Source organism: Marinagarivorans cellulosilyticus (genome assembly GCF_021655555.1).
GTDB classification, from domain to species: domain Bacteria; phylum Pseudomonadota; class Gammaproteobacteria; order Pseudomonadales; family Cellvibrionaceae; genus Marinagarivorans; species Marinagarivorans cellulosilyticus.
This window is the reverse complement of record NZ_AP023086.1, coordinates 3,105,928-3,567,300: the sequence shown is the minus strand read 5'-3', so window position 1 is coordinate 3,567,300 and position 461,373 is coordinate 3,105,928. Positions and strand designations below refer to the sequence as shown.

386 protein-coding genes, 1 tRNA gene and 1 pseudogene (2 of these 388 cut by a window edge) are annotated in these 461,373 nt (G+C 46.8%); 150 read left to right on the top strand and 238 right to left on the bottom strand.

Annotated elements, in window-relative coordinates; genetic code table 11:
• The 3 genes in view from MARGE09_RS14390 to mnmC are tightly spaced (at most 34 nt apart) and all read left to right on the top strand, a layout consistent with a single transcriptional unit that may run on beyond the window.
• A protein-coding gene (locus MARGE09_RS14390; protein ID WP_236983004.1) for a flavodoxin domain-containing protein crosses the window boundary here: on the top strand, nt 1–380 show its 3' portion. It extends 58 nt beyond the left edge of the window; 380 of the gene's 438 nt are visible here — the last part of the coding sequence; the start codon falls outside the window, past its left edge; it ends in the stop codon at nt 378–380.
• Nucleotides 377–904 (top strand): flavodoxin FldB, encoded by a 528-nt coding sequence (fldB, locus tag MARGE09_RS14385; RefSeq protein WP_236982996.1) that lies wholly within the window; start codon nt 377–379, stop codon nt 902–904. The genes MARGE09_RS14390 and fldB overlap by 4 nt, the downstream gene beginning before the upstream one ends.
• Before the next feature lie 34 nt (nt 905–938).
• Complete coding sequence (gene mnmC, locus MARGE09_RS14380; RefSeq protein WP_236982994.1) at nt 939–3,065, top strand: bifunctional tRNA (5-methylaminomethyl-2-thiouridine)(34)-methyltransferase MnmC2/FAD-dependent 5-carboxymethylaminomethyl-2-thiouridine(34) oxidoreductase MnmC1; 2,127 nt, start codon at nt 939–941, stop codon at nt 3,063–3,065.
• Between the two features lie 278 nt (nt 3,066–3,343).
• On the opposite strand, the gene MARGE09_RS14375 is transcribed toward mnmC, so the two are convergent.
• The 4 genes from MARGE09_RS14375 to MARGE09_RS14360 form a co-directional block, all read right to left on the bottom strand.
• Complete coding sequence (locus MARGE09_RS14375) at nt 3,344–3,832, bottom strand: EVE domain-containing protein (RefSeq protein WP_236982992.1); 489 nt, start codon at nt 3,830–3,832, stop codon at nt 3,344–3,346.
• Between the two features lie 3 nt (nt 3,833–3,835).
• A complete protein-coding gene (locus MARGE09_RS14370) occupies nt 3,836–4,138 on the bottom strand; it encodes a hypothetical protein (protein ID WP_236982990.1) in 303 nt (100 codons plus the stop codon).
• Nucleotides 4,139–4,226: 88 nt separating this feature from the next.
• Nucleotides 4,227–5,012 carry a ribosome biogenesis GTPase YlqF gene (gene ylqF, locus MARGE09_RS14365; RefSeq protein ID WP_236982988.1) on the bottom strand — a complete coding sequence of 262 codons (786 nt, stop codon included), beginning with the start codon at nt 5,010–5,012 and terminating at the stop codon, nt 4,227–4,229.
• Nucleotides 5,013–5,158: 146 nt separating this feature from the next.
• Nucleotides 5,159–5,566 carry an FHA domain-containing protein gene (locus MARGE09_RS14360; RefSeq protein ID WP_236982986.1) on the bottom strand — a complete coding sequence of 136 codons (408 nt, stop codon included), beginning with the start codon at nt 5,564–5,566 and terminating at the stop codon, nt 5,159–5,161.
• A 261-nt stretch (nt 5,567–5,827) separates the two neighbouring features.
• Between MARGE09_RS14360 and MARGE09_RS14355 the strand changes: the two genes are divergently transcribed.
• The 5 genes from MARGE09_RS14355 (at nt 5,828) to MARGE09_RS14335 (ending at nt 17,405) form a co-directional block, all read left to right on the top strand.
• Complete coding sequence (locus tag MARGE09_RS14355) at nt 5,828–7,483, top strand: serine/threonine protein kinase (protein ID WP_236982984.1); 1,656 nt, start codon at nt 5,828–5,830, stop codon at nt 7,481–7,483.
• An 87-nt stretch (nt 7,484–7,570) separates the two neighbouring features.
• Nucleotides 7,571–10,300, top strand: coding sequence for a TonB-dependent receptor domain-containing protein (locus MARGE09_RS14350; protein WP_236982982.1), 2,730 nt, complete (start codon nt 7,571–7,573; stop codon nt 10,298–10,300).
• 216 nt (nt 10,301–10,516) lie between these two features.
• Nucleotides 10,517–11,722 carry a carbohydrate binding domain-containing protein gene (locus tag MARGE09_RS14345; RefSeq protein WP_236982980.1) on the top strand — a complete coding sequence of 402 codons (1,206 nt, stop codon included), beginning with the start codon at nt 10,517–10,519 and terminating at the stop codon, nt 11,720–11,722.
• Nucleotides 11,723–12,167: 445 nt separating this feature from the next.
• Nucleotides 12,168–14,057: a 1-deoxy-D-xylulose-5-phosphate synthase gene (gene dxs / locus MARGE09_RS14340; RefSeq protein ID WP_236982978.1), complete on the top strand. Its 1,890-nt coding sequence runs from the start codon at nt 12,168–12,170 to the stop codon at nt 14,055–14,057.
• Nucleotides 14,058–14,312: 255 nt separating this feature from the next.
• Nucleotides 14,313–17,405, top strand: a complete 3,093-nt coding sequence (locus tag MARGE09_RS14335) for a phosphorylase b kinase regulatory subunit alpha/beta (RefSeq protein ID WP_236982976.1) — start codon at nt 14,313–14,315, stop codon at nt 17,403–17,405.
• Between the two features lie 29 nt (nt 17,406–17,434).
• Here MARGE09_RS14335 and MARGE09_RS14330 read toward each other — a convergent pair whose 3' ends face one another.
• Entirely contained in the window at nt 17,435–18,013 is a 579-nt protein-coding gene (locus MARGE09_RS14330) for a DUF1415 domain-containing protein (protein ID WP_236982974.1), read from the bottom strand.
• Nucleotides 18,001–18,687: a glutathione S-transferase gene (locus MARGE09_RS14325; RefSeq protein WP_236982972.1), complete on the bottom strand. Its 687-nt coding sequence runs from the start codon at nt 18,685–18,687 to the stop codon at nt 18,001–18,003. Before MARGE09_RS14325 ends, MARGE09_RS14330 begins: the two co-directional genes overlap by 13 nt.
• A gap of 334 nt (nt 18,688–19,021) precedes the next feature.
• Between MARGE09_RS14325 and MARGE09_RS14320 the strand changes: the two genes are divergently transcribed.
• The 3 genes from MARGE09_RS14320 (at nt 19,022) to MARGE09_RS14310 (ending at nt 21,632) form a co-directional block, all read left to right on the top strand.
• Nucleotides 19,022–20,263 carry a ribonucleotide-diphosphate reductase subunit beta gene (locus tag MARGE09_RS14320; RefSeq protein WP_236982970.1) on the top strand — a complete coding sequence of 414 codons (1,242 nt, stop codon included), beginning with the start codon at nt 19,022–19,024 and terminating at the stop codon, nt 20,261–20,263.
• 68 nt (nt 20,264–20,331) lie between these two features.
• Nucleotides 20,332–20,577, top strand: coding sequence for a hypothetical protein (locus MARGE09_RS14315; RefSeq protein WP_236982968.1), 246 nt, complete (start codon nt 20,332–20,334; stop codon nt 20,575–20,577).
• A 152-nt stretch (nt 20,578–20,729) separates the two neighbouring features.
• The gene (locus MARGE09_RS14310; protein WP_236982966.1) at nt 20,730–21,632 is read left to right on the top strand and encodes a GGDEF domain-containing response regulator; all 903 of its coding nucleotides are present in this window, start codon (nt 20,730–20,732) and stop codon (nt 21,630–21,632) included.
• A 9-nt stretch (nt 21,633–21,641) separates the two neighbouring features.
• Here the strand turns inward: MARGE09_RS14310 and MARGE09_RS14305 are convergent, their stop codons facing one another.
• Both MARGE09_RS14305 and MARGE09_RS14300 read right to left on the bottom strand, forming a co-directional pair.
• Complete coding sequence (locus MARGE09_RS14305; RefSeq protein ID WP_236982964.1) at nt 21,642–22,319, bottom strand: ion channel; 678 nt, start codon at nt 22,317–22,319, stop codon at nt 21,642–21,644.
• Between the two features lie 152 nt (nt 22,320–22,471).
• On the bottom strand, nt 22,472–23,008 hold the full coding sequence (locus MARGE09_RS14300; RefSeq protein WP_236982962.1) for a hypothetical protein: 537 nt from the start codon (nt 23,006–23,008) through the stop codon (nt 22,472–22,474).
• A gap of 476 nt (nt 23,009–23,484) precedes the next feature.
• Here MARGE09_RS14300 and MARGE09_RS14290 point away from each other — a divergent pair, with 476 nt between their 5' ends.
• The 5 genes from MARGE09_RS14290 to MARGE09_RS14270 are packed head-to-tail and all read left to right on the top strand — an operon-like array spanning nt 23,485 to nt 28,031.
• A complete protein-coding gene (locus MARGE09_RS14290; RefSeq protein WP_275068723.1) occupies nt 23,485–23,931 on the top strand; it encodes a type IV pilin protein in 447 nt (148 codons plus the stop codon).
• Between the two features lie 2 nt (nt 23,932–23,933).
• Entirely contained in the window at nt 23,934–24,500 is a 567-nt protein-coding gene (locus MARGE09_RS14285; protein WP_236982960.1) for a pilus assembly FimT family protein, read from the top strand.
• Complete coding sequence (locus MARGE09_RS14280) at nt 24,478–24,942, top strand: hypothetical protein (RefSeq protein ID WP_236982958.1); 465 nt, start codon at nt 24,478–24,480, stop codon at nt 24,940–24,942. Before MARGE09_RS14285 ends, MARGE09_RS14280 begins: the two co-directional genes overlap by 23 nt.
• Nucleotides 24,943–24,949: 7 nt before the next feature.
• Nucleotides 24,950–25,714 carry a PilW family protein gene (locus MARGE09_RS14275; protein ID WP_236982956.1) on the top strand — a complete coding sequence of 255 codons (765 nt, stop codon included), beginning with the start codon at nt 24,950–24,952 and terminating at the stop codon, nt 25,712–25,714.
• A 13-nt stretch (nt 25,715–25,727) separates the two neighbouring features.
• Entirely contained in the window at nt 25,728–28,031 is a 2,304-nt protein-coding gene (locus MARGE09_RS14270; protein WP_236982953.1) for a hypothetical protein, read from the top strand.
• 129 nt (nt 28,032–28,160) lie between these two features.
• On the opposite strand, the gene grxD is transcribed toward MARGE09_RS14270, so the two are convergent.
• From grxD to MARGE09_RS14220, 10 genes are all read right to left on the bottom strand, one after another.
• Nucleotides 28,161–28,484, bottom strand: a complete 324-nt coding sequence (grxD, locus tag MARGE09_RS14265) for a Grx4 family monothiol glutaredoxin (RefSeq protein ID WP_236982951.1) — start codon at nt 28,482–28,484, stop codon at nt 28,161–28,163.
• A 79-nt stretch (nt 28,485–28,563) separates the two neighbouring features.
• Complete coding sequence (locus MARGE09_RS14260) at nt 28,564–30,021, bottom strand: PAS domain-containing sensor histidine kinase (protein WP_236982949.1); 1,458 nt, start codon at nt 30,019–30,021, stop codon at nt 28,564–28,566.
• 4 nt (nt 30,022–30,025) lie between these two features.
• The gene (locus MARGE09_RS14255; RefSeq protein ID WP_236982947.1) at nt 30,026–31,273 is read right to left on the bottom strand and encodes a cyclic di-GMP phosphodiesterase; all 1,248 of its coding nucleotides are present in this window, start codon (nt 31,271–31,273) and stop codon (nt 30,026–30,028) included.
• Nucleotides 31,274–31,388: 115 nt separating this feature from the next.
• Nucleotides 31,389–31,613, bottom strand: coding sequence for a hypothetical protein (locus MARGE09_RS14250; RefSeq protein ID WP_236982945.1), 225 nt, complete (start codon nt 31,611–31,613; stop codon nt 31,389–31,391).
• Nucleotides 31,614–31,713: 100 nt separating this feature from the next.
• A complete protein-coding gene (cysG, locus tag MARGE09_RS14245) occupies nt 31,714–33,093 on the bottom strand; it encodes a siroheme synthase CysG (RefSeq protein WP_236982937.1) in 1,380 nt (459 codons plus the stop codon).
• Nucleotides 33,093–34,370: a serine--tRNA ligase gene (gene serS / locus MARGE09_RS14240; protein ID WP_236982935.1), complete on the bottom strand. Its 1,278-nt coding sequence runs from the start codon at nt 34,368–34,370 to the stop codon at nt 33,093–33,095. Before serS ends, cysG begins: the two co-directional genes overlap by 1 nt.
• A 55-nt stretch (nt 34,371–34,425) precedes the next feature.
• A complete protein-coding gene (gene crcB / locus MARGE09_RS14235; RefSeq protein WP_236982933.1) occupies nt 34,426–34,812 on the bottom strand; it encodes a fluoride efflux transporter CrcB in 387 nt (128 codons plus the stop codon).
• A gap of 2 nt (nt 34,813–34,814) precedes the next feature.
• Complete coding sequence (locus MARGE09_RS14230; RefSeq protein WP_236982931.1) at nt 34,815–36,161, bottom strand: replication-associated recombination protein A; 1,347 nt, start codon at nt 36,159–36,161, stop codon at nt 34,815–34,817.
• On the bottom strand, nt 36,154–36,870 hold the full coding sequence (gene lolA / locus MARGE09_RS14225; protein ID WP_236982929.1) for an outer membrane lipoprotein periplasmic chaperone LolA: 717 nt from the start codon (nt 36,868–36,870) through the stop codon (nt 36,154–36,156). Before lolA ends, MARGE09_RS14230 begins: the two co-directional genes overlap by 8 nt.
• A gap of 91 nt (nt 36,871–36,961) precedes the next feature.
• Nucleotides 36,962–39,238 carry a DNA translocase FtsK gene (locus tag MARGE09_RS14220; RefSeq protein WP_236987377.1) on the bottom strand — a complete coding sequence of 759 codons (2,277 nt, stop codon included), beginning with the start codon at nt 39,236–39,238 and terminating at the stop codon, nt 36,962–36,964.
• 380 nt (nt 39,239–39,618) lie between these two features.
• Between MARGE09_RS14220 and trxB the strand changes: the two genes are divergently transcribed.
• The 3 genes from trxB to MARGE09_RS14205 are packed head-to-tail and all read left to right on the top strand — an operon-like array spanning nt 39,619 to nt 42,062.
• Entirely contained in the window at nt 39,619–40,563 is a 945-nt protein-coding gene (trxB, locus tag MARGE09_RS14215; RefSeq protein ID WP_236982927.1) for a thioredoxin-disulfide reductase, read from the top strand.
• Nucleotides 40,564–40,583: 20 nt separating this feature from the next.
• Nucleotides 40,584–41,333, top strand: coding sequence for a leucyl/phenylalanyl-tRNA--protein transferase (gene aat / locus MARGE09_RS14210; RefSeq protein WP_236982925.1), 750 nt, complete (start codon nt 40,584–40,586; stop codon nt 41,331–41,333).
• A gap of 12 nt (nt 41,334–41,345) precedes the next feature.
• Complete coding sequence (locus tag MARGE09_RS14205; RefSeq protein WP_236982923.1) at nt 41,346–42,062, top strand: arginyltransferase; 717 nt, start codon at nt 41,346–41,348, stop codon at nt 42,060–42,062.
• Here the strand turns inward: MARGE09_RS14205 and secF are convergent.
• From secF to queA, 4 genes are all read right to left on the bottom strand, one after another.
• Nucleotides 42,059–42,979, bottom strand: coding sequence for a protein translocase subunit SecF (gene secF, locus MARGE09_RS14200; RefSeq protein WP_236982921.1), 921 nt, complete (start codon nt 42,977–42,979; stop codon nt 42,059–42,061). The two genes, MARGE09_RS14205 and secF, sit on opposite strands and share 4 nt — an antisense overlap.
• A 22-nt stretch (nt 42,980–43,001) precedes the next feature.
• Nucleotides 43,002–44,891, bottom strand: coding sequence for a protein translocase subunit SecD (gene secD, locus MARGE09_RS14195; protein WP_236982919.1), 1,890 nt, complete (start codon nt 44,889–44,891; stop codon nt 43,002–43,004).
• A gap of 187 nt (nt 44,892–45,078) precedes the next feature.
• Nucleotides 45,079–46,224, bottom strand: a complete 1,146-nt coding sequence (tgt, locus tag MARGE09_RS14190) for a tRNA guanosine(34) transglycosylase Tgt (RefSeq protein ID WP_236987376.1) — start codon at nt 46,222–46,224, stop codon at nt 45,079–45,081.
• An 8-nt stretch (nt 46,225–46,232) separates the two neighbouring features.
• Nucleotides 46,233–47,297 carry a tRNA preQ1(34) S-adenosylmethionine ribosyltransferase-isomerase QueA gene (queA, locus tag MARGE09_RS14185; protein WP_236982917.1) on the bottom strand — a complete coding sequence of 355 codons (1,065 nt, stop codon included), beginning with the start codon at nt 47,295–47,297 and terminating at the stop codon, nt 46,233–46,235.
• 256 nt (nt 47,298–47,553) lie between these two features.
• On the opposite strand from queA, the gene MARGE09_RS14180 reads away from it, so the two are divergent.
• Genes MARGE09_RS14180 through hldE form a run of 5 tightly spaced genes read left to right on the top strand, consistent with a single transcriptional unit; the run spans nt 47,554 to nt 52,397 of the window.
• Entirely contained in the window at nt 47,554–48,321 is a 768-nt protein-coding gene (locus MARGE09_RS14180; RefSeq protein ID WP_236982913.1) for a glycosyltransferase family 25 protein, read from the top strand.
• Nucleotides 48,318–49,469 carry a UDP-galactopyranose mutase gene (gene glf / locus MARGE09_RS14175; RefSeq protein WP_236982912.1) on the top strand — a complete coding sequence of 384 codons (1,152 nt, stop codon included), beginning with the start codon at nt 48,318–48,320 and terminating at the stop codon, nt 49,467–49,469. The genes MARGE09_RS14180 and glf overlap by 4 nt, the downstream gene beginning before the upstream one ends.
• Before the next feature lie 23 nt (nt 49,470–49,492).
• Entirely contained in the window at nt 49,493–50,311 is an 819-nt protein-coding gene (locus MARGE09_RS14170; protein WP_236982911.1) for a DUF707 domain-containing protein, read from the top strand.
• Nucleotides 50,312–50,341: 30 nt separating this feature from the next.
• Nucleotides 50,342–50,926 carry a D-sedoheptulose-7-phosphate isomerase gene (locus MARGE09_RS14165; protein WP_236982909.1) on the top strand — a complete coding sequence of 195 codons (585 nt, stop codon included), beginning with the start codon at nt 50,342–50,344 and terminating at the stop codon, nt 50,924–50,926.
• Nucleotides 50,927–50,948: 22 nt separating this feature from the next.
• Entirely contained in the window at nt 50,949–52,397 is a 1,449-nt protein-coding gene (gene hldE, locus MARGE09_RS14160) for a bifunctional D-glycero-beta-D-manno-heptose-7-phosphate kinase/D-glycero-beta-D-manno-heptose 1-phosphate adenylyltransferase HldE (RefSeq protein WP_236982907.1), read from the top strand.
• A gap of 73 nt (nt 52,398–52,470) precedes the next feature.
• Here hldE and MARGE09_RS14155 read toward each other — a convergent pair whose 3' ends face one another.
• The 5 genes from MARGE09_RS14155 to MARGE09_RS14135 all read right to left on the bottom strand — a co-directional run bounded on the left by MARGE09_RS14155 (nt 52,471) and on the right by MARGE09_RS14135 (nt 59,144).
• Nucleotides 52,471–54,339, bottom strand: a complete 1,869-nt coding sequence (locus MARGE09_RS14155) for an Ig-like domain-containing protein (protein WP_236982905.1) — start codon at nt 54,337–54,339, stop codon at nt 52,471–52,473.
• Nucleotides 54,340–54,469: 130 nt separating this feature from the next.
• Nucleotides 54,470–55,126, bottom strand: coding sequence for a DNA-J related domain-containing protein (locus MARGE09_RS14150; RefSeq protein ID WP_236982903.1), 657 nt, complete (start codon nt 55,124–55,126; stop codon nt 54,470–54,472).
• A gap of 1 nt (nt 55,127) precedes the next feature.
• On the bottom strand, nt 55,128–55,967 hold the full coding sequence (locus MARGE09_RS14145; protein ID WP_236987375.1) for an ion transporter: 840 nt from the start codon (nt 55,965–55,967) through the stop codon (nt 55,128–55,130).
• A gap of 105 nt (nt 55,968–56,072) precedes the next feature.
• Entirely contained in the window at nt 56,073–57,446 is a 1,374-nt protein-coding gene (gene cysS / locus MARGE09_RS14140; protein WP_236982901.1) for a cysteine--tRNA ligase, read from the bottom strand.
• A gap of 39 nt (nt 57,447–57,485) precedes the next feature.
• Complete coding sequence (locus MARGE09_RS14135; RefSeq protein ID WP_236982893.1) at nt 57,486–59,144, bottom strand: glutamine--tRNA ligase/YqeY domain fusion protein; 1,659 nt, start codon at nt 59,142–59,144, stop codon at nt 57,486–57,488.
• Between the two features lie 157 nt (nt 59,145–59,301).
• Here MARGE09_RS14135 and MARGE09_RS14130 point away from each other — a divergent pair, with 157 nt between their 5' ends.
• Nucleotides 59,302–59,793: a peptidylprolyl isomerase gene (locus MARGE09_RS14130; protein ID WP_236982891.1), complete on the top strand. Its 492-nt coding sequence runs from the start codon at nt 59,302–59,304 to the stop codon at nt 59,791–59,793.
• A gap of 2 nt (nt 59,794–59,795) precedes the next feature.
• Entirely contained in the window at nt 59,796–60,527 is a 732-nt protein-coding gene (locus MARGE09_RS14125; RefSeq protein WP_236982890.1) for a UDP-2,3-diacylglucosamine diphosphatase, read from the top strand.
• A gap of 69 nt (nt 60,528–60,596) precedes the next feature.
• On the opposite strand, the gene ttcA is transcribed toward MARGE09_RS14125, so the two are convergent.
• Nucleotides 60,597–61,475 carry a tRNA 2-thiocytidine(32) synthetase TtcA gene (gene ttcA / locus MARGE09_RS14120; protein WP_236982889.1) on the bottom strand — a complete coding sequence of 293 codons (879 nt, stop codon included), beginning with the start codon at nt 61,473–61,475 and terminating at the stop codon, nt 60,597–60,599.
• A 174-nt stretch (nt 61,476–61,649) separates the two neighbouring features.
• Between ttcA and MARGE09_RS14115 the strand changes: the two genes are divergently transcribed.
• Nucleotides 61,650–62,417, top strand: coding sequence for a PilZ domain-containing protein (locus MARGE09_RS14115; protein ID WP_236982888.1), 768 nt, complete (start codon nt 61,650–61,652; stop codon nt 62,415–62,417).
• Nucleotides 62,418–62,492: 75 nt separating this feature from the next.
• Entirely contained in the window at nt 62,493–63,797 is a 1,305-nt protein-coding gene (bioA, locus tag MARGE09_RS14110; RefSeq protein ID WP_236982887.1) for an adenosylmethionine--8-amino-7-oxononanoate transaminase, read from the top strand.
• A 48-nt stretch (nt 63,798–63,845) separates the two neighbouring features.
• Here bioA and MARGE09_RS14105 read toward each other — a convergent pair whose 3' ends face one another.
• The 12 genes from MARGE09_RS14105 to cysM all read right to left on the bottom strand — a co-directional run bounded on the left by MARGE09_RS14105 (nt 63,846) and on the right by cysM (nt 77,393).
• Nucleotides 63,846–65,546: an ATP-binding SpoIIE family protein phosphatase gene (locus tag MARGE09_RS14105; RefSeq protein ID WP_236982886.1), complete on the bottom strand. Its 1,701-nt coding sequence runs from the start codon at nt 65,544–65,546 to the stop codon at nt 63,846–63,848.
• 44 nt (nt 65,547–65,590) lie between these two features.
• The gene (locus MARGE09_RS14100) at nt 65,591–65,890 is read right to left on the bottom strand and encodes an STAS domain-containing protein (RefSeq protein WP_236982885.1); all 300 of its coding nucleotides are present in this window, start codon (nt 65,888–65,890) and stop codon (nt 65,591–65,593) included.
• 39 nt (nt 65,891–65,929) lie between these two features.
• Complete coding sequence (locus MARGE09_RS14095) at nt 65,930–67,093, bottom strand: methyl-accepting chemotaxis protein (protein WP_236982883.1); 1,164 nt, start codon at nt 67,091–67,093, stop codon at nt 65,930–65,932.
• 421 nt (nt 67,094–67,514) lie between these two features.
• Entirely contained in the window at nt 67,515–68,519 is a 1,005-nt protein-coding gene (gene trpS / locus MARGE09_RS14090; protein WP_236982882.1) for a tryptophan--tRNA ligase, read from the bottom strand.
• Nucleotides 68,520–68,536: 17 nt separating this feature from the next.
• On the bottom strand, nt 68,537–69,811 hold the full coding sequence (locus MARGE09_RS14085; protein WP_236982881.1) for a M18 family aminopeptidase: 1,275 nt from the start codon (nt 69,809–69,811) through the stop codon (nt 68,537–68,539).
• 16 nt (nt 69,812–69,827) lie between these two features.
• Nucleotides 69,828–70,625: an undecaprenyl-diphosphate phosphatase gene (locus MARGE09_RS14080; RefSeq protein WP_236982880.1), complete on the bottom strand. Its 798-nt coding sequence runs from the start codon at nt 70,623–70,625 to the stop codon at nt 69,828–69,830.
• Nucleotides 70,626–70,649: 24 nt separating this feature from the next.
• Nucleotides 70,650–71,354, bottom strand: coding sequence for a tRNA (adenosine(37)-N6)-threonylcarbamoyltransferase complex dimerization subunit type 1 TsaB (gene tsaB, locus MARGE09_RS14075; RefSeq protein WP_236982879.1), 705 nt, complete (start codon nt 71,352–71,354; stop codon nt 70,650–70,652).
• Nucleotides 71,355–71,452: 98 nt separating this feature from the next.
• Entirely contained in the window at nt 71,453–72,265 is an 813-nt protein-coding gene (locus MARGE09_RS14070) for a hypothetical protein (RefSeq protein WP_236982878.1), read from the bottom strand.
• Between the two features lie 313 nt (nt 72,266–72,578).
• Nucleotides 72,579–73,220 (bottom strand): adenylate kinase, encoded by a 642-nt coding sequence (gene adk / locus MARGE09_RS14065; RefSeq protein ID WP_236982877.1) that lies wholly within the window; start codon nt 73,218–73,220, stop codon nt 72,579–72,581.
• 151 nt (nt 73,221–73,371) lie between these two features.
• The gene (gene mazG, locus MARGE09_RS14060) at nt 73,372–74,181 is read right to left on the bottom strand and encodes a nucleoside triphosphate pyrophosphohydrolase (protein WP_236982876.1); all 810 of its coding nucleotides are present in this window, start codon (nt 74,179–74,181) and stop codon (nt 73,372–73,374) included.
• Between the two features lie 24 nt (nt 74,182–74,205).
• Nucleotides 74,206–76,461 (bottom strand): GTP diphosphokinase, encoded by a 2,256-nt coding sequence (gene relA, locus MARGE09_RS14055; protein ID WP_236982874.1) that lies wholly within the window; start codon nt 76,459–76,461, stop codon nt 74,206–74,208.
• A 14-nt stretch (nt 76,462–76,475) separates the two neighbouring features.
• The gene (gene cysM / locus MARGE09_RS14050; protein WP_236982873.1) at nt 76,476–77,393 is read right to left on the bottom strand and encodes a cysteine synthase CysM; all 918 of its coding nucleotides are present in this window, start codon (nt 77,391–77,393) and stop codon (nt 76,476–76,478) included.
• Between the two features lie 348 nt (nt 77,394–77,741).
• Here cysM and MARGE09_RS14045 point away from each other — a divergent pair, with 348 nt between their 5' ends.
• Nucleotides 77,742–80,528, top strand: a complete 2,787-nt coding sequence (locus MARGE09_RS14045; protein ID WP_236982871.1) for a response regulator — start codon at nt 77,742–77,744, stop codon at nt 80,526–80,528.
• A 200-nt stretch (nt 80,529–80,728) separates the two neighbouring features.
• Nucleotides 80,729–81,961 carry a glycosyl hydrolase gene (locus tag MARGE09_RS14040; protein ID WP_236982869.1) on the top strand — a complete coding sequence of 411 codons (1,233 nt, stop codon included), beginning with the start codon at nt 80,729–80,731 and terminating at the stop codon, nt 81,959–81,961.
• A 45-nt stretch (nt 81,962–82,006) separates the two neighbouring features.
• Here MARGE09_RS14040 and ilvA read toward each other — a convergent pair whose 3' ends face one another.
• From ilvA to MARGE09_RS13995, 9 genes are all read right to left on the bottom strand, one after another.
• On the bottom strand, nt 82,007–83,536 hold the full coding sequence (gene ilvA / locus MARGE09_RS14035; RefSeq protein ID WP_236982867.1) for a threonine ammonia-lyase, biosynthetic: 1,530 nt from the start codon (nt 83,534–83,536) through the stop codon (nt 82,007–82,009).
• 150 nt (nt 83,537–83,686) lie between these two features.
• On the bottom strand, nt 83,687–84,475 hold the full coding sequence (locus tag MARGE09_RS14030; protein WP_236982865.1) for a BamJ family beta-barrel-assembly machinery protein: 789 nt from the start codon (nt 84,473–84,475) through the stop codon (nt 83,687–83,689).
• A 126-nt stretch (nt 84,476–84,601) separates the two neighbouring features.
• Complete coding sequence (locus MARGE09_RS14025) at nt 84,602–85,069, bottom strand: TIGR02444 family protein (RefSeq protein WP_236982863.1); 468 nt, start codon at nt 85,067–85,069, stop codon at nt 84,602–84,604.
• Between the two features lie 102 nt (nt 85,070–85,171).
• On the bottom strand, nt 85,172–86,293 hold the full coding sequence (locus tag MARGE09_RS14020; protein WP_236982862.1) for an OmpA family protein: 1,122 nt from the start codon (nt 86,291–86,293) through the stop codon (nt 85,172–85,174).
• Nucleotides 86,294–86,444: 151 nt separating this feature from the next.
• A complete protein-coding gene (gene trmB, locus MARGE09_RS14015) occupies nt 86,445–87,140 on the bottom strand; it encodes a tRNA (guanosine(46)-N7)-methyltransferase TrmB (protein WP_236982861.1) in 696 nt (231 codons plus the stop codon).
• A gap of 8 nt (nt 87,141–87,148) precedes the next feature.
• Nucleotides 87,149–87,844, bottom strand: coding sequence for a M48 family metallopeptidase (locus MARGE09_RS14010; protein ID WP_236982860.1), 696 nt, complete (start codon nt 87,842–87,844; stop codon nt 87,149–87,151).
• Nucleotides 87,844–89,058, bottom strand: a complete 1,215-nt coding sequence (locus MARGE09_RS14005) for a class I SAM-dependent RNA methyltransferase (protein WP_236982859.1) — start codon at nt 89,056–89,058, stop codon at nt 87,844–87,846. The genes MARGE09_RS14010 and MARGE09_RS14005 overlap by 1 nt, the downstream gene beginning before the upstream one ends.
• 13 nt (nt 89,059–89,071) lie before the next feature.
• Nucleotides 89,072–89,812, bottom strand: coding sequence for a tRNA-uridine aminocarboxypropyltransferase (locus MARGE09_RS14000; RefSeq protein WP_236982858.1), 741 nt, complete (start codon nt 89,810–89,812; stop codon nt 89,072–89,074).
• 1 nt (nt 89,813) lies between these two features.
• Nucleotides 89,814–91,280: an AAA family ATPase gene (locus MARGE09_RS13995; protein WP_236982857.1), complete on the bottom strand. Its 1,467-nt coding sequence runs from the start codon at nt 91,278–91,280 to the stop codon at nt 89,814–89,816.
• Between the two features lie 41 nt (nt 91,281–91,321).
• Between MARGE09_RS13995 and coq7 the strand changes: the two genes are divergently transcribed.
• Nucleotides 91,322–91,990, top strand: coding sequence for a 2-polyprenyl-3-methyl-6-methoxy-1,4-benzoquinone monooxygenase (coq7, locus tag MARGE09_RS13990; RefSeq protein WP_236982855.1), 669 nt, complete (start codon nt 91,322–91,324; stop codon nt 91,988–91,990).
• Here coq7 and MARGE09_RS13985 read toward each other — a convergent pair.
• On the bottom strand, nt 91,987–92,412 hold the full coding sequence (locus MARGE09_RS13985; RefSeq protein WP_236982853.1) for an OsmC family protein: 426 nt from the start codon (nt 92,410–92,412) through the stop codon (nt 91,987–91,989). The two genes, coq7 and MARGE09_RS13985, sit on opposite strands and share 4 nt — an antisense overlap.
• A 381-nt stretch (nt 92,413–92,793) precedes the next feature.
• On the opposite strand from MARGE09_RS13985, the gene crp reads away from it, so the two are divergent.
• Nucleotides 92,794–93,429 carry a cAMP-activated global transcriptional regulator CRP gene (crp, locus tag MARGE09_RS13980; RefSeq protein WP_236982851.1) on the top strand — a complete coding sequence of 212 codons (636 nt, stop codon included), beginning with the start codon at nt 92,794–92,796 and terminating at the stop codon, nt 93,427–93,429.
• Nucleotides 93,430–93,498: 69 nt separating this feature from the next.
• Here crp and trpC read toward each other — a convergent pair whose 3' ends face one another.
• The 5 genes from trpC to MARGE09_RS13955 all read right to left on the bottom strand — a co-directional run bounded on the left by trpC (nt 93,499) and on the right by MARGE09_RS13955 (nt 97,391).
• Nucleotides 93,499–94,308, bottom strand: a complete 810-nt coding sequence (gene trpC, locus MARGE09_RS13975; RefSeq protein WP_236982844.1) for an indole-3-glycerol phosphate synthase TrpC — start codon at nt 94,306–94,308, stop codon at nt 93,499–93,501.
• Nucleotides 94,309–94,312: 4 nt separating this feature from the next.
• Nucleotides 94,313–95,350 carry an anthranilate phosphoribosyltransferase gene (gene trpD, locus MARGE09_RS13970; RefSeq protein ID WP_236987374.1) on the bottom strand — a complete coding sequence of 346 codons (1,038 nt, stop codon included), beginning with the start codon at nt 95,348–95,350 and terminating at the stop codon, nt 94,313–94,315.
• A 6-nt stretch (nt 95,351–95,356) separates the two neighbouring features.
• Nucleotides 95,357–95,950 (bottom strand): anthranilate synthase component II, encoded by a 594-nt coding sequence (locus MARGE09_RS13965; RefSeq protein WP_236982842.1) that lies wholly within the window; start codon nt 95,948–95,950, stop codon nt 95,357–95,359.
• Between the two features lie 54 nt (nt 95,951–96,004).
• Complete coding sequence (locus MARGE09_RS13960) at nt 96,005–96,778, bottom strand: hypothetical protein (RefSeq protein ID WP_236982840.1); 774 nt, start codon at nt 96,776–96,778, stop codon at nt 96,005–96,007.
• Between the two features lie 76 nt (nt 96,779–96,854).
• The gene (locus MARGE09_RS13955; RefSeq protein ID WP_236982838.1) at nt 96,855–97,391 is read right to left on the bottom strand and encodes an outer membrane beta-barrel protein; all 537 of its coding nucleotides are present in this window, start codon (nt 97,389–97,391) and stop codon (nt 96,855–96,857) included.
• A 106-nt stretch (nt 97,392–97,497) separates the two neighbouring features.
• Between MARGE09_RS13955 and MARGE09_RS13950 the strand changes: the two genes are divergently transcribed.
• From MARGE09_RS13950 to ubiD, 7 genes are all read left to right on the top strand, one after another.
• Nucleotides 97,498–97,860, top strand: a complete 363-nt coding sequence (locus MARGE09_RS13950; protein ID WP_236982836.1) for a PilZ domain-containing protein — start codon at nt 97,498–97,500, stop codon at nt 97,858–97,860.
• 88 nt (nt 97,861–97,948) lie between these two features.
• The gene (gene hemW / locus MARGE09_RS13945) at nt 97,949–99,103 is read left to right on the top strand and encodes a radical SAM family heme chaperone HemW (RefSeq protein ID WP_236982834.1); all 1,155 of its coding nucleotides are present in this window, start codon (nt 97,949–97,951) and stop codon (nt 99,101–99,103) included.
• 100 nt (nt 99,104–99,203) lie between these two features.
• Nucleotides 99,204–101,504, top strand: a complete 2,301-nt coding sequence (locus MARGE09_RS13940; RefSeq protein WP_236982832.1) for an ATP-binding protein — start codon at nt 99,204–99,206, stop codon at nt 101,502–101,504.
• A gap of 89 nt (nt 101,505–101,593) precedes the next feature.
• Complete coding sequence (gene ppk1, locus MARGE09_RS13935) at nt 101,594–103,708, top strand: polyphosphate kinase 1 (RefSeq protein ID WP_236982830.1); 2,115 nt, start codon at nt 101,594–101,596, stop codon at nt 103,706–103,708.
• Nucleotides 103,709–103,940: 232 nt separating this feature from the next.
• A complete protein-coding gene (trxA, locus tag MARGE09_RS13930; protein ID WP_236982828.1) occupies nt 103,941–104,267 on the top strand; it encodes a thioredoxin TrxA in 327 nt (108 codons plus the stop codon).
• Between the two features lie 458 nt (nt 104,268–104,725).
• On the top strand, nt 104,726–105,985 hold the full coding sequence (rho, locus tag MARGE09_RS13925) for a transcription termination factor Rho (RefSeq protein ID WP_236982826.1): 1,260 nt from the start codon (nt 104,726–104,728) through the stop codon (nt 105,983–105,985).
• 97 nt (nt 105,986–106,082) lie between these two features.
• Nucleotides 106,083–107,549 (top strand): 4-hydroxy-3-polyprenylbenzoate decarboxylase, encoded by a 1,467-nt coding sequence (ubiD, locus tag MARGE09_RS13920; RefSeq protein WP_236982824.1) that lies wholly within the window; start codon nt 106,083–106,085, stop codon nt 107,547–107,549.
• A 92-nt stretch (nt 107,550–107,641) separates the two neighbouring features.
• On the opposite strand, the gene fur is transcribed toward ubiD, so the two are convergent.
• Nucleotides 107,642–108,052, bottom strand: a complete 411-nt coding sequence (fur, locus tag MARGE09_RS13915; protein WP_236982822.1) for a ferric iron uptake transcriptional regulator — start codon at nt 108,050–108,052, stop codon at nt 107,642–107,644.
• A 207-nt stretch (nt 108,053–108,259) separates the two neighbouring features.
• Between fur and MARGE09_RS13910 the strand changes: the two genes are divergently transcribed.
• Nucleotides 108,260–108,682 carry an outer membrane protein assembly factor BamE gene (locus MARGE09_RS13910; RefSeq protein WP_236982820.1) on the top strand — a complete coding sequence of 141 codons (423 nt, stop codon included), beginning with the start codon at nt 108,260–108,262 and terminating at the stop codon, nt 108,680–108,682.
• Here the strand turns inward: MARGE09_RS13910 and MARGE09_RS13905 are convergent.
• A complete protein-coding gene (locus MARGE09_RS13905; RefSeq protein ID WP_236982819.1) occupies nt 108,679–109,197 on the bottom strand; it encodes a glycine cleavage system transcriptional repressor in 519 nt (172 codons plus the stop codon). The two genes, MARGE09_RS13910 and MARGE09_RS13905, sit on opposite strands and share 4 nt — an antisense overlap.
• Nucleotides 109,198–109,264: 67 nt before the next feature.
• Between MARGE09_RS13905 and MARGE09_RS13900 the strand changes: the two genes are divergently transcribed.
• Both MARGE09_RS13900 and MARGE09_RS13895 read left to right on the top strand, forming a co-directional pair.
• On the top strand, nt 109,265–109,486 hold the full coding sequence (locus tag MARGE09_RS13900) for a YheU family protein (protein WP_236982818.1): 222 nt from the start codon (nt 109,265–109,267) through the stop codon (nt 109,484–109,486).
• Nucleotides 109,479–110,156 (top strand): alpha/beta family hydrolase, encoded by a 678-nt coding sequence (locus tag MARGE09_RS13895; RefSeq protein ID WP_236982817.1) that lies wholly within the window; start codon nt 109,479–109,481, stop codon nt 110,154–110,156. The genes MARGE09_RS13900 and MARGE09_RS13895 overlap by 8 nt, the downstream gene beginning before the upstream one ends.
• Here the strand turns inward: MARGE09_RS13895 and MARGE09_RS13890 are convergent.
• The 5 genes from MARGE09_RS13890 to MARGE09_RS13870 all read right to left on the bottom strand — a co-directional run bounded on the left by MARGE09_RS13890 (nt 110,145) and on the right by MARGE09_RS13870 (nt 114,048).
• The gene (locus MARGE09_RS13890) at nt 110,145–110,426 is read right to left on the bottom strand and encodes an antibiotic biosynthesis monooxygenase family protein (RefSeq protein WP_236982816.1); all 282 of its coding nucleotides are present in this window, start codon (nt 110,424–110,426) and stop codon (nt 110,145–110,147) included. The genes MARGE09_RS13895 and MARGE09_RS13890 overlap by 12 nt on opposite strands.
• A 58-nt stretch (nt 110,427–110,484) precedes the next feature.
• Entirely contained in the window at nt 110,485–110,937 is a 453-nt protein-coding gene (locus MARGE09_RS13885) for a chemotaxis protein CheX (RefSeq protein WP_236982815.1), read from the bottom strand.
• Entirely contained in the window at nt 110,927–111,301 is a 375-nt protein-coding gene (locus tag MARGE09_RS13880; protein WP_236982813.1) for a response regulator transcription factor, read from the bottom strand. The genes MARGE09_RS13885 and MARGE09_RS13880 overlap by 11 nt, the downstream gene beginning before the upstream one ends.
• Nucleotides 111,302–111,313: 12 nt before the next feature.
• On the bottom strand, nt 111,314–113,413 hold the full coding sequence (locus tag MARGE09_RS13875) for an ATP-binding protein (RefSeq protein WP_236982811.1): 2,100 nt from the start codon (nt 113,411–113,413) through the stop codon (nt 111,314–111,316).
• 287 nt (nt 113,414–113,700) lie between these two features.
• On the bottom strand, nt 113,701–114,048 hold the full coding sequence (locus tag MARGE09_RS13870; protein ID WP_236982809.1) for a Rieske (2Fe-2S) protein: 348 nt from the start codon (nt 114,046–114,048) through the stop codon (nt 113,701–113,703).
• Nucleotides 114,049–114,152: 104 nt separating this feature from the next.
• Between MARGE09_RS13870 and pabB the strand changes: the two genes are divergently transcribed.
• On the top strand, nt 114,153–115,517 hold the full coding sequence (gene pabB / locus MARGE09_RS13865) for an aminodeoxychorismate synthase component I (RefSeq protein ID WP_236982807.1): 1,365 nt from the start codon (nt 114,153–114,155) through the stop codon (nt 115,515–115,517).
• Nucleotides 115,518–115,531: 14 nt separating this feature from the next.
• Here the strand turns inward: pabB and MARGE09_RS13860 are convergent, their stop codons facing one another.
• Entirely contained in the window at nt 115,532–116,605 is a 1,074-nt protein-coding gene (locus MARGE09_RS13860) for a radical SAM/SPASM domain-containing protein (RefSeq protein ID WP_236982805.1), read from the bottom strand.
• A gap of 270 nt (nt 116,606–116,875) precedes the next feature.
• On the opposite strand from MARGE09_RS13860, the gene MARGE09_RS13855 reads away from it, so the two are divergent.
• Nucleotides 116,876–118,087, top strand: coding sequence for a sugar efflux transporter (locus MARGE09_RS13855; RefSeq protein WP_236982803.1), 1,212 nt, complete (start codon nt 116,876–116,878; stop codon nt 118,085–118,087).
• Here MARGE09_RS13855 and MARGE09_RS13850 read toward each other — a convergent pair.
• The gene (locus MARGE09_RS13850) at nt 118,084–118,719 is read right to left on the bottom strand and encodes a class I SAM-dependent methyltransferase (protein WP_236982801.1); all 636 of its coding nucleotides are present in this window, start codon (nt 118,717–118,719) and stop codon (nt 118,084–118,086) included. The genes MARGE09_RS13855 and MARGE09_RS13850 overlap by 4 nt on opposite strands.
• Nucleotides 118,720–119,083: 364 nt before the next feature.
• Between MARGE09_RS13850 and MARGE09_RS13845 the strand changes: the two genes are divergently transcribed.
• The 6 genes from MARGE09_RS13845 to MARGE09_RS13820 all read left to right on the top strand — a co-directional run bounded on the left by MARGE09_RS13845 (nt 119,084) and on the right by MARGE09_RS13820 (nt 123,578).
• Complete coding sequence (locus tag MARGE09_RS13845; RefSeq protein WP_236982800.1) at nt 119,084–119,419, top strand: winged helix-turn-helix domain-containing protein; 336 nt, start codon at nt 119,084–119,086, stop codon at nt 119,417–119,419.
• Between the two features lie 77 nt (nt 119,420–119,496).
• Nucleotides 119,497–120,054, top strand: a complete 558-nt coding sequence (locus tag MARGE09_RS13840) for a tetratricopeptide repeat protein (protein ID WP_236982796.1) — start codon at nt 119,497–119,499, stop codon at nt 120,052–120,054.
• A 110-nt stretch (nt 120,055–120,164) separates the two neighbouring features.
• Nucleotides 120,165–120,860 (top strand): DsbC family protein, encoded by a 696-nt coding sequence (locus tag MARGE09_RS13835; protein ID WP_236982795.1) that lies wholly within the window; start codon nt 120,165–120,167, stop codon nt 120,858–120,860.
• A 156-nt stretch (nt 120,861–121,016) separates the two neighbouring features.
• Nucleotides 121,017–121,580 carry a 1,6-anhydro-N-acetylmuramyl-L-alanine amidase AmpD gene (ampD, locus tag MARGE09_RS13830; protein ID WP_236982794.1) on the top strand — a complete coding sequence of 188 codons (564 nt, stop codon included), beginning with the start codon at nt 121,017–121,019 and terminating at the stop codon, nt 121,578–121,580.
• Nucleotides 121,581–121,679: 99 nt separating this feature from the next.
• Nucleotides 121,680–122,522 carry a regulatory signaling modulator protein AmpE gene (ampE, locus tag MARGE09_RS13825; RefSeq protein WP_236982793.1) on the top strand — a complete coding sequence of 281 codons (843 nt, stop codon included), beginning with the start codon at nt 121,680–121,682 and terminating at the stop codon, nt 122,520–122,522.
• Between the two features lie 297 nt (nt 122,523–122,819).
• On the top strand, nt 122,820–123,578 hold the full coding sequence (locus MARGE09_RS13820; protein ID WP_236982792.1) for a ParA family protein: 759 nt from the start codon (nt 122,820–122,822) through the stop codon (nt 123,576–123,578).
• Nucleotides 123,579–123,890: 312 nt separating this feature from the next.
• On the opposite strand, the gene MARGE09_RS13815 is transcribed toward MARGE09_RS13820, so the two are convergent.
• The 10 genes from MARGE09_RS13815 to MARGE09_RS13770 all read right to left on the bottom strand — a co-directional run bounded on the left by MARGE09_RS13815 (nt 123,891) and on the right by MARGE09_RS13770 (nt 134,693).
• A complete protein-coding gene (locus MARGE09_RS13815; protein WP_255711645.1) occupies nt 123,891–124,514 on the bottom strand; it encodes a YceI family protein in 624 nt (207 codons plus the stop codon).
• 54 nt (nt 124,515–124,568) lie between these two features.
• Nucleotides 124,569–125,123: a cytochrome b gene (locus MARGE09_RS13810; protein WP_236982791.1), complete on the bottom strand. Its 555-nt coding sequence runs from the start codon at nt 125,121–125,123 to the stop codon at nt 124,569–124,571.
• 50 nt (nt 125,124–125,173) lie between these two features.
• The gene (gene pepN, locus MARGE09_RS13805; RefSeq protein WP_236982790.1) at nt 125,174–127,852 is read right to left on the bottom strand and encodes an aminopeptidase N; all 2,679 of its coding nucleotides are present in this window, start codon (nt 127,850–127,852) and stop codon (nt 125,174–125,176) included.
• 55 nt (nt 127,853–127,907) lie between these two features.
• Nucleotides 127,908–128,189: a DUF1315 family protein gene (locus tag MARGE09_RS13800; RefSeq protein ID WP_236982788.1), complete on the bottom strand. Its 282-nt coding sequence runs from the start codon at nt 128,187–128,189 to the stop codon at nt 127,908–127,910.
• A 52-nt stretch (nt 128,190–128,241) separates the two neighbouring features.
• Nucleotides 128,242–129,090 (bottom strand): rhomboid family intramembrane serine protease, encoded by an 849-nt coding sequence (locus MARGE09_RS13795; RefSeq protein ID WP_236982785.1) that lies wholly within the window; start codon nt 129,088–129,090, stop codon nt 128,242–128,244.
• 48 nt (nt 129,091–129,138) lie between these two features.
• On the bottom strand, nt 129,139–130,152 hold the full coding sequence (locus MARGE09_RS13790) for a metallophosphoesterase (protein WP_236982775.1): 1,014 nt from the start codon (nt 130,150–130,152) through the stop codon (nt 129,139–129,141).
• Nucleotides 130,153–130,162: 10 nt separating this feature from the next.
• Nucleotides 130,163–131,074: an NAD(+) kinase gene (locus tag MARGE09_RS13785; RefSeq protein WP_236982773.1), complete on the bottom strand. Its 912-nt coding sequence runs from the start codon at nt 131,072–131,074 to the stop codon at nt 130,163–130,165.
• A 133-nt stretch (nt 131,075–131,207) separates the two neighbouring features.
• Nucleotides 131,208–132,353 carry a cyclic nucleotide-binding domain-containing protein gene (locus tag MARGE09_RS13780; protein WP_236982771.1) on the bottom strand — a complete coding sequence of 382 codons (1,146 nt, stop codon included), beginning with the start codon at nt 132,351–132,353 and terminating at the stop codon, nt 131,208–131,210.
• On the bottom strand, nt 132,346–133,398 hold the full coding sequence (locus MARGE09_RS13775; RefSeq protein WP_236987372.1) for a 1-aminocyclopropane-1-carboxylate deaminase/D-cysteine desulfhydrase: 1,053 nt from the start codon (nt 133,396–133,398) through the stop codon (nt 132,346–132,348). Before MARGE09_RS13775 ends, MARGE09_RS13780 begins: the two co-directional genes overlap by 8 nt.
• A 2-nt stretch (nt 133,399–133,400) precedes the next feature.
• Nucleotides 133,401–134,693 carry a hypothetical protein gene (locus tag MARGE09_RS13770; RefSeq protein WP_236982769.1) on the bottom strand — a complete coding sequence of 431 codons (1,293 nt, stop codon included), beginning with the start codon at nt 134,691–134,693 and terminating at the stop codon, nt 133,401–133,403.
• Nucleotides 134,694–135,416: 723 nt separating this feature from the next.
• Here MARGE09_RS13770 and MARGE09_RS13765 point away from each other — a divergent pair.
• The 3 genes from MARGE09_RS13765 to MARGE09_RS13755 all read left to right on the top strand — a co-directional run bounded on the left by MARGE09_RS13765 (nt 135,417) and on the right by MARGE09_RS13755 (nt 140,096).
• Entirely contained in the window at nt 135,417–136,073 is a 657-nt protein-coding gene (locus tag MARGE09_RS13765; protein ID WP_236982767.1) for an RNA polymerase sigma factor, read from the top strand.
• 32 nt (nt 136,074–136,105) lie between these two features.
• Nucleotides 136,106–137,101, top strand: a complete 996-nt coding sequence (locus tag MARGE09_RS13760; protein WP_236982765.1) for a FecR family protein — start codon at nt 136,106–136,108, stop codon at nt 137,099–137,101.
• A gap of 97 nt (nt 137,102–137,198) precedes the next feature.
• Nucleotides 137,199–140,096, top strand: coding sequence for a TonB-dependent receptor (locus tag MARGE09_RS13755; protein WP_236982763.1), 2,898 nt, complete (start codon nt 137,199–137,201; stop codon nt 140,094–140,096).
• Nucleotides 140,097–140,271: 175 nt separating this feature from the next.
• Here the strand turns inward: MARGE09_RS13755 and MARGE09_RS13750 are convergent, their stop codons facing one another.
• The 5 genes from MARGE09_RS13750 to MARGE09_RS13730 all read right to left on the bottom strand — a co-directional run bounded on the left by MARGE09_RS13750 (nt 140,272) and on the right by MARGE09_RS13730 (nt 146,435).
• Nucleotides 140,272–141,735, bottom strand: coding sequence for a sigma-54 dependent transcriptional regulator (locus MARGE09_RS13750; protein ID WP_236982761.1), 1,464 nt, complete (start codon nt 141,733–141,735; stop codon nt 140,272–140,274).
• Nucleotides 141,736–141,965: 230 nt separating this feature from the next.
• Entirely contained in the window at nt 141,966–143,198 is a 1,233-nt protein-coding gene (locus MARGE09_RS13745) for an ISL3 family transposase (RefSeq protein ID WP_236981837.1), read from the bottom strand.
• Nucleotides 143,199–143,335: 137 nt separating this feature from the next.
• Nucleotides 143,336–144,493 carry a patatin-like phospholipase family protein gene (locus MARGE09_RS13740; protein ID WP_236982759.1) on the bottom strand — a complete coding sequence of 386 codons (1,158 nt, stop codon included), beginning with the start codon at nt 144,491–144,493 and terminating at the stop codon, nt 143,336–143,338.
• A 98-nt stretch (nt 144,494–144,591) separates the two neighbouring features.
• A complete protein-coding gene (radA, locus tag MARGE09_RS13735) occupies nt 144,592–145,950 on the bottom strand; it encodes a DNA repair protein RadA (RefSeq protein ID WP_236982757.1) in 1,359 nt (452 codons plus the stop codon).
• A gap of 2 nt (nt 145,951–145,952) precedes the next feature.
• Nucleotides 145,953–146,435, bottom strand: a complete 483-nt coding sequence (locus MARGE09_RS13730; protein WP_236982756.1) for an NADAR family protein — start codon at nt 146,433–146,435, stop codon at nt 145,953–145,955.
• Between the two features lie 148 nt (nt 146,436–146,583).
• Here MARGE09_RS13730 and tcdA point away from each other — a divergent pair, with 148 nt between their 5' ends.
• Nucleotides 146,584–147,411, top strand: coding sequence for a tRNA cyclic N6-threonylcarbamoyladenosine(37) synthase TcdA (gene tcdA, locus MARGE09_RS13725; RefSeq protein ID WP_236982754.1), 828 nt, complete (start codon nt 146,584–146,586; stop codon nt 147,409–147,411).
• A 7-nt stretch (nt 147,412–147,418) separates the two neighbouring features.
• Here tcdA and MARGE09_RS13720 read toward each other — a convergent pair whose 3' ends face one another.
• The 4 genes from MARGE09_RS13720 to MARGE09_RS13705 all read right to left on the bottom strand — a co-directional run bounded on the left by MARGE09_RS13720 (nt 147,419) and on the right by MARGE09_RS13705 (nt 154,624).
• The gene (locus tag MARGE09_RS13720; RefSeq protein ID WP_236982752.1) at nt 147,419–148,255 is read right to left on the bottom strand and encodes a TatD family hydrolase; all 837 of its coding nucleotides are present in this window, start codon (nt 148,253–148,255) and stop codon (nt 147,419–147,421) included.
• Between the two features lie 79 nt (nt 148,256–148,334).
• Nucleotides 148,335–150,194: a malectin domain-containing carbohydrate-binding protein gene (locus tag MARGE09_RS13715; RefSeq protein WP_236982749.1), complete on the bottom strand. Its 1,860-nt coding sequence runs from the start codon at nt 150,192–150,194 to the stop codon at nt 148,335–148,337.
• 184 nt (nt 150,195–150,378) lie between these two features.
• Nucleotides 150,379–153,471 (bottom strand): efflux RND transporter permease subunit, encoded by a 3,093-nt coding sequence (locus tag MARGE09_RS13710; protein WP_236982748.1) that lies wholly within the window; start codon nt 153,469–153,471, stop codon nt 150,379–150,381.
• Nucleotides 153,472–153,490: 19 nt separating this feature from the next.
• Entirely contained in the window at nt 153,491–154,624 is a 1,134-nt protein-coding gene (locus MARGE09_RS13705) for an efflux RND transporter periplasmic adaptor subunit (RefSeq protein WP_236982746.1), read from the bottom strand.
• 380 nt (nt 154,625–155,004) lie between these two features.
• Between MARGE09_RS13705 and MARGE09_RS13700 the strand changes: the two genes are divergently transcribed.
• The 4 genes from MARGE09_RS13700 to MARGE09_RS13685 all read left to right on the top strand — a co-directional run bounded on the left by MARGE09_RS13700 (nt 155,005) and on the right by MARGE09_RS13685 (nt 159,115).
• The gene (locus MARGE09_RS13700) at nt 155,005–155,187 is read left to right on the top strand and encodes a hypothetical protein (RefSeq protein WP_236982744.1); all 183 of its coding nucleotides are present in this window, start codon (nt 155,005–155,007) and stop codon (nt 155,185–155,187) included.
• A gap of 21 nt (nt 155,188–155,208) precedes the next feature.
• Nucleotides 155,209–156,267: an NADP(H)-dependent aldo-keto reductase gene (locus MARGE09_RS13695; protein WP_236982742.1), complete on the top strand. Its 1,059-nt coding sequence runs from the start codon at nt 155,209–155,211 to the stop codon at nt 156,265–156,267.
• Between the two features lie 43 nt (nt 156,268–156,310).
• Nucleotides 156,311–156,898, top strand: a complete 588-nt coding sequence (locus MARGE09_RS13690) for a hypothetical protein (protein WP_236982740.1) — start codon at nt 156,311–156,313, stop codon at nt 156,896–156,898.
• Nucleotides 156,899–157,129: 231 nt separating this feature from the next.
• The gene (locus MARGE09_RS13685; protein ID WP_236982738.1) at nt 157,130–159,115 is read left to right on the top strand and encodes a BNR repeat-containing protein; all 1,986 of its coding nucleotides are present in this window, start codon (nt 157,130–157,132) and stop codon (nt 159,113–159,115) included.
• A 19-nt stretch (nt 159,116–159,134) separates the two neighbouring features.
• Here the strand turns inward: MARGE09_RS13685 and MARGE09_RS13680 are convergent, their stop codons facing one another.
• The 5 genes from MARGE09_RS13680 to topA form a co-directional block, all read right to left on the bottom strand.
• Nucleotides 159,135–159,413 (bottom strand): DUF3081 family protein, encoded by a 279-nt coding sequence (locus MARGE09_RS13680; RefSeq protein WP_236982736.1) that lies wholly within the window; start codon nt 159,411–159,413, stop codon nt 159,135–159,137.
• Nucleotides 159,414–159,519: 106 nt separating this feature from the next.
• Nucleotides 159,520–161,085, bottom strand: coding sequence for a SulP family inorganic anion transporter (locus tag MARGE09_RS13675; RefSeq protein ID WP_236982734.1), 1,566 nt, complete (start codon nt 161,083–161,085; stop codon nt 159,520–159,522).
• Between the two features lie 123 nt (nt 161,086–161,208).
• Nucleotides 161,209–161,490: a hypothetical protein gene (locus MARGE09_RS13670; RefSeq protein WP_236982732.1), complete on the bottom strand. Its 282-nt coding sequence runs from the start codon at nt 161,488–161,490 to the stop codon at nt 161,209–161,211.
• A gap of 36 nt (nt 161,491–161,526) precedes the next feature.
• On the bottom strand, nt 161,527–162,069 hold the full coding sequence (locus MARGE09_RS13665) for a hypothetical protein (RefSeq protein ID WP_236982730.1): 543 nt from the start codon (nt 162,067–162,069) through the stop codon (nt 161,527–161,529).
• A gap of 5 nt (nt 162,070–162,074) precedes the next feature.
• Nucleotides 162,075–164,744 carry a type I DNA topoisomerase gene (gene topA / locus MARGE09_RS13660; protein WP_236982728.1) on the bottom strand — a complete coding sequence of 890 codons (2,670 nt, stop codon included), beginning with the start codon at nt 164,742–164,744 and terminating at the stop codon, nt 162,075–162,077.
• 280 nt (nt 164,745–165,024) lie between these two features.
• On the opposite strand from topA, the gene MARGE09_RS13655 reads away from it, so the two are divergent.
• Nucleotides 165,025–165,813, top strand: a complete 789-nt coding sequence (locus MARGE09_RS13655; RefSeq protein WP_236982727.1) for a hypothetical protein — start codon at nt 165,025–165,027, stop codon at nt 165,811–165,813.
• Here MARGE09_RS13655 and MARGE09_RS13650 read toward each other — a convergent pair.
• Together MARGE09_RS13650 and MARGE09_RS13645 are read right to left on the bottom strand one after the other, a co-directional pair.
• Nucleotides 165,810–166,271 carry a hypothetical protein gene (locus tag MARGE09_RS13650; protein ID WP_236982726.1) on the bottom strand — a complete coding sequence of 154 codons (462 nt, stop codon included), beginning with the start codon at nt 166,269–166,271 and terminating at the stop codon, nt 165,810–165,812. The genes MARGE09_RS13655 and MARGE09_RS13650 overlap by 4 nt on opposite strands.
• A gap of 4 nt (nt 166,272–166,275) precedes the next feature.
• Nucleotides 166,276–168,213 (bottom strand): ATP-binding cassette domain-containing protein, encoded by a 1,938-nt coding sequence (locus MARGE09_RS13645; protein WP_236982725.1) that lies wholly within the window; start codon nt 168,211–168,213, stop codon nt 166,276–166,278.
• A 267-nt stretch (nt 168,214–168,480) separates the two neighbouring features.
• Between MARGE09_RS13645 and MARGE09_RS13640 the strand changes: the two genes are divergently transcribed.
• The 3 genes from MARGE09_RS13640 to MARGE09_RS13630 all read left to right on the top strand — a co-directional run bounded on the left by MARGE09_RS13640 (nt 168,481) and on the right by MARGE09_RS13630 (nt 172,384).
• Entirely contained in the window at nt 168,481–170,481 is a 2,001-nt protein-coding gene (locus tag MARGE09_RS13640) for a transglycosylase SLT domain-containing protein (protein ID WP_236982724.1), read from the top strand.
• An 81-nt stretch (nt 170,482–170,562) separates the two neighbouring features.
• The gene (locus tag MARGE09_RS13635; RefSeq protein WP_236982723.1) at nt 170,563–171,159 is read left to right on the top strand and encodes a hypothetical protein; all 597 of its coding nucleotides are present in this window, start codon (nt 170,563–170,565) and stop codon (nt 171,157–171,159) included.
• 13 nt (nt 171,160–171,172) lie between these two features.
• Nucleotides 171,173–172,384 carry an EAL and HDOD domain-containing protein gene (locus tag MARGE09_RS13630; RefSeq protein WP_236982722.1) on the top strand — a complete coding sequence of 404 codons (1,212 nt, stop codon included), beginning with the start codon at nt 171,173–171,175 and terminating at the stop codon, nt 172,382–172,384.
• 9 nt (nt 172,385–172,393) lie between these two features.
• Here the strand turns inward: MARGE09_RS13630 and truD are convergent, their stop codons facing one another.
• On the bottom strand, nt 172,394–173,434 hold the full coding sequence (gene truD / locus MARGE09_RS13625) for a tRNA pseudouridine(13) synthase TruD (protein ID WP_236982720.1): 1,041 nt from the start codon (nt 173,432–173,434) through the stop codon (nt 172,394–172,396).
• 32 nt (nt 173,435–173,466) lie between these two features.
• On the bottom strand, nt 173,467–174,480 hold the full coding sequence (locus MARGE09_RS13620) for a Gfo/Idh/MocA family protein (protein ID WP_236982717.1): 1,014 nt from the start codon (nt 174,478–174,480) through the stop codon (nt 173,467–173,469).
• 186 nt (nt 174,481–174,666) lie between these two features.
• Here MARGE09_RS13620 and MARGE09_RS13615 point away from each other — a divergent pair, with 186 nt between their 5' ends.
• Nucleotides 174,667–178,104, top strand: coding sequence for a methyl-accepting chemotaxis protein (locus tag MARGE09_RS13615; RefSeq protein WP_236982715.1), 3,438 nt, complete (start codon nt 174,667–174,669; stop codon nt 178,102–178,104).
• 86 nt (nt 178,105–178,190) lie between these two features.
• On the opposite strand, the gene panD is transcribed toward MARGE09_RS13615, so the two are convergent.
• From panD to rpsF, 6 genes are all read right to left on the bottom strand, one after another.
• On the bottom strand, nt 178,191–178,571 hold the full coding sequence (gene panD, locus MARGE09_RS13610) for an aspartate 1-decarboxylase (protein WP_236982713.1): 381 nt from the start codon (nt 178,569–178,571) through the stop codon (nt 178,191–178,193).
• Between the two features lie 29 nt (nt 178,572–178,600).
• Complete coding sequence (panC, locus tag MARGE09_RS13605) at nt 178,601–179,455, bottom strand: pantoate--beta-alanine ligase (protein WP_236982711.1); 855 nt, start codon at nt 179,453–179,455, stop codon at nt 178,601–178,603.
• 49 nt (nt 179,456–179,504) lie between these two features.
• Nucleotides 179,505–180,911: a replicative DNA helicase gene (gene dnaB / locus MARGE09_RS13600; protein ID WP_255711642.1), complete on the bottom strand. Its 1,407-nt coding sequence runs from the start codon at nt 180,909–180,911 to the stop codon at nt 179,505–179,507.
• A gap of 134 nt (nt 180,912–181,045) precedes the next feature.
• Nucleotides 181,046–181,492: a 50S ribosomal protein L9 gene (rplI, locus tag MARGE09_RS13595; RefSeq protein ID WP_236982710.1), complete on the bottom strand. Its 447-nt coding sequence runs from the start codon at nt 181,490–181,492 to the stop codon at nt 181,046–181,048.
• Between the two features lie 11 nt (nt 181,493–181,503).
• Nucleotides 181,504–181,731 carry a 30S ribosomal protein S18 gene (gene rpsR / locus MARGE09_RS13590; RefSeq protein WP_236982708.1) on the bottom strand — a complete coding sequence of 76 codons (228 nt, stop codon included), beginning with the start codon at nt 181,729–181,731 and terminating at the stop codon, nt 181,504–181,506.
• A 2-nt stretch (nt 181,732–181,733) separates the two neighbouring features.
• Nucleotides 181,734–182,189 carry a 30S ribosomal protein S6 gene (gene rpsF, locus MARGE09_RS13585; protein WP_236982706.1) on the bottom strand — a complete coding sequence of 152 codons (456 nt, stop codon included), beginning with the start codon at nt 182,187–182,189 and terminating at the stop codon, nt 181,734–181,736.
• A 469-nt stretch (nt 182,190–182,658) separates the two neighbouring features.
• Here rpsF and MARGE09_RS13580 point away from each other — a divergent pair, with 469 nt between their 5' ends.
• On the top strand, nt 182,659–183,156 hold the full coding sequence (locus MARGE09_RS13580) for a hypothetical protein (RefSeq protein ID WP_236982705.1): 498 nt from the start codon (nt 182,659–182,661) through the stop codon (nt 183,154–183,156).
• 55 nt (nt 183,157–183,211) lie between these two features.
• Here the strand turns inward: MARGE09_RS13580 and MARGE09_RS13575 are convergent, their stop codons facing one another.
• The 5 genes from MARGE09_RS13575 to MARGE09_RS13555 form a co-directional block, all read right to left on the bottom strand.
• On the bottom strand, nt 183,212–183,676 hold the full coding sequence (locus MARGE09_RS13575; RefSeq protein ID WP_236982704.1) for a hypothetical protein: 465 nt from the start codon (nt 183,674–183,676) through the stop codon (nt 183,212–183,214).
• Nucleotides 183,677–183,791: 115 nt separating this feature from the next.
• Nucleotides 183,792–184,790, bottom strand: coding sequence for a nucleoid-associated protein (locus MARGE09_RS13570; protein ID WP_236982703.1), 999 nt, complete (start codon nt 184,788–184,790; stop codon nt 183,792–183,794).
• Between the two features lie 20 nt (nt 184,791–184,810).
• Nucleotides 184,811–185,137 (bottom strand): YqcC family protein, encoded by a 327-nt coding sequence (locus MARGE09_RS13565; protein WP_236982702.1) that lies wholly within the window; start codon nt 185,135–185,137, stop codon nt 184,811–184,813.
• A 7-nt stretch (nt 185,138–185,144) separates the two neighbouring features.
• A complete protein-coding gene (gene dinG, locus MARGE09_RS13560) occupies nt 185,145–187,259 on the bottom strand; it encodes an ATP-dependent DNA helicase DinG (RefSeq protein WP_236982701.1) in 2,115 nt (704 codons plus the stop codon).
• Nucleotides 187,249–188,409 carry a 1-acyl-sn-glycerol-3-phosphate acyltransferase gene (locus tag MARGE09_RS13555; RefSeq protein ID WP_236982699.1) on the bottom strand — a complete coding sequence of 387 codons (1,161 nt, stop codon included), beginning with the start codon at nt 188,407–188,409 and terminating at the stop codon, nt 187,249–187,251. Before MARGE09_RS13555 ends, dinG begins: the two co-directional genes overlap by 11 nt.
• A 160-nt stretch (nt 188,410–188,569) precedes the next feature.
• On the opposite strand from MARGE09_RS13555, the gene MARGE09_RS13550 reads away from it, so the two are divergent.
• The 3 genes from MARGE09_RS13550 (at nt 188,570) to MARGE09_RS13540 (ending at nt 190,771) form a co-directional block, all read left to right on the top strand.
• Nucleotides 188,570–189,835 (top strand): GGDEF domain-containing response regulator, encoded by a 1,266-nt coding sequence (locus tag MARGE09_RS13550; RefSeq protein ID WP_236982697.1) that lies wholly within the window; start codon nt 188,570–188,572, stop codon nt 189,833–189,835.
• Nucleotides 189,836–189,986: 151 nt separating this feature from the next.
• On the top strand, nt 189,987–190,469 hold the full coding sequence (locus MARGE09_RS13545) for a YajQ family cyclic di-GMP-binding protein (RefSeq protein ID WP_236982695.1): 483 nt from the start codon (nt 189,987–189,989) through the stop codon (nt 190,467–190,469).
• Nucleotides 190,470–190,471: 2 nt separating this feature from the next.
• On the top strand, nt 190,472–190,771 hold the full coding sequence (locus tag MARGE09_RS13540; RefSeq protein ID WP_236982693.1) for a DUF2288 domain-containing protein: 300 nt from the start codon (nt 190,472–190,474) through the stop codon (nt 190,769–190,771).
• A gap of 98 nt (nt 190,772–190,869) precedes the next feature.
• Here MARGE09_RS13540 and MARGE09_RS13535 read toward each other — a convergent pair whose 3' ends face one another.
• The 6 genes from MARGE09_RS13535 to MARGE09_RS13510 all read right to left on the bottom strand — a co-directional run bounded on the left by MARGE09_RS13535 (nt 190,870) and on the right by MARGE09_RS13510 (nt 198,697).
• Nucleotides 190,870–191,178, bottom strand: a complete 309-nt coding sequence (locus MARGE09_RS13535; protein ID WP_236982691.1) for an isoamylase early set domain-containing protein — start codon at nt 191,176–191,178, stop codon at nt 190,870–190,872.
• Nucleotides 191,179–191,344: 166 nt separating this feature from the next.
• Complete coding sequence (locus tag MARGE09_RS13530; RefSeq protein WP_236982689.1) at nt 191,345–194,875, bottom strand: hybrid sensor histidine kinase/response regulator; 3,531 nt, start codon at nt 194,873–194,875, stop codon at nt 191,345–191,347.
• Nucleotides 194,876–194,886: 11 nt separating this feature from the next.
• Nucleotides 194,887–196,896: a methyl-accepting chemotaxis protein gene (locus MARGE09_RS13525; protein WP_236982687.1), complete on the bottom strand. Its 2,010-nt coding sequence runs from the start codon at nt 196,894–196,896 to the stop codon at nt 194,887–194,889.
• A gap of 34 nt (nt 196,897–196,930) precedes the next feature.
• The gene (locus MARGE09_RS13520; RefSeq protein ID WP_236982685.1) at nt 196,931–197,449 is read right to left on the bottom strand and encodes a chemotaxis protein CheW; all 519 of its coding nucleotides are present in this window, start codon (nt 197,447–197,449) and stop codon (nt 196,931–196,933) included.
• A 13-nt stretch (nt 197,450–197,462) separates the two neighbouring features.
• A complete protein-coding gene (locus MARGE09_RS13515) occupies nt 197,463–197,825 on the bottom strand; it encodes a response regulator (protein ID WP_236982683.1) in 363 nt (120 codons plus the stop codon).
• Entirely contained in the window at nt 197,825–198,697 is an 873-nt protein-coding gene (locus tag MARGE09_RS13510; protein WP_236982681.1) for a response regulator, read from the bottom strand. Before MARGE09_RS13510 ends, MARGE09_RS13515 begins: the two co-directional genes overlap by 1 nt.
• 353 nt (nt 198,698–199,050) lie before the next feature.
• Between MARGE09_RS13510 and MARGE09_RS13505 the strand changes: the two genes are divergently transcribed.
• The gene (locus MARGE09_RS13505) at nt 199,051–199,830 is read left to right on the top strand and encodes an MHYT domain-containing protein (RefSeq protein ID WP_236982679.1); all 780 of its coding nucleotides are present in this window, start codon (nt 199,051–199,053) and stop codon (nt 199,828–199,830) included.
• 432 nt (nt 199,831–200,262) lie between these two features.
• Nucleotides 200,263–201,975 (top strand): enoyl-CoA hydratase-related protein, encoded by a 1,713-nt coding sequence (locus MARGE09_RS13500; protein ID WP_236982677.1) that lies wholly within the window; start codon nt 200,263–200,265, stop codon nt 201,973–201,975.
• 51 nt (nt 201,976–202,026) lie between these two features.
• On the opposite strand, the gene MARGE09_RS13495 is transcribed toward MARGE09_RS13500, so the two are convergent.
• Together MARGE09_RS13495 and MARGE09_RS13490 are read right to left on the bottom strand one after the other, a co-directional pair.
• Nucleotides 202,027–202,401, bottom strand: coding sequence for a hypothetical protein (locus MARGE09_RS13495; RefSeq protein ID WP_236982675.1), 375 nt, complete (start codon nt 202,399–202,401; stop codon nt 202,027–202,029).
• Between the two features lie 51 nt (nt 202,402–202,452).
• Nucleotides 202,453–202,872: an FAD-binding oxidoreductase gene (locus MARGE09_RS13490; protein WP_236982674.1), complete on the bottom strand. Its 420-nt coding sequence runs from the start codon at nt 202,870–202,872 to the stop codon at nt 202,453–202,455.
• 79 nt (nt 202,873–202,951) lie between these two features.
• Between MARGE09_RS13490 and MARGE09_RS13485 the strand changes: the two genes are divergently transcribed.
• The 7 genes from MARGE09_RS13485 to metW all read left to right on the top strand — a co-directional run bounded on the left by MARGE09_RS13485 (nt 202,952) and on the right by metW (nt 208,213).
• Nucleotides 202,952–203,305: a Spx/MgsR family RNA polymerase-binding regulatory protein gene (locus MARGE09_RS13485; protein WP_236982673.1), complete on the top strand. Its 354-nt coding sequence runs from the start codon at nt 202,952–202,954 to the stop codon at nt 203,303–203,305.
• A gap of 40 nt (nt 203,306–203,345) precedes the next feature.
• On the top strand, nt 203,346–204,377 hold the full coding sequence (gene dapD / locus MARGE09_RS13480) for a 2,3,4,5-tetrahydropyridine-2,6-dicarboxylate N-succinyltransferase (RefSeq protein WP_236982672.1): 1,032 nt from the start codon (nt 203,346–203,348) through the stop codon (nt 204,375–204,377).
• 123 nt (nt 204,378–204,500) lie between these two features.
• Nucleotides 204,501–205,643 carry a succinyl-diaminopimelate desuccinylase gene (gene dapE / locus MARGE09_RS13475; protein ID WP_236982671.1) on the top strand — a complete coding sequence of 381 codons (1,143 nt, stop codon included), beginning with the start codon at nt 204,501–204,503 and terminating at the stop codon, nt 205,641–205,643.
• Nucleotides 205,636–206,136 (top strand): cyclic pyranopterin monophosphate synthase MoaC, encoded by a 501-nt coding sequence (gene moaC, locus MARGE09_RS13470; RefSeq protein WP_236982670.1) that lies wholly within the window; start codon nt 205,636–205,638, stop codon nt 206,134–206,136. The genes dapE and moaC overlap by 8 nt, the downstream gene beginning before the upstream one ends.
• 45 nt (nt 206,137–206,181) lie before the next feature.
• Nucleotides 206,182–206,433, top strand: coding sequence for a MoaD/ThiS family protein (locus MARGE09_RS13465; RefSeq protein WP_236982668.1), 252 nt, complete (start codon nt 206,182–206,184; stop codon nt 206,431–206,433).
• 50 nt (nt 206,434–206,483) lie between these two features.
• The gene (gene metX / locus MARGE09_RS13460; RefSeq protein ID WP_236982666.1) at nt 206,484–207,632 is read left to right on the top strand and encodes a homoserine O-succinyltransferase MetX; all 1,149 of its coding nucleotides are present in this window, start codon (nt 206,484–206,486) and stop codon (nt 207,630–207,632) included.
• The gene (gene metW, locus MARGE09_RS13455; protein WP_236982665.1) at nt 207,623–208,213 is read left to right on the top strand and encodes a methionine biosynthesis protein MetW; all 591 of its coding nucleotides are present in this window, start codon (nt 207,623–207,625) and stop codon (nt 208,211–208,213) included. The genes metX and metW overlap by 10 nt, the downstream gene beginning before the upstream one ends.
• A 22-nt stretch (nt 208,214–208,235) precedes the next feature.
• Here the strand turns inward: metW and MARGE09_RS13450 are convergent, their stop codons facing one another.
• Nucleotides 208,236–208,688, bottom strand: coding sequence for a YaiI/YqxD family protein (locus MARGE09_RS13450; protein WP_236982664.1), 453 nt, complete (start codon nt 208,686–208,688; stop codon nt 208,236–208,238).
• Nucleotides 208,689–209,304: 616 nt separating this feature from the next.
• On the opposite strand from MARGE09_RS13450, the gene MARGE09_RS13445 reads away from it, so the two are divergent.
• The 5 genes from MARGE09_RS13445 (at nt 209,305) to MARGE09_RS13425 (ending at nt 216,852) form a co-directional block, all read left to right on the top strand.
• The gene (locus tag MARGE09_RS13445) at nt 209,305–211,086 is read left to right on the top strand and encodes a DEAD/DEAH box helicase (RefSeq protein WP_236982663.1); all 1,782 of its coding nucleotides are present in this window, start codon (nt 209,305–209,307) and stop codon (nt 211,084–211,086) included.
• 109 nt (nt 211,087–211,195) lie between these two features.
• Entirely contained in the window at nt 211,196–212,527 is a 1,332-nt protein-coding gene (locus MARGE09_RS13440) for a DEAD/DEAH box helicase (RefSeq protein WP_236982662.1), read from the top strand.
• 490 nt (nt 212,528–213,017) lie between these two features.
• Nucleotides 213,018–215,072 carry a ferritin-like domain-containing protein gene (locus MARGE09_RS13435; protein ID WP_236982661.1) on the top strand — a complete coding sequence of 685 codons (2,055 nt, stop codon included), beginning with the start codon at nt 213,018–213,020 and terminating at the stop codon, nt 215,070–215,072.
• The gene (gene bufB / locus MARGE09_RS13430) at nt 215,069–216,046 is read left to right on the top strand and encodes an MNIO family bufferin maturase (protein WP_236982660.1); all 978 of its coding nucleotides are present in this window, start codon (nt 215,069–215,071) and stop codon (nt 216,044–216,046) included. Before MARGE09_RS13435 ends, bufB begins: the two co-directional genes overlap by 4 nt.
• Nucleotides 216,043–216,852 carry an HvfC/BufC N-terminal domain-containing protein gene (locus MARGE09_RS13425; protein ID WP_236982659.1) on the top strand — a complete coding sequence of 270 codons (810 nt, stop codon included), beginning with the start codon at nt 216,043–216,045 and terminating at the stop codon, nt 216,850–216,852. The genes bufB and MARGE09_RS13425 overlap by 4 nt, the downstream gene beginning before the upstream one ends.
• A 32-nt stretch (nt 216,853–216,884) precedes the next feature.
• On the opposite strand, the gene MARGE09_RS13420 is transcribed toward MARGE09_RS13425, so the two are convergent.
• From MARGE09_RS13420 to MARGE09_RS13375, 10 genes are all read right to left on the bottom strand, one after another.
• Entirely contained in the window at nt 216,885–217,907 is a 1,023-nt protein-coding gene (locus tag MARGE09_RS13420; protein ID WP_236982658.1) for a hypothetical protein, read from the bottom strand.
• Between the two features lie 23 nt (nt 217,908–217,930).
• On the bottom strand, nt 217,931–220,288 hold the full coding sequence (locus tag MARGE09_RS13415; protein ID WP_236982657.1) for a hypothetical protein: 2,358 nt from the start codon (nt 220,286–220,288) through the stop codon (nt 217,931–217,933).
• 200 nt (nt 220,289–220,488) lie between these two features.
• The gene (locus MARGE09_RS13410; protein ID WP_255711989.1) at nt 220,489–220,920 is read right to left on the bottom strand and encodes a DUF2214 family protein; all 432 of its coding nucleotides are present in this window, start codon (nt 220,918–220,920) and stop codon (nt 220,489–220,491) included.
• A gap of 20 nt (nt 220,921–220,940) precedes the next feature.
• On the bottom strand, nt 220,941–221,420 hold the full coding sequence (locus MARGE09_RS13405; RefSeq protein WP_236982656.1) for a DUF6653 family protein: 480 nt from the start codon (nt 221,418–221,420) through the stop codon (nt 220,941–220,943).
• A gap of 472 nt (nt 221,421–221,892) precedes the next feature.
• Nucleotides 221,893–222,840, bottom strand: coding sequence for a TIGR03915 family putative DNA repair protein (locus MARGE09_RS13400; protein WP_236982655.1), 948 nt, complete (start codon nt 222,838–222,840; stop codon nt 221,893–221,895).
• A gap of 18 nt (nt 222,841–222,858) precedes the next feature.
• On the bottom strand, nt 222,859–224,184 hold the full coding sequence (locus tag MARGE09_RS13395; protein ID WP_236982653.1) for a putative DNA modification/repair radical SAM protein: 1,326 nt from the start codon (nt 224,182–224,184) through the stop codon (nt 222,859–222,861).
• 318 nt (nt 224,185–224,502) lie between these two features.
• Nucleotides 224,503–226,092, bottom strand: a complete 1,590-nt coding sequence (locus tag MARGE09_RS13390) for a cryptochrome/photolyase family protein (RefSeq protein WP_236982651.1) — start codon at nt 226,090–226,092, stop codon at nt 224,503–224,505.
• A 66-nt stretch (nt 226,093–226,158) separates the two neighbouring features.
• Nucleotides 226,159–226,308, bottom strand: a complete 150-nt coding sequence (locus tag MARGE09_RS13385) for a DUF2256 domain-containing protein (RefSeq protein WP_236982649.1) — start codon at nt 226,306–226,308, stop codon at nt 226,159–226,161.
• A complete protein-coding gene (locus MARGE09_RS13380) occupies nt 226,298–227,314 on the bottom strand; it encodes an NAD(P)/FAD-dependent oxidoreductase (protein WP_236982647.1) in 1,017 nt (338 codons plus the stop codon). The genes MARGE09_RS13385 and MARGE09_RS13380 overlap by 11 nt, the downstream gene beginning before the upstream one ends.
• 38 nt (nt 227,315–227,352) lie before the next feature.
• Entirely contained in the window at nt 227,353–227,667 is a 315-nt protein-coding gene (locus MARGE09_RS13375) for a DUF6482 family protein (RefSeq protein ID WP_236982645.1), read from the bottom strand.
• 179 nt (nt 227,668–227,846) lie between these two features.
• Between MARGE09_RS13375 and MARGE09_RS13370 the strand changes: the two genes are divergently transcribed.
• Nucleotides 227,847–228,026, top strand: coding sequence for a DUF6435 family protein (locus MARGE09_RS13370; RefSeq protein WP_236982643.1), 180 nt, complete (start codon nt 227,847–227,849; stop codon nt 228,024–228,026).
• Between the two features lie 371 nt (nt 228,027–228,397).
• On the opposite strand, the gene MARGE09_RS13365 is transcribed toward MARGE09_RS13370, so the two are convergent.
• Nucleotides 228,398–228,709, bottom strand: a complete 312-nt coding sequence (locus MARGE09_RS13365; RefSeq protein ID WP_236982641.1) for a hypothetical protein — start codon at nt 228,707–228,709, stop codon at nt 228,398–228,400.
• Between the two features lie 628 nt (nt 228,710–229,337).
• On the opposite strand from MARGE09_RS13365, the gene MARGE09_RS13360 reads away from it, so the two are divergent.
• From MARGE09_RS13360 to MARGE09_RS13340, 5 genes are all read left to right on the top strand, one after another.
• Nucleotides 229,338–229,772, top strand: coding sequence for a hypothetical protein (locus tag MARGE09_RS13360; protein ID WP_236982640.1), 435 nt, complete (start codon nt 229,338–229,340; stop codon nt 229,770–229,772).
• Nucleotides 229,773–229,962: 190 nt separating this feature from the next.
• Nucleotides 229,963–231,936, top strand: a complete 1,974-nt coding sequence (locus MARGE09_RS13355; protein WP_236982639.1) for a heavy metal-binding domain-containing protein — start codon at nt 229,963–229,965, stop codon at nt 231,934–231,936.
• A complete protein-coding gene (locus MARGE09_RS13350; protein WP_236982638.1) occupies nt 231,929–235,717 on the top strand; it encodes an efflux RND transporter permease subunit in 3,789 nt (1,262 codons plus the stop codon). Before MARGE09_RS13355 ends, MARGE09_RS13350 begins: the two co-directional genes overlap by 8 nt.
• A 283-nt stretch (nt 235,718–236,000) precedes the next feature.
• Complete coding sequence (locus MARGE09_RS13345) at nt 236,001–237,332, top strand: malectin domain-containing carbohydrate-binding protein (RefSeq protein ID WP_236982637.1); 1,332 nt, start codon at nt 236,001–236,003, stop codon at nt 237,330–237,332.
• Between the two features lie 331 nt (nt 237,333–237,663).
• Nucleotides 237,664–238,113 carry a hypothetical protein gene (locus tag MARGE09_RS13340; protein ID WP_236982636.1) on the top strand — a complete coding sequence of 150 codons (450 nt, stop codon included), beginning with the start codon at nt 237,664–237,666 and terminating at the stop codon, nt 238,111–238,113.
• Here MARGE09_RS13340 and MARGE09_RS13335 read toward each other — a convergent pair.
• The gene (locus MARGE09_RS13335; RefSeq protein ID WP_236982635.1) at nt 238,105–238,422 is read right to left on the bottom strand and encodes an MGMT family protein; all 318 of its coding nucleotides are present in this window, start codon (nt 238,420–238,422) and stop codon (nt 238,105–238,107) included. The genes MARGE09_RS13340 and MARGE09_RS13335 overlap by 9 nt on opposite strands.
• A 390-nt stretch (nt 238,423–238,812) precedes the next feature.
• Entirely contained in the window at nt 238,813–238,995 is a 183-nt protein-coding gene (locus MARGE09_RS13330) for a hypothetical protein (RefSeq protein ID WP_236982633.1), read from the bottom strand.
• 308 nt (nt 238,996–239,303) lie between these two features.
• Between MARGE09_RS13330 and MARGE09_RS13325 the strand changes: the two genes are divergently transcribed.
• Together MARGE09_RS13325 and MARGE09_RS13320 are read left to right on the top strand one after the other, a co-directional pair.
• Complete coding sequence (locus MARGE09_RS13325) at nt 239,304–240,191, top strand: transporter substrate-binding domain-containing protein (protein ID WP_236982631.1); 888 nt, start codon at nt 239,304–239,306, stop codon at nt 240,189–240,191.
• Nucleotides 240,188–241,675 carry a methyl-accepting chemotaxis protein gene (locus MARGE09_RS13320; RefSeq protein ID WP_236982629.1) on the top strand — a complete coding sequence of 496 codons (1,488 nt, stop codon included), beginning with the start codon at nt 240,188–240,190 and terminating at the stop codon, nt 241,673–241,675. Before MARGE09_RS13325 ends, MARGE09_RS13320 begins: the two co-directional genes overlap by 4 nt.
• 459 nt (nt 241,676–242,134) lie before the next feature.
• On the opposite strand, the gene MARGE09_RS13315 is transcribed toward MARGE09_RS13320, so the two are convergent.
• On the bottom strand, nt 242,135–245,041 hold the full coding sequence (locus MARGE09_RS13315) for a ligand-binding sensor domain-containing protein (protein ID WP_236982627.1): 2,907 nt from the start codon (nt 245,039–245,041) through the stop codon (nt 242,135–242,137).
• 1,068 nt (nt 245,042–246,109) lie between these two features.
• Here MARGE09_RS13315 and MARGE09_RS13310 point away from each other — a divergent pair.
• Nucleotides 246,110–247,432 carry a DEAD/DEAH box helicase gene (locus MARGE09_RS13310; RefSeq protein ID WP_236982625.1) on the top strand — a complete coding sequence of 441 codons (1,323 nt, stop codon included), beginning with the start codon at nt 246,110–246,112 and terminating at the stop codon, nt 247,430–247,432.
• 292 nt (nt 247,433–247,724) lie between these two features.
• On the opposite strand, the gene MARGE09_RS13305 is transcribed toward MARGE09_RS13310, so the two are convergent.
• Nucleotides 247,725–248,522, bottom strand: a complete 798-nt coding sequence (locus tag MARGE09_RS13305; RefSeq protein ID WP_236982623.1) for a delta-class carbonic anhydrase — start codon at nt 248,520–248,522, stop codon at nt 247,725–247,727.
• Between the two features lie 258 nt (nt 248,523–248,780).
• Between MARGE09_RS13305 and MARGE09_RS13300 the strand changes: the two genes are divergently transcribed.
• The gene (locus tag MARGE09_RS13300; RefSeq protein WP_236982621.1) at nt 248,781–249,314 is read left to right on the top strand and encodes a hypothetical protein; all 534 of its coding nucleotides are present in this window, start codon (nt 248,781–248,783) and stop codon (nt 249,312–249,314) included.
• Between the two features lie 69 nt (nt 249,315–249,383).
• Here MARGE09_RS13300 and MARGE09_RS13295 read toward each other — a convergent pair whose 3' ends face one another.
• The 6 genes from MARGE09_RS13295 to rfbA form a co-directional block, all read right to left on the bottom strand.
• Nucleotides 249,384–250,556 carry a nucleotide sugar dehydrogenase gene (locus MARGE09_RS13295; protein ID WP_236982619.1) on the bottom strand — a complete coding sequence of 391 codons (1,173 nt, stop codon included), beginning with the start codon at nt 250,554–250,556 and terminating at the stop codon, nt 249,384–249,386.
• Nucleotides 250,557–250,592: 36 nt separating this feature from the next.
• The gene (rfbB, locus tag MARGE09_RS13290; RefSeq protein ID WP_236982617.1) at nt 250,593–251,690 is read right to left on the bottom strand and encodes a dTDP-glucose 4,6-dehydratase; all 1,098 of its coding nucleotides are present in this window, start codon (nt 251,688–251,690) and stop codon (nt 250,593–250,595) included.
• A 148-nt stretch (nt 251,691–251,838) separates the two neighbouring features.
• Complete coding sequence (gene rfbD / locus MARGE09_RS13285; protein WP_236982615.1) at nt 251,839–252,717, bottom strand: dTDP-4-dehydrorhamnose reductase; 879 nt, start codon at nt 252,715–252,717, stop codon at nt 251,839–251,841.
• Nucleotides 252,718–252,867: 150 nt separating this feature from the next.
• Nucleotides 252,868–253,413, bottom strand: a complete 546-nt coding sequence (gene rfbC, locus MARGE09_RS13280; RefSeq protein WP_236982613.1) for a dTDP-4-dehydrorhamnose 3,5-epimerase — start codon at nt 253,411–253,413, stop codon at nt 252,868–252,870.
• 29 nt (nt 253,414–253,442) lie between these two features.
• Complete coding sequence (locus tag MARGE09_RS13275; RefSeq protein ID WP_236982611.1) at nt 253,443–254,264, bottom strand: Fic family protein; 822 nt, start codon at nt 254,262–254,264, stop codon at nt 253,443–253,445.
• A gap of 28 nt (nt 254,265–254,292) precedes the next feature.
• Nucleotides 254,293–255,171 (bottom strand): glucose-1-phosphate thymidylyltransferase RfbA, encoded by an 879-nt coding sequence (rfbA, locus tag MARGE09_RS13270; protein WP_236982609.1) that lies wholly within the window; start codon nt 255,169–255,171, stop codon nt 254,293–254,295.
• Nucleotides 255,172–255,475: 304 nt separating this feature from the next.
• On the opposite strand from rfbA, the gene MARGE09_RS13265 reads away from it, so the two are divergent.
• Nucleotides 255,476–257,023: an ATP-binding protein gene (locus MARGE09_RS13265; protein ID WP_236982607.1), complete on the top strand. Its 1,548-nt coding sequence runs from the start codon at nt 255,476–255,478 to the stop codon at nt 257,021–257,023.
• Nucleotides 257,024–257,242: 219 nt separating this feature from the next.
• Here the strand turns inward: MARGE09_RS13265 and MARGE09_RS13260 are convergent, their stop codons facing one another.
• From MARGE09_RS13260 to MARGE09_RS13120, 29 genes and pseudogenes are all read right to left on the bottom strand, one after another.
• The gene (locus MARGE09_RS13260; RefSeq protein WP_236982605.1) at nt 257,243–257,473 is read right to left on the bottom strand and encodes a hypothetical protein; all 231 of its coding nucleotides are present in this window, start codon (nt 257,471–257,473) and stop codon (nt 257,243–257,245) included.
• A gap of 72 nt (nt 257,474–257,545) precedes the next feature.
• A complete protein-coding gene (locus MARGE09_RS13255) occupies nt 257,546–258,295 on the bottom strand; it encodes a glycosyltransferase family 2 protein (protein WP_236982603.1) in 750 nt (249 codons plus the stop codon).
• Between the two features lie 81 nt (nt 258,296–258,376).
• A complete protein-coding gene (gene fcl / locus MARGE09_RS13250; RefSeq protein WP_236982602.1) occupies nt 258,377–259,336 on the bottom strand; it encodes a GDP-L-fucose synthase in 960 nt (319 codons plus the stop codon).
• A 30-nt stretch (nt 259,337–259,366) separates the two neighbouring features.
• A complete protein-coding gene (gene gmd, locus MARGE09_RS13245; RefSeq protein WP_236982600.1) occupies nt 259,367–260,482 on the bottom strand; it encodes a GDP-mannose 4,6-dehydratase in 1,116 nt (371 codons plus the stop codon).
• Between the two features lie 2 nt (nt 260,483–260,484).
• The gene (locus MARGE09_RS13240) at nt 260,485–261,468 is read right to left on the bottom strand and encodes an NAD-dependent epimerase/dehydratase family protein (RefSeq protein ID WP_236982599.1); all 984 of its coding nucleotides are present in this window, start codon (nt 261,466–261,468) and stop codon (nt 260,485–260,487) included.
• Nucleotides 261,455–262,528, bottom strand: a complete 1,074-nt coding sequence (locus MARGE09_RS13235; protein WP_236982598.1) for a glycosyltransferase — start codon at nt 262,526–262,528, stop codon at nt 261,455–261,457. Before MARGE09_RS13235 ends, MARGE09_RS13240 begins: the two co-directional genes overlap by 14 nt.
• A gap of 403 nt (nt 262,529–262,931) precedes the next feature.
• Nucleotides 262,932–264,113 (bottom strand): hypothetical protein, encoded by a 1,182-nt coding sequence (locus MARGE09_RS13230; RefSeq protein ID WP_236982597.1) that lies wholly within the window; start codon nt 264,111–264,113, stop codon nt 262,932–262,934.
• The gene (locus MARGE09_RS13225; protein WP_236982596.1) at nt 264,103–264,864 is read right to left on the bottom strand and encodes a glycosyltransferase family 2 protein; all 762 of its coding nucleotides are present in this window, start codon (nt 264,862–264,864) and stop codon (nt 264,103–264,105) included. Before MARGE09_RS13225 ends, MARGE09_RS13230 begins: the two co-directional genes overlap by 11 nt.
• 4 nt (nt 264,865–264,868) lie before the next feature.
• Entirely contained in the window at nt 264,869–266,089 is a 1,221-nt protein-coding gene (locus tag MARGE09_RS13220) for a glycosyltransferase (RefSeq protein ID WP_236982595.1), read from the bottom strand.
• Nucleotides 266,086–268,419 (bottom strand): polysaccharide pyruvyl transferase family protein, encoded by a 2,334-nt coding sequence (locus tag MARGE09_RS13215; RefSeq protein WP_236987369.1) that lies wholly within the window; start codon nt 268,417–268,419, stop codon nt 266,086–266,088. The genes MARGE09_RS13220 and MARGE09_RS13215 overlap by 4 nt, the downstream gene beginning before the upstream one ends.
• 6 nt (nt 268,420–268,425) lie before the next feature.
• Complete coding sequence (locus MARGE09_RS13210; RefSeq protein ID WP_236982594.1) at nt 268,426–269,574, bottom strand: acyltransferase family protein; 1,149 nt, start codon at nt 269,572–269,574, stop codon at nt 268,426–268,428.
• On the bottom strand, nt 269,575–270,390 hold the full coding sequence (locus MARGE09_RS13205; protein WP_236982592.1) for a phytanoyl-CoA dioxygenase family protein: 816 nt from the start codon (nt 270,388–270,390) through the stop codon (nt 269,575–269,577).
• Entirely contained in the window at nt 270,390–271,310 is a 921-nt protein-coding gene (locus MARGE09_RS13200) for a glycosyltransferase family 2 protein (protein ID WP_236982590.1), read from the bottom strand. Before MARGE09_RS13200 ends, MARGE09_RS13205 begins: the two co-directional genes overlap by 1 nt.
• A complete protein-coding gene (locus MARGE09_RS13195) occupies nt 271,307–272,407 on the bottom strand; it encodes an FAD-dependent oxidoreductase (RefSeq protein ID WP_236982588.1) in 1,101 nt (366 codons plus the stop codon). Before MARGE09_RS13195 ends, MARGE09_RS13200 begins: the two co-directional genes overlap by 4 nt.
• Nucleotides 272,400–273,107: an SDR family NAD(P)-dependent oxidoreductase gene (locus MARGE09_RS13190; RefSeq protein WP_236982586.1), complete on the bottom strand. Its 708-nt coding sequence runs from the start codon at nt 273,105–273,107 to the stop codon at nt 272,400–272,402. Before MARGE09_RS13190 ends, MARGE09_RS13195 begins: the two co-directional genes overlap by 8 nt.
• A gap of 9 nt (nt 273,108–273,116) precedes the next feature.
• Nucleotides 273,117–274,067, bottom strand: a complete 951-nt coding sequence (locus tag MARGE09_RS13185) for a UDP-glucuronic acid decarboxylase family protein (protein ID WP_236982584.1) — start codon at nt 274,065–274,067, stop codon at nt 273,117–273,119.
• A complete protein-coding gene (locus tag MARGE09_RS13180; protein ID WP_236982582.1) occupies nt 274,064–275,380 on the bottom strand; it encodes a flippase in 1,317 nt (438 codons plus the stop codon). The genes MARGE09_RS13185 and MARGE09_RS13180 overlap by 4 nt, the downstream gene beginning before the upstream one ends.
• A gap of 22 nt (nt 275,381–275,402) precedes the next feature.
• Nucleotides 275,403–276,371 (bottom strand): Wzz/FepE/Etk N-terminal domain-containing protein, encoded by a 969-nt coding sequence (locus MARGE09_RS13175; protein ID WP_236982580.1) that lies wholly within the window; start codon nt 276,369–276,371, stop codon nt 275,403–275,405.
• 57 nt (nt 276,372–276,428) lie between these two features.
• Nucleotides 276,429–276,767 carry a MarR family EPS-associated transcriptional regulator gene (locus MARGE09_RS13170; RefSeq protein ID WP_236982579.1) on the bottom strand — a complete coding sequence of 113 codons (339 nt, stop codon included), beginning with the start codon at nt 276,765–276,767 and terminating at the stop codon, nt 276,429–276,431.
• A gap of 292 nt (nt 276,768–277,059) precedes the next feature.
• Nucleotides 277,060–277,425, bottom strand: a pseudogene (locus tag MARGE09_RS13165) (four helix bundle protein).
• A 191-nt stretch (nt 277,426–277,616) separates the two neighbouring features.
• The gene (locus MARGE09_RS13160) at nt 277,617–278,741 is read right to left on the bottom strand and encodes an undecaprenyl/decaprenyl-phosphate alpha-N-acetylglucosaminyl 1-phosphate transferase (protein ID WP_338040702.1); all 1,125 of its coding nucleotides are present in this window, start codon (nt 278,739–278,741) and stop codon (nt 277,617–277,619) included.
• A gap of 236 nt (nt 278,742–278,977) precedes the next feature.
• Complete coding sequence (locus MARGE09_RS13155) at nt 278,978–280,381, bottom strand: mannose-1-phosphate guanylyltransferase/mannose-6-phosphate isomerase (RefSeq protein WP_236982578.1); 1,404 nt, start codon at nt 280,379–280,381, stop codon at nt 278,978–278,980.
• 101 nt (nt 280,382–280,482) lie between these two features.
• Nucleotides 280,483–280,785, bottom strand: coding sequence for an integration host factor subunit beta (gene ihfB, locus MARGE09_RS13150; protein ID WP_255711639.1), 303 nt, complete (start codon nt 280,783–280,785; stop codon nt 280,483–280,485).
• Nucleotides 280,786–281,114: 329 nt separating this feature from the next.
• The gene (locus tag MARGE09_RS13145) at nt 281,115–281,294 is read right to left on the bottom strand and encodes a PA3496 family putative envelope integrity protein (protein ID WP_236982577.1); all 180 of its coding nucleotides are present in this window, start codon (nt 281,292–281,294) and stop codon (nt 281,115–281,117) included.
• A gap of 319 nt (nt 281,295–281,613) precedes the next feature.
• Nucleotides 281,614–283,101, bottom strand: coding sequence for a sigma-54-dependent transcriptional regulator (locus MARGE09_RS13140; protein ID WP_236982576.1), 1,488 nt, complete (start codon nt 283,099–283,101; stop codon nt 281,614–281,616).
• Nucleotides 283,098–284,387, bottom strand: coding sequence for a sensor histidine kinase (locus MARGE09_RS13135; protein WP_236982575.1), 1,290 nt, complete (start codon nt 284,385–284,387; stop codon nt 283,098–283,100). The genes MARGE09_RS13140 and MARGE09_RS13135 overlap by 4 nt, the downstream gene beginning before the upstream one ends.
• A gap of 186 nt (nt 284,388–284,573) precedes the next feature.
• Complete coding sequence (locus MARGE09_RS13130) at nt 284,574–285,173, bottom strand: PqiC family protein (RefSeq protein ID WP_236982574.1); 600 nt, start codon at nt 285,171–285,173, stop codon at nt 284,574–284,576.
• Nucleotides 285,174–286,841 (bottom strand): PqiB family protein, encoded by a 1,668-nt coding sequence (locus MARGE09_RS13125; RefSeq protein ID WP_236982572.1) that lies wholly within the window; start codon nt 286,839–286,841, stop codon nt 285,174–285,176.
• Nucleotides 286,841–288,184: a paraquat-inducible protein A gene (locus MARGE09_RS13120; RefSeq protein WP_236982570.1), complete on the bottom strand. Its 1,344-nt coding sequence runs from the start codon at nt 288,182–288,184 to the stop codon at nt 286,841–286,843. Before MARGE09_RS13120 ends, MARGE09_RS13125 begins: the two co-directional genes overlap by 1 nt.
• A gap of 89 nt (nt 288,185–288,273) precedes the next feature.
• On the opposite strand from MARGE09_RS13120, the gene MARGE09_RS13115 reads away from it, so the two are divergent.
• The 5 genes from MARGE09_RS13115 to MARGE09_RS13095 all read left to right on the top strand — a co-directional run bounded on the left by MARGE09_RS13115 (nt 288,274) and on the right by MARGE09_RS13095 (nt 293,596).
• Nucleotides 288,274–290,025: a putative bifunctional diguanylate cyclase/phosphodiesterase gene (locus MARGE09_RS13115; RefSeq protein ID WP_236982568.1), complete on the top strand. Its 1,752-nt coding sequence runs from the start codon at nt 288,274–288,276 to the stop codon at nt 290,023–290,025.
• A gap of 34 nt (nt 290,026–290,059) precedes the next feature.
• On the top strand, nt 290,060–290,479 hold the full coding sequence (arfB, locus tag MARGE09_RS13110; RefSeq protein WP_236982566.1) for an alternative ribosome rescue aminoacyl-tRNA hydrolase ArfB: 420 nt from the start codon (nt 290,060–290,062) through the stop codon (nt 290,477–290,479).
• A gap of 30 nt (nt 290,480–290,509) precedes the next feature.
• On the top strand, nt 290,510–292,003 hold the full coding sequence (locus MARGE09_RS13105; RefSeq protein WP_236982564.1) for an AbgT family transporter: 1,494 nt from the start codon (nt 290,510–290,512) through the stop codon (nt 292,001–292,003).
• Nucleotides 292,000–292,350 carry a nucleotide pyrophosphohydrolase gene (locus MARGE09_RS13100; RefSeq protein WP_236982562.1) on the top strand — a complete coding sequence of 117 codons (351 nt, stop codon included), beginning with the start codon at nt 292,000–292,002 and terminating at the stop codon, nt 292,348–292,350. Before MARGE09_RS13105 ends, MARGE09_RS13100 begins: the two co-directional genes overlap by 4 nt.
• A gap of 79 nt (nt 292,351–292,429) precedes the next feature.
• Entirely contained in the window at nt 292,430–293,596 is a 1,167-nt protein-coding gene (locus MARGE09_RS13095) for a PilT/PilU family type 4a pilus ATPase (RefSeq protein WP_236982560.1), read from the top strand.
• Between the two features lie 21 nt (nt 293,597–293,617).
• Here MARGE09_RS13095 and MARGE09_RS13090 read toward each other — a convergent pair whose 3' ends face one another.
• Together MARGE09_RS13090 and MARGE09_RS13085 are read right to left on the bottom strand one after the other, a co-directional pair.
• Nucleotides 293,618–294,463 carry an acyl-CoA thioesterase gene (locus MARGE09_RS13090; protein ID WP_236982558.1) on the bottom strand — a complete coding sequence of 282 codons (846 nt, stop codon included), beginning with the start codon at nt 294,461–294,463 and terminating at the stop codon, nt 293,618–293,620.
• 178 nt (nt 294,464–294,641) lie between these two features.
• Nucleotides 294,642–295,931, bottom strand: a complete 1,290-nt coding sequence (locus MARGE09_RS13085) for a citrate synthase (RefSeq protein WP_236982556.1) — start codon at nt 295,929–295,931, stop codon at nt 294,642–294,644.
• 796 nt (nt 295,932–296,727) lie between these two features.
• On the opposite strand from MARGE09_RS13085, the gene sdhC reads away from it, so the two are divergent.
• The 9 genes from sdhC (at nt 296,728) to sucD (ending at nt 308,059) form a co-directional block, all read left to right on the top strand.
• Entirely contained in the window at nt 296,728–297,105 is a 378-nt protein-coding gene (sdhC, locus tag MARGE09_RS13080; RefSeq protein WP_236982554.1) for a succinate dehydrogenase, cytochrome b556 subunit, read from the top strand.
• Nucleotides 297,099–297,467: a succinate dehydrogenase, hydrophobic membrane anchor protein gene (gene sdhD, locus MARGE09_RS13075; protein ID WP_236982552.1), complete on the top strand. Its 369-nt coding sequence runs from the start codon at nt 297,099–297,101 to the stop codon at nt 297,465–297,467. Before sdhC ends, sdhD begins: the two co-directional genes overlap by 7 nt.
• Nucleotides 297,468–297,471: 4 nt before the next feature.
• A complete protein-coding gene (sdhA, locus tag MARGE09_RS13070; protein WP_236982551.1) occupies nt 297,472–299,244 on the top strand; it encodes a succinate dehydrogenase flavoprotein subunit in 1,773 nt (590 codons plus the stop codon).
• An 18-nt stretch (nt 299,245–299,262) separates the two neighbouring features.
• Nucleotides 299,263–299,967 carry a succinate dehydrogenase iron-sulfur subunit gene (locus MARGE09_RS13065; RefSeq protein WP_236982550.1) on the top strand — a complete coding sequence of 235 codons (705 nt, stop codon included), beginning with the start codon at nt 299,263–299,265 and terminating at the stop codon, nt 299,965–299,967.
• Between the two features lie 171 nt (nt 299,968–300,138).
• On the top strand, nt 300,139–302,979 hold the full coding sequence (locus tag MARGE09_RS13060) for a 2-oxoglutarate dehydrogenase E1 component (protein ID WP_236982549.1): 2,841 nt from the start codon (nt 300,139–300,141) through the stop codon (nt 302,977–302,979).
• Between the two features lie 123 nt (nt 302,980–303,102).
• A complete protein-coding gene (gene odhB / locus MARGE09_RS13055; protein WP_236982548.1) occupies nt 303,103–304,308 on the top strand; it encodes a 2-oxoglutarate dehydrogenase complex dihydrolipoyllysine-residue succinyltransferase in 1,206 nt (401 codons plus the stop codon).
• Nucleotides 304,309–304,407: 99 nt separating this feature from the next.
• Nucleotides 304,408–305,859: a dihydrolipoyl dehydrogenase gene (gene lpdA, locus MARGE09_RS13050; protein ID WP_236982547.1), complete on the top strand. Its 1,452-nt coding sequence runs from the start codon at nt 304,408–304,410 to the stop codon at nt 305,857–305,859.
• A 158-nt stretch (nt 305,860–306,017) separates the two neighbouring features.
• The gene (sucC, locus tag MARGE09_RS13045; protein WP_236982546.1) at nt 306,018–307,184 is read left to right on the top strand and encodes an ADP-forming succinate--CoA ligase subunit beta; all 1,167 of its coding nucleotides are present in this window, start codon (nt 306,018–306,020) and stop codon (nt 307,182–307,184) included.
• A 2-nt stretch (nt 307,185–307,186) separates the two neighbouring features.
• Nucleotides 307,187–308,059 carry a succinate--CoA ligase subunit alpha gene (gene sucD, locus MARGE09_RS13040; protein ID WP_236982545.1) on the top strand — a complete coding sequence of 291 codons (873 nt, stop codon included), beginning with the start codon at nt 307,187–307,189 and terminating at the stop codon, nt 308,057–308,059.
• Between the two features lie 163 nt (nt 308,060–308,222).
• Here the strand turns inward: sucD and MARGE09_RS13035 are convergent, their stop codons facing one another.
• The 18 genes from MARGE09_RS13035 to djlA all read right to left on the bottom strand — a co-directional run bounded on the left by MARGE09_RS13035 (nt 308,223) and on the right by djlA (nt 336,961).
• A complete protein-coding gene (locus MARGE09_RS13035; protein ID WP_236982543.1) occupies nt 308,223–308,765 on the bottom strand; it encodes a hypothetical protein in 543 nt (180 codons plus the stop codon).
• A gap of 890 nt (nt 308,766–309,655) precedes the next feature.
• Entirely contained in the window at nt 309,656–311,029 is a 1,374-nt protein-coding gene (locus MARGE09_RS13030; protein ID WP_236982541.1) for a DUF1552 domain-containing protein, read from the bottom strand.
• Nucleotides 311,030–311,040: 11 nt separating this feature from the next.
• Nucleotides 311,041–313,131, bottom strand: coding sequence for a DUF1592 domain-containing protein (locus MARGE09_RS13025; protein ID WP_236982538.1), 2,091 nt, complete (start codon nt 313,129–313,131; stop codon nt 311,041–311,043).
• A 331-nt stretch (nt 313,132–313,462) separates the two neighbouring features.
• Nucleotides 313,463–316,951, bottom strand: a complete 3,489-nt coding sequence (locus tag MARGE09_RS13020; RefSeq protein WP_236982537.1) for a UvrD-helicase domain-containing protein — start codon at nt 316,949–316,951, stop codon at nt 313,463–313,465.
• Nucleotides 316,948–319,653: a PD-(D/E)XK nuclease family protein gene (locus tag MARGE09_RS13015; protein WP_236982535.1), complete on the bottom strand. Its 2,706-nt coding sequence runs from the start codon at nt 319,651–319,653 to the stop codon at nt 316,948–316,950. Before MARGE09_RS13015 ends, MARGE09_RS13020 begins: the two co-directional genes overlap by 4 nt.
• A 107-nt stretch (nt 319,654–319,760) precedes the next feature.
• Complete coding sequence (locus MARGE09_RS13010) at nt 319,761–320,357, bottom strand: MiaE family protein (RefSeq protein WP_236982532.1); 597 nt, start codon at nt 320,355–320,357, stop codon at nt 319,761–319,763.
• Nucleotides 320,357–320,803: a DUF1289 domain-containing protein gene (locus MARGE09_RS13005; RefSeq protein ID WP_236982530.1), complete on the bottom strand. Its 447-nt coding sequence runs from the start codon at nt 320,801–320,803 to the stop codon at nt 320,357–320,359. Before MARGE09_RS13005 ends, MARGE09_RS13010 begins: the two co-directional genes overlap by 1 nt.
• A 216-nt stretch (nt 320,804–321,019) precedes the next feature.
• Nucleotides 321,020–321,640, bottom strand: a complete 621-nt coding sequence (locus MARGE09_RS13000) for a porin family protein (RefSeq protein ID WP_236982528.1) — start codon at nt 321,638–321,640, stop codon at nt 321,020–321,022.
• Nucleotides 321,641–322,030: 390 nt separating this feature from the next.
• A complete protein-coding gene (locus MARGE09_RS12995; RefSeq protein ID WP_236982526.1) occupies nt 322,031–324,058 on the bottom strand; it encodes a sialate O-acetylesterase in 2,028 nt (675 codons plus the stop codon).
• Nucleotides 324,059–324,082: 24 nt separating this feature from the next.
• Nucleotides 324,083–327,004 (bottom strand): glycosyl hydrolase 115 family protein, encoded by a 2,922-nt coding sequence (locus tag MARGE09_RS12990; protein WP_236982525.1) that lies wholly within the window; start codon nt 327,002–327,004, stop codon nt 324,083–324,085.
• A 257-nt stretch (nt 327,005–327,261) separates the two neighbouring features.
• The gene (locus MARGE09_RS12985; RefSeq protein WP_236982524.1) at nt 327,262–328,893 is read right to left on the bottom strand and encodes a methyl-accepting chemotaxis protein; all 1,632 of its coding nucleotides are present in this window, start codon (nt 328,891–328,893) and stop codon (nt 327,262–327,264) included.
• 130 nt (nt 328,894–329,023) lie between these two features.
• Nucleotides 329,024–331,009, bottom strand: coding sequence for a transglutaminase TgpA family protein (locus MARGE09_RS12980; protein ID WP_236982523.1), 1,986 nt, complete (start codon nt 331,007–331,009; stop codon nt 329,024–329,026).
• A 2-nt stretch (nt 331,010–331,011) separates the two neighbouring features.
• Nucleotides 331,012–332,067, bottom strand: a complete 1,056-nt coding sequence (locus MARGE09_RS12975) for a DUF58 domain-containing protein (RefSeq protein WP_236982522.1) — start codon at nt 332,065–332,067, stop codon at nt 331,012–331,014.
• Nucleotides 332,068–332,988 carry an AAA family ATPase gene (locus tag MARGE09_RS12970; protein WP_236982521.1) on the bottom strand — a complete coding sequence of 307 codons (921 nt, stop codon included), beginning with the start codon at nt 332,986–332,988 and terminating at the stop codon, nt 332,068–332,070. It lies immediately after the preceding gene.
• A gap of 112 nt (nt 332,989–333,100) precedes the next feature.
• Entirely contained in the window at nt 333,101–334,300 is a 1,200-nt protein-coding gene (locus MARGE09_RS12965; RefSeq protein ID WP_236982520.1) for an O-succinylhomoserine sulfhydrylase, read from the bottom strand.
• A 77-nt stretch (nt 334,301–334,377) separates the two neighbouring features.
• The gene (locus tag MARGE09_RS12960; RefSeq protein WP_236982519.1) at nt 334,378–335,220 is read right to left on the bottom strand and encodes an SDR family NAD(P)-dependent oxidoreductase; all 843 of its coding nucleotides are present in this window, start codon (nt 335,218–335,220) and stop codon (nt 334,378–334,380) included.
• Nucleotides 335,213–336,151: a S1/P1 nuclease gene (locus MARGE09_RS12955; protein ID WP_236982518.1), complete on the bottom strand. Its 939-nt coding sequence runs from the start codon at nt 336,149–336,151 to the stop codon at nt 335,213–335,215. Before MARGE09_RS12955 ends, MARGE09_RS12960 begins: the two co-directional genes overlap by 8 nt.
• Nucleotides 336,152–336,961, bottom strand: a complete 810-nt coding sequence (gene djlA, locus MARGE09_RS12950; protein ID WP_236982516.1) for a co-chaperone DjlA — start codon at nt 336,959–336,961, stop codon at nt 336,152–336,154.
• A gap of 220 nt (nt 336,962–337,181) precedes the next feature.
• Between djlA and MARGE09_RS12945 the strand changes: the two genes are divergently transcribed.
• Nucleotides 337,182–341,105: a hybrid sensor histidine kinase/response regulator gene (locus MARGE09_RS12945; protein ID WP_236982514.1), complete on the top strand. Its 3,924-nt coding sequence runs from the start codon at nt 337,182–337,184 to the stop codon at nt 341,103–341,105.
• 69 nt (nt 341,106–341,174) lie between these two features.
• On the opposite strand, the gene MARGE09_RS12940 is transcribed toward MARGE09_RS12945, so the two are convergent.
• The 11 genes from MARGE09_RS12940 to MARGE09_RS12885 all read right to left on the bottom strand — a co-directional run bounded on the left by MARGE09_RS12940 (nt 341,175) and on the right by MARGE09_RS12885 (nt 353,130).
• Nucleotides 341,175–342,218: a protein-glutamate methylesterase/protein-glutamine glutaminase gene (locus MARGE09_RS12940; RefSeq protein ID WP_236982512.1), complete on the bottom strand. Its 1,044-nt coding sequence runs from the start codon at nt 342,216–342,218 to the stop codon at nt 341,175–341,177.
• 208 nt (nt 342,219–342,426) lie between these two features.
• Nucleotides 342,427–343,074, bottom strand: a complete 648-nt coding sequence (gene cheD / locus MARGE09_RS12935; protein WP_236982510.1) for a chemoreceptor glutamine deamidase CheD — start codon at nt 343,072–343,074, stop codon at nt 342,427–342,429.
• 5 nt (nt 343,075–343,079) lie between these two features.
• Nucleotides 343,080–343,931: a CheR family methyltransferase gene (locus tag MARGE09_RS12930; RefSeq protein WP_420828069.1), complete on the bottom strand. Its 852-nt coding sequence runs from the start codon at nt 343,929–343,931 to the stop codon at nt 343,080–343,082.
• Between the two features lie 87 nt (nt 343,932–344,018).
• Complete coding sequence (locus MARGE09_RS21635) at nt 344,019–346,739, bottom strand: methyl-accepting chemotaxis protein (RefSeq protein ID WP_275068722.1); 2,721 nt, start codon at nt 346,737–346,739, stop codon at nt 344,019–344,021.
• 32 nt (nt 346,740–346,771) lie between these two features.
• Complete coding sequence (locus MARGE09_RS12915; RefSeq protein WP_236982508.1) at nt 346,772–347,299, bottom strand: chemotaxis protein CheW; 528 nt, start codon at nt 347,297–347,299, stop codon at nt 346,772–346,774.
• 9 nt (nt 347,300–347,308) lie between these two features.
• Complete coding sequence (locus MARGE09_RS12910) at nt 347,309–349,699, bottom strand: chemotaxis protein CheA (RefSeq protein ID WP_236982507.1); 2,391 nt, start codon at nt 349,697–349,699, stop codon at nt 347,309–347,311.
• Nucleotides 349,700–349,766: 67 nt separating this feature from the next.
• A complete protein-coding gene (locus MARGE09_RS12905; RefSeq protein ID WP_236982506.1) occupies nt 349,767–350,129 on the bottom strand; it encodes a response regulator in 363 nt (120 codons plus the stop codon).
• Between the two features lie 16 nt (nt 350,130–350,145).
• Nucleotides 350,146–350,430, bottom strand: coding sequence for an STAS domain-containing protein (locus MARGE09_RS12900; RefSeq protein WP_236982505.1), 285 nt, complete (start codon nt 350,428–350,430; stop codon nt 350,146–350,148).
• A 539-nt stretch (nt 350,431–350,969) separates the two neighbouring features.
• Nucleotides 350,970–351,821: a response regulator gene (locus MARGE09_RS12895; protein WP_236982504.1), complete on the bottom strand. Its 852-nt coding sequence runs from the start codon at nt 351,819–351,821 to the stop codon at nt 350,970–350,972.
• 51 nt (nt 351,822–351,872) lie between these two features.
• A complete protein-coding gene (yaaA, locus tag MARGE09_RS12890) occupies nt 351,873–352,643 on the bottom strand; it encodes a peroxide stress protein YaaA (RefSeq protein WP_236982502.1) in 771 nt (256 codons plus the stop codon).
• 10 nt (nt 352,644–352,653) lie between these two features.
• Entirely contained in the window at nt 352,654–353,130 is a 477-nt protein-coding gene (locus MARGE09_RS12885; protein WP_236982500.1) for a DUF4265 domain-containing protein, read from the bottom strand.
• Between the two features lie 146 nt (nt 353,131–353,276).
• On the opposite strand from MARGE09_RS12885, the gene MARGE09_RS12880 reads away from it, so the two are divergent.
• From MARGE09_RS12880 to queF, 4 genes are all read left to right on the top strand, one after another.
• Nucleotides 353,277–355,052 carry a hypothetical protein gene (locus MARGE09_RS12880; protein ID WP_236982498.1) on the top strand — a complete coding sequence of 592 codons (1,776 nt, stop codon included), beginning with the start codon at nt 353,277–353,279 and terminating at the stop codon, nt 355,050–355,052.
• A gap of 131 nt (nt 355,053–355,183) precedes the next feature.
• Nucleotides 355,184–356,104: an ABC transporter ATP-binding protein gene (locus tag MARGE09_RS12875; protein ID WP_236982496.1), complete on the top strand. Its 921-nt coding sequence runs from the start codon at nt 355,184–355,186 to the stop codon at nt 356,102–356,104.
• The gene (locus tag MARGE09_RS12870; protein ID WP_236982495.1) at nt 356,101–356,874 is read left to right on the top strand and encodes an ABC transporter permease; all 774 of its coding nucleotides are present in this window, start codon (nt 356,101–356,103) and stop codon (nt 356,872–356,874) included. Before MARGE09_RS12875 ends, MARGE09_RS12870 begins: the two co-directional genes overlap by 4 nt.
• Before the next feature lie 9 nt (nt 356,875–356,883).
• The gene (gene queF, locus MARGE09_RS12865) at nt 356,884–357,714 is read left to right on the top strand and encodes an NADPH-dependent 7-cyano-7-deazaguanine reductase QueF (protein ID WP_236982494.1); all 831 of its coding nucleotides are present in this window, start codon (nt 356,884–356,886) and stop codon (nt 357,712–357,714) included.
• A gap of 16 nt (nt 357,715–357,730) precedes the next feature.
• Here the strand turns inward: queF and MARGE09_RS12860 are convergent, their stop codons facing one another.
• From MARGE09_RS12860 to efp, 6 genes are all read right to left on the bottom strand, one after another.
• Entirely contained in the window at nt 357,731–358,216 is a 486-nt protein-coding gene (locus MARGE09_RS12860) for an FKBP-type peptidyl-prolyl cis-trans isomerase (RefSeq protein ID WP_236982493.1), read from the bottom strand.
• Between the two features lie 109 nt (nt 358,217–358,325).
• Entirely contained in the window at nt 358,326–359,669 is a 1,344-nt protein-coding gene (locus tag MARGE09_RS12855; protein ID WP_236982127.1) for a DUF1552 domain-containing protein, read from the bottom strand.
• Nucleotides 359,670–359,676: 7 nt separating this feature from the next.
• Nucleotides 359,677–362,520 (bottom strand): DUF1588 domain-containing protein, encoded by a 2,844-nt coding sequence (locus MARGE09_RS12850; protein ID WP_236982492.1) that lies wholly within the window; start codon nt 362,518–362,520, stop codon nt 359,677–359,679.
• Between the two features lie 11 nt (nt 362,521–362,531).
• Nucleotides 362,532–363,725, bottom strand: coding sequence for a transposase (locus MARGE09_RS12845; RefSeq protein WP_236982491.1), 1,194 nt, complete (start codon nt 363,723–363,725; stop codon nt 362,532–362,534).
• 533 nt (nt 363,726–364,258) lie between these two features.
• Complete coding sequence (gene epmA / locus MARGE09_RS12840) at nt 364,259–365,179, bottom strand: EF-P lysine aminoacylase EpmA (protein WP_236982490.1); 921 nt, start codon at nt 365,177–365,179, stop codon at nt 364,259–364,261.
• 100 nt (nt 365,180–365,279) lie between these two features.
• Nucleotides 365,280–365,852: an elongation factor P gene (gene efp / locus MARGE09_RS12835; protein ID WP_236982488.1), complete on the bottom strand. Its 573-nt coding sequence runs from the start codon at nt 365,850–365,852 to the stop codon at nt 365,280–365,282.
• 44 nt (nt 365,853–365,896) lie between these two features.
• Between efp and epmB the strand changes: the two genes are divergently transcribed.
• The 3 genes from epmB (at nt 365,897) to MARGE09_RS12820 (ending at nt 371,113) form a co-directional block, all read left to right on the top strand.
• Entirely contained in the window at nt 365,897–366,904 is a 1,008-nt protein-coding gene (gene epmB, locus MARGE09_RS12830) for an EF-P beta-lysylation protein EpmB (RefSeq protein WP_236982486.1), read from the top strand.
• A gap of 166 nt (nt 366,905–367,070) precedes the next feature.
• A complete protein-coding gene (locus MARGE09_RS12825; RefSeq protein ID WP_236982484.1) occupies nt 367,071–368,765 on the top strand; it encodes a hypothetical protein in 1,695 nt (564 codons plus the stop codon).
• Nucleotides 368,766–369,013: 248 nt separating this feature from the next.
• Nucleotides 369,014–371,113, top strand: coding sequence for an EAL domain-containing response regulator (locus MARGE09_RS12820; protein ID WP_236982482.1), 2,100 nt, complete (start codon nt 369,014–369,016; stop codon nt 371,111–371,113).
• 75 nt (nt 371,114–371,188) lie between these two features.
• Here the strand turns inward: MARGE09_RS12820 and olsF are convergent, their stop codons facing one another.
• Together olsF and MARGE09_RS12810 are read right to left on the bottom strand one after the other, a co-directional pair.
• Nucleotides 371,189–372,904: a bifunctional ornithine lipid synthase OlsF gene (gene olsF, locus MARGE09_RS12815; protein ID WP_236982480.1), complete on the bottom strand. Its 1,716-nt coding sequence runs from the start codon at nt 372,902–372,904 to the stop codon at nt 371,189–371,191.
• A 252-nt stretch (nt 372,905–373,156) separates the two neighbouring features.
• Entirely contained in the window at nt 373,157–374,278 is a 1,122-nt protein-coding gene (locus MARGE09_RS12810; RefSeq protein ID WP_236982478.1) for a hypothetical protein, read from the bottom strand.
• An 84-nt stretch (nt 374,279–374,362) separates the two neighbouring features.
• On the opposite strand from MARGE09_RS12810, the gene serB reads away from it, so the two are divergent.
• Nucleotides 374,363–375,613 carry a phosphoserine phosphatase SerB gene (gene serB, locus MARGE09_RS12805; RefSeq protein ID WP_236982476.1) on the top strand — a complete coding sequence of 417 codons (1,251 nt, stop codon included), beginning with the start codon at nt 374,363–374,365 and terminating at the stop codon, nt 375,611–375,613.
• Here serB and MARGE09_RS12800 read toward each other — a convergent pair.
• From MARGE09_RS12800 to alaS, 10 genes are all read right to left on the bottom strand, one after another.
• Nucleotides 375,610–377,463 carry a cation:proton antiporter gene (locus MARGE09_RS12800; RefSeq protein WP_236982474.1) on the bottom strand — a complete coding sequence of 618 codons (1,854 nt, stop codon included), beginning with the start codon at nt 377,461–377,463 and terminating at the stop codon, nt 375,610–375,612. The genes serB and MARGE09_RS12800 overlap by 4 nt on opposite strands.
• A gap of 89 nt (nt 377,464–377,552) precedes the next feature.
• Nucleotides 377,553–378,017: a hypothetical protein gene (locus tag MARGE09_RS12795; protein ID WP_236982472.1), complete on the bottom strand. Its 465-nt coding sequence runs from the start codon at nt 378,015–378,017 to the stop codon at nt 377,553–377,555.
• Nucleotides 378,007–378,807, bottom strand: coding sequence for a prepilin-type N-terminal cleavage/methylation domain-containing protein (locus tag MARGE09_RS12790; RefSeq protein ID WP_236982470.1), 801 nt, complete (start codon nt 378,805–378,807; stop codon nt 378,007–378,009). Before MARGE09_RS12790 ends, MARGE09_RS12795 begins: the two co-directional genes overlap by 11 nt.
• A gap of 6 nt (nt 378,808–378,813) precedes the next feature.
• Nucleotides 378,814–379,299 carry a type II secretion system protein gene (locus tag MARGE09_RS12785; RefSeq protein WP_236982468.1) on the bottom strand — a complete coding sequence of 162 codons (486 nt, stop codon included), beginning with the start codon at nt 379,297–379,299 and terminating at the stop codon, nt 378,814–378,816.
• Nucleotides 379,296–379,748, bottom strand: coding sequence for a pilus assembly FimT family protein (locus MARGE09_RS12780; protein ID WP_236982466.1), 453 nt, complete (start codon nt 379,746–379,748; stop codon nt 379,296–379,298). The genes MARGE09_RS12785 and MARGE09_RS12780 overlap by 4 nt, the downstream gene beginning before the upstream one ends.
• A 36-nt stretch (nt 379,749–379,784) precedes the next feature.
• Nucleotides 379,785–380,195, bottom strand: coding sequence for a type II secretion system protein (locus tag MARGE09_RS21630; protein ID WP_275068721.1), 411 nt, complete (start codon nt 380,193–380,195; stop codon nt 379,785–379,787).
• Nucleotides 380,196–380,723: 528 nt separating this feature from the next.
• Nucleotides 380,724–380,814: transfer RNA gene (locus MARGE09_RS12770), tRNA-Ser, on the bottom strand.
• Between the two features lie 262 nt (nt 380,815–381,076).
• The gene (csrA, locus tag MARGE09_RS12765) at nt 381,077–381,280 is read right to left on the bottom strand and encodes a carbon storage regulator CsrA (protein WP_236982464.1); all 204 of its coding nucleotides are present in this window, start codon (nt 381,278–381,280) and stop codon (nt 381,077–381,079) included.
• Nucleotides 381,281–381,468: 188 nt separating this feature from the next.
• Nucleotides 381,469–382,692 (bottom strand): aspartate kinase, encoded by a 1,224-nt coding sequence (locus MARGE09_RS12760; protein ID WP_236982462.1) that lies wholly within the window; start codon nt 382,690–382,692, stop codon nt 381,469–381,471.
• Nucleotides 382,693–382,858: 166 nt separating this feature from the next.
• On the bottom strand, nt 382,859–385,453 hold the full coding sequence (gene alaS / locus MARGE09_RS12755; RefSeq protein WP_236982460.1) for an alanine--tRNA ligase: 2,595 nt from the start codon (nt 385,451–385,453) through the stop codon (nt 382,859–382,861).
• Nucleotides 385,454–385,846: 393 nt separating this feature from the next.
• On the opposite strand from alaS, the gene nhaB reads away from it, so the two are divergent.
• Nucleotides 385,847–387,358, top strand: coding sequence for a sodium/proton antiporter NhaB (nhaB, locus tag MARGE09_RS12750; RefSeq protein WP_236987366.1), 1,512 nt, complete (start codon nt 385,847–385,849; stop codon nt 387,356–387,358).
• A 24-nt stretch (nt 387,359–387,382) separates the two neighbouring features.
• Here the strand turns inward: nhaB and dnaQ are convergent, their stop codons facing one another.
• The 3 genes from dnaQ to MARGE09_RS12735 all read right to left on the bottom strand — a co-directional run bounded on the left by dnaQ (nt 387,383) and on the right by MARGE09_RS12735 (nt 389,493).
• On the bottom strand, nt 387,383–388,123 hold the full coding sequence (gene dnaQ, locus MARGE09_RS12745) for a DNA polymerase III subunit epsilon (protein WP_236982459.1): 741 nt from the start codon (nt 388,121–388,123) through the stop codon (nt 387,383–387,385).
• On the bottom strand, nt 388,123–388,557 hold the full coding sequence (gene rnhA, locus MARGE09_RS12740) for a ribonuclease HI (protein WP_236982458.1): 435 nt from the start codon (nt 388,555–388,557) through the stop codon (nt 388,123–388,125). Before rnhA ends, dnaQ begins: the two co-directional genes overlap by 1 nt.
• A 63-nt stretch (nt 388,558–388,620) precedes the next feature.
• A complete protein-coding gene (locus tag MARGE09_RS12735) occupies nt 388,621–389,493 on the bottom strand; it encodes a methyltransferase domain-containing protein (RefSeq protein WP_236982457.1) in 873 nt (290 codons plus the stop codon).
• Between the two features lie 145 nt (nt 389,494–389,638).
• Here MARGE09_RS12735 and gloB point away from each other — a divergent pair, with 145 nt between their 5' ends.
• Nucleotides 389,639–390,442: a hydroxyacylglutathione hydrolase gene (gene gloB / locus MARGE09_RS12730; protein ID WP_236982456.1), complete on the top strand. Its 804-nt coding sequence runs from the start codon at nt 389,639–389,641 to the stop codon at nt 390,440–390,442.
• Here the strand turns inward: gloB and MARGE09_RS12725 are convergent, their stop codons facing one another.
• The 3 genes from MARGE09_RS12725 to MARGE09_RS12715 all read right to left on the bottom strand — a co-directional run bounded on the left by MARGE09_RS12725 (nt 390,443) and on the right by MARGE09_RS12715 (nt 392,426).
• Nucleotides 390,443–391,156, bottom strand: a complete 714-nt coding sequence (locus MARGE09_RS12725) for an NUDIX hydrolase (RefSeq protein ID WP_236982454.1) — start codon at nt 391,154–391,156, stop codon at nt 390,443–390,445.
• Between the two features lie 160 nt (nt 391,157–391,316).
• On the bottom strand, nt 391,317–392,096 hold the full coding sequence (locus MARGE09_RS12720; RefSeq protein ID WP_236982452.1) for an alpha/beta fold hydrolase: 780 nt from the start codon (nt 392,094–392,096) through the stop codon (nt 391,317–391,319).
• Nucleotides 392,097–392,426 carry a DUF1820 family protein gene (locus MARGE09_RS12715; RefSeq protein ID WP_236982450.1) on the bottom strand — a complete coding sequence of 110 codons (330 nt, stop codon included), beginning with the start codon at nt 392,424–392,426 and terminating at the stop codon, nt 392,097–392,099. It lies immediately after the preceding gene.
• A 293-nt stretch (nt 392,427–392,719) separates the two neighbouring features.
• On the opposite strand from MARGE09_RS12715, the gene miaB reads away from it, so the two are divergent.
• Nucleotides 392,720–394,111: a tRNA (N6-isopentenyl adenosine(37)-C2)-methylthiotransferase MiaB gene (miaB, locus tag MARGE09_RS12710; protein WP_236982448.1), complete on the top strand. Its 1,392-nt coding sequence runs from the start codon at nt 392,720–392,722 to the stop codon at nt 394,109–394,111.
• A 68-nt stretch (nt 394,112–394,179) separates the two neighbouring features.
• On the opposite strand, the gene MARGE09_RS12705 is transcribed toward miaB, so the two are convergent.
• On the bottom strand, nt 394,180–394,530 hold the full coding sequence (locus tag MARGE09_RS12705) for a hypothetical protein (RefSeq protein WP_236982446.1): 351 nt from the start codon (nt 394,528–394,530) through the stop codon (nt 394,180–394,182).
• A 109-nt stretch (nt 394,531–394,639) separates the two neighbouring features.
• On the opposite strand from MARGE09_RS12705, the gene MARGE09_RS12700 reads away from it, so the two are divergent.
• The gene (locus tag MARGE09_RS12700; protein WP_236981837.1) at nt 394,640–395,872 is read left to right on the top strand and encodes an ISL3 family transposase; all 1,233 of its coding nucleotides are present in this window, start codon (nt 394,640–394,642) and stop codon (nt 395,870–395,872) included.
• 152 nt (nt 395,873–396,024) lie between these two features.
• On the opposite strand, the gene MARGE09_RS12695 is transcribed toward MARGE09_RS12700, so the two are convergent.
• Nucleotides 396,025–398,592, bottom strand: coding sequence for an AMP-binding protein (locus MARGE09_RS12695; protein WP_236982444.1), 2,568 nt, complete (start codon nt 398,590–398,592; stop codon nt 396,025–396,027).
• Nucleotides 398,593–398,950: 358 nt separating this feature from the next.
• Between MARGE09_RS12695 and MARGE09_RS12690 the strand changes: the two genes are divergently transcribed.
• A complete protein-coding gene (locus MARGE09_RS12690) occupies nt 398,951–399,826 on the top strand; it encodes an alpha/beta hydrolase (RefSeq protein ID WP_236982442.1) in 876 nt (291 codons plus the stop codon).
• 48 nt (nt 399,827–399,874) lie between these two features.
• Here MARGE09_RS12690 and rimO read toward each other — a convergent pair whose 3' ends face one another.
• Nucleotides 399,875–401,212, bottom strand: a complete 1,338-nt coding sequence (rimO, locus tag MARGE09_RS12685; protein ID WP_236982441.1) for a 30S ribosomal protein S12 methylthiotransferase RimO — start codon at nt 401,210–401,212, stop codon at nt 399,875–399,877.
• 142 nt (nt 401,213–401,354) lie between these two features.
• Here rimO and smpB point away from each other — a divergent pair, with 142 nt between their 5' ends.
• Nucleotides 401,355–401,843: an SsrA-binding protein SmpB gene (smpB, locus tag MARGE09_RS12680; protein WP_236982439.1), complete on the top strand. Its 489-nt coding sequence runs from the start codon at nt 401,355–401,357 to the stop codon at nt 401,841–401,843.
• Nucleotides 401,844–401,845: 2 nt separating this feature from the next.
• Entirely contained in the window at nt 401,846–402,721 is an 876-nt protein-coding gene (gene nadC / locus MARGE09_RS12675) for a carboxylating nicotinate-nucleotide diphosphorylase (protein WP_236982438.1), read from the top strand.
• A 435-nt stretch (nt 402,722–403,156) separates the two neighbouring features.
• Here nadC and MARGE09_RS12670 read toward each other — a convergent pair whose 3' ends face one another.
• From MARGE09_RS12670 to MARGE09_RS12655, 4 genes are all read right to left on the bottom strand, one after another.
• The gene (locus MARGE09_RS12670) at nt 403,157–403,426 is read right to left on the bottom strand and encodes a PilZ domain-containing protein (RefSeq protein WP_236982437.1); all 270 of its coding nucleotides are present in this window, start codon (nt 403,424–403,426) and stop codon (nt 403,157–403,159) included.
• A gap of 140 nt (nt 403,427–403,566) precedes the next feature.
• Nucleotides 403,567–404,493 (bottom strand): DUF4340 domain-containing protein, encoded by a 927-nt coding sequence (locus tag MARGE09_RS12665; RefSeq protein ID WP_236982436.1) that lies wholly within the window; start codon nt 404,491–404,493, stop codon nt 403,567–403,569.
• A gap of 15 nt (nt 404,494–404,508) precedes the next feature.
• The gene (locus tag MARGE09_RS12660; protein WP_236982435.1) at nt 404,509–407,427 is read right to left on the bottom strand and encodes a Gldg family protein; all 2,919 of its coding nucleotides are present in this window, start codon (nt 407,425–407,427) and stop codon (nt 404,509–404,511) included.
• A complete protein-coding gene (locus tag MARGE09_RS12655) occupies nt 407,417–408,370 on the bottom strand; it encodes an ABC transporter ATP-binding protein (protein WP_236982434.1) in 954 nt (317 codons plus the stop codon). Before MARGE09_RS12655 ends, MARGE09_RS12660 begins: the two co-directional genes overlap by 11 nt.
• 773 nt (nt 408,371–409,143) lie before the next feature.
• On the opposite strand from MARGE09_RS12655, the gene MARGE09_RS12650 reads away from it, so the two are divergent.
• Nucleotides 409,144–411,318: a glutamine synthetase III family protein gene (locus MARGE09_RS12650; protein ID WP_236982432.1), complete on the top strand. Its 2,175-nt coding sequence runs from the start codon at nt 409,144–409,146 to the stop codon at nt 411,316–411,318.
• A 152-nt stretch (nt 411,319–411,470) separates the two neighbouring features.
• On the opposite strand, the gene MARGE09_RS12645 is transcribed toward MARGE09_RS12650, so the two are convergent.
• Complete coding sequence (locus MARGE09_RS12645; RefSeq protein WP_236982430.1) at nt 411,471–411,839, bottom strand: cytochrome b562; 369 nt, start codon at nt 411,837–411,839, stop codon at nt 411,471–411,473.
• Nucleotides 411,840–411,929: 90 nt separating this feature from the next.
• A complete protein-coding gene (locus tag MARGE09_RS12640) occupies nt 411,930–412,976 on the bottom strand; it encodes a coproporphyrinogen III oxidase (RefSeq protein WP_236982429.1) in 1,047 nt (348 codons plus the stop codon).
• Nucleotides 412,977–413,367: 391 nt separating this feature from the next.
• Between MARGE09_RS12640 and MARGE09_RS12635 the strand changes: the two genes are divergently transcribed.
• The 9 genes from MARGE09_RS12635 to MARGE09_RS12595 all read left to right on the top strand — a co-directional run bounded on the left by MARGE09_RS12635 (nt 413,368) and on the right by MARGE09_RS12595 (nt 426,491).
• Nucleotides 413,368–414,180: a formate/nitrite transporter family protein gene (locus tag MARGE09_RS12635; RefSeq protein WP_236982427.1), complete on the top strand. Its 813-nt coding sequence runs from the start codon at nt 413,368–413,370 to the stop codon at nt 414,178–414,180.
• A gap of 61 nt (nt 414,181–414,241) precedes the next feature.
• Nucleotides 414,242–415,963, top strand: coding sequence for a bifunctional protein-serine/threonine kinase/phosphatase (locus tag MARGE09_RS12630; RefSeq protein WP_236982425.1), 1,722 nt, complete (start codon nt 414,242–414,244; stop codon nt 415,961–415,963).
• 363 nt (nt 415,964–416,326) lie between these two features.
• Nucleotides 416,327–416,665 carry an STAS domain-containing protein gene (locus MARGE09_RS12625; protein ID WP_236982423.1) on the top strand — a complete coding sequence of 113 codons (339 nt, stop codon included), beginning with the start codon at nt 416,327–416,329 and terminating at the stop codon, nt 416,663–416,665.
• A complete protein-coding gene (locus tag MARGE09_RS12620) occupies nt 416,662–417,501 on the top strand; it encodes an OmpA family protein (RefSeq protein WP_236982421.1) in 840 nt (279 codons plus the stop codon). Before MARGE09_RS12625 ends, MARGE09_RS12620 begins: the two co-directional genes overlap by 4 nt.
• Before the next feature lie 9 nt (nt 417,502–417,510).
• Nucleotides 417,511–419,646 (top strand): polysaccharide biosynthesis/export family protein, encoded by a 2,136-nt coding sequence (locus tag MARGE09_RS12615; protein WP_236982419.1) that lies wholly within the window; start codon nt 417,511–417,513, stop codon nt 419,644–419,646.
• Nucleotides 419,647–419,674: 28 nt separating this feature from the next.
• On the top strand, nt 419,675–420,460 hold the full coding sequence (locus MARGE09_RS12610) for a P-loop NTPase family protein (protein ID WP_236982417.1): 786 nt from the start codon (nt 419,675–419,677) through the stop codon (nt 420,458–420,460).
• A 224-nt stretch (nt 420,461–420,684) separates the two neighbouring features.
• Nucleotides 420,685–423,324 carry a hybrid sensor histidine kinase/response regulator gene (locus MARGE09_RS12605; RefSeq protein WP_236982415.1) on the top strand — a complete coding sequence of 880 codons (2,640 nt, stop codon included), beginning with the start codon at nt 420,685–420,687 and terminating at the stop codon, nt 423,322–423,324.
• Nucleotides 423,325–423,354: 30 nt separating this feature from the next.
• The gene (locus MARGE09_RS12600; protein ID WP_236982413.1) at nt 423,355–424,893 is read left to right on the top strand and encodes a SpoIIE family protein phosphatase; all 1,539 of its coding nucleotides are present in this window, start codon (nt 423,355–423,357) and stop codon (nt 424,891–424,893) included.
• A 59-nt stretch (nt 424,894–424,952) separates the two neighbouring features.
• Entirely contained in the window at nt 424,953–426,491 is a 1,539-nt protein-coding gene (locus MARGE09_RS12595; protein ID WP_236982411.1) for a sigma-54-dependent transcriptional regulator, read from the top strand.
• Here MARGE09_RS12595 and MARGE09_RS12590 read toward each other — a convergent pair.
• Complete coding sequence (locus MARGE09_RS12590; RefSeq protein WP_236982409.1) at nt 426,423–427,538, bottom strand: acyltransferase family protein; 1,116 nt, start codon at nt 427,536–427,538, stop codon at nt 426,423–426,425. The two genes, MARGE09_RS12595 and MARGE09_RS12590, sit on opposite strands and share 69 nt — an antisense overlap.
• A complete protein-coding gene (locus MARGE09_RS12585) occupies nt 427,538–428,578 on the bottom strand; it encodes an NAD-dependent epimerase/dehydratase family protein (protein ID WP_236982407.1) in 1,041 nt (346 codons plus the stop codon). The genes MARGE09_RS12590 and MARGE09_RS12585 overlap by 1 nt, the downstream gene beginning before the upstream one ends.
• A gap of 386 nt (nt 428,579–428,964) precedes the next feature.
• Between MARGE09_RS12585 and MARGE09_RS12580 the strand changes: the two genes are divergently transcribed.
• Nucleotides 428,965–431,094: an LruC domain-containing protein gene (locus tag MARGE09_RS12580; protein ID WP_236982405.1), complete on the top strand. Its 2,130-nt coding sequence runs from the start codon at nt 428,965–428,967 to the stop codon at nt 431,092–431,094.
• 56 nt (nt 431,095–431,150) lie between these two features.
• Nucleotides 431,151–431,738 carry a hypothetical protein gene (locus MARGE09_RS12575; protein ID WP_236982403.1) on the top strand — a complete coding sequence of 196 codons (588 nt, stop codon included), beginning with the start codon at nt 431,151–431,153 and terminating at the stop codon, nt 431,736–431,738.
• 94 nt (nt 431,739–431,832) lie between these two features.
• On the opposite strand, the gene MARGE09_RS12570 is transcribed toward MARGE09_RS12575, so the two are convergent.
• The gene (locus MARGE09_RS12570) at nt 431,833–432,339 is read right to left on the bottom strand and encodes an RDD family protein (RefSeq protein ID WP_236982401.1); all 507 of its coding nucleotides are present in this window, start codon (nt 432,337–432,339) and stop codon (nt 431,833–431,835) included.
• Between the two features lie 772 nt (nt 432,340–433,111).
• Between MARGE09_RS12570 and MARGE09_RS12565 the strand changes: the two genes are divergently transcribed.
• The 7 genes from MARGE09_RS12565 to MARGE09_RS12535 all read left to right on the top strand — a co-directional run bounded on the left by MARGE09_RS12565 (nt 433,112) and on the right by MARGE09_RS12535 (nt 441,361).
• Nucleotides 433,112–434,590 (top strand): CotH kinase family protein, encoded by a 1,479-nt coding sequence (locus tag MARGE09_RS12565; RefSeq protein ID WP_236982399.1) that lies wholly within the window; start codon nt 433,112–433,114, stop codon nt 434,588–434,590.
• 179 nt (nt 434,591–434,769) lie between these two features.
• Complete coding sequence (locus MARGE09_RS12560) at nt 434,770–436,305, top strand: pectate lyase family protein (protein ID WP_236982397.1); 1,536 nt, start codon at nt 434,770–434,772, stop codon at nt 436,303–436,305.
• A gap of 354 nt (nt 436,306–436,659) precedes the next feature.
• Entirely contained in the window at nt 436,660–437,289 is a 630-nt protein-coding gene (locus MARGE09_RS12555; RefSeq protein ID WP_236982396.1) for a pyridoxamine 5'-phosphate oxidase family protein, read from the top strand.
• Between the two features lie 51 nt (nt 437,290–437,340).
• On the top strand, nt 437,341–437,598 hold the full coding sequence (locus tag MARGE09_RS12550) for a DNA-3-methyladenine glycosylase I (protein WP_275068720.1): 258 nt from the start codon (nt 437,341–437,343) through the stop codon (nt 437,596–437,598).
• 78 nt (nt 437,599–437,676) lie between these two features.
• Nucleotides 437,677–438,147 carry a DNA-3-methyladenine glycosylase I gene (locus tag MARGE09_RS12545; RefSeq protein WP_236982395.1) on the top strand — a complete coding sequence of 157 codons (471 nt, stop codon included), beginning with the start codon at nt 437,677–437,679 and terminating at the stop codon, nt 438,145–438,147.
• Between the two features lie 149 nt (nt 438,148–438,296).
• Nucleotides 438,297–439,475, top strand: a complete 1,179-nt coding sequence (locus MARGE09_RS12540) for a DUF3089 domain-containing protein (RefSeq protein ID WP_236982394.1) — start codon at nt 438,297–438,299, stop codon at nt 439,473–439,475.
• Nucleotides 439,476–439,762: 287 nt separating this feature from the next.
• Nucleotides 439,763–441,361, top strand: a complete 1,599-nt coding sequence (locus tag MARGE09_RS12535; RefSeq protein WP_236982393.1) for a methyl-accepting chemotaxis protein — start codon at nt 439,763–439,765, stop codon at nt 441,359–441,361.
• 85 nt (nt 441,362–441,446) lie between these two features.
• Here the strand turns inward: MARGE09_RS12535 and MARGE09_RS12530 are convergent, their stop codons facing one another.
• The 5 genes from MARGE09_RS12530 to MARGE09_RS12510 all read right to left on the bottom strand — a co-directional run bounded on the left by MARGE09_RS12530 (nt 441,447) and on the right by MARGE09_RS12510 (nt 446,290).
• On the bottom strand, nt 441,447–442,907 hold the full coding sequence (locus MARGE09_RS12530; protein ID WP_236982392.1) for a serine hydrolase domain-containing protein: 1,461 nt from the start codon (nt 442,905–442,907) through the stop codon (nt 441,447–441,449).
• Nucleotides 442,908–442,967: 60 nt separating this feature from the next.
• Complete coding sequence (locus MARGE09_RS12525; RefSeq protein ID WP_236982391.1) at nt 442,968–443,240, bottom strand: hypothetical protein; 273 nt, start codon at nt 443,238–443,240, stop codon at nt 442,968–442,970.
• A gap of 481 nt (nt 443,241–443,721) precedes the next feature.
• Nucleotides 443,722–444,189: a GNAT family N-acetyltransferase gene (locus MARGE09_RS12520; protein WP_236982389.1), complete on the bottom strand. Its 468-nt coding sequence runs from the start codon at nt 444,187–444,189 to the stop codon at nt 443,722–443,724.
• A 199-nt stretch (nt 444,190–444,388) separates the two neighbouring features.
• Nucleotides 444,389–445,423: a hypothetical protein gene (locus tag MARGE09_RS12515; RefSeq protein WP_236982387.1), complete on the bottom strand. Its 1,035-nt coding sequence runs from the start codon at nt 445,421–445,423 to the stop codon at nt 444,389–444,391.
• A 90-nt stretch (nt 445,424–445,513) separates the two neighbouring features.
• On the bottom strand, nt 445,514–446,290 hold the full coding sequence (locus MARGE09_RS12510) for an alpha/beta hydrolase (RefSeq protein ID WP_236982385.1): 777 nt from the start codon (nt 446,288–446,290) through the stop codon (nt 445,514–445,516).
• 441 nt (nt 446,291–446,731) lie between these two features.
• Between MARGE09_RS12510 and MARGE09_RS12505 the strand changes: the two genes are divergently transcribed.
• The 4 genes from MARGE09_RS12505 to rnr all read left to right on the top strand — a co-directional run bounded on the left by MARGE09_RS12505 (nt 446,732) and on the right by rnr (nt 451,969).
• Nucleotides 446,732–447,571, top strand: coding sequence for an alpha/beta hydrolase family protein (locus MARGE09_RS12505; protein WP_236982383.1), 840 nt, complete (start codon nt 446,732–446,734; stop codon nt 447,569–447,571).
• Nucleotides 447,572–447,590: 19 nt separating this feature from the next.
• The gene (locus tag MARGE09_RS12500) at nt 447,591–448,250 is read left to right on the top strand and encodes a DUF1287 domain-containing protein (RefSeq protein WP_236982381.1); all 660 of its coding nucleotides are present in this window, start codon (nt 447,591–447,593) and stop codon (nt 448,248–448,250) included.
• Nucleotides 448,251–448,274: 24 nt separating this feature from the next.
• Entirely contained in the window at nt 448,275–449,075 is an 801-nt protein-coding gene (locus MARGE09_RS12495; protein WP_236982379.1) for a class I SAM-dependent methyltransferase, read from the top strand.
• Nucleotides 449,076–449,605: 530 nt separating this feature from the next.
• Nucleotides 449,606–451,969, top strand: a complete 2,364-nt coding sequence (gene rnr / locus MARGE09_RS12490) for a ribonuclease R (RefSeq protein ID WP_236982377.1) — start codon at nt 449,606–449,608, stop codon at nt 451,967–451,969.
• 228 nt (nt 451,970–452,197) lie between these two features.
• Here rnr and MARGE09_RS12485 read toward each other — a convergent pair whose 3' ends face one another.
• Nucleotides 452,198–452,584: an MAPEG family protein gene (locus MARGE09_RS12485; protein ID WP_236982374.1), complete on the bottom strand. Its 387-nt coding sequence runs from the start codon at nt 452,582–452,584 to the stop codon at nt 452,198–452,200.
• 293 nt (nt 452,585–452,877) lie between these two features.
• Here MARGE09_RS12485 and MARGE09_RS12480 point away from each other — a divergent pair, with 293 nt between their 5' ends.
• From MARGE09_RS12480 to MARGE09_RS12460, 5 genes are read left to right on the top strand one after another with little or no spacing between them, the layout of a single operon-like run.
• On the top strand, nt 452,878–453,903 hold the full coding sequence (locus MARGE09_RS12480; RefSeq protein WP_236982372.1) for a glycosyltransferase family 4 protein: 1,026 nt from the start codon (nt 452,878–452,880) through the stop codon (nt 453,901–453,903).
• Nucleotides 453,896–455,203 (top strand): glycosyltransferase, encoded by a 1,308-nt coding sequence (locus MARGE09_RS12475; protein WP_236982370.1) that lies wholly within the window; start codon nt 453,896–453,898, stop codon nt 455,201–455,203. The genes MARGE09_RS12480 and MARGE09_RS12475 overlap by 8 nt, the downstream gene beginning before the upstream one ends.
• A complete protein-coding gene (locus MARGE09_RS12470) occupies nt 455,200–456,408 on the top strand; it encodes a glycosyltransferase (RefSeq protein ID WP_236982368.1) in 1,209 nt (402 codons plus the stop codon). Before MARGE09_RS12475 ends, MARGE09_RS12470 begins: the two co-directional genes overlap by 4 nt.
• Nucleotides 456,405–457,859: a lipopolysaccharide biosynthesis protein gene (locus MARGE09_RS12465; protein WP_236982366.1), complete on the top strand. Its 1,455-nt coding sequence runs from the start codon at nt 456,405–456,407 to the stop codon at nt 457,857–457,859. Before MARGE09_RS12470 ends, MARGE09_RS12465 begins: the two co-directional genes overlap by 4 nt.
• A 38-nt stretch (nt 457,860–457,897) precedes the next feature.
• Nucleotides 457,898–459,271 carry an O-antigen ligase family protein gene (locus MARGE09_RS12460; RefSeq protein ID WP_236982365.1) on the top strand — a complete coding sequence of 458 codons (1,374 nt, stop codon included), beginning with the start codon at nt 457,898–457,900 and terminating at the stop codon, nt 459,269–459,271.
• A gap of 16 nt (nt 459,272–459,287) precedes the next feature.
• On the opposite strand, the gene MARGE09_RS12455 is transcribed toward MARGE09_RS12460, so the two are convergent.
• The 3 genes in view from MARGE09_RS12455 to nosR are tightly spaced (at most 34 nt apart) and all read right to left on the bottom strand, a layout consistent with a single transcriptional unit that may run on beyond the window.
• Entirely contained in the window at nt 459,288–460,253 is a 966-nt protein-coding gene (locus tag MARGE09_RS12455; RefSeq protein WP_236982364.1) for a sensor histidine kinase, read from the bottom strand.
• Entirely contained in the window at nt 460,250–460,792 is a 543-nt protein-coding gene (locus MARGE09_RS12450) for a heme NO-binding domain-containing protein (RefSeq protein WP_236982363.1), read from the bottom strand. The genes MARGE09_RS12455 and MARGE09_RS12450 overlap by 4 nt, the downstream gene beginning before the upstream one ends.
• A gap of 34 nt (nt 460,793–460,826) precedes the next feature.
• Nucleotides 460,827–461,373, bottom strand: the end of a protein-coding gene (gene nosR, locus MARGE09_RS12445; protein ID WP_236982362.1) for a response regulator c-di-GMP phosphodiesterase, NosR family. 806 nt of this gene lie beyond the right edge of the window; the window shows 547 of its 1,353 coding nt (coding positions 807–1,353); its start codon lies off the right edge, out of view — the gene reads right to left on this strand; it ends in the stop codon at nt 460,827–460,829.

The following is a 461,373-nucleotide window of genomic DNA, read 5'->3' as shown; positions in this document are numbered from 1 at the left end:
AGCACGCCGAGTCCCACTTGCAGAGCCGCTTTAACACATCGATCAATACCGACTTCAACGATGGTGACATCCATAATGCCGATGTTATTTTAATATGCACATCCAATACTGGCGTAGGCGACCTACCCTCTAACATTATTCCTTTCTACACTTTTTTATGCACCAAGTGCCCCGCTATTGCACAAAAGCGCTACGGCCTAATTAACTTGGGTGACAGCAATTATCCAAGCTTTGGCGAAGCCGGTAAAAAACTTGATGACGCAATGCTTGATCTAGGCGCTAAACGCGTTGGCGAACCTTTAATACTCGATGCAAGCCAATCACAAGACTACCGCGCAATTACTGCATCATGGCTTGAGCGGTGGATCACTTTATTATGACTGAGCACAAAAGAAAGATAGGCTTGTTCTACGGCAGCTCCACTTGCTATACGCAAATGTCAGGTGAAAAAATCGCTGAACAATTAGGCGCAGATACTGTTGATATTTACAACATTGCAGACGAGCCGCTCAGTACCGCATTATTTTACCGCTATTTAATATTTGGCATTCCTACATGGGATTATGGCGAGCTACAAGAAGACTGGGAGGATGTATGGGAGGAGCTCGACGAGCTAAACTTAGACGGCATCACAGTCGCGCTCTATGGCCAAGGCGACCAAGAAGGTTACCCTGAATGGTTTTTAGATGCTATGGGGTTTCTGTACCATAAATTAAAGCAGCGCGGCGCGCAGATTGTTGGTTTTTGGCCCGTAACGGGCTACACCTTTGAAGGCTCTAAAGCGCTTACCGAAGACAAACAGCATTTTGTTGGTCTCGCGCTCGATGATGAAACCCAGTTTGAGCTTTCTAGCAAGCGCATTGAGCATTGGTGTAAACAATTAAAAGACGACTTTAATTATTAACCCCCCCAACCGATATCAATACAGCCTGGATACTATGGCCGAATTTGAAAAACCAGAAATAACATGGACGCAATACGGCGTACCAAAGTCCAAACGTTTTAATGACTTTTATTTTAATGAGGATGGCGGCCTTGAAGAATCGCGCTTTGTATTTTTACAGCACAACCAATTACAAAGGCGCTGGAGCAACCTTAAAGAGCAGAGCAGCCCACCACAGGTATTCTCTATTGCAGAAACTGGGTTTGGCACCGGGCTTAACTTTCTTGTCGCTTGGCAGCTTTGGAATAAGGTCGCGCCTAACACGGCAACACTGCACTATATTGCGGTTGAAAAATACCCATTACACTGCCCCCAAATAACACAAGCCCATAATCAATGGGCCGAGCTAGCTCCTCTTGCCAAGCAATTGGTAGCACAATATCCAAATCCAATAGAAAACAAAGTTAACCGATTAAGTTTTAATAATGGGCGAGTTAAATTAACGTTAATTTTCGATAGTGCCGAAAAAGCGCTAGCAGAATTATTGCCATCGTACGCTTGCGCACAACAAGTGCGCCATCATGCATACCATTATGGCAGTACTTTAAAAACTGTCGACGCTTGGTTTTTGGATGGATTTTCGCCGTCGAAAAACCCCGACATGTGGACGCCAGCGCTTTATCAAATAATGGCCGCATTAAGCTCGAACTCAACGTCTATCTCGACATTTACATCCGCAAGCGATGTACGTAGAGGATTACAAGCCGTTGGTTTTAATGTTCAGCGGGCATCAGGCTTTGGGCGAAAACGCGAAATGCTGGCCGGCACCTATGTTTGTTCTCACCCAGTTAGCTCCCGTTTAACACCAAGCACAACAATAGTGCAGGCTCGAGCAACCCGTCAGCGCGCACAAAACAAAAAAACACCTGCAACCTCTTGGCATTTATCAGCATTCAATCATTCACCAAAAGACATACAGCATATTGCAATTATTGGTGCTGGACTGGCTGGCGCGCATTCGGCTTATGCGTTAGCGACACGCGGTTTTAAAGTCACAGTTTTTGAACAAAGCACTATAGCGAGCGGCGCAAGCGGCAATCCTCAGGGTGTGGTTTACACCCGATTTTCGCATCAAAACGACGCCTTAGCGCAATTTAACCGCTACGCGCTACACTACGCCGATCAGCTTTACAGCGAAGGTTTTTACGGCCGCGATGGCGACCGCTGTGGCGTATTACATTTAAACCAAAATGAAAAACAGCAAGCTATTCAACTAAAAATTGCCGAGCATGCCAAGACCAACAGCACGCTAGCTACGTACTTAAATCGCCAACAAACCATTGAGGCCACCCAATTAGAGGGCAACAACGAAGGGCTGTTTACCCAAATAGGTGGCTGGCTGCAACCAGCAAAAGTTTGCCAAAACCTGCTAAAGCACCCCAACATTTCGGTAAAAGAGCACACCTTTGTTAAACGCGTACAGCCACACGACGGCGGCTGGCAGCTTGAGCTAGGCTCCCCAGAAAAAACAGCCAAAGCAGACCTCGTAATAATTGCTAACGCAAATAGCGCAGCTTTATTTGAGCAAACCGCGCAACTGCCCATCAAACCTATTCGAGGGCAAATGACCTACGGTGAAATATCCAATGTCGATTCATTTGCGTTAACAACCTGCCTGTGCGGCGACGGCTATATCGCCCCTCCGATAAAACATACAAACACGAGCGGGACCGTTTGTTTTGGTGCAACCTTTGATTTGAATAGGCAAGACCTAACCATTACCGAAGAAGATAACCATAAGAACCTAGCCCTTGCCGCGCAACTTATCACCCCCAATACATTGCCTTCGCTGCAAAACCTACAAGGCAGGGCCTCATACCGCTGCACCACGCGCGATTACCTACCCATTGTCGGACCTGTCTGCAATCACCAGAAAATGCTGGAGGCTTTCGCGCCCTACCGTGCAAATAAGTACACCACCGTCGATCAGCCAGGGCGCTTTTATAACAACTTATTTATGAATATCGGGCATGGATCAAGGGGGCTGTCGTACACGCCATTGGCGGCAGAAATACTGGCCAGCGTCATTACAGGTGAACCTCTACCAATAGATGAAAAACTGTACCAGCAAATACACCCAGCGCGCTTTGTGATACGCGACTTAATAAGAAATAAAGCTTAGTTGATTAAATGATTGTAACTATTAAACCATAAAAAACATTGCTCCCTCGGAGGGCTGGTTGATTATTTTCTAGGCATTCACGCGCCGGGCCTTACAGGGATTGTAAGGGGGAGAAAGCGCAGGAGCACGCTTTCCAGAGCGCGTACATAGCGCCCGGCCCCAGCAAGGATGCGTGGGGGTAGACTTAGCAGGAGGCACAAAGTCGTAGATGGCTTGAGCGGCCTAGAAAATGATCGATTAGCACTCAATTTCGTAGGTGGCCGAATAGTTACAAATGATTAAAGATGGCCTTGAGTCAGGGCGACCGGTGAGTTCATAGCCATAATATGGCGAAAATGCTCTGCGGATACCGGCTGCACAGACAGCCTTGGTTGGCGGAGCAACAACATGTCCGCCAGCTGAGGCTGCTGCTTTAATAACGCTAGCGGTATAACACGCTCAAAGCGCTGTTCTAGCTTTAAGTCAATACAATACCAACGCGGCCTATCGATTGTACTTTTAGCATCATAATAAGGGCTAGAAAGGTCAAATTGGGCGGGGTCGGCGTACCCACTTCGCGTCACCAAGGCCAAGCCCGCGATACCTATTAACCGGCAACTGCTGTGATAGATAAACACCCTATCGCCTAACTGCACATCATCTCGTAGATAGTTGCGCGCTTTATAGTTGCGCACGCCATCCCATACCGATGGCGCGCTAGAAGAAAGATCATCAATAGAAAATTCATCCGGCTCCGTTTTTAGCAGCCATGTTTGGGAGGATGCCACGGACTAATCTTCCCACACCCAACGCAGCGGTTCACCAAAATCGTCTTTTATTAGCTTGCGCTTAGGGCGGCGAGGTTTAGGTTTGACAGGGTGCTTGCGCTCTTCCAACGCTTTAACCGTATCGGGAACTGGAGTCCGAGACTCCGATGAACGACTGTTGAATCCCTGCGCAAAGATATTCACATTATTCGGATTACCACTTAACCCACGCGGCACAGCATTGACCTCGCCACCACCAGACATATAGCTGGCGATAGCTTGCTCTAGCTCGGCACGAACTTCGGCTTTTGTTTTAAGTGGTTTCATAGCACAACTGTAAAAAGAATATAGTAATTACCTTAGCGCTTAACGCCATGAAAATAAAGGAACGGCGCCACAGGCGCTACTGCTACGGTTAATCTCGCAGATGGTAAGTGACAAATGGCTCTTCAAAACTGATGCGGCCCATCTTACCAGCGCGCAATTCCCGCACAAAAAGCTCGCCAGCACGCAGGAAATCGACGCGACCGCCTTTTGCACAACCTCGCCGCTTAGCCACCTGCTCCATAGCCTCGTAAGCAATATCTGATAGTGATTTTATCGTAAAATACTCGCTTACACGCGCGGGGTAACGTTGCAGCATATAATCCATCGCAAATAGCCCTAAGTCGTCATACTCTAATGCCGTATCACGAATAGCCCCACTCGCTGCTAAGCGATAATTTACCATTTCGTTTTTAGCGCCAGGCCACGTCATACCGGGGGTATCGATCAGCACAAAGTCATCAGTTACGCGAATTTTAGCTTGCGCCTTGGTAATTGCAGGCTCATTACCCACACTGGCCACTTTACGACCAACAAGCGTGTTAATTAACGTAGATTTACCAACATTGGGGATGCCCAGTATTAGCGCCTGTACAGCCGTCGCGCGCCGCGTGCGCTGGGGTAGCATGGCTAATACCCGATCCGGTATTGTCTTCGCAATACTGGTTTTCTCTGTTGTTATCGCCAGCGCATCAACATTCTTTTGTTCTCGCCAAAAAGCCAGCCACTGTTCGGTAATGGCGGCGTCGGCTAAGTCCGATTTACTAAGCACTTTGAGGTAGGGTTTATCTTTACGCAGTGTTTCAATCATGGGGTTGGTGCTGGAGTACGGCAACCTTGCATCCAGAACCTCAATCACCACGTCAACAGAAGGCATGATGTTTCTAACTTGCTTACGGGCCTTCTCCATGTGCCCTGGGTACCAATTGATTAGCATATTTTGCTCGAATAACAGCTTAAGAGGCAGAGGTTTTATTCTCACCCCGTGTAAAACAGTGCTCGCCGTAGTAGACGAAACCAGCGTTAGCTAGCAACACCCACTTTTGTTACCTTAAACATGATTAGATTAGGGTCGTTCAAGTCTATTTTCTCCCCCAACTTAAAGCACCCTTGGCCCGCCAAAGGGAGGAATTTTCGATGAACTACGATGCTATCCGCACGACCAAACTTTACAACAGAGCCGTTAGTACTGGTATCCAACAAACCCAACTGACCATCTTTCATCACAATTGCACAGTGGTTGCGCGAAGCGAGCTCGCTATCAACAACCAACTGGCAAACGGTCTCATCGCGGCCTATTTGAAAGGGTAAATTGCTAGGTAACAATGCGTATTCTTTACCTTGAAAAAACAGCGCCGCCCTAACATCAAACTCTTGATCCGGCTCGTCGATCAATGTGTTCAAGCGTGTAGCAGATATGTTTTCGCTCATCAGCTTTGCCTCATGAGTGCTAAAACGCCAATTTTGACACGCTAGACCTTAAAGCGATAGTCAAAGCACCCATTAGTCGCCCTCAATCGGACGTTAAAAGCCATTCTGCAATAAAACCTTCACATTTCTGACCCAAGAATTTCATATTTCTCGACGACACTGTCGGCCATCAAATATTGGCGCCTAAATCTTTGTATGCATTACAAACGACACGCACCGAATACTGATTTCATTGATTACTGAACTAACGGAGTTACTCCCATGAATTTAAAAACTATATTTGCCCTTAATGCTTTTGCCGCTGCCCTGGCGGGTTGTGGTAGCAACGGAGATGTCAATATCGATGCTAGCAAAGCATCAGATGACAACAGCACCGTCATCAATAACCCAGACGTATCCGACCCCATCGTTGACGCCAACCCTTGTGCATCTTACGCGGTCGACGGAACAACCTTTAAAGGCTCGTTTGATGGAGCGGACTGTGTTTACTTGGCTAAATTTGCCGACCTCGACAAACCCATAACATCAGACATTACTCTTGCCGAAATTCCTGGCGTGCACTTGTTCAAAGGCAGCTTGATGATAGGCAAAAACTACAGCAGCGACGCCGATCTTGCCGCCGCAGGCATTACACAAGGTGGCGACGCAGCAACCCTGACCATTGAACCTGGCGTTACCGTGGCTTTTGAAAGTAAAGACAACTACTTAGTTATCAACCGCGGCGCCCAAATCATGGCAAAAGGCACGGCACTAAACCCCATCACTATCACCGCCAAAAGCGATATTGAGGGTAATGTTGCCTTCGACGATGTGAGCCAATGGGGCGGAATGATCATTAACGGCTTCGGTATTACCAATAAATGTGACTACGGCGATTACGCCATTGATGATGCCGCTATTACGACCTCTAATTGCCACGTAGAAGCCGAAGGTAAAAGCGGTGTCGGTACAACCCACTACGGTGGCGCTAACAATGCAGATAGCTCTGGCGTACTCGAGTATTTCATCGTTAAGCATACTGGTGCAGAAGTTGGCGCGGGTAACGAACTAAACGGCATTTCGTTTGACGCAGTGGGTTCAGGCACAAGCGTTAATTACCTACAAGCCTACTCAACTTATGATGACGGCATCGAGATGTTTGGCGGCGCCGTCAACATTAATCACTATGTAGCACTTTACGTACGCGACGATTCAATCGATATCGACGAAGGCTACCAAGGCACTATTGATCATGCTTTAGTTATTCATAGTCAAGACAACGGCAACCGATGCGTAGAGTCAGATGGCATAGGTTCTTACAGCAGTAAAACCGAAGAATTTAAGCAAAAATTAATTAGCCAAGGTTTGAATTCTCGCGCAACAATTAAAAACCTTACCTGCATTACTTCAGGGGTTGAACAAGGCACACATGACCCCAGCCAAGGCATCCGCGCCCGAGAAGCTCACTTTTTAACGCTTGAGAACGCATTAGTGACTTCAGCATATGCAGCTGACTCAGACCCAGCGGAAAAAGACGCTACGCATAACTTTTGCTTCAATTTAAATAACGCAGAAGATCAAGCTGCAGCGCAAAGCGGAGACCTAAGCGTCAAGGGCTCCATATTCGTATGCCAAGATTTAACCAGTGGCAAATCACTACCTAATGACACGACGGTTGAAGCATGGTTAAGCGCTGACGCAAGCAACCAACTATTCCAAGCGGATACAGAAGATGCCGGCATCGATTTAAACGCTGACAACCTTGCCATTCTTGATGGTTTCTATTCGCTGCCAATAGCTGACATGAAAATAAACGGCAACGTAACAACTGCAACGCCTGTAAATACTGATTACATCGGCGCAGTCACCAAAACGAGTGACTGGACTCAAGATTGGACTTTTGGTTTACACGACGGCGAGCCACTTTGGTTTAACTAATCCCGTACCTTTTAAACGCAAGAATAAAGGGCGCCTCGCTGTGGCGCCCTTTTCATGTCCAAGATTAAAAAGATTATTAGGTGTGTTATGTCAACATATATGGATAAATTCCCACTAAAAAAAACTGGCTTTGCAGTGTCTGCGCTAAGTGTCGCAATTAGCTCAATTTCTTACGCACAAGATGTGCCCCCACCGATTGAAGAAGTTCAGGTGTTTGGACGTTTAAAAAGCGGCGCCGAGTCTTTAGCTGTCGAACGCATGGACCAATCTGTAGCAGTTGATATTATTGGCATCGAACAAATCAGTCGCATCGGCGATTCCGATGTTGCCGCCGCGTTGCGCCGCGTACCCGGCATTACGCTTGTTGACGATAAGTTTGTCTATGTCCGAGGCCTTGGTGAACGATATTCTTCAACACTACTCAATGGCGCAGTGGTCCCCTCACCGGACCTTACCCGCAGCGTAATACCGCTGGATATTTTCCCAACGTCTATTGTTGAATCCTTGTCTGTACAAAAAGTGTATTCTGCTAATATGCCAGCTCATTTTGGCGGCGGCGCTGTGGACATTCGCACTACGGGCGTGCCTGATGATATCGTTTTCAACCTTGAGCTAGGCTTAAAACAAAATTCCATTTCGCGTAGTGATTTTCTTACTTATAACGGCGACGAAAAATGGGGTAGCGATGAATCTCGGGCTTTATCCGGCGGCATCCAGAGTGCCATCGACGACTACCGTGGCGACATTAGCACTAACAACATCCAAAATACGCTACAAAATCAAACACCCGCCCTTTCAGATGAAGCCGCATACGCTGAAGCGCAACGTTTAAACCGTAATATCGCTCTCGATATTAAACGTGACAACACCATCACCGCAAAAGACCCCAGCCAAGACTATTCGTTTGAAGGTGCGTTGGGTAATAACTTTGATGTTGGCAAAGGCATTGAGTTCGGCATAATCGCGAATACGAAACTCGAACGCGAGTCCAGAAATAAAAACATTACTCAACGCAAGCTGGACAACCCCACCGAACACGTAACTTTCACAAAGAAGTCAACCGAAACGACCAATGTGATGGGCAATTTAGCCATGGGGCTCAATTTAAATTTTGACAATAGTATAGAGACAACCCATATATTTTTGCGTAACACAGAAGATTCCGCCGCACTGGTTGATCAGTTCGGCAACGACGGTAATAATCCACTATCAAGTGGCGAGGGGGAGCGCGATAGCGCGATACGTTTTGAAGAGCGCGAAATGCGTATTAACCAAATACGCGGAAGCCATGAATTGGGAACCGACACACTTGATCTACTTGGCTGGGATGCCCTGCGCGCATTAGAAGGCTTAAAGTTTGAGTGGTACATTTCTGATAGCACCTCAACAACAGACCTTCCCAACGAAACCAACATCAACAGCCGCGTTTTTTATAGCCTAGAAAACCAAGAGCCCAAAAGCTCCGTATTTTCAGGAAAAACGGTAGCAGATCATCGCTTTACCCAGCTGGAAGATGAGCTCGACAACGAAGGCTTTAAGCTCTTCTACCCCATTGAAACAGCTTCACTTGCAATAACGTTGTCAACAGGCTTAGACAACTGGCAAAAGAACAGAGAATACAAACAGCTTCAATTTGCCATTGAGCATGATATTGCAATTAACAGCGCATTATTCAACCAAGACACAACACAATTCTATTCCGACAAAAATATTGTTAACAACGATAATGAATTTTCCATCGGCACAGTAGGAAGCAATAACGAAAGCTACATTGCCACAGTTAAAAACAATTCTATTTTTGGTAACATTGATGCAACAATTAGAGACACATGGCGGGTTAATTTGGGGATTCGTCAGGAGGCCTATCAACAAGTCACTTTAGCTTGGGACCCTCTTGCGTACGACCACAGCCCCCTAATTCAAAACCCTAATGCCCCACAAAGCGAAATCGAGCAGTATTTTGTAGATGCCGTCAGAGAAGAAGACGATACTTTCGCTTCGCTTGCGTTTACTTACATCACCAATAACTTCTGGGCTGATGATTTTCAATTGCGCTTAAGTTTTGCACAGACAGCCATTCGACCCGATATGCGTGAGCTATCATCCAGTGCCTATATTGACCCACTAACGGGCTTTTCGGTAACCGGCGACGGCCAACTAAAATCGTCCTACTTAGATCACATCGATTTACGTGCTGAGTGGTTTTTCAGCGGTGGCGACTCACTCACCATCTCGTTATTTTCAAAAGATATTGAAGACCCCATTGAATACTTTCAAACGCCTGCTGCAGGTGGCAACACCGCGCTTGAGGTGGTTAACGCTGAGAGCGCTACAGTAGCGGGGGTTGAACTTGAATTTATGAAAGGTTTGGGCTCATTGCATTCAACGCTGGACCCATTTTTCACTCAAGGCAATATCACACTACTTGATCACGAGCTCATAGCGGGTGAAAACGCCAGCTCTCCCACCAATGAAAAGCGTGGTTTACAAGGAGCTTCAGATTACGCCGTCAACATGATTTTTGGCTTTGACTCACCCAATGGTGAACACTCAGCAACCTTGGCCTACAACGTCTTTGGAGAACGCCTATTTTTTGCCGGCAGACTAGGCGAGCCAGATGCCATGGAGCAACCCTTCAACTCTTTAGACCTTACTTATTCGTACTACCCCATCGACCAGGTCTCAGTTAAAGCTAAAATAAAAAATATTTTAGACGGCGAGAAAAGTATTGAACGTGATACTTCCAGCGGCAGCGTTGAAGTATTCAACATGGAAATTGGCCGTACCTTTAGCATTGACGTGAAATACAGTTTTTAGTCACGCAACCGCACTTTTCACATTTGATATGCGATGTTTAAATGTGAGAAGTGCATCCCTATTCATATTCCGCTCGTATAGATCGCGCTATTTAGCGCTTCAATATTGAGGTTACTGGTTTTTTGACGTTTAATTAGTCCATTACACAATTGCAACGGGCCTGCTTGGCGAAATCCTGCAGCGTGGTAACGCCCCATACTGGTTAATGGAAACTCTATGATTCTTAGCAAGCCTCGGCTTCCACTGCTTTGCTCCGTACTTTTGACGATTGCTCCAGCAACGTTTGCAGACATCTACAAATGCATTCAGCCAGACGGCACACCATTATTCCAAGCCGATTGCCCACCAAATACGGTAAGTTCAACCAAGCTAAGCATTAGCGAAATAAGCGATTTAGGCTTCAATAAAAATGACCAACGCAACCTAGCTATTGGAGATGATCTCCTAAAAAACGGTGACTTCGAAAGCCATGTGGATCACTGGTTGGTCAGAGGGGACGCCGAAACACTCCCTAAAGAAGGCACCGCCGGCACCACGGCATTACGGGCTTACTCTAGAGGGGATGTCGCGAGTAAAACCCGCTTGCGCCAATGCCTACCCGTTACCGGTATAGGCAAGGCCAGCATTAGCGCATTTATTAAACAAGAGGGCTCAGCCGACCTACGCAACGATGAGCTTCGCGTGGTCTCGTTCACCTCTGACGACTGCTCCACTGGTGGCGAGTACAACGCTCAACTCAATCCAACAGCCGCACCTGGCTGGCAAAAGTTATCAAAGACAGACCTCGTACCGGCTTTAGGTGCGAAATCTATTATGGTTGAAATTGTCCACATTAATGAAGGTGGCGAGCCTGCTGAAGCCCTTTGGGATGAAATCGAATTCTCCCTAACCGAGGTAGACAACAACACTACAGCACAACCCGTCTTCAGCCAGTACACGCGCCCCATTGGTGAAAATCACTTATACAACAGCGATTTTGAAAATGGATTAGAAAACTGGCAAACAGGCTGGCCTGCGCAGTGGAATGAATATGGCGGGCAAGAGGTGTCTGGCGGTGCGCATATCACGGCTAACTCTAACTTTGGCAAAAAAATACGCGGCGAAGCCTTAAGCCAATGCGTTAACATCGGGGCAAACAAAAGCTTTAAAGTTGGCGTAAGCTTCAAACAGGATCAACTATCCTCCCAGCAGGGCAACGGATTATTAAGAGTTGCTTGGATGCAAAACATCGACTGCAGCGGCCGCCAGCAACTTGGTGGCAGCTATGAAACAACAACCAGTACCGACTGGCAAACGCTAGGCGGAAGCGTTACTGCGCCAGAAGGCGCCCAAAGTGCGCTTATACGCATGTATCAGACTATTGATGACACCGGAATGTACGGCGCCTTTTGGGATAATGCATTCTTTATCGCAACAGAGTAAACCCCACCCCGTGTTAAAACATCGAAACTAATCAGCCATCGATGAAATTGAGTGCTAATTGATCACTCCCTAGGCCGCTCAAGCCATCTACGACTTTGCGCGCCAAAGCCTAGCCTCGCGAATCCTCGTTGGGGCTAGGCGCTATATTGGGATAGGCTCCATGCACGCTCTCTCGGCACCTGAATGCCTAGAAAACAATCGCGGCTCTACAAGCAATACTACAACTCTAAGCGCTCACCCTGCGTACTGACGGTAGCAATGTTTGATCAAGCCCATACGCTCCCCTTGACACCAAAATCTTAACTATTTGGCTGCATGTTTTGCCTCTACACTAAGCAAGTAGGCGGGTTTTAGTCTTCGTTTGGGCGCAATATCGTAGTGTCGCGCTTTTAATCATTGTGAACTCGCAATACAATGCCGGCTCATTACTGTTTAAGCTGTATACATGTTTGACGAAATTCCCTCCCAACGCCCCGACACGCCACTGCTTGATACCATTCAAGGGGCTGCGGATGTCCGCGCACTCGACGAAAAATTACTGCCACAACTCGCTAAAGAGTTACGCGCATTCCTATTATTTACTGTAGGGCAATCGGGGGGGCACTTTGGTGCTGGGCTAGGTGTCGTGGAGCTAACCATTGCTCTGCATTATGTACTCAACACACCGGACGACCGCGTGGTATGGGATGTTGGCCATCAAACCTACCCCCACAAAATATTAACGGGCCGCCGAGATGCCATGGGGTCTATACGCCAGCACAACGGTTTATCTGGCTTCCCTAAACGCTCCGAAAGCCACTACGACGCCTTTGGCGTTGGCCATTCAAGCACTTCAATTAGTGCAGCTTTAGGTATGGCGCTGGGTGCGCAAATGGCAGGCAGAGAACAAAAAGCGGTTGCAGTTATCGGTGATGGCGCCATGACTGCTGGCATGGCGTTTGAGGCGCTCAACCATGCCGCGCACACCAAAGCTGACCTGCTAGTAGTATTGAACGACAACAATATGTCTATTTCGCCAAATGTTGGCGGACTAGCCACTTACTTTTCTAAAATTTGGGCGTCCAAAGCCTATACCAGCTTTCGCGAAGGCGGGAAAAAAGTCCTTAAGCGACTACCTCAAGCCTCGGAATTAGTGCGCAAAACAGAAGAGCACATGAAAGGCATGGTATCGCCTGGCACCTTATTCGAAGAGCTAGGCTTTTATTATGTCGGCCCGATTGATGGTCACGATCTACCGCGTTTGACCCACGATTTAAAAAACCTGAGTGAGATACCAGGCCCCAAGCTGCTTCACATTATTACCCAAAAAGGCAAAGGCTTTACACCGGCCGAAAAAGACCCCGTAGGCTATCATGCGCTCAACAAAATTGAGCCGAAACCTGAAAAGCCTCAACAAAAACGTTTGAAGTACCAGGATGTGTTCGGGCAATGGTTGTGCGATACCGCTTCGCAAGACCCAAGCCTTGTCGGTATTACACCGGCTATGTGCGAAGGTTCGGGGATGGTTGAGTTCTCGGAACGCTTTACCGACCGATATTTTGACGTCGCCATTGCAGAACAACACGCTGTGACCCTAGCCGCTGGAATGGCCTGCGAAGGGCAAAAACCCGTTGTGGCTATTTATTCAACCTTTTTACAACGCGCCTACGACCAGCTGGTACACGATGTTGCCATTCAGAAGCTTGACGTTACTTTCGCCATTGACCGCGCAGGCCTTGTCGGCGAAGACGGCCCAACGCACGGCGGCAATTTTGATATTTCTTACCTTAACTGTATACCCGAGCTTACAATCGCCACCCCCAGCGATGAAAACGAATGCTACCAACTTCTGAATACCAGCTATGCCTTTAAAGGGCCATCTGCTGTTCGCTACCCGCGCGGCACTGGCCTAGGTGTAGCGATAGATAAAACAGCTGCCGACCTCCCTATTGGGACTAGCCGAGCGATTCTCACGGGCGCTAGTGTATGCATTCTCAATTTCGGTGTGCTACTACCATCTGCGCAAGCTGTAGCGCAAAAGCACGGCTTTAGCGTAATTGACATGCGCTGGGTAAAACCGCTGGATACCAGTGCCATATTAAAAGCGGCACAACAACACAGCTTAATTGTAACCCTAGAAGAAAACACCATCCAAGGTGGCGCAGGCAGCGCCGTTAACCAAGTGCTTATTCAAAACAGCATAACCACCCCAACATTAAACCTTGGCCTGCCCGATAGCTATATCGAACACGCTAAACGCTCAGAGCAGCTCGCCCAAATAGGACTCGACATTGAGGGCATAGAAGCCTCTATTCAGCGGCGCTTGCAAAGCCTTCACGCTACGCCGGCAGCCTAGCGCTACACTAGGCTCACCTAAGATTTATTTGACCGTCCAATTCACTTTGGCGTTTAAATTGCTCTTGTTATAATCAAAGCCCCTATACTAATGGTCGTTATGCACTTTTATTGTCTATGCTAAGAAAATACAACGCCGTTTTAGTCGACCTAAAAACTTGCTAAATGATCGCACAAATTTATGCCGCACGGGCTTATCGCACCCAGAGAAGACCCAGCGGCCACCAATAGTTTCACACAATACGTGCCTTTAATTATGAATAATCGTGAAAAGCTCGACGCTATTTTTGATCAAGTCGAAACCGTTATTATGTGCCGTCAACACCCTGTAACAGGGCTAATGCCTGCCAGCACGGCTGTTACCACCCACGGTGATTACACCGACGCATGGGTACGCGATAACGTTTATTCCATTATGAGTATTTGGGCGCTGGGGCTAGCTTATCGTAGGCAGCACGAAAGTGAGCGCGCAGATCAACTTGAGCAAACCACCATTAAATTGATGCGTGGCTTACTACTATCAATGATGCGGCAAGCCGATAAAGTCGAAAAATTTAAACACACACTGCACCCTCTTGATGCACTGCATGCAAAATACGATACAGCCACCGGGCTTCCGGTTGTTGCTGATGATGCGTGGGGCCACTTACAGATAGATGCCACTTCAATATTTTTATTGATGATGGCGCAAATGACAGGCTCTGGCCTGCGCATTATTCGCACTTTTGGTGAAGTCGATTTTATTCAGAACTTGGTCTATTACATTTCCAGCGCTTATCGCATTCCCGACTTTGGCATTTGGGAGCGCGGCAATAAAATCAATAACGGCAAACCAGAAATTAATGCCAGCTCCGTTGGCATGGCAAAAGCGGCCCTGCAAGCCCTAGATGGCTTTAACCTATTTGGTCCAAACGCCAGCAAGCGCGCCGTTATTCACACCATCCCTGACGCCGTATCACTGGCGCGCAACACGCTTGCCAGCCTGCTCCCAAGGGAGTCCCTGTCAAAAGAAGTCGATAGCGCCCTACTCAGCATTATTGGCTTCCCAGCTTTTGCCGTTGGCAACAAAAAACAAATAGAAACCACACGAAACGAAATTTTAAGCAAGCTAGCTGGTGAATACGGCTGCAAGCGCTTTTTGTGGGACGGCCACCAAACAGCGATTGAAGAAAGCTCTCGTATTTATTACGAACACTCGGAGCTTGCCAGTTTTGAGCATATCGAATCCGAATGGCCGTTGTTCTATACCTACCTTTACATTCAAGCGCTCTTTGAAGACGACAAAACACAGGCCAAAGCCTATCGCCAGAAGCTCGAGTCGCTGATGGTCAATGTTGATGGTTTTGGTTTACTGCCCGAACTATTTTATGTGCCTACCGATAGCGTTGATGCCGAGCGCAAAAATCCACGTAGCCAAAAGCGTGTCGCCAACGAAAACGTGCCATTGGTATGGGCACAAAGCATGTACATCACAGGCTTGCTGCTTGATGAAGGTTACGTCACCAAAGACGACCTAGACCCACTTGTGATGCGCCGCCGCTCGCGCCGCTTTACCAAAAGCCAAATAGCTTTAGTTGTACTGGCTGAAAACGACGAGATCAAACAGCACCTTGCCAAACATGGCGTTATTGCCGAATCGCTCGACGACATCAACCCTGTCAAAGTGATTTCTGCGCCGCACCTGGTGCAGGCATACACTCAAGTAGGCGCCAACGATACCATGGGGCTAACCGGCCGCCCTTCTCGCCGCTTACAAAGCCTAGCCACAAGCCAAACCTATACCATTAACGGTACACACTGTTTGTGCCTGTCATGGCTGCAAAGCGAACAAAATGGTTACCGTAGTTTTGATACCACACTGGCAACGCAAAATATCGAGCGTGAACTCGCCCATATCCACAACCACTGGTTAAGCCAAGAGGTGGCTGTATTTACTTGGATGGTTGATCAACGTTTTTGCGAAACACCCGGCGCCGCTGAGTTTTTTGATGCACTATGGCAGTTACAATTACGCAGCCAACACGAGCATGTGGGCTATGCCTCAGCCAATCTTGCACTACGCGCAGCACGCGACAACCAATTACATTTACCCAACTTATGCCTAACCCCTTTTAAAACACGCTCACGCGATATTAGCGAGTACGCTCCCAAACTTGTTCAAGAACACTTAATTACTGAGGCGGCCCCTTTATTTAGTGCGGATTCTGACTTAGCTCTATTCGATGCCATTAATGCTTTCATGCAGGGTCGGTCGCTAGAAGACAACGTCAACGATAATGATGTCAATTGCGGTGGGCACGCTCGCCTTAAAGACTTAATCAAACATGTATACTTCAACGCTCAAATTAAGAACCAATGGCTAAGCGCTCGTACGTGCTTTTCCATTTTGGGGCACACTCATATTGATCTTGGCGACGCACTAACAATGCTTGCAGCCCGCCACCTATCGATTAGTGTGGGCGATCAACAGAAAAAGCTTATTACCCTTGCGCAAGCTAAACCCAATGCCGAGATTTATAAGGATATTTCCGAAGTCACTGAAAGCGCGCTAGAACACACACTCATCCAAGAGGTTCTCGCCACTATAGGCGGCCTAATGCGTACGCGACCCGACCTGTTTAAAGGCTTAGGGTCAGTTCAACTCCATAATTTGCTGCGTTTGTGTTGTAAGCAAGAAGAAGGCAAGCCTTTATCCTTAGAAGAGCTTGGCGCCCAAGCACCATCCTATATCTTGAATAAAATTGAGACCATCCTTGAGTCACAGCGCCAGCTCTTTTCTCTTGGCGTTACCCAAGCTTATAACAACAAGCGCGCAAGTTATGCAGGCATTGCCAATAGCGATGCCGAAGCAGCGCACGCCATTGATACCGATTGGTTTGAGTGGCGTGTTGAGCGCGGGTTAATTACCAACTTTGACGAAGACTTCTTGCTGGAAATTTGGCAAAGCCTTGCCCAAGCCCGCCACATTGTCTTTGGCGGCAAAGATATGCAGGATTTTACACTCGACTGCGAATTAACCCGCAGCTCCATGACACCCAGCGAAGCAAGCTTTGCCCAACACATAGACCAACTAACGCACCACATTCACCCCGCATACTTTAAAAGCGCAGTGATCGAAGCGCTTTATGGTTTTACACATTACTGCAGCAAAAACCCAGACGTATTTTTTGAGCAACCGGTTGTTATTGCTCAAATTGTCGAAGCCGCGGCCCATAAATTAATTATAGAGCGCAGTATCGACACCGGTGAAACGCGCGATATCGATATTTTACTGCAAGAATCACCCGCAACATTGCAAACTTACGTGGAAAAAGCCATTACAGATATGGCTGAAGCACAACAGCAGTAAGGCTTTTTGCTTTTACATCAAAAACCGCGCTATAGCGGTTTTTGATGTATGTATGGAAATAGTTCGCCAACTTCTGCATCGGTCAGGCCAGTAATGCGCGCTATATTGCGCTCTGGCACTGCGGCTGTATCAGCTCCGCTATCGACTATTTTCGTTAAGCTTTCTTCACGCAATAGATGCAGAATTGGATAAGGCGAGCGATTCGTTAAATTGCCTCTATCATCAGCACTAGATCCGTCGAATTGGTAGTTAGGGTGGAAGCTCGCCACCTGAAAAAGCCCTTCCCAACCGTTTTTTGCCAGCCAATTATCAACGGCCTCTAACATTGAAAGGTAAAAGAAAAAGTCTTCAAACCCTACAGGCAATACAATCAGTGTTGTTTCAAGCTCGCCAGCGGCGCTATTAGCCAGCAATTCAAGCTCACGCGCTAAGCACTCAAACAAACTTTCTTCATCGCTTTCAAAAAAAGTACAAAAGCGAATGCTCCCGGATTTAGCTGGCTGGTGAGCATACGGGCATAAATTCAAGCCTAAAACCACTCGCTCAAACCAAGCTTGGGTCGCCAAAAGCGCCTGCTCTTTTAGTGCTGCCTGATTTACTTCCCCCATGAACACACCTCTGCGTTGTCTTTTTGTGCGCACCAAGGCGAATACTTGAGCATAATTGCCGAAAACAACTCAGAACACTTAAAAGCCGACAACCACTCAAGTACATGTGGCCAATCTCGCTGTTGCTCAAACCAATGGGGTTCAACACCCGAAAATTGCCGCACAAACGGGGCAATAGCGGCATCTAAAAAACCAAAATGCTCGCCAGAAAGGTACGGCTGGTGCTTTAAATGCGACTCCAAAGACATGATGAATACCGATGCTTCGGCCCGCGATTGTTCTTGCGTATAGTCACGATAGCGATCAGCGTATTTGTAGCGATCTAACCAACATTTAAAATGGGTATCATTCACCTCAATAAGAGCATGGTTTAACCTGCTGAGGTTTAGGCTACTTAGGTTCGGCACACTTAAGCTCCCCCCCCCGGACTTGCCACTACAACCCTGACCCTGCTCAAAAGCCCACGCCATAATCTCGAGGCTTTCATCAATCACTCGACCGCAAGGCAACACCATTACCGGCACGGTGCCTTTAGGTGAAGCTTTTAACATATCACTGGGCTTTGCTTTTAAACTCACCTCTCTTAACACAACAGCACAGCCACTCATAGCCAAAGCCAAACGCGCTCGCATCGCATAAGGGCAACGACGAAAAGAATATAAAACAGGCAACACAGAACAATCCTCTTTTGGGCATCGCATTATCGCATAGCCTTCGCTATCACTTAACGAAATATAAACTGCCGCTGCAGTGCGATTAAAAAACGCCTAATTGTGGATAACTTGTGGACGACAGGTACATATGTAGTGCTTAAAACTTTTTTAACCACTACATGTTGTGTTTTAAAGTGTTGGTGACTATATTGATCGCAACTGCAGCAAGAGCGCGCTTCGATAGCCCTTTATAGTTTTTACTCCTTTTAAGCTACCAAGGCAGACATCAACTAGAGCAAGCACCTTGCACACTAAAGCAGACCCTCATCATTAGGCAATTACAGGATTACCCATTATGTTAAGTTGGGACGAGTACGGCGACGATACAGCAACTGAAACCAAGCCAACCCCGAAGGCTCCGGCAAATGCTGCCCCCCCAAAAGCACAAGTTTCAGCTGAAATAGAAAGCACTGCATCCTCGGCACCTAAAGCTGCACTTTCGGATAGCGTTCGCGAAGCACAAGAAGCTATCGCCAATCTTGACCCGACCCCAGGGCTTGAAGAGCTTGAAATGGGTGCCCAGCGCGTACAAGTTGACGACAAACGCATGATCAACTGCCGCGCAGACCTGAACCAACTTGTTCCCTTTAAGTACGAATGGGCTTGGCAAAAATATCTTGATGGCTGCGCAAACCACTGGATGCCACAAGAAATTAACATGACGCAAGATGTTGCAACATGGAAAAGCAAAGATGGCCTTAGCGACGACGAGCGCCGCATCATTATGCGCTCATTAGGGTACTTCTCTACAGCCGACTCCCTAGTAGCCAATAATCTAGTGCTGGCTATTTACCGCCACATTACATGCCCAGAAGCCCGTCAATACTTATTGCGCCAAGCATTTGAAGAAGCCATTCACACACATGCCTACCAGTACTGCATCGAGTCACTCGGTATGGACGAAGGCGAAGTCTTCAATATGTACCGCGAAGTACCTTCTGTTGCTAAAAAAGCGGCATGGAGCATATCGCACACAAGTGGCATTATTGACCCAACGTTCAAAACAGGCACGCCAGAAACCGACCAAGAGCTTCTGCGTAATCTTATTGGCTTCTATGTTGTCACCGAGGGTATCTTCTTCTATTGCGGGTTTACGCAAATCCTATCTATGGGCCGACGCAACAAGATGACCGGCGTTGCCGAGCAGTTTCAATACATTCTGCGCGATGAATCGATGCACCTTAACTTTGGCATCGACGTCATCAACCAAATTAAGTTGGAAAACCCACATTTATGGACTGAATCATTTGTTGAAGAAATTACACAGATGATTCTTGAAGGTACTGAGCTAGAAATCAATTACGCACGCGACACCATGCCCCGCGGTGTACTCGGCATGAATGCAGGTATTATGGAAGAATACCTTCACTTCATCGCCAACCGCCGATTAGCACAACTTGGCCTGCCAGAAGCCTACCCAGGAGCGAAAAACCCATTCCCTTGGATGAGCGAAATCATGGATTTGCGCAAAGAAAAGAACTTTTTTGAAACGCGTGTGATCGAATACCAAACAGGCGGCGCCCTTAGCTGGGACTAACCCCAGTAACGCCCTAACACTTAGCGAACTGACACTGACCGAGCACCGCTCGGTCTTCCGGAGGATATATGAGCAACCGCAAAGCCCCCGAACGCCGCAGCACCATTGATACCAGGCAAGATAATAGCGACCTCAATATTGCAATTACTGAATTGCACCAAACGATTGTGCGATTAAACAAAGTTATTGATCGAGTAAAACCCGAGCAGCGACTTAATGCCAAGCTTGGCCCGCAAGAACTCAACGCGGACCACGATGCTGCATCTGACGAGCTTTGCCTTGCCAGCCTCAATATCCCCAAAGTTTTTCACTAAGCGCCACCCCTAAACACAATTGAATGCGCCAACAAGCCGCCGCTTGCTTGGCGCTGCTGTGACCTCATACAAATTCTGACAAAAAAGAAGCAAAGCACTAAAAGTTTTCTATACTGAGTTAAGGTTAATGTCACCACAAGGACCCCATCCAAATGACCCGAGCCTTAGTTGTCGACCAAAACGTTGAGCGCGCTAAAAATACCGAGTTTTACCTCCAGCAGGAAGGGTACAAAGCCGCCATTACAAGACCTGGCAAACCCTGCAAAGCCAACTGCGACACTCAGCTTCCTGACATTATCGTACTCACCGTTGATAACTGGCAAGACCAGACAATCAATACACTTATCGAGCTTAAATCGGCGACAAAAACAAAATCGGTCCCCGTCTTAGTTATAGCCTCCTGCTCAGACCCCCAAACGCTAATATACAGCCTCGACTTAGGTGCGCACGAATGCGTACTTGAACCAACGGAGCCTCAAGTATTAGCTGCGCGCATACGCTCAGTACTGGCAATTAGCGAGCGACAAAAAAAGCTAGAACTCGCCAACAAAGAGCTTGCTCAACTCGCATCAACAGATGCATTAACGCATGTGTATAACCGGCGACATTTTTTCACTCAAAGTCACGCAGAGTTTGCACGCGCTAAACGCTACAACCGCGGCCTTTCCGTTATTATGCTCGACATCGACGACTTTAAATTAGTTAACGATAGGTACGGTCACGCCGCTGGCGACATGGCATTAGTGAGCCTTGCCGAATGCTGCCGCAGCATCGTTCGCGAATCAGATATAGTCGGTCGACTTGGCGGCGAAGAGTTCGCTGTTTGCTGCCCAGAGGCCGATTTAGAAGGCGCTAAAATAATTGCCGAGCGCATTAGAGGTCAGTGTGAGCAAACACTTTTAAACTATCAAGAGCAACACTTTTGCATCACCGTCAGCCTTGGGGTGACACGCCTAAACACTGAAGACAGCAGCTTTGAAAGCATTATGCAGCGCGCCGACAAGCTACTGTACAGCGCCAAAGATCAGGGTCGAAACTGCGCGATTGCATGCTAGTAAAAAACATTATTTAGCATGCAAACTGACCAAGCGCGCCATCAATACAGCAATATAAAACTGCCCCACCATCGCCTGAACAGCCGCCCAAGCCTGCGAAACCTTATGGACAGGGACAATATCGCCGTACCCCAAGGTCGATAAGGTCACCATACTGTAGTAAATAAAAAAGCCCATTATCTCCCTGCCCGCCACATCGACAAGTTCAACGCCGGACGAAACCGCAAATGCAGAACCATAAAATAAATTGATATTGGCATAAATAGCGGCCCAAATAAGCCCCAGCATTAAATACACACACATCGACGCCAATATCACATTGGTTGTAACTTTTTGGGCGCCTAGAATATAGCGCAACAAAAAAAATACAATAATGCCCAAAAAAACGATCGAGGTTAAATTATCAAGATAAAAGGTAATTTCACTATGCTGACTAAAGTGATCGAGCCATATTGTACTGACCGTTGGAATAAGCAGAATTGCCGTTGGCAGCAAGAACGTTTTGGGGCCTGTAACAGAGTACATAGCGGCGATAAGCACAAACGAAAAACCCAACTTCCACACCACATCAAACAATGGCGAACCATCAAAATAAGGCGGAATTAAAATAGCCGCAAATAAACACGCCAACAACCATCCAAAACGAAACTCATTAGTCTCCTTGTTAATCCCAACATTCAACAACACGCCAAGCCTCTTCAGAAAATTTTGGCAAGAGAATACCACAAGCGCTTTGACAACAACCCACGCCAGAACCCAAAAAGCCTTTGCGATAGACAAAGGCTTTTTGGGTTCTGGCGTGGGCTAAGCCCACCACTATCGCTAGCGCACTGGAATCACTACTGCAAAGTGGCGATCACTGGGTATTCAGTAGCAGCGGCTGTAGGCTGCTCGCGATAAAATAAGTTTACAACTGCTTGCATCACTTCAACTTGAGCACCAGCGGTGTGGTCATTACTTTTAAGCACATCGATAACAAACTGTTTGCGCGCGTTCCAATTCAGCTGCTCCTCCTCTTCAAGCAAGCCTTCTATTGGGCTGCAGGTGAAATGACGATCCACGCAGGCAGCAAAAAATAAGTTTTCTACCCAGTTGGATGTAAACCCCCAGTGGTCGCAATACAAGTTATTACCGGCACATAGAATATTGAGCTCGTTACAGACTTGATCGGGGTATTTACCGTACATCCTTACGGCTTCTTTAATATCATCATCCAGTTCAGGGGAAAACCGGTCACTCATTGGTCTAATCCAAGCTTGATAGTGCCGGCCATTAGCCAAAGACAACGCCACCTCAACGGGGTAGCTCGTAGAATTAAAATCAGGACAATTGATCGCTAAGAAATTAACAGCTGTAGTTGATGATATTAAGCTCATAGGTCATACCCTTTTATTGTTGTTCTCTATCAATATGTAGTTGAGACTTCCTAGCACCACAAGCATGGCGCCAATACCTTGGTCGTTTTGTGACAAACTGCACAACCGCTAGCAAAGTATGCATCAAATAGTAATATCAAAACAGCAAAACCCATACTAAAACATTAATTTTAAAGCCAATAAGTCGACATTCTGTCGCTTCAGCCCGCACAACACACACCGCCCGTCAAAAAAGTGCATTTCAGTTGCGACAAAGCGCCACTTATCGTCGCTAAAGCGCCAATTTTTTGGTCTAGTGTTACATTAGTTCTAAGAATTAAGTTTTTATACTTCGGTGACTAATAGCATAATCTGCCGAATGCCGACGAGGGGTACCTGAAAAGCCTCTGAAGTAGCGTCAGTTTTTAGGCACACCACCGTCGATATTGAATGAACAAACCGCCATAACAATCATAAACGTTTGGAGCACAAGCAACATGCCGCTAAAAGGCCACACCAAAACAAAAGGGTTTACATTAATAGAGTTAATGATCGCCATTGCGATTATTGGTATTTTGGCGAGTATTGCTCTGCCTTCTTATCAGGCTTATGTCGCAAAAAGTAAATTACGGGCAGCGCAGGCTGATGTAGTGGCTTTATCGCTAGCGATCGAAAATGTTTATCAGCGTACGCTTTCGTACCCAGTGCTAACCAATGCTGGCCTAGCAGACATCAAAGATAAATTTACAAGCTGGAGCCCTTCATCCAAAGCGGCTGAATTTGTTTTCACCGTAACCTCAACAGCCACCACATACACCATATCTGCGGCTCCGCCTACAGGCACATCCCTCGCCGGCTGCACGCTAGGCCTGAATCAAAGCAACGCAAGGACATTACCATCAAGTAGCTGTAAATACTCCCCTGGCAATGATGAGTGGCTGTAAGCATGAATAAAGGTTTTAGCTTAATCGAGTTACTCATCACCATTGCAATTATTGCTTTTCTCGCCATGGTGGCGTTGCCGATGACAAGCGCTTGGATTGATGGGCCTGATGTAACGCGCACGCAAACTAACTTTACCCGCGCTTATAGCCTTGCTAAGAATATTGCTATTCGTGAAGGTACAGCGGTGCCCGCCACTGGCGCTACATCAGCACTTTGCATTAAAACAAATGCGGACGGCGATCGGAGTGTGAGTGTAAGAAAGCAATCTAAGGCTGTTGGCGAGGATAATCGAGTCGCAGCAGACTGCAGTGATCTCACCCCCCAAGAGAAAATAGATCACGAAGTCTTCACCGCAGAGCTTCGACCTGACGTAGATATCCAGTACGGCGCAGCGGGCGCACTGATCGACTTTACCTGTGCATGCTTTACAGGTAATGGCGCAATTGCAGATACGGACTCAACCACCAACTGCAAAGCGGTAGACGACTGTCTTGACGGCAGCGTCGTCAACAATACTCAATTCACTTTTAATAAAGGATCCGTCAATGAAACTGCCACGCTTTTCTAAAAACGTAACAAACATGCGTCGTACTCAACGCGGCGATTTTTTAATTGAATCTTTAATTGGTGTTTTATTGATTGGGATTGTGGGTGTTGGTATTGCTCGAACTGCAGGCAAAGTAGCAGAGGTACAAACTCAAACTCAAGAGCAAGCTCGCATTATTACCACTCTCGAGGGAATAGCCTCTGGAGGGCAACTAACTAAAATTTGCGGGGGAAGTGATAGCTTAGGTATTGCCAACGGCAAACACACCAAAAACCTAGAATACAAAAGCGATTTAATCTGCGATGGCGCAACCGGCCAAATTAAAACCATTGAAATAAATATGGGCGGTATTACGATTGAAACAAAACAACCCCTTGTCATGGCGGTATCGTTCCAGGAGGGGCCTAGTGACAACCTTAGCACCTCGTTACTTCAAGTCGGGCAAGTAAGTCAAACTCAATAGAAACCCTATGAAAACACTAAATTGTATTGCTCATAATAAGCGCTGTGCGCCAAAAAAACAGCTTGGCGCAACTCTCATTGGCCTAATGATTGGGTTACTTGTTTCCATGATAGGGATACTGGGCAGCCTGTCTCTTTACAAAACACTCACTAAAACCAGCGTTGATGCCACCTTTGATACAAAGCACGACGGTAACGCAGCGTTGACGTTATCACGTTCGGCGTATGAAATTCAAAGCGCTGGGTTTGGCCTGAAGGAAGTGGAAGCTGGTGTAGTTAACCCCCACCTAAGTATCATTGATGCACAACAACTCGTTTGGCGAACCGGCGGCGTAATAAACTCAGAGGCTGCCGACGTTACCTGCAAAAGACTAAGGGAAATAGAAGCGACTGCTCCTGATATTAAAGCCGGGGTTTTAGGCCGTAAATTGATACTCGAAACCACTGACAACAGTGTTACTGCCACATGTGACGACATATCTTTACTTTCGGGTGTAGCTTGGGATGATGCTGAGGTGGAAATTTTAAACATCACTGTTTTGTCTCGCCTAAATACAGCCTATACCAAGGCCGGCGACTTAGCCCTCATTGCCTTTAAACTTCAAGATACTGATGGGCTGCAGGCATGCTCGCCATACGGCATGGTCCCCACAGAAGACCAAACCAAGCTAATTCGAATATCCCATTTTTCCAGCACCGACATTAACCAAAGTACAAACCCAACCGTGCGCTCACTTTCACATGATGTTTGCATCGGCAACTCGGTTTTATAAATAGGTATTGATCATGAACCTTCAAACAATAAAACGACAACAAGGCATTGCTACAGTACTCATAGTACTTTTAGTAGGCGTTGCATTATCGGCATCTACACTTGGCGTTATTTACTCGGTTAAATCCACCCAGAATAAGCAGGTAACATCTCACGCCTCATCTAATGCTCAGTCTGCAGCATGGGCTTTGGCTGAGGCTACCCGTGCTTATTTAATGAAATTAGAACCTGCCGAATTTGACAATTTAAGAGCTGAAGTCGACGCTGCCGGTGCTGCAGGCTTAGAAATACCAATGACCTTAGACGGCCCACTCGCTCACCTAAGCAAATCGAAAGTCATTGCTAACTCTAGCTATACTGATCCTGTTAGCGGGAAGCCTCACATTGAAATAACGGTTAATGCCGTTGATTCTGTATCCAAGTCTGCAACCACTTTAAACGTGGTTTATGCCATTGTTGCAGGCTCTGCTGGAAAGCAATGTTACCCAGAAGGTAAAAACCGATTTAATGGCGATGTGATCGGACAAAACATTGATTTCAAAATGACAGGCGACCTTAACGAGATAATCGTAGATGGCTCTTATGGTAGCGGCGATAGCAATCTACACTCAATCCGCGGTATTGAACGATACAAGGTTACTGGTGACTTATCTCTCAGTGGATCCGGAAATGATTACGCCCTAACAGAACTTCAAGCCAACGGCAGCATCCATATTGATATTGCTTCAACAAATATCGATGAAAAAACACCTATAAGTGCCGGAGGAGACATTACAATCGCGGCTGCCAATGCAACTCTAGGAACGGTTGTTGCTGGAAACAATATTAATTTGAGCATACACGAAGGTAGTGCCATAAATGTACAAGCTGGAGTAAAAATTCTAGGTAAGATCAAAGGGGTTGTTCTTACAGCGGATGGCTACAGAGTAAATCCCGTTGAACCTGGCTCACCACTTGGTGCCATTAACTTCCAAAGTAGCGCTACCATCTCAACCGTTTTAAGCCGTGCGGATTTAAGCCTGGGCAATAATTTAAAAAACCTCAATAATACCTACAGCTTAAATGATGTTTTATTTAACACATACAGTGGCACCGTAGATGAAACTATAGCCGCTCGATCGATAATATGCACATCAAGCCCCACAATCGCAAAAGCAGAAGCTGGAAAGAGCATTGACAACTGCGCTCCCATTCCCGATGCCACTAACGTGGAAACAGATCCTGAGGTTAAAACAACCGTAGAAACCAAGATGATCAAGTATGTCCCGCTAGATCTACCGCCCAGTTTGATTGCTGACGCCGATAGCTACAAAGCAAATTATGCCTTCCACCGAGTAGGCACAGTAAATCACGTAACCGTTCAAAACATTAACGGCTTAACCGAGACAGCAAAAACCTATAAATTACTTGACGACAATACACTTGAAACACTTGCTGGCGAAAAGACTGGGTTTAATATCTGTGGTAACGCCACTGAAAAATGTATTGATTTTAATGATGAAAGTAGAATTTTAGAAAGTGATGATACGCGCGCACCAAGAACAACCGTAGACGACAGAGGCGTCATAGAAGCTATCGCCCCTAAAGGCTTGTGGACCATAACAAAGAAAACCGCAAAACTTGCTCCTGGGGTTTACTATTTTGATAGGGACCTGCTCATTACCGGTATAAATGATAGTAACTTTTTGACTACGATAATGAGTGCAGGGCATATTATGCAAACAGAGGAGGTTCGCCTTTTAGCGATTAACGCGGTGCCAGAAGAGGTCTTGTGTCTCAATCAAAATCTGTCTGTGGACTATAAGCAGCATATTGCTGATGTCAATATCACACCAATAGCTACCGAAACCTACTATCCACTGCAGAATGGCGTTGTTCCATATCCAACGAATTACTGCAAGATTACAAATGGTTCTTTGGCAAGAGATTCAAGCCCAGATGAAGATTTTGTCGGTCAATTCGCACTAATGGCGGGGCAAGAGAACAACGACGAAGATCCAGTCTCTTACCAAGGAGGGAATATATATTTCACCTCCTCATTAGGAGTATTTGGAAGGGTGATTGCCGGTAATACGATTAAGCTTGAGTCACCGGATGGCCTCAAAAAGTCCAATGCACAGATTTTTGGGCTAATAGGCTCTGAGGCAAGAGCGGCTGGTATTGATAATGCCCAAAATGACTTAACCGGCACCATTGATGTTCATACAGACTTTTATACCGAAGTCCTCAACAAAGGAGATCCTGATGGCGGTGGCGAATGCTCGCCAAACGATGCTGTTAAGCCCGCTAGTACACTAATCTGGTCACGCTACAGGTAAAAAGAGAAATACAAACCCACAAAAAAAGCCCGCATATGCGGGCTTTCAAGTTTTGAAACATTACAAAATCGCTTGGCAATCAGTTATTTTGCAATACCTGCATTCAAATCCAATTAACCTATTTTCGCTCTACGCTTCGTCTGGAACAGCCGCTTCAATCGTCTTTTTCAGCTCACCGTTCTCACTCATTTCCATAATAATGTCGCAACCGCCAACAAGCTCGCCGCCCGCCCACAACTGAGGAAAGGTTGGCCAGTTGGCGTATTTTGGCAAGTTTGCGCGGATGTCTGGGTTAGTCAGAACATCAACGAACGCAAAACGCTTGCCGCAGGCCATAACCGCTTGTGATGCCTTCTGCGAAAAGCCACACTGTGGTGCGTCTGGTGAACCCTTCATGTACAAAATCACTGCATTATCAGTAATTTGCTGTTTAATTGTGTCCATAATATCCATAGAAAACCTCGCTATATCTTAGTAAATTGCTCAAGTATTGCCGTGCATTTTAGGGGATCGCGCTAGGCCATACAAGCGATCAAGCGCTTGACTCTCTATATTGCAATGGCAGAATCACAACAAACTCGCTGCCGCTGTTATATTCACTATGGACAGTAATTTCACCTTGTAACATTTTTACCAATTCGCCAACTAGCGCCAAGCCTAAGCCGGTGCCGGTAATACCAGCGTTTTGGGCCTCGTCAATTTGGGAATATTGGTTAAACAGCTTGTGCTTTTGAGCTTCAGGGATGCCTACGCCGGTATCTGCCACACTCAGTTGCATCACGTCTTTAAGGGCGCTAAGCGTTAATGTGACAGAGCCTTCGCGAGTATATTTAATTGCGTTAGACAGCAAGTTAATGAGAATCTGGCGTACCTTTTGCCGGTCCGACCTTAAGGGGGGCACCCCCTGCAAGTCGATATTAAAAGTAAGGTTTTTAACTGTGGCTAACGACTCTATTTGCGGCAAAAAACTTTGGCACAGCTTACCAACGTCAAACTCGTCAATATCCAACCCCATAAAGCCTGCTTCTATTTTGGATATGTCCAATGTATCGGTAACAAGCTCGTTTAATTGAAAGCCGGCATTACTTATGGCCTGTACGTTTTTGTACTCGCGGTCAGATAGCTTCGCCTTCGAGCGGGCCAATAGTAAGTCACTAAACCCCATAATGGCGTTAAGCGGGGTGCGTAATTCGTGTATCATTTTTGCGTAAAAATCACGGCGTGCTATACGCTTTGCCTCTTCTAGCTCTTCACGTGCACGCTGTTGATGCGTCACATCAAAGGCAAAAGCGATAACCGAAGGCTCCGCCGCAGGGCCGCTTTGGTTTAACGCTAAAAAGTGCCACTTAATAAAGCGCTCGCCTAATGCAACCACTGGCGAATCTAGCCCGGTGTCCGCTTCAGGCACTCCATCGCTATTAGCACTCGCCAAACATAATCCGCATAATGTTTCTGTATCGGCGGGCAAAGCTTCAGATTGCCCTGCGCCATCAAAACCCACACTAACCATTAAGTTTTGCATCGCTGCATTAGCAAATAAAATTTGCCCTTGCGCATCAAACTCCACCATTGGCCCCGGGCTTAATTCGACAAATTGCGCAAACTTTTCAAACTCCGCGTGGTTGTGTATACGCTCGCGATTATCCAGCAAGCTCCATGCAACATAACCAGCACAGTCACCCGATAATACTGTAGCGCGCACATCGACAGATAAATAATCGCCCTGCCCACTACACCAAAAAACGGACTGCCACTGAGCATGCTTATGCGGTGCATTAAATGGGCAATGCTCCAGTGAGTGACTGTGACCACGCGCATTAACACAAAGCCTCTCGTGCGCATTATTACCCAAACAATCTTTATCGTTCCAGGTAAGGATCTCGTGTGCCGCAGGCGAGAAACACACCAATAACCCAGCCTGATCTACTATAACGACAGGATCTGGCCAAAAACTGAGCATATTATTCAAGCAAGCAGCTGCTGCGTTCATACAGTTAAGGCGTCACAAAAACCAATAAGCCAAATGGGTCCACGCGACTATCAGCTGGGTCCAATAACGATTTAATCGACCGCCCCTCCTCTGCCTGCGTAACACACGCTTCAACCGGGTTATCTAGCGCCTTTCCGCTACCATCATAAATAATTTTTATTCGCGTGGTGTGTGCATGCTGATCGTGCTCAACCACAATGCCCTTTTCACCACTTTCAAGCAGCACGGCACTTGTTACCGGATAAACGCCCATCATGGAAATAAAAGCCGTCATCGCTTTACTGTCGAAAGCGCCTTTTTTGGTTTCTTTATACAGCAGCTGCAGTGCGTTTCTGGGAAGTAAGCCAGGCCTATCTTGCAGTTGATGAATGCGCTCGTCATAAGCGTCCGCAATAGCCAGTATTTGGCTCAGGGGGTGAATATCGCCACCTTTTAAGCAATTGGGGTAGCCCGTACCGTCATTGCGCTCGTGATGCTCTGCAATAATACGGCCCACAAGCTCAGGTAAATTAGAGCTTTGCAGCATATTCAGGCCTATATCAACATGCCGTGCAATAAGCTGCTCTTCGTTGGCGGTATATTTTGTACGCTTGCCCATCAGGTTTAAAGGCAGATGCTGCCAGCCCGCCTCGTGTAATAAGGCAGCCAAACCCAGCGCCTGCAGCTCTTCGGGCGAGTGTTTTAGCGCTACTCCCATATTCAGCGCTATACAAAAAGTGCTAAAAGCATGATCTGCTAGTTTTTGTGATTTTCGGCTTAAATGCACAAGGCTCATTAAGGCTTGGTTATTTCGATTTAGGCTGGCCAAAGTCTCATCAACAAGTGGATCAACAACTTTTACATCGATAGCCTTATTTGCATCGAGTGCTTCAAATAATTGGCTTGCGACTTGCTTTACTTGCTCGGCAACTTTTTGGGCAGCGGCAAGCTCAACGGCAACACTAGGATCTCTTGGTTTGGTAGCCTTAACAACGGCAGGCTCAGGGTTACGATTTGAGGCCTCTTTGCTGACATCATCGCGGCTAACCCCAGCTACATATTGCGGCGATACTTTAGGTGCGGCGCCACGCTCGGTGTCAATCACTAGCGTTTTCACCCCTGAGCGGCGTAAAGCATCAATATCTTTGAATGATTTTATTTTTCGGGAGTGCGTTAAAAAAGGACTATTAATCCAAGGAACATCAAGCTCCACTACGAACATGCCTACAGACAAATGCTCTAACGGAATAGATTGGCGATGCACTTCACTCATGGGTAACAACTCATAACATTCACTTAATGAGTATAGCTAGCCCTCGTTTACATCTTCAAAAAAACACCGACACTTTTGGTATGGAAAAGCAATTTACTATGCCAAACAAGCGAGGTTATACCTCTTCGTCAACATGCTGTATCCCGCGTCGATCAACACCCGCCCGCATTTCAAAGGCGCCTCTATGGCGAAAGCTATTCTTACGGCGGTCCGTCTTCTGACGGCGGTCTTTACGTGGCGTATCAGATTGGTTTAAGCGCGATGTTACCGGCTTAACGCGATGCACTTTTAAAGTACCACGCTGAGGCGCAGGCGGTTTCACTGGATCGATAGGGATCATGTAGCCTCCTATTCTTGCCAACTACGTTGTTAAGGTTTACACAGTGTAACGGCTGAAAACTTAACAACTTAAGCGCAACAAAGGAGGCTACATATTAGAACTATTGATCAAACCAATTAAGCTTAGAGTGTAAAGCTACGACCGAACCAATAATCAGTAGTGTAGGAGCATGAACCTCGGTATTTTTAACCAGCTCGGGCAAGGTTTCCAGATCGCCAATATGGACTTGGTGATTGGGCGTAGTCCCGCGCTCTATTAATGCCGCAGGCGTTTTGGGATCTTTGCCGGCACTTATAAGCTTTAAACAAATCTCCGGCAATGCGACTAGCCCCATATAAAAGACTAAGGTTTGGTTCGCACTGGCCATTTCATTGAAGGGCAAATCGCTAGAGCCTTCTTTAAGGTGCCCGGTTACAAAGCGAACCGATTGCGCATGATCGCGGTGTGTTAATGGAATGCCGGAATAAGCCGCGCAACCGCTAGCAGCTGTAATACCCGGCACCACCTGAAAAGGCACGTTATTATCGGCTAGTAACTCAATTTCCTCACCGCCACGACCAAAAATAAAAGGGTCCCCTCCTTTAAGGCGCAATACCCTTTTACCTTGTTTAGCCAAATCAACTAAGCGCTGGTTAATATCTTGCTGGGGCACAGCGTGAAGATCACGCTTTTTACCGACATAAATGCGCTCGGCGTCACGCCTTACCAACTCTAAAATGGGCTGACTCACAAGCCGATCATAAAGCACCACTTCGGCCTGCTGCATTAAGCGTAACGCTTTAAATGTGAGCAAATCCGGGTCGCCTGGGCCTGCGCCCACTAAGTACACCTCGCCTAAGGTATCATCACCAGCTTGGTCAATAGCTTGTGCCATCAGTTGTTCGGCTTTTTCAAGGTTATTGGCGAATACTTGCTCAGCTACTGGGCCTTGCAGTGTTTTTTCCCAAAACCTGCGGCGCTGCTCACCATCGGAAAAGCGTGCTTTAACCGCCTCGCGAAAGCGGCTGGCCAAACTGCCAAGCAAACCATAACGGCTAGGGAATATAGCTTCTAAACGGGAGCGAACCATGCGCGCCAATACAGGGGCCTCACCACCACTGGTAACACCAATAATTAATGGGCTTCTATCGACGATGGCCGGGGTGATAATGCTGCACAAGCTTGGATTGTCGACCACATTCACCGGTAACCGCAGGCGATGGCAATCACCCGCCACCTGCTCGTTGACAACATCGATATCCGTAGCGGATATGACCAATACCGCATCATCAAGATGGTGTTCGTTATACCGCTCGAACAAGCACTCGCCACCCGATTCAGCCACTAAGCTTTGTAGCTCTGGCCCAACACTCGGCGCCACAACGCGCAACCGTGCCCCAGCCTTAATCAGCAGCCGCGCTTTGCGTAAAGCAATAGTGCCGCCACCTACAATCAGGCAGCACTTGTTGTGCAAATCATGAAAAAAAGGAAAGTAACGCACTAGGCTTTAATCACCTCAAGCCCGCCCATGTAAGGGCGCAAAACTTCAGGCACAATAATTGAGCCATCGGCTTGTTGGTAATTTTCCATTACCGCCAAAAGTGTCCGACCAACCGCCAAACCAGAGCCATTAAGAGTGTGCAGCAAAGCTGGCTTGCCGGTTTCCGCACTGCGGTAACGCGCTTTCATACGTCGAGATTGGAAATCGCGGAAGTTACTGCACGATGAGATCTCGCGATACTTTTGCTGCGACGGCAACCAAACTTCTAAATCGTAAGTTTTAGCCGCAGAAAAGCCCATATCCCCAGCGCAAAGCGCCATTTTGCGATACGCAAGACCCAGTTTTTGCAGTATTGCCTCAGCATGCCCAGTTAAAGCTTCGAGGGTAGCATCGGAATCTTCTGGCTTTACGAACTGAACGAGCTCTACTTTTTCGAATTGATGCTGACGGATCATGCCACGTGTATCGCGACCATAACTACCGGCTTCCGAACGAAAACACGGTGTGTGTGCGCTATAGCGCAACGGCAAAGCGGACTCGTCGATAATCTCGCCACGCATTAGGTTAGTCACAGGCACTTCTGCTGTAGGGATTAAATAAAATTCACGATCGTCGGTCAACTTGAACAGATCTTCCTCAAATTTAGGCAGTTGACCTGTACCATATAAGGAATCGCGGTTAACCATATAAGGCACGTACACTTCTTCATAGCCGTGCTCAAGTGTATGGGTATTGAGCATAAACTGCGTCAAAGCCCGCTGCATTAACGCCAGCTGCCCTTTCAATACCGCAAAGCGGGAGCCCGTTAATTTACTGGCGGTATCAAAATCGAGCATCCCTAGCTTTTCACCCAAGTCCACATGATCAAGCGGCTCAAAGTCGAAAGATGGCACTTCGCCAACACGGCTGAGCTCGACGTTGTCGTCTTCTTTCAAACCTGCAGGCACGCTTTCATCGGGTACATTGGGCACCCCAGCTAACATCAGCTCAAGCTTTGCTTGAAGAGCCGACAGCTCGGCTTCGCTTTCTTGCAGTTGCGCCTTCATGGTGTCCACAGCGGCTAATAGCGGAGCAATATCTTGCCCCTGAGCCTTCGCCTTACCAATACTTTTAGCGCTAGCATTACGCTCTTGTTGTAGTGATTCACAATGCACCTGAAGCGTCTTGCGCTGCTCCTCTAGTGTTTGAATCGCAGCAACATCTAAGGAATAACCACGCGCAGCCAACTGCGTGGCCAAATGCTCTATATCGTTGCGAAAAAGTTTAGGATCTAACATAACGGCCTTAAATAATAATTGTTAATAGTGATTGCGCTGGCAGATGCAGAGGCGATTACCCCATCAAACGCATCGCAGTACCAGCAGCAGCAAAACCCAATGCAATTGCACATACACATGCCACAACACTCACGGCAAGGTAGGCAAGCGCCAATAGATGCGCATTGTGCTGAAGCAGGAGCCAAGCCTCAAGTGCAAAGCTTGAAAAGGTGGTCATAGCGCCTAAAAAACCTGCCAATAATAATGGTTTTACCGATAAAGGCAGGTGCGCCTGCTGAATCAAGTAAAAAAGCGCCCCCATAATGGCGCAGCCCAAGATGTTGGCAGTGAAAGAGGCAATAGGCCATTGACCCGGCACAAAAGGAAAAAGTAGCGCCAACGCATAACGCACACAAGCACCAGCGGCGCCGCCAGCGGCGACACTCAGAAATTGGATTACCATTTTTATTTCACCTTAGCATTAGTCGGTTGCACAGGCTCCGAAGAGGCCTTGCGGTCAAGTTCTGCTAGGTGAGCAAGTTTCTCGCCAATTTTAATTTCTAACCCACGCTCTACAGGCTGATAATACTGGCGCGCTTCCATTTCATCGGGGAAGTAGTGTTCACCGGCGGCATAGGCTTGCTCTTCGCTATGGGCATAGCGGTAGTCTCTTCCCATATCAAGCTGCTTCATTAGCTTTGTTGGCGCATTGCGCAAGTGATTAGGCACATCATAGCTCGGCTCGGCTTTTACATCGGCCATCACGGCCTTAAAAGCCATATAAACGGCGTTGCTTTTGGGCGCACAAGCTAGGTACACAACAGCCTGCGCAATGGCCAGTTCGCCCTCGGGGCTACCTAAGCGTGATTGAACGTCCCATGCATTCAATGCCAACTGCAGGCCTCGCGGGTCAGCATTACCAATATCCTCGCTCGCCATGCGTACGACGCGGCGGGCAACATACAGTGGGTCGCATCCGCCATCCAGCATTCGCGCCATCCAATAGAGTGCAGCATCGGGGTTAGAGCCCCGCACCGACTTATGCAATGCTGATATTTGCTCGTAAAAAACATCGCCGCCCTTATCGAAGCGACGTACATCATGAGAAGCTACAGCCTCGACAGTATCAGCAGTAATCACACCGCCATCGGTAACGAGGTCTCCAGCCAGCTCAAGTAAATTGAGCAACCTTCGGCCATCGCCGTCAGCGCATTGTATTAAGCGCTCACGCGCTTGCGCCTCTAGGGTTATCGCGCGCAACCCCAGCCCTTTTTCTTGCTGGCTTAACGCATTATCAGCCAAAGTGCTAAGGTTTTTCCCAGACAATGCTTTAAGCACATAGACACGACAACGCGATAGCAATGCGTTATTAACTTCAAACGATGGGTTTTCCGTTGTGGCGCCAACGAACACCACCGTTCCATCTTCAACATACGGTAAAAATGCATCTTGCTGGGACTTATTAAAACGGTGCACCTCATCAACAAACAACACCGTTTTTTGGCCGTGCAAATGAAACCGGCTTTTAGCATCTTCAGCAGCCTTGCGAATATCTTTTACGCCGGCCAATACCGCAGACATGCTCTGAAAGTAACCATCAACTAGCTCAGAAAAAAGCCGCGCTAACGTAGTTTTACCCACGCCTGGCGGCCCCCATAGGATCATCGAGTGCAATGCGCCTTGCCGCAAGGCCTCACCTAAGGGCTTGCCCTTATCCAGCAAATGATCTTGCCCTACATACTCCTCGAGCGTTCGTGGACGCATCCGCGATGCCAACGGCTGTGGAGCCTCCTGACTAAATAGGTCAGTCATTCATCAAAATATCCGTACCTTGAGGGGGATCAAAGCTGAAAAGGCTATCATCAACAGCCGTATTTGCCGTGGTTTTTTGCAATGTAATGCGTGTTACTTGCCCCAGCCGATCGGTTAAGGTGGCGACCTGCAATACGTCACCGGCAAAGTGCATTCCCAACTGCACAAAAGGTGCATTTGCTGTATCTAGCGGCGTCAAGGTAAAGCGCTCTTGTTCTTTATCGGTCGATTGCTCAATGTGATAACGCGCAGCCAAGTCAGCAATGCCACCACTGAGTAAATTAGCCGGGTTGTAAGGCATAGCATCTTGCTTAGTAATTGTTACTTGCTCTAAGTCTGGGTCGTACACCCAAACCGTTTCACCGTTACCAACCACAATTTGGGGGAAAGGTTCGCTGCTTTCCCAGTGGTAAAGACCTGGGCGCTTGAAAGTGAAGTCGCCGGTGGTTTCTTGTAATTGCTTGCCATCCTTAGCTTGCAGCGTTTGAGTAAATTGCCCTCGCAAGCTTTGCAAAGCGGATAAACGCTCAATAATGGCACTTCTAGCGGCAGAGTCTGCTGCAGTGGCTTTACTCGCCTCAGGTGCATTGATTGTTTGTGTTGTGTTAGCGGCTTGATCATCAGCAAAAGCGGCAGCCAACCCCGCCCCAGTTCCTATTGTAAAAATCGCAACGCTAGCCAATTGTTTAAATGACTTCTGTATTTGCATATTATTCCCAATGACATTTAAGTTATGTTGCGCCCCACTCTACAGACGCTGCTTTAACAGCGGCTGAATAATCTTATTTGGCGCTAAATCGTTATCTTGGCGGTGGCGGCGCTAATACTTCACGGCTGCCATTATGCCCCATAGCGGTAATGACACCCGATTCTTCCATTTGCTCGATTAAGCGGGCAGCACGATTGTAACCAATGCGCAATTTCCGCTGAACAGAAGAGATGCTTGCTTTTCGCGTTTCGGTAACAAACGCGACAGCCTCGTCATACAAAGGGTCCGACTCGCTATCACCACCGCTTTCACCCTCTTCACTAAAGCCTGGAACCACAACAGCATCTGTCGCCTCGCTGAATATTTCATCCAAATAATCAGGCTCACCGCGCTTTTTCCAGTCGGCAACCACAGCATGGACTTCGTGATCATCAACAAACGCACCGTGAACACGGACAGATAAACTCGTGCCAGGCGGCAGGTACAACATATCGCCATGACCCAGAAGTTGTTCGGCTCCGCCCTGATCTAGAATCGTACGGGAATCAATTTTAGACGACACTTGGAAGGCCATACGGGTAGGCACGTTGGCCTTAATTAAGCCTGTAATAACATCAACCGAGGGGCGCTGGGTTGCCAGTACCATGTGAATACCGGCCGCTCGCGCCTTTTGCGCAATGCGGGCAATCAACTGCTCTACTTTTTTGCCCACAATCATCATCATGTCGGCAAATTCGTCGATAACGACCACAATAAACGGCAATCGCTCAAGCTCCGGCGCCTCTTGCTCACCTATACCGGCTTCGTCAGGTAGCCATAATGGGTCTTTAATTGGCTCACCCGCTTTAATGGCATCGGCTACTTTTTTGTTATAACCCGCAAGGTTGCGCACCCCGAGCGCTGCCATCAATTTATAGCGCCGCTCCATCTCGCCCACACACCAGCGCAAGCCTGTCGCGGCATCTTTCATATCGGTAATAACTGGCGCCAGCAAGTGAGGAATGCCCTCGTAAACCGAAAGCTCCAACATTTTTGGGTCAACCAGTAATAGCCGAACATCTTCTGGCGTTGCTTTGTAAAGGATGCTCACAAGCATGGAGTTCACCCCTACCGACTTACCCGAGCCTGTTGTACCAGCCACTAGCAAGTGCGGCATTTTGGCTAAATCCGCAATAACCGGCTGACCGGAAATATCGTGCCCTAAAGCAAAGGTAAGTGGCGAACGTGATTTTTCGTAAAGGTTAGAGGCAATAACCTCGGACAAGCGCACCATCTCGCGCTCTTCGTTAGGGATTTCAATACCCACAACCGACTTGCCTTGAATCACTTCAACAACACGCACGCTAATCACCGCGAGCGAGCGAGCAATATCTTTCGCTAAGTTGGTGATTTTACTGGCTTTAACGCCTGGCGCAGGCTGAATCTCAAAGCGTGTAACAACAGGCCCTGGCAAGACTTCTACCACCTCAGCAACGATACCGAAATCTTTAAGCTTAAGTTCCAGCAGGCGCGACATAGCCTCTAGCGATTCATCAGAAAAGCCTTTTTTATCATTCTTCTGAACAGGTTCCAGCAGGCCAATAGCCGGCATTTCGCCTTGCACCGGCGAATCAAACAGTACCTGCTGCTTTTCTTTTTCGATGCGCGGGCTTAATTCCACTTTGGGCTTAGGTAGGCTAATGGTTGGGGCTTTGCGCTCTTGGGTTTGCTTAACCTGTTTCTCCACCGCGATTTGCCGTTTTATCACGGTTTCTTTAACTGCTTTTTTCTCTAGCCGGCGAAAGCGCCTGCGTTCGAGGTAATCTCGAAGACGCCGGTACGAAGACAAAATCCCAGCGCCAATCGCATCCATGACTTTTAGCCAAGAAATATCCACAAAAATGGTCAAGCCAAACAGGAATAAGCTCACCAACATTAACGAGCCTCCAATCACCCCAAAGGCGGAATCGACAGAATTCGCAATGGAAACCCCTAAAGCCCCGCCTACTGAAAGCGGCAAGGACACTGAGGCTTCACCTTGGTAATGAACGGCCATGCCTGTAGCCGACACCATAACCAAGCACAGCCCCACAAACCGTAAACCCAGTACGATGGGGTCAAAAGAGTTTGATTGTCTGTCGCGCATAACGCACCAACCTTGGTAGGCCAGCATAATAGGAAACAAATACGCCATATAACCAAATAGCGTAAAAGCCACGTCGGCCAGCCATGCACCAGCTGGGCCACCAGCATTGGCGACGCCGGTATTTGTGCCAGTATTGGACCAACCGGGATCAAAAGGGTCGAAAGTGGCTAGCGCCAATGTTAGGAAGCCACAGGCTGCTGCCAGCGCAATCAGCAAGCCTTCTTTCAGAATGATCGACATCATACTGCTGCTTTTGGTTGGCTCAGGCGGCCTCGACTGCTCGCGTTGCCGCGCTCGGGGCCTGCGGCTAGGCTTATCCACTACAGGGGGCTCGTCATTAATGGGGTTATCTATATTGCTTTCACTCACAAAGTGCCTCGGCGTTAAATTGACGCATTTGAAATATTCTACTGGAATAAAAGCACAAACAAACCAAACTTTCCGCTAAGATTTCAATCTCACAAGTAAAGCACGATAATGAATGCATAACGAACTCATGGCGAAAGGGGTAATTTTCACTTAATATGTCCACCCTTTTTACAAATATAATAAGGTCGTACTTGATATTACCTTATATAACACTAATAACATTGAACCTATCAAACTGAAATTAGGATGTAGCTATGACTGACTCTCAGCACCGTCGCCTTATTATTTTGGGCTCTGGCCCTGCTGGTTACACCGCAGCCATCTACGCGGCTCGCGCAAACCTAAACCCATGCCTAATTACCGGTATGCAACAGGGCGGTCAGCTCACAACCACCACCGAAGTTGAAAACTGGCCCGGCGGCGTTCACGACCTGCAAGGCCCTGATTTGATGGTTCAAATGCAACAACATGCCGAGCGTTTCGATACTGAAATGATTTTTGACCACATCAGCGATGTAGACCTTAGCAGCCGCCCTTTTAAACTAAAAGGCTCTAGCGAATACACCTGTGATGCACTCATTATTTGTACTGGCGCTTCGGCACAGTATTTAGGCCTTCCCTCTGAAGAAGCCTTCCAAGGCAAGGGCGTAAGTGCTTGCGCGACTTGCGATGGTTTTTTCTATCGCGACCAAAAAGTCATTGTTGTTGGCGGTGGTAATACAGCCGTTGAAGAGGCGCTGTACCTGTCTAACATCGCGAAAGAAGTCGTCCTTGTTCACCGTCGCGATTCGTTAAAATCCGAAAAGATTTTGCAAGACCGTCTATTTGAAAAAGAGAAAAACGGCAATGTGACCATCATGTGGAATCACCAGCTTGAAGAGGTGTTAGGTGACGACGCAGGCGTTAACGGTGCGCGGCTAAAAAACACCCTAGATGGCACCACGACAGATGTTGATGTTAACGGTGTGTTTATTGCCATTGGCCATAAACCCAACACTGATATGTTTGAAGGCCAGCTAGAAATGCATAACGGCTACCTTGTAGTTAAAAGCGGACTAGCAGGTAACGCAACACAAACTAGTGTTGAGGGCGTATATGCCGCTGGTGATGTTGCCGACCACATTTACCGTCAGGCCATTACTTCAGCAGGCTCAGGTTGTATGGCTGCACTTGATGCCGAGAAATTCCTCGACAACTAATCCCCCTGTAGTTGTAACTAATGATGATGCAGCCGGTGTGGCTAGGCGAGGACCCAACGCTATTCCCCCCTACCACGCTGGCTCTTACAGACCCTAATGGCTTGCTCGCTATTGGCGGCGATCTTTCCCCTACACGCTTAATTTCGGCTTATTCGAAGGGCATCTTCCCTTGGTTTGACGACGATCAACCCATTCTTTGGTGGTCACCAGAGCCGCGCATGGTATTTACACCAGGCCATGTACATCAAAGCAAAAGCCTAAAAAAGCACCTCAGAAAACACCCCTGCACTGTCACGATCAATTGTGACTTCGAGTCTGTTATTGCCCACTGTCGGCAACCTAGGGTTCAGCAACAAGGCACCTGGATCACCGACGAGATGATGGAAGCCTACATAGAGCTTCACTACCAAGGTTTTGCCCATTCGATTGAAACCCGAGCAGATGATGGCCGCTTAATTGGCGGGCTTTATGGTGTAGGCATTGGCGCTGTGTTTTTTGGTGAAAGCATGTTCAGTCTTCAGAGTAACGCTTCTAAAATTGCCATTAGTCAATTTTCACACTGGGCTCAAGCACAGGGTTTTGCACTGATAGACTGCCAAGTCGAAAACCCCCACTTGCAAACGCTCGGTGGCAGCTTAATGCCTCGAAAAGCCTTTGAGGAAATCTTGCAACAACACACAACCAGCAAAATGGATCACTTTAAAAAACTGTGGCAAACTCACTCTGGCAACGCCATTTTTAGCAACATAGAGACATCGAATACCGCATAGGACTAGCACACAGTGAGTGACCTTTCAGACCTCAAGCTGTTCACAACAGGTGAGCACGATTGCAGCTATTTAAGCGAGCAAAAAGCCACAACACTTTTTGTAGACCCCACGGCCGCAATAGATAGCGACCTTTACAGCGCACTATCGCAACTCGGATTTAGACGCAGCGGCGGCAATATTTACCGACCACACTGCCACGATTGCTCAGCCTGCATCTCTGTTCGCGTACCGGTGCACAGCTTTATTCCATCACGCAATCAAAAACGGTGCCTGAAGCTCAATAGTGATTTAGATATTGAAGCAACACAACTGCCCAACATGGACGAGCACTACTCGCTGTACGAGCACTACATTGAGGTTCGGCATAACGATGGTGACATGCACCCACCTAGCCGGCAGCAATATCTCGACTTTTTAAACAACCCACTTGGCTGCACCGACTATATTGAATTTAGGGAAAAGGGTGTTCTGATTGGCTGCGCCGTAAGCGATCGACTCGATAATGGGCTATCGGCGATTTACACCTACTTCTGCCCACAACAAACCGCCCGAAGCCTAGGGCGGTTTGCAATACTTTACCAAATAGAGCGAGCGCGACTTTTTAACCTGCCCTACCTTTACTTGGGTTACTGGATAAGAAACTGCGAGAAAATGAATTACAAAAGCCAATATAAGCCACTGCAGTTGCTAATCAACCAACAGTGGATTACAACAAATTCTATCGATTAAGGCAGCTCCTCTAACTCCTCACCCTCCACTTCTACTTTGGGCGGCATTAAATCTTCTTGCGTAACCTTCATGGCCAATAAAATTGCTGAAGCAACGTAAATTGATGAATAGGTTCCCACGCCAACACCAATCAATAAGGCAGTAGCAAAGTTGTGTATCATCTCGCCGCCCACAAAAAATAGCGCAAGCAATACAACAATGGTTGTTCCCGACGTCATCAAGGTACGACCTAGAGTTTGCGTTAAGGAATAATTAACAATTTCAACGACTGACATATCACGCACAATCCGGAAGTTTTCCCGTATCCGGTCATAAACCACGATAGTATCGTTAAGCGAATACCCAATTACAGCCAATATGGCAGCAAGAACGGTCAAATCAAAATCTAACTGAAATAAAGAGAAGATACCTAAAACAATAATGACATCGTGAACCAAAGCGGCCACCGCACCAACAGAAAACTTAAACTGGAAGCGCAATGCAACGTAAACCATCACAACAGCCAAGGCAAACAACATACCTAAACCGCCATCATCACGTAGCTCTTCGCCTATTTGCGGCCCAATAAAAGATGCCTGCTTAACGATAACATCATGATCACCGACATTTAAAACCTGCGTTACTTCGTCCGCTAGGTTTTCAGCATTGCCTTGAATACGCACCATTACATCGGTATCTGCGCCATAGGCAACAACAACTGCGCTTGAATAACCAGCATCCACTAATTGCGAACGCACGTCCTCCAAGTTGGGGGCTTTGGCGTATTCCAACTCAATAGATGTACCGCCTGTGAAATCTAAGCCTAAATTTAAGCCATTGATAAATAAAGAACCAATAGATACAACAATCAGAAGCAGCGAGGAAATTGCCGCTACTCGGCCATAGGCCATGAAATTTATATTTTTACGATCGCTCATATGTGACTCCGTATTAAAAGCGTTATATCGATACTTTGGTAATTTGGCGGCCGCCGTAAATAAGATTAACTACAGCGCGAGTCACCACAATGGCAGTAAACATCGAGGTTAAAATACCGATGGACAAGGTCACAGCAAAACCCTTGACAGGGCCAGAGCCAATCCCGAATAAAATTAACGCAACAATCAATGTTGTAATGTTGGCATCTAAAATGGTGGTAAATGCCCGATCAAAACCTGCATTAATTGCGCTTTGTGGAGGCATACCAGCTTTAAGCTCTTCTTTAATCCTAGAGAAAATAAGCACATTAGCATCGACCGCCATACCCACGGTTAATACAATCCCCGCTAAACCCGGCAATGTTAAGGTGGCAAACGGGCTCATAATGGCAGCAATCAGTGCTACGTTAAAAGCCAAAGCAACATTGGCAGCAATGCCGAATATGCGGTAGTAAAGCAGCATAATAACGACGACCAAAATCATACCAAGCTTTATCGATTTAACACCAAGCTCAATATTTTCAGCACCTAACGATGGGCCGATCGTGCGCTCTTCGACAAAAACCATTGGCGCAGCCAGCGAACCTGCGCGCAGCAAAAGCGCCAATTCGCCCGCTTCGGCCTCACTCAAACCCGTGGTTCTAAACTCACGACCCAGGGCACTTTGAACGGTCGCTAAACTAATAATATTTTTAACAGGAATTTGCTCAACAACTTGGCGCTCGGTACCATCAGGATCTTTTACAAAACGGCTACTTGGGCGATATTCGATAAACAAAACACCTAACCTGCGCCCTACATTATTACGCGTAGCCCGGTGCATAGCCGCACCACCTTCAGCATCTAGCGAAATATTCACTTGCGGCTGGCTAGTATCTGGGTCGAAGCCTCGCGTCGCATTAGTAACACGCTCCCCGGTAATAATAGGACGACGCTCTAAGTAAGAGCCGCCAGTACGCGCTTGCATATCTTCTTGGCGGTGATCAAACTTCTGACGCTGACTAAAGCCAGCATCTGGGCGCGCCTCTAAACGAAACTCCAAATTTGCTGTTTTACCAATCACCTTTTTTGCCCGAGCCGTATCTTGAACACCAGGCAGCTCAACAATAATACGGTTGCGCCCCAAGCGCTGAACCAAAGGCTCCGCAACACCCAATTCATTCACTCGATTGCGCAGTGTTGTTAGGTTTTGAGTAACCGCATGATCTTCAATTTCACGGATAGATTCTTCTGTTAATTTTGCCGTTACGGTAAAAACACCACCCTCGCTAAGCGATTTACGCTGCATTTGCGGTAATTCTTCTTTTATAATTTCAGACAACTGAAGTTGCGCAGCTTCATCAGGCACTGTTACCACGAGCAAACCTTTATCAATTTTCGTTTGCACGTTAAAAATACGCGCCTTACGAACGGCTTTTTTAACGACTTCTTCGCTGTCTTCTAAACGATCATTAACAGCTTTAGGGGTATCAACCTCCAAGACAAAATGCACACCGCCGGCCAAATCTAAGCCTAAATTCATAGGGCTAGCACCCAAATCACGTAACCATTGCGGCGTTGTTTGGGCACTGTTTAAGGCAACAATGTATTTATCACCCTCCCCTTTGCGAGCATTTTTACGATTGATGGCATCTTCAATCGCGCGCTGCGCTTTAAGCTGATCTTCTAATGCGACCAAACGAATCAGCGCAGATCCATTACCTTCTAATACCGCACTTTTATATTCTATATCCTCGGCGGTTAGTGCTTGTTTTACTAACTTGAGCGCTTTTTCATCAACCTGAAGATCAGCAGAGTAACCGCTGATTTGCACCGCTGGGTCGGGCGCATATAAATTCGGTAACGCGTAAACAATGCCAAGCCCCAAAACAACAAGGAGAAGCAAGTACTTCCATAATGGATAACGATTCATGAGAGAGTCCAATGTATTTAATTCTTTAGCTGGCTAGCCATTGCCTGGCGCCGAACAAACTATCAAAACTAGGCGCGTGATTATAACCACTTGGCGTTGAATGTGTTGTTTATGGGGGGCAAAGTCTAGAGTTCAAGCTGTATCTAGCGCACCAAGCCCCATTTTGAGCCACAAAACACATCCGCTACTAGCCGTTAATCGCCTCTAAAGCAGGCACTTCGCGCCCTTGCCTGGCATAAAATTCGGCCACAAAGGCCTCAAGCGCGTTGCGCGAAATCGCATCGCGCAGATCGCTCATCAGATTTTGATAGAAACGCAAGTTGTGAATGGTGTTCAGTTGCGCGCCTAATATTTCCCCACATTTGTCTAGGTGATGCAGGTAGCTTCGGCTGAAATTTTTACACGTGTAACAATCGCATTGGCTATCCAGCGCAGCGGTATCGTGCCGGTGTTTTGCATTGCGGATCTTTATAACACCCTCTTGAGTAAATAAATGTCCATTTCGGGCATTACGCGTTGGCATAACGCAATCAAACATATCAATACCGCGACGAACAGCCTCCACGATATCTTCTGGCTTACCAACCCCCATCAAATAACGAGGCTTGTCCTTAGGCATAACTGGGCCCAAATGGTCTAACACTCTAACCATATCCTCTTTGGGTTCGCCAACGCTAAGGCCACCAATGGCATAGCCATCAAAGCCGATTTCCTCCAGCCCCTGCAAAGACTCCGAACGCAAATGCTCATACATGCCGCCCTGCACAATACCAAAAAGTGCACTTGGGTTATTACCATGCGCCTCTTTACTGCGCTTAGCCCAGCGTAAAGATAAAGCCATCGAATCACGAGCTTCCTTTTCTGACGCGGGGTACGGCGTACACTCGTCAAAAATCATGACGATATCGCTGCCCAAATCACGCTGCACTTGCATGGCAATTTCAGGGTTTAGCTCTACCTTACTGCCATCGATAGGCGATTTAAAAACAACACCCTCTTCGGTAATTTTGCGCATAGCCCCAAGGCTGAACACCTGAAAGCCTCCAGAATCGGTCAATATTGGTTTATCCCACTGCATGAAATCGTGTAAATCACCATGGGCTTTTACCACCTCTGTACCTGGGCGCAACATCAAATGGAAAGTGTTACCCAGCAAAATATGTGCGCCGGTTGCCTCAATATCGGCAGGCGTCATCCCCTTCACTGTTCCGTATGTGCCAACAGGCATAAACGCTGGTGTCTCTACAACACCACGAGGAAATTTAAGCCGCCCTCGTCGCGCACGGGCATTGTGTTCTGGGGCATCACTTGTTTCATCAAGCTCAAACTGCATAAAAGACATTAATATGGCCCCTGTTCTTCGGCGTTGGGGTTTTTAGTGATGAACATGGCATCACCATAACTAAAAAATCGGTATTGCTGCTCAACAGCATGCCGATAGGCATTTTTAACGAAGTCGTAACCAGCAAACGCCGATATCAGCATTAACAACGTCGATTCTGGTAAATGAAAGTTAGTAATCAAGGCATCAATCACTCGAAACTGATAGCCTGGGTAAATAAAAATATCGGTATCGCCCGTAAAAGGCTGTATTTCACCACTTTGTGATGCCGTTTCTAGGCAACGCACACTAGTCGTACCAACAGCAACCACGCGGCCACCGCGAGCCTTAGTATCTTTTACCGCTTGGCAGGTTGCTTCATCAACCACCATGTATTCCGCGTGCATGTGGTGATCTTCAATATTGCTTACCCGTACAGGCTGGAAAGTGCCTGCCCCTACGTGCAAAGTTACAAAGGCTATATTCACGCCTTTTGCCTTGATGGCATCAAGCAGCGCGTCATCAAAGTGCAAGCCCGCCGTAGGGGCTGCGACAGCCCCTTTGTGCTCGTTATAAACCGTTTGATAGCGCTCTTTGTCTTCTTCTACATCGGCACGGTCAATATAAGGCGGCAAAGGCATATGGCCAATCCGTTCAAGAACAGCAATTACCGGGTCCTCAGCCGGAAAGTCGACAATAAAAAGATCTCCCTCGCGGCCTACAACCATGATATCCACTTGCTCACCACTATCACCATGCAGCACAAGCTGCGCACCAGCTTTAGGCGACTTACTGGAGCGAATATGCGCAAGTACTTGTGTTGCGCTAACAAGCCGCTCAACAAGCATCTCGATTTTGCCGCCGGTTGATTTGGCACCAAAGACACGAGCAGGAATGACTCGCGTATTGTTAAAGACCATTAAATCGCCAGTATTCAACCCTGCTAACAAGTCAGGGAAGTGTAAGTCTTCGAGCTTGCCTGTCAGCCCCTCAAGGGACAAAAGCCTGCTACCAGTACGCTGCGTTGCAGGTGTTTTGGCGATCAAGTGCTCGGGTAAGTGATAATCGAAGTCAGATAATTGCATAAATCAGTAATTCAAAATCATACGCGCCGCAACACAACGGAAAAAGCACGCTTAAAAAACGGAGCGCAAGGGTAGCCGAAAACGCAAGCTGTAGCCAGCCGCTTAGCTCTGATATAATTGCTGCGCACCGTCAAAACGGGCAATATTGAGCTTTAAAGCGGCTCAATTACGCCAACCAAGATACGCACCAACGCATTGCCATATTCATTCCAACCAATATCGCAACCGAATTTAATTCACAGGCATTCCTTACGATATGCAAAGCAGCACAGCTTCTTATTCAGCGCCGCTTATTTATGTCATCAACTTACCCGAGGCTACGCAACGTCGCGCTCACGTAGCGAGCCGACTCAAAAATGCCGCATTGAACCACGAGATGGTCTGCGGGGTAAAAGGCTCAGAGCTATCGCCAGAGGAAATTAGCCAAGCTTACGATAGCCGCGCCAATACAAAACATTACAGGCGAGCACTATCAATTGGCGAAATAGGCTGTTACTTAAGTCACCGTCAATGCTGGCAAAAGCTACTCAGCAGCCAACATAAATGGGCCGTGATACTAGAAGATGATATTGAGATAAAAGCGCAGCTAACCAGCCTGCTTTACGCCATCCCCAAAAGCATTAATTGCGACATTGTTAAACTCAGTGATGACAGCCACTGCAAAACCATAGCCCATAAAACATTACCACCGGATTTCGAATGGGTTACCTACAAACGCATTCCCAACTGCACAACCGGCTATATCATTACCCGGAGCGGGGCACAAAAGCTCTTATCCAGAACTAAAATTTATCGCCCTATCGATATAGACATGCAGTTTCATAATGAGCTTAACCTCAAAGTTTGCGGCATTAAACCTTACCCCATCTGGCCCAGCACACACTTTGAAAGCCATATTGACGCACAAGGTAGAGGAGGCTCAAGAAAAACCTTCACCTGGCCTTGGCGCAACTGGCAATATCGACTCCAACTTTTTTGGCAGCGCACTAAGCCATCCATGAATATCGAGACTATTGATCAATGAGCAACATTATTGGCATTGCCGGTGCTGGCTTTTCAGGCGCCGTGATTGCACGAGAATTGGCCGAAGCCGGCTATAGCGTAGAAGTCCACGAGACCCGCCAACATGTTGCGGGCAACTGTTTTACCGAGCGCGATACAGAAACAGGCGTAATGCTTCACAAGTACGGCCCGCATATATTCCATACAGACAAACCTCATGTCTGGGAATATTTAAAAAAGCACACAGAGTTTATGCCATACACCAATCGCGTAAAGGCCACCACCGGCGGCAAGGTATACTCCCTACCAATAAACCTATTAACAATTAATCAGCTATTCGAGCAAACCTTATCCCCAAAAGACGCCGAAACATTTATTGCCAATCAAGCTGACAAAACTATAGGGGAAGCAGAAACCTTCGAACAACAGGCACTTAAATTTGTAGGGCCAACACTATACGAAGCGTTTTTCAAACACTACACGATAAAGCAATGGGGGGTTTCGCCCGCATCCTTACCGGCGAGTATTTTAAAGCGCTTACCTGTGCGCTTTAATTACGACGACAACTATTTTAGCCACCCGTTCCAAGGCATGCCAAAGCACGGTTATACGCCAATAGTTCAATCACTGTTAGATCACGCCAATATCAGCGTGCATTTGGACAGCACCATTTCGAAAGACGACATTAAAAAATACTCGCATGTTTTTTATGCCGGCCCGCTAGACGGTTATTTTGGTTACTCACTGGGGCGACTGGGCTATCGCACACTCGACTTTAAAGAATTTAGGGATACAGGCGATGCCCAGGGCTGTGCGGTAATGAATTATTGCGACAACACGAAACCTTACACGCGCATTACCGAGCACAAACATTTTGCCCCCTGGGAAGATCACGAAAATACCGTATGCTACGAAGAATACTCGCGCGACGCCCAACCGGAAGACCCGCCCTACTACCCTATTCGCCTTATGGACGAAAAAACACTCTTAACCCAATATGTAAACCTTGCCAACAAAGAGAGCGGAATCACCTTCGTTGGACGTCTAGGCACATATCGTTACCTCGATATGGATGTCACCATCGATGAAGCACTGCAAACCGCCAAACAATTCTTGGCGACCCAAAACAACCAACAGGAAATGCCGAGCTTTAGCATTTCACCGGTTTAAGCTGTCAACTTTAAGGTTTATCAATGGATAAGCGTTTTTTAATCATCGCACGCGTTGGCGATAACTCGCTCCACCCTGAATGGCTAAAAGGAATCACACCCCAGTTCGATATTTTCTTGAGCTATTTTGGCGACCAAGCCGAAAAATACAAAGATCACGCTGATTTTTACGAACAGCAAAAAGGTGGTAAATGGCCTAAGATTGGCGAAATAGTAGAACAGTATTGGGAGCTGATAAGCACCTACGACGCCGTGTGGTTTCCCGATGACGACCTACTGACAGATGCACAAACCATTAACCGGATGTTTTCCCTGTTTAGTGGCCACCAATTATCGCTAGCCCAGCCTGCACTGACTTTACAATCGTTTTACACCTTCCCTGCACTATTACAAAAGCGCAACGTGCACCTGCGCTATGTTAATTTTGTCGAGGTTATGGCGCCCATTGTCAGCCGTGATGCATTATTGAATATTAAGCACACCTTTAGCCAAAGCCCATCTGGCTGGGGACTAGACAGCTTATGGCCCAAACTTATAGGCAATACAGAGCTCAATAAAGTTGCCATTTTGGACGACACCCCTATTACACACACGCGCCCAGTGGGTGGCGAACTTTACAAAAAAAACCCCGAGCTCTCTCCGCAACACGATGTAAAAGCATTGGCCAAGCAGTACAGTAAGCTCAACATTAAGCGCCGCGCATACGAAAACCGCTTTAGGGTATACCAGTACCTAGCCAAATCTGGCAGCAAAGGAGACACTCTTGCTCTTTTTCGCGGTAAGTGGCAAAAAATAGGCTCCCAAATACGCGCAAAGTTTTGCCGCCGCTACCAACCACAATAAATAGGCTAGCAGCCTTTTTAGGGACACTACATGTCATTTCAAGCGCACTATTTATCCAGCTTAAAACGCCATCAAGCCATATTTGAAACACTCGATAAACATGCACAAGACTTGGTAACACTTTACCAACGCTGCGCCGAATCAGTTCAAAATGGTGGGAAATTAATATTCTGCGGCAACGGCGGAAGCGCAGCCGACAGCCAACACTTAGCCGCTGAATTTATGGTTCGCTACAAAGCGGAGCGCGCACCAATCCGAGCCATCGCATTAACAACAGATACATCAATACTAACCGCGCACAGCAACGACTACAGCTTCGATAGTGTTTTTGCTCGCCAAGTACAAGGCCTTGCCGACGCTAAAGATATTGTTATTGGCTTAAGCACCTCAGGTAATAGTCCAAACGTTAATTTAGCGCTAAAAGCCGCTAACAAACTCGGGGCTTACAGCGTCGCTTTCACCGGACGCGATGGCGGTGAAGTCAAAGATATTGCAGCACAAAGCATTATTATTAGTTGCGATGAAACTGCACGCATTCAAGAGGCGCACTTATTTATGGGTCACTGGTTGTGCGAAGCCTTTGACCATACACTAGAACAAAAAGCCTCCCACTAAAAACCTTTTTAGAGCCGACTAAATGATGGACATCGCCGTTTTTAATCAATTTGACCAAGCCAAAATCCTTGTTGTGGGCGACATTATGTTAGATCGCTATTTAGTCGGCGACTCGCAACGCATTTCTCCAGAAGCACCAGTCCCCGTTGTTAAAATAAACAACCAAAACGATAAACTGGGCGGTGCTGCAAACGTAGCCCGCAACATCCGCTATCTAGATGCCAGCGTCGGGCTATTAGGCATTATTGGTGATGACGAAAATGGCGAACGCATAAAAACTCAATTACATGAAGAAAACATTAATGCTCACCTGATAAAAAGCAACAAACCTACGATTACGAAATTGCGCGTCATTAGCCGCAAGCAACAAGTTGTCCGCTTGGACTTTGAAACCCCCTTTGACCAAGGAGATACCCAAGCGCTACCCGATGCACTGGAAACATTACTGCCGCAATATGACCTTGTCGTATTCTCTGATTACAACAAAGGCACGCTCAACAATATTGAATCGCTGATTGAACAAGCCAAGAAAGCAGGCAAAACGGTTTTAGTCGACCCCAAACAAGCTAACCTTGCCGCTTATAGCGGGGCAGATCTAATCACGCCCAACCTTAGCGAATTTGTACTAGCCGGCGGCTTGGTGGAATCTGAAGAAGATATCGCCAGCAGCGCAAGGCAATTACTGAAGAGCGCAAATATCGCCAGTATGCTACTCACGCGCAGTGAACAAGGCATGTCGGTGATTAATCAAACAGAAAAAACAGACTTCCCCGCCAAAGTACGTGAGGTCAGCGATGTCACCGGCGCCGGCGACACCGTTATTGCAACCATGGCAGTAATGAAAGCCCTAGGACAAAGCGATAGCAGTGCAGCCGAAGTGGCCAATTTGGCCGCCGGCATTGTAGTTGCCAAACTCGGCGCTGAAGTTGTTTCGCCAGAAGAATTAGCCGCCGCAGTCAACGAACAACTACTAACTCACGGCACTCACTATCAATGCCCTGCAGAGCAGGTTTTTCGACACATATCATTAGCCCGCAAGGCCGGTGAAAAAATTGTCTTTACCAACGGTTGTTTTGACATTCTTCATGCCGGTCATATTAGCTACCTTGAAAAAGCCAAGTCCCTCGGGCACAGGCTAGTAGTTGGGCTCAATAGCGATGACAGCATTAGCCGCCTTAAAGGACCCTCGCGCCCCATTAATGAATTCGCACATCGAGCCACATTATTAACTGCCCTCAAATCCGTCGACTGGGTTATCCCTTTTGGCGGCGAAGGCAACGATACGCCGCTAGATTTAATCAATACATTACAGCCCGATGTGCTCGTTAAGGGCGGCGACTATACCCTAGAGACAATCGTAGGCGCCAAAGAAACCTTAGCGCGTGGAGGCGAAGTAAAAATGATAGAGTTCGTCAACGGGTGCTCAACAACAAAAACAATCGAGAAAATACAAAAAATAGCGATTTCTTAATCGATATTTTATATTTTCCCGTAAAGAAAAAAGGCCGGTGTTTGTGCACCGGCCTTTTTTATCCCCCTTTAAACTAATCCAAAACCTCGCGAATATATACAGTCACATCTTTCGCGCACTGCCCCTCGCATGTATCAGGGGTGCTTGGCGGCATCCTGTCGCGGTTGTACACAAACAAGCTGTCACTCTCATCTAAACGCGTGTTACTACGCTGTGCATTCGACAAAGGAATTAGGCTGCGCCGAGTACCATCAGCACCATGGCAACCTTCACAGTAATTAATGTAATTGGTCTTGCCCGCTGCTAGCTGCACGGTGTGCTTCTCTTCGTCGGTCAAACTAGATTCTAATTCTTTTAAGTACTCAATCACATCTGCTGCACACTGCCCAGAGCATGTCTTTGCATAGCCATCAGGAAAACCCTGCGGGCCAAGTGGCATACCCAGATCTACCATAGCAAAGAGATCAACACTCGAATACGTATAGTAAGTCGTTAACAAATAGTCAGTGCCTTGCTTTAGTGGGAATAACGATACATCCTCGCTACCACCAATACCGCGATCACCGTGGCAGCCAGCACACTGTAATTGATACTCCACTTTACCCGTTGCAGCATCCCCCACCAATGCAGAGTAATCCGCATGCTTTTCGCCAAGCGGGCCTTTTATATAAGTCGCTACGTTACGCGCGCATTGATCAACGCAGCCAGTGACATAGCTTTTTGGCATTAATTCATCGATTAATTTATACAGCGAATAGCTTTGACCATTACGAGCATAGCTATCTTTTGCAGGCACTAAACTTGGGCCGCCATCACCACTTTCACCGAAAGAGCCGTGACAGGTAATGCACAATTGCTGGTATTGATGCTCACCCCATTTGGGGTCACCAGCCGAAGGCGACGCACTATTAGAGACACTAACAATATTAACAGCCTTACCTTGGCCGCCCTTATCATCCGATGCCACTAACTGCAATGTATGCTCACCCATCATTAAATCTTTCAATAAAGGATTACCTGCTGCGCGCCACTCAAAAGGCGGGTTGGTATCAACCCCTATCAGGTTTCCATTAATACTCAAACTAACTTCTTTTACCTCGCCGTCGGCATCGCTCGCCTCAACGAGCACATCAAGCGATGAACCCACCGGAAGCCGTAAATTGCTGGCCGGAGACATAAAAGAAACAACAGGGAAATCATTTTGCTCAAGTACGGTAAATGCAATCTCTTGAACGGCGGTGCCATTACGGTTATCTGTTGCGATGGCACGTAGAACATAATCACCTTGCAGCATATCTTGTAGCTGGGTTAAAACGCTCGAAGGCCAAACATAAGGCGCCTCGGTAAGCTGGGCTACACGCTGGTTATTGAGTAGCAGCAAAATACTTTCAATCTTGCCGTCACTATCACCTGCCGTCATGCTCACATCAATAGACGAGCGGAAAGGCAATACATCGCCATCCACAGGGTAAGTAAACGACAAGGTTGGATTGATATTCACAGTCGAATTAACACTGATTAACTGACTAACACTCCCCTTCAACCCCAAAGCGTCCTCTGCCACCAACTGAATAACATGACTGCCAGCATCCAAGGTATTCATAACTGCCGCAGGCCAGCTAAACGGAGCCTGCTGTACAGACGAAACAAAAACGTTATTGATATAAAGAGAGACCGACTTAAGATTATCATCAGGGTCACTCGCCTCAGCGACCACATCCAACTGCCCTAGACCTTGATCAAAAGTGTAGCCTTGCGCTGGGGATGCAAAACTCACTAATGGGGCTGAATTTGTCGGCGCCGACGAGCTGCTTATCGAACTGGCTGCCGAAGAAATCCCCGCCATACTGGATGAGCTGGCTGGCGGATCTGTGGCTACACAAGCAGATAACAATAAAGTAAAAGTAGGCGCAAGAATGCGGGTGAGGGTTGGCGTGAGCATAACAATCAACCTTGGAAGGTATTAATCAAAGTTGACATTATCGTCAGTCACTCATCCGGCGCAATAGCGTAAAGTAAAGATACCGATGGCATTTGGTCACACTGTTAAACAGCCCTCATTCCACCGCAAATTAGCCTGCGGCGTAAGTACTTCTGAGCGTCTTTAAGCGGTCGTAAGCTGTTTTAACGGCGACAAATGTATCGGCATCGCCGCCTTTATCGGGGTGATGCTTGGCCGCCAATGCGCGATAAGCCTGCTGAATCTCCGGCCAGCCGGCATCAATGGGTACGCCCAAAACGTCATAGGCCGAATCAGCTCGCTGATATGCGCCAAAACGCACCCAAAAATCAGCTAGCAGTTTATTTACACTCTCGGGGGTGGCCTGCGCTAAAGTTGCAATATCATCATAAAACTCAGCAATTAGGCTATCGCTTGCGAGCGTTACGTTTTTGCCTGCCGCTGTTTCAAGCCTGTAAAAACGCAAATGCATTAGCTCAAAGCGGATCCCCCAACCACACAAGCTAAAACGTTTTCTTAAACGATAAAGCGATCGCCGGACGACAAAATGCTTAGCAAATAACGCTAAACTGGCCGGTAAATTTTCTAAGCCCGTAAAAAATTTTTGAGACTCTAAATGCTGAATTAATGAATATTCATCAAACTCTACGCCCTCGGCCATAAGCAAAGGCTCTATGTGCCGATAAAGCGCATCCTCAACAGCTTCAAAGCAGAGAGTCTCTAACCAAGGCTCTAATACCGCATTAGTATTAGTATCGCTGCTCTCCAAATTATTTTCCCGCCTTCGCTTGTAATTGCATTAGCTCTTTTAGCTCGGCCAACTCTGCTCGAATAATCTGCAGCTGATCCAACTCTTCTAAATGTAGCTCTTCAACAGTATCGTCCTTTTGCTTTTGCCGCTCCTCTTCCAATACATTAACCACAATGCCAATAACCATATTTAAAAACGCGAATGCAGTGAAGAAGATGAATGTTAAGTAAAAAATCCAGCTAAACGGGTACTCAACCTGCGTTTCATACATAACATCTGTCCAATCCTCAAATGTCATCACCCGAAACAGCGTCAGCATGCTAATGGCAATATCACCCCATAAAGTGGGGTTGACCTGAGCAAAAAAAGTACTGCCTACTGCTGCATAAATATAGAAAATAATAAACATTAGCAGCATTACATAACCCAACTGTGGCAAGGCCTTAAGTAGGGAATTCAATAATAAACGTAGCTCTGGGATAATTGAAATCATCCGCAACACACGGAAAATCCTAATCAAACGCCCAACAACTGCCAACTCACTATTATCAATAGGGATTAAACTTATCGTAACAATAAGGGTATCGAAAATATTCCAACCACTTTTAAAGAAATTCCGCTTAACGGGCTCTGCCAAAAAGCGGATAACGATCTCGATTAGAAAAATAACAGTGATTAGCCAATCCAATATAATGACCAGATTGTTAACAAATGGCGGAATAGGATAAGTTTTTACACCAATAACTAATGCCGAGAAGACAATAATAGAAATAACAAACCACTCAAAAACCTTATTGTGGCGGATGCGAAAAAACAAATTAGTACTCGCAGTGCTTTCTAGCCCTGCTTCTGGTGGCATGCTTGACATAACAACCTGCAAACAAAAATATCGATAATAAAAAACCGCGTTAAGAAAACTTAGCGCGGCCTTGCATTAAGTGCTTATGCATCCTGCATTACTCGGCTACTCAAAACGCCATGTGGTACCTTCTTTTGAATCTTCTAGCACAACCCCTTGAGCAAGCAGCATGTCGCGGATCTCGTCGGAGCGTACCCAATTTTTAGCCGCTCTCGCTGCTAGCCTTTCTTCAATTAAGGCATCAATTTTTGCGGCATCCATTCCAGATTTAACGGTAGATTTAAACCATTCTTCCGGGTCTTGCTGCAATATGCCCATTAAATTGGCTACCGCCAACAGCTCTGATTTAAGCGCGGGCAATTCGCTTTCTTGCGCCTTATTAATACGCTTAGTCAACTGGTGTAATTCACTAATAGCCTGCGGCGTATTAAGATCATCTAGCAAGGCTTTATAAGCAGCACTGTCTGCCAATACCGTGGCTGCCTCCTCCACGCTATCAACTTTTCGAAGCGCACCGTAAATGCCGTCTAAACTTGCCGCCGATTGGTCCAGCAAATCAACCGAAAAGTCCAACTCACTACGATATTGAGCCGATAGCAATGCAAAGCGAATCACTTCGCCTTTATAAGAGCCTAATAGATCTCTAACGGTTTTAAAATTGCCTAAACTTTTAGACATTTTTTCTCCGTCAATATTGACATATCCGTTGTGCATCCAGTATTTCACATACTGTTCACCACCATGTGCGCACTCACTTTGAGCCAATTCATTCTCGTGGTGCGGAAATATTAAATCGCGCCCCCCACCATGCACATCAATGGTATTGCCTAGGTGTTTTTCTATCATAGCCGAGCACTCTAAATGCCACCCTGGACGCCCCCGCCCCCACGGGCTTGGCCAGCCGGGCTCATCCTCAGCAGATGGCTTCCACAATACAAAGTCGCCAGCATATTTTTTGTAATCTGCTACCTCTACCCTTGCGCCATCAAGCATTGCATCGATACTTTGCCCGCTAAGCTTGCCATAATTTGGCATAGACTTAACATCAAACAACACATGCCCCTGAGCTTCATAGGCATGCCCTTTTTCTACTAAGTTCGAAACCATTGCCACCATATCGGTCACATGATGGGTAGCATAGGGCACGATTGACGGTTGTAAATTATTGAGCGCCGCCATGTCCGCTTCGAATTCACGCGCAAAACGGCCGGCGAGCGATTCAATTGTTTCGCCAACATCATTGGCTGTCTTCATTATTTTATCGTCAATATCGGTGATGTTTCGCGCATAGGTCACTTTCGGGTAAAGGCTTTGAAGTACGCGAAACAATGTATCAAAGACAACAACCGGGCGCGCATTACCAATATGGACAAAGTTGTATACCGTTGGCCCGCACACATACATGCGCACATCGCTCGGGTCAACGGGAGTAAAAGGCTCTTTAATTCGTTTTTGTGTGTTGTAAACAACTAAACTCATATTCATCTCTATAATCTTTTAATAGGCCAAGCAGCGAATTTAATTACCGCCATTCCAGCTATCGCGCAAACTAATCGTACGGTTAAATACCAAGGTTTCAGCATGGCTATCGCGACAAAAATAACCTTCGCGCTCAAATTGGTAGGCCGCAGTAGATGCTGCATTTAACAAGCCCTTTTCACCAACGCAACTTGGCAATACTGTCAAGCTTTCGGGGTTGATAAAATCCAAAAAGTTTTTATCGCCAGAATCTGGCGACGGGTCGTTAAATAAACGATCATAAAGGCGCACCTCAAATGTGGCGTGATCATGCGCTGCTACCCATTGAATAACGCCTTTAGCCTTAATACCATCTTCCGGGTCATTTCCTACGGTATTTTCAATAATTCGCGCTTCTACAGCAATTATTTCACCGGCTTCATTTTTAACCGCTTTATCGGCCTCGATAATATAAGCGCTTCGCAAACGTACACGCTTGCCAATGACTAAGCGTTTATACTTTTTGTTCGCCTCCTCCCTAAAATCATCTTCATCAATAAAAATTTCGCGCCCAAACGGTAATGTCCTTGCCGGCAAATCATCGCGCTGAGGATGCCCTGGTGCATTAAGCAGCTCGGTTTTGTCCTCAGGGTAATTCGTCAAAATCACCTTTAAAGGCCTTAGTACACACATAGCCCTTGGCGCATTTTTGTCCAAGTCATCGCGAATTGCATGCTCAAGCATTGCGACATCAACAACACCATCACTTTTACTTACACCAATCATTTCGCAAAATTTGCGTAAAGCGCCTGGGGTATAACCTCGGCGGCGGTAGCCTGCAATAGTCGGCATGCGCGGGTCATCCCAGCCATCAACATGCTCCTCGTCAACCAACTGCTTAAGCTTACGCTTGCTGGTAACCGTGTAATTTAAGTTTAAGCGCCCAAATTCGTACTGCTTTGGCTGGCTCGGTACCGGCAAATGCTCGATCAACCAGTTGTATAGCGGCCGATGGTCGGCAAACTCAAGGGTACAAATAGAATGCGTAACGCCTTCGATGGCATCTTCTTGACCATGAGCAAAATCATAATTCGGGTAAATGCACCATTTATCACCCGTTTGGTGATGCAATTGCTTGCGAATACGATACAAAATTGGGTCGCGCATATTGATATTGCCATTGGCCATATCAATTTTTGCACGCAATACACAGGCGCCTTCATCAAACTCGCCAGCTTTCATTTTTTCGAATAAAGCTTGGTTTTCTTCAGCGCTGCGCTCACGGTAAGGCGAATTTTTACCAGTATGTTTTAGCGTGCCGCGATATTCTCGCGCCTCATCAGGTGACAAATCGCAAACATAAGCATGTCCGCTTTGTATTAAGTGGATGGCCCACTCATATAAAGTATCAAAATAGCTGGATGCGTAACGTACATCACCCGCCCAGCGGTAACCTAGCCAAGTAACGTCTTCTTTAATGGCATCGATATATTGCTGCTCTTCTTTGGCTGGGTTGGTGTCATCGAAGCGTAAATTGCACTCACCACCAAACTCTTCGGCAAGGCCAAAATTCAAACAAATTGATTTTGCATGACCTATATGCAAATAACCATTAGGCTCCGGTGGAAAGCGTGTAACCACTTTGGCATGCTTGCCTGCATCGAGATCCGCTTTGATGAGTTGCTGGAGAAAATTCATGGGTTTGACGGTGTCAGTCATATCTAGCCTGTATTAATACGGTAATAAACAGCCCGCAAGGTTCCGGTTTGCAAGCAAAACGCGTATTATAGCGGCCCTTTTGACGTAAGCCAGCTAAATGGTCATCTACCGATGCCACACTCTGGATCTATAGCATTCTCTCGGACAGGAGCAAGAGATGATTACACTGCACACTAACTACGGTGATATTGAGCTTGAACTCGATTTTGACAAAGCACCGAAATCCGCAGCTAACTTTAAGCAATACGCCGAAGATGGCTTTTATAACGGCACTATATTCCACCGCGTCATTAACAACTTCATGATTCAAGGCGGTGGATTCGACGAGAACATGTCACAAAAGAAGACCCGTGACACCATTGAAAACGAAGCGGATAACGGCCTAAAGAATGACACTGGCACCATTGCAATGGCCCGCACAGCGGACCCGCATAGCGCAACAGCCCAATTCTTTATTAACGTTGCTGATAACGACTTCCTTAACCACTCGAGCAAAACATCACAAGGTTGGGGATATGCAGTATTTGGCAAGGTTACCAACGGCATGGACGTTGTCGAAAAGCTGAAAACGGTAAAAACAGGTAGCGCCGGCCCTCACCAAGATGTGCCCGCTGAGGCGGTTGTCATCGAGCGAGTTACCGTCGCGTAAACATGGCTACTTATTTTATATCTGATTTGCACCTTAGCCCTGAGCGCCCTGAAATTACCGCAGCGCTTGAGAGTTTTTTAGCCAACCAAGCCAAAGACGCAACCGCTTTGTACATTCTAGGCGACTTCTTTGATGCCTGGGTTGGCGACGACGACCACTGCGACTTCGCCACTCACATCAAAGAACTGCTCATCGCACAAAGCAAGCGCGGCGTTAAAGTCTTTTTTATTCGCGGCAACCGCGACTTTATGATTGGCGAAGCCTTGGCAAACGCCTGCGGCTTTACCTTGCTTGAAGACGAAACCGTTGTAGAGCTTTATGGCAAGCGCGTTTTACTGATGCACGGCGATACACTTTGCACTGCAGACGTGGAGTACCAGCAGTTCCGCAAAATGGTGCGCAACCCCGTATGGCAGCAACAAGTTCTTGCTTTACCGATCAATCAGCGCCGCGCAATGGCCGCTGACTTGCGCAGCAAAAGCCAATCGATGAACGCCATGAAAGCTGAAGACATTATGGATGTGACCCCTGATGAGGTCGTAAACATTATGGATGAGTACCGCGTCAAAGTATTGATTCACGGCCATACCCATCGCCCTGCTCATCATCAATTTGATGAAAAAGGAAAGAGCCATAGCCGCTGGGTTCTTGGAGACTGGCACTCTAATGCACGCTACCTTCGCGCCGACGAAGACGGAATAGAGCTTAAAGAACTTGAGATTACACAGCCTTAAGCTCGCAGCTACGGCTTTATCACTCACAAAAACGGGGCTAATTAGCCCCGTTTTTCATTGCCTGTACAACTAGTTGGCCACATTCACCGCATGTATTTTTACGCCTTCGTTATGACGAGGATTGTCCTCAACCGCCTCCGAGCGATCAATCTCTAAATTCACGAAGTCAAAGATGCTTTTATCCGCCAATTGTGACGGTGAAACCTTTTGTAAAGCGGTAAAAATAGTTTCCACCCGACCTGGAAACTCTTTATCCCACCCTTGCAGCATCGCTTTGACATTCTGGCGCTGAAGATTTTCCTGCGAGCCACAAAGATTACATGGAATAATCGGAAAGCCTCTTTCTTTGGCATAACGCTCAATATCAGACTCGCGGCAATAGGCCATCGGCCGAATCACGATATTTCGGCCATCATCGGCGCGAAGTTTTGGCGGCATTGCTTTTAAGCGACCGCCATGAAATAAATTCAAGAACAGCGTTTCTACTATGTCGTCTTTGTGGTGGCCCAACGCGATTTTGGTTGCTCCAATGCGCTCAGCAAACCCGTAGAGCGTGCCACGCCTTAGCCGCGAGCACAGGCCACAGGTTGTCTTCCCCTCCGGAATCACGGACTTCACCACACTATAGGTATCTTTTTCGATGATGTGATACTCAATACCCAGCGTATCTAAATAAGCGGGCAGGATATGCTCAGGAAAACCAGGCTGCTTTTGATCCATATTCACCGCGACAACGTCGAAATTGACTGGCGCAATCCTTTTAAGCGCCAACAACATATCGAGCATTGCATAAGAGTCCTTGCCGCCAGACAAACACGCCATCACACGATCGCCCTCTTCGATCATGTTGTAATCAATAATGGCGGAGCCGGTTAAACGGCGAAGGCGCTTTTGCAGCTTATTGAATTCGTAGCGCGCTTTATTTTCAGGTGATTGAACAGTCGACAACCTAGTAACTCCGAGAAAAAGGCGACATTGTACGGTTATTGTTCACAACAGCAAACCACACAATAAGCTTTGAGCTGCCACTGACCGCAAAAATACCAAACAAGTTGGGCGCGATTGTTGCTACGCCCTTAGAGAACATAAGTATTTAGTCAATTTTTTAACGAGGTTTAGCCCATGGGTTTCGCATCTTTACTTCAATGGCTCCCTAGCACCGCAAGCAATGAGATTGATTTAAGCACCGCTAAAGTCACTCTACAACAGTGGCGAATTCTTGCCGATGCAAAGCACAAAAGGCTGCCGCTTATTCTTTACTCAACGCGAGAGTACCGCGGCCAAGGCTATCAATCACTGGTATTGAAAACAGATCAAAAAACACAAACGTGCTTTATTGATATGCCGCTACCGGCATTGCCTAGCGACCACCTGTCACTGCCCAAACGCATATATGCCACCTTAAAATACCCTGGAACCTATCAACACTGGCAAATTGAAGGCAAAATTACCGAGCGAGCACAAGCCGGTGATGGCCCATACTTTAAGTTGCACATCGAGACCATGAAATTCTGCAAAGACCGCAGAAACCAAGCCCGTTTTAACTTTAGCGACAAAAGTGCCGAGGTTACCTGCTCGCCTCCAATGGAGCCCCCAATTTACGGTAACTTAGAAAACATAAGTATGGGAGGGCTTTGCTTTAACGCGCGCGGCAACCCGCAGCAAAGCGATGCATTTTACCTTGCCAATCAAAGCCGGAAGACGCTGATCCCTTCAAGCATTGAGCTCAATAGCGATGACAAGCTCAATGTGGAGCTAGAAGTTCTTTCGCTACAGGTCATAAAAAAACCCTACCTTCACACAAAGGTGCGCGCAAGATTTAAAAGCTTAACACCAAGCCAGCAACACATATTAGCCGCCCTCACAGAAAAACTCAGCGAAACCGCCTAGGCAATACAATCGCGCATTGCATCCAAGCCAAAGAGACTGCTACCCTTCGCTCTTTTGGCTTGCCCTCACTTAATTATGTCCCCTGAAGAAATTCTCGATCTCGATAGAAAAACACTGTGGCACCCATACAGCAATACCAACGCAGACAACCCGTTATTCGCGGTAAAGTCAGCACACGGCTGCACACTCACACTGGCTGACGGCCGAAGGATTATCGACGGCATGGCCTCATGGTGGAGCGCCGTACACGGCTACAACCACCCAAGTCTTAACGGCGCCGCCACTGCACAACTTAACGACATGGCGCACGTCATGTTTGGAGGCCTAACCCACGAGCCGGCTGTAGAACTCGCCAAGAACCTAACCACTTTAACCCCGGATGGCCTAGACCGCGTGTTTTTGGCCGACTCGGGCTCAGTCAGCGTTGAAGTCGCCCTAAAAATGGCACGCCAATACTGGATTGCCAAAAAACAGCCACGCAAACAAAAAATTATCGCTTTTGAAGGGGCTTATCACGGCGACACATATGGCGCCATGAGCGTCTGCGACCCTCATAACGGCATGCACCAATTATTTTCGGACTGCGCCGAAAACACATTTTTTTGCCCAACACCTTCACCTAACTTTGGGCAAACCTGTAAAGCGGAAGACATAACAGCCCTAGAGCAAACGCTACAAAAGTACTCACACGAAATAGCCGCTATTATTATCGAGCCAATTGTTCAGGGCGCAGGCGGCATGCGATTTTATTCTGCGGATTTTTTATCCAAAGCCAAATCACTAAGCCAACAATACAACGTTCTATTCATTGCCGACGAAATTGCAACCGGCTTTGGCCGAACAGGGAAATGGTTTGCCTGTGATCACGCCAACATTTCGCCCGATATTTTATGCCTAGGCAAAGCGCTTACGGGTGGCTATATGACACTTGCCGCCACCTTATGCAGCGAAGAAATAGCCAGCACAATTAGTCAAAGTGAAGCCGGCGCACTTATGCACGGCCCAACATTTATGGGTAACCCATTAGCCTGCGCCGTAGCAAATGCCAGCATTGAATTACTCAAGAAAAATCAATGGCCTGAGCAAGTCAAAAATATTGAAGGCCAACTTAAAACAGGCTTAAGCAACATAAGTAGTATTGAGGGGGTAAAAGAGGTTCGAACTTTTGGCGCCATTGGCGTTGTTGAGCTGGAGACGCCCGTTGATATGCAACGTATTCAACCCTTTATTGTAAAGCAAGGTGTATGGCTACGCCCCTTTGGCCGCCTGCTTTACACCATGCCCCCCTACTGCATTTCGACACACGAGCTACATAAAATTTGCGAAGCCATGAAAAAAACATGCGAGTTTCACCGCGACACCCAAGGCAAAAAAAGCTAAAAGACTAAAGGGGGGAATTTAGCGCAGCATCGTTAACGCTGCGCAACGCTAACTAAAGGTATAAACCGCCGTTACAGTGCTACCACAGTCACTGTAATCAAGTGACTCGCAAAATGTTTCAAGCAGCGATAACCCTCGACCATAACTTACATCGTCATTATCTTGCCGAGCCTTGCGGGCTGTAACATCAAAACCGTCACCGCTATCGGCAATTACAATTTTAAGCCTATTCGGTTCAGCACTTTCGGAACTGCCACGAATGTACTGCATTTCAATATTAATGTATTCGCTTTCGATGGCCTCCAGCCTTTGCCCCCGCAAACGGTAGTACTCATCAAAGCCATCTGGCGTTTCTTTTAAAGCAGAAGACAAGCCTAATACCCCATGCTCTAAAGCATTTGAATATAGCTCACTAATAATGGTGAAAATTTTATCTTGATGCAGCTCAACGCCTTGTATTGTCCCTAAAAACTTACCGACCTGAAGCACGATATCACTAGAGCGTAAGTCATCCGCCGACAAATGCATCTTTAATTGCCATGGAAAACTTTTTGCATTGCGGTAATCTGCCCCCACATCGGTTATTTTTTTTGTAGCGGCACAACGGTGTATTACCGGAGAGCACAGCAGCTCAACAACCGTAACATCATCGGCTTGCTCGCAGCCGTTGGTAAACTCGCGCACCGAGGCCACTAACTCATCAACCACGTCGCCACCGCCAATCACAATGGCATCAATACCGTCCAAACCAAACTCTTCACCCTGAAGGTTTTTAGCTTCATTAATACCGTCAGTAAAAATATATAAAGCCGTATTCTCTGGCAGCTCAACAAGCTCAATGCGCTCATCAAACTCGTCTTCCTCCATCACCCCTAAAGGCATATGTAGGGATTGCAACTTAAGCAACTCTTGAACTCCAGGCTGCCGGCAAACAATATCGTTCATCCCGCCCATCCAAAACTGAACTTGCCTCCCTTGTGGTTCAAGGTATAAAAGTGCAGCGCAAAAGAACATACCTTGGGGTAATAAACGCAACAAACGGCGATTCATAATACGGGCGATATTACTTACACTTTCCTGCCGCGCGACACAGTCGTAAAAAATACTGGAAACAGGCAAGGAGCCAACAGCGGCAGATAATCCATGCCCCGTAAAATCTCCAACTAACAGATAAACTCCACCAGCAGGCGACGGGGCAGAAATTAATAAGTCGCCATTAAATAACGAGGCTGGAGAGGTGTAGCCTGTGACATTGTCACATACGGTATCAATCACACCCACGTCATTTGAGAAGATGTGCTCAACAATGCGGTGCTCGCGATCCATTAATCTTTTGTGGTATTCCAACTCTTCATTGACAGACTTTAAACTGTTGTACATATCTTGGCTGCGTGCATGTGCTTTTAACTTTGAAATAAGAATGCTTTCATTGATGGGCTTTGGTACAAAATCATCGCCGCCGGCATCTAGGCACTGAACGAGCACATCAGCATTATCCAATGCCGTTACAAATATGATGGTGACAAAACGATTTGAAGCAATGGTTTTAATGGCCTTTGTAGCCTCAATGCCATCCATAATGGGCATATTTACGTCCATTAAAATCAGCTGGATATCTTCATCACCCGCAAAAAGTTCGCATGCTATCTGGCCATTTTCAGCCTCGACACATTCGTGCCCCTCGTCTTCTAAAATAAAAACAAGGAGCTCTCGGTTATAAGCATGATCATCAACAATTAATATTTTCATAGACTTACAACCAACACCGCAAAACCTGTAGCAACACTTTAAAACTACTCAATGACAAAACGCTGATCAAAGCGAGATATCGTGAGTATTTTACGAATTTGCTCATTAACGGAAACAATTTTTATTGTTGCACTTGAGGACTTAAAATAATTCTTCACGTTAAGAAGCATGCCCAAAGCCGAGCTATCCATATAGCGGGTATGGGTAAAATCAATGCTCACCTCTTTGCTTTTTTCTAAAGATATACCCTCATAACAAGCACGAAACTCTTCAACGCGCTTAAAATCAAAGACATCATCCAGTACTAAAATAAACTTTCCATTTTCGCGCTCTTCAACAATCATAATTATTACGCCTGTAAGTGTTAAGGTTACCGATAAGCATCAATAAAGCTCTATATCGCCACCTTCGGAAGTATTTTTAGAAAACCCTTGTATATTCACCTCGGGTATTTTTTCCAAGTCATCAATGCACTGCTGCACAATACTCGATACCGATTCTGGCTGGGAAAATCGGCGCTCAAGTACATCAACCAACGCTGAGGTTGCGTGACTGACATGCTCTAACTGATTAACCATTTGGGATACACGGTCTGATGTTTGTAACGCCACAACAGCATTGGCCACCTCTTGCGACATGGATTCACCTAGCTCGGCACCTTTGGCCACACTACCGGCAACATGCTGATTCAGTTGCTCTAGTTCATTTAGCATTTTATCGAGATAATCTTTGCCGTTTAAAGCCAAGCTCATATCCATTGAGGCGATCTTGCTAACCGCGCTTTGTACACTATCTACTGTTTCTTTAGCACTTTGAGCACGCTCTCTGATTTGATCATTCAACTTGTTTGAATCTTGCGAAAGCTTGCGAACCTCATCAGCTACCACCGCGAATCCCCTACCCGCTTCACCTGCCCTTGCGGCCTCAATGGCGGCATTTAAAGCCAGTAAATTGGTCTGGTCAGCAATGCCACGAATTTGCGTAATCAGATCAAACATACTCTCGAACTGCTTCACCATATCTTGGATGCTATGAACCGCCTGAATGCTTTTATCACTCACACCCACAAACAACGAGACATACCCATCCAACACCGACCCAACCTCATTTGCAAAATGCTGCAGGCTAACGGTGTTTTCGGCATCAGCTTGGCTGTTTTGCGACAAGCTCTGAATAACTCCGTCGAGTATTTGACGCTCAGCGGCGGCTTTTTCGCTCAACCCATTAAAACTATGATGTAACGACATCGAAGAGGTCTCAAGCGTTGAGGCTATATCCGCTCGCAAAGTATCGACGCAACTAATACCTTGATGTAATCGGGCACCTAACAGCCGCCCCAATCCCTCCAAGTCACATGCGCCATCAGGCTGCGGCTCGTCCATCGTATGCACCGGCGGAAGCAGGATCCCCCAAAGTGCCGCTATGGCGATTACAGTCAAACCCAGCCAAACTATCACCGCCGATAATGTATAAGAGGCCGCTAAACCTACAGCCACTGCAGCAATAACAATTACTATAGCGAGTATATTTTGACGGTAATGACCCATATGGGCTCCCAACACATGCTTATATAGCGACCATTAATGCCAATAAAATGATTTAAACGAAAAAGGCCGCATAGTCAGCCAATTTGCTTTCGAATTAGGCAAAAACAAATTGGCTACAATTTATATAAGGTTAGTCAGGGAAAAGGAAGGTTGCCAGCAATAAGTCAGCGCTGGCAAAAAAACACTAGGGCATCTGTAAAAATAGTGATTTTTTCGAGTACAAGGAAGTGCCGCTCAGACGACTGAATGGATTCACGAGGTAGAGCGGCGCATCGGTCAGAATGCACCTTATTAAACATCGCATCCGCATGAGGTATACGCTATTAGGGTAATGCAGAAGCCACTACCAAGGAGCAGACTGTTGAGAAGCAAAAACCTGTAAGCGAGCATTGCGGAAAAAGTGCATTTTTAGAAGCGCCCGCTAGACTAGAGGGCGAATGCCAATGGCATGCTTAACGTCAGCCAATAATGCTCGACTGTGTAAGCGAGCCTTTTCAGCACCAGCCTGTAACGCAGCCTCTATTTCGCTTGGGTTAGCCATTAAAGTTTCGTACTTTTCGCGTGCCGGCGCTATGTGTGACTCAATAAGTACACCCAATTGCTTTTTGGCTTCGCCCCAAGCAATGCCATCAGTAAACGCTTTGCGCATTTCAAGCGTTTGCTCTGCCGATGCAAACGCCTGCCAAATTTGAAACACTGTGGATGTATCGGGGTCTTTTGGCTCCTCAGGTTCAAGCAAATTGGTTTTTATTTTATTAATACTTTTTTGCATTTTTTTTGGCGGTAAAAATAACGGTATCGTATTGCCATAGCTCTTACTCATTTTCCGGCCGTCTAAGCCTTGGAGCACCGCAACATTATCGTCAACTACCGCCTCAGGTAGCACAAAGACTTCACCAAAATGATGATTAAAGCGCTGTGCAATGTCCCTTGCCATTTCAACATGCTGAATTTGATCTTTCCCAACCGGTACTTTATGGGCGCCAAACATTAAAATATCTGCAGCCATTAATACTGGATAACTATAGAGGCCCATCGTTACACCGAAATCAGCATCTTGACCTTCCTCAATATTTGCTGCAACGGCAGCCTTATAGGCATGCGCACGATTCATTAAACCTTTGGCAGCCATACAGTTTAAAACCCAGCATAACTCGGATATTTCTGGCACATCGGATTGACGATAAAAAACACTTTTATTGACATCCAAACCCAACGCAAGCCAAGTAGCTGCTATTTCTCGTGTTGATGTTTGAATTTTTTCAGGCTCACTGCATTTGATTAATGCATGTAGGTCAGCTAAAAACAAAAAGCTTTCTTTATCCTCAAGTAAGCTTGAGGCAATAGCCGGCCGAATAGCCCCCACATAATTACCCAAATGCGGTGTACCTGTTGTTGTAATTCCGGTTAAAACACGTTCAGTCATACGGGACCCAATAATATTTAGTAATCGTTTAAAAAAGCAGTTAACAATCGGAAAAGCATTTCGGGGTCTTTGGCGCCAGCCAGCTCCCGAATAGAGTGCATGGCAAAAGTCGGCACGCCTATATCAAGCGTTTCAATCCCCGTTAATGTTGCCGTAATAGGCCCAATAGTACTGCCACAACGCATATCAGCACGTGTCACATAATCCTGCAAAGGAACCTCGGCATTACGAGCCAAGACCCTTACGCGAGACGCCATCACCGACTGGGAAGCATAACTCTGATTAGCGTCAAACTTAAGAACAGGGCCATCATTCAGCTTGGGGCCATGATTACCGTCATGTTTATTAACGAAGTTAGGGTGCACGCCATGTGCATTATCTACACTCATCATCATAGATTGCGTCTCGACGCGATGACGCTCTTGAGTATCGGGTAGTAGTCGATCAAGCACCCCAGTTAAAAAATTACCTGCAGCACCCGCTGTTGAGCGACTGCCAACCTCCTCATGATCATTCAAGACCACTAAGTTTGTTACATCCTCAGCACTTGCCAGCAGGCTCTGCAACGTCACAAAACAGCTCAGTAAATTATCTAATCTGGCGCAAGCCAAAAACTCATTCGCAACACCTAAAGAAGCCCCAGCTTGCGCATCATAAAAACTTAAATCGAAATCAAGCACCTCACTAACAACAACACCTTGTGAAGCTAAATGCGATAATAGCCAAGTCCTAAACGTCTCGCCCTTGCCGCCTGCCTGCCATAAAATCGGGAGCATTTGCTCTTGTGCATTTATCGAGCGATCATTATTAGCATTTCTATCTAGGTGGATAGCCAAGCTTGGTATTGTGGCCACAGGGCGTTTCAAGTCGATTAAGTGTTGCTCTACAGCCTTATCTTGATTCAAAACACTGACCTGCCCTGCAATCGACAAATCACGATCAAACCAAGGCGCCAGCAATACACCACCGTAAACCTCTACACCCACCTGATGATAGCTTTGCCTTGCAACATCCGGCTGAGACTTTACTTTTAGGCATGGGCTATCCGTATGGGCGCCCAGAATACGAATGCCAGTCTCAAGCATAGGTTTCGCGCCATGTTTAAACGCAATTAACGAGCTATCGCGCCGGGTAACAAAGTATTTCCCGCCGGGTGACAATACCCAATCGTCGCTTTCATTCAAACGCTGATAGCCAGCATCAAGCAGCCAAGGGACTGCGTTCGCTACCGCATGAAACGGTGTAGGTGAGCACGAAACATAATCTAACAATTGCGTATTGAAATGCGTCATCAACAAAGCCTATTTACTATGCAAAAGAAATAAATAACAAGATACAACCTAAAATAAGGCGATAAATTACAAATGGCAACATGCCTAAACGGTTGATGAAAGCCAAGAAGAAATAAATACAGGCGTAGGCACTAGCTGCAGAAACAACCGTACCAATAATCAATGCAGTCCAATCCACACTATCTGCCCCTAGCAGCTCCAAAGACATCAAACCGGCACTCAAGACAATAATGGGAATAGACATCAAAAAAGAAAAACGTGCAGCATCCTGCCTAGAAAACCCTAGTAATAGCGCAGCGGTAATTGTTATGCCACTGCGAGAAGTCCCCGGAATTAACGCTAGCGCTTGCGCGCATCCTATAATCACGGCCGCAGCCAAAGTTAACTGCACTAACGTTTTAGCGCCCTCATTTTTAGCGTCAGCAAACCACAACAACAAACCAAAAACCAATGTTGTAACTGCGATAACCATCGAGGATCGCAAATTGATCTCAATAAAATCCTTAAATAAAAGCCCAGCTAAGCCCGCAGGTATTGTGGCGATAATAATAAACCACGCCAAGCGGGTATGCTCATCCGCAGCACGGCCCGATAACTGGCCAAACCAAGCAACCATTAGCAACGCGATATCTTTACGAAAATACGCTACAACAGCAATAAGGGTTCCGAGGTGTACAGCAACATCAAATGCCAAACCTTGATCAGGCCAACCCAATACTTGGCTTGGTAAAATCAAGTGCGCCGAACTTGATATAGGTAAAAACTCTGTAATACCTTGAATCAACGCGAGTAAAATTGTTTGAACAATATCCATACTTTTATCCAATATATAAAACCGTTAGGAACGAATTCGGGTGCGCTTATTCCAAGCAATTGAATTGCGGCAATAACAAAGATCAACCAACTGAGGATCTAGACCGCCCAAAGGGAGCTGTTTATCCGCTAGCGCGGCAATATGACCAGCATCGACCTGAGTTAACAAGGGAGGCATCATTGATAACGAGCCCTGTGCGGCTTGTGCAAAAGCGATATCTTTCCAAGCGCAGCCAACAGGCAGCAATGCCTGCGGCGAAGAGATTGCTTGTAAATCGGCAAATAAAGAATCTTCAGCACCTAATACCGCTTGAAGCGATTCATTAAGGGCAACACCCTGCGAACTATACGCCCCCCAATACACCTCAGCCATTCTGGCATCCATCATTGGCAGTACGATGCAATCGTCCGGCGCTTGAGCTGAAAACGCCAACGCCGAAAGAGAATTTATTGGTACAATTTTTTTATTGGCCGAGAAGGCCAAACCCTGTGCCGCACTTAATGCAATTCTTAACCCTGTAAATGACCCAGGGCCAATAGCGCAAGCGATATAATCGATATCATTTATCGTGCGCCCAGCTTGATCGAGCAACTCTTGAGCAAAGGGTAACAAATGGGCCGCATGCGCCCTTGGCTCATCACTCTTCAATATATTCACTTCTACAGGGGATAACCTTAGCGATACAGAGCAAGCATCGGCACTGGCTTCAAAAGCGAGAATCACACTCATTGATAGATCTCAAAAAAAGGCGACATTGTAGCGCCTTTAAATGTCGCGCACAAAAAAGCCCGCTATAAAGCGGGCTTTTTATAACAACAAGGCAAATATTATTCTGCGCTTGGAGCTTCTACTGGGGCAGGTGCTGGTGCTGCTGCCGCTTTTGGTGGACGACCGCGACGCTTAGGCGCAGAACCAGCCGCTGGAGCACTAGCTGCAGCTTTTGGTGGACGACCGCGACGCTTAACTGCGCCACCAGCAGCAGGTGCTGCTTTTTTCGCCGAAGCTTTTGCTTTAGCAGGTGCTTTTTTGGCAGCTGTCGCTTTCACGCCAGCCGCTTTAGTAGCCGCTGCTAATTTAGCTTTAGCCTTTGAAGACGCTGCTTTAATCTTCTTAGCATCAGCTGCGCTACGTACTTTTTGCCACTTTTTAGTGAATGCCGCTACAGCTTTCTCTAAATCTGCAGCAGCTGCTTCAGCTAGCTTAGCTTCAAGAGCCTCTAAGCGAGCCTCTTCGGCAGCTTTAACTTCTTCAAGTTTAGCTACGCGCTTAGCCGCTACAAGCTCTTGCTTAGCAGCAGCAAGAGCTGCACGCGCCGCTTTCGCCGTTGCCGCCAAAGGCGCAACTTTAGTTTTTGCAGTAGCCGCTGTGCGTTTTGCCGCAGCAGTTTTAGTTTTTGCCGCTTTTTCAGCTGCAGCTGCAGCCTTTTCGCGAGCAGCAGACAATTTTGCTGCCACATTAGATACAGCAGTTTCTGCTTTTACTAACGCTGCTTCTGCTTTCGCAACAACAGGGCTAACAGTTACAGCAACAGCTGCTTTTGCAGGACGGCCAGCTTTCTTAGCAGGACGGCCAGCTTTTGCTTTTACTGCAGTCGTTTTTGCTTTCGCTGGACGACCACGTTTTTTTGCTACATTCGCCATTTTTGTTTCTCCTCTCTCGAAATAGGGTGCACCTCTTCGAAACCATAGCAGAAAATTTCAAACACAAGGCGCACGACGCGAATATTATTTTAAAAAATGATCATTTGCACGCCCTTTTTAACTTTAACGTCTTTAAAAGGCCTTTTTTTGATTGTTTTTTGAATAAAACATAAGAAATGTTCTGAAATTTTTAATAACGGCAATGCAAAACTCCACCAAAATAACAAAAGCCTAATGTCGAATATTTTAGAAAACATTAAAATCTGAGCGAAAAAAAAGCAGGCCATGCCTGCTTTTTGAAGATTGACGGCAACTATTTAACTGCACGCACAACATTTTCTTTTATCTCTTCAAGGGTACCAACACCCTGAATCTGAGTATATTTTAACGCCTCACTCTGGCGAGACCGATAAAAAGAAACCAGTGGCTCAGTTTGATCATGGTAAACCGCTAAGCGCTTACGTACCGTTTCTTCTTTGTCATCCTCACGCTGAATTAAACTCTCCCCTGTTTCGTCATCAATCCCATCCACTTTAGGAGGATTATGTTGCACATGATAAATGCGACCAGAAGCCTCGTGAACACGTCGGCCACTTAAGCGAGCAACAATTTCTTCATCCTCGACATGAATTTCTATCACGTGGTCAATTTCAACGCCAGCGGCTAACAAAGCTTCCGCCTGAGGAATAGTTCGCGGGAAGCCATCCAACATAAAACCATTGCTGCAATCGGGCTGAGCTATGCGCTCTTTTACCAGACCAATAATGAGCTCATCGGAAACTAAACTACCGGAATCCATCACCTCTTTAACTTCTAAACCTAATGGCGTCCCAGCTTTAACAGCAGCGCGTAGCATATCGCCGGTTGAAATCTGTGGAATTGAAAACGTTTCCATCAGAAATTTTGCCTGAGTACCCTTACCGGCACCAGGTGCGCCCAATAGAATGATACGCATAGTGAAGACTCCTCAATTAAACCCCACTAAGGGGTGGTATTATGCTTAAGATATTGTAAATGCGCGTAAGATACACCTCGACCACGGGATTCTCAAGCTGGCGCAACGCTAGCAAAAGTCGCGACACCCCGAGCAAATGCGCATTTAGACTTTAAGATTTTCTTAGCAAGACTTTTGCCTGCTGCCACAAAGCATCCAGCTCAACCTCGCTTAAGTCCTTGAGATTTACATTTTTCTCTTGAGCTAAGCTTGCTGCAGTATTAATCCTGGCAACAAATTTTGCATTAGCGCCACGCAGCATCGACTCAGGCTCACGCTTTAAATGCCGAGAGATATTCACAACCGTAAAAAGTAAATCGCCAAGTTCATCGGTTATGGCTGATGATGAGTTACTGGCAACTGCTTCACGCAATTCACTCAACTCGTCCGTTAAAGTATCAAACAAAGGGGCTAAAGCCGGCCAGTCGTACCCCACACTAGCAGCACGCTTTTGAATTTTGTACGCACGCGTTAACGCTGGCATCCCAACAGGGATATCAGCCAAAAGTGCCGTTAAACCTTTGTCTTTTCGCTCTTGTGATTTGATCGCTTCCCACTGAGCTTTGACATCCACAGTAACGTCCGCCTCTTGGCGCGTAGAATTTAATGTGCCATCAGGAAAAACATGCGGGTGCCTGCGAATTAATTTAGCTGTTAAACCGTCAATAACATCATCAAGTGTAAAACAGCCCTCCTCATCAGCAAGCTGGCTGTAAAAGATAATCTGAAACAACAAATCCCCTAACTCTTCACGGACTTGGCTGCGTTCGCCATTTTCTATGGCATCGACAACCTCGTAGGCCTCCTCAATGGTAGAGGGGGTAATAGAGTTAAAGTCTTGCTGAACATCCCACGGGCAGCCCGTTTCAGCATCTCTTAATCGCCGCATTAAATAGCGCAGATCACTTAATGTATACGGCATAATGACGCATCCTAGGCAAAATAGTTATGTGGTTTGGCGTCGGCGCACCGCCGTCACATTCGGCATTTGGCTTAATTTGGCTAACAAACGACTAAGTACCGTAAAGCTAGCAACTTCTACATTTAAGCTCATTTCTACGGTATTTAAACTTTTATCCGAAAGAGTTTGCATAGCGCTAACATTCACCCGCTCGCGGTCAAGTAACGTTGTAATATCGCGAAGCAGACCATGGCGATCAAAAGCTTCCACAATAATTTCCACCGAATACACTTGTTCAGGCTTTTCTGCCCAATCAACCTTTATAATTTTTTGCGGCTCATCTTCAGCATGCTGCAGAACATTACTGCAATCTTGCCGGTGAATAGAAACCCCACGCCCTTGCGTAATAAAACCAGAAATACTATCGCCGGGAATTGGACGACAACATTGCGCAATATAAGACAGCAAATTGCCGACACCATCAATGTACACATCGCTGCCATCGAATTGGTCTTCGCGACTTGCCCGCCCAACCAAAGAGATCGCTGGCGATGGATTTTTATCCGGGCTAAATAAGCGCTGCGCAGCCTGAATCACTCGATCGACAGTAAGATCTCCGGTACCTGCAGCTGCGTATAAATCATCGAGGGTTTGAAGGTTTAATTTGCGCGCCAAACGCTCGTAATCAATATTATCAACCGCCAAGCGAAGAAACTCTCTGTCGAGCAATGCGCGACCATGGTCAATATTAAGCTCGCGATCTTGCTCGCGAAACCAAGCCTGTAAGCGACTACGTGCGCGTGACGTCGTTATATAGCCCAAAGAGGCATTTAACCAATCTCGGCTAGGCGACTCTCTATTACCTGTTAATATTTCAACTTGATCGGCATTTTTTAACGCGCGGTTTAATGGGCAAATACGCCCATTAACTTTGGCGCCCTTACAATGAATGCCAATATCCGAATGTATTCGAAACGCAAAATCCAGCGGCGTTGCAAACTCGGGCAAATCGATAACATGCCCTTCAGGCGTAAACACATAAATGCGATCCTGATCGATACCCGTAGGCAAATTATCTTCTAAAGTGCCACCACCGACTTCATCATGCCACTCTAGTACCTCCCGAAGCCATGCGATTTTTTGCTCATAACCCGCAGATGCATCGCCCTTATCGGAATTTTTATAACGCCAGTGAGCACAAACACCAAACTCAGCCTCTTCGTGCATTTTTTCTGTACGGATTTGCACTTCGAGTACGCGGTTCGCAGGGCCTTTTACGGCAGTATGTAACGAACGGTAACCATTCTCTTTGGGGTTGGCGATATAATCATCAAACTCATTCGGGATGTTGTGCCATAACGAATGCACAATACCCAAGACCCGATAACAATCCTGCTCCGTATCAACAAGTATGCGCACGGCACGAATATCATAGACTTCCGAAAAGCTAATTTCCTTGCGCCGCATTTTGCGCCAAATACTGTAGATGTGTTTTGCCCTACCGCTTATTTCCGCAATACGGATATTCTCTTTTTCCAGGGCACTTTTTAAAATGGCTAATACACCATCAATATATGTTTGCCGGTCTAAGCGGCGCTCGTCCAATAACTTAGCAATGTACTTGTAGTCGTAGGGCTGTAGATACCTAAACGAAACATCTTCTAGCTCCCACTTAATATGACCAATGCCTAAACGATGAGCAAGCGGAGCGTATATGTCAGAAACTTCACGGGCAACGCGCTGACGTTTTTCTATAGGGGCATTTTTAACTGCGCGAATAGCACTGGTTCGCTCGGCGAGTTTAATCAGAGCTACGCGGACATCATCAACCATCGCTACCAGCATCTTGCGCACATTATCTGCGTGCTCGGTAGCCTCTTGGCCAAACGCTTTTTCACCGCTCTTATTCGATATGCTGCTAATGGCGGCCATTTTCCTAACCCCATCAATTAATGCAGCAATCGTCGGCCCGAAACTCTCAACAACCGAATGTAAACCGATTTTGTTCTCGCGTACGCTACGATAAAGAATAGCTGCAGCAAGTGTTTCTTCGTCCAACTGCATTTCAGCTAGAATTTCTGCCATCTCTAGGCCAGCACTAAACGTGCTATAACCTTCCCCCCACCCTGTTAATTTATCACCAGGCTCTGGCTCAAGGCGCTCGGCTAATTCGCAGGCTCGCGTCAAAACTTGTGCATGGTCGGCATCAATATCGGCTAAAGCCGCAACACGCCCGACCCAAACAGGTGTATTCAACGCGCCGCTATCTAGAGTTGGACGATCTTCACGAACTTTAACCATGAGAACTCAATATCTTAATTAAACAAACCAGAGGATAAGTACCGATCCCCGCGGTCACAAATAATGGCAACAATAACGGCATTTTCAACAGATAAGCTAAGATCTAAGGCGGCAGCAACTGCGCCTCCAGAAGATACGCCGCAAAAAATACCCTCTTTCGCAGCAAGATCACGCATGGTTTGCTCAGCCTTCGCTTGCCCCATAGAAACCACGCTATCGATATTTTCATCATCAAAAATAGACGGTAAGTATTCTTTTGGCCACTTTCTTATTCCTGGAATGCTTGCACCTGACTCAGGCTGCAAACCAACAATATGAATATTCGGGTTTTTCTCTTTTAAAAAACGTGAAGTTCCCACGATGGTACCTGTTGTGCCCATCGCGCTAACAAAATGGGTAATTCGCGCACCGGTTTGATGCCAAAGCTCAGGTCCAGTTCCGCAATAATGCGCTAAAGGGTTATCCGCATTTGCAAATTGATTAAGCACTTTACCTTCACCGCGCTCCTGCATTGCTAAAGCAAGGTCTCGGGCACCCTCCATGCCATCGTCTTTTGAAACTAATATTAGCTCCGCACCATACGCCGCCATAGAGGCTTTACGTTCTTCGGTACTATTTTCCGGCATAATTAATATTATTTTGTACCCTTTAATAGCTGCAACCATGGCGAGGGCAATACCCGTATTGCCGCTTGTAGCCTCTATTAAAGTATCCCCAGATTTAATATCACCACGCTTTTCTGCCGCCGTTATCATTGAATGTGCAGCGCGATCCTTTACGGAACCCGCGGGGTTATTCCCCTCCAGCTTAACCAAGACCACATTACTGGTTTTGCCGGGCAAGCGCTGTAAACGAACAAGAGGAGTTTTACCAATAAAAGCTTCAATTGTTGGAAACTCACCTTCACCAGTAGTGTTCTTGCTAGTGTTCATATTGCAAACCTCTTTTTACAAATATAACAACGTTTTTTTATTGCCCTCAGCCACTTTAATCTGCAACTCGCGTGACTTACGCCTAAAAACACACTCAAAACGGCTTTTATAAAGGGCGCGCATTCTACCTTGACGACGAAAATATAGAAAGTAAGCTCAAATTCGCAGAATTACGCCTCAACTATTAGCTTTTCACTACAGATTCTATTTGGCTATCTGTCGGGTATCACGCCATTCACTATATAATGCAAGTTCTAAGCTAGCCGCTCTGGTGATACGCTAAAACGTTAACGCGACCAAAGAACTTGCGTACACCCCGCTATTCGACACTAACACAAGGACACTAAGTTGCTCACATCACCTATAAAATGGGATGCTAACGGCAAACCCGTACTGACACTCATTGTCACTCCAATTTTCATCACCTGCGTCTTGTGCATTGCAACATTCGTGCTATTGCATAATTCCCATAGGGAGAACTTAAATCGCGCAAGCTACCACTTTTTAGCAAAATATTTCGCACAGCAAATAGCCTCCCCAGCAGACAACAAAAGCATGGAGCAGTGGTTTCAAACACATGCAAATATTGCATTGCATACTAGCCTTTATGAGCAATTCACACTGCTTAACAATTCACTTCAACCCTTAGCTCACGTAGGCCTACCCTCACAACACCGAAGCTTTAATTGGATCAATACAAATAAGGACAGCCAGCTCCAGCACGATGCGCACACCCATTTAGCCTTCCAAAGCAAAAGCCTTAATGGAAAGAAGTTCTGGGTTGTAGCCACAATGAATGACACCCCTGCCTCACTATTATTTTTTCAAACCTTACTGTGGGGCATATTGTGTACTGGCATTGCCGGGATAACCATTGCTTGGCTTGCAATGCGATGCCACCGACAGTTAATAACGCCCATTAGCCGCCTTACGCAAGAGCTACAGCAAGCTGCGGCAGAAAATTTTGATGCCGTACTAACCATTCCGCAAAACCACCTTTACGCAAACCTAATTCATGCCGTCCAACAACTGCTGGATATGAATAAAGACTTAAAAGACAGCACCCAACACTATATTGATCAAGCCACACAAGAACTGCGGGAATCTTTGGAAACCGTAGAAATCCAAAACATCGAGCTTGATATTGCACGAAAAAATGCATTGCAGGCCTCGGCCGATAAATCTGAACTACTTGCAACCACCAGCCACGAAATACGCACACCGTTAAATGGCATTCTTGGCTTCACTAATCTTCTGATCAAGACGCAGCTCAGCGACCAGCAAAAAGATTACCTAGCCACCATTGAACAGTCTGCACAAGGGCTGCTTACGGTGATTAATGACGTCATTGATTTTTCACGCCTTGAATCTGGCACAATGACATTCGAATATAAACCCGTGAAAATCAAGGATACTGTTGCTGAAATTTTGCAGGTTTACGCACCCAGCGCCAACGAAAGCCAATTGCGCTTAATTCAATTGATCGACCCCGCCATTCCACCAACACTGCTGGGCGACCCCCTTAGGCTAAAACAAGTACTTAACAACCTTATTCATTGTTTAGTCGGCATTGAATCCTCTGGCGACTTAATTGTTGAATGCACTATTCAGCACAAAGCCGATAGCAAAATGGGGATTCAATTTAGTTTGAAAAACCCATCCGCACGGCTAAATATCAAACAACAAACACAATTACAGCAAGCATTAGCTAGCCAAGGCAGCCTTCCGGTCGGCGATGCCACGGGGCTTGGCCTAACCATAGCAAAAGCACTCGCGGAACGAATGCAGGGCAATATCACTGTCGACTTATCAGGGGAAGGAATTACTTTCTTTTTCACTATCGAGCTTGGCCAAACAGAAACACAGCTTGACCCAACAATTACACTAGATACAGCCAATATTCGCGCCGTTGTTTGCGACAACAACCCATTTAGCCGGCAAGAAGTCGTGATTGCTCTTAAAACATGGAATATCACACCCGCGATAGAAAACAACCCAGATAAATTAATTGCCGCCATCAGCGCCGCCCGCGCTAACTTAGTCATCCTAGACTTTGCTACCGACGGCCGCCGTTTTAATAAAAGCCGGCTAGAAAAACACTTAGAAGCGCTATTTTCAATCCCTCAACTACACGTTGTTATTATTGCCCCATCCAATATTCGGCGCCAAATAGAAAGCGGAGCCCAATGGCACGATGCCCACTTTATAACCCGCCCCATAATGGGCGACGCTTTTAGCCAGCTATTAAGGCGCATATCGGGCAGCCCCGATGACACAGAAATACCAATTGCACGCCAGCACCTCAAGATTTTGGTTGCCGACGATAACCCCGCAAACACCAAGCTAGTCTGCGCTTTTTTACAGCAAAAAAACCATTCGATAAAAGCCGTTGCCAACGGAAAGCAGGCGCTTAATGCATTTTTAGAAGACAAACCCGATATTATTTTCATGGATGTTCAAATGCCAGAAATGGATGGACTCCAAGCAACAACAGCCATTCGCAAACACGAAGCACAACACAAATCACAACGGGTCCCTATTGTCGCACTCACAGCGAATGCCCTGCCAGAGCAAAGAGCCAAGATTTTGATGTCTGGTATGGATGATTATTTGACAAAACCCGTGAGCGACCACGACCTAAAGCATGCACTGTATCGATGGATAGAAACGCGCACGGCCAGCGTACACAACCACAAACCAGAACTTGCACACGCCCCCAATACGAGCACAGAGGTGCCAGCGGCAACGCCAAACAACGCCCCCAAAAGCGATAAAGACCCCGTTTTTAGTGTACAAAAAAGCCTTGATTACACCAAAGGCAACGCCGCGCTCGCACTGGATATGTATAAAATGCTCATACAAGAATTTGAGCAATTTAAAACAGCTATAGAACAAGGCTTAGCTACTCAATCACTCGAAGAGCTTTCTGGCCCTATTCATAAATTACGCGGCGGATTATCGTACTCAGGCTTTATATTGCTACAACAGCAATGTGAAATTTCAGATAACCTAATAGCACAAAGCTCCGAACTTTCAATGCAAGTAAGGTCAGAAGTTCAGCAGCTATTACTTAAGCTTGAGCAGGCGCAATTATTCACTGCCGAAATAGATGAAAGCGCACTCTTTGATGTATAAACGCTACAACACATGCTGATGCTTATTAGATGACTTATAGGGTATCTCTCAAAATAGTAATTTTTTGGGGAAAGCTTAGCTGAGGAAACGCTCCAGCAAGGGCACTATACTCGACAAGAGTCCTTTAAGAGAATTCGAACAAAGCCACATTATGCATAGCATGCTAATGTGGCAATAAGCAGATAAACAAGGAATACCGAATGTCACTACACAATACTCTCGCAGGCATAGCTATAGCGTGCGCTTGCACAACACTTGTTGCCTGCAAATCCGGCTACAACCGCATTTATGAGGATAACAACCCAGAAGACGAGGATTCGCCAGGCTGCAACTCTGCGCCAATCAACGAAAACATCGCCGATAAAGCCCAAGTTGTTTTTGAGCTAATTGCAGATATAACCTGTACCGTAATATCCGGCTATACCCTTTCAGGCCAAAGTTTAGGTAACGGCAATGAAATACAAGAGACAGGGAATGCATTTCGCAGCTATCAATCGCTCGTTGAAGACCTTGCCGATGATTACGACAAGCGTATTGCGGTGATTAGTATTGATTACGAAAAAAGCCAGCAGTACGACCTCGACACATTAAAAGACGCAAACCTAGCACTAGAAAAACACTCGAATATGGGCGGCATTGTCAGCGTCACTTGGACTCCTATAAACCCCTGGACGGCAAGCGATGGCTCGGTAGAAAATCAGCTTGCAGCATCGGATGATACAGACATCACCATTTTATATGGCGATGAGACTGCACTAGAAGGTGATGCCCTTGCGGCATTTAACGAATTTGACGAGCAACTCGGCATCGTTATTGGCGCCCTCAAAGACTTGGACGACAAGAAAGTTCCTGTGTTATTTGCGCCATTCCCACAAATGAACACCACCGAGTATTGGTACGGTCCCACACCACCGAGTCAAGATGAAAGCAGTGACACATCGGCTAACTCAGTAACAACAGAAAGTGAATTTAAAGCATTGTGGTCACACGTTGCCGACGAACTAGCAAAAGAAAACCTCACTCACCTACTCTGGGTTTATGCACCACGCACCGGCTTGGAATCCGAGCGAAAAACGGCAACTTGGGGCTACCCAGGCGCAAGCGACGTGGATATAGTCGCGGGTATTAGCTACAGCAATGAGGTCAGTATTCTCGACTACGCAAGCTATACCAACTTAGACAAACCGCTTGGTATGACGAGACTCGCACCACAAGCGGCAGACGGAACATTCACCAACACAAACTATATTGTCGAGCTTCAGGGCAAGTATAAGCATATAGCTTACTGGATTGCCGACCACGACACCCAAACCAATAACGCTGACACATTACGCTCTATCAAAAACAACCTTAGTGCTAAAGAGCTACTCGAAGATTCCAGAACCGCCACGGTAGAGACTATCAACGAAAAGGAATGGCTAAAGGAAAACTAACAGACTGTGCGCTACTGAGATTTCAGTAGCGCCCATAATGTTGAATTAGCTATCTAATGCAGCTAGGAAGTTTTGGTAGGCCGCATTATCGCTTTCATCCCAGAAAGGGTAATTTAAAGCCTGTAAATGTGCCTCAACAGCTTTTCGTTGCTGCGGATCCACTTGCAGCCCAATAAGCACACGACCATAAGCTGCGCCGTGATTGCGATAGTGAAAAAGCGAGATATTCCAGCGATCAGCCAATACCGTTAAGAATTTAAGCAACGCCCCGGGCCGCTCAGGGAATTCAAACCGATACACAACCTCATTCGCTAAGCTAGCAGGAGCATGACCACCGACCATATGGCGAATATGTAGCTTCGCCATTTCGTTATCCGTCATATCAATAACGCTATAACCATTATTTTCGAGACTCGAAAGCAGTGCCTGCTTATCGGCGCTTTCCGGCCCAATTTGCAAACCCACAAAAATTTTAGCCTGTTTGCCTTCAGCGTAGCGGTAATTGAATTCTGTGATATTGCGCTTACCGAGCAATTCACAAAAAGCTAAATAAGCGCCCGGTTTTTCAGGAATACTAACCGCCAAAATTGCCTCGCGACGCTCGCCAATTTCAGTACGCTCAGAAATATAACGCAAGCGATCAAAATTAGTATTGGCGCCACTGTGCACGGCCATTAAGGTTTGATCAGCACAACCCGTTTGCTCTACATATTTTTTTAGGCCCGCAAGTGAGCAGGCACCTGCAGGCTCCGCAATTGAGCGCGTATCTTCAAATATATCCTTAATTGCGGCACATATTTCATCTGTTGATACGGTAATAACACCATCTATAGTGTCTTTCAATACTCGATAATTTTCTTCACCAATCTGAGCAACCGCAACACCGTCAGCAAAAATACCGACTTGGGGCAAAACAACACGCGATTTGTGCTCCATAGCGGCTTTTAAGCAGGCCGCGTCCTCCGGTTCTACGGCAAAAACTTTAATTTCAGGCCGAACATACTTGATGTAAGCTGCCATACCAGCACACAATCCGCCACCGCCCACAGGAATAAAAACCGCATGAATGGCCGAGGTATGCTGCCTTAATAATTCAACAGCAACCGTTCCCTGTCCTGCAATAACATCGGGATCATCATAAGGGGCAATATAGGTTAAGCCCTGCTCTTCAACGAGCTTCTTGGCATACTTTGACGCTTCATCATAAGTATCACCATGTAAAACAACGTTTGCACCATGGCGCTTAACTGCATTTACTTTAATCGCGGGTGTTGTTTCTGGCATCACAATTGTAGCGGGAACCTTCAGGTGCCGTGCCGAATAGGCTAAGCCTTGAGCATGGTTACCTGCCGAGGCTGCAATTACACCTCTTGACCGAACATCCGCAGGCAATTGCAATAGTTTGTTGTACGCTCCGCGTAGCTTAAAAGAGAAAACCGGCTGTAGATCTTCGCGTTTTAAATAAACTTGATTGGCCGTTTTTTCTGAGATTAAAGGAACGCTATCAAGCGGTGTCTCAACCGCTAAATCATAAATGCGCGCATCCAAAATGCGCTTTATATAAGACTGTGGCATAACCGTCATATTCTTGTAGAGGCACAAGGCCGTAATGGTACTGGATAGCCTGAACTAAGTCATTTGTGCATTATTTATACAAGCACTTAAAACAGAACTGCAAGCAAAAAAAAGCCCCGATCAAGTCGGGGCTTTTTTAAGTCAGGCCACTTAGTGACCGTGACCGTCGCCCCCGCCATGCGGATGTCCCGCTGGTGCTTCAGGGTTAATTTCAATTAATTCCACTTCAAAAATCAAGGCGGCATTTGGACCAATAGGGCCAGTGCCATTTTCGCCATAAGCTAACTCAGCAGGGATATAAAGCTCGTATTTTTCACCCAGCTTCATTAACTGCAAACCTTCAACCCAACCTTGAATAACGCCAGATACGGGGAAAGTAACTGGTTGGCCACGATCAACCGAGCTATCAAATACTGTGCCGTCAATCAAAGTGCCATGGTAGTGAACTTTAACGGTATCTTCAGCTTTCGGTGATGCTGCATCTTCAACAGCGGTGATCACCTTGTACTGTAAGCCAGATTCAGTAGTTTTAACGCCGTCTTTCTTCGCGTTTTCTTCTAAGAACGCCTTGCCTTTAGCTAGGTTCTCTGCAGAGGCCTTGTCGGTCTCAGCTTTGCGCTTCGCTTCTTGCTGGGTTTGGAATTCCATCATTATTTTTTGCTGATCTTCTTGAGCAATACGAGGCTCTTTTTCATCGGCAACATCTTGAATGGCCATACCCATTACGCCTTTATCAAGCGCAAATTCACCTTGTTGCGCCTGCTTAGCCATACGGTAACCCACAATGTAAGTCACCTTTTGCTCAAGAGAGGTCAACTCTGTCTGTGCTGCAGCTGGCGCTACGGCTTTCTCGGCTGGCTTGTTACAGCCAGTAGTCATTAACGCAGCCGTTACCGCTGCTGCAAGAAAGGTATGCTTGCGAGAAAACAATGTTTTCATAAATCAATCCTGTTTTTTTATTAACAAATACGTACTGGCAACACGCCAAATCTATAAGAGCGCAGCATCTTACCCCATAAGACCTGCCCCCTGCCAACCCCTAAACTCTAAAAATCGTGATTCAATCTATTCGTTGAAGCTAGACAAAGCGTTGGCGTACAAAAAACGAGCACTTTGCTCAGCATTTTGCACCTCCCAAAGCGAGAAATAATCCAACAAGCCAAACACAGTCCCACCGTGCATCTTTTCAACTTGCGGCGTTAAACTTTCATCAAGTGACAACAGCACGGATTTCTCCATTAAGATCTCTGCGGATAACACATACTGATAAATTGTCCTGTCTTCAGACAGTGAAGCTGTCAGTACCTGTTTACGAATAGAACGCAACGGCAAGATCAAGGGATCATAAACAGCATCACTTAAAACTTTTGCTTGCTCGAATAGCTCGCGAGAAACAAAACGGTTATGCGCCTGGTGCCAACACAGCCAAATAATGAGCCCTACATTCAGCTGATATTCGTCTTGCAGCTGTAAACACAAAGTCGCAACCGATTTGCGGCCGTAAAACCTTTCGCAAAATGGCCAAATTTCCATAAGCTCTCTTATTTTTAGGCATTAAAAAGGCGCCTTTCGACGCCTTTAAACAGTACACTAGAACCAGCAACCACGAATGTTGTTAGCTAGACTAGCTCAACGCTATTTAGTTTCAACAACTTCTTTCTTAGCGCTCACTTTTGCAACTACACGACGGTTAGCTGCGTGATCTGCTGGTGTTTTTTCCTCAACGAGAGGCTGTTCTTCACCATAACCCACCGCTTTAACACGACTTGCATCAATGCCGTACTGTTCAGTTAGCAAGCTTGCCACAGCGTTAGCACGTTTTTGTGACAATTTTTTATTGAAAGTCGCTGAACCGCTGGTATCAGTATGTCCCTCAATAACCACCTCACTATTAGCATATTGCTCCATAAAGCGGGCAACACCGCGAATTTCATTAAAATAAGCTGCATCGACAACATCGCTACCGCTAGCAAACTTAACTTTTAAATCAATAGAGACATCTTCAGTCAACACTACCGCGCAACCTGTAGTATCAACTTTGTGCTTACTATCGGTATCCACACAGTTATCTAAATGATCTGCAACGCCGTCACGATCTGTATCTAGCGCACAGCCTTTAGCATCAACATTAACACCGGCTGGTGTACTTAAGCACTGATCTACGCCATCCTCGACACCATCTTTATCTGCATCGACAAAAGCTGAGGCGATAACTTTAGGCGCCTTTTCTGAAGCCCCAAACACATAACCCAAGCCAAGCGTAATAACACTGTGGTCGGTATGAGAATCAAGCCCATGCAACCAACGGCCATCAATTCGTGCGCGCAAACGCTTACCTAAGTGGGTTTTCACGCCTAAGCCGAAATTAACTGATTCTTCACTGTCATCATCAGAACTAATGCCGTCTTGCTCAGCCTTTAATAGGCCAACACCTAAAGCGGCATAGGGTAATATTCCGCCCTCATCAGTGAGGTACCACAATCCGTCTAAGCGTAGATCTTCAACGTCCACATCTGCGCCTAAGCCTTCAACCTCTGTCGACACCTGAGAATAAGACAGCTCTATACCAAACGGCTTATCAAAGCGATAGCCGCCATAGACGTTAATTCCGGCCTTATCCTTAAGCTCTAGTTCATTGTCAAAAGCATAATAAGGAACCCCAACCCCCAACTCAAAATCACTGGCTGTCGCTACGCTCGCAACAGCACTCAATGACAAAACAGCCACTGCGCTTTTCAATACATTTAACTTTTTCAAACGTTCTCTCCTAATACCCCAAGAATGATAACAACATAACACCACTCACAAACTCTAAAGAGAGTGATCCGCAATTATACGGCCATGTTTCCTGAATGGATCCTTAATGAATACTTTTAATTAACATTGTCACAAATATTTCACCCTGTTATTAGCTGGGAGTCTGATAGAGCAAGTCCCATACGCCATGCCCTAATTTCTCGCCGCGTTTTTCAAACTTGGTTTTAGGGCGATAATCTGGCGCAGCAGCATATATTTTGTCGCCAGCCACATTCTGGTAACGCGGGCTTTCAGCCAAAACTTCAACCATGTATTCGGCGTAAGGCTCCCAGTCTGTCGCCATATGCAAAATGCCGCTAGGCTTGAGCTTTCCTGCGATAATATTTACAAAGGGCGCCTGCACAATGCGCCGCTTATTGTGCTTCTTTTTATGCCAAGGGTCGGGGAAAAACAATTGCAACCTAGAAATACTTCCATCTTCAAAGCAATCGCTTAATACATCCGTGGCATCAGCCATAAAAACCCACAAGTTGGCCAGACCTAATTTACCCGCCTCGTTAATAAGGCGGCCGACCCCAGGTGGATGCACCTCAATACCGATAAAGTGCGTACTTGGATCTTTACTTGCCATTTCCAGCAAGGAGTCCCCCATACCAAAACCAACCTCCACAACAACAGGCTTACCCTCAGCAAAAATATCCGCAGTTGCTTTTACTCCATCATGTAATGAACGGCCATATTTTGGCCACCATTGCTCAAAGGCCGTTTGCTGCCCTTCCGTCATACGTCCGCCGCGAATCACAAAGCTGCGAATAGACTTATCTTTAAACTCAGGTTTTACAATCATACTGTTGATCACCGATAAATAGACAATAATTGATTACCGTTCACACGCAGCCAGTCTTTGGCTTTAGCTAACTGCTGATGTGAACAGGCTCGGGCCACTTCGGCCCAAAATAATTTTGAATGGTTTAAGTGCTTAATATGGCAAAGCTCATGAATAACGACGTAATCGCGCACCCAGGCTGGGGCCATCATTAACAGCGTATTAAAGGCCAATTCGGCGTTACAGGTACAGCTTCCCCAGCGACTTTTATAAGGCCTATATTTAATCGAACGAGGATGCAAACCAAGCACTTGCCGCCAAGATTCAACTCGCTTACTTAAATCCGGTTCGATGGCCTGACCACAAAGTTTAAGTAACGCTTGTTTTTGCAGTGTTAACGATAAGCTTAAAAAACTTCGATCCAGCAGAGGCTCCCTTCCAATCAAAGTTTCTATTGACTCAAAATTGCCATTCCAATAAATAACATCAGTCGCTTTATAAGCGCTTGGAACCGCTTCAGCAGGAGCTGGCTCATAATGCTTCAAAATCCAGTGCCGTTTATTATTAACCCAATGCACAACATCCCTTGGCGCGACACTTGCCGGATAAGAAACCAACACTCGTCCGGCAGAAACCTTAAGGCCTAATGTTTTTCGCCGCTTAGAAACCGAGCACTCGAGGGGCAGAGCATGTAATTCCGGCGCAAAAAGATACTTATCCAACATTAACTGCTTGCCTCGTTTTTGCGCTGCAATAAAACGCACAACTCAACATGGGGCGTATGGGGGAACATATCGACAGGCTGAATAGCTTCGACGGTATAACCGGCAGAAACAAACTGCTCAACATCGTTAGCACAGGTGTGTAAATCACAGGAAATATAAGCAATACGCCCAATGCCTTGGTGCTTTAACAACGGCTCAATGCAGACTAAGCCGTCCCTTGGCGGGTCCAATACCAAGGTCTTTGCATCTAGGTGCTGCTCACATAGCTGACTCAAAGCCTGTGCATCAAATAAATTAGCCTGCACAGCGCTAACACCATTGAGCTTTTGCTCAGACAAAGCCTTCACAGCCACCTCTGCAACTTCCGCTGCAACAATTTCCTTGTATCCCATTTCACAAAGGGCTTTGGTAAAATTACCCGAACCACAAAAAAGCTCAAGAACCTTACCACCTGTGTTGTCATTGGCCAACACATCGCTCAACCATTGCTTTAACACCTGATTCTGACCAGCATTCGCCTGCTTAAATGGCCTTCGCGTATTCGGGGTAACCACTCCTAGTTCTAGGTCGTCGTCAACAGCCAGCAACGTCATGTTGGAATGCTTTTTATTCTGGCTACGCCACGCCTGATTCGGCAGCGTTGCACGCAATCGCTGTAAATGACTATCAACGCTTTCATTAAGCACAGGGCAAGAAATAACATCAATCAAATAGTTTGACTGCGCTGCCAGAAAGCCCACCTTTTTACCGTCTGATTTAAACTCTGCACGATTTCGATAATGCCAAACAGCTTCACTCCCCTTAACAGGCGCGACAATACAATCAGTAAAGCGCCCAAACCGACGTTCCACCCATAACTGCTTGATTGCTACCTGCGCGCCATAATCAACAAACTGCCACGCACAGCCACCGCAACTAGGCTCGGCATTAAAATGCTGGCACGGTGACGTCACGCGTTCAGCGCAAGCATTAATCACTTCTAACAAAGTACCAACGGCATATCGTTTTTTAAATTGATCTATTTTTACCCGTACCGTCTCACCCACCCAAGCGCCAGCCACAAAAACAGCAACGCCCGACGCATGTTCGATAACCGCTGAACCATTAGGCGCCACGTCTTTGACCACACCAACAAATGTTTGACCCTCCAAGGGGTGGGTCGCTTTTTGTTGTTTTCGACCTTTTAGTGCTCGCGGGTTATTGCGATACATCATGCTTTAAACCTTTTTAATCGGTAGATAATAAATATTCATGCGATGACGTCACCTCAACATCTATACAAGCTCGCGTTGCACTGCAATGACGATTAAACACCGTGAATATATGAGACAGATGTTCTGCCGATTTAACCTGCTTACAATGCTGCAGCAACAGAACAACAGCCTCAGCTGTCGATAACCGAGCACTATCGTTCGATTTGCGCACAGAATAACTACCCTGTTCGGGTTCAGGCAGCATTAAAGTAGGAATGCACTTTAACCATTGGCTGTGGTTAAACATTCGAGCAGCCTGGCGCCAAGTACCATCAAGCAACAAAAATGTTGGGCGCTTATTAGTTTGCGAGCCAGCCACATTTGAATGCCCCGACAGATCTAAACTAGACACGCAAAGGCTTTCACGCATCTGCTTGGCAGGGTAAATAATGGCGCATTGCCGGCTGGGCGATTCAAGAATTTTTATCAACTCCTGATCAGGCTCTAAGCGAGACCACTCAAAAGCAAAACAATTATTTGGAAATGCTTCTGCTAGTAATCGCCCCGTATTAGTCGGCTTTAATATTTCATCGCGATGCATTAATAGCACAAGATCAAAGTTTAAATCGACAGGACAAGCACGCAGGTACTGACAAATGCAATAGGTTTCAGCCAGCAAACAAGCTGTGCAACGTTTAACAGTAATGCCACGAGCCAAAAAAGGCTTGTGCGCCGATTGCAAGCGTTGCTGGTAAAGTCGTTTAAATGCATTCATCTTAATCGGCGCCAACCGCACGCTCTTTGGCCCAAGCGCGTAGATTTTGCATGACTTCAGCCATTACGATTGATAATGGCCTCGTGCGTTGAATCGCCGCATAAATTAATTCAGAGTCGACTTCGCGCTTGCGCGCACGCGCATTGTAAATAGACGAAACAACAGCTTGCTCTATCTCAGCACCAGTAAAGCCATCTGAAATAACAGATAAACGCTGCAAATCAAAACTAGAAGGGTTAAGTTGTCGCTTTTGTAAATGAATTTTAAAAATTTGTGCACGCACAGCACGAACGGGCAAATCAACAAAAAAGATCTCATCGAAGCGCCCCTTACGCAATAACTCGGCCGGCAGTTGCTGAATATTATTACTAGTAGCAACCATAAACACGCGACTTTTTCGCTCGCTCATCCAAGTTAATAACGTTCCCAATATGCGTTTGCTTAAACCGCCTTCAGCATCGCTCTGGGCAAGGCCCTTTTCTAGCTCATCCACCCACAAGACACAAGGCGAAAGCGTATCCGCAAGCGCGAGCGCTTGACGCAAGTTGCGCTCAGTCTCGCCAATATACTTATTAAAAAGCTGCGCCATATCCAAGCGCAGCAGAGGCACACCCCAAACGCCAGCAACAGCTTTGGCCGCTAGGCTTTTACCGCCGCCTTGTACACCTAAAAGCAATACCCCCTTTGGAATATCATCATTGTCTTCAAAAAATGCTGGTCTGCGCTCGTTCAGCCATTTTTTAAACGTATTGAGTCCAGCGACCTCACTTAACTTGGCAGTGTCGTACTCAAAATGTAGAACGCCATCCATATTCATGAGTTCGAATTTCGCTTTGTTAACTTGCGGCAAGTCGCTCTCGGTAATTGCACCATCATCGGCTATTGCACCCCGGGCTAAGCGGCGCACATCAATATGGGGCAACCCCCGTAAACTACTGACTAGCGCATTTAACGCTGGGGCATCAGCCTGTATTTTCTTGCGGCCGTTATTCTGAGCCCATAACGCCGCTTCCTCACGAATTAAATTAAGAATTTCTTCTTCGTTAGGTACCGCTAAAGGTATTTTTACCGCCAAACGAGCCAATTCAGCCGGTAAATTCAATTCGTGGCTGAGTAAAATAATTTTGTGGGCAGGGATTTTATTAAACAAAATATCTTTGATTAGACGAATATTTTTAGGATCATCTAAAAACGCATGGCTATCGCACAAAACATAAATGCCCTGTGTTGTTTGACGCTTAATTTCGCTAAGGGCATCGCTCAGTTCAAACGACTTATTTTCGCTCTCACTCATTAAACTAAGGCCCGCCCTTTGAATGCCGTCAGTCACTGTCCATTTGAATAAAGGTGCCGGATCTGACTTCAAAAACGATATCAGTAATTCGATAGCCCGGGGCTCATCAAAAGTCTCGACAACCAATAAAGAGGCCGTCCCGTGCAAAAGTAACTGTAAATCTTGACTATCCATCGGTTAAACTCCGATACAGCAATAGGTGGAAATCGTGAATTATGCAAAAAAATCATCAAGCCCAAGCATCACTGCGCAATTTATCCTGCCTCGATAACGCCGTGAGCCAATGCGATACCGTATTAAAAACGCTGCTTGGTCAAAAAACAAACAGCCAGCGCCCAAATCCGGCACAGAAAATACCAGAGCCGACCCTAAATGCCGCAGAGAAAATACATAGCGCAGGCTTAATGCGCGTCAATCATACTGGCGAAGTTTGCGCTCAAGCGCTGTACCAAGGGCAAGCACTCACAGCAAAGCTACCCAGCGTAAAAGAAGACATGAAAATGGCAGCTATCGAAGAGGAAGACCATCTCGCCTGGTGCCAAGAGCGCCTCAACGAGCTTGGCGCCACTACTAGCCGGTTCAATGCGCTTTGGTACAGTTTATCTTTTAGCTTGGGCGCAGGGGCCGGCTTAGTCAGCGATAAACTCAGCCTAGGGTTTGTTGCAGCCACAGAGCAACAAGTTTGCAAACACCTAGACAATCACCTTAAAGCGTTACCCCGCAGCGATGATAAATCCAGAGCAATTATTACTCAAATGCGACAAGACGAAGCCGAACATGCGGAAATGGCACTAACGGCAGGAGGCGTTAAATTCCCAGCACCGGTTAAAGCCGCAATGAGTCAAGTCGCCAAAGTAATGACAAGCCTGTCTTATCGCTGTTAAGGCTCAAACTCCACAACTTCAAAGTCATGACTCAAGGCAACACCAGCAGCTTCTAGCATAATGGATGCAGAGCAATACTTCGTCGCAGACAAGTTCACCGCACGCTCAACTTGCGAGGGCTTAAGCGCTTGGCCAGTAACAACAAAGTGCAAATGAATTTTAGTAAACGGCGAAGGCGTACCCTCTGCTCGCTCAGCGCTGAGCTCTACACGACAATCAGTGACCTTTTGACGCGATTTTTTCAAGATAGAAACAATGTCGAAGGAGGCGCAGCCGCCCAAGCCCATCAAGATCATTTCCATTGGCCGCACGGCCAAATTTCGCCCGCCGTGATCAGGGGGGCCGTCCATCAATACTGTGTGCCCACTGCCGGACTCCGCGAGAAACATCGCGCCATCAACCCATTTAACCGTAGCTTGCATAGAAATAACTCCAAACGCTTAATATTCAACCGCCCCAAGGCGAAAGGCGTGCAAGACTACCACAGAGCCTTTTAAATTTGCGTAAAAAACTGTGTGGTCTATAACAAAATGGACACCCCTGCGATAGCCAACCTATACTCTAATAAGCATAATACTGCGCGCAGCAATTCACCCATTGCAAACAGGGTCTATAATTTCAATTGAGCTGCAATTCGGTTTACGCAAAGGTGTTTTACGAGTAGGGTTACTTACCCGGTTAGATTTTCTCTTTTAATACGTTGTAATATAGGAGAACGGTGCTTACTCACCTTGTTTAGCTGCTAATGAGCTTTGTCTTGTAAAACATTCACAGACACCGATTACTTAATGAGGAAAGTCGTTTTGGTTGCCATCCCACATACGCCACATATAAATAACCTCGAGGGGTTTCTTGCGCACTGCCATCGTCGTCGTTACCCAGCGAAAAGTACTTTAATTTACGCTGGCGACAATAGTGATTCGCTGTATTACATTATTAAAGGTTCGGTTACTGTCCTTATTGAAGACGACGAAGGCCGCGAAATGATTGTTGCCTACCTCAATGATGGCGACTTTTTTGGTGAAATGGGGTTGTTCGACGACAAAGACCCCCGCAGCGCTTGGGTTCGCGCTAAGACCGAATGCGAAATAGCCGAAATTAGCTATGCAAAATTTATGGAGCTAAGCCAAACCAGCCCCGAGTATTTCTTTTCGCTAAGTGCTCAAATGGCCCACCGCTTGCGCGCCACCACACGAAAAGTGGGCGACCTCGCCTTTTTGGATGTGACCGGTCGGGTAGCCCGCACACTGCTGGATCTTTGCAAAGAACCCGACGCGATGACTCACCCTGACGGCATGCAAATTAAAATCACTCGCCAAGAAATAGGCCGTATTGTTGGCTGCTCTCGCGAAATGGTTGGCCGAGTACTAAAAACCTTGGAGCTTCAGGGTTTAGTCTCGGTAAAAGGGAAAACGATGGTCGTCTACGGTACCCGTTAGAACTAAATCATCAGTCATAAAAAAAGCCCCCTCGGCATACACCTAGGGGGCTTTTTTATTGCCTCATTGTTAAACCACCGCCTCGCGAAACAGCTCAGCAAGCTTTTCACCAGGGTCTGGCGCGCGCATAAATGACTCCCCCACAAGAAAGCCATAAATATCTTTGGCCCGCATAGCCGCAACATCAGCAGCAGTAAAGATGCCACTTTCAGTAATAACATGCCGCCCTTTTGGCACCATATCCAACAACTCGAATGTTGTATCGAGTGACACGTCAAATGTGTGCAGGTTCCGGTTATTAATGCCGACCAAGGGATTATCCAGCATCAATGCCTGCTCCATCTCTGCCGCATTATGCACTTCTATCAGCACATCCAGCCCTAACGCTATAGCCTGTTGATGCAGATCGTTAAGCTGTTGCTGCTCTAGCGCGGCCACAATTAAAAGCACACAATCCGCGCCCAAGGCGCGAGATTGGGTAATCTGGTAACTATCGACCATGAAGTCTTTACGTATTACTGGCAACGCAACCGCGTCACGGGCCTGCTGCATAAATGCATTACTGCCCTGAAAGAAGTCTTTGTCCGTCAACACTGACAAACAAGCGGCGCCGCCTTTGGCATAGCTTAGTGCCAAGGCTTCGGGGTTAAAATCTTCGCGGATAACGCCCTTGCTCGGCGAAGCTTTTTTAATCTCTGCAATAACGGCATTTTGTTTATTTTCAATACGCTGAATTAATGCATTGGCGAAGCCCCGCGCGGGCGGCTGAGCATCGGCAACGGCCAATAACGCAGCCTCGGATCGAGCCAACTTAGCCTCAGATACCTCTTCATGTTTACGCGCAATAATTTTTTTTAGTATTGTTGGTGTATCAGTCACTAACTTAGGCCTCTTCGAAACACGCGGTCATTTCGACCAATTCTTTTAATTTTTCGCCCGCCAACCCCGTTGCCAAAGTATCTTGCGCTAGCGCTACACCTTCTGAGTAAGAATCAGCAACACCCGCCACATACAAAGCCGCACCGGCATTAATCGCCACCATATCACTCGCTTTTTGAATGCGCTCACCGCCGGCATTACCGAGCACGCCGCGCACAAGCTCTAACGACTCTTGCGCATCTTTAACGGTTAAACCATCAAGGTTTTGGGGTTCAATGCCAGATGCCCCTGGGTAAATTTCATATTCACTCACAACACCTTCTTTTAGCTCAGCTACATGCGTGTTCACCGCTAAAGAAATCTCGTCCAAACCATCGTCAGCGCTAACAACCATCACATGCTCGCTACCTAGGGCCTGCAGTACCTCAGCCAAGGGCCGGCAGAGTGTTTTATCAAATACACCAAGCACTTGGCGCTTGGCGCCAGCGGGGTTAGTTAAAGGACCTAACACGTTAAAAATAGTGCGCAAACCTAGCTCTTTACGCGGGCCAATAGCGTGCTTCATTGCGCTGTGATGCGCTGGGGCAAACATAAAGCCAACACCAATACTCTCGACACACTTTGATACCTGCTCGGCATCGATATTTAAATTAACGCCCGCCGCCTCGAGTAAATCAGCACTGCCCGTGGAGCTCGTAATTGAACGATTGCCGTGCTTCGCAACATAACCGCCAGCTGCGGCCACGACAAAGGCTGCAGCGGTAGACACATTAAATAGCCCTGCACCATCGCCCCCAGTTCCGCAGGTATCTACAATAATTGGGACATTAACATTAACAGGGGCGGCTAATCGGCGCATAACCTGCGCCGCACCGGTAATCTCTTCAACGGTTTCGCCCTTCATCGTTAGCGCAACTAAGAAGCCGCCGATTTGTGCTTGGGTCGCCTCACCCGTCATGATCTGTGTCATCACTGCGCTCATGGCTTCGCGACTTAAAGACTGCCCTGCCATTAACTGGGCTATTGCTACTTTGATATCCATCATGGTCTAAACCAAATTGTGAAAAGTTAAAAAGTTTTTAAGGAGCGCGTGACCGTGCTCACTCAATACGGATTCTGGGTGAAACTGGACCCCGTAAACAGGGAGTTCTCGATGCGATAAGGCCATAATATCTGGCGCTGAGCAAGCATCAACCCAAGCGTCAACCCTTAAAGACTCTGGCAAAGTCACCGACTCAACAACCAACGAATGATAGCGAGTAACAAGGAAACTCGAGGGTAAGCCTTTAAATAACGCGCCCCCTTCGTGGCGAATTAACGAGGTTTTACCGTGCATTACCTTATCAGCGCGAACAACCTTAGCACCAAAAGCCTGAGCAATTGCCTGATGCCCCAAACAAACCCCCAACACGGGAACTTGCAAAGAAAAGTGCTCAATTGCCTTAAGCGTAATGCCTGCATCGTTCGGCGTACAAGGCCCTGGCGAAATCACAAGGCCCGCAGGCTTTAGCGCTTCAAGTTCAGTTAACGATGCAGCGTCATTCTTAACAACTAGCGGCGACGCCCCTAGCTCCTCAAGATAGCGAACAACGTTATAAGTAAACGAGTCGTAATTATCAATAACCAGCAAACGCTTGCGCATGCTACCTGCTCTTAAAAAAGCGGTATTGTACGCCAGCTTAGACGCCGCCGAAACTCAAGCGGCTAAAGCCTGAAGGTGCTGCGTCCCAGGGTGGCGCTCAATCTGCCGGTAAGCGCTTTTTAGCGCAGGCTTTAAATACTTCTTTACATGCTTAGCCACAAAGCGCCGATCTATGTTTTGCAGATAACAAAATAGCGCCAATGCATAGACGCACTCGCTCTCAGATAAGCTCGCCAGCCGATTTGCCCGAGGGTTATAGCATTTAGCACAACTCCCCCTAAAGCTATAAGCTGAGTTTGCCACCATGACCCCGAAGCCCATAAAAACAGCCAAAACTTCAGCCGCCTGTAAAAAATACTCTTGCCCACCAGGTGGCGTAAGCTGGCTTTGCCAAAGCATATGCTGCGCAACACCATGCCCCATTGTCGCTACCAGGTCTTGAGGTTTTGCCACTTGGTCTGGCGTATAAGTCATTAGCAACTCTAATGGCCCGCTCGCTGGCACCAGCGTTTGAACATCGTCATCGCCACGCACCGCGGGGTTCAAACCCAGCAACGGGGGTTGCATCGCTACAAATTGCGAAGGCGGCACCAAGCGCCAGGGCCACCCTTGCAGGCCACCATAACCCACCACTTGGCCAAAAACATATTGCGCCATACCGTCGATACTTTCGACTTTCTTGGGGAAAAAATCGTTGGTCGGCAGAACTAAAGGCGTAGACTCCCTAAAACGCTTTACATCAAAATTCTGCATCGCCCAACTAAAACACTCGGCGAGCCAATCGGCTGTTTCATCCGAAACGGCTGCGCGCGATAACCATTGCCACATATTCTTATCCAAAACACGCCAGCGAAATCGCTAGCGGCACATTTTAGGCGTACAGCAAATACGCCTACGCATTCAATTAAAAGGTATAGCTCACACCAACAGATACCATAGAAACATCTTCAAACTCACCGACGTTAAAATATTCGTACTCAAGGCGAGCATCTATATCAAGCAAACCCACCATAACGCCAATACCATAAGCTAAATCGTAACCGTCGTCTTCACCCTTAACGTTCTCGATAGAGGCTTCACTTTGCCACATAAAACCGCCAACCTTGCCGAACACGCTAGCCGGCCCAAGGCTCAAGTGCAGCAGGCCAAAACCACTGAAACCATCGACTTCAACGTAAGTACCGCTATTGCCATCGATTCGACCAAAGTCGATATAAGCAGCCTCGACGGCGGCTAACGAAAAACGGTAGCCACCAAATATTTTCATTCCTGTGTCGCTATCACTAAGGTCGACCTCTTTCGGGTCAAAGCTGATGCTCCCGCTTGGCTCGTTATACTCAATAGACGACTGGCCAGCCCCAACACCAATATAAGCGCCCGCAGATGCCGAGGTTGAAGCCGCAAAAATGACCACCCCTGCAAAATATTTAACTATCCCCATGGGATCTCCTGATTAATAGGTTCAACAACCACGCCATGAAAACGTGCATTTATACATGAAGCAAACTAGTGTTTAAGGGTATACCACTACCTACAGCAGGTGCCTTATGTCGAACATCAACGACCGCCGATTACTTCAGCGCACTAACCTCGCGCTTTATTTAAAAGTGCTAAACGCCGATAGCGAACAACTGCTTGGCAATATTATAGATATTAACGTGTGTGGCTTTTTACTACTAACAAAGCAAACATTGCAACCACAAACCGTTTTTAATGTAAAAATCGAGCTTCCTGAAGAATTTGCACCAGAAACCTTCGCACGCTGCACAGCCATTATTCGACGGGCCGATGCCAGCATCAACCCCAGCTTTTATGAAGCCGGCTTTGAAATTACCGACATTACACCCCAAGCGCGCGATCAAATAGAACAGCTGGAGCAAGCGCTGCTGCTTAAATTTGGCCCAGAATAAAAACATGGGGCGCAAGCGCTGCCCTCACTGCAGCCATTCGCGCTTTGGCAGGGTATGATAACGCTTTATTCCACTATGATTTACCCTAATGCGCGCAGCCAACACCACCGATATCCCCTTAAGCTTGTATGTCCACATCCCTTGGTGTGTTAAAAAGTGTCCATATTGCGATTTCAACTCACATGTATCGCAATCGCCCATTCCAGAGCAGCAATACACAGAGCACCTAACTGCAGACCTTACAGAAGAGGCCAAGTATGGCTCTGGCCGGCGACTATCGTCGATATTTTTTGGCGGCGGAACCCCCAGCCTTTTCAGCCCACAAGCTATCGGCAGAATTATTCATGCCGCGCAAGAATCCCTAGGCTTTACCGCTGACATTGAAATCACGCTTGAAGCCAACCCCGGCACCACTGAATACACTGATTTTGGCGCTTTACGTGATGCCGGCGTTAATCGGCTCTCGATTGGCATACAAACATTCAATACCCAGCACCTCAAAGCCCTTGGCCGTATACACTCAGAGGAAGAAGCCATAAACGCTTTCCGCAAAGCTCGCGATGCAGGCTTTAATAACATCAACATCGATTTAATGCACGGGCTTCCCAACCAAAGCCAAGCCCAGGCAATGCTGGATTTAACCACTGCGATAGAACTCCAACCCGAGCATATTTCTTGGTATCAACTCACCATCGAACCCAACACCATTTTTTATAACGCTCCTCCTGCGCTACCTAATGAAGACACACTTTCCGACATTCAAGACCAAGGGGAAGTTTTATTAGCCGAACATGGCTACCAACAGTACGAGGTTTCGGCTTACGCCAAAAACAATCAGCATGCCAAACACAACATGAATTATTGGCAATTTGGCGACTACCTCGGTATTGGCGCTGGCGCCCACGGTAAAGTAACCACTTCCGACGGCCACATAGAACGCTACCGAAAAACCCGCTTGCCTGCGGATTATCTCAATGCTGAAAAAGCCAAAACCGTAGGGCGCAGTGTAGTACCGGCACAAAGGCTGCCGCTTGAGTTCATGATGAACGCTCTACGCCTACCACAGGGTATCCAATCACAACTGTTTGAACAACGCACAGGCTTACCGCTAGCTACCGTAATGCCACAGCTTCAACAATTGCAAACAGAAGGCCTTATTGAAGCCGGGGAGCACATCCGCCCTACCACACTTGGTTTTCGCTTTTTAAATACGGTTTTAAGTCGCTTTAACGAAGAAGCCTAAGCCTCAAAGGACCACCAAACATAAGCACTGCTACACTCTAAACTAGAGTGCGCCGGCGTATACCGCGCTGGCAAATATTAACAGGCAGGGCTTCGGGATCGTGACGTTACTTCAAACGTACCAACACCAACCTCTCGCACGCAAGCTCGCCATATTGGTGCTGCTGTGCGGTATCAGCATAGCTGCACTATCCCTTACCATAAGAACGCTAGCAGACTACTCTGCGCTGCGAACCCAACTGTTCGAGCGAATGGATGCAACGATAGAGCAAGAAAGCCAAGCACTCATTGACGCCATTCACCACAACGAGCCACAAGCACTGCAACAAACGCTCGACAAACTGGCAGCAACACCACCGCTATCTCAACTGCAAATATCTTGGCAAACGCACTCAAGCAAACCAGTCTTCACCAGCCAAAAAACACCGGCTGCACGGGTGAGTAGCCGCCTTTATCGCTTCAACATACCCAACAAGGCCGCCACAATTGTAACGCTTAGCGCTCACTACAGTGCCGAACAGCTCTACAGCCGTTTATGGCACAACCTTAGCCGTAACTTGCTTCTTGAGATTTTCAGTATCATTGCCATCGCTGGCACATTGTTTTGGCTGGTAGGCCAACAAATTGTGCGGCCACTCGAAATCATCGCTCGGCATGCGCGCAATATGAATCTCGATAAAATTCAAAACCCCCTATTCGATATTCAACGACTGCGAACCCGAGATGAACTCAGCGAAGTTTGCCAAGCCCTCGAGCACCTCCGCCTTTCTGTCCTCAAAGAGTTAGAGCAACGGCAAGCCATAGAACTTGCATTGATGATGGAAAAAGAAGAAAAGTTAATTTCGCGTAAACAGCAATTAGATGCCGAAGCTGCCAATCGCGCCAAAAGCCAATTTATTGCCACCATGAGCCACGAGATCAGAACCCCCATGAATGGCATTATCGGTATGACAGAGCTTTTACGAAGCACGCCGTTGCTCAGCAGCCAAATCAATCAAGTGGATATCATTAACCGCTCAGGCGAATCCCTGCTCGCAATTATTAACGATATTTTAGATTATTCGAAAATCGAAGCCGGAAAAATGGTGTTAGAAGAACACCCTCTTGCATTAGATACGGTTATTGGCGATTGCCTAGCCCTATTCCACGCCTCGGGTAAATACTCGAACCTAAAGCTATACAGCTGCATTCACGACGACGTACCCAACCACTTTATCGGCGATGCAACTCGGCTACGGCAAATATTGGTTAACCTTATAGGCAATGCCTGCAAATTTACGCCTGAAGGCTCGGTTGCTATCGATGTCGAAATTAGCGCGCCGGCGCCTGAACACCCCATGCTTCGCTTTAGCGTGAGTGATACCGGTATTGGTATCAAGTCAGAAACAGCTTCAACATTATTTGAAGCCTTCAGCCAAGCCGACTCATCCACTACGCGGGAATATGGCGGCACAGGTCTTGGCTTAGCCATATCAAAACAACTCGCCCACCTAATGGGCGGCGATATCGGCGCAACGAGCCAAGAAGGCAACGGGTCGACATTTTGGTTTACCGTACAATTAGCAATAGACACAGCGCAGAACACGGCACACCAACAGCAAAATAAATTACCCGAAATTTTTGTAGCCTGTACCGATAGCGCGGTTATGCGCATAGCACAACAAGTGGCTCACAAAGTACATCCGTTAGATAAAAGCCTGCCCACCCAACGAGCACAGCACCTTGCGCACCCAATCTTATGGGATGGTTCAGAAGGACATCAAAATGACATTACCACTATTGTTACCAACCAAAACGTAAAACTATACATCCCCGCCAACCAAACCAGGGCTATAGAGCAATGGCAAAAAAAGGCCGATGTTTGCCCCATCAGCACACCGCTTTCGGTACAAAGCCTGCTAAATGCCATTCGCCAACCCCCATCAAAAAACGAAGCCTCCATGCACTCGCTGAAACCAGATATACAGCTTTCACACTTATCAGCACTGGTTGCCGAAGATAATATTGTGAATCAAATGGTGATAGAGGGCATGCTGAACAAACTGGGGATTAACTGCGTATTATGTGAAAATGGTCAAGTGGCTTTAAAGCGACTACTCACCGAAAAGCAGATATTCAACATCGTATTGATGGATTGCGAAATGCCGATTATGGATGGCTTTGAAGCCACCCGCCGTATACGTGAGTGGGAGGTGAACAATCAAGCTTCACCGCACATTATTATTGCTCTTACCGCCCACACCGAGGCAGAGCATCGCCAGCGGGTTTCAGATAGTGGCATGGATCTTTACTTAAGCAAGCCACTAACACTCGCAAGGCTACAAGAAACACTAAGCCAATTAACACCCAGGCGGCAAATCGCACAACTGTCACATAATGGCACCTATAATGCTAAGCCATAACTGCAAACACTAGCGTTGCCCATATCAGGCTCAAACGATATAAGTAAATGCGATAAAACGTGCAATTAACAGGTAAGCAAGATACCCCAATGACGAACTCCGACCTACCCACCGAAAAATCAACGCCCACACAAGAAGATACGCCCAACTTTGACCAACACGAATACTATATAAACCGAGAATTAAGCAACCTACAATTCAACCAACGCGTTTTAGCGCAAGCATTAGTTGAGACGCATCCGATACTTGAGCGGTTAAAATACTTGCTTATTTCGGCATCCAACATGGATGAGTTTTTTGAAATACGTGTTGCCGGTTTAATGCAGCGCATACTCTTTGAGCGAGAAGTCATCGGCCCTGATGGAATGCAAACGGCGGAGCTTCTTAATCGCATTAGTCAAACGGTGCACACCTTAGTTGACGAGCAATATCGCATCCTTAACGAGGTGATCATTCCGGCGCTGCATGACGAAGGCATCCGCTTTTTGCGCCGCAGCCAATGGACAAGCGAACAAGAGTGCTGGATAGAAGATTACGTTAACCGCGAAATTTTGCCGCTGGTCAGCCCCATAGGCCTCGACCCTGCGCACCCATTCCCGCGCTTAGTTAATAAAAGCTTGAACTTTATTGTCGACCTAGAAGGTAAAGATGCCTTTGGTCGCGAGCTAGGGCTGGCGATACTCCCAGCCCCACGCTCACTTCCACGCATGATCTCACTGCCAGATAACATCAGCGAAAGCGGACATGACTTTGTTTTCCTCTCATCCATGATTCACGCGCACGCAGACAAACTATTCCCCGGCATGAAAGTGAACGGCTGCTATCAATTCCGTATCACCCGCAATGCTGACTTAGACGTTGATGTGGAGGGCGTTGCAGACCTAGCCATCACCTTAAAGGGCGAACTTCATTCTCGCCGCTTTGGCACTGCCGTTAGACTTGAAGTGGCCGATAACTGCCCAACCGAGCTCACTGATATATTGCTCCGAGAAGTCGGTTTAACTGAAGAGCACTTATACCGCGTTAATGGTCCAGTTAACCTGAAACGCCTCATGCGCCTGCCCTCGATTATTGGTCGAGCAGACCTTCTCTTTCCTCCTTTTACTCCTAGCATCCCAAAAGGCCTCTCTCGTAAAGATAATATTTTTGACGCCATATCAAAACGCAGCTTCCTATTGCTGCACCCGTTTCAGTCGTTTTCCCCTGTTATTCAACTTTTGCGGCAAGCCGCAAAAGATCCAGCGGTGGCAGCGATCAAGCAAACGCTATATAGAACAGGCAATGAATCGGCCGTTGTGCATGCACTACTAGAAGCCGCGCGCAATGGTAAGGAAGTCACCGTTATTGTTGAACTTCGCGCTCGCTTTGACGAGGAAGAAAACTTAGAACTGGCCAGCCGACTGCAAGAAGCCGGCGCCGTTGTGGTTTACGGCGTGGTCGATTACAAGACCCATGCAAAAATGATCTTGATTGTCCGGCGTGAAAACGGCGAGCTAAAACGCTATTGCCACTTAGGTACCGGCAACTATCACAGCGGCAATGCTCGCCTTTATACCGATTACTCGTACCTAAGTGCAGAGCCGGAACTTTGCGAGGATGTGCACAAAGTCTTTCAGCAATTAACAGGCATGGGCAAAACCGAGCGCATGAATAAAATCATTTATGCGCCATTCACCCTAAAAAGACAATTGATCAAGATGATCGACAATGAAGCCAAAGCTGTGCAAGAAGGCAAACCTGCGCACATTATACTTAAGTGCAATGGCCTAACTGAGCCAAAGGTGATTCAAGCGCTGTACAAAGCCTCCCGCGCAGGCGTGACCATAGACCTAATTATTCGAGGCATGTGCTCGTTGCGCACAGGTATTGCTGGGGTCAGTGAGAACATTCGCGTCTTTTCTGTAATCGGGCGATTCCTAGAGCATACTCGCGTGTATTACTTTGCGAACGCCAAAAGTCGAGTTTACTGTGCCAGCGCCGATTTAATGGAGCGCAACCTTAACCGCCGTGTTGAAACTTGCTTCCCCATCGAAGACGACAGCATGGTCGAGCGGGTGCTTAACGAACTAAAGCTTTACATTAATGACGGAGAACAACGGTGGCAGCTTCAGCCAGACGGGAACTATTTGCTTGAACAGCAACCTAACACCCCGTCAGCACAATCAGAGCTACTAAAACAGCTTTCTGGACTTGGAAAATTGTAATTAGCCCTTATTTAAACGACGTGACCCTATTCGATCTTGCTCGGGCGTTTGCACGAGCACCGATTTAAACGTAGAATTTGCCGTCATTTCGTATTACATTCCGTACAAATAATACGTACTGTTCGGCCCGATTAACCCTGAAAAGAACTTACTGCCAAAATTAAGGTTGTCAGCCACTATACGACTCCTTATGATTGCGCGGGTTTGTACACATATTCTCGGAGATAAAACTATGAGCGATGCAATCGTTACCCTAAGCGATGCCAACTTTGAAGAAGAAGTTAAACAAGCAGAAGGTCCTGTACTGGTTGACTTCTGGGCACCTTGGTGCGGCCCCTGTAAAATGATCGCTCCAGTACTTGAAGAGCTTGCAGGCGAGTACGCAGGCCAAATTAAAATTGGAAAAATGGATGTAGACGCGAATAAAGAAACCTCCGCCAAGCTAGGTATTCGCGGCATTCCAACACTAACCATCTTTAAAAACGGCAATGCCGAGAGCACCAAAGTTGGTGCCCTTTCTAAGGCGCAACTAAAAGCCTTTATTGATGCTGCAATCTAAATTATTGTTGAGGCCTGCATAAGCGGGCCTTTTCTTTTTTGCACACTACGCAAATTACCGCTATACTGAAGTTCATTGAGATTAAGCCATCTCGCTATGTCTGCCAATCCTAGGCGTCTCGCATACCACCTCTGAAGACAATCCTTTTTGATTATTCATCAGTAGCTGCGTGATAGATCTCACACGAAACTTCAATTTCTCAAATAAAAATACCCACTTCTTATTAACCCTACGTTTGTGCTGCCCCAAAACAGAGTCTATGTTTAAGGCATCAACGAACCCTACGATAAAAACCACATATCATGCCGCAATCTTGCAATACACCACCTAGCGATCAAACTGAAAAAAAAGCCACTACCTCTGAGACTCAAGCTCAAGCTCCAGCGAAACCGCAGAGACAGCGCCACCAAGGTCGCCCCAAACAAGCCCCACAAAAGAAAGGCGAGCCAGGCGTTCAAATGAGCCTGACCGACCTAAAGAAAAAATCCATTGAAGAATTAATCGAGATGGCCGCCGCTTTAGGCATGGAAAGTTTGGCGCGCTCACGCAAGCAGGATGTCATCTTTAACTTACTAAAGCGCCACGCTAAAAGCGGCGAAGACATTTACGGCGACGGGGTGCTTGAGATACTGCAAGACGGCTTTGGTTTTTTACGATCTGCAGGATCCTCTTACTTGGCAGGCCCGGACGACATTTATGTCTCACCCAGCCAAATTCGACGCTTCAACTTGCGTACCGGCGATACCATTTCGGGCAAAATACGCCCCCCAAAAGATGGCGAACGCTACTTTGCACTATTAAAAGTTAACGAAATCAATTTCGACAAACCCGAAAACTCTCGCAACAAAATTCTTTTCGAAAACTTAACGCCACTTTTCCCGCAAGACCGAATGGTCCTAGAAGTTGGCAACGGCTCAACTGAAGATTTAACTGGCCGCATTATCGATTTAGTATCGCCAATTGGGAAGGGTCAGCGCGGCCTAATTGTCGCCCCCCCTAAAGCGGGCAAAACAATCATGATGCAAAACATAGCGCAGGCAATTACCCGCAACAATCCAGAGTGTCATCTTATTGTGCTGCTCATTGATGAGCGTCCCGAAGAAGTTACCGAGATGCAGCGCTCTGTGCGCGGCGAAGTGGTAGCCTCAACCTTTGACGAGCCGCCAGCACGACACGTACAAGTTGCAGATATGGTTATCGAGCGCGCAAAGCGCCTTGTTGAACATAAAAAAGATGTCGTAATCCTTCTGGACTCCGTCACACGACTAGCACGTGCGTATAACACCGTTATTCCATCATCAGGCAAAGTACTAACCGGCGGTGTCGATGCTCACGCCCTCGAAAAGCCCAAGCGCTTTTTTGGCGCCGCGCGAAACATCGAAGAAGGTGGCAGCCTTTCAATTGTTGCAACCGCACTGATCGATACCGGCTCAAAAATGGATGAAGTGATCTACGAAGAATTTAAAGGCACCGGCAACATGGAGCTGCACTTAGATCGAAAAATGGCAGAACGACGCATCTACCCAGCCATTAATATTCGACGCTCCGGAACACGCCGCGAAGATCTTCTAATGAGCGAAGGCGAATTATCAAGAATGTGGATTCTCAGAAAAATCCTCAATGACATGGAAGATATTGCAGCAACAGAATTCCTTGCCGACAAATTAAAAGCGCACAAAACTAACGACGAATTCTTCCTATCCATGAAGAGTAAATAATTATTTTTGTACGCAATTGGCCGCACCAGCGGCAATTTTAACCAAACACCAAGGGCCTAATAGGCCCTTTTCTGTTTTTAACCACAAAGAGATTTCCATGACCTGCAATGATCTACGTGACTTCATAGCATTGCTTGAAGAAAAAAATCTGCTCAAGCGAATTACACACACGGTTGACCCGCACTTAGAAATGACAGAAATTTGCGATAGAACCTTAAGAGCCGGAGGTCCCGCACTCCTCTTTGAAAACCCAACAGGCCACACCATTCCTGTTCTTGCAAACTTATTTGGCACCCCAGAACGCGTTGCTTTAGGCATGGGACAAACAGATGTTAAAGCACTTAAAGAAGTTGGCGAATTATTAGCTTTTTTAAAAGAGCCAGAACCACCCAAAGGCCTTAAGGATGCGTGGCAAAAATTACCGCTATTCAAGCAAGCCTTAAACATGGGACCCAAGCTGATTAGCCAGCCCAGCTGTCAGGAAGTTACTCTTTCTAATGAAGACGTGGATTTGCACGACCTCCCCATTCAAACATGCTGGCCTGGGGATGCAGGGCCATTAGTTACTTGGCCACTAGTCATAACGCGAGGCCCCGATAAAGAACGACAAAACCTCGGCATTTACAGAATGCAACTTATCGCTAAAAACAAACTGATTATGCGCTGGCTCAGCCACCGCGGCGGCGCACTCGATTTTAGAGAGTGGCAACAAAAGCACCCAGGAGAACACTTCCCTGTCAGCATTGCGCTGGGAGCCGACCCCGCGACTATTTTAGGCGCCGTTACGCCAGTGCCAGACACACTTAGCGAATACGCTTTTGCAGGGCTTCTTCGCGGCAGTAAAACACGAGTAGCCAAAAGTATAAGTAATGATTTACACGTGCCCGCAGGTGCCGAAATTATTTTAGAGGGACATATTGCGCCTGATGAAACAGCCTTGGAGGGGCCGTTTGGCGACCATACCGGGTACTACAACGAAGTTGAAGAATTCCCTGTTTTTACAGTAACCACTATCACGCACCGCAAAAAGCCTATTTACCACAGCACCTACACCGGACGACCACCCGACGAACCCGCCATTTTGGGCGTTGCACTCAATGAAGTTTTTGTGCCCATTCTTAAAAAACAGTATCCGGAGATCGTCGACTTTTATCTTCCACCAGAAGGCTGCTCCTACAGGATGGCTGTCGTCACCATAAAAAAACAATACCCTGGGCACGCCAAGCGCGTAATGTTAGGGGTATGGTCTTTCTTGCGCCAATTTATGTACACTAAATTTGTGATCGTAACTGATGACGACGTAAACGCGCGCAACTGGGAAGATGTTATTTGGGCAATAACCACAAGAATGGACCCTGCTCGCGATACAACACTGATCGAAAACACACCAATAGATTATCTCGACTTTGCCTCACCAACTGCGGGGCTTGGATCAAAAATGGGGATGGATGCGACCAATAAATGGCCAGGGGAAACAACCAGAGAATGGGGAGAGCCCATAACAATGAGCGCAGATATTAAAAATAAGATTGATGCACTCTGGCAAGACCTCGGCATCGACTAAGGTAGTGCGACTAGGCCAGTACAACTAAGCCCTCAAAACATCAAAAACCAACGCGCGCGCAGGCTCCTACGCGCGCGATAATTATTGTTGCATCAATTGACTTTGGGCTTGCCGTAAAGCACCAAATTATGTCCAGTCAATTCAAACCCCAACTCATCTGCCACCTTCTTCTGCAAGCTTTCGATTTCATCGTTATGAAATTCAAACACTTGGCCTGTCTCTGTGCACACCATATGATCATGGTGCTCTCCACTATCGAGCTCAAAAACTGAGTGGCCGCCATCAAAGTTATGGCGCTCAACCAGCCCTGCCTGCTCGAATTGGGTCAATACGCGGTAAACGGTGGCAAGTCCTACCTCTTCGCCAGCCTCCAGCAATGCCTTGTAAACATCCTCTGCGCTCATATGACGCTCATCAGACTGGTCTAGCAAATTTAATATTTTAACCCGCGGCAAGGTGACTTTTAACCCAACCTTTCGTAGCTCTTGATTTTCAGACGACATTTTAACCTCTTCTTATCGCGGCCTCTTATTTAACCCAAATTTGATCCGGATTAAAAAGACCCTTTAAATATTGGAGCCGATTCTAACGGTAGCTACCGCAAGTCACCAGCTTTTGGGGAATATTTCTCGTCATTGAAGGAACTTGTTGACTTGAATGCCCCCCAATATCCGGTATTATCCGTCCACTTTTTACGATTGAGAGTTTTCATGCTTCCGCGCCTTCTATCCCTATCGCTTCTTAGCTTTGCCTTGTCAGGCTGCTCTTCACTGGAATTTCCATGGGTGTACCGCATAAGCGTGCAGCAAGGCAACATTATCGACCAAGAAGAGGTCGATAAACTGGAGCTCGGGATGACAAAGCGCCAGGTGCAATTCGTGATGGGCTCACCGCTGCTTATCGACACCTTCAACCAAAACCGCTGGGACTACTATTACAGCCGCCGCGACGGTGACGGCAATGTAAAAGATAAGCGCTTCACCCTATTTTTTGAAGGCGACAAATATATTCGCCATGAAGGCGATATAGCGCCCTCACCTGCAAGCGAGGAACCCGATAGCGAAACCGAAAATAAAAACCGCCAGCAGGCTGACGACAATATCACCAAAGAAGGCGATAACACCGCTTATTAGTCGGCATATTCTTCAAGGGTGAAATCCATACCCAGCTCCGCAGCTACGACCTCTAGCGCGCTAGAGGCCTCCTCTATGGTCAAGCCCGCCGGCAGCAACATAACACCTTGCGCACAAAATAACGGATCACCACTGTAAGGCATACTGGTGCACTCCGTTGCCAACTCTAATAAGTTTATTCCCCGATCAGCCAAGGCTTGGGACATTTCCAGCACCAAACCAGCGCGGTCAGGCGCATCTGATGAAAAGCGTGCCCGCACCCCCTCATCAACAGTCTGCGTCGCAACAACATCAACAGCGACACTAATTCCTTGATCGCGAAGCTTTTCTACTGAGGCCTCAAGCCCTGCACGGCGATCACCATCCAACTCAACACAAATAACACCCGCAAATTTACCGCCAAGCCGACTCATTTGACAATCAAGCCAATTGCCTTGGTTAAACGCCACTGCATTTGCTACCGCGCGCACCACCCCGGGCTTGTCATCACTCATTACACTTAGAATTAATTGCATAACGCTCTCCTATCTTGGCGTTTTTTTATTGTCAGGGCATACTGCTCCCGAATTTATGAGGCAGTATATGATAATCCCACCATCCAAGCTCGATAACGACGTGCTTAACAACATTCTAGAAGAATTTATCACGCGCGAAGGTACCGATTACGGCCTTGAAGAGCTAAATCTTCACGAGAAAGTTGAACGGCTTCGCCCACAAATAATGAACAGCGAGGTCTTAATTGTATTTGACGACAAGCTCCAAAATATTCAGTTAATCAGCAAGCAGGATTACACTCTTGAATAACCCAGCACTCAAGCACACCTTATGCGGCAAGCCAGTACTCATAAACAAACCGAGAGCTACTACTAAGGCAACGCTATTGCTTGCACACGGTGCCGGCGGCGCGATGGACACACCATTTATGGAGAGCATAGCTGCGACTATTGCAAGCGATGCAAATATAGAAGTTATTCGCTTTGAATTTGAATATATGCACCAAAGACGCATAGGAGGAAGTAAGCGCCCGCCGCCCAAAGTGGAAAAACTAGCAGAAGAATGGAGCAAATGGTTAACGCACTTCAAAAACAGCAACGCACCCTTACTTATCGGCGGGAAATCAATGGGAGGCAGAATAGCGACACTAATTAATAGCCACCACGAAACACCGAGTAACTGGCTTGGCGTCGTATGCCTCGGCTATCCATTTCACCCCCAAAATAAACCCGATGTATTGCGCACAGAACACCTTAGCAAATCACGAAGTCCCGTGTTGATTGTACAAGGCAGCCGAGACCCGTTCGGTAATAGCGAAGAGGTCGCCAGCTATGCGCTACCACCCTTGGTGACAACCATCTGGATCGACAGCGCCAATCACGACTTAAAACCCTTAAAGCGCTCAGGCAGCACTCAAAGCGAGGCTCTCTTACAGGCAGCCAGCGCTATTGGGGCATTTGGCCAAAACCTATACGGCTAATAATGTTATTTTTTCGGGTTCCTGAAGTATTGGAGCAAAACGATTAATCAGCTCGGCTCGCTCAGCACTGTGTAACCATTTTTGCCAATCGCGAGATGTTCGCCACTTACATAATAGAAACCGATGATTATTATCTGCCATATCCTCGTAAGCCTCACCAGAAATAAAACCTGGCACTGCATACGTTTGCTGCAACATGTCGCGGGCACTTTCATCGTAAGTAGTTGCCATTCCCTCAGCAATGCGACGCTCAATTAAAACATAAATCATAAATCACGGGCCTTACGTAAATAATCACTCAAAATAATCACCCAAAACATAGCAAGCACTAATGTGAAAGGCAAATTACCACAGCCGCATTATATGTTTTCCAGTAAATAGGCACCACATAAGAACGCAAAGAGGATGGCAGATAAATACTGTCAGGCGCGCCTTCTAGCACTATTGGCACAGAAATATTAAATGCAGGCCCGAATTCACTGCGCGCATTACCGGAAACCGTATTAGCAATTTCTCCAACCAAATCGAAAACATGCTCAGCGCAGGTATCCCTCTCTCCCATTTGCAACAATAAATGCTTAACCAAAATTCGAGGCGCAGTAAAGTAAACACAACCTCGATATGGCCCCGTCACACCGATAATGCCCGTCACATCAAACGCTGCAGGCTTATCATTCTCAACCAAATAGGGTGTGCCGACTGTAACTGCACTGTTGTCGATATGATCAAAATAACGAACAACCCCATCAATAAATACCCGGAGGGTTTGCTCAGACATCATAATCCTCAATCAACTCCAACAACGCAGCTTCCAGTTGTTTTTCAGTGAAAGGCTTGCATAGGAACCCACTCGCACCTTTTTGCAACGCCTCTATTCCCGTCGCCTTATCCGATAAGGCAGACACAACTAATATTTGCAGGTCCGGATCGCGGGCAATTAAAGCCTCAATACAATCTATGCCGTTCATTTCAGGCATTGTCAAATCCATAGTAATTACTTTGGGGCGGGCTATGCCAAATTTCCTCAAGGCATCACGGCCATTACTGGCTGTCGCCACAACACAGAACCGCTTAGAAGCTTTATTAAAACGATCGATCTTTCGTCGAATTACGTTTGAATCATCAACAATCATTAATGGGAGCATATTTATTCGCACCTACGCGGCTAAACGTTCAGCAGCCGGCTGCGGTAAGGAAATTATAAAACGCGTATATAAACCTGGACGGCTCGACACTTTGATTTTTCCTTGCAAGCTATTGACCCACTTCAATACAGCCGGCATGCCAACACCACGACCAGCATCCTGCGACAATGTATCCGCAGTACTTACATCTCGATAAAAGATTAGAGAAGCCAACTGCGCTCGACTCCAGCCTTCCACCTCATCAGCACTCCAACGTTTCGAAGCCAGCGCTTTTTGCCGCAATACCCCATAATTGATGCCAGCGCCGTCATCTTGTACAACAATTTCAATTGAGCCTCCCGCTATGCTTGCTGCACGCACATCAACTCTGCCGACCTTGGCTTTTTTCCGGCCCAACCGTTCAGACGAAGGTTCTACACCGTGAGCCACACTATTACGCAAAAGCTGAATTAGCGCAGTTTTTAGCCCGCGAATAAAATCATCCGGCAGCCCGCCCAACTCACTCAAGCCAGAGCAAACCAGCTCTACCGACTTACCCTGATTACTAGCCACACTGTCGACCAAAGTATAAAGCGGTTTCCATTGCTCCAAATTAGCAGCCGGCGCCTTTCGTGCGGCACCATAAAGCGCCATTTTGTCAACCAACGTCTCGATCTGCTGGGTATAACTAATCATTTCATCGAGATAAACCGTCAAACTTAAAAAGTCATCGCCCGACAAATCGGCTTTAGCTTTTAAGCGCGCTATATCATCCTCAAAAGCCGTGGCTCTATCGGTAAAGCTTTCTAACTTGAGCGACATAGCATTGCCTTTAAAGTTGTGCACCTCTACAAAGGCATCATCAAGCTTCGACTGCATAGCGCCATTTGACTTTGATGAAACTTTAAAGACATTATTAATTCGACCATAAAACACATATGCGCTGGCGATAAAATCTTGCAGTAATATAGGGTTCACATGCAGCAAACCCGATAACATTTCAACCTGCTTAGATGTGCTTTCACGCGACTCATTAAGTTCGCGCTCCAGCATCACTTTTTCGGAAATATCGGTAACACTGACAAGCACATGAGAGATGATTTTACCCGCCATAGCACGAGAAAACGAAAAACTGAGATGTCGCGTTTCAGGTAGGCCGCTATCATGTCGCAGTATAACTTCGACTTCATCCAGCGGGTTTAGGTCGCCAATAAGCTTTTCTTTTACTTTGGGGTTAAATAGAAGTGCAACAAACTCTGTTGTTGTTTTTGCTTCTTTGTCACTGACAAGCCCCGCGAGCACATCCAGTAGTGATTTACCCTGTAAATTTTTAACGCCAATAATATTTTCTAGCGCTTTTGAATATTGCGAGCCAATAGAGAGATCTTGAGATACAAGAAACAACCCCTCGTTAACCGTATTTAAGATCTCCGTCGTTTCGTTTTTAGCGGCATCTAAAACCGCATCGCTTTCGCGCAATTGACGAATAAAGTGAAACAAAATAAACAAAAAATTGATGATAGCGAGCGAAATACCCACCGTTTGAATCCAGCGCAAACGGTTAGCCTTAGACGTTGCAATATTTTCGAGGGCGACCGTAAAATCATTCATGAGCGTAAGAATAGGAAGGTTATGGCTTCGCGCATTTTTTAGCGCCACAACCAAATGTTCCTGCCCCCGATCATTCCCCAACTCTGTGCGCGCCAAAGTAAAAATGGATTTTTTGTAATCGTCCCAACGCTGATTAGCTTTCACCAAGGCGGCCGTTGCATTAACATCGGTAACTGCTTGCAACATAACTCTCTCGCCCGATGCACCCTGCGCAACACCGCCTGCAATAAAAGCTTTTAAAGTATCTTCAAATAAGGTGGCGCTTGATGTCAACTCTTGAAGGGTATCTGGATTAAAGCGCCCACCCATACGATATTCACCCTCAAGCGCATACAGGCTTTTAGCAATGCGCTGCGACAACATCCGCTGACGCCCCGCCAAGTTTACGCCAACAGCATCATCTGCAATTTGAAAGGAAATAAAGAAGTTAAGCATTAATACCGATGCGTCCAACAAGATAAACAGTGCAACAGAAATTAATACCCCCCGATACTTACCTACATTAAATCGAGAAGAAAACATGAACCAACCCCAGAGGCCAAACAAGACACTCAGCCAATGCCATTAGCATGCCAACAACGAAGCCTCGCTAAAATGTGTTCGCAAAACAACAAAAGCTTGGGCCGGCACGTCAGAATAACGGGGCAGTCAGAAAAACACAGCCGCAACTTGCACTATGTGAAAGCAAAAATAACTTCACAATTGCGCACTCAATAAATTGATAGCTCTAGGGTGCACCGATAACAGGCACGAAAATTTAACGCTTTGCACGCTAAGATATATGACACTACAAAGACAAGGTAATAGACTTACTCGCGATCTTCATCGGCATCATCAATGTCAATACCCACAGTATAATCTCGATAAACAGGGACAAACGCATTCAAGCAATTGAGCGTATCTGCCCACATACCTTCAGCTTTACCTGTCGCAAGGTTAAAGGCAATGCCGTGAGCGCGACAACGTATGGCGCCTTCATCGCCAGAGGCTTCCAGTGTGCCAGTGACTAACGGGATATCCATATGCGGGCAGCGGTCTTCAATAATATACAGCTCGTTTTCATGAACAAAAATTAGCACGGCAATAGATGGCAGTTTAATCGAGCGCTTAAACCCCTCGGTTAATTCATTTGTTTTGGCCAACGCATAGAACGCCATATACACCCCCACAAAGATAAAATAGCTAATTTATTAAAGTGGCACACCAGCATTTACCCACTCAGTGATGTAAAATCACCAACAAGCCCTATGAACACACCACCATGACACGCTGTATAACCGCACCCTATCACAATAATCCCGAGTATTACTTTGCCCAACTTCGCCACCTTGAGGATTTTGTCTGGCTAGATAGCGGGCGCCCTTACAGCCAACAAGGTCGCTACGATATTTTCAGCGCGCTTTCCACCGATAGAGCCTCGATTGACCACAACGGCCTGTTTTCTTGCTCCTCCAACTGCGACATCACAACTTTAGAGGATTGGGTTGAGCAGCATACCCAAGCACAAGACGCTACCTGCACTGATTTAGACCTCCCCTTTACTGGCGGCATTATCGGTCACTTTTGCTACGACTGGCAAAACCCCAACTTCCATTTACCCACTGGGCACTCTTACAACCTGCCACTTGTACAATTAGGGGCTTACGACTGGGCATTAGTTGTTGATCACGACAAACGTCACGCGACCTGGGTATTTACAAGTAAAAGCAAAGCACCATCAACCGTGCTTACGCTATTGGACGAGCAATCAACAGCCGCCTCGCAACAACAGGGACCATTTAGCTGTGCGGCCTTCACCCCAAGCACCAGCTATGATGATTATATTAAAAGCTTACAAGCTATTGCTGAGTATATTTTGGCTGGTGATTGTTACCAGGTAAATTTCAGCCAACGCTTTAGTGCAACCTTCCAAGGCAACCTTGCAACTGCGTATTTGCAGCTTCGCAAAGCGACACCTAGCCCTTACTCCGCATTTTTGCCATACCGCGATGCAGCCATTTTGAGCGTATCACCCGAACGCTTTTTGCACATTAATGGCAAGCACGTTAACACCCAACCCATTAAAGGCACCTGCCCACGTGGAGAAACACTGACCCAGGATCAGCAATTAGCCACTGCACTGTTAGCCAGCGAAAAAAACCGCGCCGAAAACGTCATGATTGTAGACTTATTACGCAACGACCTGAGTCAATGCTGCGAGCCCTTTTCTGTAAAAGTTCCACACCTGTGCGAGCTACATACTTTTGCTAACGTTCACCACTTAATAAGCACAGTAACAGGCGAACTCAAAAGTGAATTCAGCGCTTTTGACCTATTTAAGCGCAGCTTTCCCGGCGGCTCGATTACTGGCGCACCCAAAAAGCGAGCCATGGAAATCATTAACGAACTGGAACAAGAAAAACGAGGTATTTACTGCGGCGCCATTGCTTACTTCAGCAATAACGGAAACGCCGATAGCAGCATTAGTATTCGCACCCTATTAGCCGAACACAACACTTTATACTGCTGGGGAGGCGGCGGCATTGTTGCCGATTCCGACGCCCGCGAGGAATATCAAGAATCGGTTTTCAAAGTGGCAAAGCTTATGTCGGCATTAAGTGAAACATCTGCTGGAGATGATCTTTAATCACTTAGATGCATCTAAATACAATCGCTTGCAATGAGCTGAGATGCCTCGGGAATAAAGTCGTCCATCATGATCATAGAATCGTCAAAGAGTGTATCGGTAATATACTCGCGGAACGCCTCGAAATCTGGATGCAAAGGATCGTGCATACAAATTTTTCGGTACTCACTGGGCGTGTATGTACCCCAATTATTAATCTTTGAGAACTTAACGATGTCGGCGCCCCACTTCTTGGCCAGCCCAACTAAAGGCTTCATATCTCGCCAATTATTCGCTTGCACCACGTAGTTAATTTTAAGCTGCATTTCGGGGTGCTGGGCTCTAACAGAAGCAATAAAATCCATGCGCATCATTAACTCATCCCACTTTGCAGGGTAACGATTAATTTCGTACGAATCCCGCCTGCCGCCATCAATGGAGATTTCAATGAGCGATACCTTGCCATCCAGCTGCGCTAGTTTTTCCCAGCGCGCCGGCGTAAACATAATCGCATTACTGTGCAGGCGGTACTTTAACTTGGGGTATCGCTCGGCAATATCGGATGTTAATAACTCCCAATAATGGCGTGATGCAAAAGGATCACCAGACCCGGTCACATACAAAGTGCCTAAATCATCGGCAAAAACATCCAGCACGTCGTGAATCAAAGCATTATATTCTTCGCGCTCAGCCTTACTGGCCTGCATAATTTCAGTGCGGCACGAAGGGCACTGCAGGTTACACGAGCGATCATAAGCACAGTTAATCGTCTTAGGTGAAGGCAAATAAAGCTCGGGCTGACTCACAGCCAACTGATACTCTTGATACTCAATTTCATCAACATCTTTAATCGGACTTTCTGGCGCGAAAGGGTCAGAAACATACGGGCAAAAGTCTTTACTGCAGTACTTAAAAGAACCATCAATGACAGACTGACGAATCTCAGAAGCCATTTGCCCCTGCCAAATAGTTTTGGCATCGGCGTTGTTTATATTGCCAATCGGTGTTGGCAGCCAACCAGGACAACAAGCATACAACGCCCCCTCTGGCTCATTAAATAACTCCATCCACTCAAAGGGTTTGGTGCAAATCCGCTTTTTCTTTGACATACATCACCACTACTGGGAAAATTATTGCGGCAATAGTATCCCACTTATGCATCAAAAAAATGGCGATACATGAATTACTGGGAGATATTAAGCGTTGTCGTCAAAAATATAATCCTAGCCAGCGCGGCCATTCACAGCACGCTCATTGGCCCAAACTGCATTAACGCAGCAAAAGACATTTCGCCACATAGCCAGCGTAGGGTCGTACCGCTACAATGCGCGCCCTATTGCTGATTGCCGTACGCCTCAGCTAAATGACGAGGTTCCCCATTGAAACAATACATCCCCTTACTACGCCCCGGCGCCCTGCTAACCTATTTTGTGGCCTTTACTATTGGCTCGCTATGGGCGCAAATTCAACCGACATTGAGCGTTTACCTCGTGGAGCGCTTTGAAAGCTCCCCCTTTTACCTTGGTGTGTTTTTTGTTGCGCTAGCGGCAAGCGCCATCGTGGTATCGCAAGTGGTTGGCTTAATGTCGGATAAAGGCATAAACCGGTTAATGCTAATATTTTTGGGTATGGTAGCGGGGGCGATCGCGTGCGTATGCTTTGCACTCAGCCCTAGCTATTGGCTAGCACTCACGGCGGGCGTGGTGATTTTTAGCTTTTCAGCTATTACCTTACCGCAAATTATGGCCCACGGACGCGAGTATGCAGATGGCGAATTCCCGCCTGAACAGGTGCCGCTTTTTAACGCCATTTTGCGCGCAAGCTTTGCCCTGTCGTGGATTGGCGGCCCGCCATTAGGCTTCCATTTACAGTATGTTTTAGGCTCCAGCAAACACTATTTATTGCTCGCCATCGCCTATGTCGTTGTGGGCATTGTGGCTTGGAGCTTCCTACCCAAGGCAAAAGCGAACCCTGCTCCCAGAGACCCCAACGAAAAAGCGCACATACCGCTTAACTTAAAATTGGGTTTCGTCGCGTTTTCAATTTTATTTGGCGTAAACCACAGCTACATGATTGCTCTACCGCAAATGCTAGTAGAGCACCTTTCAATAAAGCCGCACTATGCGGGCTACATACTCGGCGCCGCTGCTGCACTTGAAATACCCGTTATGCTACTAGGGGGCTGGCTAGCCACACGAACCCCTTTATTACCATTACTGCGCATAGGCGCGGCATCGGCCATGCTGCTTTACGTCGGCGTTTGGTTTTCAAATAGCCTATGGCAACTAATTGCGATGCAGGCACTAAATGCACTATTTATAGGCTTTATTGCTGGACTTGGCACAACTTGGTTTCAAGACCAAATGCCAAAATTCGCAGGTACCGCATCATCACTGTTTGTTAACACCATTAACCTTGGCAATATTTTTGGCAGCCTAATTGTAGGAGTCATTGCCGCTTGGGTCGGCTACCACAACATGTATTTAGCTAACGCCCTTGTGGCTGCAACAGCAATAGGTTTTCTTTTTGCATGCAGCAATACTCAAGAGGCTACCAAAACCGCAGAATCACACACGAGCAAAGCGACTTAATCCGCCGCTTTGGCTAAAAACACTAAGGAATCGACTCTGTCGATTAATTCAAGCCCGTACTCTGCAATAACCGCTTGCATAGCATTGTACGGTGCTTGACCACCGTCTTTGGGGTGCTCAAAAATATCATGAATCGCCATGATGCCGGCAGGCATTAGATGCTTCGCCCACAAAAGGCAATCAGCTTTAGCTTGCACCTCACTATGCCCACCATCAACAAAAATTAAAGCTAAGGGGGTTGTCCAAAAAGCGGCTAATAACTCTGAGCGCGCCACAATAGGAATGACCACATCCTCCATATCGCATTGTTTCAAGGTTCGGCGCATCGCAGGTAATGTATCAACTCGGTTTAAAGCGCTATCCCAATGCTCACTATCAAAGTAGCCTTCTCCACGCTGATGTTCTTCCGAGCCAGTATGGTGATCAACCGAGAAAACCGGCTGCGCAGAGCGGCGAGCAGCCGCCCCCAAATACACCGCAGAACGACCACAATAACTACCTATTTCTAATATCGGCCCTAACTCGGCCTGTTTTTGCGCAACTTTAAAAAGCGCTGCGGCTTCGTGAGCTGGTAAAAAGCCCTTTACTTTATGGCTAGCCAGTAATTGATCAATCTCTTGTGCTTCAAACAAATTTAACCCCACCTCTGTATAAGTATTAAGATTCTCTTCTCGTAACTATTCAGCCATAAAAAATATTGCTCATTCTAGGGCTGATTAATGATTTTCTATGCATTTACGCGCCGGGCCTTACAGGGATTGTAAGGGGGAGAAAGCGCAGGAGCACAAAGTCGTAGATGGCTTGAGTGGCCTAGAAAATGATCAATTAGCACTCAATTTCACAGATGGCTGAATAAGCTACCACTTCTCTTTTGATGCATTCGCGCTGCTAGTCTCTTCTTCAACAATATTAACCGCCATTAAAGAAGGGATAGTTTTCTCAGCATGGCTGTCCGAGCATCAGTCATTTGCTCAGGACAACAACATAGGAAATAACATGCCCCAATACGCTTTCGGCGAATATCGCTTTGATGCAGAAACATTGCAACTATGGAAAAACAAATCACGTACCCGCCTTAGACCTAAGGCCGCGGAATTACTCGCATTGTTTATCCTTCATAAAGGACATGTGTTATCAAAAACGACTATCGCACAGGCCATTTGGAAGCAGGAACATGTCCCTGATCACACCCTGTTCCAGTTAATTAGTGAGCTGCGCAAATTATCACCATCCATGATTATTGTTGGATCGCACCCACTAAGGTTATTGAAAAGCACACATACCGCTCGGCCATTTTGGCACTGTGCACGGCAGCGAGCATTGTCAGCCTAATCCTTATTAGCTCAAACATAAGCCCTCCGTTTCACGCCTCTCCTCTACCTGGCCATAAGGCCTTTTTAAATGGCCTAGTGGCCCTAGAGCACGGCAATACTAAAAGCGCCACTTCTTGGCTGACTTTCGCTTTAACTGAAAACCCCGAATCCGTCGAAACACGATTGTTTCTTGCCGAAAGCCTATTCCAACAAAACCGGCTAGAGGAATCGACCAATTACCTAACGCCGATACTCCGTGAGAACAACGCTAGCCCCATAATCGTGAGCCCCTACAACAAAGCTGCGGCTAACAACCTTATGAGTCGCATCCACCAAAAAGATGGCAAGCTTTTAGACGCCCTTGATTATGCCCAACAAAGTAACCTAGGGCAGGCCTCTGCCCATTGCACAGAGGGCGTTATTAACCAGAGGGTTGAGCTACTTGCGAATATTTTAGGGGTTAACCAAGCTCCCGAGGCAACCGCGATTTCGACGACATTAAATACAAAAAACCTCAACCACGATGAGCGCTATGCTGAGCAATGCAGCCAACTCAAAACACTTCACCGCGAGCCCTCCGCTTGTCACTATGCTAAGCCTGTCGAAATTTACGCACTAAACACACCAATTACCCAAAGAAGAAGAATGTCTTAAGGTACTGGTAAGTAAAAACTTTTAGAACATTTTAGATGTTTTTACTTCATTTTTAGCCCACCAAAAACAAATACTGCTCACTCCTTATTACTCATTTTAGGAGCGGCCCCGTGAAAGCAGTACTTTTAGCTTTAATATCCCTGAGCTTTTTAAATTATGCCTACGCAAACGAATCTTCGCCAAACCAGCTGCAGCAATATTTTGGCAGCGAACCAATAGAAGTTACCCCCTACGACAAGTACCTGAAAGAAATAACGGTAGGCACAAAAACCTACTTCGCTAGCCTAGATGGGCGCTACATATTTACCGGCCCAATTTTCGATACACAAAGCCGACAAGATATTGTTGAAGTGCGCACTAAAGCGATGCGACACAAGATGCTAGCAAAACTCCCCAAAGACTCTACCCTTACCTACCCCGCAACCACCCAAGAAAAGCATGTGATTACGGTATTTACTGATATTGATTGCGGTTATTGCCGCAAACTACACAGCCAAATCGATGCATTCAATACGCTTGGAGTATCGGTTAGATACGTCATGCTACCCAGAGCAGGGAAAAACACCCGTTCTTTTAAAAAAGCTGTTTCGGCATTATGCAGTGAAACGCCCAACCCTACGATGACCCTCGCGATGATGGGGAATGAAATTGACACAAAAAATTGTTCGAATAACGTAAATCAACAAATGCAACTTGCCAAGCAACTCAACATCACGGCCACCCCCACTATCCTGTTAACTGACGGCAGCCTTACAGTAGGGTATATCACAGCAGACCAATTAATCGATTTGCTATACAAAGCTTAGCGTAGAAATTTTGACAAGAGATCATGGTACACGGAAGTACCGCGATCACTACCAGTGATTGATCACTCTGAAATTAACAGATAAAACTAGACACGCTTGAGCACCAGTCATAAGCTAAAAACTACAATATTTACAGTAATACCAGAATGATCCGCTATGACAAACATCTCCTCAAACGGCACGATCCTAGGTGGCTGGCTAACAAATACTAAGCACTGCCCCAGCCCAAACTTTAATCACCGCCCAGAGGGCACTGATATCAGCTTGTTGGTGATTCACAACATAAGCTTACCGCCCGACCAATTCGACAATAGCTACATCGAGCATTTTTTTTGCAATACCCTCGATTGCACCCTGCACCCCTACTTTGAAAGCATCAAAGACCTGCAGGTATCGGCCCATGCGCTCATAAAGCGTACCGGCGAAATTATTCAATTTGTCAATTTTAACCACCGAGCATGGCATGCGGGCCGCTCAAGTTTTCAGGGACAACCAGAGTGTAACGACTACAGCATTGGCATTGAATTAGAGGGCTCGGACACCACCCCCTACACGGAAGCACAGTACCAGCAATTAATCAGCACCATACGCAAGCTCCAGCACTACTACCCGAGAATAACGGCCGAGCGCATCACAGGTCACAACGTCATTGCGCCGACGCGCAAAACAGACCCAGGACCTTTTTTTGATTGGTCGCGCTTGCAGGATCTTGACCATTAAATTGTCATAAAACATTAATAGTATTCCCGCTGCTACGTAAGCAATAGCAACAACTGCTATAGTAATGCGCTGAATAACACGTGCATAAAGGAACTCTCTGTGCTTCTCATAAGCCTTTTACTCGCCGTTTTCCTAAAACAATTTTGGGAACCTAGCAACCCGCTCCACCATGACAATTGGCTTGCGAGTTACCAACAGCAACTGCTTCGTCATTTAACTAAGATATCAATAACCAACCCCACTGCTGTATTTGCAGTAGGTTTAATAATACCCGTCGCCACCACTGCAGCTATCGACATAGTATTACACCAAGAAAGTAAATTACTTCACCTTATATTTGCTGCAGCCGTATTACTTTATAGCTTTGGACGTGGTGAATTTACCCAGCACATCACGCAATTTATTGTGGCCGAGGCCAAACAAGATTGGGCAAGGGCTAGCGATGCCGCTCAAAAGCTTCACTGCGACACATCCACCTTAGAGAACAACGACTGGCAAGCATTAAACACTCGCTTTTTATCGCAAGCCAGCTATTTGGGCTTTGAGCGCTTTTTTGCCGTCGTGTTTTGGTTTGTTGTATTGGGCCCCGCTGGCGCATTCGCTTACCGATTAACGCAGCTTTGGCTGCAAAGGCTTCCGAGCCAGCCCGTAGCACGTTGGCTATGGGTTATTGAATGGCCCGCTATTCGCATTCTAGGCTTAACCTATGCCGTTACAGGCAACTTCGGCGGCTGCATTAACGCTTGGAAAAAAAGTGTCTTTTGTCAAACCCGCAGCAGCCAATCCGTATTATTAGACAACATGCTAGGTGCACTTGCCGTTGACGAAACCTTAGCGCAAACGCCTGAAGTAACACGGCGAGAGCTTGAAGCATTACAGCAACTTTTATCGCGCACATTGTGGTGCTGGTTAGGCGTTATTGGGGTTTTATACATGATGTAACATTACGGGCATCTCTAACGATGCACTTTTTCCGCGATAGCGGCTTTCAGGTTTTTGCTCCTCGGCATTCGGCTACTAGATCTCTGTTCCTTGCGTTAGTCTAATCAGCAACTTCCCTGCGCCGATGCAAAACCTGTATAGCATTGACTTACAGCGGCTTTGGACACCACTCAGCAGCCTAGCTTATAATCAGTCACCTTCGATGAACTACATCTTAAAATCGTGTGGGCAGCTACAAACTTAATTCGTATACCTATCGAGTAACGCAAGCTTGATAGTCTGATTTTCGAGGTATTTATGGAATCAATTGCGGTATACAACTTAAAAGGTGGTGTTGGCAAAACCACAACTATTGTTAATTTGGCCTACCTAGCAAGTCATGCAAAGCACAGCACCATTTTATGGGATTGGGACCCACAAGCGGCATCAACTTGGTATCTAAACCCAGAGCACACCAAACACCACAGCAAATCGATAAAGTTGTTAAATAAAGGCGTACCTGTTGGCGAGCTTGAAATGCGCACACCCTACCCGCGCTTAAGCCTAATCCCTGCAGACATCAGCCTGCGTAAAGCCGATACCGAACTCAATCTTTTTAAGAACCCTCGTCGTTTAATGAGTAGCCTCGTTACCCCACTGAGTGAGAACACGCGCTACCTTTTTCACGATTGTCCGCCAAGTTTATCGCCCAGCGTTGAATATATTGTTGCATCGGCCGATATTGTCTTGGTACCCATTATCCCAAGCCCTATGTCGATAAGAGCTATCGAGCAAGTTGTGGCCTTTTTTGACGGCAAGAAATACCAACCCAAACAACTGACCGGCTTTTTCAATCAAGTGGATATGCGCCGTGCAATCCACAAAGATACCATCGCAAACCCTAAAACAATGCCCATCCCCATGCTAAAGACGTACATTCCGTACGACTCCAACGCCGAGAAAATGAGCGAGAACAGAATGCCATTGATGGCCTATAGCACTAAAGGTAGAGCCTACAATGCCTACAACAATCTATGGCGAGAAGTGAAAAAACACTTAAAAAAGCAGCAAACTTAGCGCTTAGAAAATACCCATTGCGCCACTAAAACAACCGCGATGGGCACTATACGGCAAGCTCAAAAACACTAAGGGCTTTTGCGAACAAAAAACAACCAGCCGCTACAACCCTTATGGTCACTGGCCTTGAAGCAGTTATCCACACCTTCTTAATCGTTTCATTGAAGTTATTTGTGGATTGACTTTGATATAGCCAAATAGTGTTTGTTTTTTGAGCCAAACACAGAAGGGAAATAACGTTGTTATAGATAATCAATGGGAGGGAAATAATAAAGCGGCTAGCAAACACTAGCCGCTGCAGTTGCCTTGAGGCTATTTTTTACGCACGCCTTCAACGCTTAAAAACAACTCAACTTCAGAAGCTGAAGGCCCCAAAGATTTAGTCAATTCTAAGCCGTAATCTGCAGGTTTAATTGTCAACTTGCCTTCAAATCCATTACGGTAGCCACCCCATGGGTCTTTGCCGCCGCCAATATGCTCAATTTGAATTGTGATCGGCTTAGTTACGCCATGTAAAGTAAAGTTACCTTTTAAATCAGCGGTTTTATCGCCAGTTGGGACATATTCGGTACTGACAAATTTTGCTTTTGGAAAGGCATCCGTGTCCAAGAACTTCTTACCACGTAAATGCTTATCCCTTTCTGCATGCATGCTATCGATGCTGTTTACATCAATATCTACAGAGATTTTATTCTTGCTGGGGTCTTTCTCGTCATAGGTAAAGCCGCCCTCAAACTCATTAAAACGGCCGTACAACCAGCTGTAGCCCAGATGCTTAATGCGAAACTGAATAAATGCATGAGCACCACGAGTATCAATCACATAATCATCCGCACTTACCGCCGGAGTTGCCATTACGCCTGCAGTACTTAAAGCACAGGCTGCAAGCCATTTTTTAGATCGGTTGGACACAGTGTCTAGCATTGGTTGCAACATAATAAGGCTCCTTTTCGCCTAGAGTTAAAGGGTAGATCTATAAATTTAATGAGCCTAAGCGTTTTTATCTAACCCGAGCATACGCTTAAGAGTGAGGTCTTTATCAATAAAATGATGCTTTAAAGCACCAGCAACATGCAGTACGACAAACCCAATGATGAAAAAAGCCACATACTTATGAATATCACCGGCAATATCTTCTAAGTTTGCAATGCCATTAACCGTAGAGGGAATGCCAAAAAGATTGAAGAAATAAAGCGGGTCGCCTTTCGCGGTAGTAATTAAATAACCGGATATAAACATAACAAAAAGCAGTAACATCAAGCTGTGATGCACCGCAACGGACACAATACGCTCTATACGTGAATGCCCGCTTAATGGTTTAGGCTTAGGTGAAAAGCGATACCACACCAAGCGAGCCACAGTCAGCAGCATTAGCACTATGCCAAAACTACGGTGTAAATCTGGCGCCGTGCGATACCAATCATGATAGTAATCTAAGCCTTGCATCCATAAACCCACAGCAAAAAGGCTAAGCACCAGTAAAGCGCTTAACCAGTGTATGCTTCTACTCAATAACCCGAAGCGGGTTGTGGAATTTTTGATCATGTGGGTTTTATCCTGTCTGTATTTTACAGCTCACTTTAAACACATTAAGGCTACAAGCTTTTTGCAACAACTTCGTACACATCTTTAGACAGCGCAGGCTCGCTCTGAATACGCAACAACTGCTCACGCATTAACCCTTGCCGATTAACATCATACTTCTGCCATTTAGTTAGAGGCCCCAGCAAGCGCGAGGCTATTTGCGGGTTTTGCTTATTCAACACCAAAATCTGGTCCGCTAAAAACACATACCCTGACCCATCAATAGCATGGAAGTTCACAGCATTTTGATTGCAAAATACACTCACAACACTACGAATCTTATTTGGGTTTGCACTATCGTAGGCGGGGTGCTTCAGCAAAGCCTCTACGCGCTTTAAGGCGCCAGGGGTGCTATCTGCAGCCTGCACAGACAGCCACAAATTAACCACTAACGCTTCGTCCTTCCAGCGCTCGTAAAATTGCGCTAACGCATCTACCCTTTCCTTAGCCGCTAACGGTGCTGTGCAATCGACCAGAGCGCTCATTGCCGCCGATTCATCAGTCATATTATCGGCATTATTAAACTGCTTCACACACAGCGCCAAAACCTCTTCGGTTGGCTTGACCATTAAATACTCAAGCGCTACTTTTTTAAGGCTACGCAGTGCCACATCATTAGCATTGAATGCATAAGCTTTTGTCGACAAGCAACGGTTATACACCGCTAACCACAAATCAAAACATTGCTCAGCAATAGCCGCTTTAACCGCATTACGCGCCTGATGAATAAGCTCCACTTCAATCGGGGTCGCTAAGCCACTCATGTACGCCTGCGAAGGCAGCGTACACATCAGCGCAACCATGGCAGGGTCTAGCGCCTCATTAGTCAGCAACTCTTTTACAGCATTTAACAAAAGCGGCTCTAATTGCCACTCTTCTTGTTTACGCAAAGCGGCCATCACATCAAAAATCGCCACTACAGCCAATTGTTGCATGGCATCAAAACGGGCAAAGCCATCGCTATCTTGCGTAGTTATTCGTAACAAGTCCGCCTTTTTATAAGGGTAAGCAGACTTAACTGGCGCAGAAAACCCACGAAATAACGATGGTACAGGCTCTTCCTGTACATCGTTAAATACAAACGTTTGCTGTGCCTCGGTTAACTCTAGAACCACCTCAGTCTGGGGCTGAGCTTGGCTATCCAGGGTCAACGGTAGCAATCCCGCTTTACCTAAAAGCGAAACATTCACGGGAATATGGTAAGGCTTTTTATCGCTGCCTTTCGCTTCCGGTGTATCTGGGCAATACTGCTCGAAAGTTAAAGAAAAAGTTTTCGCTTGGGCACAATAATCACCTTCAGCTTTTACCACCGGTGTGCCTGCTTGGCTGTACCAATATTTAAACTGGCTAAAATCACGCCCCGACACCTCTGCCATTGCAGCGGTAAAATCTTCAATTGTCGCCGCCTCACCATCGTGACGTTCGAAATATAAATCACTACCCTGCCTAAACAATTCAGGCCCTAGCAACGTGTGATACATACGCACAACTTCTGCGCCTTTTTCATAAATGGTCAACGTATAGAAGTTAGAAATCTCCATAAACGAAGCCGGTTGCACAGGATGCGCCATCGGGCCACCATCTTCAGCAAACTGCAGTGTTCGCATGACATTCACATCTTCAACACGCTTGACCGTTCGCGAGCCCATATCAGACGAAAACTCTTCGTCCCTAAATACCGTAAAGCCTTCTTTAAGACTTAGCTGAAACCAGTCTCGGCAAGTCACACGATTGCCGGACCAGTTGTGGAAATATTCGTGCGCCACCACTCCTTCTACCCGCGCAAAGCCGGCATCAGTTGTCGTTTTAGGGTTTGCCAACACACAAGAGGTGTTAAAAATATTCAATCCCTTATTTTCCATCGCCCCCATATTGAAATCGTCAACAGCCACAATCATAAAAATATCCAGATCGTATTCGCGACCATAGACTTCTTCATCCCATTTCATTGCGTTTTTTAAAGACGCCATAGCGTGCTCACATTTATCGAGATCTTTAGGCTCGACAAATATTTTAAGTACAACGTTACGTCCAGAGCAGGTAATAAAATTATCCTCAACCACCTGTAAATCGCCCGCAACTAAGGCAAATAAATAGGCCGGCTTTTTAAACGGATCATGCCATGTGGCACTATGAAAACCATTTTCCAGCTGTTCACTGGCAACCAAGTTACCGTTAGAAAGTAATACAGGGAATTGCTGCTTATCGCCGATTACTGTTGTCGTAAATTCACTGAGCACGTCAGGCCGGTCAAGGTAGTAAGTAATCTTCCTAAAACCTTCGGCTTCACATTGCGTGCAATACATAGTGCGCGACTTATAAAGCCCTTCCAGCGAAGAGTTTGTCGCTGGCGATATTTCCGTCACACAAGTTAAGGTGAATGCGTCTGGTACGGCATGTATCGTTAGACTTTCTTCTTCAACACAGTAATCCGCAGCAGTTAATGCCTTATTATTGAGTTGCAAGCGAACTAGCTTTAGATCTTGGCCGTGTAACGTCAAACTCTGGCTAGGCGCCGCCTTGGGGTTTGCAACACACTGCAAAACCGACGTCACCGTTGTTTTTTCTGGATCCAACTGAAAAGTCAGATGTGTTTTTTCAATAAGAAATGCTGGCGGCAAATAGTCTTTTAGGTAAATAGTCGTTGGCGAGTTTTTGTCAGTCTGATTTACAGCAGTATTTGCAGTCATGGAATGCCTTACAGAAATAAGAGTATTAGAATTAAACGTTACAAATCGAGCAAACTTAATCTTGCGCCCAATTTAATGGCTTTTCTTCCGTGTGGATGTGGCTTTCATCAGCGCACGGGCTTGTTTTAGGTGGAACAAACCCGGTCCTTTCACTTGGTGCTTTGCAGTGATTTTCATAAACAATCACCGCCTTGATGCAGGTCGCTTTTTGCTCGTCGGTCAGTTTGTCACCATTAGGCCAGCGGCCAATTGCTATCGCATTTTGGAAGCGAGTATGTATCTCAGGCGTCATCGCCGATAAAATATTATTAATTTCAAGCGTATTATTAGTCGTCATTTATCTGCCATCTTGTTTTGGCTAAAAATAAGTCTTTACGTGTGTGGCTAAGTTACAAATAGCGTTTTTTCAATGCATCTTTATTGGCGATGAGTGCTAGCACCGCACCGGCCACCGCACCGCCTAAATGTGCCCCATTACCCATTTGCACTCCAAAAAACTGTTCAAAAAACGGGGTAAATCCGGCAAATAGCCATACTGCCAGCATGATGTACATGCCTTTAGGTAAGGCAAATGCCTTTGCAGGCTGCAGAACCTGTGTCACGCCATTAAAGGTAAACAAGCCAAAGACAATACCCGATAAGCCGCCAAACATAGGCGATTGTGACCAGCTATATTGCAAAACATTGCCTGCCACGCCAGAAATAAAACACAACCAAGCGTAATAACGTATACCCCATAAACGCTCGATCCAACTGCCAATTTGCAACATTGCCGCGGCATTAAATACGATGTGAGCAATAGAGAAGTGCAAAAAAACCGGCGTGAATATTCGCCAAGGCTCCGCCCATTGCCACTTTTCGATTAGGGCTTTACTGCCAAAGATTTTAATCGGCGTATAAGTCATGCTTTCATAAAATGCGGCAATAGGCCCGACCACTGCCGCATAGCCTAAGCCGCCCAATGCGATTAACAGCCATGTTACGGGTGACCGCATTAACCAAAGCAGTAAATTAAACGAAGGGGCAGCTTGCTCCTCCTCAGCAACCTCCAGCTGGCCTGCAACAAAGTCATCGACGAGTGCTTTAGCATGATTTAATTGACCGGCATCAGCCAACCATAACCACTGCTGCCCTTGCTCTTCGGTAAAGCGGTGAGCAATGCCTTGCTGATGGAAAGCTTGACTTAAGCGCGACAAGTCTAAATCTAGCGGAAAGCGCGCAACACAATTTGCCGACATCAGCACACCTTTCGCATAGAGCTATGGATTAAGCAAAACCACGTGGCTTTAGTGTGTCGACTCGGCCTTATCCACTGAAACCCAACAAAATTTCCTGTCATCAAGCTGCTGCTCCCCATCAAAGCGATATGCGACTAGTTTTCCGTACTTTACGGCACTGTAGTCTAAACAGGCCACATTAGAACGCAATGTTTTTGGCGTGCCTTGCAACCAATAGTGACCAATAAAAACAGGCTTTTCATGCGCATTATAATGAACTAAGCGCGCCCTTTCGGCATCGCTAAGCGGCGTATTAACGAGGTACTCAGGTAAAGGGTCGGGCTGAAAAACAACATCGGCGTAAGTTTTGGGGTTTTGCGACCAAAAGCGGGTACGAAATAAACTGCGCTCTACACCATCGCGCCCAACGATTACAACACCTGGAGGCAGATGCATAGAAGTGCCTCGCGTTAAGCGCCCCAGCACTGCAGCTTCGAAACTTTTTGGATTTTCAGAGGCGCGAATAAAAGCATCGTCAACGACCGCGGTGTGGTTTTGATCGTGAAACTCAGCTATTAAAGGCGCATCCCAGCACGCGTGCACAACCCTTACTTTAGGTTTTTCAATAAAAAGCGGCAAGGTCCTAAACCACGTTAACATGGACTCCCAATCTTGTGCATGGTCTTCAAACTGCTCAAGGGTTTCTGCAATTAAGCGGTCGTGATGCGCTGTATGGGGGCGCAAATAACGCAAATTGCCACCATCATTCAATAGCGTAAAGTAGGCTATTGCATAAAATTCGTGATTCCCTAAAACGCATTCGGCTTGGCCCGATTCACACATGTCACGAACAATATGCAGCGCCTCTCTAACCCTTGGGCCACGATCAACAATATCGCCGACAAATAGCGTTTTGCGACTAGGGTGATAATAACCTTGGTCGTCTTTTGCGTACCCCATTTGCAGAAGTAATTTAACTAATGTATTCGCACAACCGTGTACATCACCAATAATGTCGTACCGCGAATGATCATCGTGCTCTGTTCGTTGTCTGTTCGGTGTAGTACTGCTTTGTTCACTCACCCATTACCACCTACTCTTCAAAATCGTTGAATGCCGAACCTTCTGAGGCTTGGCGCGCCGCCCAGCCAAGCTTAGAGCGACAAACCTGATAAAAGCGATGCCCCTTTGGATGAATCAAATCAATGCAATCAGGGCTTTTTGTAATTGCGACCTCATCACCCGTTTGCGTCACAATATGTACCTGTCCATCACAGGTTACATGAGGGTGAACATCACGCTGCTCACCTACCACTAATCGAATATCACTACCGCCAGATACAACAATCGGGCGACTACTTAAGGTATGCGGGTTCATCGGCACCAAAACAAGTGCATCAAGCGAGGGGTGCATAATTGGCCCGCCACCACTTAAAGCATAGGCCGTAGAGCCGGTTGGCGTGGAAATAATCAAGCCATCAGAGCTTTGCCGATACACAAACGTCTCGTCAATATAAAGCTCGAAGTCAATCATGCGAATAAATTGACCAGGGTGTAACACTACATCATTTAACGCTAGCGACTGGCCAATGACTTGCTGGTTACGGCTCACTGTTGCTTGCAACAAAAAACGCTGCTCGCGCTCGTAGCTGCCATCAAGCACTTCGCCAACTTTTAGCTCAATATCTTCTGGTGATATATCCGTCAAAAAGCCTAACCGGCCGCGGTTAATCCCTAACAATGGCACACCAGTGCCAGCCATTAATCGAGCACTGCCCAGCAAACTGCCATCGCCACCAACCACAATGACAAGATCGCATAAACTGGGAAGCTGCTCTCGACGGACGCGAGTAACGCTGGCGTCGGGAACAACCGCACCGGTTTCATTATCGAGAAGAATTTTAACGTTGCGCTCATTCAAAAATGCCACTAAACGTTTTAATGAATAGGCAACAGCTTCGCTGCCTAGACGACCAATCAGGCCAACGCAAGAAAACTCGCTCATTTGGGTTTTGCCTTTGTAAAGGATACTGAAACTCAAAGCGCCGCTTCGCCGGCGTAAACGCAAATAACAAGAGCTCGCCTTAAGTTAATAAGCAGTGATTATAGAGGATTTTGGTGTCAATACGGAAAAACGGCTAAGGCGCGATAGTGTTATCTATAAATTGTACACGCCCATCAATAAAACAGCGGGCCTGCGATGTGCTAATAATCGGGCGCCAAGCTTCATCATTAATGCCGCCAGCAAGCATAGCTACCTGAAACCCAGACGCTAACAAATGCGTAGCCGCTTGCGAGCGCCTCCCTGTATCGCAACAAAAAAGATACCGCTTAGCTACATCAAAATACGTTACCACCTGATGCAATTGCGACAGGGGTAATGATACCGCTGTTGGAATATGACCTTGCAGGTACTCTTCACGAGTTCTTACATCAATAAGGCAAGTTGTTTCACCAAAATCAGACTCAGCTTGCGCACGAACAAACTTCGGATAATCCCACTGATTAATAGACGGATACTCCTGTAACTGCCGAAAGGCCTCGCGCCCTAAACGCAAGACAATGCCATCTTCCAGCATAGTAACGCTAGCACTGTGAACACAATCGTTTAGCAGTACCTCTTCAGCAAAACAGTCGCCCGGCGCAATATTCGCTGCAAAGTTAACCTGGCCAGCTGTTGCTCGGCTAATAGCCGCACGCCCTTGGCGAATAAAGTAACAACTGTCGCCGGCGTCACCTTGTACAACAATATTATCGCCTGCTCGCACTTTAACCTCGGTCATTGCCCGCAAAATTTGCTCTACATTCACCGCCGGCACTTGCCTAAAAAGTGCCGAGTGCAATACTGTTCGCATCCAATCGGGTAACGGCGATTGCGCAAAGCGCTGCTCTAAATCGTGCTCGGCGTACTGTAAAACTTGGCTACACGCTAGTGCTTGATCCAAGGCATCAGAATCAATTCGTAAAACTACACAATCACTGGCTGCAAGCCCACGACACGCTCTGGGCTGAACGTTAGCCAGCGGGTACTGTGCGGCAAAGTCCGAATGCAAAACCTTTAGCATCAAGCCTGAGCTAAATTGTAGTTCGACGCCGCCGCGTAAAAGGTAAACATGTTTTCCATCAAAAATATCTTGCTCAAATAAGCGCTGGCCGGCATATACCTGCTGCACTTGGGCACTAGCCAACACATCAGCACGGTATTCAGGCAGCATCGCTTTCAAGGGTACCAAATGTTGCTGCGCTGCATCTTTAGCCAAAGTACCCAGCACCGAATTAGACATGCGCAATCACCTTATGAGTTGACAGACTGCGCCGGCCCTGTAGGCCACCGGTATGTATTAACAGCACCCGCTGCCCCGCAGCCCAAGCGCCCTGCTGCGCCAGCGCAACCACACCACTAAGCATTTTCCCGGTATACACTGGGTCTAAAGGTATCCCCGTAGTAACACTCAACTGGGAAATCGCATCGGCATACTCGCCTTTTGCAGGGCCGTACCCCCCTTGATGCAAATGCGTATGCAATTGCCAGCCTATCGGGGGTTCTTTACGGTACTCATTCAACTGTACTTCTGGCGCTAACCTTCGGCGTAGCACATGCGCCATCGCTAAGGCGCGGCGGCAATATTGCTGATTGAGCTTTGCGCTGCCTTTCAGCATTAATAAGCCATGCACCGAAACCGGCGTTTTGCTCGCTGCCATAATCCCTGCCAAGCTGGCGCCGGTACCTGCGGCAATAACCACAGCGTCATAATCGGGGTTTTCGCGCTGCACACAACGCCAGTATTCGGCCATGCCGAGCGCCCCGCGCAAATCGCCTCCGCCTTCAGGAACAATATAAACACCGGGAAGATTTAAATCCCACTGGGCCTTAAGCGCGATTAAATGTTTATGCCTGTAATCCGAGCGCGACACAAATTTAAGTCGCATACCCATAGCTTCGGCATCGCCGAGTGTTGGGCTTAAGATCGCCGGGCGCTCCCCTCGTATAATACCGACAGTGTTAATCCCCAACTCAAACCCCACCCGTGCTAAAGCATAGATATGATTCGAGTAAGCGCCGCCAAAGGTCGCGATAGTATGCGCCCGCAAAGCTAACGCACGCTGTAAATGAAAGTGTAATTTATACAGCTTGTTACCACCGAGGTATGGGCATAACAAATCTTCGCGCTTAATATCAACAACAATACCTTGTGCCGAAAACTCTCTGTGAGTAACCGGCTCAATAGGTGCAAGTTGTGCAATATCCGCTATCGATTGGCGCCACCAAAGTGCATTTAACAAACGCTTGGGAACGTCTTTAGTAGTTTTATAGCTAGGCTTTATCATCACTACGCGCTGCTACGGTGTTTATCGCAGCAATCGGATGCGCCGGGCAAATACTGCTCTGGGCTGTCTATGCGCATCACGTCAACGCCACAATACTCGCCATTGCTGTCTTGCGCCCGGCATACAGGCGCGTGAAAATGCGCTAACCAATCGAGATAAACAGCTTGGGTAACATTGCAAAACGCGGCCACAAAACCAATGGGGTTAGCCAAATAAAGTGCAATATCGTCGGCAGGAATGGCGATATGCCCAAGCCCAACTTGATATGTCATAAAGGTAATGCCTTTATCACTTAGCTTATGCAGAACATCGTTACCAGAAGTTTGTTCCAGCTCAGCAATGCGAAGTCGTAGTTTGGTAATTTCTTCATGCAATTGCGATTCGCGCTCGGCTCGATACATCAATTCCACTTCGCGCCAATTCAACAGCTCTTTATATTCACTTTCTGCATTGGCAACCTGCTCGCTGGCTTCGGTTTCATAATGCTCACGTAAAGCCCGAATATAATCCGATTCACAACCTTTGGTCTTTTCCAGTTTTAATTCGTAATACTCACGCACCTCAGCCAGTTTTTTTTCTTTTCCGGCAACCGATTGCTCTAGGGTGGCTAGTTGCTCTTTAGCGCTATCAAACTGGCGCACCTGATCGGCTAGCTGCACCTGCAGCGTCGCTAATTTTTGTTCGTATTCAGTTTTGGTTTGCTCAAGCTGCGCCATCGTTTGCGCCATACCATTAGCGCCTAACATTTGGTTTTGTAAAAGCTGCGCAAGTTGCGCCTCAACGCCGGCAGAAATACCACTGGCCTGCCCTACGCCAGCTTGTGCCTCCTGGGCTGGATCTTCAGCAACAGCTTGTCGACTTAAACCCAGCCGATTAACGGCAATTGCCCCTTGGATCCACTCCAATATTTTACTGCCTGCCCCTAAATCCGGCGCCCATAGCATCTCGGTGTAGCGGGCATCGGGGCATTGTTTGGCTGTAGCCGTTCGCATTGCGCCTGCGCCTAAGTTGGGCCCTGGCTGAGCGGTTCTGGCTAAGTTGACTAAAGGAACGTTCCAGCTAGCTTCTACCCAGCCCTCATCATCAAAAGACAGCTTAAAAAATACCGCAGACTTAGGCTTTAAATCTGGGCTCAGCTCCAGATAAACAGCCTTGGCATCGCGCCCTGCCCACTCTATTTCTGGCGTAAAACCTTCTAATAACGCTTCAAATTCCGAATACAGCAATTCTTTTACTACGCCTTCAGGCGCAAAAAATAATACGGCACTTTGGCTGTCTTCCCGGCTACTGAACATAGCGGCTCGTCTACCTTATGGGTCTGTAGTTATCATCACAAAAGCGCTTTGTACCATATAAAGGCAACAAATGCTGCTCTATCAAAAAGTCGCAATTCGGCGAACTCTAGTCGATATAACTATAGGAGAATAACGGGCCGCTATGTAGCTCAATATGCCATAAGGCGCGAAAAAAACCTCGAAAGGCGCACGAAGGTACATCTTAGGTATAGGAATCACCGAGTCAACAAGGAAAGCCAAGCTCGCTGCTGGAGCTTAGCCAAAGGGGAAATGAACATATAACGGCAGGCTCCCGCCCAACCTTCAACACATTGTTACTAACATCACTTGCTGATGACTGATTTCAAACGCTATTGCCAAAGCCATTAAGTACCACATCGAACAGAACTACCAACAGATCAGAGCTTTGCACCGGTTGCATTCTAAAACACCTCCGCCAGCACAAAATCAATTCACATCACATCAGAAAGCCCCCTTCTGATGAATCTCACCGCATTACATGCGCACTTATAGCTTCCCACAAAAAATGCACAACTGTTACCATATCCACCACAAGCAATACAATTATCACTTTATTTTGTGACAAAGCCCGCAACCTTAGGCGTCACTTTGAAATCTATCAGCTAAGCGAGACCTGCGTCCTGCCCATCGTGTATTGTTTATTTTGCAAGCACAGTATGATCATCCACCAAGATGTATTAAGCGCCACAACGACTACATGCCATGAACACAACAAAAAATAACAAAAAGCACGAGCGTAACAACGCCTCAGCAGCATCAAACAAAAGCGGCGCCACAGCACGCAACCCAAAAACTCACGCGCAAGCTAAGCCCCACTTCGCTGAAGTTTTTTTAAAGGCTTTACCGTCTCTACGAAAAGTTGTCACTCGGATTATGCTGTCGAACCAAGATACCGATGATTTATTACAAGAAGCGTTTGTCAGGGGGTTAAGCGCCAGCAAGCGTAGCGATATTCACTCACTCGAAGATTACCTTTTTGTCGTTGCCCGTAATCTCGCACTCAAAGAGCGCACAAAACACCAAAACAACCTAGGTAATGTACTTAGCGAGCTGGAATCAGAACTAGACACCCTAGAGAGCCCGGCGCCGAGCCCCGAAGAAAGTGTTTATAATCGAAATCGTTTTAATGCTTTTATTCAAGCAGCCAACACGTTGCCAGAGCAGTGTCAGCGAGCTTTTTTACTTAAGCATGTACATGGATGCAGCCAAAAGGAAATTGCCAAAATAATGAAGATCACTGAAAGCACCGTTGAAAAACACATCGCCAAAGGTCTGCGCCGCTGCGCCAACGAACTTGAAAAGCTAGATTATTTAAAACAGCGCAAAGCCTCCACCCGAGCATTAGCCGCTGAAGTTTAATTTTTTACTTTTAACCTAGCCTTCAAAATGTTATGAGCCAGCCATCACATAAAGCCATCGAGCACCAAGCAAGCCTTTGGGTTGTTAAAATAGACAACAGCCCGTTATCGCCTCAAGAACATGCTGAATTTATGCACTGGGTTAAAGCCAAGCCGGAGCACAAAATTGCGTTTGAGCGCCTGGCACGCTGGCAAATTAGCATTAACCAGCTGCCCGAGTTATCGGCCAGCAATATAACGCAAGTTACCCCCACCTATGCAAGCAAACCTAAAACAGCAATATCGCTTAAAATACTAAGCCCCGTAGCAGCAATATTTTGCCTGCTAGTAATTACATTTGTAATAACAGCCCGCCACCAAAATCCTATTGCCGAGCCAATTATTTATCAAACGGAAATAGGCGAACAAAAGACAATTACATTACCCGATGGCTCTATTGTTACATTAAATACCGGCAGTAGCCTCCAAGCGCACTACAACAACCAAACGAGAGCAATAACCTTAATTCAAGGTGAAGCTTTTTTTGAAGTATTTAAAGATAAAAAACGTCCCTTTGAAGTTACTGCAAACAATAAAATGGTTCGCGCAGTAGGAACCGCATTCACAGTTTTTGCTAAAAAAAATAGCGCCATTGAAGTGATGGTAACCGAAGGCCGTGTTGAGCTTGCCAATACTCAACAAGCCAGCAGCAACACAATTGCCTTTTTAGACCAAGGCCAACTGGCACAATTAAATGCTGAAAACAATCTTCAGGTCTCCAACGTATCTGCAAATGAGATACGACAAAAGCTTGCCTGGCAACAAGCTATGCTACAGTTTAACGGCGAAGAATTAGCACAGGTCGTTACTGAACTCAGTCGGTATTCGGGCAGCACCTTCATAATTGCATCACCCGCACTGGCAAATAAACGCATCGGCGGTTATTTCAAAGCTAATGATGTGAATGCCTTTTTAAGCACCCTGACATCCCAATTCAATATTGATGCCCATACCGACGAAACGGGCGCCATTGTCCTCACCGAACGTTAAGCGGTTGAAACCCCACTTCGCAACTAACAGACAAGGACAGCAAGCCCACAAAAGCGTTAAATCAATAGCAAAAGCATGGTTGTTTTGTTTATTTTTATTGAGTCATTCAGTTGGATTATTCGCAACTGAAAAAAACTTTCTTGAATTTTTTATTCCCCCAAGCACACTCGATATCGCCCTTAACAGTATTGCAGAGCAGGCCGATATTTCCATAATTTACGATTATGACTTGGTGCAAAATAGCTATGGCCACCCAGTTATTGGGCTGTACACGATTCAACAAGCCCTTGGCGCACTATTAAAAGACACGCCTTACGCAGCGTCTAAAAACAAGGCGGGCATATTTACTCTTATCGCTCGCGATCTGCAAGCTATGCCACCTCAAATACCCCCGCCTATGGCCATAACAACACCTTACCTAGAAGAAACCTTAGTCACGGGCTACCGCTCGAGTTTGCAACGCTCGCTATTTATTAAACGGCACTACGAAGGCGTTATTGATGTTATTCAAGCACAGGATATTGGCAAATTCCCCGATGCAAATGTTGCAGAAGCTCTACAACGTATTACCGGCGTAGCCATTGAACGTAATGGTGGCGAAGGCCAATACCTTACAGTTAGGGGGTTTGGCCCGGAATTTAACACAACACTAATTAACGGCAGAACAATCGCCACAGACAACCAAGAGCGCGGATTTTCATTTGATATATTGCCGGCCAAATTAATATCACAAGCACAGGTTTTAAAAACTCCTAATGCAATACAGCAAGATGGGAGCATCGGCGCCAATATTCAATTAACAACCCCGCGCCCTTTCGACTTCATTAATAGCAAAGACTTAAGCTACTTTGCCGCTAGCGGCCAGATAACGCAAAACTCAATTAGTCACAAGAACACCCTTGAAACATTTGCTCTAGCCAGTCATAACCGGCAAACGGGTAATTCAAAGGTTGGCATTTTAGCAGCAATTGTCGATAGCAATCGTAGCAATCGCACTCAGGGCTACTCGACTGAAGGCTTCCGAAATACAGATATTAGAGTACTCAGCGAAAATAAAGAGCAAGTGGATACCATCAAAAATGCTTATGTTCCTCGCTCTTTTCGACTGTACCAAACGGAAGCCGAACGAGAACAAACCAGTATGGTTATTGCCGGGCAGGCACAATGGAGGGTGGACACTGGCGCCTCGCTCAATAGCAGTATCGATATTCTCTCCACGCGCTTTAACGACAGCGCCATGCTGTCAGGTTTTCAAGCTTATTTTGAAGACAGCTTTTTAGAGATATCCCTTGACGAAAACAATACCGCAACACAGTTTGTGCGTGCCGGCAAAGATACGCTCGCTCAATTACCTGATGATATTCGCCAGCAACTCGGGGGCAGCGCCCAAGGTAACGACAGCATTCTTGTTGATAAAAGTCGGCCCGTTGCCAACGAGCTGTACGGCATCAATCTCGAATGGGACAGTCACTTTCCCCAAAGCCAAAGCCCCTATCAAATCACGTTAGACTACGCCTATAGCCAGGCAGAAAATTTGACCGGCGGCCTACCTTTTTCGTCGCAAGGCTTTAGCGCCACGAGTGATGCGAAATGGACTTTAGGCACCACCACGCAAGCCCCAAGTTACAGCTTTGGTGACAGCCAAGTTACAGACCACCCACTCGCAGCACACTTTTTAGGTCGCTTTGGCGGCAATACTCAAGACACTATTCGAGAGTTTGAAATCACATCAAAATGGGAGCTTGATAATAACGACGGCTTAAAGGCTTTTACGGGGGGCGTGTTGCAGCACCGCCGAGTCAAACAATACACAAGCTTAGAAACCACCTACCCGCGCAACTGCGCTTACTGCGGCAGGCACAATGTTTTTTCAGCACACGCTCTCGCCGCGCTTGGCCTTGAGTATTCTGATGTTTTTCAAGTCGTGCCGATAACCGCTGATTTTGCAGGCGGGCTAGATCATCAAGCACCAAATGCTTGGTACCGCTATGATATCGATACATTAACAACCATTCTCGAAAGCGATGCCTTTATCAATGCCGGCCCTATTGACCCGCAAACGATTCGCGACCGTTTTGGCATAACCGATAGTTTTAGCGGAATTGGCTTTGATGCCATTGAGCTCGAACGCGCCAGTTACCGCATCGCAGTAACCGTCAATTCCGTATTTGGGCAATTAGATTTAGCAGGGCAATGGGGATCTTTATTGTGGTCGGGAAATATAGGCGCACGCTATAGCACAACAGAAACTATCGCCCAGGGCACACAAGCGCAAGTGGCGTCTATTGTACGGGCCAGTGATGATGACCAACTAGATATCACTTATTTAGCGGACCAACCCTATACCAACAAGCACCGCTATGATCACGTTTTACCCTCGGTGAATTTTTCTTTTAACCCTTCAGCCTTGTGGTATTTTCGCCTTTCTAGCAGTAAAACAATTACCAGGCCCAACCTATACGATCTAGGACAAGAAGCACGTTTACACCCGAGGGCTGGAAGCGCTATTCAGTACCAGGGTAACCCTAACTTATTACCTTACGAATCCATCAATACCGATTTAGCCGCTGAATGGTATTTCAAAGAAAATAGCTTTATTGGCATCAACTTATATTATAAATCAATCAGTCATTTTGTTAGCGCCGGCAGCCAAAGTATCGAAATTGACGGCACTCACTTTACACAAATACAACCGACTAACCAGGAATCTGCCAAGGCCAATGGTTTAGAGTTTGCACTGCAGCATACCTTCCTCAGTGGCTGGGGCCTGCAAGCAAACTACACTTACACAGCAAGCAGTGCACAATTTTTAATCGATGAAACCAATACCGGCACACAGACCTTCGCTATAGAAGGGCTTTCACCTACAACATATAACCTTGTTGGTTTTTACGAAAACTCGCGCTTTTCAGCAAGGGCCAGTTTTAATTGGCGGCAAGAATACCTTCGAGCCGTAGTGGGTGCACAATCACAACCCGAAAGCGCACAAAGTTAGGGCCAACTCGACGTAAACTTGCGTTACCACATCACACCATATTTATCAGTATTTGCTGAAGGTACTAATGTGCTTAAAGAAAAAACGCGGTTATTTTCTATTTATAAAAACCGCGTCATTAAAAATGAATATACCGGCGCACGCTACCTTATCGGCATGAGCGCCAAGTTTTAGTTTATCGGCTCATGCCATACTTACGCATTTTTTCGACCAATGTAGTACGCCTAATAGCCAAACGCTCTGCTGCACGCGCAACCACACCGCCAGAGTCATCAAGCGCTTGCTTAATAAGGTTTTGCTCTAGGCCTGTAATATACTCTTTTAAATCGATGCCATCTTCAGGTAACAGCGCACGGTCGCTCATACTTACAACGCTTGGTGTTGCGGCAATATGCTCTGCATCAACATCAAAATCATCTTCTTCGTGGCTATCGCTATGGCGATATTTCTCTGGTAAATCTTGCGCGCCAACAACACCAAAGGGATGCATAATTGCCATGCGCTCGACCAAATTAGCCAATTCTCGCACATTACCTGGCCATGCATATTTACATAAACTTAAAATTGCCGCCGAATTAAAACGCACTGAACCGCGCTGTTCGCTTTCTAAACGCGAGACTAATTCATTAATGAGCAAGGGGATATCTTCTGCACGCTCTTTAAGCGATGGCATTTGAATAGGAAATACATTTAGCCTGTAGTACAAATCCTCACGAAAGCCGCCATCTGCAATCATGGTATCTAGGTTGCGGTGCGTTGCGGCAATAATGCGTACATTCGTTGTAAATGTTTTGTTACCCCCTACACGCTCAAACGTTTTTTCCTGCAATACCCGCAAGATTTTCACCTGCATATGCAATGGCATATCACCAATTTCATCAAGGAAAAGCGTACCACCTTCGGCCATTTCGAAGCGACCTGCTCGCGCGCTAATTGCGCCAGTAAATGCGCCTTTTTCGTGCCCGAACAACTCGCTTTCTAACAATTCACCAGGTATCGCTCCGCAATTAACCGGTACAAACGGGCCTTCTCGTCGAGGGGAATGGTAATGTAAATTTCGAGCAACAACTTCTTTGCCCGTGCCCGACTCGCCTTCAATTAAAACAGTCACGTCAGTATCGGCAACTTGTGCCATAACCTGCCGTACCGTTTGAATTTCTTGGCTGGTACCTACAAGGCTTCTAAATAAATGAACTGGCCGCTGAGATGGAGCCTGAGATGCATTAGCATAAGCTTGATTAAAACGCTGCGCACGATGAAGACCATCAACAAAAGCCGAATAGCCAAATGGGTAAGGCAGTTGCGTGAGCACTCGGCGTTTGAGCGTATCATCAAGGGTTGCGACCTCTTCTTCGTACCCCTGCCCTAAGGTTAAAACCGCTGTGGCAGAAAAGCGGGCTTTTATGCCCTGCATTTCTTGCTCTAAATTGGCGACATTATTAGAACCACTGTTTTGCGTACTGCCAAAGACAATGGCCGATAAATCGCCGGCATGTTTTGCTAACTCATCAGCATTACGTTTCCATTCAGCATAAGTTAGGGTTGTTAATTGCTCCCCCATAAAATGGAAAATTAAGCTTGTAGCTTGCTTAACTTCAGGATTATCTTCAATTAAAAGAACGTAATTTTCGCCCAGCATCAACGTCTACTCCACTTCAGGCAGCCTTGCCACCAATGCACCACGGGTGTGCTTTGTTATTGACAATATATTTATAGTCTTTGGTATTACCTAAGTAATAGTCAACAAACTAGCTACAGTCAAATAACTGACGAAATATTTTGGGGTGCCAGAAGAAAAAAGGATGCGTCAAAACGAAAAATAGCGCGTTTAGTCAGAAGAAGGGCTCTTCTCCGCTTTAGTGAGGTGATCTAGTGGCTTCCATAGAACATGGATTGCTCGTCAGGCATCGATGATTGCCTTATTTTTAGCTTGAAGTACTCGGTATCCTTGATGCCTCTTGCTCGCTTGCGAATCATGCCAATGCTGACATTGCCGGCTTCAATTCTGGCGCTAGTCAGCCCGTGTTTTCCGTAGTTACAAATGCCTACGCTATGCTTCCTTAGTGACTTTGCAAATTTCTTGAGATAGAGCATATTCGTCTGTTCCGCGATGTCGCACCACTGCTCCAATGCATTCATCATGGCGTCATAATTCCCTGCATTCCACAAAGCTTGGAGCTGCTCTTTGAGTATATAAAGTGTATTGATATTGGAATTATTTTCGAGCAATGTCTGGAGTTTATTGGCTTGTTTATCATTTAACTTGTCGGCATTTTTTAACAACAGGTAGTGGGTACCTTTAAGCTGCTCTTTGCCTGCGCGATCCGCCTTTCTGAACTCGATCCTACGCTGATTGCTCATGGCTTTACTGTAGTTTTGCATCACATGAAACCGATCGAAAACAATGTCAGCATTAGGCAAGCATTCGCGTACCGATTTTTGATAGGCTGGCCCCATATCCATGGCTACCGCCTCTATGTTTTCAGCGGTTTGTGCTGGTAAGCGCTTTAGAAACGCTGTCAACACCTCGGCTTTACGGCCTGTCTCAACGCCAATTAAATGACCGGATTCCATGTCATAAATCACCGTCATATAATCATGGCCTTTGGCTCTAGCGACTTCATCGACCCCAAGATATTTTAAGTCAATTAATTTTTCAGGATTAAGTGCAGGCAACGTTTTCTCTAGGTGAAATTTATCCATATTTTTCACCGTTTCCCATCGTAGCTTTAGGTGCCGACTGACCGTGCTGATACTCATATGGCGACACAATCCGCTCACCAACTGGCAAAATCTTTGAGTATAGCGATTGCCTGTATCGACAAATTCGCAAGCCTCCATTAGACGCCTACCGCAAGTCGTCACAACTTGAGCGAGCTCAACTTCCAAATAGCACTCGAAGCCACACAAAGGGACATCACGGATCGTTCTGCGCAAGTATCGGTTGATGTTGGCCGCCTCATTACTTGACGGGTCAATCGCTCTATAACGACGGTCTCGCTTGCAGTGTATAGTCAATCTTTGCAGGGCCAAGTCATGCTGAACTTGTTTGACACGCTGACCAGGAAGGCTCAAAATTTTGCTGGAGATGTTAAGGCTCATATATTCGTTTAAGTGTAGTGGCGTGAGAACCTTACATTTCAACGGATATGGCGGGTCTTAGCATCTCTTTTTACCTCACTAAAGCGGAGAAGACCCAGAAGAAGCCCGCTAATAGCCACAAAAACAAAAGGTTGCAGTTATTCCGGCAGGCGACAAGGATGGCTAAAAAAATCTTCAATAGCCGCTTTTTCCCACATGGCATCTTGGTAACCAAGTTCCATAAGCTCGTTACAATACTGATGCGAAAACAACAAATAACTCGCAACAGAGGCACCACCGCCACGCGCCGTAGCCCCAACAGCACGCATAAAAAAGCGTAAGCTTTTGGGCAAATCACGTACGCGCCGGCCGGCAATTTTATCGATAGGTTTTGACGGTGTAATAACTAGAGTATCTACTGGGCGTAGGTTATACGTTTTTTCGCAAAGCTCTTTATCGGCCGCGAGCTTTAGCAACATATTGGTGCGGTCAAGGTGCTCTAAATCCCCTTCTAGGGTATCAATAAAAGCACTGTTAAACATTTGCCCCAGTATTTGAGCAATCGAGGGAGGATGATCGAGGGCACGCTTAGGTTTAAACCAGCGAGTCTTCATAGGGTTATGACTAACCCCAATAACAAACATTCGGCTAGCACCCAAATGCAAAGCTGGGCTTAACGGCGCCAACTGCCGCATAGCCCCATCCCCAAAAAACTCTTTATTTAAAGGTACTGCTGGAAATACTGCCGGAATAGCCGATGACGCCAATAAGTGCTCAACCGTAAGCAGTGAAGGCGTGCCTACGCGGCGCGCACGGCGCCAACCCCGCAAAGCAGGATTACCCTGGAAAAAACTCACTGACTCGCCAGAAGAATACCCCAGCGCCGTCACGCAAACAGCCTCAAGCAAACCCGCGTCCACTCGGTTTTGAATGTTATCGAAAGGAATGACACCGGAAAGAAGATCTCGCAGGGGGCTATTATCCAACAAGCCCAGTGGCTTGCCGCGAGCCACCCCCTGATGAAACAACGAACCTGCAACTTTAAATAAACCCTTAGTTAAATCGCCCCACCCCGTTTTATACACCTTCTCGACTTCCAACTCGCGCCAAGTTTGCGCGAGATCTTGTGCCGATTGATTAAACGTACCCGGGTGCGCAGCCATCGCCAGCGCATTAATCGCTCCAGCAGATGTGCCGCAAATAATAGGGAATGGGTTTTCTAAGCACGGCAACAATTCAGATAACGCTAACAGCACTCCGGCTTGATACGCAGCCCGCGCACCACCGCCCGATAAAATTAACGCATTTGCCGCCATAGAGGATAAAGCCTTTAGCTGTTGGGTTCTTTATTGTTAAGTATGGCTAGCGCTTGCGCCCTTTGCCACATTAGTTCGCGGCATGCCTTTTTCGAACATTAACACAAATGTTCTAGCGCCTCAGAAATATGCTTAACAGGAACAACATGTAAGCCTTTGACTGGCTCTTTTGGCGCATTATTCGCAGGTACAATAGCGCGCTTAAAACCGTGTTTGGCCGCCTCGCGTAGGCGTTCTTGCCCGTTGGGCACTGGCCGGATTTCGCCCGCCAAGCCAACCTCGCCAAAGGCAACTAAATCCTGCGGAAGTGCAAAATCTCTAAAGCTAGAAACTAAGGCAAAAATCAATGCTAAGTCTGCCGATGTTTCTACCACCTTTACGCCTCCAACCACATTGACGAAAACGTCTTGGTCGCCCAGCATTAAGCCTCCATGGCGATGAATAACAGCTAGCAACATACTTAGGCGGTTTTGATCTAAACCGACAGAAACGCGGCGCGGATTCCCCAAATGGCTTTCGGCCACTAGCGCTTGTATTTCAACCAATAACGGCCGCGTACCCTCCCACACCACCATAACAGCAGAGCCAGAAGTCACCTGATCGCTTCGCTGCAAAAAAATGGCAGAGGGGTTCGAAACCTCTTTCATGCCTTGCTCTGTCATGGCAAAAACGCCCAGCTCATTCACAGCGCCAAAACGGTTCTTGTGCCCTCGCAAGGTTCTAAAGCGTGCATCGTGATCACCCTCAAGCATAATGGAGCAATCAATCATGTGCTCTAACACTTTAGGGCCCGCCAGGCTGCCATCTTTGGTGACATGCCCCACCAAAATAAGCACCGCGCCGCTCTCTTTAGCGTAGCGGGTAAGGTAAGCCGCGCTTTCGCGCACCTGCGAAACACTGCCCGGAGCAGAAGCAATATCATCGAGGTGCATCACTTGGATAGAATCTACAACCATCAATTGCGGGTTTTCGACCCTTGCCGTATCGACGATGCTTTCTACGCGCGTTTGAGAAAGAAGCTTTAACTGATCCGTTGGCAACCCTAAGCGTTTTGCTCGCATGGCTACCTGCTGCAAAGACTCCTCCCCTGTGACATAAAGCGCAGTTTTAGTGGCCGCTAGATAGCAAAGCGTTTGCAAGAGGATTGTCGATTTCCCTGCGCCAGGATGACCGCCTATAAGCACCACCGAACCCGGCACAAAGCCACCGCCTAAAACGCGATCAAACTCCCCCATGCCGGCACTAAAACGCGGTACATCTTCTAAATTAACGTCCTGCAAACGCTGCACCTGCGAAGCCTGCCCACCGGCATAGCCTTTAAAACCGTCTTTACTTGGTTTGCCCAAGCGAACTTCTTTTACCGTGTTCCACTGGCCACATTCACCGCACTGGCCCTGCCACTTGCGGTAATCAGCGCCGCAATCGTGACAAACAAAAGCTGATTGTGTTTTTGCCACACCTACTCTCCTTGTGCTTGCTGAGATTTTTCGCGCAACTTTTGCCGCACGTCCATCCATATGTTGCCCAATTGATTTTCTCCGCGCTGATCACGGCCAATCCCCCAAAAATGTTGATACGCCGAATTTTCAATAATCAACTGATCACCGGTTTCAAGCAAAGCACTCGCAACATCATTATTTTGAATCGCTATGCTGTAGATCGCTCGTGTCATTAGCGTTTTGCGTACTGTTTTAAAATCGGCTCGCTTACGCCGCCACCAAACATTGCCTAACCGATAGGCCTCTTGCGCACTAGGCGCTGCAGCTATGCGCTGGGCATAAGCTGTATTCACATATTTCATGGTTTGATAATAATGTTCAGCACTCGTCCAGCACTGCCCTTCGAGTTCAAAACTAGATTGCGCGTGTGTTGATAAGAAATGGGCGGCATCAAAACGTGAGAATGCAATAGCGTGCTCAAATTCGGTGTTATGGGCAAACATAAAAGCTCCTGTAACAGATGCGCGGATAATACCACGGCCAACTTTTGTTATTGCCCAATACGCAGCCCTAAAGCTTAGCCCCGGTACAGTCTTACTTGCTAAACGTCTTTAATTCCAGTAAAACGCCGATTCAACTCGCGAGGCCAGCATGTCACAAAACGATCAACCTTCATCCGCATCTGCACTTACATCCAATTATCTTCAGCGCTTTGGCGGTATCGGCCGGCTTTATGGTACGGCGGCGCTAACAGCCTTTAGCAAAGCACACATGGTCGTTATTGGCTTGGGCGGAGTTGGCTCTTGGGCCGCAGAAGCACTAGCACGGACAGGCGTTGGCACCTTAACGCTAATAGAATTAGATGATATATGCATAACCAACACAAATCGCCAACTACATGCCACAACCTCTCACATTGGCAAGCAAAAAAATACAACGCTCAGCGCACGATTACTCGACATAAACCCTGAGCTTAAACTGCACACGATCGAAGATTTTATAACCACAAAAAATATCGCCGCGCTAATTACCGACGATCATCATGTTGTTATTGATGCGATAGATTCATCAAGTGTGAAGGCGGCGTTAGCGGCTTTTTGCATTCACCAAAAAAAGCGTTTAGTTATGGCTGGATCATCCGGTGGGAAAACCGATCCTAGCCAAATTAGCGTTAGCGATTTAGGCACAACCATTGCCGACCCAATGTTAGCGAAAGTACGCAATATACTGTTTCGGCACCACAACTTTGAGCGTAATAAAAAACGTAAATTTAGAGTCGACGCTATTTATTCCAGCGAGCATATGCTTTACCCGCAAAGCGACGGTTCGGTATGCGCCAATAAAAAAGATTTACAAGAAGGGACAAAGCTCGACTGCGCTAGCGGTTTTGGCTCTGCCTGCATGGTTACTGGTAGCTTCGGATTTTTAGCCGCAAGCCAAGCCATAAAACGCTATTTACAGGACCAACAGAAAAACTAAGCGCGCTTTACACCGCAAAAACGCGACAGGTATTTTGATAGCAGTAATCAGCAACCTCTTCAATTGGCTGATTGCGCAGTTCCGCCAAGGCGACAGCCACCAATGGTAAATATTCAGGGCTATTGCGCTCCCCTTGCCGGCCACATAAAGGCATATCGGGCGCATCAGTTTCCAATACCAAGGCTTCGTTTGGCAACGCCTTAATTGCCTCACGCGTTTTATTCGCCCTTGGGTAGGTAATGCTGCCGCCAACACCAATACAAAAGCCACGCCGCCAGTACTCCACCGCTAATTGCGCACTACCAGTAAAACTATGCAAAATACCGCCGGCAAGCACTGGGGCTTTATCCAGCAACTGCAGTAATGCATTGTGTGCCTTGCGGCAATGAAGAATTAAGGGCAAGCCGAGCCTATTTGCGGCGTTAAGATGCTGCTTTACTATCACTAGCTGAGTGTCTAACGCGACTGTTTTATCTCGCGGCAAAGCTAAATCTAAGCCGGTTTCGCCAATTGCACGGCAGGCTTCAGCTTGAGCAGCATTTTGTAATTGAAGGCTAAACTCAGATAACGATGAATCCAAAGAAGCACTTTTTGCATTTAACCATTCAGCAAACCACCACGGGTGTAAACCCACACCGTAAAATCCTTGAGTGCTATTTTGCGCCTGTAACTTAGAGACTATATTTGCTGCCTTGCGCCACTGGTCGACATTAACCCCTGGGATAAAAATACTCTTCACACCATTCGAAATCGTATTTTGCCAAACCTCATGCCTATCAGTATCGAAAACTGAAAAGTCAAAATGGCAATGACTATCAAAAAATGTATTCAGACTTTTTGTCATAGTTTAAAACCGAACCAGATCTATTTAGCAGGCAAAAAAAATCCCAGCATTAAGCTGGGATTTTTAATTTTAGGAGCGATTACATAATATCGCAGCCAATTCGTTCCGCTCCAACAGCGATATCGTCCATAAAGAACTCGTACTGATGGTTTTGGTAGTTTTGAATTCCAATACTAAAGGTATCTAACGTACCTGGAACGGGAGTCATAGGGTGCATACTTCCGTCATACTTGACCGCTTGCGACAAGTTAGTCTTGTTTGTCGGTGTGCCGCCATTAGCCAATGCTACCTCTATACCATCTTGGAAGAAGTGGTATTCCTGAGTGGTCGCATTCATCGACCACTCAACACAGACCCATTCACCATCGTACTGGTTAACATAAGGACCTTCTAACGACAAATCGTTTGGCTCAGTATTGTATAAATGCTGATAAAAACCGTCATCAGCGCTTCCCACAGGAGCAGCAACCATATCAACGAATCTAAATTGCGCTCCGCCGCTCAAGCCTTTGACAAACGTGGTGTGGGAATAATTGCCAATAGAGTTTGGCTTAGCCGTGTTTTTGTAGTACAGACGTCCCCAATGACTACCTGGGAAATTGCTTATCCTTAATTCGCCAGAGCCCGATAATTTAAGTGCTCGTGTACCAGTGAATGCCTCTTGGCCGTCAACAACATTGACATTACCAGCTTTTGTAAAGCCCGCCGGTGTAGCGCCCGGAGCAACGTCTTCGAAATCTAAACAGATTAACAAGCCAGAATCATCTGTGCATGAACGATCAGCATCGGTCTCATTGCCTCCAGAGCCATTATTACCATTGTCGTCGGGAACTGAAGACTCCGGCCCTTTAACAGTAATAGCCGCGACATTCGCTTCAGGCATAGACGGTGTAAAAGTAATGTCTAAGGTGCCATCAGAGACTTCTATACCATTCAATTGAATATCATGCGCCACGTCGTGACCGGCTGTAGCTAATGGGTCAAAATCATTAACAAGAATCTGACCTTCGATTTCAACATCAAACTCACGATTACCAGGATTAACCCCGTGCCACGCTTCGATCATATGCAAGGTAACGTCGTATGTTGCAGCTGCGAGAGGTAAGCTATAGCTAAACGTACCATAGCGCTCAGTCTGGTATAGGGTGTCATCTTCAGTATTATCAATCGGATCCATGGTGCTACCACCCATACCGCCAGTAACGTATGAAGCGCCTAAATCAGGCTGGTATACAGTACCATCTGTCGCCGTATAAGAGGCGCGAGCACCGGCATTGATTGCGTAAACAACAACATTTTCACCATTTGATGCGACCGAACTAGATGATACCTCAGCTTCGCTGCTTGAACTCATTGGCGCTGAAGAGCTTGAAGTCACATCAACCAAACCTTCACACCATTCTGTATTGCTAGAAAAGCTATTTATGTAATTAGCAATCTGCTGGCTTTTCTCTTCGCAAGCAGCATCACCTTCACACTTAGCCATTTCAGCGGCGATATAGTCAGCTAACCCCAAGTTCCCACCATTAACAATATTGTTAGGGTCGATATCTGGAGCAAAAGAAATCTGCTTAGTGAATAAGCCTGAGCCTTGATCATAATCATTGTGACAATTTGTGCAGTCTGCAAGGAACGCTGTTTTCCCATCCATTACATCAACCGTCGAACAATCCGCCGCCGCTTCACTAGAACTTGCTACGGGCATAGAAGAACTGCTCATCACGCTCGAAGAGCTAACAGCAGCTTCAGAAGAGCTACTCGGCGCCATAGAGCTTGAGGACTCCATCGCTGATGACATTTCAGAAGACATGGCAGTTTCAGATGATGCCGTCGTCTCGCTTGAAGAACTGGTGCCGCCGCCCACACAAGCTGCCAAACTCACAGAGAGCAAGCCAGCCGAGCCAAATGCTTTGGCAAACGGGATTAGTTGTTTATGCATGAATATCTCCACGATTTTTATCATCAGCGCCAAAAAACGCTCTTTTTAAGTTGGAATAACAAGCTGCAGTGTAAAGAAGTCAAAAAAAAACGCAGCCAACTGATTCACAGCCACTGCGTTTTCGACCTAAATTTGAGCACCCAATCACATTACAAACATAATCTTATGGCATGACAGCGTTATCTTAAGCAGCCTCCAGCTCCGCAACACTCTGCTTACTACCCCGTAAGTCACGAGCAATTAGCATATACAGTGACGGGATAATAAAGAGCGTAAATAAAGTACCAATAGCCATGCCGCCAACTAACACCAAACCAATAGAATTACGCGCCTCAGCACCAGCGCCAGTCACCAGCACTAAGGGGAAGTGCCCTGCCACCGTCGCTATGGTTGTCATCAATATTGGGCGCAGACGCGTTGATGCAGACTCTTTAACCGCAGCCAATTTAGCCAGCCCTCGCTCCTGCATTTTATTGGCAAACTCCACAACTAATATGCCGTTTTTTGCCACCAAGCCAATCAAGGTTACCAGCCCAACTTGCGAATAAATATTCAAAGTTGTAGTAAATCCATCGGTCCAAAACGGCACCATAGGGCTCATCATTTTCCAAAAAGTGAACACGAGAGCGCCAAAAAACGCCAACGGTACAGAGCCCGCCAAAATAACAAAAGGGTCTCGAAAACTGTTGAACTGCGCAGCAAGCACCAAAAAGATTAACAAAATAGCCAGCATCATGGCGGGGATAAACTTATTGCCCTCACGGCGTAACTGGCGGGACTCGCCGGTATAATCAATCATGTAACCGGCTGGCATAATTTTTTCGGCTTCCTCCTCTAAAAACGCTAATGCTTTATCCAAAGGCTGAATAGCAACGCCGCTTATTTTAACCGCATTAAGTTGCTGAAAACGGTTAAGCGAGCGCGGAACAACCTCATGCTCAAGCGATGCCATCGAACCTAACGACACCAAGTCTCCATCGGGGCCAGAAACATAAATGTCTTTGAGTTGTTCTGGCGTTAAGCGCTCTACCCTTTTTATTTGCGGAATCACACGATAACTACGCCCTTCTATATTAAAGCGATTCACGTAAGCGCCACTCATCATCACGGCCACATCACGGCCAACTTGCGACATGTTCAAACCCAAATCGGCCACTTTATCGCGATCTAAATTAACTCGCGTCTGAGGCTGATCGATTTTTGTATCGATCATCGGCGGAAAAGCAAACATGCCGCTCTCCATCGCTTTTTGCTGCAGTTGCTCCGCTATTTTAAGGATTTCCTCGGGCTCTGCTGTTGAAGCCAATACGAATTCGACTGGGAAATCACCGCCGCCAGGCAATGCCGGAGGCGTTACTGGGAATACTCGCAAACCGGGGTTTTGGTGCAACATCATTTGCGCTTCAGGCAGAATTTCAAAAACACTGCGCTCGCGCTCATCCCATGTATCTAACACCATGCCACTAAAACCACCAGACGGGAAAGTAATCTGGAAGGTAAAATCCGTTTCAGGGAAGCTACCAAAAACACGATTAGCCTCTTTAGCATAAACACTCGCCTGATCAATCGTGGAATTAGGTGCACCTTCGACAATGCCAAAAATAACGCCCTGATCCTCGGTAGGCGCAAGCTCTTTCGGGGACAGCACAAACATTGGAATGCATAGCAAACTCAAAGCCCCCCATACGATATAAACCGCTGGGCGCGCCCGCAAAGTCGCATCCAACATGCGGTTATAGCGCAAGCGAATACGTTCGAACGTACGGCTTACAAACCCAGCGAAACCTTTTTCGCTTTCGTTTTTACGCAAGAATTTAGCTGACATAATCGGCGACAAAGTTAGAGCAACCACACCCGAAATAGTCACAGCTCCGGCTAATGTAAACGCGAACTCTTTGAATAAACTGCCGGTTAAACCGCCTTGTAAACCAATAGGCAGATAAACCGCAACAAGTGTTGCTGTCATCGCTATAACAGGCCCAACCAGTTCACGGGCACCAAGCATAGCTGCATCGATTTTACTTTTGCCTGCACTGATGTGGCGCTCTACATTTTCGACAACAACAATGGCATCGTCCACCACCAAACCCACAGATAAGACCACGGCCAGTAGTGTTAACAAGTTAACGCTGAAACCAAAAATCTGCATTAAAAATACAGCGCCAATTAAGGACACAGGAATAGCAACAACAGGAATAATGACCGAGCGAAGCGAACCTAAAAATAAGAAAATCACCAGAATAACAATGGCTAATGTTTCGACCAGTGTGCTAACCACTTCAACAATAGAGCTTTCGATATAACGGGTTGAATCATAAGCAACACGCGCATCCAACCCTTTAGGCAAGCTGGCCTGTAAAGTTTCCATTTCCTCGCGCACCAACTTGATTACATCCAGCCAATTCGCATTTGGTAACGGCCAAATGCCCATGAAAATGGCCGTCTGACCAGAATAAGCGACCTCCAAATCGTACGAATCTGAACCTAGCTCAACATCAGCAATATCACGCAATCGAACAATCGCACCGCCCTCGTTACGCAACACCAATTGCTCAAATTCTTCGACGGTTTTTAAATCGGTATTCGCCGCTAAATTTACCTGAACAAAATTACCTTTGGTCGAACCCAGCGCGGCCAAATAGTTATTGGACGCTAAGGCTTGATGAACTTCGGCTGGGGAAATATTGTAAGCCGCCATATTGTCAGGCTTTAGCCACACACGCATGGCGTAGTTACGGGCACCTAAAATTTCAGCCCGCTGCACCCCTTCAATTGCCGCTAAGCGCGGCTGAACAACACGCGTAAGGAAATCGGTAATTTGATTATCACGTAGGATATCCGATGAAAAACTTAAATACGCCGCCGCAACGGTAGAGTCGGCCGACTCCACATTAATCACCGGAATTTCAGATTCTGGCGGTAAATCACCACGCACCTGATTCACTTTGGATGTAATTTCAGAAAGCGCCTTAATGGGGTCGTAATTCAGCTCCAACCGCACTTTGATGGTAGACATGCTTTGCGTACTTTCGGATTGAATATAATCAATACCATCGGCACCCGAAATGGCTCGCTCCATTGGCGTTGTAATAAAGCCACGCACCAGTTCAGCACTAGCGCCCACATACATCGTTGTCACCGTCACCACGGCGTTATCGTTACGAGGATACTGGCGAACGCTGAGCGAACTTATTGCCTGAATACCAGCAATGACAATGACTAAATTAATGACGATAGCCAATACTGGCTTGCGCACAAAAATATCGGTAAAACTCATAACCACACTCCGTTTTGTGCTATCTGTCGACAGGGTTAGGGCTTTGCTCGAAATCTAAGCCTACGTCATTGTTAATCGCCACAGGGTCACCGTTACGCAACTTAAATAAGCCCGCCGTCGCAACAACCGCATTATCGTTTAACCCTTCAAGCACTTCGACAAAGTCACCACGCGATTCACCCAATTGGACGAACTGTTGGGTGGCTATCAATGCTGATTTATCAGCGCCTTCTTCGGCGGGTTTTTCACTTAAAGTAAATACCGAGTCACCGTAGGTTGCGTAACGTACCGCTGTAATTGGCACCGCAATAATTTCGCGCTGTTCGGGTAAAATCACATCCACAGAGGCAAACATACCGGGCAATAAACGCTCGTTATCGTTATCTAATAGCGCCTGCACTAAAACATTGCGTGAACGAGCATTTACCTCTGGGTTAATCGCAGTAATTTTACCGGTATAAATATGCCCAGGAACGGCATCGGTCTTTAAACGAACCTTCAAACCCAGCTTAATCACCGCGAGATCTTGTTGCGGCAAATTGAAATTCACCAGCATGGAGTCAGCTGTTTGCAAGGTTACAATCGCTTCACCTTGCTGAATATCTTGGCCAATATTGACCTTGCGAATACCTAAACGCCCCGAGAATGGCGCTTTGATGCTTTTCTTCTCAATTGCCACTTCAACGTTTTCTACCTGCGCTTGGGCCGCTTTGTGCTCGGCATCTGCAGCGTCATATTGCGATTGCGAAACCACCTTTTTCGCTAGTAGTTCTTTAGAACGCGACAAGTTAGCCTTCGCTAGCGCTAGGCTCGCTTGAGCTGCTCTTAGCTGTGCTTTTTCAGCATCGACATTTTGCTGGAGTAGTAAATCCCCTTTTTCAACTTCAGCGCCGGAAGTAAATTGAATTTTATCCACTCGCCCTGAGAAGTCCGCTGTAAGGGTAACGCCCCTAACCGCTTCTATAGAGCCAACCGAACGTCGGGTTTGCTCCCATAGCGCTTTTTTCACCACAGCACTAGAAACCACTTCCGGCGGAGGCAGCATCGAAGCGCCGGCATCGGCCATCGCCTTAAATTGCATGCCTTTAATACCGGCCAATACTCCAATTAACAACAGCAACCCAAACAGGGTAACGATTATTCTGACAGCCATGTTAATACCCAATCATGTGAAAAAAAGCTTATAGTTCAGCAACAAAATCGCATTTAACGCAACTGGCGCGTTACATGCGATTTTACTACCCATCAAAAAACAAGATCTGGCTTGCTAACACACCTCTAAAGCACTGCGCTTTAGTTTACGCGTCAACAAACACTCGTTTGAAATTGCGGCCGATGATAACACGCCAACAGCAGCTTTTTGAGTTCATTATGAGACTTTAAAGTGACAAACGCGCCCATTGCACCAACCCAAAGTTATTGTTAGCGTTGCAGCCATGGTTTTGGGCAGCCAAAATACCGCGCCATCGTTTTTGTGCCACTCCAGCTATCGTGTTAATGGGCCGGCACAGTATTCAACAACTAGAGTGTCTAATGGAAAATTTACTGATCGTTTTAGCCGTACTTTTTGTCGGCATTATCATCATGGTTAACCTCGCTAAGTGGTTTGGCCCTAACTCCAACACCCCCAGTATTCAGAAGCTCAGTCGTTGGATATTTCCGCTTTTAGCAATCGGCTTCGTTATTCAACTGATCAACCACTTCATGAATCAATAACCCCCCTGCAAAGGAGACGCTATGAAATACACGACCTTGGGCTCGAGCGACCTCACTATCAGCAAAATTGGCCTAGGCAGCATGACATGGGGCGAACAAAATACCGCCAGCGATGCGGCAGAACAAATGGCGATGAGCTTCGATATGGGCGTCAACTTTTTTGATGTCGCCGAGATGTACCCGGTACCACCAAAGCCTGAAACATTTGGTCAGTCTGAGCGAATTATGGGGGATTGGCTACGCAAAACCGAGCAACGCGACAAAGTCACACTTGCAACAAAAGTGACAGGAGCAAGCTCAGGTAATCGCGGCGTAAATTATATTCGAGGCGGCGCAAGCTTATGCAAGCCACAAATACACGAAGCCTGCAATGCTAGCCTTAAGCGCCTGCAAACAGAAGTTATCGATTTATACCAAGTGCACTGGCCCGAGCGGGCCACCAACTTTTTTGGCAAATTAGGCTACAACCAAACACTACACAACACCACAGCTGAAGGCGCGGTAACAATTGCAGAAACCCTAGAAGCACTGACCGAGCTCGTCCAACAAGGGAAAATACGTTACATTGGCATTTCCAATGAAACCCCCTGGGGCATGCTTGAATATTTAAAACAACACTGGCAAAAAGGTTTTGAGCGTATTGTCAGTATTCAAAACCCCTACAACTTACTTAACCGCACCTTTGAAGTTGGCTGCGCGGAAATTTCCTTGCGTGAAAACATTGGCTTACTTGCGTACTCGCCATTAGCTTTTGGCAAATTGACCGGCAAGTACCTTAACCAGCAAAAGCCCGATGGCGCGCGCCTAACTTTATTTGAACGCTTTACCCGCTACGAAAAAATTCACTGTGACGAAGCAACCGCCGCCTACGCCAGCCTAGCCCTCGATAACAATATCAGCCCAACGCAATTGGCTTTAGCGTTCGTCAACCAGCAAAGTTTTTTAGACGGCAATATCATCGGTGCTACAACCCTAGCCCAACTTAAAGAAAACATTTCCAGCATCGACATTACATTAAACCCCGAGACACTCAACGAAATAGAAAATATTCATCAGCGCTACTCAAATCCCGCACCATAGGCAGTAATGCAATTAATGACCCACCTTATAACCGAGGTATTCAATGGATTGGTCTCAAGTAAACTGGCAGCCCCAAATAGGGGATCCGCACTTTATGGGCTGGGTCACCGTATTAGTCTATTTAGGGTGCGCTATTTTAGCTTTTAAGCTGAGTTTAAATGCAACTCATTGTTTTAAACAACACATTCAAAAACAGCGTACGTTTTGGGGAGTGGTTGCATTCATCACCCTACTTCTCGCTATCAATAAACAGCTGGACTTACAATCACTACTCACCGAAATAGCGCGTACACTTGCGAAAGAACAAGACTGGTACGATAAGCGACGAAAGCTGCAACGAATATTTGTTATTGCCGTTGCTTTTACCGGCAGCACAACAGCACTTTTACTTGCGCTATATTATCGAAAAATAATTATGATAAATGCCCTAGCACTATTGGGCATTTGCTTTGTTATTGCTTTTGTCGTTATTCGCGCAGCTTCTTTTCATCATATGGACCACCTGCTCAACCAATACATTGCAGGGGTTCGCCTCAACTGGGCTTTCGAGCTAATAGGCCTTGCGCTCATTTCAGCAAATGCTATTCGACGCCTTAACAAAAACACGCGACACCGAGCCTCAGTCGACTGAATGTCGGCCAAACACAGCATTCCACTCATTCTTTGACTCAGACCGCAATTCTAAAAAACAGCACGTTGCACCCAGTTAGCGTTTTACATAGTGTGCATCACATACCGAATAGTCAGTTAGTTTAAGTAAGAACACACGAGCATCCGCAATAAACGTGCGCTGCCCCACTATGACGACCTACCACCGATTAGCTCCCAACATGCATACACAACAAAAATTAGGGTACTCACCATGTGCGGCCGCCTAACCATTCTGTTTTTACTGTTCTTTTGCCTGCATGCTAGGGCTGACCTCAAGATACACACCATCAGCGAGCAAGCGTTTAACGGGCCTATAAATAGCGTTTCTTTTCAGCAAGATGCCATTACAACCTATAAGGGCTATCAATATGCAGTTTATTGGAGCGCTAATCGCCATGTTGCCGTCGCTCGACGATCACTCGGCGCAGCCAGCTGGCAAACATTGGAGCTCACTGATTATCAATTTGAAGTTGACAATGCCCACTACGATATCTCTCTCGGCATTAGCCCTCTAGATGGCACAATTCACTTATCATTCTATCAATGGAGCAGCGTTTTTAATTACCGCAAATCCGTTGCGGGCTTGCTCAACAACCCAAATCAGTTTGCTTGGAATTCATCCTTATTTGGCCCGATTCAAAATGGGCTAAGAGATGCTCGAATGGGGCCGACAACCTATCCACGCTTTGTGACCGAACCTTCCGGGAAGCTTTTATTATTACTACGCCATGGCGCCAGCGGCTCTGGAGACAGTTACTTATACGAATACGACGGCAGCAGCGCCCAATGGACTCAACTAGGGCAATTAGTTGATGGCTTAGCGACGGATATTAATGCCTATTTTAACGGTATTCACTACGACGCCAATGGCCGACTACACGCAACTTGGGTTTGGCGCGCAACGCCAGACCCAACCACTAACTTTGACCTGCACTATATTTATTCAGAAGACGACGGCCGCACATGGTTGAATAATAGCGGCCAAATTGTTGCCGAGCTTGGCCGCTTCCCTATTACTCAAAATACAGCAAACACTCGCGTTTGGAATATCGAGCAAAACCGCGGGCTGATAAATCAAGAGGCCCAAGCGGTAGATAAAGATGGGCGCGTGAGCATGTTAATGTCCCATATGCCTGACGACACACCTAGCAGCACCGACTTTGCTGCGAACCGACTAAACGCCCGCGTTTACCACTACCTGCGTAAATTAAATGGGCAATGGCAACGCACACAGCTACCGGGCTCTTCATTTAGTTATGATCGCAATAAAATTGCTTCCGATAATCACAACAACCTTTACGCCATTATTAATCGCGAAGGCATTTACAAAGCAACCGAAGCACAACAATGGCAAGACTGGACCTTGGTGCAATCACTGACTGATCAAAGCCTATTTGCCGAAGTACAACTTGACCGCAAGCGTTTGGCTACAGAAGGTGTTTTATCATTTATAAATATCAGTAACAAAGGGCGAATGCTGCACTTAGAATATTCAGACAATGCCAATACAAAGAACCCGATGATCGTTGGCGGCGGCCCCGAGAATTATATTTTTTGCGCCTTTGAGGGGGATTATTGTCAGCCGCCTGCGGGAATGCGGGATGTTGCTTTTGGCGCAAGCGGGCAATTTAAACACCAAACCGCTAGCGACGGTGTGCAATGCTCAAATAGCAATTTTGAAGAGCCAATACGCGGAACTGTAAAACAATGTTACTACGCGATGGATGCAAACTGGCAACAGCCAGGACCAACAGGCTATAGCTTATGCGCGCAAGAAGGTCAGCTTTGCCAAACTACTGGCCAATCGCAAATTGCCTATGGCGCCAATGGTAGTTTTCATTACCGCTTAAGCAGCACCGCACTACCTTGTACTAGCTCTGAATTTGGCGATCCGATCCGCGGCACACTTAAACAATGCTTCATTAAACGACAAGATATTGCCGCGTCTTCAAGTGCGGCCACAGCATCAATCTCGAGCATCGCTACCCTCTCAAGTAGTTCTCAACATTCATCTGAATCATCTAGCGCTAACATATCTGCTGCGAGCAGCTCAAGCGCTGGACAAACCTCATCGCAAACAGGCAATGTTCTTGCCGGCAGCATTCACAAGCTGGCGTTATTATGCCTATTCATTGCACTAATTGTTCGGCCGTTTTTACTCGGCAAGCCTTGCAAAAAACTACCGGCCAAGCAATGAATGTACTACAGAGTGCGCCTTAAATACGGTCACTCACAACAGACTGTATCTTCTGCTTAAATGCAGCAAGGTCTTCCTGCTTTGAATATTTCAACGTGAAACGGTGTTTAAAAAATACCGTTAAGCTAACTCGGTCATCGTGCAGCGAAACTGTGTAGCCATCAAAATCGGTACTTCCTTTCAGGCCACCATAATGAAACTCCCCCGCACAGCGCTCGCCTTTAGTACGCAACACTTGAAAAGCTTGCACAGCAAGATGGGTATCTAATTCACTTGGATGATTGTATTGATTTTTCATAATAGTCTCCCTTTACACGCCTATACCTTGCTTACGTAAAAGGAGACTATTGTGATGAGATTAAAAACGGTGGTTTACAAAATAAACTACCTCTTTGCCCACGGGCTTAACCCAGTTTATCGCTTACTACGTGGTAATCTGGATCTTCAAGACGATTGATTTCGCATAAGTCACCGGCTTTTTCCAGCAATTTAATACACTCCGGGCTCAGGTGCCTTATATGCAGTGTTTTGCCTAATGCTGTGTACTTTTCAGCCAAGCTATCTAGCGCTTCTATGCCCGAGTGATCACTGACCCTAGAGCGCGCAAACTCGATTACCACGTGTTCAGGATCTTCTTCTGGTGTAAACAGCTCTTTAAAGTTGCTGACCGAGCCAAAAAACAGCGGGCCGCGTAAGGCATAAATTTTCATACCGTTTTCGTCAACACTTTCTTTTGCTTCAATATGTTGCGCGTGCTTCCAAGCAAACACCAGTGCCGACACAATCACCCCAACAATAACCGCTATCGCCAAATCGGCCACCACGGTAATACCTGATACCAGCACAATAATAAACGCATCCGACATCGGTATTTTGCGAAACATCCGCAAAGAAGCCCATTCAAATGTACCAAGGACCACCATAAACATAACGCCAACTAAAGCCGCCAGCGGAATAATTTCAATTAACGAGGCACCAAACAAAATAAAGGCGAGCAAAACTAACGCAGCAGTAACACCAGACATTCGACCTCGGCCACCAGAGTTAATGTTGATCATACTCTGGCCAATCATCGCGCAACCGCCCATACCGCCAAATAAGCCATTGGTGGCATTGGCAACACCTTGGCCAATACACTCTCGGTTTCCACGGCCACGCGTACCGGTAATTTCATCGATAAGGGTTAAGGTTAATAGCGATTCGATTAAACCCACTGCGGCCAGAATCAACGCTGTTGGTAAAATAATTTTTAAGGTTTCCCAGGTAAAAGGTACCATTGGGATCGCGAACGTCGGTAAAGTCCCTTCTAGGGTAGCGGTAGCCGCTTGATCTGCAGGCAACATATCGCGCACAAAATCAATTACCGTGCGGGCATCCAACCCCAAGCTGTGCACCAATAACGTAACTACCACAATAGCCACCAAGGACGAAGGCACCGCTTTGGTTAACTTGGGCAAGAAGTGAATGATGGCCATCGTTAACGCTATCAAACCCAACATCGTGTACATCATAGGGCCGCTCATTAACACCTTTTCACCAACATCATTATTGATAAAAAACTGCCCTAACTGCGCAAGAAAGATGACAATGGCCAAGCCATTAACAAAGCCCAACATTACCGGGTGCGGCACCATGCGAATGTATTTTCCTAAACGAAACACCCCCGCCAATATTTGCAATAAACCCGACAAAAGCACAGCAGCAAATAAATATTGCACGCCATGCAAAGCCACCAAGCCCACCATAACAACCGCAGTAGCCCCCGTTGCGCCCGAAATCATACCGGGCCTACCGCCAACAACAGCCGTAATTAAGCCCATCATAAAGGCGGCATATAAACCAATCATGGGTTCAAGCCCTGCCACAAAAGCAAAGGCAACCGCTTCAGGCACTAATGCCAATGCTACAGTCGTGCCCGACAGCACGTCGTTCTTCAAATTAGACGGGGTTCGATAGATAAGATTGAACATACAACTCAACATGTTTAAGGAGGGAGGCTCGGCCTAACGACGAGCAGGGGCGCGCATGGTAGCAAACCGCAGCATGCAGCTCAAATCATAGCCATATTTTTGGCCAGTGCAGGCAACAACTACTTAGTGAATTAAATGGGAAACCGGCTGCGCATCTTGCTCAACTTCGACCTCAGCTTGAAGCTCTTGCACTGCATCTAGGCCTGCATCAATCATCGCTTTGGCAACACTCAGAGCGCCATTTTGAAGCGCTTGCTCAAGAAAGTATCGAGACTCCTCCGAAAAGCGAATCGTCACTAGAGGCTCTTCTTCAGCGCGACCCTCACCGGCACGACACAAGCCGATTTCCCCGTCTGGGAATTCAACAATTTCGTAGAGCAACGATTCATCAGTATCGGTAGGCATACGCTATAACCACTTCATTTTAAATAGGTAACACAACTAGCATTCTAGCGCTTGTGATCGCTCGGCAAGTATTAACGACTCTAACACCTGCCACGTCCGGCCTAGTTCGCGCGCAGTTAAAACTTGCGCGGTGCTTGTGCTAGAAGCAATTACAGCGTTAGCTTGTGACTCACGCTCAGATAACGATGTAGCCGCAAGTAGCGAAGAGCGATATTGCGGCAATTCTGGCGCACTTATCGCAGTAATAGTCGCCAACATACCTGCTAACGACGAACCAGAATCAACCTCTTGAGCCAACCAGCTCGCAATAACGTGTGCCTCGCAAGGCACCACTTTGCGCATAGCGGCAAAACTGCCACCACACGCTAATAAAGAGAACCAAACATTCGGCTGGTAACGCTTTTGCGTGCACTCAGCAAAATAACCCGTCAGCGCGTGATGCACCGCGCGCACCGTTGCGGCATATAACGCCCGCTGAGAAACTGCACCGAGCGAATCGGCCTCACTTAACTGCGATAGGAGGCAGCGCACCTGAGCACGCTGATCGTCAACAAAACGAGCAAGAGCAACATCAACCACAAGTATTAGTCGCTCTTTTTGGCTTTTTTGGCCGGCGCTTTTTTAACAGGCTTTTCTTGAACAACCCATTTGCCGCCTTCGTAAAACGCCTTCCATCCCGTAGGCTTGGCATCAACCTCAGATTGCACATATTGCTCTTTGGTCTTTCGGCTATAGCGCACTACCGTATCGTTGCCATCGCTATCTTCTTGCGGAGCTTTTAGGATGTGCGCATATTTGGGATCTAACTGATCTTTAACTGTCAGTAATTCCTTCACTAAAGGCGCACGTGTCTCGCGGTTTTTAGGGAATTGGCTCGCCGCCAAAAACATCCCCGAAGCGCCATCACGCAATACGTAATGATCCTCCACTTTGAGGCACTCTAAATGCGGCATATCAACGGGGTCCATTTTAGGTGGCGCAGCTTCACCGTTGCGCAACAATTTACGCGTGTTTTTGCATTCTTCGTTCATGCAACCAAAGTACTTACCAAAGCGGCCATTCTTAAGCTGCATTTCAGCACTGCATTTATCGCACTCAAGAGTTGGCCCCTCATACCCTTTAATTTTAAAGGCGCCCTTCTCGATTTCGTAGCCATTGCAATCAGGGTTATTACCGCAAATGTGTAGCTTACGCGACTCGTCCAGCAAGTAGTTATCCATTGCAGTATTACACTTAGGACAACGGCGTTTACTGCGCAACTGGAGAGTTTCCGCTTCATCATCGTCAGCATCCATACTGACAGCCTCTTCACCAGGCACCAGATTCATGGTGTTTTTACAGCGCTCTTTAGGTGGCAACGCGTAACCGGAGCAGCCCAAAAACACACCCGTGCTGCCCGTGCGTATTTGCATATGACGGGCACATTTTTCACAAGTAATGTCGGTTTCGGTGGGCGCATTGTTGCGCATACCAAACTCATCACCCGAAGCTTTGGTCAGTTGGTTGGTAAAGTCAGCGTAAAATTCATTGAGCAGCTCCACCCAATCTTTATTGCCTTCAGCAACGGTATCGAGCATGGCCTCCATGTTGGCTGTAAAGCTGTAATCCATCAGCTCGCGAAAACTTTCTACCAAACGGTCGGTAACAATATCGCCCATTTTATCGGCGTAAAAACGGCGGTTTTGCACATGCACATAACCGCGATCTTGGATGGTAGAAATAATCGAAGCATAAGTTGATGGTCGCCCAATGCCTTGCTTTTCTAACTCCTTTACCAAGCTCGCTTCGGTGAAGCGCGCCGGCGGTTTAGTGAAATGCTGATTGGGGAGCAGTTCATGCTTGGTCAGCACATCGCCGACCTTCACATCTGGCAAAATACCATCGTCTTCTTTTTTGCTTACAGGCGGGCTGACTTTCATAAAGCCATCAAATCGAACCACACGCCCTTTGATACGCAATTGGTAATCGCCGGCACCGACCACCACCGATGTACTGGTAAATTCGGCAGGCACCATTTGGCAGGCGACAAACTGCTGCCAAATCAAAGTATACAAACGCTCTGCGTCGCGCTCCATGCCGGTTAACTGTGTTGGCAGGCGAGTGACTTCTGAAGGCCGAATCGCTTCGTGCGCCTCTTGTGCGCCCTCTTTGCTGGAATAGCTCACAGGATTTTCCGGCAAATACTTATCACCAAATTTGTCCACGATGTAATCGCGACAGTTAGCGACAGCCTCGGCACTTAAGTTTGTTGAGTCCGTACGCATGTAGGTAATAAAACCCGCCTCGTACAAGCGCTGCGCCAATACCATTGTTTTCTTTACACCAAAGCCCAAGCGCGTACTCGCGGCCTGTTGCAGTGTAGAGGTAATGTAAGGTGCGCCTGGCTTAGACTTTGTTGGCTTGTCATCGCGAGCAATGATTTCGTACTTAGCATTGCTTAAGGCATCGACGGCTAATTGGGTTTGCTCTTGCGTCTTAGGGGCAAACGCTTCTGACTTATAACGCTTAACTTCACATTTTAAGCGCTCGCCAGTAGATGTATCGAGCTGGGCAAATAACGTCCAGTATTCTTCGGGGATAAATGCACGAATCTCACCTTCGCGCTCGGTCACCAAACGAACAGCAACCGATTGCACCCGGCCCGCCGACAAACCGCGTGCAATCTTGGCCCACAGCAACGGCGAGACCATATAACCCACAACGCGATCTAAGAATCGACGCGCTTGCTGGGCATTAACGCGGTCGATGTCCAGCTTACCCGGTGTTTTAAATGCATCTTGGATCGCCGTTTTGGTGATTTCGTTAAAAACCACTCGGCGATAACGCTCGGGGTCACCACCAATGGCCTCGCGCAAGTGCCATGCAATGGCTTCTCCCTCGCGATCCAAATCCGTTGCGAGATAGATTTCGTCGGCATCTTCAGCCAGCTTGCGCAACTCAGCCACAACTTTTTCTTTGCCTGGCAAAATTTCATAATGCGCTTGCCAGTGATTTTCAGGGTCAATACCCATGCGCTTAACGAGCTGCTCTTTCGACTTTCGAGCTTTGTATTCGGCTTTTTCTTCTGGCGACATTTTGCGCGTCAAGGCAGCTTGAGCCGCCCTAGCTTTAGGGTCAACCGGTGCACTGGAGCCACTAGTAGGAAGGTCGCGAATATGACCAACACTAGACTTCACAACATACTGGCTGCCGAGATACTTATTGATGGTTTTCGCCTTCGCAGGTGACTCCACAATAACAAGAGACTTGCCCATAATAATTCGCTTAGTTGGTTAAATATTGTTCTTTAAGGCCGTAAATGGCCTCCACGGTGTGCGCATATATAAGTGCTCGATGGCGCTAGGTCAAGCAAAGCCAACGTATTAGTTATAGTCGAGCGTAACTTTATGCACTAAAAAAATAACATTTTTGACTCTTAAAACACCCGCCAAAGCGGTCAGGCAAGCCAATACCGAGCTGCTATGCTTGTAGTTATTAGAGGTGTCTTTGCACGCCACCGCCTGCCATCCACACGGGAAACCTAGATAGAGCCTAATGAGTACAGTTGCCATCATCGTGTTGCTTCTCACGCTAGCCGTTATGTCGCTGTTTGTCGTGAACTTTGTCAACAGCCGTGAGACACGTCGTCGGCTAGTGACGCAAAAAATAACCTCACTTCGCAGGCGCATTGCCGAGCTTGAAGAAATGGCCGCGTCACTTGAACCCTTGTTAGAGTCAACCCAAATACCGCGCGCCATCAATGATGAAATCATTGTATTAATAGAAACCATCATGAAGCTCGACCCTAGCAATGAATATATGAAGCCAACGCTAGAAGCGGCCAAAACACTGTCGAGTGATCTCGCCTTAGAAAAACGCTCATGCCAATTGATGCGAGCCCTGTCGAGCGATGCGCAGGTTGCACGCTGCAAGTTTCAGTTAAATGAAGCCGCAAGGCTTGTGCGCCGCAATCAGCTAGCCGGCCGCATAGATGCGCTCGAGGCAGACACATTTATCAAAGAGCTTTCGTGGGCGCTAATGATGATTGAAGTGATTACCTATGTGAACCAGGGGCATGTCAGCATCAAGCAAAATGACGTATTAAAAGCCTACGGATACTACAAACACGCACAGCAAACACTCATCGCCAACCCGCACTCGGACCAGCGCAGGCACCGCCTCATCAGAGAAGTCTCTGACATGCTCACCAACAGGCGCAAAGCACTTTCTGAGGACCTAATGCCAGAAACCGCTAACAACCCCTCAGCAGAAAGTCCTGGCGCTCAGGCGCCGACTGAGCAGCCAGATGCTGGGCCAGCATCAGAGCAGCCCTCGCCTCCTTAGGACAGCGCTACTGACATTGCCCTTAAATTACCCGCTATTTGCTCCAAAGTCTCACTGCCACCGTGTTCAGTCCAGTGCACACCAATGGCGTGCTCATTAAGCTCTAGCATATGCACCGAGCTCGGCAGTTCTAGTAATACAGAAGCCACTGGGGCGGGCAATTTCGTCCCACTCCCCTGCTTAACAAACCAATACTTAGCGATATGTAAGCCGTGCTCATAGTTTTTTCGCTCCAGCAACACAGGCTCCAACGCGTTTTGCTCCGTTACCGGCAACCAGTAAGCCCAGCAAGGCGCACCGTCAGGCGCCTTAACATTACTGGCCCCGACCTTCAAACCCAGCGTGGTTGCCTGCTGGCGCAAAGCGGCTAGGCGTTTTTGCGCTTTGCTCGGCTGCATAAGCATTACAGGCCCAATTAACATCGCCAAAACTAGCAATACAATAATGATTGGCCACATAGCGCTACCCTTCCCCCGCCTGCAGCGCTTCAAGTTCTTGCCAGCGTTCAAAACACGCTTCTAGATCTTCATTTAGCGCTGCCATGGCCTCTAACCTTTTAGTTACGGTATCGGCATCTTGCTGGTAAAAGTCGGCGCCAGCGACTTCCTGCTCTATGCTCGCAATGCTGTTTTCGAGAGTTTCTATTTTAGCCGGCAGTAAATCGAGCTCTCGCTGCAGCTTATAGCTGAGCTTCTTCACTTTTGGCGCTGCCGCCACTGGCGTTTGAGCTACGCTTTTGGCAGCCTCGGCAGCATCTGCCACTTTTTGCTGCTTGCTCTTAACGCTTTCACGCTCTGGCCACTTACCGCCTTGACGCAACCAGTCGTGATACCCCCCGATATACTCCCTGACGATGCCATCACCTTCGAAGCTAATGGTGCTGCTAACAACATTATCCATAAATGCTCGGTCGTGACTGACAAGCAATAAAGTACCCTCAAACGCCAGCAGCAACTCCTCTAATAAGTCCAGTGTTTCAGCATCGAGATCGTTAGTGGGTTCATCCATCACCAGCACATTGGCCGGCTTACTAAAGAGTTTTGCGAGTAGTACCCGGTTGCGCTCGCCACCAGACAACGCCTTGATTGGGGTACGTGCACGTTCACCAGTAAATAAAAAGTCATTGAGGTAGCTAATGGCATGGCGCGGTTTGCCGTTTATTTCAATAAACTCCCGACCACCAGCGACGTTATCCATTGCATTTTGTTCTAGATCTAATTGATCGCGCAGCTGGTCGAAGTAAGCGACTTCGATCTTCGTCCCCATTTTCACAACGCCAGACTGCGGCGCCAATTCGCCCAAAATGATTTTTAATAGCGTACTTTTGCCAATACCGTTTGGGCCAATCAAACCAATTTTGTCACCGCGAACAATTCGCGCCGTAAAATCGCGAATAATCGGCCAGCCATCGTAAGCAAAGCTCACCGATTCTAGCTCGGCAACAATTTTGCCAGAGGCCGAATCTTGCTGCAGGCTAAAGTTAGAGGTTTTCATTTTATCGCGGCGCCCCGCGCGCTCGGCACGCATGGCCTTTAAGGCTCGCACTCGCCCCTCATTTCGGGTGCGCCGCGCTTTAATGCCTTGCCGAATCCACACCTCTTCTTTGGCTAAGCGCTTATCGAATTCGCTATTGTGCTTTTCTTCTTCAGCAAGCTGGCGCTCGCGAAAAGCCAGAAAATCTTGGTATTTACCATCCCATACGCTCAACATGCCGCGATCTAGTTCACCAATACGGTTCGCCACATTTTGCAAAAACGCGCGGTCGTGCGTCACAAAGACAACCGCACCACCAAAGCTCGCCAGCTCTTTTTCTAACCACTCAATCGCCTGCACATCAAGATGGTTAGTTGGCTCATCCAACAATAAAATATCGGGGTCAATAACAAGTGCCCTCGCCAGCGCCGCCCGGCGCCGCCAACCACCCGATAAGTCCTGCATTTTGGCATCGGCATCAAGCTCTAGGCGCGTTAGAACAGTTTCGATACGGTTATCAATAGCCCAGCCATCGTGCGCCTCAATAACACCTTGTAAACGCGCCATTTCATTTAAGGCAGCTTCAGTCATCGCCTCAGAACCGGCATCATGAATAAGCGCATGATATCGCGTTAAACTATCGGCCAACTCCGGCAAACCTTGGGCCACAAAGTCATAGACCGATGTTTCATCGGCATCTGGCAAGTCCTGCATTAATCCGGCAATGCGCATGCCGTCCATATGCCACGCGCTGCCGCTATCGGTTTGAATCGAACCATCGATCACCTTCAGTAAAGTAGACTTGCCTACCCCATTACGCCCGACCAAGCACAGACGATCGCCATTGTTTAGCAGTAAACCTAGGGAATCAAAAATCACCTGTTCACCGTAGGCAAGGTGAAGGTTATCGAGTTTTAACAAGCTCATAAATTTCTCTCACAAAAATGCGGGGCGCAGTTTGCCGCATGAAGCGCATAAAAATCCACGTCTTATGCAAATAAATAAGTGGCAAGTCTGGCATACATGTTCAACAATGAATATGTAGCCACTCATCTTTATCAATAGGGGACGCTAGCCTTGGGCAACTTGCGCAGATCGCCACATAAACGAATTAGCCATTGGTGCACACAAACCGCTGCACTGGCCGCGCTCACTTTGGCACTGCCTGCATTGGCTCAGCCGTTCCCGAGCCACATGCAATCCCCTGTCGAATACCATAATGCCTTGGACGCAGCACTAACAACGCAACCACTGCAATCGCCACTAAGCACAACGCCCTATGCGCCAAAGCAGTCGACACCAGAAGAACTCGAAAGAGAACGCTTTGCTTACCAAGCCGCCAAAAATGCACTTAAAAAACGGCAATTCGTAACCGCTAAAGCTCACTTGGCAGCGCTTCAGAATTACCCGCTTAAGCCTTACATTGAATACGGCCTTATTGCCGCGAAGGCAGCCCAACTACCGCTAGAGGAAATTGATCAATTCTTAACGACTTACCCAGATTCTCTTTTGGCCGATAAACTTACAGGAAATACCTTGTATTTTTTGGCTGAGCAACAACGTTGGCAAGACTTTAACCGCTATTACAGCAAAGGCTTCAGCTCTGCGGCCATGCAATGCCGCAGCATGCTAGCGCGCTACCACACGGGGGATATGAACGCACTCGATGAAGGCGTAGCCCTGTGGGATACCGGCCGCTCACAACCCAAGGCCTGCGACCCTCTCTTTGCCTTGCTCAAACAAAACAAAAAACTTACAGCTGATGTCCTTTGGAGCCGCTTTAACAAAGCCGTTATCAACAACAAGCTATCACTAGCGCGCTTTATACAACGCGGTATGACGGGCAAACAGCAACAAAACGCAGAGCTTTACCTAAAAGTTAGCGCGAGACCTTCGTTGGTCACAAAGCGCCACTTGTTTAGCGACTCTAGCCCGCAAATACAAGACATTATTGCTTACGGCATTGCCAAACTGGCACGCACAGAACCTCAGCAAGCTTGGAAACACTGGGAACAGTATGAGGCGCAGTTTTTATTTAATGCCGCCACCGCCACCGCCACTAAACGGCAAATCGTAAAGTACCTTACGCGCAAAGGCCACCTGAGTGAGGCCGAACAGCTTTTAAGCTACTCCCATTCACTGCGCGAGACCTCACTAGTCGAAAGCCTAATCAGAGAAAACCTCGAGCAGCTAAACTGGCATGCTGTAGCCGCTAATATCCCCTTGTTAACCGAGGATGAGCAAAAAAGCGACCGCTGGCGGTATTGGACCGCGCGCAGCCACGAGGCACTTGGCAACAAAGATATCGACAGCCAAGCCATATACCATGAGCTAGCTTCCAGCCGCAGTTGGTATGGTTTTTTGGCGGCAGACCACCTCGACAAAGGCTACCAACTAGAGGACGCATCTACCCCAGCTAATAGCTTTTTAAAAAGTGACCTAGCGTATATGCCTGCCATGCAACGGGCGAAAGAACTTTGGATTATCGGCGAGCAGCAGCAAGCGCGCACAGAATGGTATTACGCACTCAAAACACTGGATACCGCGCAACTACTCGCCGCCGGCGAACTGGCGAAAGATTGGGGCTGGTACAACTCAGGCATTGTGGCGATGATCTCTGGCAACCTGTGGGATCACCTCACACTTCGCTTTCCGCTGGCTTATACCGATGAGGTTACGCAAGCCGCCGCTGCAAGCCAACTCGACCAAACTTTAATTTACGCTATCGCCCGCCAAGAAAGCGCCTTTGCTGCAGACGCCGTATCGCATGCTGGCGCAAGAGGGTTGATGCAATTAATGCCTGCCACAGCAAAACAGCAAGCACGCCATTCGGGGGTTAAAAACCATCGCACCCAAGACCTATTTACACCCGGGCACAACATTAAGCTTGGCAGTGCTTACTTGGGGAAGTTGTTAAACGAATTTAATGGCAATCGCATTTTAGCTGCCGCCGCTTACAACGCGGGTAAGCATCGCGTAAAAAAATGGCTCAAAACCCCTCAACTTGAAACACCGACAGATGTTTGGGTCGAAACCATCCCCTTTCGAGAGACCCGACACTATGTGCAAAACGTAATGACCTACGCTGTCATTTACAATTACCGCATAGAGGTGAACACATCAGAACAAAATGAAAAAAATCACGACATAAAAGGCCGGCTACTACGCAGCAATGAAGCAAAAATAGCGCTTTAGGCTATGCTGATTAAATAGAGATACACATCACTTATATAGCGCTAAGAACTTCATTATTAAGGATTCCAGAGGCCGCCTCGTATGCAAAAGCACTCAGCAACGCCAGACAGCAGTAAGCCTCCAGCAAGTATTACCCTCGATGATTGGTCGCACGTCCGAGAAACAATTAACATGCTATACTTGGCGGTCTGCCAAATAGAAGCAACAATGTCGGACAGCAACGCTTCTGTCGATACGCTAACGCAATCATTTACAACACTGGCGTCACACAACAATGAAGTGAGCCAAAAAATACAGCGAGTAGCTAACCCCGACGAGTTAAATGCTTTCAAAGATGATATTGTAGAAACCGCAGCACGGATGAACACAAACATCAATTCATCTGTACAAGCGTTTCAGTTTTATGACCGCGTCTGCCAGCGCCTAGACCACGTGGCACGCAGTTTAGAAAAAGTCTCAGGGGTAATGAACGACCAAGACTCATTGCACGAGCCAAAAGAATGGCGCCGCATCCAGAACGACATCAAAGACAGCTACACCATGGAAGCTGAACGCGTGATGTTTGAACATATTATGGATGGTGGCAGCATTGAAGATGCGCTGAAAATTTATCAGCAGTATTTTAACCATTCAACCTCTCACCCTCGTGATGACGTGGATGATGTGGAATTATTTTAGTTGTTAGCCTTTAATGACCAATCCTTTATTTGCTCGACAGGCCATTTTTAATAAAGACCTGCAGGTTTGTGCGTACGAACTGTTATTTCGTGGAGACCCCGCAGCAGACACCTCAGAGTTTGATGGCGACAAAGCCAGTTCTCATGTTTTGCTTTATGCTTTTGGCGAGCGCCGTATCGAAGATATTACCGGCAATAAAGATGCGTATATTAACTTCACACGCAATCTGCTCGTATGCCCGCCACCATTACCCGCATCGCAACTCGTGATCGAAGTATTAGAAGATATAAAACCCGACCCGACATTACTGAAATCCCTGGGCGAATTAAAAAAACAAGGCTATCGCATCGCGCTGGATGATTTCCTGCTAACAGAGCACAGCAAGCAACTTCTTCCCTTTGCCGACATTATTAAAATTGACGTGCTTAGCCTTAGCGACACCGAAATTCGCGAACATATGGCTGCACTTAAATCACCCAAAATAAAATTTATTGCGGAAAAGATTGAAACACACCAAATGTTCAAACTGTGTTGCGAGCTAGGCTTCGATTACTTTCAAGGGTATTTTCTTGCCAAGCCGCAGGAAGTTGCCGGCAAAAAAGCAAAGCAAGGCACGCAATCAATATTACAATTACTCGCCAAGATTACCGCTAACGATAGCGACTTCAAGGGCGTTGCACATGTATTGGCGTCCGACCCTGAATTGAACTTTCGGTTATTAAAAATGGTCAATTCACCCGCGTTTGGCTCTGGTAAAAAAGTCGAATCGCTCAGCCAAGCCATCGCATTAGCCGGCCTTGACCGCATTCGTAACTGGGCAATTTTTTTATTATTAGCCAGCAATAGCCACAAGCCTGCAGAACTTTGCATCATTAGCAGTACCCGCGCCAAGTTCTGCGAGCTACTAGGGCAAAAAATTAAACGCTGCGATACCAATACAGCCTTTACAGTAGGCCTGCTATCAATGTTAGATGCTCACTTAGATATAGCGATGAACACCATCGTTGGACAACTTAATTTATCTGCAGACATTAACGATGCTCTAACCGGAGCCAACACCAGCAATACCTACACCCTATTGCTCGATACGTGCAAAGCACTAGAAAAGAGCGCATGGAAAGCCATCCCTTTAAGCGCCCTAACAAAAGCAGGCATTACTGAAGACGATATTAGCGAAGCTTATACTGAAGCCCTGTGCTTTGCCCAAGACACCAGCGCCATTTAAATAACCACGCTAAACATCCAGATGACGACTTGGCTCGCGGCACAAGCAAAGCTCTCTTAATACGCCTGTTGCATACTCACCAGGGGGCAGCTCAAACGAGATTATCAATACGCCCTCTCCGATTCGCCACTGTAAATTTTTAGGTGTACTTACAAAAGCGCGCCGCTCTTGATTAAGCCCCAAATGCTCGAGCGCATCAGCCCAGTGCCTTAACGGTAAAAGCGCTTGAGCTTCTATATCCAACGCCTTTAGCTGCGTTGCACTGCGGCCGCGCCCCCACAAAGGCCCTGCCGGCACACCTTGAATAGCCACATCGCCCTCTAGCAGATCACACCAATTTTGCGCACTGACGCGTTCAGCCAGAATACAATTAAACAAGTAAGAGCGCGCGGCCGATAGAATAATACCGCGAGGTTTTCTTTTCGATCGCCCCTTTTTAGCTGTCTGCCTTTCACTCTGAGCGCGCTCCAACCATTGCTGGAAAGCCGGTAGGTTATTGCCATTTCGGCCAAAGCGCTGCAACCCAAAGTAATTAGGAACACCACCTTCACGAACGCAAGACAGCCGCCTTTCCAGCGCCGCTTGTGTTTCTGCCTCGCCATCTTCATCAAGTAGCAGTGTAATCACAAATGCATTGCCGGCATGCTGGCCACGGCGCAATTTACTTTGCCCTCTTGTAACTTCCAACAACCGGTTTGCAGGCAGCCTTTCACAAGCCGTGTCCAGCTTCGCTTGCAGTTCAGACTTTGGGTCGTATACCGAAAACCATTGCCGAGTGATCGCATTGCGATCTTTTAAACCGCAAAAGCCAACATCAACATTACGTACCTCTAAACCAATCGCCAACTGCTCTGCAACCCATTGCGTATTATCGCCATCACTTTCCATATGCAAATAAAGGTGCTCACCTTCACCGCTTGGCACAAAACCTAGTTGCTCGTGCACTACAAAATGCTGATTTTCATTCTTTAATAACGCACCCAACACTGGCCGCCCGTAAGCAAAGGGGAAGCCTAAAGAATAATCAACAGAAGAAACCTTAGCACTCATGCAATGCCACCTTGCAACAACAATACTGAGCGCTATTCATAATCACGCGGTATGGCGGCCCACGTTTGCGACTCGATGCTTTGAAATGCAGCATCAATAACAGCCATATTCGCCACGGAATCGCTCAAAGACAAAGGCACAGCGGCTTTATTGCTCACACTAGATACAAACGCCTCCACCATCAACTGATAGTGGTTAATGCTTCCAGCAAAGGCAATTTCTTGATCCGCATCATCGGTTTCCAACCGGATGATACGCTCATCACCCTCGTCGCAATAAAACGGATGCGTTAAGACTATCCGCCCCGCCGAGCCTTCGATTGTCACACTTTGGCTGCGTTGAGATTTAGTACTTACAACTACCGTCGCACTCGCGCCATCAGCAAAAGACATTATCAAATGCGACACATCATCAACCCCAAACTCAGGATGCATCTCGGCCACCGCTACGACTCGACGAGGCTCACAACCCATAACCATCCGAGTAGCCGATATCCCATAGCAACCAATGTCCATCAACGCACCGCCACCGGCAGCAGGGTTGTTGCGAATATTCGCAGGGTCATGATTGTTATAGCAAAATTGACTCGACACGCTGCGCACCTGACCAATCGCCCCCTCGGCGATCCAATCTAGTACCTGCTGCCACTGAGGGTGGAAGCGATACATAAAGGCCTCCATCACTTTTAACTCAGGAAATTTGCTAGCCGCTAGCGATAAACGTTTTGCATCTTCGGCATTTAACGCAATGGGCTTTTCGCAAAGAACATGCTTGCCCGCCTCTAAAGCTTTAATCGATAACTCGACATGCAAATCATTCGGTAGCGGGTTGTAAATCACATCAACCTCCTCGGCATCAAGCAAAGCTTGATACCCCTCAAGCGCAACACCGCCGCCGACCTGCTCAACAAAAGCTTGCGCGGTTTGCCTGTTCCGAGAGGCAACGCCCCAGAATGCTGCACCGTTAGCCATTTCAATAGCGGGAATTAATTGGGTACGCGCAATCTTTGCCGCCCCCAAAACACCAATACGCAATACTGGATTCATAAAACGCTCACAATTCTAAAAGTAATAAAAAATTTAATTCGATTATAAATTGTTCTTAACCTACAGCCTATTTTTTTTACTCTGACGGTAACAGCAAGATCTACGAGCTATAGTCAAGGGAGAGCCTCAGATAAATTTCCTTGCTAGTAGCACTACGACAACTGACGACAATAACGGATGAGATCAATGAAGCAGTGGTTTAAAAACCTGACTTTACCTAAAAAACTAACCTACTCATTATTGCTCGCCGGCCTAACACCGATGGTAGTCGTATCGGTAATGAGCTATCAAATAGCAATGCAGCTTTTAGAAAAGCAAGCCTTTGAGCAACTGCAATCCATACGCGACATCAAAGCCTCTGCCATACAACGCTACTTCGAGCAAGTTGAAAGCCAGGTAATTACCCTCGCCGAGTCGTCGCAAACCGTAGAGGCGGCCAGTGCTTTTGGCCGAATTTTCACGCGAATTGTTGAATCCTCCGGCAATACGCTTGAAAGCACAGAGCAACTTAGGCAAGAACTAAATCAATACTACACTCAGCAGTTTGGCTCAGAATATAAAGCACGCAACGATGGCAAGGCCATAAATACAGACTCATTACTAAAAGCTCTATCGCCTGAAGCGGTTATTCTTCAACATAAATACATTTTTGAAAACCCACACCCGCTAGGTGAAAAACACAATCTCGATGCCTCCGAAGGCCGCAGCGTTTACCACAATACGCACGCATCGTATCATCCGAATTTTAGAAATTTTCTAATCGAATTTGGCTTTTATGATATTTTTATTACCGACACTGCAGGCAACATCGTCTATTCGGTATTTAAAGAGCTAGATTACGGCACGTCATTAACTACCGGCCCCTACGCCAAAACTAATTTTGCTGAGGCCTTCAGTAAAGCAAACAAGCTTTCTCCTGGCAAAGTTTCAATAACAGACTTTGCAACCTACGAGCCCTCTTACGACGCCCCGGCTAGCTTTATCGCCTCCCCCATCTTCCGCGATGGCCAGCGTGTTGGCGTGCTTATTTTTCAAATTCCATTAGAACCCATCAACGCGATCATGGGCGAGCGCTCTGGAATGGGGCAAACCGGCGAAAGTTACCTTATTGGGCCCGATAGCCTAATGCGCTCAGACTCCTACCTTGACCCTAAAAACCATAGCGTGAGCGCATCATTCAAACACCCCGAAAAAGGAGCCGTTAAAACAGCCGCTGGCGATGCCGCTATCGCCGGCGAAACAGGCATTGACATTATTGCCGATTACAATGGAAACATGGTATTGAGTGCTTACGCACCGCTTAAGCTCAACGGTTTGGGCTGGAATATACTCGCCGAAATAGACAAAGCTGAAGCATTCTCCGGCATCTATAGCCTAGGAAAATGGTTAACCCCGATTGCCATTGTTAGCTGCATTGCCATTGCCTTTTTTGCCTTATTGATAAGCAATGTTATTGCTAACCCGATACTTCAGATGGCGAGGGTTATACGCAACGTGCAAGCAACGGGAGACTTCTCACAAAAGATACCTCTAAACCAGAGAGATGAGATCGGTCAAACCGCGCAAGCATTCAATACCTTAACAAGCAGTACAAATAGTGCAATTAACGCTGTCAACGAATCACTTAATCGCCTAGCCAACGGTCAACAAAACAGCCCCATTGATAATAATTATGCTGGCGATTTAAGTGAACTCATTGGCGGGACCAACAACGCCTACACCACCATCGAACGCGCAAGGCAAGCACAAGCAACTAGCGCGAAGGAAGCCGAAGAAAACGCTTCAGAAGCGCGACGACTTGCCGCCCAAGCGAAAGAAGAAGCTGAAAAAAGTTTAGTGATTAAGCAGGCGCTAGATGTTTCAGCAACGGCGGTGATGATTGCCGATAATGATTTCAATATTATCTACATGAACGACTCTATTCATCATTTAATGCAAGAAGCCGAGCCACAACTAAAACAAGAAATACCGCAGTTTAACGCTAAAACACTCATGGGCATAAATATTGATACGTTCCATAAAGCGCCATCACATCAACGGCAATTACTCTCGCAACTTACCAGCACATATACAACCGAATTAAAAATAAGCGGGTTAACGTTTGCATTAAAAGCCAGCCCAATACGTAACGAAAAAGGCGTATTTTTAGGGACGGTAGTTGAGTGGGACAATATTTCCGAGAAGCTTGCCAAGCAACACAGAGAACAAGCGCTTGCACAAGAAAATGCTCGCATACGTCAAGCGCTCGACAGCTCATCCACCAGCACAATGATTGCCGATAACGACTTCAATATTATCTATGCCAATAAGTCTTTGTCGTCACTGATGTCTAGCGCCCAAAAAGATTTGGCACAAACAATTCCCAACTTTGATCCGTCCAAAATCATCGGTATGTCTATGCATAAATTCCATAGGCAACCTGAGCACCAAAAAAGATCAATAGCGGCACTAAACCAAACACTCAATACTGAATTCAAAGTTAACCAACGAACATTCTCAATTGTTGCCAACCCAATAACCAATACCCAAGGCGAACGCCTAGGTACCGTCGTTGAATGGCTAGATAGAACCAATGAAGTAGAGATAGAGCAAGAAATCGATCAGATCATAACATCCGCTGCACATGGCGACTTTAGCCAAAGCATTAATTTGGACGGCAAAAAAGGCTTCTTTAAAGTGGTTAGCGAAGGGCTTAACCGCTTGACGAGCACAACCAATATCGCCTTAGAAGAGATCCTCAGCTTATTTAACGCGATGAGTAAAGGTGATTTAACGTACCGTATTGCTCGCGAGTACAGCGGCGAATTTGCACAACTTAAAACCGACGCCAATGCATCACTCGATAAATTAACTGACGTTATTTGCAGCGTGAATAACGCCGCGAATCATATCACCCGTGGCGCTAATGAGATTTCGGCGGGAACACAAGATTTAAGTTCGCGCACAGAAGAGCAAGCCTCATCACTCGAAGAGACAGCCTCTAGCATGGAGCAAATGACGCAGTCAGTGATCAGCAGCGAGGAACAAGCAATTCTTGCCAGCAAACGAGCACTATCGGCATGCAAGATCGCAGAACAAGGCGACCAATCGGTTAAAAATAGTGCCGAGGCAATGACCGAAATAGCGAAATCCAGCGAAAAAATTTCCAACATTATTACTGTCATTGATGAAATCGCCTTCCAAACTAACTTATTGGCACTGAACGCCGCCGTTGAAGCTGCACGTGCGGGTGAGCAAGGCCGCGGCTTTGCAGTTGTTGCCAATGAGGTTCGCAATTTAGCGCAGCGCTCTGCCAGCGCAGCTAAAGAAATTAAAGACCTAATCGTAGATTCGGGCAACAAAGTGGAAAGCGGCACAATGCTTGTCGAGGCTTCTGGCAAAACCCTGCAATCAATCGTGCAAGAAGTTCAACACGTCACCGAAATGATGGAAAACATTGTCACAGGCTCTACTGAGCAAAAAAATGGTATTACGCAAGTCAATACTGCGGTATCGCAGATGGATCAAATGACGCAGCAAAATGCTGCCCTAGTTGAGCAGGCTTCTGCTGCCAGTGAAAGCATGGCTGAGCAAGCCCGAGCAATGAATGACATGCTGACTTTTTTCAAAGTTAGCCAACAATAACCATTCACTTAAAACACTCGCTTATGCAAATTAAAAAACGCGCTATTAGCGCGTTTTTTAATTTTACCGAAGCCACTTAGGGGCTTTTAGGCAACTTGTACCGGAATTGTATTGCTGGTTCGCTCAACCGTATTGCCTTCACCCAAGTAAACAAGCTTAGGCTTGTGAGCAGCCATCTCCGCTTCGCTGTATTGACCGTAGGCAGCAATAATAACGCGGTCGCCAACTTGCACTTTACGCGCTGCAGCGCCATTCATCGAAATTGTTTTCGAGCCCGCCTCAGCCAAAATAACATAGGTACTGAAGCGCTCGCCGTTATCGACATTGTAAATATCAATGCGCTCGAACTCACATAAACCGGCCAACTTTACAAAGTCACTGTCTATTGCGCAAGAACCGTCATACCAAAGCTCTGCTTGTGTTACACGCGCCATGTGTAACTTGCCTTTTAATAAGGTGGATTGCATGGAAAAACCTCTAAATACTGGTGTAGCGTTTACGCTTCTAGCGTAAGACTGACGTTATCAATTAATCGGGCAGCCTGTGTATACATAGCACCTAAAATTGTTAATTGTGTATCATCGCTCGCGGCCGGCTGCAGATATTGGCTATCGCAAATGGATACATAATCAACACTAAACCCAGCCGCTTTAATTTGTTGTGCGGCTGCCTCTTCTAGCGCGAGATAATTTCTCTCGCCATTTTTTATTTTCTCAACAATCCAGTTTAAGCTACTGTTTAACTGGTTTGCTTTCGGCCGTTCTTGCTCGCTAATAAACACGTTACGCGAACTCATAGCCAAGCCGTCAGGCTCACGCACAATATCACCCGCGACGACTTCAACAGGCATGCACAAGTCTTCAACCATACGCCGAATAATAGCAAGCTGCTGATAATCCTTAATACCAAAAACCGCCTTTTGCGGCTGCACGATATTAAACAATTTAGAAACAACCGTTGTAACACCTTCAAAATGCCCTGGGCGGCTGGCACCACACAATACATCAGCCATGCTCGGCACAATCACCCTCGCCTGCTGGTCCATGCCATTAGGGTATATCTCATGCTCATCGGGGCAAAAGAGATAATCGCATTTCACACCAACTAAACGGGCGCTGTCTTCTTTGAGCGTTCGCGGGTAACGGTCCCAATCTTCATTTAAGCCAAACTGTAATCGGTTAACAAAAATACTAACCACAACAACATCGCACAAAGATTTTGCCTGCTTAACCAATGCAATATGAGCATCGTGTAGGTTACCCATCGTTGGCACAAACCCAATAGTACGACCAGCATCGCGATGTGCCTGCAAAGCTTGCCTTAATGATGCAATATGATGAAAGCTTTGCATTTAAAACCTATATTCAATTTTGGTTACAATTAACATAACAAGATCACAATTAATGCATCTCATTATTAAAATACTCTGGCGCCAAGTTTTCAAAACGCGTGTATTTACCTACGAATGCCGCCCTGCTCGTACCAATTTCACCGTTACGCTGCTTACCAATAATTAACTCAGCAATGCCTTTGTCGGGGCTTTCTTCGTTGTAGTATTCGTCACGGTAAATAAACAAAATCACATCTGCATCCTGCTCAATAGCACCGGACTCCCGCAAGTCACTGTTCATTGGCCGCTTATTAGGTCTCGATTCCACGCTTCGATTAAGCTGAGACAAAGCGATAACAGGGCAACTGTACTCTTTGGCCAACGCCTTTAACGAGCGTGAAATCTCGGAAATTTCCTGCGTACGCCCCTCGGTAGAACCTGCCACCTGCATCAACTGTAAATAATCGAGCATTATCATGCCTGGGTTACCGTGCTCCCTTGCGATGCGTTTAACACGAGCCCTAACATCGCTTGGCGTTAAACCTGGCGTATCGTCAATAAATAGTAGCTTGTCTTTTAACTTTCGGGCCGCCGCTTCTAGTTTCGGCCAATCCTCTTCCAGGAGTTTACCGTTGCGAATACGTCCCTGATCGATACGACCAATCGAAGATAACATCCGCATCACCAAAGAGTCGGACGGCATTTCCATACTAAAAATAAGCGTTGGCTTGGGCTGAGTCATTACCGCAGCCTCAACGAAATTAAGCGCCAAAGCGGTCTTGCCCATCGATGGTCTAGCCGCCAAAATAATTAATTCTCCTGGCTGCCAACCTGCAGTTCGCTCGTCTAGATCGGTAATCCCTGTTGCTAGCCCCGTGAGGTCGCTGTCTGAGCGAAACAACTGATCAATTTTGGCGACCGTAGTTTTTAGTAAGCTGTTTACCCCTTCAAAACCACCCTCTTTGGGTCTATCTTCAGCAATTTCTAGCAGTCGCTTTTCCGCCAACTGTAAAAGCTCATCAGAATCAAGTTCGCCAGGGTTATAACTAGCTTGGCTAATTTCTCCGGCGGCCGAAATTAATTGACGCAAAGTAGAACGCTCGCGAACAATACGCGCATAGGCACTTAAGTTTGCACTACCTGCCACATTGGCGGCCAAGTCAGTTAAGTAACCTAGGCCACCAGCTGCAGCCAGCTCATCACGCCGATTAAGCTCTTCAGACACGGTAATCACATCAATGGGCTGCTCTTGCTCAACCAAATGCAACATGACGTGAAAGATTTGCCTGTGTGCAGCCTTAAAAAAATCGGCCTCTGATATAACCTCACACACAGCATCAAAAACTGTTGCATCCAGCATTAGCCCGCCTAGCACCGACTGCTCAGCCTCAATCGAGCGCGGCAATACAGACTCTTCACGCGCAACAACACCACCATCGTGGTGAAAATCGGGATAATCGGGATCTAGGTCAGCCATAATGAATCTTTCTAGGTAACAACAGGAGTTAGACGTGCGTGCATCATACGCAAAAAAACGACAGATATAAAAAAGGCACGAGCGGATTATCTCCACCCATGCCTTTCTGTAAAGCTAAAGCGAGTAATTAAGGCTTATTCGGCCTCTACTACCAACTTAACAGCTTGGATAACATCAACGTGCAGCTGCACATTAACGTCATACTCGCCCACTTCACGTAAAGTACCTTCTGGCAACTTAACTTCAGCTTTAGCGACTTTAACGCCAGCAGCACTGATTGCATTGGCAATATCGCGCGCGCCAATAGAACCAAATAACTTACCTTCGTCACCGGCATTCGCTTTAATAGTAACGACAAGCTCTGCAAGTTGTTCTGCACGCGCTTTAGAAGATACCAATTTGTCGTTGGCAGCAGCTTCAAGCTCGTTGCGGCGGGCTTCGAATTCAGCGATGTTAGTCGCAGTAGCCGTAATCGCCTTGCCTTGCGGCAAAAGGTAGTTACGACCAAAGCCTGATTTAACAGTAACTTTATCGCCAACCGTACCGAGACGGCCAACTTTTTCAAGCAATATAACTTCCATCTGGCTACCCCTTACTCGTGGCTGTCAGTATATGGCAATAAAGCAACGTAACGTGCACGCTTAACAGCAGTCGCCAATTGGCGCTGGTATTTTGCTTTAGTACCTGTGATACGGCTAGGAACGATCTTGCCAGTTTCAGTAACATAAGCTTTAAGTGTTTCCAAATCTTTATAATCGATTTGTGCAACACCTTCAGCAGTGAAACGACAGAATTTACGACGACGGAAAAAACGAGCCATGATTAATTCTCCTCAGTTTCTTCAGCTATATCGTCACTGTCATCTGCACCAGTGTCTTCAGCTTGGGGTTCATCTTCAGTGCGAGTAGCGGCTTCTTCTTGACGACGCTCTGCACGCTGCTTGCGCTCGCGATTTTCATTTTCAGCTTTCATGATGGGCGACTCTTCAGTCACGGCATCGTCCATACGGACAACCATGCTACGAAGAACGGCATCGTTATAGCGGAAAGTGGTGGTTAACTCTTCCAACACATCACCAGAACATTCAACATTCAAAAGAATGTAGTGTGCTTTGTGAATTTTGTTAATTGAGTAAGCTAACTGGCGGCGACCCCAGTCTTCGAAGCGGTGAACAGTACCACCAGCACCGGTTATAGACGCTGTATAGCGCTCAACCATGCCAGGCACCTGCTCAGACTGATCAGGGTGGACCAGGAACACGATTTCGTAATGACGCATTGTAAGCTCCTTACGGGTTAAGCCTCCCGCAATATGCAGTGAGGCAAGGAGAACCACAACCCAAAGGCCGTGGAATCGGGGCGCGGATTATATGGGCATTCATTACAACATGCAATCACTCTGGGAACTTTTGCGCCAAAGCCTACCAAGCGCGCCGCTATGCATCCATCGAAAGACCAAGTGCGCATAGAAAACAACCACAAAAAACCAAAAATGTCACAGCAACGCAAACAATGACAAAAAATGTCGTGCCTAGCGTTTTTTATTTGACTATGATTGCGGCGCAAGGATACAAATGATGGCGCCGCCCTATAAAGCACCCTATTCGAGCTCGCACTTATAAGCGGGCCGAGTAGAGATACCAATAGCGCCACAGACCCAAGGCGGGTCAACCATAATAGAAAGAAACGAACAAGGTTTTAAAATTCACAACCCGGAACCGTAAGTCAAAAGCTTACGTTGCAAGATTATGCTAGAAATCACCCCTAATCGCGGCATTGGACCCGTGATGCTCGGCATGTCGAGAACAGATGTCTCGCAAGCTATGCAATCACTCAGCCCACAAAAACGCCACACCCAGCAGCGGGACATATACTGCCAAGGTAAATTGGTAGTCGACTTTCAACACGAAAAAGCCGTTGCCATCTGCATCAACAAAGACCCTATTATTACAACGCTAGAGCCTCGACTTTTCGGTTTTAACCCACTAAAGCAACAGGCACATAAAACCGTAATGCGCATGAGCCTGCGGGGCAATTACGACCACGAAGACCCTCAGCTTGGCATGTCTTACATCTACCCAAAGCTCGGCATCTATTTTTGGCGTGACACCACCCCCGAGAATTTACAAAGGGAGATGAGTCTTCAGCGAACCGCCGAAAGCACTTCACACACTTGGTACGCTCAAGCCGTGCAAGATTACAAACAATTCCATGCGGTGGGCGTTTTTAAAGAAGGCTACCTTTAAAAACAAAAAAGGCTTTGAGGAACACCTCAAAGCCTTTTTAGCAAAAACACGAAAACTAAAACATCAGGACATAATCCAAAACTGCGTCTTGCTCCTCCTGCGAAGCGCGATTAAGCAAGGTTAGGCTCGGCTGAACACCAAGCACGCCTTTGTGTACCCGCCTTAGGAAAACAGCACTATTCTCATCTGAAGGCCAATACTCCCTACTCCCCAAACGCAGTTTTTGTGCAGACGGCATGACCGGCGAATAAGGTGCAGCCATTTTTGCCTCTATGCTCTGCTCAACAACCTCCCCCTCTAATACGCGAAAGCCTGAACGATAGCGCTGATCAGATATGCCACTATGGCACTCCACACAGCCAAACGCACTGAATGCATCGCGGCCGTCACCAGCAACCACTTCATTAACACCTGTTTGCTGAGGCTCAAAAAGCGTCAGCCACTCGGCCCAAGCTGCTGGAGAATAGATAGCAGCAAGCAATGCTATGGCGCAAAATGAATGTAATGTTTTATGAAACATATAAAATCGTTAACAAAAAAAGGGGGAACACAGTTAACTGCATATAACCACACAATTAACACCGCCGCTGTTACCTAGCGCACAGCGGTGTTAATTGGCGACCAGCGGCTAAGGCTTATTTCATATGTTTAAGTAAGCGCGACTTAAGCGCCGCCGGAATATTTTTAATGGTCAAGCTATCGCTCTCAGCATCATATACCACCGCCTCACCCAAGCAGCCCGAAGAAAAGCTCATACTCATCTGCTCATTGCGGCCACTTATACGCACATACTGCCTTAGCTGACCAGCATGCGGGACTAAGTCTGATGGCGGCTTCGCATCATGCGTCATTGCAAAGGCTTTAAAGTCTTCCGCACTATCGGGTGTCACATTCTGCGATAACGCATCAATCGTCACCGACTCCCCAGCCTTACTTTGCTCTAAACAATATTCCACAACTTTTTCACGTGTTTGCTCAGCGACCTCATCGGGCAGCTTGCGCGTATAATCCTCGACAACTGCCAGCAGCTGCTCGGTTTGCTTAGCCGTATCCAACTTATCGGTAAAACCGACCACCTTCTCAAACCACTCGCTGAGCTCTTTTTCACCTGGAGCGCGAACAAAAGTAAGGTACTTATTGCTTTCGCCACTTTGCCACTCCGAAAGATTAATTTTCGCCGCCATTAGAATATGCGAGGTATCCAGGTAATGCGTATCATCAAGCGCCATATCGCCATTGACTGCAAACGCTGCCTCATGAGCCGCCAAAAACAACCAGCATACCTCACCGGCCTCTAAAGCCTCGTGCGCAAAAAAACAGTAGGCATCCAAGACTTCCTCTGTTTGCCCGAGCAATACCTCAGCATGCTGAAGCCATTGCGTAGAAAACTTTAAGAAGCTAAAAGCCTCGCCTTGCCAACCCTCAAGCCAGGCCGGCAAGGGGTTCTCGCCAGCCGCATCATGAAAACGACCGTACACCTTGCCACCGCGCTTTAGCCACGCATGCTTTAAGGCGCGCGCGCAGTCCTCCGTTTTGCCCGTTAAAGGCCAAACCTCGCTGCATAGTGTTTTAGTTATCGGCGCCGACGGTGATGCACGGTATAACCGATGCGCAATAATGGACTTAAAAGCCACAAAGACACTCCTTCAGTGTATTAATAGTTATTTCTGAGTAATTCATCGATTGAAGTTAAGATGCGCACCACATCAGAAAGGGGATTTGGGTAAGCTGCAAAGGCTTGCTCCGCCATTGGCGCAATAGAACTCTCAGACGGCAGGGCCACACCGGATGCAAGCAGGGATCGCACCTGCGGCAAAAAAACAAATTGCAGCCACTGCTCCAGCGTTAGCGCATCCACGCAAAATGGCAAGCTACTTTGCAAAGCGCTAGGGGCGGGCGAACAAGGGCTCCAAAGCCCACCATTGCACAACGCTTCCTCTAGCTCCGCAAGGCACACCAACAACAAATTAGTTACAGCCATAGCGCGACTAGCAATTTAATTCACGTCGAAAAGGCGGCAAAGCATCTAATATTGCCTGCCCGTAACGCTTGGTTAAAAGGCGCTTATCTAAGATGGTAATCACGCCGTTATCGGTTTCGGTACGCAGCAACCGGCCGCAGGCTTGCACCAATTTAACAGCTGCGTCGGGCACGCTCATTTGCATAAAAGCATTCCCCCCCTGCTGCCCAATCCATTCGGCCATCGCCGCCTCGATAGGGTCATCAGGCACAGCAAAAGGAATCTTAGCAATAACGACATGCGCACAGTAATTACCAGGCAAGTCGACACCCTCTGCAAAACTTGCCAAGCCAAATAAAATGCTGCCCTTTTTTGCATCAACAGCCTTGCGATGATCACTTAATAGCGCTTGCTTGGATGCTGCCCCCTGCATGAGCACGCGGTCTTGCCATGAAGACGGCAGTGCCTCGAAGACTTGCAACATTTGTCGACGCGACGCAAATAACACCAACGACCCCATATCAGGGTCGATAATATCCGGCAGCAACTCAATGACGCTTTGCGTATGTGCCTCAGCATTTTGCGCCTCGACTGCGCGCGCAGGCACGCGCAACACAGCATTTTTATCGAAGTCAAAAGGGCTTGGCACCACCTCAAAAGTTGCATCTTTCGGGACGCCGGCACGCATAGAAAATCGGTCAAATGTACCGAGCGCCGTCAATGTGGCCGATGTTGCTATAGCCGCATAAGCTGGCTCCCACAAATGGGTAGAAAGTGTATGCGAAGCCAGAACTGGGCTAGAGACCAACTCAAAATCAACTGTTTCACCCTGCTCGATCAACGTTACCCAGCGCGCCATTGGCCAACGCGGATTCGCGGCACTATGGGCGAAACTCTTAAAAAGGTCTTGCGCAGCCTCTGCCCGCGTCCACCAACTACCCACAACACCAAACGCAGCTTCGCAACTTTGTTTATCGACAGAGCTATGCTCGTCTTCCAACAAACGGCTCAGCTCGTCTGTTAGCTTTTCAAATGCCTGCGCAAGCTGTGTAAACACCTCTTCACCTGCAGCGCACACCTCACCGATATCCGCCGGAACCTCGCCAGAATCAAAACGGTAGCGCACAGTAGGCTGGTTAGCATCCATCAACGGTATTAACGATTTAAGTAGCGGGGGCAGCATGTCCACACACTGACGCGCATCTTTTAGGTGCTTTTCCATGCCCTGAGCGCGACCAACCACGCCGATAGCGCTAGCAAACGGTTCCATAAAGCTCGACCACTGGCCTTCTGTTTGCCCCAACCAACGGCTTGTCGCCATAACGCGCGCATGCGCCGCAAAGTGGCTCAAGGCCTTATCTGGCAGATGGTGCCCTTCGTCGAAGATATAAATGGTATCGCTTGGCTTCGGTAAAATGGCACCGCCACCCAGAGCCAAATCAGCCAATACCAAATCATGGTTAGCGACTATCACATGGGCCTCATCAAGGCTTTCTCTGGCTTTAAAGAAGGCACAATTGCGAATATGCGAACACCGCCGTCCGGTACACTGCCTGTGATCTGTCGTCACCCTAGCCCACTGCTCTTGAGGGATTTCCTCATCCCAACTATCGCGATCGCCATCCCACTGATTACTCGAAAGCTGCGTAATCATGGAGTTATAAAGCGGGAGGTCTGAGTCGCTAGGGCCAACCTCCTCATAAAGGGGGATGTAGGGGTCATCATCATTTGCCAATAAGCGATCCAGCTTACTCAAGCACAAGTAGCGCCCACGCCCTTTGGCTAGCGTGTAATCAAAAGCCAACTGGGAATGCTTACGCACATCAGGCAAGTCTTTGAACATAATTTGTTCTTGCAGAGCAATTGTTGCCGTAGAAATAACAACTTTTTTATCGAGCATTCGGGCAACAGGAATTGCCGACAACAAGTAGGCAACGGTCTTACCAGTACCAGTACCAGCCTCAACTACGCAAACATGGCCATCACTCGTGCGCTCACCGTCGTTATCACTACTAATGCCGCCCAATGTACGCGCAATAGCAGCAATCATTAACTTTTGGCCGTAGCGCGGCTTATGCCCCTTCGCCTTAAGGTAGGTAGAGTAGCCTTGCTGGATGCATTGCTTAAGTTCGCTACTCAGCATGCTGAAGGGCCAACTTAGCAGCCACTGGATTTGCGTAAATACTCAAAAAACGCTCACGCCAAGCGGTAGGACACGCTTTTAATCGCGCTTCAAACTCTGCCATTGCGGCCTTATGGTCTTGCTCTTTATAGAGTTTAACTTCGGCCCCCATTACAACATTAGGCGCACAACCATGCACAATCGTGTGTGCAATGCAGTTAGTGGGCTGCAGCACGTAGTTCTCGGTTATTTGGCGATCCAATGCTGCCGCCACAGCCTCAACAGATTCCAACTCAGCTGTAAATGGCGAACCGAAAGACACATGAACCCGCCCCTTTTGCCCGGTAATGCCGCGCGCAATACTTTGCACATCTTCATGCTCTGCTTTTTCGTAAGCGCCCTGCTCAGCCACTATTGTTAGCTCACGAGCCTTCGCCTCATCACATGGGTCGTATTCATAGGAAATGCTGACCGGCACAATATTTAAAGACGCGATATAGTCGCCAAAAGCCTCCTGCTTAGGCTTATTTAATGCCAGCATACTAATGATGGCAGGGTTCGTAATATCCAAACTGTCTTTAGCCCGCCCCTCGCGCTGCGCAATCCAAAGGTTCGATTTATCCTGTGTTAGCGAATGATGCATATACGCCGACAGTTTTTTAGCGGCCTTTAATTTCTCTCGCGGCGACGTCGCACTTCGGTTAACAATAAAGCACTTATTTAAGCGCATTAAATCGCTAGCGAACGGCTTAGTTAGCAAGTTGTCCCCAATCGCAATGCGCAGGGTCTTAAACCCATTTTGGTACAACACCCAATTGACGAACGCTGGATCCATCGCAATATCGCGGTGGTTACTAATAAACAAATAGGGCTTTGTTTTATCCAGAGCCTCTAAACCAGAAACCGTAATTTTACTGGTGGTCTCATTAAGGTTTTTCGCTAAGTAGCTTTCTATTTTTGCTTGGAAGCCCTCAACAGAATCAACATCGCGAATTTCTTTATGTAAAGCACTGCGGGCCAAAGGGCGGGCCAAAGGTGCCATTAATCGGCTAAGCAATGGGCGCTTAAGGCGCACAATTGCATCGATAAATTCGTTGTCATTCAGTAAACGCAAGAGCGTAGCGCGCACTTCGTCGTCATTGTAGGGGCGAATATCGTCAAAGTCAGACATGGTGGGATAAGTCGGTCCAAAAAAGCCGACAAACATACCGAAATTAGCCCTTAAAAGCCACCTCGATAGGCATCTGATTCACGTAATTAAAGCGGCAAACTCTCAGCACAAAAATCACCCTGTGATACACTTTTTGTAGACACGGAGTAATGATTGCCCCATGAAAATACTACTGGTTGAAGACAGCGCCACACTTCGCTACGCCATCAGCCGCTATATCAACGAGGTTGGCCACGAGGCAATATTGGCGCAAGACGGCGAAGAAGCCATGCACATCGTGGACGAAACCGCTGTCGACATGATCATCATGGACGTAGAAATGCCAGGCCTCGACGGCTTTGAAACCACCAGCCTTATTCGCGAAATGCTGGGCGAACACTGGGTGCCCATTATTTTCGTAACCGGGAAAAGCGAAGAGAGCGACTTCAAAGAAGGCATCGAAGCTGGCGGCGACGATTACCTCATCAAACCCGTTAGCCGGGTAATTTTAAAAGCCAAAATTCGCGCAATGGAACGCATTATCGACATGCGTAACGAGCTCAATAAAGCCAACCGAGAGCTTACTGAACTCAGCGAACGCGACAGCCTTACTCGGCTTTACAACCGACGAACATTTGAAAACCGCGCACAAGATTATTGGCGACAAGCCAACCGTTCACGCGACCCACTTAGCATTCTGCTGCTAGACATAGACCACTTCAAAGCCTTCAACGATAGTTATGGCCATATTGCCGGCGACGATTGCATTCGCAAAGTTTCAGCCTCCATTGCGCAATGCGCCAACCGCCCCGGCGACATGGTGGCACGCTTTGGCGGGGAAGAGTTCATTGTATTACTGACTAACACGCCAGAATCTGGCGCGCGCCACGTGGCAGAACAAATTCGAGAAGCTATCTTGGACCTACGCATAGAGCATAGAGAATCCAGTGCCTGCGAATACGTTACTATCAGTATTGGCGGCGGCACACTCAACAACACCCAAAACGGTGACCTCACCTCCTTAGTACATGCCGCTGATCAGGCCCTTTATCGCTCAAAAGATAACGGTAGAAACTGCGTCTCCGTACGCCAATACACCCCGCTACCCAAGCTGCTATTGCTCGACCAGCATAGTCATACACGCCCAATGATAGAAAAACAGCTGCTTAGCCACTGCACCCTAATTTCTGCAGACACATACACCGACGCACTCAGCGCAGCGCAACAGCAAAACCCCGATATTGTTGTGCTCGATGACGACGACATTAATCAAGCGCTCAACTTTTGTCGTCACCTTTCAGAGCTTAACGCTGTGCGCGTCCCGATTATCCTCATTACCAACGAGGATGACTCCAATGCCCACACGCCATTCGACCAACTTGTGGTACTTCACAAGCCAGTCGACAGCCGCAGCTTGCTGGCCAATATAAACCGCTTTTTGCTATAAAAAACTGCCAAATCACCACGCCACTTCTGTTTTAGCGCCAGGCCTTTAACCCTAAAAACTGCAGTTGAATCAAAAAAGCCTACGCATCTTTTTGCCTCTCAACGGCAGTTTCTAGGTTAAAATGCCCGCTTGCACATAACGAGAATACACCATGCCCTCTTTTGATATTGTTTCTGAAGTCAACACCACTGACGCCCGTCACGCCATTGAAAACGCATCCCGAGAACTTGAAACCCGCTTTGATTTTCGTGGTGTAGAAGCCAGCTTTGAATGGAAAAAAGATCACCTAGTCATTAAGGCAGAACACGACTTTCAACTGCAGCAAATGATCGATATTTTACGCTCCAAACTTAGCCATCAAAAAGTCGACAGCAACACCATGGACATCGGCAAGCCAGCCCACTCAGGTAAAACCGTCAACCAAAGTATTCGCTTTAAAGAAGGCATTGATAGCGATCTAGCCCGCAAAATCGTCAAACTCATTAAAGACAGCAAGATAAAAGTACAAGCAAGTATCCAAGGCGAACAGCTTCGGGTTACCGGCAAAAAACGCGATGAGCTTCAAGGCGTTATGGCGCTGCTGCGCAAAGAAGATTTAGGCCAGCCACTGCAATTTAACAATTTCCGAGATTAATTATGGATAAAGCAAGCGCAAAACAAGAGCTGCTTTCTCAGACGGCCAAAATCAGCTGGGAAGAACTACAACGCTTTTTTGCTGCCGGGAAGCTGATATACGTCTCGCAGCCACTGGACTTAATTGAGGTGGGAGCAGAGCTTATCCAAGATAACAAGGCACAGTTCTTAGAGTGGACGCAAAGCCAAGCCATTCATCCAGTCAATGATGAACAAGCTCAATTGTGGTCCAAAAGCAACCCAACCCTATGGGCTGCTGCCGTGTCACCATGGGTTCTGATACAGGAGTTAAAAGCGGAGTAATGTTTCGCATTAACGCTTTTAAAAAAGTGAAAAAGCCCTGCATCAGTAGCTGTACAGGGCTTTAATTGCGGTAAGCGATTACCGCAATTAAACAAGCCCTAAACTACCACTACCGAATTTTCTTCGTAGCTAACGCGCGAAGGCACGTATTGATCGGCCGATTCATCGTTTTCCCAATGCTCGCCATCTAATAAATAACGAAACTCATGCTTTTCCCCAACGGGCAGCGAGAGTGTAGCGGCGAACTCACCTGTCTTTTGCTTACGCAGCTTCTGAGCATCAATATCCCAATCATTAAATGTTCCGACCAAATGAACGGTTTTTGCGCCCTGTAAGCGCTGCTTCGGAAGGATGAATTTAACCTTACAAATAGGCTTACTTTTAAGATAGTTTTTTTCGATTGTCATAACAGGACCGTAATTTACGTCGTATATTAAACGGAAGCACTTTTCAGGTATTACATCGCCCTTATTCGCGCAAGTTCGATAGCACTTTCATTCTATGACAAAATCGCAGCCTGCTTAAAATTTATTCAACTTTAGGCGTCATAATGGGGCAATAAAAACCATTATTTTATGCGCTAGCTGCCTGAGCCATGTCGGGCATCAGTTGTGTCAACGCTGTTATCAGTTCGTCGTCACTCCAGGGCTTATTTAAATAGATATCGACACCTGCGTTTTCAGCCAATAATTTGTGCCGAGCCGTAGTTCGCGATGTAATCATCGCTATAGGAACGGCGCTATAACGCGATTGCGAACGCATATGCGCAGCCAACTCTAAACCATTCATTCTTGGCATTTCTAAATCAATAAGCGCTACAGTGGGGACAATATTATCAATTTGAGCAATAGCCTCAAAGCCATCTTTGGCAGTCACAACCTCGTAGCCTAAGTCAGCCATAAATTGCGCTAACGCGCGCCGCGCGCTTAGCGAATCATCAACGACTAATGCAATGGGTTTTCGCACCAACTGCTGCGCGCGCTGAGCAGTCACGGTGCGCTCTTGCCAATGGAGAAGCTCCTCTTTAGTAAATCGCAAAGCCGGCAGATCATGGACATCCATAACTGCAGCAATAGAGCCGCTACCCAAAATAGCCGCCCCTGTAACGCCAATAGGTTTGTATGTTAGGCGACCTAAAGGTTTGATTACGTGCTCTTCACTTGCTCGTATTTGCTCCACCGCAATGCCACACAACTCTCCACCAGCCTTACTCGTAATAAGTAGCGCTGTGCAGGCGCTAATATTCGCCTCTGAAGCAAACCCGGCAATAACATTTAATGCTAACACCGGTACCTCATCGTCTTGCAACAGATAAAAATATTCACCTTGATCATTTTGCTGAATATCGCCTGCTTGCAAATAAATAATTTGCTGTAAACCACGACTAATAAGCCCCAACAATTGCTCTTCACACGACACCATCAATAAGTGCGCAGACATCACACTCATAGGGACCAATATTTCAAACTCTGTGCCAGCTCCCTGGTCACTCGACATTGTCAGCGTGCCTTTAAGCTGCCTCACCTGATCATTAACAACATCAAGCCCAATGCCTCGCCCTGAAGTTTGCGTTGCTTGCGCACGCGTACTAAACCCTGGCGTCAGAATCACTCGCTGTAATTCAGCGGAACTATGATCATGATCCGGCGCGATAAGCCCCCTGTCGATAGCGAGCTTTTCGATAGCGGCGTAATCAATGCCCTGCCCGTCGTCCTTCACACAAATACGCACGGACTCGCCCACCCGCTCAAAACTTAGCGTAACCACGCCTTCAGCACTTTTATTATTGGCCTCTCGAGCGGCCGCCGTCGTTTCTAAACCGTGATCAACTGCGTTGCGTAACAGATGCAGAATCGGGTCAGCAATTGTATGCAGCACCCTCGAATCAACCATGACATCATCGCCCTCTACAGCGAGCACCGCCGACTTTTTCGTTAGCCGAGCAGCTTGCCTTACTGCGCGAGAAAAACGAGACGTAAGAACAGACGCCGGCAACATCCTAATACCCAGCACTTGGTTTTGCATTTCAAAACCCATTTGGCGCTGATCGGTGACGATACCTTTTAATTCGAGCAGCGATTGATCCACATCTTTGACTGCCTCTTTGGCATCGGTTGTCACTTCCTGCAAGCGGCTCGCAAAACTGTGCAGCTCGTTATACCGCTCAAGCTCCAAAGGATCCATTTCAGACTCGCCGCTAATGCCAGCCGCTACCGACATTGCGCCTTCACGCGCTAAGCGTTTATCTAAATCTTCAGCTAACTCCAGCAATTGATTCTGAAAACGCAAGACCGACTCAATAACGCCTTGAGCCGCTCCTGCGCGCGACAATATTTGGGTATTGGCAATTTGAATTTCACCTGCAACACGCAACAAGTCCGTCGCCTTATCATCTGAGATAGTAAGGTTAAACTGAGGTTTTGAATCCTCCTCTTCATTGGCACTCTTGTTCTCGCCGGTAAACTGAGGTTGAATTTTAGGCTCAAGTGACGAAGAAATATCTTGCGCTTGTATATCGACATCAGCAGCTGACGCCTCATCGGACGGCACCAATTGCTCAGCAATCGAATCCTCATTTTGGGCCGCAATATTATCGCCCGAGTGCTCCTCAACAGCTTGCGATGCCAGAGCCTCAATATCTAATAACTCATCGCCAAATAATGCATCTAAACCAACATCATCAATATCAACCTCATCCAAAAGCGCATCAATATCACTCAAGGACGAATCATCAGCACTATCCTCTAGCACCGCAAAAAGCTCAGCGTCATCAACAAGCAGCTCATCAATAGCTTGACGGTCAATCGCTATATCTTCGGCTAGTACAATATCCATTTCGTTGGCAGCTGTATTCTCTGCTGGCAATATTTCTAAACGTTCATTCGGCTGCTTGGTTAATGCTGCACCCTCAAAGCTTTCTTGAAAATCGATGTTTTCATGAACATCGACCACACCAGCAACACCGGCCCCTTCATCAAAATCGACACTGCCAGCGCACGGAGCCTGCTCGTCTTTAACCGCCATGTCAGCTTCTGGGCTAATGTCCAATATCGTTAAATCTACATCACCAAAACCCAACGCTTCGTTACTAAGCTCATCCTCCAATTCAACAACAGCGCCTCTTTTATTCACTAGCGGCTCTACTGACTCGCGCAATAAAGGTGGCGCCATCGATTCAGGCATTTCAGGTTCGCTAAGCGAGGCATCACCACGTAACACCTGCAGCAATTGCTCCAGCAAAGCACCAACATTATCAGGAGCAGGCGCAAAGCCTTGCAAGTAATCTGAAATGTTAGCTAGGCAGTCTGCAGCATCTAATAACAGGTCCGCAAAGCCATCACCAGCGCTAGCACCTTTTTGGTGAACCTCAAGCAAATCCTCGCAGTAATGCATTAAGTTAGCGATGCCATGAATGCCGACAACATTGCCTGCACCTTTAATGGTGTGCGCCACCCGCTGGGCCGTCAGCAAATAAGAGCCGTCACCCGTTCGAATATAATGTTCTATAGAGGCTGAAAATGATTCTGACTGTGCAGGCAATTCGGTAATTAAACCATCCAGCAACTCAGGCCGAACATCATCGGGCGCAGCCAAGCTGGCATCTTCATCAGAAACAGCCTGCGGATAAAGATTTTCATGTTCATCCACTATTACATCTGATGCAGCAAAGGCAGCCAATAGCGACTGCCTATCTTCTGCAGATAATGGCATTGGCCAATCTGGACCAGTTAAGTAAGTAATTAATTCTTGCGCACCGCTTGCAGTAATTCCTTTGGCCAACACACCTTGTAAATAGCCTAAAAAAACAATCGGCCAACGCGACACCGCCACCTGCACAGGTTCTGGCGGTGGCAATTTAAGCGCGGCTAACTCATAAAAAGTTTTAACCAGATAGTCACAGCTGATGGCCAAGCCTGCAAGCCCAACCATTTGCACTGCACGAGATAAATGCTCTAACTGCCCTCCGACATACTGAAAATGCTCAGACCATATGCAGTGATCGCTCCACAAATATTCGGGCTCGGAGCCTACATAATCCGCAATTTCATTGCGCAATAAATCAAGAAGCTCTTGCTGATCGGCCGATAAGCTGTCGTATGCCACGGTGCAGCCTACTAACTGGCTTTAGTCAAAAGTGCGGACTCTGCTTCGAGCAGTTCGCTGGGCAACTTAAAGAGGTTTACCTGAGCAACCAGAGAAGCAGATTGATTTTTCAAACCATCGGTATAGGCTTTTTGCTGCCCCAGCTGACTACCCGTTTTTTCGGTAAAGTTTCGAATAATCATCGCTCGGTCACGCACTCGACTCGTTACTTCAGCTTGTCTAATCGCACTTTGCGCCATAACCGCAACAAGCTGCACAAGCTCATTAGTCGTTTTGTCGGTATCGTTCATACGGCGCCCTGCCAATTCAGCAGTCTTTGTGCCCGCCGCCACTTCGGCAATAAGCTTATTCATAATATTTACCGTATCCGATGTCTCGACACGAATATTGTTTACCATTGAAGAAATGTCCGCTGTTGCTTCACGGGCATTTTCAGCCAAGCGCTGAACCTCATCGGCAACAACCGCAAACCCTTTACCCGCTTCACCCGCAGAAGCCGCATGCATACTGGCATTTAGGGCCAGTATGTGTGTTCGTTCAGCAATGGTGTTAATCAAGCTCACAATCCCAGAAACTTCTTGCGAGCGGTCGCCCAAGCGCTTAATACGCTTTTCTGTTTCGGAAATGGTTTCGCGAATACCTAAAATACTGGCAACCGCGCCTTCTACCGACTCACGCGCTTGTTGCGTACTAGAGATCGCCTCTTTGGCTAAGCTATCTGCATCACCTGCTTTAGCAGCAATATCGTTCATCGCTCGCGCGGAGGTTTCTAACGCCTTGGCAGTGGCAATAACTTGTTTACGCTCATCTTCAGCTACGCGTACAACTGCCGATGATTGAACCTGTAGTACATCGGCAACTTTATCGACTTCACCAGAAATAGTGCGCACTTGGGCCAATGTTTTGGCTGTTTCTGATGTTAATAGGTTAATAGCATCCGATACTGTACCGGTAATATCGGCAGACACAGGTACCTTAATTGTGAGGTCTTTGCGTGCAATAGTTCCTACCGCACGAATTAAAGAAATAATTGAGTTATTTAGGCGCTCGTTCTCTAACGATTGCTCCTCTAAGTTTTGAATACGCTCATCAAGCAGTTGGTTAAAAGCACGCCCTAAATCACCTAACTCGTCATTTTCAATAAGCTTTACTCGCGCCTTGAGCTTGCCTCGGTTAATCCGGCGAATCACGCTTTGTATGTGCGCCATAGGGAAAACAATGCTCTTATAGATAAAGTAAACCCCCATCGCTGTTGCCGTCACGATCACAAATACCATCACAATAAACGCAGCAACAATCAACTGTGCCAGTTCAGCCGCTGCAGCTTCGGTCGATAGAACTTGATCGTTCACCGTAGCAGCCAAAACAACCAAGGCATTATTTAAGCTTCGCTCCAGTTCACCTTCACGCGCGCTAAGAACCTGCGCATTTTTCAAAGAATATGCAAACTCTTCAAAAGCCGCCGAATAGCCATCAACGACCTCCAACGCATTGATCACCGATTCTCGGGATACCATCTCGATGTTGTCAAAAACAGCTTCATACCCTGTCGTTGTTGGCTGTGCACGATACGCAAATTCGGCAGCGCGCAACTGCGCCAGTGCCAACGGGTCAACCACCACGTCATCGAGCGCGAGCGCCGCCGCGTCCAACGCCTTTTCGCGTTCAAGCAAGCCGCTTTGTACAGCCGCCTGCTCACCAACCGCCACAAGAAATTGATTCAACAAATCTGTGACATTGCTTAGCTCGGAACCATTTGCCAACTTGCTGCTACGCAACTGATCAAGCAATGCCTCAGCATCGGCTTTACCGTCTAAATTACTCTTAAGTTGACTGCTTTGCGTCGCTAACGATACCAACGCAGCTTGCAACTGGTTGAGTTGTGCACGCTCTTTCGCTTGCTGTGTCTGCATATTAATTTGCACAAAATAAGCGATACCAATTGCGATAAAACCCACACAAAGACCAGCGACAAGCGCCATAATCTTCTGAGATATTCGCAAGTTAAAAAGGAAATTCATAAGAATCACTCCAAGGTGAGCGTGAAATTAAAATTTACTGTGCTGCCAATTGTTTAAAAGTACTTCGAAAATCCAACTCAAACCACGGAACACCATCAATCATAAACCGGCGGGTTAACAAATTCTGAATTGACTCAGGTGCAGCGGTAAAATCTTTATTAAAAGCAACGTAGGTTAAATCGAACGTTCTAGGGGGCGCATCACACAGTAATGCAGCACAATCGTCACCTTTACCTAAAATAATAACCTGGCGAGCCTGCACGGCAGGGGCGGAACGGTCGCCATCTATAAAGCGGTTAATGTCGTAAACTGGCGCCAAGTTGCCACGTAGATTCATCAAACCTAAGAAATAATTAGGAGAATTGGGCAAAGTTGTCAAAATTGGCTGGGAAACAAACTCACAGAACACACCAATAGGGAGCAGGATATGAATACCGCCAAGAATAACGCCGTAGCCCCGCTGCCTATCCCAACGATTTGAGGCCATCGGGGTATCAACAGGCTGAGGCATGGCGTCAGTCGGGTTAAAAGCAGCGCCAGTAAGTTTATTCATAAGCCCGTTAACTTCATGCGCTTTGAATAGCGTTTAAAATTTGTTCGCTTTTGTACGGCTTAGGAATTACCGCCTTACCACCTTGAATTTTTGCCCAGACCTCATCGGCCTTCTGGTTTTTACTGGTAACAAAAATAACGGGGATTTTTCCAGTTTCATGGTCACTGGTTATCAAACGGCAGGCCTCGTAACCATCCACGCCTTCCATAACGACATCCATCAGAATTAAATCTGGGCGCGCCGACTTAGCAATTTTATAAGCTTCTTCTCCATCCGAGGCTGTCACAACGCTATAACCGGCCTCCTCAACAATACCTTTCAAATTAGCCAAATCAACGGGCGAATCATCAACAATTAAAATTTTGCTAGTGGTCATTACTGTTTATCTCCTTGCGGTTTGAAATGTTTTTTCAATACATTTTCAAAGTCATTGTGATTTATAGGTTTAACTAAATAAGTATCGCAGCCGGCCAAAGCCCCCTTTAACTTATCGAAAGAAGAAGACCGGCTTGTCAGTAGAACAATAGGTGTAGACTTATATTGTTTTAACTTTCGTATACGCTTGCAAGCGGCATAACCATCCATGCCAGGCATAACAACATCTAAGAAAATTACGTCGTATTGGATACGCTGCATTTGCTCTAATGCCAGCTCGGCACTCTCGACCAAATGCGCCTGCACGCCAAGCAAGCTAAATTGAATTTCTATTTGCTTGCGCACCGGCAAGCTATCGTCAACGACCAATGCCCGTTTTAAGCCCGGAAGGACATTATCACCAACGCCACCTTTTAATAATCGAATACCTGCCAAGGTCTCACCCGAAACCCGACCATCATCACGACCGATCTCAAACTCAGGGAAAAACTTTAACTCTTTAATCGTATAGTCATCTAAGGTTTTTAAGAATTTACTCGGGTTTAGTGGAACAGGGACAATCAATTCATCACCAATAAGGGCGCTGCCTGTTTTGGCCAAACGGATAATCGGTTTTTGAATATCACCTGACTCGCGACGACTAAACCAGTGCGCCATAACATTAGGGTTATTTGCACATAACACTAAAATATCAACATCGCCGGCGACACTAGTTGCATTCGAGGCAATAGCTACCGCGCGATATGCACGAATTCGATAACCAGTAACACTGAAGATACGTTTAAAAGCAGCAAGCGCATTCGGGTTAGCCCCAATGATGCCAACTGTAAACTCGCGAGATGCCGCTGGTTTTTGCGCTGTAATTTGTTGCATAGACATCAATATGAATTAGAGGTCAAAGACCATAATGTTTAGCTATTCAGGTAATGAACGTTGCTACACTTCAAGAAGTGTCACGCAACATCAGCACTGAAAATACACAAGCCACCAAATACATCATAGCGACACCAAGAACGCATTGCTTAAAAAATAAACAAAATGGCGCAAACCAAATGTTTTTGGCAGCAAGAGCTTCTCGCCACTAGCAATGGCGCGTATTCTAACCTATTACAAGTTCAATACTAGCGTTAACATGAACTACATTTCAGAGTATGCTGATTCATCAAGCCAACTTAGAAACATGTTACTAAAATATCACTCGCCACACTTAGAGGAGTACACAACTCGTGATCCACGCCGAACCTGGCTACAACTATTTTCTTGTAGCGCTCTCATATTTCATTGCAGCCTTTGGTTCATACACGGGGCTTCAACTTGTTCGCGGCATCCGCAACGCCCAAGAAGGCCAACGCGGAAAATGGATTATTTCTGCATCGTTTGCTTTGGGTGGCGGCGCCGTATGGGCAATGCACTTTATTGGCATGATCGCTTACGATATGGGCATGCCTGTCGTTTATGATCCATTACTCACAGCAGCCTCTCTTGCTATTGCTGTATTCGTGGTCGGCCTAGGGCTTTACCTGCTAAGCATTCGCCCTAATTCATTAGCGATGCTGCTAATTGCAGGCGTAATTGCGGGTGCGGGGGTATCGAGCATGCACTACAGCGGCATGGCCGCCATGATTACCGCGGCCGACATGAGCTACAACAACACATTAGTTATTGTATCGGTCATTATTGGAATCGCCGCGGCAACCGCTGCTTTTTGGCTAGCGTTCAACCTTGAAGGCACGCTGCAAATGATTGGCGCTTCGTTTGTTATGGCCTTTGCTGTTTGCGGCATGCACTACGTCGGCATGGAGGCCATGATTATGACACCAAATCACAACCTTTTGATGCCAGAGTCTGGGGTTGAACCCTTAACCATGGGGCTCTTCATTTTCTGTTTTGCCATGATCATGTTGGTGCTTTGCCTAATCGTCACGCTGAGTCAGTTAAATAAGCGTATGTATGAAGCACTTGAAGCAGAAGATGATGAGGACGACGAAGACGCCGTTCGCGCTTAAGTTAGCCACTATTCGCTTTCCTTAAAAACGCTCGATGCCGTCTACGGTTTCGGGCGTTTTTTCCATCATTACGTTATATCCCTTATCTAAGCCTTACATATAACTCCAGACTAATGAGTTCTAATAAAAAGTTATTACTTCCCCGCCTCCTATAACATCCCAAGCAATGATGATAATTTGTCCTTAAGGGTCTTATTTTGTCGCACTTAAGCACCAAAGCCCACAATAACTTGTTGATACAGGCGTCAAGTTATTTCAAAATCAGCTAATAGGAATTGCTGAACATAGCAATTTTTATGGACTTCAATATTCAAGCACTGAATACTTCAGTTTTTAGCCGCGGGCTGTTTAACATATGTTACATATAGATCCTTTAACATCTAGGATGAATAGCTCCAGAAATATTTAACCCACTAACCTAAGGAAGACTTCATGAAAGTTTTGATTCTCGCCTCTTCATTTAGCGGCCTGTGCCAGCGTGTTTTAAGAGAATTAGTATTACTCGGACATGATATTGATCAACATTACGGCATGGACGAGCCAGTACTAAGACGACAGATCTCAGCCTTTCAGCCTGATTTAATTCTGTGTCCATTTCTTACCCATCGCATACCAGAAGACATTTGGCGCGCTCATAAATGCCTTATTGTGCACCCAGGTATTGAGGGGGATCGCGGCCCTTCATCCATTGATTATGCCATTACTCAAGATGCTGCCCAATGGGGAGTTACGCTGCTACAAGCCGATAGCGAAATGGATGCTGGTGACATTTGGGGCACACAAAATTTCCCCCTTCGCCGTGCAGGCAAAACCAGTGTTTATAAGCGCGAGGTTAGCTCGACCGCCGTTGCGCTTATAAAGCAGGCTTTGCTTGACTTCGAGAACACCGCCTTCACACCCAAACCGCTCGACTACAATAACCCCAACGTTGAAGGCACTTGCAACCCGCTGCTACGACAACCGATGCGCGCCATTAATTGGGACCAAGACAACACCCATACCATCATCCAAAAACTCTTTGCTGCCGATACCACACCAGGCCTACTAGACCACCTGCTTGGCCACGACATTCACCTTTTTGGTCCCGCGAACGAGCCACACTTAAAAGGCAAGCCCAAGCAAATACTAGCGATTCGCCACGGTGCGGTTTGTATCGGCACGCTCGATGGCGCCGTTTGGATCAAGCAAATGAAGTGTAAAACACACCCAGACTTGCCAGCCATTAAACTACCAGCGGCCAGAGTGATTAATGTTTTAGCCGGCAATAGCGATTTAGGTTTAATTGGCGACTTCGATTCCAGCGCCATTGACGATATTCGCGTAGAGCGCCAAGGCGACACCGCCTACGTCTATTTTGACTTTTATAATGGCGCTGCCAACACGCAGCAATGCTTACGCCTGAAACACACCTTAGCTCAAGTAAAAACTAGTGATGCTAAAGTGATTGTCCTAATGGGCGGCGAAGACTTTTTCAGTAACGGCATACATTTAAACTGCATTGAAGCCGCTAGCGATCCAGCACTGGAATCTTGGCAGAATATTAATGCTATCGACGACGTGGTTGAGGAAATCATAAATACCCCCAACCAGCTTACCGTTGCCGCGCTTCGCAATAATGCCGGAGCTGGGGGAGCTATTTTGGCGCTCGCTTGCGACAAAGTTATTATCCGCGAAGGTGTCGTACTAAACCCGCACTACCAAAAAATGGGGCTATACGGCTCCGAGTACTGGACCTACTTACTACCAAAACGCGTAGGCCAATCACTCGCCGCCGAACTCACAAGCCAATGCGAGCCACTATTAGCGAGCGAAGCTATTAATTGCCAATTTGCGGATCAAATGCTGCCGGAGGACTGGGAGCAATACCACGAACATTTGCATCACTTCTGCCAACAGCAATCAACTCAAATCGACTTATCAGCTGAGCTTGAACGCAAGCGAGCACAGCGAGCAGCAGACGAGAAAGCGAAGCCTTTAAGTGCATACCGTACCGAAGAACTTGCCAAAATGAGAGAGATTTTTTACAACCCAGAAAGCTCTTACCACATGGAACGCAAACTGTTTGTGTACAAAGGCAAACCGCCAGTAGCAGCGCAGCATGAAAATGCACCGCAGGCCTCAGCCTCAAACGCTAACGTCGCTTAGATCTTTCTATATGCGGGGGGCACACCCTCCCGCTTTTCCTGCATAACAATCCTACTTTAGCTTTTCCATCACGAAGGGCGTATCCCCTACCAGAAACGTCAACAGCTCGGCGTCGCGATCATAGCTAAATTCAAAGTCCGCAAAAACATCACAATTACCCGCGTCATCATGCAAAAAGACCAAATACCCCTTTGGCGCTTTAGGGTCGGCAACCTTGTCGTGTTTATTCGTCTCGTAGCGGCACGTTTTTTTCATGTCGTCGCGAACAAAGCGCGATAGCGATAGCTCGCATAACTCCTCAGCCTGTAAATTCAAACCTATCGTCGTATTGCCATCACTGTACTGCCACTGTCCTTGCAGACCATTTGTCGCACAGCCAACCAAAGAGCTCAGCGCGCCCCCCAGCATTAATAGCGTTTTTCTCATACCCACCTCCTATAAAAACTCATGGCGATAACACCCTATAAAGTTGCACGATTAATGCGCAATTAACGATTGCTTTTGTAGCATGCGTTCAACCACCAAAGCCTCTTCGCGCGTCAGCGGCTTATAACCACGCGGCTCACGCCAGCCATAGCCCCAGCGAAAGGATGTCGGCCAATAAGGCGAGCCGCCTATACGCACACCAATCAGCATCGCTACTCCAACTGCTGGCTCGCCAAGGTCATCGACGCAAACACGCAAAGCCTCATCGGCAGCCATTCTCGTCATGTAATCACCACCTTGCCAATAAGCCATATCATGGGCAACGCAGCATGATTGCCACAAGGTGTAATCCCAAACAGTACCATCGGGGAACATCGAGCAGCCATCAGTTGAAAAGGGTAATAACTGCGGCGCACTTTCTTGCGCTTTGACGCCATTAACAACAGTAAAAGCAGTGAATATCAATAGCATACATAAACAAGAGAATGAACGCTTATGGTATGCTTGCACCCCTTGATTCCTCCATTCAGCAACGTGGCGAGAACTTCGCATGATCCGTGTATATGGCATAAAAAATTGTGACACCGTAAAAAAAGCCGTATCTTGGCTCAATGAGCACAATATAGAGCATGAGTTTTTTGATGTAAAAACTTGCGGCCTCACACTCAAACAAATAGACGCATGGCGCGAGGCACTCGGCGCCGATACGCTCATCAACAAGCGCAGCACAACATGGAAGCAGTTATCGCCAACAGATCAAGAGCGCGTCTTACAACCTCAAGGCTTAGCCATAGTGCTGGCCAACCCAACATTGATCAAGCGCCCCCTTGTCGAGCACCACGATGGCGTCAGTGTTGGTTTTAGTGAAGCACAGTACAGCGCACTCTTTCACTCGCCCTCATAATTTTTATTTTTAAATCGTTTAGTCGTATTAGGAAAACACAATGACACAAGTTTATGCCCTCGGATTAGGTATTGGCCACCAAAACAGCAATGGTGACTGGTTAGACACATTTTTTGCCCTACCGTTGGTCAACCCCGAAAACGCAACAGCACAAGCTTTTATCAAAGCCTTAAATGTTAACGCCGAACAAGGCACCTACATTCCCAGCAGTACACAGCTGGCCGCCCTAGCAGACGCACTAGAGGGTAATAATTCGGAGCAAGCCGCGCTTGCACGCCAATTACAAGACAGCCAAGCTCCAATCGTTGCTGTGGTATTAAGCGAAAACAACGGCCCCAAAACTGTACCCGAAGCCTACCTAAAGCTTCACTTACTCAGCCATCGCTTAGTTAAACCGCATGAAACTTCGCTCGAAGGTATTTTCGCTTCGCTGCCCAATGTGGCATGGACAAACCAAGGTCCTATCGACCTAACCGAGCTGCCCGCCAAACAACTAGCAGCCCGCTTAAAGGGCCAAGTCATCAGTGTCGACAGCGTTGATAAATTCCCCAAAATGACCGACTACGTCGTGCCTTCTGGCGTACGTATTGCCGATACAGCCCGCGTACGCTTAGGTGCGCACATTGGCCAAGGCACAACCATCATGCACGAAGGCTTTGTTAATTTTAATGCAGGCACCTTAGGCGTTAGCATGGTTGAAGGCCGCATTTCTGCCGGTGTTATTGTCGGCGAAGGCAGCGACTTGGGTGGCGGCTGTTCCACAATGGGCACGCTCTCTGGCGGTGGCAACATCGTTATTTCTGTTGGCAAAGAAAGCCTAATTGGCGCCAACGCCGGTATCGGCATCCCCTTAGGTGACCGTTGCACTGTAGAGTCTGGTTTGTATATCACCGCAGGCACTAAAGTAATTTTACTCGACGATAGCAACCAACCAGTCAAAGAAGTAAAAGCGCGCGATCTTGCCAGCAAAGCCGACTTACTCTTCCGTCGCAACTCGCTTACTGGTGCTGTGGAATGCAAAACCAATAAAACAGCTATTGCTTTAAACGAAGAATTGCACGCTAACAACTAAGTCTACCTAGCACTTAGCTGTTTAGTACGCACAAGGCCTGTAGCCACCTTCTTGCTGCAGGCCTTTATATCCGCATCACTTGCAACCCTGCGCTTTTAGCCTACCAACACTAAAGATTTACTCATGACCAACCCCCTAAGCCCTACCCTGCAGCTCGCCTGCGACTTAATCGCTCAACCGTCTGTCACCCCAGAAGATGCCAATTGCCAAGAAATGATGATTGCGCGCTTAGAGGCTATTGGCTTTAAAGCTGAACGTTTACGCTTTGGTGATGTAGATAACTTTTGGGCTGTGCGCGGTAGCGATGGCCCCATTCTGGCCTATGCAGGCCATACCGATGTGGTACCCACAGGGCCACAAGAGCAGTGGGATAACCCGCCGTTTGAACCCAAAATCGAAAACGATATTTTATACGGCCGCGGTGCAGCTGATATGAAAGGCAGCCTTGCCGCCATGATTACCGCCTGCGAAAATTTCATTGCAGAGCACCCCAACCACAACGGCCGCATCGCCTTTTTAATTACCAGTGACGAAGAAGGTCCCGCCATTAATGGCACAGTTAAAGTGATTGAATGGCTAGAAGCCCGCAATGAAAAAATCACTTGGTGCCTAGTAGGCGAGCCCTCCAGCACGAACAAAGTCGGCGATATTATTAAAAATGGCCGGCGCGGTTCGCTAGGTGCGCAACTCACCATTAAAGGTAAACAAGGCCATGTTGCATACCCCCACCTAGCCGCCAACCCCATTCATTTGGTGGCACCAGCCATTGCGCAACTCAGCGCAGAACACTGGGATAACGGCAACGATCACTTCCCTGCCACCAGTTTTCAAATATCAAATTTTAACAGTGGCACCGGCGCAACCAATGTAATCCCTGGCGAAGCGCACATCGTTTTTAACTTTCGCTTTTCTACCGAAGTTACAGAACAACAACTGCGCGAACGTTCAGAAGCCATATTAAATGAGCACAAACTCAATTATGACCTAACATGGACACTCTCTGGCCAACCCTTCCTTACTGCCGAAGGCAAGCTAGTAGAAGCCGCAGCAGGCGCCATTAAAGCCGTAACAGGCTACGAAACCGAGCTATCAACATCGGGAGGCACTTCAGACGGGCGCTTTATTGCCCCCACCGGCGCACAAGTGGTAGAGCTTGGCCCCTTGAATGCCACCATCCACCAAGTGAATGAGCACGTTTGCGCCTCGGATTTAGATAAGCTCAGCTTAATTTACCAATCCATGATGGAACGCCTGTTTAATGACTGAATCTACAAAAAACAGCGATAAAAACGGCTTAACGCACCTTAATGCCGCAGGTGAAGCTCATATGGTCGATGTCGGCCAGAAGGCGGTTACCGAACGCTCCGCGACGGCAACTGGCTATGTCGAAATGCAACCTCAAACACTGCAAATGATTAACGATGGCAATCATAAAAAGGGGGACGTATTTGCGGTGGCGCGCATTGCCGGCATACAAGCGGCCAAACAAACAAGCCAGTTAATCCCTTTATGCCACCCATTAATGCTAACCAAAATTGCTGTCGAACTTACAGCGCAGCCCGAGCTTAGTCGGGTGCGCATTGAGGCAACCTGCAAACTTGCCGGCAAAACGGGCGTAGAGATGGAAGCACTCACAGCGGTATCGGTTGCTGCGTTAACCCTTTACGATATGTGTAAAGCTGTCGATAAAAGCATGACCATCACTGGCACGACATTAGTCGCTAAAAGTGGCGGCCGCAGCGGCAACTGGCACGCTTAGTTTGACCTTCAACCGCACAGCCCCTAACCAACAAGAGTTTAATGTATGTCCTCTATTAAACTGTGCTTTTTCGCCGCACTGAGTGAATCTCTTGGAGTGCGCGACGAAAACTACCCGCTAGATTCCACCATATCGCTTGACGCGCTAAAAAAAGCACTCACACAGCGCGGGCAACACTGGCAAGCGCTGGCCGATCCCAGTATCCTCTGCGCCATCAACCAAGAGATGGCCGCCGGCAATCCAGATATAAACCCCAATGACGAAGTTGCCTTTTTTCCACCGGTAACCGGTGGTTAATCAACAACTTTCAGCCAGCGGCACCCCAATTACACATTACACGGTAACCAATGCCCACCACCGATCCAAACTCTGTCGGGCTCGTTAGCCCTCAAAAAATTCACTTTAGCGAGCCCTTCACTTTAGCTTGCGGGCACACGCTGCCAGACTACGACCTTATGGTCGAAACCTACGGCAAACTGAATGCCCAAAAATCAAATGCTGTCCTTATTTGCCATGCGCTTTCTGGCAGCCAGCATGCGGCGGGTTTTTACGAAGGAGAAGAAAAACCCGGCTGGTGGGATGCGTACATTGGCCCAGGTAAAGCCATCGATACCAACCATTTTTTTGTCGTTTCTATGAATAATATTGGCGGCTGTCATGGGTCTACAGGCCCCACCAGCCTCAACCCAAAAACAGGAAAAGCCTGGGGCAGCGATTTCCCGCCGCTGCGTGTACGCGATTGGGTACACAATCAAGCTAAACTGGCCGATCACCTCGGTATTGATCAATGGGCGGCGGTTGTTGGCGGCAGCCTGGGTGGCATGCAAGCCATGCGCTGGGCCTTAGAATACCCAGAGCGCCTGCGCCATTGCGTCGTAATTGCCTCCGCAATGAAGCTAACAGCGCAAAATATAGCCTTTAACCAAACCGCTCGCCAAGCGATTATGGCCGACCCTGAGTTTATGGACGGCCATTATTTAGAAAATAGCACGCTGCCCGAATCCGGCTTGTCTGTCGCTCGCATGATTGGCCACATTACGTATTTATCCGATGATGGTATGGGCGAAAAATTCGGCCGCGCATTGCGCTCTGGTAGTTTTGAACAAGGCAGCGATGTGCCCGTAGAATTTCAAATAGAAAGCTACTTGCGCTACCAAGGCAGTAAATTTTCAAAATCATTCGACGCTAACACTTACATTCTAATGACTCGCGCGCTGGACTACTTTGACCTTGCCCGAGAATACCAAGACGACCCGGTAAAAGCTTTTCAGCAGGCCCAGTGTGATTTCGCCGTTATTTCATTTGATAGCGATTGGCGATTTGCGCCCGAGCGATCACGCGAAATTGCCACCGCACTATTACATGCAGACAAAAATGTTTTTTATGCTGAAATCGAATCGCCTTACGGGCACGATGCATTTTTAGTTCCCAATCAACCACGCTATGAAGCGCTTTTTTCAAGCTATATGCAAAAGGTCGCCAGCACATGCGCATAGACCAAAAAATCATTGAAAACTGGATTAAACCTAATGCCCGGGTACTGGACTTAGGCTGCGGTGATGGCAGCTTGCTCAACCATTTAACGCAAACAAAAAACATACGCGGCTATGGCCTTGAAATTAGTGAGCAAGGCATTTTGGCATGTGTTAAAAAAGGCATTAATGTTATTGAGCAAGACCTAGATGGCGGGCTCAGCAATTTTGCAGATCAAAGTTTTGATACCGTTATTATGTCGCAAGTACTGCAAACTATGCACTACCCCGACAAAGTACTTGCCGAAATGATGCGCGTTGGCCGCGAAGCGATTGTGACCTTCCCTAACTTTGGTCACTGGCGCGCGCGCTGGCATTTAGCCGTCGGCGGGAAAATGCCCGTCTCCGACTTGCTACCTTATGAATGGTACAACACCCCGAATATTCACTTTTGTACATTCAAAGATTTTGAGGTGCTGTGCAAACAGTTGAACTACCAAGTCATCGATAGGCAAGTTGCAGCAGAAACAGCGCCGGACAAATGGCTCCACCCGCTGCGCCCCAACCTATTTGGCGAAACGGCTATTTATCGCATTCGCGGCTAGTGTAAATGTTATGCGCGATTATTTAATCGCGCGCTATTTGTGCCAACAGCCTATCTAGCACATTAGCAAAAGCTTGTCTGTCGCTATTATTTAATGGCGCTGGCCCGCCCGTTGCTTGCCCGGCATTTCGCATCTCCTCCATAAAATTACGCATAGCCAAACGCTGCTCAATATTATTAGGGGTGAATTTTTCACCGCGCGGGCTAATCACTTGCACGCCCTTTGCGATGACTTCAGCCGCTAAAGGAATATCAGCAGTAATCAGTAAATCCCCCACCTGGCAATGCTGGACAATATAATTATCTGCCACATCAAAACCGGCCGGCACCACAACAGACCGAATAACCGGTGATGGCGGTGTGCGAAGCGCTTGATTTGCCACCAAAATCAGTGGCACCTGCACACGATTAGCCGCTTTAAATAAAATATCTTTAATCACATTAGGACACGCATCGGCGTCTACCCAAATTTGCATTTTTTTGCCATCCCCCATTAACACATGCGTGCAGCCTATTCGATGGACATGCACGACGCCAGCACTAGCTACAACCACAAAACAAAATGAACAAAAAATAGACAGGGCGCGCCATTAGATGTATAGTCGCGCCTCTTTTGACTTGATGCCATAACAGTAAAGCGCTTTTCGGCAGATGCCATGCGCGGGTAAAGGGTGGAGTTTTCAACCAGCAGGAACGCGGTTGATGTGAATACAACGGCGTTGTACCACACAAAACACCACATATCCTCAACCCAACTTTGCTACACATGGCATTGTAATTTACTAGGCACCGAGTACCCCACTGCGAAGACGCAAGGGCTGCAGGTGTAGGGAATCTAACCCAAACCCTATAGGTTTGGGTAGCGACTAAACATTTAGCGGCAGCGACTACGTCTTGCAACACCTCCTTAGCCTTTGGGCTTTCGAGCTCGTCAGACGCCCTCATGCACTTAACCTTCAATTGCGTAACTGCAATTATAAGGTAGCGCCATGAGTAAACCGTATGCCGCCCAACATATTCGCACGCTTCCTTGCACGCACCTTACCGCCCTCGCAATTGGCACCTCCCGCCGCAACACCACAGGAAACCTGCATGACCCAACCTAGCCAGACGTTTGAGCAACTGGGCCTCAACGACCAAATTCTTAAAGCCATTAAACACATTGGCTACGAGACCCCCTCCCCTATTCAACAGCAAGCTATTCCCGTAATGCTTGAAGGCCGTGATATTTTGGGCCAAGCCCAAACCGGTACCGGTAAAACAGCCGCATTTGCACTGCCAATACTGCAAATGGTCGATGCCAAGCAACATTCGCCTCAAGTATTAGTACTTGCGCCAACACGCGAACTTGCAATTCAGGTAGCCGAAGCGTTTCAAAACTACGCCCAAGACATTAAAGGCTTTCACGTACTCCCCATATATGGCGGCCAAGGTTACGAGCAACAAATACGTGCCTTAAAGCGCGGCGTACAAGTTATTGTAGGGACTCCTGGGCGCGTAATGGATCACATGCGCAAAGGTACCCTAAAGCTCGATGGTTTAAAGCACTTAGTACTGGATGAAGCTGACGAAATGCTTCGCATGGGTTTTATCGACGACGTAGAGTGGGTACTCGAGCGCACCCCTCAAGACCGCCAAATTGCGCTGTTTTCAGCAACAATGCCAAAAGAAATTGCCCGCGTTGCCAACACCTATTTACAAAACCCACAGCATGTAAAAATTGAAGTCACCACAACCACGGCGACCACCATTCGCCAGCGCTTTTGGCCTGTGGGCGGCATCAGCAAAATGGATGCCCTTACGCGCATATTAGAAGCAGAAAAATTCGATGCTGTGATTATGTTTGTGCGCACTAAAACCGCCACCGTTGAGCTTGCCGAAAAGCTTGAAGCGCGCGGCTACAGCGCATCAGCGCTTAATGGTGATATTTCGCAGAACATTCGCGAGCGCACTGTTGAGCGCCTTAAAAACGGAAAAATTGATATCTTAATCGCAACAGATGTTGCCGCTCGCGGGCTGGACGTTGATCGCATTAGTCATGTTATCAACTACGATATCCCATACGATACCGAAGCCTACGTACACCGCATTGGCCGTACTGGCCGCGCCGGCCGCCAAGGCGATGCGATTTTATTTGTCGCGCGCCGCGAAATGCGCATGCTGCGCACCATCGAGCGCGCTACCGGCAAAGATATTGAGCAAATGAAACTGCCATCGGTTGCCGATATCAACGAGCAGCGCCAACAACGCTTTAAGCAGCAAATACTTGATACCATTGCCGGCGAAAACTTGGACATTTACACCAAGCTTATCGAAGAAATGCAAGCCGAAAGCCCCAGCGACCTAATTGCACTTGCAGCTGCGTTGGCCAAAATGGTACACGGCGAGCAACCACTATTATTAGAAGATCGCCCAGAGCGCGCGCCACGTGAATTTAAAGAGCGTGACGATCGGCCATCGCGCGACGGCCGCCGCCGTGAGCGCGATGGCCGAGAAGGCCGCAGTAAGCGTCGCACCGAAAGCGATGTACCCATGGAAAGCTACCGCTTAGAAGTGGGCCGCGATGACGGCGTAAAACCCGGTAACATTGTTGGCGCCATCGCCAACGAAGCCGATATCAGCAGCCAGCACATTCACAACATTCGCATTAGCGAAAACTACACAACCGTTGAGCTACCTGCAGGCATGCCACCTGCATTGCTTAACAAGTTGCGGTCGGTGTGGGTTTGCCAAAAACAGCTGCAAATCTCACCAATGACGCCAGGCAGCAATACCAAAGAGCACGCGCCCCGCAAAGAGCGCAAACGCCCTTCTGGTGATCGCCCAAGTTTTGAAAAGCCCAAAACGCGAAAGAAGCGCGCCAACCAAGATTAATTTAAAACTTGCATTTGCGTAGCACCAAAGGCCACCGTTACCCAACGGTGGCCTTTTTGCTTAAAGCGCCAAGCTTTTTCAGGCCATAAATATTCCACCGAGACCCCACATGACATTCGCCACCATGGCTTTAAGCCCGGCCCTATTACAAGCCATTAGCGAAAAAGGTTACCTAAGCCCTACCGCCATTCAAGCACAAGCGATTCCCGCCATTTTGACTGGCGCAGACGTTGTCGCAACAGCACAAACAGGCACAGGTAAAACCGCTAGTTTTGTGCTGCCATTATTACAAATGCTCAGTAATGAAACCACCGAGGGCACGCGCACACGACGCCCCAAACGCTTTCGTGCGCTAATCATTAGCCCAACGCGAGAACTCGCATTACAAATTGAAGACAATATTCACCAATACAGCCGACACCTCGATATTCGCGCAACCGCGATGGTGGGAGGTATGACTTACCAACAACAAAAACAAAAGCTTATCGAAGGCATCGATATTTTAGTCGCCACGCCAGGACGCTTGCTGGATATGGCCAATCAGCGCGCGCTGCACTTCGATGAAGTAAAAACCTTAGTGCTAGACGAAGCCGATAGAATGCTAGATATGGGGTTTATTGACGACATCCATAAAATACTAAATAAACTACCCAAGCAACGCCAAACCTTACTGTTTTCGGCTACGCTGCCTAAAGCCATACGCAAGCTGGCCAACAGTGAAATTCACAACCCTATAGAAATCACTATAGATCCCCAAAAGGCCGCCGCACCCAAAATTGAGCAGTGGCTAGTGGCAATAGATAAACACAACAAATCAGCTCTGCTTAGCCACTTAATTAAAGAGCAGCATTGGACGCAGGCGTTAATTTTTATTCGCACGCAACATGGCGCCGCCAAGCTTGTAAGCCAATTAGAAAAACGCGGCATCGCTGCCGAGGCTATTCACGGCGGTAGAAGCCAAGCATCACGCAGCCAAATACTGGCTGACTTTAAAACCGGCAAAATTCAATTTTTAGTCGCAACCGGTGTTGCCGCACGCGGTATCGATATCAATGAGCTTTCGCGCGTCGTTAATTACGACCTACCTGACGACACCGATGATTATATCCACCGCATCGGCCGCACAGGGCGGGCCGGCCTAAAAGGCGAAGGCATATCACTCGTGTCCAAAGACGATTTCAAACGCCTCTGCGCCATCGAGCGCAGGCTCAACAAAATTATTACTCGTAAAGAAATCGATGGATTTAGCGTTACTAAAGGCCTCCCCCCATCCAATTTAAACTTCACACTAAAAAGTGTCCAAAAATCGCCTTATAGCGCAAGCGAAGAAAACCTTGCCGCCAAAGCAGCTAAAAAACCAACGCCAATAAAAGCCTCAAAAGAGGCCCCAAAAAGTGCAGCCAACGTATGGGCACAATGGGTTGATAAAAACAAGGGCTAAGGCGCCATTGCCCGCCCTGCTGCGCCAATAAAATTATTTTTCAAAGCAACACCAAACATTCCAATAGATAACTTGCGTGTCATTTAATGTTGGCTATTCTGATTTAAGCCACAAGGGTATCGCTAAAAGAATAATTGTTTCGTGCGTGCGAAAAACACCGCCAAAGAGTCGAAATTCACGCAGGGTAAGGCCCACACCAGCCTTACCCTACGGATAGTAGACAGTGAAAATTGATTCTCAGTCAGTTAGGGTTCAATAACAAAAACGGTGACGCCGCAGCACGAAAAAATATACTTTTAGAGGTACTCCAAAATAAAAAACACAAAAGGGCACCTCTAAAAATAGTAATTTTTGTGTGAGAGCAAGGAAGTACCGCCCGGAGAGCCGCAGTTTACATGGTGTAAATGAGGACTCGAGGACGGAGCTGACGCCGCTATCGCGGAAAAAGTGCATTTTTAGAGATGCCCAAAAACTTATATAGGAATAAACGATGAGTGATGCGACTAATTCCAGTGACCCAGTACGCCCACTAAACGAAGCTGATCACCGTTTAGTTAAAGAAATTAATGAGCAATGGACGCGCGAACAAGCGCTAAGTGAATTAAAAGGCCATTTACAAATTGCCATTGAGGTGGAGCTAGCTACCATTCCCATTTATCTATACACCTATTACTCCATTAACCGAACACCAGACTCCTTCCCCGACTCAGACATTTCCCGCTTTGCCGACAAGGCGGGTTCGACCATTATGAGTGTCGCGGTTGAAGAGATGCTACACATGTCTTTGGCATCGAACATTTTATATTCGCTGGGCCAACAGCCAGAGCTTTACCTTAAATCACCAGGCCCCTATCCCAGTAATTTACCCGGCCACAGCAAGTTAGGGCCCGACCACAAGCCGCTAGCCTTGCCTTTGTCGAAGCTTTCACTCGAACAAATGTGGCACTTTTTAGAAATTGAATACCCGGCAAAAGCCGATGCCCCGCCTGAAGGCAAAAACTGGCAAACCATTGGCCAAATTTACGCTTATATTCGCTGCATAATTAGCTCCGAGCACATCAAAGACAGCGACTTTCACCAGGGCCGAGAAAAACATCAAATACAACCCACCAATTATTCACCAAACAGTATCGATACGGTCTACCCAGAACGCAGCTTTGATAAAACCTGCCCTGAGCCCGCCCCAGCTAAAAATTCTGCTGCGGCTGTAGCCAGCTTTTCGAGCCAAGAAAATAGCCACGCAGGGCCTTCGGCCTTAATGACAATTGATTCATGCGAACGCGCACTACAAGCCATTCAAACCATTGATGCGCAAGGTGAAGGCTACGGCCCGAGTAAATTTGATGATCAAACCCAGCAAGAATTATCACACTATTATAAATTCCTAAGCTTGCAGTCCGAGCTAGCAGGCTATAGCGAAAGCCACGAACGTTTGCCTTGCGAGCCCAAACCACCCAAAGCGGCCGACAGACAATACAGCCCTGCAGAACTAACCAATATTGTTTACGACTTCCCAGACAACCCGGTTGCTGCCAGCTATCCGGCTGGGCGTAGCGATGTGGCTAATGTGGTTAGCGGGCTCTATCAATACATGCTGATTATGACTGAGAGTATTTTTTTACAAGATCCAAAAGAGCAAAAAGTCTACTTTAATAAATCCCTCCACCGCTCGATGATCTGGATTTTAGATAAAATTATTCAAGCCATGCGCGAGGTAAACTTAGACGGTGTTACTCCCTCGAAGTCAACCCGCAGCCTTCGCTTAGCGCCAACCTTCGAAAACATCAATTTAGGCCCTCGCGACCAAGCTTTTGCAAACCTAACCAATATGTGTGATCAACTCGATGCAAAATATGGCAACGAGCATTGGTACACTTATGATATTCAATCCTATGTGAAAAAAGTCAAAAGCCTGCCCGATGTAAGCAAACTGTGGAAAAAAGACAGCACTGGATGTGATGTTAAAAAATACCACGGCATCCCTAAGTTCCCAGCCAATCCACCCGCAACAATTAATAGCGATGAAGCCCGACACGCGTGCATGGGGCTAAACAGCTGCAAAAATCAGGGGCGTACTCAGGATAACAATTGCGCGGGACAGGGTTATTGCTCTACTGCGCTATCGTATAATTTTGCCAAACCCGAACAGCCTAGCATTAGTGATCACACATGCCATGTGCTAAATGATTGCAAAGGCCAAGGCGGTTGCGGGCTTTATGGAACCGGCGACGAGCAAAATAACCCAGGCGCCAATGACTGCGCTGTATTAGGCTCTTGTGCCACACCCATTAATGCAGAACGCTTTAGTACCGACGGCCCCAACCAAGGTAAAAGTGTTTGGCTTCGCGCACGAAAAGTTTTTGAAGAAAAAACATGGCCCGAGCTACGCGCTAAAAACAAAAGCCTACCCGAAAAGCCTGCCCCAGTACCGCACCATGATTTATTCAAATACGGCCCAACGATAGAATGGATACACGATTACAGCGGCGAAGGCATGACCGCATGCGGTGCTAGCGGTATGAGTGGCGCCGGTAGTTGTGCATGATTAATATAAAAAAAGAAAATTTGGCACAAGGTCGCATGGAAGCGACCATTAACCATAAATTAGGCTTAGGCGTTGGCTTGCGCAACGTGCATTTCGACCATATTTTAAAACAAAAACCTAACGTCGATTGGTTTGAGGCTATTTCTGAAAATTTTATGGATTCCGGCGGTAGGCCACGTGCAGTAATACGAAAAATAGCGCAACACTACCCTGTTGTATTGCATGGTGTATCCATGTCTATAGGCAGCACCGACCCACTTGATATTCATTATTTGAATCGATTAAAAACACTGGCCGATGAACTTCAAGCGCGCTGGGTCAGTGATCACTTATGCTGGACGGGCGTTCACAGCATTAACAGCCACGACCTATTGCCTTTACCGCTCAACGAAGACACCCTGCAACATGTCACCGCTCGCGTATTACAAGCACAAGAACATTTAAACCGCCCATTGGTACTCGAAAACCCCAGCACTTACGTTCGCTTTCGCCATTCAACACTGAGCGAGCCCGAATTTTTAACGGCCCTGTGCGCCGCAACGGGCTGTAAATTACTGTTAGATGTAAATAATGTGTACGTCAGTTGTTTTAACGCCGGCACAAATCCATATGATTATTTGGCCCAATTCCCTTTTGAGCATGTAGTGCAAATGCATTTAGCTGGCCACCAACACTGCGGCACACATATTATCGACACCCATGATCAACCTGTAAGCCAAGATGTTTGGGCACTTTTTCAAACCGCTTGGCAACGCAGTAATGGCGCCGCCACACTGCTGGAATGGGATGGCGATGTCCCTGCTTTTGAGCAACTCCACGAAGAAATTCTGCGCGCAAGACATTATATGAATGCCGCAAGCCAACCCGTAAAAGCAGCACAAAATACGCTAAATAATCACAATAAAAACCCATCTACGCCCATCGACTTTATGCTGCCCGATGTTATGGCACACAGCCGAGTACATAACGTATGACGACAGCAATACCCCCATTAAGCACTGTGCAACGCTGGATGAAAGATGCCCTAATCAACCCCAGCAGTGCAGATCAACAATCAATTGGCGATACCTTATTAGCCGGTAACATGCTAGATGCTGCAAGCTGTTTAGCGATTTACCAGCGCAGTTATATTTTGCGTTTGCGAAAATGTTTAGCCGAGCAATTCCCCGCAACCTACTTTGCCCTAGGCGAGCCAGTTTTTAACGACTTCACCGACCAATACTTAAGCACCTACCCATCGCAAAGCTACACACTGTACGATCTCGGCAGGCGCTTCCCCGCATGGCTAGAAGAAACGCGACCAGATAAAGATGCTCCCGAACACGAGCGTGAAGACTGGATCAACTTTATGGTTGATCTCGCCCACTACGAACACACTTTATTTGATTTATTCGACGCACCAGGGCAGGAGGAAAAACCACAACCCAACCACCGGACAAGCGATGAAGGACTCATACTCCAGCCATGTTTAACACTGGCACAATACCGCTACCCAGTGGCATGGTATTACCATGAAGTGCGAGCCAAAAACAATCCGCAATTCCCCGCAAGGGCTACTGTAAATATGGTGATATTGCGACACAATTACCAAACAACCACCTACCCTGTTAGCGATCTTCACTTTCGCTTTTTATCCAGCCTTAAACGGTTAGGCTCGGTAAAGGGCGCACTATTAGACATTGCCGATTGGACGCAACAGCCACTTCAACAGGTGACCCTATCTTGGCAAAATGAAGTAAGACAGGCGTGGCTAGATGCTGGTTTTTTCGCATTAAATTAATGTATTAATGGAAGAAGTATTTTTCTCGTGCCTCAGGTTACAACCGTGTAGTACTTTCCTGCCCGAACACCATAAGCTTGATAAAAATCAGCCATTGGCTGTGCCACCTCATTAAATGTTGCATCCATCATTGCTTGGTAGCTTGCAAGTTCACCCGGGGCCTGTACCGAACCCGACAAACAGCGTGCGATACACGCTACTGCATACAATGCTGATTTGACCTGTAATGTAGCCCCCAAGCCGCAAGCCGGATCGACACGAAAAAACGTGGAGCCAATTAAAATAACAGGCCGCAGCTGCTCGTCATAATATTCAAGGCAACAAGCCCTTTTATACCAACGTGCATTTATCGCATTATGCGGTATTGAGATACCAGTGCGAGGTTTTCTCCATCGGGTTTCGCAGGCAAGACCTTCGTCATCATAAGCAATCCAACGCCAGCTGATATCATCCTCACAGAAAAACACATCACCGGCATAGTGCATACTTCTATCCCCGAAATTTCGCACTACCCATAAGTCTTCACTTAGGTAGGTGGGCATTTGCCGTGAAAACTGACTAAATTCACCTTCCGCATTAATAGCCCAATGGCACAATATGTGTTCAGGCGTAGTATGTGTTGATATCCGAAGGCAATTCCGATCAAACGCAAAAATAGCATCAGCGTTTTGAATAATTTTCGCGCGCGGCACTATTTTTTGCATTAATAATTGTTTTAGCGCAACGATTGAAAATTGAAAGCCACAACCAAGCGCCTGATTAAAAGGGCTGTAAATACCATTGCGATTTATGCCACCAAAACGCCCGCGCTGGAGATGCTCGATATCTGCCGGGGCCAGAATATGAGCAAGATAGCGGGCACCTTCTGGTGATAACGAATCGAAACGCGCAGGCTCGGTTTCAATGCTATACCCCGTTCCGCATTCGCTACGCAACCATACTACACGCAAGCCCTGCTCTAGCGCCGCTAACACGGCAACATATCCACCAAGGGTGTCACCTACCACCGCTAAGTCATAGTCGCACGGATTATTTTTTTGCTTGCGAAACCACATAAGGCAACTAATGATCCGCTTAATTAAGCACTTAACGCTAGAGGCATAACCATTTTATCTTCTTTATTGTGTGGTACACAGATACACAATAATTCATCAATGGCCTGAATACGCCGTTTTAAATCGCCACTGCCTTCGTTGGGCATAGAGTATTTAGCAAAAAGGTAAACATAGCCGCCAGATGGTGCCTTAAGGGTATTTAATGCGGGATTAATTGCTAATAAAGGTTCCGGTAGGTTTAACCACTCGACTATGCCCTCATCGGGAGATGGTGGAACCACAACAAAACTCACTAACCAAGAGTGCCCTGAATTCCAGCATTTTAATTGCGCTTTAAGCTCACCATAAACAGATAGTCTCCGGTCCGCTTCGTGCCTATCAATCTTGCGCAATTTAGTAAAATCAATTTTATCGGCCTCGTAATTACTAATGTAATCAGAGCGCTCGATAGACGAATAATTTACAACCCAATGATTTTCACAGCGCGTAATATAGGGGCCATATTCGCCATCCCATCCATTAGAACACTGATGTTCAGCTGCCACTTGGCGTTGCCCCAGAGCAGATTCAGGAGAAACACCTAGCTCTTCATCAGTTAAAGTTAGAGCCGTACCTTGTTTACGCCTAAAAGTGCGCGCAGCATCTGGCGAAGCAGCAGGCCACATACCATTAGCCGCAGCACATAATTTAACGTCCTCTAAAAACGGAGAGCCCAGCCCAGAGGTATGATAATAAGCTGGCGAAAAGAGTGATTCACGCGTGTAGGTAACATCCCAGCCCGGCGCAAAAATATCTGATGCCTCATCGGTCATGTAATGACTATTGTCGTAATCTTTGGCGCCAATAGCGGCATCGCCTTGCCGAGCAGCCGCCGTAATCGCCGTTACCGTTTGCTCACAACGTGAAAATATTGGCTGGCCTGTTACTGCATCGAATAAGCGTAAGTTAACGGGCAAGCGGCCTTCACATAAAGCCCGGGGGCCACCGACCTCAAATAGTTTTTCGTGCTGATAAATATCAATATTGCCAACGCGCGGCATAAAATCGGGTGCAGTCATTAAAGAATAGGCAGCTTTGGCTTTTAAAGCTGCCCCTCTTAGGCCGGTAATTTCTGCCTGAATAAAGCCTTCTGCAATAGGGTCTTCATATAAAACGGCTGCGTAACCACCTTGCGATAACTTTTCTTTAAAACGGGACGGGCTTAATAAATTAAGATCTTCTATCAGACCATTTTCATCGAGCACATGCCGGATATTCGTAAATTCGCCACTCTGGCGCGGCGATAAAAACACGCGTTTATCTGATTTAAAACAGCGCAAGATTCTATTTAAGGCTTGATCTAACGCAGCTAACGAAAGAAACTGCCCAGTACGCAATGTTGTATAGCGACGATTGTTATAGCCCAGCGGAGTTTTCGCCAGCCACTTTTTCAAAGTTCGCAAATTTTCTTTTGGTACAATAAAAGTCGCAATACGCCCTTGTTGTTGCGCCATGCGGCACATAACCTGCGGCTTTCGCCATACGATAAAACTACCAGAGTACCCAGAGGCCTCTGCAATGTCATCTCTATCACTACGGTAATAAAACGGAGGCGCCTGAAGGTCAAACTCGCCATTTAAGCGTAACTTGGCGCGTGTCATCATCCGCTGTAATTTATCGCTTTGATGAAAGTGCGAAAAATTCAGGCCAATAGTCTTCCCCCCTATCACCATGCCATCAAATAGCTTTAGTATAGGCACATAAAAAAACCGACGACTGTCACCAGAGTGCGCCTTTCCCTGCATCGTAACATTGCCGCCTAACTCTTCCCGACATAAAAACACGCCATAACGTGCAGGCTGAACACGCGCCCCACCACTGCCATCGTCTGGCTCTGTATTAAAGCAGCGTCGTTGCGCAGAGTATTCGGGTAAATGGGTACCTACGCGCCCCACGCCTGTGCGGGAATAAACAAGGTCGGCATGCAATCGATGGGGTGTGCGTTGAGTTACGCGGTACTCATAAGCCATCACAACTGGGGTTAAGCCCAGTAGCAACGCTTCACTTTCAGCGGTATTTAGCACCGCGTATTCCTGGCTATAGATATAGTTTTCGAGAGAGTCAATATCTTCTAATGTCGGCCAAAAGGTTATGCCCTCAGGAACAATACCTGGGTGCATCAATGCATGATATAGCAGACTTAACGATGGGTCCCCAGGCTCGATAGCCCTTTTGCCCTGCAATGAAAACTCATCAAAGCCTTCAATACTGCGATCAATCGTTAGCTTGTCTAATCGCGCTTCATACGTTAAGGGCCAACCATGGTGAGCAAATACCTGCCGCCATCCCCCGTCGGCCAAGCGAAACAAAAAGTGATTAAACCAATCTGCCTGCGTATCCATTATCGCCCCACCATGTGCTATTTTATCGAGCTAGCATTGTAAAACCAGTTAACGACTAGACCAATAGCTTAGGAGTACTTTCAAGTCCTTTTACGCATTGCGGCGCCAATACATTTTTTGCGGATTGAGTTTTGAAAAGCTTAGAGATCCCCTCCACAGAAAACAAAGCCGAGAGTTGCGTAAAACCGCACCTTGCAACATTAGCTATAACCGTAGCCTTGCGCCATTAATACAGCCAAAAATGGCAATATAAACAGCATGCTTACTTCAACTTTCACAATTACCAATAGATAATTCGGTACGGCTATTTCGCTCTTCTGTGTTTTTCGATTCTTCAGCAAAAAGGCAGTAGGCGCAATCGAAAGCAGCGCGACTAAAACAAAAAGACCCAACTTTGCATGAAATATTGGATTGCTAGAGTAGAACGATGCCGGTTTAGATCCCGATAGCCATAATAGCCCCCCTGCAACCAAAGTGATTATTGCGCAAGCACCGTATATCCCGTCAATTACCACAAGCTTTCTCAATTCCTTGCTACTCAACTTGGGTGTAAAAAAGATGTTCTCTGCAATAAGCATTGAGGCCAATAGAATTATGGCCGTGAAATGTATGTACCGTATAACTAAATACATCATAGTTTTGCTTTCTATTGCTATGCTGAGTTTGAAGATTCGTAAAGCCAAACCATCCGATCTAAAAACCACATTTTGGTGAGGTATATGTAGGCAACACCGTGAAAAGTAAGACTTATATCTAAACGCCACAAACCACAAACCAGTACCGCACCACCTAAAAATTGTAGTACATTCAATATCCTAATAACACTTAGGTGACCATCTGGAATTGGCGCTTGCTTTCGCTTTATGAATAGTCTTTCGCCTAATACAGCTTTAGACCCCCAGCTATTGTAGTTCTGAGGTTTAGAAAACAGTGTTGGATTGATCCAAGTCCAAAAAGCAAGAATAACAATTGGAATTAGACAGTACCACCCAATCCAAACTCGAGACCAAATACTTAAAACGATAAAAGGCAAAGTAGCAAATCTCGACCAAACTGACCAAGGGTTGGCATGTTTAAACCAGCTTTCATCATCTGATAAAAATAGCTTTGATATTGCGTTATTTAGATCCATGGAATACTCCTATCCATTTTGAGTCCCGTTGGCCGGACAATAGCGGGGGCTATGTTGTTGAGCTTAACAAAAAATTAGCTTTACAGGTATTGCCCCCTGTAACCCGGAGCTAATGTATAGCTATTATACTGCCAGATCCAGCCCGTCATGGCCGTTGCCGCAGAACACAAACGTCATTCCAGCATCAGTCACATTCGTATGAATGTATTAAGGCCTTGGTAGCAAAGCTACAAACCTGCAGGTCTAATAAAGGGCTACTCTAAAGCTCATACCATAAAACCAAACACTAACGGCTAAGCCGATGGCTGAGTTGCGGCTACCCCTGATTTTTTGAGGTTTAAATACCCCGCACTACGAGCACCCCAAAATACATGAGCAATAACGTAATGGGCAATATTATTAGATCCATTCAGGTGATTGGTAAGCCCGAATAATAACGATACGGTTCGTACTTTTTCCCAGCTCATCGCTCTTACTTTCCTTTATCAGCGTTCCCCAAACGAAACATTACATCAACGCGGGAGCTAGCACGCTGTAATAGCGTTTGTATCAATTGCGCTTCAGGCAAGTTCTTCCAATATTTTTTAGCCATTTCCGATTGCATAGCATTCACTTTTACCCGAGCAGGGTTAAAAATGCTGGCATAGTACTGCAACCACAGCTGTTCGGTTTTATCCTCTGGCAATGGTGGGCGCGCTGCCCCCTGTGTAAAAACAAGCTGCTCCTGGTGCCAATGTACGCACTCGTGCGGGGTAAGAATGGACCAGCTCATTGAGCTAAAGCGCTTAGCAAAAAATGGCGCAACTAGCGGCAATATTGCGTGATCCGGTTCGAACCAAGCTACAAAATGTTCTGTTTCTTCGGCGGCCATCACTTTACACGGCTTTGATTGGTTGGATCTACCACCGTATTTATGGCGAGCGCCGTCTACATGCAATTGCTCGGGTTCTATAATTTCAACCGCCTGATACACTTTACCCTCACCACTAAACTCTCCAATCGACTGAAAACGGACAAACGCTTTCATTTTGTGGTGATCACGCGAAACAGCCTTTAGCAATCGATGAAACAAAGCCACCTGCTCGTCTACTGGGTTTTGTAGTAATTTTTTATCTTGGTAAATTTGTCGCCAAGCCAGCGAATAAAGCAATTGCCAGCGCTGCGCAGAAGAGTGATGCCCAACCCAGTACGCCTGCCGCATAAACTCGCGGGATATACCTAAGGGCTTGCCATTTACTTTTTTTAGCGCCCCGCTTAGCTTAATCTCGCGTGTTAACGAAAGCGAGTCGATCGGCGAGCCAAACAAATCACCACTCCCATGCGGTATGGTAAAAGACACCTGCTCCGGGGCAATGCCTTCTAGCAGTAGCGCTCGGGAATAGTTTCGCCACTGGGTAAAATTTTCAATGACAAATTCCATAGCTGGCCCGCCGAAAAATTAAAACAGACCCAACTGCTCCGGCGCCCATTTATTATTGCTCACCATTAGCTGCTGCCTTAAGTTATGGGAATCCAGAGTATTGAGGTGTGGGTTAAAATCCAGCGTTTCAACAAACGGAGCCACCTTTTTTACCGAAATTTTGCATTTAACTAAATCATCAAAACGCAAGACTTTAAAGCGGCGTGCATTAATAATTCTTTGCGCACCAACCGCCCCAATACCTGGAATACGCAGTAGCTGCTCTTTTGGTGCCCTATTAATATTAATCGGAAATAACTGGCGATTAGCCAATGCCCAAGCTAATTTAGGGTCTATATCAAGATCCAACATGCCATTGGGGCGTGTTGCGCCACCGGCAATTTCCTGCACACTAAAACCGTAAAAGCGCAGCAACCAATCGGCTTGATATAACCTATGCTCGCGCATCAAAGGTGGAGACATCGCCGGCAGTGCCTTGGAAGCATGCTGAATAGGACTGTAGGCTGAGTAATAAACGCGCCGCATCTGAAAGCCTTGATACAAACCCTTTGCCGTTGTCAAAATAGCCTTATCATTAGAGCTGTCGGCCCCTACAATCATTTGTGTACTTTGGCCTGCCGGAGCATAAATAGGCACTTTTGCACGCCGACGAACTGGGCCTGCATGGTTAAAACGAGACCCGCCAGCTGCTGGAGTTAGTGATTTAATCGCCTTAGCGGATTTTTTGTTGTCCTTGTATTCATCAATGCCATTTTTAAGCACACCCATAGATTGCCTAATCGTACCAGCGTTTTTCTCTGGCGCCAGTAACACCAACGATTGATCTTGAGGCAGCTCTATATTGATACTCAGCCTATCGGCGTAGCGACCCGCCAAGGCCAATAATTCTGGTGCAGCTTCAGGGATGGTTTTCAGGTGAATATAACCACGAAAGTCATAGTCTTCGCGCAAGCTCCTTGCAACTTCAACCAACTGCTCCATTGTGTAATCAGCTGATTGAATAATGCCAGAGCTTAAAAACAAGCCCTCTATGTAATTACGCTTATAAAAATCGAGCGTTAGCTTAACAACTTCCTCGGGCTTAAACCTAGCCCGCGCGACAGGGCTAGAACTTCGATTAATACAGTAGGCACAATCGAACAGACAAAAGTTAGTCAACAAAATTTTAAGCAGTGAAATACAGCGCCCATCAGGTGCATAGCTGTGGCAAATGCCCATACCACCAGATGTAGAGCCAACGCCCTTGCCTGCGCGGGAATTGCGCTCAACCGTACCGCTACTAGCACAAGATGCATCATACTTAGCTGCATCGGCCAATATGGCTAACTTCGACTGAATATTCATAGAACCTCAAATACTGTATGTATACACAGACAATAGCAAAATTCTTACGCCATTCAAAGGCCTAAAATAATATTCATCTAAACGCTTATAGCACGCGTAAAAATGAGCAGCACTTACAATTGGCACATCACGCTTAGACTCAACCAAAAACTAATGGGGATTTAAACCAATCATGGCAAATGAAAACGATCACTCACAGGCACCTACGGGCAAGTCAGTGAAAATTCTGCACATAAATACTACCGAGCTGCCATGCAGGGGCTGCACTAAACATTGCAGTAACTTTCCGGCTTGTAAAAGCCGCCCGATTTGGATTCGCTAGAGGCTTTCTATATTATCGAGGTAGTTAGCCGCTTGGGCTAAAACCGCTTGCTGTTCGCTTTTGTCCTTTTTCTTCCAGTTGCTATATACCATTGTCATGCGTGGAATACGCGAGAATTGCTGCACGTGGCGATTAATAAAAGACCAATAAAGGCTGTTAAATGGGCATGCGCCATCACCGACTTTCTTTTTCACATCGTAGTGGCAGCCTTTGCAGTAATCGCTCATTTTGTTAATGTAATTACCGCTCGAACAATAGGGTTTTGTTGCCACCCAACCGCCATCGGCCCACTGGCTCATTCCACGGGTATTGGGTAGCTCTACCCACTCTAGAGCATCGATATAAATACCCAAATACCACTCATCCACCTGGTCAGGTGATATGCCCGCTAACAAACAAAAATTACCCGTAATCATTAGGCGCTGAATATGATGAGCATAAGCGGTGTCTAAAGATTGGCCTATAGCATGCGCCATGCAGCGCATTTTTGTTTTCCCGGTCCAAAAATATTGTGGCAACCCACGTTTGGCCGCTAAAATATTCTGACGATGATAGGTGTTAAGGTTTTGCCAATACACCGCGCGAATATACTCGCGCCAGCCCAGTATTTGCCGCACAAAACCTTCTACTTGCGCAAGGCTAATATCGGAATCGCCACGGTTGTAAGCCGCTAAAGCTCGCACTATCACCAAGCGTGGCGTTATCATTTTCGTATTTAAAGCAAAGGATATTCTAGAGTGGTACAGGCTCCACTGATGTGGGCTTTGGCTTGTCATTGCATCTTGAAAACGACCAAATAGTGGCAAGCAATAATCGCAAAAATAATCCAACAATTCATTGGCTTGCCGGCGATTAACCGGCCACAACAAATTTTCTTGCGCAACGCCAATGGTGGCAATGTTGTGGTATTTGATCCGGGCTAGCGCGCTGCCCACATCATTAGCAAAGCATAATGGCTCCGGTATAGCGCTTAAATCGCTTTTTGTCAGTGAAGCGCGGTTTTCACTATCGTAATTCCATTCGCCTCCTTCGGGTTTACCTTCGCGCATTAAGATATTAAAGCGCTTGCGCATTTTTCGGTAAAAAGCCTCCATACGATTATGCTTAGCCGGCGTAATGTAGCTATCGAATTCTTCTGGTTCGAGTAGAAAATGCTCGGTACTGTAGCAATGCTTTTCGCAAGCCAGCAAGCATTGGCTTAATAACTGATGCAAACGCTGCTCATCCGGCTGTTGATATTCAAACGCCGTAGCGCAACATTGCTCGCAAATTTGTGCAACCAATGCCGCCATATCCTTACAGTCGGCTGTATCGTCTAAAGTAAGATGCAATACATTGTGGCCTGCCGATTTTAATGCCGTAGCAAAATGCTGCATTGCGGCAAAAAAGGCACACACCTTTTGAATGTGGTGGCGCACATAACTGGCTTCTTCTTTTATCTCGGCGATTACATAAAGTAGACTATGATCTTGGCTTTTATACCAACTGTGTTGTGCATTTAATTGATCGCCTAAAATCAGCCTTACTGTTGTAATTTTGCAGCCTGCACACGCAGTTGCTATTTTAGTATTTAATTGCGAGCCCACTGTCGTACTTTCTCCTGAATGTCGCGATCGATTAAATGGAGCAAAAGAGTTATTAGCCAACAAGCGTTAGATATCTGTACCCTTTTTTGCCTTTGCGCAGCGCTTCGAACAATATTTGACCTGATCCCAGCAAGACTGCCAGCGTTTTCGCCAACTAAACGGCCGCTCGCAAACCGAGCAATATTTTTTTGCCAGAAAAAGTTTTTTATGCGCCATCAATTGCGCTCACCACAGACAAGCCAGATAAAAAACCATCTTCATAGCGGCCACTGCCACACCAAGCGCCAATAGCCGCTATGCGCCGTGTCCCATCCACAAAGGGCTGTGGTTTTTCGGCTATGGGTGCATTCATTTGGGCGTACTTCCAAAAATGCCCATGGCTGGCAAGCACCGATACTGGGCACACACCAGCCGAGGCCAGCATTTTATTAAACCAACGACTAGCAACAGCTTGAAGTTCGGCGTGTGGCAATGCCCTTCCCTTTAGCTCAGACCACGACTCCTGAAAGTGCATTACCCAAACATCATCAAAATCGACATCACCTTGATCAATGCGTTTAAAGCCAGGTTTTAAAGATGCACGGGATAACCAGCGAACAGTATCGTGGCTAAAAACACCCTGAATAAAAGGGGGCACTAAACCTTTAGTTGCTAGTGCTAACGCCCATACGCTGCGGTGCGGCGGTGAAATATTATTTAGCATCGCACTATGGTTAGAAATTAACGGTAAAGCTTGTTCAAGTGGCAGCGAGCTAACCACCCAATCGAAATACTCAAACGGGCCATTCTCACTCACCAAGCGCCAGCCACGCGGGCAAGGCTCTAGGTGCTTAATGCGCTGCTGCAAAATAATATCTACATTTGAGGCAATATCGTGCGATAAAACCCGCATTGCCGAGGTGCCAACCCAACGTTCTTGGTTATCTGGCGACAGTTTAAACGCACCATCAGCATAAACTGCTGGAGTAAATTGCCACTTTGCGACTTGCCGGCGCTTAAGCCAACGCGCAACTTCACGCTTAAAAACCGGATCGCTAGCTGTAAAGTACTGAACACCCACATCAACATAAGCCCAAGGCAAACGACGCGTACTGGCTCGGCCGCCTAGCCCTTGCGATTTTTCAAACACTGTTACTTCGTAGCCCCGATTAACAAACTCCCTAGCAGCACTTAGGCCACTAATACCGACGCCAACAATCGCAATTTTTTTACCACTATTCATTGGCAACCTCTAGCTACAAAAAAAGTGCTGGAACTGCGCTATGCTGAAGCACGCATACTGTTTGTTGATGTTTTGTCTTGGCAATACCAATACAGCGGTTGCCGACAAACCTTTTCGGTAGAATGCATACCAATCATTTCGTCGTAAGCTGAATGATGTTCCAGCCACACGAAAGCAGGCTGTAATGGCTCAAAGTACTCGCGCACGTGGGCCAAACTGTGAAAACGCATATTCGCTTTGTAACTAAGGCCACGGCGCTGGCATATAACCCGCAGCCAGCGCTCACTGTGCTCCGGCTGGTTTAGCCTTGCGATATACAAGCCACCTTCCACTACCTGAATGACAAGTTCCATAACACCCTCACAATAATTGGTTTGAAAGCTTTGTCAGCATCTAAGCCAACTGCAGCTCTTACGCTGTGGAATACACGATGGATGACAGCGTTTGTGAGGGAAAAACAAGCTCAGAGCAAAGCAATCTAATAGCCCAACCAATGCGTAAAGATCACATTAACCTTTTACACAGGCCGACTATGTTTAAGCTATTCACCAAAAACCCTATTGCAAAACTCGACAAAAGCTATAAAGCAAAGCTCGAACAAGCCATGACAGCTCAAAGGAACGGCGATATTAAACGCTATTCTCAATTAAGTGATGAAGCAGAAAATATCCGAAAAGAAATCGACACCCTAGAAATTTTGCAAAAGAAATAGCGATCTGAAGATGCTAAAGCCTTGCGGCAAAGTGCGGTCTGCCAATAAAGCAATCTTTACCGTACTTAGCAAGCATCAACATTCGTCAAAACTATTAATGACTACTAGAGCGCGACTCAGCAATGTCCAAAAAGTATGTGCTGCACCAGCCTACACTTTACCGCCGAATTAACTGAGTCGTTTAGGGGGCATTGAGCCCTCACATAAAAGAGACTAATTCAAGAAGCAACCTAAGGGCATCTATAATAATGCACAATTCCCGAGATAGTAGCACCACACCTTTATGCTACTGCAAAAAACTAAATTAATTCAGTGATCCGAGCTGTGCTCCTTATCCACACTAAAACACTTACTATTTTTAGAGGTGTTCTTTAATCGCTATCACCGTCAAAATAGTTATCGGCATCCGTAAGGTCATCGACAAGGTCGTGGTCACTAAAAAAGCTATAGCCTACGAAGCAAACACCTAGCAGCAATGTCGATAAGACCCAATAAGTAAAGCTATGATGAAAAGCAAAAGCAAGAGAGCCTATAATCAACAAGATACCTACCCCCCTACAATTTAACGATAGTAGCCCAGTTATCCATAAACCTGCAGCCAAAGTAGCAAGCCCTAGAAATATCCAATTTATGAGTAATAAAGTAAATCCGACTAGTGCGCTTAGGGTGCCGAGAAGTTTCACGTTTTGGCTCGTACTCTTTAGAGTTTTTAGGTTGCTAGGTCAGAAATAATAGGTACCCAACCGGTTGGACCAATAATTTCACAGGTCTCGTAAGCCGTCAATGAAAAGCGAGGGACATATACATCGACGCCTCATTTCTGTAAGCGATAAGGTTTCGCCCTTAGTATTGATAAAAGGGCATATACGGACCCACTCCGTTTGCAAGACATTTGATCAGTTGTCAACATTGGCGCGCGCTTTATCTATGGGTTATCAAAAATAACGAACGTGCAATAGCGCTATACAATAGGTACGGCTTTCAACACGATGGCAATGACAAAATAGGCCGTACGCACTGCGACGCAGCCATTTTGGAATCACGCTACGTAAAATACCTTATCGACAAAGCACTCCGGTAATGCGGCGCCTTGTTTAGCGCAGAAACAGCAGGTAGCCCAAGGAGCTGCGTAGACTTTGATGGCTTAACTGTGCTTTCAAGGTTTTGAGGTACCCAATTGCTGAGTATGGCCTTAGCCACAGCTAAAGCAAAGCAAAGCAGGCAGAAACGCCCCTTCGACCTTGCAATAGTGAAGCTCAAAAATTAAACTCAAGGCAAGACTTCGCCTTACCACCACCATACGGCCCAACAATGTCTAAACGCTTGCACCAACAATTCATGCTATTTGCCCTGCTAGTCTTTGCTGCGCAAAGCTTAGCCAGCAGCGCAAAAGTCTGCGTGATGCTAACCGGGCAAGCGGCCACCATAAGCCAGCAAGCATTGAATAGCGCTGCGCAGCCGACTCCCGCCAGTGAAGCACCACAGGTTGGCAAGCATTGCCACGGCACTGCGCCTACTGTAAACACCACAACAACATTCAATGACCACGGCAAAAAAACACTTAGCAAAGACTGTTTTTACTGCAGCCATAAACTGTGTGGCAATGCCGCATGCTCGGCACACTTTGCATCCCAAGGCCTTCAATTACCGACATTTTCGCCTTATAGCTTTACGCTTTCTGCAAATACCGAAAACTTCACCTCTGCACCGCGCAGCCCCCTTTACCGCCCACCCATACGGGCTTAAACAGCATTCGTGTGCCTGTTATTTGTGTATCAGCAAACTGAACGCCTTGCTGGTCGGTATCAAGCACACAAACTAATGAGCCACTCTGAAGTTTAACCTCTTATTGGGGCGCTCTTTTAGCTTTTAAGTAAATCAACTTTTGTTTTAACCGTGCGGCAAAACACCTGTTTGCTGCAAGTTAGGTACAGCCATGAATAAATCAACACTTCTTATTATTGGTACGGCATTAGTGGCTAGCACATTTATGTTAGGCCGCTGCAGCGTGAATACACCCAGCGACGCACCAGCATCAAGCCTAGGCGGCCCAGCAGCAAATGCGACACCGCCATCTGTTGCCCCAGTACAAACGCAAGTTTGGACCTGCGCAATGCACCCGCAAATACAACAAAGCACCGCTGGCCAGTGCCCCATTTGCGGTATGGATTTGATCCCCACACAAAATCCACAAGCCACCGATGACACACCGCTGGCAAAAAATAACCACAGTAATGGCCGCCATACGTTAAGCCTTAGCGAAAATGCCCGCGCCCTAGCGGACATTCAAACCAGCCCTGTCGAGCGCCGTTTTCCCGAAGCTAAAGTGAGGCTTGTGGGTAAACTCGATTATGATGAAACATTAATAAAATCATTGAGTGCGCGCTTCCCCATGCGTATTGATGAGCTTTATGTCAGTTTTGTAGGTGTGCCTGTAAAACAAGGCCAGCACCTTGCGCGCATATACAGCCCAGAGTTGCGATCGGCCCAAAGCGAGCTAATTAGCGCAACCAAACGCTACGATAACAACAGCACGCTGGTAAAATCGGCGAAAGAAAAACTGCGCCTGTGGGGCCTGCTACCCGATCAAATTAACGCCATTATTAAACGGGGCACTGCGCTAGATGAGTTTGAATTAAAAGCGCCCATTAGCGGCGTAGTAACACAAAAAAATGTTAATACCGGTGATTACCTTCAAACTGGCCAATCGTTGTTTACCATTGTGGACATGCATAATTTATGGCTACGCCTAGAGGCTTACGAATCGGATCTTGCATGGCTGCGTTTAGGGCAAGCCGTTAGCTTTACAGTGGAAGCCTACCCTGGCGAAGTCTTTGAAGGAAAAATCACTTTTATTAATCCCGAAATAGACCGTAAAACACGCACAGTTTCTATTCGCGTTAATGTTCCCAATGAGCATCAAAAGCTAAAGCCCGGCATGTTTTCCAAGGCTATTGTACGCTCCCAAATTGCACTTGCCGGTAAAGTTTATTCACCAGAATTAATGGGCAAATGGATAAGCCCTATGCACCCAGAAATTATTAAAGATACCGCCGGCCAGTGCGATATTTGCGGCATGGATTTAGTCCCGGTCGAGCAACTGGGCTACCTTGCCAATATTGACCACAATGCACCTTTAGTGGTGCCCGCCAGCGCCGCTTTGCGTACAGGTAAACGCGCAGTAGTTTATGTGCAAATAAATGCATCATCAGGCCCCGTATTTGAAGGCCGAGAAATTAACCTTGGGCCACGCGCCGGCGACGTGTTTATTGTCAACAGCGGCCTACATGAAGGTGAGCGCGTAGTCACCCACGGTGCTTTTAAAATTGATAGCGCCCTACAAATTCAAGCTAAACCGAGCATGATGAACCCCAGCCAACACAATCACGGCCACAACCATTTACACGCAGCACCACAGTCATCAAACCCACTCCACGTTAGCCCTGCTAAAACCAGCACAGGACAACTTGACGCTGCAGCACTAGATGCCAAAACAATACAACAGTTAATGCCGCTGTATTTTGCACTGCAAACAGCACTCGCCACAGACGACCTACCCCATGCCAAGCAACAATTGGCGGCCATGCAGCCTATTAGCCAAACACTGCCTTCGCTTTATCAATTAATCGACAAGATGCAAAACAGCCACACGCTTGACCAAATACGCTTGCCGCATTTTGAAACACTTAGCCATTATTTATTGCAAGGGGTAAACCTGCACAACCAGAGCTTTAACTACCCTATTTACCAAATGTATTGCCCTATGGCGCATCCTGATCGCGGGGCTAATTGGCTACAAAAAAAGCCAGCTTTACAAAACCCTTATTTTGGCGAAGCCATGCTGAAATGCGGTGAAACCAAAGCGCAGTTAACCGCCGGTAATGACCAAACAGGTAATACCGATGAATAAATTTAACCCTTTACACGCATTAATAGGCTTTAGCCTACGCAACAAGGCCGTTGTGTTTTTACTGACGGCGGGCCTGATTTTTTGGGGCTTTTTAGTTGCACCGTTTGACTGGCATAACGACCACGTTGCTAGAAGCCCAGTACCTGTTGATGCCATCCCCGACATTGGCGAAAACCAACAAATTGTTTTCACCGAATGGGCCGGTCGTTCACCGCAAGATATAGAAGATCAAATAGGCTATCCGCTCACCACTACGCTTTTAGGTTTGCCCGCGGTAAAAACCGTGCGTAGTTACTCCATGCTTGGGGTGTCGTCTATTTATATTATATTTAAAGAAGATGTAGAATTTTATTGGGCGCGCAGCCGAATTCTCGAAAAACTCAACAGCTTACCTGCCGGTACTCTGCCAGAAGGCGTACAACCCAAGCTAGGGCCAGATGCTACCGCGTTAGGGCAAGTTTTTTGGTATACCCTAGAGGGCCACGATAACCAAGGCGCCATCACCGGCGGCTGGGATTTACACGAGCTTCGCTCTACCCAAGATTGGTTAGTGCGCTATGCACTTCAAGGCGTAGAAGGCGTTGCCGAAGTATCCTCTATTGGGGGCTTTGTTAAAGAGTATCAAATTGACGTAGACCCAAATGCGTTGCGCACTTACAACATATCTTTAGCCGAAGTGTTTGACGCTGTGCGCGCCAGCAATTTAGATGTTGGCGCACGCACCATCGAAATTAATGCCGTTGAATATGTGATACGGGGGCTTGGGTTTATTAAATCACTCGATGATTTACGCCGCACCGTCATTACACAGCGCAACAATGTCCCGATTACCTTAAACCAAATTGCCGAAATTGAATTTGGCCCGGCATTGCGGCGCGGCGCACTAAACAAAGAAGGCAGCGAAGCGGTTGGCGGCGTAGTGGTTGCCCGCCATGGCGAAAACCCTCTAAACGTTATTCAGCGCATTAAGGAAAAAATTGCAACCATAAGCCCTGGGCTACCAAGTAAAACATTAGCCGACGGCACTGTTAGCCAACTTAATATCGTGCCCTTTTACGACAGAACAATACTGATAAAAGAAACGCTAGGCACACTTGAGCGCGCCATCAGCCAACAACTGCTGATTACGTTTATTGTAGTTATCTTATTTATGCTACATGTTCGCAGTGCGCTATTAATTGCAGGCATTATGCCGTTAGCTGTGCTATCGGCTTTTATCGGCATGAAACTTTTTAATGTTGACGCTAACATTGTTGCGCTTTCGGGTATTGCTATTGCAATTGGCAGCATTGTGGATATGGGCATTGTTCTAACAGAGAACATACAAAGGCACTTACAAGCGGCGCCAGCAAACAGCAAACGGATTGATGTTATTTATCGTGCATGCACGGAGGTTGCCGGCGCCGTAGTTACCGCCACACTCACAACTATTATTAGCTTTTTACCTATTTTTACAATGGAAGCGGCCGAAGGTAAGCTTTTTACACCGCTTGCCTACACCAAAACATTTACCTTATTCGGCGCAATTGTTATTAGCGTAATATTAATACCGCCACTTGCGCATGCGCTTTTAAAGCCAGCGTTCAAGTCTCGTTATTCAGCTATTATTAGCCGTTTAATATGGGCAGTTATTGCACTGGTAGGGCTTGGTATTATTGCCTTGAACATCACGAATAGCAGCGCATTACTGCCGTTATGGCTAGGCATTATAATACTGGCTTTTGCGCTATTTCATGCCGTTAAAGCGCGGCTAAGCCAACCACACCAACGCGCAACAACCATTTTACTTAGTCTACTATTAGCCCTTGTCATGGCTCTGCAATTGGCGGCAAGCTGGCACCCATTAGGCGTGGCACGTGGCTGGGAAAATGCCTTTTTTGTCGTTTTTTTACTGGGCGGCCTTATGGCTTTTTTTGCCGTGTTTTTACGTTTTTACGAAGCCATATTACATGCCCTACTGCGGGCTAAAAGTGCTTTTTTGGCCGTAGCTTGCGCAATAGTTATTTTCGGTTTTTGCGTTGGCTTGGGGGTTAACGTTGTATTTTCGTTTATACCGGCTAGCCTAAAAAACACGCCACAATGGCAAGCTCTCGCCACTGCCCTACCCGGGCTTGGCAAAGAATTTATGCCTTCGCTAGACGAAGGCTCTTACCTGTTTATGCCTACAACCATGCCACACGCCAGCATTGGCGAGGCAATGGACATTTTACAAAAACAAAACATTGCGATTAGTAACATACCCGAGGTGGACCAAGTGGTGGGTAAATTAGGGCGCGCCGAAAGCCCTTTGGACCCAGCCCCCATTTCAATGATAGAAACAATGATTAGTTTCAAAAGTGAATACAAAAGCGATGTTAATGGGCGGATATTACGCTTTGCCTACGAAAATGATGCGTTTATCCGCGATAGCCAAGGGAAGTTAATTATCGACGACGAAGGCAAACCCTACCGCCAATGGCGGGACAACATTAAAAAACCCGATGACATTTGGCAAGCGATAGTGCAAGCCGGTAGCCTGCCCGGCGCCACTTCAGCACCTAAGCTTCAACCCATTGCCGCCCGTCTAGTGATGTTGCAAAGTGGCATGCGGGCACCCATGGGGTTAAAGGTATTTGGCCCCGATTTAACCAGCATAGAAAATACCGCGCTACAAATTGAAGCATTGTTAAAAACAGTACCCTCCATTCAACCCGATACGGTATTCGCCGACCGCATTGTGGGTAAACCCTATTTAGAAATCGAAATAGACCGCAATGCCATTGCTCGCTATGGCATTAAAATTAAAACCGTCCAAGAAGTGATAGAAGTCGCCATAGGCGGCAAGCCCGTCACGCAAACAGTTGAGGGCCGCGAGCGCTACCCTGTACGGGTAAGATACCAGCGCGAATTGCGAGACTCGATTGAAAGCATAGAAAACATCTTGGTAGCCGCCCCCGATGGCACCCAAGTACCACTCAAAGAATTATCGACCATCCATTACTTACGCGGGCCACAAACAATAAAAACAGAAGGCACATTTTTAGTGGGGTACGTGCTATTTGATAAAAGCACCGGTTTTGCTGAAGTTACCACCGTAGAGCAAGCTCGGGATACCTTAAACCGCAGCATCGCAAATGGCGAGCTTACGCTTCCTGCTGGGGTGAGCTACCAATTCACTGGCAGCTACGAAAATCAATTACGTGCTGAAAAAAAATTGATGCTAATTATTCCAATTGCACTATTGGCTATTGCTTTAATTTTACATTTACAGTTTAAAAGCCTTTTTATTACCACAATAATTTTTAGTGCCATAATATTCGCTTGGTGTGGCGGCTTTATTTTTATATGGCTTTACAGCCAACCTTGGTTTTTAGACGTTACCCTATGGGATAAAAACCTGCGCGATATTTTTCAAATGGGCAATGTAAATCTAAGCGTCGCTGTATGGGTAGGTTTTTTGGCACTATTTGGAATCGCAACCGACGACGGCGTGTTAATGAGCACCTATTTAAAACAACACTTTAAAGAACAAAAACCAAAAACAATCAATGCCATAAGAGCAATAACGGTGCAAGCAGGCGCACGGCGAGCACGGCCAGCGATAATAACGACAGCCACCACCCTTATTGCCCTATTGCCGGTGCTTACTTCTAACGGCCGCGGAGCCGACATAATGATACCTATGGGAATGCCAATATTTGGCGGCATGGTTTTAGCCATCATGACTATTTTTATTGTTCCTATACTCTTTTGCAGTGCAGCTGAGTTCAAACTTAAAATGTATGCGCGCGTACAACCATAAGCGCTTACCGGCAAAGCGGTACCTTTGGTGGCTAAAAGGGAAACGCTGCCAACACTTTGCTTTAATCGCTTGCGCGCAAGCTGCACTGCACCATTTTTAACCCATGAAAAATAGCTTTTTACCCGAAAATAGTGAGATTAACCTGAGAGCTTGATCTTGATCACAGCCACATAAAAAGAATACTTTTTTTCGAGTTCACTCTGCATATATTAACGCCATTCCATGGCCGCAAATTTTTATGTCTGCGTACCGTCGTTATTATTTTATTAATGCAGGAAATCCTATGAACTTAAGATGCATTTTTATCCCGTTGATTGCACTAGGTTTTGCTGGCTGCGTAGCTCAAGACTCCACCGTATCTTCGTCCAGCGAAGCCGCTCCCGCGAGCAGCGTTACCACCACGAGTAGTTCACCTACTAGCAGCAGCCAAGCCAGCAGCTCTAGCTTGACGCCGCCGGTTAGCTCATCAAGCGCCGCCGCGATCAGTAGCTCGAGCATGGCCAGCGGCGAAAAAACGATGGTAATGGCCATCAACGTGGGCGCACGCGAAGCGGCAACCTATAACGGCATTGAATACGGGCGCGATCAATTTGGTTCGGGCGGTACGCAAAACAGCACGCCAGATCCAATCGCCAATACCGACGAAGATAGCTTGTTTCAATCTGAGCGTTATGGCGAAGCCATGAGCTACAGCATCCCAGTTACCAACGCCACTTACACCGTCGTTTTGCATTTTGTAGAGATGTACCAAACCGCAAACGCCATGCGTACTTTCGATGTCAGTATTGAAGATCAAACGGTTTTATCGGCGCTCGACATTCATGATGCTGCAGGCCATGACACGGCCTACTCTTATACCGCCGAAAACCTAGCCGTTAGTGATGGCAAGCTCTCCATTACCTTAACAGCACGGAATGACAACGCTACTTTAAGCGGCTTTGCCATTTATTCATCCGATGGTGGTCAATTTGTGGAGCCTGTCATCGATAGCTCTGCGGTATGCCCCGCTAGCGAGCCATGCCGTATTTTACCCTTTGGCGACTCCATTACCGATGGCGTACCCGCCACAGGCGCAGGCGGCTACCGTGCGCCGTTATTTGAGTTAGCGGTTAACGCCGGTAAAAGTATTACCTTTGTGGGCGGCAACCAGAATGGGCCAGCAACCATTGCAGGCCAGCCTTTCCCGCAAAACCACCAAGGCCATAGCGGCTGGACCGTAGCACAAATTAACGACCTAATCCCCAGCCCCGCCTTTGACGGTTCGCCCCATATAGTGCTACTACACATTGGCACCAACGATATGTGGAATGGCCCCAACGGTTTGGAGGGGCGATTAGAAAGCTTGGATGATATTCTTAACGAAGCCCCTAATGCCCTAGTGGCCGTGGCCTCTATTATCCCGTGGCAAGACCATGCCGCTCGTATTGCAAGCTATAACCAAGCGATTCCGGGTATTGTGCAAGCGCAGGTCGATGCGGGATTTAAGGTGATTTTTGTCGATCAATTCCAAGGTTTCCCCAGTCAAGAGCTAGCAGACGGTATTCACCCTAACGCCGCAGGCTACGAGAGAATGGGGCAAAAATGGTTCGACGCCATCGAAAGCTACCTGCCATAGGTAAAAAGCCATAAGCACACCCCAAAAAAGCCCCGCAATTGAACTGCTGGGGCTTTTTTGCGTTCGAACACTCACGTTACCAATACAGGCAATCAGCCTCTTCGACTTCACTTCCCCAAAACACTAGCCTAAAATAGCGGCCTTCACCCTAGAATCCTTAGTTGAAAGCCAAAAGGATGCGTACTCCCTTAGTGTGCATGGCGTGCAGTAAAGATGTGTAATAGCCCCCATAGTTGGGGGGATGCATAGACTTTGATGGCTCAGGTGCGGTTTCTAGATTCATGTTGGCGCTTTGCCAAACGACCTTTCACTCCACCATACGAATCCCCCTATGAGCCGCGTATCTTTTGCCCAATGGTTAACTGTCGACATTTCAATCAGCGATAATTTTTCTTTTCAGCCCTTACCAGAATTTGGCATAGAAGAAAACGTTGTGTGCTTTTGGGAAGATGAGCAAGTCAGCTTTACTGTTGCTATCGACGAGCAACCCCCGCATGCGAGCCATGATGAACATTGGGCCGAGTTAGAAAGCGCACTTAATAAAGAATTTGGCGCTGTGACGGTATTGCAAAACGATGTTTACGCAACAGAAAAAGATGTGCCTATTAGCTATAAGGTTTTTCTCGCTGGCGAGGGCGACGAAAGCTCTCACCTAATTTATCACCTGATAAGCAACAAAAAAGCCGCTTACTGGATTATTGGATCACCGATTTTTTGCACTGACGCGCAAGCAATTAACGAGATTATTATCGCGCTGATGGAAACCGCGAAACTAAAATAGCGGCTGCCAAAATAGCGATTTCGGAATTTTATTAGCGCTAAAAATAACGCCTTCGCGCTCTAAGCGTTCGCGCTGGCGCGTATAGGCCTCGCTACCCACAGGAAAAGACAATCCGCCACTGGCATTAACAATACGGTGCCAAGGCAACGTTGTTTCTTCTGGCATTGCCTTAAGCACTGCCCCCACTTGCCGAGCGTAACCGGCAAACCCCGCCATTTTGGCCACTTGCCCATAGGCCATCACCCGCCCTGGCGGCACACTGGCCACAACAGCCCATGTTTTTTCGGTAAATTCTTGAGACGCCATCATTACACTACGTTAAGAGAGAACACATTTTAGCTACAGCTTGCTGGCCGCATAAAATAGCATTTTGAGCGGTGGCGTCAAAGGCTGTACTGATCTAATAGAACCGGACACTTCAAATATCGCCACAAGCTGATTACTTAGCGATTTGTACCGAGCCATTAACACGAATAATGTAGTGTTGAATCGATCAAATACCTCGTTGCCGCAAGGGTTTAACAAAGGCTTTAGTGCGATTATTCTGCGGCATTGTTATCGCTAACGGCTTGCGCTAGCTCCGCACACATTTCAGCCAACAGCAATGCACTTAAATTCCCTGTCCAATAGCTGTATGCAATTTACTAAGCGCTAGGGGCATCGGCTTTTACCGTGCTCTACGCCGCATTGGGTAGTCGATTACTTCTTCTGGGCAATAATATTTTGTACTGCAACACTAGGCGTAGCAAATGCTGCTGCATCCACATGATGAACAGGCCGCAACCAACGCAATTGTTTTTCGGTGAGTTGTACTGGGTCCACAGGCTTCGGCAAGTAATCGTTCATTCCCTGTGCTAAACAAACATCTTTAGAGCCTGACATCGCATTAGCCGTCATCGCTAAAACCGGAATGTCGGCACCTTGAGCGCCAGTAAAACGACACTTTCACGCGTCCGCGCCGAAAAAGAAATTGCCTGCCAATATTAAACCCAGACCCGCTAGCGCAGGCAGCAACCAGCATAAGAAAAACTATAAGATATTTGGCGGCTGTTGCTGATACTTGGTAATCATCTACATTGAACTTGTCCCAATGACTGCTAGATTTATACTATCCAAGGTGTAGATTGTAACCGTCTACATGCATCACCCCATACCAAGCTACGTCAGGGTTAGAGGTTTAAGCCGGCATTATGATGTTAAAAACATGGGTATTGAGCATCGCGTGCATGCTGTGTGTAAGCACGAATTGCTGGGCAGACACCATTAATATCGCTCGGGCAGCCAACGATAAAGGCCGTCTTCCAGATCTTTTATTGAACGCTGCGCTTGAGCGTGGAGGCATGCATCAAGCCAGCTACCCTTACGGCGATATAGAGACACTGCCACTTAGCACGCGCATTAATGGATTAAAAAACGGCGAGTTAGATGTATTTTTTGCGTTATCCACGCCTGAATACGAACAAGAGTTCATCCCCATTTACATCCCTATTTATCGTGGAATGATGGGCATGCGCCTAGCGATTATTAAAAAAGAAAATATCAATATTTTCGAAGACATCAAAAATGTAGAGGGCCTACAAACCCTTAGCGCGGGCCAAGGGAAATTTTGGGCAGACACCAATATACTCGAGTACAACGCACTGCCGGTGGTTAAGTCGTTAAAATACAAAAACCTATTTAGAATGCTAGAGGCAGATCGCTTTGACTACTTTCCAAGAGGTATTCAAGAACCTTGGGCCGAAGTAGAAAAACACGAACACCTGAACCTTACCGTCGACCCTCATATTATGCTTTGGTACACCGCGCCTTTTTATTATTTTGTACCACGCTCCAAGCCTGAGCTTGCTAGCCATATTACCGAACAGCTCGAAGCTATGATTGAAGATGGCTCGTTTATGTCGCTTTTTAATCGCGAGCCTTATATCCAAACAGCGTTACAACAGGCCAACATTGAACAACGTACCATTATAAAGCTTAAAAACCCCTTTTTAAGCGATAGAACCCCAACCGAACGAAAAGAGCTTTGGTACACACCAGACAGCTCCGCCAACTATACTTCTATTGATGAATCGCTATGAAATCTATTACTTTTAAGGTACTTACCTCGGTATTGGGCACAATTAGTATAATATTGGCGATAGTCGCCGCCACATCGTACCTTTCACTCAAAGAAAACCAACTCAATCAGTTCGAACAACAAGTACAAGATACAAACAAACAGCTTGAAGTTATTATGACTGATGCCATCTTTTCTTATGATATTGATGTTTTAAATAAAATTTTAGATTCTTACAAACCTAATCTTTTAATTGCCAATATTATTATTCAAGACCAAAAATCGCGCGTAATGGCCTCTGTCACAACACAGCGCAGTGTGGCTAACACCTATGATATTGCAATTAATTATACAGAAGGGAAAAAAGTTGGGACTATTTCCGTTAGTTATTCGCGCGACCAAATGGATGCCATTCTTGTCGGAAAAATTACCGAGGTAATTACAAACTTACTCATCACATTAGTGGCACTAAGCTTATGTTTAATCTGGTTGATACGGCAAGTATTAGTTAAGCCTATTACCCGCGTTTCACGCATTATTACCGCCATGAATACTCAGGGGCGATTTGACTTAACCGCCAGAGTTCCCGTTACCAGCCAAGACGAAGTTGGCGTATTAGCCCAGAGCTTTAACGACCTACTAGAAACCGTTGAGCTAACGTTAAAAGATGTTAAAACGAATATTCACCAGGTTAGTCACTGGCTGAATAAGTTTGAAGATATTAGCCATAACGCCAGCAATACTACGCAAAACCAAAAGCACATAACCGATAATGCTTTAGCCCACGTACAAGAACTACAAACGGCTATTACAGGCATTGTCGAAAGCACCGAAATTACCGCTAACGACTGCCAAGAATCACTACTGGTAGCCAAAGAGCGCAAACATGATGTGGAAGAAAATTTACGCTTAGTTCGCGACTTAGTGTCTGAACTCGACAAGAATGCAGCTAAATCTAACGAGCTTAAAGATGCCAGCCGCTCTATCGGTAGCGTATTAGATGTCATTAAAAATATTGCCGAACAAACCAACCTACTTGCCTTAAATGCCGCTATTGAAGCCGCCCGGGCCGGCGAATCGGGCCGCGGCTTTGCCGTGGTTGCAGACGAGGTACGCACGCTAGCACAACGCACACAAGACTCTACATCCGAAATCGAAAGCATTATTGACGAGTTACAAATTAAGGCCCAAGAAGCCTATTCCAGCACGCAACAAGGCCAAGGCTTAGCTAAACAAGCCATTACCCTAACAGAACAAAGCTCTAAATCTTACAATTACATCGCAGAGAAATTACAGTCCATCAATACCAAAATTCAAGACGTTGTACATGCAGCCGAAAAGCAACATGCCCTAAGCAATGAAGTTAATGGCCATATGCAACAAGCTCAGCAAGGCTCGCAAAACCTAGCCAGCGAAATTCAAACTATGCACTCAGACTCCACCATCGTGCACCAAGCAGAAAAACAACTGAACGAAGACCTCAGCAAATTTCATTTTGGGTATTAATAGACCTAGACACACTACCCTGCGCATGCTGATAATCCACCACCCCGTCTGGCAGTATGCTCAGTCCCCTTTGCTATTCACCAAGCCTATGCCTGCCGGCTTTCGAGCAGAGGCTAAGCACAACCCCCATTAATGTAAATGAAAGATAATCGTAACTATTCAGGTGGGTGCGAAATAATGGTCACCCTAAAGGCGAATTAATTGTTTCCTTGGCATTCAGGCGTCTGGAACGCTTGCATAGCGACCAGCCCCAGCAAGGATGCGTGGAGGTAGATTTAGCAGGAGCACAAAGTCGCAGAAGGCTTGAGCGGCCCAGAAAATGATCAGTTTGCCGACCTATCTGAGCATGGCTGAATAGTTACAGATATTCTTTCATTCGCAAGAGCTATCGCACGGAAACAATATTTGACACCGCTACATTTAAAAAGAATAAAACAGCACAGCAATAAAAACGCTTAGTTAAACGTATACGCAGCGGTTGCGGCCTTCGTTTTTAGCTCTATACAAGGCATCATCTGCACGTTTAAAGCCGTGATCTAAGCTTTCTTGCTCGGTAAATAAAGTAGCGCCAATACTCACAGTAACGGTGAGCTTATCGGCTAAACCGGCAAAACGCGCCAGCTCAACCGAATGACGAATTTTTTCGGCAATGGTTTGGATTATATCCGCATCGACATTGGGGCAAACTAACAAAAACTCTTCACCACCCCAGCGGCCAAGAATATCGCTACGGCGAACACTAGACTGTAAAACCTCAACAACACTTTTTAATATTTGATCACCACGATCATGGCCATAATTATCATTAATAAGCTTAAAATGATCGATATCAATGACTAACAAACCGGTAATATCGTTAGCGCTGGCGCTTTCAAAGAGGCTGTCTATCGCGTGATGCATACCCAAACGGTTTAGAATGCCTGTTAGCGAATCTTCCTGAGAGAGGCGCCGGTAATGCCGGCTTTTACCGCGTAAATTCATGTAATTTGCGATCCAGCCGCCACACAAAATAAGCATGATTGCGTATCCCAAATAGGCCCATAGCGTCAACCACGGCGCGGCTTTCATTGTTATGGCTAAGGGGCTTGAAACAATCCAATCTCCGTCGTGGCGACTTGCACGCACTTTAAACTGGTATTCGCCTGGAGGAATATTGGTATAGGTTGCCGTGCGGTTATCCCCCACGGCTCGCCAGTCGTTGTCAAAACCCTCTAGGCGATACGCAAAACTTAGCGTTGATGCATCGCGATAATTAAGTGCAGTAAACGAGAGCGCAACCATAAGATCCTGATGATTTAAGCGAATAGCTGGACTAAATAACGTACTAATCTCAAGCGGATAAGCCCCAGGAGAAACACGTTCGTTCAACAAACTAAAGCCGGTAACATATACAGGAAAGTCGGTATCTTGCGGCTTGAGTTCCTCAGGTTTAAAGCGATTTAAGCCATCGGCCCCACCAATGTAAAAATACCCATCGGAACCACGAACAAAAGCATTTCGGTTAAAATTATTACCAGCCAAACCACTGTCATGAGTAAATACCGATAACTCTAAGGTTGCAGGATCGATCAAGACTAAACCATTGATCGTTGCCACCCAAATGCGCCCAAGAGAATCGTCTAATATTGCCGATGCTGTGAGTGCTGGCATGCCCTCGGCACGACCGAAGTGCTTAATGACATCGCCTTCTGGTGACAACCAAAATACACCCTGATCCTGCGTTCCGACCCAAATGGATCGATCGTGATTTTCAAATAATGCAGTAATACGCTTACTTAAAGCACCTTTTACCTCGCTGTTAATAAGCCAGTGTTTAAAACCCTCCTCGGCGCTGACAAAACTATCCAACCCGCCATGAGTTCCCAGCATAATATCGCCATTTTTACGTTCAATAATACGCCAAATAAAATCGTGCGATATGCTGCTAGGGTTACTGCCAACAGCTTGATAATGCTCCGCCTTGGTTCGATTATGGGTTAAGCGTATAAGGCCATTTAATTCGCTCGCAAGCCACGTACTGCCATCACTGGCGTTTAAAATATCCCAAACAAAACGACTGCGCTCAACAATCGCAGGCACGCTGCCTTGTGCTAAAGCAGTAACCTCACCCGTGGGAATATCGAAGGACACGAGCCCACCGGACCACGTGCCTAACCACAACGTCCGCTCGTCCATTTGAGCTATTGACAGAACCGCCTTGGCCGGCAAACCTGTATTACTGATGGTATAACGCTGCACATTACCGGTTACCGTATTTAATGCATTGAAGCCATCTTCTGTTCCAACCCACAAAACATCGCCAGCACCTTGCTGTAGCGCCAAAATAGAGCTGTGACTTAATGTGTTAGTGTTTTTAGGGTCTTTACGGTAGGTTTGAATTCGTTTTTTTCCGTGGTTAAAGAAGCTTACGCCACGATCAAACGTACCGACCCACATATCGCGGTTGGCGTCCTCAAAAATAACGCGCACCTGATCGGAAGCCAGCGAATTCACATCATGTGGGCGGTGGCGCTCTGGGTAGAAGCGTTGCTTAGCCTCGTCAAACTGGACTAGCCCGCCCTGATCCATAGCAATCCAAATAACATTTTCCTGATCTTCGTAGATATCCCAAATCACATTGCTGGCAAAACCTTTAGTACCATGGCTTTGTAAGTTGTAATTAATAATGTGCTCACCATCGGCGGAGAAGACACTAACGCCTCCACCATAAGTGCCAACCCACAACCGACCCTGAGCATCCATCAGAAGGGCTTTCGTTTTATCACTGACCAAGCCCGTGGTGTTATCACCATTAGCGTCGTATTGAATATGCTGTACAACGCCATGCACAGGGTGATAACGGAATAAACCATTGTAGGCTGTCGCTATCCATAGAAAACCACGACCATCCATTAATAAATCAACTACCGTGCTATTGCGGTATTCATCCCCTTCAGAAGTAAACGGTATTGCTGTTAGCTGCCTATCTTGACCATTAAAAAAGAACAATCCAGCCCGCCCACCTACATACAAATCACCCAGTCTGTCAAAGGCTAGAGCCTGCATGGAAGCTCCGCCCAAAGGCTGGCCCAGCCAGCTAAAATCACAGTCGAACTGCTCTGCTGCATCAAGGTAACGGCAGAGGCCAGACTCCGTTGCCACCCACAAAGTGCCGTTGTTCGCCACTTTTATCTTACGGATATAGCTACTAATAAGGCTGTTTTTGTTTTTCGGCTGATGCTCAAACACCCGCAGCTCGCTGCCATCGTAACGCCCCAACCCCACCTCGCCGGCCAGCCATATAAAACCGTGACGATCCTGAGCAATAGAATTAATCCCGCCAATTTGCCTTACCTGAGAGCTGCTCAAAGGGCTTTTAAAAGACATATCGGCATACGAGATCGTTGCGCAGAACGCTCCTAGAAATAGCGGAAGCACTCGAACACAAATGGCAGCAAAACCGTCAAGAAAATGCCAATTTAAGCTTGTATTATTTATGTTTTTCGAATTCGACAAATAAGTTACTCAATAAAATCTACTGCGAACAGCTCACCAGTCAGCCAAAGGCAATGGAGACACTTGTAAATTTCCGGCGCTTAAGCACGCAGGAATTACAATAAGCGTAGTTCAGTTTTATTCAGACATTAATAACGAGTATTACCTAATATTACAAACCAATCGCCAGTCGTAGCGGCGCTACCCTAAGCATTACATTTGCTTACATTTTTGTACTTGTCCTTAATGCTTGCACTAAATAATACTATGCCAAAGCCTACCCCATACTAGGCAGTAGGGCGAGCGCCAACAGATCGCTTTACAGACACAGGACACATAACTTTAGTGATTAAATGGTGCGGTTTAGCTAGCCCGCCACGTCTAATAAATCATAACAGCCGATGTGCAACTTTTTGGCACTAGCACCGTATAGCAATACAACAGTACACGTGAGCACGGCCAATCAGCAAACTAACGCGCGACACGTCAAGGAGTTACAAAGGAGCCGCCCATGGATGGGTTTAAAGCAGGATGCAATAAGGAAATATAGGAATACTTCGCTTGGAAGGCGAGCAATAGTGCAGGATGCATATAAAGGAGCCGACCAAATAGGAGGATCAAGGGTCACGTTCAACATAAGGCCATGTTGCGGCAATGGAGCTTGCCAAATTTCGCTATAGGAAGGATATAGCGAAGCAAGGAGAACCACCCAAGGATAGCTAGCAAGATGCTTAAGGCCGTCGCGCCCCCCGTTCTCGGTACACTCGAACTCGATGCTTCGAACTCGATATACTGCTTCGCGACGAAAGGTCAAACTTTTGCACCAAGGAAGGTGCCTATATTCATACTCACTAAGCCCCTAAATACACCAACTTGTTAACCCCAATTCTCCTTAACCCTGCCCGACAAGGCTATAATGCCCCCTTTCGCAGCTCTGCGACCCCAATTTAGGTAGTTATCGTGTCCAGTATTTTAGATTTACAACTTCACCCCCGCCTGCAAAAAGCCATCGATAAGCTGGGCTTCACCGAGGCCACCGAGGTACAAGCCCGCGCCATCCCAGCTGCACGAGAAGGCCGAGACCTCATGGTGTCAGCCAAAACAGGCGGCGGAAAAACCGCAGCCTTTTTACTCCCGATGCTAGAGCGTTTTTTAGCCGAAGACCGGCCGCGCTCGAGCACTCGCGGCCTAATTCTTCTCCCCACCCGCGAACTGGCACTACAAACCCAACAAGCTTTTCAAGATATGGCCGCTTTCACGCACCTAAAGTGCGGCCTTATCATGGGCGGCGAAGCCTATAAATACCAAGTGGCCAATATCCGTAAGAACCCTGAAGTCCTTATTGCCACGCCTGGGCGCTTGGTCGAACATATCGAAAAAGGCAACGTCGATTTCAGCGATCTAGAAGTTTTAGTCTTGGACGAGGCCGACCGCATGCTCGACATGGGCTTTGCCGAGGACATGCACACCATTGCCACCCGCTGCGCTACGAACCGGCAAACCCTACTTTTTTCTGCAACGCTGAAGCATCTTGGTATTAACGAAATCAGCAAGCAGCTTAAAGAGCCGCTTCGCCTTGAGATCGACAGCTTATCTCACGGGCATAGCAATATTGTGCAAGAGCGTATATTTGCCGACGATGACAAGCACAAAGCCAACATCATCGGCGAACTGATTAAAGAAGAGGAGCCAAAGCGGGTAATGATTTTTTGCAAAACCCGCGAGCAAGCAGAACGCTTGAGCCATGTGCTTAACTATAAAAAGTTCAAATCTGGCTACATACATGGCGAGCTAAGCCAAAGCTTGCGCAAGCAAATACTCAACCAATTTAAAGACGACAAGCTCCAAGTGGTTGTGGCTACCGATGTTGCAGCCCGCGGGCTAGATATCAAGCATGTTGACTTAGTCATTAACTTTACCGTAGCCCACTCTGGCGACGACCATGTCCACCGCATCGGCCGCACTGGCCGCTCCGATGCCAACGGCAAGGCTATAACCCTTGTTAGCGCACCTGACTATAACCTGATGTCCAGCATAGAGCGTTATTTGAAAATACGCCTAACCCCGCGCAAGATTAAAGGACTTGAAGGCACCTACAGCGGCCCCAAAAAAGTAAAGGCCTCGGGTAAGGCAGCCAGCACCAAAAAGCGCAAACCTGCGAGCAAAAGCAACCCAAGTAAAAAAGGCAGTAACAAAGGAGGCAAGGCTAAAGCAGCCCCAACCCGCCGCGAAGCTGTGAGCACATCCGGCGACGGCTCCACCCCACTAAGACGGAAAAAGTAAGTAGCTATTCAGCCATCTGCACAACTGAACGCTAATTGATCATTTTCTAGACCGCTCAAGCCACCCGTGGGCGCTATGCACGCGCTCTGGAAAGCGTGCTCCTGCGCTTTCTCCCCCTTACAATCCCTGTAAGGCCCGACGCGGGAGTGCCTAGAAAGCAATCATTCAGGCCCCCGAGTGAGCAGTAGTTTTTACGACTGAATAGTCACAAAAGGAAAAGGCGACTCTCGCGGGCCGCCTTTTTATTATTCGCTCACTATAGGTGGGTGGCACTACAACCCAGTCGGAAACGCTAAAACTCTGATAATAGCTTAGGGTTAGTCACTAGCTTGCGAACACCATGGGCATGATCTTCCTTAAAGATATTAGATTTACACCACTGCCCTACCGAGTTGATATCCAGCTTTGCACACTTGGGCCGCACACTCCAGGTCACCTGATAAGGCGAACACACCGCATCATTATACGAAGGTCCCGTAGTCGAGCCTAAAAATTCAACCGGCTTGCCGGTATTCTTTGGCAAGTTGCGCGCGCTTTGCAATTCATTAAAATTAAGCGCCGCGGAATCATTCACCAAAGTAAAGACTTGCGTCTCCACGCGTAAATCTGGGTTTGCGCACGACTCAGAAAAACACGCCCCCAATGTTGGCCCAGGCTTGATGTCGCAACTGGAGTACACCCAATGCACTTCTATTGTATCGCCCGGCACCAGATCACCATGCTCACCCGCACAAATTGAGCCTGCTGTTGGCGCTCGCTCCTTTTTACTTAATGTTTTACTGAGCTTACACTGATAACCCGAGTTATAACCGTCATGGCCGTCACCGGCGTAGATCGAAAATGCTTTAGCTTTATGCTCCGCATTTTCATGAAAATGGATGTTACATAAATTCATTTCTGATGCTTTGGGCGCGACAGTAAAAATAACTGAGTTCCGCCCCTTTGCGCTGTCAATATCGCGCGGAGTTTGCGGCCCAAACCCCTCACAAATATTACCTCTCTCATCATCGCTGGGCTGCGGGCTACTTCCAGCACTTGCAGGCAAAGACAGCAGCAAACCAGCCGCCACAACAAAACACGTTAACCTCATATCAAATCCTCTAAAAGCCTTAAACGTAAATCGACAATTAAATATAAAAACCAGAGCTTTATAACATGCCTATATAACATTACAAGTTATCACGTTAGGTACAGAAACTTAGGGCATATATTAGCCCTACCTAATGCCACGCCCTTTTAGTCAATACATTCCACTTGTCCGTTAAATACGCCGCATCCCGTTTTTTTACTGTCGTTTACGAATGATTGTCTATGCTTTAGATATTGCACAAATGAATGAGGGTTAACTATGAGTATTAGTGCCGACAAGGCTATTGTGAAGCGCGTAAAAGCGATGCTAAAAAGCGGTAAATACCTATACGAGGCGCTGGCGGAAGAAGGCATTAGCTCTAACCGCTGGTACCGCATTTGCAGCGCGCTGAATATTAGCGTGCCAGGGCCGCGCGGCAAAATCCCGACGACTTACACACCAGAGCGGGTCAAAATAGTCAAAAAGCGTATTAATAGCGGCGAGTTACTAAAGGATGTCGCAAAAGATATGGGCATGGACCCGCGCAACCTTGCCCGCTACTGCCGCAATAACGGCATTACGCTATTCACCAAAAAAGCACTGGCCGAGAATTACAAAAAGCGCGGCGAATCCATGCGAGGGCAAAAGCGCAAGCCTTACACTTCTCGCAATGGCGAGCCACTAAAGCGCGCCCAAGTGCTTAAGCTACTCAAAAAAGGCAAAAGCGTGGATTATATAGAAGGCCACAGCGACGCCAGCCGCCACTATATTTACGCCCTGCGCAAAGAGTTTTTAGAAGCCCGAACAGGCTGAGAAAACGGCAGGTGAATAGCATAATAGCATTCGCCTGCCGTATATTTTCAAAGAATAGATCTATAGCGCTTAGTCATTACCAAACAAGTCGCGGGTATACACTTTATCGGCCACATCGCGAATTTCATCAACCATACGGTTGGCAACAATCACATCACAACTGGCTTTGAACTCTTCAAAATCCGTCATCACTTTAGAACGGAAAAACTCAGCCTCAGTCAAAACTGGCTCGTAAATTACCACCTCAATGCCTTTTGCTTTAATTCGCTTCATCACGCCTTGAATAGACGATGCACGGAAATTATCGGACCCAGCCTTCATAATAAGGCGATAAATACCCACACGTTTGGGGTTTTTACGTACGATAGCATCGGCAATAAAATCTTTGCGGGTGGTATTGGAGTCGACAATTGCGCGGATAATATTATTGGGTACCTCGTTATAGTTAGCCAATAGCTGGCGCGTATCTTTAGGCAAGCAATAACCACCATAACCAAACGATGGATTATTATAATGATTGCCTATTCGCGGATCTAAGCCAATGCCTTCGATAATTTGTCGACTATTTAAACCGTGCGTTTCAGCGTAGGTATCTAGCTCGTTAAAATAAGCAACCCGCATAGCCAAGTAGGTATTAGCAAACAGCTTAATTGCCTCGGCCTCAGTGGAGTCGGTAAATAACACAGGGATATCAGCTGCATTTTTTACTGCACCTTCTACCAATAAGCCAGCAAAGGTTTGCGCACGTTCGGATTGCTCACCAACCACAATACGCGAAGGGTGCAAGTTATCGTAAAGCGCTTTGCCCTCGCGCAAAAACTCTGGCGAAAATATAATATTATCAGTACCCAACTGCGCCTTAATACGCTGAGTAAAACCTACAGGGATGGTCGACTTAATCACCATAACTGCATTAGGGTTAACCGCCATAACATCTTTAATCACTGCTTCAACAGAGCCTGTATTAAAGTAGTTAGTTTCCACGTCGTAATCGGTTGGGGTGGCAATCACCACAAAAGCTGCGCCCTCATAAGCATCGCGCTTGCTGGTAGTGGCGCGCAAGTTTAACTTTTTATCCGCAAGGTATTCGTGCAGCTCTTTATCTTCGATGGGCGATTTTCGCTCATTTAGCATCGCCACCTTTTCCTCCACAATATCAATGGCAACAACCTCATGGTTTTGCGCGATTAATACTGCATTCGAAAGCCCAACATACCCTGTGCCTGCTACTGCTATTTTCATAAAATAAAATCTCTATTACCTGTACGCGAACAAATATTAGCTGTATTGGTTTTCTATCCAATCTTTATAACTGCCATCCATTACAGCGCGCCACCAAGCTTCGTTATTTAAATACCACTGTACAGTTTTGGCGATGCCTGTTTCAAAAGACTCTTTGGGCGCATAACCCAATTCGTCATTAGTTTTAGTCGCATCAATCGCGTAACGGCGGTCGTGGCCTGGGCGATCTTTCACATAAGTAATCAGCGATTCACTTTTGCCTGCCAATGCTGCCGTAGCTTTAGGGAAGTGAGTGGCAAGCGCGCTATTTTTAGCAAACTCGTTATCCATCAAACCACAAATCGTTTTAACAATATCGATATTCGCCCACTCATTATTGCCACCAATATTGTAGTTTTCGCCTATTCGGCCTTTGTTCAATACCAAATCAAGACCATAAGCATGGTCACTCACGTACAGCCAATCGCGAATTTGCTGGCCATCACCATAAATAGGCAAAGCTTCGTCATGCAATATATGGGTAATTACTAATGGAATTAATTTTTCGGGAAAGTGGTAAGGGCCATAGTTGTTAGAGCAATTGCTAGTGGTAACTTCTAGCCCGTAAGTGTGGTGATAGGCACGCACTAAGTGATCGGAAGCGGCTTTACTGGCAGAATACGGCGAATTGGGCGCGTAGGCCGTTTCTTCCGTAAAGGCCGGATCAGTCGCCGATAAAGTACCGTATACTTCATCAGTAGAAACATGGTGAAACCTGTGCGGCAATACCTTTTCACCATCCAGCCATACAGTTTTAGCGGCTTTTAATAGGCTATAAGTACCTAAGATATTGGTCTCGATAAAGGCATCCGGCCCAGTAATAGAGCGGTCCACGTGCGATTCTGCCGCAAAGTGTACAAGGGTATCCACTTGATGTTCGCGCAATAGCTTTTCAACCAAAGCTGTATCGCAAATATCGCCGTGCACAAAAGTAAAATTATCGTGGTCTTTTACCGGCTCTAAATTTGCCATATTACCGGCATAAGTTAATGCGTCAATCACAATCACTTTATCGTTAGGGTATTGCGCCACCCAATAATGTACAAAGTTTGCCCCAATAAAGCCGGCCCCGCCGGTTACTAATAATGTTTTCATAAAACTCTCTTTCTATAATAGTATTTTCACTGCGCTCGGCAGGCGCTGCGCGTGCATTGCTAGATTCTCGGCTCCAGACTCTCAAATCCCGATTCCCGATTTCCGATTCCTACCCCCAGCCCAGCCCAGCGCATCTCACATCCGCCCTTTATAATTCATCTAGCATATTTTCAAGCTGTTTTCGCCAGTGCCGTGCGCTGATGCCGGCAGCTTGCTCTGCGGTGCTTTTATCTAATACCGAATAACCCGGGCGCTTAGCTGGCGTTGGGTAACTAGCGGTAGGTATCGCTTTTATGGGTATCTCTTTTGTGAGTAAACCTTTGGCTAGCCCAAGCTCTTGTATTGCAATAGCAAAATCATACCAAGAAGCAGCGCCAGCGTCTGTCCAATGATACACGCCTTTAATATCAGCTTTCGCGACTATGGCCCATAACCACTGGGCCAAGCCCTTCGCCCATGTTGGCGTACCAATTTGATCGGCAATAACGCCCAACTCTGGCTTCTCCGCCATTAAGCGCAGCATCGTTTTAACAAAATTATTACCATAACGGGAATAAACCCAAGCCGTACGAACAATAACGCTAGCATCAGGTAAAAGCTTTAGAACATGCTGCTCGCCAGCCAGCTTAGACGCACCATAAACGTTAATAGGCTCCACCGGTGAGCTAGGTAACAACGGGGCAATACCACCGGCCGTTAATGCACTGTTATTCCCAAATACGAAATCAGTAGATACATGCAACAAGCGCGCACCTACCTGTTTGCAGGCTTGTGCGATATTTTCGACTGCCTGACTGTTAACCGCATAGGCAGTTTCTGGTTCCGACTCGGCTTTATCCACTGCCGTATAAGCCGACGCGTTAATCACAACGCTTGGCTTAAATGTTTGAAAAGCCGCTAGCACATCGCTGGCGCTAATAATATCCAGCTGGGTTCGCCCTAAGCACTGGACATTAGCACCATTAGGAGTCGTCGCTAATAGCTCGTTCGCGAGCTGACCCGACTTACCTATAATTAAAATATTCATTCGATTCACTCATAACAACGGGAACACCGCTTCGCGGTTCTGGAGCGCTTGGTATGGGAGAAAAGACCGCGAAGCTCGAGAAACGGGAAACCCAAAACCCAGCCTCTCGGCACGAAGCACATCCCGAGCGCAGCTTTCTCACTTCATCCCCTAAAACTTGGGAGCATCAGCAAAAGATAAGCCATTTTGATCCTTCCCGGATAACGACGGCGGTTTACCGTCGACTAGCGGCCATTCGATGCCCACGGTCGCGTCATCCCACTTAAGCGACACCTCTGACTGAGGATGATAAAGATCGGTGCATTTGTAAACAAACTCGGCGCTTTCGGTTATCACATAAAAACCATGCGCAAAGCCCTCTGGTACCCATAACTGGCGCTTGTTCTGCGCCGATAGCTCCACCCCCACCCAATCGCCAAAAGTCGCCGAGCTTTCACGCATATCAACGGCCACATCAAATACCGCACCACTCACAACACGCACCAACTTACCCTGCGTTTGCTCTTGCTGATAATGCAAGCCACGCAATATACCCTGCACCGACTTGCTGTGATTATCCTGCACGAAGGGCTTAGCGCCAGTGCGCTCGGCAAACTCGTCGGCACGAAAGGTCTCCATAAAGAAGCCACGCTCGTCACCAAACACGGTGGGTTCGAGTATTTTTACGTCGGGGATTTTGGTATCTATGAATTCCATGGAGTTACAAATTAACCTTGTGTGAAATTTTATGTTCGAGCGCTATCACGCCTTTTCCTCTGCAAACCAAATGCATCGTCAATTATGGTTTGAGTCGTTTGGTATTCATCTTTAATTAGCTCGATAAACGAGCTAAAGCCGTCAGGCAACGGCCACAACCCAGTCGCCTTAGACAGCTGGCCCGCCTCGAGCTGGTATTTGGCAAGATTCCTTAGGTAAACTTGGCGTGACTCGCGCGCAATAACTATGGGAGGCAACCCAGCAGCCAAAACAGGGAGGTTGGCCAAAAGTCGCGCCAATCGGCCATTACCATCCCAAAACGGATGAACGTGAACAAAAGCCACATGTGCTTTCGTGTAAACATCAACCGCAGCATTCAGGTCTAATCCCTTTACTCGAGCACATTCACAGCAAGCATTAAACCACTTCAGCCATTGCTGCATTAAATCAGGAACATCTACGGGTGCCGCATACTCAATAAATACATGCTTTCCTGCATCATTAACCGCATAGGTTCCATTAGGCTCTAGCGTCCATGCACCGTAAGGCTTGTTTATATCACTGACAACCTCGGATTGTATGGCTTTGTGCAAACCGAAGATATCGTCGGTAGTGATTAAACGATCCAGCATCGAATAAATAATCTCGATCGCCTTAGCGTGACCCAGCACTTCCTGATGATCTTTAATTGATTTACCCGATACGGTTAAGCCCTCTTCAATAACAAAGTGGGTATCGCCTAGCGAGAGGGAGTTACCCTCCAAGCCCGTCGATGTGTAAGTCCATAAGTCTCGGAGTTGTCGCAACACCACCGACTTAAGATCTTGATCTAGACCATCGAGAAACTTCATGTAGCGAACCTTAATGTAAACCGGCGATTTAAAAGACCTTGGTATCTATTAGTTTAAGCAAGTACTCACCATAACCACTTTTAACTAGGGGCTTGGCTATTTCACGCAGCTGATCAACTGTGATCCAACCACTACGATAAGCGACTTCCTCAGGACAGTTCACTTTAAGCCCCTGGCGCTTATCCAGGGTGGCAATAAATTGTGCGGCAGCCAGTAGATCGTCGTGGGTACCCGTATCTAACCATGCGGTGCCCCGCCCCATTACCTCAACATCTAAATCGCCTGCAGCTAAGTACATTTGAATAATATCGGCAATTTCAAGCTCACCCCTAGGGCTAGGCTTAACAGCTTTGGCATATTCCACGACTTTTTCATCAAAAAAGTAGATGCCCGGAACAGCATAATTGGATTTTGGGTACTCGGGCTTTTCCTCAACACTCAGCGCCTTTCCAGCCGTATCAAACTCGACCACGCCGTAGGCACGAGGGTTTGCAACATGATAACCAAAAACAGTGCCGCCACTGCTTTTTGCTGATGCCGCCTGAAGCGATTGCACCAAATCGTGACCATAAAAAAGGTTATCGCCCAACACCAAGGCCGCAGAAGAGCCCGCCAAAAAATCTTCGGCCAGTATAAAGGCCTGCGCTAAGCCATCCGGCGACGGCTGTACTTGATAAGTAATATTGATACCAAACTGGCTTCCATCAGCCAGCAGCTGTTTAAAACGGTCGCTTTCAGCTGGCGTTGTAATAATCATTACATCCCGAATGCCAGCTTGCATAAGCGTGGCTAGTGGATAATAGATCATGGGCTTGTCATAAACAGGCATAAGCTGCTTACTGACCACCTGTGTTAACGGATACAGCCGCGTACCACTACCGCCCGCCAAAATAATGCCCTTACGCATACCAACTCCCCAAAATTAACCATGTGCTTAATCGTGGGTGCAGCCTATCAAAAAACGCCAGAAAAGGAAGGCCAAATACTAGCGAACAAACAATTCCCCTCACCCTAAAACACTCAAAAAATACTGGGTTCGCACGGAAACGTAATGCGGGATTCGAGAAAACGAACTAGACCGACGATTGGGCAGCGGTATCGCCGCAAAGCGCAATCCCGTATCCCGTATCCCGTATCCCGTATCCCGTATCCCGTATCCCGCCATGCTATGATTCACCAATCTTCACTCTCAACCGTACCCTCAGCTGCCTATGAAAAAGAAACTCCCCATCGGTATTCAGTCCTTCGAGCAATTGCGCGAGAACAACTGCTATTACGTGGATAAAACACCTAAACTCCTCCAGCTAATCGACGAGGGCAAATACTACTTTATCAGCCGCCCGCGCCGCTTTGGCAAAAGCCTAATGGTAGACACCTTGCAATGCTTGTTTGAAGGGCGCAAAAGACTGTTTGAAGGTTTACACGCTGAGAACGAATGGGACTGGAGCACCAGTTACCCCGTGGTGCGCTTTGGTTTTGGAGACGGCGTAATGCAAAACCGTGAGCAATTGGATGACCGTATCAACCAACAGCTAGCCGACAACCGCAAACGCTTAGGCTTAAATGAAAACACCGCCTTAGATATTCCCGGCAACTTCCGCAACCTGATGCTAGAGGCCAAAGCCAAGTGCGGCCAAAACGTCGTAGTACTTATCGACGAATACGATAAACCCATCCTCGACAATCTTCACAATAGCGAGGCCGCCATTGCCAACCGCGAAGGCTTAAAAAACCTCTACTCGGTAATTAAAGACGCCGACGAATTTATTAAATTCGCCCTACTCACCGGCGTGAGTAAATTCAGCAAAGTCAGCTTATTTAGCGGGCTGAATAATCTTACGGATATTACCCTCACTAAACGCTACTCTGATATTTGCGGCTACACCGATCACGACTTAGACACCATTTTTGCACCCGAGCTGATCGACCATAATCGAGCGCTGATTCGCCAGTGGTATAACGGTTACAGCTGGCGCGGCACAAGTGTGTACAACCCATTTGATATTCTGCTTTACTTCGCCAATCAAGAGTTTCACCCCTACTGGTTTGAAAGCGCTACCCCAACCTTTTTAGTCAATGTATTAAAAGAGCGGCAAATCCAACCGCTCGAACTGACCAACTATTACTCGGACCACGACCTACTCGGCCATTTTGATGTCGACCATATAACCACCGAAGCCCTACTTTTCCAAACAGGCTACCTCACCATCAAAAGCGAAAGCGAGCCCGTACCAGGCGCCATCGGTTACGACTTAAGCTTCCCCAATATGGAGGTGGAAATTAGCTTAAATAAAGCGCTGCTACCCACACTCGGCTTAGAAATCAACGCCGTTACACGTAAACGCCTCCCCATATTTAAAGCCCTGCAAACCTGTGACTTTGCTGCACTGGAAACACACTTAAAGAGCCTTTACGCCAGCATTCCTCACGACTGGTACCGCAAAAATAACATTCAGAATTTTGAAGGCCATTACGCCAGTATTTTTTACAGCCACTTTGCCGCATTAGGTTTACACGTAGCAGTTGAAGACAGCAGTGTGAATGGCAAAGTCGATATGGCCATCCAGTACGACAACAAAACCTTTATTTTCGAGTTTAAAGTGGTGGCCGATAAGCCCCTGGGGAATGCCTTGGCGCAAATTAAGGCCAAGAATTATGCGCAAAAGTATGTGCGCGAAAGCTGGACTATTTATGGTATTGGCGTGGAATTTAGCAAGGCACAAAGGCAGGTAGTTGCGCTGGAGGCGCAGGTGTTGTGAGGTGGGGTTCGGGGTTCGGGGTTCGGGGAGATTTTGTAAAAGCCGCACTGGGCGGCAAAGCAGAGCCTTTAATTCCGAACGATTAACCAATATCATTAGACCAGAAAAATTTAAGGCACACCGCGTATGAAAATAACAGAACGCAGAAGAAATAAACGAGGACATTCACCCGCCACATAACTACAAAGGCATAAAGAACGTCAACCCTAAAACAACCCGCTATTTGACTCCCCTACTAACCCAAGCCTTAGCTTGATTAATGGCAATATGCTGATCACTTAACTTATGCCCGCCCACCGTCACACCATCCATTAACGTTTGGATTTCGGGCAATGTAAAGTTAATACCTTCCAATTGAACTGCGTCATGCACCAATACCGAGGCTTCGCGCTTAGCGAGCATGAGTACTTTTGCTTTGTCTGGTTTTAGATTTGGAAGGGTTAAGGTCATTACGTTTGCCTTGCGGATTTGTAATATCCGTAAATTCTGCTGAAAAATTTTGAGTGCGTGCCCCCTGTTTTTCTATTTTTTGAAAAACTGAGGAATTTTTGTTAAATTCTTACCGACTAAAGCTTTGAATACAGGAATACCTGATGCTCTCATAACCCTAATATCCTCTTTGGATTTTTGAATAATATTTTTTAGTGAACGATTGCTTGCACCTCCAACACGCATTTTTACCAGCACCTCCGATATATAAGCTGGCACCACACCACCAACAAACAAATAGCGCATTAAAGAGTCATAATCGGCTGCGATTTTATAAGATAAATCAAACAGCCCGAAGTTTTCATAGAGAGATTTTTTCATGTAAAATGTTGGATGCGGCGGCATCCACCCCCATTTAAGCTTGGAAGCGTCGTACTTTCCGCTCTTCCAATGGCGAACAACCTTGCTAACATCATCTTTCTGAACATAATTCAAGTCAGCGTAAACAGCATCAGGACTATGCTTCTCAATGTAATCAAGAATTATCTCTACCGATGCATTATCTGCAAAAATATCATCCGAGTGCATAAAGCCTACATACTCTCCTTGGGCCATCTGAATCCCTTTATTCAAGGCATCGTAAATGCCGCGATCTTTCTCACTAACCCAGCGATCTACCACCTCAGATGCTTTAATAATATCCACCGTACTATCAGAGGAGCCGCCATCAACGACGATAGACTCAAAGTCTTGGCAAGTTTGGGCCGCTAGGCTATCAAGCGTGGCCGGTAAGGTTTCAGCACTATTCCAAGTCGCTGTAATGATGGAAAGTTTTACGGGCATAGTAACTTCTAAAATATAAAATACGGTGCAACACCAAATAAAAAAGGGGCTTGCATTACAAGTCCCTTTTGTACAAATAATTTAGCCCCTAAAAGACTCTTGGTTCGCCAAGAACCACTCATACGTTGAGGTTAAACCCTGCTCAAGGCCAATGGAATACTGCCAACCTAAGCTCTTCAGGCGATCCACATTCATCAGTTTGCGCGGTGCCCCATCAGGTTTTGATGCATCAAATGCAATATCACCCTTAAACCCCACCACTTTAGCGACGGTTTCCACCAGCTCTCGAATAGTACAATCGACACCAGTGCCGACATTGATATGACTGAGCATTGCCTCTGTATTAGCATTATAGGTGGATTGATCCAATTGCATGACATAAATACTAGCTGCCGCCATATCGTCCACATGCAAGAACTCACGCATCGGCTTACCCGACCCCCAGGCCACCACCTCAACATCACCCTTTGACTTAGCTTCGTGGAAACGGCGCAAAAGCGCAGGGATAACATGAGAGTTTTCAGGGTGGAAATTATCATTCTCACCGTATAGGTTAGTGGGCATTACAGAGCGATAATTACGACCATACTGACGGTTGTAAGACTCGCACATTTTAATACCAGCAATTTTAGCAATCGCATACGGCTCATTAGTGGGTTCCAAAGTGCCGGTTAACAATGCCTTTTCAGTCATTGGCTGCTCAGCCAACTTCGGGTAAATACAGGAAGACCCTAAAAACAACAAGTTCTGCGTACCCGCTAAGTGAGCACCATGAATAATGTTATTTTGAATCGACAGATTCTCAAAAATGAATTCTGCAGGGTAGCTGTTGTTCGCGACAATACCGCCTACTTTAGCCGCCGCCAAATAGACTTCATCAAACCTATGCTCCGCCAAAAATGCAAAGACAGCGGTCTGATCAAGTAAATTTAGCTCATGACGTAAGCGAACAACAACCTCACAACCACCTTGCTTTTTTAACTGTCCAACAATGGCAGAACCAACCATACCGTTATGGCCAGCGACAAATACTTTTTTCATACTTACACTCAGTGTGCGGATTAACTGGGTTTACTCTACAGACACAGAAACGTCGTAACCATTTGCTTTAAGCAACGCATGCTGTTTAGCTTTTGCTAAATCAGACTGAACCATTTCTGCACACATTTCTTCGACGGTAATTTCCGGGGTCCACCCTAATTTTTCTTTCGCTTTGGTCGGATCACCCAGTAAAGTTTCGACTTCTGCAGGACGGAAATAACGCGAGTCAACACGGACAATAACATCACCCACCTTTAGGGCATTCGCATTGTCGCCATTAATCCCTGTAACCGTAGCGATCTCATCCACACCCTTACCAGAGAATTCAAGAGTAATGCCGAGTTCTTTAGCAGAAAGCGTAACAAACTCACGCACAGATATTTGTTTGCCCGTAGCAATCACAAAATCTTCTGGCTGATCTTGCTGTAACATCATCCACTGCATGCGTACATAATCTTTGGCATGCCCCCAGTCACGTAGAGCATCCATATTACCTAGATACAGGCACTTTTCTAAACCTTGGGAAATATTCGCCAAACCGCGAGTAATTTTGCGCGTTACAAAGGTTTCACCGCGACGCGGGGATTCATGGTTAAACAAAATTCCGTTACAAGCATACATGCCATAAGATTCACGGTAATTCACCGCAATCCAATAAGCGTACATCTTGGCAACAGCATAGGGGGAACGCGGGTGAAAAGGCGTGGTTTCTTTTTGTGGTATTTCTTGCACTTCACCGTAAAGCTCTGAAGTCGACGCCTGATAAAACTTGGTCTTTTTTTCCAACCCCAAAAAGCGGATGGCCTCTAACAAACGAAGAGTGCCCATTGCATCTACATCCGCCGTGTACTCGGGCGCCTCAAAAGACACCGCCACATGCGATTGCGCACCAAGGTTATAAACCTCATCTGGTTCCACCTCTTTTAGAATACGAGTAAGGTTTGAGCTGTCACTTAAGTCGCCGTAATGCAAAAAAAACTTGGGGCTTTCTTCGTGACGATCTTGGTAAATATGGTCAACACGCTCGGTATTGAATAATGAAGCTCGGCGCTTTATCCCATGTACTTCATACCCTTTTCCCAACAAAAGCTCGGCCAAATAAGAGCCATCTTGACCTGTTATTCCTGTTATAAGTGCTTTTTTCATGTCTATTGTCCTAATTTCATAAATTTAAGCCACGCCAAAGTTTCCGCAATACCCTCTTGTAGGCTAACTGGCGAATAAATATTTTCCAGTTCCAATAACATTTCGGGTTCAATCACATTATCGGTAGTCATGTTATTTAGCCTAAATGTGGTCATTGGAAATTTAATTGAAAATATAGCGAGCAAATCACCTACCACTGCAGCTGAACTCAGCACCCACCAAGGCAAAGAAGATGGCATCTTAACACCTGCTACGCTAGAAATTTTAATAGCCCAATCGTCAGCAGACATAGGTAACGAATCTCCAAGGTATTTTGGACCCAAACCGAAATTAACTCCGGCCACTAAACAGCTGAACATTTGATTAACAGCATTACCGACATAACCATATGTTTTGACTGACGCTCTCTCTCCAATCAAGAAATAACTTCCGTTCATCACTCGGTAAAAAAAATTCTTGTATGGTTCTTCAAACCAAGGCCCCCAGATTGAAGTGGGCCTTACCGTAGTCCAAGCGAACGGAAAATCGTCACAAAACTCTCGTATTATATTTTCCATTTCAACCTTGCTCTCACCGTAGACAGTAGAGGGCGAATAATGGTCAGAATATTTCGGCATATCTCCAGCAGAACAAACTAACATGCTGGACGCAAATACCACTGACTCAACAGATGGAGTATCAATTAGTACTCGACATAGGTTTCTAACTGCGTGGACATTGTCCTCATAATCTTGCAATTTACTTCCACCCAGATCTGTTCGCGCTGCGAGATGCAGTACCAAGTTAGGCTTAAATTGCTGAAATACCTTTTTGAGTGCATCTAAATTTTTTAAATCAACTTGTTTGAAGATCTGACTATGGTTTAAATTCTTAGGTTGACGTACATCAATACTCAAAATATCGAACCCTAGAACAAGAGCTCGATCAACAGCATTCGTACCTATGAATCCAGATCCACCGGTGATTAATATTCTAGCTTTGTTCATTTATAACCTTAAGAAGTAATTCGTGATCAAAATTGTTTGACGAAAATTGATTTGAAACTTGTTTAGCAGCAATTTTAAGGCCACATAGCAAGCTTCTATCATGTAGAAGTAATCTTAATTTCACAGCTATATCCTCTGCACTGAGCTTACAAATCAACATCGACTGACCATCAACAAAAAAGGTTGAAACGCCTACATTGCGAGAAAGTAACAACGCACAAGAACAATAAGCGGCTTCAACAACTGAAATTGCAAAGTTCTCTGACTCAGATGTTAGAACGAATACATCCAAACTTTTATACAACTCAACCAAATCATCCCCATACAATTCTCCCAAATAGGTTATTTCGCCACACCCAAACGACTTCTGACTCCTATCATATAGGCCCTCGACGTCTGTTCCAACAACTAAGATTTCGAGTCTTCCCCTATCACATTTTGACATCAAGGAAATAGACTCAACAAGTAAGTCTAATCGTTTTTTACGAGTAACCCTTCCAACAAAACCAATTCGTAATTTGTCATTTAGCTCAGGAGTAGCATCTTTAACATCAAATTTTGTAAGATCAAAACATAACGGCATAACAAAAAATTTAACGTCAGCTCCGACCACTTCACGAACATCTGAGCACTCACTATCTACCGTACAATGAACGAAGTGTGCATGTTTGATATTTGAACGTAAACCAAAGCCCAGCATCGCACGCTTCATAAAAGATGATTTCATCTGAATTAGTAGGGGAACAAGCATCCCGTGTGGAGAAATACAATACTTGATTTTCAACAAACGACAAAATATTGGAATTAATAATGCAAAAAGATTCCAGACACCGCCAATCCAAACGATATCAACTTGAGATCGGGTTCTAAAAAGCTTGTATGCAGCCCGAACCAAAGCGAAAGCGGATAAAGCATATAAAGGTCTTGAAGATCTATATGAAGTAACTGCTACTCCATCAATTACCCTAGAGCCAACATTTTCAGAATCATCACTTGTTGTAATAACATTAATTTCATGACCCAGCCTTACCAACGCTTTATCAAGCTCATAATCAGCCACCACTGACCCGCCGTACTTAAAATCAGGAGCATATACTGGACACAATCTGTATACTCTCATAACTATCCATTTTTCCAAAAAATTTCAATGATATTTATCTAGCAATTTATCAAAAACAACTATACCAAATACACCTACCAAAGCCGAATGAGACAACCAGAAAATACTTTCAAATTAGAACCTATCTATATGATATTCAATTACAAAATATTACTATTCAATTATTTTTGACTGATATCGCAATACAATAAAACAGTTAGAACAATACAAACCTAGTTACGATTAAAACCTTACAAGACGAGAAAATAATACTTAAAGTTAAAAAAATATATTTTTATAAAGCAAAAATACTCCTAAACAAAATACTGCAAAAAATAAACAAAAAGTCTATTTTTGTAGCCAACTAGCGAACATTCAAACCTAAGCCCGGACGCAAAACAAAGGCAACCGCAAAAGGGACAATGAAATTAATTGGGTATAACTCCGTAATCACAGACGTCAAAGAAGATAAGACAATAAAAAGACTCAACAGAATCGAGAAGTCGTGAGAAATAAAAATAGACCATACGAAAAAAAACGAAAGCAGGAACACATAAAACAAAAAACCCAATAAACCCAAATTAGCCAAAACACTTACGTACATTGAATCCGCAATAAACGCATTATAATTTCCGTTAAAATATAATACCGCAGAATTGGTAGCCAACCCAAAAAAACGGGAAACTAAGCCTACACGCCCCCAAGTATCAAGGAAGATATCAGCCCTCGCTCCCCCACTAACAGCAATAACATCATCACCACGCCCCAAGAGATGTGCAAATTGATCAACAGAGAGTATCAACCCGGCACATGCTATACATGCGAATAACATAATCACTCGCGAACTAAAGAAGCGCCTAAAATAAACGTAAGAAACAAAGAGGAACCCTAGGGCAATTCCAGTCAAGCTCACAGTCATCAAAACACTTAGAATAGTTATAGGCGCAAGCACGGAAAATCTAACTTTTGCAAAATAATTAAGAAACAAAAAACACAAACAGCTGAATAGCGCACCCGATGACGGAATCAAAAACAACCCAGGATTTCTTAGAGAATACCCACCCAAAAAACTACCGTACCAAGTCCCTCCAAAGACCAATTGAACTAACTGAAAAGTAAAATGCACAAAAAATACATACTTCAAAAAATTTGAAATAGTAACCATGGCTTCACGATCCACTAAATCGATCAACAGGACCAACAAAATAATAGGCATTACCCACCTGAGACCCAATAGCAAACATATCCATGGCAATTCATAACTTGCAATAAGCGCAGCAAATACAAAAAAAAGCCATGCACTTAGCAAAACTTTGATTGGCGATATTACTCGACATGATAAAACCAGCCAAATCAAGGAAATAGAAATAGAAATCAAAAACAAAATATCTTTTAACACTTTTACATATACAGGCGTTACATTTTGTGTTTGACTGTGCAAAGTACCTTTTACTAAGGCTACAACCTCCCCTAAATTAACGAAAAGAATAAGTGAAACCGAAATAGCCCCGATTACAATGATTGCCTGCTTAACATTAATGACCATGTCGAACTAGGTTCTTTATCTTAACTTTACAGTACTCAATAGCCATATTATATCCATAATATAAATGGCTTGAATTTCCGGAAAATACCCTATACGCCCTCTTATATTCAAGCCACACTGTTTTGCGAGTAGTATCTGAAACGCCACCTGAACTTACGATAGATATATTGTTAGCGGTATTTATAATCCCAACACCCGAGTTGCGTATCGATAGAAATTGAAAAAAATCGGCGGCCATTATATAGGTCAAATCAAAAGGACTGGACTTTGCTTCAGCTACAGGAACGAACATAGACTGATGGCAACATGGCATTTTCCTCGGAATTCTTTTATCTAAAGTTTTAGCCCGACGCACCTTAACTTGTCCATCCGGATATAACACCTGATGATCGCCATACAAAATTTTGAGTGAATCTGGCTTCAACAGAACTGCGACCTGCGACAATATAACTGATGAAGCAAATCGGTCGCCAGCATTCATGAAATTGATAACATCACCGGTCGCCATCTGAATCCCTTTGTTCATTGCATCGTAAATACCTTTATCAGGTTCGCTCACCCACTGAGAAATGTTACTTTCATAACGCTTTATAATTTCCAACGTCCCATCAGTAGATCCGCCGTCGACAATAATATATTCAATATTGGAATAATCTTGCCCCAATACAGAATTAATTGTATTTTCAATTTCGGTCGCGCCATTATAAACGACGGTAACAACGGTTATTTTTGGTAGCCACTTTTGAACCATGATGTTATCTCAAATAAGCTTCATAGAGTTGGCGATATTGAGATGCTACGGCCGCCTCTTCTCTATATAACTTAGAGTGCATTAAAGTATTTCTAGCTGCATCATTAAGCAACTCTGACGCGATAGCATCTGCAAGTGCATCACAGTCTATACTTTGCACCAGCGCTCCATCATTCGACGATCTCACCAAGTCTTGCATCCCCCCTATATCAAATGCAATACACGGCACACCGCAAGCCAACGACTCTACAAGGGTATTTGGGAGGTTATCTTGCAAAGACGGGGCGACAAAAAGGTTGCATGCGTTGTAAAGGGCAACTAGCGATATGTCATCCTTTAAAATACCCATGTAATGAGTTTTGATATCACAAATATCGTCGATCCCAGAGGCGCCAAAAACAACTAATTCAAAATCACACCTGCCCCTCAATTTTTCCAACGCAGATTCCAATAACGCAAAGCCCTTACGAGGGTCGCTTGTACTTGACATTGCTCCGAATAGAATCAACTTCTTATTTTGGGGTAAACCAAGTAAATGCCTACAAACCTGCTTATCTACAGGTTTAAATAAATCATGATCTATGCAATTTGGAATAACCGTGATTTGACTATTAGCCAACAAGCTACTCTCTCGTGCACACCCGGCCAGCCAATTCGTAGGGCAGACATAGGTAATTGACTTTTTTGTCCAACTTTTAGCCTTTGATCGAGCACGCCATTTATTGATATCGACTCCACTCAACGATGGATCGACCTCGATTGCGGATGTTGAATATTGCACATATCGCTTATTACCCGCGGGATCGGAGTAGTGCTCAGCTCCACAAAACGGCCACATATCATGCATCGTCCAAACTGCGGGCTGCTTAATTCGGGAAATTTCTCCAACCGAAATCATCTCACCACCCACCCAATGCAGATTAACAATGTCGGGCGCAATTCGATCAATTTGTTGCAAAATCCCACTTGCAAAGAAATTCAACGAATGGTGTACAGGATTACTTGTTTTTTGTAAGCGCAATAAACGCGACGCAATGATATTGGCGATTTTTATCCTCAGCCATTTCGATTTACCGACAGAGTGTACAAATGGATTGTCAGTCTGCTTATTTACTACCAGCATATGACTATCAAGGCCAGCTTTTCGCTGAGCAATGTGGAGTCTAAATGCAGCTCTTGCTGCGCCCCCATCTGCATCACTGTAACTTAAATGTAATATCTTCATTTGCGGTTAGTTAGTTGTTTTGTCAATACGCCTATAAAACTCAACTGGTCCCGCACTAGTGGCTCTCGCGTTTTACTTTCTAAAAACAAATTTATTTGATCTACAACATCATCGGCATTCAAATCTTGTAATGACATAACGGGCACATTAAAACGCTCTGCGAGCGACTTGACCTTTCCTTTACCTAAGGTGTAATCCAACGCTAAACAATTCGCTCCTTTTGCAACACCAAATACCAACGAATGAAACCGCATAGCCAATAAGACACTACAATTTTCAAAGGCCGCCAGATACTCTTGCGGAGGTAACTCAGGCCCCAATAGACTCAAGTCTAATACAGATTTCAAATCACTTGCTGACCTAAAAAGCTTGCGGTAAAACCACCGGTCATCCGAACCAAAGTGATTGGTACACATTGGCAAGGGCCTAATAATAACGTCAGGATGTAAACCGACAATCGTTTGCAATGCACAAACAATTACGTTTTCATAACGCGACTTAATGGCTAAACATTCGTGCTCAGGTAAATGCCTTGCATATTCCTTATAAGGAAAGTCTCGCAACCCCAACAAAATAACTTTTTTATCCACATATTGAGCATTACTTATTACCGATGAATGAGGCTTCGTTAGCCAAGTAAAAGCAGGGTCTTCGGCAACTTCACCTTCCTGTATGGGCACGCCCAAAGTCTTTGCATAGTCCTGAGACTTATTATCCCGATAGATTCTAATATCAGACAGCAAAAGAATTTGCCGTATACTCTCATTATGGAAATTTTCCCCTAAAGGCCCCACGCCACAACCAGCAACGATAGTTTTCCGCCCATGCTTCTTAGCATTTTCAAATATAACTTGCATTGGAGCCAGCTCGTTAATCGCCATTAATGGACCGCCACCAAATACACAATAGCCACAACTGCCAGCCAATCTAACACCTTCTTCTAGCCCAACTACATTAGCAGACTTGAGCTCCGGCATTTGTAGCTTGGTCATATGGCTGATGTAAGGATTAATTGCTACCAGTACAATTTTAATATTCTGCCCAAGGCTTGCTTGCAACGACTCAATAACGCCACCCAGTATTGCCTTATCACCAAGTGTTTCCGTACCATACCAACCACAAATTAAAACTGACTGCTCAACTGAATCTTTAGCGTTAAGCGATCCTTCAATCGAACTACGATAGTAACTTAGGCTAAAATTAAAAGCTTTTGATTGTCGAAGCTTGTCTATATTGTCAAAAAATGGGGCCTTTCGAATTAAGGATTTAATATGAAATTTATTATTTAACCGTGCAAACAACTGGCGCCGGTATTCTGCCGCAGGCGGAAGCCCGACATAATCGTGGTGACAAGAATCACATTTAGTTTTAATTATCTCGTTAAGATGCCCTTCATTTTTAAAGTAAACTTTATTTGCGTCCCCATCAGAAATATTACTCATTAACGCTTTACTTTCCACCGCACAGTACGCCAGCTCACCTTTTGCTGTAATCGTTGCACCACGATGCTGCCAATCGCAGCCTGCCTGCCTAGGCTCGTCGTAGATAACTTGATCAATTAACGATCGATAAAAAAAGTTTTGTTGAACGCTCGTTTCGTAGTTCGAAATTAGCCCCTCTAAAAATTCAACAAACTCGTACTTTTCTTCAAAAGTCAACGCGTAGGGATCCAACAAGTTCTGAGTGTATAAGCGCTGATGAGGAATACCCAATCGGTACTTTATATACACTTTATTTTCGATACAAAAATCCAATAAAGGAGCCAAATGTAAAACATTTTCGCGGATAACCGTGCAGCCAATACGCACGTTATCAACTAATTTTGACTGCATAATATGCCTTATAACATGCTTGGCATTTTCAAAGTTGCCGTCGCGACCACGCACGGCATCATGAACAGATTCAAAACCATCCAACGAAACCATTACGTCAAAATTAATATTTTTTTGCTTAATAACAGACGCCATTCCGTCTATTTGCTCAATAACTTGCTTATATTTAAAGGCATTTGTAATTAAAGAAACATGCTTTAACGCAGGCAGACATTCGACTACAACCCTGACCATATCGATTAAGTCGGAGCGCAAGGTCGGCTCACCGCCATTGAAGCCTATAGCTTCGACTTCCGAAAATAATTCATTATTCAGGCCTAACTTTAGCTCATCAACCGTAATATCAGTACTTTGTTTATTCTCCCAAATTCGACACATTTGACAGCGGGAATTACAAATATCAATAACGGGGAATTGTATTACCTTAGGCTTCTCTAATTTGGGCTTGCTCTGCCGAACACAGTTGTTTGCAACCCTATACAATTTGCTTAACTTCACCAATATCTACCTTAAACGTTTATTCGCACTTCGCACTAAAGAGCATTTGGCGAAATCTAATATTGCAAATATATGAATTTGATACGGCTGCTTTTTAGCCTCCGTAAATAAACTAATGAAATAACAGCATAGGATTACTAAAACCAATGCCACGCTGTCCAACCATAAAGGAGTAACGGCGCTAAACTGACTTAACGATGCATAAGTAAATAACAAGAAGGGGAAATGCAAAATATATATCGTAAGCGTTGCCCCAGCCGCTTTTCTGATAAATGCATTCACGCGCCTCCCCACCGAAAAATTAATGTGCGATAAACCTGCCGGCAAAAAATACAGCGAAACAGCGAATAGTAAAGCGACAAATATATCATTTATAAATAGGCCAGAATTATTAAAATTGAGATCGCTAAAAAAATAGGTCAATAGAAACCCACTAACATCGGAAGACAATTGACTTAGATGGGAAGTTTTATACATCATGTATATGATGAACGGCGTCACTAGCCCGATAAGTGAAACTGCACGACGGGAGTATAAAGTCGACCCCTGCTTTTTATGCTGATTATAAACAACGACGCCTAACCACCAAATCGGCATAAGCAAAAGAATCTTCAACCCAATAAAAAACGCCAGAGTACAGATCAATAAATACCTATATAGTGGTTTGTCTATAAACCAGAATACGCCAAATATACAGTAATACCAAAACTCGTAACCCAATGACCACAATGGGCCATCGCTAGAAAAACGGATACTAAAAAACTGCCATTCTTGTAGAAATAAAAGATTAATTATTCCCCTCATCAAGATATGACTATTTGCAATTTTACCGTCGTAGACTTGATGGGCAACTGCAGTACCTAGCACATCCAAAAATAACACGATAAATATTGCAGGCAAAAGCACAGAATACAGGCGCGCCAATCTACGCGACATATAATCCAAAAAGCCTTTATTAGTTCTACTCACCGCATGGCAAATAACATAACCACTTAAAACAAAGAATATGACAACGGCATCATGCCCGAGCTCCAACTGCCTTATGAATGATAAAAAATTGCCAGTAAATCTTTCATAGGAAAAATGATGCAGCAGTACTAACAATGCCGCAGCTAGGCGAATAAAATCCAGAGATAAAGAAAGTCGATGATTCATCTATATGCCAGCCAACAAACGGCCGACTCTATTCACAGCACGACGAAAAACGCCCTTAGTTTCTGGGGCATGAACACTATCGTATCGCGCAATAACAGACTCTGGTGAACCACCACGCATAACAATTGGAGCGCCGCGGGGCGTGAATATTTGTTCAAACCCTTGATACGATGCACGAAAAGCTCTGCGAGGTTCATCAACATGAACCTCGTCACTACCGTGGCACAGCATACAATCGAAAATAAGTACATCACCAGCATTTAACTCAAGAAATACAGCATCATTGAGATCTAACCGACTCATATCTATTCGGTCGTGATGAGTTTCTCCTTTAACCCGAAAATAGGGTAAATAGCCACTGAGGTGCGATTTAGGTATTGCTTTTAAAGCTCCATTTTTAATTGTGACGTTGTCGAGTGCAACCCAAACAATAAACTTTTTAGGCTCAGAAGGGCGCGAAATAAAATCCTGATGCCAAGGCACCGCATTAGCTCTCCCTTTTGGCTTATATACCAAACTATTCTCGTAAAAAAATATATCTGGCCCCAAAACACCTTCGAGCACATCTAAAACGGGGTTCAACTTGGCTAACGACTGAAACTCCGGATGACGTTGATACAAGTCGTAAAGAACACCTTGATCAGAGCGATGACGAAGGTAGTATTTTGAGAATGGGTCTATTTTGTTCTTGTCTGCATAGTCGACTATTCGATCAGTTAACTCTCTTAGAGCCATTAACTTATCTTCTAGCACCACATCATTAAGAATGGTAAACCCTTCGGCACGAAGCTGTGCAATATTGTCGCTCGCTAACACTACAAAACTCTCCGCTTGATATAACCAGTCACTCTCTGAACAAATGACAAACGATTTAAATCCATCAATTGTTTGTCAAAACCTGCGTCAGCAACAACTATATTTACATGAGATAGCGGTAGATCTAAGGTTTTAGATTTCACTTTCGCCATAGAATCATTTTTGTCCATGGTATGAGTTGCATCCTCTCCAAAACCAATATTTGAAATTAAATTTACAGCAGGGACTATCGTCAACCCCGATTGGCAGCTTTGAGCAAATGACCATTGAAAATCCCAAGTGTCAATTTTACCCCTATAGACCCCTTCATAGTTAACGTACCTAGAATTGTAATTTTCATCTCCGACAAAAAACTTTACCGCATCCTTGTAATTTTGATCACCCCAAGACTTCATGTCGACGTCATAATAATTCCAAGCTCTTCGCCATCCAGCCCAGCCCCATACACTTCCAAATTTTGAAAAGTGATAACTTTGGGAGTTGCTTTTCCAGCTCCCTAAAGAATTTCGACCACTAATCATCGTTACACGAGAATCATAGCGAAAGCGCTCTAAAAGCTCTTGGCAATAATAAAAAAAAGATTGATCTGGGCAACAATCATCCTCTAAAACAATGCCTTCTTCTTCATTCTTAAAGAACCAATCCATCGCCGTAAACTCGCCCATTTTACAGCCCAAATTTACATCGCTAAATTTAGTAAAGACTTCACACGGCCAGTCTACTTGATTAACTATGTCGCGCACTTTAGCGCATGCTATTGCCTCTTCCGGACGACCCTCTCTTGGACCATCTGCTGCAACATATAATTTCATCGGCTTTACTTTTCGCACAACCTCAAACGTGCTCTGAGTAACTTCTGGACGATTAAATAACACCAATAAAATAGGAGTGTCAAATTGGCCACTATCTTCTATGCTCATTGAAACTCCCGATTAATTCGCTCTGCAACTTCATCTGCAACCCAAACGCAGTGATCAATTTTTCCAGAAAATACGGTATGGTAATTATTGCTGTAACTATTGATCATTGACGGCCTAGCATCGGTATCATCCTTTTTCGCCAGCACCATTCGCGGCCCATGAAGAAAGCCCACCAACTCCGCACCAGCAACAGAAGGAATATATTGCTTACACTTTTCCAACATCGAATTAAAAAAATCATTTAGATCAATGCGAGTGAAAGGATTTTTTGTTTCATCTAGCCACTCCGGATTCAAGACCTGGCCGGTTTCTCTCGCAATTACTGTGTTTTCAACGTGGTACAACAAAGAATGCGATGATGCGCCAAATGGGAGTAGCGTCATAAATGGGCCATCCATGATAGTAACGCCTACTCTTGGTAATTTGGTGTCTACTACCGGCACTACAGTGTACTCATATTGATGATTTTGAGTCTCAAAGCCCAACTGGTTGGTTATCCGATTAATATCAGCATAAGAGCAGTTTACGACAGCATCAAATGCTCCAACATCCAAGTTATTGACTCGCAAGCGGTGGACACCATTCTCGAAATTTACAGAAGTCACTGTAGAGTTCAAATTTATCGATATTTGTTGATCACGCAATTTTTGCGAAATTATTTTAGCAAGTAGTTTGCTATCATAAACTCTCTCTTCACACAAAATACCCAGATCGACATCACACACTTTAATGTCGAAGTTGTTTTTATCAATCCTTTGATAGCCGAGGCCATTCCTTTCACAGAAACTAATGTAGTTATCTGGAGAGGTAAATGATCCGTCTTGCGCTATAAAATACGCATTTGGGAATACTTCTGTAATTGAGCCTGGGTATTCATCGATAAACCGCTGAAAACCGGCGATACATTGCTGAGCCGTTTCATCATCTCGAGGATAATGAAAGCCTAGGTGTAATCGGTTTTGATTATTTAAAGAAGCGCCATTTAAAATTGCTGACTTTTTTTCAAATACAGAAACGTCATAGCCTAGTTCCTTTAATTTCAGCGCAACTGAAGCACCAAAAACACCACAACCGATAATTGCAATTTTTTTAGACATAAATACCTCCATTCAACTTAAGTACTACACCATTTAAGTGTGCCCAATGTGGTTGCTCAATATCGACAATAATTCTTGCGAGGTCTTCGGGACTTAAGAACTGCTTCATTGGGCATTGAGTTAACTGTAACTCTCTTCTTTCAGGTAGCATTTCATCAAACATTACAGTTGATTCTATTAAACTAGGTGCAATGGCGTTCACTCGAACCTTTGGCGCTAACCATGTCGCAAGTGATTTTACAAAGGCGTTAACTGCCCCCTTGGAAGCGGCATAAATTGGGTCATAGCTTCCCCGCTCCGAAGAAATTGATGACATCAATACAATACTTGATCCCATGCAAAATTGTGTTTCGAGTCGTTTTAACAACTTCGCAGTCGAAGTGAAATTAATATCAATAATCCTTGCAAGATCGTTTTCATCATAGTCTTGTAGACTTTTACCAGGCAAGACACCAATTAATCCGACAACTAAATCTAACTGAACTCCACGGTTAAACATTTCTTCCGTAAAATTGGAAATCGAAGCTGAAGACTCTACGTTTAGATGTAAAGCAAGAAAGCTCGGGTGCTTAATAGCCACTTCTCGTCGCCCAAAAGTACCATAGACTTTCCAACCCTCACTTAGCAACCTATCTGCTACGCTAAGCCCTACAATACTTGAGCAACCCAACACCAGTGCTGTTTTTTGTTTATTATTCATGTGATTAGATTAACTTAAGACAATCTTTTCAAAATAATTAATTGTCTTTTTTAACCCTTCCTCTAAATGGATGTGCGGCTCCCAATCAAGTAGGCGTTTAGCTTTAGTAATATCAGGCTGACGCTGTAAGGGATCATCTGCTGGAAGAGACTTGAAAACGATCTTTGATTTTGAGGCCGTCAAAGAAATAACTTTTTCAGCCAACCCTAACATGGTGAACTCTCCTGGATTACCCAAATTTATTGGGGTCAGCATATTTTCTTTACTATTCATTAATCGAATGAAACCTTCCACCAGGTCGTCAACATAGCAAAAACTACGAGTTTGTAGACCATCACCGTAAACGGTAATATCTTCGCCTTTTAAGGCCTGCACAATAAAATTAGACACCACACGCCCATCATTCGGATGCATTCGTGGGCCATAAGTATTAAAAATCCGAGCCACTCTAATATCGAGCCCGTGCTGACGCTGATAATCGAAAAACAACGTTTCAGCACACCTTTTTCCCTCGTCATAGCAAGCCCGAGGACCGAGAGTATTTACGGCGCCTTTATATTCTTCCGGCTGAGGATGCACTTCTGGATCACCATAAACCTCACTTGTAGAAGCCTGAAAAATACGAATTTTAAGACGCTTTGCAAGACCAAGCATGTTAATAGCGCCAATTACGGAAGTCTTTGTAGTTTGCACAGGGTCAAATTGATAATGTACTGGACTTGCGGGGCATGCTAAGTTGTATATTTGATCGACCTCAAGATACAAAGGAAAAGTCACATCATGGCGAATGACTTCAAACATGGGATTCCCAAGCAAGTGCACAATATTTTGTTTTGCGCCTGTGAAAAAATTATCTACGCATATCACTTCGTTTCCCGCATCAAGCAAACGCTCACACAGGTGAGAACCAAGAAAGCCAGCACCGCCAGTCACTAATATCTTTTTCCTAATTGGATTCATCTGTACCCTCCTAACGGGACACACCTACTATAAATTAATTTAATTAAGTCTATTTGAAACAGCGCTCTTGTCTGCATCATAAAGACTTTACGCAACTGAGGCACAAAAAGAAAAACGAAATATGATGCAAAAAACTGAGATACTAACGTTGCTATAGCGGCACCCTTAATACCCCACAGAGGGATAAGAAATGTATTTAGACCAATATTAATAACTAATCCGATGCCTGTTCGAAAAAGTGCAAACCGCTCCATTCCTTGCGCAACAAGCCATCTACCATTTGCGATCCCTAAGTACACAAAAACTGTAGTTAAAGCATATACAGTTAACACTGCTGATGAACCAATGTACTCAACCCCATACAGCAATAATACAATCTGGTCAGAAAAAAGAGAGATCGCAACACTAATTACTAGCGCAAACAATGCTAAAAAATTATAAATGGATTGCATCTTATTATTAAATTCGTCCTCCGATATCAGTTTTGCGCCTAATACAGCAGGAAAAAGCGCACTCATAATAACAGAGGGAAAAAAATACCACGCCTCTGTTAACCTAACCGCGACAGAATAGATCCCGAGATCGGCATAGGAGAGCATAGCCTGAATCATCAACTGATCAACCTTCATATACACAGAAATCATTATCGCCGACATCACCAACGGCCACGCACTATTTAACATTCTTGAAGCTAAGCGCCCATCAAACATTAAACTTGTTAGTCTAACTTTTTGCATAAACAAAAAAAGTAGGATCGCACCCGAGACAAAACACTCAATCATTAAGGGTAGGGAAAAATAAACAAAACTTTTACCGCTAAAAATCAAATAGCACTTAAAAATAGAAGAGGCGAATACAGCCGCGCCACCCGCCACAGCAATGGCCCACCCTTTAGAGTTAGACAGAAAATACCAATTGAAAACTGACAACACGTCTACAAAAAATGATATGGAGAATAGAAAAATGCATAGCCGCACACCATAGTCGTCTACAAAGCAGAATATCAATAATGCCATTATACCTACCGACACCAATGAACTTATGCACCGAATGGCGATCACAGAGCCAATAATTGCCTGCGCATTAGTGGGCTTTGATACCACCTCCCGTATTGTAATCGCTTCGAGACCCAAGGTAGAAAAAACGGCGATCAATCCAATAAAACTCTGAGCAAAACTAAGCCGACCAAAATCATCCACCCCGAGATACCTTGCGATGAGGACGCCAAATACGAACGCAGCCCCCATTCTAATTAATTTATCAGCTAGCTGATAAAATGTATTTCCACCATTTCCTTTAAATAGTTTTAACATAAAATCACATCACTTTATCAGATCATTTCTTTACCCAGATATATCTAAAAATCAAATAAAGCAAGGCGAAAAAAACACCCAGAAGCCCACCAAGAATTACAATTACTTTTCTATTTGGTCCACTTTTCCGCTCGGGAACTTTTGCAGGCACAATTTCAGTCATCAAATAGTCAAGCTTAACTTCTGCAAGCATTAGAACTTTCATTTGAGACTCAATCATGCCGTAGAACACTGACTGCATTTGTGAAATACCTGTTTCTGATATTTTGCGATTTAGATACTCTATATTCTCTTTAGCGTCGCGCATATCCCTTAATTGAAAATAAAGATTAAGTTCAGAAGCCAGTATTTGAACCCACTCTGAGGCCAACTGAGGAGATAAGAATTCAACCGACAACCGGACCAACCCCCCTTCATTTTTAATCAAAATCATTGATGATAACAGCTCATAAGACTCAAAACTTGTTGGCCCATAAGTTTCCCCTGTTTCATAATTCTTTAACCAGGTATTTTTAGACACAGAGAACTTTTCTTGATCCCAGACAAGGCTCTGACTACTCTCCTCCCAGCCCACTACTGCAAACAAGAATGGCGATAGATTATATTTTTGTATCACCGCCTCAAGAAATGGCCAACTTTTGGCAAGTACGATAGCCTGATCAATATCCTCAGTATTTGCTCCACCCAAGTTGATTCCTGCAATTGCAGCTAAACCTCCATATTGCGACGCCAAGCCACTTACGCCTGATTCAGATTGAGCTGGAGCGTATACCGCCTCAACCCTGTATTGGTTTGGTAAAGTGAGCGCATAAGTCATACTTATCAAGGAAAACAGAAAACCTGCGCCAAGTACTAACCACTTACCACGCCAAAAAACAGTAAATAATTCCCCAAGATCGATCTCATACTCGCTAAGCAGAACGGGATCGTTTACAAAGCTGCGCTGATTTTTTTTTGCTTCACGCTCTCGACCTTGACTAATTTTATTCATGAGCTAACTATCAGTTTAATTATTTAATGACTTTAAATTCAGAGAGCAACCGCTATATTAGTTATTAGTACCGACCTCTAAACGCAACTGTTCAATTTCAACCTTTATCAACGCGTGCTGCTTTTGTTTATATTCTAAAAACTGCCGCGCAAGCATAGTTTTTTCTGTAATTCCTTTTGGCGTCAGCAAATATGCATACCTGACCTTATTACTTGAACGCGCAAAGTTACCCGCTTTAACCCAACCCACTTTAACCAAAGCCTTTAGGCAATAGTTGACCTTACCCAAGCTGATGCCTAACTCCGCCGCCAACTCGCGCTGGCTTAGGTTTGGGTTTTGGGCCAGCTTGCGCATTAGCGCTAAACGGACCTCGTCGGGGATGGCTGATTCTTTCATGGGTGGCGAGTTTACGGCAGTTTTGCGGAGTGTTCAACCACTGAACGCTCGCTTCGCTCAAGGTTCACTTCGCTCAAGGTTCACTTCGTTCAGGAGGCGGGGACGCTTCGCTCGGGAGGCGCTTTGCGCCGGGAATCTGGGCTCGCTTCGCTCAGGAAGCGGGATACTGGAATCGAGATCGCTTCGCTCGAGGTTCGCTTTGCTCAGGAAAGGCGCTGCGCGCCGAAAATCCCGACCCCTAAGCGAAGAGCACCCCGATTCCGTTTTTTCCCGCTTCGTGAGCGTAGCGAATTTATAGCGCTTTCTTTTTGGCGTTCATTAATGCGCCCAGCTGCTTTGCAATAATCATTACGCTATCTTGCCATCGCTCACTGAGCACTTCATCTACATAGCCAATTTTTTCGCCGATGATTATTTGCGTCATTAATTCACCTGCTGAGCCTTTGGCTATATTCAAGAACTGTATTTGTTCTTTTAAACCCGCCCTTTCCTCCCGCCATTCAAAGCATCCATGCTTTTCACCCACATGAGCCAGCTAAAGCTGTTCAAAAATTACTCCTGCATTTTTGTCTGCTATGTTCGAGGGCACAGAAAGGCTTGAGCGTGTTATTTCGTCTTTAAAACCATAGTCTTTGCAGTCGCTAAAGTGTCGATAAATTTAAACCGACAACTCTACCGATGACTGCCACACTTCTAGGTTTTTGTATCTCATTGTTCGCTTCGCTCAAGAGTCGGGAGCGCTGCGCGCTAGGAATCTGGAGTTTTAACCCATTTTCTCGCTTCTTGAGCGAAGCGCCTCCCCGACTCCGCTTTTCTCTCGCTTCCCGACTCTTGAGCGTAGCGAACCTGCTATGCGAAGCGGCGTTTGTTCCAGCGGATAAAGCGCCAGCTGCGCTTCATTAAAAGCTGGTAGGCTAGTACAAAGGCTAAGCAGCAGCTAAAGGATACAGCCTCTGTTTGCGGTAGGTAGTTGAAGATCATCCCCAAGGACACCAAGCACATTTGAGCAAACAGCATGATGTATAGCGTCTGGCGAGCATTAAAGCCGGCCCGCATTAGAATGTGATGAATGTGGGTTCTATCTGGCGCAAGTGGCGATTTACCACGCTTAATACGGCGGTACATTAAAGTAACCATGTCTGTCATGGGCAGCAATACAAACCAAAGCGCTGTTATTGGCTTAAACGCGGCAGATTGCTCGTTAGCACCAAATAACAACAATACAGCCAAGGCCATACCTACAAACATGCTGCCGGCATCACCCATAAATACTTTTTTAATGCGCGTTTTATCGCTGGGCTTGCCCCACACGTTAAATAGTAAAAAGGCCATTAAGGAGCCCACCAAGCCTAAGCATAACCAAGCAATATTCAGCTGCCCGCCACCCACAAACAACAGCGACAAACCCAAAAAGCTGGTTAAGCCTAAACCGCCCACCAAGCCATCTATACCATCCAGCATATTAATGGCATTAATAACGGCAATTATTGCCACCAAGGCAAACGGGTAGCCCAACCAACCCAAACGAATTTCACCCAAACCCAATATGTCACCAAACGAGCCAACACCAAGCTTAAGGCCATACACAAATAAAGATGCAATTAAAAACTGTGCGACCAATCTAAAGCGGGCGCTAATGTCGTATCTATCGTCCATGGCGCCCATAAAAACGACCATGGCACCGCCGAGCATAAATACGCGCACAAACGGCGGTTGCTCTAAAAAAATATAGGAGGATAAAAAAATGCCGGCAAACATTGCCAAGCCGCCAATCAGAGGAATAGCGCCGCTATGGTGCTTACGGCCGCCAGGCTTATCGACCAAGCCTATGCTAACGGCTATTGGCCTAAAAAGTTTTACGGCTGCCACGGTTACCATAAAGGCCACGCCCATCACCGCAAATCCATACTCCATGTAGAACTCCAAAAATACTCGGCTCGATAAATCTAAGCTTGTTGCTATTACTGTTAACACTGCCGGCGCACCCTTAAAAACCTGTAACAACCTTAGACTACAATTGTTGCTTTTGGCGCCAAGCTTCGGCGGGCTCTAAAACAATGTCGTTATTTATTTGTGTGCGGCGCGAATAATAACAAACCGCCAACTACCTTTTAGTCAATTTCGATATTTGGCCAGTTTAACAGGCCTTGCCAACCACCATAAAGCACAATTTTGTAACTTTACGTAACATGTGGCGCCGGTAATAGCTATTAGGTGCGACCAAACACATCCTCAAACCGTACAATATCGTCTTCACCTAAGTAACTACCACTTTGCACTTCTATTAGCTCTAACAATACCTTGCCTGGGTTTGTTAGCCGGTGCTTTTCCCCTAGCGGGATATAAACCGATTGATTCTCGGACAGCAGCATTTCATCATCCCCACGCTGAACAACAGCTGTACCAGACACAACAATCCAGTGTTCTGCACGATGGTGATGCATTTGCAGCGACAAACTGGCACCTGGTTTAACCGATATGCGTTTTACTTGATAGCGTTCGCCATTGTCTATGCTGTCGTAACAGCCCCAAGGGCGGTGCACTTCGCGATGCAACGAAAACTCGCTACGGCCTTCTTTTTTCAAGTCCCCCACTACAGCCTTAACCGATTGCGAGTTCTTTTTGTTAATCACCAATACCGCATCGGCGGTATCGATAACGGCAATATCCTCCAGCCCAACCAGCGCGACTAACCGGCCATTGCCATTCACATAGCAGTTACTGCTATCTTTGGCTATTACATCGCCCACAAAGGCATTGCCTTGGGCATCTTTATCGCTTACGTCCCACAGTGTATCCCAGCTGCCTATATCACTCCAACCACTGTCCTCAAGCGGCAATACCCAGGCTTGCTGGGTTTTTTCCATAAGGGCGTAATCTACAGATATAGCGGGGCTTTTCGCAAAACTGGCTTCGTCTAGGCGAATAAAATCGAGATCCTGAACACTAGCATCTAACGCTGCTTTGCAAGCCCCTATTATTTCTGGTTGAAACTTTTGTAACTCCGCGATTAATTGCGCCGCCTTAAATACAAACATACCGCTATTCCAGTAGTAATCACCACTGGCTACGTATTGCTCGGCGGTTGCGCTATCGGGCTTTTCAACAAAGCTAGCAACGGCACTGGCGCCACCTTTTTCTGCGGCTTTAATATAGCCATAGCCAGTTTCTGGCTTTGTGGGTGTAATGCCAAAAGTCACCAATTTTTGCTCGTCAGCCAATATAGCTGCAGCTTGCACAGCTCCATTAAAGGCAGCGGTGTTTTTAATAAGATGGTCTGCAGCGAACACTGCAATAATCGCTTCTGGGTCGCGTGCCATTGCGTGCAATGCCGCAACCGCAACCGCTGGTGCGGTATCACGCGCTGTAGGCTCTAAAATAATATCGGCTTTTGCTTTCAGCACTTCATTTAGCTGATCTGCCACCATAAAGCGCTGTTCGTTATTACACACAACAATAGGGGCAACATCACCAGCCACACGTTTAACAGTATGCTGTAACAAACTGTAGTCGCCATAAAGCTTATGCAATTGTTTCGGGTAATGCTGCCTAGATTTTGGCCACAAACGCGTACCACTACCGCCTGATAACACAACAGGAATAACAACAGACATAAAAATCCTTATAAAGCTTTTAGAAATTGCGCGGGATTATAGAGGGGAAATATCAAAATTAATACGATGGAATAATAATGAGACTGTGAACTAGGCTAAACCTAACGAATATCTGCCAATTGTTCGTTGACTTTCTCGCGCAGCTCTTTGCCAGGCTTAAAGTGAACGGCATACTTGGCGTCCAGTGATACCTGCTCGCCCGTTTTAGGGTTGCGCGCTTGGCGCGGCGGCCGGTAGTGCAGCTCAAAGCTGCCAAAACCGCGAATTTCAATACGCTCGCCAGCGGTAACCGTTTGCGCAAGCTGTTCTACTAGCATCTTTATGGCTAGCTCTACATCGCGCACCTGAATATCTTGCTGAGCATCAGCAATGCGCTCGATAAGCTCGGATCGTGTCACTGTCATTTTCGCTACCTTAAAACTGCGGGCTTATATGGACATGTAAACCTACAAGAAATGGTGAACGGATACATCACGCTACAGATAAAGCGTTGTTATACAACACTTTTATGACAGAAAAAAGGATTAGATTGGATTAATTGAGGCATTATGCAATTTCCCTGTACTAGCTGAAGGAAAATACAAAACTAACAACACCACAAAAGGAAAGAACAGCGACACTCAAGGGCTGCTAAACAAAAAACCACCCCACTTTAGTTAATGGCGTAAAGCAGGGCAGAAAAGACAAAATCAGTCAGTCTTACTATTCATCTGACTAACGACCCACAGCGACGTTAGCCATCAAAATCAAACTCTTTCATTTCACGCATTAAACGCAGCTCTTCAATTTTATCTTCAAGCTTACGCCGCGCATCAACACTTAATGGTTTGGCACTTTCTTCATCAACAAAATCATCAACATCTTGTTGCAGCAAACCAAGATTAATATCTTGCTCAATAATTTCAAGACCCATAGCACAGGCTCCTCATGTAAAAACAACACACAAAAAACTTAAACTAGAGCAGACAGCCCGCATGGGGCGAATCTTTGGGCTAGGTAGCACGCCCACTAACAACAGAATACTTATCTAAAAGATGGCTTTTAATGCATAGCCCACTGGTATAGCTGACTAAGCCTGCACTACTCAATATTAGATAACAATTACGCCGCTTGTTCCGATTATGTCCACTTTTTTCTAGCGAGAAAAGCCCTTAGAAGCACTTTTTTCGGAATTATTAGACTTTTTTAATCGGTGTATTTAAAGCGTTCAAACTTTAGCTTCTAGCTTTGCGTCAACATACCGTCAAGTCTATGTCATAGCCCTCGTCCCTAAGCCGTGCCATCTTGTATCTTAGCGTTCTTGGGCTAATTCCAAGGCGTTTTGCCGTCTCTTTTTTGCTGCCGTTTTCTTTGCGCAAAGTTTGCACAATAATCTCGTACTCTCGCTGCTTTAAATCTTGCCCAAGCACGGCATTATCATCTGCTGCTAGAAGTGAGTCCGACTCTGAGCTTACGCCTGTAGTGCGTAAATATGCCGGTATGGCGCTGGCATCCACCGCTGCTTGGCTAGCCGCAACATCAACCAACGAAGGTTTTTGGCTATAGAGCTGGCCCGCCTGCAGCCCTAGATCATCAGGCTCAATAACATTGCCCGGCTGCAGTATTAAGGCCCTTTGCATTACATTATCCAGCTCGCGTACGTTGCCTGGCCAAGGGTAATTCAGCAACGTGTACTCTGCGCTATCACTTAATCGCACCCCTACGCGATGCTGCTTAATGGCATGGCGCTGCAACAGGCTTAAAGCCAACGGTAAAATATCTTCCTTCCTATCACGCAATGGCGCCCACTGCAGGGGCAATACACTTAAACGGAAATATAAGTCTTCGCGAAACTTGCCATCTACCACCTCTTGGCGCATATCTCGGTTAGTTGTAGCGATTACACGTACATCTAACTGTATACACTTGCGCCCCCCCAGGCGTTCCACTTCGCGCTCTTGTAGCACCCGCAACAGTTTCGCCTGTAACGGCAAAGCCATTTCAGATATTTCGTCCAATAAAATAGTGCCACCATTGGCCTGCTCAAACTTACCTGGCGCCGCGTTATAAGCGCCGGTATAAGCGCCCTTTTCGTGCCCAAATAGCATTGCCTCTAGCATGTTCTCTGGAATGGCGGCGCAGTTAATGGCAATAAATGGTTGATTCTTGCGTGGCGAATGGTCGTGAATATAACGCGCCAATACCTCTTTTCCCGTTCCAGATTCCCCCACCAATAAAGCAGTAGAGTCCGATTGCGCAACACGGCGCGCCAACTGCAATAACTTTTGGCTAGATGGCGCCATCGCGACGGGTTCATCCCCCAAAGCAGAGCCCACATGGCCAACAAACTTGCGCGCGGCAGAAACTAGCACGTCGGCCTCAAAAGGCTTTACTAAATAATCTACCGCACCTTCACGCATTGCCTCTACCGACTCACTAATACTTGCGTAAGCTGTAATCAGCAATACCGGCATATGGGCATAATCTTTGCGAATAATACGCAGTAGGTCATGGCCACTTAACTCGCCCATATTCACATCAGAAACCACTAAAGCTAAATCCAAATGCTCTGGCAGCAACGTTAAAGCCTGCTCTGCACTGCTCGCCTGAATAACGTCAAAATCCGCCAAAAGCAAGGTGTCGCATAATGCCTCGCGAAGATCAAAGTCATCCTCCACGACCATCACTTTGTGTTTAACCTTTATCGCTTGATCAAGTGGCATGGCCAATTGGCTACTCATAAAGCCTCCGCAGATTGATTAACTGTATTCGCCGCCGCAGGAATGGCTACGTTATTCAGCGGTAAGTAAATACGCGCTTTGGTACCAACGCTAACGCCAGATTGCAAACTCATATAACCACCGTGCGCCCTTGCAACAGACTGCACCACAGCCAAGCCCAAACCAGTGCCTTGCGCTTTTGAGGTATAAAAAAGCTCTTTTGCACTATGCAGCTGCTCATCTGTCATGCCTGGGCCATCATCAACAACCGATATACGCACACTTGGCGTGTCGTCCAGCGTTATAACATCAAACCTTAACGCTATATTTACGCCGCCAGCCCTTGCCTGCACGGCATTATTGATTAAATTCCCCACCGCACTGATTAACGCCTCCCTGTTACAACGTATTCGAGTTGATGCTAGCGGGTTAACAAAAATACAGTAGCTTTTGCTTGTTGCTAGGGTTACCTCCGCGGCCGCTCTAATGCCGCTTTCTAGGTCCGCTAGAGTCACCACATCATTCAAAGGTAATTCGTTGCGTACAAATAGCAGCATGTCGCGCACTTGCTTTTCCATGTGCTGTAGGCGGCCTTGAATTTTGGAGGCGAATTTTTTGTGGTTTTCAGGAGTAAGTGAATCGTTTGTTAGATGGTCAGCATATAACATGGCCGCCGATAGCGGTGTGCGAATTTGGTGCGCCAATGCCGATACCATTTTGCCCATGGCCGACAATTTTTCGTAACGGCTAACCTTCTGCTGAAGCTTTCGCGTTTCGGTTTGGTCGGTTAATAAAATGATTTGGCCTTCATCATCCAGCGAGCTTGTTGCCATGCTTACGCGCCGGCCGGCTCGGGTTGATATTTCTAGCCCATCGTCGCCGCGAGGGGCAAAGCACTCGCCAATAATATCGCGCCAAAGGGCTCCATCGAGCTTGTTGTCCAACATCTTTTGCGCAGCAGGGTTACTTTGCACAATACAACCACGCGCATCAATAACAATAATACCGCCAGGTAGAAGATCGAGTAGTTTCTGCAAGCGCTGTGCAAGCTGCGCCTTCTCTTCGTTAGCCTCTTGCTTCTCTGCAGAGACTTCGTCCAACTCTTGAGTAAGCCTAGCTACGCGCTCCTCAAGCAACTGATAAGACCGCCCCAATTGAGTAGAGGTAGAGTTAAAAAACTCAAAAGCATCGCTTAGCTGCTCGACACTTGGGGGCCGAACATCGCCATCCATTAACGCTTGCGTATGCAGCGCTTTGGCCATTAAGTTTTCTTCTGGTGCTGCAGAATCGCGCTGAGCAGACTGCATAAACTAACTCCCGACAAGTTACTGTCATATACCTTGAACTTAGGGAGGTTTTAGCAAACGCAGTGCCAAATATTTTTTACCTTATCAATCAAAAACTTACAAGACGCTTAAGCCGTGCAGTCAAAGTATTGGCTAAAAAAGCAACTAACCAAACACGGCGGTTTGGAAAATACGAGCATTTAAAGCTTAATCAAGCACCGCCACGCGACTCGCAATATCAACCGACAACTGATTAATTAAATCATTTAGCGTAGAGACATAGGGGCCATAGCCATCACCGGCAGCATTACCCGTTAAAACGAGCCGCTCTTGCAGCAATGTTTTCTCACCATTATTTTCTGTAAGTGCCCACTTGGCCTTCAGCGTAACTATGCCGCCGAGCTCGCCTGAAAACTGCTCAAAAACAATACGTATTTGGCGCGTGGGCCGGTTGCGGTTATCCCAAGGGAAGGGCCAAATGGCATCCACGCCTGTAAGCTGGCTCATATTGCTAGCTACAACTCGGGTAACAGCCTCTCGTAAATTCCCCGCCCAAATATTGTACAACGAAAGATTAACGCTTTGGCCCTGCCGATGAGTCACCACCCCCGGCTGCATTAAGGCTTCAGGTAAAAATAACGGGCCGATACCATAGGTATGCTCTGGGTTAATCGCTATAGTGGCCGGCGCTGCGGCATCATCAACCACCAACCCATGCAGGGTATAAAAATGTGTTTTTGGCGTCATCACACAAGCGCTACACAACACCAGCATAGCTAGAATTAAACTGCTTTTAAGAGCTTTCATCTATTCGTCTTTCCCTAAGCCAAACACTAAAGAACTAGGATACCGATACAATTCTTCCACAAAACGATCAAAAGAATCCGAAGCCTCACTCACTGAATCGAGCATTTCCAAAAATTCAGCATGCAATTGGGAGTCCGGTGCAATGGTGTGATCAACACTTTTTAGGGTTTGCGTCAGCTGGGTTAAAGTAAGTCTTGCATCAGTTACAGCCCCCTCTAAATGTCGCGTGGCCTTTTCGGCATTGGCTATAGTTCCGTGCAACGCTTGGGCGGTATTATTTTTATTGAAGACACTCAAGATTTCATTAATCGCCTGCAAGCTTTCGTCTACACCCTCACCAATACTATCAACGGGCACGCGACTAAAAGCATCAGCCACTTTTGATAACTGCCGCTCTAGCTGATCTAAAGGTAAATCCACCGTTGGAATTTGACCAACCGCTCCACTGCCAGCCACCAATTGCGCGGGCTGAGCCTCGTCGACAAAATGCAATTCAATATATTTTGAACCTAGCATTAAATTGCCCGATTTAATTTCCGCCCTTAGCCCTTTAGCAATTAAGTCGCTAAGAATGGCATCGGTTTGCTCGCGGGTTGGCGAGGCTTGATCATCAAAACGCTGTGGCTCTAGCTTAATTAACACTTCCAAGCTTTTCTCTGGAGAATCAATAGACGCCAGCCGAATGTCCGCAACACTGCCAACTTTCAAACCTCTAAACTCAACTGGAGCGCCAACACTTAAACCTTTAACAGAGTAGCTAAATTTCAACAAATACATATAACTCAGCGTATAGCGGCCTTCGTGCGCAGCTTTTTTATCGTCGTATAGTGCAAACGTATAATCGGCCTTTGCCGGTTTTTGCCCCACAACAGTTGGCGGGCTTTCGAAGGCAACGCCACCCAGCAATAAAGATGATATTGAAGCCATTTCTGCTTTAACGCCGTCAATACCCACAGATACATCAAAGCCACTCACATTCCAAAAGCGGCTTCGTTTACTGACTAGGTGGTCGTAAGGTGCTTCAACAAAAATTCTGGCATCCACGTGGCTACCATCAACACTTAATTGGTAATTAATGACCTCCCCAACGCGCAATTGGCGGTAATACACCGGCGAACCCACATCGAGCGAACCCAATGTTTCTGCCCGTAAAATATATTGCGTGCCCTTTTCATCCGACTGCACTGCAGGCGGCTCAGTCAAGCCTAAAAAGCTATCCTTATGGCCCTCTTTTTTACCTGGGTCCATAACAATGTAAACGCCCGATACCAGCGTCCCCAAATTAGAAACCCCTGAGGCGCTAATGCGCGGTGTCACCAACCAAAAGCGGCTATGCTCGCTTAAGTGCCGCGACATGCTTCTATCGAGTGTGGCTATAGCATGCACCCGAGACAAATCGTCGCTTAAATTTAGCTTGGTTACTTTACCAACCGGCACATCCTTTAAACGGATCTCCGTTTTTCCCACTTCGATACCACCTGCTGCATCAAAAATAATTTCAACCGCTACCCCTTTTTGATCCCACGCACGAACCCCCAAAGCAATCGCAATTACTAAGGCAACAAAGGGCACTAGCCATATTGGTGAAACTCGCCGGCGGCGTTCGATCGCTGCCGGCATTGAAGGCTCGGCTTGTTCAAGGGATTTATCTGGCGTTTGATTAGACACTACACCGCTGCTCCACGAGATTGATTCTCTATTTCTAAGTTAAACGTTTTTTCTTGGCCACCGGCGGCATCCCATATAAGGCGAGGGTCAAATGCATGCGCCGCCAGCATTGTTAATATAACCACCGCCGCAAAAGGCAGTAGAGCTTCGCCGGGCGCTATGGAGCCTAAAAAGCCAAACTGAACAAGGCCAGTCAATAGCGTTACAACAAATACATCAACCATGGACCACCGCCCAACCCATTCCGTTATCTTGTACAACCACACACGCTCTTTCATAGCGCGGGTATCACCCCTAATCACAGACCACACCAAATAAATCAGCACTATAAGCTTGGCCACCGGTACGACTAAGCTAGCCACAAAAACCACTGCCGCTATTCCCCATAAGTCATGCGCCACCAAAGCAACAACACCAGAAAAAATAGTATCGCTACGCTCGCCAAGCAACGTACTCATGGACATAATCGGCAAGGCATTGGCAGGGATGTAAAGCAGCGCTGCAGCAATGGTATAAGCCAATGTTTTTTGCAAGCTGTTGGGCTTACGACGATGCAACTGGTTGTCGCAACGCGGACAAAAACCCACTGCATCCAACACCGTTTCACCAACCAGCGCATGACATACATTACAGTCGTACAGCACCTCACCTTTTTTACTCGCAAAACAATTGTTTGGCTGCAGCCACGCCCATAGTGCGCGCTTATCGATACACCAATATGCAGCGCCCAATACTGCCACCAAGGCAAAAAAGGACACCATGGAAACGCCAAGCACAATCGTCGCCATATCACCCAACTTAACCGAGGTTACTAGTACGCCTAGCAAAAAAATTTCTAACATGCTCCAAGGCGCAGCTTTAGTAAACCAACGAAACACCGTAATTTGATACGGCAAGCGCCAGCCGAAATAACACGGTAAAACCAAATAGCATAACGCCAGCAATTCAAACAGCGGGAATAGGAATATCGTAACAAAGACTAAAATGGCAAGGGGGATGTAGTCGTGATGCACCAAGGCCCAAACGCCGCTCAAGATGTTGGCTTCGTGGTAAAAGGCACCCACTTCAAGCCCTAGAAATACAAAGCAATTACTAATAACAAATAACACGGCACCGGTAATAACAAGCGCTGCGGCCTTTTCACGCCATGCGCCTTGGGCGAAGCTTAAGGTTTGATTACAGCACGAACACAGCAACTCGCTGGTAGCCCATACTTTGGCTATCGCCTGCACTTGGCCGCATTGTTCACAGCTTACCCAATTTTTGTGGCTGGCAAGTACCTGCTTTGCACCAGCCATATTTTTCGCGGGAGCTGTTGCTGACCTATCCGATGAGTGATCCATTTACCGCTAAACCGTTACCCAGCTAATAATTTCCAAGAGCTGGACTATACTGGATGAAAGCGCACACGTCATGGACCTTGTGGCAGATTATGAATTCAAAACACCCCTCGTACAGCCGGCCCCTTGGGCAACAACGGCTGGTTCGTGTATTGCACATTGTTGAAAATCCGCGCACGGCATTTTGGTTTTTTCGTAGCTTGCACAAACAAACCGAAGCGCAGTGTACGCTTACGTCTATAGGCGACACCCAACAAGCCGCCGATAAGCTACACCATCAACATTTTGACGCCGTCTTTGTACACATCGGAGCTCAACTCGCCTGTCACCTAGCTGATATTGCCCTACTCAAGCATTGGGCCAGCCATGCCGCTATAGTTGCGATTGTTCACGACACTGACGAATATACTCACCCACAATACATCGATGCGCTATTAGAAGCCGGCATAGACGACTACATTAAAGCTGAAGATATCAATACGCCCCTGCTACCCAGGCTAGTCACCTATACAGTAGAGCGAAAAAAAGCCAACCTGCGCCTAGCCGCCATCACCCAACAAGATTCCACGACCGGGCTTACCAACCGCTCTGAGTTTTTACGCTTATGCGAAGCTCAGCTTGCCAACCATTACGCGCCTTCACGCAACACCGCTATTTTACTAATCGACCTTGACCAATTTAAAAACATTAACGACACGCAAGGGCATTCTACTGGCGACAAATTTCTTCACCATGTTGCAGCGCGGCTAAAAAAATCAATTCGCCAAAGCGATACAATTGCGCGTTTAGGCGGCGATGAATTTGTCGTCATGTTGCCCGATATGCCTGATATAGAAAGCATTCAGCGCATTGCCAAAAACTTACTCGACACCCTATCACAAGCTTCAAATATCGACGGGCGCAACCTTTTTACAACTGCAAGCATCGGCATTAGCATGCTTAGCGAAAAAAACGAAAGCTGCGAGCTACTGTTACAAAACGCTGATATTGCAATGTATTCGGCGAAGCAGCAAGGCGGCAATCGCTATGCATTTTTCACCCGCAACCTGCAGGTTGCAGCTTCACTACGCATTTCGCTAGAAACAGAACTGAACAAAGCCATCGCTAACAACGACTTTTTCTTAACCTATCAACCACAAATTAACGTACAAACAGGCGATCTATATGGGGCCGAGGTTCTACTGCGCTGGAACCATGCCGAACATGGCGAGGTCCCCCCAACTACATTCATCCCCACACTAGAAAGTACAGGCCTTATTGGCCCAGTAACTGATTGGATTATTCGAAATGCAATTAGCCAGTGGCAACAATGGATACAGGCTGGCCACATAAAAACCAGCCAACACCTATCCATTAATTTATCCCCTAAAACGCTAGGCCACCCAGATTTCAAGGCCGCACTACTGGATTTGCGCACACTGCCAACCGAACAAAAAAAACGCATCCATTTTGAAATCACCGAGAACCTATTCATCGACCCCGAAAACAACATCGACAATTTAAAGTTTATTAAAGAATGTGGCTTTCAGTTATCCATGGATGATTTTGGCACGGGTTATTCATGCCTAAGCTACCTTAAGCACTTCCCCTTAGATTGCATCAAATTGGATTGTGAGTTCACGCGAGACATTATCAATAACCCTGTAGATCTCGCCATTACACAGGCCGTCATTAACCTAAGCCAAGACTTACACATCGATCTAATTGCAGAAGGCGTGGAAAACGAACAAACGTTAACGCAGCTTAAAGCGATGGGCTGCAAGCTTATTCAAGGCTACTTTTACTCTAAGCCCCTCAAAAGCTCCGCTTTTCAAGAGTACTGCCAACACTTAAAAAGCTGCTAAGCTGTGCGCTCATGCACTGCTACACAAAGACCTTATGTTTGTTATCAACTCCCAGCTCAGCATTCCATGGCGCTGCATTCAAATTAACGCCATACGAGCCCAAGGCGCGGGTGGGCAAAACGTTAATAAAGTCTCTACGGCTATTTGCCTACAAGTTGACTTAAAATCCACACCATTGCCAAGCTATGTAAGAGAACAGCTATATAAAGCTAATGACTCGCGGATTAGTGATAATCACATTATTACCATCAAAGCGCAGCGCCATCGCACCCAACAAAAAAACCGAGACGATGCGCTTGAGCGCTTAAGTGACCTAATCAATAAAGCCTGCCACAAACCCAAGTACCGCGTGGCCACTAAGCCCACACGCGGTAGTGTTGAGCGTCGTATAAAAAGCAAAAACCAGCGAGGCAACATTAAGAAGATGCGCAGTAAAAACCATTTCGATACGTAATTAGCCAGCATATAACCTAGACCAAATACAATGACAAAGCTTTTAAACAGTATTGAATACTGGGGGAATAAACTGCCCCACCCAACCGCTCTTTTTATTATTTTATGCGGCATTGTTGTGCTAGCCTCAGCTTTACTCAGCGCGTTAAATATCGGCGCCGCTCTTAACCCGCAAGACAAAACAATACTGGTTAAAAACCTCCTAAGCCGCGACGGTTTACATTATTTTTTAACCCACGCGGTCAAAAATTTTGTCACTTTTGCCCCTGTGGGCACCGCGCTTGTGGCCGTTATGGGGCTAAGCATTGCCGAGCATTCCGGCTTATTGCCCGCACTACTGCGAGGGCTTGTAAAGCGCACACCCGAAAAGTGGTTAACCGCCGCTATTGTTTTTAGCGGCGTAATGTCGAGCTTAGCATCAGATTCCGGCTATGTTGTGCTTATCCCCTTGGCGGCCATTATTTTTCTGCAAGCCGGCAGGCACCCTATTGCCGGCATTGCAGCAGCCTTTGCTGGCGTATCTGCAGGCTACAGTGCCAACCTTATACTTGGTCCACACGATGCCATTTTGGCCGGCCTCAGCCAAGAAAGCGCGCGTACTATTTCGCCTGACTACACCGTAAATATTGCCGGCAACTATTATTTTATTATTGCCTCAACATTTTTAATTACCGCCATTGCCAGCTGGGTAAATCATAAATTCACCCAAAAGCAGGTGACAGGCATTAATTTTGACGCGCCAGCAGCAACAACGGGTAACAGCAACCCACTCACGCAACGCGGCCTTATCGCTGCAGGCATTACATTTTTAGTGATACTAATTTTGCTGCTAGCAGCAACACTGCCAGCAAACGGCATATTACGAGGCCTTGATGGCAGCTTATTGCAATCGCCTCTTACTCAGGGTGTTGTCATTATTATTGCTTTAAGCGCCGCATTGTGTGGCATTAGTTACGGCCTTGCTGCACGCACTTACCAGTCGTGGCAAGATGCAATTACTGGCATGGAACAGCACACAGCAACCATGGCAAGCTATTTGGTACTCATGTTTTTTGCCGCTCAATTTGTCAGTTTATTTAATTGGTCGCAACTTGGTATTGTTATTGCTATTAGCGGTGCCAATGGCTTAAAGGCGCTTCAATTACCCTTGCCGGTATTGCTCATCACTTTTGTGTTTTTAGCAGGTTTTATTAATTTATTTATTGGCAGCTCTTCCGCCAAATGGGCGCTAATCGCCCCAATATTTGTGCCCATGTTTTTATTATTAGGCTTAACGCCAGAAGCCACACAAATGGCTTACCGCATTGGCGATAGCACAACCAATATTATCTCACCGTTAATGCCGTACTTTGGTGTTGTGATTGCCTTTATTCACCACTACAACAAAAACTTAGGCGCAGGCACCGTTGTCGCACTGATGCTGCCCTACAGTATTTCATTATTACTTGGCTGGACCTTAGTATTAGCCATTTGGTTGTTTTTTGATTGGCCCCTAGGGCCTGGAGTAAAAGCATTTTTGCCATGAATCAGTTTTCTGAAGTTACCGAATATTTGCGCCAATTCGCCAAAGAGCGCGATTGGGAGCAATTCCATAGCCCCAAAAATTTAAGCATGGCCTTAAGTGTAGAGTGCGCCGAGCTTATGGAGCATTTTCAATGGATGGAGTCCAAAGCCTCCTGTAACCTCGATGCAACTCAAAAGCACGCTATAGGCGAAGAAGTGGTCGACGTACTGCTATACACCCTGCGTCTGGCGGACGTACTCGAGCTTGATTTACCCCAGGCTATATTGCAAAAAACACAAAAGAACGAGGCTAAATACCCAGCGCACAAAGTGAAGGGAAGCTCAAAAAAGTATAGCGAATACGAATAAGCCTACAGCTTGCGCTATAGCATAAGCGTCTATACTTGAAGTGAGTCTAGCTTTAGACACACGCAAGGAGACATACCTAATGGGCACCCCGATCGACCAATACTTAAACATTTTAGCGAAAAAAGATGGCTCGGATCTTTACCTCAGCACTGGCGCCCCACCTTGCGCTAAGTTTCAAGGCACATTAAAACCTTTATCACAAACCCCTTTTAGTGGCGGGCAAATTCGCGATATTGCTTATGCCATTATGGATGAAAAACAACAAAAGGACTTTGAAGCCGAATTGGAAATGAACCTAGCCATATCAATACATGAGGTGGGTCGGTTTCGTATTAACATTTTTAAACAGCGCAACGAGGTTTCGATCGTTGCCCGCAATATCAATACCGAAATACCGAAATTCGACGATCTAGGGCTCCCTGAAATCCTCAAAGAAGTCATTATGACCAAGCGAGGCCTAGTGCTTTTTGTAGGCGGCACAGGGTCCGGTAAATCAACATCCTTAGCTGCTCTAATTGATCATCGCAACAGTAGCAGCGGCGGTCACATCATCACCATCGAAGACCCCGTCGAGTATGTCCACAAACATAAAAAGAGTGTGATAAACCAGCGCGAAGTTGGCGTTGATACCCGCACCTTTAAAGCCGCACTAAAAAACACCCTAAGGCAAGCTCCCGATGTGATTCTGATTGGCGAAATTCGCGACAGAGAGACCATGGAGCACGCATTAGAATTTGCCGAGACTGGCCACCTTGCCATTTCAACGCTGCATGCTAACAACGCTAACCAAGCCTTAGAGCGCATTATTAACCTTTTCCCCGAAGAACGCCGCGCCCAGCTAATGCTTGGCTTGTCGCAAAACTTAAAAGCCTTTGTTTCCCAACGCTTGGTGCCCACAGTTGATGGCAAACGCTGCGCGGCCATTGAAGTCCTTTTAGGAACAAAAACCATTCAGGAGCTAATCCTTAAAAACCGGCTACCCGAAATTAAAGAAATTATGGAAAAGTCGGAAAACTTAGGCATGCAAACCTTTGACGCCGCACTGTTTAAGCTTCATTCGGCAGGCAAAGTCAGCTTCGACGACGCCATGGCCTACGCAGACTCTCCTAACAATTTGCGTCTGCGCATTAAATTAGCCGCCGAAGGGAACAGTAACGCCGTGAGTTCATCAGGCCTGCCAGAGCTTAGCCTTGAGGATATAGAAGAAGATACCCCACCTGAAGAGCCGCCAAACACACGCTTTTAGACATTAGCGGAGGCTCACACCTTAAGGCAGCAACTCGGGCTTAGGCCGAACCAACCCCTCTTGTGCTGTGCTGGCAAGTAACGCACCGTTTTGGTTAAAAATTCTGCCTTGCGAAAAACCTCGCGCACCACCAGCCCAAGGGCTATCAATTTCATAAAGTAGCCATTCATCGACCAAAAAATCTGTGTGGTGAAACCAAATAGCATGATCGACACTCGCGCCAAAAACATCCCCCTTAAAAAGCGAGACAGGGTGTTGAATTAGCGATGATGCTAACAAGCCAAAGTCCGAAGCATAGGCAAGCACGCAAGACTGTAATAATCGATCATCAGCCCCCCATTGCTCTTTACTGCGCATCCAAAAGCGCGAGCCGGCGCTAAGCGCGTCGCTAGAAAACAAAGCCCCTGACAAGGTGCAAAATTCGAAAGCGTCTGCCGATAGCTCGGGCCGTTCTGGCGCCAATTCTGGCGGAGGGTTTGCTAAAGAAGCACTCGGAGGCAAGGGGGTTTTAGTCCAAGGCACAGCATGTTCAAAGCCTTCTTCAGGCTGGTGAAAAGAAACCATTGCCGTAAAAATGACTTTTCCATTTTGCGTCGCGTTTACCGTACGATGACTAAAACTGCGCCCATCTCTATTGCGCGTCACCACGTAATCAACGGGGCTTTGGCTGTTACCTGGGCGCAAAAAATACGCATGCATAGAATGCACAGGAGTATTGTCGACCGTCAAACCCGCCGCCAGCAAGCCTTGTGCTAAAACTTGGCCGCCAAATAATGATTGGTTAAAATTTTCTTTATGGTGCAAAGCACGAAAACAATCTTCACCGTTTTTTGTAAGGTTTAGTACATCTTGGAGCGATGATGCCATAGCAGAGCTACTCAAAAATAATTTGCTGAAACAACTTTTCTAGCCGTAGGCGGACGTTTTATATTCAATCAAGCGTTTTAAGGTTAGCACATTCAGTAATCTTTTTCGGCAACCCAAACGAAAAGAAGCGCCCAATGGGCGCTTCTTAACTTCTTGCAAACTTATTAACTACGCTCAACTAACGATCTTTAACTTCAACGTAGTCTCGCTCTGCATAACCGGTGTACAGCTGGCGTGGGCGGCCAATTCTGGTGCCCTGACTAATCATTTCGTGCCAATGTGATATCCACCCTACTGTACGCCCTACCGCAAAAATCACAGTAAACATATCAGTCGGTATACCGATAGCTTTCATAATAATACCGGAGTAGAAATCGACATTAGGGTATAGCTTTTTCTCAACAAAATAAGGGTCTTCTAATGCGATTTTTTCTAGACGCTTAGCAATGCGTAATAGCGGATCATTTTCGACGCCAAGCTCAGCAAATACCTCATCGCACGTTTTCTTCATCACGCGGGCACGCGGGTCAAAGTTTTTATAAACGCGGTGGCCAAAGCCCATCAAGCGGAAAGGGTCGTTTTTATCTTTCGCCTTTTCGATGTACGCATCAATATTATCTTCAGTGCCAATCTCTTCGAGCATTTGAAGAACCGCTTCATTAGCACCACCATGCGCAGGCCCCCAAAGCGTAGCAATACCTGCGGCAATACAGGCATAAGGATTAGCGCCAGAAGAGCCGGCCAAACGCACGGTCGAAGTAGACGCATTTTGTTCGTGATCAGCGTGCAATAAGAAGATGCGATCCATAGCCTTCGCTAAAATGGGGTTTACTTTGTAATCCTCACATGGCGTGCCAAACATCATGCGCAAAAAGTTTTCTGCGTAGCCTAGGCTATTGTCAGGATAAAGCACTGGCTGGCCCACATGGTGTTTGTAGCACATCGCAGCCAAAGTGGGCATTTTAGCGATCAAACGATAAGCCGCTGTAATGCGGTGCTTTTCGTTGGTGATATCAAGGTCATCATGATAAAACGCCGATAATGAACCTACCGCACCACACATTTTAGCCATAGGGTGCGCATTGTGATGAAAACCTTCAAAGAATTGATGCATAGACTCATGCACCATCGTGTGATTGGTTATTGTGCGCTTGAATGCTTCGTACTCTTCGGCTGTTGGTAACTCGCCGTGCAGTAACAAATAGCAGCTTTCAAGGTAGTCCGATTTTTCAGCCAATACATCGATAGGAAAACCGCGGTGAAGCAAAACACCCTTGCCACCATCGATGTAAGTTATCGCCGAGTCGCAAGCCGCTGTCGAAACGAAACCGGGGTCATAGGTGAAAAAACCATTTCGAGTCAAAGCCCCTACATCGATGACCTCTGGGCCAATTGATCCGGCACGGACGGGTAACTCAATGGTTTGATCTAAACCGTCGACTGTCAGTTGCGCTTTCTTTTCGGTCATTACCGACTCCTGTAACTGGATTTATCTAATAAATAAACTTAGCACGTTAGTGCTGATACCACAGCACTAAGCCATCTTATTTTATGCGGTTAAGACTTGCTTACCGGCCTTCAAACACCCAAACAGACACCAAGGTGGCCACTAAAAACGCCGCTAATCTAGCACGGCGACAAAGTTTATAGCTAGTATCACGCCAAGTTAGCCGCTGTTTATGGTGCACCATGGTCTTGCAATCACCCAATTGGGTGAAAATTAACCGGCAACTACGTGCAATCGGCGCGTAGTATAGTTAAAAATCCTGCACCATAGAAACCATTAATGAAGCGACAGCCAGTAATATCTGCTTTACTTGTATAAGTTTCAGTCAAAAAGCGCCACATTGGTGCGTAAAAATGCAACCGTAATCATATTGGCACAAAACGATCAGCAAGCCCTTGATTCATAAGGCTTAGAAAACAAAAGTTAGTTTGTATTTTAGGTGGCGCATCTCTATAATTCAGCGCGTTTTTTAAGGTTATATAAACGCTTTTTAGAAATGGCACGCTTACCTAAGCGCTAAAAGCAATAATGTGTTAATAGACAGCCACAATATATCTGGCAATAAAACAAAACTAACATACGCTAGCTGCATAACAGATCGAGCGATAGCAAAGTTAGAATATATAAGTGCTTAGTTAGAATTAAACTAGCCATAAATTAATGCGACAGCGATAATCATTAAGACGTAACTATCGCCATTGCGTATAGCTAAACTGTATTACAAGAACCATTCATTCAAAAAAGGTGTGGTGCAACAGTGAAAAAAGACAGGCCTGTCAACTTAGATTTAACAACAATCTCACTACCTATAACTGGGTATGTATCCTTTTTGCACCGTGTATCTGGGATCATCATGCTTGCCGGCATTTTAATTCTTTTATGGATGCTAGACACGAGTTTAAGCTCAGAACAAAGCTTCAACGAGCTCAAAGAAACCCTTAGCAACCCAGTAATTACGTTTGTTGTTTGGGGCGTATTAGCCGCCCTTGCTTACCACACCGTAGCAGGCTTGCGACATTTATTGATGGATATGGGTATTGGCGAATCACTCGAAGGCGGCCGAGCCGGCGCCAAAGCGGTTGTTGCACTAGCGATTTTATTCATCCTGCTTATTGGAGGCTACCTAATATGGTAACTACTGCCACCAGCCTTTCTCGGAACGGCGTATCCGATTGGATTATTCAGCGCTTTAGTGCCGTCATCCTTGCCGCTTACACCTTATTTATAGCTGGCTTTATTGTTTGCCACCCCAACATGGACTACCAAACGTGGCAGGGCCTTTTTGATCAGCTTTGGATGCGTATTTTTAGCTTGCTGGCATTACTGAGCATCGCAGCGCACGGCTGGATCGGCTTGTGGGGCATTGTTACAGACTACCTCACTTCTAGAATGCTTGGCGCCAAAGGCTTGGTTTTACGCCTTATCGTTTTATCAATTTATGCATTAATTACTGTAGCCTACCTCGTTTGGGGTCTCGAAATTTTGTGGGGAGCCTAAAATAATGGCGACAATGAGAACAATCACTTTTGATGGCATCGTTATTGGCGGCGGCGGCGCGGGCATGCGTGCAGCTTTGCAAATGGCCCAGTCCGGTTTTAAAACGGCCGTAATTACCAAGGTATTCCCCACCCGATCACACACTGTGTCTGCGCAAGGCGGTATCACTTGCGCAATTGCCAGCGACGACCCCAATGATGATTGGCGCTGGCACATGTACGACACCGTTAAAGGCTCAGACTACATTGGCGACCAAGACGCCATTGAATACATGTGTTCTGTCGGCCCTGAAGCGGTTTTTGAATTAGAACACATGGGATTGCCCTTTTCGCGCACAGAAAACGGCCGCATTTACCAACGCCCCTTTGGTGGTCAATCTAAAGATTTTGGCCGCGGAGGCCAAGCAGCCAGAACATGCGCTGCTGCCGATCGCACCGGCCATGCGCTATTGCACACGCTTTATCAACAAAACGTCAAAAACAACACTACATTTTTTAATGAGTGGTTTGCTGTAGACCTTGTTAAAAACCAAGATGGTGCAGTAGTTGGCGTTATTGCCATTAATATTGAAGATGGCGAAACCGTTTTTGTAAAATCAAAAGCAACCGTATTAGCCACCGGCGGTGCTGGGCGCATTTATGCCTCAACCACCAACGCCCACATTAATACTGGCGATGGCATCGGTATGGCTTTACGCGCTGGCGCCCCAGTGCAAGATATTGAAATGTGGCAGTTCCACCCCACCGGCATTCACGGTGCGGGCACCTTGGTAACAGAAGGTTGCCGCGGTGAAGGCGGCTACCTTATCAACAAAGACGGCGAACGTTTTATGGAGCGCTACGCTCCCAACGCTAAAGACTTGGCAGGCCGTGACGTCGTTGCCCGCTCGATGGTGCTAGAAATTTTAGAGGGTCGCGGCTGCGGCCCCGATGGCGACCACGTACTCCTTAAGCTAGATCACCTTGGCGAAAAAGCATTAAACGCAAAGCTGCCTGGCATTCTAGAATTATCGCGCACTTTTGCTCATGTTGACCCCGTCAAGGCCCCTATCCCAGTCGTACCGACGTGCCATTATATGATGGGCGGCGTCGCTACAAATATTAATGGCCAAGCCATTACCCAAGATGCTGACGGCAACGATAAAATTATTGATGGCCTATATGCGTGCGGCGAAGTAGCGTGTGTATCGGTGCACGGCGCCAATCGTTTAGGTGGCAACTCGCTACTTGATCTCGTAGTGTTTGGCCGAGCAACCGGGCTATATCTTGAAAAGGCATTGCGCGAAGGCATTGATATGCGCGAAGCCTCACAAACAGATATCGAAAGCGCGACTAGCCGTCTTGAAGCGGTTAATAATACCAATACTGGTGAATCGGCCTCAGTACTACGCAAAGAATTACAAACCGTAATGCAAAACCACTTTGGCGTTTTCCGCAAAGGCGAGTTTATGCAAGAGGGCATCACAAAAATTGCCGACCTACGCAGCCGAATCGAAAACATCAAACTTGAAGACAAAAGCAACGCGTTTAATACAGCACGCATAGAAGCACTTGAAGTGCAAAACTTGTTAGAAGTTGCCGAAGCTACAGCCATTGCCGCCGAAGAGCGCAAAGAATCACGCGGCGCCCATGCCCGCGATGACTTCCAAGAACGCGACGATAAAAACTGGCTATGTCACTCGCTTTACTTCCCTAGTGAAAAACGTGTGGGCAAGCGCGATGTTAATTTTGCGCCTAAAACAATGCCTAAACTCGAACCTAAAATCCGTACGTACTAATTTAAAGGGTTGATGAAAATGCTGAAAGTTGAAGTCTACCGATACAACCCCGAGACAGATGCGACCCCGTATATGAAAACTTACGAGGTCGATACGGACGGAAAAGACGTTATGGTTCTCGACGTTTTAGAAATGTTAAAAGCACAAGATGCCTCATTGTCTTTTCGCCGCTCTTGCCGCGAGGGCGTATGTGGATCCGATGGCATTAATATTTCGGGAAAAAACGGGCTTGCATGCATAACGCCACTATCGGCTTGCGTTAAAAACAATAAACTGGTTTTGCGGCCTCTTCCCGGTTTGCCGGTTATTCGAGACCTAGTGATCGACATGAGTCAGTTTTACGCCCAATACCGCAAAATTGAGCCGTTTCTACAAAACGATACGCCAGCACCTGCAATCGAGCGCTTACAATCACCAGAAGAACGCGCCAAACTCGATGGCTTATACGAATGCATTTTGTGTGCTTGCTGTTCAACTAGCTGCCCATCATTTTGGTGGAACCCCGATAAATTTATTGGCCCTGCAGGTTTATTACAGGCTTATCGCTTTTTGGCCGACAGCCGCGATACAGCGAATGAAAAACGCTTAGGCAACCTTGACGACCCATTCAGCGTATTTCGCTGTCACGGTATTCAAAACTGTGTGGCAGTTTGCCCCAAAGGCCTTAACCCTACGCGGGCTATTGGCCATATTCGCAGCATGCTGTTACACAACGCAACTTAAGCTCGACCGTCGGTGGCGCGAAAAACGCGCTTCCGGCCTATAATGCATACAGGGGTCGCTTATCGCGACTCATTAATCGGCCTTCGGCCAAGACTGTTTAGTCAAGCAGCGTCCAATAGCATTAGCTGTAACCTGTTCGACTGGCGTACCCAGATAGACGGTGGGAAAACAATGCAACAGAGCCTCATGGAGCTTCTATGGAGTACTTCACATATCTCAGGCGGTAACGCCAGCTATGTCGAAGAAGTGTATGAAACCTATTTGCGCGATCCCAATTCCGTTCCAGCCCCGTGGCGCGAATACTTCGATAAATTACCTCGCGTCGAAGGCAACTCAAACCCCGATGTACCACACTCAGAAATTATCGAATACTTTGAGTTGCTCGGTAAAAATCGTGCAAGGCCTATTATTGCACCAGGCTCCGGCGCTGGTAATATCGCACATGAACGCAAACAAGTTGAAGTAGTTCAACTCATCAATGCTTACCGTCTTAGCGGCCATAAAAAAGCCAAGCTAGATCCGCTTGGTTTAAACAACGGCAAAACCGAATTAGAAGAACTCGATCTACATTTTCACGGCCTAAATAACGCCGATTTAGACATTGTTTTTCAAACCGGTGATTTATCTTACGGCGCGGCAGAAGCCCCCTTAAAAGACATTATTGCCGCACTAAATCAAACTTACTGCAACACAGTAGGCGCCGAGGTAATGCACATAACGCATTACACCGAGCGCAAATGGTTGCTACAACGCCTAGAAAGCCAGCGCTCCAAAGCAACCCTGAGCAAAGAAGCCCGCATCGATTTGCTCGAACGCCTAACCGCCGCAGAAGGCTTGGAGAGACACCTCGACAGCAAATACCCTGGTACAAAGCGCTTTGGTCTCGAAGGTGCCGAAAGCTTAATCCCTATGCTTGACGTGTTAATTAAAGGCATAGGTACCCACGGCGCGCGCGAAATGGTATTAGGTATGGCGCACCGTGGCCGCTTAAATACACTGGTGAATATTCTAGGGAAAAACCCTGCCGACCTGTTTGAAGAATTCGAAGGTAAAAAGCTGGTTGATACCTCTGGCGATGTTAAATATCACCAAGGCTTTTCATCTAATGTAATGACGCCTGGTGGCGAAATGCATTTGGCCCTTGCATTTAACCCCTCCCACCTAGAGATTGTTTCTCCGGTTGTAGAGGGTTCGGTTCGCGCCCGCCAAGACCGCCGCAAAGACACCGAGCGCAATCTGGTTGTTCCTGTTGTAATTCACGGCGACGCCGCTTTTGCAGGCCAAGGCGTTGTGATGGAAACATTCCAGATGTCGCAAACCCGCGCCTACCAAACCGGCGGCACGATCCATATCGTCATTAACAACCAAGTTGGTTTTACCACTAGCCGCAAAGAAGATATGCGCTCAACACAGTACTGTACTGATGTTGCCAAAATGATCGAGGCGCCCATTTTCCATGCTAATGGCGACGACCCAGAAGCGGTTGCTTTTGTCACTAATTTAGCAGTAGATTACCGCAACGAATTCAAAAAAGACGTCGTAATCGATTTGGTGTGTTACCGCCGTCGCGGCCACAACGAAACCGACGAGCCCTCTGCAACCCAACCGTTAATGTACTCGGTTATTCGCAAGCACAAAACAACGCGCACACTCTATGCCGAGCAACTTGCAGCGCAAAACATTTACAGCGCAGAAGACTCCGTCAAAATGATGGACGCCTATCGCGCCGCGCTAGATGCCGGTGAGCATGTAACACGCGACCTCGTCAAGGAACCAGACTCTTCATTGTTTGTGGACTGGACACCCTACATTGGCCACGACTGGACAACACAAGCGAACACCACTTACGAATTAAAAACACTGCAAAACTTGGCGGATAAACTAACAACAATTCCGGACGGCATTGTTGTGCAACGTCAAGTTTCCAAAATATATGAAGACCGCCGGAAAATGGCAGCCGGCTCGCTCCCGCTTAACTGGGGCATGGCCGAAATTTTAGCCTATGGGTCAATGCTAGAAGAAGGCATTGCCATTCGCATTACAGGGCAAGATGTTGGCAGGGGAACTTTCTCGCACCGCCACGCGGTAGTCCACAATCAAAAAGATGGTTCCAGTTATATCCCGCTTAAGAATTTATCTGAAGATCAACCCAACCTGCACATTTACGACTCTTACCTTTCTGAAGAAGCGGTACTTGCATTTGAATACGGCTACTCAACAACCAAACCCAATGCACTAGTAATTTGGGAAGCACAATTCGGCGACTTCGCCAATGGCGCTCAAGTTGTGATTGACCAATTCATTACCAGTGGCGAACACAAATGGGGGCGCCTATCAGGCTTAACCATGCTGTTACCACACGGCTATGAAGGCCAAGGGCCAGAACACTCCTCTGCCCGCTTAGAGCGCTTTATGCAGCTGTGTGCAGAGCAAAATATTCAGGTTTGTATTCCGACAACGCCGGCACAAGTGTTTCACATGTTGCGCCGCCAAGCATTGCGACCATTGCGCCGCCCACTTGTAGTAATGAGCCCCAAGTGGATTTTACGCCACAAGCTTGCAACATCCACGCTCGAAGAGTTGGCTGAAGGCAGCTTCCAGAACGTGATTGGCGAAAAAGAAGTTACACCTGAAAACGCTCGCCGCGTTGTATTGTGTAGCGGCAAGGTTTATTACCATTTGCTAGAAGCACGCAACGAGCGCAAACAAAATAATGTTGCTTTAGTCCGCTTAGAACAGCTCTACCCGTTCCCCGATGAAGAGCTGCAAAAAGTATTGGAACCATTTGCTAACGTTACTGATGTTATTTGGTGTCAAGAAGAGCCCATGAACCAAGGGGCTTGGAATTCCAACCAACATCGTATGCGCGCTGCGCTAGAGGGTGTAAACTCTGACGCCTTCTTGCGTTATGCTGGCCGCTCGCCATCGTCGGCACCGGCAGCAGGCTATGCCTCAACACACTTGGAAGAACAAAATCGCTTTATTAACGCAGCGCTAGATGTAACGGTCTAGGCCGTTATTTGCAATGCAATAAATTCACCGCGACAATGCTAATGCCAGCTATAAAACTCGCTAAGAACTGCAGGCATAGGCAAACGACCATTATCAGGGCCTTAACTGAAGGACATATTTGGAATGACCATTGAAATTAAAGCACCAACATTTCCCGAGTCTGTTCAAGATGGCACCATAGCCACTTGGCACAAACAACCCGGCGAAGCTGTATCTCGCGACGAACTGATTGTCGACATCGAAACCGATAAAGTGGTTCTAGAAGTCGTTGCACCTGCTGATGGCGCCCTGACTGAAGTTTTAAAAGGTGAAGGTGAAGTTATTTTAAGCAATGAAGTGATTGCTAAATTCGAAGCCGGCGCTGGCACCGCACAACCGGCCGCCAGCGATAATACCGAAGCCGCACCTGCCGCTAACACCAGCGATAGCGACGAAGACGCCCTTGTTAATCCCGCTGCGCGCAAGCTAGCTGCCGAAAAAGGCGTAGACCTTGCCTCAATTAAAGGCACCGGTAAAGGCGGTCGAATCACCAAGGACGATGTCATTAACGCGCCTGCGGCGCCTGCCGCTAAAGCCCCAGCTCCTGCACCGGTTAATGCGCCTGCGGTTAGCACTAGCGCCGACGGTCGCACAGAAAAACGCGTTCCCATGACGCGCTTGCGAGCACGCATTGCCGAGCGCCTGCTTGATGCATCACAAAATACCGCAATGTTGACTACGTTTAACGAGGTCAACATGGGCCCCATCATGGAGCTTCGCAAAAAGTACAAAGAACAATTTGAAAAAGTTCACAATGGAAGCCGTTTAGGCTTTATGGGCTTTTTTGTAAAAGCCGCTGTAGAGGCGCTAAAACGCTTGCCCGCCGTCAATGCAAGCATTGATGGTAACGACATTGTTTACCATGGTTATCAAGACGTTGGCGTTGCCGTATCCACACCCAAAGGTTTAGTTGTGCCAGTACTGCGCAACGCAGAAAATATGGGCTTAGCCGATGTCGAGAACACCATTCGCGACTTTGGTATGCGCGCTAAAGACGGCAAGCTAGGCATCGAAGAAATGACGGGCGGCACCTTCACTATTACTAACGGCGGCGTGTTTGGCTCTTTAATGTCAACACCCATTCTTAACCCGCCACAAGCGGCAATATTGGGCATGCATAAAATTCAAGAGCGTCCAATGGCTGTTAATGGCAAGGTCGAAATTTTACCCATGATGTACCTAGCCCTTTCTTATGACCACCGTTTAATCGATGGTAAAGAGGCCGTACAATTCTTGGTAGCTATCAAAGACATGATCGAAGACCCAGCACGTATGCTGCTAGAAGTTTAGACCGTCTATTAATTTTTTCTTTGAGCCGGGCGGGACGCACACCCGAGCATTTTCAGCGTTCCCGGCTCTTTCGCTGACTCACACTTGGGGTGTTTATCAATGTCCACTAAATACGATGTAATTGTTATCGGTTCTGGTCCAGCGGGCTATGTTGCTGCAATCCGCTGCGCGCAACTTGGCTTAAAAACAGCCTGTATCGAAAAATGGAAAGACGAAAAAGGTAAAGGCGTTAACGGCGGCACCTGCTTAAACGTAGGCTGCATTCCCTCTAAGGCTTTACTCGACAGCTCTTATAAGTATCACGAAGCAAAAGATCATTTTGATATTCACGGTATTTCAACCAAAGAATTGAAAATTGATGTTAAAACCATGATTGGCCGCAAAAACGATATTGTTAAGCAATTAACCAGTGGTATTGCCGGGCTATTTATGGCCAACAAAGTTACCTCCCTTTACGGTACCGGTAAATTATTAGCCGGCAAAAAAGTTCAGTTTGTCGATTTTGATGGCAAAGAAGAAGTACTCGAAGCTGACAACGTAATTTTGGCTGCGGGCTCTGTGCCCGTAAATATCCCTGTCGCTGCTGTTGATAACGACGTAATCGTCGACTCTACCGGCGCGCTAGAATTTGACGAAGTTCCTAAGCGCCTAGGCGTTATTGGTGCTGGCGTTATTGGGCTTGAACTCGGCTCTGTTTGGAATCGCCTAGGTTCAGAAGTTGTATGCCTAGAGGCTATGGATAAATTCTTGGCCGTGATGGATCAGCAAATTGCGAAAGAAACCAAAAAAATCTTAACCAAACAAGGCTTAGACATTCGCCTAAGCTGCCGCGTAACTGGCAGCGAAATAAAAACCAAAGGCAAGAAGAAAGAAGTTGAAGTTACTTTTACCGACAAAGAAGGTAACGCTCAAACCGAAACTTTCGACAAGCTAATCGTCTGTGTTGGTCGCCGCCCATATACCAAAAATCTTTTGGCTGACGACAGCGGCGTGAAATTGGACGAGCGCGGTTCTATTTACGTTAACGATCTTTGTGCAACAAGCGCTCCCGGCGTATTTGCCATTGGTGATTTAGTGCGCGGCCCAATGCTTGCCCACAAAGGTTCTGAAGAAGGCGTTATGGTTGCCGAGCGCATTGCCGGCGAAAAGACCGTTATGAATTACGACATTATTCCTAACGTTATTTACACTCACCCTGAAGTTGCTTCTGTGGGTAAAAACGAAGAACAACTTAAAGCCGAAGGTATTGAGTACAACGTCGGTACATTCCCATTCTTAGCCATTGGCCGCGCATTAGCAGCCAACGAAAAAGACGGCATGGTGAAGATTTTAGCGCACGCTAAAACCGACCGCATATTGGGCGCCCACATTGTTGGCCCCAGCGCTGCCGACTTAGTACAGCAAGTTGCCATTGCAATGGAATTTGGCTCAAGCGCCGAAGACTTAGGCATGATGGTATTCGGACACCCAACATTGTCTGAAGCGGTACACGAAGCGGCATTAGCCGTTCATGGCCACGCCATTCACATGCCAAACCGCAAAAAACGTTAAATAATAGGCCGCATTTAATGCGGCCTATTATTTATTTTTAAGCGTTAGCTAGACCCGCTTTTATCGTTATAGAGCACAATTTTGATCACCCCCAGCTTAGCAGCTGGGCTTTACTCATTAAGCGCGCGTTCGCGTGTTATTAACAATGGAACATAGTCATGAATTTGCATGAATATCAGGCAAAACAGCTATTTGCTGAATACGGCTTGCCCGTTTCAAAAGGTATCGCCGCAGAAACCCCCAGTGAAGCAGCGGGCGCCGCTGATATTATTGGCGGCGACAAATGGGTAGTAAAAGCACAGGTTCACGCCGGTGGCCGCGGTAAAGCCGGCGGAGTTAAGTTGGTTTCATCAAAAGCCGAAATTGAAGAATTTTCCCGTCACTGGTTAGGCAAAAACTTAGTTACTTACCAAACAGACGAAAATGGCCAACCTGTTAGCCGTATATTAGTGGAATCCTGCACTGATATCGCCCAAGAGCTTTACCTTGGCGCTGTTGTCGACCGCTCTACCCGCCGCATTGTATTTATGGCATCGACTGAAGGCGGCGTTGAAATTGAAAAGGTCGCCGAAGAAACTCCCGAAAAAATCTTAAAAGCGATTATCGATCCTTTAGCAGGCCCACAGCCATACCAAGGCCGCGAGCTTGCTTTCAAATTGGGGTTAAAGGGCGACCAAATTAAGCAATTTACCAAGATCTTCTTGGGCCTTGCAAAAATGTTCCAAGACTATGATTTTGCATTATTAGAAATCAATCCGCTTGTAATTACCGATGCCGGCAACCTGCACTGCCTAGATGGCAAAATCAACATCGACAGCAACGCCATGTACCGCCAGCCCAAATTAAAAGAAATGCATGATCCATCGCAAGAAGACGAGCGCGAAGCGCATGCGGCTAAATGGGAGCTTAACTACGTGGCACTCGATGGCAACATCGGCTGCATGGTTAACGGTGCTGGCTTAGCCATGGGCACAATGGATATCGTTAAACTTCACGGTGGCCAACCTGCAAACTTCCTTGATGTGGGCGGCGGCGCGACCAAAGAGCGCGTTATAGAAGCCTTTAAAATTATCTTGTCCGACGAGAATGTCAAAGCCGTATTAATTAATATTTTCGGCGGCATTGTGCGTTGCGACTTAATCGCAGAAGGCGTTATTGGTGCCGTTAGCGAGGTAGGCGTAAAAGTGCCTGTTGTCGTTCGCTTAGAAGGTAACAATGCAGAGCTAGGCGCTAAAGTACTCGCCGATAGCGGTTTAAATATTATTGCAGCGACCAGCTTAACGGATGCTGCTGAGCAAGTTGTTAAAGCTGCAGCGGAGGCTTAATCATGAGCGTTTTAATTAATAAAGACACCAAAGTATTATGCCAAGGCTTTACTGGCGCCCAAGGTACCTTTCACTCTGAACAAGCAATTGAGTACGGCACTAAAATGGTTGGAGGTGTAACGCCAGGTAAAGGCGGCCAAACGCACTTAGGTCTGCCCGTATTCAACACCATGAGCGAAGCCGTAGCTGCCACAGGCGCTGAAGCCAGTGTTATTTATGTCCCAGCGCCCTTCTGTAAAGATTCTATCTTAGAAGCAGCAAACAGCGGCGTGAAGCTGATTGTATGTATTACTGAAGGCATTCCTACACTGGATATGCTAGATGCTAAAGTGCGATGCGATGAGCTAGGCGTGCGCTTAATTGGCCCTAACTGCCCCGGCGTAATTACTCCTGGCGAATGTAAAATTGGCATTATGCCTGGCCACATTCACTTGCCCGGTAAAGTCGGCATTGTTTCGCGCTCAGGCACCTTAACCTACGAAGCGGTTAAACAAACCACCGATTTCGGTTTTGGACAATCAACCTGTGTAGGTATTGGTGGCGATCCAATTCCTGGCTCTAACTTTATCGACATCTTGGAAATGTTCCAAGCCGACGATAAAACAGAAGCCATCGTAATGATCGGTGAAATTGGCGGCACAGCTGAAGAAGAAGCAGCTGCTTATATTAAAGCCAACGTCACTAAGCCTGTTGTATCTTACATTGCCGGCGTAACGGCGCCCCCAGGCAAGCGTATGGGCCATGCGGGTGCGATTATTTCTGGCGGTAAAGGCACAGCAGACGAAAAGTTTGCAGCCTTGCAAGATGCTGGTGTTAAGACTGTACGCAGCCTAGCTGATATCGGTAAAGCGCTTAAAGAAATTACTGGCTGGTAGTTTCGAGTAGCGTAAAAAAGGCCTTAACTCTTTTTGGAGTTAAGGCCTTTTTTGTATGTCTGAATGTAGGGAAATTCAAAGCGACTAATCTAAACAGTTGTAGACTAGTTGTAATGTAAAAGAAAAAAGTACACCGATATTTTTCATTAAATTCTCGCAGCTTTTATTTTGAAATTTTTACAGATACAGGAATCTTAGTAACGCGGGATATCTCATGCGCTAGAACTTTGGCGGCGGCCACTCCGCGCTCGCCTTTCCACTGCCGGCCTTTCACGTACGAGTCTATCGGCACAGTATTTCTCCCCACGGCATGTAAGACGACCAAATCTTTTGGCATGCTTTTTCTAAATCGACCGTCCCCTTGCACGCTTAAACCAGGATTGTCTGCGTAAGTGATCAGCAAGGTACGAAATTCACTTCGAGGTAACTGACGAGTGTTTTTCTTTGTAAACATTCTCGTTTCATTAATTACAAAACCTCTAGAGCTATAATACAATTTATCCTCATATCCCAGAATCCAAATAGATATCCAGCCAAGAAAAAATGACGCCACTGTCATAAATAGAATCTGAATATCAGGCCCATTCTTAAACAATTCGTACCCCCCTACAAACAGGAACGACAGGGCCCATAAAGCCACCAAACATCCGAGCCACTTGAGATGCTGACCACTTCTTAACGCGCCTACAAGGGCTAAATCTCTCATTAGTTTTGACACCCGCCTGATATTTTCGCATCCACCAATTTTATTTTCTCTGAAACAGAAACACTTGTAGCAAAGAAACCGCCTATGTTTATCTCAAGCTCTAGCACCAGCTCGAACTATACCTTTCTAAACTCGTAGCTTACGCAATTAGCTTTACCACAATCACCGAGATACCAGTTCCCTCTTACACCAAGGTGTATATTAACCAAACCGTCAGCCTTGCCGCCCAAAGCGACAATGTCAGTGCAATTAGTATATCCCGCACCATACCGGTCCGAAAACCCATCGCTGTCGCAAGATTATTAGACCAGAACAATTGACCTGTGCAGTTGCCAACCAGCCAACTCCCAAAGTCCCACTTAGACCCCAACCGCCTTTTGCACAATCACCATTATCATTACATTCAGAGGTTTCTCGCGAGGCATCGCCTTTAATCTGTACAATCGATCGACCACCCAAACCCACTTCTAATTTCCCGCCTAAATGTAAATCACCGAATCCTCGCTTATTAAACGCAAGAGCAACTCCTGCACCCGGAACTACGGCGGTCACCGAAGCCGAGGCTTTTGCTTCTGCAGTCCACGTTTCATAGCCTAGTGGGTCAACTCCTTTGGCACAGTCATCACAGCACTTTTTGCCTGTTTCATGCGCTCCACTCACAGCTATACCAGTGACGCTCAAATTGAATAGAGGATTTGTATTTATGGGCGCGAGTAATTCAGGGATCTTACCACCGAGAAACTCAATCCCTGGACCACCCTTTATCACTACTGGCGGATCGCCCACAGAGCAGTGATTGCCGCAGTCACCTTGAAAGTAGATGTGCACGCTTCACCACACACAGAGCAAGGGAAAAAGCCACCCATACGAAGAGCAGCTTCATTAAACAGCTACGAATACAACCCCGGCAACTCCCCGGTTACACCATTAGTACCAAAGCTTTCAATATCATGGCCCATATACTTAGCAATACTCACTAACAATTTAGTGTGGTCAACACCTCGCCCATCACCCTCGGCATTTAAGTCATAACGAATTTGACGATTACCCTGAATACCAAAATTATGGCCGCCAATTAGCATAAATGGCATATCGCGATGATCATGCAATTTGCCGTCACTCAAACAACTAAAGACATAAATTAATGTATTGTCTAAAAGGTTGCTAGAACCATCCGGTGTGGCTTTAAAGCGCTGTACCATTTCGATTAAGAAGCTATAAAAGTAATCAAGCGAGTTAATCCATGCTTGGCTAAAGTTGTGCGAAATACTGTGGTGGCTTCTAAAGTTTGATGTCGTGTGGGACATTTGCAGCCCGCCTACTCGGGTCATACCGCAACCTAAAAGACGCGTCATTAAATCGACTTGCAAACCCGCAACGGTTGTAAAGTTATCCTCTAAATGAATTTGCGGTGGGTGCACGCCAGGCATAGGGTCAAATTTATTCGGGTTAAAGTTTGTGGTTGAACATAAGCCCGTATCACCACTATCACCGCCAGCATTGGCTACACCATCGAGCTTTTTCTGTAAATCATTTAAAGCATCGATATTGGCCGAAAGTTTTAGACGCTCATCTACGCCTAAATCATTTTTCATTAGGGCTTCTAGTTCTTTGTGCGCTTGGCTAACAATATCGCGGCGTGGATCATAACCACCTGGGGTTGCACCCGGCGCACTTGAAAGACCATAGGCCCGATTAAAGGCTGCCACAGGGTCGTCTTCAGGTTTAACGGATACACCGTTGTAATAATGTGAGTGGTCAGTGGTGCCCGCTTGGAAATTAGCCATTGCGCCTAAATTCACATTTCGCACCGGCGTTTGGCCGCCAATATTATCTTGCTGACCCAGAATAATATCGAGCGAATTATCGCCATTGCCCGTTAAGACTTTACGCGTGCCACCTTGGTGAGAGCCGCCGCCAAGCTTCATATCTAAACCCTGCAAAAACGTCATATGCTCTTGTATTGGCGTAAAGGCTTTAGTCATATCGTTCATTACAGGGTTATTCACAATGGAATAGCCATCGCCAGTTGAACTTATGGCACCAGTTGGGTGCCATGCGGCTTCGCCGTGACTTGTTGTACCATCGGCATTTTTGGGGCAGTAGACTCCATCCGGCATATAAACGAACACCACCTTTGGTGTGTCCTGCCCTACGGCGGCTAATGCCGGCTGGGCAATGCGCATAGCAACGGGTGACAATGTACCGGCAACAATAGCGTTTTTCACAAAGCGACGACGGGTATTTCTAAAAGGCGTTTTCATAATGTATCGTCCTATTTACGCACAGAAAAAGAATCAAGCTGAGTAATGCCAATCAATAACGATTGAATATCAAACTCGCTGTCGGCGAAGGTTTTATTTAGATTCTCGATAGCGCAGTTATCCGCCTCCTCTAGGGTGTAACCTGCCACATACCGGTAATATTGCGTGGTCATACACGACTTTGTCGAATCGGCATTCGCCATCATTTCAGAAAATTCCCAGCGATCTGCAAAGTAACGCTCGTCATCACCACCATCTACATTAATCACTTTACCTTGCGTTAAAATATCCAGTTCGTCCAAGATATCGAAAGTCGCCCAGTCGACCATTTTTTCACGCTCGCGATATTTACCCGATGCATCAAAGTTCTCCAAGGTAAAACCAATATCATCAAAATATTTATGGCAGCTTTGGCAGTCTGGGTTTACAGAGTGCTCTTCAAAGCGTTGGCGCATGGGCTTGGTAGGATCTAAATCGGGGTTAGGAATTGCCACATCACGCGGGAATGGCGGCAATGGGTCACACATCAATTGCTCCCGTACAAATACACCGCGTTTAACGGGCGAGGTTTCTTCCGTGCTGGCATTAGAGGCCATAATACCGCCCATCATTAAAATACCGCCGCGTTGATTATTCGCCACCTTTGTAAAGCTAGCGCCTAAGCCACTACCAATGCCATAAAAACGCCCGAGGGTATCGTTAAGCATGGTGTAATCGGCAGTGTAAAGCTCTTGGAATTTACCGGTGGAATCAAAAGTAACGTGCTTAAAAAATGCTTCCATTTCCAGCACCATTGCTTCGCTTACTTCGGGGCTATAGCCGGCATAAATATTATTATTTTTAGCGCCGATTAACTCTGTACCGGCATCCCACCATTCAATGGCAAAGCGCGCCATTTGGTTTTTACCCTTTTCTGTGGCCAATAAACGTTCGGCTTGGGCTTTATATTGCTGCTTGGTACGAACCTGCTGATTGCGCGCAGCAGCTAACAATTCATCATCCGGCGTGGAGCCCGTAAAGGTGTAAGCAATTAACGTTGCCATTTCGTAATCATCTAACTGATAAACATCACCATTGGCTTTACCTAGCTCTTTGCGGTAAATAAAGTGCGGCGACATTAATAATGCAGGTAAGCCAACACCAATGGCCTCTTTAAAGCGGTCTGAATGGTTAAAAAAACCCTCGTTTTGATCTGCAGGTTGCAATGCGGTAAAAAAGGCTAAATAGTCTTCAACTTCCTGCCCCTCTAGAGGACGGCGGAAAATCTTCTGACCAAAGGTTTCTACAAACGTACGCAAACAATGGTAGTTCGCACTGCAATTAAGCGCATCACGTATAAAGCCACTATTAAGATTATTTTGTACTTCAGCCGCAACGCGTGTCGCCGCCGAATAATACTCGTCGAGATGGCGCGCTGTTACAAAAGCCAAATCGGCATTGTTAGTAAAACCGTGTTCGCGGCTTTCTGGCGGGAAGTTGGTGGTTAAATTTAAATCTAAACCAAAAATATCGTTAACCGTATTCTGGTATTCGTGACGCGTAAGCAAGCGAATAGCACGTTTTGCTGGCGCGCCTTCTTGGCTACTACAACCGGAAAAACCCAGCTCTTGCGCGGCCTCCACATCGGTAGCTCCAGGAAAGCCAGCCGTTATGTAGCCCGCAACTTGATGGGCGCAATCACCAACACAGTGCTCTGGTTTGTACTCTTTACCCGTTAAAGGGCCTTTGCCATCAGGCATATTACCACCGGCATCTGCACGCGACATCACACCGTTGTAATCAACACCAGCTATGGGGAACGGTCGCTTAGCGGTGCCTGTCCCTTGAATGCCATGACATTCTAAACAGTTAGTTTCATAAAGCTGTTTACCCAAGGCCAAATCGAAGTCACCGCTCGGCAACGAAACCGAGCTGGCACTGTTAGCACTAGAAACCGCCAGCGATGACGAACTTTGCATAGCCGCCAAACTACTTGAACTGGAAGCTGGCACCGAGGAGATAGCAAGGCTGCTATTCCTGCTACTGGACGAGCCATTAGGGTCTTCAGCAACACACGCTGCAAGCGCGAGTGAAGCCACTATCAAACCGATTTTTTTTACCATGCGTATCTCCTCGCCATTTGCAGCCAAAAACACCCCAAGACAACAAATGAAGGTTGCTGCGCCGTGCGCGCATTAAATTTATATTTGTTAGGAGTTAAAAATAACAAAGCCTTCAAAATAAACAATGCAAAACAGGGATACAATTAAGCCTTTATTAATTATTTGAGACGCAAGGCGCACGATTAAGAAAATGTAAAGTAGACATGATTCACAACAATTGATATGACCGCGATGTCATGCCTGAACAAGCAAAACATCGGCCCTGAGAGATATAAATCTGAAAGGTATAATCTGAAAGGTATAAAGAGGTATGGCCGACACAACCAATAAATTAACCGGCAACTGGCCTCACCACCGGCAACTTCAACCAGCTGTGGCTATCGGTAAGGTATAAAATAGGTGTTACCGGCTCGGCCAACAAATTAGCGAGTAGCTGACCATAATGAAGTAAATCGACACGGTAATGCTCAAGCTGCTCACACTCAAAATCATGCTGTGAGCCTGCCCCGGAATAAATGGCCGATTTATAATCGAGCAATGCAACGCCACCATCGGCTTCACGCCACCACAAATCTATTCGCCAATGCTGGGCGGCACCTTCGGCATCCGCCCCGCTAATGGCAAATTCTGGATGCACCTCTTGCGCCCCCATCAAGGCCTGCCATAAAGGCGAGTTTTCGCTAAACACCTTATCAAGTTGCGCGGCCGCTTTTTCGCACAATGCGTTTAGAACAACACTAGGCTGCGCTACCAGCAACTGCCCAAACCTTACATGCCACGCGGCAAAAAAGTCTTGCCATGTAGGTGCTTTAGGGAGGAGCTTAGCCTGCGCACAAACAGCCGGCACCATGAGCTCAAGCACTTCGTGCACCAAACTACCAACGGCTCGAGCGAAGCCTTCGGCTTTTTGCTCATCATTATTACTAAGCGTTAAAAGCGAAAGCTCGCCCTGTGGCGACGGCCCCGAAACAGGTTGAAAGTCTCGCGCTTTAGCGACCAATTGCAATCGCTGTTGCTCAATTTGGGCCGGCGCCAAACGATGCAAATTGGCAACAGTTGTGCCATCTACATAATCAATTTGCTCGGCCGTATCCGTTCGCAAGCAATGCAGCGCAAATGACGAAGCCACGGACGGCCAAATATGCGCCAACAAACTGCCACTGCTCGGCGCGGTAATATCGGCCCCGTCTTTTTGTTTTAACACAGCACTTAAATACAACTGTTTTTTAGCTCGCGTACAGGCCACATAAAGTAGCCGGCATGCCTCTAGGTGTTCGCGTTTTTTTTGTTGGTAGCCCAACCATTGGTATAACGCATCTTTATCTTGGCCGCGCTCGCCAACCGGGCTTAACAACCAAGTGCTGGCGGCGCCATCGCCCACGTATTGGTATTCAAACAGCTGCTCATGCCAACGCATTAAAGGGGTGTCCGGTACGCCACTTGCTGCCGCCAAACCCACCAAAAACACGGCGTCAAACTCCAACCCCTTGGACTTGTGCATCGTCATCACTTGCACTTGGCTACCCGCTTCTGGGTCGGGCAAGGCGTACAGCTCGGTCAGCAATTTTTCTAGGCGATCAGGGTGTTGAATCAATTGGGTTTCATCACATTCCGCTAAGGCATCAAAAAAGCGCTCTACATTATTTTGCTGTTCAAGGGTTAAAGCCGCCGCGCCACCTAAAGCCAACCACGCACCTTTTACCCACTCGGCTAACGGCTTGCGCGCGCGTTGCGCCAAGCACGCTGAGAGCACATCAAAAACCAAAGTTAATCGCGATATAGAATCTTGATCGACGATATTTGCATTTTTTTCGACGCCTTTTAGCAGCTCATGGACTTGAGCAAGTACATTCACACCTGGCTGCGCGCGCAGCGCCAACAAAGCATTTAAACGCAACCCGCACCAAGGCGCACGCAATACGCTAAGCCATGCAATGGTATCGCTGGTATTAATCAGTGCCCGCGTTAGCACCCATACATCTTGCACCGCTGGCACGGCCGCCAACGGGTCTAAATCCACTGCGCGGTAACGAATGCCTGCACTTTTTAAGGCAGGTAAAACATTATGCAGTTGGCGCCGGCCACGGCCCAATATGGCAATAGTTGCTTGCGCATCAGCGGCCAATACCTGCTGTATTTGCGTTGCTAGCCATTCGCCTTCGGCGCACTTAGCGCCATCACCCACAAACCCTTGCACACAAACCGCTGGCCCGGCATCGGCATTAAATGCAACCGCCTCATTAAACGGCACTGCACCAAGATTCAAGTCTACCCGCTTAGGGAATGCCTGCGAGAATACCGTATTTATCCACTCCACCACACCGGCGTCAGAACGGAAATTGGTATTTAGTTTTAGCGGCTCAAGAGCCAGCACACCCAAGCTGCCGCCCTCTTCGGCTGAACCCAAACAACGTAAAAACAAGCCAACATTAGCACTGCGAAACGCATAAATCGATTGCATGGCATCGCCCACGCAAAACAACGTGCGGCCATCGTCTCTCTGCCAACCTGCGGTCAGCTTTTGAACCAACTGCATTTGGTTAGATGAGGTATCCTGAAACTCATCAACTAATACATGGCTAATGCGATGATCCAAGCGCAAGGCTAAATCAGTCGGCTCGTCTTCGCTGCCAAGCGCCCTATCGGCACGCAAACTTATTTCGGTAAAGTCCAGCTGGCCCTCACCGGCAAACACCAACTGCAAGTGCGCAACCAGCCGCGGCAACAAAACCGTCAGCGACTGCAATATTTGCCACTGCTGCTCGGGGTATTCGGTATAAGGCAATAGCGCAACTTCAAACAGGCTCTCTCGCAAGGTTTCGTTGGCCGAAAAGGCCGTAATTAGCTCGCCCAAGTCGGCTTTTAATGCCTTTAGCTCTGCAGGCTTTACCCCTTCAGCCTTGGTAGGGAAACCCTCGTTTTTGGTTAAGCGTTTACGCCACCCACCAGTGCCACTAAGCAGCAGTGCCGCCAAGCCCTGCCACTGCGCCAAGCCTTGCTCGCTGGCATCGGGAAGCTCACTAATATGCTCACAATTGCGTATTGGGCTGGCGGAATCCGCAGGCAAGTTGCGCGCGGCAAACACCGCCAATGCCAGTAATCGGCTTGTCGCTTGCTCATCAAACAGGCCCTGCAAGCGCTCTATGTGGGCTTCACGAATATTCTGTAAACACGCCTCTAAATGCTCTCGAACCCGGCCATCACCCGCCATAATTAACGGCAGCCAAGCGGCACGCGTTTTGAGCAACGCCACGAGCAATTCGGCCACGCGCTGTTGCTGGTTATCGAGGTGCATCAGCAGTTGCGCTAATGCCTCAGCCGGCTCGCCGCCGCTTTCTAGTTCGGCCATTACATTATTAGCCGCTAAGGTGAACAGTCGATCTGGGTCGTCGCTTAACGCTACACCCGCACCCATTTGGGACTGTAGCGGCAACGCCTTTACCAAGCTTGCACACAAACCATCGAAGGTTCGCACCTGCAAGCGATGCGGGCTTTGCAACAACTGCCAACCGTTTTTTGCATCCGCCTGCAACGCCGCCTTAGCCAACGACCAGGTATGCTGCTTGTGAGCCTCCGTGGGTTTAGCCCCTTGCGCCAACCGCAAAGCCCCTAATACGCGGTGCTGCATTTCGGCCGCTGCTTTACGGGTAAAGGTAATGGCCAATATTTCCTCGGGCTGCTGCACCCGCGTAAGCAATACCAGCATGCGCTGGGTTAATAGCTCGGTTTTACCGCTGCCTGCAGGCGCCACGCAAATAAAGCTGTGATCTGGGCACAAAGCACGCTCGCGCGCTAGCGCATCTACCGGTTGCTTACTCATATCAATGCATCCTCGCTTTGCACCGCAAGGTTTAGCTCGTTAATGCGGCACAAGCTTTTAAGGTCGCACCACTGGCAGCTACTGGCGTTTTTAGGCGAAACCTGCGCATCTCCCGCAACAAAAGCCGCGGCTACAGCCTGCAAGTGGGCATGCCATTGTTCGAGTACTTCTGCAAAGCTGGCAGGCCAATCTTTATGATTAGCCACATCCGTTAATTCAGAAAACAACAACGGCATAGCCGACAACCCCATGTACTGCATTTTTTGCGTGCTCACCTGCGCAAACACGGCAGCACCTACGCCCGGCAAAGCTGTGGCATAAAGGGGGATTTGCGGCTCGTCAATACGCGGCCACTGCCAGCTTTTAATGTGCGAATTACCGGTTTTATAATCAATAACCGCCAGCGTTTTGCCATCGGCCAAACAATCGACTCGGTCCATACGCAAGGTTAAGCGCAGGCCTTCTAGCTCTAAAGGCAGTGTTTTTTCTTGTAGAACCACACTAAAGGGTTCGCGCTTGCGCTCCTCCTCTAGCCATTGCTGAACGCGGTTATGTAACCGCTGGGCTTCTAGCTCGAGCAATCGAGCACCAAATTGCCGGCCCTTGGCAATGCGGGCAAGCACGTAAGCAACCGCTTCGTCGATTAATGTAGCTATGGCCTCTGGCGTTTGCGCCAACAGCGCTTGCTGCGTTTCTAGCCGTTGCCAAATAAACTCGAGCACCTCGTGCATAGCATTACCGCGATCGCGACTATCCAAACCCTCCGTCAGTGCTTCGCGATTCGTCGCCCCTAAGCGGTGTACTGCAAACGCCTGAAAGGGGCACGCCGCCTGCCGTTTAATAACACCAACACCGCCACTTAACTCTAAGGGCACAAGCACTGGCGCCGCGGTGTAATCCACCACGCCCTCAAGCTGTACCGCAGGCGCGAGCTGCCACGGGTGCAAAACGGCGGGCTCACTAACAGCAATAATCGGCAAATCTTCAATTAAGGGGCTTGGGCTTAATGGCTCGTCGCCATCAAACGCCGCGTAGCTAACCACCACTTGCGAGGCACTATGGCATAAACGATGGGTAATCGATTGCGCGTAGCTAAGCTCTGCACCGGCGTGGCTGCGTGGCATTTTGTGCTCGCGCTGCAAGGCAGCGGGTAACAGCGGGTTAAGCTTTAATGCTTCTGGCCACGTGTGGCTGTTTAGTCCCAACCACCAAATACCATCAAACAACTGCCCTGCCGCTTCGAGCACACCCAAAATTTGCACCTTAGCGGGCGGTGTTTGCTTGTGGAAAGGCGCTTTAAGCACTTGCGTTAAAAGCTGCAGCGCACGGTTAATATCGCAAATTGCCACCACATCATCTAGCGCGGCAAAACTATCGAGCGCTTGCAGCCAATGCTCATGCTGTTGGTATTCTGTAGAGTTTAACGTCCGGCTACCGGGCCAGCCCCAAGCGTGCAAGCGCAGCTTAAAAACATCGCGCCAAGCCGATGGCGATAAACGTGCGCAGCTATTCGCCCCAATATGCTTATGAACGGTCTCGAGCACCACATAAAAATGCTCCAATAATACGGGTAAGCCTGCTTCGCGGGCCGCCGCATTTCGCTCGGCAACAGCTGCTTTTAACTGGGCCAAGTTAGTGGAAGTATATTGGCCGGCCAACTCGGTTAATAGCGCGGTGCGCGCGGCTAAATCGGCACTAGAGCCCACCATCGGCGAAAGCAACCAAGCGCTTAGTTCGGCAACGGCAACCTTCTGGCCAGGCCAAGCCAATAGGCGCAGCGCGCAACTGACTAACGGGCACTGGGACAAAGGCCGGCCAGACGAAATATTGATTAGACTAGAGTCGAATGCTGCATTGGGCAAAAGTGACTCAGGTGCAAACACCTGCTGAAAAGCCCGCTCGACTTCGGCTAAGCGCTGGCCAAGTTCCGGCACAACCACCGCTACCGACAACCCCAGCTCGCTTTGCGCCAAAGCCCACTTTGCCGCAGCAAACAGCTCGTGCTTTGGGCTTGGCAATACCGTACATTGCGCATTATTTTTGTCGCTACGCCATATTTGTTGCTGCTCACAAACAACCCCAGCGGCACACAACGATTGCTCAAACCGCTTTAAAGGCACAGACCATTGATCAAAGCCCGTAAAAATCACTTTTTTAGGCAATAACGCATTAAGCTCGCCACTAGCGATGGTGCTAAATAACAAGCCTTGTACAGCTTGCTCGTCCAAAATGGCCCGTACACCTTGCGCCTTAGCCAACGCCTTTAACTGGCCCTTATACTGCTTGGCCCAGGCTTGAAATAACACAAATTCGTCGGTACTGGCATCGACCTCGCTAGCCGCCAAACCCCACGCGGCCAGCAGTTTATCGGCCTCTAATGCCACATCCAGCACATCGCCTGCCGACCAAAGGGTTTCGTCATTATTTAAAATATCCTGCCACAACACACGTTTTTGCAAAGCCGATATGGTAACGCCTGCTTGTGCGCAGCTGGGTATAGATAAACTCGCCTTGCGCCATAGCTCGCTTTGCCACAATTCTAATGCGGTGCAGGTTAATGGCCGGAACAGTTTGCAGCCGCGCGCCAACTGGTAGCGCTGGTATTGGGCCTGATAAAACCGGCTTAAGCGCTGGTTGGGTGTGCAAATCAAAGTGTCTTCGGTAAGTGTGTCAAACCATTGATCCAAGCCCCAAAAGTTCATCAAGCCACCCCGAATTAAAAAACGCTAGAAGAAAAATGACGCCAGACTACAAGGTGCCGCCATACCCGAAGGCGCAATACCAGCACTAATCAGCCGCTACACAGGCCCTAAACAGGCACCCCAGAATGAAACCGAAACTCCTCATCCACACCTTCGATTAGCTCTTTTTCGCGCTCCAAAAATAGCTGCACACGCTCGTCTATACACTCCCCCGCCGCTTCGCGCGCCAGAGACAGGTAATCCATAAAGTGGCGGGATTCGGACTTTAATAGCGAGGTGTAAAATTTATTCAGCTCGTCGTCAAGGTGCGGGGCGAGTTTGGCAAAGCGCTCGCACGAGCGGGCTTCTATAATGGCACCCACAATAAGGGTATCTACAAGTTTGGCAGGCTCAAAGGTGCGTACGGGCTTGCGCATTTGCGCGGCATAGCGCCCAGCATTAATAGCGGCGTCGTACACAATACCGCGTTTTTCCATAATTTCGATCACTTGCTCAAAGTGCCGCAACTCTTCGCGGGCTAGGCGGCTCATTTTATGGAGCAAATCAAAGTTGTCGACGTAGCGGTACATTAAATTCATAGCCGTGCTGGCGGCCTTTTTCTCGCAATTGGCATGGTCGATTAGCAGTATTTCGGGTTCTTGCAGTGCTTTTTCTACCCATGCATCGGGGGTCTCACACAAAAGGAAGTCAAGAATGGCTTGCATCAATACACCTTTGAAAAATAGCGTTCGTAGTGCACTTGGGAGAGCACAAAAAAGTCTTCATCCACCAAGGTTTTAAATTCTGGTAGCGTCATATGGGCGTATTCGGGCAAAAGGCGTGCACCAAAAGCCTCTAGGTTGCGGATTTGCCCCGCCCCCACTTTAAGAATCTCGAATAACCAGGCAAAAGGCGACTGCTCGGGATGATGCCGAACGTTTTGCATTTGCAGTTGCTGGCGCAATAGCGGCTCATCAAAGATCTCAACGCGGGCCTCTAGGACTTGGCGAATCAAGGCATCTAAGCGCAGGGAAATACTCACTCGCTGCGCCTCGGTATAGGCGTTCCAATCGACAACTTCATGGGTGTAGCGCTTACAGCCCCTGCACACGCTATCGCCTATGCCTGTGGAGCAAACCCCAATGCAGGGCGTTTTAACTTTATTGACCATGAATAAGAAACTTTGCTATTGCCGAAAACGGGTGCGCAAGGTAGCAAATTTAGGCCCGCGGTTAAACCTAAAAGCGGCCGTAAAACGATAAAAGGGCTAGTGACGCCCTAACAGCGCTAACTAAGTTCTAGTTCCGGCTTAGCGTGAGTGCTCTTAAACACCAAGCAGCATGGGCTTACGGCTACAGGTTGTAGCCGTAAAGATTTAGCTCTAACTTTAGAATTTAAAACCAATACCCGCGCTAATCTCGTATTGAACAGCTAACGTGCCCGAAACAGCAATGGAGCAACCATTGCCAGAGGTGCCAACACCGCAAAAGATACCCGAACCAGAATCTAAAAAAGTACCGAATAACTTGCCATCAGCACGCAATATTAGCCTTTCACCAATAGAGTGCTTGGCGCCAAGCCCAAAAGATACTGAAAATCGCGTTTCTGAATAATAATCGCCAGAAGGCGAAAAGTGCGTAGCACCTAAGCCGCCAGAACCAAAAAAGACCGTGTCACCCGAACGCGATATCTCGTTGGTACCGCCTATGTGGTAGTAATCTATACCTAAATCAAGCAATGTCTCGCGAGTACGGTCATTCCTTAGGGAGGTGCTTTGGTGAGAATAAAGGAACTCTAAGGTGCGCTTAGCATCCAGCTCGTGACCAAGCACTATAGAAGTCGCAGGGCCACCAGCAAGCGAATAAGACACAGGCGGAATATCAGCCTCAAATTTACCACCATCACGATACCCCTGCGAAATAGATAACTCCATCGCCGATGCCGCACTCGCAATAGAGCACAACATGATAGACGCAGCCCAAACCACCGTATTTTTTTGCCTAAACATTATTTTCCCCAAGCTGTTGTTAAGTAATGCCGGCATTATGCCATCTCTTACTTAAGGGCATCTCTAAAAATGCACTTTTTCCGCGATAGCGGCGTCAGCTCCGTCCTCGAGTCCTCATTTACACCACGTAAACTGCGGCTCTCCGGGCGGCGCTTTCTTGCTCTCAAGAAAAAATTACTATTTTTAGAGGCGCCCTTAAGCTTTTATTATTTATTCAGCAATATACTTTAACGTGAATAGACAACAGCATGAAATAGACAGCCATAGCACACAAGCTAGCTGTAGCCGCTAAGGATTGTCGAAAAAGAACGCCCAGGACAGGCAGGTAATACGAAATTTTGATTTAGCACTATGCAAAGTATCGCCCCCTTTACATAGTGCTAACGTGATTTACAACTTTGTTGCTTTAAATGGCGAAGCTGGTAGGCCGGCTTTGTTGTAAAGGTTGGCGTGCTCAGGGTTGTTGCGCCATGCGTATTGCACCTGCTTTGGCTTTTTCACTTGATCACTCCAAACAATCACAGTGCGGCCCTTTACTTTTGCTTTGGCTGGTACAAATTGACCATCATCACCGGCCAATTCAAACCCTGCCAGTTCACCACCTTTTGCGAGTAAACCTTTAGCATGGTTAAACTTAATTTTAACTTTGCTGCCTTTACGCTTAGCCGACTTGTAAAGCGGGCCAGAGTATTCGACGTTATGACCGTAAGCGAGCTTTTGTGCCCCAAGGGCCAAGCGGTCGCCTACTGTTTTTTTATCTAGCGGGTGAATGTCGTTCCACTCACCCACATCAATGGTAACGGCCATAGCCGTATTAGGTACTTTTAGCGTTTCTAGCTGGGCATCACGTAGTTCAGGCCAGTTACCCCTAATATCTCTTGGGTCACCCGGCGACACATAATTAGACAGCTGCGTGTATAAAAAGGGAAAATCACCTTGCCCCCATTTTTTACGCCAATCATTAATAAGCGCAGGAAAACGCTCTACGTATGTATCTGCCCTACCCGCATTAGATTCACCTTGGGACCAAATAACCCCCTTAATGGCATAAGGTGTTAAAGGAGCAATCAAGCCGTTATACAAACCCATTGGCTTCCAGCGAATGAACGTTTGCGAGGCCAATGCCGGCATATTGGAGCCGCGCTTAAATAGCCACTCACCTTTTAAATCCAGCACACTGCCTTTAAGGTGTAGGGCGTATTCTTTATCGGGTATAAAACCGCCAAGCCCAGAGTTATTTACAACCCTTACCACAATACTGTTTTTCCCGGCTTTTAATAATTTCGAATCTACCTTGTAGCGCCTTGGCGGATACATATAAGTGGTATTACCCACTTTTTCACCATTAACAAATATTTCGTCGGCATCAACAATCGTCCCCATCACCAGTAATGCCGAGTCGGCCCCTTGGGCCGCGATTTGTTCTGCTGTGATATGCACCGTTTTTCGGTACCATACCGACCCTTCTCCAGCATCCACAACACTTAATGGCGCTTTAAGCGAATCATCTTCTACCCCCCAATAACTTGGAATAAGCGTAGACTGCCAGCCCGCCGCTTTAAAATCAGGGTCCGCCCAGATGAACTTGCCATCTTTAATACCTGAATCCTTTTGATAGATAGACCCATACCAACTATTTGCACGGGCCTTATCTTTCGCTTTTATGTCTTCGATTAGCTCATCATTGCGAAACTTAACCGCTTCGGCGTATGGCTCGCTGTAATTCGCAAGCACTTCTTCGCTCAGCCATGCCTCTACAGGTGAGCCACCTAAACTGGCATCAATAATACCAACGGGCACCTTTTCAGATTGATGAATGTTATCGGCAAAGAAATAAGCCACCGCCGAAAACTTTCTGATATTGTCTTGTGTCGCTGTTTTCCAGCTGCCATGGGCTAAATCTTTTTGCGGTGCTTTAAAATTAAAATGATCAGGCACTTCAAATTGTCTAATTTGAGTATTGTTTATTTTGGGGACCAGGTCCGCAAACGCCGGTTCTGCACGCGATAGCGTAAGCTCCATATTCGATTGCCCAGACGCCAACCAAACATCCCCGACTAATACGTCTTGTAATGTAATTTGATTATCGCCTTGAACATTAACCGTAAAGGGGCCGCCGGCTTTCATTGCCGGCAACGTGACTGTCCACTCCCCTGCGGCATTCGCCACGGTAAACAGCTCAGTTTTGTTAATACTGACACGCACCGCTTCACCTGGGTCTGCCCAACCCCAAACATTAACGGCCATATCACGCTGTAAAACCATGCCAGACGAAACCAACTTAGGTAAGCGTACATCTGCGCTGGCTGTACTGGCGGCGAATGACGCGCATAATGCTAAAACACTCGCAGCGATACCACTTAAAGCCAATGTCGTTGTCACCACTGGCTCAAAAGACGACGATAATCTATTAATCATAACCTGCTCTCCAAAATGAATCGCTTAATGTTTAGTGCTTTGCAATGGCCCTAAGTAACTGGGTTTTAAGCCACCAGTATCGATAATGATTTTTTGAATACTTAAACCTGGATCTAAGCCGTAAATACGAATTTTAGTTGGCCCCGCTTTTTTTACAATATGCTCGCTGCTACCAACCCTAATCGCATCTTTAACCATTTCTTCCCAAGGCTTACCCATGCCCATTAAAGGCTCGGTAATATCGATAACTTTTGGTTTTTCGCTACCAATAGCAACGCCATAGCGGACACCTTTGCCTGGTTGAAACGGTAAAATAGGATTCGCCAAAACCTGTACGTTCACAGCCCCAGTGGTCAATAGTGTTATGGGGTATTCAACATAAGGGGCCTTAGATGCTGTTGCGAAGGATTGATCTGATAAGGGCAATAGCGTAATGGCGCCGCCCGTTCGACCCAACTGATCTACCGCGGCCCAACCAATACCTTTACGCGATTTGGCCCGCTCGAAGTTTTCAGCATCAATCGAAACATAGCCATCAGATTCGACAAAGCCTTTAGCCTTTTTTAGCATTTTTTTAGAAGGCTTGGTGGCCTCGACATAAACTGAAGCGCCTTGCCAACCAGTGCCTTTAATGGCTATTTTGGCGGTGTGCTTGCCTGCGGGCAATGCCGCCCAATCAATGGTCACCGCTACCGCCTGCTCAACGTTAACAGCGCCGCTTGGGTGGCTCAATTTCACCCAAGGCGCGCTCGCTTTAGCTTTATATTCAAACTCCTTGGTACCCCGGTTATATATTGTTAATGCGCGCTGCTGCTCGCCAAAATAATCGAAATCTAACACATAGCTGCTTTTATGCGGCCAATGACCACTCACATCACCAGGCCACCCTGCCTCATACCCCTCTACGGCAATGCCCATCTCGGCATAATTACCGGGTTCGTAGTGATATGTCATTGGCATTTGATCACCCTCAGGGTTATTCCAGTTGGTATAACCGATATGGGGTTGGCTCATAAAATGATTCCACTTACCGTTATTAAGTGCGTGGTATTCTTGCTCGAGCTTGGCATCTTGCTCAAAGTATTGCTTGGCTTGGTCGGCAAAGGTGTTGGCACTGGCTCGCCCTTGCGCCGCGTATAGGCGGTTTTTCGCCGTTGCAATGTGCAGTAACGTTACCGTTGCGCTTGCTTTAACCGGAAATAACACTAATTGAAAAAATGCCGCTTTTTTTGATTCTGGCAATTTTTTATAAATCGCCTCGGCTTTAGAAACCTGCTCTTTGAGCGATGTAGCAATGCGATCGGCCTCATCATAATTAAGAACACTGTAGGTGCTAGTATCCATAAGCTCAGGCTTGCGGCGGCCGTTATGTTGCGTATAAACCGAAATTAGCTCTGCGATATCCGCCGAAAATTCTGGGCCAAAATCACGCGCCGCCCATTGTTGAGTAAATGCCGTCATTTGCTTGTGATCCCAGCGCTCTGGGTCCCACGCCATGCGTAAAAAGAATTCTGTAGGAACCTCCATTGGCTTGAGGTCACCCACATTAACAATCCAAATTTTATCGGCGCCGTAATTGTACGCCAGGTTCATTTGCTGCCAAACTTTGGCAATCGGCATAGTATTAATCCAACGATAAGACCGTGGGCCACCAACATAATCAAAGTGATAATAAACACCGGCACCACCGCTGCGCCCGCGTTCTTCTGGTGTAGGTAAACGACGCAAGTTGCCCCAGTTATCATCCGCCCATAATAAAATCACATCATCCGGTACCCGCATACCTTTTTCATAATAAGCTTGAACTTCTTTATAAAGGCACCACACCTGCGGCACTTTATCGACATTATCTTCGCCAAAAACTTCGGCAAGAATTTTTCGCTGGTCTTTAACAATCTTTTCGAGTAACTCGATGTTTTCGCCTTCGCTCATTGGCGTATCTTCTTGCCCGCGCATCCCCATTGTATAGACGCTTTCAAAGGGTTTATTTCGTTTGGCGCCGTCTTGCCAAAAAGCATATAGATTTTCTGGGTTTGTTGCGTAATCCCAATCGCCCTTGCCATAGCGATTCCATTCTTTATCTGCACGCATCATTGGCTCGTGATGCGAAGTACTCATTACGATGCCGTACTCATGTGCTAAGGCTAAGTTTTTAGGGTCGTCATCGCCAAACGCGTTGTTCCACATAGCCGGCCACAAAAAATTGGCCTTTAAACGCAATAATAATTCAAAAACTTTATCGTAGAATTCATGATTATAATTACCGAAATTTTCTTGCACCCAATTAGTGAGCGCTGGCGCCTCATCATTGAGAAAAATACCGCGATATTTCACCTTGGGAATTTCTTGAATGCTCACCCCAGACTTAAGGTAAAGCGCATCCTTAGCTTCAACTGGCACATCAGCCCAGTAATACCAAGGCGAAACACCCATTTGCTCAGAAATATCATAAATCCCATACATGCTGCCGCGCTTATTAGCCCCTACCACCACCAACGCACTATCAACACCTTCATAGGGTTTAACGACTTGTTGAATGCGGTATCCATCCCATTGATCTCGAATGCCAACAACATCAATAAGCTTACGCGCAACTAGATCATCAACCAAACGACTGTGGCCTAAGGTCCCCACCAATATGAGGTTTTTCGCTTGCTCCGGCACTTTATTTTTTACCGTGCCCGCAACACCCAATACCTTTTGAAGATCCGAAGAAAGTACGCCGGCTGCACGCAAAACGCCTTTTTCGTCGTTAGCATCAACAACGATTGGTAAGCTAGATGTGGCGTCTGCCAACAATTTAAAATCGCTTGATGGGGCGAAGTTAATATAGCGCTCGCCACCCAATGAAAAACTAAAAGGTGCGATTAGCATCATCAGACTTAACGCCATCAGCTGAATAACCTTAAACCTTGTATGCCGATTATTAGAGTTTTTATTACGCAAAGGACCCTCCTAAGGTTCTACTGTGTTCGCATATAATGTGAATGGAAAATACAAAAACGACAAATATTAACATCAAAGTGACACTCTACTTTTACAAACAGTAGGATATTACTAACAAATGGACACTGATTAAAAAGTAAGGTTATTTTTAGCAAGAAATCGTGATAAAAATGGATCACAATATAGCTTTTGAGGTAAAAGCTTTTGTCGTAGTCGCGCCAAAGGACATGGATCGAAGGATATCCAATAGACCTAACTCAGAGTTTGAATTCTCCGATAAGGTCACTCAGTTGACCACTTAGGCTCTGTAGTTGCTGCTCAGATTCACGGGCTTTTTCAAACTGCAGATAAGTTGACTCTGTCGCATCGACAATATTTTGTACCGACTGATTAATCGATTTAGAGACTAAGCTCTGCTCCTCTGCGGCGCTAGCGGTTTGGTTAATCATTAGCGCTATATTATTCATTTCTTCAACAACCGACGCCAAAGATTCAGCCCCTTTTAATGCACTCGCAGAGGCTTGTGCGGTTACCTCTCTACCCGCCGTCATCGCGGCTACAGCGCTGACACCACCACTGGTTAAAGACTCCACCATGCCTCGGATTTCCTCTGTTGAATCTTGGGTGCGAGCCGCCAGAGTTCTCACCTCGTCAGCCACCACAGCAAAGCCGCGCCCCTGCTCGCCGGCGCGGGCCGATTCAATCGCCGCATTTAAAGCCAGCAAATTAGTTTGCTCTGCTATGCCGCGAATCACCTCAGACACTTTGGAAATTGTCTGGCTATTATTGGCAAGGTTTTGAATAATTTCGGAGGTGGTTTCAAACTCAGAAGAAACATGCTGCACTAGGTCGGAAGTTTTGACCACAACGTCTTTGCCAATATTGGCAGCCGTTTCGGCCTGGTTAACATAAGACGCCGATTGCTCTGCATTTTGTGCAATGTTAATAGATGCCGATAACATCTCATCCATGGCTGAAACAACCGCTGCGGATTCGCGTCGCTGCGCCTCTATAGCCTTTACGCTCTGGGCAAAAGAGTCTTTTAATTGATCAGTCGTTTTGTTTAACTGCGTTGTCGAACCTCTGACTTGAAGCAAAAGCCCGCGAATTTTTTGGGTAAAGGCATTAAAGTGACTTGCCAAAAGCGAAAGTTCATCATTGCCCGCAACAGGCAATGCTTTTGTTAAGTCACCCTGCCCCGATGCGATACCATTTAAAGCATCGACCACTTCATCGATCGGCCGCTTAATCGAACGGCTAATTAAATACGCCAACCCCGCTACAAACAAAACAATAACCGAACCAATCGATAATAGAATTTTGGCAAAACGCCAAAATATGACTTGAACATCATCCAGGTACACACCAGAGCCAACTATCCAGCCCCACTGGGGAAAGCCCTTAACATAAGAAATTTTATCGACCGGTTTATCAGAACCAGGGAACGGCCACATGTAATCAACAGAACCCTGGCCATGTTTTCTAACCACCTTGACCATTGCCACAAATAACGCTTTGCCATTCGGGTCTTTTACACCACTAATGTCTTGACCATTTAGTTGAGGCTTCGTGGGGTGTGTAATCATATTGGGATGCATATCATTTACCCAAAAATAATTATCGCCGTCATAACGTAGCTTATTAATGCCTTCAATTGCCTCTGCTTTTGCGGTTGCTTCGTCAACAAGGCCCGACTCATATTGCTTATAATGCTTTTCAAGCACTGAATATGCAGCGTCTACCAACATTCGCGTATTATCGGTTTTGCTGTTAACTAATGCCTGTTTTAATTGCCACAAAGACACCCCGAGTGACACAGCTAAGCCAACGACAATCACTAACAGCTGAATAACAAGGCGTCGACTAATCGATATTTTGCGTAGAAGCATTCTAAAAAACCTGTCCCATATTCACGTTTGGAATATCAATCCGGCGTGCCAGTATTAATAAAGTGCTAACTAGAAGTATAGACAGGTATATTGAAATTACAGATTTAAAGCGGTGCTAAAGATGGACAGCCTAGCGGGGAAAACGACGCAGTGCTCGAGTTAACTCGGCCTTGCAGCGTTTATCGTCAGCATAAAGCGCTCGCTCAGAGACTTTAGCAAGCTGTTTGCACGGTGCGCTCAATTCTGGCTGCTGCTCTGCCAAGCGAAAACAAAAAGCCGCTATCGTTTCATCGCGCTCGCGCTGAAGCCCAAGTTGCTTAGTCGTGCTATCAAAGATGTTTAGCGCACGCTGCAAAGGGGTGCTTCTTTGCCATTTAGGGCGAATAACCATCACAGCATATGCACCGAGCAACAGCACAATAATTACAATAAAACTCAGCCCGACTCGCCAAGGTTCCACCCCACCGAACAAGCGTGTTAATAACTTATTTTGCTTGTCGGAATCGTAGCTGAGTACCCAGCGGTTCCACACATAACCTGCAGCATCCAAACGATGGCGGAGGTTAGTCATCCATTGCGGGGCATCGAATTGGCCAGAAGCCACCATTTCTTTTTCGTCGCCAGTTAATGCATTGCCAATGCCTTGCTCTATGCGCTGCGGGGCTACAGCGCTAGTAGGGTCAATGCGTTGCCAACCTTTACCGTCCAGCCAAACTTCTGCCCACGCGTGGGCATCGGCTTGGCTTACGATCCAGTAATCCTCTAAAGTATTGTAGGTCCCCCCTTGATACCCCACCACCACCCGTGCTGGTACTCCGGCGGCGCGCATTAATACAGTAAAGCTACTGGCGAAGTGCTCGCAAAATCCACGTTTCGTATTAAAAAGAAAATCGTCAACACTATGCTGCCCCAGTAAAGGAGGCTGTAATGTGTAGTGGAATGATTCGTTATACCAACTAAGTGCTTTTTCTATTAATGCTTGCGCTGTTAAACCTTCGAGCGTCCAGCTTCGTGCAAGTTGAAGTGTTTGCGGGTTAAATTGGCTGGGCAAATGAAGCAACCGAGCGCGCTGCTGGGGCGTTAAATCTGGCCAATTAAAGTCGGAAGCCGGCATGCTCACTACGCTGTATTGCAAACGCGACATCACCGGCCCTTGCGCGGCAATCAAACCTTGCTGGGTAATGCGTGCACGCGTACGACCTGCAGCAACTTTAATAGGTTCTGCCAACGAAAATAACCAACGGTATTGGTGCGGCTCAACAATAATGTCGTAATCCAATAAGCCTTCAAGCTGCACATCGCTAGCGCGTTGGCTCCAAGCTAAATCCCACTGAGGATCTAAATCCCAGCTGCGACCATCGAAGTTTTCCAAAACCAAGCCACGCCAGTACATATCACGCGGTGCCGGTATTTGTGCGCCCTTAAATGTCACCCGAAATGCCGTACCCGTTGAACGCACTAAATTGCCAAGATCGCCAGGCGATAAGGAATCACTAAAGCCGGTATTGCCACTACCTTGCGGCATAGGCACCCGCCATAACGGACCTATGCGCGGCATAATGACAAACATCACCACCATCAGCGGCATGGCATGCAATAACAAAATGCCACCGGTTTTTAACTTATAACGATAAGAGAACTTGCGCGTTAAATAAATGGTTTGCCAAGCGGTAATTAACACCACACACGATAAACAAGCGTATAGCGCCGCCAAAAAGGTTTGGGCAAATAAGAATTGAGCCGCAACGGCAATAAAACCAATAAATAGTAATAATAAACCGTCTTTTCGGGTGCGTAGCTCTAGCAACTTAAGCACAAAAGCACAGACTAAAAAACCTATCATAGGCTCCACGCCCACGGTGCCCTGATATGATGCCATCAAACCCGCAACACAGCCGCAACCCAATACAAACTTAATTGCCGTAGAGGGAAAATTAAGCTTGCCGGCATGTATGCGAAAGCGCCAAACCATCGCACTTAGCCACACCGCCCAAAGCCAAAAAGGCAAGCGGATAAGCAGCGGCAAAATAACAACGCCTTGAGCAAGAATGAGCCACAGAAGATTTTCGTGGCGCACCAGCTTTTGTCGCTGAAAAGCCTCGGTGGATGCGTCCACAATTAATGCCCGCTCAAGCTAATATCGAAACGGGCCAGTGCCGACAACACACTTAAGCGGTGACCATCATCCAGCGCCGGCGGCAACTGTTTGCCCGGCAAGCGTAAACCGTAAGCAATGCCAAGCCGGTCAAATTCTAACGCCCAATAACACAATGCACTAAGCCTGTCTTCAGGGGCTAAATGCAAAAAGCTATTCCACTCTAGCCATGTGTCGTTGTTGCGTGCGCTGGCATATTCTTTTGAATACAAACCCTGCTCGCGCGCATAGTGCTTCCACGCTATGTGCTTTATGGGGTCGCCAGCGCGATATTCTTTTAAGCCCGCAAAGTCATCGCCGCCTGCAACTTGCTCACCGGTTTCCCCGTCGCCATCACCTTCGGCTTGCAACGGAAATTGCACTTTTAATGGCTTAGGAAATACAACGGCACGAGCATCTAAATTTAACCACGTCCAACAGCGAATAAGCCCTAGCGGGAAAGTGCTTTCCAGTAATAATTTACCCGGATATAAATACCCCCGTTTAACAGCATGTAACCCCACTTGTATTTGCGTTGTTTGCTTGCCGTCGCTGCCCGCTTCAAAATCAAAGCAAGCGTCTTCGCCATTCCACCAACGAATGGTTAAATTATCGCTACCTTTTGCGCGAGCACCTTCCACCTCTAAAATAAAATATACCGTCTCGCCAACAAACGCCGGCTTTGCACCCAGCACTTTAATACGCAAGCCAGCCAAGTTGGCGTAGGTATGCAAAATGGCCACAACAACTAAGCTCATCAATAAATAACTTAGCGCCAATATCAGGTTGTTCTGGTAATTAGTGCCTAGCAGCCACAACACCAAACTCAAAGTTAAAAAGCCAAAACCGGTTAAGGTCGGGAAAGTGTATAAATTTTTACGCGTTAGCAGCACACTGCGTGCAGCGGGCACGCGCTTGTCGATCCAGCGGAAAAAGCGCGCTTGCCAGCGATTGGGTTGGCGGTCTATATATGTGGCTCGTCTTACAGCTTCCTGCGGTGAGGTAACTGCCAGCTTAGGCAAAAAACGGGATAACCACATTTACGCAACCACCGGAACCGATTTAAGTAAATATTGCACTAAGTCTGTGTGCTCGTGATTGCCCTCGATATCTCCACCGCGTACCCGGTGCCCAACCACCGAGGATGCCACCGCTTGAATGTCTTCTGGAATAACGTAATCGCGCCCAGCCAATAACGCCCACGCCTTACTTGCACGCAGCCAAGCTAACGCGCCCCGCGGCGACAAACCATAAGTAAAACGCGCATCCACGCGGGTAAACTCTACCAACTGCTGAACATAATCGAGTAAAGCATCGGTGGTGCGCACAGCGGCAACACTGGCCTGTAAGTCAGCCAGTTGCGCAGGGGTGATTATTGCTTGCATCGCTTGAATGCGCGCACGCGGATCGACGCCTTGCAGCAATAAACGCTCGGATTGATGATTGGGATAACCCAAGCTTAAACGCATTAAAAAGCGATCGAGCTGGGATTCTGGCAAGGCAAAGGTACCCGACTGCGACAATGGGTTCTGCGTGGCTATAACAAAAAAAGGCGATGGTAACGGGCGGGTTTCGCCCTCAATGGTTACCTGCCCTTCTTCCATGGCTTCGAGCAACGCGCTTTGGGTTTTAGGGGTGGTGCGGTTAATTTCGTCGGCCAGCAGCAGCTGGGTAAAAACAGGCCCAGGGTGAAACTGAAAAGCCGATTGGGCTTTGTCGAATACGGCTACACCTAAAATATCGGCTGGCAGTAAATCGCTGGTAAATTGCACTCGCTCGTACTGCAAGCCTAGCGCTTTTGCCAAACACTGGGCTAACGTTGTTTTACCCATGCCGGGTAAATCTTCTATAAGCAGGTGCCCTTTAGCAATAAGGCAAGCCACGGCGAGCTTAACTTGCTGATCTTTACCAAGAAGCACTTGCCCCACGGCGGCGACAGTCTCTGTGAGAAGTGGCTGCATTATTTATCCTTCTATCATCCCAAACCTGAGCATAGCCAAACTTTGCCGGCAGTGCTTCATACGAAAGAAGATAGGCAGCCACGCGAACAAATAGTTCACGCGTGATAATGCGCTAAAGTGCCGCGAACCCGCGCTGAAGATCTGTAATTAGGTCCTCAACGTCTTCTAGGCCAACCGCAATGCGAATAAGATTTTCTTTAATACCCGCAGTCGCTTTATCCTCTGCGCTTAAACGACCATGGGTTGTGGTTGCAGGGTGTACGATGGTCGTTTTGGCATCGCCAAGGTTCGCCGTTAAAGACATTAAACGGGTGGCATTAATAAAGCGCCAACACGCGGCCTTATCGCCTTTAACTTCAAACGATAGCACTCCACCAAAAGCCGACTGCTGCTTAGCCGCCAAGGCGTGGCCTGGATGCTCGGGCAAGCCCGCGTAGTGAGTGGCCTCTACTTGTGGGTGGCTATTTAGGTACTCTGCAATTTCTTGTGCATTGGCACTGTGCGCTTTCATGCGCAGGCCTAGCGTTTCTAACCCCTTACTAAAAACCCACGCATTAAAGGGGCTCATGGTTGGGCCGCAGGTGCGAATAAAGCCCAATACTTCGGCCATATGCTCTTTATTACCCACCACAGCGCCACCTAAACATCGGCCTTGGCCATCCAGGTATTTAGTGGCCGAGTGAATAATAATATCGGCGCCAAGCGCCAGTGGCTTTTGCAATGCTGGCGTACAAAAGCAGTTATCCACCGCTAGCAAGCAATCATTCGCTTTGGCAATAGCCGCAAGGCCCGCTATATCGGCCACATGACACAAGGGATTTGACGGAGTTTCGCAAAATAGCAGCTTTGTAGCTGGCGTTATTGCGCCTTGCCATTCGGCTAAATCGGTAAGGCTAACCGTAGAAACCTTAACGCCGAACTTCTGCAAATATTTACCGAACAATACCGTCGTAGTACCAAACACACTGCGCGAGCACACAACGTGATCGCCGGCTTTTAACAACGCCATGCAAGTGCTTAAAATGGCCGCCATACCCGATGCCGTTGCCACCGCAGCCTCACCACCTTCCATTGCCGCTATGCGCTCTTGAAAAGTATTAACCGTTGGGTTGGTATAGCGAGAATAGACATTACCGGGTTCGTCGCCAGAAAAACGCGCTGCGGCTTCTTCAGCACTGTTAAACACATAGCTGGATGTCGCAAAAATAGGCTCGGCGTGCTCGCCTTCGGCGGTACGGTGAATGCCCGCGCGAATTGCCAATGTATTAATACCCGCATTATCTAGCGGATTTTCTAAAGGGTGGTCACTCATAAAACATCCCATTCATTTAATCTGTGGCGTAGCGACTGTGCTCGCCGATGTGCAAATTCTACCACTGCTTTCACCTGTTACGCTTTACTTGCCGCTTTAACAACGGCATCAAACCAGCGATGCGGTAGCAAACGCTTTAAGCCCCCCAGCACGTATGTGGGTGTTGTCACAGGGTAGCGTACCTTTGGCCGCCTGCTTTCGAGCGCATGCAGCACTCTTTTCAACACGGCCTCTGGGCCAACCGTAAAAGGCACCGCCGCCCCTTGGGCTTGCAAACGGTCCAGGCTTTGTTGGTAACTTTTAGCGTGCCGGCTATGGCTGTAGTCGACATTGGCTTTTAAAGCCTTAAGCGCATTGGCACGAAATTCACTTAATACCGGGCCTGGCTGAATCAAACTCACTTTAACCGAGGTACCTGCAAGCTCTTGCCGCAACGTATCGGTTAGGCCTTCCAAAGCATATTTACTGGCGTTATAAGCACCGCGATAGCCCATGCCCACAAAGCCCAATACAGAGCTGTGTTGAATTAACCGTGCGCGCGGCTGTGCCATCAGTGCTGGCAATAACGCTTGCGTTAATTGGTGGGTGCCAAAAAAATTACTGGCAAACTGTTTTTCTAGGGTTTCGCGCGTTAAATCTTCCACCGCGCCTGGCTGGCCATAGGCAGCATTATTAAACAGCGCATAAAGCTTGCCCTCGGTGATGTCCAAAATAGCCTGTGCGCCTTGTGCCACTTGCTCGCTGTCGGCAAGGTCAAACGCCACCGCACGCTCAAAACTTTGCAGTAAACGTTCGCGCTGCTGCTCTGTTCGGCAACAAGGTAAGACCCGATAACCTTGTGCTCGCAGGCCTTCGGCCACATGCAGGCCAATACCACTGGAACACCCTGTAATCACAACCCAAGAGGATTTATCACTCATTATTTGCTCGTTGTTTTTGCGTATAAATTGTATGCAGTAATGCCGCCAAAGCTTGCGCTGCTGCGGCACTTTGGCGCGCAACAATCACTGCGCCTTGCTGTGTATAGGCTTTATTGGGTGGCCGCGACTGCGGCGTACTATAAATAAAAGCTGCTTCTTGCGCGCTAGCGCTAAACACGGCATTAAAATCGCTAAGCTTTAGTAGATCGCCGCCTAAAGGCTCGCTTTTTATTGGCTGCTGAAAAACCTCGAAACCGGCATCCCATAGGCGATGCAAGTTAAGCGCACAGCGCCGCTTACCGGCACTTAAGCAATAACCATTACCGCCCGCATCCGAATGGCACTGTGCATCCAATCCAGCAAGAGTATGTAACGGCTGGTACGCATCAGCCATTAAATGACCAATAAATGCCAATACCACGCCCTCGGCCGCGGGTGTTTTAAGTTGGGAATAAGCTTCGATTAAAGCCGGTAATGCAACGTCGAGCTGACCTGTACGCTCAACCTTGCAGCGTCCATGGACCGAAGCCGCCGGCAATAACTTCAGGCCCACTGTATCCCAGTATTGTGCATTCACGTAGTGCCACTGCTTAGTATTAGCGCTAGCAAAAGGCTCTAAAGCAGGCGCAACGGTCGTTTTGGCAAAGCGTGAAAAAACCGTATTTAAAACCATATCACGCCGTGTATCTGGCCATACGGCAGCTTGAGAAAACGCTGAATATTGCGCTAACGATTTACGCCATTTTTTGGCGCGCTCATTAGTAATGAGTGCTTGCGCTTGCTTATCAAAGTAGCGCTGCTGCTCGGGACTTAATTGCGCAAAGGCCGCTTCAGCAATAGCCGCATGCCCTTGGGCCGACCATGCCAGCCCTTGCAAAGGTAATAGTAAGCCACCGAGCAACAGAATAAACCACAGCCAGTGATACAGCATTTAAGGCTTGCGCGCCTTTTTAACCGTATCGTAAGCGGCTTGAATCTCTTGCGAGCGCTCGGTCGCTACTTTTAACATTTCTTCGGGTACACCTTGGCCGGATAACTTATCGGGATGGTATTGGCTCATTAATTTGCGATAAGCTTTTTTGAGTTCGGCATCCGTACAGTCGGCTTCTACGCCAAGCGCGCTGTACGCATCTTTAAGTACATCAGCAGAGGACGGTTGTTGCGCACCTGCGTGCCCTTGGTAATGCCCACCTTTGAAATTGCCTTGCGCCTGCGCCATTTTGAGCATTTGCTCGAATACAAATCGGCTAAAGCCCATTTGCTCGGCTATTTTTTGCATCGCTGTTTGTTCTGCGGCATCTAAGGAGCCATCGGCCATAGCGATAGTGATCAAGTACGCCAGTAAAATTTGCTTAACATCGGCATATTGGCCACACACCTGTAAAAAGTGCCCCACTAAAGGCTCGGGGTTAAACTCTGCGTTGGTGCCACCTTTAAACAACGCTATAGCCTCTTTGCGCTGCTCTGGCGATAACTGCATGCGCGCCATCAACTGCTCGGCCGCTTGCACCTCTTGCTCGCTAACACGGCCATCGGCTTTAGCTAAGTACCCCATCAAAGGGAAGGCCGTCGAAAACAACGTACTTTCTATTTGGCGGCGTAACTCTGGGTTCAAACGCTGCCTCTGCGTTTGAATACCTTTGGCCAAAAAGTGGCCAGCCACAAACCCCAGGATAATACCCAACAAGCCAAATAATTTGACGCCAATATACAAACACACAAGGCGGATAATAAAACCCATAACCGCTACCTTCCCCACTCTTTACTTAAGTTCATCAACAAAGGCATGCAGCCTAAACTAGCGCGCCGACAAAACCAAGCGCCGGCTCTGCTTGCTCGCGCGCGCAGTGCCATGGCATTTGGCAGCAAAAAGCACCTGCGGTCACCCAAAGAGCCTAGCAATACAGGCGACACGCATACGTTGACTATACTCAAGCATGCTTTGTCAACGAGAACGCGTCATGCGCCTGATTGCTTATTTCAGTGTTTTGTGCACCCTGTGGTTCAGTGCTTACAGCTGTGCTTTGCCTCTTGAAACCATGCGCTTTAAGCGCTTGTTACATGGCACTACCGATACCGACGAAGTCATAAACGCTGTCCATGTTACCCAACAAGACCCACACGGTTTTATGTGGTTTGGTGGTGAACATGGCCTAGCACGCTACGACGGCCACGATGTTAAAATTTATCAGCATACCCCTGGCGATCCTGACTCGCTTACCAGCAACGCCATTTGGGATATTGCCTTTGACCACGATGGTGTGATGTGGCTGGCGACAGACTCGGGCCTAGGCCGCTACAACGCCGCAAGCGACACCTTTACCAGCTTTCGCTCTAAGGGGTTTGATACCAATTCCATTACCGGCGACTCGGTGCGCTCGCTTGCGGTAGATAAAAACAACAACCTCCTAATCGGCACCGATAACGGCTTTAATATTCTCGACCCTAGCCGCAAACACTACCGCACCTACACTGATCGAGAAAACGACCCCTTTAGGCTACCGAATGCCGCCATTCGAGCCATTTACACCGAAGACGACGGCCATATTTGGCTTGGCACAACATCGTCGGGGTTGCTGCGTTTAACGCTCAAACCTTTCGCGATAGAAATCTTTGCTCACGACCCCAACAACGCCCACAGCATTGGCCACAATCGCATTACCGACATTTTGCGCGACCACACCGGGGCCTTGTGGGTAGCCAGTTTTGGCGGCGGCATTAGCCGAATGAATCCCGACGGCAAAAGCTTTACCAATTATGCCCACAACCCTAACGACCCTACATCACTTGGGTCGAATACAGTTTGGAATATTTTTGAAGATAGCTTTAATAATTTATGGGTTGCGACAGATCACGGCGGCCTTGCGCAATATAATCACACCAGCGACAACTTTAGCCATTTGCGCCACAACCCTTACGATAGCTCTAGTTTAAGCTCTAACAATATTCGCAGTATTTTTGAAGACAAGCATGGCGATTTATGGATTGGCGCCTTTCCAATTGGCACTAACTTTTTTGACCGCTCAAGCACTGTTTTTGAAAACTATTCCCATGTGCCAGGCACGCCCGACAGCCTAAGCCACTCCACAATACTGACGATACAAAAAAGTCGTCAGGGGCACTTATGGGTTGGCACCGAAGGCGGAATAAATGCCTTTGACCCCGTCACTAAACGCAGCCAACGCATTGTCGCGCAAGCCGGCGTAGAGGGCGCACTACAATCCAATGCCGTACTCGCGCTAGCGGAGCAAAACAACGGCGATTTATGGGTTGGTACATGGTCTGGCGGGCTTTTCCGTCGCACTGCCGGCCACGATGAATTTGAACACTTTATGCCCTCGCCCAGCGGTGCAGCCGGCACAAAAGGTAACACCGTTAACAGTGCTTATATCTGGAGCTTATTGATTGATCAAAACCAACAAGATTTGTGGATTGGCACCGAAACCGGCGGGCTAAATCGCTACAACTTTAAAAGCCAACAGTTTCACTATTACCTCCCCAACCCACAACCAACCCCCGACAATGTTTCTAACCCACACGTTTGGACACTGCTGCAAGACAAGCAAGGAACACTCTGGGCCGGCAGTTTGCACGGGCTTAACCGTTATCACTCAGACAGCGATACCTTTAGCCACTACTTCCACGAACCTAGCAATGAAAAATCTCTTGGCAACAACCGAGTAATCGCTTTATTTGAAGATTCGAAAAACAATTTATGGGTCGGTACGCAAGGCGGCGGCATCAGCGTTATGGATGCTAAACGGCAGCATTTTAGCCATATTGGTGTCGATGATGGCTTGCCTTCAGGCAACGTTGCAAGCATCGTCGAAACCCCCGACGGAAAAATATGGGCAACAACCGATAAGGGGGTTGTGAGTATCGTACGCAATGGCAGCCCATCGGGTTACCATATTAAAAAATATCAAAAAAGCCACGGCCTAATTGGTAACAATTTTAACCGCGATGCCAGTTATGTTGACCAAGACGGTACGCTCTATTTAGGCTCAACCGAAGGGCTGAGCATTTTCGATAGTAAAAAAATAGAAACCCGGCAAGGTCCACCAGATGTTGTGTTTACTGATTTTAAAATCTTTAGCGAAAGCATTAATAGCGAGACCGTGAACAGCCCTTTAAAAGATACTATTCAAAATACCCGACGCATTGACCTTAACTATGACCAGCGCTTTTTTTCCATTGGATTTTCGGCTTTAAGTTATCGCTCCTCAAACCGAAATCAATACGCCTATAAATTAGAAGGATTTGATAAGGATTGGAATAATGCAGGGAATCGGCATATCGCGAATTACACCAACCTTAGCCCTGGCCATTACACCTTTAGGGTAAAAGCGGCTAATGCAGCAGGCGCATGGAATGAAAACGGCGCAACACTTGAAATAAAGGTAAAACCGCCGCTGTTACAAACCTGGTGGGCGTATGGCATTTATTCGCTGTTATTTATAGGCTTAATGTGGGCTTATTCTCGCCACAAAGCCAAACGCATAGAACTACAAAAAGAGCGCGACGTTAATGCCGAGCTTATAAAGCTCGACAAAATGAAAGATTCATTTTTAGCCAATACCTCGCACGAGCTGCGCACACCATTAAATGGCATTATCGGTTTAGCCGAAGCCCTACGCGATAGCTGCAGCAGCCTATTAGACCCGGCTAAACTTGGCCAGCTAGGCATGATCATATCTAGCGGAAAACGCCTGTCGCACCTAATCAACGATATTTTAGATCTTTCTAAGTTGGCCGACCGCACCATTGAGCTGAAACGCGAACCCGTCAACTTACGCTACCTAACAGACACCGTCATTACATTACTTGAACCGTTAACCAACGAAAAACCGATTAAATTACAAAATGAAATACCCGGCCATTTTTATGCGGTTTTAGCCGATGAAAACCGTTTACAACAAATCATGTTCAACCTTATTGGCAACGCCATTAAATACAGTGATCGAGGCCATGTAAAAATTAATGCTCAGCAAGATAACAACACAACCACCATTCGCGTTAAAGACACAGGAATAGGCATAAACCCAGAAGACCTCGAAACCATATTTCAATCTTTTTGCCAGTTAGAGCACAGCGATGCACGCGAACACGGTGGTACAGGGTTAGGGCTTGCGATTACAAAACAGCTCGTCGAGTTACACGGCGGAAAAATTGATGTGATATCGCAGCCCACGAAAGGAACAACCTTCATCTTCACCATGCCCACCAGCAACGTTCTATGCGAACGCAAAAAAGACCCAATTCCCATCACAAGGAAAATCAACACTAACGAGTACAATACACAACAAGAGAACAGCGCTTCCCTCCCACAAACGTCACAACAACAGCCTAAGAAAACGCATAAAGAAAAACCCGACAGCACAGTAGCCGAACCCCAAAGCACCAAACCGGCTAAACCCAGTTTAAAAATTCCAGCACTCGATAACGCAGAGCAAATTACCATATTAAGTGTTGATGATGACCCGATTAACCGAATGGTACTCAGCGGTATTTTAAAATTACACAACTACAATGTGATTGAAGCTGACAACGGTCAATCGGCAATAGAAAAAGTGCAGCAACACCCTGAGATTGACCTAGTCGTTTTGGATGTCATGATGCCCAAAATGACAGGATACGAAGCCTGCGAAATTCTAAGACAAAGCCGCCCTATCTACGATTTACCTATTATCTTTTTAACGGCAAAAGATGTCGAAACAGAACTGACACAAGGTTTTTTAAGTGGTGGCAACGACTTTGTTAGCAAACCGGTTAAAAAAGAAGAATTACTCGCTAGGATTAAAGCTCAGCTGAGTGTTTTATTACATGCTAGAGCGATACAAGAAGGGGCAACCAATAAAAACGTGACATCTATATCTAACCCTTAGTACTCAACGGCTAAACGCACAACCTAATGGGTTGCAGGCTACAGCCGCAACGGCGTGGGTTCTGTACAACTATTTACACGCGTGCTTAATAATTTCTGCACTTATTTTTTCGAGGGGTAACATAGCGCTGGCGGCACCTAGTTTATAGGCGGCCCCTGGCATGCCCCAAACAACCGACGTTTGCTCATCCTGAACAATTGTAAATGCGCCCCTTTCTTTTAGACGTAATAAAGCCTGTGCGCCATCAGCGCCCATCCCCGTTAACATAACCCCCACCGCAAGCTTGCCGGCAGCCGCATTAACAGAATCAAACAACGGCTCAACCGATGGCCTATGGCGGTTAATTTCAGGGCCGTCGTCTAACATACAAACATAACCACTTCCCGCACGCCTTATACGAAGATGTGAATGCCCAGGCGCAAGATAGACATGGCCCGCTTCAATCGGCTGTTGGTGCGCGGCTTCGTGAACACTAACGGCCGAACACGCATCCACCCGCTTAGCAAAAGATTGGCTAAAAGCCGCAGGAATGTGTTGAGCAATAACAATGGGGGGGGCGTGCTCAGGTAAAGCAGAAACAACGCATTTAATAGCCTCTGTCCCGCCTGTTGAGGCACCAATAGCGCAAATAAAACCCGCTTTAGCGCGACCAGACATCGTCACGCGTGATTTCTTAGGCTCGCTAGTTTGAGAAAAATGCGCCACATTTGCCTTTGCCGCCCAAAATACCTTCTCACAAATATTCTTACCGTACTGCTCAAGAGCGTGCGGATCATCCCCTTGAGGTTTCGCCACATAATCAATAGCGCCAATTTCCAGCGCTTCTAAAGTGGCTGGAGCACCAGCTTGGGTGAGTGTCGATATCATCACCACTGGCATAGGGCGAAGGCGCATTAAATTTTTCAAGAACACAATGCCATTCATTTTAGGCATTTCTATATCAAGCGTAATCACATCTGGCGAGAGCTGCTTAATTTTTTCGCGAGCTTCAAAGGGGTCGTTTGCAGTCCCTACAACTTCTAGACGGCGGTCTTCATTGAGCAAAGCCGTTAGCAATGTTCGAATTAAGGCCGAATCGTCAACGATTAATACTTTTATTTTTTTCCGTTCCAAGGGTATTCACCTTAACGTGGTTTAAAACCAGGAAAAATTTCCTACAACACTATTGGGCATCTCTAAAAATGCACTTTTTCCGCGATAGCGGCGTCAGCTCCGTCCTCGAGTCCTCATTTACACCACGTAAACTGCGGCTCTCCGGGCGGTGCTTCCTTGCTCTCACACAAAAATTACTATTTTCAGAGGTGCCCTATTAACAAAACCTCTAAAACAGCTCTATATCGGTCGAAGTAGGTTTTGCCATAGAATCGAGATACTTTTTCTCTTGTTTTGAGACTTCTGGCGCTCTTTCTGTTTTCAATTTTTTCATTTTTACATTACCCGTCTCAGGGAAATACAAAACCTTGCGCGGGTAAATATCACCAACATCTTGCGCTTTAAGTCGTAAACCTTCGCTTGCAATATACTGGGTAATAAAATCAATGTTTTGCTTGCCCACATCAATATTGGTCATACCGGCAAGCACCCTGCCGCCACCAAAAACTTTCACTTCTAAGCGATCTTTTCGCCCGCCAAGCTTTAAAATCTCGTTCACCAAATATTCCATTGCCCAATTACCGTAACACAGGGCTGGGTCCATCGCCGCAGTACGGGATATACCCGTTGCGCCAGATTGTAAGGGCAACATAAAGTGGTTCATGCCGCCAACCCTAGCAATTGGGTCGCGAACACACGCCGAAATACAAGAACCTAAAACCGTACTAATCATTTCTGTGCCGCCTGATACATAACACTCACCAGGCAAAATTTTTGCGGTAACAACTTGATGCGTTGGATCCCAGAATCGTTTGATATGCTCAAACCCTTTTGGCGCCTTGGGCATTTGGAATGGCTTAACGGAATGACTCGACATACACGTTACTTCTTTTGGTACATCGTTTTTCCCAACGAGGTGAAATCGTTGGAAACGCGGTTTAAATTCTCGGAGTGACCAATAAATAGATAGCCGCCTTCAGCTAACATTTTATGGTAACGTGCGAACAGTTTTTTTTGTGTTTCTTGATCAAAATAGATAACAACATTTCTGCAAAAAATAATGTCGAACGGCCCTTTCATGGGCCATTGATGCAGCAAATTAAGCTGCTTAAAAGCAATTTTTTCTTGTACATCTTCGCGTATTTTTATTTCCCCGGTACTTGGATTTCGCTTTAAATAGCGGGTGTACTCATTGGGTATTCCTGTACAGCGGTCTTCCTGATAGATTCCGCGGCGACCTTTGTCAACCACATTCGAATCAAGATCTGTCGCTAATATTTTAGCATTCCACTGGCTAAACCCTGCCGTTGCCGACAGCGTCATTGCAATACTATAGGGCTCCTCACCCGTAGAGCAGCCTGCAGACCATATGCGCAGCCGCTTAGACGCCATATTTTTTCGAATAATATTGGGGAAAGCGGTTGTTTTTAAAAAATCAAAATGATGGTTTTCACGAAAAAACGCCGTCAAATTTGTGGTAATGGCGTTAATAAACTCATGTAATTCAGGGGAATCTTCCGATAATAAATTGCAATAATCATCAAAAGAACTTAAACCTAATGCCCGCAAACGACGCGCCAAGCGGCCATAAATCATATTTTGCTTGTGGTCCGAAAGTGTAATGCCAGTTAAGTCGTAAGCGATATCTCGAATATGTGCAAAGTTGGCATAGGTCATCGTAAATTCACGGTTACCTTGGCTCGGCGCTTCAACGCGTTTACTCACTCCAACCATAAAACACACTCTATTAAAGCCATATGAATACAGAAACTACCAATGCCTGCGCAATAGCCTTAAGCTATTGCACAAATTTGCTCAGCCCTAAAATTCTTCCCAGTCATCGTCTGACTTAACCGATTTACTGGGCTGAGGCGTAGAGACCTTGCGCGATACCGATGGCGATGACGCCGCTGGGGCCGGAGAGCTAACCCGATAACTGGCCGACATCCCACCGCCAGCGCCAACACTAAAAAACTCCACAACTGCGTTCATTGTTCGCGCTTGATCCGCCATGGCTTGGCCCGCAGCCGAGGCTTCTTCCACTAATGCGGCGTTTTGCTGCGTCATTTCATCCATTTGTGAAATAGCGGTATTTACTTGCTCAATACCACTTGTTTGCTCTAGTGCGGCGGCAGCGATTTCCCGGATCATACCGCCAACCTTCTCAACCGACTCAACAATTTCTGACAGGGTCGCACCAGAAGCATTCACAAGTTCGCGACCATCTTCCACTTTAGCTACGCTATCGCGAATAAGGTCTTTAATTTCTTTTGCGGCACCAGCTGAGCGCTGCGCAAGGTTTCGCACTTCACCAGCGACTACCGCAAAGCCGCGACCTTGCTCGCCAGCGCGCGCAGCTTCAACCGCCGCATTTAATGCCAACAAGTTAGTCTGAAAAGCAATCTCGTCGATAACGCCAATAATATCGCTGATTTTTTTGCTTGCGACATTAATGTCTTCCATCGCCTGTATGGCTTTGGATACCACTTCTCCGCCACTGCGCGCCTTCACTTTTGCATCATCAGAAAAAGTATTGGCTTCCTGCGCATTAGTAGCACTTTGCCTTACCGTAGAAGTCATTTCTTCCATGCTGGAAGCGGTTTCTTCTAGGGAGGAGGCTTGCTCTTCTGTGCGCTGGCTTAAATCGGCATTGCCTTGTGCAATTTCATTTGCAGCGGTAGATATTGCCCCGGATGAGGCTCTAATTTTACCGATAATTTCGGTCAGTTTATCGGCTGTTAAGTTAGCATCGCTTTTTAGCTGGCCAAAGGCACCTTGATAATCGCGGGTAATGCGCTCTGATAAATCGCCTTTTGCCATCGCACCTAACATGCGTAAGACATCGTTCAGCGAAACCTCTACGGTCGATACCAGTGTATTTAATCCCTTACTTAAATCTGCAAAAAAGCCCGATTTTCCGTCCAAGCTTAACTGACGGGTAAAATCCCCACCCATGGCCGCTTCCAACATGCCATCAATTTCCCGCTCTATATTGATTTCAGCGGTTTTATCGGCCCACTCAACAACAGTGCCTGTACGTTCACCATCAACCAATATTGGTGTCGCGATCACAGAAAAGTGCCGGCCTGCCACTTCCGCTTTGCCCTTATAAGTTGTGCGCAAATTTTGAATTAAACCTCGTTGATGCGCTGGGTTTTTATGGAAAATATCCATATTTTTACCCAGCAAATCGTTAGCATTAAAATCGCGAAGCTCTTGTCTTAAATCTTGTTCGGCGGTACGCATCATGGATTGCACCGAGTCATTCATGTATATAATATTTGCATCGTCATCGGCAATCATGACATTGGCTGTAACCGCATCAAGCGCTTGCCTTACACGTGCGTTTTCAGAGGACAGATTGCGCTCTCTTTCAAGGGCTGCTAGCTCTACCGTACGATCCTTCCATTCGACTACAGTGCCGGTCCGATTTCCTTGTTGATCAAACAACGGGGTAGCAATCAAACCAAAGGTGAGTGATGCGACATTAATATCGGTGGTATAGGAGGACGTAAGCCCTGCTAACATACTGCGCTGATGGGCAGGATTTTTATGGAAATCATCAATACAAGAGCCCATAAGGTTGCGCGAATCAAAACCGGGAATAGCGCCTTGTAATTCCTGCTGTCGATTTTGCAGCATTTCGGATACTGCTTTATTCATATAAATAATATTAAGGTCTTGGTCGGCAACCATCACGCTTGTATCACATACATCTAATGCTTGCCGAATGCGTAGGTTCTCGGTCGCGATGGCCTCGGCCTCTTCCTCTTTGGCAAGCTCATCCGTTTTATCCTGCCATTCCACTAATGTACCTAAACGATTACCGTCTTCATCACACCAAGGTGTCGCAATTAAACCAAATGTCAATTCGTTTAATTTCAAATCGGTGCTATAAGGTTTCTGCAGGCCCCCTAACAAATTGCGCTGGTGCGCAGGATTTTTATGGAAGGTATCTACGTTGGTACCAATTAAACTATCCACACTAAAATTAGGTAAAAGCGCTTTAAGTTCTGTTTCACGCGCGCGCAACATGGCTTTAACAGTATCGTTCATATATACGATATTAAGATCGTTATCCGCCAGCATTACATTGGCTTGGCATTGCTTAAGCGCATCGGCATAACGGCTATTTTGTGCATTCTTTTCTTCTTGCTGCTTTCGCTCGGTAGCATCTTTAGCAAAAACAATAATACTATTGACACCACCACTTTTATCCATAACCGGTACAAAATGCAGCAAACACCAAACTTGGCCGCGGGGGGTTTGGCTTGGCATATAAACTTCTGCCCCCTCTCTGATAGTATGAGAGCGTGAATTATCTACAATTTTTTTAGCGATTTGTGCATCGCTACAATAACTATCTAGCGCAGTATCAATCACGGAATCTGGCTGCAAACCCAATAAATTACAAAAGTAACGGTTAACGCTTTTGATAAGTCCCGAGTGCGCATCCATTTCGATTACGCCCTGCGCATGATTAAGCGCATCCAATACTGCCGAATGTTTACCGCCGCCTAATAGTTGTGAAATCGCATTCATGCCAATATTCCTCTCATATTCCTGAGATAATTTTATGCGCTTAATGCGCTTTTAAGTTCAGCCAGACTAGGTAACTCTTCAGTCGTCAGCAATTTATCGATATCTAATAAAATAACCATTTTTTCGTCAACGGTAACCAAGCCCTGAATAAAATCGGTATCAATACTATTGCCTAAATCAGGAGCGCTGCGCATATCACTGCGCGATAAGGTATAGACATCCGATACGGCATCTACCACAATACCCATGACCCTAGCGCCTTCTTGTGTTCGCACTTTTAGGACAATCACAACAGTTACAGCGCTGTACTCAATGCCATCTAGGCCAAAGCACTGACGCAAATCGACTATAGGCACAATGGTGCCACGAAGATTTATTACGCCTTTTATCTGCGAGGGAGCATTAGGTAATGGCGTGGTTGGTTCCCAGCCTCTAATCTCTTGTACGCATAAAATATCTACGCCATACTCTTCATCGTTCATAATAAATGTAAGGTATTGCCCAGAAGGTGCAGCATCTGATTGCCCATCAATACCTGATTCTATTTTTTCAGCTTGCATACGATTACCCTATGCCGATTTCCGTAAAGAATTTTGTAATACGAGTTGATCAGCGCCTGCCAATCTAACAACACCAGGCACATCGATAATCAGCGCAACCCGACCATCACCCAAAATGGTTGCCCCCGAAATACCTTCTATACGCTGATAGTTTTGCTCTAGGCTTTTAATAACAACCTGCTGTTGCGCCATAAGCTCATCCACTAGCATTCCAACTTTAAAGCCATCACATTCAACAACCACCATGAGTGAATTGTTGCAATCAACAATTTTTTCGTTACCAAAAGCTTCGGATAAATCCACAATAGGAACATATTCATCGCGCAATTTAAAAACACTGCAGCCGCCGGCAATATGGTTAACAAGCTCTTCGCGATACTGCATAGACTCCACAATGGACACCAACGGGAAGATGTAAGTATCGGCCCCTACGCGCACTAATTGGCCATCCAAAATAGCGAGCGTTAGCGGTAAACTAATGCGAATTTTAGTGCCCTCACCTTTTTTGGATTGTATTTCCACAACACCGTTGAGCGCTTGAATATTGCGTTTAACAACATCCATCCCGACCCCGCGGCCAGATAAATCACTCACTTGTTGCGCAGTAGAAAATCCAGGCTGAAAGATAAGGTCAAAGATTTGTTCATCACTAAAAGTAGCGGCATCCGTTTCATTGACTAAACCGCGCTCGATACCCTTCGCGGCTATTTGCGCCCTATCTAGGCCGCGACCATCATCAATAATTTCGATAACAACGTTGCCACCTTGGTGGTAAGCGTTCAGCGTTACCGTACCCGTTTCGGGCTTGCCATTCGCTATGCGGTCTGCCGAGGTTTCAATACCGTGATCAACAGAATTGCGAACCAAATGCACCAATGGGTCGCCTATTTTTTCCATCACGGTTTTATCAAGTTCGGTATTTTCGCCTTGTAAAATGAGGTCTATTTTTTTATCGAGCGTTTGACCTAAATCGCGCACCATGCGTGGGAAGCGACTAAATACAAAGCTAATTGGCAGCATCCGTATACGCATAACACTTTCTTGTAACTCACGCGTATTTTGTTCTAACTGGCTTAAACCTTCGATAAGCTTAGGCAAACTTTGAATATCAAAATCTGACCCTAACTGCCCCAACATCGACTGTGTAATCACTAGCTCGCCAACCATGTTAATCAGGCTGTCGATCTTATCGATACCCACTCGAATAGACGATGATTCCGACGAAGCTTTCTTTTGTACCGGCTTTGCGGCAGCCTTATCAATAGTTGGCGCGGGGCTATTTGAGGCTGGCGAATCGGAAGGTAATGGTTTTTCTGGTTCGAGGGCTGTAACTGCCTCAGGTGTTGAAATGGATGCTATAGGTTCTGCTGTGGTAGGAGCAGGCAGTGCACTCGAATTAACAGCTTCTATATGAATGTCGCCCTCACCTGTGACCCATTCAAAAACTTCGTCTATTTCACTTTTGCTGGTTGGCCCTAACAGCTCTATATCCCAAGATATATAACACTTTTCGCTATCCATCAATTTAAACGAGGGCAGCTGCGATGCATTAAGCGTACACGTGACCATTTCACCCAAGTGAGACAGCTCGTTCAGTATTCGCAATGGGTCATTGCCCGTCTGAAATAAGTGCGGATATGGCGCAAAGTGAATACGCCAACGATGTTCAGAAGCACCAGAATCGGCGAGATTATTTTCGCTAGAGCTAATCACAAGCTCGCAATCATCTTCAACCCACTCAAAAACCTCGCGAATAGCAAGCTCTGTAATGCCTTCACCTTCTATATCAACCTTCCAGTGAAAACAACAATCTTCAGCAACAAAGCGATCGAGGCTAGGAATATCCCCTAACAGCTCTATTGACGAATTTTGTGCTAATTCGCATAAATCACGAATTAAACGCAATGGGTCGTTGCCTGTTCTAATAATGCTAGGTTCAGGCTTAAATATAATCTCCCAGCAACCCGCATGCTCGCCAGCACAATCTTGCTCGCTATTTTCAACGGTATTGCTTTCACCTAAAACCGCTTCCAGTGCAGCTTGTATTTCTATAGCCGCTGGCGTGTACTCATTGCGCTCGTCCTGAATTAAAGACAGCATTTCACGCATACAATCAACTGAACGCAACAACAAGTTAACTTGCTCTGTTGTCAATCCGCGAGAGCCCGACCTAACTTCGTCTAGTAATGTTTCTAAAACATGCGTAAAGCTAGCCAGCGCACTAAAACCAAATGTACCGCCGCCGCCTTTAATAGAATGCGCACTGCGAAAAATCGTATTGATGACCTCGTCATCAATGGATTCCACGTCGAGATCCATCAGCGCAGATTCCATAGCATCTAAGCCTTCTACGCTTTCTTCAATGAATACCTGATGGAACTGTTTTAAATCGACAGCCATTACACTTACCTTAGTTTTAGTGCTGTTAGAGCATTATATTCAACAGCATATTTAACGACTTAAGCTTTTATAAAACCTTACCAATCGTTGCTAACAACTGGTCGGGGTTAAAGGGTTTTACAATCCACCCTGTTGCCCCAGCAGCTTTGCCTTCCATTTTTTTGTCGGCACTGGATTCTGTGGTCAACATTAAAATCGGTGTGAATTTATAGGGCGCTAAGGTACGCAGTTCTTTAATTAAAGAAATGCCATCCATATTGGGCATATTAATATCCGAAATAACGAGATCGACTCCCGATTCCTGATTAGCCAGTTTTAATGCTTCCACCCCATCCGACGCTTCAATCACATCATGACCAGCACCTTTTAATGTAAATGAAACCATCTGTCGCATTGATGCAGAATCATCCACGGCGATTATTCGTGCCATACCCTATCTCCACACGTTATTGAATATCTAATTTTGTATGCATGCCAAGTAAGCGAGCGCCACCGACAAGAACGTCCGAAGGCTCATCCCAGACCCAAGATATTTGCCTTTCTTTGGCCGCCTCCTTGGCCACCAGCAGCAGTTGCAAACCAGCGGTATCAACCCGGCGCACATCCTTTGCGTGGGCAATAATGCTGTCATTTTTTTTATCGTCTACAAGGGTTTCTAACTGCTCATGTAAGGCTTGTACATGTGCCACAGTTAAATTCTCTGGCAACTCAAGCTCAACGCTTTGTGACATACTATTTCCTCTGCCGTGTAATGGTGGCAATTCCTGCCCTACGAATAATCATTGCTCCCCCCCTAATTTACATCATAGAATTTCGAGGTAGCCGTAATAACATAATTGTAGACGTAGATTATTCTTACGCTAGGCGCTTAACACGACAGAAAAGCATGAACTTAACTTGCTTTTATTCAGTTTGCTGCGTAAACGCACAATGCTTACCAGCAGCAATAAAGAAGGGACTAATAATGAATTTTATGAATAAGTAGAGTCACACTGTCGCAGATCTATAACAGCTTTAACGATTAAATCGCTTTAGTGTTCTAAAAAAGTATTAGGCAATTAAGAACAAAGGTAACTATTTAGGTGGGTGCGAAACAATAGTCGCCCTAAAGGCGAATCGATTGTTTTCTGGGTATTCAAGCATCTGGAACGCTTGCATAGCGGCCTAGAAAATGATCAGTTTGCGGACCTATTTGAGCATGGCTGAATAGTTACGAACAAAGAAGGTGTATCCCCGAAGAATAAGCTTACATATTCCCGTGCGTGGCCAATTACTTTTGCAGGTGCAGAGATAGTGCTTCTAATTTTTCAGGGTCGTCATCAACAAAGCGAACAACAACTTTAATGCCTCGGCTGGCCGGTGTAGGTTCAACCGCTAAAACGCTATGCACATAACCATTTAATGTTACGACGAGCTGCCCACTTTCATCCGCCAAATCAACAACTGCCTGATCGAATACCGTTGGGGTTTTGTCTTGGCGCACTAAAAAACCCGCTAACGATTGCAAAGAAACTTCTCTTACCATGCAATCTTGTGGCTCACTACCGGCAAAACGCAACACAGCTTTACCCTTAAAGGCGGGCAACGCATTTTTTTTCGCAGCCGAGGAAGGCTTAGCGGTACGGATGGAATTAGCCTCAGCGGGGTCAGGCGAAATAGTTTTAGGAGAGCCGCCCGTTAATACGCCCAAAGAGCTAAATGCCGAGGCTTTTTGATCTGGATCTTGGCCGAGTTTTAATGGAATGTTTAGCTTTTTAAGCTGTTTAGCGACTTTGCGGGTGAGTTCTTCCGGGGTGAATGGCTTCGATATGTAATCGTTAACACCCGCTTTAACAGCAGTCATTACATGGTCACGATCACCACGACTGGTAATCATAATAAAAGGAATACTTGCGCTAGCGGGGTTTTCGCGCACCCACGCCAGCAGCTCTTCGCCACTTAAACCGGGCATTTCCCAATCGGATAAAATAAGGTCCGGTAGTTTTTGTTTAATCAGTGTGCGCGCTTTCGCGCCATCGGGGGCCTCGTATAGCTCGGCCCCGTGCAGCATTTGCCGCAGCGTACGCTTGATCATATCGCGTACAAAAGTGGCATCGTCTGCCACTAGGATTTTTATTGGCATTAGCGCCCACCTCACCGCAACAGGTTTTACCTAAAACGGCTTAAGGCTGGGCTATTGTTTACGTGTAAAAACCCACTTATTGCCTGAGGTCATGGCTTCGTTAAAAGCATAACCCTCAACATCAAAAGCCTTAAGGTCTTCAGGATTTGTTAAAGCATTCTTAATACTATAGGCGCTCATTAGGCCTCGCGCCTTTTTCGCGTAAAAGCTAATGATCTTGTATTGGCCATTTTTGTAATCTTTGAACACCGGCTCAATCACCGTTGCTGCTAACTGCTTCACCTTCACCGCTTTGAAATACTCGCCAGAGGCCAAGTTAACCACGGTATCGGCCTTCAGTTTTTTAAGCTCGGCATTAAGGGCTTCGGTAATAATATTACCCCAAAAGGCGTATAAATCTTTTCCGCGCTCATTACTCAGCTTTGTGCCCATCTCAAGACGGTATGGCTGTATTAAGTCTAACGGGCGCAATAGACCATAAAGGCCAGACAAAATACGCAGGTGCTTCTGGGCAAAAGTAAAGTCTGCGCGACTAAAGTGAGCCGCATCGAGCCCTTGGTAAACGTCGCCGTTGAACGTTAAAGCAGCTGGCCTTGCGTTTTCGGCAGTAAACGGCTGAGACCATTCTTGAAAGCGCTGATAATTTAAAGCACCCAGCTTATCCGATAGTTTCATCAGTTCAGACACATCGTGTGGCGCCAAGGTTTTTAGCTGATCGATAAGCACTTGAGCATGGTCAAGTAGGCTAGGCTGAGTCGCGCGCACGCTCGGTAATGCCGATGTTTCATCAAGGTTTTTTGCCGGCGAAATTACTAATAACATAAAAGAAACCTTATTGTGGTTTAAGGATGTCTTGCCACCAATTTAATGGTGTTTGGCCATCGTCTTGGCTGTAAACATTGCTGTATAGCCACTGGCTACCTTCGCGCATGCCCTCATTTAAAATGGACTCAATCGTTTCGAAGCCGCAACTGACATGAATGCTGTATACCAGCATGCGCGGTGTTTCTATGTCGAGGTCACCACCAAGCTTTTCGAGCTTAGGGGTTAATAGCTCTGCAACTGGGCGTATATCGGCTTTGCTGTATACCCGAATGCATAAATTACCACCGCGTTGAATCAACTCGAATTGACCACTTTCTTTATCGAGTTTCACTACATCGGCGCTAGCCAAACCCTTTACAAATGCCGGTGAGCGAACCAGTTGGCAGGCATCGTCATCGCGTACACGCACCTGTAGCTTTTCGGCTACCGACTTACCATCGGGCCCTATGCCCGCGTACATTTCAATCACACTTAAAGAAGACATAACACACTCTTTTGCCAAAACGGCGCATTATACGTCAAAGCGCCCGCTTACGTGCTGTAGCGCACCTTTTTACAATTTGTAACAGACGCTTTCGTACGCGCGCGCTAGGCTTGCTGCAGATCATAAAAATAGCAGGAGCGAAACTCATGAAAACCCGTAATGCCTTAAGCTTATTAACACTGAGCATCAGTGCTGTGCTCGTTGGTTGTGATGGCGCAACCATTACCATTGAGCCCAACCCAGAGCAATGCGATACACCAATGCCCGCGACCTGCTATATGGTCAAAACTAATCCTGGTGAGTGGGTTTACGACACCCTTAGCCAATGCGACGTTATTCCAGATGGCGCCGTTCAAGACGGCAAAGGCGCCTGCGCCGATGAAGATGCAGTAGTTGATATCTGCGATAGCCCCGAACCACCGCCGGGTGCCGCACCCACCTGCTTTGCCATAACCCCAGATGCCAGTGAATGCCCCCTTGGCAATTGTGCTGTGGAATACCGCTTCACTGATTTCTGCGGCGTACGCGACGAACAGGCCGAAATAGTCGAGCAAGGTTATTGCGATGGCACAATACAGCCGCCCGCACCAGAAACCTTATGCGCGCAAATCAATGGCAAGACCTATTATACCGAGACCCTTGAAGAAGGTGGCGCCACGCAAAACGGCATCAATAAAGCACACTGGAGCATTCACTTTGAAGATGGCGAATTAAACCTTTTTCAATCTGATTTTGGTATGGCGGGTAGCTATGTTTGCCGTGACGAACAAATGATTATCACCGTGAATGGCGGCGACATCTCTGAACATATCCTGACCTTTGAAAATGGCATTGAGAGTTTTGAATTCAACCCAGTTGGCGCAGAGCCGCTAACTTACATCTACAGCGAAAGAAAATACGACAGTGGCGCCTGCGGCAGGGTAAGCGGCAACCGCTACAGCACACCACCCGACCCGAACGCTCGCCCGCTAGAAGGCCCAACCTTTTTGGATTTTAACGATAGCCCAAATAGCGTGATTTTTGGTTATGGCGATATTCGAGAGGCTGGTCATTACGACTGCCAGCTTGGCGAGCTACACATTCACACACAAAATCGCATAAAACCTTTGGTTATAGAGGTTAACCGGCACGGCACCACTGCGACAATACTGGATGAGCATAACGTGAAGCTCCCCATTGTGGACGACAGCCCTGTAGCCTGCGATCAACGCTACAACCCCGTATGTGCCGCGTTTAATACAGGCATCCAGTGCGTTACCACACCATGCCCTACCGAGGTTTATAAGACCTACGGCAACCGCTGCCATGCGGAGGCCGATAAATCGGCGGTTTTATTTGATGGCGAATGCGGCAAACTAGAAGGTGAACTCGTCGGCGGGCAAAGTGTTGCATGCCCCGCTGTCTATATGCCGGTTTGTGCAAAACACGCCACCAACACCGTGTGCATTACATCGCCCTGCGAAAGCCACGAGTACAAAACCTTTGGCAATGCATGCGCTGCCGGCGCAGCTTTAGCAATGACGACCTTCGAAGGTAGCTGCGACACCTACGGCATAGAGGGCCTTGTATCTTTCCAGCAAGAGCCTATTCGCCTAGACATGCCACAGGCTGCAGGCTTCGAAGCTAATCTGGTGCGCGCCTCTATTGATGGCAATATTCTAACGGCCACAGTAAGCTATTCTGGCTGTAATCAACAGGCGGTTCACTTTAATGCCAGCACCGCTGGTATTAAAGCATCTGGCGAGCTAGTTGTTCAGGCAGAAAACTTTTTCACAAAAGACACTAACGACGCCTGCGAAGCGGTTTTCACTACCGAGCAAAGCTTTGACCTTGCGCCCATTGCAGCGGCTTACTTTACCCAATTCCCAGATCGCCCAGAGGGCTTTGTTAACTTCCCAGGCATCGGCACTTACAAGTTTTAGCCCGCCGCAGCCGGCGCCGACTCTATTGATTGGCGCCGGCACTGAGGATTTGCCCCTTTAAGGTGGTGCCTAGCCACACATTCCCCTAACATAGCGCCTCATTCTACCTGCAAGAGATTGAGGCGTTTTTTATGACTGCCGCTTTGGCCATTACAGGCCTTCAAAAAACCTACAGCAACAGCTTTACCGCATTAAAGGGTATCGACCTAACAGTGCAGCCCGGCGATTTTTTTGCCCTACTTGGCCCCAATGGCGCGGGTAAATCCACTACGATTGGCATTATTAGCTCGCTCGTAAAAAAAACGGCTGGCCAGGTTTCCATTTTTGGGTGCGACATAGACACCCAGTTCAGCGCTGCCAAACAACACCTAGGCTTGGTGCCACAAGAATTCAACTTTCACATGTTCGAAAAGGTTTCTGACATTGTGATTAATCAAGCCGGTTACTACGGCATCCCCAAGACGCAAGCCACGCGCCGCACACAAGAGCTACTCCAACAACTGGAACTTTGGGATAAACGCGACACCCCGGCGCGCATGTTATCTGGCGGCATGAAAAGGCGCTTAATGATTGCCCGCGCCTTGGTGCACGAGCCAAAACTTTTAGTACTCGACGAACCCACAGCAGGAGTAGATATTGAGCTGCGCCGTTCTATGTGGGAGTTTTTACAGCACATTAACCAAGCCGGTACAACTATTATATTAACCACCCATTACCTAGAGGAGGCAGAGCAACTGTGCCGCAATATCGCCATTATTAATAACGGTAATATTATTGAAAACACCAACACTAAAGAGCTACTTAAACGCTTGGATAAAGAAGTGTTTATTTTTGACAGCAACGCCTTACCCGCTGTTATTCCGGCACTAAACGGTTACGACATTACACGTGTCGACGCGCATACGCTCGAAGTAGTTATTCAAAAAGGGCAAGCGCTGAATACTGTTTTCGACCACTTAAGCGCACACCAAATTACAATATCGAGCATGCGTAATAAAGCTAATCGGCTCGAAGAGCTTTTCGTTAATTTGGTCAACAAGGGGGTAAAATGAACGCACAACAGACTTGGGTTGCCTTTGTCACGCTAGTTCGTAAAGAAGTAAAGCGCTTCACCCGCATTTGGGTGCAAACACTATTGCCACCTGTTATTACCATGAGCCTTTATTTTATTATTTTTGGCAAATTAATTGGTGAGCGCATTGGCGAAATGAGCGGCACACCCTATATCGCATTTGTCGTACCGGGCCTTGTGATGATGGCTGTTATTAACAATAGCTACGCCAATGTGGTTTCTTCTTTTTTTAGTGCTAAGTTGAATCGCAGTATTGAAGAACTGCAGGTCAGCCCTACCCCTAGCAGCGTAATTATTGCCGGCTATGTTGCCGGTGGTGCGCTGCGCGGATTAATTATTGGTTTATTAGTCACGGCGTTGTCATTCTTTTTTACCGACATTCACCTTCACAGTATTGCCATCACTCTTAGCGTGATTGTACTCGCGGCTATATTGTTTGCGCTTGCAGGTTTTATCAACGCCACTTTCGCCAATAGTTTTGATGATATTAATATTATTCCAACGTTTATACTGACCCCCCTCACCTATTTGGGCGGTGTATTTTACTCTATCGATATGCTCCCCACATTTGGCCAAGTGCTTTCACAATTCAACCCGATACTGTATTTAGTGAATAGCTTTCGCTACGGCATGCTAGGCATTAGCGACATAAACATTGCCGCGGCCCTTTCCGGCCTTATATTTACCGTTATTATTTTATACGCTGCGTGTTGGTATTTACTTGAGAAAAGCCAACGCTTAAGACAATAGGATTATGCAATGACAAACAACAACCGCTTTGGCCTTGAGCTTGGGTTAGGCAAGCAACAGGCGTATCAAGACCAATACAACCCAGCCTTATTGCAGCCTATTGCGCGTGACATTTGCCGGCAGCACCTTGCCGTCAATACATTTAATGGCGTAGACATATGGACAGGATACGAGCTTTCCTGGTTAGATCTTACCGGCAAACCCCGTGTGGCTATTGCCGAGTTTAGCTTTCCTGCTAATAGCAGCCACATTATTGAATCTAAATCGTTTAAATACTATTTAAACTCATTTAATCAAACACCGCTCAATGACGATGAGCTTGCACAAAAATTAAAACACGATTTATCACTTGCCGCCGGCGGCGAAGTGGGCATTAGCATTACCGCCGTAAACGACTACCAACACCCACCTACTCAGTTAACGCACTTTACCTGCGTAGACGATTTAGCTTTGGCCTCGCCCTGCTATACGCCGTCTCAAAACTTATTAATTGCGCAGCCAGCTTGCGTCGACAAAAACCTTTCCCAGCGCTTAAACAGTCATTTACTCAAAAGTAATTGCCCGGTGACAGGCCAACCAGACTGGGCGAGTGTATGGCTTGAAATTGAAGGGGCGCAGCTGCACGAAGAAAGCTTTTTAGCCTATATAGTGAGCTACCGGGGGCATCAAGATTTTCACGAAAATTGCGTAGAGCAAATGTACTGCGATATTTGGCAAGCACTAAAACCTACATCACTCTGGATTTATGCGCGCTACACGCGCCGCGGCGGGTTGGACATTAACCCCTTCCGCTGCAGCCATACGCAACAACCACCAGCAGTAAAAGCAGCGCGGCAATAACCGCGCTTAGCGCTTTTTAGTGGTGATGCCCGCCCAAACCATGCGCGTGACCATGAGACATCTCTTCAGGCGTTGCCTCTCGCACATCGCGCACAACAACATTAAACGTTAGCGTCTTGCCCGCAAAGGGGTGATTAGTATCGATCTGGACCATAAATTTACCAGCTTTTACAATGCGGGCATCTCGCGTTCCACGTTCGGTATTCACTTTAACTAACATGCCTGGCAGCAGGCGCTTATATTTACCCACCAAATGCTTGACTGGGACTTTTTGCACAGCATTGGGCTGAACAGCGCCATAGGCTTGCTCTGGCGCTAAAGTCACAGAAACCTCGTCACCTTCTTCGTGCCCTTCTAACGCCTCTTCTAAACCCGCCAAAATATTTTTATGGCCATGAAGATAAGCCATTGGAATGCCTTCGTCGCTTTGCTCTAGCAAAGCGCCACCGTCCTCGCTCAGTTGATAACTAATAGTGGCTACAGTATCTTGTGCAATTTTCATGAAAAACCTACATCGTTAAAAAGCGCAGAGTATAACGATTGTTTTTCATAGGGGCGAATATAGAAAAGCCATAAACCGATTTATTGCAATGTAAAAAAGGCACCCCACCCTACAGCACATCACCACGATTTTGCGAAGGCAAACCAAATTCACTTAAGTTCAAGCCCGCCAAGTTGCCTATGTCACGAAATAAATCCGCATTGGTACGACTACTCGCCGTAGTACTCCACCGCAACTGGGGCTGCAGGGCGCCATTGGCATCTTCACGCAGCAAGGCTCTCGCCTCGGTTTTACCCAGCCTTTCTGGCTTTATGACACGCCCTACATTTAAATGGTTACCGCCACCGACCATCAAATGCCCTTTATTAATGAGGTTGTGCTTACCATCACCCACCTCTCCAGTCATCACTATTAATGTGTTATCCAGCAAGCTGCTGCCATCAAAGTCTGTGATCTGATCCAGCGCATTCGCGAAATTTACGATCGATTGTGAAAATTCTCGACGCGTATCCCACCAAGTATCCGTCACCGCATGCGCGTGGGTGTGATGAAAGTCTGTAATACTGTGGATATCGCCAATACCAACAACCCCAGTGGTTGTCAGGCCGTTGGCGAATGCGACTTTCATCATATCAAGGTAATGGTCTAGGTCCTCTAGCCTGCTTTGCCCCTTAACCGGCATTGCACTTAAACGCTCTGAACCGCTATAGCCTGCCGCTGTTTCGTTTTTACTTTCCAAGTGCTCTACGGCTAATAGGTAGCGCTCAAGTTTATCTTTTTCGGCCAGCGGGACTGAATCTAACTGTCGCTGCGCAGGCGCCCGTACAAACTGAAAAACTTTCGACAGCATTTCAGCCTCTTGGCTTTGTACGCTCTCACCGCTTAACTCAGCATCGGTTAAGTTTTTAAATAGGCTGTCGTAAGCAGAAATGGCCGTTGTGTAAAACGGCAAGATTGTCGAGTTGTGATCAAAGCTGAGCGGATGGTATTGCACACCCCAAGAACGGTACCCGGCCGAAAAACGGTACGCTGGCAAGCCGCTTTTTTGTTCCAGCAAATAATCGATAGACGGGGTCACCGATAAGGGCATATGGCCATCAAACGCTGAGCTCGTCACACCATAAGGCACTCCACCGGTTAAAATATCGGCGTAGGACAGGTCATGATTATTGCCCCACTCACCAAGCCCCATGAGGCCATCAACAACGGTACACTGACTTTTAATACTATTAAAAGGGTCTAAGCCGTCTGGAAAGGCAAAATCTTCACCCTCGACCGTCATCGGGCGATTACTCGTCCCCCAACCATGCTGCAAAGCAACAAACAGTACCCTTAGCGGCGCCTCTGAAGTAGCCGCCAAGAGCTGATTGACTTTGGTCATAGGTAACAAACCCACAACACCCAAGCCTTTAATTAAATTGCGGCGGCTAACTGTCTTTTGTGTCTTGTTCATAAATCACCTATTGACCTTGCTTGCGCTTGCCGAAACTTTCGAGCTGAATCAATGTATTTAACAGCGCGCTTACGCTGCCGTCACCTTCACCCAAGTGGTGCTGGTATTTTTCCAGCTCACAGGCGTTGCGCTCGAGATCTTGCCCTAAAAAGTTTTCCAGGAAGCGGCGCGACACACACCCGCTCATTTGCGGTGACGCCATTAAGGCTTCGGAATATTCCGCACTGGTGCTGTACATCAAGACATGCTCGCCCACATTATCGAGCACGCCCGATGCGTCAATTGCAACAACGTCTTTTTCAACCGTGCGATAACGGCCAATAGAATCGAAGTTTTCAAATCCAAAGCCTGCTGGATCGATGACTTGGTGGCAGCTGATACACGCCGCCTGGGCGCTGTGTGTCATTTGCAGTAAGTTGCGCTCTGAGGTTAATAGCACATCAATGCCATCGGGCACGGGAACAGGCATAACATCATCAGGTGGATCGGGTAATTCCTGACACAGTAATTGCTCTAAGGCAAAGACGCCACGCTTCACAATACCGGATTTTGCCAATGTTGAGTGCACGGACAAAAAGGCTGGGTGATTCAATACCCCGCTACGCTCAGTCGCATCCAATGTGGTTTTTGCTAGCGCGGCATACTCAACATCGGCATTAAAGAGGTAGTCGATATTGCTGTTAAGGTAATAGTCACTCCCCCCAAAGACACCCACCACGCTGGCACCACTGGCAATGTTATCAATTAACATTTGCTCGGCACTGGCTAAAACATCTGCCCTGACGGTTTCGGTAAAGTTAAAGCTGTCATCTTTAGGCCGTGAAAGCACCAAGTCTAATTTGAGGTAATCTTTGTACACTTCCATCATGGCCGCACTGGCGCGATCATCATCAAGCAACCGCGTGACTTGCTGCTGCAGTTCTTGCACAGTCAGTGGTGAGGCTTTATCGGCCAATGCCAACAAGGTGTCGTCCGGCGTAGTATTTAATACCGCGTAAGATAATATGCTGACAATTTCGTAGTTCGTGAGTGCTTGCGCATTATTTTCAAGCACCCCAATCTCGCTGCGAAACAGGAAGTTGGCACTCATAAATAATGCATTAATGGCAAACTCTAATTGGCTTTCGTTGTCGGCAATATCTGCCAGTGCCGCGGTGAACTCCGTGACCTCGGCAGTCGACAACGGCCGGCGCCACAAGCGCTTACCGTAAGTTTGAACAACATCCAATACGCACGCATCGTTCGCCGCTTGCGCACACGCCAGCACAGTAGGCTCAGAGGCTAGCGCGGTACTTGCCACAGCCTTCGAGGTCTCGAGCAAGCGCTCCATATTAAGGTTGTTAACATTTAAGCGGTCGGCGGTGTTATTCATGCCAATCAGCTTAGCGCCATCTTCCATATCAGGCCAAATATCGGCAGCAAAACGATCGCCGAAAATATCGACGATTGAGTTTTTAATTTGCGTTTGCGACAACCGGCGCAGCTTGGGCTCTAATAGCTCATCTTGCAGCTCACAACTCGCCATTTCAGAAAACTCTTTCACTACCGAAGACGCCGCTACAAGGCTGTCGCCGCGGTAAAACTCGACGTGTAAACGCTCAAGATCGTCTAACCCGCTAGCGGCAATCGTGACATTGGCCGTGCCGTCCACACAAGTCACCGATTCTTCGTGAATCTTGGCGTATTTCCCCTCGTCAGAATACGCATCCATCAAGCCCAAGCGCGCTTGAATCATGCCTTCGGTATGCGAGGAGGCCACAATGTAAACCTGCTTAGGCTCAAAGTTGAGTGTTTTGGGGAGGCCCACCGCTGGCGTCTCGCAATCATAGCAGCCGCCTATTTTTAAGGTGTCGTTCTCGTAGGCAACCCGCAAGCGCGCAGGTGTTGGTGTCACCCCGCCTTCAACGGGGTTTGCCACAATACGGCGATAGCCATTCAATACACCTACACCACTATCTTCCGCTAAGCCTTGGCGACCAGACCAATGAATAAACACCATTTGCCCCGACAAATCATCACCATCAGTAACCAATAAGCCCACCTTGGCAAAATCGTGCTCGATTCCATTAACAGAAAGGACATCCAAGGTTAAATCTAAGGCGCCATCTTCAATCGGCATTGCTAGGGCGTTGAAAAAAATGCTGTCTTGCCAAAAATCGATACCTTCGCCAGCCAGTAAAAAAGTTCCATCATCAAGTACTGTTGCGATATCAGTAGCACCAACAAAATCAACGCCACTTTGTCGCGAAGCGATTCCCGAAAAGGCATTTACTGTTGTTAGTTCTATTTCGGCGGGATTACGTAAATGCAATTGCAGCTGATCGCCACTATCACATGCCAAGGTTAATTCAGCTCCATTTTCATTTAACGAAAAATGGTCAATAGAAACAGAACCATCAGTAATCACCTCAGGTTGTTTTTTACCCAATGATTTAACCCAAGCGAACACGGTGTTGTAATCATCACGCGTAAAAGCTTTAGTTTGCGCTGCATTATCGAGTGGCATATCAGCATCTTCACCACCGTAATACTTCATTCGTCGTAATAATAAAGAGTTCTCTGGGTTCAGCTGATTAATATAGCCTTCACCGCTACGCGCCTGAGCTAAACGCCAAGCTTCATCACTATCGTATTCTTGCCATTTTTTATGCAATCCAAAATGGCAATTGGTGCAATGCTCTTCAATAATTTTTAATGCTGCAACGGCATCAACAGTTGGCGCAGTCGCATCTGGGGCATCGCCTTCTATTGAATTTCCTGACGCAATACTGCTGGAAGAATTTACTTGACGATCTGAAGAGGCGCTTTCTATACCTACACCACCGCAAGCATAAAGCAATAAAGACAACACTGTAGACAGTTTTATGAGGCAATAAGCCCGTAATCACTCAGCTCCTCGTACACATTACAGACTTTAATCGATTTCAGGTTTACACCTAACCTCTCAAAAACTCTTGAGAGCAGATGCTGGTTGGACTTTCGTCGCTTCCAGCTCGCTATCGATATGACCGTTTTCTCAGCCGTTTGTTTTTTATCTCTATCCTCAATTTTTAATAGATTGAGAGCCGTTAATGATGCATTGACCTGATTATTGATGGCCTCCGAACGGCGTGATTGGCAATGTGTCAAGCCGGTGTATTGTTTAGCATCTCTGAATAAAAATTCTATTTGAAATCGAGCCCTGTAATACGTCAATACTGTCAGTGCGTCTAAATTTTTATCTGTCGAGAACAATATCGCTCTTGTCGATACAGCTGAATCCGACGATCGAAGAAGCACTACACGTACCTCACGCTTCAATGAAACGCTATACGCGATGGCGCTGTATATTTCAGTGTTATTTTCATAGAATCCAATGTACTGAAAGCGCGATAGATCATTTTCAAAATTGATTTTCCCTTCGTATTGTTTGGGCCGCCCGCAGCCCGAGTATTCTCCCTGATAAAGCCATTTTAAATTTGCATCGACTCGTAGCTTGCCGATCATGTGCAGCCCTGAATTCACAACGCTGTTCACAAATTTATACTTGCTATAAAAAGAATCAGCGGCTAGATACTGAATCTCTAAACGCTTCAATTCATCTGCCATATCGGCAGCATGATCAGCATAAAGATCAGTGCGTGTTTTACCTTCTGTATCGATGGTTTGCCGCGCATCAATCGAGTAAGCCGTATGACTTTTAATATTCACTGCGCTAATGAGTGACGTTTCTAGTCCTCGCTCACTAGCACCTTGCGCACCGTTATAAAACCAGCCTAGCCCCTCTGTCTTTTTACCTGACTTTTTCATGAAGCTAGCGTCAATGGCTGCAATATTTTCCTGCGACCGCCCCAATGAATGCAAGAGAAGCTCTGTGTTGAATTGCGCAAACGGAAAATCACGTCGATACCAACGCGCGAATCGCTTCTCACTCATGTCGCTATAGCGACTCATATTTCTGAAAGTCGCTCGACCGTGAAATACAACCAATGTGGCAAGCAGGCCAGTCATAAATACACGTTGAGGCTTATTGATACTAGGCATTAAACTGAAAATAGTGTTTACTAGGTCTGTCATGGGTAAATCTTGTGGGTTGTTTGATGTCAGAAACCAAATTATCTCAAAATTTATCCATGACACCTAATAACATAGCAAAATTCTATACCCTTCCTGCCGACCCTACATGACCACTTTGGGCCTATTTGGGTGCCTAAAACTGTCCGAAGTGTTGTAAAGAGATACACAGTAAAAAGGCGGTTCTATTTATTAATGCCATGCAAACCTCACAAGAAAATATTTTTATGGCCGCTAATATCAACACCACAACGCATACATAAAACACGAACATTACGACACACTACTTTTAACTAAGCTAGCAGCGAAGCACTGGCACCACAGCTTAATATTGACATGTCTTAAAAAAATGTGATGCAAGGCGTATTAATATAATCGTAGAAATTGAGACATATTTTAAATATTACGCTAAGCGCACAAAAAGGACGTAATACGTCAACAACGAATTAAAAGAATGAAAAAAGACGCTATGGTTATAGTCGAAAACACATTATTAAAAATTAGTGACAATGCGTTTTTTAATAAAAACACTAATTTCACAAACTGAATATCGAGACGTCGCGGATATCGTCAACCGCTTGAAGACACATTAACAATCTGTCTATCCCAAGAGCTATTCCTGCGCATTCAGGTAAGCCAGCCTCTAATGCCGACATTAAATGAGGGTCTATAGGAATCTTAGCTAACCCTCTTTTTTCACGCGCACGATTATCGTCTTCAAAGCGCCGCTTTTGCTCGACGGGACAGGTCAATTCCCAGTAACCATTGGCAAGCTCGATTCCTTGCCAATAAAGCTCGAAACGCTTCGCGACTTTTTCGCCGTGATCGTTAATATCCAATTTAGCCAATGCACACTGCGATGCAGGAAAATCATAGACAATCGTTAAGGGCTGCAAATGGGGCTCTATGCAGAAACTAAAAATAACATCAAGCCATGTGCTTATAGAGTCGTCGCCCCACGTTATCGCTAAATTTTCTTTAGCGTAGCGCGCTAACTCATCGATACTCGCAAGAGCTGGATTAATTCCGGTATAACGCAAAAAAATATCGCGATAGGCAACGCGCTCAACAACACTATTGCAACCTAAATATTGCAACAGCGATTCAAGGTCTGCCATCAATGCTGTGTCGTCAAAGCCTAGCCGATACCATTCAAGCATTGTGAATTCTGGCTGGTGCTTTTTTCCTGCTTCATCGGCCCTATAGGCTTTCGCCATACTATAAATGCTGCCACTACTTTGGGCCAACAAACGCTTCATATAAAACTCTGGCGATGTCTGCAAATAGTGCTGTGCACCATTCACCATGACCGATAAGCCTTGTAAGTGAAGATCTGTCACGGTGTATTGCGACAACGCGGGCACATCCACTTCCATCACTTGATGCCGAAAAAAGTAATCGCGTACTTTTCGAAGCAACTGTGCCCTAGCTTGCAAGCGCCTTACAACATCGCCCATCTTTTAACACCTAATTGATTGACCAAAACTTTTGCATCACAAACAGCAGCCACAAAAAAGGCCAGGGAAACCTGGCCTTTAACGCGCCGTAAAAAAACACTTACTTAGCGTTTGCGCGCCCCAAGTATTCACCCGTACGCGTATCGACTTTAATCACTTCACCCGTGGTTAAAAATAAGGGAACTTTAACAACAGCACCCGTTGTTAAAGTGGCAGGCTTAGTACCACCCTGGGCTGTATCACCTTTTAAACCAGGATCTGTTTCTGCAATTTCCAATTCAACATGGTTCGGCGCAGCAACAGCTAAAGGGGCACCGTTAAACAATGTCACAACGCACACATCTTGCTCTTTTAACCACTTAGCCGTATCGCCAACAGCTGTTAGGTCGGCTTGCACTTGCTCAAAACTTTGCGGGTCCATAAAGTGGAAGAACTCACCATCGTTATAGAGATACTCCATATCTTGATCCATTACATCAGCGGCTTCTAGCTTCTCCCCCGACTTAAAGGTACGCTCCCACACGCGGCCGGAACGCAAGTTACGCAAGCGAACACGGTTAAACGCCTGCCCCTTGCCCGGTTTTACAAATTCGTTCTCCACTATTGAGCATGGGTCGCCATCAAGCATAACTTTCAGCCCGCTGCGAAATTCGTTGGTAGAATAGTCCGCCATTTCACTTCCTCTTCCGGATTCGTTGCACAAATAAAAAGGCGCGTATGATACCCCGAACACAGCAGGCTGCGTATACCCCCAGCTGGCAAGATGAGCTAAAAAACCTAATAACTTGCCCAAAAGCACTTTTTGAAGCACTGGAACTGCCTGTAGAGCATCTCGCTAGCGCTTATAAAGGGGAGGCACTTTTTAGCGTACGCGTCACACGCCCTTTTCTTGCCCGCATGCAAAAAGGGGATCTTAACGACCCACTACTGTTGCAGATTCTACCCGTACAGGCAGAAAACAAAGAAATTGACGGCTACTCTGACGACCCACTAGCCGAGCACCAGCACAACCCGACCCAGGGTGTTATCCATAAATACCACGGCCGCGTGTTATTAATTGCCGCCGGCCAATGCGCCATCAATTGCCGCTATTGCTTCCGCCGTAACTTCGACTACCAAAGTAATAACCCCAGCCGCACACAATGGCTTGAGTCTCTTGATTACATACGCCAAAACACGACGATTAACGAGGTTATTCTTAGCGGCGGCGACCCCTTAGTGCTTGGTGATAGCCAGCTCAATTGGCTTATCGATCAAATTGAAGGTATCTCACACATCACACGTATTCGCTTCCATAGCCGGCTGCCCATTGTATTGCCGCAGCGTATAACCACAGCATTCATTAACAAACTCACTAGCAGCCGGCTTAATCCTATCGTGGTTATTCATTGCAATCACCCCAACGAAATTGACGACGACGTACGCGAAGCGCTGTGCAAGATCAAACAAGCCGGCATCACACTACTCAACCAATCTGTATTACTGGCAGGTATTAACGATACAAGCGACACTTTGGTTGAATTAAGCGAACAACTATTTGACGCAGGCGCCTTACCCTACTATCTACATTTAATGGACAAAGTAAAAGGTGCAGCGCACTTCGATTTGCCCGAAAAGCGCGCGGTAGCTATACATCAAGAGATGCAAGCAGCGTTACCGGGGTTTCTCGTTCCAAAACTGGTACGAGAAATACCTCACAAACCCAATAAAACAAGCATCTTTTAGTCAGAACAGATATCGCTATAATGGCCCACTTCTCAAAATCAGCACAACACACTTTACGCATACATAAAAAAGTGTTTTGCCGATACGGAATGGAATCACAAAAAGTTAGAACATGGCCTTTTGCCAACAGCAAAAAGAAGAAAGACTAATTAAGGCAGCTTATTAAATGACCCACGAGATAGACGTGCAACCACTATTCAAGGCTCTTGAGCTACCCGCGCAAGACATTGAATTACTGGCCTTTTGCGCAAGTAACAAATCTAACCGCGTCACTGAGTGGGTTGATAACCTAAAAACGACACAAACCGTTCAGACCTGTGGCCATTTATACCAAGCCATCCCACAAGTGCTACGCCTTAAAACGCTAGCCACTGAACGCAAAACCATGCTAGACAGCTTATTTCTGGTTGCCTACCCCTGCACACTGTCGCTGGGGAAGGCCTTTTTAAACCAGCCCCTCGCCTTGCCGCAAAACGCACAAAAGGCGGCGGTTTTAGGCCAAACCATTCTTAAAAGCCTCGCGACCGGCTATCTACTAGTACTGCAGAACTTATGCGCAGAAAAAAAGCTAAAGGCAGCACAGCAAGCTGTCGCGGCAGAGGCCACATTCAATGCGCTGCAATGCTTGGCACTAATGCAGCTTCGAAACCAACAGCTCTATAGCCAAGCGTCTCCTGTTATCTGGCGTTATGCCAATGCATTAATACAAGTTGCGGAACACCTAGAGATTGGGCAACTACTTGTTAAACCGCGCTTTTCTGGCCTTAACTCTGCAACACCGTCGCACTGCTACCTGCGCATGGTAGCGCTCGCAGGCGCCCGCCTTAATCAATTAACTCAAATTGATATGAGCCATACCTTTAACGCGCTCGAATTGTGGGCTCAGACGCTTAAATTTTCGCCGACGCCAACAACGTTCTGGATCGATCTTGATTCTAACAACCCACCCATGCTGACCGAGCGCAAAGCGCCGCCCGAAACAGGCCGGTTACTGCACATTGATTTCACAATGCTAACCCAACAATTGGCCAACTTACTCGAAGGCGAGGCCAATGTTATTGGACACGGCCTCGAAATTACCATACCACCCGAAATTAGCTCACCAACAACACTGCACCTCGAAAATGCGTGGGGCAGAAACATTGCCAGGACAAGCAACCGGCACAGCAGCGAACACACCGCCGAAATTGTTGTAGGCTTTCAACAGTGTCACAGCAAACTCAGCGGCTTTGATAACTTTAATGAATTCCTTGGCGAACAAACCCGTGTCGATAAAAACAAAAAGCCTAGCGGGCTATCTAATCTCCTTAGCGCCCTTACCCCTGCCGCCAGCGCCAAAAGCACATCGAACAACGGCGCCACAAGTACCGTTGCACCACTGCGCGTTACAACACAAAACATCAGTAAAGAGGGCTATTGTTTGCAATGGGAGGGCGTTCAGCCCGTTCGCATTGATGCAGGTGATGTTATTGCTATACGCGAGCACGCAAAACGCGACTGGAGCCTCGGTGTTATTCGCTGGATCCGAAAACTTAAAAGCCATTCGTTAATTGGGGTTCAGCTTGTCAGCACCAAAGCACAGGCTGTAGCGGCATCGTGTAATTACGACGATGGCGGCTACTCCGACTTTATGCGCGCCTTCACATTCCCCAATCAGCCGCCTCAAAAAGGCTCCGGGCTACTCACCGCCAACATACTCTTTAGTGAAAACACCAAGATTAAGCTCAAGCTCGATAGCTCAGCTAAGCCCGCGCTCGCCAAACTCACCACCAGCCAGCTCACCACAGGCAAGGTCAAAGCCTTTAATCTACAAGATATCAACGACAGCCAAACTCCAGGCCAAGCTCAACACAAACTTTAACAACCTAGAAACAAGCCAAACTAAAAGCACTTTGGTGCGCGGGCTTTGATACAACACTGGTCTGCCGGCCTGCAATTGAGTACACTCTGTGCCATTTCGTGCAGCGTGTACTATTGAGTACCCGCACCACAAGTAGAGCTAAACTGTAAACTGCATCGAACAATTTACAGACAACAAGACAAAAACACTCAAAGTCACAAGTGGCTTATAGCATTAGCTAAGCCAGAAACCAATTAAAGTAGAGCGGTATGAACGCCAACACTCCAATTCGTTTATTAATTTTGAATGACTCGCGCGACGAGGCTAATCGCCTTGCCAGCATGCTAACCAATGCAGGTAAAACCCCTGATGCACAACATGTAGAAAGCGAAGAAGCGCTTATTAAGGTATTGCAAGAACGCAGCTGGGACCTCCTTATTGGGCATGTGGATACCACCAACCTCACACCAGAAACCGCACTTAAGCAAATTAGAAAGCTCAATAAAGATGTCCCCATGGTGCTCCTTACGGATGAAGAAGGCAGCCTAGCCATTGTTGATGGCCTTAAAAAAGGCGCGTCCGATGTACTACTGGTCGATGAAGATCAACACTTGCTGCAAGTCATCACGCGTGAACTAGAAAACCGCGAATACCGAAGCCAAAGCCGATACGCTCAGCGCAAACTCAAAGATGTTGAACGCCGCAACCAACAATTATTAGATAGCTCAAAAGACGCTATCGCGTTCGTAGAAGACGGCATGTTCTTATACACCAACGACAGTTTTGCCCAGCTACTGGGTTACGCCGATAGAGACGATCTAGAGTGTACGCCCATCATCGATGTCATCGACCCTAGCGACCAAGAAACACTCAGGGACTTTCTCAAGGATGTTGCCACCAAAGGCAACATGCTAGACACACAAGTACTTGCCTTTAAAGTACTCAGCGAAGATGGCCAAAGCAAAACAATTAACGTAGATATCAGCCTTGCCAGCTACGACGACGAAACCTGCGTACAATTATTAGTGCCCGGCGTAGGCAAAAGCCAAGCAAGCGAAAGCAGCGCGCCAAGCACCAGCAAAAGCCCTGATTCAACAACCAACAACAGCAACCTGCTGGATCGCAATAGCTTTGTGGAGAAGCTTTACCGCTCGCTCGATGTCGCCGCCGAAAACGAACAAACCGGCGCGGTTATCCATATTGAAATCGACCAGTTTTTGCCCACAGTGGTACAAAAGGTTGGCGCCCTAGCCGCAGATCGCGTACTGAAAAACATTGGCAACTATTTAAAAACACTGTGCCCCGAAGGCTCAGTAGCTTGCCAGTTTAGCGGAAATGGTTTTCTTGTTTTGGTTGCCAACACACAAGCCAATGCCGCACTGGAAATAGCCGAAACTATTTGCGCTCGCTTGCGCGAGTACTACGTCGATATTGACGGCTCAAGCTTGCAGTTTCAGTTTTTCGTGGGTGCAGGCCTGTTTAGCGAAACCACAACAACGCCAGATACGCCCATTATGCACGCCCTTAAGGCTGGTGAACTTGCGCGGCAAAATGACAGCAAACTTGCCGAGCTTTACGAACCACCACAAGAAGAAGGCGAAGCCACCGCCCGCAGCGATAAAGATTTAGAGCGCTTAATTCAAAAAGCACTCGATAATGGCCGCTTCAAACTGTTATTCCAGCCCATTCTTAGCTTGCGCGGCTCAACGCAAGAGCATTACGAAGTACTTATGCGCATGCTAGATAGCAAGGGCAACGAAATAACACCGGATGAATTTTTGGAAGTGGCCGACAGCATTGGCATAACCGCCAAAATTGATCGCTGGGTTATTTTAGAGGCATTAAAAACACTCACCTCGCACCGCGCCAATGGCCACAATACCCGCTTAATTATCAACCTAAGCAATGCGTCCATCAAAGACAACACCCTTCCCGAATGGCTAGCGATTGCGTTTAAGGCTGCCAAATTGCCCAGCGACAGCCTTGTTTTTCAAATGGGTGAGCCCGAAGTTAATGACCATATTACGCAGGCGAAAACACTGAGCGAGAAACTCACCGACCTAGGCGCTGCTGTTTGCATTAGCCGCTTTGGCTGTGGCGTTAACCCTCTTAATGCGCTGCAGCATGTGCCTGCAAAATACATCAAGATAGACGGCACCTACACACAAGAGCTGCAAGAAGGAAATACTGCGCGCTTTGGCGAGCTGATCAAAGAGCTTCACACCATAGAAAAAGTGACGATTGTGCCCTTCGTTGAAAATGCCAGTGTACTTTCCAAACTTTGGCAGTCTGGCGTTCACTACATTCAGGGCTTTTATTTACAAGCCCCAACCGACAGCATGAATTACGAGTTCGACAGCGACAATTAAACACTAGCGGGTTGCAGCAACAATGTCACAGTAACCATGTCACAGCAACAATACAGTTGCCGCAACCCGCATATATCAAAGTTCAGGAATATAACGCTTACGCTTTGCTTGCTTTAGCCGCGTTACATCAGCCATACACAAGCCATCAAGACAATCACCAAAGTCAGGGTCGATACTAAAAACTAACGAAGCAAAACCGCCAGCCTCAAATATCGACATATACTGCTTAAATAACACGGGTAATTTATACCCCTTGCGCACAAATTCACTTTGCATCACGGCAAGCGCAGCCTCCGCGTCCTTCCCTGAAAACAGCGATTCACATAACGCCTGTGACTCTGGCGCCAACTGATAAGGTACATTAGCCGTCGCTAGCGTATCCTTAAATGCATAATAAGTGCGATAAAAATACACCAGCATATCCATAAGCTCGCGAGGGTAATCCGCACTCATACTCACAGGCCCAACAATGTAACGCGCAGGATAACGGGCCAAGTAAGCGCCTATGCCTTGCCATAAATAATCAAGGCTCGCCTTGCCCCAATAATTTGGACTTACAAAACTACGACCTAACTCAATTGCATCGGCTAAATAAGGCTTAAATTCAGGCTTAAAGGTGTAAAGCGAGCGCGTATAGAAGCCGCACTCCCCTTTTGACGCCAAAATTTTCGCGCCCTCGCCTATGCGATAAGCACCTGCAATTTGCAAGTTTTCTCGATCCCACAATACGAGATGACGATAAATAACATCGAATTTATCAACGTCACGCTTATTACCTGTTCCCTCGCCTACGCGCCGAAAAGCGACTTCCCTAAGGCGCCCAATTTCGCGCATAACAGCAGAATTAGGCCGGTAGTCGACCAAGTAAATACGGTTTCCGTCGCGTGTTTCACCTAGCAGTTCACAGGCTTTTAATTCATTTTGCAGGCACTCTCGTGACTCAGGGTGAGCAATGGTTTTTAGCGTCTGAAAAGGGGTGGACTTATTTTTTCCAACGTTATAAATATATTTACGCAAGCGCTTAACTAAAGCTTTATCGCGTAATTTATCTGTCGACAACGCGGCAGGCGATATAAGTGCGCCCACTTTAAATTTAATGGTTTGCGAGCGCTTGTTAAACATTTCGCGCGGTAGCAATGCTGTGCCAAATGGCTTAAATAGCATCGAAGCACTGTAGAACAATAATGAATTTTTGGCGCCAATATAAACCGGTAAAATAGGCGCACACGCTTTGCGCGAAAAGTGTAAAAAGCCAGACTTCCAAGCACCATCTTTCACCCCAGAAGGTCGCGCCCGGCTCACTTCACCCGAAGGAAAAACAATGACTGCCTGCTCTTGGGATAATGCGGCTTGTACGTTTTTATACGACAGAAGAGCACTACCACCGGCCATATTATCTAGCGGGATAATTAATTCAGCTAGAGCATCAATGCTGGCTAACACATCATTAGCCAAGACCTTTACATCCGACCTCACCTCCCCTATCAATTTGAGCAAAGCTAAGCCATCCAGCGTGCCAATGGGGTGGTTGGCAACAATCACCACGCGCCCTTCGGCAGGAATATTAGCCTTATCACGCGCCGATACACTGTAACTAAAATCGAAGTAGTCAAAAACAGCATCAATAAATTCAAAACCGCCCTTATCAATATTGGAAGCTAAAAAATCATTAACGCTATTCTGGTAGGCCATCCTTTTTAATAATCGCAGCGCCGACTTGCGCACGACAGAAGGCTTATTCGCTAAGAATAAAGGAAATCGGGAATTTACCGTTTGCTCTACATCTAACACTGCCTTTTACCCACAGCCGCTTAAGAAGCCTAAAGGGTAACCGGCAGATTTGACCATTAGATGACAGCAATCAAAGACTAAAGGTAACCATTTAGCCATAAAAAGTAGTGCTCACCCGGAGGGCTGATTGATTGTTTTCTAGGCATTCACGCTCAGGGAGCGCGTGCATAGCCCCTACGGATGGCTTGAGCGGCCGAGAAAAGGATCAATTAGCACGCAATTTCACAGGCTGCTGAAGAGTTACGACTAAAGCTACTTAAGTAACAGTTGCTCAACTTGCTTATCCAGTAGCTTTTGGTAAGCGATATCAAAGCTTTCTAATTGCCACCAATGCCCATCCAAAGGCACCATATTTAAACGTCTCGCCAACGCCTGGCGGTGCTCATCACTCGAAAAATACATCGCAAATGGTGAGGCCGGCCGGGACGTTAAATCATTAAATTCGTCTTGCAAGCCAATCATAGAATCGACCGAAGCCTTCACACAAGCGGGAACAAATGCCGCCTTTACTACCGCCGAGAAAAAAGCCGCCGTGCGAAGGGCGTCATCTTCCGATTGCGCACTGGGAAACAGCGCCACTAGCGCGCCGTCTTGGCTCGCAAGCTCCGGCGCTCGTGCCCACTGGCCTCCATATAAACTCAAAGCCAGCTCTGCCGTTTCGCAAAGTTGGTGCTTTATTTGGCAGGCCAAATCCGCACTTAAAGTTTGCATAAGCCGCGAATAATCGTGAATCTCTAAAACCGCTTGCGCTGTAGCCCGCACAACAAAAGCGTCTGCTGCTGGATCTTCATCCAAAGCCGATACATCGCCTTCCTCCTGCCAATCATCATCCGGCTCCTCTGGTATTTTTTTGCTATTAGGCTCGTATTCAAAAACTGATTCGCGCACCTCCCAAATAGACATCACCGCAACAATACACAACAAACCCGACACAATAATAAGGATCGTCACAATAAGCCCACCCACTAGAGGCGCCCTCATATGCACTGTAATGTAACCCGCTACATTTTGCTGAAAGCCAATGGGGGCCGAATAGGACAGCACGCTAGCCATTTGGTGAGGCGACACAGCATCGCCAGACTGGACAAGCAAATTGTTTTCCACATCATGAATGGTCGCAAATATCACATAAGGGCTTTGAGCCACATCCTGCAGCACAACCTGCAAACTCACCAAGTCGTGATTTAAAGTTGCATCAATAGCCGATTTGGCGGCCATTGATGCGAGATTTTCGCCATAAATAGCGCTCCAATGTTGGTGTGCTTTAGCTCCTTGATACCACCACAAGGCAGCGGCCAACAGCAAAGTTATTGCGGCACCAATTGCCACACAAAATAAAGGCGGCAAATACCGCCCGTGAATTTTAATTCCCATAATATCCTCGAAGGGGATTTTTGCGGCATCGCACATTAGTGACCTGTATAATGCCGCCTTACTTTGATTCTGGTAGTAAAAATCGTGCACGAACTTATTCTGATTACAATAGCCGGTAGCGACCGCCCTGCAGTTACATCAGCGGTTACAGGCATTTTAGCTCGCCATAGTGCCAACATTTTAGATATTGGACAGGCCGTCATACACGACACACTTTCACTTGGCCTTTTAGTTGAATTCTCTGCAGAGCAGGACTCCTCGCCTGCCGTCAAAGAAATTCTCTATGCCATGCACGATCTTGACATGCAGGTGAAATTTCAGCCAATCACCCTTGAGAGTTACGCCGAATGGGTAAGTCACCACGGGAAAAAGCGCCATATCGTCACCTTACTTGCACGGCAAATTACTGCTGAGCAACTGTCTTGCCTTACCGGCATTATGGCCGAACAAGGCTTGAACATCGACAACATTAGCCGCCTTTCAGGCCGAGTTCCACTCGAGTTCGAAGAATCGCACGCGCCACAAAAAGAACGCAATACTAAAGCCTGCGTCGAGTTTTCCGCCCGCGGAGAACCACTATCGCCAAGCAGCCTTAAAGCCGCCTTTACCGAAATGGCATCGCGACTCGATGTAGATATCGCCTTTCAGGCCGATAGTATGTATCGGCGAACCCGCCGATTAGTGTGCTTTGATATGGATTCAACGCTTATCGAAGCTGAGGTTATCGACGAGCTTGCTAAAGCCCAAGGCGTCGGCGATCAGGTTGCCGAAATTACAGAGCAAGCCATGACTGGGCAAATCGACTTTAACGAAAGCTTCGCAAGGAGAATGGCGCTGCTAAAAGGGCTAGACGAAAGCGTACTGGCCGATATCGCCGCCAACCTCCCCATCACCGAAGGCGCCGAGCACCTACTAAAAACCTTAAACAAGCTAGGCTATAAAACAGCGATTTTATCGGGCGGCTTTAATTATTTTGGCCGCTACCTGCAAAAGAAATTGGGCATCGACTACGTTTTTGCCAATGAACTCGAAATTGAAAACGGCAAGGTTACAGGCCGCGTAGTGGGCACTGTCGTCAACGGTGAACGCAAAGCCGAGCTACTTAAAGAGCTTGCCCAAAAAGAAAATATCTCGCTGGAGCAAGTGATTGCCGTTGGCGATGGTGCCAACGACCTTCCTATGCTCAGTATCGCGGGGCTAGGCATTGCTTTTCGCGCCAAACCGCTTGTTAAAGCTAGCGCAAAGCAAGCCATATCAACGCTCGGCTTGGACGCAATTTTGTATCTCATGGGCTTTAGAGACAGAGAAATCAGCTCCCCAGCCCCATCAAATTAGCCAGATTTTTCAGCCGACTCTGCTTTTTTATCAGCCGCCTTATCGGCGGCTTTTTCAGCGGTTTTATCTGCACTTACCAAGCCCAGCACTTGCCAACCCGGCTCCGGCTTTAAGTCACCGCCATCCACAAATAAATACAACCGGCCCTTAGAGTTTAACGCATAAAGCGGCGTTATTTGCCCTTCGCCCTGCGCAATATAATCTTCAAAACCAAACTCATCCGTCAGTTTCGTTTTGCGGATCTCCGCCCCTTTACTCAATAGGCTCGCCAGCTTGGCGTAGGTCATATCAGCATTAAATAAGGTGTTACCACGATGATCCGCAGAGATTTTATGCTTTTCTGTTGACTGCGCCTCTGCGCTGCTGCGCAACGTATAAAGCTCGTCTTTACCAAATTCAGAACGATACCGCATGCTAGCAACCACGTTTAGCTCGCGCTGAGGGGACAAACACAACAAGCGGCCAATACCCACCAATTCGAGCTTTCTGTCGGCGTACTCAGACACAGGGTTACCGTAAAAAGTATCCAGCCCATCCATCCGCGCAGCCCGAATATTATCCCAACTCGAATCCGTTAGTAACACGCGAAACCCCAAGCCACGAAGCGATTTAGCCAAGGTTCTGGCCACTGTATTAGCGCCAATAATAAGGTAACCCCGCGGCGCCGACTCCGCCACACCAAGGGCTTTCGCCACAAACCTAGCCGTTAAGCTTTGCAGTAAAACAGTCCCGATAATAATGCTAAAAGTTATGGGGACGAGTAATTCGGCCTCGGGAACACCGGCGCCCTCTAAACGCAAAGCAAATATGGCAGAAACTGCAGCCGCGACAATACCGCGAGGGGCAATCCAAGCTAATAGCGCCCTCTCGCGCCATGTGACTGGCGTTTTGACAGTGGCAACCAACACCGATAACGGCCGCGCAACAAATTGCAGCACCAGCAATAGCAATAAAACTGGCGTACCCAAAAGCAATAACTGGTTAAGATCAATTCGCGCCGCAAGAATAATAAATAGGCCACTGATTAACACGATAGTGAGGTTTTCTTTGAAGTTTAAAATTTCTTCAATATGAATACCGCGCGTATTGGCCAGCCACATTCCCATAACCGTAACCGCAAGCAAACCCGACTCGTGAGCTAACGCATTGGAACCGGTAAAAACTGCAAATACAAAGGTTAAGGTCGCTAAGTTCAACAGGTAGTTAGGCAATAACCGACGCTTTAAAATTTGCCCCAACAAAAACCCGCACAAACCGCCTAAAAACAACCCCCAAAACACCACTAAAAAAAACAGCTTCATACTATGAGCGAGCGCATGCCCCTCAGAAGCTGTAACAATAAATTCAAACACAACAACCGCGAATAGCGCACCAATGGGGTCGATAACGATACCTTCCCAGCGCAGTATGTTGGCCACTTGCGCGCGCGGCCTAACCGTTCTTAGCAGCGGTACAATTACCGTTGGCCCCGTCACAACCGTGATAGCCCCAAGTAATATACTAATACCCCAGCCAGCATCAAATAGGTAATGAACCGCTAAGCTCACAACAAGCCAGCTGACAAGCGCACCCAAGGTCACAAGCCTGTGAACAACCGTGCCTAACTGTCGCAACTCCTCGACACGCAGCGTTAAACTACCCTCAAACAAAATCACCGCTACGCTTAAAGAAATTAAAGGAAAAAGTAAATCACCAAAAATCTCATCGGGAGCCAACAGATTTAAACCCGGCCCCAATAGAATGCCCGCCAATAGCAAAAATAAAATAGCCGGCAACTTGGTGTACCAAGCGGTCCACTGCGAAGCAAGAGCAACAACAGCAATCATGGCCATAATCAGGGGGGTCGTCATGAAACATTCCTTAATAATGAATACTGAGCGCGATGGTAGCGGCTATCTAACTACGAAGATAGGTGTCTTTTTATTACGCTAGCCACGCATCAATTTGCACGCATATACGATTCAGCCCGAATGCGTCGCCCTGTCGCATACTCTCCACTTCCACAAGCGCTTTGACTGACAATAGCATACAAACTGACATCACCATCAGAACTCAAAGTGACATCACAAGAAACACTCACTTCACAACCTGACACCCCCTGCCCAGACAAGTTAAGCGTTGAGCCATCAACCGATGCGCAAGCCGCACTAACAGCAGCTTGATCCGTATTCGCATAGTAAAGCTCATGCATTGCCTTCTGCACCCCCGCATCAGCAGCATAAAGAGCCTGCGCGTTAAATGCCGAGTAAACCGCCGAAGAGCGGCTTCCCGCCGCCATTTGACTCATCGCTACAGCCAGTGTCGCCGCCCCAACCACAATGAAAAGCGCGAGCGGTATCAGAAAGCCCGACTGTTTATTGGCCGGCGTACACCCTAGAATTTGACGATTCGAATTAGGGCGCATTGCGCACCAACACTCTGCTATTTAGCAGTACACTCTCGCCCCTATCGGCAAACCGCAAAGAAATTAAAAGTGCAGCATTTCTATCTTCACTACCAGAAGTCAATACAAACGCGCTGCCCTCAGCCTCGAGGCTGGCCGACATAAGCACGGAAGTCCCACCTGGCGAAGCGCTGCTGATTCCCCCCGTATCCAAACCATAACCTTCATACCGAATTAGCTGAGAACCGACTATGCAAAAACGCTTAGGTTGCTCGGCCAATAAAAGTCGACGACTCGATGAGTTTCTAAGAAATCGGTGATTTCCCGAAAAAACAGCTTGCGAATACGGGGCAACACCGAAATCACCTGCCGCAATGCGCGCAGAAGGCACTGCAACGGTATATATTTCAGTGCTATCCAAGGGCGCAACCAAAATTTGACTCGGCGTACCGTCTAACAAACTAAATTCCACGGTATCAACACTATCTACGACCGCCTTGTTATTTTCGGCATCCGGAAGCTCTTCGGTATAAAAGGCACCACCAATCAACGGCATAAACTCGACGCAATCACCACCAGTACTCACCCGCAAAGAATTCGGAACAGACATGCGCAACTGCCGCGCCAACTGCTCCATTGTGACCGTGCCACGCTGAACCAATGTGGAGCGCAATTGCGCCTTCTGATACTGATCAACAACGCTAACGACAAAACCACCACCAACAACCGATGTAATAGCAAGCACAACGATCACTGCAATAAGCTCAACCAGCGTAAATCCGCCGTTGTCCTGCTGCACAGATCTAAACATGATCACTCAGTAATTCGCTTTGTAGGCAGCCAAAGCCACCTGATTACCGTCGGGCATACCGACGATAACAGTAATTTTTCTTGCCATCGAAGCGGCAAGCCCTAAATCGCCACCTGCCTCAGTAACAGTAATGGATATGGGATAGTTAGCATCGGAATTATCGGTATACCCGTTAAAATCACCAACATCATCATAGCCCGCATCAGCAGTAATCCCCACGCAAGCTTCTCCTTGCGCCGAACCGCACGCGGGAATGCCGCCTGAGGGCGTATTTTCATCAAAACGCCGAGCTAACACGTCGTCTAAAGCCGCTTTGGCTAATTCTGTGGCGCGCACACGCACAATAGGGTCAACAGTGTTCACCACCGCTTGCCCATATATCTGCATCACAGCAACAAATGCCAAGTTGATAACAACTATAAAAACAATAACCTCAATCAAGGTTACCCCGCGCTGGGCAGTTTTCAACGGACGCAAAGCAAAGAGGCTCATTGCGCAAACCCTGAAGCTGAGACAGCAATAGAAACGGACTTAGAAGATTTGCTAACAGAAATGTTAGCTGCAGTAGTTTCACCGAGGGAGTCATAATCTAACGTGTGGGTAGAGACCTGAACACTACTCACTAGTGTCAGAGGGTACTGCACAGCCCCCACACGAATGCTTTCAGAAGAAGGGAAAAGGCCATCTGCATTTTCATCCATTCGGACATCAACCACCCCGCCCAGCAAAGTAACGCGAATATCGTAAGGCGTAAACAATGCCTTCTGCTGCGCATGGAACAAAGCCGCAACCACTTGATCCCGCGCCGATTGTAATTCGAACAAAGAGCTTGGCATCAACCTTACTATTGCTGTTGCCGATATAATCGACACAATCACCATCACTGCAATCAACTCTATGAGCGAAAAACCCTTTTGTCTTTTGCAGTGATTGATGAACATACGCCATCCTTGAGCATTTCAATTCACTATAGCGTATTAGTTACCACCAGTAGCGCCAATAATGACAAACGTAGCCGTTTTGCTATTTGTACCCGTTAACGTACAGGTGCGCGTTTCACCAGCTGTGAGATCTTCAGCGCCAGTAGCAATACTATAGCCCGTGGGCAAAGCACCATTCTGTAATAGCTTACCAGCATCGTCACAGTCATCAACAGTAAAGAACGGGTCTGCACCCACCGTCGTTAAACCCGCCGCTACCGCAACTGCGACCGCATGGTTTAGCGCCGAAGCACTTTCAATACTACCTGCCACACCGTTGACAGCAGCCTGTGAGGCCTCGTCTTGTAAATTTACAAAACGCGGAACCGCAGTTGCAGCCAAGATCCCCAAAATCACAATTACTGCGACCAACTCAATTAATGTAAAACCTGATTGTTGCTTACCCATGAATTTATCTCCAAAGTAAATCGTAAAACGTGCTAATAAGCCCATTTAACTTGGTGACAATTTTGTGCGAACCTTACATCGCTAAGTGCAATTCAAGGTAAACTCATCTAACCGTCATCCTAGGCATCGTCCTGATAGCACCACGTTCAACTTCCCTTTAATCCAAGCTTAGACGCAATTTAAGCAACGCCAAGTTAGGCAAAATCGGGGTGGCGACAAACGGCAACCGCGGGTAAGAACAAACAATCAAGCAGCATCAAGGAAAACTATACTTTGGTTATAAATGATAACTTTGGAGATCAAATAAAGCGGCAATAAGCACTAGCGCATATAAAAAAGCGTTCAAAATAACCAGAGATTAAAAAATGCTCAGACATAAGAACTTTTAACGCTATTGAAAAAAAATGCGCTATGACGACAAAAGGAGCATAAAAAAAACAAAAGGACTTAAAAACAGATAAATAACCAGCAGCTAATTAAGCTTTATAGGGTATTAACTAAAGAGTTTGAAAAAGGAAGGATAAAAAATGGCGGAGAGGGAGGGATTCGAACCCTCGATACCGGGTTAGGGTATACTCCCTTAGCAGGGGAGCGCCTTCGGCCACTCGGCCACCTCTCCGCGTACTTGATCAAAAACAACCAAGAATGTGATAAAGCTTATTAAAGGTAAGTCCCTGATTTGATAATCATTTCATTACCTTGCCGCCTTACCGACAATGGCGCGCATAATATCAAGATTTTCATAAAAATCAAATATTAACGTGCACTATAGATAAAAAAATTCCCCACTAGAGTTATCCAGTGAGGAATTTACGTAATGCAACTGCATTTTTTGATATTCAGCCAATAAAAACTATCGCGTCACACCAAAAAAACGCCTATTAACTATTACCAGGCTCTGGTGCCTGATCTTGTAAGGCTTTTTCACGCTGGATACGCTGATAGATCTCTTCACGGTGTACAGCAATCTCTTTCGGCGCGTTAACGCCGATACGCACCTGATTACCTTTAACACCCAAAACAGTCACAGTGACATCATCACCGACCATTAATGTTTCACCGATACGGCGAGTTAAAATTAACATAGTTGTTTCTCCTTTTGTTCATCCTGTGAGTTTGTCAGCTTTTACGGCTTGGCAGCTAACCACGGCCTTACTTGCCGACCCGTTATTTTGTTAGTATAGATAAGATCATTTTTTGATCAATTATTTTCGGATCAACAGCCTACCACCCCAAAGGGGAATCGCGGTATTAGCTACCGCGAATGCACGTTCTAAGCAGCATCCAAGTCGAATGCTGAATGCAAGCAGCGAACTGCCAGCTCTAAATACTTTTCTTCAATAATCACTGAAATCTTAATTTCCGATGTCGTAATCAATTGAATGTTGATATTTTCTGCCGCTAGCGCGTTAAACATTGTAGAGGCCACGCCAGCATGGGAACGCATGCCAACGCCCACAACAGATACTTTAACAATGGTGTCGTCACCCACTACTTCACGAGCATTTAAGTCTTTAGCTACGCTTTCGAGTACGGCTTTGGCTTTTTCTAACTCGTTACGGTGAACCGTAAAGGTAAGATCATTAGTATTATCGGCAGCCATATTTTGCACGATAACATCAACTTCTATATTAGCCTCACCGATTGGCGCTAGTATTTTAGACGCGACGCCCGGCGAGTCGGGAACTCCACGAATAGAAAGCTTCGCCTCATCACGGTTAAAAGCAATGCCAGATACTACCGGTTGCTCCATATCTGAAATTTCCTCATCAATTGTAATCAACGTGCCAGGGCCATCTTTAAAGCTTGATAGCACACGCAACGGCACTTGGTATTTACCCGCAAATTCAACGGCTCTAATCTGTAGCACCTTTGAACCTAAACTGGCCATTTCCAGCATTTCTTCAAAAGTAATTTTTTCTAGGCGACGCGCCTTTTCAACTACTCGAGGGTCTGTAGTATACACACCATCTACATCGGTATAGATCTGACACTCATCAGCCTTTAAAGCGGCGGCAAGTGCCACACCCGTAGTATCAGAGCCGCCGCGCCCCAAAGTTGTGATATTGCCGTCAAGGTCAACGCCTTGGAAGCCCGCAACGACAACCACGCGCCCAAGCTCAAGATCGGCACGCATATTAGCGTCGTCGATATCCTGAATGCGCGCTTTAGTATGGGAGTTGTCTGTAAGTATACGCACTTGGCCACCAGTGTAAGATCGCGCATCTTGCCCTTTAGCCTTTAATGCCATACACAACAACGCGATAGTGACCTGCTCACCCGTAGAGACGAGAACATCCAGCTCGCGAGCGTCAGGCGTCGACTGCATGGCACCAGCCAAGCCAATCAGCCGATTGGTTTCGCCGCTCATAGCCGACACAACAACAACAATGTCGTGACCGGCCTTACGGAAACCGATGACTTTATCAGCCACAGCCTGAATGCGCTCCACCGTACCTACCGAGGTGCCGCCGTATTTTTGAACAATTAAGCTCATTGCACTATAAACCTTTTTATTACACCACCCAGTGGATTCGTTAACGCTGCATTGGTACCGAACGGCGCTGCTTCACACAAACAGCGCTGCGCATGCAAAAAAACGCGCCAATTAAACACCAATTTCGACTGTTTGTTAATCTTTAATTACAAACACCAAAAATTCTTTAAGCCTGTTTTTCAACCCAATCAACCACGCCCGCAATGGCCTGATCCAAGTTGTCTGCAACAGGACACGCACCTCTGGCCATATCTGGCCGGCCACCACCTTTACCGCCCACTTTCTGCGCGAAATCACGAATTAAGTCACCCGCTTTATAGCGTTTTGATTCAGCTTTGGTGACCCCAGCAATCAAGCTCGCTTTATCGTCATCAACATTAACCAGCAGCACCACACCCGCACCTAATTTGTTTTTAAGCTGATCGACCGCATCTAACTGAGCATTAGCGTCCAAGCCCTCAGTGCGTTTAGCAAGCACCTTAATGCCATTAACCTCCACAGCCTCGCTCAACCACTCAGTCGCCGCATACCCCGCTAAGCGTCCCTTAAGGGAAGTAACTTCTTTCGTTAGATCTTTTTGAGCTTGTATTAAAGCTGAGAGTTTTTCAGATAATTGCTCTGGCGACGCTTTTAGTTGCGCAGAAGCCGCCGCCAGCTGACGATCCAATTGCGCAACATAGTCTAGCGCTTGCTCGCCAGTAACCGCTTCTATACGACGAACCCCCGCAGCAATGCCAGCTTCAGAAATAATTTTGAATAGCCCTATATCGCCCGTACGCTTAACGTGTGTACCACCACATAGCTCGATGGAGAAGTCTTCAACACCCATCGACAATACGCGAACCGTATCGCCATACTTCTCACCAAATAGCGCCATTGCACCTTTAGCCTTTGCCTCTTCCATATTACAAAGCTGCGTCTCAACCGGTGTGTTTGCACGAATCTGCTGATTCACTAAAAGCTCCACCGCCGATAGCTCGTCAGTCGTGAGCGCTTCGAAGTGAGCAAAGTCAAAGCGCAAACGCTTAGAGTCAACCAAAGACCCCTTCTGAGCAACATGCTCGCCTAGCACCTGCCGTAAAGCAGCATGCGCCAGGTGCGTGGCCGAATGGTTCAAGGCCGTTGCCTCGCGAACCGCAGCATCAACAATAGCTGTCGCAGTAGTACCTACCGCCAAGCTGCCCTTTTGCAGCACGCCAATATGCAGAAAATGATCGCCCGCTTTACGACAATCATGCACCTCGAAACGCGCATCACCGACCGTCAAATAACCAGTATCGCCAACTTGGCCACCAGAATTAGCGTAAAACGCCGTGCGATCTAGCACCACGCTCAAGCTATCGCCAGCCGTCGCAGACTCCGCGGGCTCACCATCAACTACTAAGGCAACAATTCGGCCATCTACCGCTAAATTTTCATATCCCTCGAACCGCGTTTGCCCTTCCAAGTTAAGCGTCTTGGTGTAATCCACCTGAAATTGATCTCCACCGGCAGACGCTTTTTGAGCTTTCATTAGCTCCTCATAGGCTGGCAAATCAATGCTCAAATCGCGCTCGCGCGCGATATCATTCGTTAAGTCGACAGGGAAACCAAATGTATCATGCAATTTAAAAACAAGATCGCCAGGAAGCACCGTTCCATCTAGCTTTGTAAGCTGCTCTTCAAGGATTTTCATCCCCTTATCTAACGTTTTAGCAAACTGCTCTTCTTCTGTGCGAAGCACCTTTTGCACCTGTGCTTGCGCCTTAACTAAATCGGGGTAAGCGCCGCCCATTTGCTCAACAAGCGCAGGCACCAAGTCAGCGAAGAACAAACCTTTTTGCCCCAACTTATGACCATGCCGAATAGCACGCCGAATAATCCGGCGCAGCACATACCCTCGCCCCTCATTAGAAGGAATAACACCGTCGGCAACTAAAAAGCCACACGAACGAATATGGTCCGCAATAACGCGTAACGATTTGTGCTGCAAATCGTTACAGTTGCAACGCTCCGCCGCCGCTTTAATCAAAGCTTGAAAAATATCGATTTCGTAGTTGGTGTGGACGCCTTGCTTAATCGCCGATATGCGCTCTAACCCCATGCCGGTATCAACAGATGGCTTTGGCAGCGCAATTAACTCGCCGCTTGCTTGGCGCTCGTACTGCATAAAAACGAGATTCCAAATCTCAATATAACGATCGAGATCATCGTTTTCGCTGCCAGGAGGCCCTCCAGGCACATCGGCGCCATGATCATAAAATATTTCAGAGCTGGGTCCACAAGGGCCGGTGTCACCCATTTGCCAAAAATTGTCTTCATCTAAGCGAGAGAACCGCTCAGGGCTAACGCCCACTTCTTTTTGCCAAATATCAGCAGCTTCGTCATCGCTAATATGTACCGTGACCCATAGCTTTTCGGGCGGTAACGCCATAACTTTTGTTAAAAATTCCCACGCAAAGAAAATAGCATCGCGCTTAAAGTAATCGCCAAAGCTAAAATTCCCTAGCATCTCAAAAAAGGTATGATGCCTTGCGGTATAACCAACGTTTTCTAGATCGTTATGCTTACCGCCAGCACGCACGCAACGCTGTGAGCTAGTTGCCCGCGAATAATCACGCTGCTCGCTACCGAGAAACACATCTTTAAACTGATTCATTCCGGCGTTGGTGAACAGCAATGTAGGGTCATTTCCAGGCACCAAAGAACTGCTCGCCACCACTTGGTGACCTTTACTAGCAAAAAAATCTAGGAATGCCTGACGAATTTCAGAACTCTGCATGAATAAAGTCTCGACTAAAGCTACTGCATAACCCGCCATAAACGCGGGCGCAAAAGGGCGACAGTATAAGGCTTAGATAAGCATTTCGCACTAGCCGCTCACACGCGATGGCGTGAGGCAGCCCAATTTAACGCTCACCGCAGCAAAGCCACATCAAATAGGCTATTTTCTATACAAGAAGCGCCGTTTTGGCGGGCCAATGCTTGCTTTTTAAGAAAAGCACGGTATTTTCGCCGCCTAATATTGGGGGTTCTGTATTTCAGGCTGGATATGCAACTTGCCGCGATGCACTTTCGCATTGTAATCGCCGCACTTTTTCGAAATGTTATGGAAGAAGTATTAAGGACACGAACAACTACCAACGCAACAACGACGCAACCTAGAGATATCGCAATGGCACAACCATCGCTACTTTCCGCATTTTGGCAAAATTTTTTAGGGCCATGCTCTAACTGGTACAAGCAAACCATTATTGCTTTTCTTCTTATTAACCCCGTTATCGTCGCAATAGACCCTTTTATTGCCGGCTGGGTTTTAATTATAGAATTTATTTTCACTCTTGCGATGGCGCTTAAATGCTACCCACTGCAGCCCGGAGGGCTACTCGCTATAGAGGCCGTTATACTCGGGCTTACCAGCGCAGAATCGGTATATCACGAAGTCGTTTCCAACTTCCCCGTCATCTTACTGTTGATGTTTATGGTTGCTGGCATCTACTTCATGAAGGATTTGCTGCTCTTTACGTTCACCAAAATCCTGCTCGGCGTCCGCTCAAAAATGCTGTTGTCGGCCATATTTTCTATTATGGCCGCCATACTATCGGCATTTTTAGATGCTTTAACTGTAACGGCTGTACTCATCAGTGTCGCTGTCGGCTTTTATGCGGTTTATCACCGCGCGGCCTCGGGTTTGAATAACCAAGCGGCCGATCACGACCACTCTGACGATAATAGTGTTGTGGAGTTACACCGTTCAGATCTTGATCAGTTTAGGGCCTTTTTAAGAAGCTTAATTATGCACGGCGCTGTCGGCACCGCTTTAGGTGGTGTTTGCACTTTGGTCGGCGAGCCACAAAATTTGCTCATCGCCGAAAAAGCCGGCTGGGACTTTGCCGAGTTTTTCCTCAGAATGGCGCCTGTTTCCATTCCATCAGCAATTGCCGGTGTCATGACATGCTTAATACTAGAAAAAACAAAAGCTTTTGGCTACGGCGCCGAGCTCCCTGACAGTGTGCGAACCATTCTTAATGATTTTGCCAAAAAACAAGATGCGCAACGCACCAATATCGATACGGCAAAACTTATCATTCAAGCCATTGGCGCCCTGATTTTGGTTGTAGGCTTAGCACTCCATTTAGCTGAGGTTGGCTTAATCGGATTGATGATTATTGTCATTTTGACCGCCTTTACAGGCGTTGTAGAGGAGCATCAAATTGGCCATGCTTTTGAGGAGGCCCTGCCCTTTACATCCCTGCTAGTCGTATTTTTTGCCGTTGTTGCTGTTATCCATGAGCAACATTTATTTTCCCCCATTACCCACGCAGTACTTGCACTAGAAGACAGCGCAGAGGCGCCAATGCTATTTATTGCAAATGGGGTCTTATCGATGATTAGCGATAACGTCTTCGTCGCCACGGTGTACATCAACGAGGTGCAAGAAGCACTAGAAGCAGGGGAAATTAGCCGAGATCACTTCGAGCATTTAGCGATAGCCATCAACACCGGTACCAACCTACCCAGCGTTGCCACCCCCAACGGCCAAGCGGCATTTCTATTCTTGCTAACGTCGGCACTTGCCCCGCTTATTAGGTTGTCCTACGGCCGTATGGTCTTAATGGCGCTGCCCTATACCGTCGTGCTAAGTGTTGTTGGGGTATCTTGCGTCACCTTACTGGTTAGCGGTTAAATCACTCGAATTTAATGGGCAGACCTAAAGCTCCTGCCCTTCATTTCGCAACCAAATGCACTGCTCACCAGAGGCTTTTTGAATCGCCTCGAGCTTTTTTTGATGCGCCTCGAGTTCAGTAGCATCAGCACGAATCACGGGCAACGCGATGCGGCTCATATCGAGTCGCTTGATGGTCTCGACATTATTACTACCACTGTCGTTATCGTCCTCGCCTTCATCCGCACTTAATGCAAGGGCCCGCTGGCCGCCCGTCATTAACAGGTAAACGTCGGCTAATATCTCTGCATCCAATAATGCGCCGTGCAAATCCCGCTGCGAGTTATCAACTCCGTAACGCTTACATAGTGCATCCAAGTTATTTTTTTGCCCTGGATGCTTGTAACGCGCCATCGCTAGCGTGTCTAAAATACTGCAAAAATCAGCAGTTTTGCCAAGCCCTCTATTAAGCAAAGCAAATTCGTGATCCATAAAGCCAACATCGAACGGCGCATTATGGATAACCAACTCTGCTCCAGCGATAAACTCGCGAAACTCATCGACTACTGCCGCAAAAACAGGTTTGGTCGCAACAAACTCGTTAGTGATGCCGTGCACCGCCATTGCACCTTCATCAATTTCCCGCTCGGGATTAATGTATTGATGATAGTGCCGCCCGGTTAACCGCCGATTAACCAGTTCCACACAACCTATTTCAATAATCCGGTGCCCCTGCTTGGGCTCCAAGCCTGTTGTTTCTGTATCTAATACTACCTGGCGAGACATTAACGCAACTCCTCAACGCCGCGATTCGCTAGCCGGTCGGCGAGCTCGTTTTCTGGGTGACCACTGTGGCCTTTAACCCAAAACCAGCTGACACTATGACGAGCGCACTGCTCGTCCAATGCTTGCCATAACTCAGCATTTTTTACAGGCTTTTTGGCTGCCGTTTTCCAGCCGTTTTTCTTCCAGTTTTTTAGCCACTCAGTAATACCTTTGCGAACATATTGCGAATCGGTCGTCAATTTAACTTCGCAAGGCTCACTTAAAGCTTTCAAGCCTTCAATCGCAGCCATTAGCTCCATTTGATTATTGGTCGTGTTTTTTTGGCCACCGTGCAGGTGCTTTTCATGCTCGCCAAAGCGCAACACTGCTCCCCAGCCACCGGGGCCTGGGTTCCCCTTGCAGGCACCGTCTGTATACATTTCAATTTTTTTCAAAAGTCACTTCTTAGAATATTATTTATAGAAAACCTGCAAAGCCCAACCCGCGCGACCCGCCCATTATGAGTCTCTAGGCGTATCGGCTGCTTGTTTGTTTGCAATGTCTCGAATCAAGCTCAGGCGGGCAGCACCTTTTGCAGTAATGGGCCGCGGCGCTATTTTAACCCCTTTCACACCATTGAGGATTTGCGTATCCCAAGCTGGCTTAATAGGCCGAATGCTAGCCACTGTTTTACGCGCGACAATACAGTAAAAGTGCCCAAAAGGCAGCTGGGTATTACGGTATAAGCTAGCCCCAATTTTGCTTTCTCTAGCAGACATCAACGGCGTTAGACTGTGCCCCAGATAGGTTTCTTTCGCCTCAAACCCTAACAGCTTTAACCAGTCGGTAATCCGGTGGCTTGCCAAGCTATGGCGAAGCCAGAATGGGCTAATGTTAGCAAGCTGAGCAAAAGGCTTTATTGCCCCCGTTAAACTGACAGGGTCAAAGCCCACAATGACTATATGGCCATGAGCAATAGTGACTCGACTTACTTCACTCAGTAGCTGGTGCGGGTTTTCAGAAAAGTCCAGCGCATGATGAATCAAAGTCACATCCACGCTTTCATCTGCAAGCGGTAAAGCTTCGAAATGGCTGGCCAATTCTGCTGGTTGCTTAGCATCGAAGCTCACTCGGCAACAGTGACAAATACGGCTGCTTTTGTAGAGCATTTCGTTGGGGAGTGCGCTCATTTGCAGTAAATGATAGCCAAACAAACAGCTTAGAGCCTTATCAATTTCTTGTTGCTCACGCGCCAAAATCCGCTGCCCCGTAGCGCTCGAAAACCATTTTTGCAAAGCCGCCGAGGTATGCGTGAGCCCCACCACTTGCTGCCGGCGACGCACTGTGTGCGCCAACTGCTTCGCCCAACGCATATGTCGAAATAACGGCATAATGCCTCCTCGCCATTGTTGACGTAGTGTGAGATAGACTCCAAGTTTAACGCGCTATATCGGTAAAGTCACAGACCGCAAGGTTGTTAAACACAACACTAGTATGCATGGCGGCTATAATAGCTGGCCAGCACAAGAGATAACTATGACAAATACATTAGCGTACACCAATGACGCGCAAAGCCTGCAGGTGAAAATTGTTCCACTCTACAAGGACAACTATGCTTGGCTACTGCATAACCAAAAGCACGCTTGGATTATAGACCCAGGGCAAGCAGAGCCTATTGTCACTTTACTCAAGCAACTCAACGTGACCCTAAAAGGCATGCTAATCACGCACTGTCACTGGGATCACGTCTCGGGTATAGAGGAATTGAAGCAAACTTTTAACGTGCCTGTTTATGGCACTGTGGGTAGCCACCCAGATATTAGCCACGGCGTGACCGAAGGCGACTTGCTAAGCCTAGACAACACAATCGTCGAGGTATGGCAAACCCCAGGGCACATGGCAGACCACCTAAGCTTTTATTGCGAAGGGCAAAACTGGCTATTCTGCGGTGACACACTGTTTTCAATAGGCTGCGGCCGACTAAAACAAACAGGGTCTATGCCTGAGCTTTACAATAGCCTACAGCGCTTCAAACAATTACCGCCGCAAACACAGGTATACTGCAGTCACGAATACACACTAAGCAATTTAGCCTTTGCCAAAGCGGTAGAAGCCAGCAACCTCGCCGTTATGGCGCATGAACGCAAGGTAATCGATTTACGCAACACCGGGAAGGCATCTATACCCAGCAGCATTGCGACAGAGCTGGCTTGCAACCCCTTTTTGCGACTAGAGCATCCAGCCATTATTAACAGCGTTGCAAACCAGCTGGGCACTAACACAACCCAAACGCACTACGACACCTTTAAAGCGCTGCGGGAATGGAAGGATAGGCTTTAACTAAACCTCAAAACTAAAGCCCTGTTCCGTTAATGCCTGATAGACAGATTCATCAAACCGGTACAGTGCGGCTGCACGGTGGGCAACATTTTGCTGCTTTTCGTTGCAATCAACTAAAAGCTTCATATTCATCATTTTGCGACGAAAATTAGGCTTGTCTAACTTCACATCTAATATCGATTCGTACAGCTCTTGAAGTTGTAACAAGGTGAATTTTTCGGGTAAAAGATTAAAGCCCACAGGCTCGTGGCGAACCTTGTGGCGCAAGGTTTTTAAACCGTGATTAAAAATATCACTGTGGTCATAAACCAGCTCTGGCACTTCATGAATATCCCACCATTTAACATCAGAGGCCGGCCCACCGGCAGCCACCTTGTACTCTTCCTGCTTCACAAGGGCGTAATAAGCAATTGTAATGACGCGCGCATCAGGGAACCGGCCTGCCGCGCCAAAGGCTCGCAGCTGCTCCAAAAAAAGATCCTGCGCGCCGGTCACTTCCTGCAAAATGCGAGACGCCGCGGAGTCCAAATCTTCAAGTTTGCCGATATGCCCGCCCGGCAAAGCCCACTGCCCTTGCCGAATACCGTCACGATGCTTGGCCAGCAATACATTAAGCCTGCCATTATCCAAGCCGAAGACTAAGCAATCGATAGAAATATCGGGCAGTTTTTCTTGTTGGGGCTCAGGGTTGTATATCGAACTAATGGTTTCCACTGTGCGGTCCTTTTATTTGAAACGGTTCAAAATAGTCGCCAAAGGCATCGCCAAAACCATAAGCTTCAACGTACAACATGCCCTTATAGTTAATAATAGTATAAGAATAGGCAAATTCACCACATATCATGGCTTCCACCGGATACCACAAAGCCCGCAACTACTGAGCTTGCAAAAAGCTCAGCAATAATTGCCCAACGTGATCGGGCTTTTCAGCATGAAGCCAATGGCCGGTACCCACGACAACGCGCGTTTTTGCGCGAGGAAAACGAGACAAAATAGCCCTGCGGTGCGATTGTAGAATATAGGGTGAATCACCGCCTTTAATAAACAAGACTTCACCCGCAAAAGGCTTTGCGGGTTCGCAATTGGCCGCGAGTAGCTCTGGGTAATCGCGGTAGATAACCGGCAAATTCATACGCCAAACAAAGCCGGCATCCTTCTTTTGGAGGTTTTTAAGTAAAAAGCTGCGCACTGCCAATTCTGGAACATACGCTTTAAGTGCTAAATCAGCCTCAGAGCGCGATACCAACTGTGCAGGCTCAATCGAAAGCAGCCCTTTAAACACATCAGCATGATGAGACTCGTAGCGTACTGGGGCAATGTCAATAACTGCCAACTTAACGCACCGCTGCGGCGCCATTAACGCCAGCTCCATGGCAGCTTTGCCACCCAAGGAGTGACCAATGAAAAAAGCACGATCCATCGCCTGCTCGTCCATCCATTGCAATAAAGCATTTGCAATACTCGACACGCTCATTGCATCCACATGCGCCGATCGCCCGTGATTCGGCAAATCAACGCTATACACCCTAAAGTGAGCAGATAACGACCGAGCTAACGCCCCGAGATTTTCCAACGAGCCAAATAACCCATGCACCAAAACAACCGGCGGGCAATCGGCATTAGGCTCGCCTTGAACACGATAATATAAAGCCATTTATTCTGGCTTAGGGTTCATAACGGGAAACGGCACCATATTGGATTTTTCCCCAGGCTTAAGATCAATCACCTTCACGGCCCCTTCGCTTTCAACCTCATCAATACGAATAATAGAATGCGCCGGAATATAAGAACGCGTCACGCCGGCAAACTCGTTTTTAAGTCTTTCTTCACTCGGATCAACAACCAATTGCGAGCGCTCACCAAAAACAAACTCTTCTACTTCAATAAAACCATACATTTCACTTTGAAAAATCGCACGGGCAAACACTTCGAACACTTGATTTTGATTATAAAAAACCACTTTATAAATAGGGGTACTAGCCATAAAAACTCTCAAAAACGCATTTAACCCCGAAATTGGGGTTACAGAACAAAAAACAAGCGCACATTACCAAGCTTACTGCATAAAACCAACGCCCATAGCACAAGCGCTTGTATTTAGCGGTATAAGTATTGACGTATCATCAGCAAGCCCGACGGGGCCGATTAGGCAAGCGCAGCCCTTGCATTTACCGACCTTGACTCTAGTTCACCTTTTAGCTGCAGCACACCATGCAAGACATGCGTAAGCCGCGTATAATGCGCGCTCATTTTTTTGTGTTACCAGAGCCATCTCCTATGTCAGAGCAAGCCACCGCGCCCGCCACCTCACAAACACCTGCCAAGCCCACTAAAAAGCTGTTTATCCAAACTCATGGCTGCCAGATGAACGAGTATGATTCTTCACGCATGCGAGATTTGCTCGGCGAATCGCACGAAATGGTGCCTACCGACAACCCAGAAGAAGCCGATGTGCTCCTTGTGAATACCTGCTCAATCCGTGAAAAAGCGCAAGAAAAACTGTTCCACCAGTTAGGTCGCTGGAAACACCTAAAGCAAAAGAATCCAGACGTTGTTATTGGTGTTGGTGGTTGCGTTGCCAGCCAAGAAGGCGAAGCTATTGCAGACCGGGCGCCGTTTGTTGACTTAGTCTTTGGCCCGCAAACACTCCACCGCCTACCCGAAATGATCGACAAGAAGCCGCAAGCCGACGGCACGGTTATGGTCGACATTAGCTTTCCTGAGATCGAAAAATTCGACAACTTGCCACAACCTGAAGCCGACGGCGCCAGCGCTTTTGTCTCTGTGATGGAAGGCTGCTCTAAATACTGCACTTTTTGTGTCGTCCCCTACACCCGAGGGGAAGAGGTTAGCCGCCCCGCTGCTGACGTACTGCAAGAAGTCTCACACCTTGCGAGCCAAAACGTGCGCGAAATCAACCTGCTCGGCCAAAACGTGAATGCTTACCGCGGCGAAAGCCCCGATGGCATTGTAGACCTCGCCGAACTCATTACGTTAGTTGCCCAAGTTGACGGCATAGACCGCATTCGCTTTACCACATCGCACCCCGTAGAGTTTAGCGACAGCCTAATCAACGTTTATGCAGAAGTGCCCGAGCTTGTCAGCCATATCCACTTACCAGTACAAAGCGGCTCAGACCGTATTTTAATGGCCATGAAACGCGGCCACACAGCGTTAGAGTACAAGTCCAAACTGCGCCGCATTAAAGCACTGCGCCCCAACATGAGCTTTAGTTCCGACTTTATCATCGGCTTTCCTGGCGAAACCGACAAAGACTTCGAGGCAACCATGAACTTGATTCAATCGGTAGGCTTTGATACTTCTTTCAGTTTTATTTACAGCCCTCGCCCAGGCACCCCAGCCGCTAGCTATGCCGATGAAATTACGGACGCGCAGAAAAAAGAGCGCTTACAAATTCTTCAACGCCGAATTATTCAGCAGGCACAAGATATTAGCCGCAAAATGGTCGGCAATACCGAGCGCGTTTTAGTAACAGGTTACTCCAAAAAAGACCCTGGCCAACTTTCAGGCCGAACGGAGAACAACCGTGTTGTTAACTTCCGTTGCGATCAGCCAGAGCTTATTGGCAAGTTCGCAGATATTTTAATTGAAGAGGCGCTACCAAACTCTTTGCGCGGTATATTGCTAGGCTCAGAACTCGACGACTAAACTACTAAGCATAAAAAACGCCGCAGATTAGCGGCGTTTTTTATGCTTAGCAGCTCGATTTTACAAGGCTAGGCGCCTGATACCACTGCGGATAAATGCTCAGGAAAGTAGCGCTGGTAATCTTGCTCATCGCGTAACACAATCTCGATATAGGCCTCACCTTCGTCAGGCACAGCAATAAGAGTGCCTTCTTTTATATCCAGAGCAACGCCATCGGCCGTAGTTACAGAAAAAGCATCAGTAAACACAACATAAACCGCTTCGCCATCCTCGGTACCGCCGTTGGACACTATCCAAGCACTTAACGCAATAGCGCCGCCAAGGTTATTAAAAGCGCCAGACACAGACTGCGTATCTGGATCACCACTTTCAAATAATGTTGTCCCTAACGACTCGCCTTCGTGCAATATTTTAAACATTGTTTTCTCCTTGGGGTCTTCTCCGCTTTAGTGAGGTAAAAAGAGATGCTAAGACCCGCCATATCCGTTGAAATGTAAGGTTCTCACGCCACTACACTTAAACGAATATATGAGCCTTAACATCTCCAGCAAAATTTTGAGCCTTCCTGGTCAGCGTGTCAAACAAGTTCAGCATGACTTGGCCCTGCAAAGATTGACTATACACTGCAAGCGAGACCGTCGTTATAGAGCGATTGACCCGTCAAGTAATGAGGCGGCCAACATCAACCGATACTTGCGCAGAACGATCCGTGATGTCCCTTTGTGTGGCTTCGAGTGCTATTTGGAAGTTGAGCTCGCTCAAGTTGTGACGACTTGCGGTAGGCGTCTAATGGAGGCTTGCGAATTTGTCGATACAGGCAATCGCTATACTCAAAGATTTTGCCAGTTGGTGAGCGGATTGTGTCGCCATATGAGTATCAGCACGGTCAGTCGGCACCTAAAGCTACGATGGGAAACGGTGAAAAATATGGATAAATTTCACCTAGAGAAAACGTTGCCTGCACTTAATCCTGAAAAATTAATTGACTTAAAATATCTTGGGGTCGATGAAGTCGCTAGAGCCAAAGGCCATGATTATATGACGGTGATTTATGACATGGAATCCGGTCATTTAATTGGCGTTGAGACAGGCCGTAAAGCCGAGGTGTTGACAGCGTTTCTAAAGCGCTTACCAGCACAAACCGCTGAAAACATAGAGGCGGTAGCCATGGATATGGGGCCAGCCTATCAAAAATCGGTACGCGAATGCTTGCCTAATGCTGACATTGTTTTCGATCGGTTTCATGTGATGCAAAACTACAGTAAAGCCATGAGCAATCAGCGTAGGATCGAGTTCAGAAAGGCGGATCGCGCAGGCAAAGAGCAGCTTAAAGGTACCCACTACCTGTTGTTAAAAAATGCCGACAAGTTAAATGATAAACAAGCCAATAAACTCCAGACATTGCTCGAAAATAATTCCAATATCAATACACTTTATATACTCAAAGAGCAGCTCCAAGCTTTGTGGAATGCAGGGAATTATGACGCCATGATGAATGCATTGGAGCAGTGGTGCGACATCGCGGAACAGACGAATATGCTCTATCTCAAGAAATTTGCAAAGTCACTAAGGAAGCATAGCGTAGGCATTTGTAACTACGGAAAACACGGGCTGACTAGCGCCAGAATTGAAGCCGGCAATGTCAGCATTGGCATGATTCGCAAGCGAGCAAGAGGCATCAAGGATACCGAGTACTTCAAGCTAAAAATAAGGCAATCATCGATGCCTGACGAGCAATCCATGTTCTATGGAAGCCACTAGATCACCTCACTAAAGCGGAGAAGAGCCTCTCCTTGATTAAACGGGTAGGCAGTGTAACCAATATCGAAGCAAAGGCCCAGTAAGAGCCGCCTCCTTTTTTACTGCCATGAAAACAGTATTTCACCCTAACCTGTAATAGTTACGGGTTAATACTATAAATATGGCTTCATATTCTGAGCCAAATCAAAGACGCAACCTTTCTTCAACATACCAAGATGATCTCCTTCAACAGTACGAACCGTTAACTTTGGGAGCACCTCAGCCCAGCCTAGGTCCTCGACCTTAGGCTCAAATTGAGATCGCTCTCGCGCCCGAAAAAGAACGACTGGGTCAGTAAACGGTTCTGGCTCATAAGTACTTGAGGCAAATTTTCGAGCCTGAGCCCGATAATCCACCACCAGCTCGCCGCCATTCGCGGACGTTTTGGGCTGCCCCTTAATTCTGGCTTGTAGCAATGGCAGGATATATGGAAGCCCCTGAGTTAAACATAATTTAGCGTGCACCCAAGCCCTATCGAGGGCTCCAAAGCGCTGTAAAAAATGAGGCCCAGAGGAATCAAGCATCCCTATAAAAGACACTTTTTCACCAACAGCAATCAATAAACGCGCGACCTCAAGCGCCACTATTCCACCGAAAGATTCCCCACATAAATAATAAGGGCCATTTTTCTGATGCTGCTTAATACAGTTTAAATATAGTGTGGCGATCTTTGTCACACTGATAAAATTTGGAGAATCTTCAACCGAAGCCATTTCATTAAAGAGCTCAGTTTCATACTCTAAGTAGACCCCACAAACACTTCTGGCAACACTTAATTCCAAAGCTAAATCACGGTAAAGAAAAATACCATAGAGGCAAAACAACGGAGGTAATTCGGGATCTCCCTGCTTTAGAACAACAACTTCATCACCGCTATCAATTTCTACATTTTGACGAATAAGCTCACCAGCCTCTGCAATGGTTGGATGGTGGTAAAACCATGATATAGGTATATGTTTGTCAAAAAAATCTTCAATTTTCTTCAAATATGTCACCGCAGCTAATGAGTCACCACCAACATCAAAAAAGCTATCATTCCGACTAATAGGCGAAGACAAATTTAATTCCAGCATGAAATCACTAAGCTGCTGTTCGACATCCCCTTGAGGCTCAATCGCTTCGCCAGCCGTAAGCACATCGGCGACTTTCGGGCTTGGAAGCTGAGAGCGATCGAGTTTTCCATTGTGGTTTAACGGCATCGACGCTAGCCTAACAAACAGGTTGGGCAACATGTATTCGGGAAGCTCGGATCTAAGCCGCTGTCTTATATAGCTAACACAGTCAGGCTTATATTCACTAAAAACGATGTAGGCAATTAAAATTGGGTCTCGGTTACCTGACATATCATCAAATAACTCAGAGCTCACAACAACGGCGTCTGCCACCTCACCCAGTAAAAGCAAATTTTTTTCAATTTCTTGAAGCTCAATCCTGACACCTTTTATCTTGACTTGAAAATCAGCACGCCCTAACACCTCCAAGTCTCCGTCGGCATCCAGCCGACCTAAATCACCGGTCGAATAATATCTGACACCATCGAACAGATGAAAACTTTTTCGTTCTTGTGAAGGTAAGTTTAGATAGCCTTTCGCGACTCCAGGGCCGGCAATATAGATAAATCCCGTCTCTCCCGTCGGCACATCACAGCACTCTTGATTTAAAATTTTAATTGCAACATTTTGATGTGCAAGCCCAACCCGACTCTTTTGTATGGCATCAAGATCCATAGAAACAAAAAAGGTGGCGGCCATGCAGTTCACTTCGCTACAACCATAAATCACATAAATCTCAGCGCGCGAGAACACACTACGAAGGTCGCTAAGTACGGCTAAGGGCACAAAATCGCCGCCAGAAGACGCATGCCGTATATTTGCATACTCGGCACTATCGTGCTGTTTAAGGTAAGGCAGTAATTTTTTTAATAGGCTTGGGCCAAAATGAAATACCGTTACGGTTTTTAAAATTTGAGCTAGAGCTTTTAAATCTAAAACTGTAGCCCGCGGAATCAATTGCACGCAAGCGCCAATAGACAACGGTATTAACAACTCAAACAAGCTTATACTAAACGTATATTTCGCCGCGCACAAAAAACAATCCTCAGCCTTAAACCCGTAACGATTCACAGCAGAGTCAACATAATGTATTAAATTTTTATGACTGGAAACCACACCCTTGGGATGACCTGTTGTACCCGAGGTAAAAAAGATATGTGATTCATCAGCCACACTCAATCCGACATCGGTAAAGTCTTCCAGCTGATCAATCGACCCAAGGTCTGCTCCGCATGAGACAACAGTAATTTTACTGGCGCTCTTATCCGCAAGATCTTGCGCTTTATTCCTTTGCGCCTCGGGTACAACAACAATGCTTTCGGTAAAATTACCCAGTATATTTAATAGGCGAGCCTCAGGAAATGATAAATCCGTCGGGACGTAAATGCCTCCGATGCTCATGATAGCGACGATATAAGGAAGAATTTCCAACCCAGGCTCTAGCGCAACAACAACCGGCGTGCCGCGTACAGCTCCACTAGCGCGCAGCTCTTTCGCTCTGAAGCGAACAATGCGCCATAACTGCCTATAACTGAGTGTCTGCCCTTGATAGCGGACTGCAATGTTGTTAGGTTGTCTGATCGAGTGATCATGAATCCTTTGATGTATCAAATTTTCTTGTTCGCCCACTATGGACACTGGGAGCTCGGATTTCATGTCTCATACCTCCTGCACTTTATTCATAAGCAGACAATGATTAGCTTTTTATAACTCCGGCAGCGGCCGAAGCAAGCTACCACCGTGTCCAACCTAATCACCGTAAGAGCTCTCTGAGAGCTGGCCCGCTTCCGGTCAATAAACGCCGCCGACAACCACGAGACTATCCGCGTAAATACGACAACAGCAACACAATGATGGATTAACCCAGCAATCGCAATAAAAAGCTTATATATTACTGTAGTTGGGCAGCTAGCACATAAAAAATGGCAAGCACGAGCCGAACACTAAACATTAAATCAGTGGAAGCCCCGAAACCTAGAGACCCAACATGATTGCAAGGCACTTCCCGCAGATCAAGGCATTCTTTATTAGTATCTCTTCACTATGCCTTGCCGCATGCTCACCAACAACGCTACTCAACAAACTCAATAGCGCTGAAAAATTCAAAACTGACAACAACATTGCTTACGGCCCACATGCTCGGCAAGCACTCGATATATACAGCCCCCCCGATAACAATAATGGTTGTGTCATTGTTTTTGCCTACGGCGGTAGCTGGGATAGTGGCGATAAAAACATGTACGGCTTTGTCGGCGCCGCATTGGGGCGCAAGGGGCATACCGTTGTTATCCCCAACTACCGTCTTTACCCGGAAGTAAAATTTCCCACATTTGTAGAAGACTTTGCTTTAAGTATTGCGCAGCCTAAAGTACAGCAGCTAATTCAACAAAAACCGTTAATCTTGATGGGGCATTCAGCCGGTGCAATGCTGGCAGGACTGGTGAGTTTTGATACCACCTACTTAGAGGCGGCCGGTTTAAATAAAGAAAAAGTCGCCGGTTATATCTCGCTATCGGGCCCGCACGATTTCTTCTTGCCCTCACAAAAGCCGCGCTGGCTCGATATGTTTGGCGAAAAGCCAGAACAACAAATACAGGCGCTTACGGTTAACCACATTCACCCAGACAACCCGCCCACATTACTGTTGCACGGCGAGGACGATACTATTGTAGTGCCGGAATCCGCCACTGTACTGCAACAAAAACTCCAAAGCGCCGGTGTGCCGGCGACAGCACATATTTACACCAACGTAAGCCACAAAGACATTATTGTAGCGACAAGCCGCGGGCTAAACTTTCTCGCACCAACACTAAGAGATATCGAGCAGTTTTTAAAGCCCATTTGCCAAGCAGCTAACCGTTAAATTGTTAATTCGTTAAAAGCGCGCAGCGTAAGCTGTGCAGCTAGAACCTTACTCGCTGTCCATCTCTGCCGGTTCGCCCCATAGATCGTACTCGTCCGCATCAGTAATACGTACATTCAAACGATGACCAGGCTGTAAACCATAATCATCATCCAACGTGATAATGCCGTCAATTTCGGGGGCGTCTGCCGCTGTTCTGCCTATTGCGACTCCCGGCTCAACAGAATCAATTAGCACCTCACGTACACTGCCAATTTTTTGCTGCAAGCGCTTGGCCGAGATCTCTTGTTGCTTTGCCATAAAGCGCTCCCAGCGCTCCTTTTTAACTTCGTCTGGGACATGGTCAGCCAGCTTGTTGGCGCTCGCACCGTCAACGGGAGAATATTCAAAGCACCCAACACGATCCAGCTGGGCCTCATCCAGCCAATCCAGCAAGTATTCAAAATCGTTTTCTGTCTCACCAGGAAACCCCACAATAAAGGTGGAACGCAAGGTGATATCCGGGCAAATATTCCGCCATGCACGAATGCGCTCAATCGTTTTTTCTTGCTGGCCCGGCCGTTTCATCGCTTTAAGCACGCTGGGGCTTGCGTGCTGCAACGGCATATCGAGGTAAGGCAGCACTTTGCCTTCAGCCATTAAAGGGATGATGTCATCGACATTCGGGTATGGGTAAACATAGTGTAAGCGCACCCACGCACCCAAATCGCCAAGGGCATTGCACAAGTCGTACATTTTTGTTTTGACCGGCCGACCTTGCCAAAAGCCGGTGCGGTATTTCATATCCACGCCATAAGCGCTGGTATCTTGCGACACCACGAGTAGCTCTTGCGTACCAGCCTTAACTAAACGCTCAGCCTCATCCAGCACATCGCCTACCGGGCGGCTAACCAACTTACCGCGCATAGAAGGAATAATGCAGAAAGAACAACTGTGATTACAGCCTTCAGATATTTTCAAATACGCGTAGTGCCGAGGTGTTAATTTAATACCTTGCGGCGGCACCAAATCCAAAAAAGGGTCATGCTCACGCGAAGGAGGAATGACCTCATGCACCGCACCCACGACCTGCTCGTATTGCTGGGGACCAGTAACAGACAGCACATTGGGGTGAACCTCGCGAATAGCCTCTTCTTCGACACCCATACAACCAGTTACGATAACTCGGCCGTTTTCTTTCATGGCTTCCCCAATGGCATCTAGCGACTCCTGTTTAGCGCTATCGATAAAGCCACATGTATTCACCACCACCACATCAGCATCATGATAACTGGGCACCACATCATAACCGTCGGTACGCAGCTGCGTCAGAATGCGCTCTGAATCCACTAATGCTTTCGGACACCCGAGCGATACAAAGCCTACCTTACCGTTTTTATCTGTCATAACTGCGCTACCGCCTACCAATCCAAGATGTCGAAAAGGCGCGATTCTACCAGAAACCGTCGGCTGCGGCGTAGCTGCCGTTATTTACACGCCCGCAGACATGCATTAGGCTACTCGCCCCGTTAACCTTGATAGAAAGACCATGGGCACAAAGAAGAAAAAACAGCCGTCGAGCAACACTATTGCGACTAACCGCCGCGCCAGACACGATTACTTTATTGAAGACCGCTTTGAGGCGGGCCTAGCGCTAACCGGCTGGGAAGTTAAAAGTCTGCGTGAAGGCAAAGGTCAGCTCACCGAAAGCTACGTGTATTTTCAAAATGACGAGGCTTGGCTAATGGGCGCACAAATCCAGCCCCTAGGCACCGCTTGCACGCACTTTGTCACCGAACCCACCCGTTATCGCAAGCTACTACTTAAACGTAAAGAGCTAGATCGCCTACAAGCAGCGGTTAACCAAAAGGGTTACACCGTTGTGGCTACCAGCCTTTACTGGAAGCGCCATATGGTGAAGTGCGAAATTGCACTGGCCAAAGGTAAGCAAATGCACGACAAACGCAATACCGAAAAAGAACGCGACTGGTCCCAGCAAAAACAACGCGCCATGCGCGCCCATAACCGAGAGGGCTAAGGGTGTCTGAGTTTATTGGACTAGGCGTAGAGCCTGCACTACTTGCTCAAGCGATAGAAACCAACGCAAAAGCTGCACTGCAAGAAGACATTAACACCGGCGATATTACCGCAGCGCTCATTCCCCAAGACAAGAGCATACGAGCACGCGTCATTACCCGCGAAAAAGCCGTAGTTTGTGGCAGCGCATGGGTCGATGCTATTTTTTCCTTTCTAGATGTCCAGTATGGCGGTAAAACCAACATACAATGGTTAAAGAGCGATGGCGATACCGCAAACGCCAACGATACCTTATTTGAAATTAGCGGCAATGCCCGCACCCTACTCACTGGTGAGCGCGCAGCACTTAACTTGCTGCAAACATTAAGCGCCACGGCAACCCTTGCCCGCCAATACGCCGACCTCGTCAAAGGCACAGCAATTACCTTGCTCGACACCCGTAAAACACTACCGGGGTTACGCATCGCACAAAAGTATGCTGTAGCTGTTGGCGGCTGCCACAATCATCGCATTGGCTTGTGGGATGCATTCTTAATAAAAGAAAATCACATTTGTGCTTGTGGCGGCATCAGCGCAGCTATTACACAAGCTAGAACAATGGCGCCAGGCAAGCCTGTTCAAGTAGAAGTCGAAACGCGAGCAGAGCTTGAGGAAGCGCTCAGCGCTAAAGCAGACATTATTATGCTCGACAACTTTAGCCGCGAAGATACACTCGAGATTCTAAACACTCCAGCGCCAAACAGTGTTTTTGAAGTTTCTGGCAACGTTGAACTCGATAATTTTGAAGCACTACCAAGCTGCCAACCCTACCGCATCTCCGTGGGCGCTCTAACCAAACACCTTGAGGCAATTGATTTATCATTTAGGGTGATAGCTTAAGTCAAATAAGAGCAGCCAAAAAAAACAAGCCTCGAGCTGCCTGGGCAATTAACAACTGCCCACTTAAGCCCATCGGCTTTGTTCTAAAGGGCGCGCTTATCAAAAGCCGACCCCAACGACTAAGGCGCAAGATGCCAAGCCGTTCTGGCTAAGTAAAGGCCAGTCACAAAACACCGGATATAAAAAAAGAAGGGATTATAAACCACTCACACGTCTAATTGTGTAGACGATTACGAGCGCGCAATATTTGTAGAGCCTTTCGAGAGAATCCTAGCTGCCTCGAGAACAGTTAGACAGTGCTACCAAAGTACCACGTAGCCAATACCACAGGGCGAAGGCAAATGTTTAGCATTGAAATTTTACGGCACAGGTCAATAGGATCGGCTTTGCTCCTGCTTGGGAGCAAGTCAATCCAGCCAATCCTAAGAATAAGCTTCAATCCTCACTAACCACATACTGCAAACCCAAGCCGTCACCCTCCATGCGTACTATTTTCATTCGTACAATGGGGGCTTCATCCGCCATACCTTGCACCTGACCATCAACAAACTCCCCCACCGGTGGTAGCTCAGAGGGTTCAGCCAGAATAAACAGGCCGCCTTCTGAAAAGTTTTTGGTTGTTACGACTTTCTCACCAAACAGTGGGTGTGAAATTTTCACATCGATAGACAAAGGAAGTCGCGAGTGCTCTCGTCGGTTTTTCATCTTAAAGCCTTGATTTATCAAGTAGTCTCTACAACTTTAGATGCTATGTGGGTATCTATCAACGCTGCACGTAAAAGCTAGCGCAGGAAGAATCAACATGCTAGCGCCGCAGCCTCTCTAGCATGTTGATTTCTCTAAAGTTACTCCTTAGGCTCAGGTGATTCTGGTGCCACCTCCGGTGCTGCTTGTAGTGGCTCTAAACTAGCATTAACCAAGCCTTCATAGTCGTGCTGCGATATCGTAAATGCTACCTCACCTATATCTGCACGTTTGACATAATAACGGCTGTCTTTTTGCATGAAGTGATAGCTAAATGCTTCGCCTGATGCGACCGTCAGCGTCTTCACCTCGCCACCATCAAAGGCCGGTGCATTATCCGCAACTGCAATAACATTAAGCGTTGTCAAAGCGTCTGCCAACGCTTGCGCTTTTTCTTGATCCAGGGCTTGTTGGGTGGTATCAGCGAACTCCCACGCCTTTTGAGCTTCATCAAGCTTGATTTCAAAATTGTCACCCTTGATCGACAAAAGCTTCGGTACCGCCAGCAGCGATTTATCGAGCCAATCACTCGCGTTGGTTGCCAGTTCATAAGCATTAATTTCAAGAGCATACACTTCGTCAGCGCCTTCAACGCGGACATGCGACTTTTTAAAGCTCGGAGACGTGCCCAAATACAATTGCGCCATAGTCTCGTCGCCGTTATATAGCGTAATACGTTTATTGAAGGCGCTACTCGCCACCTCAAAACGCTGATGGCTGCTGGTAGTTGATGTTACCGGCCACTGCGTCTGTAAACTCGCCAAGGTGTCAAGTAAACCCTCAAGCTTAGCTTGATTAACAGGCAGATTGTGTAATGTGGAGATTTTCCAAGCGTTACCTTTGCGCTCTAACACAACATCCGCGTCACCATCAGAAATAGAGACCTTACTCAATGCTGTTTTATCAAAGTTAATAAGCGGCTTACTCTCCAGCTTAGGCGATGCATTTTGCCCTAATACATAAAACACCAGCACCAATAAAATTTGTGCGCCCAAAATTCCCGTAAGCCATACTATTTTTTGTTTCATTATTTACTACCTCCTTTACACTGCAAGCAAGTCAAAATAACGTTTATGCTTCATTGCCCGCCGGCGTCGTTCCCACACAGCAATCACAATAATTGCCAAAGCGGCTAAAGCGTAATTCAAATACTCCCAAAACATTTGCTCGTCTTTTTCCATGGGCGGTAATGTGCGATTAAAGTGCCCACGCGAGCGAATACTGAGCAAACCCGAATCCTCCAAAGACCAATCGATGGCATTAGCTAACATTTGTATAGAATTCACATAACTCGTTTGCTGCGCGCTACCCAGCATTTGTAGCACTTGATCATTTAAAAACTCATTAGAGCTAAAGAGAATAATGCGTGCAGAATCTGGCGAACGTTCAATCACACTGCTTACATCGAGAGTATTGTCCTGACCACTATCATCCTGAGCGGCACCCTCCTCTTGTGTAGCAGCTTCGTTTTTACTTTCTGCGTCAATCAGCGGTGAGTTTTTACCCGCGAAATAAGAATCAAAACGGCCCGCATTAACAAGCCCTAGCAAATGCGACTTTTGTTCGCCTTCAGGCGTAAAAGCACTCACACCTTGGCGCGTCATTTTAGGCATAACATCTGTCGACGAAGACAACCAAGATTGGCTCGAAGAACGCAATAGTGGCGTAATTGTTCGCGCTGAATTTTTCTGCTCGTTTATTTCAACAGGCGATGCCCAAGCCATTGTTAACTGCGGCAATTCAGAGGTGATCAGATTGTCATCATTTAAGCCTTTACCGCGAATATCAGTAAAATACGGGTAATCAAGCATTCGCATTTCTTGCACTTGAAAGCCGCCAAGGTTCCGCGTAATAGGTGCAGGGAAAGCGGCATTTTGCGGATCAAGCACAAGCGACGCTTGCTGCTCAATACCGTGGTGCTTTAACCAATCATCCAAACCACTATTGTGCTTTCGTATCGCCAAACTGCGATTGCTAAAATTAGCGCTGAAAGGCGATGTGGCCGCAATCACTGTACCGCCTTTCATTAAGAACTGATCTACAGCAAATAATTGTTTGTCATCAAGATCTTTAGGAGCCGCCAACAATAAAATATCGGCCACCCCTGAGACACTGCCATCAGAAAGATCTTCTTGTACAACATTCAACTCAGCGCTTAAGAATGATTCTAGCGTGGCAAAGCGAGCAGCAGCGCTGCCGGGGCCATAATGCGAAGAGTAATCAGGTTTAGGCGCAACCAGAGCAACAGTTTTAGTAAAGCCAGCTGCAAAACGTTTAATTCCCGCCTCTAAATTTCGCTTGAACTCGTCTTTGCCAAAATCACCGAGCGGCAACTGAACAACTTGATCACCACCTTGTAATGTGACATAAAAATAAAACGACTCATTACTCAACAAACTGGTTGCCATGGGCTGAAAGCCATAATCGCCAGCAATTTGTTTTGCAACTTGGCCACCATTATCTTCGGGGTCAATAAAAGATACTTTGAAGCGCCCCGACGATCGCCCCACATAATCGCCAGCAACCTCCTCTATAGCTTGGCGAAATCCAACTAATTGGGCAGGTAGTTTTTGTGCTTGCGATACATAGGCTGTCAAACTTAACTCTGCCTTAACGGTATCAAAAAGGTTTCCGCCTGCTTGGTAAGCGTGTAACACTTTTTTAATCGAGCGCGTTAAATCATGCTCTGGATTGCGCAATTGCACATCAATATCACTTTCGCTCCGCGCCTTAACTTCGATAAGTTCTCTAAACCCAAGTACTTGATGCTCATCACCATATTGCACAACCACGTTAAAATAAGAGCTAACAATAGAAGATTGGTAACGGTCGGCCACCTGAAAAGGCACTGGCTGAATGCTGTACTTTTGGTTGGCCTCCTCTTCTAAAGCCGGGTTCGATTGTGGGTCAATAAATTCAATACGCACCCGCCCCTTGCCAGAAACCTCATACTCCTTAATCAAATCACGCATTTGTGGCACCAACGGCGCTAATAGCGGGTGTGTTTTCGCGCTGAAATAGCCACGAATAAGCAGTGGTTCTTGTAATTGATCAAGATAATTTTCAGTCGCTTCGCTGATCGAATATTGATTACCATCGGTAACATCAATGCGTAAACTATCGGCTTGCCCCAACCATAAGTTTGCACCAACCGCATTAGCAACCAGTAGCGCCGTTAAAGCTTGCCACTGCCGATGTAAAGGCCTACGCCCACTTTTCACCCACCGCTCTTTTTCTAACGAGTAAATATTCAACACTAAAAAAGCAACTATCAAGCTTAAGTAGTAGTAATAATCTCTAATATCTAAAACCCCGCGGGTAATGGCTTCGAAGCGTGAACCTGTGCCGATAGCTCGCAACCAATCCCCTGCCGTATTACCAAAAAAGTCGGTAATTAGTGGTGTTCCTAGTACATAAAATACCCCACATACTGCCGAAGCGGATATCAAACTAACAATTTGATTATCACTGCGTGAGGAAACAAACAAACCAATACTCAGGTAAGCGGCACCTATAAATAAAGTCGCCGTGTAGCCCGCAACAACCGGCCCCCAATCAAGATCACCGATCAGTGATACTGTGATAGGTAGCGGCAAAGTAATAAACAAAGCTATAGCCAAAAGTACTAAACAACCTAAAAACTTACCGAGCACAAAATGCCAAAGCGGTATTGCTTGGGTATGGACATATTCTAAGGTACCGCTTCGCCGCTCATCGCTCCATAAACGCATAGTGAGCGTAGCACTTAAGAAAATAAGCAATACTGGCATCCATTCAAATAACGGCCTAACATCGGCAATATTGCGCGCAAAAAAAGACTCGCCCCAAAAAAATACAAATAGCGAAATAGCCGCAAACGAGGCTAAAAATAAATATGCAATGGGCGATGCAAAGAATAAGGTAATTTCTTTTAGCGCAATGCGCTTTACTGTGGCATTAGCATCTACATGATTACGCGGCATGGTTTAGCCCCTCCTTTTTATAACCTTGATTCACCTCCTTAAACAGCGTTTCTAAATTGCGTTGCTCTGGCTGCAAGGCATAAAGCTCAGCGTTTTGAGCCACAATAAAGGCCGCAATTCTAGCCGCTACAAGCTTCGGCTTAGCGCTATTATCCAAGGCAACCCTAAACTCACTACCGCCTTCTACTGTATGCAATAACTTCACCGAATCGATTTCGCCCCAGTCGGCCATTGCTAAGACGTCATTCTTATTAAGCGATGTTTGCAATAACAAGTGGTGGCTCGCACGTAGCTCATCAAGCTTGGCATCAAGCGCCAAACTACCCGCATTCAACATTAATACTCGGCTACATATCGCTTCAACTTCCTGCATAATATGAGTAGATAAAATAACAGTCGCGTCTTTAGCCACTTCGCAAATTAAATCGCGCATGTGTTGTGTTTGCTCTGGGTCGAGCCCATTGGTGGGTTCATCAAGAATGAGTAATTTAGGGCGGCCAAGAATCGCTTGTGCTACACCAACACGCTGTTTATAACCACGCGAAAGCGTAGCAATGGGAACTAATAATTTTTCAGTAATGTCTGTTGCTTTAATCGCTCGCCGCAGCTCGCTGGCCTTCTCTTCACCTTTTAACCCCTTAAGGTCAGCCGCATAATCAAGGTAATCTGCCACTGTCATCTCGGGGTATACCGGCAAACTTTCCGGTAAATAGCCCAAGCTTTTCTGTACTAATTTGGGGCTATTTTGCAAATCCACACCATCGACGGTGACACGCCCAGTATCGGCTTCCAAGTAGCCGCTAATCACCTTCATAATGCTGGTCTTTCCCGCTCCGTTATGCCCTAGCAGGCCAACTATTTCGCCTTTATTTATCGAAAAGCTCACATTATCGACAGCCACAAACGAGCCGTAGGTTCTGGATAACTGGTGAACGCTCAGCATAGATTCCTCCTAATATTTACAAAGAGTAATGATTAAAATTTGTTCAAACTATGCCGCAATAAGAGGTATCGCGTAAAAAGGTGAGGTAGCGCCAACATGAAGGTGCGAATCAATCGAAAAAAACATTGCTTGGTCTCCTAGTTACAGGGGGAAGCTCCCCATACAAAGCTGTTTACGAGTGCGCAAGATTAGGTAGGGCCAGTTTTAAAAAGTTCAAGGCTAAAAAGTAGAATTCCGTTGCATTTATAGCCCGCATTGGCGCAAGGGCAGCAAATTCGGCTACTTGAGCAATGCACCATTAACGATACGTTAGCATCAATTTCCGCACTATTAACGCCATTTACGCGCCATTTAAGAACATAAAGAAGCGCCTGCGCTCGGGATCAGACAAAACCACAATGCTAGTACTACTGCGATGAAAAAAGCTCTCACACAAAAAAACGCCCTTTTCTACAGCAGCTTTCTTGACCGGAAGCCAAATAAGGATGCTAAGCGGCCCAACTTCAGCCATCGCTTATAGCGCTACGCACCGAAAAGAAATCGAACGCACAGCATTGGTGAGAAAACCGATCTTGTTGGCTCAAAATTAAACTAAAGGCGAGCTAGGCATTGTGTGCGGCTTATTTTTTGCGAGCCAATCCACCACGAAGACCTTTAACCTAAACGCAGCTAAGCATCAAAAAAAGCGCGCATCCTCTAGCTTGCGCAGGCTCGATGGTTTTACTGCTGCTGTTATCCACTATTGCAAACTCATGCCCCAGAGGTACTTTTTTATGTCCGTTAGCGAATCACGATTTCTTGCCATTAGCGAAATCACTTCAACACCGCCCGCCGAAGTGGAAATACCCAAACCGCTCAGTGAAATATGGGCCTGCGATGTGTTTAATCTCAGCACCATGGAAGAGTGTTTATCAAAGAATGCTTTTAAGGCAATGAAGAAAACCGTGCAGACGGGCGCTCCTTTGGGCGCTGCAACGGCAGATGTTGTAGCAGCTGCAATGAAAGATTGGGCTATGAAAAAAGGCGCGAAATTCTTTTCCCACATTTTTTACCCAATGACCAATGCCACCGCCGAAAAGCATGATGGCTTTATTGTGACTAACGCCGATGGCAATGCCATTACCGAGTTTACCGGCAGCCTGTTAATTAAAGGCGAACCCGATGGCTCATCGTTCCCTAACGGTAGTTTGCGCATGACCAATGCTGCCCGCGGTTACACCGCCTGGGACCCCACCAGCCCTGCGTACATTATGCATACCGCCAATGGCGCCACATTAATGATCCCCAGTGTATTTATGTCTTGGACGGGTGAAGCTTTAGATAAAAAAATCCCCCTACTGCGCTCGAATGCGGCGATGAATAGTGCCGCACAAAAAGTCTTAGCGCTAATGGGAGAGACCGATATAACAACGCTGAATTCTAGCTGTGGCGCAGAACAAGAATACTTTTTAATTGACGAAAACTTTGCCAACAGCCGCCCAGATTTACTCTTAGCTGGGCGCACGCTATTTGGCGCAGCCCCCGCAAAAGGCCAGCAGTTCGACGACCACTACTTTGGCGCCATTCCCGAGCGCGTCCAAGTTTTTATGCAAGACTTTGAAGACCAACTATACCGTTTGGGTATTCCAGCAAAAACACACCACAACGAAGTTGCCCCAGGCCAATTTGAAATAGCCCCTTACTTCGAAGCGGCCAACGTAGCGGCCGACCACCAGCAGCTGTTAATGACGGTAATGAAAAACACCGCAAAAAAACACGGTTTTTTAGCCTTACTGCACGAAAAACCCTTTGCTGGCGTTAATGGTTCAGGCAAACACGTGAATTGGTCGGTCGGTAATTCTACTCAAGGTAATTTATTGGACCCTGGTAATACCCCTGAAAAAAACCTGAACTTCTTATTGTTTTGCGGAGCGGTTATTCGCGGCGTTCATCTATTTGGGCCGCTATTGCGCGCGGTGATTGCTTCTGCGGCAAACGACCATCGATTAGGGGCTAACGAAGCACCACCGGCTATTTTGTCGGTGTATTTAGGTGACCAACTCGAAAAAGTGTTTATGGACATCAAAGAAGGCAACCTTAGCCCTACCGAGTGTGGTGGCGATATGGACTTAGGCCTTTCGCAAATTTTAACGTTTAAGCGCGACCCCGGCGATCGCAATCGCACATCGCCTTTTGCTTTTACCGGTAACCGTTTTGAATTTCGCGCGGTAGGATCCTCACAATCGGTTTCCGGCCCATTGGTTGCCATGAATACCATTTTGGCCGACTCCCTTGAGTGGGTTGCATCAAAGTTAGAGGCGCGCTTAGCCGATGGCTTAGAGCAAACCGCCGCCGTCATTGCAGTATTGAAAGAGCTAATGGATGAACACAGCAATGTGATTTTTGGCGGTGACGGTTACTCAAGCGAATGGCATAAGGCTGCGGTTGAGCAGCGCGGCCTTAAAAACATTCCCACAACGGCAGATGCCCTGCCCGCGTTTTTAGACCCCGCCGTAGAAGCTTTGTTTAACAGCACCAAAGTACTATCGCCCAAAGAGCTAAAAAGCCGGTACGAGGTGTATGCCGAGCAATATATTTTGTCCATTGAAGTGGAGGCCAAATTAGTGATTGATATGGCAACCACAGCCATCTACCCAGCAACAATGAGCTACTTAACCGAACTAACCGATAGCCTATCAGCCGCCAGCGCACTAGGCTTAGAAGCCAATAAAGACGTGGCCAGCAAAATCGTGACTGAATCCAACAGCATGATGGCCACCGTAAGCGAACTAAGTGCTGCCATTGCCAACCACGATTTTGATTCTACCGAAATACACATGCAACACTGTGCTAGCACCATAAGAGACTTAATGGATAAAGTCCGCGAACATGCAGACACATTAGAGGGTTATGTCGCCAATAAGGTATGGCCTTACCCTAAATATTCAGAGATGCTGTTCATTAAATAAACAGCAGGAGAAGATGCGTTATTAAAATGTAGTAAATAACGCAAACAGAATTACGGCTCCGTAAAGCCGCTTTTGGCCGCATTTATGCGGCCTTTTTTGTCTGTTTGGCAGTGAAATTTTTATGCTGTGGGCTTAAACGCCCACATTAAAAATTATTTCTTTTTAACGCCTAACTTATCGTGGTACTTCTTACGCGCATCACCTAATTTACCCATCAGCTCTTTAGCTACCGGTAAGTTGTTAGCGGCAACAGCAGCCTCGATGCTCACAACCAGGATATTTAACTCTTCAATACCCTCGTCAAACGTAGCTTGATCTTCCGGTCTTACTGGCTGATCTTTGGCGATATTCAAACCAGCCTTAAATAGCGCAACCTGCTCTTTAATCGCAGGAATGCTGTCACTGTCTTTCATGGCATTGAAAGCGCCGCCCATGTCTTCCATGGATTGGTGAAGCGGGCTAGGTTTTGAACAGCCTGCCAATAGCGCGACAGCAAGTGCAATAGGGAACAACTTTTTCATAAAACAACTCTACTTAGTGAAATAAAGGGCTAATATAATGATCGCAATCAACTATGGCAAATAGATGATAAAACGCCCCTAGAAACCCAATTATTTCACACCGTGGTTTTGCATAGTCGGCGGCACTATGTTACCGCGAGCTTGCAGATCAATCGCAGCAGGAAACTGTTTGTAAAATACTCGCACAGCATTCGCCAACTGTAATTTCACTTCATCGTCAACCTCAACCACACTTTGTGTCGGTAAGATGGTCAAAAATGCGTTGAGCAAAGATTCTTGCGGTGCCGGCACCTTATCAACCCAACTGGCCAATAAATCGCGATTAATATGCTTAGGAATAGAGCCCAAAGTCCCTACATCGTTATGGCTATGCGACAACAACCCCGATGTAGTCCCTCGGTCTAGCGTTAATACCTGCAAAAAATACAGCGTGTGGTAATCCAACTGCTGCTGCTTTTCTTCTGCTGTAATCGGCGCGCTTTCTTGCTGAGCACTGTAAAACAATGTGCAATAGGCATCGATTGCCGCGCGACCAAAGCGCTGGGCCAGCTCGCAATCACTCTGCCAATCGCCAGAATCAAATTGCTCGAGGTAGAAATGCGTAACGCCACGATGGCGCTCTAAGGCAGGTATATAAAAATAGCGATCACCTTGATTCGAACCCTCTGCATACAAGCTGCCACTGGCATTTTGCAAGGCTTGAGCAAAAAGCTGCTTGTCGTTCTCGTTGCCTATAGCAGGGTTAAGATCAGCCATTAAGCGCCAATACCCCTCACCCGATTTCAGCTCTGTCCAGCTGATATGCATATGGATCGATGGAGTACGTGCATGCTCAGGGTGAATAATCGTCGATATTGCCGTTGCGCTATTAAGCGGTTTATCGTCAAGATCTTCATAAAAAACCTGCGACATATTCACCGACGCGCGGTTAAACAACGCATCTTGTGCCATGTAGCGCACCCCGCCACCGTGTAAACCCTCATCCCTCAACCATTCAACGGGCTTGAATGCAGCGAAGTCGGTGCTTAATCGCTCACCTTGCAGGCTCAATTCACTGACAAAATAACGCTGTAAACCCTCAATAATCTCTCGGGCAGTATTGGCTTTTGGGTTACTCGCGGTTTTACGTTGGCTCACGGCGGCCTCTCTTAACTGAAAATAAAAAAGGATTATGCCAGCTAAAACCAAACCTAACCTAGAGCTAGATCAAAAGCAGCGGATAAACCCTTGCCCTAATCACGAGCTAAATGGACCAATCCCTAGCCCTAGGCTCATTACATATGCACCCTTTTGAGTCTCAATTACGGATATTAACTTTGACCAAAAATTAAGAGGGAAAGAAGCTTAGGCTTATGACGCTAAAAAAGTCGCAGCTTTCGTAAGATGAAGCACTTTGGTGCAACATTACCGTGCCTCGGCCGGTAATTTACGAACTTATTCTGTAACCCTCTAATTTTTATAACATTTATTATTTTGGTTCGTCACTTGCTAAAGCGAAGGCTCAACTTCCATTGATATGAGATGAGTTATGTCCTACTTAGAACCAAGTGAGTTTGCCACCAAAATGGTGGATGCTGGTGAATCCAAAATTTTTATGTCAACCAAAGATACCTTCATTCGCGCATTTATGGCGGGTGCCATTTTGGCGCTTGCTGCGTTTTTTGCGATTACCGTCATGGTTAAAACTGGCAACCCGTTAATTGGAGCCATTTTATTTCCTGTTGGCTTTATCATGCTGTATTTAATGAAGTTTGATTTGTTGACAGGGGTATTCACTTTAGTGCCGCTGGCCGTAATCGATAAACGCGCAGGTTGTACTTGGTCCACAATGCTACGCAACTGGGGCTGGGTATTTTTAGGTAACTTAGCGGGCGCATTAACCGTTGCGGTAATGGCATCTTTCATTCTTACCTACGGCTACAATACCGATGGCGGCGCCTTGGCCGCCAAGGTGGGCAGCATCGGCGAGTCACGTACCCTGGGCTATAAAGAGCACGGCTTAGACGGCTGGATTACCATTTTTATTCGTGGAATGTTGTGTAACTGGATGGTATCTATGGGCGTTGTTGGTGCGATGATATCCACTTCAGCCTCAAGTAAAATGATGGCTATGTGGATGCCCATTATGCTGTTCTTTTTTATGGCATTTGAGCACTCAATTGTAAATATGTTCCTATTCCCATTTTCTATGATAATGGGTGGCGATTTCACAGTAGTGGACTACCTAGTCTGGAATGAATTGCCGACCGTTTTGGGCAACCTTGTGGGAGGCTTTTTGTTTGTTGGCTTGCCGCTTTATTTAACACATGTTAAAACAAGCCCAGAGCGTCGTTCAGCTTAACCGCTATTGACACATTAACTCGCTATTAATGGAACCTCGCTTGTAAAAGCGGGGTTTTTTTATGACTAAAGATTCACTAAAAATAACGGTCGGGCAATACAGTGACGCTGGCCGAAAAAAAATTAACCAAGATTGCTATGGCGTGATGGTACCCAACGAACCCCAACTAACCTCCAAAGGTATTGCTGTGGCGTTGGCCGATGGTATTAGCAGTAGTAATGTGAGTCAGGTTGCGAGCGAAGCATCAGTGAAGGGCTTTTTATCGGACTATTACTGCACCTCAGATGCTTGGTCTGTTAAACATTCAGCGCAAGCTGTGTTGAAAGCAATAAATTCTTGGTTATATGCCCAAACCCAACAAAGTGCCCATCGGTTCAATAAAGACAAAGGCTACGTGTGTACGTTTAGCGGCATTATTTTTAAATCGAATACAGCGCATATTTTTCACAGTGGTGATTCACGTGTTTATCGCTTAAGTCAGGGAGCGTTAGAGCAGTTAACACAGGACCATCGGCATCAGCTATCGGAAGAAACAAGCTATTTAACGCGCGCACTGGGTATTCATGACTACCTAGAAATTGATTATGTTGCCGTCGCCATTAAAGTTGACGATATTTTTATATTAGCCACCGACGGCGTTTATGAATTTTGGGATGAAAAAACATTAACAGCAGAGCTAACAAAACCAGATGCTCAATTGCCCGCGTTGGCTCAATCCATTGTGGCAACGGCATTAGCCGCCGGCAGCGATGATAACTTAACTATGCAGTTGGCCCGAATAGATACCGTGCCCAACAATAATATGGATGAAATGCAGCGTCAAGCCATGCTGTTACCCGCGCCGCCCACATTAACGGCGCGTATGGATTTTGAAGGCTTTACCATCTTGCGGGAAATTTACATTAGTAGCCGCAGCCACGTTTTTTTAGCAAAGCATAATGATAGCGAGGAGCACGTCATTATTAAGACGCCCTCATCAGAAATGCGAGACAATCAAGCGTATCTCCAACGCTTTATTATGGAGGACTGGATTGCAAGAAGGGTTAATCATGCCAATATTCTACGCGCACTAACGCCCCAAAAAGCACCAAATTACCTGTATATTCTGACTGAATTTGTGGAAGGGCAAACCCTTGCGCAATGGATCGCAGACAATAAAACCCCAGCCCTGGAAAGCGTACGAAATATTGTTGAGCAAATTGCAGCCGGCTTACAAGCCTTTCATCGACAAGAAATGGTGCATCAAGACCTTAGGCCTGCCAACGTAATGATTGACGTACAAGGTACCGTTAAGATTATTGACTTTGGTGCCGTTAAAGTTGCAGGCCTCAGTGAAATACAGCCCAGTAACGAGGGCATTATGGGTACAGCGCAATACACTGCACCAGAATATTTTTTAGGGGAGCTAGGTTCACACCAAGCCGATATTTTCTCGTTAGGCGTGATGGTGTACCAAATGTTATCTGGCGGTAGCTTGCCGTACGGCAATGCCGTTTCCAAGGTTCGCAGCCAAAGGGACTGCCAAGCACTGCATTACCAACCGCTGTCGCAACTCAAAAACCCTCCGCCAGCGTGGGTTGACTTCGCGATAGCTAAAGCGCTAAACCCCAACCCGCTTAAGCGCTATCAGGAGGTTTCTGAGTTTGTATATGACCTTCGACACCCGAACCCTCGATACCTTCAGCGCACACAAGCGCCCATTATCGAAAGAAACCCCATTCTATTTTGGCAAGTTATATCGCTTATATTATTGCTAGTGGTGATATATCAAGCCAGTCATTGATTGTCACGACGACCAGCCAGAGTATCTAAAACGCGCGGCATCCCCTAAAGGGCATTCCTGAAATTAACTTTAAGTTTTGCCGGCCGACGGTTTCTCATTTGCGGCGCAATTTACCCGTTCTTTTGCGCTAACAATTAATCGCATCATGCATTGCAATTTGCAATTAATACGTCGCAAACACCTTGATATAACTTCAGGGCTAAAAAACCAACCACACCCTACCGAAGTCGCATAAATATCGTTGTTATTAATACCCGATACAAAGCAAAACCTAAAAAAATAGAACTCAACGTTATATTTGCATGGCACGGCGCTCGCAATAACTCACTTATATCAACTTAACCGATATTAAGGTGGACCACTATGAAACTTGAAAGCACGCTTACCAATGGCACACGACATATTACCCTTGTCGGAGACTTTGATGCCGAAGGCGCACTCACTGCACGCGATAAAATAGAAAGCTTTTGCGCCGACAACGAAGCACAAATAGTCAACATTGATATGACTCACGTACCTTTTTTAGATTCATCGGGTATTGGCGCATTGGTCTATCTGTTCAAACGTTTAAAAGCCAGCAACTGCAAAATGGAGCTTTCTGGTGTTGCAGGCCAGCCTGCCGAATTAATGAAACTATTGCGCGTTAATCAGGCCATCACCATTAACTGGGGCGATGACAACCTGCAAGGCTTAGCCGTATGAAACCGTTCTACTCCCCCATAGCCTTGTTGCTACCACTAACAATTTTGGCAACCGGTTGCACACATTGGCCGGCACACGGCCAAGGTGGCTTGGCCGAGCACACCGCAGCACCACTTTACCCCATTGAAATTCCGGCCGTGGTGAACCCTCATCACGACAATACGCTTACCGTCGAGCAAGGCCTTCGCCTAGATAGCGACAATACGCGGCAGCAATTAGACACCCTAGTACTCCAGGGCGGCAACATTTGCTTTCCTGCGGCGGTTTACCGCTTAAACCTTAGGCAAATACGTATAGAACGCCAGCTCACCGGTGGCCTAAGTGCCGATGCTGCCATTGATGTCCTAATTCAACGCAAAGCCTTAGATCAACTGCGCCAGCAGCTTGCGCAGGTTAACCCTGCCGTAACCTGCGCCCTACCCCAGCTAAGCGATGCGGAAAAACAACAGCAAACGCTGGAAAGAATTAGCCTTTTATTAAATGCCGACAATCAATTTGCCATCGATTCTGCCGCCATAAACCCCAAGTACGCTGCACGTCTAGCCAAAGCGGCGCAACAGTTACAACCGCTAAACCAAATAAAGCTCACCATTACTGGCCATACCGATATTAACGGCACGCAAACACACAACCAACAACTCGCGGCGCAGCGCGCCCAAGCAGTAGCGAGTTTTTTAACCGCAATGGGTATTGAGCTTAAACGACTAACGATTACGGCTGCTGCCAGCGAACAGCCTTACAGCCATGCCCTAGGGCCCGAGCACCGCTTAGTGAACCGCCGCGTATTGATTACGCTAACACAAGCCGCTAACCAAGCCGTAATCGAGCAGCTGTAGGAGTACACCATGCGCAATATTACTCAACATTTAATACCCGCCTGCTTATTTTTAATTATTGCGATTTTAGGCAATATTGCGCACGGAGCACAAACTAACGACCAAGCCTTTACTGTTAATATCGGTGATGAAATCACGCTTTTATTCCCTGGCGAAACAAGCCTAAGCAAAGCTTTTTCGGTAGAGCGCGACGGGACTATCAATTTGCCTGAAGTTGGTCAAATAACCGTTGTCGGTTTAACAGAAAAAGCCTTGCGCACAACGGTTAAAAAAGAACTTAGCAAAGCCTTTCGCAATATAGAAGACTTATCAGTACGCATCGGTAAAAAGCAACGTCTTATAAAAATTGCAGGCTACGTTAACCAGCCTGGCGAGGTATTGTTATCGGCAGGTGGCGATATTCAAAGCGCGTTTGTGCTGGCCGGTGGGCTGCGCAACGGCGCTCAACTCGACCAAATTCAACTGCGCCGCAACGGTGAATTAACCGTCTTTAACTATAAGAGTTATATGGATACCGGCGACACAGCCGTACTGCCTAGATTACAATCACTGGATGAAATTTTTGTTCCCGCTTCGCCCAAAACCGGCAATATTGAAACGGCCTTTAACCCCAGCAGTTTAACCAACAGTGGCGATGCCGCCGACAGTCAAAATGCCATTAAAATATTTGGCGAAGTCCGCAGCCCAGGTAGTTTTTCGTTTAACGAAGGCGCTAGCGTTGTCGATTATTTAATGCGAGCAGGCGGTGTTACACGCTACGCGTCGGTGGAACAAATTCGTGTTATTAGTGGCGGCAGCCCAAAGCTTTTTAACCTAAAAAAGTATTTAGATTCTGGCGACGAAAGCGCCCTGCCCCTGATCACTGAAAACACCACTATTTTTATTCCGATTCAAGAAGAAGAAATCAAATCGGGTTCCAACATGGTGTATATCATGGGCGAAGTATTTAAGCCTGGAGCTTACGAAGGTAAAAAAGGTGCAACCTTTTTAGATATTCTAGCGAATGCTGGCGGCCCTACACGCTACGCCGAAAGCCGACAAATTCGTTTAATCCGCGCCAACGGCGATGTTGTTCCCTTTGATTTAGCCGCCTTTACAGAATCTACACGCTTACAACCACTACCAGACGTACAAGCTGGCGACGCCATTTTTGTCCCAGAAAAAACCGATATGAACGAAAAGTCATGGTTAAAAGTTGCACCGAGCCGTGCCGTTCGGGTATTGGGTGAAGTTGTGCGCCCCGGGCGTTTCGAGTGGTCCGATGAAATGTCACTACTGGATTTACTAGCCCATGCTGGCGGCCCCACTTCACGTGCAGATACCTCGCGTATTGAAGTTGTTATTCCTGAAGGCGAAAACCAAACGCGAAAAATTGCTTTTAATTTAGATACCTTTATCGAGCAAGGTTTAAGTGATAGTAAGTTGCCGCAATTGGTGGCAGGCACCACTGTGCGCATTCACGATTTACCCCAAGACCCATCCGATAACAAAAGCCAATGGGTACGCCAAGCCTCTGACGATTCCATCTATATTTTTGGTCAAGTCGGAGCACCAGGGCGCTACCGTTTTACCGATGCCATGCACTTTTTAGATATTCTCGCCGCTGCCGATGGCCCTACAGATAAAGCCGATATTTCCGCTATTCGCATTAGCCATCGCGGTAAAAACCGCCCCGAAGTGAGCGCATTAGATTTACATTTATATTTCGAAACCGGCGACGAGGCCTTACTGCCTGACGTAAAACCCGGCGATACCATTTATGTACCGGCACAAAAAGGCCTTTGGCTGCACACCCCTAAAGAAACCACTATTCGCGTATTGGGTGCAGTTAATAAACCTGGCCGCTATCGCTTTGACGATACCATGAGCATTCTTGATTTACTGGCAGAAGCCGGTGGTACCAGCGACGAAGCTTATCTTAAAAAAATTACGGTTGTGAATTTGTCGTGCTGTAAAGATCAAGCCACCGTATTTAACCTAAAGAAATTTTCGCGCACCGCCGATTTCAGCAAGCTGCCGGTACTGCGCGCCGGCGATACTATTTTTGTTCCTCATCGCCGCGAAAGCGTGCTGTACAAAACGCGCGAAGGTATGCGTGACATTATTCAAACTGTAAGTTTGGTCGCACTTATTGGCGCCCTTTAACTCCACCACTATTTATTAAGGCCGAATCATGCAACTGCTAAATCACTGCGACCTAGACCGCTTATATTTAAAAACCTTGGGTGCAGGCCATAAACGCATTGCCATTACCGCCTGCGACGAAAAATCAGGCGTATCGACAATGGCAATGGCATTGGCGCAACGTCACTTATTAGCCGGAGCATCCGTGCTTTATGTTGAGCTAAACTCTTTTGCACCTGCCATGACAGCACTGTGCGATATCGGCCTGGATTTAGAGAATCTAGAATCACCCGAAAGCGAAGCAACGACCGCAGCCAGCCATAAAAGCATAAAAGCAACACCGCAAACACACCATTTATTTACCCCGATGTTAGTCACCAGCAGTATCGGCGACGATGTAGTGACCGGTGTTTTAGCGCCACAAGAACAAAACCATATTCTCGCTTTGCGCAACCCCACCACACTGGCTAAACAACTCGATCAGCTGGGCAAAGGGTTTGATGCCATTGTGATTGATTGCGCACCATTGTGCTCCGCCACCGTAGAAAACCATGCCAACCAAGGTGTACCGGCCGACCTTGTTGCCACAGTCGCCGATGCCACCGTGGTAATGATTCAAGCAGGCGTCACCAAAGCGCCACACCTCAAACGCAGCATGCAACTGTTGCAGCAACAAGACATTACGCCAACCGCCATGGTCATGAATAATCAACATAACCCATCACTTGGGCAAGAACTCATTCGACAAGCCAAGCGCCTAGAGCGATGTTTGCCTAAGCTTAGTGGGTGGATACAACATAAAATTAACAACAGCTTGCTGATGTTGCCATTGTAATCGTAAGGCCTAGTGATGTTTAACGCGCACAGCTTCCCCAAGCGCCAGCCTGCCTACAACAACAGACGCCGGAAACACCTTATGGGCATCTCTAAAAATGCACTTTTTCCGCGATAGCGGCGTCAGCTCCGTCCTCGAGCCTCATTTACACCACGTAAACTGCGGCCCTCAGGGCGGTGCTTCCTTGCTCTCACACAAAAATTACTATTTTTGGAGGTGACCTTATGCTTAACATACAAAACATTGCCCAAGCCTGCCTGCAAACCAATACCGCTTTAAGTTTTTGCGACCTAAACCCAGCGGCGCAGCAACTGTTAGAGCCACTAAGCACTGCCCAAGTACTTAATGCATTAAAGGATTACCGCGCCAATTTAATCCCCGAGTGTCGCCAACAATACCTTCAACACTCCAGCGTTATCGTTATCGAGCCACCGCAAGCATCACCCCGTTACTTACACGTGCAGTGCTGGCAGCTAGATGGCCAGTTAACACTCTTTTTAAACGGCCAATCTTTATTAACTTTTGCTTTTGGCGATAGCAGCGCTGTAACCCACGATGGCCTTGCCGTTATAGATTGGCACGGCAACCTAATAGAGGCCACAGGCCCCGTGCCTGTAGCACAAGGGGCAAACCTGTGCGACTGGATAACAGCACAACAATGGCAAAGCCTGCGCAGCGAAGTACAACTCACCACAACACATAACGACACCCACTGGCTGTGTATAGCGTCTAGATTATCTTGCGCAACGCACCCACCGTTGCTGGGCCTGCGTTTTACATCCGCCCCCAGCAAAACTGCAAGTACGCCGCACTCGCCGGCGGGCGAACTAAGCCAAAACGATTACGTAAAAGCACTAAAGGTTGCAAAGCACCAGGCAGAGCAAGCCAGCGATGCCAAAGGCCGATTTTTGGCCACCATGAGCCATGAAATTCGCTCGCCTTTAAATGCCATTATTAATATGGCCGAACTCTTATTGGGTACAGCGCTTAACGAAAAGCAAAAAAAGTATGCCGAAGTAGCTTATTCCGGCGGGCAAACACTCATGTCATTAATTAATGACATTTTAGATTTTTCTAAAATTGAGGCCGGTCATTTGTCGCTCAATGTAGCGCCATTTTCTATCACCCATTTAGCGGAAGATATTATTACCCTTTACTGGATGCGCGCAGCAGAAAACAATATCGAATTAACGCTTACTATCGCGCCAGAATGCGATGCCTTTTACCAAGGCGATGAGCAACGCATTCGCCAAATTATTATTAACTTAATTAATAACGCCATTAAATTTACCGAAAAGGGCGGCGTTCACTTAGCCGTTAATCGCATAGAAAAAAACGGCCAAGCCGGCTTATTACTGCAAATTGTTGATACCGGTATAGGCATGAGCCAAGCCGAGTGCGAAGATGTTTTTTCGGCGTTTATTCAAGCTCAGGCTTCAGAAAACCGACGTTTTGGCGGCACGGGACTTGGCTTAAGCATTGTTAAACAACTGGTAGAACTAATGTCTGGCAATATTAGCGTTACCAGCACACCTGGCGCAGGCAGCGAATTTAGTGTGTTTTTACCACTCGCGCCATGCCCAGAACACTGCATCAAAAATGACACCCGCATACAACCCTTTGAGGGCCATAAGGCCACACCGCCGCAATCTATTGTTGCATTGCTAGATTGCCCAAATACTATTATGCGCAGCAGCTTGGCACGGCAGCTAGAAGACCTACACGTTCCCATGCTGTCAATTAATGACCTTAAAAAACCTTTGCCGCCATTAAATACCGCTTATATTTTTGGCGAGGCAGATGAATGCTCAGATAATATCAGGCACTACCACAAGCAAGTTGAGCAATATATTCAAGCTAAAGAAATTCGCTTTGTGTGCATTAGCGATATGCGTACCACCGAAGAATTACGCCATAGGTTACATCGTGGCTTTAGCACTGCGCTGGATAAACCTTTACTCCCTTCAAAGCTTTCGGGTTTAATTCACAATCGTCTTGGGAACCTAAAAGAATGGCATAAAACCGCGCCTGTTCACCAGCAACGTATATTATTAGTGGAAGATGGCGCCGCCAATCGCGCCGTGGCACTAGCCCTGCTCGAAAACATTGATATTACCGCCGATATTGCCCACGATGGCCAAGAAGCCCTCAAAAAAGTTGCACAAAATCACTACCCATTAATACTGATGGATTTATCCATGCCAATTATGGACGGCCTAGAAGCCACCGCCCATATTCGTGCAGGTAATACCAGTAACAAAGAAACGCCCATTATTGCCCTTACCGCAAATGCCTTCGCAGAAGACCGCGCGACCTGCTTAGCCGCCGGCATGAACGACTACATTAGCAAACCCATTGATACTAAAATCTTTAACCACAAAGTAAATCAATGGCTCACTCGGGCATTATCGAATAGCAGCGCGCCAAACCAAACAACGAATAACAACCCCCAAAAAAGCACTAGCGCATCGTCTGCCGCAAGCACGCCAAACAACCAAACAACGGAAGATAAAAACAGCAATATTCTAGATAGCCAAGTGCTACAGCAATTAATTAAAGATACATCGCCCTCGTCACTGCAGGTTATTTTAGGTATTTATTTCAAAGAGGTCGAAGAGCGCGTTCCGCAAATGGAGCTGCTTTTATCGCAAGAAATTTGGTCTATGCTCGGCGATGAGGCCCATATATTAAAAAGCAGCTCGGCCAGTTTTGGTGCAATTGAATTATCAGCAAAAGCAAAAGTTATTGAATTGAACGCCAAATCGGGGGAATACGAGCGCGTACGCGATGCAATGCAGGGAATCAGCCAATTAGCCGAAACCACGCTTAAGGCGCAGCGCGCGTTTTTAGCCGCTCTGCATTAAACAACAAACCTGCGCAATAATAGGCCAATTATGAAACGCTGCATTTTTTACCAAAACTACCCTGCCGAACTTAGCATACTAAAAAAATGCCGCGCGGATATTCACGATATTGTCGCCCGCTTACACTGGATACCCCAAACCTATAACCCACTGTTGTTATGTGTCAGCGAATTAATCGCCAACACGGTTAATTACAGCAAAGCGCCAGTAGCTAGCAGCTTTAGCATTGCATTGTTTAATACCGGCACACACTTAGTGTGTGAATACCGCGATAACGGCGGTCTTTTTGACCCCTTTAAACAAGCCGTAAAACTTGAGGATATCGACCCGTTCGCCGAGCATGGGCGCGGCATTGCCTTATTAGCCGCCAGTTGCGAAACAGTGTATTACCAACAAGCCCAAGCACCTTTTACTAACGCGGTTATTTGCAACTTTAAATGGCCTCATAAAGCCATCAAACCCAGCGTACTGTTAGTCGAAGACGACCCGGCACAAAATTACTTATACCTTGAATACCTTAAAGCCGATTACAACGTACTGGCTTGCCACACCGCCGAAGAAGCCATAGCAACCGCGCAGCAACAGGTTATTGATGTTGTGGTTTCCGATATTTCTATGCCCGGCACCAATGGCATAGAACTGCGCAAAACACTGCTTGACAACCCCAATACCGACCTTATCCCCTTTATGTTTTTAACCGGCGCCCAAGAAATCGCCGATTCCGAAAGGTTGGCGTATTTAGGCATAGACGATTTTCTACAAAAACCTGTCAGCAAGCAGCAATTAATTACGTCTATCGAGCGCGTATTACAGCGCTCTACTCAGCTGCTAACACGGGTGACCGAGCGCCTAGACCAACACATTACGCAAGCGCTCTGCCCTAAGCTGCCAAACCACTGCCTAAGCTGGGCGATAGAATACGCCAGCCGTAATACTGGAGCCGGTGGTGGCGATGCCGTATTCCTAGAGGCTACCCCTCAGCCAACACTGGTACTGTTAGATGTGATGGGCCACGACATCAGCGCCAAATTCTTCGCCCACGCCCATACGGGCTACCTGCGAGGCCTAGTCAAAAGCATGACGCCCAGCTTTGATTTACAACCACAGTTTGATCCAGCCGAGGTACTCAACAAGCTCTCAGATATGGCTTTTGCCGATGAACTATTAAGCCACACAATTTTAACTACACTAGTAATAGAGCTATGGCCCAATGGGCAGTTTCGTTATGCCAGTGCTGGCCATCCGCCGCCCATTGTTGTTGGCCCCAATGGTTTAAAAAGGCTGGATGACGGCGGCATGTTGCCAGGGCTAATGGCCCAGCATAGCTACAGCAATAGCAGCTATACCCTCGCCCCCGACGAGCGTTTAGTCTTGTACAGCGACGGTTTATTTGAAGGCGCTAACAACCCAAGCCAGCGCCAAAAATTGGAAAAAGAAGTGCTCATCAGTATTGAGCAAAGCTATAACCTGCCAATAACGCAGGCAAAAGAACACATTATGGCCTGCTTCGACCAACAAGCAGGTAGCGCAAGTGACGACGTCACATTGATATTATTAGCTGGGCATTAAACCGGAGTACAGCAATCGATTAACCGGTATAGCTCAATTGGATAAAGAGCGACAATTGCATGACACACAGAACACGCATACTGATAGTTGAAGATACCCAGTCGCTGGCAGTCACCTACCAGATGTACCTATCCTCTTTAGCGGTCGAGGTAGAACTGTGCGAAACCGGTAAAGATGCCATGGTCAGCATCGACAACGCCCCGCCAGACCTTGTCCTACTCGATTTAAACCTGCCCGATATATCCGGCCAAGAAGTCTTGAGCTGGATTATTGCAAAACACGATTGCGAAGTGGTGATTGTTACCGCCCACGGTTCGGTCGACCTCGCTATGGAGCTTATACGCGCCGGCGCAAAAGACTTTCTCGAAAAACCCGTATCTGCCGATCGCCTGCGTACCACCGCGCGCAACTGCTTGGAAAACCACAACCTTAAAAGCACCGTTGCCAATATCCAAAAGACTTTAACACGCGACCATTACCATGGTTTTATTGGTGCTTGCTTACCTATTCAAGCGGTCTACAAAACTATTGATGCCGCCGCGCCCAGTAAAGCCACGGTGTTTATTACAGGCGAAAGCGGCACTGGCAAAGAGGTGTGTGCTGAAGCCATTCAACGCCAAAGCCCGCGCCATAACAAACCTTTTATTGCAATTAACTGCGGTGCTATACCTCGCGAGCTTATCGAAAGCGAATTATTTGGCCACGTGAAAGGCGCTTTTACCGGCGCCCATAACGAGCGCAAAGGCGCCGTGCTAGAAGCTAACGGCGGCACCCTATTTTTGGACGAAATTGGCGAAATGCCGCTGGATTTACAAACTAAATTATTACGCTTTTTACAAAACGGGACCGTGCAAAAAGTGGGCAGCAGTAAAGTTGAACACGTGGATGTTCGCGTTATTTGCGCCACCAATCGAGACCCGTTAGAAGAAGTACAAAACGGCAACTTCCGCGAAGACTTATACTACCGCTTAAATGTCTTACCCATAGAGCTACCCCCATTACGCGAACGCGACAAAGATATCACGCTGCTGGCAACACGCTTTTTAAGTAAGTTTGCATCAGAAGAAAACAAGCCATTCGAAGGAATATCAGACAACGTACAGCAGGTATTTTTGAACTACCCTTGGCCGGGCAATATCCGCCAACTGCAAAACGTAATGCGCAACATTGTGGTACTGCATAACGATACCACCGTACAACGCGAGCATTTACCGCCGCCACTTAACCACAATAAATGGCAAAGCACTGTTTCGGAAACCACACCAATAAGCCCCACCCCACAAGCTGCGGCCATACCTCCTGCTGAGCAACCCGCAGCAAGCGAAGCATTAGCACAGCCAGAGCAAGCACCTGCTACAGCCACAGCCATGCAAACAGCCAGCCCCACGCCCCCAATGGTTACACCCCATTACACGCCTGCGATTAGTTCAGACCAACCCCACCGCGTGCGCACCCTTGCCGAAGTCGAAAGAGAAGCCATTGAGATTGCGATTTCAGCGGCAAACGGCAACATCCCCAAAGCCGCGGCTTTACTGGATGTTAGCCCGTCGACGATTTACCGCAAAAAACAAAACTGGGAAAAATCGGCCTTGCAATAATCGCTTTAGCCCGCGCGCCAAAGGTGGCTCTAAATAAGTCACCAGTATTAGGCTGCACAGCAGCATAAAGGCAACCGTTAAGGTAATCGCTGTAGCCTCGCCAATAAATGGTATTAAAGTATCAATAATTTCTTTACCAGCCACGTTATGCAGCAAATACAAAGGGTAAGTGAGTGCACCCATTACCGGCAAAACACGCCGCCATATTAAAGGTTTAGCAATATCGGTACGCACTATTACCTGCTTATCACTCTGCGACCGAACAATACAATAAAAAATTGCAAAAAATGTAGCCACAGCGGCTACACAAATACAGCGCTGTAGTAGCGTGACATCAACAATAAAACTGCTTGCCACATCAAAACCTCGCCATAAGGCTAACAACAAACAAGCCGGCAGCATCATAGCCACAAACCAAGAATAACCACCGCGCTGCATTAAATAAAACAAAATGCCGGCAATAAAAAAAGGCGAATAAATCGGGCTAATAAACCAACCCATGAAAAACGGCTGACCGGTAAAAAGATGGACCAACGTTATGCATAGCCAAACCGTCAGCCACCAGCGGTAATGGTTAAAAACACCCAATACTAGCAATACAAATACGCAGGCGTAAAAGCGTAGTTCTGCATGTAGCGTCCAATACACGCCATCAATATTGGCAAAGCCTAGCACATCGTTAAACAACGTTAAGTTTGCCAATAGCTGTGCAAGCGTAGGAAACTTACCCGAGCTTAAAAACACCACTGCAACCGTAAAGGCAAGCCCACACCAATACGCCGGATACAAGCGCACCGCGCGCGCCACTAAAAACGCCCAAGGGCTTCGCTGCGCAGCCGAAACAGCAATCACGTAGCCACTAATCATAAAAAACAGTGGTACGCCTAAATAACCAAACTGCGTTATTGCCCCTAGCATGCCAAAGTCAGCCGCTTCCGGGCGATTAATATAGTGGTAAAGCACAACAGCTAAGGCGGCAACAAAGCGCAGCCCGTCCAATGCCAGTAGCCGCGCATTAACATTCACCGCTGGCGCCACACTAGCCACTAAAAGCGCGCCGCAGAATAGTCATCCAAACGGGGGGTATCGCGCATAAAGCTATCGTCCACGCGCTGCCAGGCCTCTGCGACACCGGTAAAAGGGGACAAGGGCTGTGCCATTTCTACCCCTAACTGCTTGCGGTAAAATGCAATTAGCTGCGACAAACCTTTATTCAACGAAATTGAAGTGGAACAATTTAGTTTTTCGGCCGCTTTTGCCGGGCAACCAACAGAGCCATAAATATCACCACTGCGCGAGGTTTTATGGTTTACAGCGACATGCGCATTGGCCAAACACATAATGCGCTGCGCTAAAGCATTAACCGTAACGCCCTCGCCACTGCAAATATTGAAAATATCAGGGATTCGGCTTGAATAGTCCATCGCGGCCATTAAAAATTTTACCGCATCGTCAACATGTACATAATCGCGCGATTGCTCACCGTCGCCATAGATGGTCATGCTTTTACCTTGTAGCGCATTCATTATAAATTGCGTTACCACATCGCGACTTTGGTATTCGTGCTCATACCGCTCGCCGTACACATTAAATAATCGCAAGCCAACGGTTTGCACACCTTCCATTAAGGAAGCAACTTTTGCGTGAATTTCTAACGCGCGCTTATCGGCCGCATAAGGCGTTAAAGGACAAGGCTCGGCGTACTCACTTAAGGGTAGCTCGGCATTATCGCCATATACAGCCGAAGACGAGACATATACCACCTTAGTTTTTGTTTTGGCCGCAGCAGAAAAAACATTAAAGCCTCCGGTTAAAGTTGCTTTTATATCTCTAAAATTATTTTTATCAAAGCCGTACTCAGACATATCAGCCAAATGAAAACAGCCATCAACATCCTGCATAAATTGCTCAACGGTTTTAGCATTACATACATCGCCAACATTAAGCTCCATGCAATCGGATGCACTAACAGGTATACCGTGAGACAAATTATCGAGCACGCGCACATAATGGCCCCGCTCTATAAGATGCGATACCAAACGCGACCCCAAATAGCCACAACCACCAGTTACTAAATAAATCGCCATAACACTATTCTCATTTTATTTGAAAGATACATGGCAATAGCAATTTAGATACCAAATAAAAATTTAAAAAACATTAACAACAAGAATAGACCTGCAGCCGTTGACTGCCGTGCACTGAAGTTACGCCACGGCAAAATGCTTGAGGTTTGAACATATAAAAGAGGACAAATAAAGCCAATTGCTTTCGCATTTTGAAATTGCAAATTGCGAATACAAACGCACCCACACTGCAAATTGCGGCAGGGCTTGAAGTATTACAATCGAGCAAACCCAGGCGCCATAAGGGCTACAGGGCACTATAGCCATTGTAATGCGCTTGGGCACAGCACTTGCAACACCCCTATTACATTGTGTTTTGTATTGCCAACTTAACAATAGGTGAGTCCATGTTCCGCAATATTGCTGTAAGCCCTTTAAAAAGCCTAACAACGCTGCTGTGCTATGGCCTTGCAAGTTCTGCATATGCAGCCCCTTTTAGCAGCTGCCCAAGCAAAGCCTTTTTGTTTCAAGGTAACCCTGTTGCTGCCTACGGCATTAATTTAGCAACCGGGAATTACACAATATTACAAAGCGATGCCGGTGTTGCAGGCAACATAAATGGCCTAGGCTTTAATGATACAGACCGCTACATTTATGGCTACAACACAACCCTTAAGCAAGTTATGCAAATAGGTAGCGATTTTAAAGCGCGAGCGATAAACGTTAATGGTTTACCCAGTAATACTACGTTTTATGTAGGTGATACTTATAACCACTATTACTATTTATACCGCAAGGGCACAGGCTTTTACCGTATTGATTTAAGCCCGCTCGATAACGACCCTAATGCGATATTAACCGCAGAAACAATCACAACATCTGCCAGTATTACACTCACCGATTTTGCCTTTCACCCCAACAACAATCACCTTTATGGGGTAGATAATAGAACTGGGATTTTATATGAGTTTGATACCAACAACGGAAGCGCTCGCGAAATGGGCGACACTGGCGTAACGGGTACTTTTGGCGCCGCCTATTTTGATGTCGACGGTTACTTGTACTTATCACGCAATAGCGATGGTTTTATCTATCGCATTGACCTAGCTTCTGTAGAAATAACCGAAATCATAGGGCCAACCGCCACCTTATTTGCCAACGGCCCCTACTCTAGCCAAAACGACGGCGCCCGCTGTGCGCAAGCCCCCATTATTGATGAGGACGAACCTGCGACTATCGACTTTGGCGATGCACCCGCCAGCTACGGCACACTGATTCAAGATAACGGCGCGCGCCACGCCCTCGATGACACCACCTACCTTGGTTTTAGTGCACCTGCAGGTAAATATAATGGCCCAGATAACAGCAGCTTTGAGGATTTAGATGATGACGGCGTCGGCTTTGTCACGGCTTTTGAAACAGGCCTCGATAGTGTCGTGCAAGTTATCGCTAGCAACAACGGCTACTTAAACGCCTGGTTCGACTGGAACCAAGATGGCGACTTTGACGATGAAGGCGAACAAATTTTTACCGGCCAAGCCTTAAATGCCGGCGCCAACACCCTAGTAATGCGCGTTCCTGAAGGCGCGCTAGCAGGCCAAACCTGGGCGCGCTTTCGCTTTAGCCAACAAGAAACACTAGCGCCATCTGGTGGCAGCACTAGCGGCGAGGTAGAAGACTACACCGTTAATGTCGCAAGCGTAGGCTTAAGCTACAAGTATTACCCCTCGGCCAATGGCTGGACGACATTAGCCTACGAAGATAACTGGCCACAAACCGCCGACTACGACATGAACGATGTAGTGGTCGGCCTGCGCTACACCGAGGTCATAAACACCGCCACACAAACCGTAGAACGCGTTGATATTCGCGGTAAATTATTAGCCATGGGCGGCAGCTACCACAGCGGTTTTGCCATTCGCCTGCCGGGTATAGCCGCGCAAGCAATAAACCAGCAAACCTTACAACTGCGCTACAACGATGTACTGGCCCCCTCGCCATTAGAGGCAGGCCGCGAAGAAGCCATATTTATTATTAGCGAGCACCTAAACGAAACAATTAAACCCGTGTGTGGTTTTTACCGCACACAAGAGAACTGCGACCAAGACATTACCTTTAACTTTGACTTAAGCATTCCCTTAAACGGTGAAATTGCCGCTAGCGCTATGCCCGCACAACCCTACGACCCGTTTATTTTTGCCACCCCGCACTATTACCACGGCAGCGCATTTGCCACGGCCCCAGGCCGTGCCTACGAAATCCACCTGCCCGACCAAGCGCCAACAGAAGCTTTCGACCCCGCCTTTTGGGGCCTGCAAGAAGATACCAGCAACCCACAAGAGCAGCGCTATTACCGCACCGCCAATAACTTACCCTGGGCGATGGAAGTCAGCAGTAGCTGGCAGTGGCCAAAAGAGCGCACCGACTTACTACAGGCCTACCCCAACTTTGCCGATTTTGTCTTAAGCCAAGGCGCCGAGCACAAAAACTGGCACACACTGCAAAATGGTCAAGCACAACATATTTTTATGCCTTAGAAAAAAGCATAGATTCAAACAATTAAATTTTTTACTGATTAGACGTAGGCCCTGTTATGAACATTAAGCACACCGGTAGCACTGTGAATTTTAATAACCACAGCAAAAAGTACGGCAATCTTCTAAACCAAATATTCACAGCTGTTTTATGCACGACGGTACTTGCTGCCTGCGGAAGTGGTGGCGGTAGCGGCGGCGAAAATAATAACGCAGAAAATACCGCAGCCACCTATAGCAGCATAAGCTCTTCTAGCGACGTGAATTCATCCAGCAGCTCTAGCGCCGCATCAAGCTCTAGTACGGCAACCATTAGCACAACCACAACTGATGCGTTAGTTGCCGCACCAGATTTCGATTTTGCCAGCCAAAGTACCGTACAACTGAACGTTCATTTTGAAAACCATGGCGGTAACCGCTACCAGCTTTCGCTTTATGGCAACTACCAAGAAAGCAACACAGGCTACCTGCCACACTACAACAGCCAAATCACTTCGGGCGCATTAACTGACGGCGTTTATACTAGCCAACTACAAATACCCAGTACTCAAACGCGCGTACTGGCAGAGCTTTGGAGCTACGACGGCAGCGCACCTATTCAAGCTGTTTTGAGTGTTCAAGATGGAATTTTGAATTGGGCTATTTAACGCAGTTAAAGCCGGGCACCCAAAACAAACGGGTTCTGAGTACCTTACAAACCATCGGCGCAAAAAAGTGAATTTTAAAGTGGACGAAACAACATCAAGTATTTACATAAACTACTTTTGTACCACCAAAGTGATCGTGAATGCATCGTCTTGATTTAGAGAAAATAAATAAAAGATTAACCAAATTCAAAAGGCCCCCAATAACCGGAATACTTGGTACAATCCAATAAAAGCCATAGCGCTTAGCTAAAGTCGCTATTGACGGTAAATGGCCATCTAACGTCACAATTTTTATATTCAGCACTTTCTTTCCTAGGGTCTGACCATCTCGACACAAGAAATAACCGTGAATCATTAAAAACAAAATAATTCCGACTAAGGTAATCGCTAAACTGTAGGAAATAGATGGCTGAACACCTTCCGACATGTTTTCAAAAGCGCCGGTAAAGTACATTAACGGGAGTGTTATCGGAATAATTGTTAATGCATCGATAAGGCTTGCGCCAACCCTACTCCAACGACTGGCGAGCTCACCGCCGTCATGGCGTTCTTGGTTAGTGTCTAAATCCGATTTCGGGGCGTCGTAAATATTGTTTTCCATTTTTAAATCCTTGATAAATTGTAACTATTCAGGCATCTACAAAATTGAGCGCTAATTAATCATTTTCTAGGCCGCTTAAGCCATCTACGACTTTGCGCTCCTCGACTTTTTGCTTGTCCTGCAAAGTCTCCAGCAGAGTCTAATCCTGCATATCCTTATGCAGGTGCAAAATCTACCCAGGCGCATCGTTGCTGGGGCTGGGGCTGGGGCTGGGCACTATGCTAGCGCCCCCGACGCACGAATGCCTAGAAAATGATCAACCAGCCCTCCGAGTGAGTAATATTTTTTATGGCCAAATAGCTACCGATAAATTTATTAACCGCCACATATAGCGGCCGTTTCTTGATAAAAGCGCAAAAACAGCGCTTCATCTAGGATAAACGACACCTACAAAGCATTCTACTGCAAGCGCATACGTACGATAACGAAGCCGCACTCGATAGCTGTAGCCCTGACCGCTATATTACCGCGTCAGATCTTCTTTTGTAGCGGGCAGTTTCTCTGGCGCAGCTAAGCACAATAACTCATAGGCACCCAACTATCACAGCGTTTTAGCGCAACATCTTCTTATTTAACTCGACGTATAGGTTCGATTCGGTCAGCTCATTCGTTTTATGGTATCAACACCTCAATCTATAGAGCGTATTATCTGTTATTGAAATATCCGATTGTATTAGACCACGGCATAAAACTACCGGAATTGTTGATACCTTAAGAATGCATAAAAAAATGCCATTTCGATAACAATTCGATAATAATAAAAGGGCGGCAAATGAATAAACTGACAGCGGTAATCATTTTTAGCGCAATGGGGCTAAACCTATTAGCATGCGGAAGCGGTACAAAGAATAATTCCACTAGCGTAACTTCATCACAGGCATCGAGCTCAGTAGAGCAATTTAGCTCAGCAAAACAATCTAGTTCAGGAGAACAATCTAGCTCAGCAAGCTCAATTACACTTGCTAGCTGGATACCCACCGGCACCACCACTACCCTGCCCCAATTGATTATTAATACCACCGATAGCCTGCCAGTAGTCACTAAGGACACCTACTTAACAGCCAGTTACGAACTCAGCGATATTGACGAATTACCTATAACTGGCGAGTTAAAAATCCGTGGGCGCGGTAACTCAACTTGGGATTTTGACAAAAAGCCTTATCGCTTACGGCTCGAAAAATCGACTAGTCTATTGGGAATGGCGGCCAATAAGCATTGGGTTTTCCTTGCTAACATGGCCGATAAAACATTAATTCGCAATGACGTAGCGTTTACGTTTAGCCGAGCCCTAGGCAGCGAATTTACGGTAGCAGACCGACATATCGAATTGATTTTAAACGGCCACTATGAAGGGGTATACCAACTTGTTGAGCACATCCGCCTAGCTAAAAACCGCATTAACCTACCCGAGCTGGACGCCGAAGAAGAAGACCCTCAACGTATTACTGGTAGCTATCTTTTAGAAGTCGATTTTCGAATGGCAACCGATTTATGCAATTTTCCAGAGGCTTCCAATATATTTCCAACGTGTGTCGACGGAGTAAATACCGACCGAGAAGAAACCTATTGCTTTGATTCGCTTCATGATATGCCTCCGATCTGCGCCAAAGACCCAGACGAACTGCTAGACGAAGCTCGCGAGCCACAGCGCAGCTATTTACAGCAATACCTAAGCGATACCGAAGGCGCACTATTTGGCCCCTCTTTTACCGACCCAGGCTTAGGCTACGCCGCCTATATTGATGTTGCGTCTGCGGTGGACTACTACATTATTAACGAATACTTTAAAAATGTAGATGGCGGCGTGGCGAGCTTTTTTATGTACAAAAAACGAGACGGCAAGCTACATTTTGGCCCCATATGGGATTTTGATTTTGGCATGGGCAATGTTAGTTATTCGACAGTACACCTAACCGCAGGCTGGCACTTACGAAACACGCCATGGTTTGCCCGCCTTTTTGAGGACCCTGCCTTTCAAGAAAAAGTAAAAACGCGCTGGGGCGAACTGAAAACCCAAGGCACCTTCGAGCAACTATTTTATTACATTAGCGCCAGAGCAAAATGGCTAGACATAGCACAAGCCGATAATTTTGATCGCTGGGCCACCGTTCAAGACCAGCCTATCTTCGAATGGCGATCGTGGTTTAATGCCACACTGGAACTCCCGGGCAGTTACGCAGGCGAGGTAGAAAAGCTGATCAACTGGCAACGAAGTCGATATTTATGGATGGATTCAGAATTCACCCAGTGACCATCCCCATACCCCCTGTAAAAGGGCGCTTTAGCGGCAGCCCTTTTACAAGCTGGCCCGATATAACCACTATATGGCCGCCCTTAAAACTGCCAAACAAGTCGCAAAACACCACTCAAGGCAGACCAATACTCAGCAAATAACATAAACTGGCCTTACCAATAATAAGGTAAAGCTATATGAGACCCGAACTTCTCCTGTGTACTGCTGCGCTGTCACTTTTATTAAGTGCTTGCGACGGACAAACCGCCCTTAGTAGCTCTAGTACTATTACAGCAACGCATTCAAGCGATGCCAGTAGCGCACAAAGCTCACCCAGTGCTGCCAGCAGCAGTAGCCTAAGCTCCTCTCCCCCTACCTCGCCGCCTGTTGCATTCCCTGGCGCCGAAGGTTACGGGCGCTTTGCTACCGGTGGGCGCGGTGGCGATGTTTACCACGTCACGCACCTTAACGATTTTGGCGAGGGCTCTTTGCGCGAAGGGATTAATTCCGCTAACGGCCCGCGTACCATCGTTTTTGATGTTTCTGGCAATATTGCGCTCGAATCGGCGCTTATCATCAATAAAAATAACATCACCCTAGCCGGCCAAACAGCGCCAGAAGGTGGCATAACGGTTTACGGGTACAACACGCTGGTAGAAGCAAATAACGTGATCATCCGGCATATGCGCTTTCGCTGTGGCGATTTTAATGTGTACGACACAACCGGTGTAAAACCACCGCGTGGCAATGGCGATTTAAAAGGCAGCAACGCAGACGCCATTAGCGTAATTCACGCTAACAATGTCATTTTGGATCACATATCAGCATCGTGGAGCGTGGACGAATCCTTATCGGTCACCTGGTCTAATAACATTACTATTCAAAATTCTATTATTGCCGAAGCACTTAACGATTCGTACCTCGTTAAAACAAAAAACGGGTCGTCGTACCTTATGCCTCATGGTTTTGGCTCGCTGGTGCGCGCAAATAATAACGATGGCGGCGGCTACACCTATTACCGCAACCTTTATGCACATAACGATATGCGCAACCCAGGCATAGGCCCCAATCAGGAATCGCCAACGGTTTACAAAGCGAAGCTCGACTTTGTCAATAATGTTATTTATGGCTGGGGGCAGCGCCAAGGCGAATCGATTGATGGTTCTAAAGGTGGGCGCGCAGAAGTGAATATGGTTGGCAATTATTACATCGCCAACAACGATTCCAACACCCCAGAGGATATTTGGGACAACGAAAAATATGAGAGCATTTATGCTTTTCAGTCGGGTAATAAAATCGACAGCAATATTAATGGCATACTCGACGGCACAGATCGCGGCTGGAATGCGTTTTCGGCATTTGCAAGTAACCAAAAAATAGCACAACGCTGGGACTACCCTGAAGTCACCACCCTTTCGGCCGATGACGCTTACCTGTGGGTCAAAAATAATGTCGGTGCATCGCTCAGCCGCGACAGCACAGACGAGCGCCTCATTCATCAAATGGTCACCAATACCGGCTACATTATTAACAGCCAAGACGAAGTAGGCGGAATTGAATCAATACCATCAACCCAAGGCCCAAGTGACGCCGACCGCGACGGCATGCCAGATATATGGGAAACAGCGCAAGGGCTAGACAAAGACAACAGCGATGATCGCAACCATTACACCTTAAATAACCACTATACAAATTTGGAAGTGTATTTAAATAGCTTAATCGCTAACCAATAAGCCCTTATTATTGGCAACTACCCCAACGTGCATTAGGTTTTCTGTGCAGATCCTTTTAGAATGGTATTTGTAGCTTTGAGCGGAGATTTTTTAGATTGATACCATCACTCTAGGCGAGACCCAGAAAAATTGAGTACGACGCTAGAAATGCTGCTCTAGCAGCAGCGAAGCGATCCTGAGCCAAAAGTGAATGCAACGTTAGGGTATAGCACGCGTTAATCGCCCACTTAATTTCACCCAGACCGCTATGCGCGAACTGATGCAAAAGCCAGAAACGCTGCAAGTATGGTTTGATGCCAAAAAACAAACGTTTGAAGATTTACCCACATCGAACTAGAAAAAGGGCACGGGTATATGGAAGACAACATCATTAGCAGCCATGCGGAATTACGTAAACTCTATGGTGAACCGCTGGGTTTAGCGGTTGATAAGGAAAGGAGCGAATTAGACGAGTACAGCCGAGCATTTTTAGCGCTCTCGCCATTTGCGATTCTATCAACAGCGAGCAGTGTCGGTATTCAAGATTGCTCGCCCCGTGGCGATCAGCCCGGTTTTATTCAGATCATAGATCATAAAACCCTTGCCCTACCCGATCGTCCAGGTAATAACCGTCTTGATAGCCTAAGCAATATTATCGAAAACCCAAACGTTGGCCTGCTGGTATTAGTGCCGGGCTTTGGCGAGTGCCTACGCATTAACGGCAGCGCAAAAATCTCTATCGACACTCAGCTTTTAGAGCAGTGTAAGCAGCAGGGAAAGCTCCCGAAATCGGCAATTACCATCTCGATTACAGAAATATATTTCCACTGCACCAAAGCCATTAAACGCTCCAAGCTGTGGCAGCCAGAATCCTTAACCGAGCGCAGTATTCTACCCTCGTTTGCGCGGATATTAATGGCACAAATAGACCCGAATACGCCTGAAAGCGAGGTTAAAAAAGTCGAAGCCTTTGTGGCCGAGAGAGCCAAAAATCAACTTTATTAGCAGTCATTAACAATTTATTAGGCGCCATTAAAACCAACCGAGGGAATCGGTATGAACACAACCATTCTAGGCCCCGACGGCAAGCCTCGCTGCAGCTGGTGTGCCGCGGCACCCGAATTTTTCGATTACCATGACAAAGAATGGGGTTACCCGGTTGACGACGACATTCGCCTATTTGAAAAAATATGCTTAGAGAGTTTTCAATCCGGCTTGAGCTGGCGCACTATTCTGGCAAAACGCGAAAGTTTTCGCCGCGCCTTTCAGGATTTTAACTTTAGGGCACCTCTAAAAATAGTAATTTTTTTGTGAGAGCAAGGAATCACCGCCCGGAGAGCCGCAGTTTACGTGGTGTAAATGAGGACTCGAGGACGGAGCTAATGTCCATGGATGGACCGAATACAGGTTTTGCAGGAGCGAAAACCTGTAAGCCGCTATCGCGGAAAAAGTGCATTTTTAGAGCTGCCCTTTACTAAAATTGCGAATTTTTCCGAATCCGATATCGAGCGGCTTTTGCAAGATTCAGGCATTGTACGTCACCGTGGAAAAATTGAATCGGTCGTCAATAATGCTCGATGCGCGCTAGAGCTAGTCGCCCAAGAAGGTTCACTGGCGGCTTTTTTCTGGAGCTTTGAACCCGCGCCACAAAACCTAGAAAAACCCCAAAGCGCAAGCACCTCGAAAGAATCAATCGCTTTAGCCAAGGCGCTAAAAAAACGCGGCTGGAAGTTCGTTGGCCCAACAACCTGCTATGCCTTTATGCAAGCTATGGGGTTGATTAACGACCATGCCGAAGCATGCATTTATCGGAAAAAAGTTTCTGAAGCGCGCAAGAAATTCAGCAAACCCGTCAAACAATAGGCCGAAGAAAAACCGTTGATCTCGCGCCAGCCTCCACGAGAGCTCGAGCCCCAAGATATCGCCTAACGTTAAACCAACGGCATGGCCATCTTGAAAAAATAGTTTTAGAGCCCATTAACCACACGAATCGATTGCAACGGTATGCGCCTGTGAAAGCCCTAAAAACTATTGCCCTTTTTCTCGTCATTTTATTTATCACCTCAGCAGGCGCGTATGCTTATTTAAAAACAACAGGTAAAGATCAAAAATTGTTAGTTTTTGCTGTCTCTCAATTGTTGCAACCTAAACAACCTTTTGATGCTTCTACCATGGCGCCGCCACCGGATTACTCTCGGCCCGCCAGTTGGCTTTCCCTACCCGAGCGAATCGACGAAGCCGATTTATTGCCGCAAGGCGTTAATATTCTAGCAAACGATGGTAGTGCTACCACCGATGTTTTTTATATCCACGGCACAGGTTACCTTAACAACCAAGCATGGACATCACCGCTTAGTGCCCATAGCGCCACAGCGGACAACAGTCGATTTTCGCTAGCGAACGAAGCGAGCATTTTTAATAGCTGCTGTAACATTTATGCCCCGCATTTCCGCGAAACTTCAATGTTTACCTATATGGCCTTAAGCCCAAATCAAAGAGATGAAATTTTAGATGCCGTGTACCGCGATATTCATCGCGCTTTTAGCCACTTTATTGCAGCGTATAATAATGAGCGGCCCATTATTATTGTTAGCCACAGCCAAGGCACCCACCTCGCAATGCGGCTGCTAAGCGATATTGATAACGACGCTGCGATATCACGGCGTATTGTGGCGGCCTACTTAATTGGCAGCGGGCCAGTATCACTAAGCCCAGCTTATGTAGCCTCACTCAAGCATTTCTCTGTATGCCAACAAGCCGGTGACACAGGGTGTATCGTTCACTGGGACACCTACGGTGAAAATGGCAAACAAAAACTCTTCAGCAGCCCAGAACAGTCTATTTGCGTAAATCCACTAAGCTGGGAATACAATCAGAAAAAAGCGAGTGCACGCTTAAATTTGGGGTCCGTTCCCATCACCGGTAGTTATACGATGAAACTGGTCGGTGACGACGCCTCCGAAGGCGTGACATTCAATGCACTTTCAGCGCCAATGGTTGGCTACAGCTGGGCACAATGCCGAGAGGGATTTTTGTATGTTGCTGATCAATCGGGCACCGACTATGAGAAACTCGGCAAGCTGCCCGACAAATCCTATCACGGCTTAGATCTTCCGCTATTCCATATGAATATTCGCGCTAATGCCGACGAAAGGATTAGAGCGTTTAACTCAACACGTCCTCAGCAATAGCAAAGAAGCTCGCCAGATAGACCTAGCGTACGCTAACGATAAAGGTAAGGCAGGCCGCCCCATCATGCTAAACACTATTATCGTCAAACTCCTGCTTTAATCGGCTCAGCACTATCGCGTAAATCATCCCTGGTAAGCAGCCTTTTACGTACCACTAGTTACGCCCTTCTAAAACAACAATGCTAACGAGTAGCGCCAAATTTTCGCTGATTGGCCATACCCCTATTCGCTGACTACACTTGTAGAATATTAGTCTCGATAGTTACTATCGACTGGAGAGGATTGGGATGAAAAATTGGAGCATAAGACGGAAGTTATCAATTCCTTTAATTATTGCTTGTATTGCAGTTATCGCTTTCGCAGCTGTGAGCTATTACCAATCTACCCTGCTAAAACGGCAATCGGCCGCCATGGCGGAACAATTTGTACCAGCCATATCGCATATTCTCAACGCCGACAGAGACTTATACCAAGCGCGCCTAGCCATATTGGCCGCACTGCTTAGCCCCAGCGAGCAAGCACAACATAAAGCCACATTTATGGAAAACAGCTTGCAGGCAAAAGATCGAATGCGCAGCTTTGCCGAGCTGTTACCAAATGCCCCTATCGTGCAAAGCACCATTAATAACTTTGAAGCACTTTATAGCCAATGGCACCAAGAAAGCCTTAATGTTTTAAACAGCTTAAATACCGCTGACTTCGAAAAGTCTGACAACAGCTTTCAAGCCCTGCGCACAGTGTATGATAAAGCCGGAGAAGCCGCATTAAGCAGGGCAAGCAGCCTACGTCAGGCCAGCGAAGCGCAATCGGCCAAGCTTACAACTCTAATGAATATTTTGGCAGTGCTTACAGTTTTATACCTTGCATGCATTAGCTATTTTAGCCCCAAGTCCATCAGCGAACGCATAATGGGCGTTACCAACCGCCTACAAGAAATTAATTCTGGCGGTGGTGATTTAAGCCAGCGCATCGCGATAACATCGGCAGACGAAGTAGGCGCTTTATGCAAAAACTTTAACGGCACCTTAGAAACACTAGGGAAAATGATTAGCAATATTCACGACGAAATTGCTTCGCTGCGCGCACAGTCGCAAGAACTAAATAGCATCATTGAATCCGTAAACCACTGCACAGAAGACCAAGGTAAAGCATTAGGCTCGCTTGCGGTCTCGTTTCACCAAAGCGCTACAGCAACTCAAGAGGTTGCCGGCATTGCCACCCGCACCTCCGACCTGACCGTAGAAACAACCGGGGCGGTAAAAACCAGTATTGCAGATGTTCAAGCAACGGCATCGAACATCAACACCCTATCCAACGACTTTAGCGATACATTTAGCACCGCCGACTCACTCAAGCAAAATTCTAGCGAAATCACCTCGGTGGTAGAAACCATTAGAAGCATCGCCGAGCAAACCAACCTTCTAGCTTTAAATGCAGCCATTGAAGCGGCGCGCGCTGGCGAACAAGGCAGAGGCTTTGCCGTTGTGGCCGACGAGGTACGCACTTTAGCCAGCAGAACTCAATCCTCTACTAACGACATCCATGAAATTGTGACCCGCTTACACGATCAGATCGAAAGCGTATTTACCGCCATTGCAGGCGGCTGCAACCAATTAAAAAACACCGTCACACTGACTCAATCCACCAGCTCTAAACTGGCCGGCGTTAGCGATGTAATGGATAGCATTGGGAACATGACACTACAAACAGCCGCCGCCACAGAAGAGCAATCGCAAGTTAGCGCAGAAATAAACCGCAACATCACACTAATAGATCAAACATCACAAGACAATGTGGCATCGGTTCAAAAAATCCAAGCCATTAGCACGCAGCTTAATAAACTAGCGGCAGGTTTAGAGCATAGCGTTAAGCAATTTCAGGCTTAAGTGCCACCTCTTACCCATCCCTAGCCATTACCTTAATAGCCCTGCCGTATTAGCCCACAAATAGGATATTACGGCAACATACGGGTTACTTAATACGCGCTAATAGTTGCCGAATTTTTCGCTCAACAGCCCTAGAGCCATGGCTATAGTTAGATAAAACAACACTGGCATAGCCTTGATCCAAATAAATATCAAGGTTAGAACTTACCCCCAAAAAACCACCATTATGGCCAACTATACGGTTATCGGGTGTTCCGCCTACACTAAAGCCATAACCGTATTCCGGCGAATGTAAATTAGGCCTTGGGGAATAAAGCTCCTCGGTAAATTTTTTGCCCAGTAATTTAAAGTTTACAAGCGCTTGTGCAAAACGGTGTAAATCTTCAACCGTAGAAAAACCACCGCCAGCCGGCCCACCCTTAAGCGCATGGGTATATAGATTATTAACCCAACCGGTATCATTTTTCGCATTAGCGGTATAACCAATAGCCAAATTAGGCACCGGCTGATCCATCTCAAAGCTGCCAGAACTGACCATACCTGCGGGCTTATAAATATGCTCTCGAATATAGCTAAAATAATCTTGGCCAGTTACCGACTCGATCACCACACCCAACATAAGCATGCCTGTATTGCTATAAGCATTATCACTACCGGGCTCAAATTGGAGTTTTTCTCCAACAATAAGCGGCTTGTAATCTTGTAAAGTGCGTAAGCGGTTTTTAGATGTTGCCATAAAGGCCTGGTTAAAATAACTCCCCAAGCCTGAAGAATGCGTAAGCAAGTGACGAATTTCAATTTTGCGGCTCACCGCTTTAGGCAGCCAACTTTCGTCAGCGTATTGGCTTAATTTATCGCTTAAAGAAAGCTTACCGGCCTCAACCAATTGCATAACGGCAATCGCTGTAAACATTTTATTCATAGAGCCAAGGTTAAACTTTGTTTGCACATTATTCGGCACATTAAAACGCTTACTGGCCAGACCTTCTGCATGGCTATACAACACTTTGTCGCCCTTGCCGACCAGCACACTGCCAGAAAAAACCTCACGCTTAGCCACGCGCTTAACATAAGCATCAAGCTTACTAACCGCCTCTGGCATTGTGATTAGCGTACTTTCTTCTGCTAGGGATGCATCCCACATATCAAGCCCGCTAATTTTATGCGGCTTTTCTGACGAATAATAAATGGCCAAAGCGCTCCACAATTCCGTTTTTTCAGACTGAATCAATACAACCAACTCGTTCGGCGTACCGGGATTGTGATATTTACGCTCAAAGCCAAAACGTAACTTACCATTAACGGCATGGGCTTCTTGTAAAAACTCCAAATGCATAGCCATTGGAAACTGCTGTAAAAATTCTGGTGCAAAACTAGCGGCGATAAAGCTTTCTAATTTAGCAACATCAGCAGAATTAACCGCCTCTAACAAAGGGGTTACATGGTAGCTAGCAGGCCCATTAGATAATACCGCCACATCCGTATAACCTTCCTGCGAAAAGCAAGAACTACTCCATACAAAAAGCACCACCAACAAAAAACGCATTACACCCCACCTATTACAATTATTTTAAGCAGAAAAGTTCGCTAGATTATTAAAGAGCCTCTAATTGAATATATTACCTATAGCCTCAAAAATACCCACTACTGCATCAACTAAAGCATGGCAGAGCGCCTCGAGTACACCAACTATGGCTTCAATCGCGCCCTCGCCCGCCAGCGCAACAGGTGCCGCGACACAACACAACGCCACTACAGCCCCAGCAACAACCGCCACACTAAAACCCCAAAAATACAGATAGACACACGAAAAGAGCAGAACCAGCGAAGATATCGCATTGATAATCCGAAAAATCAACTTTCTTTCCTTACGCTTCATTTTTAATCCTTCTTATTAAATTTTTACAAAAGTTCTGGTCGCTATGCTTGGCTCTCGCAAGCGCAACACTTTGAACAATACTACCCGCCGCCTCTACGCCCCTTGCGGCTGCGGCATTAATGAATCCCCTCCACATCGCTTTATCGTCTAATAGCCGACAAAAACCGAAGCGCGCCGCTTAAGCCAAGCAAAAATGACATTCCGCCGCACCAACAATTATCACTGCACCAATAAATAACCGCAAGTTATTAACCTTGGATTATTAGCGCCAGTAATTACCCATGCGAGACGCTAGCACTATATTGACCAAATCCGCAGAAAATCAATAAGGGTTTGCGTTGTTATCTTTTTTAGTGTGCCTTTCCTGGATTACTTACTGGATTATTTCACCAGCTATTCCTGATCGTGCCTGCCCTCGATTATTGCGGCGAATTTTGTGGAGGCGCAGCCGGAGCTAAATTAGCTCGGGTGATTACCTTGCTTAGGCTCCAGGCACCTTGAGCACATAACTGGCGTACTTTTGCCCAAAAATTGTGCTTTCATACACCCGATCGGCCATTTTAATAAGAAACCTGTACTCAGGCCGAGTATTGAATAAATGCAGAACCACCTCACTATGATCCAGTTCGGACGCCCACCGCATCATCTCCTTGAATACTCCTAAGCCCACACCCCAATATTTAGGATCCAATACTATAGCCAGTTCATAAGAGCCGTTTTCGAACTGAATACCACACCAACCTGCCGCCGCGCCATCTACCTTGATCCCTCTAACTCTGCATCCGTAAGCTTGATTTACTTTAACTTTACCCTTAATCCATTCATCCAATAAGGTTTCGTCAAATTCGTCATGCGTAACCAGGTGATCCCGGACCTTCTGTTTGTTCAGAATACTCAAAAGCTCAACGCGATTAAGGTATTGAAGATCAACGTACTCAATAGTTTTCATTATTTACAGGACATCCAAAACTAATTAATTTCAAACCTAATACCCACCTACGAAAACCATCAAACTGTAGATGTCACGAATTCGTAATTATACAATTTTTTCGAAAAAGAGGTGGTTTTGCGTGAAGTGATGCTTATTAGACATCAAATATGAATCCACCAACATAATGGGCTATGGTATCGGTACAACGGAGTAGCTTCTAACAACCAAACAATCGCCGAGCGGCACCTAATCCTTTAACCCAGCATTGATCAAGCTTTTCGGCGCAGGGGCGTATCGCATCGCCACGGCCAATGCAGTGGTGAAAATCGGTTTCGATGCGGGGCATATGTTCTAGCCAGTCATCCACGCCAATTTCTAGACGCTGTAATATTTTAGGCGATGCAAGTGCGATGGCGCCGCTCTTATTGGGTAGAATAGCTCGCCCCGTCCAGTCGATGAGCTCAAGATAATCGCGCCAGTAAAAGGGAATAACACCTGTAGAACGCTGCCCTTGGTCTACAGAATCGGCAGTGGGAAGGTGATTCTTTTTAGGCGGTTTACAGAAATTGGCCAGCCTAATGGACTTTTTGTCTTTAGCTTTTTTAGCAGGTTTATTCAAAGACTGAATGCGTTGTTGAATGGCCGTAAAATCGCTGGTTTCTGGCAGCTCCGCCATGCCGGCGCGCACAGGGTTTAAATCGACATATGCCATGCAGGTAATAATCGCCTGCTCGTCGAGTAAAGCCTGGCTTTTAAAGCGGCCCTCCCAAAAACGGCCAGTGCATTTATCTTCTGCGTTTGCGAGTCGTGCGATATGTTCATTTAAACAACGCATAAACCAGCTAATGCTACTCAAACGTTTACGCCACTCAGCAACAAGGTCATCGACAAGATATTGCTCCGCTTTATTGATAGGCTGATTTTTTAACACTTTAAGGGCTAATTCATTCCCTTTGAATAACATCATCCAACGCCGAATAACCGTTTTATCACTCCACCCTGCTGCTTTTTCCGCATCAATATGCAGTACCAAATGATAGTGATTTGACAATACTGCGTATGCTGCGATGTCTAACGCAAATATATCCCCAAGTTCAGCAAGTTTATCCGATATCCATTCGCGACGATGTTCATAGTTTTTACCGCTATATTTATCTTCGCCCATGAGAAATGAGCGTTTAATACAACGTGAGCAAATATGGAACCAGCTGGTTTGATCTAAAGAGATCAATGTTCTACGCGCTTGAGTCATAAAAAACCTCAGTGATAAACACTACCTAGTCATTTAGGTATAGCCAATCACCGAGTTTTTTGCATTACCGTTTATCGGGTTTTGGATGTCCTATCTTTCTTTAGGATCACTCTGCAGGTCCTTCTCTCCGGCCACTAATAACATCGGCGTGTGCGTTGAAGTAAATACCCTTTCCGTTTCCATCTCCAGTATTTCTCGCAACCACTTTGCAGGTTGTCGAGTTACTCCATGGCGAACAACAGGTAAATCACTTTCCCGGACTTTACGTATTAGTCTTTTCTGTGTACGGAAAGGCCTCCCCATAATCTTGAATAAAGTCCGGTAAAGATAACCGGACATTCCCGGCAATGAATCTATCTCCTTCTCAAGTTGTAGTGCCTGTCTGACTAGTAAGGTCTCGACCCGTTCAATGGACGGACATAGCAGAACCAGCCCTGAGACCGATGCGCGCCTCTCGGAAATTTGCGGAGCAATACTACAGCCTTCACTATGTCCGAGAATGTATAGGTGGTTGTCGGAAACAGTCTTTGACTCTGCTAAAGCATCCAGGCATTTCTCTGCATCCTGCACAAGGTCAGAATATCCGGTAGTCATGAAGTTTCCAGAACTGTCGCCACATCCGCGCTTGTCATACCTGAGGCTGGCGATACCGCGATTGGCGAATGCATGGGCCAGTTGACTGAATATGTTGAGATTCTGTCCCTTCATGTTTCCATCACGGTCCAATGGTCCACTACCGTGTACCATCAGAACCGCAGGGAACTCGCCATTTGCATTGGGGGCACAAAATGTTCCTGTCAGTGTAATTTCCCCCGATTGAATTTTGACTTCCTGTTCGTGCATCTGAGTACCTTGTGTCGCTAACATTATATTCACCATCATGGTCACATATAGAAATATGTCTACATATAAACCTTTGTGTCTACAACTATACCTAAATGCCTAAATATAGCCATATCCCAGCATTAAACCCGCATCCACATATAGGCATTTACGCCACCGCCTTCCACCATAGGGACTTGGAACACTCGCCTCCCAGCAGCAAGGCGGTGCTTACTTAGCCCCAGCTTGCGTCGCTCTGTACTCCAACCCCACGTTTATCGCCTTACAGGTAAAACTAAACACTCAGAAGCCAGCGCCCCGCTCTACACACATAAAAAACCCGTTAACCTTAGCCCATCCCACACACATAAAACATTACCCAACATTACACCCCACCCGCTCTCCCCAAACCACTCCACTTCTGCTAACTTGCACACACCATCGCAATACCGCAAAAACGCAGCCACAAACTTAAAAAGGACTACCATGAAACAACTCATAACACGGTATCTGTTCCCGCTACTGCTACTTATACAGCATGCCGCTTACGCACAACAAAGCCCTGTTATCCCCGGTAAAGTGGCCAAAGGCGGGCAAGAGGTTTCGGTACCGGTCGGCGATTTAGCGTTACATGGTGTACTTTATAAACCAGAAAAAACGGGCAAAAAGTTACCCGCTATATTATTAGTTCACGGCTGGATGCCATACGATACCAACCCCGGCATGGAGTACAGCTACCCGGCTAAAGAATTTGCTGATAAGGGGTTTATAACCTTGTCGGTCACCCTTAGGGGCTGGCAACCCACCGGCGGCAAGGACGACTGCGGTTACCGGCAACCAAAAGACGTTATTAATGCCTTAAAATGGCTGGCCGCTCAGCCCCAAGTAGATCCAACGCGTATTGCGCTATGGGGGCAATCTTTAGGTGGCCAAATCGTGCTGTCGGCAGCCGTTGAGCCATTGGTTAAAGCCACCGTGGCTTATTTTCCAATTACCGACTTTAGGCTTTGGGGAGTAACCACCAACCATGCTGAACTAATGAAAAGCGATTATATCTACGGTATGTGCACCAAAGACGGCACCCCCGAAGACCGCTCGCCACTTTACACGGCCGATAAAATTCCCGGCGCCGTTTTACTAATGCACGGTGATAAAGATAAGAATGTCGTAATCACTCACAGCCAATTAATGCACCAAAAAATGTTGGAGGCAAAACGCGATAGCACGCTATACATTGCTAAAAACGGCAACCACGGTTCCGGCGGTCCGGGCTGGGAAAACCACAATGAAATAGCCATTAACTTTTTAAAAGAAAAGCTCAAATAACCACGCAGGGCCAGCAAGGATGAAAAACACCGAATCTTTTACCGCGAGAAAATCAGCATTGAAAAACCTTTTATTGAGTGGGCTGTTAATCACGCAGGCAAACATTCAGGCGGCGCCAAGCCAAAACTTTGAGCACGACTTGAATGCCGCCGCCATTGAGCGCACCACACACAGTGTTACCTACAACGGCGCCTATGTAGCCATCCCCTACCCTAACGGTGATGTGCCTCAAAACACCGGGGTTTGCACTGATGTGATCGTTCGTGCTTATCGCGCTATTGGCGCCGATTTACAACAGCTGGTTCACGAAGATATGGCCGCGCACTTTTCGCTTTATCCATCCAAGCAAATATGGGGATTAACGCGGCCCGACAAAAATATAGACCACCGCCGTGTCCCCAACCTGCAAACATTTTTTACCCGCCATGGCAGCACGCTAACCATTAGCAATAACGCCCAAGATTATCAAACTGGCGATATCGTCACCTGGAAATTGCCGGGTAACCTGCCCCACATTGGTATAGTCACCCAACGCACCTCTCCTGCTACCGGTAACCCATTGATCGCGCACAATATTGGCCAAGGCCCAAAATTGGACGATATGCTTTTCGACTATCCTATTACCGGCCACTATCGCTATTTACCGCAGCGCTATCAAAGCACCAATTCCTCACCGTAAAGTAACCTATACCCAAAAGCGCCTATGGATACCCTTAAAAAATATACCCAAGCCAACCGCGCCGCGTGGAATCAAGCCATGCCATTTCACCAAAAAGCGCATAGTGAAAAATGGGATGCCTGTTTTTCTCAGCAAGGGTTTAGTGTTTTTAAACAGCCTGAACTAGGGCAACTGAATACCCTAGGCGTTAAAGGCAAGAATGTTGCGCACCTGTGCTGCAATAATGGCATCGAGCTGATGTCGCTCAAAAATATGGGCGCCGCTAATTGTGTAGGTTTTGATATTGCCGACGAAGCCATTAAAGAAGCTACGAGCAGGACTAAGCGCTATAACATTAACTGCCGCTTTGAACGCTTCGATATCTACGACATTCCAGCCCGCTATAACGCAGCTTTTGATATGGTTTATATCAGCGCTGGCTGCTTAGGTTGGATGCCCGATTTGGATTTATTTTTTAAAAAGGTTAGCGCTTTGCTAAATGATACTGGCGTGGTGTTTATTCACGAAATTCACCCAGTTGCAGAAATGCTGCCGGACGATAATAGCAACGACGACCCGTTAAAAATTACCGAGCCCTATTTTAAAAGCGAACCCTACGAAGAAAATTGCAGCCTCGATTACGTTGGCAGAGAAGATTACTCAGCCAATACGCAATATTGGTTTGTGTGGACAATGGCCAATATTATTACCGCCCTTATTAGCAACGGCTTCAACATTCGTCAATTTGCAGAGTACCCGCACGATGTATCCGCTAACCATCGCAATAACCAAAATGCCGGTATCGCCATCCCACTAAGCTACATTCTTTGTGCACACAAAGCGTAACCGCCAGGCTCGCGGCTGGCGCCATCTGGCGGTAACAACTACCGCTTAACCGCCACTAAAAATAATGTTTGCCAAACATTGCAATACCCTGTAGGGTGCCCTCAAGTTTGAAATATAGACGTTTTTAACGTTCTGCTTGACGTAGATTTACAGGCTAGTGTGCCACTAGCCGGCTAAGTGCCTATAAAGGCCGCGTTTTAGCCACACCGATAGCCGCACAGGCCTATTACCCTTGTAAGTCCCTCTTTCCCGTTTAAATCCTATTTTACTTCTTACTCACTAACCTTTGGCTAGCGCACTACTCGTTACCGCCTGCACACAACAACTGTGAACATAGGCCGCGATTAAAGCCCCGCCAAGGTCAAACAAGCAAGAATACCGGCGCCACAATATCGGGCGGTATTTATTTTTAAGCATTAGCTTACCAATTTAAGATCTCACACTGTGTGAGTACTATTAGCCCTAAAAATAGCATTTGCCGGCTCAAACACTAAAACAAGCAGGCGCTGGGCTAATCAAACAGAGACATTATGACAAAACATTCCAACCTAAAAAAATCAAAATCTGCCATTAATAGCGCCGATTACGAAAAATACGACAACCCTATTCCCAGTCGCGAATTTTTATTAGAAACCATCAATAACAGCAAAGCTGTGATTAATCGCGATCAGTTAGCCGCTTTATTAAATCTAAATAGCGACGAACAACAAGAAGCCCTGCGCCGCCGCCTGCGCGCCATGGAGCGCGACGGCCAAGTTAGCTACAGCCGCGAAAAAGGCTATGCGCCTGTCGACCCTGCAGACATTTTCACAGGCACTATTATTGGCCACAAAGAAGGCTTTGGCTTTTTTAAGCAAGCCGGTGTAGAGCGCGATTTATTTGTACCGCGCCACCAAATGCGCCGCGTTTTTGATGGCGATACCGTGCAAGCACGCATTAGTGGGTTAAACCAGCAAGGCCGTGAAGAAATCGCCATACTGGATATTGTCACACGCGGTAAAAGCCAAATTACTGGGCAGTTAAAATACGCCGGCGCGCGCTACTATGTGCAGCCCGAAAATAGCCGTATTTTGCATGAAATAGTGGTAGAGGAAGACCAGCTCAGCAGCGCCAAACCCGACCAATTGGTGGTGGTAGAAATTATTCAATACCCCACATTTAAGCAAGCCGCTACAGGCCGCATTACCCAAGTCCTTGGCGACCGCGACGATGCCGGTATTGAAATTACCCTAGCACTTAATAACCACGAAATTTCGCACCAGTGGCCCCAAAACGTACTGGCCGATGCCCAAAAGCTTGGCGGCGCAGTCAGCGAAAAAGATAAAAAACACCGTATCGACCTACGTAAAAAAGCGTTTGTTACCATTGATGGCGACGACGCCAAAGACTTTGATGATGCCGTGTATTGCGAGCCTTTAGCCTCTGGCGGCTGGACGTTAATGGTGGCCATTGCCGATGTTTCACACTATGTTAATAGCGGCAGCGCACTCGATAAAGAAGCCTACAACCGCGGCACCTCGGTTTACTTTCCTGGTATGGTTGTCCCTATGCTGCCCGAAGCCATATCAAACGGCTTGTGTTCGCTTAACCCCGAGGTCGATCGCCTTGTGATGGTTTGCGAAATGACCATTAACGCAGCAGGCAAAATGACGGACCACTGCTTTTTTGAGGGTGTTATTCACTCCCATGCACGCCTAACGTACGACCAAGTGAATACCATGCTAAACGCCGCCGGCTCCGACGCGGGCAAACAATTAATACAGCGGTTTTCGACCCTTATCGATAATATTCACGATTTAAACAATTTGTATCAATGCTTGAGTACTGCACGCGGGCAACGCGGTGCTATTGATTTTGAAACCCAAGAAGTGAAATTTAGCTTTACCGAAGCGCGAAAAATTGCAGCCATTCACCCGGTTGTTCGCAACGATGCGCACAAATTAATTGAAGAATGCATGCTGTGCGCCAATGTCGCGACGGCGTTGTTCCTTAAAAAGCATACGCCCTTTTTAAGTAAGCATGCGCTACCTGCGTTATTTCGCATACACGAAGGCCCGCAAGCAAAAAAATTGGTTAGCATGCGCGAGTTTTTATCTAGCAAAGCATTAACATTGGGCGGTGGCGAAAAACCTACCCCTAAGCATTATGCGACGCTGCTAAACAGCATTAAAGGCCGGCAGGATACGAGCGCAATACAAACCATTATGTTGCGCTCGTTAAGCCAAGCGCAATACAGCGCCGATAACCTTGGCCACTTTGGTTTAGCTTACCCCGCTTACGCGCACTTTACCTCGCCCATTAGGCGCTACCCGGACTTACTCGTGCACCGCGCTATTCGTGCGGTTATTCGCAGCACCCCAAAAACACCCAGCTTAGGCACTAAACTTAAGCGCGTATTTGGGCTTGGCCGCAGCCACGTGCGTTTAGCAAACGATGCTAAAGGGGCCGCAAAGCCTCAAAAAACGCATTTTACCGAAGCCGAATTTGCCGATATTGGCAACCACTGCTCGCTGTTATCACGCCGTGCCGACAAAGCCAGCTGGGATGTAGAAGCCGCGTTAAAATGCCATTACATGCTCGATAAAGTCGGGGAAGAGTACACAGCTACCGTTAATGGCGTTATGCACTTTGGCTTATTTGTGGATTTAGCCGAGACCAAAATAGAAGGTTTAATCCATATTACCGCGATGGATGATGACTACTACCACTTTGATGCCGCCAGCCAAAAACTTACCGGCGAGCGCCATCAAAACAGTTACGAAATAGGCGATAGTATTCGAGTAAAAGTCGCGCGCGTGGATATGGAAAACCACAAAGTTGAATTTGTACTTGCACAAACAGCCAATAAAAAAGCGCCACGCAAGCCACGGGCACGCAAAGGTGCAAAGCGCTAGCATTATTAGTAGTACTTAAAGGCATGTTAAGGGCTGGATTTAGGCCCTTAACCCTAGAAACCGCAGTTGAGAGTCAAAAAGATGCGTATTCCGTTGGTGTGCATGGCGTGTAGTAAAAATGTGTAGTCACCTTATTGGTGATGAATCATTTTTATCACGCGTCAGGTGCACCAAAGGGATGCGTAGACTTTGATGGTTCAACTGCGGTTTTTAGGTTAACACCGCCAGCTAAAGCAAAACTATTCTAGCCAGTAAAACCGCAGCAACAACGTGCAGTAAATAACTTAAGCCAGCACCCAACTGGCGCGCGCGATAAATGCGGTAGTTCATGCCTATACCATGGGAAATACGCGCCAAGGTAAATACAATCACCAAGGCCGCTAAATAATCACTTCTTAATGCATTAAAAGACAACGCCAATATTAGCAATGCAAACATGGGCACTTGCTCTACCGCGTTGCTGTGCGCACGTATTGCCTTAAACAAAACGGGGTTGTCACCATCGCCGGTAGATATACCAAATTTTGTGCGCAACAACGATACGCGCATTGCTAACATAAACAGCAACAAGCCGTTACTTGCTACAAAAACAGAAAACCAAAAATAAGAAGACATAACCGCCCTTTTCATAAATGTTATAGAAGTGGAGCTTTTGCCGCACATTAACAAATCACCCTGCAGAAAACTATCCAATCGCGAATAGATGCATTCAGCCCACTTGGCAATCACCGCATTTTATCTTGCATTGCATTTTGCGAATAATCATAAGTTAGCTTACCTTAAAACGAAAATAACACTATAAATCAATAGCTTATAAAAATGGCATTGCCCTTGCTCTATCTCTGTTAAATGCGGAAACCGAGCCCTGCAAGCTGCCGGCCCGCAATACAACACTAAGCGGAGCCTGTATGCGCATCGATTTACTTTTAGATTCTCGGCAATTTGGCGGCATTGAGGCCCACGTAGGCGAGTTAGCAAAAGCCCTTACTGCAGCCGGCCACAAGGTAACGGTTATTTTTATCTGCGATTACGGCCCACACCCTCTTAAAACAACCCTAGCCCAACAAAACTTGCCATTTATTTGTTTGAACGGCAATGCCGCTAGCGTAATTAAAACCCTCGGCGCTCGGCGGCCCGACGCGCTGCACACCCACGGTTACAAGGCCGGCATTTTGGGGCGGCTTGCGGCACAATTGGGCGGCTTTGGTTGCTGTAGTAGCTACCACGCTGGCGAGCCTGGCCGTGGCCGCGTTGCGCTATACAACTGGGTCGATCGCATGACCGCCAGCACGGCCAACCAAATTATTGCCGTTAGCCAAAAAATAGCTGCGCAATTGCCGCCACAAACCCGCGTAGTCAATAACTTTGTTGATGCACAACAAACGATTAGCCAAGGTTTACGCATTGCCTATGTTGGCCGCTTAAGTGAGGAAAAAGGCCCAGACCGTTTTATTGCTGCAGCCAAGCAGCTGACGACACAGCAATGGCATGTGTATGGCGAAGGCCCGCTGCGCAACACATTAGAAGTTAGCGCCAGCCACAACGTGATATTTCATGGTAGCCAAGCCATGCACGATCACTGGCAACACATTGGCCTTGTTGTTATGCCTTCGCGCTTTGAAGGCTTACCACTGGCTGCACTCGAGGCTATGGCACGCGGCATTCCGGTGCTAGCCAGCGCCGTGGGCGATTTACCCCGCTTGATTCAACACAATAGCAATGGCTGGCTAATCCATGCCAATACCGAAGCGGCAATTGCCAATACCATCGCCTGCAATGTACGCCAGTGGTGTGCGCTCACGCAGCAACGCCGCAACCACATTCAACAACAAGCCAAGAATACGGTGCAAGCGCACTACAGTGCCGATGCTGTAATCCCGCAGTTTATCCATTGCTACCAGCAAGCTGCTACACAAGGGGCGCGTTATGCTTAAACCAACCCTACAATCACGCCCACAGAAAACCCTACAAGCAGGCGATGCCATATTAATTGTTCACTACGGCGATAATTGGCTGCGCGGCAGCGAGCGCTGTTTATTAGATATGGCGCAGGCGTTGTTAGAGCAAGGCTTAAAACCCGTTGTTTGGTGCAACGCCCCTTGCCTTCAAAACGCATTAAAAACATTGGGCATTGAATGCCACTGCAGTGACATGTGCATTTTAGCGGGCTACCGAGGCCAACGCGGTTCAATCAAAAATTGGCTGGCACAAGTAGGTACTGGCATTGCATTAATCAAGCAGTACAAACCACGGCTTGTACATATTAATGGCGCGGCACCCAACCAATGGATGCGATTAGCCACTGCTATTACCCGCACAGCGCAAGTGGTACAACTGCACGCCCATTACGGAGTATTAAAAGACCGCATGACGCTAGGGCTGCACTTTAGCGCTTACACTATAGGCGTAAGCCATGCAGCTATACGCGCCTTGGCTAACGACGGTATACCGCGCCAGCAATGCCCAATTTTACCCAACGCCATCGACGCCACCCGCCTGCAACGCCAGCCGCCGGTGCCACTAAAAAAGACACTGGGTATTGATAAGCAAGCCATCTTGTTACTTAGCGTAGGCTCTTTAATTGCCAGAAAGGGTTACGCCTTTTTATTACATGCTGTACAACAATTAAACCTAAAGGGTCACTGTGTTCACCTTGCCATTATTGGCAGCGGCAAAGAACAAAACCCATTGCGCGAGCTAAGCCAGGAATTACACATAAGCCACCTTATTCACTTTTTAGGCGAGTGTAATAATGCATTTGGCATAATGCGCGGCGATGTGGATGCGTTGGTTTCTGGTGCGCAGGACGAGGTTTTTGGCTTGGTTTTAGCCGAGGCTAACCTCGCTAAACTACCGGTAATCGCGCCAAATATTTGCGGCATTAACAGCGTTATAAAACACCGCAAAACAGGCTGGCTATACCCCGCTAATAATAGCAAAGCATTCGCTAAAGCGGTTTTATCTTTGCGTTGCGATTCGGCATGGCCGGTGCGCATTAACAAAGCCTATTACCGCGCTAATACGGTGTTTTCTAAAGTGCAGCATTGCCAAACATTAATACAACACTACCAAACCGTACTCAATACTTGGGATAACACCAACTTAACCAAAAACACCAAAAATCTTTGGCGCTCAGCCTGTTTAAGCTTACAACTATTAAGCCTGCGCGCAGGGCAAAAGTGGTCAGCGTTAAGCTTTAGCCGCGCGCCCGCTAGCACGGAGGTTTCGCCGTGAATAATTCTCAAGCTAAAACGCAATTATCAACCCCAAAAACATTAATGGTGTACGACCCCACGCCTTTTGCTGGTGGCTCGAAGGTTGCAGCCAACACTATTTTAGATCAAAGTATTTACAATTGTTTTGATGGCCTATACGACAAAGATGGGCCTACACAGGCTAGAGAACCGAACCCATTAATTATTGTAACATTAGACCCAGATAGCTGGACTCATCGCAATGCTCATATTATAAAGTTACACCTACCAAATTTATTAAAGCGTGCAACATGCGGCATGCCCTACTACCTTAAACAAAGTGTATTGGCGCTGCAGCTTCTGCTCATTGTTTTTTATCGCCCGCGCATTGCTACATTTTTATGCTTATCTGGCCCAGCGGTAGATGCAGCTGGATTATTTATTGCAACACTATTAAAAAGGCGCGCCATTCAATTAATTCAAGGCCCCGTTGCCCAAGGCCGCATGGCATTACTGGCATTGCGCCGAGCAAGTACAACATTTTATTTAAGCAGCAGCGAAAACGATTTAAAACAATTGTTAAGCCAAGCACCAGAAGAAGTACGCACAGCCTTTTGGATGAGCGCTACGCCTTTTCACAACGGCCTAAGCCGATTACAATGGCCCAAGCCTAGCCACCAAACAAAACCCATCGTGCTATGGGCGGCATCGCTTTTAACATGGAAGGGGTTGCCCATATTACAACGCGCGCTGGCCGCCGAGCATATTCACCCAGAATTAAAAGCACATATTTGTTACATCGCACCTAAAAACAGTACGCTTGCCAGTAATGCAGCGCCCCAACATACGCGCAATAGCCGCTGCTGGAAACAACCTAAAAAGTTAAATGCGCTACGCAGCCACTGCAGTATTTTTGTCTCTACCAGTGAAAACGAACCTTTTGGGCTTTCTATTTTAGAGGCTATGGCAGCTGGGCTATGCCCTGTTATCCCTAAAGATGGTGCGTATTGGGATCGAAAATTAGTGCACGGCATTAACTGTATTAAATACACGCCAGGCGATAGCCAAGCCTTATTAAAGGTATTGAATTTACTGGCCAAGCACCCTTTTGTGATCCAAACCATTGGACAACAAGCGCAGCAACAATCGTTGCAATACACCGCAGCCAAAGCCTACAGCGCTATTTGTTTAGCTATTAATGGTAATTGCGATGTCGAGTTATTTTCGCTGGAAAATTTATTATGAGCCTTGCCAATTCTCAGCGTGCAACACAGTTTAAAAAGAGCCTAATCTTTTACGGTTTATCCATTGTGCTAATGAAAGGTTTATCGCTCATTATGCTGCCTTTTATTGCCGGCTATTTACCACCAGCACAAATGGGTAAGCTTGAGCTATTAACCACCGCAGCCATGCTGTTAAGCTTGTTTGTTGCTATGGGCTTAGAGGATTGCCTATTTCGCTTTGCCGGTACCCAAACCGGTAATAAACAGCGCAACATTGTGGCCTCTTTGTACGGCTGGAGCCTATACCTTGGCGCTGTCGCCTTTTTGTTAGGCTATATTGCTGCCCCAACTATTAGCCAGTTAACCGGCGGCCAGCTTGCCCCCTACCAATTACAAATTATATGGGCCGGTGTAGCACTAGAGGGAGCCATAAGCTTACCACTGGGTTATTTGCGCATGCGCGATAATGCCGGCCAGTTTTTTGCCGTAGTAATTGGCCGTACATTTTTACAAGCGTTGTTAACCGTTGTATTGCTGCACCACAACCCCCACTTAGATAGCGTGATTATTGCCAGTGTGATTGCAACATTTAGCCAAGCCTTTGTGCTTGGGCTATGCCAATACCGAAGCACAGGCATTGCGGCAAAACGCCAAGAGCTAACCGCCATATGGCGCTACGGTATGCCACTACTTGGCAGTGGTTTATGTATGTTTGCGCTCAATGGTGTCGATCGCATTGCTATAGCCCAATGGGATTCTTTAACGCAATTAGGGCTGTATAGTGTAGCCGCTAAATTTGCGCTAGCGACGGTGCTGCTAATGCAACCTTTTGGCATGTGGTGGCGCCCACGCCGCTTTGAATGGCTACAACACCGCGCAGCGCAATGCACGCAAGTATTGGGGCTAGCCAGCGTACTGTTAAGCTTAATGACTTGCGGCGTTATTTGTATGGCACCCGTACTTATTATTGTACTGATGCCAGAAGCTTATCACTCGGCAACACTATTAGCCGGTGCTATAGCCATTATGTTTGGCCTGCGCGAAGCCAGCGAGATTCACAATATTGGCCTGCTTAGCCAACAAAGCACGCTACCTTTATTAAAAATTAATGTTACCAGTGCCATTATTGGTGCAAGTTGTTGTTTATTGGGCACCTTTTATTGGGGGGTAAGCGGCTGTATTACAGGCCTTATTATCGCCCAAGGTTTTCGCCTTGCGGCAATTCACCTACAAGGTAAAAACGCCTTAGTTCACCACGTACAGCCATTACTACTGCTCTTTTGCGTTTGCATGCCCGTTGTTGCTACAGGTATCAGTTATACCGCATTAAGCTCCCAAGTAGGCATTTGGCAGCTCACCATCTACTCAGTTGCTTTAGCTTTAGGCTGTGCGATTTGTGCAGGTGCTATGGTAATCAGCTATCGTTTAACTAATTACTTGGGTTTTCGTCAGGCGACTACAGCACCTTGTTAACGTTGTAGCCGCCACAATACGGGGCACCGCTTTCGCGCATGCTAAAAACACACGGCTTAGCGCCCAACCGCCGCGCAATCGTTACCCCGCTTATTGCTATCGCTTTATGCGGGTTGTTTGCGGCTGCTTGGTGGCTACTGCCCCACCCAATAGTCATTATTGCTGCCTGCTTAGCACCACTGGCCATATACGGCGTACTTAAGCTCCCGTTTATTATTATTCTTAGTTTTGTGATTTTTTCGTTTTGCCGCATTCACGAAGCCTTCCCTTTTTTAAACCCGTTAAGAATCCCGCAACTATTGGCGCTTTCTGCTTTATTTGCTTTGGGCTGGCATATTGTTGTAACCGGTAAGATAAGGCCCTTTTGGGACGACACCTTCAATTGGGTTGGGCTCTTCTTTTTTCTTGTTTTTACGGGGCTTTTTTTCGCGACCAGCCGCGATATTGCCATTACCGCCTTTAAAGATTCCTATATAAAAATCATTATTATGACTTTTGCCATTGCTTGGCTCACCCGAACCCCCAAGGACTTTTTATTAAGCTTGTATTTGTTAACGCTTTCTGGCGCGGCTGTTGCCGGCGTTGCCTTGTGGAATAAGGTTAATGGCATTGGCCTAGTAGAAGGAACGCGGGTTACTGTGGGGCGCGAGTTAGGCTCTATTCTGGGCGACCCTAACGATCTTGCCTTAGTACTCATGTTCCCCATTAGTTTTGCCATAAGCCTTATGCTAAACAAAGGCTTAGGGCTTATTGCGCGCCTTGTTGGCGCCATTTCAACCATAGCCTTGTTCAGCGCCGTTATTGCAACCCAAAGCCGTGGCGGCCTACTGGGTGTAATGGCTGTGTTTGGCTTGTTTGCCTACCGCCGTATAACCAATAAGTTCATCTTTTTTGGTGCCGGCGCCGTTGTAGCAATGGCATTATTTGTCATGGCCGGTATATCGGGCCGCGCTTCTGGCGGCGCCGCCGAAAGCGGTGTAGATGCCTCGGCGATGGGGCGCATTTGGGCTTGGCAGGCTGCTTGGGGCATGGCACTGGCCAACCCTTTTAGCGGTGTGGGGCTCAAGAACTTTTTCTCTAATTATTACTTTTACAGCCCCCACTGGGACGGCTTAAACCATGCGGTACACAGCACATGGTTTGGCGTACTGGCCGAAACCGGTATTCTTGGCATTATTGTTTTTGTGATTATGGTTGTTCAACTGATAAGGGATGCCATTAAAACAACAGACGATGGCATTCAGTGCAAGGCTCCTGCGGCAATTCAAGCGGCCTCCGAAGCCAACTTGGCGGCGATATTAGGCATAGTGGTTTCTGGCACATTCCTAACGCAAGGCTTCACTTGGCCCATTTACGTTGTAGCAAGCTTAATTATTGCCATGAAGTTCTGGCAGCGCGAAAACTTAAAATAATGGGGTAATAAGAGGGTTATACATCAAGAGGTAGCTGAATAATAAATTCCGTACCCTGCCCTAACTCGCTACTCACACTAATTAGACCGCCATGCTTTTTGATAATACCGTGGGATATCGACAACCCCAAACCTGTCCCTACGCCTTGCGCTTTCGTGGTAAAAAACGGTTCGAACACTTTAAGTTGAGTTTGCGTATCCATGCCACATCCGTCATCGATAAAATGCAACATTGCAAAGCCCTCTGCAGAATTTGCTTTAATTTTTAGATGGCCATCGTCCGCAACTGCGTGCGACGCATTCACAATTAAATTTAAAAAAACCTGCGACAAGCTGCCCTGCTGCCCTTTAATAAACAACTGCCCTTCGTGCTCAAATGTAATATTAAGTTTGTGTTTTACCTGATTAGAAACCAGCTTAATGGTGTTTTCTAGGCAAGATACCAAATTCACAGTTTGCGGTTCGGGTTCGTCTGGGCGAGAAAAATCTTTTAACCCCCTAACAATACCCTCTATACGTTTGATACCATCATGGCTTTCATCAACAATATCAGCGATATCGGCTAGTAAGAACTTAATATCATGCACGCCTTTTAATTCTTCAAACTGCGCAATAAGTTTCTGACTCTCTGCCGAGCATATACCACCAGGCAAGCTAGCACAGTAACTAGAAAAGAGTTCGTTTACGGCACTGTAAAAATTAACAAGATCCTGACTATACCCTTTAAGCGTATTAAGATTACTTTTTACATAGCCTGCAGGGTTATTAATTTCGTGCGCAACACCAGCAGACAATTGACCGATAGACGCCAACTTTTCTTGATGAAGGATCTGTGCTTTTTGGTTTTTTAGCTTGTTATACGCATATTGCAGCGATTGATTGGCCTCGTAAAGTTCACGCGAACGGTTTTCTAACAGCTCTTCCGCTAATGCCCTGGCCTTCTTTTGGCGTTCGTAAGCAGCCTTATAATTTACGTCACTCACACTAGCATAACCTCAATAAGGCAATGGTCATCCCCTTGATGGTAACAACACCCTTGACGCATTTTAATAGTCACATCATAGAATTTAGCCGCACCGTGGATTAGGCCCTCGGCAAGTTCGCACATTTGGCGATCTGATTCATAGCGTAATACTATTTTGTGCTCGCCTGTTTCAACGGGCACAATCAAAGGCAGCTTCACATCACTAAATAGCTTACGTACCTCGGTATGCACTATACTTTCGACACACGCCAAAAACTTAAAAAAGTCGGGTTGCAAACTGGTAAATATTGGGTATTTAGTGTTTAGAACACCAAAAAGGTACTCGCCAAAAATACCTAAAGCTTGGGCGCGGGTGACACCCAATTGCTTACAAATGGCATGCACTAGAGCTACCATTTCGGCATCATCATAATTTTGCACAGAGGTATAAACACCGCCAGACTCAGGGTTCACCTCAGCTAATATTGCCTCCCAACGATCAATACCGTAGAGCGTTTCTACAAAATCATTTAAAGCAATAAATACAGCACCTTTCATTTTTTAACCTCCATACTGTAATCAAGGGCGTAAACTAACCGATATCACCTTTTACCATCAGTTCAAATTTGCAATCAAACTTGCGCTGATAACTGACTAAGCGATCAATAATATTACGCGTAATTACGGTACCCTCTGTTAGCAATAAAAGCTTATTGGAGGCATGTAAATCTTGATCCAGCAGCATGCCTTCTTTTAGTTGGGCAACGGTCGCTTTAAAACGGTGAATGTGCTCTCTGTTTTGATCACCCAATAACGACAAAAAGGCATTAACTACAGCAATATCGTAAGTTGTGCCGGCCTTTTTCTGCAGGTGAGCCTTGGCGTCTTCGTGCCCAAGACATTGCCGCGCCAACAAGCCGTGGTAGAGATCGTGGTAATCGGCAACAACCGCAATTATACGTGCAGGCATTGATACCGCTGTGCCACGTAAACCATCGGGAAAGCCCTTGCCATCTACATGCTCGTGGTGTTGCTTAACCACCTTAGCTACGGCCTCTAAGCCACTGGCCGCCGATAGCGCCATTTCTGCAAGAATTGGATGCTGCTGATAATCTGCGACTTCTTCGTCAGTCATATCG

What these genes read in the sequence shown, in the direction of transcription:
- fldB (WP_236982996.1), top strand. Translation starts at nt 377, where the DNA reads ATGACTGAGCACAAAAGAAAGATAGGCTTGTTCTACGGCAGCTCCACT.
- mnmC (WP_236982994.1), top strand. Translation starts at nt 939, where the DNA reads ATGGCCGAATTTGAAAAACCAGAAATAACATGGACGCAATACGGCGTA.
- MARGE09_RS14370 (WP_236982990.1), bottom strand. Translation starts at nt 4,138, where the DNA reads ATGAAACCACTTAAAACAAAAGCCGAAGTTCGTGCCGAGCTAGAGCAA.
- ylqF (WP_236982988.1), bottom strand. Translation starts at nt 5,012, where the DNA reads ATGCCTTCTGTTGACGTGGTGATTGAGGTTCTGGATGCAAGGTTGCCG.
- MARGE09_RS14360 (WP_236982986.1), bottom strand. Translation starts at nt 5,566, where the DNA reads ATGAGCGAAAACATATCTGCTACACGCTTGAACACATTGATCGACGAG.
- MARGE09_RS14355 (WP_236982984.1), top strand. Translation starts at nt 5,828, where the DNA reads ATGAATTTAAAAACTATATTTGCCCTTAATGCTTTTGCCGCTGCCCTG.
- MARGE09_RS14350 (WP_236982982.1), top strand. Translation starts at nt 7,571, where the DNA reads ATGTCAACATATATGGATAAATTCCCACTAAAAAAAACTGGCTTTGCA.
- MARGE09_RS14345 (WP_236982980.1), top strand. Translation starts at nt 10,517, where the DNA reads ATGATTCTTAGCAAGCCTCGGCTTCCACTGCTTTGCTCCGTACTTTTG.
- dxs (WP_236982978.1), top strand. Translation starts at nt 12,168, where the DNA reads ATGTTTGACGAAATTCCCTCCCAACGCCCCGACACGCCACTGCTTGAT.
- MARGE09_RS14335 (WP_236982976.1), top strand. Translation starts at nt 14,313, where the DNA reads ATGAATAATCGTGAAAAGCTCGACGCTATTTTTGATCAAGTCGAAACC.
- MARGE09_RS14330 (WP_236982974.1), bottom strand. Translation starts at nt 18,013, where the DNA reads ATGGGGGAAGTAAATCAGGCAGCACTAAAAGAGCAGGCGCTTTTGGCG.
- MARGE09_RS14320 (WP_236982970.1), top strand. Translation starts at nt 19,022, where the DNA reads ATGTTAAGTTGGGACGAGTACGGCGACGATACAGCAACTGAAACCAAG.
- MARGE09_RS14315 (WP_236982968.1), top strand. Translation starts at nt 20,332, where the DNA reads ATGAGCAACCGCAAAGCCCCCGAACGCCGCAGCACCATTGATACCAGG.
- MARGE09_RS14310 (WP_236982966.1), top strand. Translation starts at nt 20,730, where the DNA reads ATGACCCGAGCCTTAGTTGTCGACCAAAACGTTGAGCGCGCTAAAAAT.
- MARGE09_RS14300 (WP_236982962.1), bottom strand. Translation starts at nt 23,008, where the DNA reads ATGAGCTTAATATCATCAACTACAGCTGTTAATTTCTTAGCGATCAAT.
- MARGE09_RS14290 (WP_275068723.1), top strand. Translation starts at nt 23,485, where the DNA reads ATGCCGCTAAAAGGCCACACCAAAACAAAAGGGTTTACATTAATAGAG.
- MARGE09_RS14285 (WP_236982960.1), top strand. Translation starts at nt 23,934, where the DNA reads ATGAATAAAGGTTTTAGCTTAATCGAGTTACTCATCACCATTGCAATT.
- MARGE09_RS14280 (WP_236982958.1), top strand. Translation starts at nt 24,478, where the DNA reads ATGAAACTGCCACGCTTTTCTAAAAACGTAACAAACATGCGTCGTACT.
- MARGE09_RS14275 (WP_236982956.1), top strand. Translation starts at nt 24,950, where the DNA reads ATGAAAACACTAAATTGTATTGCTCATAATAAGCGCTGTGCGCCAAAA.
- MARGE09_RS14270 (WP_236982953.1), top strand. Translation starts at nt 25,728, where the DNA reads ATGAACCTTCAAACAATAAAACGACAACAAGGCATTGCTACAGTACTC.
- grxD (WP_236982951.1), bottom strand. Translation starts at nt 28,484, where the DNA reads ATGGATATTATGGACACAATTAAACAGCAAATTACTGATAATGCAGTG.
- MARGE09_RS14260 (WP_236982949.1), bottom strand. Translation starts at nt 30,021, where the DNA reads ATGAACGCAGCAGCTGCTTGCTTGAATAATATGCTCAGTTTTTGGCCA.
- MARGE09_RS14255 (WP_236982947.1), bottom strand. Translation starts at nt 31,273, where the DNA reads ATGAGTGAAGTGCATCGCCAATCTATTCCGTTAGAGCATTTGTCTGTA.
- MARGE09_RS14250 (WP_236982945.1), bottom strand. Translation starts at nt 31,613, where the DNA reads ATGATCCCTATCGATCCAGTGAAACCGCCTGCGCCTCAGCGTGGTACT.
- serS (WP_236982935.1), bottom strand. Translation starts at nt 34,370, where the DNA reads ATGTTAGATCCTAAACTTTTTCGCAACGATATAGAGCATTTGGCCACG.
- crcB (WP_236982933.1), bottom strand. Translation starts at nt 34,812, where the DNA reads ATGGTAATCCAATTTCTGAGTGTCGCCGCTGGCGGCGCCGCTGGTGCT.
- MARGE09_RS14230 (WP_236982931.1), bottom strand. Translation starts at nt 36,161, where the DNA reads ATGACTGACCTATTTAGTCAGGAGGCTCCACAGCCGTTGGCATCGCGG.
- lolA (WP_236982929.1), bottom strand. Translation starts at nt 36,870, where the DNA reads ATGCAAATACAGAAGTCATTTAAACAATTGGCTAGCGTTGCGATTTTT.
- MARGE09_RS14220 (WP_236987377.1), bottom strand. Translation starts at nt 39,238, where the DNA reads ATGATGTCGATCATTCTGAAAGAAGGCTTGCTGATTGCGCTGGCAGCA.
- trxB (WP_236982927.1), top strand. Translation starts at nt 39,619, where the DNA reads ATGACTGACTCTCAGCACCGTCGCCTTATTATTTTGGGCTCTGGCCCT.
- aat (WP_236982925.1), top strand. Translation starts at nt 40,584, where the DNA reads ATGATGATGCAGCCGGTGTGGCTAGGCGAGGACCCAACGCTATTCCCC.
- secF (WP_236982921.1), bottom strand. Translation starts at nt 42,979, where the DNA reads ATGAGCGATCGTAAAAATATAAATTTCATGGCCTATGGCCGAGTAGCG.
- secD (WP_236982919.1), bottom strand. Translation starts at nt 44,891, where the DNA reads ATGAATCGTTATCCATTATGGAAGTACTTGCTTCTCCTTGTTGTTTTG.
- tgt (WP_236987376.1), bottom strand. Translation starts at nt 46,224, where the DNA reads ATGCAGTTTGAGCTTGATGAAACAAGTGATGCCCCAGAACACAATGCC.
- queA (WP_236982917.1), bottom strand. Translation starts at nt 47,297, where the DNA reads ATGCAATTATCTGACTTCGATTATCACTTACCCGAGCACTTGATCGCC.
- MARGE09_RS14180 (WP_236982913.1), top strand. Translation starts at nt 47,554, where the DNA reads ATGCAAAGCAGCACAGCTTCTTATTCAGCGCCGCTTATTTATGTCATC.
- glf (WP_236982912.1), top strand. Translation starts at nt 48,318, where the DNA reads ATGAGCAACATTATTGGCATTGCCGGTGCTGGCTTTTCAGGCGCCGTG.
- MARGE09_RS14170 (WP_236982911.1), top strand. Translation starts at nt 49,493, where the DNA reads ATGGATAAGCGTTTTTTAATCATCGCACGCGTTGGCGATAACTCGCTC.
- MARGE09_RS14165 (WP_236982909.1), top strand. Translation starts at nt 50,342, where the DNA reads ATGTCATTTCAAGCGCACTATTTATCCAGCTTAAAACGCCATCAAGCC.
- hldE (WP_236982907.1), top strand. Translation starts at nt 50,949, where the DNA reads ATGATGGACATCGCCGTTTTTAATCAATTTGACCAAGCCAAAATCCTT.
- MARGE09_RS14155 (WP_236982905.1), bottom strand. Translation starts at nt 54,339, where the DNA reads ATGCTCACGCCAACCCTCACCCGCATTCTTGCGCCTACTTTTACTTTA.
- MARGE09_RS14145 (WP_236987375.1), bottom strand. Translation starts at nt 55,967, where the DNA reads ATGCCACCAGAAGCAGGGCTAGAAAGCACTGCGAGTACTAATTTGTTT.
- cysS (WP_236982901.1), bottom strand. Translation starts at nt 57,446, where the DNA reads ATGAGTTTAGTTGTTTACAACACACAAAAACGAATTAAAGAGCCTTTT.
- MARGE09_RS14135 (WP_236982893.1), bottom strand. Translation starts at nt 59,144, where the DNA reads ATGACTGACACCGTCAAACCCATGAATTTTCTCCAGCAACTCATCAAA.
- MARGE09_RS14130 (WP_236982891.1), top strand. Translation starts at nt 59,302, where the DNA reads ATGATTACACTGCACACTAACTACGGTGATATTGAGCTTGAACTCGAT.
- MARGE09_RS14125 (WP_236982890.1), top strand. Translation starts at nt 59,796, where the DNA reads ATGGCTACTTATTTTATATCTGATTTGCACCTTAGCCCTGAGCGCCCT.
- MARGE09_RS14115 (WP_236982888.1), top strand. Translation starts at nt 61,650, where the DNA reads ATGGGTTTCGCATCTTTACTTCAATGGCTCCCTAGCACCGCAAGCAAT.
- bioA (WP_236982887.1), top strand. Translation starts at nt 62,493, where the DNA reads ATGTCCCCTGAAGAAATTCTCGATCTCGATAGAAAAACACTGTGGCAC.
- MARGE09_RS14105 (WP_236982886.1), bottom strand. Translation starts at nt 65,546, where the DNA reads ATGAAAATATTAATTGTTGATGATCATGCTTATAACCGAGAGCTCCTT.
- MARGE09_RS14100 (WP_236982885.1), bottom strand. Translation starts at nt 65,890, where the DNA reads ATGATTGTTGAAGAGCGCGAAAATGGAAAGTTTATTTTAGTACTGGAT.
- MARGE09_RS14095 (WP_236982883.1), bottom strand. Translation starts at nt 67,093, where the DNA reads ATGGGTCATTACCGTCAAAATATACTCGCTATAGTAATTGTTATTGCT.
- trpS (WP_236982882.1), bottom strand. Translation starts at nt 68,519, where the DNA reads ATGACTGAACGTGTTTTAACCGGAATTACAACAACAGGTACACCGCAT.
- MARGE09_RS14085 (WP_236982881.1), bottom strand. Translation starts at nt 69,811, where the DNA reads ATGACGCATTTCAATACGCAATTGTTAGATTATGTTTCGTGCTCACCT.
- MARGE09_RS14080 (WP_236982880.1), bottom strand. Translation starts at nt 70,625, where the DNA reads ATGGATATTGTTCAAACAATTTTACTCGCGTTGATTCAAGGTATTACA.
- tsaB (WP_236982879.1), bottom strand. Translation starts at nt 71,354, where the DNA reads ATGAGTGTGATTCTCGCTTTTGAAGCCAGTGCCGATGCTTGCTCTGTA.
- MARGE09_RS14070 (WP_236982878.1), bottom strand. Translation starts at nt 72,265, where the DNA reads ATGGCGAATGTAGCAAAAAAACGTGGTCGTCCAGCGAAAGCAAAAACG.
- adk (WP_236982877.1), bottom strand. Translation starts at nt 73,220, where the DNA reads ATGCGTATCATTCTATTGGGCGCACCTGGTGCCGGTAAGGGTACTCAG.
- mazG (WP_236982876.1), bottom strand. Translation starts at nt 74,181, where the DNA reads ATGCCGTATACATTAAGTGATCTGCGCTATTTAATGCGGCGATTAAGA.
- relA (WP_236982874.1), bottom strand. Translation starts at nt 76,461, where the DNA reads ATGGTTAAAGTTCGTGAAGATCGTCCAACTCTAGATAGCGGCGCGTTG.
- cysM (WP_236982873.1), bottom strand. Translation starts at nt 77,393, where the DNA reads ATGAACACTAGCAAGAACACTACTGGTGAAGGTGAGTTTCCAACAATT.
- MARGE09_RS14040 (WP_236982869.1), top strand. Translation starts at nt 80,729, where the DNA reads ATGTCACTACACAATACTCTCGCAGGCATAGCTATAGCGTGCGCTTGC.
- ilvA (WP_236982867.1), bottom strand. Translation starts at nt 83,536, where the DNA reads ATGCCACAGTCTTATATAAAGCGCATTTTGGATGCGCGCATTTATGAT.
- MARGE09_RS14030 (WP_236982865.1), bottom strand. Translation starts at nt 84,475, where the DNA reads ATGAAAACATTGTTTTCTCGCAAGCATACCTTTCTTGCAGCAGCGGTA.
- MARGE09_RS14025 (WP_236982863.1), bottom strand. Translation starts at nt 85,069, where the DNA reads ATGGAAATTTGGCCATTTTGCGAAAGGTTTTACGGCCGCAAATCGGTT.
- trmB (WP_236982861.1), bottom strand. Translation starts at nt 87,140, where the DNA reads ATGATTGTAAAACCTGAGTTTAAAGATAAGTCTATTCGCAGCTTTGTG.
- MARGE09_RS14010 (WP_236982860.1), bottom strand. Translation starts at nt 87,844, where the DNA reads ATGTTGGATAAGTATCTTTTTGCGCCGGAATTACATGCTCTGCCCCTC.
- MARGE09_RS14005 (WP_236982859.1), bottom strand. Translation starts at nt 89,058, where the DNA reads ATGATGTATCGCAATAACCCGCGAGCACTAAAAGGTCGAAAACAACAA.
- MARGE09_RS14000 (WP_236982858.1), bottom strand. Translation starts at nt 89,812, where the DNA reads ATGAATGCATTTAAACGACTTTACCAGCAACGCTTGCAATCGGCGCAC.
- MARGE09_RS13995 (WP_236982857.1), bottom strand. Translation starts at nt 91,280, where the DNA reads ATGGATAGTCAAGATTTACAGTTACTTTTGCACGGGACGGCCTCTTTA.
- coq7 (WP_236982855.1), top strand. Translation starts at nt 91,322, where the DNA reads ATGCAAAAAAATCATCAAGCCCAAGCATCACTGCGCAATTTATCCTGC.
- MARGE09_RS13985 (WP_236982853.1), bottom strand. Translation starts at nt 92,412, where the DNA reads ATGCAAGCTACGGTTAAATGGGTTGATGGCGCGATGTTTCTCGCGGAG.
- trpD (WP_236987374.1), bottom strand. Translation starts at nt 95,350, where the DNA reads ATGGATATCAAAGTAGCAATAGCCCAGTTAATGGCAGGGCAGTCTTTA.
- MARGE09_RS13965 (WP_236982842.1), bottom strand. Translation starts at nt 95,950, where the DNA reads ATGCGCAAGCGTTTGCTGGTTATTGATAATTACGACTCGTTTACTTAT.
- MARGE09_RS13960 (WP_236982840.1), bottom strand. Translation starts at nt 96,778, where the DNA reads ATGTGGCAATGGTTATCGCGCGCAGCCGTTTCGGATGAAACAGCCGAT.
- MARGE09_RS13955 (WP_236982838.1), bottom strand. Translation starts at nt 97,391, where the DNA reads ATGGGGATAGTTAAATATTTTGCAGGGGTGGTCATTTTTGCGGCTTCA.
- MARGE09_RS13950 (WP_236982836.1), top strand. Translation starts at nt 97,498, where the DNA reads ATGTCGAACATCAACGACCGCCGATTACTTCAGCGCACTAACCTCGCG.
- hemW (WP_236982834.1), top strand. Translation starts at nt 97,949, where the DNA reads ATGCGCGCAGCCAACACCACCGATATCCCCTTAAGCTTGTATGTCCAC.
- ppk1 (WP_236982830.1), top strand. Translation starts at nt 101,594, where the DNA reads ATGACGAACTCCGACCTACCCACCGAAAAATCAACGCCCACACAAGAA.
- trxA (WP_236982828.1), top strand. Translation starts at nt 103,941, where the DNA reads ATGAGCGATGCAATCGTTACCCTAAGCGATGCCAACTTTGAAGAAGAA.
- rho (WP_236982826.1), top strand. Translation starts at nt 104,726, where the DNA reads ATGAGCCTGACCGACCTAAAGAAAAAATCCATTGAAGAATTAATCGAG.
- ubiD (WP_236982824.1), top strand. Translation starts at nt 106,083, where the DNA reads ATGACCTGCAATGATCTACGTGACTTCATAGCATTGCTTGAAGAAAAA.
- fur (WP_236982822.1), bottom strand. Translation starts at nt 108,052, where the DNA reads ATGTCGTCTGAAAATCAAGAGCTACGAAAGGTTGGGTTAAAAGTCACC.
- MARGE09_RS13910 (WP_236982820.1), top strand. Translation starts at nt 108,260, where the DNA reads ATGCTTCCGCGCCTTCTATCCCTATCGCTTCTTAGCTTTGCCTTGTCA.
- MARGE09_RS13905 (WP_236982819.1), bottom strand. Translation starts at nt 109,197, where the DNA reads ATGCAATTAATTCTAAGTGTAATGAGTGATGACAAGCCCGGGGTGGTG.
- MARGE09_RS13900 (WP_236982818.1), top strand. Translation starts at nt 109,265, where the DNA reads ATGATAATCCCACCATCCAAGCTCGATAACGACGTGCTTAACAACATT.
- MARGE09_RS13890 (WP_236982816.1), bottom strand. Translation starts at nt 110,426, where the DNA reads ATGATTTATGTTTTAATTGAGCGTCGCATTGCTGAGGGAATGGCAACT.
- MARGE09_RS13885 (WP_236982815.1), bottom strand. Translation starts at nt 110,937, where the DNA reads ATGATGTCTGAGCAAACCCTCCGGGTATTTATTGATGGGGTTGTTCGT.
- MARGE09_RS13880 (WP_236982813.1), bottom strand. Translation starts at nt 111,301, where the DNA reads ATGCTCCCATTAATGATTGTTGATGATTCAAACGTAATTCGACGAAAG.
- MARGE09_RS13875 (WP_236982811.1), bottom strand. Translation starts at nt 113,413, where the DNA reads ATGTTTTCTTCTCGATTTAATGTAGGTAAGTATCGGGGGGTATTAATT.
- MARGE09_RS13870 (WP_236982809.1), bottom strand. Translation starts at nt 114,048, where the DNA reads ATGGCGTTCTATGCGTTGGCCAAAACAAATGAATTAACCGAGGGGTTT.
- pabB (WP_236982807.1), top strand. Translation starts at nt 114,153, where the DNA reads ATGACACGCTGTATAACCGCACCCTATCACAATAATCCCGAGTATTAC.
- MARGE09_RS13860 (WP_236982805.1), bottom strand. Translation starts at nt 116,605, where the DNA reads ATGTCAAAGAAAAAGCGGATTTGCACCAAACCCTTTGAGTGGATGGAG.
- MARGE09_RS13845 (WP_236982800.1), top strand. Translation starts at nt 119,084, where the DNA reads ATGCCCCAATACGCTTTCGGCGAATATCGCTTTGATGCAGAAACATTG.
- ampD (WP_236982794.1), top strand. Translation starts at nt 121,017, where the DNA reads ATGACAAACATCTCCTCAAACGGCACGATCCTAGGTGGCTGGCTAACA.
- MARGE09_RS13820 (WP_236982792.1), top strand. Translation starts at nt 122,820, where the DNA reads ATGGAATCAATTGCGGTATACAACTTAAAAGGTGGTGTTGGCAAAACC.
- MARGE09_RS13815 (WP_255711645.1), bottom strand. Translation starts at nt 124,514, where the DNA reads ATGTTGCAACCAATGCTAGACACTGTGTCCAACCGATCTAAAAAATGG.
- MARGE09_RS13810 (WP_236982791.1), bottom strand. Translation starts at nt 125,123, where the DNA reads ATGATCAAAAATTCCACAACCCGCTTCGGGTTATTGAGTAGAAGCATA.
- pepN (WP_236982790.1), bottom strand. Translation starts at nt 127,852, where the DNA reads ATGACTGCAAATACTGCTGTAAATCAGACTGACAAAAACTCGCCAACG.
- MARGE09_RS13800 (WP_236982788.1), bottom strand. Translation starts at nt 128,189, where the DNA reads ATGACGACTAATAATACGCTTGAAATTAATAATATTTTATCGGCGATG.
- MARGE09_RS13795 (WP_236982785.1), bottom strand. Translation starts at nt 129,090, where the DNA reads ATGTCGGCAAATTGTGTTGCGCGCTTTCCGCTAGATTTAGACTTGTCG.
- MARGE09_RS13785 (WP_236982773.1), bottom strand. Translation starts at nt 131,074, where the DNA reads ATGAGCGAGTTTTCTTGCGTTGGCCTGATTGGTCGTCTAGGCAGCGAA.
- MARGE09_RS13780 (WP_236982771.1), bottom strand. Translation starts at nt 132,353, where the DNA reads ATGTCTAATTCGGTGCTGGGTACTTTGGCTAAAGATGCAGCGCAGCAA.
- MARGE09_RS13775 (WP_236987372.1), bottom strand. Translation starts at nt 133,398, where the DNA reads ATGATAAAGCCTAGCTATAAAACTACTAAAGACGTTCCCAAGCGTTTG.
- MARGE09_RS13770 (WP_236982769.1), bottom strand. Translation starts at nt 134,693, where the DNA reads ATGTTCAGTAGCCGGGAAGACAGCCAAAGTGCCGTATTATTTTTTGCG.
- MARGE09_RS13765 (WP_236982767.1), top strand. Translation starts at nt 135,417, where the DNA reads ATGAACACAACAAAAAATAACAAAAAGCACGAGCGTAACAACGCCTCA.
- MARGE09_RS13760 (WP_236982765.1), top strand. Translation starts at nt 136,106, where the DNA reads ATGAGCCAGCCATCACATAAAGCCATCGAGCACCAAGCAAGCCTTTGG.
- MARGE09_RS13750 (WP_236982761.1), bottom strand. Translation starts at nt 141,735, where the DNA reads ATGCTGGGCGAAAATTACGTTCTTTTAATTGAAGATAATCCTGAAGTT.
- MARGE09_RS13745 (WP_236981837.1), bottom strand. Translation starts at nt 143,198, where the DNA reads ATGAGCCTTAACATCTCCAGCAAAATTTTGAGCCTTCCTGGTCAGCGT.
- MARGE09_RS13740 (WP_236982759.1), bottom strand. Translation starts at nt 144,493, where the DNA reads ATGGCGGCAAATGCGTTAATTTTATCGGGCGGTGGTGCGCGGGCTGCG.
- MARGE09_RS13730 (WP_236982756.1), bottom strand. Translation starts at nt 146,435, where the DNA reads ATGTTTGCCCATAACACCGAATTTGAGCACGCTATTGCATTCTCACGT.
- tcdA (WP_236982754.1), top strand. Translation starts at nt 146,584, where the DNA reads ATGTCACAAAACGATCAACCTTCATCCGCATCTGCACTTACATCCAAT.
- MARGE09_RS13720 (WP_236982752.1), bottom strand. Translation starts at nt 148,255, where the DNA reads ATGACAAAAAGTCTGAATACATTTTTTGATAGTCATTGCCATTTTGAC.
- MARGE09_RS13715 (WP_236982749.1), bottom strand. Translation starts at nt 150,194, where the DNA reads ATGCATAAACAACTAATCCCGTTTGCCAAAGCATTTGGCTCGGCTGGC.
- MARGE09_RS13710 (WP_236982748.1), bottom strand. Translation starts at nt 153,471, where the DNA reads ATGAGTTTTACCGATATTTTTGTGCGCAAGCCAGTATTGGCTATCGTC.
- MARGE09_RS13705 (WP_236982746.1), bottom strand. Translation starts at nt 154,624, where the DNA reads ATGGCTGTCAGAATAATCGTTACCCTGTTTGGGTTGCTGTTGTTAATT.
- MARGE09_RS13700 (WP_236982744.1), top strand. Translation starts at nt 155,005, where the DNA reads ATGGAAAATTTACTGATCGTTTTAGCCGTACTTTTTGTCGGCATTATC.
- MARGE09_RS13695 (WP_236982742.1), top strand. Translation starts at nt 155,209, where the DNA reads ATGAAATACACGACCTTGGGCTCGAGCGACCTCACTATCAGCAAAATT.
- MARGE09_RS13690 (WP_236982740.1), top strand. Translation starts at nt 156,311, where the DNA reads ATGGATTGGTCTCAAGTAAACTGGCAGCCCCAAATAGGGGATCCGCAC.
- MARGE09_RS13685 (WP_236982738.1), top strand. Translation starts at nt 157,130, where the DNA reads ATGTGCGGCCGCCTAACCATTCTGTTTTTACTGTTCTTTTGCCTGCAT.
- MARGE09_RS13680 (WP_236982736.1), bottom strand. Translation starts at nt 159,413, where the DNA reads ATGAAAAATCAATACAATCATCCAAGTGAATTAGATACCCATCTTGCT.
- MARGE09_RS13675 (WP_236982734.1), bottom strand. Translation starts at nt 161,085, where the DNA reads ATGTTCAATCTTATCTATCGAACCCCGTCTAATTTGAAGAACGACGTG.
- MARGE09_RS13670 (WP_236982732.1), bottom strand. Translation starts at nt 161,490, where the DNA reads ATGCCTACCGATACTGATGAATCGTTGCTCTACGAAATTGTTGAATTC.
- topA (WP_236982728.1), bottom strand. Translation starts at nt 164,744, where the DNA reads ATGGGCAAGTCTCTTGTTATTGTGGAGTCACCTGCGAAGGCGAAAACC.
- MARGE09_RS13655 (WP_236982727.1), top strand. Translation starts at nt 165,025, where the DNA reads ATGAGTACAGTTGCCATCATCGTGTTGCTTCTCACGCTAGCCGTTATG.
- MARGE09_RS13650 (WP_236982726.1), bottom strand. Translation starts at nt 166,271, where the DNA reads ATGTGGCCAATCATTATTGTATTGCTAGTTTTGGCGATGTTAATTGGG.
- MARGE09_RS13645 (WP_236982725.1), bottom strand. Translation starts at nt 168,213, where the DNA reads ATGAGCTTGTTAAAACTCGATAACCTTCACCTTGCCTACGGTGAACAG.
- MARGE09_RS13640 (WP_236982724.1), top strand. Translation starts at nt 168,481, where the DNA reads ATGCAATCCCCTGTCGAATACCATAATGCCTTGGACGCAGCACTAACA.
- MARGE09_RS13635 (WP_236982723.1), top strand. Translation starts at nt 170,563, where the DNA reads ATGCAAAAGCACTCAGCAACGCCAGACAGCAGTAAGCCTCCAGCAAGT.
- MARGE09_RS13630 (WP_236982722.1), top strand. Translation starts at nt 171,173, where the DNA reads ATGACCAATCCTTTATTTGCTCGACAGGCCATTTTTAATAAAGACCTG.
- truD (WP_236982720.1), bottom strand. Translation starts at nt 173,434, where the DNA reads ATGAGTGCTAAGGTTTCTTCTGTTGATTATTCTTTAGGCTTCCCCTTT.
- MARGE09_RS13620 (WP_236982717.1), bottom strand. Translation starts at nt 174,480, where the DNA reads ATGAATCCAGTATTGCGTATTGGTGTTTTGGGGGCGGCAAAGATTGCG.
- MARGE09_RS13615 (WP_236982715.1), top strand. Translation starts at nt 174,667, where the DNA reads ATGAAGCAGTGGTTTAAAAACCTGACTTTACCTAAAAAACTAACCTAC.
- panD (WP_236982713.1), bottom strand. Translation starts at nt 178,571, where the DNA reads ATGCAATCCACCTTATTAAAAGGCAAGTTACACATGGCGCGTGTAACA.
- panC (WP_236982711.1), bottom strand. Translation starts at nt 179,455, where the DNA reads ATGCAAAGCTTTCATCATATTGCATCATTAAGGCAAGCTTTGCAGGCA.
- dnaB (WP_255711642.1), bottom strand. Translation starts at nt 180,911, where the DNA reads ATGGCTGACCTAGATCCCGATTATCCCGATTTTCACCACGATGGTGGT.
- rplI (WP_236982710.1), bottom strand. Translation starts at nt 181,492, where the DNA reads ATGGAAGTTATATTGCTTGAAAAAGTTGGCCGTCTCGGTACGGTTGGC.
- rpsR (WP_236982708.1), bottom strand. Translation starts at nt 181,731, where the DNA reads ATGGCTCGTTTTTTCCGTCGTCGTAAATTCTGTCGTTTCACTGCTGAA.
- rpsF (WP_236982706.1), bottom strand. Translation starts at nt 182,189, where the DNA reads ATGCGTCATTACGAAATCGTGTTCCTGGTCCACCCTGATCAGTCTGAG.
- MARGE09_RS13580 (WP_236982705.1), top strand. Translation starts at nt 182,659, where the DNA reads ATGCTAGAAATCACCCCTAATCGCGGCATTGGACCCGTGATGCTCGGC.
- MARGE09_RS13575 (WP_236982704.1), bottom strand. Translation starts at nt 183,676, where the DNA reads ATGTTTCATAAAACATTACATTCATTTTGCGCCATAGCATTGCTTGCT.
- MARGE09_RS13565 (WP_236982702.1), bottom strand. Translation starts at nt 185,137, where the DNA reads ATGGCTGTAACTAATTTGTTGTTGGTGTGCCTTGCGGAGCTAGAGGAA.
- dinG (WP_236982701.1), bottom strand. Translation starts at nt 187,259, where the DNA reads ATGCTGAGTAGCGAACTTAAGCAATGCATCCAGCAAGGCTACTCTACC.
- MARGE09_RS13555 (WP_236982699.1), bottom strand. Translation starts at nt 188,409, where the DNA reads ATGTCTGACTTTGACGATATTCGCCCCTACAATGACGACGAAGTGCGC.
- MARGE09_RS13550 (WP_236982697.1), top strand. Translation starts at nt 188,570, where the DNA reads ATGAAAATACTACTGGTTGAAGACAGCGCCACACTTCGCTACGCCATC.
- MARGE09_RS13545 (WP_236982695.1), top strand. Translation starts at nt 189,987, where the DNA reads ATGCCCTCTTTTGATATTGTTTCTGAAGTCAACACCACTGACGCCCGT.
- MARGE09_RS13540 (WP_236982693.1), top strand. Translation starts at nt 190,472, where the DNA reads ATGGATAAAGCAAGCGCAAAACAAGAGCTGCTTTCTCAGACGGCCAAA.
- MARGE09_RS13535 (WP_236982691.1), bottom strand. Translation starts at nt 191,178, where the DNA reads ATGACAATCGAAAAAAACTATCTTAAAAGTAAGCCTATTTGTAAGGTT.
- MARGE09_RS13525 (WP_236982687.1), bottom strand. Translation starts at nt 196,896, where the DNA reads ATGAATTTCCTTTTTAACTTGCGAATATCTCAGAAGATTATGGCGCTT.
- MARGE09_RS13520 (WP_236982685.1), bottom strand. Translation starts at nt 197,449, where the DNA reads ATGAATAAACTTACTGGCGCTGCTTTTAACCCGACTGACGCCATGCCT.
- MARGE09_RS13515 (WP_236982683.1), bottom strand. Translation starts at nt 197,825, where the DNA reads ATGACCACTAGCAAAATTTTAATTGTTGATGATTCGCCCGTTGATTTG.
- MARGE09_RS13510 (WP_236982681.1), bottom strand. Translation starts at nt 198,697, where the DNA reads ATGCAACAAATTACAGCGCAAAAACCAGCGGCATCTCGCGAGTTTACA.
- MARGE09_RS13500 (WP_236982677.1), top strand. Translation starts at nt 200,263, where the DNA reads ATGAAAGTTTTGATTCTCGCCTCTTCATTTAGCGGCCTGTGCCAGCGT.
- MARGE09_RS13495 (WP_236982675.1), bottom strand. Translation starts at nt 202,401, where the DNA reads ATGAGAAAAACGCTATTAATGCTGGGGGGCGCGCTGAGCTCTTTGGTT.
- MARGE09_RS13490 (WP_236982674.1), bottom strand. Translation starts at nt 202,872, where the DNA reads ATGCTATTGATATTCACTGCTTTTACTGTTGTTAATGGCGTCAAAGCG.
- MARGE09_RS13485 (WP_236982673.1), top strand. Translation starts at nt 202,952, where the DNA reads ATGATCCGTGTATATGGCATAAAAAATTGTGACACCGTAAAAAAAGCC.
- dapD (WP_236982672.1), top strand. Translation starts at nt 203,346, where the DNA reads ATGACACAAGTTTATGCCCTCGGATTAGGTATTGGCCACCAAAACAGC.
- dapE (WP_236982671.1), top strand. Translation starts at nt 204,501, where the DNA reads ATGACCAACCCCCTAAGCCCTACCCTGCAGCTCGCCTGCGACTTAATC.
- moaC (WP_236982670.1), top strand. Translation starts at nt 205,636, where the DNA reads ATGACTGAATCTACAAAAAACAGCGATAAAAACGGCTTAACGCACCTT.
- MARGE09_RS13465 (WP_236982668.1), top strand. Translation starts at nt 206,182, where the DNA reads ATGTCCTCTATTAAACTGTGCTTTTTCGCCGCACTGAGTGAATCTCTT.
- metX (WP_236982666.1), top strand. Translation starts at nt 206,484, where the DNA reads ATGCCCACCACCGATCCAAACTCTGTCGGGCTCGTTAGCCCTCAAAAA.
- metW (WP_236982665.1), top strand. Translation starts at nt 207,623, where the DNA reads ATGCGCATAGACCAAAAAATCATTGAAAACTGGATTAAACCTAATGCC.
- MARGE09_RS13450 (WP_236982664.1), bottom strand. Translation starts at nt 208,688, where the DNA reads ATGCAAATTTGGGTAGACGCCGATGCGTGTCCTAATGTGATTAAAGAT.
- MARGE09_RS13445 (WP_236982663.1), top strand. Translation starts at nt 209,305, where the DNA reads ATGACCCAACCTAGCCAGACGTTTGAGCAACTGGGCCTCAACGACCAA.
- MARGE09_RS13440 (WP_236982662.1), top strand. Translation starts at nt 211,196, where the DNA reads ATGACATTCGCCACCATGGCTTTAAGCCCGGCCCTATTACAAGCCATT.
- MARGE09_RS13435 (WP_236982661.1), top strand. Translation starts at nt 213,018, where the DNA reads ATGAGTGATGCGACTAATTCCAGTGACCCAGTACGCCCACTAAACGAA.
- bufB (WP_236982660.1), top strand. Translation starts at nt 215,069, where the DNA reads ATGATTAATATAAAAAAAGAAAATTTGGCACAAGGTCGCATGGAAGCG.
- MARGE09_RS13425 (WP_236982659.1), top strand. Translation starts at nt 216,043, where the DNA reads ATGACGACAGCAATACCCCCATTAAGCACTGTGCAACGCTGGATGAAA.
- MARGE09_RS13420 (WP_236982658.1), bottom strand. Translation starts at nt 217,907, where the DNA reads ATGTGGTTTCGCAAGCAAAAAAATAATCCGTGCGACTATGACTTAGCG.
- MARGE09_RS13415 (WP_236982657.1), bottom strand. Translation starts at nt 220,288, where the DNA reads ATGGATACGCAGGCAGATTGGTTTAATCACTTTTTGTTTCGCTTGGCC.
- MARGE09_RS13410 (WP_255711989.1), bottom strand. Translation starts at nt 220,920, where the DNA reads ATGTATTTAGTTATACGGTACATACATTTCACGGCCATAATTCTATTG.
- MARGE09_RS13405 (WP_236982656.1), bottom strand. Translation starts at nt 221,420, where the DNA reads ATGGATCTAAATAACGCAATATCAAAGCTATTTTTATCAGATGATGAA.
- MARGE09_RS13400 (WP_236982655.1), bottom strand. Translation starts at nt 222,840, where the DNA reads ATGGAATTTGTCATTGAAAATTTTACCCAGTGGCGAAACTATTCCCGA.
- MARGE09_RS13395 (WP_236982653.1), bottom strand. Translation starts at nt 224,184, where the DNA reads ATGAATATTCAGTCGAAGTTAGCCATATTGGCCGATGCAGCTAAGTAT.
- MARGE09_RS13385 (WP_236982649.1), bottom strand. Translation starts at nt 226,308, where the DNA reads ATGGCGCATAAAAAACTTTTTCTGGCAAAAAAATATTGCTCGGTTTGC.
- MARGE09_RS13380 (WP_236982647.1), bottom strand. Translation starts at nt 227,314, where the DNA reads ATGAATAGTGGTAAAAAAATTGCGATTGTTGGCGTCGGTATTAGTGGC.
- MARGE09_RS13375 (WP_236982645.1), bottom strand. Translation starts at nt 227,667, where the DNA reads ATGGAACTTGTCATTCAGGTAGTGGAAGGTGGCTTGTATATCGCAAGG.
- MARGE09_RS13370 (WP_236982643.1), top strand. Translation starts at nt 227,847, where the DNA reads ATGTTTAAGCTATTCACCAAAAACCCTATTGCAAAACTCGACAAAAGC.
- MARGE09_RS13360 (WP_236982640.1), top strand. Translation starts at nt 229,338, where the DNA reads ATGTCTAAACGCTTGCACCAACAATTCATGCTATTTGCCCTGCTAGTC.
- MARGE09_RS13355 (WP_236982639.1), top strand. Translation starts at nt 229,963, where the DNA reads ATGAATAAATCAACACTTCTTATTATTGGTACGGCATTAGTGGCTAGC.
- MARGE09_RS13350 (WP_236982638.1), top strand. Translation starts at nt 231,929, where the DNA reads ATGAATAAATTTAACCCTTTACACGCATTAATAGGCTTTAGCCTACGC.
- MARGE09_RS13345 (WP_236982637.1), top strand. Translation starts at nt 236,001, where the DNA reads ATGAACTTAAGATGCATTTTTATCCCGTTGATTGCACTAGGTTTTGCT.
- MARGE09_RS13340 (WP_236982636.1), top strand. Translation starts at nt 237,664, where the DNA reads ATGAGCCGCGTATCTTTTGCCCAATGGTTAACTGTCGACATTTCAATC.
- MARGE09_RS13335 (WP_236982635.1), bottom strand. Translation starts at nt 238,422, where the DNA reads ATGATGGCGTCTCAAGAATTTACCGAAAAAACATGGGCTGTTGTGGCC.
- MARGE09_RS13330 (WP_236982633.1), bottom strand. Translation starts at nt 238,995, where the DNA reads ATGTCAGGCTCTAAAGATGTTTGTTTAGCACAGGGAATGAACGATTAC.
- MARGE09_RS13325 (WP_236982631.1), top strand. Translation starts at nt 239,304, where the DNA reads ATGATGTTAAAAACATGGGTATTGAGCATCGCGTGCATGCTGTGTGTA.
- MARGE09_RS13320 (WP_236982629.1), top strand. Translation starts at nt 240,188, where the DNA reads ATGAAATCTATTACTTTTAAGGTACTTACCTCGGTATTGGGCACAATT.
- MARGE09_RS13315 (WP_236982627.1), bottom strand. Translation starts at nt 245,041, where the DNA reads ATGTCTTTTAAAAGCCCTTTGAGCAGCTCTCAGGTAAGGCAAATTGGC.
- MARGE09_RS13305 (WP_236982623.1), bottom strand. Translation starts at nt 248,522, where the DNA reads ATGAGGTTAACGTGTTTTGTTGTGGCGGCTGGTTTGCTGCTGTCTTTG.
- MARGE09_RS13300 (WP_236982621.1), top strand. Translation starts at nt 248,781, where the DNA reads ATGAGTATTAGTGCCGACAAGGCTATTGTGAAGCGCGTAAAAGCGATG.
- MARGE09_RS13295 (WP_236982619.1), bottom strand. Translation starts at nt 250,556, where the DNA reads ATGAAAATAGCAGTAGCAGGCACAGGGTATGTTGGGCTTTCGAATGCA.
- rfbB (WP_236982617.1), bottom strand. Translation starts at nt 251,690, where the DNA reads ATGAAAACATTATTAGTAACCGGCGGGGCCGGCTTTATTGGGGCAAAC.
- rfbD (WP_236982615.1), bottom strand. Translation starts at nt 252,717, where the DNA reads ATGAATATTTTAATTATAGGTAAGTCGGGTCAGCTCGCGAACGAGCTA.
- rfbC (WP_236982613.1), bottom strand. Translation starts at nt 253,413, where the DNA reads ATGGAATTCATAGATACCAAAATCCCCGACGTAAAAATACTCGAACCC.
- MARGE09_RS13275 (WP_236982611.1), bottom strand. Translation starts at nt 254,264, where the DNA reads ATGAAGTTTCTCGATGGTCTAGATCAAGATCTTAAGTCGGTGGTGTTG.
- rfbA (WP_236982609.1), bottom strand. Translation starts at nt 255,171, where the DNA reads ATGCGTAAGGGCATTATTTTGGCGGGCGGTAGTGGTACGCGGCTGTAT.
- MARGE09_RS13265 (WP_236982607.1), top strand. Translation starts at nt 255,476, where the DNA reads ATGAAAAAGAAACTCCCCATCGGTATTCAGTCCTTCGAGCAATTGCGC.
- MARGE09_RS13260 (WP_236982605.1), bottom strand. Translation starts at nt 257,473, where the DNA reads ATGACCTTAACCCTTCCAAATCTAAAACCAGACAAAGCAAAAGTACTC.
- MARGE09_RS13255 (WP_236982603.1), bottom strand. Translation starts at nt 258,295, where the DNA reads ATGCCCGTAAAACTTTCCATCATTACAGCGACTTGGAATAGTGCTGAA.
- fcl (WP_236982602.1), bottom strand. Translation starts at nt 259,336, where the DNA reads ATGAAAAAAGTATTTGTCGCTGGCCATAACGGTATGGTTGGTTCTGCC.
- gmd (WP_236982600.1), bottom strand. Translation starts at nt 260,482, where the DNA reads ATGAAAAAAGCACTTATAACAGGAATAACAGGTCAAGATGGCTCTTAT.
- MARGE09_RS13240 (WP_236982599.1), bottom strand. Translation starts at nt 261,468, where the DNA reads ATGAACAAAGCTAGAATATTAATCACCGGTGGATCTGGATTCATAGGT.
- MARGE09_RS13230 (WP_236982597.1), bottom strand. Translation starts at nt 264,113, where the DNA reads ATGGTCATTAATGTTAAGCAGGCAATCATTGTAATCGGGGCTATTTCG.
- MARGE09_RS13225 (WP_236982596.1), bottom strand. Translation starts at nt 264,864, where the DNA reads ATGGTTCAAAAGTGGCTACCAAAAATAACCGTTGTTACCGTCGTTTAT.
- MARGE09_RS13220 (WP_236982595.1), bottom strand. Translation starts at nt 266,089, where the DNA reads ATGAAGATATTACATTTAAGTTACAGTGATGCAGATGGGGGCGCAGCA.
- MARGE09_RS13210 (WP_236982594.1), bottom strand. Translation starts at nt 269,574, where the DNA reads ATGAATCATCGACTTTCTTTATCTCTGGATTTTATTCGCCTAGCTGCG.
- MARGE09_RS13200 (WP_236982590.1), bottom strand. Translation starts at nt 271,310, where the DNA reads ATGAGCATAGAAGATAGTGGCCAATTTGACACTCCTATTTTATTGGTG.
- MARGE09_RS13195 (WP_236982588.1), bottom strand. Translation starts at nt 272,407, where the DNA reads ATGTCTAAAAAAATTGCAATTATCGGTTGTGGTGTTTTTGGTGCTTCA.
- MARGE09_RS13190 (WP_236982586.1), bottom strand. Translation starts at nt 273,107, where the DNA reads ATGAATAATAAACAAAAAACAGCACTGGTGTTGGGTTGCTCAAGTATT.
- MARGE09_RS13185 (WP_236982584.1), bottom strand. Translation starts at nt 274,067, where the DNA reads ATGAATCCAATTAGGAAAAAGATATTAGTGACTGGCGGTGCTGGCTTT.
- MARGE09_RS13180 (WP_236982582.1), bottom strand. Translation starts at nt 275,380, where the DNA reads ATGTTAAAACTATTTAAAGGAAATGGTGGAAATACATTTTATCAGCTA.
- MARGE09_RS13175 (WP_236982580.1), bottom strand. Translation starts at nt 276,371, where the DNA reads ATGAATAAAATTAGTCAAGGTCGAGAGCGTGAAGCAAAAAAAAATCAG.
- MARGE09_RS13170 (WP_236982579.1), bottom strand. Translation starts at nt 276,767, where the DNA reads ATGAAAGAATCAGCCATCCCCGACGAGGTCCGTTTAGCGCTAATGCGC.
- MARGE09_RS13155 (WP_236982578.1), bottom strand. Translation starts at nt 280,381, where the DNA reads ATGTCTGTTGTTATTCCTGTTGTGTTATCAGGCGGTAGTGGTACGCGT.
- ihfB (WP_255711639.1), bottom strand. Translation starts at nt 280,785, where the DNA reads ATGACAGTGACACGATCCGAGCTTATCGAGCGCATTGCTGATGCTCAG.
- MARGE09_RS13145 (WP_236982577.1), bottom strand. Translation starts at nt 281,294, where the DNA reads ATGGGTCTTGAAATTATTGAGCAAGATATTAATCTTGGTTTGCTGCAA.
- MARGE09_RS13140 (WP_236982576.1), bottom strand. Translation starts at nt 283,101, where the DNA reads ATGAGTAGCCAATTGGCCATGCCACTTGATCAAGCGATAAAGGTTAAA.
- MARGE09_RS13135 (WP_236982575.1), bottom strand. Translation starts at nt 284,387, where the DNA reads ATGCAGTCTGCTCAGCGCGATTCTGCAGCACCAGAAGAAAACTTAATG.
- MARGE09_RS13130 (WP_236982574.1), bottom strand. Translation starts at nt 285,173, where the DNA reads ATGAAAGCTCTTAAAAGCAGTTTAATTCTAGCTATGCTGGTGTTGTGT.
- MARGE09_RS13120 (WP_236982570.1), bottom strand. Translation starts at nt 288,184, where the DNA reads ATGGATCACTCATCGGATAGGTCAGCAACAGCTCCCGCGAAAAATATG.
- MARGE09_RS13115 (WP_236982568.1), top strand. Translation starts at nt 288,274, where the DNA reads ATGAATTCAAAACACCCCTCGTACAGCCGGCCCCTTGGGCAACAACGG.
- arfB (WP_236982566.1), top strand. Translation starts at nt 290,060, where the DNA reads ATGTTTGTTATCAACTCCCAGCTCAGCATTCCATGGCGCTGCATTCAA.
- MARGE09_RS13105 (WP_236982564.1), top strand. Translation starts at nt 290,510, where the DNA reads ATGACAAAGCTTTTAAACAGTATTGAATACTGGGGGAATAAACTGCCC.
- MARGE09_RS13100 (WP_236982562.1), top strand. Translation starts at nt 292,000, where the DNA reads ATGAATCAGTTTTCTGAAGTTACCGAATATTTGCGCCAATTCGCCAAA.
- MARGE09_RS13095 (WP_236982560.1), top strand. Translation starts at nt 292,430, where the DNA reads ATGGGCACCCCGATCGACCAATACTTAAACATTTTAGCGAAAAAAGAT.
- MARGE09_RS13090 (WP_236982558.1), bottom strand. Translation starts at nt 294,463, where the DNA reads ATGGCATCATCGCTCCAAGATGTACTAAACCTTACAAAAAACGGTGAA.
- MARGE09_RS13085 (WP_236982556.1), bottom strand. Translation starts at nt 295,931, where the DNA reads ATGACCGAAAAGAAAGCGCAACTGACAGTCGACGGTTTAGATCAAACC.
- sdhD (WP_236982552.1), top strand. Translation starts at nt 297,099, where the DNA reads ATGGTAACTACTGCCACCAGCCTTTCTCGGAACGGCGTATCCGATTGG.
- sdhA (WP_236982551.1), top strand. Translation starts at nt 297,472, where the DNA reads ATGGCGACAATGAGAACAATCACTTTTGATGGCATCGTTATTGGCGGC.
- MARGE09_RS13065 (WP_236982550.1), top strand. Translation starts at nt 299,263, where the DNA reads ATGCTGAAAGTTGAAGTCTACCGATACAACCCCGAGACAGATGCGACC.
- MARGE09_RS13060 (WP_236982549.1), top strand. Translation starts at nt 300,139, where the DNA reads ATGCAACAGAGCCTCATGGAGCTTCTATGGAGTACTTCACATATCTCA.
- odhB (WP_236982548.1), top strand. Translation starts at nt 303,103, where the DNA reads ATGACCATTGAAATTAAAGCACCAACATTTCCCGAGTCTGTTCAAGAT.
- lpdA (WP_236982547.1), top strand. Translation starts at nt 304,408, where the DNA reads ATGTCCACTAAATACGATGTAATTGTTATCGGTTCTGGTCCAGCGGGC.
- sucC (WP_236982546.1), top strand. Translation starts at nt 306,018, where the DNA reads ATGAATTTGCATGAATATCAGGCAAAACAGCTATTTGCTGAATACGGC.
- sucD (WP_236982545.1), top strand. Translation starts at nt 307,187, where the DNA reads ATGAGCGTTTTAATTAATAAAGACACCAAAGTATTATGCCAAGGCTTT.
- MARGE09_RS13035 (WP_236982543.1), bottom strand. Translation starts at nt 308,765, where the DNA reads ATGAGAGATTTAGCCCTTGTAGGCGCGTTAAGAAGTGGTCAGCATCTC.
- MARGE09_RS13030 (WP_236982541.1), bottom strand. Translation starts at nt 311,029, where the DNA reads ATGAAAACGCCTTTTAGAAATACCCGTCGTCGCTTTGTGAAAAACGCT.
- MARGE09_RS13025 (WP_236982538.1), bottom strand. Translation starts at nt 313,131, where the DNA reads ATGGTAAAAAAAATCGGTTTGATAGTGGCTTCACTCGCGCTTGCAGCG.
- MARGE09_RS13020 (WP_236982537.1), bottom strand. Translation starts at nt 316,951, where the DNA reads ATGAGTAAGCAACCGGTAGATGCGCTAGCGCGCGAGCGTGCTTTGTGC.
- MARGE09_RS13015 (WP_236982535.1), bottom strand. Translation starts at nt 319,653, where the DNA reads ATGAACTTTTGGGGCTTGGATCAATGGTTTGACACACTTACCGAAGAC.
- MARGE09_RS13010 (WP_236982532.1), bottom strand. Translation starts at nt 320,357, where the DNA reads ATGCAAGCCATTCTTGACTTCCTTTTGTGTGAGACCCCCGATGCATGG.
- MARGE09_RS13005 (WP_236982530.1), bottom strand. Translation starts at nt 320,803, where the DNA reads ATGGTCAATAAAGTTAAAACGCCCTGCATTGGGGTTTGCTCCACAGGC.
- MARGE09_RS13000 (WP_236982528.1), bottom strand. Translation starts at nt 321,640, where the DNA reads ATGTTTAGGCAAAAAAATACGGTGGTTTGGGCTGCGTCTATCATGTTG.
- MARGE09_RS12995 (WP_236982526.1), bottom strand. Translation starts at nt 324,058, where the DNA reads ATGATTAATAGATTATCGTCGTCTTTTGAGCCAGTGGTGACAACGACA.
- MARGE09_RS12985 (WP_236982524.1), bottom strand. Translation starts at nt 328,893, where the DNA reads ATGCTTCTACGCAAAATATCGATTAGTCGACGCCTTGTTATTCAGCTG.
- MARGE09_RS12975 (WP_236982522.1), bottom strand. Translation starts at nt 332,067, where the DNA reads ATGTGGTTATCCCGTTTTTTGCCTAAGCTGGCAGTTACCTCACCGCAG.
- MARGE09_RS12970 (WP_236982521.1), bottom strand. Translation starts at nt 332,988, where the DNA reads ATGCAGCCACTTCTCACAGAGACTGTCGCCGCCGTGGGGCAAGTGCTT.
- MARGE09_RS12965 (WP_236982520.1), bottom strand. Translation starts at nt 334,300, where the DNA reads ATGAGTGACCACCCTTTAGAAAATCCGCTAGATAATGCGGGTATTAAT.
- MARGE09_RS12960 (WP_236982519.1), bottom strand. Translation starts at nt 335,220, where the DNA reads ATGAGTGATAAATCCTCTTGGGTTGTGATTACAGGGTGTTCCAGTGGT.
- MARGE09_RS12955 (WP_236982518.1), bottom strand. Translation starts at nt 336,151, where the DNA reads ATGCTGTATCACTGGCTGTGGTTTATTCTGTTGCTCGGTGGCTTACTA.
- djlA (WP_236982516.1), bottom strand. Translation starts at nt 336,961, where the DNA reads ATGGGTTTTATTATCCGCCTTGTGTGTTTGTATATTGGCGTCAAATTA.
- MARGE09_RS12945 (WP_236982514.1), top strand. Translation starts at nt 337,182, where the DNA reads ATGCGCCTGATTGCTTATTTCAGTGTTTTGTGCACCCTGTGGTTCAGT.
- cheD (WP_236982510.1), bottom strand. Translation starts at nt 343,074, where the DNA reads ATGTCGAGTCATTCCGTTAAGCCATTCCAAATGCCCAAGGCGCCAAAA.
- MARGE09_RS12930 (WP_420828069.1), bottom strand. Translation starts at nt 343,931, where the DNA reads ATGGTTGGAGTGAGTAAACGCGTTGAAGCGCCGAGCCAAGGTAACCGT.
- MARGE09_RS21635 (WP_275068722.1), bottom strand. Translation starts at nt 346,739, where the DNA reads ATGAATGCGATTTCACAACTATTAGGCGGCGGTAAACATTCGGCAGTA.
- MARGE09_RS12915 (WP_236982508.1), bottom strand. Translation starts at nt 347,299, where the DNA reads ATGCAAGCTGAAAAAATAGAATCAGGTATTGATGGGCAATCAGATGCT.
- MARGE09_RS12910 (WP_236982507.1), bottom strand. Translation starts at nt 349,699, where the DNA reads ATGGCTGTCGATTTAAAACAGTTCCATCAGGTATTCATTGAAGAAAGC.
- MARGE09_RS12905 (WP_236982506.1), bottom strand. Translation starts at nt 350,129, where the DNA reads ATGGCACGAATAATCGCCGTGGATGATTCTGCATCAATGCGACAGATG.
- MARGE09_RS12900 (WP_236982505.1), bottom strand. Translation starts at nt 350,430, where the DNA reads ATGTCACAAAGCGTTGAGCTTGAGTTGCCAGAGAATTTAACTGTGGCA.
- MARGE09_RS12895 (WP_236982504.1), bottom strand. Translation starts at nt 351,821, where the DNA reads ATGCCAATAAAAATCCTAGTGGCAGACGATGCCACTTTTGTACGCGAT.
- yaaA (WP_236982502.1), bottom strand. Translation starts at nt 352,643, where the DNA reads ATGTTATTAGTAATTTCGCCGGCAAAAAACCTTGATGAAACATCGGCA.
- MARGE09_RS12885 (WP_236982500.1), bottom strand. Translation starts at nt 353,130, where the DNA reads ATGTCTTCTTTAAGTGTGATTGAAATGTACGCGGGCATAGGGCCCGAT.
- MARGE09_RS12880 (WP_236982498.1), top strand. Translation starts at nt 353,277, where the DNA reads ATGAAAACCCGTAATGCCTTAAGCTTATTAACACTGAGCATCAGTGCT.
- MARGE09_RS12875 (WP_236982496.1), top strand. Translation starts at nt 355,184, where the DNA reads ATGACTGCCGCTTTGGCCATTACAGGCCTTCAAAAAACCTACAGCAAC.
- MARGE09_RS12870 (WP_236982495.1), top strand. Translation starts at nt 356,101, where the DNA reads ATGAACGCACAACAGACTTGGGTTGCCTTTGTCACGCTAGTTCGTAAA.
- queF (WP_236982494.1), top strand. Translation starts at nt 356,884, where the DNA reads ATGACAAACAACAACCGCTTTGGCCTTGAGCTTGGGTTAGGCAAGCAA.
- MARGE09_RS12860 (WP_236982493.1), bottom strand. Translation starts at nt 358,216, where the DNA reads ATGAAAATTGCACAAGATACTGTAGCCACTATTAGTTATCAACTGAGC.
- MARGE09_RS12855 (WP_236982127.1), bottom strand. Translation starts at nt 359,669, where the DNA reads ATGAACAAGACACAAAAGACAGTTAGCCGCCGCAATTTAATTAAAGGC.
- MARGE09_RS12845 (WP_236982491.1), bottom strand. Translation starts at nt 363,725, where the DNA reads ATGACAGACCTAGTAAACACTATTTTCAGTTTAATGCCTAGTATCAAT.
- epmA (WP_236982490.1), bottom strand. Translation starts at nt 365,179, where the DNA reads ATGGGCGATGTTGTAAGGCGCTTGCAAGCTAGGGCACAGTTGCTTCGA.
- efp (WP_236982488.1), bottom strand. Translation starts at nt 365,852, where the DNA reads ATGGCGGACTATTCTACCAACGAATTTCGCAGCGGGCTGAAAGTTATG.
- epmB (WP_236982486.1), top strand. Translation starts at nt 365,897, where the DNA reads ATGATACCCCGAACACAGCAGGCTGCGTATACCCCCAGCTGGCAAGAT.
- MARGE09_RS12825 (WP_236982484.1), top strand. Translation starts at nt 367,071, where the DNA reads ATGACCCACGAGATAGACGTGCAACCACTATTCAAGGCTCTTGAGCTA.
- MARGE09_RS12820 (WP_236982482.1), top strand. Translation starts at nt 369,014, where the DNA reads ATGAACGCCAACACTCCAATTCGTTTATTAATTTTGAATGACTCGCGC.
- MARGE09_RS12810 (WP_236982478.1), bottom strand. Translation starts at nt 374,278, where the DNA reads ATGGGAATTAAAATTCACGGGCGGTATTTGCCGCCTTTATTTTGTGTG.
- MARGE09_RS12800 (WP_236982474.1), bottom strand. Translation starts at nt 377,463, where the DNA reads ATGACGACCCCCCTGATTATGGCCATGATTGCTGTTGTTGCTCTTGCT.
- MARGE09_RS12795 (WP_236982472.1), bottom strand. Translation starts at nt 378,017, where the DNA reads ATGCGCCCTAATTCGAATCGTCAAATTCTAGGGTGTACGCCGGCCAAT.
- MARGE09_RS12790 (WP_236982470.1), bottom strand. Translation starts at nt 378,807, where the DNA reads ATGTTTAGATCTGTGCAGCAGGACAACGGCGGATTTACGCTGGTTGAG.
- MARGE09_RS12785 (WP_236982468.1), bottom strand. Translation starts at nt 379,299, where the DNA reads ATGAGCCTCTTTGCTTTGCGTCCGTTGAAAACTGCCCAGCGCGGGGTA.
- MARGE09_RS12780 (WP_236982466.1), bottom strand. Translation starts at nt 379,748, where the DNA reads ATGTTCATCAATCACTGCAAAAGACAAAAGGGTTTTTCGCTCATAGAG.
- MARGE09_RS21630 (WP_275068721.1), bottom strand. Translation starts at nt 380,195, where the DNA reads ATGGGTAAGCAACAATCAGGTTTTACATTAATTGAGTTGGTCGCAGTA.
- csrA (WP_236982464.1), bottom strand. Translation starts at nt 381,280, where the DNA reads ATGTTAATTTTAACTCGCCGTATCGGTGAAACATTAATGGTCGGTGAT.
- MARGE09_RS12760 (WP_236982462.1), bottom strand. Translation starts at nt 382,692, where the DNA reads ATGAGCTTAATTGTTCAAAAATACGGCGGCACCTCGGTAGGTACGGTG.
- alaS (WP_236982460.1), bottom strand. Translation starts at nt 385,453, where the DNA reads ATGCAGAGTTCTGAAATTCGTCAGGCATTCCTAGATTTTTTTGCTAGT.
- nhaB (WP_236987366.1), top strand. Translation starts at nt 385,847, where the DNA reads ATGGCACAACCATCGCTACTTTCCGCATTTTGGCAAAATTTTTTAGGG.
- dnaQ (WP_236982459.1), bottom strand. Translation starts at nt 388,123, where the DNA reads ATGTCTCGCCAGGTAGTATTAGATACAGAAACAACAGGCTTGGAGCCC.
- MARGE09_RS12735 (WP_236982457.1), bottom strand. Translation starts at nt 389,493, where the DNA reads ATGCCGTTATTTCGACATATGCGTTGGGCGAAGCAGTTGGCGCACACA.
- gloB (WP_236982456.1), top strand. Translation starts at nt 389,639, where the DNA reads ATGACAAATACATTAGCGTACACCAATGACGCGCAAAGCCTGCAGGTG.
- MARGE09_RS12720 (WP_236982452.1), bottom strand. Translation starts at nt 392,096, where the DNA reads ATGGCTTTATATTATCGTGTTCAAGGCGAGCCTAATGCCGATTGCCCG.
- MARGE09_RS12715 (WP_236982450.1), bottom strand. Translation starts at nt 392,426, where the DNA reads ATGGCTAGTACCCCTATTTATAAAGTGGTTTTTTATAATCAAAATCAA.
- miaB (WP_236982448.1), top strand. Translation starts at nt 392,720, where the DNA reads ATGTCAGAGCAAGCCACCGCGCCCGCCACCTCACAAACACCTGCCAAG.
- MARGE09_RS12705 (WP_236982446.1), bottom strand. Translation starts at nt 394,530, where the DNA reads ATGTTTAAAATATTGCACGAAGGCGAGTCGTTAGGGACAACATTATTT.
- MARGE09_RS12700 (WP_236981837.1), top strand. Translation starts at nt 394,640, where the DNA reads ATGAGCCTTAACATCTCCAGCAAAATTTTGAGCCTTCCTGGTCAGCGT.
- MARGE09_RS12690 (WP_236982442.1), top strand. Translation starts at nt 398,951, where the DNA reads ATGATTGCAAGGCACTTCCCGCAGATCAAGGCATTCTTTATTAGTATC.
- rimO (WP_236982441.1), bottom strand. Translation starts at nt 401,212, where the DNA reads ATGACAGATAAAAACGGTAAGGTAGGCTTTGTATCGCTCGGGTGTCCG.
- smpB (WP_236982439.1), top strand. Translation starts at nt 401,355, where the DNA reads ATGGGCACAAAGAAGAAAAAACAGCCGTCGAGCAACACTATTGCGACT.
- MARGE09_RS12670 (WP_236982437.1), bottom strand. Translation starts at nt 403,426, where the DNA reads ATGAAAAACCGACGAGAGCACTCGCGACTTCCTTTGTCTATCGATGTG.
- MARGE09_RS12665 (WP_236982436.1), bottom strand. Translation starts at nt 404,493, where the DNA reads ATGAAACAAAAAATAGTATGGCTTACGGGAATTTTGGGCGCACAAATT.
- MARGE09_RS12660 (WP_236982435.1), bottom strand. Translation starts at nt 407,427, where the DNA reads ATGCCGCGTAATCATGTAGATGCTAATGCCACAGTAAAGCGCATTGCG.
- MARGE09_RS12655 (WP_236982434.1), bottom strand. Translation starts at nt 408,370, where the DNA reads ATGCTGAGCGTTCACCAGTTATCCAGAACCTACGGCTCGTTTGTGGCT.
- MARGE09_RS12650 (WP_236982432.1), top strand. Translation starts at nt 409,144, where the DNA reads ATGTCCGTTAGCGAATCACGATTTCTTGCCATTAGCGAAATCACTTCA.
- MARGE09_RS12645 (WP_236982430.1), bottom strand. Translation starts at nt 411,839, where the DNA reads ATGAAAAAGTTGTTCCCTATTGCACTTGCTGTCGCGCTATTGGCAGGC.
- MARGE09_RS12635 (WP_236982427.1), top strand. Translation starts at nt 413,368, where the DNA reads ATGTCCTACTTAGAACCAAGTGAGTTTGCCACCAAAATGGTGGATGCT.
- MARGE09_RS12630 (WP_236982425.1), top strand. Translation starts at nt 414,242, where the DNA reads ATGACTAAAGATTCACTAAAAATAACGGTCGGGCAATACAGTGACGCT.
- MARGE09_RS12625 (WP_236982423.1), top strand. Translation starts at nt 416,327, where the DNA reads ATGAAACTTGAAAGCACGCTTACCAATGGCACACGACATATTACCCTT.
- MARGE09_RS12620 (WP_236982421.1), top strand. Translation starts at nt 416,662, where the DNA reads ATGAAACCGTTCTACTCCCCCATAGCCTTGTTGCTACCACTAACAATT.
- MARGE09_RS12615 (WP_236982419.1), top strand. Translation starts at nt 417,511, where the DNA reads ATGCGCAATATTACTCAACATTTAATACCCGCCTGCTTATTTTTAATT.
- MARGE09_RS12610 (WP_236982417.1), top strand. Translation starts at nt 419,675, where the DNA reads ATGCAACTGCTAAATCACTGCGACCTAGACCGCTTATATTTAAAAACC.
- MARGE09_RS12605 (WP_236982415.1), top strand. Translation starts at nt 420,685, where the DNA reads ATGCTTAACATACAAAACATTGCCCAAGCCTGCCTGCAAACCAATACC.
- MARGE09_RS12600 (WP_236982413.1), top strand. Translation starts at nt 423,355, where the DNA reads ATGAAACGCTGCATTTTTTACCAAAACTACCCTGCCGAACTTAGCATA.
- MARGE09_RS12595 (WP_236982411.1), top strand. Translation starts at nt 424,953, where the DNA reads ATGACACACAGAACACGCATACTGATAGTTGAAGATACCCAGTCGCTG.
- MARGE09_RS12585 (WP_236982407.1), bottom strand. Translation starts at nt 428,578, where the DNA reads ATGGCGATTTATTTAGTAACTGGTGGTTGTGGCTATTTGGGGTCGCGT.
- MARGE09_RS12580 (WP_236982405.1), top strand. Translation starts at nt 428,965, where the DNA reads ATGTTCCGCAATATTGCTGTAAGCCCTTTAAAAAGCCTAACAACGCTG.
- MARGE09_RS12575 (WP_236982403.1), top strand. Translation starts at nt 431,151, where the DNA reads ATGAACATTAAGCACACCGGTAGCACTGTGAATTTTAATAACCACAGC.
- MARGE09_RS12570 (WP_236982401.1), bottom strand. Translation starts at nt 432,339, where the DNA reads ATGGAAAACAATATTTACGACGCCCCGAAATCGGATTTAGACACTAAC.
- MARGE09_RS12565 (WP_236982399.1), top strand. Translation starts at nt 433,112, where the DNA reads ATGAATAAACTGACAGCGGTAATCATTTTTAGCGCAATGGGGCTAAAC.
- MARGE09_RS12560 (WP_236982397.1), top strand. Translation starts at nt 434,770, where the DNA reads ATGAGACCCGAACTTCTCCTGTGTACTGCTGCGCTGTCACTTTTATTA.
- MARGE09_RS12555 (WP_236982396.1), top strand. Translation starts at nt 436,660, where the DNA reads ATGGAAGACAACATCATTAGCAGCCATGCGGAATTACGTAAACTCTAT.
- MARGE09_RS12550 (WP_275068720.1), top strand. Translation starts at nt 437,341, where the DNA reads ATGAACACAACCATTCTAGGCCCCGACGGCAAGCCTCGCTGCAGCTGG.
- MARGE09_RS12545 (WP_236982395.1), top strand. Translation starts at nt 437,677, where the DNA reads ATGGACCGAATACAGGTTTTGCAGGAGCGAAAACCTGTAAGCCGCTAT.
- MARGE09_RS12535 (WP_236982393.1), top strand. Translation starts at nt 439,763, where the DNA reads ATGAAAAATTGGAGCATAAGACGGAAGTTATCAATTCCTTTAATTATT.
- MARGE09_RS12530 (WP_236982392.1), bottom strand. Translation starts at nt 442,907, where the DNA reads ATGCGTTTTTTGTTGGTGGTGCTTTTTGTATGGAGTAGTTCTTGCTTT.
- MARGE09_RS12525 (WP_236982391.1), bottom strand. Translation starts at nt 443,240, where the DNA reads ATGAAGCGTAAGGAAAGAAAGTTGATTTTTCGGATTATCAATGCGATA.
- MARGE09_RS12520 (WP_236982389.1), bottom strand. Translation starts at nt 444,189, where the DNA reads ATGAAAACTATTGAGTACGTTGATCTTCAATACCTTAATCGCGTTGAG.
- MARGE09_RS12515 (WP_236982387.1), bottom strand. Translation starts at nt 445,423, where the DNA reads ATGACTCAAGCGCGTAGAACATTGATCTCTTTAGATCAAACCAGCTGG.
- MARGE09_RS12510 (WP_236982385.1), bottom strand. Translation starts at nt 446,290, where the DNA reads ATGTTAGCGACACAAGGTACTCAGATGCACGAACAGGAAGTCAAAATT.
- MARGE09_RS12505 (WP_236982383.1), top strand. Translation starts at nt 446,732, where the DNA reads ATGAAACAACTCATAACACGGTATCTGTTCCCGCTACTGCTACTTATA.
- MARGE09_RS12500 (WP_236982381.1), top strand. Translation starts at nt 447,591, where the DNA reads ATGAAAAACACCGAATCTTTTACCGCGAGAAAATCAGCATTGAAAAAC.
- MARGE09_RS12495 (WP_236982379.1), top strand. Translation starts at nt 448,275, where the DNA reads ATGGATACCCTTAAAAAATATACCCAAGCCAACCGCGCCGCGTGGAAT.
- rnr (WP_236982377.1), top strand. Translation starts at nt 449,606, where the DNA reads ATGACAAAACATTCCAACCTAAAAAAATCAAAATCTGCCATTAATAGC.
- MARGE09_RS12485 (WP_236982374.1), bottom strand. Translation starts at nt 452,584, where the DNA reads ATGTCTTCTTATTTTTGGTTTTCTGTTTTTGTAGCAAGTAACGGCTTG.
- MARGE09_RS12480 (WP_236982372.1), top strand. Translation starts at nt 452,878, where the DNA reads ATGCGCATCGATTTACTTTTAGATTCTCGGCAATTTGGCGGCATTGAG.
- MARGE09_RS12475 (WP_236982370.1), top strand. Translation starts at nt 453,896, where the DNA reads ATGCTTAAACCAACCCTACAATCACGCCCACAGAAAACCCTACAAGCA.
- MARGE09_RS12465 (WP_236982366.1), top strand. Translation starts at nt 456,405, where the DNA reads ATGAGCCTTGCCAATTCTCAGCGTGCAACACAGTTTAAAAAGAGCCTA.
- MARGE09_RS12460 (WP_236982365.1), top strand. Translation starts at nt 457,898, where the DNA reads ATGCTAAAAACACACGGCTTAGCGCCCAACCGCCGCGCAATCGTTACC.
- MARGE09_RS12450 (WP_236982363.1), bottom strand. Translation starts at nt 460,792, where the DNA reads ATGAAAGGTGCTGTATTTATTGCTTTAAATGATTTTGTAGAAACGCTC.